At 73.3% G+C, this 459651-nt stretch carries 407 protein-coding genes, 2 pseudogenes and 1 riboswitch (1 of these 410 only partly in view); of the genes and pseudogenes, 214 read left to right on the forward strand and 195 right to left on the reverse strand.

The window, feature by feature from the left end:
• Positions 1-55 precede the first annotated feature (55 nt).
• From O2W18_RS06565 to O2W18_RS06575, 3 genes are all read right to left on the reverse strand, one after another.
• Positions 56-1792 carry a DEAD/DEAH box helicase gene (locus tag O2W18_RS06565; RefSeq protein WP_269186741.1) on the reverse strand — a complete coding sequence of 579 codons (1737 nt, stop codon included), beginning with the start codon at positions 1790-1792 and terminating at the stop codon, positions 56-58.
• Between the two features lie 253 nt (positions 1793-2045).
• Positions 2046-2387 carry a hypothetical protein gene (locus tag O2W18_RS06570; RefSeq protein WP_269186742.1) on the reverse strand — a complete coding sequence of 114 codons (342 nt, stop codon included), beginning with the start codon at positions 2385-2387 and terminating at the stop codon, positions 2046-2048.
• Between the two features lie 97 nt (positions 2388-2484).
• Entirely contained in the window at positions 2485-4005 is a 1521-nt protein-coding gene (locus O2W18_RS06575; RefSeq protein WP_269186743.1) for an aldehyde dehydrogenase family protein, read from the reverse strand.
• Between the two features lie 282 nt (positions 4006-4287).
• On the opposite strand from O2W18_RS06575, the gene O2W18_RS06580 reads away from it, so the two are divergent.
• Positions 4288-4557, forward strand: coding sequence for a GlsB/YeaQ/YmgE family stress response membrane protein (locus O2W18_RS06580; protein ID WP_269186744.1), 270 nt, complete (start codon positions 4288-4290; stop codon positions 4555-4557).
• A 107-nt stretch (positions 4558-4664) separates the two neighbouring features.
• Complete coding sequence (locus O2W18_RS06585) at positions 4665-7613, forward strand: sacsin N-terminal ATP-binding-like domain-containing protein (protein ID WP_269186745.1); 2949 nt, start codon at positions 4665-4667, stop codon at positions 7611-7613.
• Positions 7614-7686: 73 nt separating this feature from the next.
• Here O2W18_RS06585 and O2W18_RS06590 read toward each other — a convergent pair whose 3' ends face one another.
• Both O2W18_RS06590 and O2W18_RS06595 read right to left on the reverse strand, forming a co-directional pair.
• The gene (locus O2W18_RS06590) at positions 7687-8067 is read right to left on the reverse strand and encodes a hypothetical protein (RefSeq protein WP_269186746.1); all 381 of its coding nucleotides are present in this window, start codon (positions 8065-8067) and stop codon (positions 7687-7689) included.
• Between the two features lie 241 nt (positions 8068-8308).
• On the reverse strand, positions 8309-8641 hold the full coding sequence (locus tag O2W18_RS06595; protein ID WP_269186747.1) for a hypothetical protein: 333 nt from the start codon (positions 8639-8641) through the stop codon (positions 8309-8311).
• A 123-nt stretch (positions 8642-8764) separates the two neighbouring features.
• Here O2W18_RS06595 and O2W18_RS06600 point away from each other — a divergent pair, with 123 nt between their 5' ends.
• The 3 genes from O2W18_RS06600 (at position 8765) to O2W18_RS06610 (ending at position 12529) form a co-directional block, all read left to right on the forward strand.
• Positions 8765-9886 (forward strand): 5-methyltetrahydropteroyltriglutamate--homocysteine S-methyltransferase, encoded by a 1122-nt coding sequence (locus O2W18_RS06600; RefSeq protein ID WP_269186748.1) that lies wholly within the window; start codon positions 8765-8767, stop codon positions 9884-9886.
• 192 nt (positions 9887-10078) lie between these two features.
• On the forward strand, positions 10079-10426 hold the full coding sequence (locus O2W18_RS06605; protein ID WP_269186749.1) for an STAS domain-containing protein: 348 nt from the start codon (positions 10079-10081) through the stop codon (positions 10424-10426).
• 516 nt (positions 10427-10942) lie between these two features.
• Positions 10943-12529, forward strand: a complete 1587-nt coding sequence (locus tag O2W18_RS06610) for a hypothetical protein (RefSeq protein ID WP_269186750.1) — start codon at positions 10943-10945, stop codon at positions 12527-12529.
• Between the two features lie 269 nt (positions 12530-12798).
• Here the strand turns inward: O2W18_RS06610 and O2W18_RS06615 are convergent, their stop codons facing one another.
• Entirely contained in the window at positions 12799-13662 is an 864-nt protein-coding gene (locus O2W18_RS06615) for a DUF1206 domain-containing protein (protein ID WP_269186751.1), read from the reverse strand.
• Between the two features lie 37 nt (positions 13663-13699).
• Positions 13700-14536, reverse strand: coding sequence for a DUF1206 domain-containing protein (locus tag O2W18_RS06620; protein ID WP_269186752.1), 837 nt, complete (start codon positions 14534-14536; stop codon positions 13700-13702).
• A gap of 160 nt (positions 14537-14696) precedes the next feature.
• On the opposite strand from O2W18_RS06620, the gene O2W18_RS06625 reads away from it, so the two are divergent.
• The 6 genes from O2W18_RS06625 (at position 14697) to O2W18_RS06650 (ending at position 21962) form a co-directional block, all read left to right on the forward strand.
• Positions 14697-15338, forward strand: a complete 642-nt coding sequence (locus O2W18_RS06625; protein ID WP_269173568.1) for a hypothetical protein — start codon at positions 14697-14699, stop codon at positions 15336-15338.
• A 359-nt stretch (positions 15339-15697) separates the two neighbouring features.
• Positions 15698-16411, forward strand: coding sequence for a phosphodiesterase (locus tag O2W18_RS06630; protein ID WP_269186753.1), 714 nt, complete (start codon positions 15698-15700; stop codon positions 16409-16411).
• Between the two features lie 103 nt (positions 16412-16514).
• Positions 16515-17765 (forward strand): cytochrome P450, encoded by a 1251-nt coding sequence (locus O2W18_RS06635; protein ID WP_269186754.1) that lies wholly within the window; start codon positions 16515-16517, stop codon positions 17763-17765.
• A gap of 52 nt (positions 17766-17817) precedes the next feature.
• A complete protein-coding gene (locus O2W18_RS06640) occupies positions 17818-18609 on the forward strand; it encodes an alpha/beta fold hydrolase (RefSeq protein ID WP_269186755.1) in 792 nt (263 codons plus the stop codon).
• Positions 18610-18620: 11 nt separating this feature from the next.
• Positions 18621-20894, forward strand: a complete 2274-nt coding sequence (locus O2W18_RS06645; protein ID WP_269186756.1) for a SpoIIE family protein phosphatase — start codon at positions 18621-18623, stop codon at positions 20892-20894.
• 81 nt (positions 20895-20975) lie between these two features.
• Positions 20976-21962, forward strand: a complete 987-nt coding sequence (locus O2W18_RS06650; protein WP_269186757.1) for an Acg family FMN-binding oxidoreductase — start codon at positions 20976-20978, stop codon at positions 21960-21962.
• A gap of 68 nt (positions 21963-22030) precedes the next feature.
• Here the strand turns inward: O2W18_RS06650 and O2W18_RS06655 are convergent, their stop codons facing one another.
• Positions 22031-24358: a HelD family protein gene (locus O2W18_RS06655; protein WP_269186758.1), complete on the reverse strand. Its 2328-nt coding sequence runs from the start codon at positions 24356-24358 to the stop codon at positions 22031-22033.
• 151 nt (positions 24359-24509) lie between these two features.
• Here O2W18_RS06655 and O2W18_RS06660 point away from each other — a divergent pair, with 151 nt between their 5' ends.
• Positions 24510-25244 carry an alanyl-tRNA editing protein gene (locus tag O2W18_RS06660; protein WP_269186759.1) on the forward strand — a complete coding sequence of 245 codons (735 nt, stop codon included), beginning with the start codon at positions 24510-24512 and terminating at the stop codon, positions 25242-25244.
• 41 nt (positions 25245-25285) lie between these two features.
• Here O2W18_RS06660 and O2W18_RS06665 read toward each other — a convergent pair whose 3' ends face one another.
• From O2W18_RS06665 to O2W18_RS06680, 4 genes are all read right to left on the reverse strand, one after another.
• Entirely contained in the window at positions 25286-25858 is a 573-nt protein-coding gene (locus tag O2W18_RS06665) for a TetR/AcrR family transcriptional regulator (RefSeq protein WP_269186760.1), read from the reverse strand.
• Positions 25851-26681 carry an alpha/beta fold hydrolase gene (locus tag O2W18_RS06670; protein ID WP_269186761.1) on the reverse strand — a complete coding sequence of 277 codons (831 nt, stop codon included), beginning with the start codon at positions 26679-26681 and terminating at the stop codon, positions 25851-25853. Before O2W18_RS06670 ends, O2W18_RS06665 begins: the two co-directional genes overlap by 8 nt.
• 95 nt (positions 26682-26776) lie before the next feature.
• On the reverse strand, positions 26777-27349 hold the full coding sequence (locus tag O2W18_RS06675; RefSeq protein WP_269186762.1) for a mycothiol transferase: 573 nt from the start codon (positions 27347-27349) through the stop codon (positions 26777-26779).
• A 27-nt stretch (positions 27350-27376) separates the two neighbouring features.
• Positions 27377-27802, reverse strand: a complete 426-nt coding sequence (locus O2W18_RS06680) for a DUF1810 domain-containing protein (RefSeq protein WP_269186763.1) — start codon at positions 27800-27802, stop codon at positions 27377-27379.
• Between the two features lie 101 nt (positions 27803-27903).
• Between O2W18_RS06680 and O2W18_RS06685 the strand changes: the two genes are divergently transcribed.
• Both O2W18_RS06685 and O2W18_RS06690 read left to right on the forward strand, forming a co-directional pair.
• Positions 27904-29067, forward strand: coding sequence for an acyl-CoA dehydrogenase family protein (locus tag O2W18_RS06685; protein WP_269186764.1), 1164 nt, complete (start codon positions 27904-27906; stop codon positions 29065-29067).
• On the forward strand, positions 29064-30131 hold the full coding sequence (locus tag O2W18_RS06690; RefSeq protein WP_269186765.1) for an acyl-CoA dehydrogenase family protein: 1068 nt from the start codon (positions 29064-29066) through the stop codon (positions 30129-30131). Before O2W18_RS06685 ends, O2W18_RS06690 begins: the two co-directional genes overlap by 4 nt.
• 32 nt (positions 30132-30163) lie before the next feature.
• On the opposite strand, the gene O2W18_RS06695 is transcribed toward O2W18_RS06690, so the two are convergent.
• The 4 genes from O2W18_RS06695 to O2W18_RS06710 all read right to left on the reverse strand — a co-directional run bounded on the left by O2W18_RS06695 (position 30164) and on the right by O2W18_RS06710 (position 33209).
• Complete coding sequence (locus O2W18_RS06695) at positions 30164-30787, reverse strand: hypothetical protein (protein ID WP_269186766.1); 624 nt, start codon at positions 30785-30787, stop codon at positions 30164-30166.
• Positions 30788-30987: 200 nt separating this feature from the next.
• Positions 30988-31752 (reverse strand): hypothetical protein, encoded by a 765-nt coding sequence (locus tag O2W18_RS06700; protein ID WP_269186767.1) that lies wholly within the window; start codon positions 31750-31752, stop codon positions 30988-30990.
• Between the two features lie 10 nt (positions 31753-31762).
• Positions 31763-32083: an EthD family reductase gene (locus tag O2W18_RS06705; RefSeq protein ID WP_269186768.1), complete on the reverse strand. Its 321-nt coding sequence runs from the start codon at positions 32081-32083 to the stop codon at positions 31763-31765.
• 82 nt (positions 32084-32165) lie between these two features.
• Positions 32166-33209 carry a glutathione S-transferase family protein gene (locus O2W18_RS06710; RefSeq protein ID WP_269186769.1) on the reverse strand — a complete coding sequence of 348 codons (1044 nt, stop codon included), beginning with the start codon at positions 33207-33209 and terminating at the stop codon, positions 32166-32168.
• A gap of 100 nt (positions 33210-33309) precedes the next feature.
• On the opposite strand from O2W18_RS06710, the gene O2W18_RS06715 reads away from it, so the two are divergent.
• The gene (locus O2W18_RS06715) at positions 33310-33537 is read left to right on the forward strand and encodes a hypothetical protein (RefSeq protein WP_269186770.1); all 228 of its coding nucleotides are present in this window, start codon (positions 33310-33312) and stop codon (positions 33535-33537) included.
• On the opposite strand, the gene O2W18_RS06720 is transcribed toward O2W18_RS06715, so the two are convergent.
• The 5 genes from O2W18_RS06720 to O2W18_RS06740 all read right to left on the reverse strand — a co-directional run bounded on the left by O2W18_RS06720 (position 33538) and on the right by O2W18_RS06740 (position 39245).
• Positions 33538-34392 (reverse strand): formate/nitrite transporter family protein, encoded by an 855-nt coding sequence (locus O2W18_RS06720; protein ID WP_269186771.1) that lies wholly within the window; start codon positions 34390-34392, stop codon positions 33538-33540.
• Between the two features lie 93 nt (positions 34393-34485).
• Positions 34486-35076, reverse strand: coding sequence for a helix-turn-helix domain-containing protein (locus O2W18_RS06725; RefSeq protein WP_269186772.1), 591 nt, complete (start codon positions 35074-35076; stop codon positions 34486-34488).
• 86 nt (positions 35077-35162) lie between these two features.
• Complete coding sequence (locus O2W18_RS06730) at positions 35163-35786, reverse strand: hypothetical protein (RefSeq protein ID WP_269186773.1); 624 nt, start codon at positions 35784-35786, stop codon at positions 35163-35165.
• A 232-nt stretch (positions 35787-36018) separates the two neighbouring features.
• The gene (locus O2W18_RS06735) at positions 36019-37560 is read right to left on the reverse strand and encodes a protein kinase domain-containing protein (RefSeq protein WP_269186774.1); all 1542 of its coding nucleotides are present in this window, start codon (positions 37558-37560) and stop codon (positions 36019-36021) included.
• Between the two features lie 95 nt (positions 37561-37655).
• A complete protein-coding gene (locus O2W18_RS06740; RefSeq protein ID WP_269186775.1) occupies positions 37656-39245 on the reverse strand; it encodes a protein kinase domain-containing protein in 1590 nt (529 codons plus the stop codon).
• Between the two features lie 152 nt (positions 39246-39397).
• On the opposite strand from O2W18_RS06740, the gene O2W18_RS06745 reads away from it, so the two are divergent.
• From O2W18_RS06745 to O2W18_RS06760, 4 genes are all read left to right on the forward strand, one after another.
• Positions 39398-40162, forward strand: a complete 765-nt coding sequence (locus O2W18_RS06745) for an IclR family transcriptional regulator (protein WP_269186776.1) — start codon at positions 39398-39400, stop codon at positions 40160-40162.
• A 181-nt stretch (positions 40163-40343) separates the two neighbouring features.
• A complete protein-coding gene (locus tag O2W18_RS06750) occupies positions 40344-42785 on the forward strand; it encodes a GcvT family protein (RefSeq protein ID WP_269186777.1) in 2442 nt (813 codons plus the stop codon).
• A 1-nt stretch (position 42786) separates the two neighbouring features.
• Positions 42787-43938: an N-methyl-L-tryptophan oxidase gene (solA, locus tag O2W18_RS06755; protein WP_269186778.1), complete on the forward strand. Its 1152-nt coding sequence runs from the start codon at positions 42787-42789 to the stop codon at positions 43936-43938.
• The gene (locus tag O2W18_RS06760; protein ID WP_269186779.1) at positions 43935-45059 is read left to right on the forward strand and encodes an aromatic ring-hydroxylating oxygenase subunit alpha; all 1125 of its coding nucleotides are present in this window, start codon (positions 43935-43937) and stop codon (positions 45057-45059) included. Before solA ends, O2W18_RS06760 begins: the two co-directional genes overlap by 4 nt.
• Before the next feature lie 36 nt (positions 45060-45095).
• On the opposite strand, the gene O2W18_RS06765 is transcribed toward O2W18_RS06760, so the two are convergent.
• The 4 genes from O2W18_RS06765 to O2W18_RS06780 form a co-directional block, all read right to left on the reverse strand.
• The gene (locus tag O2W18_RS06765) at positions 45096-45848 is read right to left on the reverse strand and encodes an Hpt domain-containing response regulator (RefSeq protein ID WP_269186780.1); all 753 of its coding nucleotides are present in this window, start codon (positions 45846-45848) and stop codon (positions 45096-45098) included.
• 161 nt (positions 45849-46009) lie between these two features.
• On the reverse strand, positions 46010-46795 hold the full coding sequence (locus O2W18_RS06770; RefSeq protein WP_269186781.1) for an ABC transporter ATP-binding protein: 786 nt from the start codon (positions 46793-46795) through the stop codon (positions 46010-46012).
• Positions 46796-46804: 9 nt separating this feature from the next.
• Positions 46805-47680 carry an ABC transporter permease gene (locus O2W18_RS06775; RefSeq protein ID WP_269186782.1) on the reverse strand — a complete coding sequence of 292 codons (876 nt, stop codon included), beginning with the start codon at positions 47678-47680 and terminating at the stop codon, positions 46805-46807.
• A 64-nt stretch (positions 47681-47744) separates the two neighbouring features.
• Positions 47745-48716, reverse strand: coding sequence for an ABC transporter substrate-binding protein (locus O2W18_RS06780; protein ID WP_269186783.1), 972 nt, complete (start codon positions 48714-48716; stop codon positions 47745-47747).
• A gap of 240 nt (positions 48717-48956) precedes the next feature.
• Between O2W18_RS06780 and O2W18_RS06785 the strand changes: the two genes are divergently transcribed.
• From O2W18_RS06785 to O2W18_RS06805, 5 genes are all read left to right on the forward strand, one after another.
• Entirely contained in the window at positions 48957-50486 is a 1530-nt protein-coding gene (locus O2W18_RS06785) for a DUF4407 domain-containing protein (protein WP_269186784.1), read from the forward strand.
• 141 nt (positions 50487-50627) lie between these two features.
• The gene (locus O2W18_RS06790; RefSeq protein WP_269186785.1) at positions 50628-51233 is read left to right on the forward strand and encodes a sigma-70 family RNA polymerase sigma factor; all 606 of its coding nucleotides are present in this window, start codon (positions 50628-50630) and stop codon (positions 51231-51233) included.
• 12 nt (positions 51234-51245) lie between these two features.
• The gene (locus O2W18_RS06795) at positions 51246-52259 is read left to right on the forward strand and encodes an LLM class flavin-dependent oxidoreductase (protein WP_269186786.1); all 1014 of its coding nucleotides are present in this window, start codon (positions 51246-51248) and stop codon (positions 52257-52259) included.
• A gap of 79 nt (positions 52260-52338) precedes the next feature.
• Positions 52339-53226 (forward strand): NmrA family NAD(P)-binding protein, encoded by an 888-nt coding sequence (locus O2W18_RS06800; protein WP_269186787.1) that lies wholly within the window; start codon positions 52339-52341, stop codon positions 53224-53226.
• Positions 53223-53852, forward strand: a complete 630-nt coding sequence (locus tag O2W18_RS06805; protein WP_269186788.1) for a TetR/AcrR family transcriptional regulator — start codon at positions 53223-53225, stop codon at positions 53850-53852. Before O2W18_RS06800 ends, O2W18_RS06805 begins: the two co-directional genes overlap by 4 nt.
• 6 nt (positions 53853-53858) lie before the next feature.
• On the opposite strand, the gene O2W18_RS06810 is transcribed toward O2W18_RS06805, so the two are convergent.
• Positions 53859-54053 (reverse strand): hypothetical protein, encoded by a 195-nt coding sequence (locus O2W18_RS06810; RefSeq protein ID WP_269186789.1) that lies wholly within the window; start codon positions 54051-54053, stop codon positions 53859-53861.
• Between the two features lie 101 nt (positions 54054-54154).
• Here O2W18_RS06810 and O2W18_RS06815 point away from each other — a divergent pair, with 101 nt between their 5' ends.
• Positions 54155-54688, forward strand: coding sequence for an NUDIX hydrolase family protein (locus O2W18_RS06815; protein ID WP_269186790.1), 534 nt, complete (start codon positions 54155-54157; stop codon positions 54686-54688).
• A 73-nt stretch (positions 54689-54761) separates the two neighbouring features.
• Here the strand turns inward: O2W18_RS06815 and O2W18_RS06820 are convergent, their stop codons facing one another.
• The 11 genes from O2W18_RS06820 to O2W18_RS06870 all read right to left on the reverse strand — a co-directional run bounded on the left by O2W18_RS06820 (position 54762) and on the right by O2W18_RS06870 (position 68063).
• Positions 54762-57320 carry a rhamnogalacturonan lyase gene (locus O2W18_RS06820; RefSeq protein WP_269186791.1) on the reverse strand — a complete coding sequence of 853 codons (2559 nt, stop codon included), beginning with the start codon at positions 57318-57320 and terminating at the stop codon, positions 54762-54764.
• A 161-nt stretch (positions 57321-57481) separates the two neighbouring features.
• Positions 57482-58558, reverse strand: coding sequence for a Fic family protein (locus O2W18_RS06825; protein WP_269186792.1), 1077 nt, complete (start codon positions 58556-58558; stop codon positions 57482-57484).
• A gap of 220 nt (positions 58559-58778) precedes the next feature.
• Positions 58779-59552 (reverse strand): thioesterase family protein, encoded by a 774-nt coding sequence (locus O2W18_RS06830; RefSeq protein WP_269186793.1) that lies wholly within the window; start codon positions 59550-59552, stop codon positions 58779-58781.
• Between the two features lie 66 nt (positions 59553-59618).
• On the reverse strand, positions 59619-60869 hold the full coding sequence (locus tag O2W18_RS06835) for an MFS transporter (RefSeq protein ID WP_269186794.1): 1251 nt from the start codon (positions 60867-60869) through the stop codon (positions 59619-59621).
• A 223-nt stretch (positions 60870-61092) separates the two neighbouring features.
• Positions 61093-62520 carry an NAD-dependent succinate-semialdehyde dehydrogenase gene (locus tag O2W18_RS06840; RefSeq protein ID WP_269186795.1) on the reverse strand — a complete coding sequence of 476 codons (1428 nt, stop codon included), beginning with the start codon at positions 62518-62520 and terminating at the stop codon, positions 61093-61095.
• Complete coding sequence (locus O2W18_RS06845; protein ID WP_269186796.1) at positions 62517-63743, reverse strand: iron-containing alcohol dehydrogenase; 1227 nt, start codon at positions 63741-63743, stop codon at positions 62517-62519. Before O2W18_RS06845 ends, O2W18_RS06840 begins: the two co-directional genes overlap by 4 nt.
• Positions 63736-64500, reverse strand: a complete 765-nt coding sequence (locus tag O2W18_RS06850; RefSeq protein ID WP_269186797.1) for an SDR family NAD(P)-dependent oxidoreductase — start codon at positions 64498-64500, stop codon at positions 63736-63738. The genes O2W18_RS06845 and O2W18_RS06850 overlap by 8 nt, the downstream gene beginning before the upstream one ends.
• Positions 64497-65294 carry an HpcH/HpaI aldolase family protein gene (locus tag O2W18_RS06855; protein WP_269186798.1) on the reverse strand — a complete coding sequence of 266 codons (798 nt, stop codon included), beginning with the start codon at positions 65292-65294 and terminating at the stop codon, positions 64497-64499. The genes O2W18_RS06850 and O2W18_RS06855 overlap by 4 nt, the downstream gene beginning before the upstream one ends.
• On the reverse strand, positions 65291-66202 hold the full coding sequence (locus O2W18_RS06860; protein WP_269186799.1) for a hypothetical protein: 912 nt from the start codon (positions 66200-66202) through the stop codon (positions 65291-65293). Before O2W18_RS06860 ends, O2W18_RS06855 begins: the two co-directional genes overlap by 4 nt.
• Positions 66199-67143, reverse strand: coding sequence for a 3-keto-5-aminohexanoate cleavage protein (locus tag O2W18_RS06865; protein ID WP_269186800.1), 945 nt, complete (start codon positions 67141-67143; stop codon positions 66199-66201). Before O2W18_RS06865 ends, O2W18_RS06860 begins: the two co-directional genes overlap by 4 nt.
• Positions 67140-68063: a DUF6282 family protein gene (locus tag O2W18_RS06870; protein WP_269186801.1), complete on the reverse strand. Its 924-nt coding sequence runs from the start codon at positions 68061-68063 to the stop codon at positions 67140-67142. Before O2W18_RS06870 ends, O2W18_RS06865 begins: the two co-directional genes overlap by 4 nt.
• A gap of 193 nt (positions 68064-68256) precedes the next feature.
• Between O2W18_RS06870 and O2W18_RS06875 the strand changes: the two genes are divergently transcribed.
• From O2W18_RS06875 to O2W18_RS06905, 7 genes are all read left to right on the forward strand, one after another.
• Positions 68257-69042 carry an IclR family transcriptional regulator gene (locus O2W18_RS06875; protein ID WP_269186802.1) on the forward strand — a complete coding sequence of 262 codons (786 nt, stop codon included), beginning with the start codon at positions 68257-68259 and terminating at the stop codon, positions 69040-69042.
• 19 nt (positions 69043-69061) lie between these two features.
• On the forward strand, positions 69062-69964 hold the full coding sequence (locus O2W18_RS06880; protein WP_269186803.1) for an ABC transporter permease: 903 nt from the start codon (positions 69062-69064) through the stop codon (positions 69962-69964).
• Positions 69961-70815, forward strand: coding sequence for an ABC transporter permease (locus O2W18_RS06885; protein WP_269186804.1), 855 nt, complete (start codon positions 69961-69963; stop codon positions 70813-70815). Before O2W18_RS06880 ends, O2W18_RS06885 begins: the two co-directional genes overlap by 4 nt.
• A gap of 8 nt (positions 70816-70823) precedes the next feature.
• Positions 70824-71960, forward strand: a complete 1137-nt coding sequence (locus O2W18_RS06890) for an ABC transporter ATP-binding protein (RefSeq protein ID WP_269186805.1) — start codon at positions 70824-70826, stop codon at positions 71958-71960.
• 275 nt (positions 71961-72235) lie between these two features.
• Complete coding sequence (locus O2W18_RS06895) at positions 72236-73303, forward strand: extracellular solute-binding protein (RefSeq protein ID WP_269186806.1); 1068 nt, start codon at positions 72236-72238, stop codon at positions 73301-73303.
• Positions 73304-73361: 58 nt separating this feature from the next.
• Positions 73362-74114 (forward strand): IclR family transcriptional regulator, encoded by a 753-nt coding sequence (locus O2W18_RS06900; protein WP_269186807.1) that lies wholly within the window; start codon positions 73362-73364, stop codon positions 74112-74114.
• A complete protein-coding gene (locus O2W18_RS06905) occupies positions 74101-74727 on the forward strand; it encodes a nuclear transport factor 2 family protein (RefSeq protein WP_269186808.1) in 627 nt (208 codons plus the stop codon). Before O2W18_RS06900 ends, O2W18_RS06905 begins: the two co-directional genes overlap by 14 nt.
• Before the next feature lie 66 nt (positions 74728-74793).
• Here O2W18_RS06905 and O2W18_RS06910 read toward each other — a convergent pair whose 3' ends face one another.
• From O2W18_RS06910 to O2W18_RS21705, 3 genes and pseudogenes are all read right to left on the reverse strand, one after another.
• On the reverse strand, positions 74794-75864 hold the full coding sequence (locus O2W18_RS06910) for a flagellin (protein WP_269186809.1): 1071 nt from the start codon (positions 75862-75864) through the stop codon (positions 74794-74796).
• A 117-nt stretch (positions 75865-75981) separates the two neighbouring features.
• Positions 75982-76044 (reverse strand): annotated as a pseudogene (locus O2W18_RS21700) (hypothetical protein); the annotation flags it as partial.
• Positions 76045-76102: 58 nt separating this feature from the next.
• Positions 76103-76285, reverse strand: a pseudogene (locus tag O2W18_RS21705) (flagellin N-terminal helical domain-containing protein); the annotation flags it as partial.
• A 438-nt stretch (positions 76286-76723) separates the two neighbouring features.
• Between O2W18_RS21705 and O2W18_RS06920 the strand changes: the two are divergent.
• Both O2W18_RS06920 and O2W18_RS06925 read left to right on the forward strand, forming a co-directional pair.
• Positions 76724-76954 carry a ribbon-helix-helix domain-containing protein gene (locus O2W18_RS06920; protein ID WP_269186811.1) on the forward strand — a complete coding sequence of 77 codons (231 nt, stop codon included), beginning with the start codon at positions 76724-76726 and terminating at the stop codon, positions 76952-76954.
• Complete coding sequence (locus O2W18_RS06925; protein ID WP_269186812.1) at positions 76941-77294, forward strand: type II toxin-antitoxin system PemK/MazF family toxin; 354 nt, start codon at positions 76941-76943, stop codon at positions 77292-77294. Before O2W18_RS06920 ends, O2W18_RS06925 begins: the two co-directional genes overlap by 14 nt.
• Positions 77295-77297: 3 nt before the next feature.
• On the opposite strand, the gene O2W18_RS06930 is transcribed toward O2W18_RS06925, so the two are convergent.
• From O2W18_RS06930 to O2W18_RS06945, 4 genes are all read right to left on the reverse strand, one after another.
• Entirely contained in the window at positions 77298-78281 is a 984-nt protein-coding gene (locus tag O2W18_RS06930) for a hypothetical protein (protein WP_269186813.1), read from the reverse strand.
• A gap of 119 nt (positions 78282-78400) precedes the next feature.
• Positions 78401-78577, reverse strand: a complete 177-nt coding sequence (locus tag O2W18_RS06935; RefSeq protein ID WP_269186814.1) for a hypothetical protein — start codon at positions 78575-78577, stop codon at positions 78401-78403.
• Positions 78574-78795, reverse strand: coding sequence for a hypothetical protein (locus tag O2W18_RS06940; protein WP_269186815.1), 222 nt, complete (start codon positions 78793-78795; stop codon positions 78574-78576). The genes O2W18_RS06935 and O2W18_RS06940 overlap by 4 nt, the downstream gene beginning before the upstream one ends.
• Positions 78796-78846: 51 nt before the next feature.
• Entirely contained in the window at positions 78847-79287 is a 441-nt protein-coding gene (locus O2W18_RS06945) for a hypothetical protein (RefSeq protein WP_269186816.1), read from the reverse strand.
• 81 nt (positions 79288-79368) lie between these two features.
• Between O2W18_RS06945 and O2W18_RS06950 the strand changes: the two genes are divergently transcribed.
• Positions 79369-79914, forward strand: a complete 546-nt coding sequence (locus O2W18_RS06950; RefSeq protein WP_269186817.1) for a GIY-YIG nuclease family protein — start codon at positions 79369-79371, stop codon at positions 79912-79914.
• A 119-nt stretch (positions 79915-80033) separates the two neighbouring features.
• On the opposite strand, the gene O2W18_RS06955 is transcribed toward O2W18_RS06950, so the two are convergent.
• Genes O2W18_RS06955 through O2W18_RS06965 form a run of 3 tightly spaced genes read right to left on the reverse strand, consistent with a single transcriptional unit; the run spans position 80034 to position 83518 of the window.
• Complete coding sequence (locus O2W18_RS06955; protein ID WP_269186818.1) at positions 80034-80405, reverse strand: hypothetical protein; 372 nt, start codon at positions 80403-80405, stop codon at positions 80034-80036.
• Positions 80402-82315 (reverse strand): primary-amine oxidase, encoded by a 1914-nt coding sequence (locus O2W18_RS06960; protein WP_269186819.1) that lies wholly within the window; start codon positions 82313-82315, stop codon positions 80402-80404. The genes O2W18_RS06955 and O2W18_RS06960 overlap by 4 nt, the downstream gene beginning before the upstream one ends.
• Positions 82316-82318: 3 nt before the next feature.
• On the reverse strand, positions 82319-83518 hold the full coding sequence (locus O2W18_RS06965) for an APC family permease (protein WP_269186820.1): 1200 nt from the start codon (positions 83516-83518) through the stop codon (positions 82319-82321).
• 1131 nt (positions 83519-84649) lie between these two features.
• Between O2W18_RS06965 and O2W18_RS06970 the strand changes: the two genes are divergently transcribed.
• On the forward strand, positions 84650-84970 hold the full coding sequence (locus tag O2W18_RS06970) for a hypothetical protein (RefSeq protein ID WP_269186821.1): 321 nt from the start codon (positions 84650-84652) through the stop codon (positions 84968-84970).
• A gap of 33 nt (positions 84971-85003) precedes the next feature.
• Here the strand turns inward: O2W18_RS06970 and O2W18_RS06975 are convergent, their stop codons facing one another.
• The 7 genes from O2W18_RS06975 to O2W18_RS07005 all read right to left on the reverse strand — a co-directional run bounded on the left by O2W18_RS06975 (position 85004) and on the right by O2W18_RS07005 (position 104543).
• Complete coding sequence (locus tag O2W18_RS06975) at positions 85004-85951, reverse strand: hypothetical protein (RefSeq protein WP_269186822.1); 948 nt, start codon at positions 85949-85951, stop codon at positions 85004-85006.
• A 179-nt stretch (positions 85952-86130) separates the two neighbouring features.
• Positions 86131-88068 (reverse strand): GmrSD restriction endonuclease domain-containing protein, encoded by a 1938-nt coding sequence (locus O2W18_RS06980; RefSeq protein WP_269186823.1) that lies wholly within the window; start codon positions 88066-88068, stop codon positions 86131-86133.
• 57 nt (positions 88069-88125) lie between these two features.
• Positions 88126-90216, reverse strand: coding sequence for a 3'-5' exonuclease (locus tag O2W18_RS06985; protein WP_269186824.1), 2091 nt, complete (start codon positions 90214-90216; stop codon positions 88126-88128).
• Positions 90216-96353, reverse strand: coding sequence for a DEAD/DEAH box helicase (locus O2W18_RS06990; RefSeq protein ID WP_269186825.1), 6138 nt, complete (start codon positions 96351-96353; stop codon positions 90216-90218). Before O2W18_RS06990 ends, O2W18_RS06985 begins: the two co-directional genes overlap by 1 nt.
• Positions 96354-96491: 138 nt before the next feature.
• Positions 96492-101078 carry a DNA methyltransferase gene (locus O2W18_RS06995; protein WP_269186826.1) on the reverse strand — a complete coding sequence of 1529 codons (4587 nt, stop codon included), beginning with the start codon at positions 101076-101078 and terminating at the stop codon, positions 96492-96494.
• Positions 101078-103930: an SNF2-related protein gene (locus O2W18_RS07000; RefSeq protein WP_269186828.1), complete on the reverse strand. Its 2853-nt coding sequence runs from the start codon at positions 103928-103930 to the stop codon at positions 101078-101080. The genes O2W18_RS06995 and O2W18_RS07000 overlap by 1 nt, the downstream gene beginning before the upstream one ends.
• A 151-nt stretch (positions 103931-104081) precedes the next feature.
• Complete coding sequence (locus O2W18_RS07005) at positions 104082-104543, reverse strand: very short patch repair endonuclease (RefSeq protein WP_331254064.1); 462 nt, start codon at positions 104541-104543, stop codon at positions 104082-104084.
• 50 nt (positions 104544-104593) lie between these two features.
• On the opposite strand from O2W18_RS07005, the gene O2W18_RS07010 reads away from it, so the two are divergent.
• The gene (locus O2W18_RS07010; protein ID WP_269186829.1) at positions 104594-105706 is read left to right on the forward strand and encodes a DNA cytosine methyltransferase; all 1113 of its coding nucleotides are present in this window, start codon (positions 104594-104596) and stop codon (positions 105704-105706) included.
• Positions 105707-105713: 7 nt separating this feature from the next.
• Positions 105714-106826 carry a DNA cytosine methyltransferase gene (locus O2W18_RS07015; protein WP_269186830.1) on the forward strand — a complete coding sequence of 371 codons (1113 nt, stop codon included), beginning with the start codon at positions 105714-105716 and terminating at the stop codon, positions 106824-106826.
• Positions 106827-106862: 36 nt separating this feature from the next.
• Here O2W18_RS07015 and drmB read toward each other — a convergent pair whose 3' ends face one another.
• From drmB to O2W18_RS07035, 4 genes are read right to left on the reverse strand one after another with little or no spacing between them, the layout of a single operon-like run.
• Positions 106863-108596 carry a DUF1998 domain-containing protein gene (drmB, locus tag O2W18_RS07020; protein WP_269186831.1) on the reverse strand — a complete coding sequence of 578 codons (1734 nt, stop codon included), beginning with the start codon at positions 108594-108596 and terminating at the stop codon, positions 106863-106865.
• Complete coding sequence (locus O2W18_RS07025; RefSeq protein WP_269186832.1) at positions 108593-111784, reverse strand: helicase-related protein; 3192 nt, start codon at positions 111782-111784, stop codon at positions 108593-108595. The genes drmB and O2W18_RS07025 overlap by 4 nt, the downstream gene beginning before the upstream one ends.
• Positions 111775-113586, reverse strand: coding sequence for a UvrD-helicase domain-containing protein (locus tag O2W18_RS07030; RefSeq protein ID WP_269186833.1), 1812 nt, complete (start codon positions 113584-113586; stop codon positions 111775-111777). The genes O2W18_RS07025 and O2W18_RS07030 overlap by 10 nt, the downstream gene beginning before the upstream one ends.
• A complete protein-coding gene (locus tag O2W18_RS07035) occupies positions 113583-118229 on the reverse strand; it encodes a DEAD/DEAH box helicase family protein (RefSeq protein WP_269186835.1) in 4647 nt (1548 codons plus the stop codon). Before O2W18_RS07035 ends, O2W18_RS07030 begins: the two co-directional genes overlap by 4 nt.
• A 329-nt stretch (positions 118230-118558) precedes the next feature.
• Between O2W18_RS07035 and O2W18_RS07040 the strand changes: the two genes are divergently transcribed.
• Together O2W18_RS07040 and O2W18_RS07045 are read left to right on the forward strand one after the other, a co-directional pair.
• On the forward strand, positions 118559-119065 hold the full coding sequence (locus tag O2W18_RS07040; RefSeq protein WP_269186836.1) for a hypothetical protein: 507 nt from the start codon (positions 118559-118561) through the stop codon (positions 119063-119065).
• Between the two features lie 570 nt (positions 119066-119635).
• Positions 119636-120886, forward strand: coding sequence for a hypothetical protein (locus tag O2W18_RS07045; RefSeq protein WP_269186837.1), 1251 nt, complete (start codon positions 119636-119638; stop codon positions 120884-120886).
• Positions 120887-121141: 255 nt separating this feature from the next.
• Here O2W18_RS07045 and O2W18_RS07050 read toward each other — a convergent pair whose 3' ends face one another.
• The 3 genes from O2W18_RS07050 to O2W18_RS07060 form a co-directional block, all read right to left on the reverse strand.
• Positions 121142-126955 carry a DUF4011 domain-containing protein gene (locus O2W18_RS07050; protein WP_269186838.1) on the reverse strand — a complete coding sequence of 1938 codons (5814 nt, stop codon included), beginning with the start codon at positions 126953-126955 and terminating at the stop codon, positions 121142-121144.
• 141 nt (positions 126956-127096) lie between these two features.
• Positions 127097-127261 (reverse strand): hypothetical protein, encoded by a 165-nt coding sequence (locus tag O2W18_RS07055; RefSeq protein ID WP_269173490.1) that lies wholly within the window; start codon positions 127259-127261, stop codon positions 127097-127099.
• Between the two features lie 28 nt (positions 127262-127289).
• Positions 127290-128567 (reverse strand): hypothetical protein, encoded by a 1278-nt coding sequence (locus tag O2W18_RS07060; RefSeq protein ID WP_269186839.1) that lies wholly within the window; start codon positions 128565-128567, stop codon positions 127290-127292.
• A gap of 230 nt (positions 128568-128797) precedes the next feature.
• Here O2W18_RS07060 and O2W18_RS07065 point away from each other — a divergent pair, with 230 nt between their 5' ends.
• The 3 genes from O2W18_RS07065 (at position 128798) to O2W18_RS07075 (ending at position 130670) form a co-directional block, all read left to right on the forward strand.
• The gene (locus tag O2W18_RS07065) at positions 128798-129922 is read left to right on the forward strand and encodes a thermonuclease family protein (protein WP_269186840.1); all 1125 of its coding nucleotides are present in this window, start codon (positions 128798-128800) and stop codon (positions 129920-129922) included.
• A gap of 173 nt (positions 129923-130095) precedes the next feature.
• Positions 130096-130302, forward strand: coding sequence for a CopG family transcriptional regulator (locus O2W18_RS07070; RefSeq protein ID WP_269186841.1), 207 nt, complete (start codon positions 130096-130098; stop codon positions 130300-130302).
• Entirely contained in the window at positions 130299-130670 is a 372-nt protein-coding gene (locus O2W18_RS07075; protein ID WP_269186842.1) for a type II toxin-antitoxin system death-on-curing family toxin, read from the forward strand. Before O2W18_RS07070 ends, O2W18_RS07075 begins: the two co-directional genes overlap by 4 nt.
• A 92-nt stretch (positions 130671-130762) precedes the next feature.
• Here the strand turns inward: O2W18_RS07075 and O2W18_RS07080 are convergent, their stop codons facing one another.
• The gene (locus tag O2W18_RS07080; protein ID WP_269186843.1) at positions 130763-132178 is read right to left on the reverse strand and encodes an ADP-ribosylglycohydrolase family protein; all 1416 of its coding nucleotides are present in this window, start codon (positions 132176-132178) and stop codon (positions 130763-130765) included.
• Between the two features lie 71 nt (positions 132179-132249).
• Between O2W18_RS07080 and O2W18_RS07085 the strand changes: the two genes are divergently transcribed.
• Positions 132250-133380, forward strand: a complete 1131-nt coding sequence (locus O2W18_RS07085; protein ID WP_269186844.1) for an NUDIX hydrolase — start codon at positions 132250-132252, stop codon at positions 133378-133380.
• A gap of 23 nt (positions 133381-133403) precedes the next feature.
• Here O2W18_RS07085 and O2W18_RS07090 read toward each other — a convergent pair whose 3' ends face one another.
• Together O2W18_RS07090 and O2W18_RS07095 are read right to left on the reverse strand one after the other, a co-directional pair.
• A complete protein-coding gene (locus tag O2W18_RS07090; RefSeq protein WP_269186845.1) occupies positions 133404-137972 on the reverse strand; it encodes a cation-translocating P-type ATPase in 4569 nt (1522 codons plus the stop codon).
• 301 nt (positions 137973-138273) lie between these two features.
• Complete coding sequence (locus O2W18_RS07095) at positions 138274-138837, reverse strand: DUF6328 family protein (RefSeq protein ID WP_269186846.1); 564 nt, start codon at positions 138835-138837, stop codon at positions 138274-138276.
• On the opposite strand from O2W18_RS07095, the gene O2W18_RS07100 reads away from it, so the two are divergent.
• The 8 genes from O2W18_RS07100 (at position 138728) to O2W18_RS07135 (ending at position 146179) form a co-directional block, all read left to right on the forward strand.
• Positions 138728-138997, forward strand: a complete 270-nt coding sequence (locus O2W18_RS07100; protein WP_269186847.1) for a type II toxin-antitoxin system Phd/YefM family antitoxin — start codon at positions 138728-138730, stop codon at positions 138995-138997. The genes O2W18_RS07095 and O2W18_RS07100 overlap by 110 nt on opposite strands.
• Positions 138997-139428, forward strand: a complete 432-nt coding sequence (locus O2W18_RS07105) for a type II toxin-antitoxin system VapC family toxin (RefSeq protein WP_269186848.1) — start codon at positions 138997-138999, stop codon at positions 139426-139428. The genes O2W18_RS07100 and O2W18_RS07105 overlap by 1 nt, the downstream gene beginning before the upstream one ends.
• 165 nt (positions 139429-139593) lie before the next feature.
• On the forward strand, positions 139594-140133 hold the full coding sequence (locus O2W18_RS07110; protein ID WP_269186849.1) for a hypothetical protein: 540 nt from the start codon (positions 139594-139596) through the stop codon (positions 140131-140133).
• On the forward strand, positions 140130-141425 hold the full coding sequence (locus tag O2W18_RS07115) for an exonuclease domain-containing protein (protein WP_269186850.1): 1296 nt from the start codon (positions 140130-140132) through the stop codon (positions 141423-141425). Before O2W18_RS07110 ends, O2W18_RS07115 begins: the two co-directional genes overlap by 4 nt.
• Positions 141426-141438: 13 nt before the next feature.
• Positions 141439-143082 carry an NERD domain-containing protein gene (locus O2W18_RS07120; RefSeq protein WP_269186851.1) on the forward strand — a complete coding sequence of 548 codons (1644 nt, stop codon included), beginning with the start codon at positions 141439-141441 and terminating at the stop codon, positions 143080-143082.
• A 103-nt stretch (positions 143083-143185) separates the two neighbouring features.
• On the forward strand, positions 143186-144427 hold the full coding sequence (locus O2W18_RS07125; protein ID WP_269186852.1) for a hypothetical protein: 1242 nt from the start codon (positions 143186-143188) through the stop codon (positions 144425-144427).
• Positions 144428-144641: 214 nt separating this feature from the next.
• Positions 144642-144935, forward strand: a complete 294-nt coding sequence (locus O2W18_RS07130) for a helix-turn-helix domain-containing protein (protein ID WP_269186853.1) — start codon at positions 144642-144644, stop codon at positions 144933-144935.
• Positions 144932-146179, forward strand: a complete 1248-nt coding sequence (locus tag O2W18_RS07135) for a type II toxin-antitoxin system HipA family toxin (protein ID WP_269186854.1) — start codon at positions 144932-144934, stop codon at positions 146177-146179. Before O2W18_RS07130 ends, O2W18_RS07135 begins: the two co-directional genes overlap by 4 nt.
• Positions 146180-146218: 39 nt before the next feature.
• Here O2W18_RS07135 and O2W18_RS07140 read toward each other — a convergent pair whose 3' ends face one another.
• The 6 genes from O2W18_RS07140 to O2W18_RS07165 form a co-directional block, all read right to left on the reverse strand.
• A complete protein-coding gene (locus tag O2W18_RS07140; protein WP_269186855.1) occupies positions 146219-147850 on the reverse strand; it encodes a DUF6398 domain-containing protein in 1632 nt (543 codons plus the stop codon).
• A 184-nt stretch (positions 147851-148034) separates the two neighbouring features.
• Positions 148035-148319 carry a PIN domain-containing protein gene (locus O2W18_RS07145; RefSeq protein ID WP_269186856.1) on the reverse strand — a complete coding sequence of 95 codons (285 nt, stop codon included), beginning with the start codon at positions 148317-148319 and terminating at the stop codon, positions 148035-148037.
• Positions 148320-148486: 167 nt separating this feature from the next.
• Positions 148487-150172: a GAP1-N2 domain-containing protein gene (locus O2W18_RS07150; RefSeq protein WP_269186857.1), complete on the reverse strand. Its 1686-nt coding sequence runs from the start codon at positions 150170-150172 to the stop codon at positions 148487-148489.
• On the reverse strand, positions 150169-151353 hold the full coding sequence (locus O2W18_RS07155) for a TRAFAC clade GTPase domain-containing protein (RefSeq protein WP_269186858.1): 1185 nt from the start codon (positions 151351-151353) through the stop codon (positions 150169-150171). The genes O2W18_RS07150 and O2W18_RS07155 overlap by 4 nt, the downstream gene beginning before the upstream one ends.
• Position 151354: 1 nt before the next feature.
• Complete coding sequence (locus O2W18_RS07160; protein ID WP_269186859.1) at positions 151355-151492, reverse strand: hypothetical protein; 138 nt, start codon at positions 151490-151492, stop codon at positions 151355-151357.
• Positions 151493-151509: 17 nt separating this feature from the next.
• Complete coding sequence (locus O2W18_RS07165) at positions 151510-152613, reverse strand: serine/threonine-protein kinase (RefSeq protein ID WP_269186860.1); 1104 nt, start codon at positions 152611-152613, stop codon at positions 151510-151512.
• A 276-nt stretch (positions 152614-152889) separates the two neighbouring features.
• Here O2W18_RS07165 and O2W18_RS07170 point away from each other — a divergent pair, with 276 nt between their 5' ends.
• Positions 152890-153033, forward strand: a complete 144-nt coding sequence (locus O2W18_RS07170; protein ID WP_269186861.1) for a hypothetical protein — start codon at positions 152890-152892, stop codon at positions 153031-153033.
• 9 nt (positions 153034-153042) lie between these two features.
• On the opposite strand, the gene O2W18_RS07175 is transcribed toward O2W18_RS07170, so the two are convergent.
• Positions 153043-153747: an endonuclease/exonuclease/phosphatase family protein gene (locus O2W18_RS07175; protein WP_269186862.1), complete on the reverse strand. Its 705-nt coding sequence runs from the start codon at positions 153745-153747 to the stop codon at positions 153043-153045.
• Positions 153748-153960: 213 nt separating this feature from the next.
• Between O2W18_RS07175 and O2W18_RS07180 the strand changes: the two genes are divergently transcribed.
• Together O2W18_RS07180 and O2W18_RS07185 are read left to right on the forward strand one after the other, a co-directional pair.
• Positions 153961-155694, forward strand: coding sequence for a putative bifunctional diguanylate cyclase/phosphodiesterase (locus O2W18_RS07180; RefSeq protein WP_269186863.1), 1734 nt, complete (start codon positions 153961-153963; stop codon positions 155692-155694).
• A gap of 46 nt (positions 155695-155740) precedes the next feature.
• Positions 155741-155938 (forward strand): hypothetical protein, encoded by a 198-nt coding sequence (locus tag O2W18_RS07185; RefSeq protein ID WP_269186864.1) that lies wholly within the window; start codon positions 155741-155743, stop codon positions 155936-155938.
• Between the two features lie 46 nt (positions 155939-155984).
• Here the strand turns inward: O2W18_RS07185 and O2W18_RS07190 are convergent, their stop codons facing one another.
• A complete protein-coding gene (locus O2W18_RS07190) occupies positions 155985-156332 on the reverse strand; it encodes a superinfection immunity protein (RefSeq protein WP_269186865.1) in 348 nt (115 codons plus the stop codon).
• Positions 156333-156516: 184 nt separating this feature from the next.
• On the opposite strand from O2W18_RS07190, the gene O2W18_RS07195 reads away from it, so the two are divergent.
• Entirely contained in the window at positions 156517-157191 is a 675-nt protein-coding gene (locus tag O2W18_RS07195; protein WP_269186866.1) for a response regulator transcription factor, read from the forward strand.
• 12 nt (positions 157192-157203) lie between these two features.
• On the opposite strand, the gene O2W18_RS07200 is transcribed toward O2W18_RS07195, so the two are convergent.
• On the reverse strand, positions 157204-158970 hold the full coding sequence (locus O2W18_RS07200; protein ID WP_269186867.1) for a sensor histidine kinase: 1767 nt from the start codon (positions 158968-158970) through the stop codon (positions 157204-157206).
• 107 nt (positions 158971-159077) lie between these two features.
• Positions 159078-160118 carry an NAD(P)-dependent alcohol dehydrogenase gene (locus O2W18_RS07205; RefSeq protein ID WP_269186868.1) on the reverse strand — a complete coding sequence of 347 codons (1041 nt, stop codon included), beginning with the start codon at positions 160116-160118 and terminating at the stop codon, positions 159078-159080.
• A 264-nt stretch (positions 160119-160382) separates the two neighbouring features.
• Between O2W18_RS07205 and O2W18_RS07210 the strand changes: the two genes are divergently transcribed.
• Together O2W18_RS07210 and O2W18_RS07215 are read left to right on the forward strand one after the other, a co-directional pair.
• A complete protein-coding gene (locus tag O2W18_RS07210) occupies positions 160383-160529 on the forward strand; it encodes a hypothetical protein (protein WP_269173468.1) in 147 nt (48 codons plus the stop codon).
• Positions 160530-160803: 274 nt separating this feature from the next.
• On the forward strand, positions 160804-163404 hold the full coding sequence (locus tag O2W18_RS07215) for an MGH1-like glycoside hydrolase domain-containing protein (RefSeq protein ID WP_269186869.1): 2601 nt from the start codon (positions 160804-160806) through the stop codon (positions 163402-163404).
• 58 nt (positions 163405-163462) lie between these two features.
• Here O2W18_RS07215 and O2W18_RS07220 read toward each other — a convergent pair whose 3' ends face one another.
• Both O2W18_RS07220 and O2W18_RS07225 read right to left on the reverse strand, forming a co-directional pair.
• A complete protein-coding gene (locus tag O2W18_RS07220; protein WP_269186870.1) occupies positions 163463-164356 on the reverse strand; it encodes a DUF4190 domain-containing protein in 894 nt (297 codons plus the stop codon).
• A gap of 204 nt (positions 164357-164560) precedes the next feature.
• The gene (locus tag O2W18_RS07225) at positions 164561-165274 is read right to left on the reverse strand and encodes a hypothetical protein (protein WP_269186871.1); all 714 of its coding nucleotides are present in this window, start codon (positions 165272-165274) and stop codon (positions 164561-164563) included.
• 147 nt (positions 165275-165421) lie between these two features.
• On the opposite strand from O2W18_RS07225, the gene O2W18_RS07230 reads away from it, so the two are divergent.
• The 6 genes from O2W18_RS07230 to O2W18_RS07255 all read left to right on the forward strand — a co-directional run bounded on the left by O2W18_RS07230 (position 165422) and on the right by O2W18_RS07255 (position 168191).
• Positions 165422-165676, forward strand: coding sequence for a hypothetical protein (locus O2W18_RS07230; protein WP_269186872.1), 255 nt, complete (start codon positions 165422-165424; stop codon positions 165674-165676).
• A 44-nt stretch (positions 165677-165720) separates the two neighbouring features.
• A complete protein-coding gene (locus O2W18_RS07235) occupies positions 165721-165987 on the forward strand; it encodes a type II toxin-antitoxin system CcdA family antitoxin (RefSeq protein WP_269186873.1) in 267 nt (88 codons plus the stop codon).
• Positions 165984-166370, forward strand: a complete 387-nt coding sequence (locus O2W18_RS07240; RefSeq protein WP_269186874.1) for a type II toxin-antitoxin system VapC family toxin — start codon at positions 165984-165986, stop codon at positions 166368-166370. Before O2W18_RS07235 ends, O2W18_RS07240 begins: the two co-directional genes overlap by 4 nt.
• 231 nt (positions 166371-166601) lie before the next feature.
• On the forward strand, positions 166602-167507 hold the full coding sequence (locus O2W18_RS07245) for a DUF4253 domain-containing protein (protein ID WP_269186875.1): 906 nt from the start codon (positions 166602-166604) through the stop codon (positions 167505-167507).
• Positions 167508-167571: 64 nt separating this feature from the next.
• Positions 167572-167796 (forward strand): FitA-like ribbon-helix-helix domain-containing protein, encoded by a 225-nt coding sequence (locus tag O2W18_RS07250; RefSeq protein WP_269186876.1) that lies wholly within the window; start codon positions 167572-167574, stop codon positions 167794-167796.
• Entirely contained in the window at positions 167793-168191 is a 399-nt protein-coding gene (locus O2W18_RS07255; protein WP_269186877.1) for a type II toxin-antitoxin system VapC family toxin, read from the forward strand. The genes O2W18_RS07250 and O2W18_RS07255 overlap by 4 nt, the downstream gene beginning before the upstream one ends.
• Positions 168192-168209: 18 nt before the next feature.
• Here the strand turns inward: O2W18_RS07255 and O2W18_RS07260 are convergent, their stop codons facing one another.
• A complete protein-coding gene (locus O2W18_RS07260) occupies positions 168210-168371 on the reverse strand; it encodes a hypothetical protein (RefSeq protein WP_269186878.1) in 162 nt (53 codons plus the stop codon).
• 65 nt (positions 168372-168436) lie between these two features.
• Between O2W18_RS07260 and O2W18_RS07265 the strand changes: the two genes are divergently transcribed.
• Together O2W18_RS07265 and O2W18_RS07270 are read left to right on the forward strand one after the other, a co-directional pair.
• Positions 168437-168709, forward strand: coding sequence for a type II toxin-antitoxin system Phd/YefM family antitoxin (locus tag O2W18_RS07265; RefSeq protein WP_269186879.1), 273 nt, complete (start codon positions 168437-168439; stop codon positions 168707-168709).
• Entirely contained in the window at positions 168706-168993 is a 288-nt protein-coding gene (locus O2W18_RS07270) for a type II toxin-antitoxin system RelE family toxin (protein WP_269186880.1), read from the forward strand. The genes O2W18_RS07265 and O2W18_RS07270 overlap by 4 nt, the downstream gene beginning before the upstream one ends.
• Before the next feature lie 270 nt (positions 168994-169263).
• Here the strand turns inward: O2W18_RS07270 and O2W18_RS07275 are convergent, their stop codons facing one another.
• Together O2W18_RS07275 and O2W18_RS07280 are read right to left on the reverse strand one after the other, a co-directional pair.
• Positions 169264-169581, reverse strand: coding sequence for a DUF1905 domain-containing protein (locus O2W18_RS07275; RefSeq protein ID WP_269186881.1), 318 nt, complete (start codon positions 169579-169581; stop codon positions 169264-169266).
• The gene (locus O2W18_RS07280; protein WP_269186882.1) at positions 169581-169958 is read right to left on the reverse strand and encodes a VOC family protein; all 378 of its coding nucleotides are present in this window, start codon (positions 169956-169958) and stop codon (positions 169581-169583) included. Before O2W18_RS07280 ends, O2W18_RS07275 begins: the two co-directional genes overlap by 1 nt.
• 255 nt (positions 169959-170213) lie before the next feature.
• Here O2W18_RS07280 and O2W18_RS07285 point away from each other — a divergent pair, with 255 nt between their 5' ends.
• Complete coding sequence (locus tag O2W18_RS07285; RefSeq protein WP_269186883.1) at positions 170214-171893, forward strand: GmrSD restriction endonuclease domain-containing protein; 1680 nt, start codon at positions 170214-170216, stop codon at positions 171891-171893.
• Positions 171894-171934: 41 nt separating this feature from the next.
• Here O2W18_RS07285 and O2W18_RS07290 read toward each other — a convergent pair whose 3' ends face one another.
• From O2W18_RS07290 to O2W18_RS07320, 7 genes are all read right to left on the reverse strand, one after another.
• Positions 171935-172897, reverse strand: coding sequence for an ROK family protein (locus tag O2W18_RS07290; protein WP_269186884.1), 963 nt, complete (start codon positions 172895-172897; stop codon positions 171935-171937).
• Positions 172894-173625, reverse strand: coding sequence for a copper homeostasis protein CutC (locus O2W18_RS07295; RefSeq protein WP_269186885.1), 732 nt, complete (start codon positions 173623-173625; stop codon positions 172894-172896). The genes O2W18_RS07290 and O2W18_RS07295 overlap by 4 nt, the downstream gene beginning before the upstream one ends.
• Entirely contained in the window at positions 173622-174584 is a 963-nt protein-coding gene (locus O2W18_RS07300) for an asparaginase (RefSeq protein ID WP_269186886.1), read from the reverse strand. The genes O2W18_RS07295 and O2W18_RS07300 overlap by 4 nt, the downstream gene beginning before the upstream one ends.
• Entirely contained in the window at positions 174574-175443 is an 870-nt protein-coding gene (locus O2W18_RS07305) for an amino acid ABC transporter permease (RefSeq protein ID WP_269186887.1), read from the reverse strand. Before O2W18_RS07305 ends, O2W18_RS07300 begins: the two co-directional genes overlap by 11 nt.
• Positions 175440-176084, reverse strand: coding sequence for an amino acid ABC transporter permease (locus O2W18_RS07310; protein WP_269186888.1), 645 nt, complete (start codon positions 176082-176084; stop codon positions 175440-175442). The genes O2W18_RS07305 and O2W18_RS07310 overlap by 4 nt, the downstream gene beginning before the upstream one ends.
• Before the next feature lie 42 nt (positions 176085-176126).
• Positions 176127-177089, reverse strand: a complete 963-nt coding sequence (locus O2W18_RS07315; protein WP_269186889.1) for a glutamate ABC transporter substrate-binding protein — start codon at positions 177087-177089, stop codon at positions 176127-176129.
• 81 nt (positions 177090-177170) lie between these two features.
• A complete protein-coding gene (locus O2W18_RS07320) occupies positions 177171-177911 on the reverse strand; it encodes an amino acid ABC transporter ATP-binding protein (protein ID WP_269186890.1) in 741 nt (246 codons plus the stop codon).
• Positions 177912-178051: 140 nt separating this feature from the next.
• Here O2W18_RS07320 and O2W18_RS07325 point away from each other — a divergent pair, with 140 nt between their 5' ends.
• A complete protein-coding gene (locus tag O2W18_RS07325; protein WP_269186891.1) occupies positions 178052-179230 on the forward strand; it encodes an ROK family transcriptional regulator in 1179 nt (392 codons plus the stop codon).
• 21 nt (positions 179231-179251) lie between these two features.
• Here the strand turns inward: O2W18_RS07325 and O2W18_RS07330 are convergent, their stop codons facing one another.
• Positions 179252-180085 carry an alpha/beta fold hydrolase gene (locus O2W18_RS07330; RefSeq protein ID WP_269186892.1) on the reverse strand — a complete coding sequence of 278 codons (834 nt, stop codon included), beginning with the start codon at positions 180083-180085 and terminating at the stop codon, positions 179252-179254.
• 184 nt (positions 180086-180269) lie between these two features.
• Between O2W18_RS07330 and O2W18_RS07335 the strand changes: the two genes are divergently transcribed.
• Complete coding sequence (locus O2W18_RS07335; protein ID WP_269186893.1) at positions 180270-181766, forward strand: flavin-containing monooxygenase; 1497 nt, start codon at positions 180270-180272, stop codon at positions 181764-181766.
• A 180-nt stretch (positions 181767-181946) separates the two neighbouring features.
• Positions 181947-183755, forward strand: a complete 1809-nt coding sequence (locus tag O2W18_RS07340) for a bifunctional metallophosphatase/5'-nucleotidase (protein ID WP_269186894.1) — start codon at positions 181947-181949, stop codon at positions 183753-183755.
• 161 nt (positions 183756-183916) lie between these two features.
• Here O2W18_RS07340 and O2W18_RS07345 read toward each other — a convergent pair whose 3' ends face one another.
• Positions 183917-184201 (reverse strand): HesB/IscA family protein, encoded by a 285-nt coding sequence (locus O2W18_RS07345; RefSeq protein WP_269186895.1) that lies wholly within the window; start codon positions 184199-184201, stop codon positions 183917-183919.
• Positions 184202-184419: 218 nt separating this feature from the next.
• On the reverse strand, positions 184420-184956 hold the full coding sequence (locus O2W18_RS07350; RefSeq protein WP_331254065.1) for a C40 family peptidase: 537 nt from the start codon (positions 184954-184956) through the stop codon (positions 184420-184422).
• 16 nt (positions 184957-184972) lie between these two features.
• Positions 184973-185117: riboswitch (cyclic di-AMP (ydaO/yuaA leader) on the reverse strand.
• 530 nt (positions 185118-185647) lie between these two features.
• Here O2W18_RS07350 and O2W18_RS07355 point away from each other — a divergent pair.
• The gene (locus O2W18_RS07355) at positions 185648-186847 is read left to right on the forward strand and encodes an HNH endonuclease signature motif containing protein (RefSeq protein WP_269186896.1); all 1200 of its coding nucleotides are present in this window, start codon (positions 185648-185650) and stop codon (positions 186845-186847) included.
• 127 nt (positions 186848-186974) lie between these two features.
• Here O2W18_RS07355 and O2W18_RS07360 read toward each other — a convergent pair whose 3' ends face one another.
• From O2W18_RS07360 to O2W18_RS07370, 3 genes are all read right to left on the reverse strand, one after another.
• Positions 186975-187835: a hypothetical protein gene (locus tag O2W18_RS07360; protein ID WP_269186897.1), complete on the reverse strand. Its 861-nt coding sequence runs from the start codon at positions 187833-187835 to the stop codon at positions 186975-186977.
• A 42-nt stretch (positions 187836-187877) separates the two neighbouring features.
• Positions 187878-193499, reverse strand: coding sequence for a DUF4011 domain-containing protein (locus O2W18_RS07365; protein WP_269186898.1), 5622 nt, complete (start codon positions 193497-193499; stop codon positions 187878-187880).
• 101 nt (positions 193500-193600) lie between these two features.
• The gene (locus tag O2W18_RS07370; protein ID WP_269186900.1) at positions 193601-194494 is read right to left on the reverse strand and encodes a LysR family transcriptional regulator; all 894 of its coding nucleotides are present in this window, start codon (positions 194492-194494) and stop codon (positions 193601-193603) included.
• An 89-nt stretch (positions 194495-194583) separates the two neighbouring features.
• On the opposite strand from O2W18_RS07370, the gene O2W18_RS07375 reads away from it, so the two are divergent.
• The 5 genes from O2W18_RS07375 to O2W18_RS07395 are packed head-to-tail and all read left to right on the forward strand — an operon-like array spanning position 194584 to position 199543.
• Positions 194584-195927, forward strand: coding sequence for an FAD-dependent oxidoreductase (locus O2W18_RS07375; RefSeq protein WP_269186901.1), 1344 nt, complete (start codon positions 194584-194586; stop codon positions 195925-195927).
• Entirely contained in the window at positions 195924-196763 is an 840-nt protein-coding gene (locus tag O2W18_RS07380) for an NAD-dependent epimerase/dehydratase family protein (protein WP_269186902.1), read from the forward strand. Before O2W18_RS07375 ends, O2W18_RS07380 begins: the two co-directional genes overlap by 4 nt.
• 58 nt (positions 196764-196821) lie before the next feature.
• Complete coding sequence (locus O2W18_RS07385; RefSeq protein ID WP_269186903.1) at positions 196822-197631, forward strand: ABC transporter ATP-binding protein; 810 nt, start codon at positions 196822-196824, stop codon at positions 197629-197631.
• Positions 197628-198524 carry an ABC transporter permease gene (locus O2W18_RS07390; RefSeq protein WP_269186904.1) on the forward strand — a complete coding sequence of 299 codons (897 nt, stop codon included), beginning with the start codon at positions 197628-197630 and terminating at the stop codon, positions 198522-198524. The genes O2W18_RS07385 and O2W18_RS07390 overlap by 4 nt, the downstream gene beginning before the upstream one ends.
• Positions 198521-199543: an ABC transporter substrate-binding protein gene (locus O2W18_RS07395; protein ID WP_269186905.1), complete on the forward strand. Its 1023-nt coding sequence runs from the start codon at positions 198521-198523 to the stop codon at positions 199541-199543. Before O2W18_RS07390 ends, O2W18_RS07395 begins: the two co-directional genes overlap by 4 nt.
• Before the next feature lie 96 nt (positions 199544-199639).
• Here O2W18_RS07395 and O2W18_RS07400 read toward each other — a convergent pair whose 3' ends face one another.
• Positions 199640-200851 (reverse strand): M20 metallopeptidase family protein, encoded by a 1212-nt coding sequence (locus O2W18_RS07400; protein ID WP_269186906.1) that lies wholly within the window; start codon positions 200849-200851, stop codon positions 199640-199642.
• 91 nt (positions 200852-200942) lie between these two features.
• Between O2W18_RS07400 and O2W18_RS07405 the strand changes: the two genes are divergently transcribed.
• The 8 genes from O2W18_RS07405 to O2W18_RS07440 all read left to right on the forward strand — a co-directional run bounded on the left by O2W18_RS07405 (position 200943) and on the right by O2W18_RS07440 (position 210034).
• On the forward strand, positions 200943-201965 hold the full coding sequence (locus O2W18_RS07405) for an Lrp/AsnC family transcriptional regulator (protein ID WP_269186907.1): 1023 nt from the start codon (positions 200943-200945) through the stop codon (positions 201963-201965).
• Between the two features lie 135 nt (positions 201966-202100).
• Entirely contained in the window at positions 202101-203144 is a 1044-nt protein-coding gene (locus tag O2W18_RS07410) for an ABC transporter ATP-binding protein (RefSeq protein ID WP_269186908.1), read from the forward strand.
• Positions 203141-204217 (forward strand): ABC transporter ATP-binding protein, encoded by a 1077-nt coding sequence (locus O2W18_RS07415; protein ID WP_269186909.1) that lies wholly within the window; start codon positions 203141-203143, stop codon positions 204215-204217. Before O2W18_RS07410 ends, O2W18_RS07415 begins: the two co-directional genes overlap by 4 nt.
• Positions 204218-204368: 151 nt before the next feature.
• Positions 204369-205916: an ABC transporter substrate-binding protein gene (locus O2W18_RS07420; RefSeq protein WP_269186910.1), complete on the forward strand. Its 1548-nt coding sequence runs from the start codon at positions 204369-204371 to the stop codon at positions 205914-205916.
• 94 nt (positions 205917-206010) lie between these two features.
• Positions 206011-206937 carry an ABC transporter permease gene (locus O2W18_RS07425; protein WP_269186911.1) on the forward strand — a complete coding sequence of 309 codons (927 nt, stop codon included), beginning with the start codon at positions 206011-206013 and terminating at the stop codon, positions 206935-206937.
• A 30-nt stretch (positions 206938-206967) separates the two neighbouring features.
• The gene (locus O2W18_RS07430) at positions 206968-207813 is read left to right on the forward strand and encodes an ABC transporter permease (protein ID WP_269186912.1); all 846 of its coding nucleotides are present in this window, start codon (positions 206968-206970) and stop codon (positions 207811-207813) included.
• A gap of 8 nt (positions 207814-207821) precedes the next feature.
• The gene (locus O2W18_RS07435) at positions 207822-208787 is read left to right on the forward strand and encodes a threonine/serine dehydratase (RefSeq protein WP_269186913.1); all 966 of its coding nucleotides are present in this window, start codon (positions 207822-207824) and stop codon (positions 208785-208787) included.
• Positions 208788-208801: 14 nt separating this feature from the next.
• On the forward strand, positions 208802-210034 hold the full coding sequence (locus O2W18_RS07440) for a metal-dependent hydrolase family protein (RefSeq protein WP_269186914.1): 1233 nt from the start codon (positions 208802-208804) through the stop codon (positions 210032-210034).
• 42 nt (positions 210035-210076) lie between these two features.
• Here the strand turns inward: O2W18_RS07440 and O2W18_RS07445 are convergent, their stop codons facing one another.
• The 5 genes from O2W18_RS07445 to O2W18_RS07465 form a co-directional block, all read right to left on the reverse strand.
• Positions 210077-211303 (reverse strand): M20 family metallo-hydrolase, encoded by a 1227-nt coding sequence (locus tag O2W18_RS07445; RefSeq protein ID WP_269186915.1) that lies wholly within the window; start codon positions 211301-211303, stop codon positions 210077-210079.
• Positions 211300-211746, reverse strand: coding sequence for a RidA family protein (locus O2W18_RS07450; RefSeq protein WP_269186916.1), 447 nt, complete (start codon positions 211744-211746; stop codon positions 211300-211302). The genes O2W18_RS07445 and O2W18_RS07450 overlap by 4 nt, the downstream gene beginning before the upstream one ends.
• Positions 211743-212936, reverse strand: coding sequence for an amidohydrolase family protein (locus tag O2W18_RS07455; RefSeq protein WP_269186917.1), 1194 nt, complete (start codon positions 212934-212936; stop codon positions 211743-211745). Before O2W18_RS07455 ends, O2W18_RS07450 begins: the two co-directional genes overlap by 4 nt.
• A gap of 1 nt (position 212937) precedes the next feature.
• Positions 212938-213888 (reverse strand): threonine/serine dehydratase, encoded by a 951-nt coding sequence (locus O2W18_RS07460; RefSeq protein WP_269186918.1) that lies wholly within the window; start codon positions 213886-213888, stop codon positions 212938-212940.
• A gap of 169 nt (positions 213889-214057) precedes the next feature.
• Entirely contained in the window at positions 214058-215578 is a 1521-nt protein-coding gene (locus O2W18_RS07465; protein WP_269186919.1) for a M20/M25/M40 family metallo-hydrolase, read from the reverse strand.
• 333 nt (positions 215579-215911) lie between these two features.
• On the opposite strand from O2W18_RS07465, the gene O2W18_RS07470 reads away from it, so the two are divergent.
• Together O2W18_RS07470 and O2W18_RS07475 are read left to right on the forward strand one after the other, a co-directional pair.
• A complete protein-coding gene (locus O2W18_RS07470) occupies positions 215912-216319 on the forward strand; it encodes a hypothetical protein (protein WP_269186920.1) in 408 nt (135 codons plus the stop codon).
• A gap of 166 nt (positions 216320-216485) precedes the next feature.
• On the forward strand, positions 216486-217583 hold the full coding sequence (locus O2W18_RS07475) for a DUF3048 domain-containing protein (RefSeq protein ID WP_269186921.1): 1098 nt from the start codon (positions 216486-216488) through the stop codon (positions 217581-217583).
• A 59-nt stretch (positions 217584-217642) separates the two neighbouring features.
• Here O2W18_RS07475 and O2W18_RS07480 read toward each other — a convergent pair whose 3' ends face one another.
• Positions 217643-218551, reverse strand: coding sequence for a hypothetical protein (locus O2W18_RS07480; protein WP_269186922.1), 909 nt, complete (start codon positions 218549-218551; stop codon positions 217643-217645).
• 118 nt (positions 218552-218669) lie between these two features.
• Here O2W18_RS07480 and O2W18_RS07485 point away from each other — a divergent pair, with 118 nt between their 5' ends.
• Entirely contained in the window at positions 218670-220568 is a 1899-nt protein-coding gene (locus O2W18_RS07485; RefSeq protein WP_269186923.1) for a metallophosphoesterase, read from the forward strand.
• Between the two features lie 164 nt (positions 220569-220732).
• Positions 220733-221500 (forward strand): biosynthetic peptidoglycan transglycosylase, encoded by a 768-nt coding sequence (locus O2W18_RS07490; protein ID WP_269186924.1) that lies wholly within the window; start codon positions 220733-220735, stop codon positions 221498-221500.
• A 72-nt stretch (positions 221501-221572) separates the two neighbouring features.
• Here O2W18_RS07490 and O2W18_RS07495 read toward each other — a convergent pair whose 3' ends face one another.
• Positions 221573-222736 (reverse strand): RtcB family protein, encoded by a 1164-nt coding sequence (locus O2W18_RS07495; protein WP_269186925.1) that lies wholly within the window; start codon positions 222734-222736, stop codon positions 221573-221575.
• Positions 222737-222899: 163 nt separating this feature from the next.
• Between O2W18_RS07495 and O2W18_RS07500 the strand changes: the two genes are divergently transcribed.
• From O2W18_RS07500 to O2W18_RS07520, 5 genes are all read left to right on the forward strand, one after another.
• Entirely contained in the window at positions 222900-223367 is a 468-nt protein-coding gene (locus O2W18_RS07500; RefSeq protein WP_269187707.1) for an NUDIX domain-containing protein, read from the forward strand.
• Positions 223368-223656: 289 nt separating this feature from the next.
• The gene (locus O2W18_RS07505) at positions 223657-224325 is read left to right on the forward strand and encodes a biosynthetic peptidoglycan transglycosylase (protein WP_269186926.1); all 669 of its coding nucleotides are present in this window, start codon (positions 223657-223659) and stop codon (positions 224323-224325) included.
• Positions 224326-224397: 72 nt separating this feature from the next.
• Positions 224398-225366: a TIGR03557 family F420-dependent LLM class oxidoreductase gene (locus O2W18_RS07510; RefSeq protein ID WP_269186927.1), complete on the forward strand. Its 969-nt coding sequence runs from the start codon at positions 224398-224400 to the stop codon at positions 225364-225366.
• Positions 225367-225385: 19 nt separating this feature from the next.
• The gene (locus tag O2W18_RS07515) at positions 225386-226045 is read left to right on the forward strand and encodes a hypothetical protein (RefSeq protein WP_269186928.1); all 660 of its coding nucleotides are present in this window, start codon (positions 225386-225388) and stop codon (positions 226043-226045) included.
• An 85-nt stretch (positions 226046-226130) separates the two neighbouring features.
• Positions 226131-226283: a hypothetical protein gene (locus O2W18_RS07520; RefSeq protein WP_269173426.1), complete on the forward strand. Its 153-nt coding sequence runs from the start codon at positions 226131-226133 to the stop codon at positions 226281-226283.
• 29 nt (positions 226284-226312) lie between these two features.
• Here the strand turns inward: O2W18_RS07520 and O2W18_RS07525 are convergent, their stop codons facing one another.
• The gene (locus O2W18_RS07525; RefSeq protein WP_269186929.1) at positions 226313-226528 is read right to left on the reverse strand and encodes a hypothetical protein; all 216 of its coding nucleotides are present in this window, start codon (positions 226526-226528) and stop codon (positions 226313-226315) included.
• Here O2W18_RS07525 and O2W18_RS07530 point away from each other — a divergent pair.
• The 3 genes from O2W18_RS07530 to O2W18_RS07540 all read left to right on the forward strand — a co-directional run bounded on the left by O2W18_RS07530 (position 226521) and on the right by O2W18_RS07540 (position 227727).
• Complete coding sequence (locus O2W18_RS07530) at positions 226521-226712, forward strand: NmrA family NAD(P)-binding protein (RefSeq protein ID WP_269186930.1); 192 nt, start codon at positions 226521-226523, stop codon at positions 226710-226712. The two genes, O2W18_RS07525 and O2W18_RS07530, sit on opposite strands and share 8 nt — an antisense overlap.
• A 74-nt stretch (positions 226713-226786) precedes the next feature.
• Positions 226787-227020: a hypothetical protein gene (locus O2W18_RS07535; protein ID WP_269186931.1), complete on the forward strand. Its 234-nt coding sequence runs from the start codon at positions 226787-226789 to the stop codon at positions 227018-227020.
• A 95-nt stretch (positions 227021-227115) separates the two neighbouring features.
• On the forward strand, positions 227116-227727 hold the full coding sequence (locus O2W18_RS07540; protein WP_269186932.1) for an HD domain-containing protein: 612 nt from the start codon (positions 227116-227118) through the stop codon (positions 227725-227727).
• Between the two features lie 36 nt (positions 227728-227763).
• Here the strand turns inward: O2W18_RS07540 and O2W18_RS07545 are convergent, their stop codons facing one another.
• From O2W18_RS07545 to O2W18_RS07565, 5 genes are all read right to left on the reverse strand, one after another.
• The gene (locus O2W18_RS07545; protein WP_269186933.1) at positions 227764-233916 is read right to left on the reverse strand and encodes a DUF3320 domain-containing protein; all 6153 of its coding nucleotides are present in this window, start codon (positions 233914-233916) and stop codon (positions 227764-227766) included.
• 157 nt (positions 233917-234073) lie between these two features.
• Positions 234074-234313 (reverse strand): hypothetical protein, encoded by a 240-nt coding sequence (locus O2W18_RS07550; RefSeq protein WP_269186934.1) that lies wholly within the window; start codon positions 234311-234313, stop codon positions 234074-234076.
• Positions 234314-234497: 184 nt separating this feature from the next.
• Positions 234498-235169 carry a hypothetical protein gene (locus O2W18_RS07555; protein ID WP_269186935.1) on the reverse strand — a complete coding sequence of 224 codons (672 nt, stop codon included), beginning with the start codon at positions 235167-235169 and terminating at the stop codon, positions 234498-234500.
• Positions 235170-235333: 164 nt separating this feature from the next.
• Positions 235334-236146 (reverse strand): PRC and DUF2382 domain-containing protein, encoded by an 813-nt coding sequence (locus tag O2W18_RS07560; RefSeq protein ID WP_269186936.1) that lies wholly within the window; start codon positions 236144-236146, stop codon positions 235334-235336.
• Between the two features lie 131 nt (positions 236147-236277).
• Positions 236278-237084, reverse strand: coding sequence for a TetR/AcrR family transcriptional regulator (locus O2W18_RS07565; protein WP_269186937.1), 807 nt, complete (start codon positions 237082-237084; stop codon positions 236278-236280).
• Positions 237085-237278: 194 nt separating this feature from the next.
• Here O2W18_RS07565 and O2W18_RS07570 point away from each other — a divergent pair, with 194 nt between their 5' ends.
• Both O2W18_RS07570 and O2W18_RS07575 read left to right on the forward strand, forming a co-directional pair.
• Entirely contained in the window at positions 237279-238262 is a 984-nt protein-coding gene (locus O2W18_RS07570) for a ferritin-like domain-containing protein (RefSeq protein WP_269186938.1), read from the forward strand.
• 115 nt (positions 238263-238377) lie between these two features.
• A complete protein-coding gene (locus O2W18_RS07575; RefSeq protein WP_269186939.1) occupies positions 238378-238836 on the forward strand; it encodes a hypothetical protein in 459 nt (152 codons plus the stop codon).
• Between the two features lie 4 nt (positions 238837-238840).
• Here the strand turns inward: O2W18_RS07575 and O2W18_RS07580 are convergent, their stop codons facing one another.
• Positions 238841-239818, reverse strand: a complete 978-nt coding sequence (locus tag O2W18_RS07580) for a phosphotriesterase family protein (RefSeq protein ID WP_269186940.1) — start codon at positions 239816-239818, stop codon at positions 238841-238843.
• A gap of 29 nt (positions 239819-239847) precedes the next feature.
• On the reverse strand, positions 239848-240219 hold the full coding sequence (locus O2W18_RS07585; RefSeq protein ID WP_269186941.1) for a PaaI family thioesterase: 372 nt from the start codon (positions 240217-240219) through the stop codon (positions 239848-239850).
• A 96-nt stretch (positions 240220-240315) separates the two neighbouring features.
• Here O2W18_RS07585 and larA point away from each other — a divergent pair, with 96 nt between their 5' ends.
• Positions 240316-241587, forward strand: coding sequence for a nickel-dependent lactate racemase (gene larA / locus O2W18_RS07590; protein WP_269186942.1), 1272 nt, complete (start codon positions 240316-240318; stop codon positions 241585-241587).
• An 18-nt stretch (positions 241588-241605) separates the two neighbouring features.
• On the opposite strand, the gene O2W18_RS07595 is transcribed toward larA, so the two are convergent.
• Positions 241606-241911 carry a UBP-type zinc finger domain-containing protein gene (locus O2W18_RS07595; RefSeq protein ID WP_269186943.1) on the reverse strand — a complete coding sequence of 102 codons (306 nt, stop codon included), beginning with the start codon at positions 241909-241911 and terminating at the stop codon, positions 241606-241608.
• A gap of 176 nt (positions 241912-242087) precedes the next feature.
• On the opposite strand from O2W18_RS07595, the gene O2W18_RS07600 reads away from it, so the two are divergent.
• Positions 242088-242780, forward strand: coding sequence for a maleylpyruvate isomerase family mycothiol-dependent enzyme (locus O2W18_RS07600; RefSeq protein WP_269186944.1), 693 nt, complete (start codon positions 242088-242090; stop codon positions 242778-242780).
• Between the two features lie 37 nt (positions 242781-242817).
• On the opposite strand, the gene O2W18_RS07605 is transcribed toward O2W18_RS07600, so the two are convergent.
• The 3 genes from O2W18_RS07605 to O2W18_RS07615 all read right to left on the reverse strand — a co-directional run bounded on the left by O2W18_RS07605 (position 242818) and on the right by O2W18_RS07615 (position 245455).
• Entirely contained in the window at positions 242818-244071 is a 1254-nt protein-coding gene (locus O2W18_RS07605; RefSeq protein WP_269186945.1) for an MFS transporter, read from the reverse strand.
• Between the two features lie 44 nt (positions 244072-244115).
• Positions 244116-245126, reverse strand: a complete 1011-nt coding sequence (locus tag O2W18_RS07610; protein ID WP_269186946.1) for an alcohol dehydrogenase catalytic domain-containing protein — start codon at positions 245124-245126, stop codon at positions 244116-244118.
• Positions 245127-245230: 104 nt separating this feature from the next.
• Positions 245231-245455 (reverse strand): hypothetical protein, encoded by a 225-nt coding sequence (locus O2W18_RS07615; protein ID WP_269186947.1) that lies wholly within the window; start codon positions 245453-245455, stop codon positions 245231-245233.
• Positions 245456-245627: 172 nt separating this feature from the next.
• On the opposite strand from O2W18_RS07615, the gene O2W18_RS07620 reads away from it, so the two are divergent.
• From O2W18_RS07620 to O2W18_RS07630, 3 genes are all read left to right on the forward strand, one after another.
• Entirely contained in the window at positions 245628-246422 is a 795-nt protein-coding gene (locus O2W18_RS07620; RefSeq protein WP_269186948.1) for an SDR family NAD(P)-dependent oxidoreductase, read from the forward strand.
• A gap of 78 nt (positions 246423-246500) precedes the next feature.
• The gene (locus tag O2W18_RS07625; RefSeq protein ID WP_269186949.1) at positions 246501-247718 is read left to right on the forward strand and encodes an acetyl-CoA C-acetyltransferase; all 1218 of its coding nucleotides are present in this window, start codon (positions 246501-246503) and stop codon (positions 247716-247718) included.
• A gap of 125 nt (positions 247719-247843) precedes the next feature.
• On the forward strand, positions 247844-248818 hold the full coding sequence (locus O2W18_RS07630; protein WP_269186950.1) for an iron-siderophore ABC transporter substrate-binding protein: 975 nt from the start codon (positions 247844-247846) through the stop codon (positions 248816-248818).
• A 55-nt stretch (positions 248819-248873) separates the two neighbouring features.
• On the opposite strand, the gene O2W18_RS07635 is transcribed toward O2W18_RS07630, so the two are convergent.
• Both O2W18_RS07635 and O2W18_RS07640 read right to left on the reverse strand, forming a co-directional pair.
• On the reverse strand, positions 248874-249557 hold the full coding sequence (locus O2W18_RS07635) for a substrate-binding domain-containing protein (RefSeq protein WP_269186951.1): 684 nt from the start codon (positions 249555-249557) through the stop codon (positions 248874-248876).
• On the reverse strand, positions 249524-249886 hold the full coding sequence (locus O2W18_RS07640; protein WP_269186952.1) for a LacI family DNA-binding transcriptional regulator: 363 nt from the start codon (positions 249884-249886) through the stop codon (positions 249524-249526). Before O2W18_RS07640 ends, O2W18_RS07635 begins: the two co-directional genes overlap by 34 nt.
• A gap of 389 nt (positions 249887-250275) precedes the next feature.
• Here O2W18_RS07640 and O2W18_RS07645 point away from each other — a divergent pair, with 389 nt between their 5' ends.
• The 11 genes from O2W18_RS07645 (at position 250276) to O2W18_RS07695 (ending at position 262477) form a co-directional block, all read left to right on the forward strand.
• Positions 250276-252042, forward strand: coding sequence for a PHA/PHB synthase family protein (locus O2W18_RS07645; RefSeq protein ID WP_269186953.1), 1767 nt, complete (start codon positions 250276-250278; stop codon positions 252040-252042).
• Positions 252039-252848: a poly(3-hydroxyalkanoate) depolymerase gene (gene phaZ / locus O2W18_RS07650; RefSeq protein WP_269186954.1), complete on the forward strand. Its 810-nt coding sequence runs from the start codon at positions 252039-252041 to the stop codon at positions 252846-252848. The genes O2W18_RS07645 and phaZ overlap by 4 nt, the downstream gene beginning before the upstream one ends.
• Positions 252849-252954: 106 nt before the next feature.
• Positions 252955-256416 carry a TM0106 family RecB-like putative nuclease gene (locus tag O2W18_RS07655; RefSeq protein WP_269186955.1) on the forward strand — a complete coding sequence of 1154 codons (3462 nt, stop codon included), beginning with the start codon at positions 252955-252957 and terminating at the stop codon, positions 256414-256416.
• The gene (locus O2W18_RS07660) at positions 256413-256862 is read left to right on the forward strand and encodes a very short patch repair endonuclease (RefSeq protein WP_269186956.1); all 450 of its coding nucleotides are present in this window, start codon (positions 256413-256415) and stop codon (positions 256860-256862) included. The genes O2W18_RS07655 and O2W18_RS07660 overlap by 4 nt, the downstream gene beginning before the upstream one ends.
• Positions 256863-256974: 112 nt before the next feature.
• Positions 256975-257964, forward strand: a complete 990-nt coding sequence (locus tag O2W18_RS07665; RefSeq protein ID WP_269186957.1) for a siderophore-interacting protein — start codon at positions 256975-256977, stop codon at positions 257962-257964.
• Between the two features lie 20 nt (positions 257965-257984).
• Positions 257985-258131, forward strand: a complete 147-nt coding sequence (locus O2W18_RS07670) for a hypothetical protein (RefSeq protein ID WP_036337061.1) — start codon at positions 257985-257987, stop codon at positions 258129-258131.
• Complete coding sequence (locus tag O2W18_RS07675) at positions 258128-258541, forward strand: hypothetical protein (protein ID WP_269186958.1); 414 nt, start codon at positions 258128-258130, stop codon at positions 258539-258541. The genes O2W18_RS07670 and O2W18_RS07675 overlap by 4 nt, the downstream gene beginning before the upstream one ends.
• A 115-nt stretch (positions 258542-258656) precedes the next feature.
• Complete coding sequence (locus O2W18_RS07680) at positions 258657-259859, forward strand: hypothetical protein (RefSeq protein WP_269186959.1); 1203 nt, start codon at positions 258657-258659, stop codon at positions 259857-259859.
• Between the two features lie 77 nt (positions 259860-259936).
• Complete coding sequence (locus tag O2W18_RS07685; RefSeq protein WP_269186960.1) at positions 259937-261187, forward strand: sensor histidine kinase; 1251 nt, start codon at positions 259937-259939, stop codon at positions 261185-261187.
• On the forward strand, positions 261184-261831 hold the full coding sequence (locus tag O2W18_RS07690) for a response regulator (protein WP_269186961.1): 648 nt from the start codon (positions 261184-261186) through the stop codon (positions 261829-261831). Before O2W18_RS07685 ends, O2W18_RS07690 begins: the two co-directional genes overlap by 4 nt.
• A gap of 43 nt (positions 261832-261874) precedes the next feature.
• Positions 261875-262477 carry a TIGR03086 family metal-binding protein gene (locus O2W18_RS07695; protein ID WP_269186962.1) on the forward strand — a complete coding sequence of 201 codons (603 nt, stop codon included), beginning with the start codon at positions 261875-261877 and terminating at the stop codon, positions 262475-262477.
• 4 nt (positions 262478-262481) lie between these two features.
• Here the strand turns inward: O2W18_RS07695 and O2W18_RS07700 are convergent, their stop codons facing one another.
• Positions 262482-263441 (reverse strand): hypothetical protein, encoded by a 960-nt coding sequence (locus O2W18_RS07700; RefSeq protein WP_269186963.1) that lies wholly within the window; start codon positions 263439-263441, stop codon positions 262482-262484.
• 218 nt (positions 263442-263659) lie between these two features.
• Here O2W18_RS07700 and O2W18_RS07705 point away from each other — a divergent pair, with 218 nt between their 5' ends.
• The 4 genes from O2W18_RS07705 to eutC all read left to right on the forward strand — a co-directional run bounded on the left by O2W18_RS07705 (position 263660) and on the right by eutC (position 268852).
• Complete coding sequence (locus O2W18_RS07705; protein WP_269186964.1) at positions 263660-265072, forward strand: MFS transporter; 1413 nt, start codon at positions 263660-263662, stop codon at positions 265070-265072.
• A 137-nt stretch (positions 265073-265209) separates the two neighbouring features.
• Entirely contained in the window at positions 265210-266673 is a 1464-nt protein-coding gene (gene eat, locus O2W18_RS07710) for an ethanolamine permease (protein WP_269186965.1), read from the forward strand.
• A complete protein-coding gene (locus O2W18_RS07715; RefSeq protein ID WP_269186966.1) occupies positions 266670-268082 on the forward strand; it encodes an ethanolamine ammonia-lyase subunit EutB in 1413 nt (470 codons plus the stop codon). Before eat ends, O2W18_RS07715 begins: the two co-directional genes overlap by 4 nt.
• Entirely contained in the window at positions 268079-268852 is a 774-nt protein-coding gene (gene eutC, locus O2W18_RS07720) for an ethanolamine ammonia-lyase subunit EutC (protein ID WP_269186967.1), read from the forward strand. The genes O2W18_RS07715 and eutC overlap by 4 nt, the downstream gene beginning before the upstream one ends.
• A gap of 132 nt (positions 268853-268984) precedes the next feature.
• Here the strand turns inward: eutC and O2W18_RS07725 are convergent, their stop codons facing one another.
• Complete coding sequence (locus O2W18_RS07725) at positions 268985-269254, reverse strand: hypothetical protein (RefSeq protein WP_269185107.1); 270 nt, start codon at positions 269252-269254, stop codon at positions 268985-268987.
• Between the two features lie 19 nt (positions 269255-269273).
• Here O2W18_RS07725 and O2W18_RS07730 point away from each other — a divergent pair, with 19 nt between their 5' ends.
• On the forward strand, positions 269274-269948 hold the full coding sequence (locus O2W18_RS07730; protein WP_269186968.1) for a hypothetical protein: 675 nt from the start codon (positions 269274-269276) through the stop codon (positions 269946-269948).
• A gap of 7 nt (positions 269949-269955) precedes the next feature.
• Here the strand turns inward: O2W18_RS07730 and O2W18_RS07735 are convergent, their stop codons facing one another.
• From O2W18_RS07735 to O2W18_RS07755, 5 genes are read right to left on the reverse strand one after another with little or no spacing between them, the layout of a single operon-like run.
• On the reverse strand, positions 269956-270333 hold the full coding sequence (locus tag O2W18_RS07735) for a DUF1801 domain-containing protein (RefSeq protein ID WP_269186969.1): 378 nt from the start codon (positions 270331-270333) through the stop codon (positions 269956-269958).
• A gap of 30 nt (positions 270334-270363) precedes the next feature.
• A complete protein-coding gene (locus tag O2W18_RS07740; protein ID WP_269186970.1) occupies positions 270364-271104 on the reverse strand; it encodes a GAF domain-containing protein in 741 nt (246 codons plus the stop codon).
• A 38-nt stretch (positions 271105-271142) separates the two neighbouring features.
• Positions 271143-274607 carry a thiol reductant ABC exporter subunit CydC gene (gene cydC, locus O2W18_RS07745; protein ID WP_269186971.1) on the reverse strand — a complete coding sequence of 1155 codons (3465 nt, stop codon included), beginning with the start codon at positions 274605-274607 and terminating at the stop codon, positions 271143-271145.
• Entirely contained in the window at positions 274604-275629 is a 1026-nt protein-coding gene (gene cydB, locus O2W18_RS07750) for a cytochrome d ubiquinol oxidase subunit II (protein ID WP_269186972.1), read from the reverse strand. The genes cydC and cydB overlap by 4 nt, the downstream gene beginning before the upstream one ends.
• A gap of 30 nt (positions 275630-275659) precedes the next feature.
• Complete coding sequence (locus O2W18_RS07755; protein WP_269186973.1) at positions 275660-277225, reverse strand: cytochrome ubiquinol oxidase subunit I; 1566 nt, start codon at positions 277223-277225, stop codon at positions 275660-275662.
• Between the two features lie 139 nt (positions 277226-277364).
• Here O2W18_RS07755 and O2W18_RS07760 point away from each other — a divergent pair, with 139 nt between their 5' ends.
• From O2W18_RS07760 to O2W18_RS07770, 3 genes are read left to right on the forward strand one after another with little or no spacing between them, the layout of a single operon-like run.
• Positions 277365-277742 carry a BlaI/MecI/CopY family transcriptional regulator gene (locus tag O2W18_RS07760; RefSeq protein WP_036337048.1) on the forward strand — a complete coding sequence of 126 codons (378 nt, stop codon included), beginning with the start codon at positions 277365-277367 and terminating at the stop codon, positions 277740-277742.
• Positions 277743-277744: 2 nt separating this feature from the next.
• Entirely contained in the window at positions 277745-278680 is a 936-nt protein-coding gene (locus tag O2W18_RS07765; protein WP_269186974.1) for a M56 family metallopeptidase, read from the forward strand.
• A 40-nt stretch (positions 278681-278720) separates the two neighbouring features.
• Positions 278721-279659, forward strand: a complete 939-nt coding sequence (locus O2W18_RS07770) for a quinone oxidoreductase family protein (RefSeq protein ID WP_269173378.1) — start codon at positions 278721-278723, stop codon at positions 279657-279659.
• A 10-nt stretch (positions 279660-279669) separates the two neighbouring features.
• On the opposite strand, the gene O2W18_RS07775 is transcribed toward O2W18_RS07770, so the two are convergent.
• From O2W18_RS07775 to O2W18_RS07790, 4 genes are all read right to left on the reverse strand, one after another.
• A complete protein-coding gene (locus O2W18_RS07775; protein ID WP_269186975.1) occupies positions 279670-280014 on the reverse strand; it encodes a helix-turn-helix domain-containing protein in 345 nt (114 codons plus the stop codon).
• Between the two features lie 66 nt (positions 280015-280080).
• On the reverse strand, positions 280081-280566 hold the full coding sequence (locus O2W18_RS07780) for an Hsp20/alpha crystallin family protein (protein ID WP_269186976.1): 486 nt from the start codon (positions 280564-280566) through the stop codon (positions 280081-280083).
• Positions 280567-280737: 171 nt separating this feature from the next.
• Positions 280738-281715, reverse strand: a complete 978-nt coding sequence (locus O2W18_RS07785; RefSeq protein ID WP_269186977.1) for a YihY/virulence factor BrkB family protein — start codon at positions 281713-281715, stop codon at positions 280738-280740.
• Positions 281716-281804: 89 nt separating this feature from the next.
• Positions 281805-282410: a TetR/AcrR family transcriptional regulator gene (locus tag O2W18_RS07790; protein ID WP_269186978.1), complete on the reverse strand. Its 606-nt coding sequence runs from the start codon at positions 282408-282410 to the stop codon at positions 281805-281807.
• A 75-nt stretch (positions 282411-282485) separates the two neighbouring features.
• On the opposite strand from O2W18_RS07790, the gene O2W18_RS07795 reads away from it, so the two are divergent.
• Positions 282486-283610, forward strand: coding sequence for an MFS transporter (locus O2W18_RS07795; protein ID WP_269186979.1), 1125 nt, complete (start codon positions 282486-282488; stop codon positions 283608-283610).
• On the opposite strand, the gene O2W18_RS07800 is transcribed toward O2W18_RS07795, so the two are convergent.
• Positions 283573-284460: an oxidoreductase gene (locus O2W18_RS07800; protein ID WP_269186980.1), complete on the reverse strand. Its 888-nt coding sequence runs from the start codon at positions 284458-284460 to the stop codon at positions 283573-283575. The two genes, O2W18_RS07795 and O2W18_RS07800, sit on opposite strands and share 38 nt — an antisense overlap.
• A 141-nt stretch (positions 284461-284601) precedes the next feature.
• Here O2W18_RS07800 and O2W18_RS07805 point away from each other — a divergent pair, with 141 nt between their 5' ends.
• From O2W18_RS07805 to O2W18_RS07815, 3 genes are read left to right on the forward strand one after another with little or no spacing between them, the layout of a single operon-like run.
• Positions 284602-285870, forward strand: a complete 1269-nt coding sequence (locus O2W18_RS07805) for a YibE/F family protein (protein WP_269186981.1) — start codon at positions 284602-284604, stop codon at positions 285868-285870.
• Between the two features lie 34 nt (positions 285871-285904).
• On the forward strand, positions 285905-286528 hold the full coding sequence (locus O2W18_RS07810) for a class I SAM-dependent methyltransferase (RefSeq protein WP_269186982.1): 624 nt from the start codon (positions 285905-285907) through the stop codon (positions 286526-286528).
• 26 nt (positions 286529-286554) lie between these two features.
• Entirely contained in the window at positions 286555-286887 is a 333-nt protein-coding gene (locus O2W18_RS07815; protein WP_269186983.1) for a TraR/DksA family transcriptional regulator, read from the forward strand.
• A gap of 19 nt (positions 286888-286906) precedes the next feature.
• Here O2W18_RS07815 and O2W18_RS07820 read toward each other — a convergent pair whose 3' ends face one another.
• Positions 286907-288346, reverse strand: a complete 1440-nt coding sequence (locus O2W18_RS07820; protein WP_269186984.1) for a M1 family aminopeptidase — start codon at positions 288344-288346, stop codon at positions 286907-286909.
• Positions 288347-288717: 371 nt separating this feature from the next.
• Between O2W18_RS07820 and O2W18_RS07825 the strand changes: the two genes are divergently transcribed.
• Complete coding sequence (locus tag O2W18_RS07825; protein WP_269186985.1) at positions 288718-289764, forward strand: hypothetical protein; 1047 nt, start codon at positions 288718-288720, stop codon at positions 289762-289764.
• Positions 289765-289836: 72 nt separating this feature from the next.
• On the opposite strand, the gene O2W18_RS07830 is transcribed toward O2W18_RS07825, so the two are convergent.
• The 3 genes from O2W18_RS07830 to O2W18_RS07840 are packed head-to-tail and all read right to left on the reverse strand — an operon-like array spanning position 289837 to position 296065.
• Positions 289837-290556 (reverse strand): BPL-N domain-containing protein, encoded by a 720-nt coding sequence (locus tag O2W18_RS07830; RefSeq protein ID WP_269186986.1) that lies wholly within the window; start codon positions 290554-290556, stop codon positions 289837-289839.
• A 2-nt stretch (positions 290557-290558) separates the two neighbouring features.
• The gene (locus O2W18_RS07835; protein WP_269186987.1) at positions 290559-291893 is read right to left on the reverse strand and encodes a heparan-alpha-glucosaminide N-acetyltransferase domain-containing protein; all 1335 of its coding nucleotides are present in this window, start codon (positions 291891-291893) and stop codon (positions 290559-290561) included.
• Between the two features lie 2 nt (positions 291894-291895).
• Entirely contained in the window at positions 291896-296065 is a 4170-nt protein-coding gene (locus O2W18_RS07840) for a Pls/PosA family non-ribosomal peptide synthetase (protein ID WP_269186988.1), read from the reverse strand.
• A 285-nt stretch (positions 296066-296350) separates the two neighbouring features.
• On the opposite strand from O2W18_RS07840, the gene O2W18_RS07845 reads away from it, so the two are divergent.
• Both O2W18_RS07845 and O2W18_RS07850 read left to right on the forward strand, forming a co-directional pair.
• Positions 296351-297031 carry a 4'-phosphopantetheinyl transferase family protein gene (locus O2W18_RS07845; protein WP_269186989.1) on the forward strand — a complete coding sequence of 227 codons (681 nt, stop codon included), beginning with the start codon at positions 296351-296353 and terminating at the stop codon, positions 297029-297031.
• 280 nt (positions 297032-297311) lie between these two features.
• A complete protein-coding gene (locus O2W18_RS07850) occupies positions 297312-297875 on the forward strand; it encodes a TPM domain-containing protein (RefSeq protein ID WP_269186990.1) in 564 nt (187 codons plus the stop codon).
• Between the two features lie 16 nt (positions 297876-297891).
• Here the strand turns inward: O2W18_RS07850 and O2W18_RS07855 are convergent, their stop codons facing one another.
• From O2W18_RS07855 to O2W18_RS07875, 5 genes are read right to left on the reverse strand one after another with little or no spacing between them, the layout of a single operon-like run.
• A complete protein-coding gene (locus O2W18_RS07855; protein WP_269186991.1) occupies positions 297892-298818 on the reverse strand; it encodes a glycosyltransferase family 2 protein in 927 nt (308 codons plus the stop codon).
• Positions 298815-299672 carry a glycosyltransferase family 2 protein gene (locus tag O2W18_RS07860; protein WP_269186992.1) on the reverse strand — a complete coding sequence of 286 codons (858 nt, stop codon included), beginning with the start codon at positions 299670-299672 and terminating at the stop codon, positions 298815-298817. Before O2W18_RS07860 ends, O2W18_RS07855 begins: the two co-directional genes overlap by 4 nt.
• Positions 299673-299701: 29 nt before the next feature.
• Positions 299702-300760, reverse strand: coding sequence for a prenyltransferase (locus O2W18_RS07865; RefSeq protein ID WP_269186993.1), 1059 nt, complete (start codon positions 300758-300760; stop codon positions 299702-299704).
• The gene (locus tag O2W18_RS07870) at positions 300753-301538 is read right to left on the reverse strand and encodes a class I SAM-dependent methyltransferase (RefSeq protein ID WP_269186994.1); all 786 of its coding nucleotides are present in this window, start codon (positions 301536-301538) and stop codon (positions 300753-300755) included. The genes O2W18_RS07865 and O2W18_RS07870 overlap by 8 nt, the downstream gene beginning before the upstream one ends.
• Positions 301532-302806: a glycosyltransferase family 4 protein gene (locus O2W18_RS07875; RefSeq protein ID WP_269186995.1), complete on the reverse strand. Its 1275-nt coding sequence runs from the start codon at positions 302804-302806 to the stop codon at positions 301532-301534. Before O2W18_RS07875 ends, O2W18_RS07870 begins: the two co-directional genes overlap by 7 nt.
• A 64-nt stretch (positions 302807-302870) precedes the next feature.
• Between O2W18_RS07875 and O2W18_RS07880 the strand changes: the two genes are divergently transcribed.
• Both O2W18_RS07880 and O2W18_RS07885 read left to right on the forward strand, forming a co-directional pair.
• Positions 302871-303164 carry a Dabb family protein gene (locus O2W18_RS07880; RefSeq protein WP_269186996.1) on the forward strand — a complete coding sequence of 98 codons (294 nt, stop codon included), beginning with the start codon at positions 302871-302873 and terminating at the stop codon, positions 303162-303164.
• 152 nt (positions 303165-303316) lie between these two features.
• Positions 303317-304411, forward strand: a complete 1095-nt coding sequence (locus tag O2W18_RS07885) for a DUF4192 domain-containing protein (RefSeq protein ID WP_269186997.1) — start codon at positions 303317-303319, stop codon at positions 304409-304411.
• A 23-nt stretch (positions 304412-304434) separates the two neighbouring features.
• Here O2W18_RS07885 and O2W18_RS07890 read toward each other — a convergent pair whose 3' ends face one another.
• Together O2W18_RS07890 and O2W18_RS07895 are read right to left on the reverse strand one after the other, a co-directional pair.
• A complete protein-coding gene (locus O2W18_RS07890; protein WP_269186998.1) occupies positions 304435-306531 on the reverse strand; it encodes a S9 family peptidase in 2097 nt (698 codons plus the stop codon).
• Positions 306532-306692: 161 nt separating this feature from the next.
• Entirely contained in the window at positions 306693-307418 is a 726-nt protein-coding gene (locus O2W18_RS07895; protein ID WP_269186999.1) for a metal-dependent transcriptional regulator, read from the reverse strand.
• Positions 307419-307610: 192 nt separating this feature from the next.
• On the opposite strand from O2W18_RS07895, the gene O2W18_RS07900 reads away from it, so the two are divergent.
• Together O2W18_RS07900 and O2W18_RS07905 are read left to right on the forward strand one after the other, a co-directional pair.
• Positions 307611-308795, forward strand: coding sequence for an acetoin utilization protein AcuC (locus O2W18_RS07900; RefSeq protein WP_269187000.1), 1185 nt, complete (start codon positions 307611-307613; stop codon positions 308793-308795).
• A gap of 66 nt (positions 308796-308861) precedes the next feature.
• The gene (locus O2W18_RS07905; RefSeq protein ID WP_269187001.1) at positions 308862-311558 is read left to right on the forward strand and encodes a bifunctional acetate--CoA ligase family protein/GNAT family N-acetyltransferase; all 2697 of its coding nucleotides are present in this window, start codon (positions 308862-308864) and stop codon (positions 311556-311558) included.
• 73 nt (positions 311559-311631) lie between these two features.
• Here O2W18_RS07905 and sigB read toward each other — a convergent pair whose 3' ends face one another.
• Complete coding sequence (gene sigB, locus O2W18_RS07910; RefSeq protein ID WP_269187002.1) at positions 311632-312615, reverse strand: RNA polymerase sigma factor SigB; 984 nt, start codon at positions 312613-312615, stop codon at positions 311632-311634.
• A gap of 247 nt (positions 312616-312862) precedes the next feature.
• Positions 312863-313294, reverse strand: a complete 432-nt coding sequence (dtd, locus tag O2W18_RS07915) for a D-aminoacyl-tRNA deacylase (protein WP_269187003.1) — start codon at positions 313292-313294, stop codon at positions 312863-312865.
• A 189-nt stretch (positions 313295-313483) separates the two neighbouring features.
• Between dtd and O2W18_RS07920 the strand changes: the two genes are divergently transcribed.
• From O2W18_RS07920 to O2W18_RS07930, 3 genes are all read left to right on the forward strand, one after another.
• Complete coding sequence (locus O2W18_RS07920) at positions 313484-314437, forward strand: DUF808 domain-containing protein (protein ID WP_269187004.1); 954 nt, start codon at positions 313484-313486, stop codon at positions 314435-314437.
• A 465-nt stretch (positions 314438-314902) separates the two neighbouring features.
• Positions 314903-315700: a cytochrome b/b6 domain-containing protein gene (locus O2W18_RS07925; protein WP_331254066.1), complete on the forward strand. Its 798-nt coding sequence runs from the start codon at positions 314903-314905 to the stop codon at positions 315698-315700.
• A 224-nt stretch (positions 315701-315924) separates the two neighbouring features.
• Entirely contained in the window at positions 315925-316677 is a 753-nt protein-coding gene (locus O2W18_RS07930) for a hypothetical protein (protein ID WP_269187006.1), read from the forward strand.
• Positions 316678-316706: 29 nt separating this feature from the next.
• Here the strand turns inward: O2W18_RS07930 and O2W18_RS07935 are convergent, their stop codons facing one another.
• Positions 316707-317333 (reverse strand): DUF305 domain-containing protein, encoded by a 627-nt coding sequence (locus O2W18_RS07935; RefSeq protein WP_269187007.1) that lies wholly within the window; start codon positions 317331-317333, stop codon positions 316707-316709.
• Positions 317334-317515: 182 nt separating this feature from the next.
• Here O2W18_RS07935 and O2W18_RS07940 point away from each other — a divergent pair, with 182 nt between their 5' ends.
• The 3 genes from O2W18_RS07940 to O2W18_RS07950 all read left to right on the forward strand — a co-directional run bounded on the left by O2W18_RS07940 (position 317516) and on the right by O2W18_RS07950 (position 319600).
• Positions 317516-317959, forward strand: coding sequence for a DUF6153 family protein (locus O2W18_RS07940; RefSeq protein ID WP_269187008.1), 444 nt, complete (start codon positions 317516-317518; stop codon positions 317957-317959).
• Between the two features lie 84 nt (positions 317960-318043).
• Positions 318044-318664, forward strand: coding sequence for a DUF305 domain-containing protein (locus O2W18_RS07945; RefSeq protein WP_269187009.1), 621 nt, complete (start codon positions 318044-318046; stop codon positions 318662-318664).
• A 39-nt stretch (positions 318665-318703) separates the two neighbouring features.
• Positions 318704-319600 carry a F510_1955 family glycosylhydrolase gene (locus O2W18_RS07950; RefSeq protein WP_269187010.1) on the forward strand — a complete coding sequence of 299 codons (897 nt, stop codon included), beginning with the start codon at positions 318704-318706 and terminating at the stop codon, positions 319598-319600.
• A 201-nt stretch (positions 319601-319801) separates the two neighbouring features.
• Here the strand turns inward: O2W18_RS07950 and O2W18_RS07955 are convergent, their stop codons facing one another.
• Together O2W18_RS07955 and O2W18_RS07960 are read right to left on the reverse strand one after the other, a co-directional pair.
• On the reverse strand, positions 319802-321193 hold the full coding sequence (locus O2W18_RS07955) for a sensor histidine kinase (RefSeq protein ID WP_269187011.1): 1392 nt from the start codon (positions 321191-321193) through the stop codon (positions 319802-319804).
• The gene (locus O2W18_RS07960) at positions 321190-321867 is read right to left on the reverse strand and encodes a response regulator transcription factor (RefSeq protein WP_269187012.1); all 678 of its coding nucleotides are present in this window, start codon (positions 321865-321867) and stop codon (positions 321190-321192) included. The genes O2W18_RS07955 and O2W18_RS07960 overlap by 4 nt, the downstream gene beginning before the upstream one ends.
• Positions 321868-322021: 154 nt before the next feature.
• Between O2W18_RS07960 and O2W18_RS07965 the strand changes: the two genes are divergently transcribed.
• Positions 322022-322585, forward strand: a complete 564-nt coding sequence (locus tag O2W18_RS07965) for a PepSY domain-containing protein (RefSeq protein WP_269187013.1) — start codon at positions 322022-322024, stop codon at positions 322583-322585.
• Positions 322586-322685: 100 nt separating this feature from the next.
• On the opposite strand, the gene katG is transcribed toward O2W18_RS07965, so the two are convergent.
• From katG to O2W18_RS07980, 3 genes are all read right to left on the reverse strand, one after another.
• Positions 322686-324947 (reverse strand): catalase/peroxidase HPI, encoded by a 2262-nt coding sequence (gene katG, locus O2W18_RS07970; protein WP_269187014.1) that lies wholly within the window; start codon positions 324945-324947, stop codon positions 322686-322688.
• Complete coding sequence (locus tag O2W18_RS07975) at positions 324944-325420, reverse strand: Fur family transcriptional regulator (protein WP_269187015.1); 477 nt, start codon at positions 325418-325420, stop codon at positions 324944-324946. Before O2W18_RS07975 ends, katG begins: the two co-directional genes overlap by 4 nt.
• A 227-nt stretch (positions 325421-325647) precedes the next feature.
• Positions 325648-326295, reverse strand: coding sequence for a TetR/AcrR family transcriptional regulator (locus O2W18_RS07980; protein WP_269187016.1), 648 nt, complete (start codon positions 326293-326295; stop codon positions 325648-325650).
• 62 nt (positions 326296-326357) lie between these two features.
• Here O2W18_RS07980 and O2W18_RS07985 point away from each other — a divergent pair, with 62 nt between their 5' ends.
• The gene (locus O2W18_RS07985) at positions 326358-326963 is read left to right on the forward strand and encodes a class I SAM-dependent methyltransferase (RefSeq protein WP_269187017.1); all 606 of its coding nucleotides are present in this window, start codon (positions 326358-326360) and stop codon (positions 326961-326963) included.
• A gap of 201 nt (positions 326964-327164) precedes the next feature.
• Here the strand turns inward: O2W18_RS07985 and O2W18_RS07990 are convergent, their stop codons facing one another.
• A complete protein-coding gene (locus tag O2W18_RS07990) occupies positions 327165-327671 on the reverse strand; it encodes a DUF4188 domain-containing protein (protein ID WP_269187018.1) in 507 nt (168 codons plus the stop codon).
• Positions 327672-327773: 102 nt separating this feature from the next.
• On the opposite strand from O2W18_RS07990, the gene O2W18_RS07995 reads away from it, so the two are divergent.
• The 3 genes from O2W18_RS07995 (at position 327774) to O2W18_RS08005 (ending at position 329627) form a co-directional block, all read left to right on the forward strand.
• Positions 327774-328382, forward strand: coding sequence for a TetR/AcrR family transcriptional regulator (locus O2W18_RS07995; protein WP_269187019.1), 609 nt, complete (start codon positions 327774-327776; stop codon positions 328380-328382).
• A 148-nt stretch (positions 328383-328530) separates the two neighbouring features.
• A complete protein-coding gene (locus tag O2W18_RS08000; protein WP_269187020.1) occupies positions 328531-329130 on the forward strand; it encodes an HhH-GPD-type base excision DNA repair protein in 600 nt (199 codons plus the stop codon).
• 161 nt (positions 329131-329291) lie between these two features.
• Positions 329292-329627 (forward strand): DUF3099 domain-containing protein, encoded by a 336-nt coding sequence (locus O2W18_RS08005; protein ID WP_269160713.1) that lies wholly within the window; start codon positions 329292-329294, stop codon positions 329625-329627.
• Between the two features lies 1 nt (position 329628).
• On the opposite strand, the gene O2W18_RS08010 is transcribed toward O2W18_RS08005, so the two are convergent.
• Both O2W18_RS08010 and O2W18_RS08015 read right to left on the reverse strand, forming a co-directional pair.
• A complete protein-coding gene (locus tag O2W18_RS08010; RefSeq protein WP_269187021.1) occupies positions 329629-330513 on the reverse strand; it encodes a carbohydrate kinase family protein in 885 nt (294 codons plus the stop codon).
• Between the two features lie 8 nt (positions 330514-330521).
• Positions 330522-331451 (reverse strand): pseudouridine-5'-phosphate glycosidase, encoded by a 930-nt coding sequence (locus tag O2W18_RS08015; RefSeq protein WP_269187022.1) that lies wholly within the window; start codon positions 331449-331451, stop codon positions 330522-330524.
• 71 nt (positions 331452-331522) lie between these two features.
• Here O2W18_RS08015 and O2W18_RS08020 point away from each other — a divergent pair, with 71 nt between their 5' ends.
• The gene (locus O2W18_RS08020; protein ID WP_269187023.1) at positions 331523-331750 is read left to right on the forward strand and encodes a DUF3039 domain-containing protein; all 228 of its coding nucleotides are present in this window, start codon (positions 331523-331525) and stop codon (positions 331748-331750) included.
• A 30-nt stretch (positions 331751-331780) separates the two neighbouring features.
• Here O2W18_RS08020 and O2W18_RS08025 read toward each other — a convergent pair whose 3' ends face one another.
• The 5 genes from O2W18_RS08025 to ppgK all read right to left on the reverse strand — a co-directional run bounded on the left by O2W18_RS08025 (position 331781) and on the right by ppgK (position 338629).
• Entirely contained in the window at positions 331781-332866 is a 1086-nt protein-coding gene (locus O2W18_RS08025; RefSeq protein ID WP_269187024.1) for a YihY/virulence factor BrkB family protein, read from the reverse strand.
• A 54-nt stretch (positions 332867-332920) separates the two neighbouring features.
• Positions 332921-335383: a VanW family protein gene (locus tag O2W18_RS08030; protein WP_269187025.1), complete on the reverse strand. Its 2463-nt coding sequence runs from the start codon at positions 335381-335383 to the stop codon at positions 332921-332923.
• A 146-nt stretch (positions 335384-335529) separates the two neighbouring features.
• Complete coding sequence (locus tag O2W18_RS08035) at positions 335530-335754, reverse strand: DUF7455 domain-containing protein (protein WP_231558401.1); 225 nt, start codon at positions 335752-335754, stop codon at positions 335530-335532.
• Between the two features lie 483 nt (positions 335755-336237).
• Positions 336238-337557: an RNA polymerase sigma factor gene (locus O2W18_RS08040; protein ID WP_331254067.1), complete on the reverse strand. Its 1320-nt coding sequence runs from the start codon at positions 337555-337557 to the stop codon at positions 336238-336240.
• 328 nt (positions 337558-337885) lie between these two features.
• Complete coding sequence (ppgK, locus tag O2W18_RS08045) at positions 337886-338629, reverse strand: polyphosphate--glucose phosphotransferase (RefSeq protein WP_269187027.1); 744 nt, start codon at positions 338627-338629, stop codon at positions 337886-337888.
• 62 nt (positions 338630-338691) lie between these two features.
• Between ppgK and O2W18_RS08050 the strand changes: the two genes are divergently transcribed.
• The gene (locus tag O2W18_RS08050; protein WP_269187028.1) at positions 338692-339519 is read left to right on the forward strand and encodes an inositol monophosphatase family protein; all 828 of its coding nucleotides are present in this window, start codon (positions 338692-338694) and stop codon (positions 339517-339519) included.
• 18 nt (positions 339520-339537) lie between these two features.
• On the opposite strand, the gene O2W18_RS08055 is transcribed toward O2W18_RS08050, so the two are convergent.
• Both O2W18_RS08055 and O2W18_RS08060 read right to left on the reverse strand, forming a co-directional pair.
• Positions 339538-340086: a LytR C-terminal domain-containing protein gene (locus tag O2W18_RS08055; RefSeq protein ID WP_269187029.1), complete on the reverse strand. Its 549-nt coding sequence runs from the start codon at positions 340084-340086 to the stop codon at positions 339538-339540.
• Between the two features lie 58 nt (positions 340087-340144).
• Positions 340145-341191, reverse strand: a complete 1047-nt coding sequence (locus O2W18_RS08060) for a phosphotransferase family protein (RefSeq protein ID WP_269187030.1) — start codon at positions 341189-341191, stop codon at positions 340145-340147.
• A gap of 332 nt (positions 341192-341523) precedes the next feature.
• Here O2W18_RS08060 and O2W18_RS08065 point away from each other — a divergent pair, with 332 nt between their 5' ends.
• From O2W18_RS08065 to O2W18_RS08095, 7 genes are all read left to right on the forward strand, one after another.
• Positions 341524-341826: a DUF4193 domain-containing protein gene (locus tag O2W18_RS08065; RefSeq protein ID WP_036336978.1), complete on the forward strand. Its 303-nt coding sequence runs from the start codon at positions 341524-341526 to the stop codon at positions 341824-341826.
• Between the two features lie 91 nt (positions 341827-341917).
• Positions 341918-342865, forward strand: a complete 948-nt coding sequence (locus tag O2W18_RS08070) for a hypothetical protein (protein WP_269187031.1) — start codon at positions 341918-341920, stop codon at positions 342863-342865.
• Between the two features lie 51 nt (positions 342866-342916).
• Complete coding sequence (dut, locus tag O2W18_RS08075; RefSeq protein ID WP_269187032.1) at positions 342917-343444, forward strand: dUTP diphosphatase; 528 nt, start codon at positions 342917-342919, stop codon at positions 343442-343444.
• 2 nt (positions 343445-343446) lie between these two features.
• Complete coding sequence (locus O2W18_RS08080) at positions 343447-344385, forward strand: DUF3710 domain-containing protein (protein WP_269187033.1); 939 nt, start codon at positions 343447-343449, stop codon at positions 344383-344385.
• On the forward strand, positions 344382-345179 hold the full coding sequence (locus O2W18_RS08085) for an alpha/beta hydrolase family protein (RefSeq protein ID WP_269187034.1): 798 nt from the start codon (positions 344382-344384) through the stop codon (positions 345177-345179). Before O2W18_RS08080 ends, O2W18_RS08085 begins: the two co-directional genes overlap by 4 nt.
• Positions 345176-345577: an OB-fold nucleic acid binding domain-containing protein gene (locus tag O2W18_RS08090; protein ID WP_269187035.1), complete on the forward strand. Its 402-nt coding sequence runs from the start codon at positions 345176-345178 to the stop codon at positions 345575-345577. Before O2W18_RS08085 ends, O2W18_RS08090 begins: the two co-directional genes overlap by 4 nt.
• A gap of 39 nt (positions 345578-345616) precedes the next feature.
• Positions 345617-346402: a DUF3159 domain-containing protein gene (locus O2W18_RS08095; protein WP_269187036.1), complete on the forward strand. Its 786-nt coding sequence runs from the start codon at positions 345617-345619 to the stop codon at positions 346400-346402.
• Between the two features lie 27 nt (positions 346403-346429).
• Here the strand turns inward: O2W18_RS08095 and O2W18_RS08100 are convergent, their stop codons facing one another.
• Both O2W18_RS08100 and O2W18_RS08105 read right to left on the reverse strand, forming a co-directional pair.
• Positions 346430-347098: a potassium channel family protein gene (locus O2W18_RS08100; RefSeq protein ID WP_269187037.1), complete on the reverse strand. Its 669-nt coding sequence runs from the start codon at positions 347096-347098 to the stop codon at positions 346430-346432.
• A complete protein-coding gene (locus tag O2W18_RS08105) occupies positions 347098-347766 on the reverse strand; it encodes a potassium channel family protein (protein WP_269160478.1) in 669 nt (222 codons plus the stop codon). Before O2W18_RS08105 ends, O2W18_RS08100 begins: the two co-directional genes overlap by 1 nt.
• Before the next feature lie 188 nt (positions 347767-347954).
• Between O2W18_RS08105 and O2W18_RS08110 the strand changes: the two genes are divergently transcribed.
• A complete protein-coding gene (locus O2W18_RS08110) occupies positions 347955-349985 on the forward strand; it encodes an APC family permease (protein WP_269187038.1) in 2031 nt (676 codons plus the stop codon).
• Complete coding sequence (locus O2W18_RS08115) at positions 349978-351267, forward strand: class I SAM-dependent RNA methyltransferase (RefSeq protein WP_269187039.1); 1290 nt, start codon at positions 349978-349980, stop codon at positions 351265-351267. The genes O2W18_RS08110 and O2W18_RS08115 overlap by 8 nt, the downstream gene beginning before the upstream one ends.
• A gap of 14 nt (positions 351268-351281) precedes the next feature.
• On the opposite strand, the gene O2W18_RS08120 is transcribed toward O2W18_RS08115, so the two are convergent.
• Entirely contained in the window at positions 351282-351419 is a 138-nt protein-coding gene (locus tag O2W18_RS08120; RefSeq protein WP_269165195.1) for a hypothetical protein, read from the reverse strand.
• Positions 351420-351629: 210 nt separating this feature from the next.
• Here O2W18_RS08120 and O2W18_RS08125 point away from each other — a divergent pair, with 210 nt between their 5' ends.
• Positions 351630-351893 carry a hypothetical protein gene (locus O2W18_RS08125; protein ID WP_269187040.1) on the forward strand — a complete coding sequence of 88 codons (264 nt, stop codon included), beginning with the start codon at positions 351630-351632 and terminating at the stop codon, positions 351891-351893.
• Here O2W18_RS08125 and O2W18_RS08130 read toward each other — a convergent pair.
• Positions 351869-352531 (reverse strand): class I SAM-dependent methyltransferase, encoded by a 663-nt coding sequence (locus tag O2W18_RS08130; RefSeq protein ID WP_269187041.1) that lies wholly within the window; start codon positions 352529-352531, stop codon positions 351869-351871. The genes O2W18_RS08125 and O2W18_RS08130 overlap by 25 nt on opposite strands.
• Before the next feature lie 233 nt (positions 352532-352764).
• On the opposite strand from O2W18_RS08130, the gene O2W18_RS08135 reads away from it, so the two are divergent.
• The 3 genes from O2W18_RS08135 (at position 352765) to O2W18_RS08145 (ending at position 355442) form a co-directional block, all read left to right on the forward strand.
• On the forward strand, positions 352765-353133 hold the full coding sequence (locus O2W18_RS08135; protein WP_269160465.1) for a hypothetical protein: 369 nt from the start codon (positions 352765-352767) through the stop codon (positions 353131-353133).
• 102 nt (positions 353134-353235) lie between these two features.
• The gene (dxs, locus tag O2W18_RS08140; RefSeq protein WP_269187042.1) at positions 353236-355155 is read left to right on the forward strand and encodes a 1-deoxy-D-xylulose-5-phosphate synthase; all 1920 of its coding nucleotides are present in this window, start codon (positions 353236-353238) and stop codon (positions 355153-355155) included.
• Entirely contained in the window at positions 355152-355442 is a 291-nt protein-coding gene (locus tag O2W18_RS08145; RefSeq protein WP_269187043.1) for a thiamine-binding protein, read from the forward strand. The genes dxs and O2W18_RS08145 overlap by 4 nt, the downstream gene beginning before the upstream one ends.
• 141 nt (positions 355443-355583) lie before the next feature.
• Here the strand turns inward: O2W18_RS08145 and O2W18_RS08150 are convergent, their stop codons facing one another.
• Both O2W18_RS08150 and O2W18_RS08155 read right to left on the reverse strand, forming a co-directional pair.
• On the reverse strand, positions 355584-357662 hold the full coding sequence (locus tag O2W18_RS08150; protein ID WP_269187044.1) for a 3-hydroxyacyl-CoA dehydrogenase NAD-binding domain-containing protein: 2079 nt from the start codon (positions 357660-357662) through the stop codon (positions 355584-355586).
• Complete coding sequence (locus O2W18_RS08155; RefSeq protein WP_269187045.1) at positions 357659-358864, reverse strand: thiolase family protein; 1206 nt, start codon at positions 358862-358864, stop codon at positions 357659-357661. The genes O2W18_RS08150 and O2W18_RS08155 overlap by 4 nt, the downstream gene beginning before the upstream one ends.
• A gap of 252 nt (positions 358865-359116) precedes the next feature.
• Between O2W18_RS08155 and O2W18_RS08160 the strand changes: the two genes are divergently transcribed.
• From O2W18_RS08160 to O2W18_RS08170, 3 genes are all read left to right on the forward strand, one after another.
• Positions 359117-360184 (forward strand): sugar ABC transporter substrate-binding protein, encoded by a 1068-nt coding sequence (locus O2W18_RS08160; protein WP_269187046.1) that lies wholly within the window; start codon positions 359117-359119, stop codon positions 360182-360184.
• 71 nt (positions 360185-360255) lie between these two features.
• Complete coding sequence (locus O2W18_RS08165; RefSeq protein ID WP_269187047.1) at positions 360256-361062, forward strand: ATP-binding cassette domain-containing protein; 807 nt, start codon at positions 360256-360258, stop codon at positions 361060-361062.
• 9 nt (positions 361063-361071) lie between these two features.
• The gene (locus tag O2W18_RS08170) at positions 361072-362355 is read left to right on the forward strand and encodes a sugar ABC transporter permease (protein ID WP_269187048.1); all 1284 of its coding nucleotides are present in this window, start codon (positions 361072-361074) and stop codon (positions 362353-362355) included.
• A gap of 85 nt (positions 362356-362440) precedes the next feature.
• On the opposite strand, the gene O2W18_RS08175 is transcribed toward O2W18_RS08170, so the two are convergent.
• The 3 genes from O2W18_RS08175 to O2W18_RS08185 form a co-directional block, all read right to left on the reverse strand.
• Complete coding sequence (locus tag O2W18_RS08175; RefSeq protein ID WP_269187049.1) at positions 362441-363700, reverse strand: ribonuclease D; 1260 nt, start codon at positions 363698-363700, stop codon at positions 362441-362443.
• A complete protein-coding gene (locus O2W18_RS08180) occupies positions 363697-363966 on the reverse strand; it encodes a LuxR C-terminal-related transcriptional regulator (RefSeq protein WP_269187050.1) in 270 nt (89 codons plus the stop codon). Before O2W18_RS08180 ends, O2W18_RS08175 begins: the two co-directional genes overlap by 4 nt.
• A 126-nt stretch (positions 363967-364092) precedes the next feature.
• Positions 364093-364710, reverse strand: coding sequence for a DUF3000 domain-containing protein (locus tag O2W18_RS08185; protein WP_269187051.1), 618 nt, complete (start codon positions 364708-364710; stop codon positions 364093-364095).
• Positions 364711-364894: 184 nt separating this feature from the next.
• Between O2W18_RS08185 and hemE the strand changes: the two genes are divergently transcribed.
• On the forward strand, positions 364895-365941 hold the full coding sequence (hemE, locus tag O2W18_RS08190; RefSeq protein ID WP_269187052.1) for a uroporphyrinogen decarboxylase: 1047 nt from the start codon (positions 364895-364897) through the stop codon (positions 365939-365941).
• Complete coding sequence (hemG, locus tag O2W18_RS08195) at positions 365938-367311, forward strand: protoporphyrinogen oxidase (RefSeq protein WP_269187053.1); 1374 nt, start codon at positions 365938-365940, stop codon at positions 367309-367311. The genes hemE and hemG overlap by 4 nt, the downstream gene beginning before the upstream one ends.
• A 69-nt stretch (positions 367312-367380) precedes the next feature.
• Here hemG and O2W18_RS08200 read toward each other — a convergent pair whose 3' ends face one another.
• A complete protein-coding gene (locus O2W18_RS08200) occupies positions 367381-367851 on the reverse strand; it encodes a Dps family protein (RefSeq protein ID WP_269187054.1) in 471 nt (156 codons plus the stop codon).
• Between the two features lie 160 nt (positions 367852-368011).
• On the opposite strand from O2W18_RS08200, the gene hemQ reads away from it, so the two are divergent.
• Positions 368012-368728, forward strand: a complete 717-nt coding sequence (hemQ, locus tag O2W18_RS08205; RefSeq protein ID WP_269187055.1) for a hydrogen peroxide-dependent heme synthase — start codon at positions 368012-368014, stop codon at positions 368726-368728.
• Positions 368729-369002: 274 nt separating this feature from the next.
• On the opposite strand, the gene msrB is transcribed toward hemQ, so the two are convergent.
• Both msrB and O2W18_RS08215 read right to left on the reverse strand, forming a co-directional pair.
• Positions 369003-369422, reverse strand: a complete 420-nt coding sequence (gene msrB / locus O2W18_RS08210; protein ID WP_269187056.1) for a peptide-methionine (R)-S-oxide reductase MsrB — start codon at positions 369420-369422, stop codon at positions 369003-369005.
• An 88-nt stretch (positions 369423-369510) separates the two neighbouring features.
• Positions 369511-370047, reverse strand: a complete 537-nt coding sequence (locus O2W18_RS08215; RefSeq protein WP_269187057.1) for a hypothetical protein — start codon at positions 370045-370047, stop codon at positions 369511-369513.
• Between the two features lie 223 nt (positions 370048-370270).
• Between O2W18_RS08215 and O2W18_RS08220 the strand changes: the two genes are divergently transcribed.
• Complete coding sequence (locus O2W18_RS08220) at positions 370271-370729, forward strand: hypothetical protein (protein WP_269160448.1); 459 nt, start codon at positions 370271-370273, stop codon at positions 370727-370729.
• Between the two features lie 98 nt (positions 370730-370827).
• Here O2W18_RS08220 and O2W18_RS08225 read toward each other — a convergent pair whose 3' ends face one another.
• The 8 genes from O2W18_RS08225 to treZ form a co-directional block, all read right to left on the reverse strand.
• Positions 370828-371031: a cold-shock protein gene (locus O2W18_RS08225; RefSeq protein WP_014741881.1), complete on the reverse strand. Its 204-nt coding sequence runs from the start codon at positions 371029-371031 to the stop codon at positions 370828-370830.
• 149 nt (positions 371032-371180) lie between these two features.
• Positions 371181-371627: a hypothetical protein gene (locus tag O2W18_RS08230; protein ID WP_269187058.1), complete on the reverse strand. Its 447-nt coding sequence runs from the start codon at positions 371625-371627 to the stop codon at positions 371181-371183.
• 151 nt (positions 371628-371778) lie between these two features.
• On the reverse strand, positions 371779-372543 hold the full coding sequence (locus tag O2W18_RS08235) for a hypothetical protein (protein ID WP_269187059.1): 765 nt from the start codon (positions 372541-372543) through the stop codon (positions 371779-371781).
• Between the two features lie 28 nt (positions 372544-372571).
• Complete coding sequence (locus tag O2W18_RS08240; protein WP_269187060.1) at positions 372572-373639, reverse strand: DNA polymerase domain-containing protein; 1068 nt, start codon at positions 373637-373639, stop codon at positions 372572-372574.
• A gap of 56 nt (positions 373640-373695) precedes the next feature.
• Entirely contained in the window at positions 373696-375258 is a 1563-nt protein-coding gene (locus O2W18_RS08245; RefSeq protein ID WP_269187061.1) for an alpha/beta hydrolase, read from the reverse strand.
• Between the two features lie 86 nt (positions 375259-375344).
• Positions 375345-376418: an ATP-dependent DNA ligase gene (locus O2W18_RS08250; RefSeq protein WP_269187062.1), complete on the reverse strand. Its 1074-nt coding sequence runs from the start codon at positions 376416-376418 to the stop codon at positions 375345-375347.
• A 55-nt stretch (positions 376419-376473) separates the two neighbouring features.
• Positions 376474-377184 (reverse strand): dihydrofolate reductase family protein, encoded by a 711-nt coding sequence (locus tag O2W18_RS08255; protein ID WP_269187063.1) that lies wholly within the window; start codon positions 377182-377184, stop codon positions 376474-376476.
• Between the two features lie 2 nt (positions 377185-377186).
• A complete protein-coding gene (treZ, locus tag O2W18_RS08260; protein ID WP_269187064.1) occupies positions 377187-378938 on the reverse strand; it encodes a malto-oligosyltrehalose trehalohydrolase in 1752 nt (583 codons plus the stop codon).
• 216 nt (positions 378939-379154) lie between these two features.
• Between treZ and O2W18_RS08265 the strand changes: the two genes are divergently transcribed.
• The 3 genes from O2W18_RS08265 to O2W18_RS08275 are packed head-to-tail and all read left to right on the forward strand — an operon-like array spanning position 379155 to position 382113.
• Positions 379155-380180, forward strand: a complete 1026-nt coding sequence (locus O2W18_RS08265; protein ID WP_269187065.1) for an efflux RND transporter periplasmic adaptor subunit — start codon at positions 379155-379157, stop codon at positions 380178-380180.
• A complete protein-coding gene (locus tag O2W18_RS08270; RefSeq protein WP_269160438.1) occupies positions 380177-380905 on the forward strand; it encodes an ABC transporter ATP-binding protein in 729 nt (242 codons plus the stop codon). Before O2W18_RS08265 ends, O2W18_RS08270 begins: the two co-directional genes overlap by 4 nt.
• The gene (locus O2W18_RS08275) at positions 380902-382113 is read left to right on the forward strand and encodes an ABC transporter permease (protein ID WP_269187066.1); all 1212 of its coding nucleotides are present in this window, start codon (positions 380902-380904) and stop codon (positions 382111-382113) included. The genes O2W18_RS08270 and O2W18_RS08275 overlap by 4 nt, the downstream gene beginning before the upstream one ends.
• A 45-nt stretch (positions 382114-382158) precedes the next feature.
• Here the strand turns inward: O2W18_RS08275 and treY are convergent, their stop codons facing one another.
• Entirely contained in the window at positions 382159-384522 is a 2364-nt protein-coding gene (treY, locus tag O2W18_RS08280; protein WP_269187067.1) for a malto-oligosyltrehalose synthase, read from the reverse strand.
• On the reverse strand, positions 384519-386627 hold the full coding sequence (gene glgX / locus O2W18_RS08285) for a glycogen debranching protein GlgX (protein WP_269187068.1): 2109 nt from the start codon (positions 386625-386627) through the stop codon (positions 384519-384521). Before glgX ends, treY begins: the two co-directional genes overlap by 4 nt.
• A gap of 596 nt (positions 386628-387223) precedes the next feature.
• Here glgX and uvrB point away from each other — a divergent pair.
• The 3 genes from uvrB (at position 387224) to O2W18_RS08300 (ending at position 392004) form a co-directional block, all read left to right on the forward strand.
• Complete coding sequence (uvrB, locus tag O2W18_RS08290; protein WP_269187069.1) at positions 387224-389347, forward strand: excinuclease ABC subunit UvrB; 2124 nt, start codon at positions 387224-387226, stop codon at positions 389345-389347.
• A 279-nt stretch (positions 389348-389626) separates the two neighbouring features.
• Positions 389627-390751 (forward strand): TerC family protein, encoded by a 1125-nt coding sequence (locus O2W18_RS08295; protein WP_269187070.1) that lies wholly within the window; start codon positions 389627-389629, stop codon positions 390749-390751.
• A 155-nt stretch (positions 390752-390906) separates the two neighbouring features.
• The gene (locus O2W18_RS08300) at positions 390907-392004 is read left to right on the forward strand and encodes a TerC family protein (protein ID WP_269187071.1); all 1098 of its coding nucleotides are present in this window, start codon (positions 390907-390909) and stop codon (positions 392002-392004) included.
• A 50-nt stretch (positions 392005-392054) separates the two neighbouring features.
• Here the strand turns inward: O2W18_RS08300 and O2W18_RS08305 are convergent, their stop codons facing one another.
• Positions 392055-392189, reverse strand: a complete 135-nt coding sequence (locus O2W18_RS08305) for a hypothetical protein (protein WP_269187072.1) — start codon at positions 392187-392189, stop codon at positions 392055-392057.
• On the opposite strand from O2W18_RS08305, the gene O2W18_RS08310 reads away from it, so the two are divergent.
• Together O2W18_RS08310 and O2W18_RS08315 are read left to right on the forward strand one after the other, a co-directional pair.
• Positions 392188-393525 (forward strand): MFS transporter, encoded by a 1338-nt coding sequence (locus O2W18_RS08310; RefSeq protein ID WP_269187073.1) that lies wholly within the window; start codon positions 392188-392190, stop codon positions 393523-393525. The genes O2W18_RS08305 and O2W18_RS08310 overlap by 2 nt on opposite strands.
• Positions 393526-393572: 47 nt before the next feature.
• A complete protein-coding gene (locus tag O2W18_RS08315) occupies positions 393573-395630 on the forward strand; it encodes a S9 family peptidase (protein ID WP_269187074.1) in 2058 nt (685 codons plus the stop codon).
• A 23-nt stretch (positions 395631-395653) separates the two neighbouring features.
• On the opposite strand, the gene O2W18_RS08320 is transcribed toward O2W18_RS08315, so the two are convergent.
• Positions 395654-396088 (reverse strand): hypothetical protein, encoded by a 435-nt coding sequence (locus tag O2W18_RS08320; RefSeq protein ID WP_269187075.1) that lies wholly within the window; start codon positions 396086-396088, stop codon positions 395654-395656.
• Complete coding sequence (locus O2W18_RS08325; protein WP_269187076.1) at positions 396085-396333, reverse strand: hypothetical protein; 249 nt, start codon at positions 396331-396333, stop codon at positions 396085-396087. Before O2W18_RS08325 ends, O2W18_RS08320 begins: the two co-directional genes overlap by 4 nt.
• 175 nt (positions 396334-396508) lie before the next feature.
• Here O2W18_RS08325 and O2W18_RS08330 point away from each other — a divergent pair, with 175 nt between their 5' ends.
• On the forward strand, positions 396509-396787 hold the full coding sequence (locus O2W18_RS08330; protein WP_269187077.1) for a hypothetical protein: 279 nt from the start codon (positions 396509-396511) through the stop codon (positions 396785-396787).
• Between the two features lie 72 nt (positions 396788-396859).
• Here O2W18_RS08330 and O2W18_RS08335 read toward each other — a convergent pair whose 3' ends face one another.
• The gene (locus O2W18_RS08335; RefSeq protein ID WP_269187078.1) at positions 396860-397243 is read right to left on the reverse strand and encodes a VOC family protein; all 384 of its coding nucleotides are present in this window, start codon (positions 397241-397243) and stop codon (positions 396860-396862) included.
• 38 nt (positions 397244-397281) lie between these two features.
• Complete coding sequence (locus O2W18_RS08340) at positions 397282-397950, reverse strand: MBL fold metallo-hydrolase (RefSeq protein ID WP_269187079.1); 669 nt, start codon at positions 397948-397950, stop codon at positions 397282-397284.
• A gap of 47 nt (positions 397951-397997) precedes the next feature.
• Here O2W18_RS08340 and O2W18_RS08345 point away from each other — a divergent pair, with 47 nt between their 5' ends.
• From O2W18_RS08345 to O2W18_RS08355, 3 genes are all read left to right on the forward strand, one after another.
• The gene (locus tag O2W18_RS08345) at positions 397998-399452 is read left to right on the forward strand and encodes an amidase (protein ID WP_269187080.1); all 1455 of its coding nucleotides are present in this window, start codon (positions 397998-398000) and stop codon (positions 399450-399452) included.
• 185 nt (positions 399453-399637) lie between these two features.
• Entirely contained in the window at positions 399638-402532 is a 2895-nt protein-coding gene (gene uvrA / locus O2W18_RS08350; RefSeq protein WP_269187081.1) for an excinuclease ABC subunit UvrA, read from the forward strand.
• Between the two features lie 55 nt (positions 402533-402587).
• The gene (locus tag O2W18_RS08355; protein WP_269187082.1) at positions 402588-403508 is read left to right on the forward strand and encodes an alpha/beta fold hydrolase; all 921 of its coding nucleotides are present in this window, start codon (positions 402588-402590) and stop codon (positions 403506-403508) included.
• An 81-nt stretch (positions 403509-403589) separates the two neighbouring features.
• Here the strand turns inward: O2W18_RS08355 and O2W18_RS08360 are convergent, their stop codons facing one another.
• Positions 403590-405509, reverse strand: a complete 1920-nt coding sequence (locus O2W18_RS08360; protein WP_269187083.1) for a cytochrome P450 — start codon at positions 405507-405509, stop codon at positions 403590-403592.
• 146 nt (positions 405510-405655) lie between these two features.
• Here O2W18_RS08360 and uvrC point away from each other — a divergent pair, with 146 nt between their 5' ends.
• The 10 genes from uvrC (at position 405656) to O2W18_RS08410 (ending at position 416629) form a co-directional block, all read left to right on the forward strand.
• Positions 405656-407722 carry an excinuclease ABC subunit UvrC gene (gene uvrC / locus O2W18_RS08365; RefSeq protein WP_269187084.1) on the forward strand — a complete coding sequence of 689 codons (2067 nt, stop codon included), beginning with the start codon at positions 405656-405658 and terminating at the stop codon, positions 407720-407722.
• A complete protein-coding gene (gene rapZ, locus O2W18_RS08370; protein ID WP_269187085.1) occupies positions 407719-408654 on the forward strand; it encodes an RNase adapter RapZ in 936 nt (311 codons plus the stop codon). The genes uvrC and rapZ overlap by 4 nt, the downstream gene beginning before the upstream one ends.
• Entirely contained in the window at positions 408654-409607 is a 954-nt protein-coding gene (locus O2W18_RS08375) for a gluconeogenesis factor YvcK family protein (protein ID WP_269187086.1), read from the forward strand. The genes rapZ and O2W18_RS08375 overlap by 1 nt, the downstream gene beginning before the upstream one ends.
• A 79-nt stretch (positions 409608-409686) precedes the next feature.
• Complete coding sequence (gene whiA, locus O2W18_RS08380; RefSeq protein ID WP_442928921.1) at positions 409687-410661, forward strand: DNA-binding protein WhiA; 975 nt, start codon at positions 409687-409689, stop codon at positions 410659-410661.
• Positions 410662-410944: 283 nt separating this feature from the next.
• Positions 410945-411949, forward strand: a complete 1005-nt coding sequence (gene gap / locus O2W18_RS08385) for a type I glyceraldehyde-3-phosphate dehydrogenase (RefSeq protein ID WP_269187087.1) — start codon at positions 410945-410947, stop codon at positions 411947-411949.
• Positions 411949-413142 carry a phosphoglycerate kinase gene (locus O2W18_RS08390; RefSeq protein WP_269187088.1) on the forward strand — a complete coding sequence of 398 codons (1194 nt, stop codon included), beginning with the start codon at positions 411949-411951 and terminating at the stop codon, positions 413140-413142. Before gap ends, O2W18_RS08390 begins: the two co-directional genes overlap by 1 nt.
• A gap of 9 nt (positions 413143-413151) precedes the next feature.
• Entirely contained in the window at positions 413152-413961 is an 810-nt protein-coding gene (gene tpiA / locus O2W18_RS08395) for a triose-phosphate isomerase (RefSeq protein WP_269187089.1), read from the forward strand.
• Between the two features lie 51 nt (positions 413962-414012).
• On the forward strand, positions 414013-415776 hold the full coding sequence (locus O2W18_RS08400) for an ABC transporter substrate-binding protein (protein ID WP_269187090.1): 1764 nt from the start codon (positions 414013-414015) through the stop codon (positions 415774-415776).
• A gap of 120 nt (positions 415777-415896) precedes the next feature.
• Positions 415897-416127, forward strand: coding sequence for a preprotein translocase subunit SecG (gene secG, locus O2W18_RS08405; protein ID WP_269160406.1), 231 nt, complete (start codon positions 415897-415899; stop codon positions 416125-416127).
• A gap of 160 nt (positions 416128-416287) precedes the next feature.
• Positions 416288-416629 carry an RNA polymerase-binding protein RbpA gene (locus O2W18_RS08410; protein WP_269187708.1) on the forward strand — a complete coding sequence of 114 codons (342 nt, stop codon included), beginning with the start codon at positions 416288-416290 and terminating at the stop codon, positions 416627-416629.
• Between the two features lie 102 nt (positions 416630-416731).
• Here the strand turns inward: O2W18_RS08410 and pgl are convergent, their stop codons facing one another.
• The 5 genes from pgl to tkt all read right to left on the reverse strand — a co-directional run bounded on the left by pgl (position 416732) and on the right by tkt (position 423923).
• Positions 416732-417505 carry a 6-phosphogluconolactonase gene (gene pgl / locus O2W18_RS08415; RefSeq protein WP_269187091.1) on the reverse strand — a complete coding sequence of 258 codons (774 nt, stop codon included), beginning with the start codon at positions 417503-417505 and terminating at the stop codon, positions 416732-416734.
• Complete coding sequence (locus O2W18_RS08420) at positions 417502-418740, reverse strand: glucose-6-phosphate dehydrogenase assembly protein OpcA (RefSeq protein ID WP_269187092.1); 1239 nt, start codon at positions 418738-418740, stop codon at positions 417502-417504. Before O2W18_RS08420 ends, pgl begins: the two co-directional genes overlap by 4 nt.
• A gap of 46 nt (positions 418741-418786) precedes the next feature.
• Positions 418787-420310, reverse strand: coding sequence for a glucose-6-phosphate dehydrogenase (zwf, locus tag O2W18_RS08425; protein ID WP_269187093.1), 1524 nt, complete (start codon positions 420308-420310; stop codon positions 418787-418789).
• Between the two features lie 146 nt (positions 420311-420456).
• Complete coding sequence (gene tal, locus O2W18_RS08430) at positions 420457-421563, reverse strand: transaldolase (RefSeq protein WP_269187094.1); 1107 nt, start codon at positions 421561-421563, stop codon at positions 420457-420459.
• Positions 421564-421691: 128 nt separating this feature from the next.
• On the reverse strand, positions 421692-423923 hold the full coding sequence (gene tkt / locus O2W18_RS08435) for a transketolase (RefSeq protein WP_269187095.1): 2232 nt from the start codon (positions 423921-423923) through the stop codon (positions 421692-421694).
• A gap of 346 nt (positions 423924-424269) precedes the next feature.
• Between tkt and O2W18_RS08440 the strand changes: the two genes are divergently transcribed.
• Positions 424270-425169, forward strand: a complete 900-nt coding sequence (locus O2W18_RS08440; RefSeq protein WP_269187096.1) for a heme o synthase — start codon at positions 424270-424272, stop codon at positions 425167-425169.
• Between the two features lie 30 nt (positions 425170-425199).
• Here O2W18_RS08440 and O2W18_RS08445 read toward each other — a convergent pair whose 3' ends face one another.
• Together O2W18_RS08445 and O2W18_RS08450 are read right to left on the reverse strand one after the other, a co-directional pair.
• Positions 425200-425721, reverse strand: coding sequence for a VanZ family protein (locus tag O2W18_RS08445; RefSeq protein WP_269187097.1), 522 nt, complete (start codon positions 425719-425721; stop codon positions 425200-425202).
• 101 nt (positions 425722-425822) lie between these two features.
• A complete protein-coding gene (locus O2W18_RS08450) occupies positions 425823-426749 on the reverse strand; it encodes a COX15/CtaA family protein (protein WP_269187098.1) in 927 nt (308 codons plus the stop codon).
• A gap of 169 nt (positions 426750-426918) precedes the next feature.
• On the opposite strand from O2W18_RS08450, the gene O2W18_RS08455 reads away from it, so the two are divergent.
• The 10 genes from O2W18_RS08455 to O2W18_RS08500 all read left to right on the forward strand — a co-directional run bounded on the left by O2W18_RS08455 (position 426919) and on the right by O2W18_RS08500 (position 437312).
• A complete protein-coding gene (locus tag O2W18_RS08455; protein WP_269187099.1) occupies positions 426919-429468 on the forward strand; it encodes an ATP-dependent Clp protease ATP-binding subunit in 2550 nt (849 codons plus the stop codon).
• A gap of 73 nt (positions 429469-429541) precedes the next feature.
• Positions 429542-430471: a helix-turn-helix transcriptional regulator gene (locus O2W18_RS08460; RefSeq protein ID WP_269187100.1), complete on the forward strand. Its 930-nt coding sequence runs from the start codon at positions 429542-429544 to the stop codon at positions 430469-430471.
• Positions 430472-430500: 29 nt separating this feature from the next.
• Positions 430501-431907 (forward strand): Fe-S cluster assembly protein SufB, encoded by a 1407-nt coding sequence (sufB, locus tag O2W18_RS08465; RefSeq protein WP_442929136.1) that lies wholly within the window; start codon positions 430501-430503, stop codon positions 431905-431907.
• Positions 431907-433238 (forward strand): Fe-S cluster assembly protein SufD, encoded by a 1332-nt coding sequence (gene sufD, locus O2W18_RS08470; protein ID WP_269187101.1) that lies wholly within the window; start codon positions 431907-431909, stop codon positions 433236-433238. Before sufB ends, sufD begins: the two co-directional genes overlap by 1 nt.
• Complete coding sequence (locus O2W18_RS08475) at positions 433235-433579, forward strand: Rieske (2Fe-2S) protein (protein ID WP_269184962.1); 345 nt, start codon at positions 433235-433237, stop codon at positions 433577-433579. The genes sufD and O2W18_RS08475 overlap by 4 nt, the downstream gene beginning before the upstream one ends.
• 14 nt (positions 433580-433593) lie before the next feature.
• Entirely contained in the window at positions 433594-434427 is an 834-nt protein-coding gene (gene sufC, locus O2W18_RS08480; protein ID WP_331254068.1) for a Fe-S cluster assembly ATPase SufC, read from the forward strand.
• Complete coding sequence (locus O2W18_RS08485; RefSeq protein ID WP_269187102.1) at positions 434424-435749, forward strand: cysteine desulfurase; 1326 nt, start codon at positions 434424-434426, stop codon at positions 435747-435749. Before sufC ends, O2W18_RS08485 begins: the two co-directional genes overlap by 4 nt.
• Positions 435749-436216 (forward strand): Fe-S cluster assembly sulfur transfer protein SufU, encoded by a 468-nt coding sequence (gene sufU / locus O2W18_RS08490; RefSeq protein WP_269187103.1) that lies wholly within the window; start codon positions 435749-435751, stop codon positions 436214-436216. The genes O2W18_RS08485 and sufU overlap by 1 nt, the downstream gene beginning before the upstream one ends.
• Positions 436213-436608 (forward strand): metal-sulfur cluster assembly factor, encoded by a 396-nt coding sequence (locus O2W18_RS08495; RefSeq protein WP_269187104.1) that lies wholly within the window; start codon positions 436213-436215, stop codon positions 436606-436608. The genes sufU and O2W18_RS08495 overlap by 4 nt, the downstream gene beginning before the upstream one ends.
• Before the next feature lie 203 nt (positions 436609-436811).
• Positions 436812-437312, forward strand: coding sequence for a GNAT family N-acetyltransferase (locus O2W18_RS08500; RefSeq protein WP_269187105.1), 501 nt, complete (start codon positions 436812-436814; stop codon positions 437310-437312).
• Between the two features lie 9 nt (positions 437313-437321).
• Here the strand turns inward: O2W18_RS08500 and O2W18_RS08505 are convergent, their stop codons facing one another.
• On the reverse strand, positions 437322-437780 hold the full coding sequence (locus O2W18_RS08505) for a hypothetical protein (protein ID WP_269187106.1): 459 nt from the start codon (positions 437778-437780) through the stop codon (positions 437322-437324).
• Positions 437781-437861: 81 nt separating this feature from the next.
• Entirely contained in the window at positions 437862-439817 is a 1956-nt protein-coding gene (locus tag O2W18_RS08510; protein WP_269187107.1) for an SCO7613 C-terminal domain-containing membrane protein, read from the reverse strand.
• Positions 439818-439958: 141 nt separating this feature from the next.
• Between O2W18_RS08510 and O2W18_RS08515 the strand changes: the two genes are divergently transcribed.
• The 8 genes from O2W18_RS08515 to O2W18_RS08550 all read left to right on the forward strand — a co-directional run bounded on the left by O2W18_RS08515 (position 439959) and on the right by O2W18_RS08550 (position 447007).
• Positions 439959-441569, forward strand: coding sequence for an ABC-F family ATP-binding cassette domain-containing protein (locus tag O2W18_RS08515; protein WP_269187108.1), 1611 nt, complete (start codon positions 439959-439961; stop codon positions 441567-441569).
• Positions 441570-441756: 187 nt separating this feature from the next.
• A complete protein-coding gene (locus O2W18_RS08520) occupies positions 441757-441987 on the forward strand; it encodes a helix-turn-helix domain-containing protein (RefSeq protein WP_036338653.1) in 231 nt (76 codons plus the stop codon).
• A complete protein-coding gene (locus tag O2W18_RS08525) occupies positions 441984-442757 on the forward strand; it encodes an enoyl-CoA hydratase/isomerase family protein (RefSeq protein ID WP_269187109.1) in 774 nt (257 codons plus the stop codon). The genes O2W18_RS08520 and O2W18_RS08525 overlap by 4 nt, the downstream gene beginning before the upstream one ends.
• A 73-nt stretch (positions 442758-442830) precedes the next feature.
• Positions 442831-444738 (forward strand): ABC transporter ATP-binding protein, encoded by a 1908-nt coding sequence (locus O2W18_RS08530; protein WP_269187110.1) that lies wholly within the window; start codon positions 442831-442833, stop codon positions 444736-444738.
• A gap of 131 nt (positions 444739-444869) precedes the next feature.
• A complete protein-coding gene (locus tag O2W18_RS08535) occupies positions 444870-445145 on the forward strand; it encodes a hypothetical protein (protein ID WP_269187111.1) in 276 nt (91 codons plus the stop codon).
• Positions 445146-445259: 114 nt separating this feature from the next.
• Positions 445260-445727 carry an SgcJ/EcaC family oxidoreductase gene (locus tag O2W18_RS08540; RefSeq protein WP_269187112.1) on the forward strand — a complete coding sequence of 156 codons (468 nt, stop codon included), beginning with the start codon at positions 445260-445262 and terminating at the stop codon, positions 445725-445727.
• A complete protein-coding gene (locus tag O2W18_RS08545) occupies positions 445724-446548 on the forward strand; it encodes a sulfurtransferase (protein ID WP_269187113.1) in 825 nt (274 codons plus the stop codon). Before O2W18_RS08540 ends, O2W18_RS08545 begins: the two co-directional genes overlap by 4 nt.
• An 87-nt stretch (positions 446549-446635) precedes the next feature.
• Complete coding sequence (locus O2W18_RS08550; RefSeq protein ID WP_269187709.1) at positions 446636-447007, forward strand: hypothetical protein; 372 nt, start codon at positions 446636-446638, stop codon at positions 447005-447007.
• 7 nt (positions 447008-447014) lie between these two features.
• Here the strand turns inward: O2W18_RS08550 and O2W18_RS08555 are convergent, their stop codons facing one another.
• The 3 genes from O2W18_RS08555 to O2W18_RS08565 are packed head-to-tail and all read right to left on the reverse strand — an operon-like array spanning position 447015 to position 451394.
• The gene (locus O2W18_RS08555) at positions 447015-447722 is read right to left on the reverse strand and encodes a sirohydrochlorin chelatase (RefSeq protein WP_269173784.1); all 708 of its coding nucleotides are present in this window, start codon (positions 447720-447722) and stop codon (positions 447015-447017) included.
• 49 nt (positions 447723-447771) lie between these two features.
• Positions 447772-448533, reverse strand: a complete 762-nt coding sequence (locus O2W18_RS08560) for an SDR family oxidoreductase (RefSeq protein WP_269187114.1) — start codon at positions 448531-448533, stop codon at positions 447772-447774.
• Positions 448533-451394, reverse strand: a complete 2862-nt coding sequence (locus tag O2W18_RS08565; RefSeq protein WP_269187115.1) for an aconitate hydratase — start codon at positions 451392-451394, stop codon at positions 448533-448535. The genes O2W18_RS08560 and O2W18_RS08565 overlap by 1 nt, the downstream gene beginning before the upstream one ends.
• Before the next feature lie 270 nt (positions 451395-451664).
• Here O2W18_RS08565 and O2W18_RS08570 point away from each other — a divergent pair, with 270 nt between their 5' ends.
• The 7 genes from O2W18_RS08570 to O2W18_RS08600 form a co-directional block, all read left to right on the forward strand.
• On the forward strand, positions 451665-452660 hold the full coding sequence (locus tag O2W18_RS08570) for a phosphatase PAP2 family protein (protein ID WP_269187116.1): 996 nt from the start codon (positions 451665-451667) through the stop codon (positions 452658-452660).
• A 9-nt stretch (positions 452661-452669) separates the two neighbouring features.
• Positions 452670-453404: an SIR2 family NAD-dependent protein deacylase gene (locus tag O2W18_RS08575; protein ID WP_269187117.1), complete on the forward strand. Its 735-nt coding sequence runs from the start codon at positions 452670-452672 to the stop codon at positions 453402-453404.
• Positions 453405-453501: 97 nt separating this feature from the next.
• Positions 453502-455040: an AMP-binding protein gene (locus O2W18_RS08580; protein ID WP_269187118.1), complete on the forward strand. Its 1539-nt coding sequence runs from the start codon at positions 453502-453504 to the stop codon at positions 455038-455040.
• A 215-nt stretch (positions 455041-455255) separates the two neighbouring features.
• Positions 455256-456665: a C40 family peptidase gene (locus tag O2W18_RS08585; RefSeq protein ID WP_269187119.1), complete on the forward strand. Its 1410-nt coding sequence runs from the start codon at positions 455256-455258 to the stop codon at positions 456663-456665.
• Positions 456666-456875: 210 nt separating this feature from the next.
• On the forward strand, positions 456876-458051 hold the full coding sequence (locus O2W18_RS08590; protein ID WP_269187120.1) for an AAA family ATPase: 1176 nt from the start codon (positions 456876-456878) through the stop codon (positions 458049-458051).
• Positions 458048-459022 carry a DUF58 domain-containing protein gene (locus O2W18_RS08595; RefSeq protein ID WP_269187121.1) on the forward strand — a complete coding sequence of 325 codons (975 nt, stop codon included), beginning with the start codon at positions 458048-458050 and terminating at the stop codon, positions 459020-459022. The genes O2W18_RS08590 and O2W18_RS08595 overlap by 4 nt, the downstream gene beginning before the upstream one ends.
• A protein-coding gene (locus O2W18_RS08600; RefSeq protein ID WP_269187122.1) for a VWA domain-containing protein crosses the window boundary here: on the forward strand, positions 459019-459651 show its 5' portion. Its footprint extends 324 nt past the window's final position; 633 of the gene's 957 nt are visible here — the first part of the coding sequence; its start codon is at positions 459019-459021; the stop codon falls past the right edge of the window. The genes O2W18_RS08595 and O2W18_RS08600 overlap by 4 nt, the downstream gene beginning before the upstream one ends.

Here is a 459651-nt window from a genome sequence, read left to right on the forward strand (position 1 = left end):
GGGGCGGCCTCAGCAGTGCTGAGGCCGCCCCCAGCCCGGGGTGATCAGCTCGAGGTCAGCGGCCGGTGCGCCCGCGGCCGCGGCCGGCGCCGCTCGGGGCCTGACCGGCCCGGGCGGCGAGCTCGGCGCGGGTGCGCGCCGGGCCGGCCGACCGGGTCTGCCCGCCACGGCCACCGCCGGAGGACGACGCGGGGGCCGCACTGCCACCGGCACCGCCACCGGAGCGACGACGGCGACCGCCGTTGCCGCCCCCGCCGGTGCCCTGCGGCTGCGGGGCCGCCACCGGGGCCGGCTCGACGTACGGCGCGGCCGGGCCGGTCAGCGCGGTGATCTCCCGGGCGCCGGGCTTGATCGCCGACACGTCGGGGGTGATCCCGGCCTGCCGGGCCAGGGTGCGGACCTCGCCGGCCTGGTCGGGCGTGGCGATGGTGACCACGATGCCGCCGGCACCGGCCCGGGCGGTCCGGCCCGAGCGGTGCAGGTAGGCCTTGTGCTCGGCCGGCGGGTCGACGTGCACGACGATCGCGACGTCGTCCACGTGGATGCCGCGGGCGGCGATGTCGGTCGCGCAGAGCACCCGGGTGTCGCCGTTGCTGAAGGCCTCGAGGTTGCGCTCGCGGGCGTTCTGGCTGAGGTTGCCGTGCAGGTCCACGGCGGGGACGCCGGCGGCCGTGAGCTGCTTGGCGAGCTTCTTGGCCTGGTGCTTGGTGCGGGTGAACATCACCGTCCGGCCCAGCCCGGAGGCGAGCTCCTGGACGATCTGGCCCTTGTCGGCGGCGTCGACCCGGAACACGTGGTGGGTCATCGTCGAGACCGGCGCCACGGCCGGGTCGACCGAGTGCGTGGTGGGGCTGGACAGGTAGCGCTTGATCAGCACGTCGACGCCGTTGTCCAGGGTGGCGGAGAAGAGCAGCCGCTGACCGACCTTGGGGGTGCGGTCCAGCAGGCGCTTCACGCCGGGCAGGAAGCCCAGGTCGGCCATGTGGTCGGCCTCGTCGAGGATGGTGATCTCGACCGCGCCGAGGTCGGCGTGGCGCTGGTTGATCAGGTCCTCCAGCCGCCCCGGGCAGGCGATCAGCACGTCGACGCCGGCGGCGAGCGCCTGCACCTGCGGGTTCTGCCCGACACCACCGAAGACGACGGTGGTCTTCATGCCCAGCGCGCGGGCCAGCGGGTCGACGACGGCGGCGACCTGGTTGGCCAGCTCGCGGGTCGGCACCAGGATCAGCGAGCGCGGGCGCTTGGGCTGGCGCTTGCTGGTGGAGCCGGCCAGCCGGGCGACCAGCGGGATGCTGAAGGCCAGCGTCTTGCCCGAGCCGGTGCGCCCGCGGCCGAGCACGTCGCGGCCGGCCAGGGTGTCCGGCAGCGTGGCGACCTGGATCGGGAACGGCGCGGTGATGCCGCTGGCGGTGAGCACCTCGACCAGCGGTGCGGGCACCCCGAGCTCGGCGAAGGTGGTGTCGGTGGGCAGCACGGTGGCGACGTCGCCGGCCGGCACGACCGGGGCGACGGGCACGGCCTCGGCTGCCCGGGGCTCCCGGTCCTGCGAGCTGCGGGCGTCGGCGGGCTGGCCCTCCGGGCGGGGGCCGGCGCCGCGACCGCGGCCACCGCGACGGCGGCGATTGCCCTCGGAGCTGCCCTCGGCCGACGGTGCGGCGGGGCCATGGCTGGCGGGCGCCTGGCCGGCGGGTGCCTGCCCGGCGGGGGCCGAGGGGGCGGCGGACGGGCGGGTGGCGCGACGGCGCGGGCGGTCAGCGCTGTCGTTCTGGGCAGGGGGGAAGGCGTTGGTCATCGGTGAGTCCTCAACAGTCCGGTGGCCACCGTTCGTCCACCGGGCGCAGGGCACCATCGCTGGGCCGCTGAACGTCATCCGGGGCGGACGTCGGGTCGCCGGCGCGCCTCGGTGGCGCAGCCTCGCGCCGACGTCGAGTCCACCTGCTCTCGGATGAGCGGGGGGCGGCGCCGGTGCCCCTCACTCTGCCAGACGTGGCCGGTCACCGGGCGCATCCGGAGGAGGGACTGGTCACACCGGGTGCGCCGCTCCGTCACTGGCCGGTCGGGTCGGTGGAGGTCTCGGCCCGCTTGGCGGGGGAGGTGAGCACCGAGATGCCCCCCTTGGACTCGAGCACCGCCAGGTCCACGTCGAGCAGGCCGGCGCGGCGGAGCTTGTGCCGGTCCACCTCGCCGTCCCGGATCAGCACGTGCACCCGGGGGTCGATCGTGCGGTGGACCCCGGGGAGGAAGCGCAGCCGGCTGACGGCCGTGTGGACGACCGCCAGGGCGAGCAGGGCGACGGCGCCGGTCAGCCAGGGCGTCGTGGCGGAGGTGGCGGTGCGCCCGACGATGGCGCCGACCGCGACGGCCACCACGAAGTCGTAGGGGGTCATCTGGCCGACGGTGCGGCGTTCGCTGAACCGGAGGACCGCGAGCGCGGTGCGGGCGCAGACATGTCCGGCTGTGACCTGCTCGCCACAGCCGGCCTCCTCAGCGGTGGCGCCCGTGCACCAGCCGCATCACCCAGGCGAGCGCGTCGGCCGCGCCGGCCGGACGGCCGAAGCTCATCAGTTCCACCGGCAGCCCGACCCGTTGCCGGGTGATCGCCTTGGCCCGGGTGAACTCGCGCAGCCCGTCCTCGCCGTGGATCCGGCCGAAGCCGCTCTCGCCGACCCCGCCGAAGGGGAGCGCCGGCACCGAGGCGAAGGTGAGGACCGAGTTGATCGACGTCATCCCGCTTCGCATCCGGCGGGCCAGGTCCATCGCCGTGTCCGCGGACCCGCTGAACACCGAACCGCCCAGCCCCATCGTGGAGTCGTTGGCCCGCCGCAGGCCCTCCTCGGCGTCGGGCACCTCGGTGATGGTCAGGGTGGGGCCGAAGGTCTCCTCGCGGACGGCGGCGGAGCTCTCCGGCACGTCGAGCAGCACGGTGGGGGCGATGAACCCGCCGTCCACGGTCCCCCCGGTCACCGCACGCCCACCGGCGGCCGCCGCGTCGTCCAGGTGCCGGCGGACGACGTCGGCCTGGCTCGCCATGGTCATCGGGCCGTAGCTGGCGCCGTCGTCCGAGCCGGGGCGCAGCGTGGCCGTCCGCCGGGTGACCTCGGCGACGAACCGGTCGTGGACGGCGCTGGTGGCGTAGACCCGCTCGATCCCGATGCAGGTCTGCCCGGCGTTGCTCATCGCCCCCCACACCGCGGCGTCGGCGGCGGCGCTCACGTCGGCGTCGTCGTCGACGATCATCGCGTCCTTGCCGCCGCACTCCATGAGCACGGGCGTCAGCGTCTCGGCGCAGACGGCCATCACCTTCCGGCCGGTGGCGGCCGACCCGGTGAACGCCAGCTTGGCGACCCCGGCCCGGCAGAGCGCCGCACCGGTCTCGCCGGAGCCGGTCACCAGCTGGAGGACGTCGGCGACGTCGGGGACCGCCGCCCGCCAGGCTGCGACCAGCCACTCGCCGATCGCGGGGGTGAACTCGCTGGGCTTGAAGACGACGGCGTTGCCGGCGGCCAGCGCGTAGGCGATCGAGCCCATCGGGGTGAAGACCGGGTAGTTCCACGGTCCGATCACGCCGACGACGCCCAGCGGCTGGTACTCCAGGTACGCCGCGTGGTTGGCCGCGAGCGCCCCCGCCTTGACCCGGCGCTGGTCGAGGGTCTTCTCCGCGTGGCCGGCGGCCCAGGCCAGGTGGTCGACGGCGAGGGTGATCTCCAGGACCGCGTCGGCGCGCGGCTTGCCGTTCTCCCGGTGCACGAGGTCGGCGAGCTCGTGCACCCGTCGGGCGAGGTGACCGCGGTAGGCCGCCAGCCGGAGTCGCCGTTCGGCGAAGCCGAGCGCGGCCCAGGACGCGGCGGCGGGGCGCGCCCGGGCCACGGTCTCCCGGACGGCGTCGGCGTCGTGGACCGGGAACACCGCGACGACGGCGCCGGTGGCCGGGTCCGTCGACTCGAACGTGTCCGGGCTGCCGACGGACGCGTCCGAGACCTCGGGGACCTGCTCGCTGAGCGACATGTGACGCAGGTTACTGAGTCGGCGGGCCGATGCGCCGCAGCGCGTCAGAGCGTGGTGGGGCACGTCACGATGCGTGAGGTGGTTCGCCGGCGACGGAGGGAAACCGCTGGTAGAGCCATGATCGTGTACTGACCAATGGCCCACGATGGGCTCCATCGTCACTCAATGTGATGAACGTTGATCATCTCGGCGTTTGGGAACGATGCCAGCTGGGGACATGATCATCTGCTTCTGGAGACGCCAGGACGCACGACGGTCCGCCGTCGACACGAGGAGGCACACATGATCTGGAACATCATCGTACTGATCGTCATCGGCGCCATCGCCGGGTTCATCGCCCGCGCCGTCATCCCCGGCAAGCAGGACCTCAGCATCGGTCTGACGACCGTCCTCGGCATCGTCGGCTCGCTGGTCGGCAACCTGCTCGGCAGTCTCCTCACCGGCGACGGCTTCGAGATCGGCACCGCCGGCATCATCGGTTCGATCATCGGCGCGATCATCGTGCTCGGGATCTACGTCATGACCACGGGGCGCAAGAACATCTCCCGCTGACGGGAACTCGAACTCCCTGACAGACGTCGAGGGCCCGGCCGCACTGGCCGGGCCCTCGACGTCTGTCCGGGCACCTCCCCGATGTACTCCTCCGGCATGCTGCCCGGGTGCCCACCCCCGCCGAACTGCGCCGCCGGGTGCTGGCTGCCTGGACCGACTCCCCGGCCCGGTTCCGGGAGGACGCCAACGCCGAGGAGGACCTGGTCCGGGGCGGCTACCGCGACCGGCTCCTCGTCGAGCTGGCCCAGAACGCCGCCGACGCGGCGAGTCGGGCCCGGGCGCCGGGGCACCTCCGGCTCGACCTGACCGACGGGGTCCTGCGGGCCGCCAACACCGGGGCGCCCCTGGACGACGACGGCGTCCAGGCGCTGGCCACCCTGCGGGCGTCGGCCAAGCGGGACACCGGCGACAGCGTCGGCCGCTTCGGCGTCGGCTTCGCGGCCGTGCTCGCGGTGACCGACGAGCCGGCCGTCCTCTCCACCGGCCGCTCCGTGCGGTTCAGCGGTGCCGGCACCCGGGCGGCGGTGGCTGCCGTCCCCGCACTCGGGACCGAGTTGGCCCGTCGGGACGGCGTGGTCCCGGTGCTGCGGCTGCCGTTCGAGGTCGACGGCCGGCCCGCGGGCGGGTTCGCCACCGAGGTGGTGCTGCCCCTGCGACCGGACGCCGTCGAGGCGGTGCGGACCTCGTTGCAGTCACTGGAGGCAGAGGTGCTGCTGGCGTTGCCGGCGCTGAGCCGGGTCGACGTGGTGCTCGACGGTCGGGTGCGCAGCCTCACCCGCTCCGACGACGGCCCGCGGGTCCGGCTGGGCGACGACGGCAGGACGACGACCTGGCAGCTCTCGCAGCGCACCGGGGAGCTCCCGTCGGCGCTGTTCGCCGACCGCCCGGTCGAGGAACGGGAGCGCCGCCGGTACGCCGTCACCTGGGCCGTGCCGGTCGACGACGACGGGGCGCCGGTCCCGTTGGCCGGCCGTCAGGTGCTGCACGCGCCGACTCCCAGCGACGAGCCGCTGTCGCTGCCCGCCCGGCTGATCGCCCCCTTCCCGCTCGGCCCGGACCGGCGGCACGTCGCCCCCGGTCCGGTCACCGACGCGCTGGTCGAGGTGGCCGCCGCGGGCTACGTCGAGCTGCTCGCCGGGCTGCCCGCCGACCCGGCGCTGCTGCAGCTGGTGCCGGCCGTCGGGCTGGCGGCCGCCGAGCTGGACGCCGCGCTGTGCCGGGCGGTGCTCGGCCGGCTCACTGCGGCCGCCTGGCTGCCGGCCGCCGACCCGGAGGAGCCGCCGCTGCGCCCGGATCGCGCCGTGGTCCTGGACGACCCGACCGAGGAGCGCATCGCCGCCCTGGTCGGCGTGCTCCCCGGTCTGCTGCCGGCGGGCTGGTCCCGGCGCACCGACGCCCGGGTGCTGGCCGCACTCGGCGTGCGCCGCGCCGGGTGGGCCGAGGTGGTCGAGGCGGTGCGTGGGGTGCGGCGGCCAGGGGAGTGGTGGGCCCGGCTCTACGGCGCGCTGGACGGCGCCGACCGGGACGAGCTGGCCGCCCTGCCGGTGCCGCTGGCTGATGGGCGGACGGCGCAGACCCCGGCCGGCGTGCTGCTCGCCGACGAGTCGCTGCCCGCCGGGCGGCTGGCTCCGCTCGGGCTGCGGATCGCCGACCCGGCCGCGGCGGCCGGTCCGGCCCGGCGGGTGCTGGAACGGTTGGGGGCGCGGCCGGCGACCGCGGCGGCGGTGCTCGCCGACCCGGACGTCCGCGCGGCCGTGGAGAGCTCGCTGGAGCGGGCCGACGACGGGGAGGACGTCGAGCCGCTGGCCGTCGCCGTCCTCGCGCTCGTCGCTGCCGCCGCACCTGTCCCCGGCGAGTTCCCGTGGCTGGCGGAGCTGGCCCTGCCCGACGACGGCGGCGGGTGGGCGCCCGCCGGTGAGCTGGTGCGCCCCGGGTCACCGCTGGCCGACGTGCTCGCACCGGGGGCGCTCGGCGCGCTCGACCCGGGGTTCACCCGCGGCCAGGACGTCGACGCGCTGCGTGCGGTGGGCGTGCTGGACACCTTCGCGCTGGTGACGGCCGAGGACCCGGACGAGCTGGACGTGGACCGGGGCGAGGAATGGGTGGACGCCGTCCTGGACCGGCTGCCGGTCGATGCGCCGCCGCCGGAGTGGCCGACGCTGACCGTCGTGCGGGACCTCGAGCTGGTGCGGGACTGGGATCGAGCGCTGCCGCTCCTGGCGGCCCTGCCCCTGGCCGCCCGCGCGGACGTCGACCTCGGCGGCACCATGGTCCCGGGGTACCTGCGCTGGTGGCTGCGGACCTCGCCGCTCCTGGACGGGGCGCTGCCGGCCCGGCTGCGGGCACCCGGCGCCGTCCAGTTACAGGGACTGTACGAACCGGTCGGCGACCTCCCCGCCGCGGTGCTCGACCTGCTCGCCGTCCCGGCCACCGTGGCCGACGTGCTGGCTGACGTCGACGACGCGATCGACCTGCTCCGCCGACTCGGGGACCCCGCCCGCACGGTCTCCCCAGCTGTCCTCCGCACGGTGTACGCCCAGCTGGCCGCGGCGCTGGACGGCGTTGACGTCGACCCCCCGCGGCGGGTCCGGACGGCGCCGGACCAGGTCACCGCCGCGGCGGTCGTGCTGGATGCGCCGTGGTTACAGCCACTGGTCTCATCGGCCGTGGTGCCTGCCGGTGGTTTGCCGGTCGCGGTCGCCGACCTGCTGGACGTGCCGCTGGCCAGCGAGCAGGTCGGCGCCCGGGTCACCAGTCGCCCGGCCCGGACCGTGGGCTGGGCCGAGGTGCCCGGTGCCGGGTTGGCGGCCGCCCGGTTGGGGCTGGCCGAGCTCAGCGGGTCGGTCGCGGTCCACCCGACGCTGACCGTGACCGGCGGGGTCGAGGTGGCCTGGTGGCCCGGTGGCGACGTCGACGCCGTGGACGGGACGCCGGCCGCCTTCGGCCGGGCGCTGGCCTGGCGGTCCGGGGCCTGGCCGCTGCGCCAGGCGCTGGCCGAGGCGTTCGCCCATCCGCACCGCGCGGCCGAGCTCGCCGCCGAGGACGCCGTCGGCTGACGGACCTCGTCCTCCTCACCGCGAGCTCGTGGTGAGGAGGACAAGGCCTGGCGAGGTCGCGAGCGGTACTCGCTCAGTAGTAGCGCGGGATGGCCTGCGCGCCGGGTGCGTGCCCGTGCCGGCTGTCCGGGCGCGGACCGTGCCCGGGAGCCCGGCCCCCGGCACGCGGTGCCCGCTGGTGAGCCAGCCACGCCTCGTGCAGGGAGAGCCAGTGGGCAGCCGTGAGGTCGGCGGCCCGCGAGGTCGGGGACAGGCCCTCGGCGTGCAACCAGCGCACCCCGGCGGTGCCGGGCAGCAGCCCGCGCAGCACCGCGCCGAGCGCGGCCTGGCGGCCCGCGCCGGGGGCGGCGAGCACCGCGTGCGTCAGCCGGTCGAAGCCGTCGTGGGCGTCGTCGGGGAGTCGGCCGCGGGCTGCGCCGGCCGGACCGTCGAGGGCAGGGGTGGGTCGTGACACGGGGGCCTCCAGGAGGGCAGCGGGCAGCCCGCGACATCGGCGCGGGCACGCCGGAACGGGGGAGGAGCGGTCTCGGTCGGTCGTCGGACCGGCGGACGGCGGGGCTGCGCAGCAGCGCCCGCGGATCAGCTCAGGAGGTGTGCAGCCGCAGCCGCAGGAAGGTGTCGCCCATGTCGAGGAGGCTAGGGACGGCGGCCGGGGCCGTCCAGCGGTTTGTCGACTCAGGAGCCGGTTCGTCGGCTCAGGAGGTCGTGCGGTCGGTCTCGGCCCCGGTCGTCCGGTCCTGCGCGGCGCGCGCCTTGGCGGCCTGCCGCGCCTGGTGGGCGGCGTAGCGGGCGGCGTCCTTCTCCCGGCGGGGGGCGTTCTTCTCCCACTTGGCCTTGCGCCGCCGGGCGCGGACCACCTCGCGGGCCTCGAAGTCCGGGTGCTGGGACCAGGTGCTGGACAGCTGGACGACGACGACCGCGGCCGCGCCGAAGATCAGCACGACCGAGCCCAGGATCACGTCCGTGCCGAAGGCCAGCACGGTGAGGACGACCCAGGCGACTCCGGCGACGACGGTCCGCTTCGACATGCCGGCCAGTATCCGCCTGTCGGCTGGGCACCCGGCTGGGCACCCGGCGTGGCCTCGGCCACCCCGTGCGGCCCGGCTCCGTCCGGACAGGCCGCCGCGCGGCCGGTCGAGCATGCTGGGCAGATGCCCGACCGTTCCGGCCCACCGTTCCGCGCCGACCACGTCGGCAGCCTGCTGCGCCCCCCGGCGCTGCTCGACGCCCGAGCGCGGTTCGCCGCCGGGGACATCGACGCCGCCGAGCTGCGCGGGGTCGAGGACGAGGCGATCGCCGACGTCGTCCGGATGCAGGCCGACGTGGGCCTGTCGACGGCCACCGACGGGGAGTTCCGCCGCGCGTCCTGGCACATGGACTTCATCTACGCGATCAACGGCGTCACCAAGGTGGACCAGAACATCGAGGTGCACTTCAAGAACGCCGACGGCACGATCGACTTCACCCCGGCGGGCCTGCGCGTCGAGGGGCCGCTGTCGATCGACGAGCCGATCTTCGGCCCCGACCTGGCGTTCCTGCAGTCACAGGTGCAGCCCGGGCAGACGGCGAAGCTGACCATCCCCTCGCCCTCGATGGTCCACTACCGGGGCGGGGCCGCGGCGATCGACCCGGCCGTCTACCCGGACGAGGACACCTTCTGGGACGCCCTGTCGGCCGCCTACCGCCAGCAGGTGCAGGCGGTCGCGGCCCAGGGGTGCACCTACCTCCAGCTCGACGACACCAGCCTCGCCTACCTGAACGACCCGGCACAGCGGGCGGAGCTGGCGGGGCAGGGGCGCGACGCGGAGCACCAGCACGAGCGGTACATCCGGCAGATCAACGCAGCCCTCGCCGGCCGGCCCGACGGGCTGACCGTGACCACCCACATGTGCCGCGGCAACTTCCGGTCCTCCTGGGTCGCCGAGGGTGGGTACGACTTCGTCGCCGAGGCGCTGTTCGGCGGGCTGGAGGTCGACGGTTTCTTCCTCGAGTACGACGACGCACGCTCCGGCGGCTTCGAGCCGCTGCGGTTCGTGCCGCCGGGCAAGCGCGTCGTCCTGGGGTTGGTCACCAGCAAGCGGCCGGAGCTGGAGGACAAGGACCACCTCAAGCGCCGGATCGAGGAGGCCGCGCGGCACGTGCCGCTGGATCAGCTGGCCCTCTCGCCGCAGTGCGGCTTCTCCTCGACCGTGGAGGGCAACGCCCTGACCCGCGACGAGCAGATCGCCAAGCTGGCCCTGGTGGTGCAGACCGCGCAGGAGGTCTGGGGCTGACACGCCGAGCTCGTGGGATCGCTCCCTCGGCGTGGCGTGCGCCGCCACGCCGAGAGCCCCTTGTGCCCAACCGACCTCTTCCCTAGCGTCAGCGTTGCGGTTCAACCACCAGCCGCGACCGAGTGAGCCCTGCTCGGCGCACGAGGCCGGTGGTCGTTGCCATCGGTCACGGAAGCTATGCCGGAGGTCCGCATGACCGCACTCAACGTCGACATCGACCCCACCCGCATCGACGTGCGCGCCGCCACCTCGTCGGCCGGCTGCACCGTCTCCGTGAGCGGCGAGGTCGACTCCGCCACCGCCCCCGGGCTGCGCGGCTGCCTGCTCGAGGTCGTCCAGCGCCCGGACACCACGACCGTGGAGGTCGACCTGCGCGGGGTCACCTTCCTCGACTCGGCCGGGCTCTCTGCCCTGGCGACCGCGCACCGGGCAGCAGTGGCCGCCGGCCGCGAGCTGCGCGTGCGCTGCGGCACCACGCGCGCCGTCGTCCGGCCGCTGAAGATCACCGGCCTGTGGGACGTCTTCACCGTCGTCGACTGATCCAGAGGTCACGCTCCCGGTGACCGAGTACACCTGGCGCGGTCCACCCACCGATGCCGACGTCAACGTACGGGAGCGGCACAGCGTCAGCTGGGTGGCCGCCAGCCCCTCGCCTGATCGCCGAGGTGCTCCTGCCGGTGCTCGGGTCGGGGTCACGTCCGGATCGACCACGACGAGCCGGTTCTGCTTGCCCACGCACGCGGCGGAAACGTGGCGCTCTGGCTGCTGGGCTGGACGAGCGTGGCGCTCGACGAGCCAGCAGCCGATGGCAGGTGTGAGTGAGGGTCGGCTGGTGATCACCAGCCGGACGTTCCAGGCGGGCGAGCCGAACAGCACGAGAACGCACGTCGAACTCTGGTCGAGTTCCCCCCGGTGGCGCCTGCCAGGGGACCGGACCGCCGGTCGGTGACCTGTTCGCCGAGGCGAACGGGTCGTACAGTCCCCGCGACCTGACCGTCAGCGGCATGAGCTGATCGGATGTGCACCCCGAAGGTGCACCACCTGAGGAGATCGCAGATGGATCGACGCTCACGCCGGCGGATCGTCGCCGCAGGCTTGGCCACGCTCGTCACCGCAGCGGTGGTGGGCGCATCCAGCGCCAGCGCCGCCCCGTCTCCTTCTGGGCCCGTTCCCGTCCAGGACGGAACCCGGGAGTTCGCCTCGGGCACCGGGGACATCGCCGAGGACTCGTCGATGTCGGTCGACACCAGCCCGTCCGGTGTGTCCGTCCGCTACGACACGGCCACCGATCGCGGCAGGATCAGTTGGGACACACCCCGCGAGGGCAGTGTCGTCCTGACACGCGCGGACTCCACCGGGCGGAGCGACAGCACCACCCAGCCGGCGAGCCTGGGCACCTACCTCTTCGCTGCGCACGCGAGCACCGCAACCTGGGTGGACTACACCGTGGCGGGCAGCGGAACGGCCGTGACGGTGCGGGTCGACACCTCCACCGGTCAGGTCATCGGCGGTACCGAGCCGGCGATCGTCACCGGCGTGACGGTCAGCTACGACACCGCCACTGATCGAGGACGAGTCGGCTGGACGACGCCGCGCGAGGGCAGCGTCGTTCTCAGCCGGACCGACTCCACGGGCCGCACGGCCAGCACGACCCAGTCGGCGAGCCTCGGGAGCTACCTGTTCGCCGCCCACGCCAGCAACGCCACGTGGGTCGAGTACACGCTCGCCGCGTCAGGCGAGGCCGTGACCGTGCGGGTCGACCCGGCGACCGGGAAGGTCGTCGGTGGGACCACCACGCCGCCCCCCGCAGCGAGTGAGATCAGTTGGGAGCCCGCAGCCGGATGGGAGACCCACCCGGTCCGGTCCGTCCCTGCCACCCCCGGGCAGCAGACACTGCTGAAGGGGACCGGAGACGTCGTCCTCGATCTCCCGGACACGGTCACCGGGCCGATCATCATCGACGGCTACCGCCACGTGACCATCATCGGTGGGTCGATCCGCGCGCTTCCCGTGTCCCAGATCAACGGCATCGACCAGCGGTTGGTCTACGTCCGCAACGTCACCGGGACCGTCCACATCGAGGGCGTGCTGCTGGACGGCGGTGTGGCAGGGGCTGAGACCGACGGCATCACCGCGAACGGTGCCAGGACCATCCTCCAGGTACAGAACGTCCGGGTGGTCGGCCTGGACGGGCTCCAGTCCACCAACCACGCCGACGCGATCCAGACCTGGCTCGGATTGAAGGAGCTGCGGGTCGATGAGTTCACCGCCGAGTCCGACTACCAGGGCATCAAGTTCGCGTTGACCAACACGCACGTGATGGACAAGGTCACGATCCGGGACACGAACCTGACGGCGACCGGCACGGGCGCCCGGTACCTGTACTGGATGGACCCGGACGACCTGTTCCCGATCGAGCTGGTCAACGTGTGGGTCGACCCGTACGGGACCCAGACGCTGGGCAAGACGGTGTGGCCCGGGAACACCAACCTCACCAACGCCGCCGTGATCAGCGGCGGCACGGCCTGCTGGCCGACGATGGAGAAGGTCGCCGGTTGCATCTCGGAGGGTCAGCCCCCCGCTGGCGACTTCGTGCCCGCTGGTCTCGCCGGTGCGGGGTACGTCTCGCCCGGCTACAACTGAGCACGTGTCGGTGGTGGGGCGACGAGCTGGGAGCACGTGGGGCTCGTGCTGACGACGTCGTCGCGTCGTTCCCGGAGGACGTCAGCGATGACGTCGGGTCGGCGGAGGTCGTCGGGCTGTCGCCAGCCCACAGACTCCAGGGCCCTCGCACCGGCCGACGTGGTCGACGGGCTCCCTGTCAGGGGCGACGAGCCCCCGCACGGCCCTTGGCGAACGCGGGCTCCACGTCGACCGCCGCCGGCCGGGTCCGGCTCCGTCGCCGACGGTGGTCAGGTGGCGGGGTCGCGGTCGGGGTAGCGGGCCCGGACCAGCGCGTAGAGGCCGAACGCGGCGAACCCGACGGCGACCGCGGTGAGCAGCCAGCGTCCGGTGGGCACGCCGCCGATCGCGTTCATGGCACCGTCCAGCCCGGTCGCCGTGGACACGTCGCGGGTGGCCGCCGCGAACACCAGCAGGCCGCCGGAGACGGTGAAGGCGATCCCCTTGGCCACGTAGCCGAAGGCGCCCAGCCGCCGGATCCGCACTGCCCACTCGTCGGGGACGGAGTCCAGGTCGACGTCCCGCATGAACTTCCCCGTGGCCCCACGGACGAGGAAGTACAGGCCGACGGCGGCGACGCCGAGCCCCACGGCGACGACCAGCGCCGATCCGCCGGGGATCTCCAGCGCGTCGTCGGTCATCGCCTGGAACCGCTCGTCGGCCTGGTAGCCGGCGCCGACGGCGAAGAACAGGGCCGTCACCCCCAACACCGCGTAGACGACCGCCTTCGCCGCGCACTTGGTGCAGACGACGGCGGCGCGCAACCGGCGCGAGGGGTGCAGCAGCCCGGTCCACCAGCGCAGCACCTCACCGGCCTGCCAGAGGGAGAGGGCGAACAGCCCCAGCCCGATCACCCACAGCAGCACCCGGCCGCCGGGGGAGCCGGAGATCGCCTGCAGGGCGCCGGTCTGGTCGGCGTCCTCGGTGCTCGGCTGCACGAACCAGGCGATCCGGAACGCCAGCCAGCCGATGAGCACGTGCAGCACGCCGTAGGCGATCAGCCCCACCCGGGCGAGGTGCTCGAGGACCGGGTGGTCGGTGACCTCCCGAGCCCGGGCGACCGCGTCGTGCACCCGCTGCGGGACGACGTTCACCACGGGGATGCTGCCCGAGCAGCCCGCTCCCCGCCGGTCAGGTGCGCTCGGGGAACCGGGCGCGGAACAGGCAGAAGACGCCGAACGCGGCGATGCCGACGGCGACCAGCGTCAGCAGGGCCTGACCGAACGGCGCCGACAGGATGGTCTGCATCGCGTCGTCGAGGCCGCCGGCCTTGTCGGAGTCGAAGGTGATCGCCGCCCAGCCCAGGAGGCCACCGACGACCGCCAGGGCGACCCCCTTCGCCGGGTAGCCCACCTGACCCAGCCGCTGGATCAGCCGGCGCTGGGTCACCGAGGCGTCTGCGGTGTCGATCTCCTTGAGGAACTTCTTGGTGAGGCCCTTGTGCACCAGGTAGGCGCCCACCCCGATCAGCGCGAGCGCCGCTGCCCCGACCAGGTAGCGGCCGCCGGGCCAGCCGAGGACGCCGGCGACCGCCTGCTCCTCCTGCCCCGAGCCGGACTGCCCACCTCCGGTGGCGAACCGGATCGCGGTGTAGGCCAGGACCAGATAGATGACGGTCTTGGCGAGCGCCTTGGCGATGGTGGCGAGGGCGTCCTTCCGCGCATCGCCCGAGGCCTGCAGACCGCCGCGGTGGCGCAGCACCTCGGCCAGCTGCCAGACGGCCAACGCGAGCAGGCCCAGCGCCAGGACCCACAGCAGCGGCTTCCCGAACGGCTGCGCGGCCAGGGTGGACATCGCGCCCGACTGGTCGGCCGAGCCGCCGCCGCCACCCCAGGCCAGCTGCAGCGACAGCCAGGCCAGCAGCAGGTGGACGACGCCGTAGGCGACCAGCCCGACCCGCGCCAGGTGCTCCAGGGCGTCGCTGTTCCCTGCCTGGTCGGCTCTCGCCGCGGTTCCCGAGGTGCCCATGACCGTTCCTCCTGTGTCGCCGTGTGCTCGGCGATCGCCTGCCGCAAGCGGCGATCAGCGTGGCACAGCAGGAGGCCCGCCGCCGGGGGAGCGCGCGCGGGCCCGGTGGCGGTGCCGGTCCGTACGGGACGGATCCCGGTCGGTGAGGGACACTGACGACGTGACGAACGCCGTGACCGCCGGCCGGCAGGCCGGGAGCTCCCCGATCACCCCGCCCACCCCGGAGCAGGCCCGGTCCACCTGGCCGCGGATGGCGGTGCTGGGCGCCGCACTGCTCGCCCTGGGGGTCCTGGCACTGACCTGGTCCGGCGTCGGCCCGCGGGTGCTGCTCGGCGCGATCGGCCTGTTCGGCGTCGTCCGGGGGGTGGCGCTGCTGCGCGGCGCCCGCGCCGGCACCGTGCAGCGCACGGCTGCCCTGGTCGGCGCCGGAGGCGTCTGGCTCGGCGCCCTGGCCATCGGCCTGGCCCTGCTGTCGGCGACGGCGACCGGGTGGCTGTTCGTCGCCGCCGGCGTGGTCGCGCTGCCGGCCCTGGCCGTCGCCGCCACCGACCGCCGTCCGCTGGCCCTGGCCGGTGCCGTCCTCGTCGTGGCCGCTGCGGTGGCGGTCGCCGTGCTCGGTGGCGTCGACGCCCTGCTGGCCACGGCTCGTGTCCTCGCCGCGGCCGCGGTCGTGACCCTCGGCCTGGCCAACCTGGCCGGCGCCGTCGGCATGGCCCGGATCGCCCGCCGACCCGCGCCGGCTCCGGCAGCCGGTTGCGGTGGCTGCGCATGCGGTGCCGGCGGCTGCGGTTCCGGCGGCTGAGCACCCTCGTCCCGCCACCCGGCCGCCCGCCGCCCACTCGTCTCGCGCCGGACATCTGCCCGTCACCAGGGCGGCCTAGCGTCGCGGCTGTGGTGGGCGGGAGACCCCTGACCCACCCGCAGGGGGAGGTCGGGGACACCGGCCGGTCGAGAGGAACGGGACATGCGCACGATCGAACGCACGCTCTGGACGTGCGAGAACTGCCGGCGCAAGAACGCCGGCGCGCGCAAGCGCTGCGCCGAGTGCGGCACCACCCGGCACTGATCAGCACCACCCACGGCCGCGCGCAACGGGGCGCCGGTCCGGAGGGGCCCCGAACCCAGGCGTGAGGCCACCGGCCTGGTGGTAACCCGCTCAGCATGGTCCACGTCGCCGAGGTCGCCGGCCGGGCGGCCGCCGTCCCGTTCGCGGCACTGGCCCGCGTCCGCCGGGCGAAGCCGCTGCACCCGCGGGGGGTGCTCTTCGCCGCGCGGATGGAGCGCTGGGGGCTGCTCCGGGAGACCGGTGTCCCGTGGTTGCACGCGCGCGGGACCGACGACGTCCTGGTCCGGCTCTCCCGCGGTGCGGGCCTGCCCCCACCGCTGCCGGACCTGCTCGGCTGTGCGGTGCGCCTGCCGGGGGCGCAGCCGGTGGACCTGCTCCTCTCCTCCACCGGGAGCGGCCCGTGGGGCCGTCAGGTGCCGGTCCTGCGCCGGGACGCCGGTTGCCGGTACGGCTCGATCATGGCCTTCCGCAGCACTGCCGGACCGGTGCGGCTGACGGCCGTCCCGGAGTGGTCGGGGCTCTCGTCCGACCGCGCCGGGCTGGTCGCCCGCGGGCCCGGGCTGCCGATCGCCCTCTGTGCGGCGATCGGCCGTGGTCCGGCCGAGCCCTTCGCCCGCATCACCCTGCTGCGCCCCACCGATCCACCGGACCCGGCCGTGCACTTCGACCCCGTCCTGCACGCGCCGCCGGGGTTGGCCGCCGACGGGCCGATGGCCCGGTTCCGGCGCCCGGCCTACGCCGCCGCCCGGGCCGCCCGGGGTGAGCTCCTGCCGGACGACGTCCCGGCGAGGGAGGCGGGGCCCTGGTGACCGCTCGCCGACTCCGGCGCCACGACCAGGGTGGCCCCGCAGGAGGACCCTGACCTCTGGTTTCCGTGCCGGCGTGATGGGCACGTCATCGGCCGTGATCCGCATGCCCCGGTTGGACCAGTCGATCCCGATGTTGGCCAGGGGCTACGCCTGGCTGCCCGACCTGCGCCGCGCCGTCGGCCGGGACAGCGTGCGCACCCGGTTGATGGGGCGCCCGACCCTCGGCGTCGTGGGGGCCGGTGGGGCCCGCTTCCTCTACGACGAGCGCAACGTGCGCCGCAGCGGCGCGCTGCCCGAGCCGGTCGTCAGCACGCTGTTCGGTCACGGGGCCGTGCACACCCTCGACGGCGAGCCCCACCGGGTGCGCAAGGCGATGTTCGTGGACCTGCTGATGGGCGAGGGGATCGGCGACCTGGTCGACCGGGTCACCACCGCCTGGGACGAGGCCGCGCAGCGCTGGGCGGAGCAGCCGCAGGTCGTGCTGATGGACGCAGCCGCCGAGGTGCTCACCCGCGGGGTCTGCGACTGGGCGGCGGTGCCGGTGAGCGACGAGGAGCTGCCGGCACTGGCCCGCGACCTCACCACCATGGTCGACGGCTTCGCCACCGGCGCTCCCCGGCACTGGCGGGCCCGCCGGGTGCGCCAGCGGCGCGAGGCGTGGCTGGCCGGGATCGTCGAGGAGGTGCGCAGCGGCCGGCAGAGCGTGCCCGCGGGCTCGGTGGTCGACGTCGTCGCCGGCCACCGTGACTCCGACGGGGAGCTGCTGGAGCCGCGGGTGGCCGCGGTGGAGGTGCTCAACGTCATCCGGCCGACCGTCGCGGTCTGCTGGTTCGTCGGCTTCACGGCGCACGCCCTGCACCACTGGCCGGACGTGCGGGAGCGGCTGCGCACCGGCGAGCCGGCGTTCGCCACCGCGGTGGCCCACGAGGTCCGGCGGTACTACCCGTTCGCCCCGTTCATCGGCGGCCGGTCGCCGCGTGAGGTCGAGTGGGAGGGGGAGACGGTGCCCGCCGGGGCGATGGTCCTGCTGGACCTGTTCGGGCAGAACCACGACCCCGAGCTCTTCCCGGAGCCCTACGCCTTCCGGCCCGAGCGGTTCCTGGACGGGGAGGGCGCCGGAGCCGCCGTCCGCCGGATCGGCCCGTGGGAGCTGGTGCCACAGGGGGCCGGTGACCCGCGGACCGGGCACCGTTGCCCGGGGGAGGACATCACCGTCGCGCTGCTGTCGGCGCTCGCCGTCCGGCTGGCCCGGCTGCAGTACACCCTGCCGCCGCAGGACCTGGAGATCTCGCTGCGCCGCATCCCGGCCCGACCGGCCAGTGGGGTGGTGCTCACCGCCGTCCGCCCCGGCTGACCGGGGTGTGCAGGCTGGTACCGGAACGCCCCGGTCGCGTAGGTTCGTCGGCATGAGCGTCCGCACGCGGCACGACGTCCGTGTGAGCGGCCGACCCGGTGGGCGGCCGATGGTGTTCGCGCACGGCTACGGGTGCGACCAGAACATGTGGCGGTTCATCACCCCCGACTTCGAGGTGGACCACCAGGTGGTCACCTTCGACCACGTGGGCTTCGGTCGCTCCGACCTCTCGGCCTACGACCCGGTGAAGTACAACTCCCTGCGTGGCTACGCCGCGGACGTCGTCGACGTCATGCGCGACCTGGAGCTGACCGACGCCGTCTTCGTCGGGCACTCGGTCAGCGCCATGATCGGGGTGCTCGCGCACGCCCAGGCCCCCGAGCTGTTCGGGGCGATGGTCATGGTCGGCCCCAGCGCCCGGTACGTCGACGACGGCGACTACGTCGGGGGCTTCTCCCGCGCCCAGGTCAAGGACCTGCTGGACAACCTGGACGCCAACCACCTGGGCTGGTCGACCGCGATGGCGCCGGTGATCATGGGCAACCCGGACCGGCCCGAGCTGGCTGCCGAGCTGACCAACAGCTTCTGCCGCACCGACCCGGACGTGGCTCGGCAGTTCGCCCGGGTCTCCTTCCTCTCCGACAACCGGGCCGACCTGTCCGGCGTCGACGTGCCCACCCTGGTGCTGCAGTGTGCGGAGGACGTGATCGCGCCGGAGACGGCCGGTCGGTACGTGCACGAGCAGATCGTCGGCTCGACCTTCACCCAGCTGACCGCCACCGGGCACTGCCCGCACCTGAGCGAACCCGAGGAGACCACGGCCGCCATCCGGGCGTGGTCGTGACGGCGCCCCGCATGGCCGACTTCGACCGGCGCCGCGGGGACGACGACCGGGCCCGGCTGGACCAGTTGCTCGAGGACGACCCGGCCGACCTGTACGAGAACGCGCCCTGCGGCTACCTGTCGACGCTCCCGGACGGGACGATCGTCAAGGTCAACCGCACCCTCTGCACCTGGCTGGGCCGCCCCGCCGAGCGGGTGCTGCGCACCCGGCTGCGCGACCTCCTCAGCGTCGGCGGGCAGGTCTTCCACGACACGCACCTGGCACCGCTGCTGCGGATGCAGGGCGCGGTCCGCGAGGTCGCGCTGGACGTCGTCCGGGAGGACGGCTCGGTGCTGCCCTGCCTGGTCAACGCGGTCGAGCTGCGGGATCCCGAGGGCCGGCCGCTGATGGTCCGCGCGACCATGTTCGAGGCCACCGCCCGGCGGCGCTACGAGCGGGAGATCCTCACTGCGCACCGGGCCGCGGAGCTCTCCGAGACCCGGTCCCGGACGCTGCAGCAGGTCGTCGTCGAGCTGGCCGGCGCGACCTCGGTGGCCGACGTGGCCTCGGTCGTCGTGCAGCAGGCGCGGACGGCGCTGCGGAGCCGTGGGGCCGCGCTGCTGCTGGTCACCGGCGGCCCGGTCGTCACGGACGGCAGCGCCGCCGACGCCGGGACCCGGTCGGAGCTCGTCGTGGCCCGGTGCGACGGGCTGCCGGCCGCGTTGCTGGACCAGCTGGCCACCGCGGCCGACGGGCGGATCGCCCTGGAACTGGCCGAGGGGCTGCGGGTGGTCGTCCCCGACGAGCGGCTGCACGGTCGGCGGCCCGAGCTCGCCACCGCGCTGGAGGAGGCGGGCCTCCACGCGCTCGCCGTCGTCCCGGTGTCCGCCGACACCCGGCGCCTGGGCGTGCTGCTGCTCGGTCTCGGCAGCTCGGCCGACGACCTGATCGACCTGGACGAGCCCCGGGCCGGTGCGCTGTCCGACGGCGACGTCGACCTGCTCTGGACGCTGGGCCGGCAGGCCGGGCAGGCGCTGGAACGCGCTCGGCTGCACGAGGAGACCACCCGGCAGGCCGTTCGCTCCGCCTTCCTCCTCGACGCCGCCCGGCTGATGGCCGGGGCGGCCGGGGTGGGCGAGACGGTGGACCGGCTGGCAGAGCTGGCCGTCCCGCGGCTGGCCGACGTGTGCATGCTGGACCTGGTCACCGAGCACGGGGCCCGTCGGGTGGTCGCCCGGCACGGCGACCCGGCCCGCCAGCACCTGGTCGACACCCTGCTCGAGTGGGCGCCGCCGGCGCGGGAGCTGCCCCATCCGGCCCGCCGGGCGCTGGCGGAGGGCCGCACCCAGTGGTTCACCGCACCGGACGACGCCTGGCTCGCCTCGGTGGTCCGCGACCCCAGGGAACTCGCGGCGGTGCGTGCGCTCGAGCTGGCCAGCATCGTCAGCGTCCCGCTGATCGCCGACGGGCGGTCGCTGGGCGCGCTCACGCTGAGCGCCGACCGGCGCCGCGGCCCGTTCACCGCCGCCGACGTCGAGGTGGTCGAGCAGCTGGCGCACCAGGTCGCCCTGGTGCTCAGCAAGGCGCAGCGGTACGAGCTGGAGTCGCGCACCTCGCACACGCTGCAGGCCACCCTGCTGCCGCCGCACCCGCCCGCGGTGCCGGGGATGACCGTCGCCGTGCGCTACCTGGCCGCCACCTCCGGTGTGGAGATCGGCGGCGACTTCTACGACGTCGCGACGCTGCCCGGCGAGCACGTGGCGATCGCCGTCGGTGACGTGGTCGGCCACGACATCACCGCGGCGGCGACGATGGGCCAGCTGCGCAGCGTGTACCGGGCGCTGCTGGTGGAGGCGCCGGCGCCGTCCGCCGTCATCGACCGGTTGCAGGCCAGCTGGCCGTTGCTCGGCCTGCAGCGGATGGCCACGGCCCTCTTCGCCACCCTCGACCTGCCCTCCGGCCTGCTGCACGTCGCCTCGGCCGGCCACCCGCCGCCGCTGCTGATCGTCGACGGGCGAGCGGAGTACCTGCCGGTGGTGCCCAGCCGGATGCTCGGGGCGCCGCCGGCGCCGGCCGTCGAGTGGAGCGGGGAGGTGCCGGCGGGCGCCACGCTGCTGCTGTTCACCGACGGTCTGGTGGAGAGCCGCACCAGTGACCTGGACACCGGCCTGGCCCGGCTCCGGGCGGCGGCCGAGCGCTGGGCGGACGCGGGCGCCGACGAGCTCTGCGACCGGTTGCTGGCGGAGCTGACCGGCCCGCACCGCGCCGACGACATCGCGCTGCTGGCGCTCACCCGGGACTCCTGACCCGGGACCTTCGGCCCCTGCCCTGCGGCCCGTTGCCGGGGAGGCTGGGGGAGACGTACCCGAGGGCGACAGGAGACCGACATGCCGGACCAGGCGCAGTGGACCCAGGTCGTGGAGCAGGCGGTGCGGGCACCGTCGATCCACAACACCCAGCCCTGGACGTTCATCGCCTCCGGCGACCGGCTGGAGGTGCGGCGCGACACCTCGCGGGCCCTGCCGGCGGTCGACCCCACCGGCCGCCAGCAGGTGCTCAGCTGCGGGGTGGCCGTGCAGTTCGCGGTGATGGCGCTGCGTGCCTCCGGCTTCACCACCGAACTCGACCTGCTGCCTGAGCCGGCCGATCCCGAGCACCTGGCCACCGTGCGGGTGGTGGGGCAGGCCGAGCCCAGCGCCTCCGACGTCCGGCTGGCTGCGGCGATCCACTCCCGGCACACCGACCGCGCGCCGTTCCTCGCCGAGCCGCTGCCGGCCGGGTTGGTCGACCAGCTGCAGGCCGAGGCCGGCCAGGACGGCGTGTGGCTCAAGCCGATCACCCGGGTGGAGGAGGAGGCGGCGGTCGCCGTCCTGCTCGACCAGGGCGAGCAGCAGGAGCTGCGCGACCCGGCCTACCTGGCCGAGCTGCAGGCGTGGACCCGCGCCGACCTGGACGCACCGGACGGCGTGCCGGTCGCAGCGCTGCCCAGGGAGGGCCGCGCGACGAACGCCCCGGTCCGCGACTTCGCCGGTGGTGGCGGACCGCACGACGCGCCGGCGACGCCGGCCGACGACGACCCGCCACCCCCGGTCGAGCACCCCTCCGTCGTCCTCCTGGGCACCGCGGCCGACGACCGGGCTGCCTGGGTGCGGGCCGGGACGGCGCTGGGGCGGCTGCTGCTGTCGATCACCGACGCCGGGCTGGCGGCCTCACCGCTGACCCAGGCGCTGGACCAGGGCTGGGTGCGCAACCGGCTCACCGCCCGGCTCGATCTCGTCGGCCACCCGCAGATGATGCTGCGGCTGGGCCGCCCGTCGGGCACCCAGGTCACGACCGCCCGGCGCCCGGTGGCCGAGGTGCTCCACGTCGCCTGACCCCGGCCCGCCCCAGGCAAAGGAGGCTTTCCACCCGATTTCCGTCCCGATAGTGGGTGAACAGCTTCCTATGCCTCGACCGGCTGGGGCTCGGTGAGGCGGTCGAGTTCGCGGGGCAGCTCGCCGGGGTGGAGCACGGTCAGCCGTTGGGTGGGCCGGGTCAGCGCCACGTACAGGTCGCTGTGTCCGCGCACGCCCTCGGCCAGCACCGCGGCCGGGTCGACGAGCAGCACGGAGTCGAACTCCAGGCCCTTGGCGTCGGCGGGCACCAGGACGACCGGCCCGGCGGAGGAGTCCGCGGCCGGCCCGCTGGAGACGGCCGGCCACTCTGCGCGCAGGCAGTCGACGGCGTCGTCGACCCGGCTCGGCGGCACGATCACGGCGACCGTGCCCCCGGCGGCGGCCAGTTCCCCGGTCACGTCGGCGAGGCGGGGGAGCAAGGTCGCCTCGGTCACCCGCTCGGCGACCGGCGGCACCCCGGTGCTGCGCACCGACTCCGGCGCGGTGGTGCCGGCCCCGCCGGCGGCCAGCACGTCGGCGGCGACGGCCATGACCTCCGCCGGGGTGCGGTAGTTCACCGTCAGCTGGGCGAGCCGCCACTGCACGCCGGCGTGCGGGGTGAGCACCGCGCCCCAGTCGGTGGCGCCGGCCAGGCTGCCGGTCTGGGCCAGGTCGCCGACGACCGTCATCGACCGGGTCGGGCACTTGCGGGCCAGCAGCCGCCAGGTCATCGCCGACAGCTCCTGCGCCTCGTCGACGACCACGTGCCCGAAGGTCCAGGTGCGGTCGGTCGCGGCCCGCTCGGCCGCGGACCGGACGTCCACCTCGGCCTCGCGGTCGGCGAGCATCTCGGCGTCCAGCAGGTCGCCGGCGGTCAGCTCCTCCCCGTCCTCGTCGTCGTCGAGGTCGGTGGACCGGGAGCCGTACAGCAGGTCGAGGGTGTCCTGGGCCTCGTCCCGGGCCTGCCGGCGACGGCGTGCCTCACGGGCCCGGTCGGCGCTGTCGTCGTACCCCAGGAGCTCGTCGGCCTCCTCCAGCAGCGGCACGTCGGCCGGGGTCCACGGTGTCCCCGCCGGGCGGGCGAGGAGTGCGCGGTCCTCGTCGGTCCAGCCCTTGGTCGCCCGCGCGATGCGCTCGGGGGAGGAGAGCAGGTCGCCGAGCAACTGCTCGGCGGTGAGCACCGGCCACATCTCGTCGACCAGCGCCCGGACGGCGGCCTCGTCGGCGATCTCCGAGCGCAGCGCGTCCAGGTCCCGGGAGTCCAGCAGGCTGCCGCCGCCGCGCACGTCGGCGCCGATCCGGTCGGCGTAGCGCTGCGCCACCAGGTCGACCACCGCCCGGCGGAACGTCGGCCGGCCCAGGTTGTGCAGCCGGGACGCCCGGCGGCCGGCGGTGCGGCAGCGGGTGAGGTCGACCGACCGCAGCTTGATCGACACACCGTCGATGCGCAGCTCCCGGACGCCGCGGGGCACCGTCTCCCGGTCGCGGACGGCGGCCTTGAGCACGTCGACCATCGCCAGCCGGCCCTTCGCCTCCGCCACCTGCTGGCTCTCCTGGCCGCGCGCGTCCAGCCCGGGTCGCAGCTGGCCGAGCCCGGCGAGCAGCACCCCGGTCTCCCCGAGCGCGGGCAGCACGTCGGCGATGTAGCGGAGGAAGGTGGGCGTGGGCCCGACGACGAGCAGCCCGCTGCGGGCCAGCCGGTCGCGGTGGGTGTAGAGCAGGTAGGCGGCGCGGTGCAGGGCGACCGCCGTCTTGCCGGTGCCCGGGCCGCCCTGCACGACCAGCACCCCGCGGGCGTCGCTGCGGATGATCGCGTCCTGCTCGGCCTGGATGGTGGCCACGATGTCGGCCATCCGGCCGGTGCGCTGGGCGGTGAGCGCGGCCATCAGCGCCGCCTCGCCGGTCAGCGCCGGCCCGTCGGTCTCCTCGGGGCGCACGGTGAGCACCTCGTCGTTGACCGCGGTGACCGCCCGGCTGCGGGTGCGGATGTGCCGGCGGCGCACCACGCCCTCGGGCCGGAACGGCGTCGCGGTGTAGAACGGCCGGGACGCCGGGGCCCGCCAGTCGACCAGCGCCGGGTCGCCCGCGGGGTCGTCGGCGGGCAGACCGACCCGGCCGATGTAGAGCGGGGCCGGCTGCTCCTGGCGGTCCAGCCGGCCGATCACCAGCCCGTGGTCAGCGGCGTCCAGCGCGGTGATCCGCTGCGAGTGGAACCGCGCGGCGGCCTCCCGCTCACCGAGGGACTGCGGGTTGATCACCGGGCTGGCCAGCGCCTGCCGGAACCGGGTCACAGCCAGCTCGCGGGCGGCGTCCAGCCGTCGGTAGAGGTCGGCAACGGCAGCCTGCTCGGCGGAGACGGCCGGCTCGGGGGCGGCGTCCTGGGACGGGCTCGACAACTTCGGCTGCTCCTCGGACGGGGTGGCACGCGGACGGGGCGCTGCGGCGACTGGCAACCGTACGTGCCGCGCTGGTCTTCCCGGACCGACCGGCCGACTGGACTGCAGCTGGACTGGTCCGCGCCCGGCCGGGGGCGGGCAGGATGCCGGCATGGCCGCTGCGCACGCCGGACACACCCACCGCCTCGACCTCGCCGACGCCACCGTGCGGGAGTGGGACGCCACCGTGGTCGCCGCCGACCCCGAGCAGGGGATCGTGCTGGACCGCTCCGCGTTCTACCCCGGCGGCGGCGGGCAGCCGCCGGACCAGGGGGTGCTGTTGTGGGGCGGGGTGCGCACCCGGATCGCCGGCACCCGCCGTGGCGACGAGCTCTACCTGGTCCCCGAGGAGGGTGACCCGCTGCCCCCGGCCGGGACGGCGGTGCGCGGCGCGCTGGACGACGAGCGCCGGACCGCGCTGATGCGCACCCACTCCGGGCTGCACGTGCTCACCGGCGTCGTCTTCCGCGACTTCGGCGCGCTCGTCACCGGCGGCACCATGGAGCCGCTGACCGCCCGGATGGACTTCGACCTCGCCGAGGTGCCGGCCGACTTCAAGGACCGGGTGGCCGAGTCGGTCAACGCCGAGCTGGCCGCCGACCGCCGGATCGAGGTCCGGGAGCTGCCGCGGGAGGAGGCGTTCGCGATCCCGGACATCATCCGCACCGCGACCAACCTGCTGCCGCCGGACATCGAGGTGGTGCGGATCGTGGACATCGTCGGGCTGGACACCCAGGCCGACGGCGGCACCCACGTGGCGTCCACGGCGATGGTCGGCCGGGTCGAGGTGGTGAAGGTGGAGAACAAGGGCCGCGGCTTCCGCCGCCTCCGCGTCCGGATCGTGTGACCACCACGATGGCCATGTGGGTGGGTGGGACGGCGCCCGGGCTACTGCGGGGAGGCGCTCCGCAGGCCGCGGTCCAGGAAGGCGATGAGCCACTCGAGGCTCTCGTCGACGTCGGCGGACCACTGGAAGCCGTTCGCCGACTGCAGGGTGGCGAAACCGTGCAGGGAGCTGCGCACCGTGCGCAGCGCGTGATCCATCTCCGCAGGCGGGACGGCGTAGGACCGGAGCACCGCGGAGAACGAGTCGAGCAACCCCAGCCCAGCGACCGTGATCGGGTCGTCCGGACCGGTCGGCTCGACGCCGATGGTCGCGGCGTACCGGCCCGGGTGGGTCAGCACGAAGTCGCGGAACGCGTGGGCGGCGGCGGCGAGCGCGTCCCGGCCCGAGCGGCCCTGGGTGGCGGCGCCTACCGCGTCGGCCGCCTCGGCCAGGGCCAGTGCGGCGATCTGGCGGTTCAGGTCCTCCTGGCTGGTGACGTGCTTGTACAGCGACGGCGTCCGGACGCCCACCCGCTCGGCCAGCCCGCCCATGGTCAGGCCCGTGAAGCCCACCTCGTCGGCGAGCGCGGCGCCGGCCGCGACGACCGAGACCTGGTCGAGGCCGGCCCTAGGCACGGACGGAGTCCAGGAACGACAGCACCAGAGCACTGACCTGGTCGGGGAACTGGACGTGCGGGTAGTGCCCCGCACCGTCGATCATCTCCAGCCGCCCCACCTCGGCCGGGAGCGCGGCCACGATCGCCTCGCCCTCGGCCTGCGGGGACGCCCAGTCGGGGTCCAGCGTGCCCTCCACGACCAGCACTGGGCAGCGGACGTTGCCCAGCTGTGCACCGGCGTCCGCGGGAGTCGTCTTGCCCATGTCCTGCAGGGCCTTCATCCGGCCCGGCTCGCGCAGCATCGCCTCGATCTGGTCGAGGCGGGCGTCCCAGTCCGCCGGCTTCCGCCCGGGGTAGGCGACCGTCAGGTACTTCCGCCACTGCCCGGTGCTGCCGAACAGTGCGGTGCCGAGCAGGTGCCGCATGCCGCGCCGGAAGCGGGCCACCCGCAGGTCGCCGAGCCCGATCTGCTGCGTGCGGGTGAACGGCGCCAGCTCCACCACCGCGGTGATCGACGAGGGGGCCGTCGCCGCGGCGATGGTGACGGCGCCACCGGAGATGGAGTGACCGACCAGCACCGCCGGGCCGCCCAGGTGGTCCACCAGGGCGACGAGGTCACCGGCGATGTCCGCCCGGGTGTAGGACGCCCAGCCCACGCTGGACTCGCCGGAGCCCCGCAGGTCCACGGCGGCGACCCGGTACCCGGCCGCGACGAGCGGCGGGGTGAGGAACCGGTAGGCCTCCCGGCTGTCGCCCATGCCGTGGGCGAGCACGACGAGCGGGCCGGCGCCGGTCACCTCGTAGGCGATCGTGCCGCCGTCGACGGTCAGGTGCTCGGTCATGTCGTCCTCCAGGTGGCTAATTACGTTAGCTGAAACCTAACGCCATTAGCCACCCGTGGTCAAGGGATGGACCACGACGAGGTGCGGCCGCCCGCTCAGCCGATCGGGCGGCGGCCGACCTGGGGGTGCCAGCCGGGCGGCGGGTCCTCGCCGACCAGCCCGTCGACGGCCTCGCGGAGCAGGTCGGCGTGCCCGGTGTGCCGGCCGTACTCCTCGACCAGGTCGCACAGCAGCCGGCGCACGCCGGCGTGCTCGCCGTCCGGGCCGGTCAGGTCGGCCCGCTGGTCCATCCCGCCGGCGGCCAGGGCGGCGTCCCACCGGGCGCGGGACCGTGCGACGGCGTCGTCCCACACCGCGTAGAGCCGCTCGGGGGAGTCGTCCGCGGCGGAGGTGAACGCCCAGTCCCCGCCGGCCCACTCCGACTCCCAGGGCTCACCGATCGGCGCGCCGCTCAACCGGCCGGTGGAGCAGTCGTCCTCCACCAGCGCGAGGTGCTTGAGCAGGCCGCCGAGGGTGAGGGTGGACGCGCCGATCCGGGTCTGCAGCCCGGCGGCGTCCAGGTCGGCGGCCTTCCACCGGAAGGTGGTGCGCAGCCGGTCCAGCGCGCCGAGCAGGTGCTCGGCCTCCGTGCCGGCGAAGGGCGGTTCCCAGGGGGTGTCGTCGGTCATGGCGGCACCGTAGGGCCGGCGGGCGTCCTACAGCCGGGACGTCGTCGCGGCGTCCTCGGCACCGGCGAAGTACTGGTCCAGGACGGCGGCGAAGACCGGCTCACCGGGGGCGGCCCGGGCGAACAGCGTCATCGACGAGCGCAGCTTCTGCGCGTCGATCGACCCGAGGACGGCGACCGGGTCGTCGGTGTCCAGCGCGGTCAGCGCCTCGGCGCACTCGCGCAGCCGGGGCCCGAGCACCGGGTGGGCCAGGTACGCGCGGGCCTCGGCCAGCCCGCTGATCGCGTACCGCTGGGCCATCGCACTGCTGCCGAGGCCGGTGAGCTGGGGGAGGACGAACCACATCCAGTGGCTGGTCTTCCGCCCGGCGCGCAGCTCGGCCAGCGCCTGGTCGTAGCTGCCGCCGGAGTCCTGCGCGTCGACGAACCGGGAGAGGGCGAAGGGATCGGTCACCCGGCCACCCTGCCCCCCAGCGGGCCGGCACACACCGCAGCCGGTAGAACCGACACCGGACCCAGCGAGACCGGGCACCACACCGACGTGGGGAGCACTGCATGGGCAGCAACTCGTTGACGCTGGCGCCTGCGCCGCGATCGGCCGCCGCCGAGGACGTACGGGCCGAGGTGCGTGAGTTCCTGGCCGCCGAGCTGGCCGCCGGCAGCTTCAGCACGCACGTGGACACCTGGCTCTCCGGTGTCGACCCGGCGTTCTCCCGCAAGCTCGGCGAGCGCGGCTGGCTGGGGATGACCTGGCCGAAGCAGTACGGCGGGCACGAGCGGACGGCGATGGAGCGCTACGCGGTCACCGAGGAGCTGCTGGCCGCCGGCGCGCCGGTGGCAGCGCACTGGATCGCCGACCGGCAGTCCGGCCCCAACCTGCTGCGCTACGGCACCGAGGAGCAGCGCACCGAGATCCTGCCGCGGATCGCGGCGGGGGAGTGCTACTTCGTGATCGGGATGAGCGAGCCGGACAGCGGCTCCGACCTGGCCTCGATCCGCACCCGGGCCACCCGCAACGGCGCCGGCGACTGGGTGGTCAACGGCGCGAAGGTGTGGACGTCGAACGCGCACCACTCGCACTACGCGATCACCCTGGTCCGCACCGCGCCCGCCGACCCGGCCAACCGGCACGCGGGCCTCTCCCAGCTGCTGGTCGACCTGTCGCTGCCCGGCATCACCGTGAACCCGATCCGGATCCTGGACGGCGGCCACCACTTCAACGAGGTGGTCTTCGAGGACGTGGTCCTCCCCGGCGACATGCTGCTGGGGAAGGAGGGCGCCGGCTGGCACCAGGTGACCGCCGAGCTGGCGTTCGAGCGGTCCGGGCCGGAGCGGTTCCTGTCGACCTACCCGCTGATCGCCGAGTTCGCCCGGCGTGCGGCCGAGGACCGGGACCCGGCACAGCTGGCCACCCTGGGCCGGCTGTCGGCCCGGCTGCTCGCGCTGCGCCAGTTGTCGCTGCGGATCGCCGGGGCGCTGGACCGCGGTGAGCTCCCCGACATCCCGGCCGCCCTGGTCAAGGACGTCGGGACGACGTTCGAGGCCGACGTGATCGACGAGGTGCGCCGGGTGGTCGACGTCCCGGCGTCCCTGGACTCACCCGACCCGCTGGGCCGGGCCCTGGCCGAGGCGCAGCTGCACGCGCCCGGCTACACGCTGCGGGGCGGCACCAACGAGATCCTGCGCGGGATCGTGGCACGAGGGCTGGGACTGCGATGACCTCCTCCGACGTGGACCTGGTCGTCGAGACCGTCCGGGACGTCCTGACGAAGTTCGAGCCGTTCGTGCTCACCGCCGAGCGGCCGTGGGACGCCGGCCTGTGGTCGACGCTGGCCGAGGCGGGGCTGACCGGGGTGGGGCTGCCCGAGGAGGCCGGTGGCTCCGGCGGTGAGCTCGCCGACGCGGTGGCGGTCGTGGGGGCGCTGGCCGCCGGGGCCGCGGCGGTGCCGGTGGCCGAGCAGCTGCTGGTCGCCGCCCCCGCCGTCCTGGCCGCCGGCCTCGACCTGCCCTCCCCGGACGAGCCGTTGTCCATCGCGGTGGACGGCGCGGTCACCGCCGAGCCGCGGGACGACGGCGACGGCCCGGGCAGCTGGACGCTGACCGGCACGGCGACCGACGTCGCGTGGGCCGGGGTCGCCCAGCACCTCGCCGTCCTGGCCAGCAGCCCGGTCGGGCCGGTGCTCGCGCTGGTCGACGTGACCGGCCGGGAGACCACGCACGCGGCGAACCTGGCCGGGGAGCCGCGCGGCTCGCTGGTGCTGCAGGGGGTGACCGCGGCCGGGGCGCTGCTGACCGACGCGGCTGCCGAGCAGCTGCGGGCCCGGTACGCGCTGGCCCGGGCGGTGCAGCTGTCGGCGGCGCTGCAGCAGGTGCTGGCCTGGACGGTGCAGTACGCCGGTGAGCGGCAGCAGTTCGGCCGGCCGCTCGGCCGTTTCCAGGCGATCCAGATGGAGCTGGCCGAGATGGCCGGGGAGGTGACGGCAGTGGCGGCGCTGGTCGACGCCGCGGTGCAGGCGGTCGAGCGTGGGGAGTCGCTCGTGCTGGCCGCGGCATCGGCCAAGGTGCGCGCCGGGGCAGCCGTGGAGGTGGTGGCCCGGCTGGCCCACCAGGTGCACGGCGCGATCGGTTTCACCCAGGAGCACCGGCTGCACCACCTCACCCGGCGCTGCTGGTCGTGGCGGGACGAGGCCGGCACCGAGACGGCGTGGGCCCGGGTGCTCGGAGCCGGGCTGCTCACCGACGGCCCCGACGCCCTCTGGCCGGCCCTGACCCGGGTGCTGTGAGGGAGCCCGGGGTGCTGTGAGGGAGCGGAGCGCTACACCGTCTCGGGGATGCGCAGGTGGGCGACGGCCAGGTCGAACTCGGCGACCTCGGTGATCCGGCCGCCCATCGCCCGGGCGTACTCGGTGCGCAGCGCGTCGGCGCGCTGGCCGGCGACCAGCATCGCGTCCCGGTCGGCGTAGGCCACGGCCAGCACGGTGTTGCCGGACACCCGGTCGATCATCAGGTTGGCGCTGCAGAAGCCGGTGAGCTCCTCGATCCGGGGGAGCAGGGCCATCCGGAACGTGGCGACGTCGTCGTCGAGCGCCGCGGGGCTCGGGCGGGAGCTCCAGATGAGCCGGCAGACGGCGTCGTCACCGGTGTGCTGCACCCGGTGCATGACGGCGACCTCCCACTGCGCCACCACCGGTACGGCCCCGAACACCTGGCCGAGGCGGGCGCGGTCGCGGCGCATGCCCTCGGCGCTGCCCAGCATCGCCTGCTCGTCCGCCCAGCCGCTGGTGACGATGCAGCGACCGGTGCGCCGGCCGACGAGCATCGACAGCCCGGTGCAGCCCGGGAGGTCGGTCGTCGCCGGGAGCCACTCGTCCCGGACGAACTCGATCGCGTCGTCGAGGGCACGCGGGTTGCCGCGGAGGGTGGTCGTCCGTGCGTACATGGGTGCCTCCTCGCCTCCGGCGCCGCCCCCGGCGGCACCGCCGTGCAAGGAACTGTGCTCGTGTCCCTCGGCCGAGGTCAGCCGGGGAGCGGACCCCGGTCACGGGAACCGGCGTTGCGTCACGGCCCGCTGAACGACGGCGCACCGTCTGCTCCCCCGGGGACGGGGATCTCGCCCGGCTGGTCCGAGCCGCCGGTCGCTCAGCGGGTCGCGCTGAGCGACCGGCGCCACTCCTCGGTCGCCTCGCCCAGCGCCACTGCGGTGGTCAGCCGCAACGTGCCGCTGAGCCAGACCAGCAGGTCGTGCAACCGCAGCCGGGTCAGCGGGACGTCGAGCAGCTCGGCCGCCGCCTGCTCGAGCGTGGCGAAGGCGACCGCGTTGGCACGGAGCTCCCGGTGGGCGACCGCCGCCGTCCCGCTGTCGCCCTCCCGCAGGTGCGGCACCGTCTGCAGCCAGGTGGCGCGGTGCAGCAGCGGCACCAGGTCGGGACGGCGGTGGTGCAGCGCGGCCGCCACGTGCCGCCGTTGGGGTTCGGGGAGCTCGCCCACACCGCGCAGGGCGGCGCCGACGGTGCCCGGCTCACCGAGGACCGAGAACTCCTCGTCCGGCAGCTCCCAGAAGGCTCGTCCGGCCGCACGCCCGGCGAGGGCGGCGGCCACGGGCTCGGCCGCATCGAGGGCAGCGCGGACCGTGGACCAGGCGTCGGGGTCCAGCCGGCCGTGCAGCCCCTCGGCCACCAGCACGTCCTCGTCGCCCAGTGGTCCGGCGGGCACCGGTCGGGCGTCGAAGCGCGCGTAGCCGAAGGCCGGCACCTGCACCCACCGGCCGTCGCGCTCGTTGGGGGAGCGGTACCGCAGCGGCCGCCGTCCCCGGGCGTACCCCAGGACGGCGGCCAGCGCGGTCGGCCACGGCAGCGGGTCGGGCCCGGCGCTGGGGAGCACCAGGTCCGGCCGGCCGGTCAGCACGTCGGTGGGGTCAACCGGCCGGGCTGAGGTCGTCCAGGTCGAAGCTCGACATGGACGCACCGCCGGTGGCGAAGGTGGCCACGTCGGCGCCGGCTGCCCGGCCGGCCTCGGAGCCCATGCCCGCACCCATCGCGTCGGCGGACTCGAAGTCCAGTTCGGCGATCAGGTAGGGGCCGAGGGTGGTGGGGTCCATCGACCGGGGGTGCCCGGCGGTGAACCGGAGCAGGCCCGGGATGGCCTGGGCCAGGCCGACGTGCACGTCCCGGTAGTGCCGGTCGAACTCCGCCGGGTCGGCCGGCTGGCCGTACTGGACGATCAGTCTGTGCACCACTGCGCCACCTCTCCTCGGTCCGCGGGCTCCGCTGCCCGGGACGCCGTGGTCAGCCAACCAGGGGTCCCGGGCCGCGGCGCGCTCAGCGGTGGCCGATGCCGCCCGGGCCGTGCTCGGGCGGGATGACCTCACCGTCGACCGGCGGGCCGGGCGGGGTGCCGTCGCCGAACGGGCGGCCACCCATCTCCTCGCGACCGTGCGGCGTGAGCCAGACCGACGTGTCCGGGCCCATGGGGATGATCTGGGTCGGGTTGATGTCGGCGTGCACCACGTAGTAGTGCTCCTTGATCTGCGGGAAGTCGGTGGTGTCACCGAAGCCCGGGGTCTGGAACAGGTCGCGGGCGTAGCCCCACAGCGCCGGCAGCTCGGTCAGCTTGTTGCGGTTGGCCTTGAAGTGGCCGTGGTAGACGGCGTCGAACCGGGCCAGCGTGGTGAACAGCCGGACGTCGGCCTCCGTGATGGTCTCGCCCATCAGGAAGCGGCGGGTCGTCAGCCGCTCCTCCAGCCAGTCCATCGCCGTCCACAGCCGCTCGTAGGCCTTGTCGTAGGCGCTCTGCGACCCGGCGAAGCCGCAGCGGTAGACCCCGTTGTTCACCTCGGTGAAGACCCGCTCGATCACCTCGTCCATCTCCGCCCGCAGGTGCTCGGGGTAGAGGTCCGGGGCGCCGTCGCGGTGGAAGGCGGTCCACTCGGAGGAGAAGTCCAGCGTCATCTGCTTGAAGTCGTTGGTCACCACTGCACCGGTGGGGATGTCGACCATCGCCGGGACGGTGATGCCGCGCGGGTACTCCGGGTCGCGGGCGAAGAACGCCTCCTGCAGCCGCTCGTACCCCAGCACCGGGTCGCGGCCGCCGGGGTCGAGGTCGAAGGTCCAGCTGCGCTCGTCGTGGGTGGGGCCGCAGATCCCCATGGAGATGGCCTGCTCCAGGCCGAGCAGCCGCCGGACGATCGCCGCGCGGTTGGCCCACGGGCACGCCCGGGCGATGACCAGCCGGTACCGGCCGGCCTCCACGGGCCACCGGCTGTCGCCGTCGGCGGTGATCCGGTCGGTGATGTAGTTCTGGTCCCGCTGGTAGTCCTGGCCGGGTTCGACGTAGCCGCTGCCGCTCTGCTTGTTGGTGCTCACCCCACCAGCCTCCTCGACCGGACGCTCCACCGCAGGGTGTGGCGCGCGGTGCCGGACGATCCACCGTCGCCGGGCACCCGGGCCGGGCTAGCCTCTGGGCATGGCCGCCCCCTTCCGCCCACCCTGGTTCGGCAACCGGGGAGTGCAGCTGCTGGCGGGCGCGGCGGTGGCCTTCAACCTGGTTGCGCTGGTGCTGCGGCTGGTCGACGGCGAGTGGGGCGAGGCCTTCCTGAGCTTCGCGTGGACCGTCGTCTTCGGCTACGTGCTGCTGGAGTCGCTGCGCTTCCGCAAGCAGCAGGACGCCGGCCAGGACACCCCGGCCGACTGATCAGCCCCGTTCCGCGGGTTCGACCGGCTCCTGGGTCCGCTCCTCGTCGTCCTCCGGCTGGTCCTTCAGGAAGAGGTACCAGTAGGAGGTCGACACGAAGACGACCGCGCCGACGAGGTTGCCCGCTCCGGCCAGCAGCCAGTTGAGCGCCGTGTCGTCCCAGCCGATGTCCACGCCGGCGAAGATCGCCGCCGGCAGGAAGAACATGTTGGCGATGACGTGGTCGAAGCCCATCGCCACGAAGGCCATGATCGGGAAGAAGATCGCCAGGATCTTGCCCGAGACGGTGGTGGCCGCCAGTGACATCCAGACCGCCAGGCAGACCAGCCAGTTGCACCCCACGGCGCGGAGGAACGTCTGCCAGGCCGTCTCGTCCAGCGCCTTGCCCTCCGCGATGGAGGCCAGCCGCTCGTAGGTGAGCCCGCCCGTGCCGGTGGCGTCGGCGTCGCCGATCACCCCGGTCTGTACGGCGAGGAAGAACGCGACGAACATCGCCCCGACCAGGTTGCCGAGCAGGACCAGGGTCAGGTTCTTGACCACGTCGCCGATGTCGATCTTGCCGCGCATCGCGCCCAGCGGGACCAGGGCCATGTTGCCCGTGGCCAGGTCGGAGCCGGCGACGAGCACGAGCACCAGGCCGAGGGTGAAGGTCGCGCCGGTGAACAGCGTCGGCAGCGTCCCCCAGGTCTCCGGGTCCAGGCCGGAGGAGACGACGATGGCGACGAGCCCACCGAAGGCGATGTAGGCACCGGCCAGAAAGCCGCTGACCAGCACCTTGTCCCAGGTGCGGCGGGTCTTCTTCGCCCCGGTCGCGGCAGCGACCTGGGCGATCTCCTTGGGTGCGCGTGCGGGCAAGGCGTACCTCCAGGGTGAACGGGACGGCCCGTGATCTCAGGCCCGGGGGCACCAGCCTCTCGAACACCGCGCCGTCCCGCTCGGTGAGCGGTGCTAGTCGCCGCTCCTGCGCGGACGGGCCCGCACGTGCATCCGCTCGCCCTGCGGGCCGAACAGGGCCAGCAGCTCGACCGGGGCCGGACCGGGGTTGGTCAGCGCGTGCGGCACGTGGGTGTCGAACTCGACCACCTCACCCGGGGTGAGCTCCAGCCGCTGGTCACCGAGGAACAGCACGAACCGGCCGTTGAGCACGTACAGCCACTCGTAGCCCTCGTGGGTCTTGAGCTCCACGTCGCCGGCGGGGTGGCCCGGCGGCATGATCATCTTGTAGGCCTGCAGCCCGCCGGGCCGGCGGGTGAGCGGCAGCATGGTCATGCCGTTGCGCTCGACCGGGCGCGGCTGGACCCGGGGGTCGCGCGACGGCGGTTCATCGAGCAGCTGGTCCAGTGGGACCTGCAGGGCGCGGGTGAGCGGGAGCAGCAGCTCCAGCGTCGCCCGCCGCTGCCCGGACTCCAGCCGGGACAGGGTGCTGACCGAGATCCCGGTGGTCTCCGACAGCTGGGTCAGCGTGGTGTCCCGCTGCTGGCGCAGCGCGCGCAGCCGCGGCCCCACCGCCTGGACCACCGCATCGACGTCGTCGCTCATGTCGCACAGTTTGCTGGTGCGGCAACACTCTTTGTCAAGCAGCACCGAGCGGGAGCTCAGCATCCGGTGCTGGGTGACTCCGCCGGTCAGGCCATCTCCGGCACCCGCAGGTGCGCCACCGCCAGGTCGAACTCGGCGACCTCGGTGACCTGCACCCGGGTCGCTGCGACGAACTCCCGGCGCATCGCCGACCCCATCTCCCGGGACCGTTCCAGCGCGTCCCGGTCGGCGTAGGTGACGGCCGCGGCGGCGCGGCCGCTGTCCCGGTCGACGAGCAGGCTGGTGCTGCAGAAGCCGGGGAGCTCCGTCATCCACGGGATCAGGCTCATCCGGAAGGCGTCGACCATGCCGTCCAGGCCCGCCGGGTCCGACGTCGCCCAGACGACCCGGGTGCAGGCCCCGTCGCCGGTGGGGTGCTCCCGGTGCAGGACGGCGATCTCCCACTCGGCGACCTCCATGGCCTCCGCCCGCATCACCCCGGCGGCGTGGTCGCGGAGCTCGCCGACGGCGACCGCGCTGGCGCGCATGGCCTCGTCGGTGGCCCAGGCGGCGGTGACGATGCAGCGGCCGGCGGCCCGGTCGGCCAGCATCGACATGCCCACGCAGCCGCTCATCCCGCGCAGCATCGGCCAGACCGCATCGCGGACGTAGTCGATCCCGTCGTCGACGGCCTGTGGGTCACCGCGCACCGTGGTGGTCCTGGCGTGCATCTCCGTGCTCCTCCCTGGCGACGCCCGGGCGGCACCGCCGCGAGGCCCAGGGTCCTCCCGCGCCGTCCGGGTCGCTGGGGTCCCGCGCACTCGGTGCCAGGACCCGGCGCGTGGGAACCCTCCGCACCTCGCCCGGCACGCGCCGCTGCTGAGGCCGGGCGGGGCGTCCTGGGACCGCTCGGGGTCGGGCACGTCCGGTCCGGTCGGGCACCGCACACGTCGGGCCGGGCGGTCAGTCGTCGCGGTCGCGGCGGCGTTCCCGCCAGCGCTCGACGGCCTCCTCGATCTCCTCCTCGTCCAGCTCCGGGTCCTCGGTCGGCGCGGGCTCGGCCTCCGGCGTGGGCGCGGGTGCCGGGGCGGGCGCCGGCTCGGGCGCGGGCGGCGGGGGTGGTGGCGGTGGCGGGGCGACCGCGTGGGTGAGGGTCACCGCGGCCCCCGGCAGCACCTGGCCCACCGGGTCGAGCGCGATCACCGAGCCGTCGGGGACGTCGCCGGTCTGCAGGGGCCGCAGGGTCGGGACGAGCCCCCGCTCGACCAGCTCGGCCTGCACCTCGGTCACCGGTCGGCCCACGTAGTCCACCGTCGACAGCGAGACCAGCTGGACCACCGGCTCGCTCGGGGGCGTCGGTTCCGCGGCCGGGGCCGGCTGGGCGGCCGGCCGCGGGTCCGCGCGGTCGGTGGCGAGCTGGAGCAGACCGAAGGTGCCCCCCATCGCGACCAGGAAGGCGAGCAGGGTGGCGACCAGGAACGGCCAACGGCGGCGGCGTTCGGGCTCGTCGCCGAGGTCGTCCTCGTCCTCCGCCGGGGGCAGCACATAGCCCTGGGTCGCCGGGAAGGGCGGCAGCGGGGTCGGTGTCCGCACCGCGGGGAGCTCCGCCGTCCGGATCGCCGGCATCACCGCCGTCCGGGGCTCGGCGGCCGGCCCGCCGACCGGCCGGCCGGCCAGGACGTCGTCGATGGCGGCGCGGAGGGCAGCACCGTCGGCGAACCGCTCGGCGGGGTCCTTGGCGATGGCCCGGTCGATCAGCGCGCGCACCGGCGCCGGGACGTCGTCGGGCAGCGGCGGCGGCACCTCCCGGATCCGCCGGAGCGCCACCTCCACCACGTCCCCACCGTCGAAGCCGCGGTGCCCGGCCAGGCACTCGTAGCCCACCAGCCCGAGGGCGTAGACGTCGCTGGCCGGGGTGGCGCGCGTGCCGGCGGCCTGTTCGGGGGAGAGGTAGTGGGCCGTGCCGACGACCTCGCCGGTCACGGTCAGCGGCACGCTGGTGGCGGAGACAGCCACCCCGAAGTCGGTGAGCTTGACCCCGCCGTCGTCGGCGAGCAGGACGTTGCCGGGCTTCACGTCCCGGTGGACGACGTCGGCGGCGTGCGCGGCGGCCAGCCCGGCGGCGCACTGCCGGAGCACCTGCAGCGTGCGGTCCGGGGACAGCCGCCGCTCACGGCGCAGCAGCGTCGCCAGCGACTCGCCGCGGACCAGCTCCATCACCAGGTAGGCCAGGTGCTCACCTCGGGTGGAGGCGTCGGGCAGCACCTCGCCGTAGTCGAAGAGCGTGGCGATGTGCGGGTGCACCAGGCCGGCGGAGTGCTGTGCCTCGGCGCGGAACCGGGCGAGGAAGGTGGCGTTGGCGGTGTACTCGCTCCGCAGCACCTTCACCGCGACGTCCCGGCCGAGCACGGTGTCGCCAGCCTGCCAGACCTGGCCCATCCCGCCGGAGGCGATCAGCGTCTGCAGCTCGTAGCGCCCGCCGAGGAGCTGACCGTTCGGGTGCACCGGCACATCCTCCTCGTTCCCCCGCGGCGATGTGGGACTCGTGGGGCGGGAGTTCGCGCTCCGCAGAAATGGGCGCTGGCGCGGTGGTCTGCGGCTCAGCCGTCGTCCTGCCCGTCGTCGTCACCGCTGCCCTGGTCGCCGCCGCCCTGGTCACGGTTGCCCTGGTTCCCCTGGTCGCCGTTCCCGCCGCCCTCGGTTCCGCTCCCGCCACCTCCGGTGCCGTTCCCGCCGCTCTCGTCGGGCTCGTCCTCGTCGCCGTCGTCGGTGGGGCTGGAGGTGGGGGTCGGGGTGGGCGGAGCGGTGGCGTAGGTGACGGTGACGACGGCGCCCTGGGCCAGTTCGCCGGCCGGGGAGACGGCGAGCACCGCGCCCTCGTCGGCGTCGGCCGTCTGCTGCGGGACGGCGCGGACGGACAGGCTGAGCCCGATCAGGTCCGCCTCGACGTCGCCGATCCGCCGGCCCAGGTAGTCGTCGGGGTCCACCTCGACCAGCACCGCACTGGGGGCGGTGGTCTCCTCGGCGGTGGACGTGGTCGGGGCGGTCTGCTCGGCGCTCGTCGTCGGTGTCGTGGTGGAGGTGTCCGTCGCGTCGTCGCCGAGCAGCTGGAACCCGGCGACGGCGAGGGCGGCCGCGATGAGCGCACCGAGCAGTGGCAACAGCAGTCGTCGGCGCCTGCTCTCCCGCGCCCGTTCGGGACCCGATCCGGCTGCGCCGGCACCGACGCCGGCAGCGCCCACCCCGACGGCCGTCGCGGCCCCGCCGACGGCGGGCATGACCCGGGTGCTGGGCGACGGTGCTGCGCCACCGGCCGCAGGGAGCACGGTCGTCCGGTCGGCCGGCTGCAGCGGGCGCCCGGCGCGCACGTCGTCGATCGCGGCGCCGAAGGCGGCGGCGTCGGGGAAGCGCTGGGCCGGGTCCTTGACCATCGCCGCGGCAACGAGTTGGCGCACCGGCGGGGGGACGTCGTCCGGCAGGGGGGCAGCGTCGTCCCGGATCTGCATGAGCGCGACCTGCACCGAGCTCTCGGCGTCGAACGCGTGGTGGCCGGCCAGGCACTCGTAGCCGACGATGCCGAGGGCGTAGACGTCGCTGGCCGCGGTCGCCCGCTGGCCCTGGGCCTGCTCGGGGGAGAGGTAGTGCGGGGTGCCGATGACCTGGCCGGCCTGGGTGAGCGGCACGGTGGAGCCGGAGACGGCGACCCCGAAGTCGGTGATCTTGACGGTCCCGTCGGCGCCGATGAGCACGTTGCCGGGCTTGATGTCGCGGTGGACGACGCCGGTGGCGTGCGCGGCGGCCAGGCCGGCGGCGCTCTGCCGCAGCACGTCCAGGGTCCGTTCGGGGCTGAGCCGGCCATCGCGGCGCAGCAGCGTCGACAGCGACTCGCCGCGCACCAGCTCCATCACCAGGTAGGCGAGGTGCTCGTCGCGCGGGCCGGCGGGCGGGATCTCGCCGTAGTCGAACAGGGTGGCGATGTTGGGGTGCACCAGGCGGGCGGCGAGCTGGGCCTCGGCCCGGAAGCGGGCCAGGAACGTCGGGTCGCCGGTGTACTCGCTGCGCAGCACCTTCACCGCGACGTCCCGCTCGAGGACCGTGTCGCGGGCCTGCCAGACCTGCCCCATGCCGCCGGTGGCGATCAGCGAGGTGAGCTCGTAGCGCCCGCCCAGGAGCTGACCGTCCGGGTGCATGCGTCTCCTCGCTGGTGCGCTGCCCGGGAGGTCCGGACACCCCATCCCACCAGGCCGGACCGGCGGTGGCGATGCCGGGCGCCACTCCATTGGGCCAGAGGCGGGATCCCGGCCCGGTGGGTGGGGGGTGACGCCGCCCCTAGGGTTGCGTCATGCGCAACGAGTCGACCGCCGCCGGACCGGTCCAGTCGGTCGACCGCGCGCTGGAGATCCTGGACGTGCTCGCCCGGCGGGGTGCGGCCGGCGTGACCGAGGTGGCCGGGGAGCTCGGGGTGCACAAGTCCACGGCGTCCCGCCTGCTCGGCACGCTGGAGGCCCGCGGCTTCGTGGAGCAGCAGGGTGATCGGGGCGTCTACCGGCTCGGCTTCGCGCTCGTCCGGCTGGCCGGGGCGAGCGCGGCGCAGCTGGAGCTGACCCAGCTCGGGCGGGACGTCTGCGAACGGCTGTCCGCCGAGCTCGACGAGGCGGTCAACCTCGCCGTGCGCGACGGCGAGAGCGTGGTGAACGTCAGCCAGGTGCGCGGCAGCGCCTCGATCGGGATGCTGAACTGGGTCGGCCGGCGGACGCCGCTGCACGCCACCTCCAGCGGCAAGGTGCTGCTCGCCTTCGGCCCGCCGGCGCTGTCCCATGCGGTCCTCGCCCGGCCGATGGCCCGGTTCACCGAGGCGACGATCACCGACGCCGAGGCCCTCGCCGCCGCGCTGGCCGAGGTGCACGAGCGGGGCTGGGCGGCCACCGAGGGGGAGCTGGAGGCCGGGCTCAACGCGGTCGCCGCGCCGGTCTGCGGTGCCGACGGGCGACTCGTGGCGGCGCTCAGCGTCTCCGGCCCGGCCTACCGGCTGCCGCCCGAGCGGTTCGCCGCGGTCGCCGAGCGGGTGCGGGGCGCGGCCGCCCAGATCGAGTCCCGGCTCGGCTGAGGGGCGCACGTTCCATTCGGGTGCACGCTCAGCGGTCGCCCGTTTCTGTGCTGTGAACATCTCGGCGGACGCGCCGACGACACGCCCGAAGGGCATTGACGGCACCTCTCCCGGGAGCTGAGGCTGTTGCGCATACCGCGAGCGGTTGCGGTCCACGCAACAAAGTCGAGAGGACCCGCGCATGGGCGTCGGATCTCAGCGTGTCCACCGGGGTGCTCCCCGGGTCGTCGTCATCGGGGCCGGGATCGTCGGCTGCTCGTTGGCCGAGGAGCTCACCGCGCGGGGCTGGACCGACGTCACGGTGCTGGACCAGGGGCCGCTGTTCGCCGCCGGCGGGTCGAGCTCGCACGCTCCCGGGCTGGTCTTCCAGACCAACCCGTCCAAGACGCTGGCCGAGTTCGCGCGCTACACCGTCGGCAAGCTCCGGGACCTGAGCGTCGACGGGCGGCCGTGCTTCCGGCCGGTCGGCGGCCTGGAGGTCGCCACCACGCCGGCACGTCTCGCCGAGCTCGCCCGCCGGCACGGGTTGGCCACCTCCTGGGGCATCGAGGCCCGGCTGGTCGACCCGGCCGAGTGCGCCCGGCTGCACCCGCTGCTGGACCCCGGTGCCGTCCTCGGCGGGCTGCACGTGCCCAGCGACGGCCTGGTGCACGCGGTGCCGGCGGGCGAGGCGCAGGCCCGGCGGGCGATCGACCGGGGCGCCCGGTTCCTGTCCCGGCACCGGGTCACCGGGGTGGCCTCGGCCGCCGGGCGCGTCTCCGGCGTGCACACCGACCAGGGGTTCGTGCCGGCCGACGTCGTCGTCTGCGCGGCCGGGTTCTGGGGCCCGGACGTCGGGGCGCTGGCCGGGCTGACCGTGCCGCTGCAGCCGCTGGCCCACCAGTACGCCACCACCGCCCCGGTGCCGGCGCTGGCCGGCGCGGTCGCGGAGATCAGCGCGCCGATCCTGCGCCACCAGGACGCCGACCTCTACTACCGCGAGCACGGCGACCGGATCGGGATCGGCTCCTACGGCCACCGCCCGATGCCGGTCACCGCCGCGGAGACCGAGCAGCACGAGAACAGCTGCCTGCCCTTCACCCCCGAGGACTTCAGCGACGCCTGGAAGCAGAGCCTGGCGCTGCTGCCCGGGCTGGCCGAGACCGAGGTCGCCGCGGGCATCAACGGCGTCTTCTCCTTCACCCCCGACGGCATGCCGCTGCTGGGCGAGCACCGGGACCTGCCCGGCTTCTGGGTCGCCGAGGCGGTCTGGGTGACCCACTCGGCGGGGGTGGCGAAGGCGCTGGCGGAGTGGCTGGTCGAGGGGCAGCCACGCACCGACGTCCACGAGTGCGACCTGCACCGGTTCACCGCGGTGCAGCTGTCCCCGGAGTACGTCGCCGAGCGGGGGGCCCAGCAGTTCGTCGAGGTCTACGACGTCGTCCACCCGCTGGCCCCGCCGCAGGTGCTCCGTCCGCTGCAGGTGAGCCCGTTCCACCCCCGGCACATCGAGCTCGGCGCGGTGTGCGGTGAGGCCGGCGGCTGGGAGCGGCCGCTGTGGTTCGGGGCCAACGCCGCCCTCGCCGACGGGCTCGAGCTGCCGGCGCGGGACGAGTGGGCCGCGCAGTGGTGGTCGCCGACCGCCGCGGCGGAGGCGGCCGCCACCCGGGAGAGGGTGGCGATGTACGACATGACCCCGCTGACCCGGATCGAGGTCACCGGGCCGGGTGCGTGCGCGCTCCTGCAGCAGCTGACCAGCAACGACGTCGACCGGCCGGTGGGCCGGGTGGTCTACACGCTGCTGCTCGGCGCCGACGGCGGGATCCGCAGCGACCTCACCGTGGCCCGGCTGGGGGAGCAGCGCTTCCAGGTGGGCGCGAACGGGCCGCTGGACCTCGACTGGTTCCGCCAGCACGCGCCGGAGGACGGATCGGTGCAGCTGCGCGACACCACGACGGGCACCTGCGGCATCGGGCTGTGGGGCCCGCGGGCCCGCGACGTCCTGCAGTCGCTCACCCGCACCGACGTCTCCAACGGCGCCTTCCGCTACTTCACCGCGCGGGAGCTCTTCGTCGGCGGGGTGCCGGTCACCGCGCTGCGGGTCTCCTACGTCGGGGAGCTCGGCTGGGAGCTCTACACCGACGCCGCCACCGGCCTGCGGCTGTGGGACGTGCTCTGGGCCGCCGGGCAGGAGCACGGCCTGGTCGCCGCCGGGCGCAGCGCGTTCGGCAGCCTGCGACTGGAGAAGGGCTACCGCGCCTGGGGCGTGGACATGACCACCGAGCACGACCCGGTCGAGGCCGGCCTGGAGTTCGCCGTCCGGCCGGGCAAGGGCGACTTCGTCGGCCGGGACGCGCTCGACCGCCGTCCGCACCCCCGGCGGCTGGCCTGCCTGACCCTGGACGACCCGGCGACGACGGTGCTCGGCAAGGAGCCGGTCCGGGTCGACGGGGTGCCGGTCGGGCACGTCACCAGCGCCGCGTTCGGCTACACGATCGGCCGGTCGATCGCCTACGCATGGCTGCCCGCCGAACACGCGGAACCGGGCACCGCGGTGACCATCGACTGGTTCGGGCAGCCGGTGGCGGCGACGGTCAGCGCCGAGCCGCTGGTCGACCCGGCCGGTGCGAAGGTGCGGTGCTGACGTGACCCACGACGTGATCGTCCTCGGCCTGGGCGGCATGGGCAGCGCCGCCGCCGCGCACCTGGCCGCCCGCGGGCAGCGGGTGCTCGGCCTCGAGCGGTTCGGCCCGGCGCACGACCGCGGCTCGAGCCACGGTGGGTCGCGGATCACCCGGCAGGCCTACTTCGAGGACCCCGCCTACGTGCCGCTGCTGCTGCGCGCCTACGAGCTGTGGGACGAGCTCTGCGCCGACTCCGGCTCCGACGTGCTGGTGCGCACCGGCGGGGTGTTCCTCGGCCGCCCGGACAGCCGGACGGTGGCCGGGAGCCTGCGCGCGGCGCAGGAGTGGGGGCTGGCGCACGAGCTGCTCACCGCGGCGGAGGTGCGCCGGCGCTTCCCGACGCTGAGCCCGGCCGAGGACGAGGTGGGGCTGTTCGAGGCCGCCGCCGGCTTCGCCCGACCCGAGGCCACCGTCGCCGCGCACCTGGCGCTGGCGGAGAAGCGCGGCGCCGAGCTGCACTTCGACGAGCCGGCGCTGGAGTGGTCGGCCACGCCCGACGGCGGCGTCCGGGTCCGGACAGCGGCCGGGGAGCACACCGCGGGTGCGCTGGTGATCAGCCCCGGGGCCTGGGCGCCGCAACTGCTCGCCGAGCTGGACATCCCGTTCCGGGTCGAGCGGCAGGTCATGTACTGGTTCCAGCCCGCGGGCGGGGTGGCCGGCTGGACGCCGGACCGGCACCCCATCTACATCCACGAGGCCGCCGACGGCACCCAGGTCTACGGCTTCCCGGCGATCGACGGCCCCGACGGCGGGGCGAAGGTGGCGTTCTTCCGGCGCGGCTCGCTGTGCACCCCGGAGACGATCGACCGGGAGGTGCACCCGGCCGAGGTCGCGGCGATCGCCGAGCACCTGGCCGGCCCGCTGCCCACCCTGCCCGGGCAGCTGCTCACCGCGGCGACCTGCATGTACACCACGACGCCGGACGAGCACTTCGTCATCGCACCGCATCCGCAGCACCCGCAGGTGACCGTCGCCTGCGGCTTCTCCGGGCACGGCTTCAAGTTCGTACCGGTGGTCGGCGAGGTCCTCGCCGACCTCGCCACCACGGGCGCGACCGCGCACCCGATCGCCCTGTTCGACCCCCGCCGGCCCGCCCTGGAGGCCACCCGATGACGATGCTCGAGCAGTCCACCGGCAGCAGCCTGATCTCGACACTGGGCGGGCGCTGGTACACCGACCCGGCGGTGTTCGCCCGGGAGCAGGAACGGGTGTTCGAGGCGATGTGGTGCTGCGCCGTCCGCAGTGACGAGCTGCCCACCCCCGGGAGCTTCCGCCGGGTGCAGGTGGGCCGGGAGAGCGTGCTGGTCGTGCGCGGCCGGGACGGCGCGCTGCGGGCGTTCCTCAACGTCTGCCGCCACCGGGGTGCGCAGCTGTGCACCGAGGAGGCAGGGCAGGTGCGGACGACGCTGCGCTGCCCGTACCACGCCTGGTCCTTCGGGCTGGACGGTGCGCTGGTCGCCGCCCCGAACCTGGCCCGGATGCCCGACGTCGACCGGGTCGCCAACGGGCTGGTGCCGGTGCACCTGCAGGAGTGGCTGGGCTACGCATGGGTGTGCCTGGCCGACGACCCGCCGTCCTTCGCCGAGGACGTGCGCGGCGCCGTCACCGAGCGGCTCGGCGACCCGGCCGCGATCGAGGGCTACGACGTCGGCGGGCTGCGGCTGGGCCGGCGGATCCGCTACGACGTCGCGGCCAACTGGAAGCTGATCGTCGAGAACTTCATGGAGTGCTACCACTGCGCGACGATCCACCCCGAGCTCACCGACGTGCTGCCGGAGTTCGCCCGCGGCTACGCCGCGCAGAGCTTCGTCGGGCACGGGGCATCGTTCGCTGCGGGGGCGGAGGGCTTCACCGTCGACGGCAGCGCCGGGTTCGCCCCGCTGCCGGGCATCGACGCCGAGCAGGACCGGCGGTACTACGCCGCCACGATCAAGCCGACGGTCTTCCTGAACCTGGTGCCCGACCACGTGATCGTGCTGCGGATGACCCCGCTGGCCGTCGACCGCACCACGGTGGAGTGCGACTGGCTCTACGCGCCCGAGGTGGTCGAGTCGGGGGAGGACGTGTCCCGGTCGGTGGAGCTGTTCCACCGGGTGAACCTGCAGGACTTCGACGCCTGCGAGCGCACCCAGCCGGGGATGGCCTCCCGGGCGTACGCGGCCGGTGGGGTGCTGGTGCCGGCCGAGCACCACCTGGGCACGTTCCACGACTGGATCCGGCAGCGCCTCGCCTGAGGGGCCAAAGTCGCGACTTTGGCCCCTGAAGGCCTCTCAGGCGGCGGGGGTGAGTGGTGCGGCCAGCTCGGCGGCCAGTTCGGTGAAGACCCGGCAGGTGACGTCCAGCTCGCGGCGCAGCGCGCCGATCACCGGGCCCGGGGTGGGGAGCCGGCCGGTGCGGGCGGCCTCCTCGAGGGTGGCGCAGAGCTCGGCCAGCGGGCCGGCGCCGAGGGTCGCGGCGCTGCCGCGGAGCTTGTGGGCGGTCTCCTCGACGGCGACGGCGTCCCCGGCGTGCAGGGCGTCCTCGACGGCGGCCAGCCCCTCGGGTGCGGTGTCGACGAAGGTGCCGAGCAGCCTCGCGTGCAGCTGGCGCTCGGCCTCGTCGTCGAGGTCCCAGAGGTCCTCGACCTGGTCGCGCACGGCTTCGTCGCGTGCGGCGGCGGTGTCCACCAGGGCGGTGTCGATGGCCGCGGTGAGGGCGCTCATCGACACCGGCTTGGCGAGGTAGGCGGCGTTCAGCGCGGCCCCGGCTGCGACGTCACCGGGCAGCGCCCGGCCGCTGAGGAAGATCAGCGGCAGGTCGGCCCACATCGGGTCCTTGCGCAGCGCCGAGGCCAGGGACAGCCCGCTGCCGCCGGGCATGAACATGTCGGTGATGACGACGTCGGGGGTGAAGACGTGCTCGAGCAGCGCCCGGGCCTCGTCCATCGAGCCGGCACCGCGCACGCGGTGGCCGGCCAGGTGCAGACGTGACTCCAGCATCAGACGAGTGACGTCCTCGTCCTCCACCACCAGCACCTTGGCCACGTGTGTCTTCCCTCTGTTCGCCGATCCGGCAGCGCGAGTGCACTGCTCGTGCGAGTGAGATCGGCCGCCCACCGCCGGTACCGCAGTCCTGCCAGGAGACCTCACCCCAACGGGGCGGGCCGCCGCAGGGGCCAAAATCGCGACTTTGGCCCCTGCGCTTCTCAGACGGCGGCGGGCACCGTGTGCACGAGCTCGGCGATCTCGCGCTTGACCGCGTTGAAGGCCGGGCTGGTGACGTCGCGGTCGGCCAGGTCGACCGCGACGATCCGCCGGATGGAGCCGGGCACGCCGTGCGAGGCGCCGCCGGTCATCACCACGACCCGGTCGGCGAGGTAGACCGCCTCCTCGATCGAATGGGTCACGAAGACCACCGTCGTCCGGGTGTCGACGTGGATCCGCTTGAGCTCGGCCTGCAGGTCGGCGCGGGTGAGCGCGTCCAGAGCGCCGAACGGCTCGTCCATCAGCAGCAGCGACGGGTCGTTGGCCAGCACCCGGGCGATCGCCACCCGCTGCTGCATGCCGCCGGACAGCTGCGCGGGGTACTTGCCGGCGAACCGGGTCAGCCCGACGGCGGCGATGAACCGGTCGGTGACCGCGGCGACCTCGGCCTTGGGCAGCTTCTTGCGGGACGGGCCGTAGGCGACGTTCTCCCGCACCGACAGCCAGGGGAACAGGCCGTAGTCCTGGAAGACGACGCCGCGGTCGGGGCCGGGTCCGGTGACCGGCGTCCCGCCGACCTCGACGACCCCGGCGCTGGGCCGCTCGAAGCCGGCCAGGATGCGCAGCAGCGTGCTCTTGCCGCAGCCGCTGGCGCCGACGACGGCGACGAACTCACCGGAGGCGATGGTCAGGTCGACGTCGGCCATGGCGGCGACACCGCCGGCGTAGACCTTGCTGAGCCCGGCGATGCGGACGTCGGCCATGCGGCCGGCGGTCAGGTGCTCCATGGTCGGCTCCTACTTGATCAGCGGGCGGTCGCGGAACAGGACGCGGAAGAAGAGCGTCAGCAACCGGTCGGAGAGGAAGCCGGCGACGGCGATGCAGATCATCCCGACGACGATCTGGTCGGTCTGCACCACGTCGCGGGCCAGGAAGATCGTCGATCCCAGACCGGTCGGGACGCCGGTGGTCTCGCTGAGCACCAGGATCACCCAGGCCAGGCCGAGGCCGACCCGCATGCCGTTGACGATCGCGGGCGCGGCGGCCGGCAGCACCACCCGCAGCAGCGTGCCGACGCCGGAGGTGCCGAGCATCCGGGCGGCCTCCAGCAGCCGTTCGGGCACCTGCCGGGCGCCGCTGATGGTGCCCAGCACGATCGGGAAGAAGGCGGACAGCGTGATCAGGAAGATCGACGCCTGGTCGCCGTAGCCGATGAGCAGCGCGACCAGCGGCACCCAGGCGGTCGCCGGGACTGGCCGGAACAGGTTGATCATCGGGTCGAACAGCGAGTTCGCGGTGCGGAACCGGCCCATCAGCACGCCGAGCGGCACGGCGATCAGCGTGGCCAGGGCGAAGCCGGAGACGACGCGCAGCGCGCTGGCCGGCAGGTCCTCCCACAGCAGGCTGCTGAAGGCGTCGTCCCGGGTACCGGCGACGTAGTTGACCAGCCCCGCGGAGACGTCGGCGGGGTAGGGCAGGAAGCCCATCCGGATGCCCAGCGGCAGCTCCCACTCCTGCGCGCGGCCGACCTGCCACAGCAGCAGGAACAGCAGCGGGACGGGCAGGCCGAGGAGGACGGTGCGCGCCCGGCCGCGGCCGCGTCGGCGCGGCGTGTCGGGGACCGTGGGGGCGGCGGCCGCGACGGGGACGGTGGCGACGTCGGTGGTGGTCATGGGGGTCCTCTCCTCCCGCAGGGCGGGAGGGGCGCCGGCGCGGGTGCGCCGGCGCCCCGGGGGCTCAGGCGTCGGGTGCGAAGGAGGTGTCGACGAGGTCGGCGGCGGTGGGAGCGGTGTCGATGACGTCGAGGGAGACCATCGCGTCGGCCAGCGCCTCGACCTGGGTCTGGTACTCCTCGCTCAGGTCCGCGCGCAGCCAGAAGTTGTCCAGCGCGGACTCGAAGACGTCCTGGTCGCCACCGAACTCGGCGACCATCTCCGGCAGCCACTCGTCGATGTTGTCGGCCATGTACTCGGTGGTCGCTGCATGCGTGTCGACCACCGCCTGCACCAGCTCGGGGTCCTCCTCGATCAGGGCACCGGTGGTGGTCAGGCCGAGGTTCACCCGACCGATCGGGGTCGCGTAGGGGTCGGTGAGCTCGTTCGCGCCGGCGGCCGTGGCGAGCGAGACGGCGATCTCGGTGCCGAAGAAGGCGTCGATCGAGCCGCTGCCCAGGGCCGAGGCCATCTCCGGCGGCGGGACGGCGATCAGCTCCAGGCTGCTCGGGTCGATGCCGTTCTCCTCCAGGATCAGCCGCATCGCGATCTCCGGGGCGCTGCCCTGGATGTAGCCGACCGTCTTCCCCGTCAGGTCGGCGACGGTCTCGATGCCCTCGCCGCCGATGAAGCCGAAGCCGCCGTCGGCCGCGGAGGCGACCAGGGTGATGTCGCGGTCCTGGGCGACCGAGGCGATGGTCGCGACGACGCCGGTGATCGAGAAGTCGACGTCGCCGGAGATGACCGCGTCGGTCAGCGAGGGTGCGGTGTCCAGGACGACGACCTCGAACTCCACGCCCTCGGGGGCGTACTCCTCGTAGAGGAACGGGGCGTAGAAGTGCGGCTGGCCGCGCAGGGTCCCGATCGTGACGGTCTCGGTGCCCCCGTCGCCGCTGCCGCTGGCCTCAGCGGAGTCGGACGAACAGGCAGCCAGCGCCAGGACGGTGGTGGCTGCGACGGTGCCGGCGATCGCGCGCCGGACGAGCTGGGGGCTCATGGGTCTCCTTCGAGGCCGACGTGGCCGGCCGCCGAACGCAGGCGGCGGCGGACGAAGAGCGCGCTGTGCGTTCTCGAGGGAGACCTCACCCTCCGCGTGTGCGGCAGCGGTGTCCGAGACGTGACGGTGCCGTTACGTGGTGTCCCGGCGGTCGGAGATGTCTCACAGTCGCTGACCGGTACCGGCTCGGTCGTGGGCGACCGATAGCTCCCTTGGTCGTTCTGCGAGAGGAATCCACGGATGAGGTCCCGCCCCCGTTCTGCCGGCGATCGGTTGGCCGTGCTGGCCGGCGCCCGGCTCGATCTGCTCCGGGTCGCCCCCGGCGCGCGCAGCAAGTACGTCGCCCTCGGTGGCGTGCTGGTCAGCACCGGTGCGCTGGCCGCGCTGTCGATGGCGTTCGCCGTGCACATGGCGCTGGGCGCCTGGTGGGGGATCGCCGTCCTGATCGGGCTCGGTTGGGGGCTGGTGATCCTCAACCTGGACCGGATGCTGCTGGTCGGGATGGCGCACGACTCGTCCTGGCGGCGCAACCTCGGGCTGGCCCTGCCGCGGCTGGCGCTGGCCGTCGTCCTCGGCACGGTCATCTCGACGCCGCTGACGCTGCAGGTGTTCAGCAAGGAGGTCGACGCCACGATCGTGACGCTGCAGGCGGAGGCCGCCGAGGAGTTCACCGACGAGCTGGACGCCGACGCCCGCTACGCGCAGATCCCGGTGCTCACCCAGTCGATCGCCGAGGACCAGGCGGTCGTCGCCAGCGGGGGTGCGACCGACCCGAACGCCGACCCACGGGTGGCCGCGGCGGAGGCCGAGCGGGACAGCAAGAAGGCCGTGTACGACGCGGCGTCCGGCCGGTTCGACGAGCTGCAGGCCAAGGCGCAGTGCGAGCTCGACGGCACCTGTGGCTCCGGCGACGAGGGCCAGGGCGCGGCGTACTTCGCCGCCGCGGCGGCGGCCGGTCAGCAGGCGGCGGTGCGGGAGACGGCGAAGGCCGAGCTCGACGCCGCCGAGGCCGCGCTGCAGGAGACCCGCACCACCGCCGAGAAGGACGCCGTCGGTGCCGCCGCCCGCAGCGTGGCGCTGGCCAAGGCCGCGCTGGTGACCGACCAGGCCGAGCTGAGCCGGCTGAGCGACGCGCGGCTGGCCGAGCAGGCGGCGTTCGACGCGGAGAACAGCCAGAGCGACGGCATCCTGGCCCGGCTGGAGGCGATCGACCGCCTGTCGGAGGAGCGGCCGATGGCGCACGTGGCCCACGTGATGCTGTTCCTGCTCTTCCTGAGCGTGGAGATCCTGCCGGTGCTGATGAAGGCGCTGCTGAACTTCGCCCCACCGACGGCCTACGACCGGCTGGTCAAGGTGCGCGACGACGAGGAGGTCGGGGCCGAGGAGATCCGCCGCGACGGCCGGCAGCGGGCCCAGCAGGCGCGGGCCGACCTGATCGTGGCCGCCGAGACCGACCGGATGGCGCGGGAGATCCTGGACCGCGAGCTCGCCGCCCGCGAGGAGGCCGCCCGGGCAGCCGAGCGCAAGGCCCGGCGCAAGGAGGCCCGCTCGCTGCGCGGCCTGGCCCGGCGGATCGCCGGTCGTCGTCCCGCCGTGGCGGAGCCAGCGCTCATCGAGCCGACGCTGGAGACGATCGAGCCCACCCTGGACACCGGCGAGCTCGAGGCGATGATGGCCGCGCCGTCCGGCGTCAGCCTCTACGGGACGTCGTCGGTGCCCGCCCCGCGGCCGGCCGCCGAGCTGCTGCAGCCGCTGGCCGAGGACCGCTGACCCCACCGCACCGCTCGACCTGACCGCCGATCCGGGTTCGTCCCGGGTCGGCGGTCTGCGTCGTTCGTGCAGATCAGACGCTCACTCCTTCGGGTGAAGGACCGTTTGCGCGACCGAGTTGTGCGCCATTGACCAGGGGTGATGAACAGCGTCGTTCCACCACCGCCCCGCTCCGCGCCGGCCTCCATCGTCGCGCTCCTCGACGAGCACACCGCCTCGGCGCTGGCGCTGGCCCGGCGGATCCTGCTCGACGAGCGGCTCGCCGAGGACGTCGTCCAGGAGGCGTTCGTGGCCTACTGGCGCGACCCGGCCGCCTATGACGGGGCGCGCGGCTCGTTCCGCTCCTGGTTCCTGGCGCTGGTGCACCACAAGGCGGTGGACGCCGTCCGGCACGAGGCCTCGCAGCAGCGCCGGGCCGACGCCGTGGCGGAGCGGTTCCGGGAGGCGTCCTCGCTCGACGTCGCCGAGCTGGTCGCCGGCCGGATGGCCGACGCGCGCGTGCGCACGGCCCTGGCGGAGCTGCCCACCGTGCAGCGGGAGGCGCTGGTGCTGGCCTACTGGGGCGGGTACACGCAGCGGGAGATCGCCCAGCGCACCGGTGCGCCGCTGGGCACGGTGAAGACCCGGATGATGGTGGGCATGCGGCGGCTGCAGAACGGGCTGACCGCCGTCGTCCCGGGGCTGGCGGTGCGGCCCGGCACCCCGCCGGTCGCCACCGCACCGCGGCCGGCCGCGGACCCGGTCTGATCTGATCGCCGCATGCCATCGCCCGGGGTGCCGCTGGAGAAGCTGGGTTTCCTGACCATCGGGCTGTTCGACGAGGCCGATCCGCGCGGCGGGCACGAGTCGACGCTGCGGGTGATCGAGCTGGGGGAGCAGCTGGGCTTCGACAGCGCCTGGCTGCGCAACCGGCACCTGCAGTACGGCATCTCCTCCCCGGTGGCGGTGCTGGCGGCGGCCACCCAGCGCACGTCCTGTATCGAGCTGGGGACGGCGGTGATCCCGCTGGCGTGGGAGAACCCGCTCCGGCTGGCCGAGGACCTCGCCACGGTCGACGTGCTCAGCGGCGGCCGGCTCAACCCGGGCTTCTCCGTCGGCCCGCCGATGCACTGGGACGACGTGAAGGCCGCGCTCTACCCGGACACCGCCGACGTCGAGGACTTCTCCTACGAGCGGGTGGCCCGGCTGCTGCGCTTCGTCGAGGGCGCGCCGGCGTCGACCTTCGCCGGGCGGGAGGGCGTGGTGGAGGAGTGGTCCGACCGCGTGCAGCCGCACTCCCCGGGCCTGCGGTCGCGGCTCTGGTACGGCGGGGCGTCGCTGAAGTCGGCGGTCTGGGCCGGTGAGAACGGGCTGCACTTCCTGAGCTCGTCGGTGGTGAAGGCGGAGTCCAGCGAGGACTTCGCCACCGAGCAGGCCGCCCAGCTGCAGGGGTTCAAGGCGGCCAACCCGGCCGGGCGGGCGTCGCAGGGGCTGGTGGTCATCCCGACCGACTCGGCGTCGGCGGAGCAGCGGGCGAAGTACGCCGCCTACGTCGATGCCCGGCTGCCACGGACGGCGACCCCGCAGGGCCCGGCCCGGCTGATGTTCGCCCCCGACCTGGTCGGGACGTCGGAGCAGATCGCCGAGCAGCTCTACGCCCACGCCGGGTTCCGGGAGGTGACCGAGGTGGTCCTCGCGCTGCCGTTCAGCTTCGAGCACGCCGACCACGAACAGATCCTGAGCGACATCGCGCAGAACCTCGGCCCGGCGCTGGGCTGGTCGCCGACGGTCTGACGGTCGGCCGTCGAGTGGGGTCTACCGTCGACCAGAGAAGCGGACAACCCGATCCGCTTACTTGGTCGAGGAGACCCGCATGACCACAGTCCTGCTCGCCGGCGCCAGTGGTGACCTCGGTGCCCGCACGATCCGGGCCCTGGTCGCGAGAGGAGCCGACGTCCGGGCGCTGGTCCGCACCGGCGCCGGCCCGGAGAAGACCGCCCGGCTGGCCGGGCTCGGCGCCACCGTCGTCGAGGCCGACCACGACGACCCGGCCGACCTGCGGCGGGTGAGCGAGGGCGCCGACGTCGTCCTCTCCACCCTCAACGGGCTGCGCGACGTGATGGTCGGCCTGCAGACCCGGCTGCTGGAGGCCGCGGTGGCCGCCGGCGTCCCGCGGTTCATCCCCTCGGACTTCTCCGCCGACTACCGGCGGGTGGCGCCCGGGTCCAACCGGAACTTCGAGCTCCGCCGCGACTTCGCCCGGGTGCTCGACCGCGCACCGATCCGGGCGACGTCGGTGCTCAACGGCGCCTTCGCCGACCTGCTCACCGGCCAGGCGCCGATCGTGCTGTCCGGCCGTGACCGGGTCCTGTACTGGGGTGACGCCGACCAGCCGCTGGACTTCACCACCAAGGACGACACCGCCGCGTTCACCGCCGACGCCGCCCTGGACGACGCCGCCCCGCGGTACCTGGAGATCGCCGGCGACACCGTCACCGCCCGGCAGCTGGCCGCGACGATGACCGAGCTGACCGGCCGGCGGTTCCGGCCGACCTGGGCCGGCCCGCCCGCACTGGTGGCCGGGATGGCCAAGGTGGGTCGCGCGGTCTCCCGGGACGACGAGGCGCCCTTCCCGGTGTGGCAGGGGATGCAGTACCTGCACAGCATGTTCAGCGGGGACGCCGAGCTGGGGCCGCTGGACAACGACCGCTACGGTCCGCGGAACTGGACGACGGCACGGGAGGTGCTCGCCGCGCGATGACCGGGTCGACGCCGCTGCGCCGGGACGCCGCACGCAACCGCGAGCGCGTCCTCGCCGCCGCGCGGCGATTGTTCGCCGAGACCGGCCGGGCCGTCACGCACAACGAGGTGGCCCGCGCTGCCGACGTCGGGGTGGGCACGGTCTACCGGCGCTTCCCGACCCGCGAGGACCTGATGCTGGCCCTGTTCGAGGACCAGCTCGCCCTCGTCGGCCGGCTCGCCGACGAGGCGCTCGCGGCCGACGACCCGGAGGAGGGGCTGCGGAGGTTCCTGGTGCAGGTGGTCGAGATGCAGGCCGCCGACCGGGGGCTGCAGGAGTTCATGCTCGGGCCGCAGGCGCGGGCCCGGGCCGGGGCGGCGACGTCCCGGATCGCACCGGTGGTCGGCGCGCTGCTCGACCGGGCGAAGGAGCGCGGTCAGGTGCGGCCGGAGGTGACCGCGCTGGACGTGGCGCTGATCCCGGTGATGGTCGGCGAGGTCACCGCGCGGTCCCGGGACGTCGCCCCCGGGATCTGGCGGCGGGTGGTGACGATGGCGCTGGACGGCCTGCGCCCGACCGATGGCGAGCTGCCCGGGCCGCCGCTGACGCCGGCCCAGTTCGAGGAGGTCGTCAGTCGGGGGCGCTGAGCCCGCTCAGGTGACGGGCTCGGTGACCTCGTGGCCGGTGTGCGCGAGGTCCGCGGTGGCCGGGTGCAGGCAGGTGGGGCACGGCTCGGTGGTCAGCGTGCCCTCCTCGGTCAGCCGCTTGCGGAGCCGGCGCATCGAGGTCTCACCGCCGGTCAGGTCGGTGAGCCAGCTGTTGAGCGCGTCGTCGGATCGGGTGCTCATGGAATCGGTTCTCGGCAGTCCGGGCACCGGCCGTGACCGTGCGACGCGCCACGGGAGCCCGCCGCGACGCTGCCGGACCCGCATCGGTTAGACAGTGACCCATGACGGAGGCGACGACGAGGAACGACGCTGGCTGGCTCTCCGGGGAGGAGATGGACGCCGCGCGCGAGCGGCTGCCCATCCTCTACGTCGATGCGGTGCCGGTGCGGGTCGACGACCAGGGCGTGGTCATCGCTGTCGGTCTGCTGCTGCGGGCCGGCAGTGACGGGGTGGTGAAGCGGGCGCTGGTGTCGGGCCGGGTGCTGTACCACGAGCGGGTGCGCGCGGCGCTGCTCCGGCACCTGGAGAAGGACCTGGGCCCGCTGGCGCTGCCGCGGGTGCCGCCCGCGCCGCAGCCGTTCACCATTGCCGAGTACTTCCCGACGCCGGGGGTGACGCCGTTCCACGACCCGCGGCAGCACGCGGTGTCGCTGGCCTACGTCGTCCCGGTCGAGGGTGACTGCGCGCCGCAGCAGGACGCGCTGGAGCTGACCTGGTTCACCCCGCAGGAGGCCAAGGAGCCCGCGCTGCTGGCCGAGCTGGCCAACGGGCAGAGCCACCTGCTGCTGCAGGCCCTGGCGCACCTCGGCGTCTGACCGCGCTCAACGCCCGGAACAGGTGCGGCCCGGGACCGTGGTCCCGGGCCGCACCTCTTCCGTGGCTGCCGACTCAGCTCAGCATCGTGCTGATGGTGCGGGCCTGGTGGGCCAGTGACGCCCGGTCCACGTCACTGATCCCGTCGTTGCGCCGCTGGTCGCCCAGCCGGTCGATGAACCGGTCCAGGGCGTCGACTGCTTGCGGTTCCCGGCCGGCCTCCACGTGCCGCTGCGCCTGGTGGAGGTAGGCGCCCAGCTGTGCCGCCGACCCCCGGCTGACGCCGTCCTTCGACACCACCGCCTCGAGGTCGGCCTGCAGCGCCGGGAGCGCCCCGGGCAGCCACACGTCGGGGACCGGCGTGGCCGACCAGTCGATGTCCGAGCCCAGGTAGAACGACGTGTACGACGGCTGGTTGTAGGTGGTCTGCTGCCGCGCCACCTCGGCCCGGTACTGCGGGTCGTGCATCAGCGTGTACAGCTTCCGGTCGGTCACCTCGGTGCTGGTGAACACCCGGATGGCGCTGCTATCGGCGGTGCGCACGAACAGCTCCTCCCGCCAGTCGCCGAACACGTCGGCGACCAGTGACGGGTTGCCCTTGGTGCCGTTGTTCGTGCGGGTGCCTTCGGCGGTGAGCAGCCGGCCGCGCTGCCAGTCGTCGATGGTGACGTCGGCGTCCCGGCTGCCGTTGACGATCTGGGTGGTCATGTCCGCGGCCCACCGGATGCTCTGGTTGGTGCCGGGGACCCGGGTGTCGAGCACGTCGCCGTCGGCGCTGCGCAGCTGCACCGCCCAGGTCTCCAGGCCCGGCTCGCCCGGCACGATGTCGCCGACCATGCCGCGGCCGGTGTCCTTGCCGGTGTAGCCGCCCCAGATGACCTCGCCGGTGGCCGCGTCACGCAACGCGTAGCCGTACGGGGCGCCGGCGCCGTTCTCGTGGACGGTGAAGACCTCCAGGCCCGGGCGCTGCGGGTCGATGTCGGTCACGTGCATGGCGTCGCCGTGGCCGAGCTTCGCCGTCGTCCCGGCGTTGGGGCTCGGTGCGGGGATGACGCCGGTGCTGCTGTAGAGCAGCGAGCCGTCGTCGTCGAGCGTGGCGGCGCCGTAGACGATCTCCTGCGCGCCGTCCCCGTCGACGTCGGCGGCGGACAGCGAGTGGAAGCCCTGGTTGGCCAGGATGCCGTACTCGGGGTCGGTGCCGTCGCGGCCGTGCGGGCTGTCGTTGAACGGGTTGGTCATCGGCACCCAGCCGCTGTCGACCGCCCAGCGCTCGGTGAGGTCGCGGCCGTCCCAGTCCCAGGTGCTGACGGTGCTGCGGGTGTAGTAGCCGCGGGCGAAGACCGCCGAGGGGTGGGCCCCGTCGAGGTAGGCGACCCCGGACAGGAAGCGGTCGACCCGGTTGCCCGGCTCGATCCGGGTGCCGGAGTAGTCACCCCAGCGCAGCCCGTCGTCACCCCGGGCCGGGGTGTAGGGCACGGTGTCCAGCTCGCGACCGGTCGCCCCGTCGAAGACCGAGAGGTACTCCGGGCCGGTGAGGATGAAGCCCTCGAACTGGCGCAGCTGGTTGTGGGCGGGGTTGCTGTGCCGGCCGCGGGCGTAGACGTCGATGAAGTGGTCGACCAAGGCTGTGGCGTCGGCCCGGCTGAGCGGGTAGGCGTAGCGCGGCTCGATGCCGAGGGCCTCCTCGATCGTCGCCGGCCAGTTCCCGGCGACGACCTCGGGGTGCCCGCTCCAGCCCTGGAAGACGTCGACCAGGTGCTCGGCGTAGCCCTCGGCGGAGAGCCGGTAGTCGTCGCTGTTGGTGACGCCGGCGGCGACGTCCTCGGCCGGCAGGGTGATGTAACGCTCCTCGGCCCGGCCGTCGGTGTACGTGGTGCTCTTCGTGCCCGGAGCGGTCTTCAGCATGATCTCGCTGCGGCCGTCGCCGTCGAAGTCGTGGACCAGGAACTGGGTGTAGTGCGCGCCGGCCCGGATGTTCGGGCCCAGGTCGAGCCGGTTGAGCAGGGTGCCGTCGAGCTCGTAGGTGTCCAGGTAGACGGTGCCGGTGTAGCCGACCTGGGAGACGTCCTTGGAGTTCGACGGGTCCCACTTCACGACGTACTCGTACTGCCCGTCGCCGTCCACGTCGCCGACGCTCATGTCGTTGGCCGAGTACGTGTAGGCCTCGCCGGCGGGGGTGACGCCGTCGGCCGGCTTCTGCAGTGGCAGGTCGTAGGAGCCCTGCGCCCAGGCGGTGACAGGTTCGGAGACGTCGACCTCAGTGCCGTCGATGACGGCGGCCACCCGGTAGCTCGCTGCGGCCGGTGCGCCGCGGTCCAGGAAGTTGGTGCTGTCGGTGACCGTGCCGAGCAGTTGGCCGTCGCGGTAGACCCGGAAGTCCGGGCCGGTCATCCCGCTGGCCCCGGCGCCGGTGACCTCGGTGCCCAACAGCCGCCAGCTGAGGAAGGTGCCCTCGCTGCTGGTCGCCGCGACCAGGCCGCGGTCGAGGTGCTCGAGCTGCGGGCTGCTCTGCGTGTGGTGACCGTGGCCGCCGGGCGCGGCCAGGGCGACACCGGGCAGGCCTGCGGTCAGGAGAGCCGCGCCGGCGGCCAGCACCGCCAGGTCTCGTACGAATGGGGACTTCGTCGTCCGCATGGACAGCTTCCTCACGTCGGGGATGTGGGCAGCCGCGATCGCCGTGGCCCGGGAGTGGCTCCGGGCCTCGGAAAGCGCTTGCTGTGCACGCACTGTGATCTAGCGCACTACCCATCGTCAAGAGGCTTTCGGCGCGTCGGCTCTGACCGCGCCGGCGTCCGTCAGTTGGGCATGCGGCGCCGTCCGGCGCGGGCAGCGAAGGCGTCGACCGCGGTGAGCACCTCGGCTGCCTGCCAGAGCCGGTTGCGGGCCCGGCCGGTGAACTCGGTGACCACACCGGCGGCCACGAGCGGTTCGAGGGCGCGCAGGGCGTTGCCGGTGGTGATGTCGACCTCGCGGGCGATGGTGGCCGCGTCGAGCACGGGCTGGCGCACGAGCAGGTCCGCCACGCGCCAGGCCGCCGAGTCGCGGCGGGCGAGGACGACGTCGTCCCAGTGGGCGCGCACCTGGTGCAGGTCGGCGACCAGCTGCCGGGCGTTGACCACGGCGGACAGGGCGCCGGTGGCCAGGGCGGACACGATCGGGTCGATGTCGCCCTCGCGGTAGGCGGTGAGTGCTGCGAAGTAGCCGTCGACCTCACTGAGCAGCCCAGCAGAAACCGGGACGGTGACGGCGCGGGTGAGCTCGTACCGGCGCAGCAGCGCGTGGATCAGCGCCCGTCCGGTACGGCCGTTGCCGTCGGGGAAGGGGTGGATGGTCTCGAACTGGGCGTGGCTGACCGCGGCGAGCACCAGCACCGGGACGTCTTCCCGGTGCGCGAAGGCGACCAGGTCGTCGATCAGCGCCGGCACGTCGTCGGCGACCGGCGGGATGAAGGCCGCGCCGTGCGGCCCGTAGGAGTCCCCGCCGATCCACACCTGGTCGGTGCGCCACCGACCAGCGATGGCGGGTTCGACCTCGTCGAGCAGGGCGGCGTGCATCGCCAGTATCGTGCTCGGGCTCAGGTCGCCGGCCAGGTCAAGTGCCGCCCGCATCGCCCGGACGTTGCCGAGGATGGACGCCGCATTGCGGCTGGCGCCGTCGCCGAGCTCGGCGACGGCGATGGCCCGGGCGCCGGCGGTGAGCTGCTCGATCTGCGAGGAGGACGCCGACTCGCTGCGGAGCAGGACGGTGGCGAACGGGGCGATCTCGCCGCCGAGCTCCGCGTCGAACCGGGCGATCTCCCGAGAGGCCTCGTCGGCCAGCGCCGAGGTCGCGGCGTCGAGCGTGGGCAGCGCGGTGGCGATCAGCGGGACCACGGCTGCTCGGTAGGGGCCCGAGTGGCGCAGTCGAACCGACCGGGGAACGACGTCGGACGGCAGGCGCGGGCGCCAGGGCACCTCCTGGTCGGACAGGACTGGCCAGGGCGATCTGGCTGAGAACACGAAGCCACCTTATTCTCAGATCCGCACTTAAGTGAGAACAACGGCCGGGGTGTCACTCAGATCGGGTACGCCGGGGTCTGCGCCGATGTCCCTGTCAGCGCTCGCGGACGAGGAGCGGCTGGGCGACCTGGCCGATCTCGCCGGCGGCGTCGGAGAGCGTGCCGAGGCACAACCCGATGCCGTCGGCGGCGATCGAGCTGCGGCAGGACAGGTGGACCCACTCGCCGTCCGGCTCGCGGGTCAGGTGGGTGGTCATGCCCGGCGGGATGGACAGCCAGCTGCTGATCGGCAGCTCGGCGGAGAGGCCGTTGGCGGCGTCGGCGGCGACGAGCGTGCGGTCCAGGGCGGTGAGCTCCTGACCGGCGATCAGCGGGACCAGCACCCGGGTCCAGACGTCAGCCGGGCCGGTCGCATCCGGTGAGCCGGCGGTGTAGCGCCAGTCGAGGGCCTGCCCGAAGCCCCAGTCGGGGAGGTGTGGCAGGAAGGAGCTGGACACCTCCGGGACGGCGGGCGGCGGGGTCAGCTCGGTGACCACCGGCGGCGTCGGGCCGGTGGCGATCGACCAGACCCGGGCGACGGCGACGGTCCGGCCCTCAACGGTCATCGCGGCCTCGGTGAGGTCGATCCGCCGGCCGGGGCGGACGGGGGAGACCTCGACGGTCAGCTCGCGGCGGGGGATGGCGCCGAAGAAGTCGACGCTGACCCGCGCCGCCCGGAGGTGCTCACCCGAGGCGGCGGTCGCCAGGTGCGCCAGCAGCGCGGACGGCGGCCCGCCGTGCTGGGCACTGGTCTCCCAGGGGCTCTCGGTGGCCCGGGTGGGGGAGAAGCGGTTGTCACCGAGCGGCAGGTAGAAGGCCTCGAGGTCCACGCCCGGCAGTCTCGCCGACGCCCGCCCAGGCCCCGCCTGAGGGGCCAGAGTCGCGATTGTGGCCCCTCAGGCGGGGACGAGCTCCCGCTCCGGCTGCTGGTCGACGCGAGGTGTGGCGGCGATGTGGGCAAGCGCGGCGGCGACCACGATCGCGGCGGCGACGGCAGGGAGCACGAGGGCGGTGTCGGCGCCGAGCCGGTCGACGACGACGCCGGTGACGGCGGAGGCGACCGCTTGCCCGACGACGACCGCGGACCCGAGCAGCGTCATCGTCGTCGCCGAGCGCCCGAGCGGGCTGAACTTGGCGGCGAGGCTGTACTGGCTGACCAGCGTCGGCCCGATGCCACAGCCGAGGACGGCGAGGGCCACGATCAGCGTCAGCTCCGACCGGGCGGAGGCGTAGGCGATCGCGGCGGCAAACATCAGCGACCCGAACACCAGCCACCGCGCGCGCAGGCTGAACCGCTCCGGGAAGACGGCCGAGCCCAGGGCGAGAGCGGCCGAACCGATGCCCATGACGCCGTACAGCAGCCCGGCCCGGTCACCGCTGCCGTCGGCGGCGAGGAAGCCGGTGAGCGAGGTGAGGGTGGCGCCGAAGAAGAGGCCGATGCCGAGCGTGCCGGTCACCACGGTGACCAGCGGGAAGCGGGCGAGCTCCCGGGCGGGCGCCTGCTCGTGGCGGGCGTCCTGCGCCCCGGGGTGCAGCCGCCCGGTGGGGTGCAGCGCGAACCAGGTGACGAAGACGAACGTCAGCGCCGAGGCGCCGGCGATGGCCAGCCAGGGGGCGACGGCGGTGGCGAGCAGCCCGACGAGGAAGGGGCCGACGATGAAGACGGTCTCGTCGGCGGCGGACTCGTAGGCCATCGTCCCGTTCAGCACCCGCTCGCGCTGGTTCCGCTGGACCGACCGCCTGATGATGGCGACCAGGCGCGTCCGCGACATCGGCGCGATCTGCGGCGCCGAGGCCCCGATCAGCACCGACATCGCGAGCAGGGCCAGGGCCGGGGTGCTGCTGGCGACGACGAACGGGAAGGCACCGAGCAGGGTCGCGTTGACCAGCCCGACCGGGACGAGCACCCGGCGCTGGCCGAGCCGGTCGGCGGCCGCGCCGAGCAGCGGCCCGGCGAGGGCGGTGCCGATGCCGGCGGCGGCGGAGTTGAGCCCGCCGAGGGTGACCGACCCGCGTTCGGCGACGACGAGGGTCAGGACGCCGACCACCATCATCGCGAAGGGGAGCCGCGCGATGAAGGCGAGCGGGAAGTAGGAGAGCCCGGCGTGCCGGATGAGCTCGGTGCTGGAAGCGCGCGTGTGGAACATGACCTCTGCTGCGGGTAGGGCGTGCCGCCTTGCTCACACCGGGGACGCCGGCCGCAGGTTGTTACACACGGATTTCGAAGACTGCACCGACGATAACCGACGCCGCCCGATCGGCGCGGCGACTCCCGAGGAGCTCCCTCAGTCGGGTGGTGATGTGCGGAGAGGGCGGGTTCCCGGTCGGGAAGCCGCCCTCCGTGCACATCACCGCACCACGGCGGGGAGCTCAGGCCGTCAGGGCGACGTACTTCTCCTCGAGGAACTCCAGGATGCCCTCGGAGCTGCCCTCGCGGCCCAGGCCGCTCTGCTTGACGCCGCCGAACGGGGCCGCCGGGTCACTGACGACGCCGCGGTTCACCGCGACCATCCCGGCCTCCAGCCGACGGGCCACGGCCATCGCCTCCCGCTCCTCGCCGAACACGTAGGCCATCAGCCCGTAGATCGTGTCGTTGGCCATCCGGACGGCGTCGTCGACGTCGTCGAAGCGGACCACCGCGGTCACCGGGCCGAAGATCTCCGTCGTCGTGATCGCCGAGCCGTGCACCACGTCGGTGAGCAGCGTCGCGTCGTAGAACGCGCCCTCGGCGGAGGACGTGCCCCCGCGGACGACGGTCGCCCCGTCGGCCACGGCGCCGTCGACCAGGCTCGCCACCTTGTCCCGCTCGTGCACCGAGACCAGGGCGCCGAGGTCGTTGGCCCGGTCCAGCCCCGGCCCGACGGCGACCTTGCCCAGCGCGGTGTCCATCCGGGCGACGAACTCGTCGTGCAGCGAGCTGTGCACGTAGAAGCGGTTGGCCGCCGTGCACGCCGAGCCGCCGTTGCGCATCTTCGCCAGCAGCGCGCCCTCCACGGTCACGTCGAGGTCGGCGCCGGGCAGCACGATCAGCGGCGCGTTGCCGCCCAGCTCCATCGAGGCGCTGACCACCCGGTCGGCGCAGGCGTGCAGCAGCTCGCGGCCGACCTCGGTCGACCCGGTGAACGACAGCTTCCGCACCTCCGGGCGGTCGAGCATCGCCTTCACCAGCGGGCCGGTGGGCATCGGCGTCACCAGGTTGACCACGCCGCGCGGGACCCCGACCCGGTGCAGCACGTCGACGACGTAGGCGGCGGTGAGCGGCGTCTCGCGGGCGGGCTTGAGGATGGTCGTGCAGCCGGCCGCGAGTGCCGGGGCGAGCTTGCGGGTCGCCATCGCGGCCGGGAAGTTCCACGGCGTGATCAGCAGCGAGACGCCGATCGGCTGCCGGTCGACCACGATCCGCTTGTCGCCGGCGGGGGAGAGCCGGTAGTCACCCGGCACCCGCACGGCCTCCTCGGCGAACCAGCGGAAGAACTCCTTGGCGTAGCCGGCCTCGCCCATGGCGTCGGACCAGCTCTTGCCGTTCTCCCGCACCATCAGCTCGGCGAAGTGCTCGACCTCCTCGGTCAGCACGTCGTAGGCGGCGCGGAGCAGCTCGCTGCGCTGGCGCGGGGCGGTCGCCGCCCACCCCTCCTGCGCGGCGGCCGCGGCGTCCACGGCGGCCATGCAGTCGGCCTCGGTGGCGACCGCGAAGCCCGCGATGACCGTGGAGTCGGCGGGGTCGACGACGTCGAACCGGCGGCCGTCGGAACCGGGCCGCCACTCCCCGTCGATGAAGAGGTCGGTCTGCAGGTTCATGCGTCGCTCCGATCGGTACGGGTTCCGGTGAGGGCGTGCTCGAGGACCTCCAGCAGCAGGTCCCGGGTGGGGTCGACCGGTGCGATCGCCAGCAACCGCGCCGACCGCAGCGCGAGGTCGGCGATGTGCGGCAGCTGGTCATGGTCGAGGCCGATGGCGGCCAGGTCGGCGGGGACCCCGATCTCCGCGTTCAGTTGCACCACCCGGGCGACGGTGCGCTCGGCCGAGGCCTCGCTGGCGGGGATGCCCTCCAGCGCCGCACCGAGGGTGGCGATCCGCGCGGCGACGTCGGCGTCCCGCCGGAGCACGTCGAGGACGTAGGGGAGCATCAGCCCGGTGCCCAGGCCGTGCGGGGTCTTGGTCAGCGCGCCGATCGGGTACTGCAGCGCGTGGCACAGGTGGGTGCCGGTCGACCCGAACGCGATCCCGCCGAGCAGCGCCCCGCGGGCGACCTCGGAGCGGGCGCGCCGGTTGCCGGGCTCCCGGACGGCGACCGGCAACCACGGCCCCAGGTGCCCGGCGGCCTGCAGCGCGATCGGCTCGATCAGGGCATTGCGCCCGGTGAACACCGGCTGCGGAGCGGTCCAGTCGACGTCCAGCTCCCGGGCGGTGTAGGACTCCACCGCGTGCACCAGGGCGTCGATGCCGGAGAAGGCGGTCACCGACGCGGGCGCGCCGAGGGTCAGCTCGGGGTCGACGACGGCGGCGGCCGGCACCAGGAACGGGCTGGAGATCCCCACCTTGAGCTCGCGGTCCGGGTCGGACACGACCGCAACCGGGGTGACCTCCGAGCCGGTGCCGGCCGTCGTCGGCACCGCCACGATCGGCACGACCGGGCCGGGCACCAGGTTCTCGCCGTAGTAGCGGGACAGCGGCCCGCCGTAGCGGGACAGCAGCGCCACGACCTTCGCCGCGTCCAGCGCGCTTCCCCCGCCGATCGCGAGGACGACGTCCGCGCCGAAGTCGCGGGCCACCTCGGCGGCGGCGGTCAGGGTGTCGACCGGCAGCTCGGGGGTGATGTCGGCGTAGACCTGCACCTCCATCCCGGTGCGGGCCAGCTGATCGACGATCCCGGTCAGCAGCTCGGTGCCGACCAGGAACGGGTCGACGACGGCGAGCACCCGCCGGCCGTGCAGGCCGACGACCTCGGGCAGCTGGGCCCGCGCCCCCCAACCGACGTGCACCCGCGCAGGCAGCCGCAGCGTGCCGATCTGCTCAGGCAACGAACCCACCGTCCACCGGCAGGATGACCCCGGAGAGGTGGCTGGCCCGGTCGCTGACCAGGAAGGACACCACGTTGCCGACCTCCGGGCCGGTGCCGACCTTGCGCAGCGGGGTGGCGGCGATCCGGGCCTCGACCCCGCCCGGGATCGCCTCCCGGGTCTGGGCCAGCATCGGCGTCTCGGTGGGGCCGGGCGCGATCACGTTCACCCGGATGCCGAGCGGCCCGACGTCGTGCGCCGCGGTGCGGGTCAGGCCGATCACGGCGTGCTTGCTGGCCTGGTAGGCACCCATCCCGGAGCTGCCCCGCAGGCCGCCGATGCTGCTCACGTTGACGATCGAGCCGGATCCCTGCTGCTCCATCACCCGGATCTCCTCGCGGAGGCACAGCCAGGTGCCCTTCACGTTCACCGCCATGAGCTGGTCGAAGTCGGCCTCGGCGACCTGGTCCAGCCGGCCGGCCTGGGTCATCGCGGCGTTGTTGAAGGCGCCGTCGAGCCGGCCGAACCGCTCGACCGTGGCGTCGACGAACCGGGCGACGTCCCCGGCCGAGGAGACGTCGCCGGTGGTGCAGGCGACGTCGTGCCCGTCGGCCACGAGCTCCTTGGTCAGCAGCTCCAGCGGGCCCGCGTTCCGGGCGACGAGCATCACGCTGGCGCCGTCGGCGGCCAGCACCCGTGCGGTGTCCGCGCCGATCCCGGCGCTCGCGCCGACGACGAGCACGACCGTGCCCGCCAGCGGTGATCGCGGCTCACTCATGGTGTCTCCTGTCGAGGTCGATCGAAGGTCACGGTGCGGCCCGCGTCGACGGCCGCCTTCACCGCGGTGCCGAAGAGGGTGGCGTCGTTGCTGAGCAGCGTGAAGGTGAAGCCGGCGTCGACGGAGGCGCGCACCGACGCAGCAGTGGCGCCGCCGGCGTTGCCCACCGGCACGCCCGCCGCCCGGCCCTGCTCGACCACGGAGGCGATCAGCGCAACGACGTCCGGGTCCGCCGGCGTCTTCCCCTCGCTCACCGCGAGGTCGACCGCACCGACCAGCAGCGCGTCCACGCCCTCGACGGCCGCGATGGCCTCGGCGTTCCGGACGCCCAGCGCGCTCTCGATCTGTGCGATGAGCACCACCTCCTGCTGGCCGTAGCGCAGGTACTCCGCGAGCGGGGTGGCCCCCCAGGCGCCGGCCCGGCTGGTGGACCCCACGCCCCGGGTGCCCAGTGGCGGGAAGCGGACCGCGGCGGCCGCCGCTCGGGCCTGCTCGACGGTGTCGACGTGCGGCACCATCACGCCCTCGGCCCCGGCGTCGAGCACCCGCTGCACGAGCCCGGGGTGCAGGTCGGGCACCCGGACGACGGGGGAGACGCCGGTGTGCAGCGCCGTCCCGATCAGCCGGGAGGCGGACTCCAGGTCGAGCGGGGAGTGCTCGAGGTCGATGACGACGAAGTCCAGGCCGGCGAGGGCGATCAGCTCCATGGTCTCCGTCGCCGGGAGCTTCACCCAGGTGCCGAGCGCGGGTCCCCGCTCGTCGGCGAGGGCGGCGCGGAAGAGGCTGGTCCTCACCGGGCCGGGTAGTCGTCGGCGTTCAGCACCCACCCGGAGGCCGCGAAGTCCGCACGCGGCGGGGAGAACAGGTCGATCAGCTGCTGGTGCGGCCCGACGCCCTGGGTGGTGTGCACCGTGGGCGGCGGGATGACGCAGATCGACGGCGTGGCGATCTCGCGGTTCTCGTCCGGGCGCCACTGGGCCGAGTCCGGGCCCCACGGGTAGCGGATGTGGTGCACGAACCGGCCCTTGACGGCCAGCGAGATCTGCTCAAAGTCCTCGTGGGTGTGCGGCGACAGCTTCTGCGCGTTCCGCGGGGCGGGCTCCTCGGCGAGGAAGTTCACCATCAGGTTGGTGGTGCGGAAGATCCGCCCGAACCGCCCCTCGGCGATCGGCGTCTCGGCGAGCCGGTAGACCCGGAGCCGGAACCCGCCGACCGGGTCGGGCCCGGGCACCATCGGCGCGGCCCGCGGGTCGGGCTCGGCGTACACCGCCGCGTTCACCGAGCTCGCGGTCAGGTCGTCGGCGACCGTGGAGAACAGCCGGATCAGCACGCCGTCGGCGTCGACCCGGACTTCGCTGTCCCCGGGCGGGACGACGACGAGCGCCTCCTCGGCGACCGACTCGGTGGCGCCGTCGGCGGTCACCGTCACCGGTGCGCTGTCGGAGTACAGCAGGACGGCGTACTCGTCCGGCTGGCCGGTGCGGGCGAAGACGTCACCGGCCTTCGCCTCGGTGTAGGCGATCACCAGGTTCGCCGCCCGGGCGACCCAGGTGCGGCTGCCGTTCGGCGCGGTCTCGGTCGGCGGGAGGGACAGGAACTCGATCCACTGCGAGGGCCGGATCGGGGTGCTGGGGTCGACCGTCCGGGTCGGTGCGGCGGTGGTCAGGTTCGACCGGATGTCGTCGGCGGCGTAGGTGGTCATGCGAGAGCACTGCCCTTCGATGAGGTGGCGCGGCCGCGCAGCCCGAGGAGGGCACGGGCGTCGTCCGGGGTGGCGATCTGCTTGCCGAGGTCCTCGACGACGGCGCGGATCTTGGTGACCTGCTGGGCGTTGCTCTCCGCGAGCCGGCCCTTGCCGAGCCAGAGGCTGTCCTCGAGCCCGACCCGGACGTGCCCGCCGAGCCAGGCGCTGTGCGTGGCGAACTGCATCTGGTCGCGGCCGGCGGCGAAGGCGGAGAAGGAGTAGTCGTCGCCGAAGAGCTTGTCGGCGATCCGGACCATGTGCTCGAGGTTCTCGTGGTCGGCCCCGATGCCGCCGAGGATGCCGAACACCCCCTGGATGAGCAGCGGTGCCTGCACCAGCCCCTTGTCCACGAAGTGGGCCAGGGAGTACAGGTGGCCGATGTCGTAGCACTCGAACTCGAACTTCGTGCCGGTCGCGCCCAGCGTGCGCAGCGTGTGCTCGATCCGGTCGAAGGTGTTGACGAAGGGCTGCGACCAGGTGTTGAGCACGTACGGGCGCTCCCAGTCGTGTTCCCAGTGCGTGACCCGGTCGGCGATCCCCGAGTACACGAAGTTCATCGAGCCCATGTTCATCGAGGCGAGCTCGGGCTCGAACGCCGTCGCGCCGGCCAGCCGCTGCTCCATCGTCATCGCCGACGACCCGCCGGTGGTGATGTTGATGACCGCGTCGGTGGCCTCGGTGATCCGCGGGACGATCTGGGCGAACACCTCCGGCTCCCACGCCGGCCGGCCGTCCGGGTGCCGGGCGTGCAGGTGGACGACGGCGGACCCCGCCTCGATCGCGCCGAGGGCGGCCTCGACCACCTGGTCGGCGGACAGCGGCAGGTACGGGCTCTGCGAGGGGACGTTGACCGACCCGGTGACCGCGGTCGTGATGACGACCTTCTCGGCCTTCCTCACCGGTTCGTCTCCTCGAGGCCCAGGAGGAAGGCGGTGTTGCGGCACATCATCTGCCGGATGTCGGCGGCCGGGATGCCGTGGTCGAGCAGCTGCTGGGTGACCAGCAGGTAGGCGTCGACCGGCAGCGGGTTGCCCACCTGGCCGAGGTCGGAGTCGATGACCGTGTGCTCGGGGCCGATCCGGCGGATCCACTCGACGAGCTGCTCGATCGGCCAGTCCGGGGCCTTCACCCGCGGGTCGTACATCGACAGCTCGTGCTCGACGAAGGCGCCGAGGCCGATCATCTTCTCGATCGCGGTCTCGGAGGCGTTGATGATGTAGTCCGGGTGGTGGATGAGCATCCGCCGGACGCCGTTGCGGTGCGCCGTCTCGAAGAAGGCCACCATCGAGTCGCCGTCCAGGTGGCCGCCGGTGAGCAGGACGTCGGCGTCGCCGACCAGCCGGGTGACCAGGTCGGTGGCCTCGGAGACCTCGCCGGAGGCGTCGAAGACCGACACCTCCTGCTCGTAGAGGTTGCCGGTGTTGTGCGGGAAGCCGTCGTCGTGGCGGTGTGCCTCGATGTGCTGGGCGGCCGACACGGTGGGGCCCCAGACGCACTTGCCGCCCATGTTGATGGCGACCGCGACGGCCGAGGGGTTCATCCCACCGACCTCGGAGTTCAGCGCGACCCCGCCGTACATGGGCGTCGGCGCCTTTGCCAAGCGCGGGCCCATGGCCAGCAGGTCCATCACGGTGTTGTGGTGGTGCGACTTCACCAGCGCGGCCCGCATGCCGATCCGCGCGCCCTCGTAGGAGGCCTCGACGTGGTCCAGGCGCCGCGGGAACGGGCTGGGGCCGGAGTGGCAGTGCAGGTCGACGACGCCGTCGAGGACCTTCAGCAGTGCCGGCGACGGCTGGGTGTCTGCCTCCGCGGTGACCATCCGGGGACCTCCTTGTGTTCGGAATGCGTTGCGTCTGTTCAACCTACGCACGGCCAATCGACCATGTCCAGCCCTCACGGCCGTCTGTGTTCATGATGCGAAATCGGTGATTGCATCCTGAACTCCCGGCTGCTTCACTCTGTGACGCAGCGCACCTGGCACTCGGTCAGGTGCGCGAACGAGGGGGTGGGACATGGAGGTCGCTGTCCGCGGCCAGGCGCCGCCGGCACAGCCGGCGAGCCGGGCGCCGGTGGGAGCCGACTCGGAACGGGCGCTGATCCAGGCGATCGACCGAGCCGCGAACGTGCTGGCGCTGCTCGACCAGGACACCCGCCGGCTGACCGCACCACTGGTCGCCGAGCGGCTCGGCCTCAACCGCACCACCGCGCACCGCTACCTGCAGTCGTTGCAGCGGGCCGGGTTCCTGAGCGCCACCGCCGGTCCGGGGCCGCTGCTGGACCAGCTGTCGGCGCTGGTCTCGGTCCGCCAGCAGCTGATCACCCTGGCGCCGGCGATCATGCGTCAGCTGGCCGACGCCACCGGCCTGACCGCCGTGCTCAGCTTCCTGGGGCGCACCGGCGCCGTGGTGACGCTGGTCGAGGAGCCGCAGCAGACGACGATCCTGCTCACCGTCCGGGTCGGCACGGTGCTCGAGGTGAAGGCGGCGCAGACCCGCGTGCTGCTGGCCTTCCAGTCCGACCCGGGCGCGGTGACCCGTGCGCATGCGACGCTCACCGAGGCCCAGGCCGCCGTCGAACGCAGCGCGCTGCACGACGTCCGGCGGCACCGGCTCGCCTGGGCCGACCTGGACCGCGTCGGCCTGGCGTCGGTCGCGGTGCCGGTGCTGGCGACCTACGACGTCCAGGCGGCGATGGCGCTGATCGGCACCAGCACGATGCTCAACCCCTCCGACTCCGCGGAGCGGGTCCATGCCCTCCAGGAGGCGGCTTCCACGCTCGGCTCCATGGTCGCCGGCTGAGTCGGAAGGTGGACCTCCCATGACCGTCCTCGCACGCGAACGAACCGACCCCGGCCGGCAGGAGCCGGCCCGGCGACGGGCGCCGCGACCGCACTGGCTGCTCCTCGTCCCGGCCCTCGCGCTGCTCGGCGTGGTGCTGCTGATCCCGCTGGCGCAGAGCTTCCTGCGCAGCGTCGGCGCCCCCGACCTGACCGACGAGCACTACCGGTCGCTGTTCACCGACGGCGTCACCCTCACGGTGCTGCTGCGCACGGCGCAGACCGCCCTGCTGGTCACGGTGATCGCCTTCGCGCTCGGCTACCCCTACGCCTACGTGATGACCCGGGTCGGGCCGCGGATGCGGGCCGTGCTGCTGGTCATCGTGCTGGTGCCGTTCTGGACCTCGGTCATGGCCCGCAACTTCGCCTGGATCCTGATCCTGCAGCGCGGCGGGCCGGTGGACGAGTTCTTCCAGCTCTTCGGCCTGGACGTCGTCCTCTACGGCAGCGTCTCCGGCGTCGCCATCGCGATGAGCCAGGTGCTGCTCCCGTTCATGGTGCTGCCGTTGTTCAGCGCGCTGAGCGGCATCGACCGGCGGCTGCTGCTGGCCGCCCGCGGCCTCGGGTCCTCCCCGCTGGTGGCGTTCTGGAAGATCTACTGGCCGCTGTCCCGGGCCGGCGTCACCGCCGGCCTGATCCTGGTCTTCACGCTGAGCCTGGGCTTCTACGTCACCCCCGCGCTGCTCGGCACCCCGCAGGAGTCGCTCATCGCCCAGCTGCTGGCCCAGCGCACCACCCAGCTCCTGGACTTCGCCGGTGCCGGCGCCCTCGGGATGCTCGTGCTGGTGATCACCCTGGTGCTGGTGGCCTGGGCGAACCGCATCGGCGGCACCGTCTCGGCGATCGGCGTCGTCGCCACCACCGGCACCAAGGAGCAGCGATGACCACGGCACCCGAGCTCGACGCCCCCCGGGTGCCCGCCGCCCGACCGGCCCGGCGCCGCCAGCGCAGCGTGGACGCCGTCCCGTGGTGGCTGCGGGTGGTGGTGGCGCTGGTCGCGCTGTACTTCGTGCTCCCGACGCTGTTCGTCATCCCGATGAGCTTCAGCGAGTCCTCGACGTTCAGCTTCCCGCCCGAGGGCTTCACGCTGCAGCTCTACCGGAACTTCTTCACCGACCCGGTCTGGCTGACCTCGCTGCGCAACTCCGTCGCCGTCGCGGTGGTCGCCGCGCTGCTGGCCACCGTGGTCGGCACCGCGGCGGCGGTCGGGCTGCACAACCTGACCGGCCGGATGGCCCGGCTGGCCCGCACGGTGCTGATGATCTCGATCGTCACGCCGGGCATCGTCATCGCGGTCGTCGTCTACATCTCCTTCCTGAAGTGGCACCTGGTGGGCTCCTTCACCGGGTACGTGCTGGCGCACGCCGCGCTCGGCATGCCGTTCGTGCTGGTGTCGGTGACCAGTGCGCTGAGCGGCTTCGACCCCAAGCTGCTGCGGGCCTCGGCGTCGCTGGGCGCCAACCCGCTGCGGACCTTCCTGCGGGTGACCATGCCGCTGATCAGCCGGGGCATCGTCACCGGCGCGATCTTCGCCTTCGTGACCTCCTTCGACGAGGTGGTCATCGCGCTGTTCCTGCGTTCCCCGACCTTCCAGACGCTGCCCGTCCAGATGTTCAACAGCGTCACCTTCGAGGTCGACCCGACCATCGCCGCGACCTCCAGCCTGGTGGTCACCGCGGTCACCGTCATCTGTCTCGTCCCGCTGCTGCTGGGCAGCCGGCGCAAGAACCGATAGGAGCTGGCATGCCCGCCACCACCACGTCCACCGTCGCTCCGACCGCCGCGCCCGCCGCCCCCCGGGCGGGGACGCAGATCCGGCTGACCGACGTCGTCAAGGACTACGGCCTGGCCGTGCCGGCCGTCGACGGCGTCTCGCTGACGATCGAGCCGGGGGAGTTCATGACCCTGCTCGGGCCCAGCGGCTCGGGCAAGACCACGACGCTGAACCTGATCGCCGGCTTCGAGACCCTCACCTCGGGGCGGATCGCCTTCAACGGGGACGACGTCAGCAACCTCCCGCCGCACAAGCGGGACCTGGGGATGCTGTTCCAGAACTACGCGCTGTTCCCGCACATGACGGTGGCGCAGAACGTCGCCTACCCGCTGCGGGAGCGGAAGGTGTCCAAGGCGGAGATCACCCGCCGGGTGGCCGAGGTGCTGGAGCTCGTCCAGCTCACCGGGCGCGACGACAACGTGCCGTCCCAGCTCTCCGGTGGGCAGCAACAGCGGGTGGCGCTGGCCCGCGCCATCGTCTTCGACCCGAAGGCGCTGCTGCTGGACGAGCCGCTGGGCGCACTCGACCGCAACCTGCGCGGCGCGCTTCAGGCGGAGATCCAGCGGATCCACCGGGAGGTGGGCTCGACGTTCGTCTTCGTCACCCACGATCAGGAGGAGGCGATGAGCCTCTCGGACCGGATCGCGCTGTTCAACAGCGGGCGGATCGAGCAGGTCGGCAGCCCGGAGACGCTGTACCGGGAGCCGGAGACCCTCTTCACCGCGACCTTCCTGGGCGACTCGAACGTCTTCGAGCTGGCCCAGGCGCCGGGCAGCACCGTGGTGTGGGGCGACCGCACCTGGGCGGTGGAGCCGCGCACGGTGTCCGACCGGGCCCGGGCGGCCGAGCACGCGGCGCTGATGGTGCGGCCGGAGGACGTGCGCATCGCCCAGCGGGCCGACGAGGTGCCGGCCGGTGCGAACGCGGTGCCGGCGCGGGTCACCGACGTCCACTACCTGGGTTCTTACCGGAACGTCGTCCTCTCCTACGGCGGCAGCGACGTCGTCGGACAGTCCCGGCTGGACGCGTCGGAGACCCAGCTGGCCGTCGGGCAGGACGTGGTGGCCTGGTGGCGGGTGGAGCGGCAGCGGGTCGTGTCGCGCTGACGCTCGTCCCGAGGCACCGCGCGGTGGACCGCCGCGCGGTGCCTCGGCATGCCCGGAGCCGGACGGCAGGAACAGCCCTCCCACCTGCGCGTTCACGATGTGCACGGTCGTGTCACAGCGCAGTGCAACTTTCTCAGATGCCCGGCTCGACATGCTTGCCGCGTCGCTTGGCACGGGACTAGCGTTCACATGGCGATGACACACATCACATGCCGAACAAACCTCTGGGCCTCACGAGCCCGCCTCTCAAGGAAGTGACAACGATGCCACGATCCATGCGCGCGTTCGGAGCCCTCGGCGCGATCGTCCTCACCACCTCGCTCGCCGCCTGCGGCAGTGACGACGGCGGGGGCGACCCCGCTGCCGCGGGCACCGCCGACGAGGCCCAGCTGACGTTCGTCGGCTACGGCGGCGACGGCCAGGACGCCATGATCAAGGACTGGCAGGAGCCCTACACGGCGGAGAACCCCGGGGTCACCTTCGTCAACACCTCCCCGCCGGACGTCGCGCAGGTCAAGGCGCAGGTCGAGGCCGGCGCCGTCTCCTGGGACGTCGTCGCCGTCGCCCCGGCGGCCGCGCAGCAGAACTGCGACACGCTCTTCGAGCCGGTGGAGTACAGCGGCGTCAGCGAGGACGAGCTGGTCGAGCAGGCGGTCGGCGAGTGCTATGTCGGCGGGTTCATCAACTCCACGCCCTTCGCCTACCGGACCGAGGCGTACCCGGACCCGAGCACGGCGCCCCAGACGATCGAGGACTTCTTCGACGTGGAGGAGTTCCCGGGTCAGCGCGGCATCCTGACCAACCTGCAGAACGGCATCCTGGAGTACCCGCTGCTCGCCGACGGGGTCGCGCCCGAGGACCTCTACCCGCTGGACGTCGACCGGGCGCTGGAGAAGCTGGACACCATCCGCGACGTCACCACCTTCGCCCCCAACGTCGGCGCGCTGCAGCAGGCGGTCGGCTCCGGTCAGGTGGACATGTTCCTGCTGTCGGACTCACGTCTCGTGCCGCTGCTGGACCAGGGCCTGGACATCACGATCGTCTGGGACACCACGGTCACGACCCTGAGCGCCTTCGCGGTGCCGAAGGGCGCCCCGAACGCGGCGGCCGCGGAGGCCTTCGTCTCCTCCCTCACCGGCCCGGAGGCCGCGGCGTCGATCTCCGAGGATCTGGGGACGGCGCCGGTGAACAAGAACTCGGAGCCGGAGCTGTCGGAGAGCCAGCAGAAGGTCGAGGTGTACGGCCCGGTGAACACCGGGGAGAACGTGATGCAGGACGTCGACTGGTACGCCGAGAACTACAACGAGGTCTCCGCGCAGCTGACCAACTGGCTGGCCGGCTGAGCACCCCGCTCGAGCCCGGACCCGTCGAGAAGTGCCCCTGGTGAACTACTCTTCGCGCATGGCGAACTCCGAGGACGCGACGTCGACCGCTGACATCCGTGCGGTGGCTCGGGTCGCCCAGATCTGCGCGCTGTTCGGTCCGCAGGTGGTCGAGCTGACGGCGGCCGACATCGCCGACGCGACCGGGCTCAACCGGACGACGGCCTACCGCTACTGCGCCTCGATGGCGGCGGCCGGGATCCTCGAGCGGGGGTCTCGCCGGGGGACGTTCGCGCTCGGTGGGCTGATGCTCGAGCTGGGGGTCCAGGCGCTGGGCCGCCGCCGGGTGGTGGAGATCGCCGGGTCGCACCTGCAGCGGCTGAGGACCGCCGTCCGGATGACGGCGGTCCTCAGCGTCCGCGGCACCACCGGGCCGGTGGTGGCGCTGACCGAGGAGGACACCAGCCGGGTCGTCGTCATGACGGTGCACCCGGGCACGAAGCTCGACCCGACGGCCGCGCAGTCGCAGCTGATGTTCGCCTACGGGGATGCCTCGGCCATGGAGACCGCCACCGCCGGGATGTCGCCGGCGCAGCGGGCCCGGCTGGAGACCGACGTCTACTCGGCCCGGCGGCAGGGCTACAGCGTGGTGTGGAACGGGAGCACGGTCGCGGTGGCCGCCCCGGTGTTCGACGACAAGGGGCTGGCCGCGACGGTGGCGCTGCTGGGGGCGGGGGAGCTGGACCTCGAATCGACCCTGGAGCAGCTGCTGGCCACGACCAACGCGCTGAGCGCCGAGCTCGGCGGAGGCGCGCCCCGTGCCGTCGGCTGACGAGCAGGATCTGTTCGACCTGGTCCGGCGCGAGCGGTTCGCGCGCGACCAGCGGCGGTTCGACGTGATGGCCGACTGCTTCCACCCGGGCGCCTGGGTCCGCACCACCTGGTACGACGGCGTCGGCGGCCAGGCGTACGTCGACTCGACGCGCGAGCTGCTGGGCGACGTGCCCGCCGGGCCGTTCTCCGGGAAGCACTGGGTGTTCCCCGCCTTCGCCAAGGTCGACGGCGACCGCGCCACCGTGGAGAGCCCGGCGAAGATCTTCCTGCGCGAGGAGGTCGGTGGCATCCAGGCCGACGTCCACGCCTACTGCCGGTTCTTCTCCCGGGCCGTGCGGTCGGTGGGCGGGTGGGAGCTGCTGACCTTCCACGTGCTGTTCGAGTGGGACGAGCTGCGGCCGGTCGTCCCCGGCCAGGTGCCCGACCTGGACGTACCGCTGCTGGACGGGCTGCGCCCGTCGTACCGGTACCTCGGGTACCTGCAGACGAAGCGGGGCGTCGTGCTGAACCTCGACCTGCTCGGCGACGACCGCTGGGCGGAGCTGGTCGCCTTCCACGCCCGCGAGGACGCCTGGCTGGCCGGCGAGGGACCGATCGACGACCCGACGTAGTCGGCGGGGCCGGCCCCCCGGGCGGTGCCGCGGCGTCGCTGATCCCGAGCCGGGGAACAGCTCCGGTCAGCCCTGCAGCAGGCTGAGGACGAGCTGCGGTGTCTGGTTGGCCTGCGCCAGCATCGCGGTGCCGGCCTGGAGCAGGATCTGGTTACGAGCCAGGGCGGTCGTCTCCAGCGCGATGTCGGCGTCCCGGATCCGGGACAGCGACGCCACGGTGTTCTCCGTCGCGACGCCCAGGGCGGCGATCGTGTGCTCGAACCGGTTCTGGACGGCGCCCAGCTCGGCCCGCTGGGTCGACACGGTCCGGATGGCCGCGTCGATCGTCGTGATCAGGTCCCGGCCGGGAGTGAACCTCGGGCTGAGCCGGCTGAGCTCCTCGGGGGTCGCGCCGTCCGCGGGGGTGGCGCCGGTGAAGTACAGGCTCACGCCGTGGTCCACGTACGCGTCCCCGCTGAACGTGATGAACCTGTTGACCACGAAGGCGTTGTCGTCGGTCGTGATGCCCGCGAGCTCGGCCGCCGCGTTCAGCTGCGCCAGGGCCTCGTCGCCGCTGACGGCGCCGTCCCCGTCGCTGTCGGTGTACCTGACCGCGCCCAGCTCGAGGCTGTGCCCGTCGGCGGAGACGGTGCCCCGGAGGGTGGGGAGAGCGTCGGCGAGCGTCCCGGGGAAGCCCAGCAGGCCGGCGGAGGGTGGGAAGGAGGTCTGGGCCGCGATGACCCGGACGTCGGGCCCGGGGGTGTCGTACGCGGGGGTGAGGGCGTCGAGCTCGGCGTCCGTCGCGCCGGCGGTGGGTTCGAGGCCGCGGAAGATCAGGTCGTCGCCGTCGTCCACGAACGGGTCGGTCCGGTGGGTGAAGCCCTGGACCACGGCGGCGGCGTTCAGCAGGTCGACCATCTCGCCGGTGCTCGTGGCACCGGAGAGATCGACGGCAGCCAGGTCCAACTGGTGGCCTTCGTAGGTGATGACGCCGGTCAGGTCGTCGATCGTCTGGGGGCTGGCGGTGGCGCCGAGGAAGACGACCCCGCCGATCCGCAGGTGCTGGATCCGCCCCTGTGCCGGGATCGCCGTCACCGAGGCGGGATCGTCGACCGCGGCGATGTTGAGGGCGTCGATGCCCAGGCCCCGGGGAGTCATGGCGCCACCGATCCGAACCGCGACGCTGTCGCTGGCGTCGGCGCCCACCTGGAAGCTGCGGTGGTAGCTGCCGTCCAGCAGCGGGATGCCGTTGAAGGTGGTCGTGTCCGCGATGCGGCTCAGCTCGTCCTTGAGCTGGTTCAGCTCCAGCTGGACGGCGGCGGTGGCGTTGCGGTCCAGCGCTTCCCTCGTTCGCGACCTGGACGGCCAGGTCGCGCATGCGCTGCAGGGTCGCGGTCGTCTCGGCCAGCGCGCCCTCCGCGACCTGGACGAGGCTGACGCCGTCCCGGGTGTTGCGGATGGCCTGGGCGAACCCGCCGGCCTGTGACCGCAGTCCCTCGGAGATGCCCAGGCCCGCCGCGTCGTCCGCCGCCCGGTTGATCCGGTAGCCGGAGGACAGCCGCTCGAGCGACCGGGTCATCGCGGTGCTGGTCAGCGACAGGTGGCGATGGGTGTTCACCGCGGCGAGGTTGCTGACGACGCTGAGACCCACGGGTCCTTCCTCGACGCTGGGACGCGGTGATCGGCACAGGTGACGCAGCAGCAACCACGGCCCCGCGCAGCAGTAGTTGAGTCGAGCACCCGTGTTCGGTCACGGTTGTGCGCTCGTCGTTGGTTCCGGCTCGGTGAACCGACAATCAGCGCACAACGGCTCAGGGGCGGCGGAGGTGGCGATCGTCCACCGGGCTGCGAGCGGGCGATTCGACGCTCACAGCGCCGGCCACGTGGGCCGGGGGAGGAGCGGCAGGGCGGTGCGCCCGCCGGGCGCGCGACGACATCAGCAGCCCTCCGGCGATCCGCGCGACATCAAGGTAGACCGCTATTGCTACCTGAATGCTACCGAAAGTAGCATCGGGGAGTGAAGCTGAGCGTCAGCCTGTCGGATGAGGACGTCGCACTGTTGGACGAGTACGCCCGCACCGCCGGCCTCAAGGGGCGTTCCGCGGTGATCCAGCACGCGCTCCGACTGCTGCGGCAGGCGGAACTTGAGGAGGACTACGCAGCGGCGTGGGAGGAGTGGGAAAGCACCGGCGAGCAATCGGCGTGGGACGTGACCGCGGGGGACGGCTTGGTCGATGCGCCGCGGTGAGGTACGCCTCGTCGACCTGGAGCCCGTCCGTGGCAGTGAGGCGAGCAAGCGGCGGCCTGCGGTGCTGGTGAGCAACGACCGTGCCAACGCCACGGCCGCCCGGCTCGGGCGGGGCGTGGTCACCGTGGTGCCGGTGACCAGCAACGTGTCCCGGGTGTTCCCCTTCCAGGCACTGCTCCCCGCTGACCGCACCGGGCTCGCGGTGGACTCGAAGGCCCAGGCCGAGCAGGTTCGAGCGGTGGCCGTCGAACGCATCGGGCCGGTGCTGGGCCGGGTGCCGCTGGACCTGATGAGCGAGCTTGACGACGCACTGCGAGTGCACCTGCAGCTGTCGGACTAGCGGCTATGCGGTCACGTCGTCGTCCCACCTCCGGACAGCGGTGCGGAAGGCAGGTGCACACCGGTCGACCGCGTGCAGCGATGCATCGGTGAGTCCAACGCGCACGCCGCGCTCGCCGTGGCCGTACCGGATGAGGTCGCGCAGCAGCTCAGGGGCGCGGTCGAGGTCGAGCTCGTCGGGGTCGAGGTCGTGCAGCCGCGGGTCGAGCAGTCGGCCGACGTGGCGCGGTGCCCACAGGAGCGGGTCACCCACGCCGTTGCTCAGACCGCTGGTGAGGACCCGTTCGACCAGCAGCGGGAGTGCACCTCGTGTCCACGGGCGGCCCCACGGTGAGGCCAGGAACCGCGCGGTGAGCTCGTCGGTGTCGACGTCGTCCAGTCTCCCCGGCACGGTGGCGTCACCGCCGTCGGGGAAGCGGGACAGCATCCACCGCACGATGCAGCGCTGGCTTCGCCACTTCGTGCTGGTTCTCAGGACCTCGTCCAGTCTCGCTCCCGTGAACGCAGCGGTGAGCCGGGCGCGGGCATCCGCCGCGCTGATGTCGCGGATGCGGAGATCCGGGTCGTCATCCGTTCTCAGCGAGTGCAGCACCGTCTCGATCGGGTGCTCGAACAGGGCGCCGTCGACGGCTCGGGCGCCCAGCTCGTTGTCGACGCGGACGACGCCGGTGAGCGCATGTCCGCTGGGGATGGTGACGCCGAGGACGACGTCGTCCGCCTCACGGAAGGGGCCGATCAGCTCGACTGCCCGGGCGGCCGGGGTGGCGAGGTGCAGGTCGGCGAGCCAGCGCGGCACGGCGTGCCCACGGTCGGCGATGTCCCGGCGCACCCATCGGCGCAGGACTGGGTCGTCGGCCAGCGTGGCGATGGCGAGTGCGCCGGCCGACGCCTCCGGGCGGTCCCAGGCCGTGAGGTGGCGGACGACCTGCGCCGTGCTCCCGGGATCGGCGTCGGGATCACTGGTGAGGTCGAGCAGCGACGACGCCATGCCGAGCAACGTCCCAGGTGTGGTGGAGTCGAGACCCTCGCGTAGTCCCCGACCCAGGCTTTCCGAGAACTGGGCCCGGAGCTGGTCGGTGAGGGGCAGTGGTGGTGCCGCCGCGGTCGTCATGATTCGAACGCCAGTTCGACTTTCTGACAGGAACGTCCGGTTGGTGCCGGCTGTGCTGCGGCCGTCGCGACGTCGGTCAGTTGGCTACGACGGTGACCGGTCAGGTGATTCGGGGGTGTGCGCGCCAGTCGGGCGTCGGCGGTGAGCAGCGCGCAGCCCAGCGGGACGATCACCGCTCCGCGCGGCCTGCGTTCATGGCGCCCACGACCTCGTCGAGGCCGACGTCGGTGTCCGGCAGGGCCGCCAGCAGGGTCCGGTTGTCCGCCCGGTGGCTGACGTCGGCCAGCTCCCGGATCGCCACCGCGCTGACCGACGTGCGCTCGCGCTCGGCCACCCGGGTTAGGCGCTCGATCACCTCGACGGGGACGTTGCGCAGGTACAGGCTCGGCATGCCGCGATCGTCCACCGGCCTGTTGCAATCTGCGAGCAGGCATGTCGGCGTTCACGCCGCCGACCACGTGAGCCGGGGGAGGAGCGGCAGGGCGGTGCGCCCGTCGTGGACGTGCAGGCTGCAGTCGAGCCCGTCGCGCCCACGGATGATCGACTCGATCGCGCTGCACCAGGCGGCGTCGTCGGGGGTGGGTGTCGCCGGGCCGGGTCGTTCCAGGCACATCGCCAGGTGCAGGTCGGCCGGGTCGACGTCCTCGGACTCGGCCACGACGGTGTGCAGCTCGGCGAGGTTGCCGAGCGCCACCCGGTCGGGCTCGAGCGGGAGCTCCTCGACCGGGATGAGCAGATGGACCATCGTGCCGTCGGTTCGCAGCCACGCGAGGAACAGCCGGCGGTCCGACGGCGGTCCGTCCAGGTGCAGCAGGTCCCGCCACCGTTCGGTGAGTTCGGCGTTGCTGGTCACGGGGATGTCGGGGCGCGGTCGGGTCCTCACGGCGGGGGACTCTGCCGCGCGTCGGGCCCGCGCCGCTGGCGTTGTCCACAGGCCGGGTGGGTGGTGCCGTTGACTGGTCGCATGGACGACGTCGTGGCCGCGTTGCGCGGCCTGCCCGTACCGCTGATCGATGCTGTCACCGCTGTGCCGGCGGCGCCCGGGCTGTACGCCTGGTGGGGGCGGTTCGGAGCGCTGCCCGGGATCTCCGGACCGCGGCACGATGCCGCTGACCTGCAGCTGCTGTACGTCGGCATCGCGCCGAACGGGGCGGCGTCGAAGGCCACGCTGCGCAGCCGGGTGGTGGGCGACCACATCCGCGGGACGACCGGCTCGTCGACGCTGCGCCGGTCGCTCGCCGCGTTGCTCAGCGAGCAGCAGGGCTGGCGGAGCCGGTGGACGACGCGGCCGGTCCTCGTCAACGCCGACGAGCTGCGGCTGTCGGAGTGGATGGCGGAGCGGCTGCAGCTCACCTGGGCGGAGCACCCCGAGCCGTGGACGGTGGAGACCCGGGTGATCGCCGAGCTGGAGCCACCGCTGAACCAGTCCGACAACGCCGCCCACCCGCTGCACTCGTTCGTGCGGCAGGCCCGGCAGAAGTGGCGGGAAGAAGCCCGGGGCCACGCGTGAGCGGCGGCTCAGGGGCCAGCGATGTGCGCAGGTGGCGGGTTCCGCGTTGATGACCCGCCACTGGTGCACGTCACTGCCCCCTGTGGGGCCAAAGTCGCGACTTTGGCCCCACAGGGATGTCAGGGACGGCGGAGGGCGGCGGCACCGGCGAGGGCGAGCTGCCCGCCGACCAGGGCGAGGCCCAGCCACATCAGCGACGGCGACGCCCCGCCGTGGTGGGCGTGGCCCGACGACTCGCCCAGCATCTGCGCGTGCAGCACCAACATCGCGGCGTCCACCAGGGCGGTGAACCGCCACACCGACCCGCTGGGCGACCGCCACAGGTGCCACGCGCACGGCAGGCAGGCCGCCGCCATCAGCACCATCACCACCGACCCGAGCGATCCGTCGACCAGCAGCAGGTGCACCCCTGCCGACGCCACCGCCAGCCCGGCGGCCACCCGGCCGAGGGCCAGCGCCCTCGGCCGGGCCACCAGGACGGCGGAGCTCACGAACAGTGGCCCTCGCCGGTCGCGCAGTGCGACGACGTCGACTTCGGCACCCCGAGCGCCGGGTTCCGGTCGAAGAAGCCGACCGGCTTGAGGGTGAACCCGGAGTAGTCGGTGGGCATGACCGGCCAGTCCTCGGGGCGCGGGAAGTGGGTGAGCCCGAAGGTGTGCCACAGCACCACGTCGGTGTTCTCCACCGGGGCGTCGTCGGCGACGAACGCGGGCAGGCCGCCGTCCCCGGGGTGCTGGTTGACGAAGTCGCCGGCCGGATACCGCTCGGCCGGGTCGTAGGCGGTCACCCACAGGCTCTTGGTCGAGAACGCGGCGCGGGAGGCGACCGACGACGACTCGTCGGCCAGCAGCACCGGCGAGGCTTCCGGGTGCAGCGCGTACCCGACCGGCTGGCCGAGCCGGTTGCGCACCGACGGGTTGACGATGTGCCAGGTCCGCCCGACGGTCGCGTCGGTGAGCCGGGCGGCGTCCTTCTCGGTGGTGAGCGGGGTCAGCTTGCGGGTGAAGGCGTTGCCGTACGGGTTGGTCTCCGAGATCGGCACCCGGACGGCGTCCACCTCGTGCACCGTGTTGGCCACCCCGTCGATGGCCATGTCCAGCCGCGCGGAGAACAGGTGCTGGTGGAACGGCGCGCCCAGGCCGGGGGCGATCTCGGTGGCGTACGGGTGCTCTTCGCCGCGGTAGGCCGAGGTGAAGACGATCCCGGTGGCCTTGGACTCCAGCTGGATCGTGCCGTCGGTGTAGAGGTACCAGTAGAAGCCGTAGTCGTAGTTGCCGATCGTGGTGAAGAAGCTGATCACCAGCCGCCGCGAGCGCCGGGTCTCCAGCATCCCGTTGAAGATGTCGGTGTGCTTCCACCCGACGCCGTAGTCCTCCTCGTGCAGGCAGATGGCGTTCTTGATGGTGCGCGGGTTGCCGTCCTCGTCGGCGAGCACACCGTCGAAGTAGTGGATCTCGCCGAGGCAGTCGCAGCCGAGTTCCAGGGAGTTGGTGTACCGGGCGAAGAGGTACTCGCCCGTGTCGAAGTAGTTCTGCCAGAACCGCACCGGTGAGGGGTCGGCGTACGGCACGACCATCTCGCTGATCGACGCGCGGTGGATGACCGAGCGGCCGTCGACCGACAGCTGGTTGAGGGTGAGGCCCTCGCGGGCGTCGAACCCGACGCGCACCTCCCAACCGGCCCAGCGGATGACGTCGTCCTCCACGCTGAACGAACGCCCCTCGGGCTGGGTGATCTCGATCGGCTTGAGGTCCCTGACGACGTCCGGGGTGAGCTCGGCGCGCTCGGCCGGGACGGGCAGGTCGAAGTGGTCCTGCACGTCGATGGCCACGCCGCGGGTGACATCGACGAACGCGACGACGCCGTCCACCGGGTGCGCCCACGGCAGGTCCTCCGGGTCGGCCTGGTGGAAGCCGAGCACCCGGACGACGCGGGAGCCGAACTCGTCGGGGAAGTAGGACCCGGCCGACAGCGGCACGCTGCGCACGTTCGCCACGTCCAGGCCGCGCTTGGCCATCGCGGCGACCCACCGCTCGTCGGCGGCGAGGATCGGCTCGATCGCCTCGAACTCGGCGTCCAGGATGGGCACCTGTCCGTCGACCAGCGCGTCGATCGGCTTGTTGCCGGTCACCGCCCCCTCGGTGATCGAGACGGTGAGGTCGGCGCCGTTGCCGGTGCCGCGGTCGAGCAGCAGCACCCGGGCCTGGCGCGCGATCGGGTCGCCGGGTGACCAGGCGAGGACGACGTCCTTGTGCGGCTCGTCCAGGCCGACGTAGACGAACTTCGTCGACTCACCGACCAGGCCGGCGTCGGCGACGATCGACCGGATCGCGGTGAACTCCTCGGCGGACAGCCGGGAGAGCGGGTGGGTGGCGGTGGTGACCGGCGCGGTCATGGTCATGGGTCAGGCCTCCAGGTTCGAGTCGGTCAGGGCAGCGGCTTTGGGGCGGAACCGGGCCAGGACCGGTCCGGCGAGCAGGGTGGCCAGCAACAGGACGCCGGCGGCGACGCCGAGGGCGGTCGACTCGCCCATCAGCAGGGGCAGGTTCTGCACCAGGACGACGAGGACGGCGGCCAGCCCGAGGAACCCCAGGCCGGGCGCGATCAGCGTCTGCCAGGGGCGGGTGTCGACCCGGGTGCGGCGGAAGAAGACGAGCACCGCCGCGCAGGTGAGCAGCATCAGGGCCACGATCCCCACCGTGGCGATCCCGGACAGCCAGGTGAAGACCTCGAGCACCGGGTCCAGCCCGGCCAACGCGCACACCACCATGAGCGCCGCGCTGATCACCGTCTGCGTCAGCGAGGCCGACGCCGGGGAGGCGTGCCGGGCGTGCGCGTTGCCGAGCTTGCTGTGCAGCACCCCGGTGTTGCCGAGGTTGAAGTAGTAGCGGCTCAGCACGTTGTGGAAGCTCAGCGCGCAGGCGAACAGGCTGGTAACGAGCAGGACGTTGAGGACGTCGGCGGCCACGGTGCCGAGGTAGATGTCGGTGGTCTCCACGACCATCGAGCCCGGGTCGGCGGCGGCGCGTTCGACGACGCCGCCGTCGCCCCAGGCGGTGACGATCGCCCAGCTGGAGACGGCGTAGAAGACGCCGATGATCGCCAGCGCCAGGTAGGTGGCCCGGGGGATGGTGCGCTCGGGGTCGCGGGCCTCGTCGCGGAAGACGGCGGTCGCCTCGAAGCCGATGAACCCGGCGATGGCGAACATCAGGCCGAGCGCGGGGGAGCCGCTGGTGACCGTCGACAGGCTGAAGACGCCGGTGGAGTAGCCCTCCGGCCCGCCCTGCCCCACCACCGCGATGTCGAGGACGACGACGATCGCGACCTCGGCGATCAGCAGCAGCCCGAGCACCTTGCTGGACAGGTCGATGTGCCGGAAGCCGAGCACGCCGATGCCGCCGATGACCACCAGCGTCCACACCCACCAGGGCGGGGAGGCGACGCCGTAGCGGCCGAGCAGGTCGACCATGGCCTGGCCGATGTAGCCGAGCACCGCGCCCTGGATGGTGACGTAGGTGAGCAGCGCGAGCATGGCCGCGCCCAGCCCGAGCTCGCGGTTCAGCCCGCGGGAGACGTAGCTGTAGAAGGCGCCGGCCTGCGGCACGTGCGGGGGTCATCGCGACTACGCCGACGGCGAAGAACAGCAGGATGGGCTCCTCGGCGTCGGCGGTCCTTCATCTGGCTTCTGCAGCGCCAGTGCTTCACAGTCGCACCCACCACAGCCTGGGGATCGCGGGCCATCGGACGGGGGATCATGAGCCTTAGCGGGACAAACGAGGTCAGACGGTCGCCAGGTGGTCCAGCGGCCCGCTTTGCCAGACACCCGTTGGTTACGGCCATCGCCGGTGCGCTAGTCGGGGCCGCTGCGACTGTGGGTGCCGCCACTATCGCCGACGCACAAGGGGCAATAACGATCGTCGTCAACGGCAACTCAGCCACAAGCTCCCCGCCGGCTACTCCACCTTCAGAGCCAACCACGTCGCTTACGCCGCAGGACTCAACGCCACCCTCAAGCCCGCCAACAGAGCCACCGACATTCACAATACCCGTAGCGCAGTGGGGCCCGTGTTGCGGTGGAACATATAACGTTGCGGGACAGCCATTTCCGTATGCCATGGCCTTGCGGGACGATTCCATCAACATTAAAGACAGCAGCTGCACCTCGCTAAGAATGAGGGCTGGAGTCTGGGACCTGTCCGCTTCGCAGAATCCAGAAGACGCGACTGTCATCATCACCGTGCAGGGTGAGGCTGGCAGTGACTGGGAGCAGACTTGGCTTATTGAATCTGGGGCCAAAGTGTCTGAGAAGGTGTTCACCCTAGAACCGGGTCTAGTGCAGATTGCCGTGAGCGGTGGAATAACGGTCTTGATCGGCGGCGAAGTCACCTGCACTACTCCAGATGGCCACACACCCTAGCTGGCCAGGTGTGCACACACCTTGGCTGCCCTTGGATCGTTGGGAGGAACGTTCGACGATCATCGCCGTAAGACACGTAAACGGAAGTGCTGGCGCAGTCTTTGTCCGCGCTGGCGCCGCAGGCGGCGATGATCGCCGTACCGGCGATCGTGCTGGTCGGCGCGGGACGCGCGACCCTGCGGTGTTCGTGGCGGCGACGGTGCTGGTGCTGCTCGTCGGCTGGTGCGTGTCGCTGTTCCCCCAGCGGCTGGCCGCGGTCGGCGGGGTCAACACGTACGCGGCGCGCGGGCTCGGGCCGGCCGGTGCCGTGGTGGGCGGGTGGTCGCTGGCGATCGGCTACGCGGCGGTGTCGGTGTCGGTGCTGGGGGGTGCGCGCTGTACCTGGCTGCGCTGTTCTCGCTGCCGTCGTCGTCCGTGGCGCACCTGGTGCTGCTGGTGGGCGGGCTGGCCGGGCGGTGCACGGTGCGCGGCATCCAGCTGTCGGCGCGGGTGGCGCTGGCCCTGGAGGTGGTGTCGATCGCCGTCGTCCTGGTGGTGCTCGCCGTCCTGCGGCTGCCAAAGGGGCTGGGGACGGCGGCGCCGGTGGTCGACGGGACGTGCGCTGGGGCGGGGTCGCGGTCGGTGTGGTCCTCGGGGTGACGGGAAGGAAGGCGGCAAGCCCACCGGGCGGAACTAGAAGTCCCAGTAATCTTCTTCATTCGCGTATCCGAGAGAGATCGCGATCTTTTGTACGGCTCTCTCTTCCAAGAGGGCGTCGCAGAGCATGATCATGGAGTCCTCGCTCCACCTCAAGAACTCCGCGACATTAATCCCGACGGGATCGGCGGGTTCGAAGTATCCGTCGAGATCGATCTTGTCGGGACGGTCGCCGCCATGCCCAGTATGGATCTCCAACGTGAATGAACCTGGATCCTGCACGAAGATGGCACTCGGGATGTCCGACCTGATCCAATTCCCGTAGCGGATCCCCAGCTGCTGCAGTATCTCTATTCGACAGGTTTTCCGTACTGCGGGGAACATCTCCAGCTGGAGCGGACCCTCCTCCTCGCCATCCCGACTCAACAGGGAATCCTTTCGGTGGCCGCGCCGACAGAGCGCATGAGCTGCATCCTTCGCAACTACGTCTGGGCCTGTCGTCTCGGCGTCGATCCAATGCCAGGTCGGTAGTACGACGACCGGCGGCTCGCCGTCTGCCCCGGCGCAGGCGAGGTTGAAGTTGAGGAGGACGGCGTGCTGGTACCCATGGGCGGCCATCAAACTGGACAGCCGCTGGAATTCATTACCCAACTCCTGCGATTCCTGCAGCATCAGGACGAGCATGAGCATGTTGTTGTCTCGTCCGGCCCTACCACGGCGGTGAATGACAATGTCGGCGGTTGCTGGTAGCTGGAGCGAGCGAGATCTGATGCGAAGCTCTCCGAGGGTGGGACGACTGATGTACTCGACATCCACATCCCACTGGCTGTCGAAGAGGTGACGAAGGCGGGACGCCAACTGAGCGGCGACGGCGCGCGCGCTCGGCGGTGTCTCGAGAGCACCCACCACGAACAGGCTGTACTCCTCGACGATCGTCGTGGTCAGAGCTATTCGCAGCCGCGCCTCGACATCTTCTTGCAGCATCGACGCATCCTCCCTCGATTGCCGAGCGCCATGGGACGGACGCGCTGAGCGGATCTCCGGTCGGGCGTGGGGGAGGGCGACTCGACCCTGGTCGCGTCGGACGGCAATGAGAGGAGAGAGTATGGGCTGCGGAGATGGCCAACGCACGCTTCTGAACTCCGTGTAGGCCAAGGGGCCACCTACGGTGAGACCTCGTCCTGCCCTAGGCGGTCGACGTAGTCCCGAAGGCCTTGGGAGGTCATGAAGACGTGATAGCCCAAGGCTGAAAGACCTTCCTCGTCTGCCTGTTCGGGATCCAGTTCGAGCACGACGGGTGAGCCCATGCCTTCCTGGAGTCCTGCGGGCCAGAACGCTTCAGCGACCGCGAGAGCCTTGCCGGTCACGGGATCGGTCACCTCGACCCCGACCTCCGGTGTGGCATAGCCCTGGTCCGTGAGCCACCCGATGAGCTCGTCGACTTCTGCGATCCGCGGCTCTGACGCGGGAGCTATGACGACAGACCCGGGGGCGCCGACGTCCTTCGTCGCAGCATGTGCAGCCTTCCCCGACAGCAAAGAGTCGAGGAAGCCGTTGGCTGCCGCCGCCAGAAGCTCACGGCGAGCTTCGAGAAACTCCATGTACCGGTCGATCCGCCACAGTGACGGGTCGCTGGGCACCCACTGGCTCGCCAGCGCGCCCGGGTTCCGCTCCTCGATCTCCGCGAGGTACCGAGCGGGATCGGCGGCACTGATGGTGAGATTGGTGTTCTGCGTCAAGAAGCAGAAGTTGGCGACCGCGTTGACGTCGCCCTGCTTGTAGCCAGCCGCGTACAACTTCGCCTTGGGGAAGATGTGGTGGACCTGCAAACCTGTCAGGTGCCCCAGCATGTGGGCCGACAGCGGCACTCCCGAACCGAAGTCCTGCGCGCCGAGAGTGCGCGTCAGCAGATAGAGCACCGGGTAGAAGCGAGCGCCGAGACTGTATCCGGAGAAGTCGGCAGGTCTGACGGTCAGGTCACCGCCGCGCATCTGGCGCATGTTGTCGATCAGGGCGTCGATACCGCCGCCGTCGACTGCGGCCAGGTCTTGATTCAGCACGGTCTCCGTCGATCCGGCGAACCGCCCCCACATACCCGCATGGATGTACCAGTAGAGGAGCTTGTCCCGTTCGGCGGCGCTGGGCATCTTGCCGTTGTGATGGTGCAGGTAGCGGGTCATCACCGGGAACGCGTACCGCCCGAAGAGGACCCGGTCATGGTCCAGGCCGAGCCGTCCGGCGACGATGTCCAAAAGATGGGAGATCCGCTTAATGGTCTGCGTCAGACCAGCCTTGACGTTCGTGGTCTCGACGTCGGCCAAGGCCGAGAACAGCGCCTCCCCGGTCACCTCGGCATTGACGTTACGCAGCAGCCACTCGAGCCGGAAGCTGTATCCCGCCTTGCTCCAGCCGTCGAGAGCCTCGTTCATCTGATGCCGAGCTTCGGGCCACGACGCACAAATTCTGGCGAGTGCCAGGTCTCCCTTGGACAGCTTCGTGCCGCCGGAGTTCACCCGATTGAAGATGTCGACGACGACATCGAGCGTCTTGTCCACGCCCGTGACCTCTTCGATGTGCACCTCGATCTTCGAGATCTGGGTGATCCGGTTGAGTCGGTTGATGTACTCGGCGAGTGACGTGCTTCCTTGCTCGGACAACTGTTGAGCTCGCGTGATGAAGGGGCCGATGCCTTGGATCATGAGGTCGGTGACGCTGATCCACGCGGCGTTGCCCTTCATCTTGCCCGGCGCGTAGAACTCGAAGGACTCGTCGTCGAGGTTGAAGTGCATGCCGGAGAAGGTGCTGGTGCTGCCCTCGAAGAACTTCGGTGCTTTGCCCCGCATGACGCCGTACAGGGTCGTCACCCGCTGTTGCCCGTCGAGCAGCAGTTTGACCGTGCCATCAACAGCCACCGGCCCTCCGCGGGCTGCGGCCCCGTCCGCCTTGGTGTTCCACGTCATGAACGCGCCGATGGGATATCCCCGGTAGAGGGAGGAGAAGAGTCCGCGCACCTGCTCGCGGTTCCAGACGTACCCGCGTTGGAACTCCGGCAGGGCGATGTCGCCCGAGTCGACCAGGTCGAGGATCTGCTGCACGTTCACGAGAGGGCTCCTGGTTGCGCTGTTGATCTGCTCGAGGCGAGTGGAGGACTGAGGCCGCTATGCCGCGGCCGTCTCCGGTAGGAAGGGGGAGGGGATGCCGCTCCAGGTCACGACGAGCTCGTCACGAGCTCGGCTGCAGGCCACGTAGAGCAGGGACCGTTCCTTGGCCAGTGCCGTCTCCTTGTCCGGTTCGGGCGCCTGCTCCAGCAGGAACCTCAACGGGACGACGCTCGACTCCACCCCGAACACCACGACTCGAGAGAACTCCATGCCCTTCGCTCGATGCATCGTCGTGATGACGACGGCCGACCGGGTCGACTGTTGGGTGCTACCGAGGACCTCTACCGGCAGACCGGCGGACTGTAATGCCTGCCGTGCGCGTTCTTGATCCGCCTGACGCCGAACAAGGACTCCGATGGAGCTGGGAGCGACGTCTCCTGTGATCCAGCTCTTCACCGTCTGCACGAGGTGGTCGGTCTCCTCGACCTGCGAGGCGAACCCGCGGCTCGTCGGCCTGGGACCGTCGAAGGCAGCCCGGTAGCCGGCCACGGTTTCTGCTTCGCCTTCCGAGTCGACGATGTCGGCACCCGAGATCACACCCAGAGCGAAGCGGAGGTTCTGTCGCGACGACCTGTAGTTCAGCGTGAGGCGGCGGGAGCGTCCGCGGGTCTCGATCCCGTACCGGCTGAGGACCAGGCGTTCGCCGTAGATCCGCTGGTGCGCGTCCTCACAGATGAAAAGGTCGTTCGGTCCCGGGGCCACGAGGGCCCGGAGGAATCGCCAGTGGCCCGCGTGAAGATCCTGGCCTTCGTCCACGACGACGTGGTCATAACGCTCCTGCGCCACCTCGGCGGCGCGGGCCGTGAGCAGCTCGAAAGTCGTCGAGCGCTCGGCCCGGAGCCCGCGTTGGAACTCCTCCACGACACGCCAGACAGCCGTGCGCTGAACCCGATTGAGCCGAACAGCACGACCTGGCCGTTTGGCGGACAAGTAGTTCTCTCGTGAGAGCGACGGCATGCCGAGCATGACGGCCCGGAACTCCGCTGCCATGAAATCCGGCGTCAGGACGGGCACCAGGTCGGGCGGAACATCGGCCGATGCGACGGCGTCGGCCCACAGACGCTCCTGCAGCTTGGCGTCGGCGAGGCGCGGTACATCACGGTCCTTCTCCCGCACCGTCCGGTTGACGGCCTGGTCGACGCCCAGCACGTCGATCCGAGGCAGGGACTCCGGGGACGCAAGCCTTCGCAACTGCGATTCGAGGGCGCCCGCCAGAGTCCGGTTGTAGGTGCAGAGCAGAACCCGGACCCCCGGCTGTTGCGCGAGGTAGGCGGCTCGATGCAGGGCGACAACGGTCTTGCCCGTACCGGCGCCGCCGGCCAGGCGGAAAGGCCCGTTGTAGACAGGCCGCTCCGCGAGGACACGCTGCTGCGGGTGGAGGAAGGTGCGCCACTCCTCGAAGTCACCTTCGATCATGCGCCGCAGCTCGTCGTCGTCCTGGATGGTCACGAATTCCATCCGGGTCACGGGCCGCTGCAGGGACTGCTCGGGGTCGTCCGTCGGCTCGTCGCCGATGCCGTAGTCGGATCGGACGTCCTCGAGGCTCTTGCCGGTCGCCAGATCCAACAGGGCCTGCTGCTGCCACTCGGGGATGTCTTCGACAAGGGCGAGGAGCTCGTCCTCACTGGCCACCCGGACGGCTTGCTCCGCGATGTCGTTGCGGATGCCGACGTCGACCAGCTCGACGGCGCTGAAGGGGAGGACCTGCGGCGCATCGAGGGGGCGCGGCCTTCCCCGGAACTCCTGGACGACGCGCTGGATCGCTTGCTCGGCGATGAGCTCCATCGCGCCGTTGGCGGCGTTGATCTCGAGACGGACAGAGCCGGCGTACTCGTAGGCCGCGTCGTGGGGCTTGATGGCTGCCATGACCAGCATGTCGTTGGGCAGCGCGAACAGCACGGCTCGGTAGTTCTGGTCGACCCGTGCGGTGCGGACGCGTCGGTCAACGAGGTTCTGGGGCATCTTGAGGTCGAGTCCGACAGCGTCGGGGTCGTTGTTCAGCTTCATCATGAAGTCCCAGGCACGGGCCTTCATGGAGCCGTCGACACGTAGGTCCTTCTCGTACTGCTTGGCGATGACGACGGTCATCAGGACTCCTCTTTCCCACGGGTGAAAGCGGCCAGGACCTGCTTCACGTCGACCGGGACGACGGTCCACCCCTGCTCGATCAACCAGTCGTCGCGGTCTGGCTCGTCGTCGGCTGCGACGGCCACCCGGGCGTCCGGCCAGGCCAGGTCCACGACGTACTCGCCGTCCGACAGCTCCAGGCCGGCTTCCGGTACGGGAACGCCGGTCGTGGCCAGTTCCCGGAGGAGGTCTGCGATGGCGCCCTCGAAGGTCGAGGCGACTTCCCGCCATGCCGGACTCATGGCCACCGGGACGGGAACGGTGGCATCGGCGGGGAGCGCCCCGATGCTCCTCGACTGGAAGGCCGACGGCTCGAGGAACTGCAGGACGTTGCCGAGCGACAGCCAGTCCCGCCAGGCGGTGAGGTGGCCGTCGGTTCCGACGACGCCATCCCGGTCGTCGACGGCCAGGACGGCTCGTACATCGGTCAGGCCGCGCAGGTCGATCCCCAGCGCGGCGCCTCCGGCGGTCCGCCCCACCAGCACCTGGTGCGGTCCCGGCGGGGCGGTGAGCGGCTCGCCGAGCATGTCGGCACGGAGGATCGCTGGGAGTGCCGCTCCTTCGGTCTGAATGGCGCCGGTCCAGAAGCCCGTCGTCAGCGCGAACACGGCCGCTCGCGCCGCAGGTGCCCACCTCGCGGGGGCCGGTCGCAGCAGGAAGGCGCAGAGGACCGAGACGGGATCGGTGAGGACCGCAGTGGCGTGCACGTCCCCCGCCTGACAGAGCTGGACGCCGTACTCCGACGTCTTCGTGGCCACCTCGGGCGTCACCCAACCCGGGCGCGCAGCCCCGGTGCTGTCCAGGGCCGCCTCGAACGCGTCGAGGTCACGATGGGTCAGCGCCCACACCAGGACGCCCTGCTCGCGGAGCTCATGACGCTTCACCGCGTCGTCCGCGACCCGGTTGCAGTCGGAATGTGCGTGGTACCGCACCCCGTCGCAGAACACGGCGATCGTCGGCACGTCGGGGTCGTCGGTGACGAGGTCGAAGTCGGGCTTCACGAAGCCGTGGTTCACCTGCGGTGTGAGCTTCCAACGCAGCCCGCCCAGCGCTGCCGGGAAGACCAGGTCCGCGCGGTCCCCGAAGCTGGTGGCCTGGGTGGTCACCGACGCGCCCTGGGACCTCGCCCAGCGGATGAGCAGCTGACGGAAGCGACGCTCGATGGGCGTGTCGTGCGGGCCGACCTCGATGTCGCGCAGCGACGGGATCTCCCGGGGGACCCAGTCGCGGAGAACGTCGACGAGCAGCTCGACGGCGCGGTCACGGCGGGCGAACTCGGCCATGTGCGGGGGGACGTGCGGCAGCAGGCAGCGGTGGCAGGCGGCGACGTCGTCGTCACGGCACGAGCACGTCTGCAGCGCGTCGAGCGCGGCCTGCAGCAGGCGCTGGACCTCCTCCGGTTCGCCGAAGCGGGCGAGGTACCCGGTGCCGCCCGGGACGGTGTCGTGCAGGACCATGGCCCACCGCTCGACCGAGCCGGGTGCGGGGTCCACGGCGGTGACGACGTCGAGGTGGTCGGGATCTCCGCCCAGGACCTCGCGCAGGCCCAGGAGCAGCGCTGCGCGGAAGGACGTGAGGAGCGTCCGGTCCACCAGGACGACCGGGGGGACCAGGAGGCGCACCGCCTGGGTCCGCAGTGTGTGGGTCAGGACGACGTTCGTCCAGCCGTCGGCTCGAGGCGACCGACGCTGGGAGCACCACCCGCGGTGACGCGCCTCAGCGGCGCTGTTCACCCCGCGCTGCGCCGCCCAGACGACCCCGCAGGAGGTGCATGCCTCGAATCGGGGCGCGGCCTCCTCGGTCCCTGCGATCCGCAGTGAGGCCCCGTTGCGCGCCGACGGCCCCACGTTGATCCACCGGATGTCGGCACGACGCAGGACCTCGACGCCGAATTGGAAGTCCTCGAGGCCCCAGGCGACGGCGATGTCGGCAGGGTCCGCGTCCACGGTCGTGATCACCGTGAACGACGTCCGGCGACGGTCGTCGCTGTCCTCGTCCCGCTGAGCGAGCTCTCTGGACGCATAGGCGGAGGCCTTGCGGAAGGGCAGGGTGCGGACGATCTGGCCGGTGTCCGCGGCCGCGGGGTCGTCACAGCGGGGGCAGGCGGTGACGACCGTGCTGGCCGGTGCCGACCAGCCGCAGGAGGGGCAGTAGCGCCGGTCCTCGGTCGCCGGGTTGCGACTGCTGCCCAGGTCCACCCCGTCGATCTCCACCGACGTCCCGCGGACGTAGAAGGTCGCGCCGGGAGCGAGTTCGCTGAGGGCGGTGCGACTTCCCCGGACGTACGTGTCGTCGCTGCGCTCGGCGGCTCCGGACTCCTCGTCCGTCCACCACAGGGCCACGTCCAGGTGGGTCGAGTCGTCGAGCAGGGCGTAGTTGGGCAGCAAGCCGACTGCCTCGAGGACGCTGATCCAGTACGACGTCCGCTGTTCGGACAGCGTCCGACGGATCGCGGCCAGTTCCCCGAGCGTGCGCTTGCGGTCGCGCTTCTGCGCGTCGTCGAGGGACGGCAGCTCGTCCATGCGATCGGCTTCCGTCTGCAGGGCCTTCTTCCTGCTGTCCAGCTCTGCGACGTCCGCCATCCAGGTCTTGCAGGCGAGTTCGACCGCGCGCTCGATCTCGGGGACCTCGGCTCCCGTGTCGACGCCGGCCCAGCGACGCAGGTCCTCGGCGGTCTCCTTGGAGACGGCATCGCCGAACCCGTGCAGGAACTCGGTGACGTAGTCCTCGGCGTGTGCCCGCGCGTCCGCGATGAGCTGACCCAGGTAGGACGTGGGGGCGAGTCCGCCAGCGAAGACGTCCATCGCCCGCCGGATCGGGCGGGGCTGTTCCGAGCGCGCCTGTCGGTCGATGAGGGAGGCGAGGTACTGACGGCGGAGGATCTCCACGGCGTCCAGGTAGCAGGCCGGTGGGACGACCTCGCCGGCGATCATGGTGAGCGGGTCCACCAGTCGCTGGAGCTCGAGCGGGCGAGCAGGGAGCAGGGACAGGACGAGCGAGCTGCCGGTGAGCCGGCCTGCTCGGCCGACCCGTTGCAGGTACGAGGCGGTCGATCGCGGCATCGACGTCAGAGCCACCATGGTCAGGTCGCCGATGTCGATGCCGAGTTCGAGCGTCGGCGTGCAGGTGAGCACGTTCGGGTCGCTGGCCCCCTGCGTCGGCTGCTTGAAGCGCTTCTCCAGCAGGACCCGCTCGTCCGCTTGGAGGAGCGACGTGTGTTCCTGGGCGACGATCCGACGTACGCGACCGGCGCGGTACAGGTCCCGGTAGTAGTCCGGCTCGAGCGTCGCGACCGCGTGGGCGCCCGGGCAGGCCACGCGCATGCAGGGCGCACCGTCGAGCTCGGCCAGGATCTCGTCCGGTGCCGGGACGTCGCTCGAGCAGACCGTGCAACGGAGGACTCCAGGTCGCCGGCCCTCGGTTCGGCGCACGTGTACCCGCGACGAGGGAAGCTTCCACACCCGGTTCTTGCCGTCCGTCTGGACGACGGTGAGCACGCCCGCGGACGTGCACGCGTCGAGGAGGGCTCGCACGTAACGGGGTGCATCGACGGTCGGCACGCCCAGCGCTCGCGCCGTCCACCGGGCATACCAGCCCTTCGGGCCAGTCACGGTGTCGAAGGCCTCGGACGCGGCGGCCGTGGTGGGGAAGCTCGGCGCCGGTCGTCCGCGCGGGAACGCGGGCATGCCCTCTCGACGGGGTCGTCCGCCCCAAATGCTGTAGCGATCCCCGCCCGAGGCGGCGTACTTGTCCAGCCAGTCGTGGTCGATGCCGCCCTGGAGTCGGATGCGCTCGAGAATTCCGCGGGCCCATCGGACGGTCGCCGGCCCACCTCGACCGCCCAGTTCCAGCTGGACGGTGAGCGCGTCGTCCTCCAGGGCCGTCTGCACGGGGAGCCCCTCGACGGTCTCGAGGACGGCGTCCACCAGGTCGGACATCGACTCGACATGGACGTGAGCCGTCGCGGCGCCGGTCAGTTCGAGTGTGCGGCCGACCCGGGCCGAGAGGCCGAACTCCAGCGCCGCGGCGAAACCCATGAGCTTCGCGACGGCTGCGACGACCTCGCCGACCGGCTCCTCCTGCCAGTAACGGCGGAAGGTGGCGTGCTCCTTCAGGTCCGGGGGCAGGACGGCGTAACGCTCCTCCGAGGTGCGCGCTGCTGCCGTGAGGTTGTCACCCACGCGATCGAGCGTGCAGCCGTCCGGTCCGATGGCGCGGAGCAGCAGCGAGCGCCTGTTCAACACGTAGGCGCGCGACTCGATGAACGAGGCGCGGTGGGAGGCGTCCTGAACGCTGTCGGTGAAGACGAGCGTCTTCTTCTGGGCGGGCTCGATGTCGGGACTGGCGAACACGTGCCCGAGCGCCGCGGAGGTGAGCGTGGCAACGCTGGACCCCAGGAAGCGAATGCCGTCGTCCAGCCCACAGAGCGGGCACCGGTCCTTCCGCGCCGCATCGTCGTCCGGGGTCACGATGACGGGTACCTCAGTGGTGTGCCGCCCTGTCGAGGTGCGGGACAGCTCCCCGGTGTCGCCGTCGACCCACTGGACGCGGGGGTCCCCGGCCGCTCCCTCGCCGGGGGCGAAGATCCATGCCCGCTGCAGCCGCCGCTCGGTCATCGAGCTGCGCCAGACGGTATCGGGGTTGATGCCGTAGCCGCCCGCCGCCTTGGCGGCGGCCCCCCAACCGGAGCGACCGCAGTGGCGACAGAAGAGCGCGGCCATGGCATGGCCGTGCACGGGGGCCACGCCCTCGAACCACTCGAAGCGCGGCGCGACGTCGAGCCGGCGGAGAACCCGGCGCACCTCTCGCACCCACAACTGCACGTCCACGGCGAGCAACGGGCGGCCGTTTTCGTCCCGGGCCTCGCTCAACATCGCCAGGTAGGCCGAGACAGCTGCGCGGGCCTCGCGGGGACGTGCAGCCCAGCCGGGCTCGATCTCGGCGGCGACGTCCGCCAGGTGACGGGCGTCGGCGGCCGCCGTCACCAGACGACGGGTCAGGGGGTGCGCGCGGAGCAGTGCGCCCAGCGCGCGTTCGTCCGCGGCGACCGCACCCAGGAAGACGTGCTGTGCCGCCTCCACGACCTCCTTGTGGGACGTGCAGAGTGCGAGGGCTTCGGCGACCTGGTCGAGGAGGGGGACGGACCCCCGGGGCCCGGTTGCCCATTCCTCCGCGGTGAGCCGGTTCTCGCCCACCACCGATTTGGCGGGGAAGGCGGTCCCGAAGACCGTCTCCGCGAAGTCGCGGAGTGCCTGGGTGTTGCCTGCACTGTTCCCCAGCGTCGCCGAGGTCGCGACGGGGGCGATGCCCGTCAGGGGGCCGTCGATCCCGGTGGTGCCGATGGCCATGCCGAGACGACGCAGCAGCATGGCGACGTCGGTGCCCTGGGCGCCGTCGTACGTGTGGAACTCGTCCAGGACCAGGTAGCGCAGCGAGTGGCCGGCGCCCTCGAACAGCGGTCGGTCCTCGCTCCTAAGCAGGAGCATGTCGAGCATCTTGTAGTTGGTGAGCAGGATGTCCGGCGGATTGCTGCGCAGCTCGTAGCGGTTGCCGATGACCGAGCCCTCGGACATGGCCGAGGAGTCGGGGGAGTCTCCTGTGTAGAGCCCCACCCGGACACCGCCGAGCTCGTCGGGGTGGTCGTGCACCAAGCCAGCGACCCGTCGGGCCTGGTCGTTGGCGAGGGCGTTCATGGGGTAGAGCACCACCGCCTTGATGCCCCGGACGTGGCTGTTGCGCCGGCAGTGGTCGAGGAGCGGGACGAGAAAGCTCTCGGTCTTTCCGGATCCCGTGCCCGTGGTGACGAGGGTCGGCTGCGGCGGGTGGTGCAGGGACGACAGTCGTTGCCAGGCCTCAGCCTGGTGGCGGTGCGGGGCGAAGCCGCGCGGTACGAAGCCGAGCAGGTCCTGCCAACCGTCCTCCGCCGGTCGGAAGGGCAACCGCAGTCGGACGAACGGGCCTCGGAAGACGCCGTGCTCCTCGTCCGCGATGAAGCGCTCCAGCTCGGCGCGGACGTCCTCGTCAGCGAGCGCAAACGTGGTGCCCAGAAAGCTCGTGAGCGAAGCGCGCAGCTCCTCAGCGACCAATGACGGCAGCATGACCTTCCCCGTTCCATGTCACGGCGCCCACACTATGCGTGAGAACTACGCCCTCTTGGTAGCTGTCGCCCGGTGGAGTCCCCGGTTCCGGCGATGCGACCGGGCGATCCGACGTTGGCGCGCTGGACCCGGCATGTCTCATCGTTCCGCGAGCCGCCGGGAGAACTCGGCGTGGGCGATGGTCATCTCCGCCCCCCGGTCCACGCCCGTGAAGGGCAGTTCATATCGGCCGAGGTCTGCGCGGTCGCCCTTCTTGGCGTACTCCTTGAGTACCTCACCGGGCACCTGCCGGCCGTTCGCGTCCATCTGCATGACGCGCTCGTACTTGCGCAGCACGCCGAACTGGGTCCGGTAGATGGCGCAGAGCTCCTCGGCGGTGATCCCGAGCATCAGCGCGGCTAGCGCGTCGATCTCGACCAACGCCTGCCGACGCTCCGCGTTCCGTCGGAGTGGCGTGGCCATTGACCACTGCTTCTCGACGGCGCCCATCGGTGCGGCGGGCAACGCGCGGGTCCATGCGTCCTGCTGCCAGGTCGGTTCGAAAAGCTCGTCCCAAAGCGGCGCGTAGTCACCGGTTAGACAATTCAAGCGTAGCGCCCGAAGTATCAGTTCTGGCATTAGGGCGTGCTCGCTCGGCTGTGGGAATCTTGCGGCGAAGTGCGCCTGAATATGGCCACTGCCACTAACCTTCACCAAAAAGTCAACAACGAGAGAACTCCACATTCCGGACGCGATAGCTAGGTCCCGCAGAGACTCGGTCGTCAGGCTGTGTACGACGTGTACATGGGTAGGGCCAGGCGGAATCAGTGCGGCAATGAGTGTTCGAACATTGGCCGAATTCGCCATCTGTCGCCAGGCGAGTCGAAAGAACTCGTTGCTTGGCTTGCCGCTCCACCTGGGATAGCCAGCGGAGTACTGCTCCGCTGGTTTCTGACGCTGGTAATTCGTTCGAGGGATGGCCCGCTCTGGCAGCGTCTCGAGGTCCCAGGCTGAGTAGTCCTTATTGCTTTTCATCGTGGGATTCGGCTGCTTGGCTAATGGTGTGTTAACCGCGAAGTGTGGCCCCTGAAGGATGACGTCTGCCCAGCGCTCCGGGACGGCCGACTCGCCCCGAAAGAAGCCAGCCTGTCGGTCGATAGTCTCGTTCCAGCCAGTGGTCCAGGTGAAGTTGGTCGCGCTGAACCGTGGGGCATGCGCAAGCTTGTCGAGCACCCGCTGGCTCGATTCCGTGATCGGGTAAAGCATGCGCGCCTCTTCGGGAGCTGTGCCTGGCTCGTCAATGAGCGCAGCCCAGCTCTCCAGGGTGGTTGCGCTAACAGGGATAATCCTGCGGGCGTGGGGACGCGTATCCCACTGATTTTCGTCGTTCTTCGCTCCAGGCTCGGGTCCGGTTCCGTCGTGGCGCAGCGAGCCAGTTATCGTGTCCGGGTGACAAATCACCGCCGCGTTTTGAAAGTGCGGGTCTCGAGGCCAGCCGTAGACAGCAACCCCGTATTCGATGGTGTTATGAATCTCGAATAGGCCAAGCTCGTTGCGGAATTGCCAGTGGCGACGGAGGCGACGATAGGTCTGCTGACGCAACCCGCCAGCACGAGCTTCGGTAAAGTGTGACTCGGGATGAATTAGCCCGACAATGCCATGCGGTGCCATCGACCGCCAGGTGCGGTCCATGAAGCAGCGGTATAGATCCGGGCGAAGCCCGGTAAGGAGAGGGCGGTCTAAAGCACTACCGAGGTGCTCGCTCAGCCCAGCCAAGGCGGCTCGGGCATCCAGGTAGAGGGCGGCCTCGGCGGGAGCGGCCAGCACGGCCGCTCGACGGTCTCGCACCGCAGCGACCGATGGCTTGTCGGCCAGGCCGAACCAGGCGTCGGCTTCCGCCAACGTGAGCGCGTCATCCCAATCCGGACGCACCCAAGGCGGGTTCCCCAGCTGAAGGTCGAATCCGCCGCCACGGGCGAACACCGGACCGAAGGTCAGCTCCCAGTGGAAGAAGCCCTCCCGCCGTCCGATCTCCTCGCAGACGCGCAGCCACGGGTGCTCGTCGAGGACTCGGGCGACCGTGCGCGACTGGCTCCAGGCGCGGTCGTCGTGCTCGGCGACGTCCAGGTCGTCCCAGCTTTCGACGTCGGCGAACATGCCCCGGCCGGCCTTTGCCTCCGACTTGCTGACAGTGCCGAGCAGCATCTCCAGCGCACGCAACCACTGCTCGCGGGTCGGCGGCGCCACGTCCGTGGTCACCGGCCAACTCCACAGTGCGGCCCAGGCGTCCATCACCCGGTGCAGCCGCTGGTAGACACCGTCCGGGTCAGTGAGGACTGCCTCGATCTGCTCGCGCTGCACCGCGCCCGTCCCGGAGGGCAGATCGTCGGCACCCCACACGTTGATATGCCGCTTGACCTCGGCCTCGGCTATCTCCAGTCGGCGCAGGGATAGGCCCCACAACACCTCGACCCGCTGGGCCAACGCGGCCAGCCGCTTCTGCTCCTCCCTCGACAGCGCCGCGGTGACCTTCTTGCGCCAGTCCACAAGCTTGGCCCGGGCGTCGGGAGCGAGCTCCCTCGCCTCCTTGGCGTCGGCGACGGCTCCCCATCCCGTGGCGGGCAGCAAAAAGTGGTGCACCTCGCCGGCCTCGATCGGTGTCTCCAGCCGCCTGGCCGCGGGCACCGTGCTGAGCCAGGCCCTCTTGTCGAGCTCCTTCTGCGTGTACACCTCGCGGCGGGTACCGATGAGGGAGTTGCCTCGGCGCAGGTGCAGGCCGAACCACGGGGCTCGCAGGCCTGGGTGCATGGAATCAAGCCAGAGAGTGATCTCGGCCAGTTCGACGGCGGTCGCGTTGAGGTCGACGCCGTAGCACTGATGGAGCGCGATGTGCGCCTTCACCTTCTGCAGCTCGGCAGGGTGATCCTCGGCGGGGATCCGGGTACCGAGCTCGGCCTGACGTCGGCGGAGGTACTGGTCGGCCAGCTGGCGAACGGCCTCCACCATGAAGGCGCCGGAGCCCAGCGCCGGCTCACAGATCGTCAGCGACAGGATGTCCGCAGCGGGCGTCGTTCTGCCGTCCTGGTCGAGCAGCTCGGCCAGTGAGTGGCTCACCACCAGCTGGGTGAGCGATTCCGGCGTGTAGTAGCTGGCGCTCCGCTGCCGGTCGTAGCCGGACAGGCGGAAGACGAAGTTGCCGGGGGCATACGTGACACGACGGAGCACGCCCGTCTCCGGATCGGTCACCTGCACGAACCAGGACTCGTCGAAACCCTCGGTCGCGGACTGCGGCACGACCCAGGAGCCCTTGCTGCGGTCACCGTCCTTCGCGACCTCTACGGAAGGCACCGTGGCGATCGAACCTGTGTAGGACATCAGCCCCTCGTAGACGGCGCCGAGCTGGTTGATACCGAGCTGGGCGTACGACACGAAGCCGCGGTCGCGTCCCTTTCGCTTCTTGCTGAGGAGCAGCCGGCTCAGCACCTGCTGCAGGCAGCGGTTGCCGAGGCCGACCCCGTCGATCAGGGTGACAGCGTCGTCCGAGAAGAGGTCTGCGCGGAGCGCCTCGAAACGCAGCTCGCCGCTGTCGTCCGTCGGCGCCTCCGCCAGCGTCTGGGTGCCCGCCCCGTCCAAGATCTCGGGTGGGTAGCCCTCGTTGACGAGGCAGAAGAGAGTGGCGAGCGACTCGTAGAAGTGGCGTCCGTTCTGCGCGCTCTCCGAGGTGAGTTCGGTCAGGACGAGTTCGCGCAGGCGGTCGAGTCCGTACCCCTCGGAGTACTCGGGCGCTCCGGTGGGCAGCACGCCCAGCTCCGGGCGCGCCTCCGCATAGAGCAGGAACAGAACGCGATAGAGGTAGCGCAGGCACTGGCGTGTGAGGTCGCGGGCCAGGTCGGGCACGTCATCGGGTAGGTCGTCGAGACGCCGGCGGCGCAGGACGTCGGTGGCAAGGAGCTCGATGGACTCTCGGATGCCGTCGCGGAGGTCCTGCGAGACGCCGATAGCGTGCTTGACCGACTCCTCGAGCAGGGTCAGCAGGAGCGACGATCCGTCGTCCCCTGGCATGAGGGTGTCCGCGGACAGCAGTGCCGCTGCCAGCTCCAGTTCCCCTGCTGCTCGGGTGTCTCGGCGGTCGCACACGGTGGCGAGGTCGACGGCCAGCCATCGCCCCTCCGGCCAGCTGCCCCGCTCGGCCAACAGAAGCCAGGCTCCGGCGGTCACCAGCACCAGGGCGGGCGGTTCCTCGCACTGGAACACCTCGCTGACGGCGGTGACCGTGGCCTCGACGGTCGTCGGGCCGAGCCGGGCCGGGGTGAGCAGCCGACCCTTGCCCTCTGCGTCGAGCAGGTCCTCGACCGTGCCGGCGTCGTGTGCCTGGAGGATCAGAAGAGGGGTGCCCTCGGGAGCCCCGAGCGCTACGGCGGCGACGGCCAGCTCCGCGCCGCCCCGTTCACCCACCCACGTGCCTTCGTCGCCCGGCAGCTGAAGCGCAGTCCGGATGGACGCGTGCAGTCGGCGCAGGCCGTCGGGGTCATCACGATCCATCGCGGCACGTTCGCGGAGACGTGCCAGGTCGACGCCGAAGTTGCTGGCCAGCGCGAGCAGACCGGAGCGAGGTGTGGTCTTCCTATGCTCCTCGCGCTCCTTCCACGCCGCTCGAAGCGACCTGACCGTCACCGGGAACTGCTCGGCCAGCCAGTGCTCGGAGACGAGATCGTTGCCGACCACGATGCTGTCGAAGCCGGACATCACTGGCCTTCCTTCCGGGGGAGCAGGAGGAGCAGCACGCGGACCATCGGATCCGGACGGGCGGCGAGGCTCTCTGCCAGCTGGTTCGCATCTCGGCGGATGCGCTCGATGTCGCGTCGCGACTTGGTTGCCTGCGCCGGGGTCCGCGTGGAGGCGAGCGCCTCGGCCTGCTCGCTCCAACCTTCGATGCGCTCCTTCGCCTGCTCGATCGGCTCGACGACCGCAGCGACCCGCAGGTCATGCAGGGTCTGCATCCAGCGGCGCATCTGCGACACGGCGGCCGGGACCAGTGGCTGGTGACGCAGCAGGTCGATCTCGGCGCCGGTGTTGGCGCTCGCTCTCGTGAAGCCCGAGTCGTCCAGCAGCGTGGCGACGTCCTCCACGACCATCGGCTCGGCGGCGCCGTCGTGGAACTCCTGGGCCACGATGCTGCGGAGGACGACCTGGCCTCGGTGGTTGCTGAGGGTGCCGAGCGTGATCGCGGTCGGTACCTGCACGTCGGCAAGCGCAACGGGGACGTGGTTGCGGCCGAGCTGTGAGAGTGCGCGGTCCACGGCCCAGTCGAGCACCGGGTGCAGCGGCGAGAGGTAGTGCGCCGTCGGCCACTGAGTCGTCTCACCGGCACGGGCGAGGCGCAGCGACTCCTCGGCCGCCGTGCGGGTGGTCGCGAGCAGAAGTCGATCCCGGACCTTGCGCTCGGAAAGGTAGCTCTGCGGCAGCGCGGTGAGTCGGGTCATAAGGTCGGCCGGGGGAACCAATTCGGCCACGCCCTCGTCATCGTGCTCGCGCCATCCGACGCCGCCCGCCTCCGGTGACGCCGCGGGCGCCTTGAACGCCTCGTGCAGCGCTTCCCGGAGGAAGTCGACCTCGCTGGCGAACAACCCCCGCTCCTCCCATTCCGGGACAGTGGGAGGGGTGGCAGCGGCCGCAGAGTTGAGGAACTCGAGCACCGCGAGCCCCGAGACCGCAGGGGTCAGCTGTGCGGGCTCGGGCACCACCTCGTCCAGGTCCAGGCCCTCGGCAAGAGCTTTGCGAATCGCTGCTTCCTCGCGGTCGACGTCGTGGAGGTCGAGGAGGCTCGCGGCGTCTCCGAGCGCCGTGTGTGCGGCGTGCTCCTTGTCGAGAAGCCTGGTGATGACGCGCACGTCGCCGCTGAAACGCTCGTCGGACGTCGTGAGGGCCAGGGCGGTGATCTGCGGTGGGTGGACCTGTCCGTAGCGGTCGATACGGCCGTTGCGCTGTTCGATCCGGATGAGGCTCCACGGGATGTCGACGTGGACGAGGTGGTGACACTGCTTGTGCAGGTTCACCCCCTCACTGGCGACGTCGCCGGTCAGGAGGACGCGAATGGGAGAGCCGGAGCGACCGAACGCGTCGACGACCTCGAGCTGCTCGGTGTCCTGCATCGCACCATGCAGGACTGCGAAGGCCTCGTCCGGCAACTTGAGCGCCGCGGGCAGGGTGCGCCTGAGCCAGTGCAGCGTGGCGAGCCGCTCGGTGAAGAGGACCACGCGGATGTCGCTCCCACGCCGGATGCCGATGGACCGGAGGTGGGTCAGCAGGGCATCGAGCTTGGCCGAGCCTTGGCCCTCCGCCACCTCGGCCAGTTCGGCGAGCCGTGCCAGAGCCGAGCCTTCGGCGGTGTGGCTCTCTCCCTTGTCGGCCAGGGTCTTCTGCCGGTTCTGCACCGTCTCCAGCAGCGCGGCCGGTGACGAGAGGAATGCCTTCGCCAGCGTCCAGGGGAACAGGTGACGCCCCTGGCCCGTCACGGGCGCTGCCCCCTCGCGGGGATGGAGCCAGACCTCCGACAGTTCCGTGGCGAGCGCGTCCTCGGCGGGGGAGGCCACGACCGGGAGGAGCTGCGGCACCGGCCGCGCGGCCCAGGTGGTGTTCACCTCGCGCGCCACTTCCGGTGAGTTGCGGTGGCGTCGGATGAAGAGGCTCTGGATGTCGCGCAGGTCGTAGTCGGACCGGTCGACGATGGCCGTGGGGTCGAGCAGGTTGACCAGGTTGGCGAAGGACTCGGCGTCCCCGTTGTGGGGAGTGGCCGACGCCAGGATGAGTGCCTCGGTGTTCGGAGCGACGGTTCGCGCGAGCTGGCTGTTCAACGTCGACGACCGGGCCAGGTTGTGGGCCTCGTCGATGACCACGACGTCCCAGTGGTGGTGCTCGAGGTGGGTGCGGTACCTGGCCGACTTCAGCGTGTCGATCGAGACAATCACCTTCGGGAAGAAGGTGAAGGGGTTCCGGCTCGCCGGCAGCTGCTGACGCACCTTGGCGATGCCCTCGGAGTCGAGACGCACCAGCGGAATGGCGAAGCGGGTCCACAGCTCGAACTGCATCTGCTCGAGCACGTGCCGGGGTGTCACGACGAGGACCCGGTCTGCGCGACCGCGACGCTGCAGCTCGGCCAGCGTCATGCCGATCTCGAGTGTCTTGCCCAACCCGACGGCGTCCGCGATGAGCAGGCGGGGGCGGAGTCGTCTCGGGTCCAACGCCTTCTGAACGGCCTGACGCTGGTACTCGTTCGTGTCGAGGAGCATGTGCTGCGCCACGGTGAGACCCGGCTCGTGCAGCGGAACCGGCGTCTTGCGGCGGACGGCCTCGACCCACAGTCGGCTGCGCCGGAAGTTGGGGGAGGTGTCCTGGACCAGCTCCGCCTTCGCTGGATCGAGCTGGTCGATCTTGTCCAGACTGTCGAAGAAGGTCGCCGTGGTGCCGCGGACGAGCTCGGTCCGACCGGCGCAGCGGACCTTCCAGCCGTCACCGGCGCGCTCGCTGGAGGAGACGACCCACTCCTCGTCTCGTACGACGACGACGCTTCCCGCTGGATGTGTCTGGCCGACCGACATGGCCCTCCCTCGTGGCGCTGAGCCTCAGCCCGGCGACTCTATGTGAGGCGTCGAGGGCGTGCGGTGGCTCGGGGCCCATCCAGTCTCGTAAGCACCAGCAGTTCGGTTCGTGCAACCTCAGGTGTCCGCAGTTAGAGGCCCGCCCCGGTGATCAACTGTCTGCACGCGAAGGCTCGCAGGCGGCGGCGCGCACTGCCGCCTCCACCGAGTCTGCAGCGCTCACCGGGCTCTCGTGCTCCCAGAAGCGAAGGACCGTCCAACCGAGCCGGCGGAGATGCCCATCGGTGTCACGATCCCGGCTGATGTTCGTCTCCAACTTAGTCGCCCACCAGTCGGCGTTCGTCGCCGGCGCCGTCCGGTGGTCAGGACACGCATGCCAGAAACAGCCGTCGACGAAGACCGCGATGCGCCGCCGGGTGAAGGCGATGTCGGCACGCCTGCGTGGCATACCGGGTAGCGGCCAGTCGACGCGGAACCTCAGTCCGCGTCGGTGCAACTGACTCCGCAGAGCGATCTCAGGGGCGGTGTCACGGCGGCCCTGTCGGGACATGCGCCGAGCCACGGACGGGTTGAGCGGCCGGGGGAAGGTGATGAGGCTGTGATCTTCGGTCATCGTCGGTCCGTCGCCTCGGGATCGTCATACCGGCCGGCTAGTCTTCGGCCGTGCAGTCCGCGCTCTCGCCGTCACCTTCCGTGCCTGAGGGCGTAGTCCCGGATCCGCGAGCGACGGTACTGGATCTGTTCAGCGGTGCCGGCGGGATGACGGAGGGTTTTCACGCCGCCCGAGCCTTCCGGACCGTTCAAGCGGTCGAGATGGACCCCCAAGCGGCAGCGAGCTACGCCGCAACGTTTGGCGACATCGTCCACGTCGGCCCGATCGGCGACTGGCTCCGGACCTGCGAGGTCCCGTCCGTCGACGTGATCATCGGGGGTCCACCGTGCCAGGGCTTCTCGACCTTGGGCAAGCGGGATGTGGAGGACGTGCGGAACGTCCTGTGGCGCGACTACGCCCGGACGATCGTCCGGGCACAGCCCAAGTACTTCGTGCTCGAGAACGTCGGCGCCTTCCTGAAGTCGAGTCAGTTCGGCGACCTCCGAGCGGCCACCGAGCCCGATGGTCTACTGGCGGATTACGACTTCGAGGCGGGCCTGCTGAACGCCGCGGACTACGGGGCGGCACAAGCCCGGCGTCGGACCATCTTGATCGGCCACCGTCGCGATGTCCCGTCACCTGGGCTGCCGATGCCGACGCATGTCGGTCGACACGTCACGCTCTTGGAGATCCTGGGTGGGGTGCCTCTACGCGTGGAGACGACCGACCTGCCTGAGCGTCGTACGCCGGTCGGTGGCCGCTCATTGCCAGGCGTCTTCTCCACGTCCGAGCTCCACATCGGTCGCACGTACTCGCCAATCTCGATGAAGCGCATTCGCTCCATCGAGGACAATGGCAATCGCTTCGACATTCCTTGGGAACTCCTGCCTGCCTGTTGGAAGAAGCACACCACCGGGTCCGCCGACGTCATGGGGCGCCTTTCCTGGCACAAACCGTCGGTGACGATCCGTACCGAGTTCTTCAAGCCCGAGAAGGGGCGTTACCTGCATCCGGTTGAGCACCGCGCCCTGACCCATTACGAGGCCGCCCTGATTCAGGGATTTCCTCCGCATCACAAGTGGGTGGGCTCCAAGGTGTCGATCGCCCGGCAGATCGGTAATGCCGTCCCGATTCCCCTGGGGAAGGCCATCGCCAGCCACCTCGCTCGCGCGCTAGCGGACTAGGGCGGCAGTGGGTCACTTCAAGCTGCTGGACGTGTTCGCGGGCTGTGGAGGCATGACGCGGGGGTTCCTGGATGACGGCGAGTTCGTCAGCGTCGGGGCGGTCGAGGTCGACCGGTCGGCCGCGGCCACTTACGCGGCGAACTTCGACCCGACGGGTGGTCACACGTTCGCCGGTGACATCGCCGACTACACGAACGTGCCTCGTGCCGATCTGGTGATCGGTGGGCCACCGTGTCAGGGCTTCTCTGCGCTCGGTAAGCGCGACCCCGAAGACGTCCGCAACCAGCTTTGGCGGGAGTTCGTCCGGGTCGTCCGGGAGTCCGACGCCCGGATGTTCGTCTTCGAGAACGTCGATCGGTTCGCGAAGACGCCGGAGTTCGAGCTGTTGCGCACCGCAGCGAGCAATGGTGGCGAGCTCGCCGACTTCCGTACCCAGGTCTTCCGTCTGAACGCCGCTGACTTCGGTACTCCGCAGAAACGAATTCGCACCATCATCATCGGTTCACGGATCGGACCCGTAGTCGAGCCGCCTGTAACTCACGCCAAGAACCCGATCGGCGATGTGCTGCGGTGGGTGAGCCTGCGTGATGCTTTCCTTGCCGGGCCTGTCGTCCTGGAGCCGGGCGTACGCGATGAGTGGTTCCCGGAGTCGACGGCAGACTTCCAGAACTTCCAGGTTCCTGGCCCCTTCAAGCTGAGGGACCTCCACGTGACACGGAGGTACGACCTCACATCAGAGATCCGGTACGCGCACATCGCACCGGGTAAAAGTCGACTTCAGCTCCCTGTCGAACTGCAGTACCCCTGCTGGAGGAAGAACCCGGCGGGTGCCAGTGACGTGCTGGGGCGGCTGCGTTGGGATCAGCCGGCGGTCACCATCCGAACCGAGTTCTTCAAGCCGGAAAAGGGGCGGTTCCTCCACCCGCAGTGGGAGAACGGGGGAGAACAGGTCAACCGCGCGCTCACGCACGCCGAGGCCGCGGTCGTGCAGGGCTTCGACGAGCGACACGTCTGGCACGGGACGAAGGCCGAAATCGCCCGACAGATCGGCAATGCAGTGCCGCCCCCGCTGGCGCGGGCGGTCGCAGGCGTAGTGGCTGACCGCCTGCAGGCCGGCTGACTCCCCGGGCAAGTGGGTGCCCGGGGAGTCCCGCACTTACATGCCGTCGGGTCGCAGCCCGCTGAAGAAGCCCGCCCCGGGGTCCTTCGGCGTGCCGATCAGCAGCCCTCGGTCCAGCAGGACGTTTTGCTCCTCGCAGGACGTCTCGGGGGCCAGGACGCAGGCATGGCAGGCAGCCAGGTTCAACCCGTCCGTCCCAGCGCCCGTCGATTCGATGCATACCGGGTCCGAGGAACACCACGCGAGGCGTTCGATGCCCTCGACGAGGAGCCGACCGATCTTGTCCTCCTCTGCCTGGGCCGCCAGGCCTCCCAGGCTGCCGGCCGAGTCGGACGTCGCCGTGTAGACCAGGATGCCGGACATCGACTCGTCGACGAAGAGCCGCTCGCGGATGGACGCAGCGGGATACCCCGCGTCCAACGCCAACTGGTCGATGAGGACGTGGGCCAGGGTGTGCAGCAGCACGTGGCAGGCGTCCACCTCCCGGGTGATCGGGCGGCGAGCAGCTTCGTCGGCAGCGTCCGACGCCTTCTGGATCCGTGAGCGGCGGCCCTCGGCGAAGGGCAGCGCGCCCCATTCGCGCAGCGCCTGGGTGTCGAACTGCAGGAAGATCCCCTCGCCGATGACCTCGATCGCAGGCAGCCACGACTCATTCTTCGTGCTGAGCTCGCACAACCGAGGGTCGGAGGTGTCGGTGATGGCGGCAAGTCGCGAGAACCCGAAGAGCGCTCGGACCTCCCGGAGCCTCGTCACCTTCCGTATCGCCGTCACGAGGGACGAGATCTCCTCGGGAACTGGACGCTCAAGACACACGAAGTCCGATCCGTCCCGCACCTCCGGGCGGCCGTCGAGCAAGGCCCGGTACTCATCGCGGCGAAGGCCCGCCTCAGTGACATCTTCGTCCCCGGCCTCCTGCTCATGGCGTCTCCGGGTCTCCCGGATGATCTCGTCAGCGGCGAAGCGCTCCCGGCTCTTCTTGACCAGGCCGTCGATCAACCACGGTGCGTCGACGGCCTCTGGAGCCTGCAAGGTCTGCCATTCCCGGTCCACGAAGCGCGCGAGCGCCTCGGAGAACGGTGGGATCGAGATCGCCGACCGCACCGCGGGGAACCACACGTTGGACGCGCCGCGCTGCAACGTCCTCGGCGTCTGATCGCACTCCTGCTTCGAGTCCGGGCCCAGCCACGGCCGCTCCCCGCGGCAGCGGGTGATCCCCTTGAGGGCACCGGCCTCGAAGGTGCCGTCCAGGCCCACCGGTGCGATGCCGCACGTGCACTCCACGACCAGGTCCGCGAGCGACGACGTCCGACCACGACTCCGGAGTCGGAGGTCGTGATCCCCCGATGAGGTCTCTCCGCGACCGGCATGCGCCCATTCGAAGTACGGGAACTCGCCCGCATGTCCGTTGGGGCAGGCGACGATGAGTCGAGAGGGCGTCAGGGGAGCTGACGGTTTGCAGAGCTTGCAGACCGCCTCGCCCCAGGGGGAGCCGAAGTCCTGCGGGCGACCGATCCTGCGGCAGTCGGGGCAGATCTGCCGCTGAGGAAATCGCACGACCGGCACGTCCCGCCGACTGCCTGCAGGAGGCATGAGCAATGAGGTCACACCCAACGACCGCGCGAGACGGGGTTCACTCGCGGGCTCAGCTCGTGAGGTGTCCCAGTCCTGGAGGCCCGCGATCATGAAGCTGGTGTTCTCGGAGGGGAACAAGCCGCCCACCCCGAAGGTGGAGACCAGCTGGCTCCGGCGTGCCTTGGGATTCGCGCTCATCGCTCTCTCCTGTGAACTACTTGGTAAAGGCTGCTCTCCGCGTCCACGTCACGCAGGCTCTGCAGCGTGGGCCAGGGCACTTGGCCCTGGGCGAAGTCAGGGATGTCCGGGTTCACCAGCATCGCCGCGGGATCCACCAGCAGCGAGGCCTCCCAGTTGTCCCGGAGCGAATAGACCAAGCCGGGCTTGGAGCGAGCTACGTCCAGCCACTCCTGCACGAGCCCCTGCAGCTGCTGTTCTGTCTCGTCACCGTCCTCGGAACAGTCCCGCGCGCGTTGGGCGATGATCGAGGCCGCGAGCTCGAGCTTGTCCCGTTGGCCGTCCGCGAAGCCCGCGCCCTTGCTAGGCGCGAGATCGTTGAAGAGGAGTCGGACGATGGAGGTCAGCACACCGTGCAGACCTCGGTCCCGAGCCCTGGCCGCAAAGGGCGTCGCGCTCGTCGCCTCGACCGACCGGTAGACCGCTTGGTGGAAAGGGACGAAGTTCTCGAAGTGTGACCGGTCTCGGGAGCGCGACGAGTTGAGCATCGTCACGACGAGCCCCGGATGCTTACGCCCCACGCGGCTGGTCGCCTGGATGTACTCGGCGCTGGACTGGGGTTGGCCCATCACGGCCATGAGGCCGAGCCGGTCGACGTCGAGGCCCACGGAGATCATGTTGGTCGCGAGCACAACGTCGTCGGCGGCTCGGTCCGGCAGCGAGACCTCGAGGTTCTTCAAGGCTCCAGGGATGTCCTTTGCGTTGACCCGACTCGTCAGTTCCGAGGGTGGGCGAAGCCGTCGTTCCTTCGTCCCGCTGAGGCGGGCGAGAAGTCCGAGGCGGGCCTTCACGTCATCGAGAACTTGGAGCTGAGCAGACCCCAAGACGCGCAAGCTGCCGAAGTAGCCCATCAACGTCCAATAGGGGTCTCGTGTATCGACGTCGGCGGGAATGTCCTGCGCACTCTGCAACAGCGACGCGTAGACCCTGATCATCAGTGTCTGGTGACTGGTCCCCGGAGCCATGACACCGATGTACGCCCGGTCGCCGAGCTCCTGAGACGAAGCCGGCTCCGCGAAGAACGACAGGTCGGGATCGATGCCCGGCGGTGGGAACTGGGCAGCGCTCCGGTTGAAGACCGCTCGCACCTGCTCGGTCGCGCGACGGATGGTCGCGGTGGAGGCCACGATCTTGGCCTTCCCTGCGGGCGCGTTGAACGGCGCATCTGCATCGACCGCGCAAGCCGCATCGACCGCAGTCTCGTAGAGCCCGACCATCGAGCCCAGCGGCCCGGAGATCAGGTGGAGCTCGTCCTGGATGATCAACTCCGGGCGGTGACCCCGACCGTCCCGGGCGAACAACGCCCCGGCCTTCTCGGTCCAGGCCATTCGAGCGAACTTGTCCACTGTCCCGATGACCAGCTCGGGACGCGCCCGATAGACGTCCTCGTCGACCAGGTGAACCGGGAGGCCGCCGGAGAAGTAGCAGCCTGCACGGCCGCAGGCGACGCGTAGGTGTCGTTCCGGGTGCTTCATGATGCGGTACTCGTCGGCACCCAGGCCGCCTCCGCACCAGGGGCACGCCAGCAGCTGGACAGGATTGCCCTCATCGACGTCGTGCCCCCGGGCCAGCTTGTTGAGGGCCTTGCGTGCGTCGTCGAGTGTGTTCGGTGTCGCGGCCCCGCCGACCCAGAGCCCGATCGAGAAGGGGTCAGACCCGAGCTCAGCACGTTGGCCCCGCAGGTACTCCAGGGCGCAGATGAGCGTTGTGGCCCGCTCGAACTGTTGGATGGTGAGCAGCCGCAGGGTGTAACGCATGATGACGGCGACTCCGGTCGCCGACGCGTCGCCGAGACGGCGGCGTGTGATGGTGAAGGCGATGAGCCCGAGATAGGCCTCCGTCTTCCCGCCGCCGGTCGGGAACCAGAGCAGATCGAGGACGTCCCGGTCCTCGTGGCTCGAGTCGTTTAGTCCAGCGAGATTGAGCAGGATGAAGGCCAGCTGGAAGGGATACCAGGCTTGCTCCGCTCCGGCATCGGGCTCGCCCGTTGCGCCGTTCCGAACCCAGTCCTGTCGTGCGCGTTGTAGCTGCATCGCCTCGTTCATCAACCGGAAAGCGCGCATGGCATCGGGGTCCCGACGCAGAACGTCGATCCCGGCTTCGATGCGGTCGGCAGCCTCGCCGGCGCGCTCCATGTGCCGCACGGCAACGCCCTCGAGCTTCTCGTCCACCACTGCGCGGTCGGCGGTGTCGCTCTCGCGGGCCGAGATCCAAGCTCGGTATTCCGAGACGATCGTCCCCAAAGTCTCGAAAACCTCCGCCGTGCCAGCAGTCGCCAGGTAGGACATCCGCAGATCGACGCCGGGAATCCGTCGTGGGCGAGCCCGCTTGAGCTCATGACCAGGCATGAATGTCGTCCGGACGGAAGAGACGGAGTTCGCGTCATCGACCTCCCACGTCGCGGCACAACCGTGTCCTGAGGCGAACGTCCGCGCGTTGCGGTAGAGAAGCGCGCCTGTAGCCAGGTCCTCGTCGCCCGGTGTCGGGATCATCGCTCGGTCGACGAACGCCGGAGCGTCGGCGAGGACCTCCATCGACACCTGGAACCAACTGCTCTCGTCGCGCAGCCCTCCTGTTGTCGCCTGTTTGTTGAGGAGGGCGGCGGTGACCGTGACTCGTCCGTCGACCGGCTTCCGGACGAGGACGTAGAGCTCCAGCCCTCGCGCCACCTCCACGCGGCGCGGACCGACCTCGTCCAACCTGACGGTCACGTCGTCCATGTCCGGCCGCACGCGTGTCCATGAGACGCGGCGTTGGCCCCGCGCGCGGGAGAGCTGGTCCGTTCCCTCGGTGGTGACCTCATCACCGGGCACGTACTGAGCGGCCGACGGGCGTACGACCACTGCGTCGACCTTCTGCGCGTCCACCGTGAACGTGATGCCTGCCGACGACGGGAAGCGCATGCGCGCCTGGGCAACCGGCGGATCGCTCGGCGCGGTGTCGTCGTCCCGGGCGTCCACCGGCTCTTCCGGCACTGCCTCCTGCGTACCGCTGTCCGACGGCCACAGCACGCCGGCGATGTACCGGTCGAGGGGCGACTCGTCGATGACCTCGTCATCGCCGCCACGAGGCCCGATGAGGTCGTCGTGCAGACGCCGGACCATTGCCTCACGGAATGCGTACTTCTCAGCCAAGCCCATCAGGTCCATCCCTCCCATTCGTTCTTCCAGTCAGGTCCTGCCAGGCCGGTGAGCCGCGGGACCAGCCACAGGCCACTGCCTCCGAGACCGGCGAACCGCGTGAGGTCCGGATCGCCGGCCACCGTCTCGACGGACGCGATCGCCATCCCGTGGATGGCTCGCGGCCAGTCACGGCCCCCGAACGGTCTGCCGAAGGTCGAGAGGAGGCCACGGCCGAAGTGCTCCGACGTCCGACCGACGAGCATCCCGTCCGCCGCCAGGTGCAGCGTGAACCGCGGCATGTTCGGTGCGGACCCCACCTCGAGCACCGCGATGAGCGGAGCGCCGGTGACGTCGCCACGGCTGAGTCGCGCCTGAACAGCTCGGCCGGAGCCGTCCTGCTCTGCGGTCGGTTTGATGATGTCCACGTCCTGAGAGACGGCTTCCATCGACACCGGGCGTCGCTTGCCCCGCCCCATCCAGGCGTGCACTGCCCAGCGACCGGACGGGAGGCGCGACACCATTGCCGCCTCCTGCGGGGCTTGGCAGAGGAACACCTCGTCACGCGCTCGAGACAGGGCGACATAGCTGACCCGCATCTCGGCCGCCGGGTCGGCGTCGATGTCGCCCCGCTCTTGCGCCGGCACGATAAGTACCCGGTCGAATTCGAGTCCCTTCGCCCGGTGGATCGTCGAGACCACGACCGACGCATCGTCAGCCGCGGCCAGGCCGAGGGGGGCTGACCCGGCGCGGAGTGCTCGTCTCAGAGCGCCGAGATCGAGGTGTTCCCGGTCGCGCGTGCGACGCTCGGCTTCTTTGAGTGCCACCCAGGCATCCACGGGGTCGATGTCCGACGTGGCGGCGTGCACCAGCGCGGTCACCTCGTCCCGGTCGAGGACGGGTGTCTCGGCCGCGCCGAAGGCGGCGCCGATCCAGCTGGCGACCCCTACGTCTTCCAGTGGTCGCCGGAGCACGTGCCGGACGCCCGCTTCGCGGAGGCTCTGAGACACCGTGAGCGCTTGTCCGTTGGTACGGCACAGGAGAGCGGTCGTCTGTGGCGCCCGGTCCACGAGGTTCGTCATCCCGGGGACGGGCCCCAGGTCGAGCAGATGGTCGATGAAGCTCGTCACCCGCTCACGTGCTGCCGCCCCGTCACCCAGGCGACGAACGTCCTCGCCGAGGTCCACCACTGCCAGCGGGTCTGTGCCGCGGGCGCGGTAGTCGACATCCAAGGCTGTCCTGCGGGCGCTCAAGCCGTCGACGAGCCGGGCCATGAGTTGCCCGGACGAGACCTTGGAGACGGATTCGTCCAGCTGCCAGTCGTAGACGGCTTGCAGCGGGTCACCGAGAGCCGTGAATCCACAGTCGGGCTCCAGTTGGCCCAGCACAGCAAGAGCCAGTTCCGCACGGTCCCCGACGAGGTCCTGGACCTCGTCGAGCAGGACGTGCCGGAGAGTCGTCACCCGCGGCGGCGGGTCATTTCGCAGCGCCGCCGTTGCTGCGCGGATCCGGCGGTCGAATCCCCCGACGGACGAAGGGTCCTCGCCGGCTTCGAGCAGCACCTGGGTGGCGAAGGAATCGAAGGTGCTGACGGCGATCATCCCGTGACCGCGGTCTTCAAGCCGACGACGCGCTGCTGCCACGGCGGCGCGGGAGAAGGTGAGCACCAGGACCTCGTCCGAGGGCAGCAGGCCGTGCACGTCGACGAGCTCGCGAACCCGGCCGGCTATGACCTCGGTCTTCCCACGGCCGGCCCCGGCGACGACCAGTAGTCGCTCCTCCGGGCCTGCCTCCACGATGGCTTGCTGGCTCGCATCGAACTCGAAGGTCATACGCCTTCACGCCACAGCGCGTCGAAGTGGTGGAACGCGAGCTGCTCACCGAAGGCGTCGATGTTGTCCCGGACGTTCACGATCAGTACCTCCTCGGATCCGCCGTTGCGCGGTCCGCGGAGTCCCCGGCCGATCATCTGCTGGTACCTGTTCAGGCTGAACGTCGGGCGGGCGACGTACACCGCACCGACCTTGGGGGCGTCGAAGCCCTGCGAGAGGACGTTGTAGTTGGTCAGGACACGGACCTCCCCGGACCTGAACTGGCGCACCATCTCGCGGCGCTCCGCCGGCGACGTGTAACTGGAGACCGCGGCCGCGGGCAGTCCTTCGTTGCTCAGGACAGAGGCCAGGATTTCCGCGTGCTGCACGGAAGCAGCGAAGACGAGCGCAGTGGTTCCTGCCTCCAGCTGCAGCAGGGAGTCGATGATCCGGCTGTTCCGGTCCTCGTCCATGGCGACCTGATTCAGGTCGATCCGGTTCTCCAGGAGACTGACCCCGTCGCCGGGGTCGCCGGCGAGCCGATTCCTGAGCGGAGTGAGCTTCATGCCGACGAGCTCCTTGTGCCGCACTCGCGCCAGGATGCCCAGCTTCTGCAGGTGCACATGGGGGTCGTCGTCGAAGAGCCCGTCCGTCAACAGGTTGCCGTCGTACCGGTTCACCAGTTGTTTGGTCTGGTCTTCATTCGTTCCCCGATATGGGGTCGCGGACAGTCCGAGCAGCGGCCGTTCTCGTTGTCTCGTGCCCCGCTCCAGCCAGTTGAAGAGAGCCGTGTAGGTCTTCGAGACCGAGGTGTGAGCTTCATCGACGATTACGATCGAGGCGGTCTTGAGCCAGTCGTAACGCGTCTGGGTGGACAGTGAGGTCAGCTTGTCATCGGTGGCGACGACGACCTGTGCGCCGGAATTGACGCGGGCAGCGTCGTTGGAGGCCCAGAGCCGGTTGACGGTCAACTCTGTCTGGTGGGCGCCGACGGCCCGCCAGACGTACGACAGGGTCTCGACCGCCTGCTCGCAGAGCTCGTCGCTCTGCGCGATCCAGACGACGAGGGCTTCGGGATCCTCCTCTCGGATGTGGTCGATGACCGCTTCGACGGCTACCCGGGTCTTGCCGGAGCCGGTGGGCAGCGCAACGAGCCCGCGGGCCAGGCCATCAGCCCGGAAGACCCGACGCACGCGGTTGATCGTCTCTTCCTGGTAGTCGTGCAACCGGGGGAGTCGCACCGGCCCGTCGACCAGCTTGACCGCTTCTCGTTGTGCAGTGCGTGAGCCGGCGAACTCCTCGGGCAACCCCAGCTTCTGCGTGAAGGCGGCCGCCGTGCTCCCACCGTTCAGGACCGTGGGCACCGTCATGCCGCGAGCCTCGATCGCCGGACCGAGCCTGCGGAGAATCCCGGTCCCCGCGGCCGTTCGGGCCATCCGAGCGATCTCCACCGGTTCGAGAGCACGCCCCTGTCGTGACTGTGCGACCTCGATCGCCTCGGCGGGCACCAACTTCCTCAACTCCACCTCGCCGGCGAGGGCGAGCAGCTTGTCGTCGACAGACCCGGCAGCTCGAACGCTCCGGGCGACGTCACTCTGCTCACGCCGCTTGCCGATCTCGACCGTCTGTTCGAGTTGCCGCCGGTCGAGGCCCAATCGCAGCCCGACATTGACGGCCTCGAGCAGATCAGCCGTGGGCATGTCGTCGCGGAAGTAGAGGGTCTCGGCTTCCACGACGAACCGCTGGTCCGTCACGGAACGAGTCGTCCCCTCCTCTGCGACCACCTCGATGGCCAACTCGCGACAAGCGAGCAGTTGGTAGGAGGGCGCCAGTGTGGGGGCGGTCACCCGGAGCCCGGGGAACCGGTCCACGACGGAAATCGGATCACCCGAGGGCGCATGGAGCACCGCCCGGCGCAGCATGGACCGTGCGTCACCGAGCTCCCAGAGCGTTCGCAACACGTCGGCGTCCCGGTCGTCATCGACCAGCACGACGTCGATCGAGTCCCGGAGCAGGCCGTAGGCAACCGGGTCGTCCGTCACCACCACTTCGCCGGCAGGCGCGCTGTCCATTCCGCTGTCGTGCTCGACCCGCAGGCTCGGGGGACGGGCGCAACCCCCTCGTGCAGCAGCGGCATACAGGCGGTGGACCTTCGCGAGGTCGAGGGTCTCTTGGGCCAGGACGAGGAAACGCGACCACCAATCACCGTCAACCGACGTCCGGACGCTCAGTGCGGTCAGGGCGTTGGCGTCAAGGCCCACGGGCACTGGCAGCAGGTCCGCCGCCACACCTTCGATGGGGCCGACTGCACCCGTGACGGTGCAAGGACCGAGGGGTGTGTCGACCATCCCGTGTCGACGAACCCACCAGACCCCCGGGTTCACGAACAGCACCGGCTCGATCGACCCACGCGTCTCCGAGTAGACGGTCCAACTCTGATGTGCCAGCGCCATGACCTCGCGCGTCATCGCCACCTTGGCGGGCGTCGACAGTTTGGGGAGCAGTCCGATGTGTGCTGCCGTAGGGCCAGGGCGGATCGCAATGGAGCCTTGAGAGACGCGGACACCCCAACCTGCGGCGGCGCGCATGAAGGCCGACTCGGCTTCCTGACGCCACTCGTCGAACCAGGTCTCCTCCGGGATTCGAGACACCAGGCGGGGACCGGAGACAGCACCCAGACGGGAGAGCAACTGGTGGTCCGCCGCATGGAACCGCATGTCGACGGCCACTTCCGCGTCCCGGGAGCCGTCCGACGGGACGACTGTGCCTGGGAGCAGGCACTCGTTCAAGGGAGCCGGCTTTGCGGCCATCGTCCTCAGGGGTGTACCCCGCCGACCGAAGCCCGCCTCGAGGGCGCGTACGGCCTCGTCCGCGTCGACCTGTCGCACCAGTTCCCAGAGCCGTCCGACATCCGACCCGCTGACCGGTCCGCCGGTCATCCGGGCGATGTGCGCCGTCAAGCGCCCCACGGCGTCCAACGGCCTGATCCCGAGGCGGCGGAGGGCGGCCACGGTCTCGACGTCCTCGGTCAGCTCCTTGGCGACGAAGCCCGCCCCGGGGGAGGTGTCGGTCGGGTCCGGCAGGAAGAGCTTCCCCGCGAGGGGCGGTACCCGCTTTCCGTCGCCGCAGAGGACCGTGGCCGCGCGTCGCACTGCCGTGAGCTGATCGGCGTCGCCGATGTTGATCTGGTCGGCCAACTGGACGGCGACCATCGAACCTCGAGTGCTCGTGCCCGCCAGCGCCTCGAGCCACTGCTCGGTCGTCGACTCGGCCACCCGCGCCATCTCGAAGAGACGGGTCGCCTTCGCGCGTCGTTCCGTCCGGTCGTCGACAGAAGGGTGGATCCAGTTCACCGGACCGCCGTCGACACCCGCCCACATGGTGGCCCACCTGCCGCGCTCGGCCAGGAAACGTGGACTGAGGTTGACCTGCGTGATGCGGCGCGGCACACCGCTCATGTCCGGGATGCAGGGAGCGGACGTGACCGCGCGCATCACGGGTTCGTTGAGTGCGTCATCCGCCCACGACCTCGCTTCACGGCCACGCGCGGGCAAGATCTCGAGAATGCTGCAGGGATCATCGGGTTCGACCAGGTCGCCCAGGTTCTCCGCGATCATCCGAGGGAGCACCTGCTCGAGGATTTCCCTGTTGTAGGGCCCGTCGAGGATGTCGTGACGGTCCTCGGTGGTCTTGAACGGGGCGTTGACGACCCCCGAGAGAGTCGTGCGGGAATTGGTCGGGAAGAAGGCCCAGAACTGGCCGGCCAAGGCCCGGCCCTTGTCGGGAACAGCCCACACGACGCTGACCTCATCCCGGCCGGCGATCTCACCGGCGTCCGCGCGCGCAGACGGGGAAGGGCGGTGCCGCTGGCGGAAGACATGCCATCCCTCCGAGCCGGCTCCGGTGTCGAGCCGGACCCGCGCCCCCTCCCGTCGGGCCGTCCAGCCTCGACGACGACCCGTGATCCGGTCGTCCAGGTCCAATCGGAGCACGTGTTCCGTGAAGAGGAGGAACTCCGCGGGGAATCGGTCCAGCTCGTCTGACAGCCAATCGACGTCGGTCTTGAGTGGCAGACGGACGACAGTGCTGGCCCACTCCATCAGCTCCCGTAGAACGGGGTCGTGAGCGGCGGCCGCTGGCGCGTCGATCGGTTCCGCCAGTCGGAGAACTGGCGTGCGCTGAGCCGACGGAACGACTTCGAGGATGCGGCGTCTCGTCTGGGCACGGTCGAAGCGCAGGGAACCCGACCGGCTGATGATCTCCGGGGCGTCACTCAGCCCGAGTACCGATTTGAAGCCCAGCCCGAAGCGCCCGATCTGATCGCTTCGCTTCGTCGACAGGTGCGAGGCCATGAGTGCGGCGATGCCCGGAGGGGCGATCGGCTGGCCCTGGTTGGCGCAGTACAGGGCGTCTTCGGTCAGCACCACCGAGATCCGACCAGGATTCGAGATCATGGCGTCAGCGCCGTTCTGCAGCAGCTCATGCAGCTGCTTGCGGCCGTAACCACCTTCGACGTTCGAGATCTCGATGCCTGCGTCCTGCTCGACGAGGTTCGGCTTCGCCCGATACGCCTCGAGGCATTGGCTCGCCTCGCTGAGTATCGCGACGCCAATAGCGCCGTCGACCCCAGCCCAAGCGTCATCGCCCAGATGTGCCCCTGTCATGTCACGCTCCGTTTTAGCTGGCGCACCGTAAGCAGCTGGTACGACGATCTTGGCGCAAGCCCTCGGCGACCCTCGGGTCAGTACGGACGCTATGGATTCGGAAAGCAACATGTCACGGTTCGGGGCCACGCGTCGCGCCTTCGGGTGACAGAAGGTCCAGGGGGGCGCCTGGGGCAGTAGGGGTCGACGCGGTACGGAAGACACGGGTTGACGGCCCCTCGGTGACGACAAGTCGCGCGCCCAAGGCGGCTCACCCTCCGGGTGCTGTCCGCCGCGGCACGCCGGGAGGTGGGCCGGAATGGTCGGTCCCCTGCGGCAGGCTCCCGTGCGTGACGACCGAGATCAGCCAGAACAGCAACGTGCTCACCCCGCAGGCGCTGTACAAGACGGCCACGGGGCAGCGCCGGCATATCGCCCAGTGCCCGCACATCGTCGGCAAGCGCGTCGCCGAGGCATCCGATGGCCCGATCTGCGAGATGAGTCAGGCCGAGTTGGCCGGCGTGGGGCGGGAGTACTTCGACGATCTGGCCACCGCTCTCCCGGCGCTCGGCGCCTTCGGTGACACCTGGGCGGAGATCCTCCGGGTCACCGCCCAGGTCGAGCACGACGCTGTCTGGATTCCGAACAGCCGCAGCTACATCGCTCTCGGCCGGAACGGTCACGGCGTCGCATGGGTCGGGAAGACCTACGTGGACATCGCAGGCGGAGCCCGGGTCGAGTTGCCGGGCTACGCGCCCGGCTCGGGCGGCGGCGCTCCTCAGGACGTCCGCCGCGGGCCGGTCTGTGAGTCGTGCTTCATGGAGACGCCGCTGTCTGGCGTGCACCACTGCAGTTGAGCTCACCGCCCGAACACGAGTCCATCGACCCGACACTGGGGCCGTCGACGGAGCCGGTCGTCTGTTGCTGGCTGGACCTACGGTCCCACCTCGGCGTGAGCGACGTCCGGGAGGTCGATGGGCTGATCGACGACGAGGACGTCGACACCTGGTCGATCTAAGGCACGCGGGTGTCGTGGAAGTTCGGACGGAAAGGTGTGGGACCGGGCTGTCCTATCCGTTCGACCTCTCGGAATTCTGGGAGGTCGTCGCCCAAACGCAGCGGGAGCAGCTTCGTCGGTGGGAGGCGAGAGAGGGGATCACCGACTGACGGCATGCCACTCGCGGGATCTCCGCATCCCTGCGGCCGGCGCGCACAGGCAGGCGGGACTCGTGGGGCGCCGGTGACGCAGGGGGGCGCCACGCGTTTCGCCCCCCGCACTTGCGCTCCGCTGCCCCGCCGAACGCCTAACTTGTTCTTGGTGCCTTGACGTCAGACGTAGGGCTGTCGGCTTGAACAGGAAGTATGACGTGACTGTAGATAGCAATACGCTCGTACCGGTGTGGACCCTCGCTACCGAGGAGGTGTCTGTGCCAGACGTCTTCGGTGAAGAGTGCATGACACCCGCTCGCCTGGCCGAGCTGAGAACGGTCCTGGCGACGCTCGCGGCTTCTCCGATCACGACATTGGAAGCGTATCCGATGTCGACCGCGCACAAGCGCGATGGCGGCATCTCGCTGCATGCAGCCAGTCCGCTCGCGCAGCAGTTGTCGCAGCTCATGTCTCAGACGGCCAAGTCAGGTTCGACGGGGAATGTTGCCACCAGCGGTGAGATGCTCTACCGGATGGTTGTCCCGGCAAAAGTAGCCGCACAAGTCGGCAAGGGACTTGTCCGGTCGATGCCGTCAAAAGAGATCGCCGGGGGTGTTCACAGTGCTCTCATGAACTCCACGGGGATCGCAGCGAACGCGACCTTCGTTCCCGTGGCGGGTAAGGCGGCAGCTGCGGGTGCGGCAACAGGCTCTGCGGCCACAGCAGGTGTGGCAGTTGCGGGTGCTGGGGCTCTGACGGTAGCCGCGCCACTCGTGCTCATGGCTGTAGCGGTCAGTGTCAGCGCCTATGCCGATCATCAACGTCAGGCGGCGCTCGAGCGGATGACCGACCTGCTGGAGCAACTGCACGAAAACAAACTGGACGACGAGCGCAGCGAACTTGGCGGTTGTCGCGACGCCATCGACAAGGCGACCTCGATCCTCCTCGACCAGGGCCGCATCGGCGCGTCCCTAGGCCTCGATTCGGCCATGCACGCGATAGGCACGTCGATCGAACGGACTCGCAACCGGCTTACCAAGTGGCAGGCGTCGCTCGCTGCCCTGCCGGAGGGCCCGGTCGAGATCGGAGCCCTCACGAAGGCATTCCCCGGCATCAACGAAGAAGGTGGCGCGTTCCGTGCACACCTTGAACTCGCGAGGCTAGCGATTGCTCTCAAGCGCCGGGTGCTTGTCCTTCAAGCTGTTGAGCATGCGCAGCGGGAAGGGGCAAGCCACCCGTTCAAGACCTTCGTCCGCACCTTGCAGGACGACGAACGTCGCGTCGATGAACTGGAGCTTGACATTTCCACGATTCTTCTTCGACTGTCGACGCTCGAACTGAAGCCCTCCGGCGGTGTTCGCAGCTTTATGTGGACGCAAGGAGCTGTGGACGACCTGCTCAAGGTTGCCTACCGACTTCGCGCCCTGGGGGATGGCCTCCGCGGAGGGACCCAGCAATCTGACGTGGCGATCGAGATCGAACGAAGCAGCGATGGATCACTCGTCGTGTTTCCCGCTGTTGCTGCTTGACCGCATCGAAACGCCGTAAGTCAGGGCGCTCGCCCTTTTTCAACGAGCGTCCTGTGGCACGCGGAGGCATGCAAGGGCGCCGTCCACCAATAAGCGCCGACGCCGACGCCGGAGGGGAGAGTGGCGGCCCAGCAGATCGTGCGGCGCATCGCCGGCTGAGCCTAGACACGAGGATGTTCTGCTGACGGTCCGCGGTTTACGCCTGAGCGGGATAGCCCAGCCCTAGCGTCCGCGGGCCGACGGCCGACGGCCGGGTCAGCGGGCGCCGGGCATCAGCAGACCGGATGGTGCGGTCGTCAGCCGGCCGGCGGATGTCGCCGTTGCCAGCGCCGAATCGAGGACGGCGACCTGGGCCAGGGTGCGGCGGCGGTAGCCGAACACCTCCAGTGTCTGGGCGAACAGCTCGTCCCTGGTCATCCCGGCGCTCGCCCGGCACAGTGCGACCATCGCGTTGCCGATCTCCTCCGGCGTCACCTGCTCCATCGGTCGGGTCGCCTCCGGATCACGGCGGAACCCGGTCCACGTCGCCCGGTCCAGCTGCGCCGGCCAGACGACGTCGCCCACCCGCGCTGCCGCGGGCACCAGCGCGGCCAGCGCATCTCGGCGCGCCTGGGCCACCCGACCCAGCCCGAACGCCCCCGCGGTCAGCCGGGTCAGCCGGTCGAGGTGGATCGGGCCCTCCGCCTCGGCCCCGGCCTCCAGCACCGCCCGCACCCGCTCGGCCACCCGCCGGTTCGTCAACTGGTCGAGCAGGCTGCGCTCGCCCGCCGGCTCCGGCGTCCACGGCACGAACGGCTCCTCGCCGTCCAGCACCGCCGCAGGGACCTCGACCTCCGAAGGAGCAACCGGGGGCGGCTCAACCGCCGGAACGGGAAGCGGCTCCGGCACAGAAGGAGCGACCGGGGTCTGGGCGGCGGCGACCAACCGCTCCACCACCGCCTCCCTGTCGGCGAGCCACGCAGGCAGCCATACCCGCTCCACCGCCGGCCAGCGCAGCATCTCGCCCAGCACCTCCACCGGTAGCCCGTCGCGGTCACCGACCGTCCGCCGCCGCGCCCACGCCGGGCCGTCGAGCAGCACCGCCAGCACCGGCACGTCCGGCGCCGAGGCCAGCGACACGGCCAGGTCTACCTTGAACTCCGACAGCCCCACATCGGTCCGCACGACCAGCCCACGAGCACGCAGCGCTGCGGCGACGGAGTCCCGGTGCCGGTCGGGCAGCGAGGCGAACCGCGCGTCCTGCGGCAGCGCATCGGTGCCGTGCGCCGCCAGGTCCAGGTACGCGCGCAGGTGCTTGATCCCCACCGACGACGTCTGCTCCGCCCGTAGGTCGGCCGGGTCGAAGGAGGAGAAGACGACGACCTGCCGCCGGGCGCGGGTGATCGCCACGTTCAGCCGGCGCTCACCACCCACCTTGTTCAGCGGGCCGAAGTTCAGCGGCAGCTGGCCCCGGTCGTTGGCGCTGAACGCGGTCGAGAAGAGCACGGCGTCGCGCTCGTCGCCCTGCACGTTCTCCAGGTTCTTGACGAACAGGCCTTCGCCGTCGGTGCGGTCCAGCGCCTCGACCAGTCGCTCGTCACCGGCGTCCCGCAGCAGTGCATCGATCAGCGCCCGCTGCTGGGCGTTGAACGTCACGACGCCGATCGAGGGCGGCTCGTCGGGGGAGAGCGCGAAGCGCCGGCGGATCTCCGCGACGATCGCCTCCGCCTCGACCGGGTTGGTGCGCAGCAGCTTGCCCGCGCCCGAGCGGTGGAACGTGCCGTCTACCCGTACCAACGAGACACCCCGGCCGTCCGGGGCCGAGGAGGCCGGCCCGTGCACCGGCGCCGGGAAGGAGGACAGTCGGTTCTCGTAGTACTGGCCGTTGCTGAACGCGATCAGCGACTCGTCCTGGCTTCGGTAGTGCCAGGACAGCCACTGCCGTGGCACCCGCGCCTGCACGCACTCCGAGAGGATCGACTCCTCGTCCTCCACCGCAGTGGCCAGGTCCTCGGGCAGCGCGTCGTCATCGGTCGTCGGCTCGGCGAAGGACGTCGGCGGCATCTGCTTGCTGTCCCCGACGACGACCGCAGCGTGCGCTCGGCCCAGGGCGCCGACCGCGTCGGCGACCCGGATCTGCGACGCCTCGTCGAAGACCACCAGGTCGAACAGGCCGGCCCGGGCCGGGAAGAAGCGGGCCACCGAGTCGGGGCTGACCAGGACGCACGGCATGACGGCGGTGACCAGCTCGCCGTACTCGGCGATCAGCCCGCGCACGCCGAGCCCGCCGCGCTGCCGGTTCAGCTCCCGCTGCAGCGCGCCGACCCGGCCCCCGCGCGCGGTGACGTCGAACGACCGCGCTGCGACGACCGATGCGGGCAGCGCTGCGGTCAGGTGCCGGCGCACCGCCCGGGACGCCGCCGAGAACCGGGTGATCGCCCGCTCGTGCACCGGCGCGTCGAAGGCGGCCAGCCCGGTGGCCTCCTCCCGCTCGGTCATCGCGGCGCCGGCCAGCCCGAGCTCGAAGGAGCGGACGGCGTCGTCGGCCGGCACCGCGCCGGTCAGCAGCGTCCACCGGGCCTCGGCCAGCCCGGCAGCACGCAGCGGCTCCAGGGCGGCGACCAGGTCCAGCCATCGGCGCAGCGACGGCACTCCGGGAGATGCGACTGCCCGTTCGGCGCGGGTCGCCTGCCACCGGGCGAACAGCCCGTCGGTGCCCGCCCACACCGCGAGCTGCTCGGGCGTCGACCGGCAGACGGTCAGCAGCTGCTGCACCGCCTCCTGCGCGCGGCGGACCGCCGCCGCGGCGGACGGGTTGGTCGCCGGCCCCTGGGCGAGCAGCGCGCGCAGCGCCCCGGGGAAGCCGTCGCCGCCCTCGACCACCGCACCGGCCAGCCGGAGCCAGTCGACCTCCCGGTCGACCAGGCCCGGATCGGTCAGTGGATTCCACGTCGCCGGGACCTGCAACCCGGGGATCGCGGCGGCGCGGGCGGCCAGCGCCCGCGCCGCCGTCTGCGCGGCGAGCAGGGACGACGCCAGCGCCGGCACCGCCTTCGGCGCCACCTCGCCGGTCAGCGCCGGAGCCAGTTGGTCGCGGACGGCGATCAGCCGCTTCTTGCGACCGAAGAAGCCCGACTGCGCGGCGGCCTGCCCGGCGGCAGCGATCTCCGCCAGCGGCAGGTCCAGCGCGGCCGGTGTCGCCACGTCCAGGCCCGGGTGTTGCGCCGTCCGGAAGGCGGCGACGTCGGCCGACAGCGCGGCCGTCTCGCTCCGCCAGCAGGCCGACCGGGTCTCGTCCAGCACCGCCAGGTCGACCGGCGGACCGTCCAGCACCCGGGCCAGCCCGGCCAGATCGGCCGGGGTGCACACGGCGGCCAGCACCGGCGCCAGCCGCGCCGACCCCAGCAGCTCGGCGACGGTGGCATCGACCGCAGCAGCGGCGGACGCGGCGGCCGGCACGTCGACGTCGGCGACGTCCACGAACCCCCACGGGTGGCCCGGCCGCGGCCGGGCCAGGTCGGCGACGTCCGGCAGCCCGGCCAGTGCGCGCCGCACCGCCGCGACGTCGTCGGCCGTCAGCCCACCGACCGCAGCCGGCGAGACGGGCAGCGGCGGCACCGAGTCGCCGACGCTCAGCGCGCCGGTGTGCGCGCTGTACAGCGACAGGCCGGCGGCGTTCGGCTCGTGCAGCCGGGTGGCGTACCGGGCCAGCGAGCGCCGGGCCGAGCGGAGGTCCTCCCCGTCGGCGGCCAGGCCCTGCTCGTCGACCTGCACCGCGTGCTCCAGCGCCGCGCGGATCTGCGCCCGCACCACGGCCGGCCGGCTGCCCTTGTCGTGCAGGTCGAGGGCGAACGGACCCATCCCGACGGCGTCCAGCCGCCGGGCGACGACGTCCAGCGCGGCGCGCTTCTCGGCGACGAACAGCACCCGCTTGCCATCGGCGACCGCCCGGGCCAGCAGGTTGGTGATGGTCTGCGACTTGCCCGTCCCCGGCGGGCCCTCGAGCACGAACGTCCGGCCGGCGGCGGCCTCGGCGACCGCGGTCAGCTGCGAGGCGTCCGCCGGCACCGGCACGGCGGCTGCGAGCTCGTCGAGGTCGACCGAGCCGTCCGCGGCGACCGGGTCGTCGAACGGGTCGGTGGGGGAGTGCACCAGGTGGGCGACCAGCGGGTTCTCGCTCAGCGTCGCCCAGTGCTCGTCGAGGTCCTTCCACAGCCGGAACTTCGCGAACGCCAGGATCGCCAGGTCCGCGGTCGGCTCGACCCGGTAGGGCAGCCCCTGCTCGGCCAGCGCGACCCGCATCGCCTGCAGCGCGGCGTCCAGGTCGATCCCGGCGCCGTCCTCGGTCGGTTCGGCCAGACCGGGGACGCTCAGCCCGTGCAGCTGGCGGAGCTTCTCCAGCAGGCAGTAGTTGGGCGTGCTGGTGCCCGACTCGTCCACGGTCAGCCGGTAGGCGCCGGACCGCGAATGGGCCTTCAGCACGACCGGCACCAGGATCAGCGGTGAGCGCAGCAGGCGGCCGTCCAGCTCCCAGGCGAGGCTGCCCAGCGCCAGGTACAGGTTGTTGGCGCCGGTCTCCTCCAGCACCGTCTTCGCCTTGTAGGCCAGCGCCCGCATCCGGGTCAGGTACGAGGCCTCCGGGACGTCGACGTACAGCCCCCGGCGGTCCAGCAGCAGCTCGGCCAGCTGGTCCTGCGGCAGCTCCCGGGCCGAGCGCAGCCCTCGCTCGCGCTGGACGGCGGCCAGCTGGTCGCTGGGCAGCAGGGTCAGCGCCGTCCCGCCGTTGACCAGGTCCTCCAACGCGCCCAAGTGCGCGTCGGGCACGGTCAACGCGATCCCGGCGCGCGGCGTGTAGTTGATCAGCCGGTTGCGGAGGCTCAGGTCCAGCAGCGCGTTCTTCCACTGCGCGATCCGCGGCGGGGCGACCTCCCGGGCCTCGTGCTCCGCCGCCGTCCCGGTGTCGGCCGGGCGTGCTGGGGTGCTGTGCACGGCCGGCCGGTACTCGACCACCTGCACGGTGCCGTCGGCGTCCCGGGTGCGGGCCGGCAGTGGGAGGACGCCGTCGCGCCGGGCGCGGTAGACGTCGACGACGCCGATGACCCGGTCGAGGTCGCCGGTGAGCCAGGCGGCGTACGGCGGGCGGTGCAGCTCGTCGAAAACGACCGGCTCGGTGCGGGTGGTGAGCATCGTGGTCTCCACCAGCCGGATCAGCCCGAGGTCGACCAGGTTCACCAGGCTGGCGACGTCGGTGGTCGCCGAGCTCTGCGCCGACAGCTCCTCGCGCCAGTAGCCGAGGAAGGCGTGCCCCTCGACCAGCCACAGCAGCGGCCGGATGCCGGCCTGCTCCAGCGCGGCCGCCAGGACGACGACCAGGTCCAGGCAGGTGCCGATCCGCTCGTCGAGCACCTCGCCGGGCGTGCGCACCTTCTGCCCGACGTCGGCCCAGCTGGCCGGTGGCTCGCTGTAGCGGACGGCGCGGGCCTGCACGGCGGTGCAGATCGCGGCGGCGATGGCGTCCACCCGCTCGGGGCCGGACTGGTAGCCCTGGATCGACGGGCTGCCGGTCTCCGTGCCCAGCACGTCGGCGGCCTCGGCGACCAGCGCGCTGATCGTCGGGTGGTTCGGCTGCACGTGGGCGGCGAGCATCTCCATCGCCAGCTCCAGCGGAGTGGCCAGCCACTGCGCCGCGGCCAGGAGCTGCACCGGGACGCGCGCCCGACCGAGCACCTCGCCGTCCTTCTCGACCATGACCGACAGCCAGCCGGGACGGCGCTCCTCGACCTGCAGCATCGCCGCCGGGTCCAGCCGCAGTCCGACGTCGGTGAGGACCGTGGTGTGGCCGGGGTCGATGTCGGCGAACAGCTCGACGGCCTCGCCGATCGGGCCCGCTGCGTCCCGGATGCCCACGTGCACGCTGGCGTGCCGCACCGGCTCGTCGTGCCCGGTGAGCACCAGCTGGGAGACCACGGCGATGCCGTTGTGCGCGAGCGCGTAGCTGAGCACGGGGACCGCGGTGACCTCGACGGTGACCCGCGGCCCCGGTGCCGCCCCGTCGATGGACGTCGGCTGGAGGTCCGCGGGGTCAGTCATGCGCCCTGTCTACCGGCCGGCAGCGACGACTCTGGGTCACGCCGTGACGGTTGTGGCAGCTGGGGCGTCAGCGGACGAAGTCGATACGTCTCACTGCGGCGGTGACGGCCACGGCGTGCTCACGCCAGGGCCGGCGCCGCGCTACTGCAGGACGGTGAGCACGAACGGGATGAGGAGCGCTGACAAGGCCACCATGAACAGGCTTCCGGCGACCGACAGGGCGATGTAGTTGTCGGGGGCGCGCCAGGCGACCAGTCCGCCGGCGATGGCGGAGACGAGCAGTACTCCGAGCAGGAACCAGATCATCGGTACGTCTCTTCTCCAGGGTCTGCGGTCACGGGGCGTCGACGGGCGTGGCCAGCGGCGCCCGAGTGTGGGTCATCAGCTCGATGAGCTCCCGCACGGCTGCCCGCGTGCCGGCGATGTCGTCGGCGACCGGGCTGAGCCCGGCGCGCTCGCCCCCCACCGACGTGGCGATGGTCAGGTCGTCGACGACCAGCGCGGAGCGTTCGAACCTCTCCAGCTCGGCCAGCTGAGCCAGCTCCCGGGACAGCTGCGCGGCCTGCTCGCGGTGCCGGATCAGCGCGTCGGCGCGCTGGCCCAGCCGCTCGGCGGCTGCGTCCAGCGCCGTCCACTGCTGCTGCCAGATCACCCTCGCCGGCCCGGTCGGCATCGCCCCGAGTTGGGTGCGGGCGTCGTGGATGCGCAGCGCCAGGTCGATGACGGCGTCGACCTCGTGGTCGCCGTCGAACGCCGCGCGGGTGGCGTCGAGTGCCGGAGAGGACCAGGACGGTTCCCGCAGCGTCTCCTCCCAGGCCCGGCAGGCCGCACCGGCCACCCGCGCCTCGATCCAGTCGGCCTCGGCCAGCTCGGTCTCCGGCCCGGTGAGAGCGAGCCGGCGGCGCTCGACGGCAGCCTCACCCGTGAGCCCCAGCAGCGTCAGCAACAGGATGGCGAACAGGACGCCGACGGGCGCAACGAACGTCTGCAGCCCGACGAAGACGCCCACCGCCAGCGCCCACTGGCTCCACGGCGGGACGCGCCGCCACGCGTCGCCGGCGTCCTGCAGCGCCCCGGCCGGTGCGGGCCATGTCCTGCGCTCGATCCGGTTCCCTCCGTGCGGGTAACGGGTGTTCCACAGCGCCTCGTGCGGCAGCACCCGGGTCCGGCTCTTCGGGTTGCCGACGTCGTTCTCAGCAGCTCGATGGGACAGCCGGAGGAGGGCTGTCCGCAGCTCGGGATCGTTCATGGTCAGGAGAGCGATGACCTGGTCGTCGGTGTGCACGGCGACGCCCTCCGACGTCCGGGAGACCTTGCGGACGTCGCCGCGCGGGATGGCAAGAGCATGCGGACTGTGGCGGTGTCCCGGCCTGGCCAGCCGCAGGAGTTCGGTGAAGTGCTGACGGGGACGGGCCTGCCCGAAGAGCAGGGCTCCGGACGTGATCGCCAGTGCGCCGCTCGACGTCCCCGCCCACCGGGCCCGGAACACCCCGTCGATGACGTCGCCCGGGGGCAGTGCTGCGGCCATCGCCTCGACGTCGGTCTTGAGCGGCCGCTTTGTCCACGGACGCCGCAACGCTGCCCGCCACAACAGCTCAGCCGCCTGCTCCACCGGGCCTCCTCCTGACCGCGCGGGTGGGTCCCGCTCGCTCCTGCGGCGAAGACGACCACGGGCCACTGACGGGAACCGGGGCCGCCGCAGCGCCGCTCACCGGTTCGGGGGACACCGCTCGTTGCCGCTACTCCTTCCGGGGGTGGCTCGGACCTGGCCGACATCCAGTGGCCGACCGACTCCCTAGCGTGCCCGTCGGTGACGCCTGTTGCCTGGCCGTCGGAGGAAGCATGCAGAGCCTGTTCGCTGTCGTAGGGGCCCACAAGATCGCTGCGGTGGTGGCCGCCGGAGCCCTGGTGGTCGGGGCAGGAGCCGTCCACGAGGCAGTGAGCGGACCCGTCACCGCGACGGTGGCCAAGGTGGTGGACGGCGACACCATCGACGTCCGGTACGACGGCGAGACCCGCCGGGTGCGACTGCTCAACGTGGACACCCCGGAGTCGGTGGACCCGAGCAAGCCGGTCGAGTGCCTCGCCCCCGAGGCGACCCAGTACCTGAAGGGCCGCCTCCCCGTCGGGACCGAGGTGCGGCTCGAGCACGACGAGGAGAAGTACGACCGGTACGACCGCGAACTGGCCGCGGTCTTCCTCGGCGACGACCTGGTGAACGCCGACATCGCCCGGCAGGGCCTGCGCGTGGCGGTGGTGGTCGGGACGAACACGCAGTTCTACCCGCCCGTGCGCCAGGCGCATGACGAGGCGCGGCAGGCGGGTCGAGGGCTCTATGCCGCCGACGTGACGTGCACCGTCCCCGCACAGGTGGCCGCCCTCGAGCAGACGGCGGCCGACACGGTCGCCGAGCAGCCCGCCGCCCCGGCCGAGCTGACCGCGTTCGATTCCCACTCCGGTGAGCTGGTCGCTGCGCTGACCGCGGCGCGGGCACTCGCCGCTGTCCTGGACGGGGACCCGCGCGCCTTCCCACTGCTGCCGTTCGCCGGCCGGGGGCTGAGCAGTGTGCAGAGCCGGGTGGAGCACGTCCGCACCGACCTGAACGCCGCCGTCACGGACAACGACTCGGCTCGGGCGGCCGAGCAGCAGCGGCAGGAGGACGAGGCCCGGCGAGCCGCGGAGGAGGCCGAGCGCCTGGCCGCGGAGGAGGCGGCGCGTCAGGCTGCGGAGGAGGCTGCACGGCAGGCCGCTGAGCAGGAGGCCGCGCGGAAGGCAGCCGAGGACGCCGCGGCGGCGCAAGCCCGCTCGCAGTCGTCCGGCTCGTCGTCCCGCACCTCAACAAGCGCACCGAGGACGGCAGCTCCGCCGCCGACGTCCGGCAACTCCGGCCCGAGTGGCTACACCGGCTGCCGGAGCTACGCGCCGGGCGGCAAGAGCTGGACGCCGATGCCGTGCCCGGGCTCCTGATCCACGCGAAGGATCGCGATCCGCGGCCGGGCAACCGTGCACTCCGCGTGCCCAGCGGACGCTCGCGTGCAGCGGAGCTGGCGACGACGCCAGCCCGGACCCCGACGCCTCGCCGATCGGCGCGGCGGCATCTCGTATGCCCCTTGGCGGTATCACTTCGGTACCATCGAACGATGGCCATGACCCTGCGGACCGACGACGAACTCGAGCGTGCACTCACCGCGCTCGCGGAGGCGGAGGGCACCTCGCGCCAGGAGATCGTCCGGCGCGCCGTCCTGGAGCGGTACGAGCGAAGCGGCCACGCCGCTCGCGTTCAGGAGAGCTCGGGCCGCCTGATCGAGAAGTGGGGCGACGTGCTCGACCGGCTGGGCACGGTGTGAGCCAGGTCGAGCACCTCGAGCTGGACGACCTCCTGGCTCTCGTCCGGGCGCTGGACACCGGCCCGGTGCGGGATGTGGGCCTGCTGGACTCCGCGGCTGCGCGGCCCCGGGCGACGGCTTTCGGAGAGCCGGCCTACCCGACGTTGTCGCTGCAGGCCGCCGCGCTCCTCCACTCACTGGTGGGCAACCATGCGCTCGTCGACGGGAACAAGCGACTGGGCTGGTTGGCCACAGTCGTCTTCCTCGACCTCAACGCCCACGAACCGGAGCTCAGCGACGATGCCACCTTCCAGCTGGTCATGGATGTGGCGGCCGGCTCGGCCGAGGTCGAGGAGATCGCCGAGCGACTTCGGGTCAGGTCGCGCTGACCTGCCGCGGATGCCGGGCATGACGAGCGGGTCACCAGAGGGGCAGTTCCCACCTCGACCTTCGTCGCTCGTAGCCAGGCCGGTCGGCTGACTCAGCCATTCGCTGCGCCGGTCGACCGGGGCAGGCGGTGCAGCGCGGCGGTGAAGCTGTCGTTCCACAGTCCGAGGTGCGGCCACGCGTCCTGCACCCTGGCCTTCGCCTCCGCGGCCGACAGGCCCTCCGTCCGGCGCAGCCACGCCCGCAGCACCAGCCCGGTGCGGGACGCCCCGCCGTGGCAGTGCACCAGCACCGGCCGGCCCTCGGCGCGTAGCGCCGCGATGTCGTCGAGGACGTCGGCCAGCACGGCGTCCAGCTCGCTGTTCGCGTCGTCGTCGGTCAGGTACGCGTACCGCTGCACGTCGTGCCCGAACGGCTCGCCGGTCCGGCACAGCGAGACGACGGCGAAGTCAGGAGAGCTGCTCCGCGCACCGTCCAGGTCGGCGGCCCACACGCCGGGCAGCACCTCGCGCGGCTCGATCCGAGCGCTGCGGGCCGCCACGTACCGATTGGTCGGGCTGCCGTCCAGGGTCATGGCGAGCGCGTGCAGGTCGGCCAGGTCCCAGCGCTTGTCCGCGTAGCCGGGCACCCGGCCGTGGACGACGGAGGTCCACCGCATCGGGATGCCGGCGATGCCGAACACCGCACCGGCCAGCCCGCCGGCGACGGCGGCGACCGTGTCGGTGTCGCCACCGAGGTCGATGACCAGCCGCATCACCCCGGCGAAGTCGCCGCCTTTGCGCAGTGCCCACACCGCGGAGCCGAGTGTCGGCCACACCGCGCCGTTGCTCTCGGTCGCCTGGTCCGGCGTCCAGTCCGGTGCCAGCACGGTCGCCCAACGGTCGCGGTGCTCGGGCGCCACGAACTCCAGGGTCGCGGGGATCGCCGCCAGCGGGTCGCCGCCGTCCAGCGCCACCCGCACCAGCTCGTGGAAGACCGCGCAGCCCTCACCGGCCGACGGATCGCCGTGGGTGAGGGCGGAGATCCGCCGGGCGGCGTCCATGGTGGCCTTGGTCCCGGCCCGGGCGAACCAGATCGCGGCCGGCGTCGTCCGCATCAGCGAGCCGTTGCCGGCCGCGTGCCCGGAGCGGGCGAAGTGCTCAGCCGCGGCGACGTCCCACGGTCGACCGGAACCGAGGACGGCGCGGGTCTGCTTCCCGGCGTCCGGCGGGTCGGCGCGCAGCCAGGTGCGGAACCGGTCGAAGAGGTCGGCCTCGTCCAGACCGCCCCGCTCGACCAGGGACGCCGCCACGAGCAGCGCCATCTGGGTGTCGTCGGTGAACTCGCCCGGCTCCCGGTCCACCGATCCGCCGCCGCACATCTCGGTGGCGACCCCACGGGCGTCGATGGGGAAGCGGGCGGAGAACTGGCCGGCCGGGCCGAATTCGAACGGCGCGCCGAGGGCATCGCCGACGGCGGAACCGATCAGCGCACCGGCGACACGGTGGTCGCGGGGCATGGGCTGGGTCATCAGGCCTCCATCCAGGTCGCACGCCTGCAACCGCGTACGAGTCAGCCGCACACACGCCCTACGGTCAACGGGTGAGTGACCAGGGTGAGCAGAACCGTTCGTCGGCGGGCCACCGACGCCCGTCCGTCGCGGTGGACACCGCCGTCCTGACGGTGGACGTGCGCAACGGCGCCCTCGGCGTCGTCCAGCACCAGCGCCGCGGGGAGTGGGCGCTGCCCGGCACCTTCCTGCACGAGGGGGAGACGCTGGCCGACGCCGTCCTCCGCTCGCTGGCGGCGGAGGTGGGCCTCCGCGGGTCGCGCCCGCAGCAGCTGCACGTCTTCGAGGACCCCGAGCGCGACGACCGGGGCTGGGTCCTCTCCGTCGCGCACGTCGTTCTGCTGCTCGCCGAGGACGTCGACCCGGTGGTGACCAGCCGCGACGACGTCCGGGTGGTGCCCGTGGACGACGCAGTCGGGCAGCCGTTCGACCACGACGTGATCGTGCGCCTGGCCGTCGACCGGGTGCGGCAGGACTACGCACTGCAGCCCGACCCCGCCGGCCTGCTCGGCGAGTCGTTCACGCTCAAGGGCTTGCAGACGCTGCACGGCGCGGTGGCGCCACAACCCGGGCCGGGGGAGGGCCGACCGTCCATCGACACGTTCCGGCGCTACATGGTCGGCAAGGGGCTCATCCAGCCCACCGGGGAGTTCGCCCGCAAGGACCGGCCGAGCGCCATGGGCAAGCCCGCCGAGCTCTACCGCCGCGCCGGGGAGACCCGGGACGTGACGGACGTCCTCGGCATCCGCCCGGTGCGCAAGGAGCGGAACCGGGCCGACCGGCCGGTGGACGACGTGGGTCCGGCCCGGACCTTCAGCGAGCTGGGCGCGCACAACGTGGCGCCGGCGATCCAGCGACTCGTGGACGAGGTCGGCGCCCAGGTGCCGCTGACGCTCACGGTGATGCCGCACTACGTGGCCGTGCGGCCGGTGGGGGAGGAGCGGGTCGCTGCCTACGCCAGGCCGCAGACGCTCTCCGTCGGACTCGACCCGGACGACGCCGTGGCGGTCACCGACGACCACCCGGACTTCCGGCTCGAACGCACGTCAGCGGCGACGCATCACGTGCACGTGCCCGCTGCAGCCCTGCACGAGCCGGCGCACCGGCAGGCGGCCCGCGCGGCGCTGGAGCAGGCACTGGCCCGCATCACCGGTGCGCACTGAGCCTCGGGAACCCGCCGGGCGACTCACGCCCGGTGGCGCCACCGGGCGATGACGCCCGGGACCAGTTCGGCGCCCGCGGCACCGACGGCGGCCGACCCGAGCACCACCGACCACGACACTGGGTCCAGCGGCGTACAGCCGAAGAACCGGCTCACCCCGGGGGTCTGCACGATCCCCACGAGGACGGCGAGCGAGCCGGCCACGGTGACCAGGACCAACGGGCTGCGCCGGCCCGACCACGCGGTCTGCGCCAGCTGGGTGGTGATCAGCGCGGCCAGACCCATCGTGCTGGCCCGGCCGGGCAGCGGCCCGGTCAACCGGCCGACTACCCAGGCGCCGGTGGCGCCGACCGTCGTCGCCGCTCCCCGGACCAGCACCATGTGCCGGACCGCGTCGGTGAACCCGCGGTGGGGACCGGCCCGCAGCACGGCGGCGAGCGGGTGCTCGGCGAGCGGGCCGTCGTCGTCCCCGGCCGGGACGTGCCGCGGCGCGGCGACCGCGACGGCCAGCGCCGGGAACATGTCGGTGAGCAGGTTGACGAGCAACAGCTGGCGAGTGCCCAGCGGCGCCCGCCCCCCGACGGCGGTGCCGAGCACGGTGAACGCCACCTCGCCGGCGTTGCCGCCGACGAGGATCGACACCGCGTCGCGAACGCGGGACCACATCGCCCGGCCCTCGGCGATCGCGTCGACCAGCCGGGTGAGGTCCAGGTCGGTGAGCACCAGATCGGCAGCGGCGCGGGCGGCCGGCGACTCCGCGCCCTCGACCCCGACGCCGACGTCGGCCAGCCGGATCGCCGCGGCGTCGTTCACCCCGTCGCCGGTCATCGCGAGCGTCGCCCCGGCCCGGCGCAGCGCGGCCACCAGGGTGACCTTCTGCTCGGGCGAGAGCCGGGCGAAGACGGCTGTCTCGCGGACGATCCGGGCCCGCTCGGTGTCCGATGCCCGGGCCAGCTGAGCGCCGGTGACCACTCGGTCGGCGTCGGGGACGCCGGCCTCGGCGGCGATGGCGCTGGCGGTCCCCGGGTGATCACCGGTGGCGACCACCACCCGGACGCCGGCGGCCCGTAGCTGCTCCACGGCTCGCACCGAGGACTCGCGCAGTGTGTCGGCCAGCCCGATGAACCCGCGCAAGGTCAGCCGGTCGGCCGCCTCGTCGAGGTCATCGGGCAGGCCGTCGACCGCGCGGTCGGCGACGGCGAGCACCCGCAGCCCGTCGCCGGCCAGCTGCCGGACGCGGTCGCGCACCTGCGGGTCGTCGGCGCAGCGGCGGAGCACCACCTCGGGGGCGCCCTTGACCACGAGCCGGCCGTCCCGGACGGCGGCGGAGAAGCCACGGCCCGCGGTGAAGGCCAGCGCCTCGTCCGGCGCGCCGTCGTGGCCCAGGCCGCGCTCGGTGGCGGCCGCCACGACCGCGCGGTCGGTCTCGTGCGCCCGGTCGTCGCCGTTGCCCATGCCCGCGGCGGCCAGCCGGAGCAGCTCCGGTTCGGCGGCCTCGTCGTCGGAACCGTCGGTACCGCCGTCCGGACCGACGGGGACGAGCCGCGCGACGCGCAGGCGGTTCTCCGTCAGCGTGCCGGTCTTGTCGAAGCAGACGGTGTCGACGCGGCCGAGCGCCTCCAGCACCCGGGCGCTGCGCACCACCGCACCACGCCGGGACAGCCGCCGGGCCGCGGCCTGCTGGGCGACCGTGGCGACCAGCGGCAGCCCCTCGGGAACCGCGGCCACCGCGATCGCCACCCCTGCGGCCACCGACTCGCGGAGCGGGCGGCGCCACAGCAACCCCAGCGCGGTGACGGCCGCGCCACCGGCGAGGGTGAGCGGCAGGACGGCGCGGGTGAGCTCGGCCAGCCTGGCCTGCACGCCGGCCGGCGGGGCCGCGCCCCCGGCGGCGCGCGCGGCCCGGCCGGCCTGCGTGGCCTGACCGACGGCGACGACGACGGCCCTGCCGCGGCCGGCCACCACCGTGGTCCCGTCGAAGAGCATGCAGCTGCGGTCGGCGACCTCGGCCCCCGGAGTCGGGGCCACCGACTTGGCGACCGACAGCGACTCGCCGGTGAGCCCGGATTCGTCGACCTCCAGGTCCTCGACCTCGAGCAGCCGGGCGTCGGCGGCGACGACGTCGCCGGGTTCGGCGAGGACGACGTCGCCGACGCGCAACGCGGTCGCGGGCACCTCCTCACTCCCGCCGTCGGTCTCCCGGCGTGCGCAGTGGCCCTGGTCGAGCAGCAGCGCTTCCAGGGCGGTCTCGGCGCGCAGCCGCTGCAGGCCGCTGACGACGGCGTTGATCCCGGTGACGCTGCCGACCAGGAACGCGTCGGTGGCCTCACCGAGGACCGCGGTCGCCGCCGCGCCGGTGGCCAAGACCGGAGTCAGCGGATCGGCGAGCTCGGCGGAGACCGTGCGGGCGAACCGGGCCGGTATCCGGACCGCGGGCACCTCGGCCACCCGGCGGGCTGCGGCGGGCACGCGGCCGGGCCGGTGCTCGGGCTCCCTGGGCAGGTCGGCCAGGCGGCGCAGGACCTCATCGGGCTCCAGCGCGTGCCAGGGGGTGTGCGCGGTCGGTGCCGGGACAGGGCGGCCGGCGGCACGCACGGCGACCCAGCTCCCGGTGGTCATCGTCGTGACGGTCGCCCACTTGCCCGGCGTCGTGGCCCGGCGCTGGCCGTAGCGGGCGCTGCCGACAGCGGCGAGCAGGCCGCCGAGGACGTTGCCGGTCAGCGCGGTGCCGGCCGCGCGCCGGCTGACCGCCTTCGCATCGGGAACGGCGGCGACGATGCGGCAGGCGTCGGCCAGCCCGGGAGCGGTGACCAGGTCGGCACCCCAGGCCGGGCCCCGGCCCGCGAGAACCGGGGCCACCGCGATGTCGGAGGCCAGCAGTGCCGGGCCGTCCGCCGCGGACACCAGCAGGACGCCGCGCCCGTCGGACTGCAGCCGCCGGACCGTGTCGACCAGGCCTTCCTCGGCGGAGGTCACGTCGTCGGCCAGGCCGGCGATCTCCCGCGTGCCGACGTGCTGGGAGAGGACGAGCCGGAGGCCGGCGTCGGCGGCGGTGGTGAGCAGCGACTCGGCGTGCGGGTCGAGCTCGGGGGCGACCATGGCGGTGCCGACCCGGCGGCGGCCCTTCAGGAGCGAGCGGACCTCGCCGCCCGGTGCGTCGGATGGCGTACGTGGTGGGCCGAGCCGGAGCCGGCCGGTGCCGTTCCCTGCAGCAGCGCCGGCATCGGCGTCGTCGTCGGCGAGCAGGCGGGCGGCGGCCGACCAGACGTCGGCGTCGTCCCATCCATCGGCCTCGGCAGTGGCCTCCACGACCGTCGGCGGTCCGGTGCACAGCGTCCGGCCATCGACGACGACGGTGTCGATACGGTCGAGCCGGCGGTAGGCCGAGCCGTCCATCGGAAGGATGCCGCGGCGGGACAGCAGGAGGTCCAGGACGGCGGCGAAGGACTCCCGGCCCTGGACGGCGGCCTTCGGCGTGAGGGCCTTGAGCAGGTCGGCGGAGCGGCCGGGGCGGCGGGTGAGCGAGACCAGACCGAGGGCCGCAGCGAGTTCGGTGGGCGCCAGTCGTTCGCGGTAGGTCTCGATCGGGCCGGCCGGCAAGGATCCCGGTCGCGGGCCGGGCGGCTGCTCCGGCGCGGCGTCGTCGGGCTCGGGTCGGCAGAGCTCCCGCTCGCGGCGCCGCCAGACCTGGCGGCGCACGCGCATCTCCAGGGCCCGCTGGATCGCGGCGGCGGCATTGAGCGCCGGCACGGTGGGGCTCTGGGTGAGGGCGTGCAGCAGCGCGCCGGTGCCTTCGAAGACCAGGTCGGTGCCGACCGGTCCGACGCGGTCGGAGACCGCCCGCTTGAGCCACTGCTGGGTGTCCAGCAGCGCCATCAGCAGGGTGGCGTGCCGGTGCACCGCGGGGATCGGCAGCACCTTGGCGGCGGCGGCCACGCCGACGGCGGCGGTGTCGACGGCCGCGGCGAGGACGGCGGCCAGGAGCGGCTCGAGGTCGGCCGGGTGGTCCGGGCGCTGCGGGAAGACCCCCGTGGCGCCGCGGGCCTGCTCGATCTCGGTGACCACGCCGACCACGTCGTCGACGGTGACCCGGCGGGCGTCGACGGCGACCAGCACCCGGCCGACGACGTCGTTGACCGTGGCCCACTCGACGCCCTCGAGCCGCTCCAGCTGGCGGCGCAGGGCGGTGCGGGCCTCGTGAGTCCCGTCGTCGGCGGGCGCCTCGACCTCGATCTGGAGGCGGTCGCGGTCACCCCAGACCCGTCGCGTGCGGCGGGCGAGCGGCGGCTCGACCATGCCCTTCGCCGCGTCGACCAGGTCGTGCAGGTGGCCGCCGGGGAAGGGGTCGGCCCCGGTGACCAGGGTGCCGACCGCCCGGGTGCCGGAGACGGCGGCGTCCCTCGCGAGGTGGATCGAGCCGGTGGCCACGGTGGCCCCTGCTCTGGCGACCCGGGAGGTGACCGAGGCCGTCTCGCCCAGCAGGCCGGCACCGACCACCACCGGCACGGCGGCCAGCGCCGCGGCGCCGGTGGCGAGGCGCGTGGCCTCGCGCGCGGCGCTGCCGGCCCACGCGATCGGGCGGAGCGAAGCCATGGGAACCCCCGTGTGACGACGGTCACCAAACGGTACGTCGTCGGCCGGTCCTTCGTGTCGGTGTGGTTCGTGCGGCCGATCCCGGCAGTCGCGTCAGTGGGGTCCGCTACCCGACGGCGAGGCAGGTCGGAACCCGGGGCGCGGAGTGACCCATGGGGTGACTCACGGTCGGCCGTCGTCCGGATCAGCCGTTCGTCGGTGTCATGCTCCGACGGCGAGGTCCGACGGCACCGAGGAGCGGGATGTCGAACGCCCCCGCCCGGGTGCGGACCCGGTTGCTGCAGCGATCCGGGCAGACAGGTCAAGTGGCGCTGTCCTCGTTCCCGGTGGCTTTGTCCAGCGAGTTCTGCGGGTTGCGCATCCGCGTCCAGACGGGAACCACGATCCACCACCAGAGCAGCAGCGCAGCGACGGCTCCAGTGATCCACCAGGCGCGCGTCCGGCCGAAGAGCATGTCGATCACCAGGAGGATCGCGGAGGCGATCGCGACTGCGAGGACGGCCAGCCCGGCCAACGCCGACCAGTTGCTGCGCCGCAGCAAGGACTCCTTGTCCTGCTGGCGGAACAACAGCCGGTGATGCGCGGCCGGGGCGATGAGCAGCCCGGTGGCGACCGCAGCCGCCACGAGGGCCGTGAAGTAGACCTCCTGCTGGAACTCCGACGTCTGGGTTGCCGCAAAGGCAGGGCCCCTCGCTTGCCCCGCGAACGCTCCCGACCTACCTTCTGTACATGTCAGCTGTACATCCGAGGTCGTCGTGACCGAGCCGGGTGACCCGGACCTGCGCTCCGTGAGCGTCGCCGAGGCTCGCGCGCGCTTCAGCGAACTGCTCGACGCCGCCGAGGCGGGGGAGACGGTGGTGATCACCCGGCGCGGCGAGCCGGTGGCCGAGCTCCGGGGGCGCGCCCGATCACCTCGGACGGGTGCGCGTGACCTCAGCTGGCTGGCCGAGGAGGCCGCGAAGATCTCCTACAGCCCCGTCGACTCCGGCGAACTGGTCCGCGGGATGCGCGACGAGCGCTACTGATGCTCTACCTGGACACCAGCGTGCTCATCGCTCTCGTCACGGCGGAGCCGCGCAGCGCGGCGCTGCGCGACTGGGCAGAAGCCGTGGACGACGTCTTCCTGACGTCCGACTGGTCGCTGACCGAGGTGGCATCGGGCCTGTCGATCAAGCAACGCACCGGTGCGCTGACCGAGCGGGAGCGGGCGGTCGTCGAGCGGGCGCTGGCCCGGTTCCTGGCGGAGAACGTCGAGGTCGTCGGGGTCCACCGGGTCGACTACCGAACCGCCGCCCGGCTGTCGGCTCAGCCCATACCCCCGCTGCGCGCCGCGGATGCCCTGCACCTCGCCGTGGCTGACCGGCACGGCGCCGTGCTGCACACGCTGGACGACCAGCAGGCAGCCGGGGCACGGGCGCACGACATCGGCGCGGTGGTCCCGGTGCCGCGGAGCTAGCGGCCGGCGGGCCGACCGGCGGGGGTGGGATGTCGACCGCGACGCCGGTCGGCCAGCGACCGCTGGGACTGGTGAGCCCGATGGGACGACGTCGTTCCGTGGACACCGTCTCCTGTCGCTGCGCCGTGCCATGGTCCGCCTCGTTGCACCGAGAGCGGGGGACGCATGAGCGGGATCATCGTGGTCGATCAGCCGACCGACGAGCGAGTGGCCATCTGGCAGGTGAGCGTCGGTGACGGCCTCGAGTCGACGATGGCGGGCGCCTGGGTCCTCCCGGCGGACGAAGCGCGGATCGACGGGCTGGTGCGCGGACGCCTCCTGGTGACCACCGAGTCAGCCTCCGGGCGGTTCGGCGCAGGAGCCGATCCTGCGGCTCTCGCGTCGGCGATCCGCCAGGAGATCGTCGACCTGGACCGGGCCTTCGCCGGGCACCTGGCGTCGCTCCCGTCGACCCGCCGGAGCCTCGTCCGGCCGCGGTGGCCCTCCGTCCCCGACGCAGCGACTCCCGAGACCGCCGGCGACCCGCTGGCCTCGCGGGCGCTGACCCTGGCTCGCTGGATGTCCGACCTGCTGACCGCGTGGGACGAGGTGGAGCGGCAGCGGCTCACCCGGCCGTTCCTGCTGTCCTCCGGCGGTGAGACCGCCCGCGAGCACCCGCCCGGCTGGCCGGCCGCGCCGGGGACGACGCAGGAGGAGGCAGCGTGAGCGTCGCCGTGCTGGACCTGGAGACCACCGGCCTGCGCCCCGGCGTCGACCGGGTGGTCGAGGTGGGCGTCGTCCTGCTCGACGACCGCGGTGAGGTGGAGGGCGAGTTCTGCACCCTGGTCAACCCCGGCCGCGACGTCGGGCCCACCTCGGTGCACGGCATCTCCGCCCGCGACGTCGCCGATGCCCCGGCCTTCGCCGACATCGCCGGCTACCTCAGCCACCTGCTGGCCGGCCGGCTCGTCGTCGCGCACAACGCACTGTTCGACCTGCGGTTCCTGGGCCGCGAGTTCGGTCGCGCCGGCCTGCCGATCGGGCTGTCGCCGTCGCTGTGCACCATGCGCCTGGCCCCGCTGTTCTTCGGCGCGGGCACCCGCTCCCTGCAGGCGCTCTGCGACTACATGTCCATCCCGCTGGAGGCGCACGCCGCGCTGAACGACGCCCGCGCCACCGCCGAGCTGCTCATCCGGATGCTCGCCTCCGACCTCGGCACCGAACCGCTGATCGGCGCCGGCCTCGCCGTCCGGTTCGCCGCCGACGGCGGCTACGAGGGCTTCGAACCGCTCGACGCCGTCTGGGCCGATCTCGTCGCCCGAGCGGTCGAACCCGGCCCGTGCGCGCCCTGCAATCCCTGCCCCTCGGTGCCCCGGGACGCGGCCACCGCGCTGTCCCGCCGACGGGACGGCTACCTCGGCGGGCTCGTCGCGGCCCTGCCCGCACTGGACGGCGCCCCGCCGAGCATGGCGCCGTACCTCACCGTGCTGGACGAGGCGCTCGAGGACCGGCTGGTCAGCATCACCGAGGCCGACCAGCTGTTCTCCCTCGCCGCCGAGCTCGGCTGCGGGGCGGACCACGTGCGGGCCGCGCACCGCCTCTACCTGGACGCGCTGGCCACCACGGCGCTGGCCGACGACGTCGTCACCGACGCCGAGCTGACCGACCTGCGGCGGGTCGCCGAGCTGCTGGGCATGGAGAGCCGGGACGTCGACGTCGCGCTGACCATGGTCCGCTCCGGCGCGAAGGTCTCCCTGCCTCGCCGGCCCGGGTTGTTCTCTGCGGGGGACAAGGTCGTGTTCACCGGTGAGATGTCCCGCAGCCGCGCCGACCTCGAGCAGGCCGCCCGGGACGCCGGGCTGGAGCCGATGTCCTCGGTGTCCGGCAAGACCAGCCTGCTGGTGTGCGCCGACCCGGACTCCCAGTCGGGCAAGGCTCGGAAGGCCCGCAGCCTCGGGGTGCGGGTGATCGGGGAGGCGGTCTTCTGGGAGTCGCTGTCCCTGGCGGGCGCCCGGTGAGCAGCAGGCCTGCGTGACCGCACGCGTGTTCCCGGTGGAGCCGACCTTCGAGTCAGCCGCCGAGCAGACGTTCGTCCAGGCGCTGCGCGACCAGTTGCCCGACGACGCCGTCCTGTTCTGCAACCTGCGCTTCACCGACCGGTCCGGGGACCGGGAGGCCGACGTCGTCGTCGCGTGGCCGGGCGTCGGCGTCGCGGTGATCGAGGTCAAGGGCGGCAGCGTCTCGCTGCGCGAGGGCCAGTGGTGGCAGACCGGCGGGAAGAGCAAGGCGATCCACCCGGTCGAGCAGGCATTGAAGTGCAAGTACGCGTTGCGCGACTTCCTGTACCGGCACCCGCGGTGGTCTCGCGGCAACCCGCGGTCCAACCACTTCGTCGCGCTGCCGACGACCGTGCTGCCCGCCGACTTCGCGGCCCCGGACGCGCCGCGCTGGCTGGTCATCGACAGCACGGAGACCGCCCACGCGGCCGGCCGGATCTCCTCGGCGCTGCGCCGCACCGAGGAGGAGCAGGACGCGCCGACGCCGGACGACGTCGAGCTGCTGGTCGACTGCCTGGCCGGGACGGCGATCCCGCAGGCCGACCTGGTCGCCGACCTGGCCGAGCGGGAGGCCGCCTGCGACCTGCTCACCCACGCGCAGGCGAAGGTGCTCGACTACCTGAGCGGCAACCCCAGGGTGGAGATCCGCGGCGGCGCCGGCTCGGGCAAGACCTGGCTGGCGATCGAGAAGGCCCGGCGGCTCACCGCGGACGGCCAGCGGGTCGCGTTGATGTGCTACTCCCGCGGCCTCGCCGAGTACCTGCGGCGGCGGGTGCTGACCCTCCCGGCGCGGCAGCGACCGGCGTACGTGGGCACCTTCCACAACCTCGGGATCAGCTGGGGCGTGGCTCCCGGCTCCGACGACGACAGCTCGTACTGGGAGCAGCAGCTGCCCGAGACGATGGCGTCACTGGCGGAGGGGCTGCCGGTGGAGGAGCGGTTCGACGCCATCGTGATCGACGAGGCGCAGGACTTCGCCGAGTCGTGGTGGCCCGCCGTCCTCGCGGCACTGCGGCGGCCGGACGACGGCTGCCTGTACGTGTTCTCCGACGAGGGGCAGCGGGTGTTCGCCCGGCAGGGCCGGCCGACGGTGCCGCTCATTCCCATCGAGCTGCCGGAGAACCTGCGCAACACCAAGCAGATCGCCGGCACCTTCTCCAGCCTCGCGCCGGCGCAGATGCGGATCCGCGGCGGCAGCGGCGTCCCGGTGCGGTTCCTCCCGTGCGCGGCGGAGGACGCGATCAGCGTCGCCGACGACGCAGCCGACGCGCTGCTCGACGAGGGCTGGCCGCCGGAGTCGCTGGCGCTGCTGACGACGTACAGCCGGCACCCGGTCCAGGTCGAGCGGCAGGCCGCCGGTCAGGACGCGTACTGGGCGACCTACTGGGACGACGACGACCTGTTCTACGGGCACGTGCTCGGCTTCAAGGGGCTGGAGCGGCCGGCCGTCGTCCTCGCGGTGAACGGCTTCCGGAGCGAGGAGCGGGCGCGCGAGATGCTCTACGTCGGGCTCTCCCGGGCGCGTGACCTGCTCGTCGTCTGCGGCGACCTGGAGGCCATCCGGCGGGTCGGCGGGGAGGCGGTCGCGCGGCGGCTCACCGCAGGTGCGCCGCGATGATGCCGCCCCGGATCTTCCATCCGGACAGACCCCTGATCTGTGCAGTCCCCGAACTGTTTCCCGTGTCTCGCAGGCGTTCCCTGCCATGGTCCAGGAGTTCACGATGAACGACGAGATCCAGCTGATCAGCGATGGCGACGGCCTGGCAGTCATCGGGGAGCCGGCGGCCGTCAATCGCTTCCTCGTCGCTGAGGGACTGTCGTCGAAGGACCTGAACCTGCCCCGCCTCGGAGCCGTCTTCAGGGCAGGTTCGGCAACCGCACAGGCAGGCTCCCAACTCGCAGCCAACTCGGGTCGCTGGGTGAAGCTGACCGAGGAGTCCGCGCACAAGGTGAAGCAGTTCGGTCTGATGGAGAGCAAGACGCCGGGCGTCAGCCAAGCAATGGTGGGGCAACCTGGCGCGATCAAGTCATGGCTTCAGATCGAGAAGGCGCCCGGGGCGATGACGACCAACCCGGCCATCTTGGCCGGTGTCGCGGGGATCATGGCGCAGGTGGCGATGCAACAGGCCATGAACGAGATCACCGACTATCTCGCCACGATCGACGAGAAGCTCGATGACGTGCTCCGCGCCCAGGAGGACGCCGTCGTGGCCGACATGATCGGAGTGGGATTCGACATCGAAGAAGCGATGACCATCCGCGAGCACGGGGGCCGGGTCAACGAGGTCACGTGGTCGAAGGTGCAGGGCACCTCGTCGACGATCGCGCGAACCCAGGCGTACGCATTGGGTCAGCTCGACGGACTCGTGGAGAAGCTGGAGCGCAAGGCCAAGATCGGTGACCTCGCCGAGGCGACCAAGGAGGCCGAGTCCAAGGCCCAGGGCTGGCTCACTGTTATGGCACGTTGCTTCCAACTGCAGGATGCGATCGCCGTACTCGAATTGGACCGGGTGCTGGACGTGTCTCCGGACGATCTGGACGGGCATCGCCTCGGCCTGAAGGCATCCCGCCAGAAGCGCTTGGAGACCATTGCACAGACCACCGAGCGGCTGATGGCGCGCATGGACGTGGCTGCGGGCACGGCCAATGCGAAGGTGCTGCTGCACCCGACCACGGCACCGGCCGTCGTGCAGTCGAGGGAGCAGGTCGCGGTCGCCGTCGCTGACTTCCACGGGCGGCTCGGGATCGAGTCCGGTCGACAGTCCTTGGAGGCGAGGGCATGGGGCGATGCGGCCGCAGAGTTCAGGGACAAGGTCCTCGAGACAGGGGCTGACCGCGTCGAAGCATCCAGGCGCCGCGGTAACGAGACGCTCGACCGAGCCAAATCTGTGAAGGGCCGGATCTCCAGCGGGATCGCCGCGCGAGCGCTCCGCCGGCGCGGGGCTGACGAGAAGGCTGAGTGACACCACAGTCAACCGTCGCCGGTGTCAGCGTACGGATGAGCGTCGCCGCACGGGACCCCTTGTCGTTACGAGGGCAGTGACTAGCTCGTCCGGGGTGCCGAGGGGTGTGCGCGCCCGCCGTGTCATTTATTCTGCAGCGATTAGCGCGCTACTGTGACCTGTCGAGCGCCCCGGAGGGGTCTATCGTCGCCGGACTAACGGCAAGAGGAGAGACATGTCAGCACCCGGCGGCCCGCGGCGTCGCCGCAAGGACGACCAGACCGAGGTCGGTCAGTTGGTCGCCGACCGGCGGCTGGCGCTGAACCTCACGCAGGCCGAGCTGGCTGACCTGGCCGGGGTCGGCGTCTCGTCCGTCCGGACGCTCGAGTCCGGGGCCGATACGTTGACCCTGGCGGTCGCCCTGGCCGTTCTCGATGCCCTCGGGCTGGTGCTGGCCGTCGGCCCACGGCCCACGCTCGACGCGGTTCCCGACGCCGTGGTGCTCCGCCCAGGAACCGGCACCCGGTGACCACACCGTCCGTCGCCGACCTGGTCGGTGTCGCGGAGGCCGACGTCTACAAGGCCGGCCTCCTGGCCGGCCGACTGCGCCGGGACGGCGACGACGTCGAGTTCCGCTACACGGACGATTACCTGTCCGACGCTGCGCTGCCGGCGATCGCGGTATCGCTCCCCAGGCGCGCCGAGCCGGTGCGCGCCACGGCAGGCGCCGTGCCGCCGTTCTTCGCCGGGTTGCTCCCCGAAGGGGCCCGCCTGCAGGCCGTCATGACCGGGGCTCGCACGTCGATCGACGACCACCTCACCCTGCTGCTGGTCGTGGGTTCCGATGCCATCGGCGACGTCCAGGTGCTCCCTAGCGGTGTGCCGCCCACCGACCCGGCCCCGCTGTTCGATCCGGAGCAGGCGGGGACGGACGACTTCGCCGACGTCTTCGCGCGTGCCACGTCCACCAATCCGGACCAGCTCGAGCGGGTCGCGCTGCCGGGGGTGCAGGTCAAGGTGTCCGCCGCGATGCTCTCCACCCCGGTCGGCACCACGTCCGGCCCCGCCATCCTGAAGCTCGACCCCGACGGCTACCCGCACCTGGTCGAGAACGAGCACTTCTTCCTCGGCATGGCGCGGGCCTGCGGTCTGCCGGTGCCGGACCACCGGCTGCTGCCCGACCGAGCCGGCCGCCTGGGCCTGCTGGTGGAGCGCTTTGACCGTGTCACGGCAGCCGGTGCACCGCCTCGTCGGCTGGCGCAGGAGGACGCCTGCCAGGTGCTCGGCCGGTACCCGGCAGCGAAGTACCGCCTCACCTTCCAGGAGGCGGCGACCGGTCTCGCCCACGCCGTCGAGGTGGCCGGTGGCTCACGACCGCTGGCGTTGCGCCGCATCCTGGAGACGGCGGCCTTCAGCTACCTCATCGGCAACGGTGACCTGCACGGCAAGAACCTGTCCATCCGGCAGGCGCCGTCCGGTCTGTGGGAGGCGACCCCCGCCTACGACCTGCTGAGCACCCAGCCCTATTCATCCTGGCGCGACCCGATGGCGCTGCCGATGTACGGCCGGGCCAACCGGCTGAGCCGCCGGTGGTGGCTCGACGCGGCGCAGCGACTCGGCCTGGCCGAGCGGGCACTCACCCGCGCGCTCGACCGGCTCGTCGACGTGACTCGGGCACACCTCGACCGACTGGACGCGATCGGCTTCGACGACGCGACGACCGACCGGCTCCGGGAGCTGATCTCGACCAGGTGCGACGAGCTCACCGGATGAACTCGGCGGCGCGCCGCGCGGGACGAGCGCCTGTCGGCGTCAGTCGCGTGGGTCGGAGGACGCATCCCGCGCGGCGATCAGCTGACGCCGCCGCTCGGACGTCAGGTAGCGCGGCGATCCCAGCTGCGGACCGGCCGGGTCGTAGGCCGCAGCGCCGATCGCCTTCAGGAGGGCGGTGCCACGCTGCGATGGCGAACCGGTGAGGCCGAAATGGGCCATCAGCTCCTTCGTCGTGAGGCCGCCCCCGCCGGCCTGCTGGTTCGACCGGACCACCAGCCAGCACGCCGCTGCGGCGAGGGTGTCGGAACGACCGCGACGGCGGAACACCTCGGGGTCACCCTCGGCGGCTGCGGCCACCAGCCGGCGGGTCGCGGTGCGGTGTTCGACGTCCAGCATCGCGTCGCAGCAGCGGTCGACCAGCTCCACGACCTCGGCTACCCGGCCGTGCACGTCGTCCGGCACCCGCTCCCAGGCGAACGGCTCATCGGGCAGCGGTTCGGCATCCAGTTCCTCGAGAGCCGCGGCCCCGCCGACGACGCGAGCCAGCTCCTGCTGGGCCTGCTCGGCCAGGAGCTCGTCCGGGTCGAGCACGCCTAGAGTCGCGAGCAGTGCATCGGGTCCCTGGAGGCGCGGGGAGCGGATCGCCTCCTGGTGCTCCGGCTCGAACTCGTCGACCGCGGCCAGCGTCTCCGCGGTGAGCTCCGGCCGGATGCCGCGCTCTGCGTGCGCGAACCGGATCAGGGTCCGCAGGACGTCCGGCGCCTTCGCCAGCAGGCGAGCGTCGGCGACGATCTTCCGCGGGATCCAGTCGACCAGCAGCAGCTCCACGGCCACTGGGCTCCAGCGCAGCGGATCGCCCGGCCCGTAGTCGGTGCCGAACCACAGGATGTCGCCGAGCAGCTCGCGGTGGTGAGCATCGGTCAGGTCGGTCGCGAACGGTGAGCCGAGCACTCGCACGGCCAGGGCCTCCCGGTCCGTGCTGCTCCACTCGGGCCGCTGGTAGCCCTGCCCACCGGCGGGCAGCAGGCCGACGGCCCACTCGACCAGCGGCCGGTTCGCCGGCCACGTGTCGGTCTCCAGGGGCGGGAACAGTCGGGCCCCGTCCTCGATCGCCTCGGTCGCCCGGGCACGCACGTCGGCGGGGGCGAGCTCGCTGATACCGAGGTCGGGGTCGTCGGTGGTCTCCTGCATGAGCACGATCAGGTCCGGCAAGGCGCCGGGGACCACGAGAGCGTCCTTCACCACCGTCCCGAGGTTGTGGTCGACGTAGACGGAGACCGCCAGCTCCGACCCGTCGGCGAGCGTGACGCCCAGGAGCAGGCTCTCCCCGTCGCCGAGCACGTGCCCGAACTCGGCTGCGCGATCGGCGGTTCGGGCACGGTCCAGCTCGGTCAGCCAGCGGGGCAGGACGTGTCCGCGCAGGGCGATCTCGCGGTGGGCGCGGGCGCGCAGGACCCGGTCTCCGGTCAGGCCGGCGATCGCAGCCACCAGGGCGGAGGCCTCCAGGCGCGGCACGTGGAGGAACGCCTGGACGAGTTCCTCCCGGGGCGGCAGGGGCTCGGCGTCGTCCGACCGGAAGGGGGAGTCCCTGCGCGGGTCCGTGGCGGAGAGGAAGGCGCTGGCCACGTCGAGCAGGCCCAGTGGCTCCCCGGTGGCGAGCGCTTCTGCCACCTGGTCGAACAGGTCGGGAGTCCGCCGGCCTGTACCGGCCCGACCGCTCCGGCGGCTCGAGCTCGTTCCGTGCTTCCGTCGGCGTGATCGCTTCGGCACGGGACGACGCTAACGGGTGCGGCGGTGACTGGCCGATGTCCCAGCAGGGAGGGCGACCCGCCGGTCCGTCGCGCGGATCCGCTCCTCAGGCCTTCATGTCCACGACGGCGAGGCCGTCGTCCCGCCAAGCGCTGAGCAGCTCCTGGTCGCCGCTGGCCGCGACCAGGTCGTCGTCGGCGACGGCGAGCGCGGCCGCGCAGTGAACGGCGTCGTAGCCGCGCAGCCCGTCCCGGAGTGCGGCTGCGGAAGCCGCCCGCAACCGCGGTCCGTCGGCAGGCACGACGGTGAGTTCGCTCCACAGCTCGTCCAGCAGAAGTAGAGCGGCGTCGCGGGCGGAGCGGTGCAGCGCCCGGAAACGGGACGTAGGCACAAGGGGAGCGACGCCCAACGCATGGGCGCACGAATGCCCACCGACACCCTGTCCCTCGATGGTTGTGCTCTGGTGCGCCAGTACAGCCAGAGCACAAGCGTGCGCGGACCACGTATCGCTGACCAGCGCCGGCGAACTGCGGTGGTCGGGTTCCGGGTGCGCGAGGTCTACCGGCGGCGCCGCGGCCACATGCCGGTCTTCCGGCGACCCTCGGGCGCCTCCCCGCCGCCACCAGCGCCGAGCGCACCGGCGGCGATCCGGGCGACCTCGCCCGGCCAGCCGTCGTCCCCGGCCAGCACCAGGAAGTTGCGGGCCACGATCGCGGCGACCTCGTCCTCGGCCAACCCGGACCGGAACAGCACGTCCCGCAGCGCCCAGCCCTGCCCGGCCAGCTCGCTGGCGGCCACGGTGAGCGCCAGCCGTTCCACCATCGGCGCCGCCAGCCGTTCCGCCGCCCAGGGCAGCGCCGCCCGCACCACCGACGGCGTGGTGGAGCCACCGAGGGTCAGGAACCAGTCCGGGTCCTCCAGCAGCAGGTGCCCGAGCAGCGACGCTGAACTCGCGGGCCACTCGAGAACTCCCGCCCACTCCCGCACCAGCGCCTCCCGCACCACCGGCCGGCTGGTGGCCAACCGGGCCAGCCCGGCGAGGTCGTCGGTCAGCTCCAGCAGCGCCACCGGGGAGGGAAGGGCCACCGATTCCTCGACCAGCGCGGCCGCGGCCCCGCCGACCTCGGGCAGCCGGCGGCCCCGCGTCAGCTCCGCGGCGAACGCCTCACTCAGCTCGGCCCGGGTCAGCCCGGTGAAGCCGATCGGCACGTCCGCCGTCCCGGCGCCGCTGAAGACGGCGGTCAGTGCGGCGTCGAGCTCCCGGTCGCGCAACCGGTCCCAGACGTCCGGGTGCCGTTCCAGCGCCGCCCGCAGCGCCGCCTCCACCTCCGGGGCCGACGCGGCCACCGCGCAGGCGACGTCCACGGCATCCGCGGAGGCCAGCCACCACCCGGCCTTCTCCGACTCCAGCACCCCGACGAGTTGCGTCGGGGTCAGTGATGCCGGGTCCAGCCCCGTCCAGGTGTCGGTGAACAGCCACCGGTCCAGCGTCTCCAGCTTGCGCAGCTGGTCCGAGCACAGCTCCTTCTTCGCCGCCGCCTCCAGGAGCGCCCGTGCCCGCGCGGTGTCCTGACCGTCCGGCACCACGTCGGAGGTGACGTCCGGGCCGGCGTCCACGTGCACCCGCACCGCGCCGGCGTCGCCCATGACGGACGCCGTCCCCACGTGCAGCGCGACGGCCGAGGCCATCGCCCGCGGCAGCACACCGAAGAGCACTTCGGCGACGTCGCGTCCCGACGCGGTCCGGGCCGGCAGCCCGACCACCCCCGCACCGGCGGACACCGCCGCGAGCACCGCCGCCATCCCGGGCACGAGGGCGTCGACGTCGTCCGCGGTCAGTGCCGGCAACGACCGGCGAGCCGACGGCACCTCCACCGCCGGCATCTCCCGCGACGGTTCGGCCTCGGCTGGGAGCCCGTCGAGGAACCCGCCGCCGCTCCGGAACGCCAACACGTCCCGGGGCGTGAGCCGGCCGTCGCCGTCCCAGAGCAGGTGCACCAGGTGGTTGCCCGGCCGGCCGAACGCGTCGGTCCCGGCCGGCACCGTGCGGTAGGCGATCCGCCCGCCGGCGGCGTGCCGCAGGCCGAAGGACTCCCCATTGCCGAGGGAGATCAGCGGGCCGAGCGTGGCCCGGCTGTCACCGACCGCCGCGGGCCAGACCGGTGAGAGCTGGACGACGCCGAAGCCCGGCCCCTCCAGCGTCCGGCTCGCCGACGTGTAGACCAGCTGCGCGCAGGTGGTCATCGACGCAGCCGATCGGCGGCGGCGGAGTACGAGCCGTCCAGGTCCAGCCCGTCGCTGGGCAGGAACCGGTGCCGCGCCAGCAGCACCAGCAACGGTTCCAGGCAACCCACCGGGGCGATCGAGGGGTACGCGCCGTCGCTCGCCTCCGACCCGGTCGCCGACACGGCGTGCACGGTCGGGTCCGGCAGCCGGGTCAGCAACGTGGTCAGCAGGTTGCTGCCGCCGTTGACCTCCAGGAAGTCGACCAGCCGGGCGCTGTTGTCGCGCACGTCCTCGAAGAGGCTGGGCAGCGCGGCGAGGCTGATCTCCGGGTTGCGCAGCGTGTCGGTCGGGAACTCCGGCCGGGTGAGCAGCTTGTCGGCCTTGCTCAGGATCACCCCGGTGGACACCCCCTGCAGGAAGCCGTCCCGGCGCAGTCCGCGGGCCGAGCGGAGCAGGTCGGCCAGGTTGACCAGCATCTGCGTCGGCCGGGCCATGCCCAGGGCGCCCTCGCCGGGGTCGGCCACCGCTTGCAGCCCCGGGAACATCCCCGGGGAGAGCACGACGAGCACCGCGCTGGCAACGTACAGGAACTTGCTGAACCGGCCCAGGTCCTCCTTCCGGTACAGCTGCTCCCCGGAGGCGTCGAACAGGACGACGTTCATCGACCGTTCCTGCCCGTCCTGCGTCGTCCGCCGCAGCACCAGCATCAGCGGCTCCGGGGACTGGCCCTGCTCCAGCAGCGGCGGGGTCAGCGGCAGCTGCCGGTGGTCGACCAGCAGCGGCTGGTGGTACTGCCGCTCGAACCGGTCGGCGCTGTTCTCCTCCAGCTCGACGGAGATGTCCAACGGGGCGAGCGCCCCGGCGTGCAGCGCGTCGATCAGCACCGTGAGGTACGTGCTCTTCGAGGCGCCGGTGAGGCCGACGACGCCGACGACGACGGTCGGCCGCGTGGCGTAGTCCGGCGGCAGCCGGTGGCCGTTCGGGCAGACCGGCACGGCGTCGACCGCGTCGGAGGCGGCCGCCCTCGCCTGGGACGACGGGCCGGGTGCCGGCTGGCCACCCCACCGCCCCTCGCTGAAGCGCTGCCACGCGGTGCGCCGCTGGACCGGCACCGGCTGCGCCCCGCCGAAGGGGCTGCGCAGCAGCGGCTCCGGGAAGGTCTCCAGGCAGCGGGGACAGACGAGGTCCTTCTTCGCCATCTCAGCCCACCAGCAGGAGGTAGCCGAGCACCGTCGTGATCGCGAACACCAGCAGCAGCACCCGCTGTCGCTTCAGGTAGCGGTGCCGGCGGGCTTCCAGCGCCTGCTGGGCCATCGCGCGCTGGTACAGACCGGACACGACGCCTCCTCGGGGGATCAGAAGATGATGTAGGTGAGGAAGCCGAGCACCACGGCGGCCACCAGACCGAGCAGGACGGCGGCGGCGATCGCCGCCGCGTAGCCGGTGGGGGTGTCGGCGATCGCCCGCTCCAGCCGGGAGAGCTGGTAGCGCACCGCCTCCCGGACGGCGACGGCCGACCGCAGGTCCTGCAGCACCGTCCGGGGGGAGGGGATCTCCGACGGCTGCCCCAGCCAGCGGGTCTGCTGCTCGACCTCGCGGGCCAGCTCCGCGACCGACGGCCGCCGCTCCGGCGCGACCCGCAGCGCGTGCGACACCGGGTCGAGCAGGTTCGGCGGCACGGCGGAGAGGTCCACCCGGCCGGCCCGCAGCTCCAGCCAGTAGTCGGCGGGGGGCAGCTCGTCGTCGGGGTCCACCGGGTGCCGGGCCCCGGCGGCGTAGGCGATCACCATGCCCCAGCTGTAGACGTCGCTGGCCTCGGTCAGCGGCAGCCCCTGCAGCTGCTCGGGGCTGGCGAACAGCTTCGAACCGAAGCCGGCCAGCGCGGTGGTGACCGTGCCGGAGGGGCCCTCGGAGCCGAGGTAGCGGCTGATGCCGAAGTCGACGAGGAAGACGTCCCGGTCGGTGATGATGATGTTGGCGGGCTTCACGTCGCGGTGGACCACCGCGGCCGCGTGCGCGTCCCGCAGCGCCCGCAGCAGCCCGATGGCGATCCGGCGCAGCTCCTCGGCGTTGAGCCCGCCCTCCCGGGAGGCGAGGAACTCGTCCAGCGGGGTCCCCGCGACGTACTCCTGGGCGTAGTACGGATTGGCCGCGGTGAGGTCCTGGTCGACGATCTGGGCCACCCGGGGACTGCGGATGCGGGCGGCGTTCTCCACTTCGCGGGCGAACCGCCGCCGGACCAGCTCCCCGGCGCCGTCCGGCAGGCACTTGACGACCACCAGCGGATCGGCGGCATCGTGCCGGCCGACGAAGACGTCGGCGCCCTGACCGCCGCGTGGCAGCCGGCACAGCAGTCGGTAGGGCCCGATCTGCGGCGGGTCGCCGGCTTCCAGCGGGTGCAGGCGGCGCTGACCGAGCTCATCGGTCAGCCCCTCGGTGGGGGAAGAGGCGTCTGACACCGTGCCGTGCCCCTCCCGTCGCCGGATCGACCGCGGCCCACGGTAGAGCCCGGACCTGTGCCGGCACCATGAGCTCCGCCGTGCACCGCCGGAGGACGGTGCCGGCCGCCGTCGACCCGTTCGGGGGACTGGCTTGATGGCCGACTGATCAGTCACGCAGAGTCGTCGGATCGGGTCGTCGAACGACGGGGAGCTGGGCACATGGCGGACGGACAGCCGGGACGACGCACGCGCCGACGTCGGTGCCCCGAGTGCGGCGAGCTCGGTGCACTCCCGGTGGTCTACGGGCTGCCGGACATCACAGCCACGGACCTTGCCGACGAGGGCAAGGTCATCCTCGGCGGCTGCATGGTGGGGCCGGACGATCCCGACTGGCTCTGCCTGCCCTGCGCGAAAGGCCCGGATCAGCTGACTGCCTGACCGGTCAGCTCACCGCTGGACGGCGACCGTCACCGGCACGTGGTCGCTCCGCCCGGTGCCCACCCAGGTGTCGAAGTCGCCCACCTCGACCGCAGCCGCGTCGGCCCACGCCGTGGGCAGGAAGACGTGGTCGATGTCGAACGGCTCGTCCTGCCGGCGGTGGTGGAAGTAGGTCGGCTCCGCCGGTCGCTCACCGGTCTCCAGTCCGCGTGACGCCCGGTAGGCGTCGACCAGGCCCAGGTCGTTCAGGCGCTGCTCGACCCGGTCGTAGTGCTTCTGGCTGTCCGCGATCGGGGCGTTGAGGTCGCCAGCCAGGACGGTCGGCGCATCGGCGGAGAACTGTGCGATCCAGTCGACCGCCCGGTCGAGCTGCGCGACGTAACCGGGCGTGCCTGCGTACCTCACCGTCCAAACGGCCACCAGCGTGAACGACGTCGGACCGCTGACCCGCACCGGCAGCGCCCATCCGGGCGCCGACCCGGCGTCTTCATGGAGCTCGATCGACCACGGCTCCCGGGCCACGATGACCAGTTCCCTCGGGCTCTCCGACCAGACGCGCTGCCGCAAGCCGGTCAGCGCCCGGCCGTCGGGGGCGGTCGGCCAGGTCGCGGGTGTGCGGGCCTCGCAGACGACGGCCACGTCGACGTCCAGGGTGAAGAGGTGCTGCAGGTTCTCGTCGAACTTCCCGCAGCAGTTCCAGGTGCTCAGCTTCACCCGGCGATGACAACAGTGCGCAGGCACTGGGTGGCGCCGCCGCGCCCGAACAGGCCGGATCCTGGGTCGGCTGAGCCAGTAGAGACGAACGGCTGCTCTCCGGAGGGCGGTCACCCGGGCGGGGGAGTGGAACGGGGCAGTCTCGTTGGGCCGGTCAACCTCGCGCCCGACCGGGTCGACCACTGAGGGGTGAGCTGGTCGACGGCGCCTGCGGTGGCGACACCCCGGATGATGGCGCGCGTCCTCGCGACCTTCTACGTCGCGGCCGGCATGGCCGGGTTGCTCGCCGTCTTCGGTCCGGACGCCGCCACCGAGGGGCGTTGGGCGATCTTCGGCCTCGCCATCGTCGTCCTGGCGTGCGGCGCCGTGGCGTTCCGCTGGGGCCCGCACTGGCCGCGCCGGGTGTTCCACTGGCCGGTCGCGTCGGCCGCCGGGCTGGTGGCCGTCGCGGTGACGGTGAGCCCCGACGCCGCCACGGCGATGGCCGCGGCCACGATCATGGCCTTCGTCGCCGTCGACGCGTGCTTCTTCTTCAGCCTCCCGCTCGCCTGGCTGCACATGGCGTTCGGGATCAGTGCGGTGACCGCCGCGCTGCTCGCCCAGGGCGACGTCCCGGCGTCCATCGCCCTGGGTCTGGACGCGATCATCGTGGCGCTGGGCACCGTCGTCCGCGGCCTGGTCATCCGGGCGTCGAGCGCCAGCCGGGACCCGCTCACCGGGCTGGCCAACCGCCGCGGTTTCGACGACGCGCTGCACGAGCTGCGCACCGCGTCGTCCCGCGTCGGTGAGTCGCTCTCGGCCGCCCTGATCGACCTCGACCACTTCAAGCAGATCAACGACACCGCCGGCCACGAAGCCGGGGACCGGGTGCTCTGCCGGATCGCCGACGTGTGGCGCCGGGAGCTGCCGCCGACGGCCGTCTTCGCCCGGCACGGCGGCGACGAGTTCGCCCTGCTGCTGCCCGGCGTCGGCGGTGCCGAGGCCCTGACCCTGGTGCGCCGGATCGCCGACCGGCACCCGGACATCGGGATCTCCTGCGGCGTCGCCGAGCACCGCCCCGGCGAGGGCGCCGCCGAGCTGATGCGCCGGGCCGACCGTGCGCTCTACGACGCCAAGGCGGCCGGCCGCGGCCGGTGCGAGCTCGAGGGCGGCAGCGGCTCGGCGCTCGCCCACGACCTGGGGGCCGCGCTGGCCGCAGGTGAGGTGGCGGTGCACTACCAGCCGATCGTGGCCCTGCCGGACGGCGTCGTCGTCGGGGTCGAGGCGCTGGCCCGTTGGACCCATCCCGAGCACGGCCCGATCCCACCGGAGGAGTTCGTCGCGGTCGCCGAGCAGAACGGGCTGATCCTCGCCCTCGGGGCGCACGTGCTGCACACGGCCTGCGCCGCACTGGCCGGTGTCCGCACGCCGGCCGGCGTGCAGGTCACCCTGGGCGTGAACGTCTCCGGCCGCGAGCTCAACGACCCGGACTGCGCGCAGCGGGTGCAGGACGTGCTCGCCGAGACCGGCTTCCCCGCCGGCCACCTCGTCGTCGAGGTCACCGAGAGCCTGCTGGAGGGCGAGTCGCCGGCCGCCATCGCCACGCTGCACGCCCTGCGCGCCGCCGGGGTCGTGGTGTCCATCGACGACTTCGGCACCGGCTACTCCTCGCTCAGCCGGCTGGACACGCTGCCGGCCGACGTCCTCAAGCTCGACCGTTCGTTCATCGCGACCGTCGCCTCCTCCCCGCGCCGGGCTCAGATGCTGCAGAGCCTGGTGGCGATGTGCCGCGGCCTGGGCCTGGACGTCGTCGCCGAGGGGGTGGAGACCGCCGAGCAGGAGGCCGCGGTGCGCGCGATGGGGTGCACGTTCGCGCAGGGCTGGCGCTACGGCCGGCCGGTCCCGCTGCCCGAGCTGCTCGCCGGGCTCACGGACCAGGCCCTCCTGGAAGCGGCCTACCGTGGGTGAGGCAGCTGCCCGCTCCGGAGCAGGTCCGAGCGGAGGGGTCGACCACGTGCGGCAGGTCCGGTCCGGCGCACCCGAGGTGGCCACGCCCCGGATGGCGGCGCGCATCCTCGCCGTCTTCTACGCCTTCGGTGGCGGCGCCGGGCTGCTCGCCGCACTGGGCGCGACACCGCACGCCGAGCGGAACACGGCGGTCACCGCGATCGCCACCAGTGCCCTGCTCGGCGCGTTCTCCATCGCCCGCTGAGCACCGGGCCGGCCCCGCGGCGCACCGAGAGTCTGTTTCCCTGGGCTCAGGACACCGCTCGCCGGGTCTCGCTCCACCCCGCCCCGTCCCACCAGCGCTCGGCCGACGGGTCCGAGGGATCGCGGTACCAGCCCGGCTGGGGTCCTGCTTGGCCGACCATCGGCTGCGCCACGAGGACGACCGGCTCCGGTCGGCTCCGGGCCGCCATCGCCAGCGAGACGACCCACCCGACGAACGTCCAGCCGAGGAACAGGTTGAGCACCAGCACCGTCCCCCGATCACCGATGCCCCGGGCGAACGCGATGATCGTGGGAGTGAAGTAGAGCGCCAGCAGCACGAACACCATGAGCAGGACGACGAAGCCGCCGCCCCCACTGCTGCCTGAGTCGTCCATGGCGCACCCCCGTGACGGATGCCGTTCCCGCTGCCCTGTGACCCGGGATCCGGTTCGCCAACGGTCCCCGGAACCGCCCCGGGACGGATCCGGGCCAGCCCGTGCAGTCCCTGCGGGACGCGCGCGGTGAGCACCCGTGCTGGCACGGTGGTGCACGTCCCCGCCGGTCCGCGAGGATGCCCCGGTGCGGGTGGCCATCGCGGACGACAGCCCCTTCTTCCGGCAGGGCCTCGCCGTGCTGCTGCGGAGCGCCGGCCACGAGGTCGTGGTCCTCGCGGCAGACGGCGTCCAGCTCCTCGCCGAGCTGCAGGCCACGCCGGAGCTGCCCGACGTCGTCGTCATCGACGTCTGGATGCCACCCACCCACACCGACGAGGGGCTCGTCGCCGCGGAGCAACTGCACCTGGTGTGGCCCGACCTGCCCGTGCTGCTGCTGTCCGCGCACGTGCAGCCGTCCTACGCCACCCGCCTGCTCGCCAGTGGCACCCGCGGGCGAGGACTGCTGTCGAAGGACAAGGTCGACGACCTCGGCACCCTGCTCGACGCACTGACCCGGCTGACCACCGGGGGTCTCGTGCTCGATCAGGACGTCGTCGCGGACCTCATCTCCCAGCAACGCGCCACCGGTGAGCTCGACCGGCTCAGTGCCCGCGAGCGGGACGTCCTCAGGTCGATGGCCGAAGGCCGGTCCAACCGGAGCATCGCCGGCACCCTGCACCTCAGTGAGCGCACCATCGAGGCGCACACGGCGAGCATCTTCGACAAGCTCGGCATCTCCGCCGAGGGCGGGGACAACCGGAGGGTGCGGGCCGTGCTCACCTGGTTGCGCGGTCACGCGGTGACGGCAGCGGGACCGTGAGCACGGACGTCGTCACGGTGAGGGGAGCCGGACGTCGACCCGCGTGCCCCCGTCCGGCGGGCTGACGACGACGAGGCTCCCCCCGAGCGCGCTCACCCGGTCGGCCAGCCCGCGCAGACCGGCGCCGTCCACGTCGGCCCCGCCCTGGCCGTCGTCGCTGATGCGCAGGACGAAGTCGCCGTCGACCACCTTGCCCCAGATCGACACGGTCCCTGCGCCCGCGTGCTTGTCGGCGTTGGCGATGGCCTCGGAGATGACGAAGTAGGCGGCCGACTCGACCAGCTCGTCCAGGCGTTGGGCAGGCAGGTCGACCAGCACGGGCACCGGCCTGCGCCCCACCATCTCGGCGACCGCGGCGCCCAGCCCGGCCTGGGTGAGCACGGCTGGGTGCAGACCGCGGGCCAGGTCACGGATGTCGGCCAGCGCCGTGCGCAGCTGGTCCTTGATCTCGGTCAGCTCGCGTTGCGTCGTCTGGTCCGCGGTGCGGGTGCGCGCCGCCTCCAGCCGCATCGACAGTGCCAGCAGGTTCTGCTGGGCCCCGTCGTGCAGGTTGCGGCCCAGGCGCCGCCGCTCGCTCAGCTGGGCGTCCAGGATGCGGGTGCGCGATGCTCGGACCTCGCCCAGTTGGGCCCGGAGCTGGGCCTGCAACCAGGCGTTCTCCAGGGCGAGCCCGATCGAGGTCACCGTCCAGTCCACCAGGCCCGAGTGGTGCCCCAGCCGCGGGTCCAGCGCCACCAGGGCCAGCCGGTCACCGGATGCGGCACGAACCTCCACGTTCATCCGGTGGTGATCCGTCGCCGATCCGGCCGGCAGGCCGTCGCCGTCGATGTAGCCGGACCGCTCCGGCGACCAGAAGAGCACGGTCGCGGACGGGTCGTGCAGCAGGGTGCGGACGGCGTGCTGCACCGCATCCGGCGTCGCCGGCCGGACCAGCTGACCCACCGTGTTGACCACGTCGGCGTTGGCCAGCCGGGTGCGCAGCGCGGTCAGGGCCACGCTGATCGGCAGCGCGAGCAGCGCGACGCTCTGGATGGCGACCATGGCCGCCCACGCCTGTCGTGACGCCACCAGGACCTGCCCGCTGGTCGTCACGGCGCCGACGATCGCGCCGGTGCTCACCCCGAGCAGCGCGGGGAGCAGCGCCGCCCGGTCGATGCCGGAGGCGGCCCGCATCCGCTGGAGGAAGAGGCTGATCGCGCCGGCAGCCAGTGCGAGGCAGCCGGTCGAGTAGACGGCGATCGTCGTCCAGTGCCAGGCGGGGGAGGACAGGAGGGTCGGCCACCAGGCACCGGCGGCGAACCCGTTCCACTCCGGCTCGGACACGAGGGCCTGGGCCACGTTGACCGGGACGAGGACGGTCACCAGGACGGCGATGTAGACGCGCACCCCTCGGGTCCAGGGCAGGTCCGAGGGATAGCTCAGCATCGCGATCCCCAGCAGCGCCCAGGCCACCCCGCTCAGCGTCCAGCTGAGGAACGGCCCAGGACCGTGGTCGACCACTCCCCAGACGCTGGTCGGCCAGAGCGCACCGACCGCCACCAGGGGGGCGCCGGTCCGGCGGGCCCGGGGCCGGTCCAGGAGGAACTGCCCGGTGACGGTCAGGGCAACGGCGACGAGCACGGTCAGCACGGTGGTCGTCGGCCACTCGCGCCAGGTCAGCGGCGCCGAGGCAGCCGTGGACGCGACCAGGCCGGCCCAGCCCAGCACGGCCCAGCGGACGACGGTCCCCGGCGGGCTCGGGCCGGCAGCACCGCGCGTCCGGTCCCGGGCCCCCGCCATCTGCACAGGGTGGTGGCATGGACCTCCGCCGCCAAGCCCACGAGGGCGGTGCGCGACCGTCCAGTCCGACGGCGTGCACGGAGCGGAGGGACGTGGTGGACCCTGCGTCAGTCCCCGGGGACGACGACGGCGCGACCGCGGAGCGTGCCGTCGTGCAGCTTCCGGTAGGCCTCCGGCGCCTGGTCCATCGAGTACCGCTCCACCTCGACGTGGACAGCCCCGCTGCGGGCGAGGTCGAGCACCTCCATCAGCTCCGTCCGGGTGCCCCAGTACGGCGCCCGGACCGAGGCGCCGAACGGCGTGGAGAAGAAGCCGGTGGGCAGCAGGCCGCCGCCGATCCCGACGATCTGCACGACGCCGTCGATGGCCACCGTCTGCCGGGCGATCTCCAGCGTGGCCGGCGCGCCGACGATGTCGAACACCGCCTGGGCACCCACCCCGCCGGTCATCGAGCGGATCGCGCCGACGGCCTTGGCGTCGGAGGGGATCGCGTGGTGGGCGCCCACCTGCCGGGCCAGCGTCAGCTTCTCCTCGTTGACGTCCAGGGCGATCACGGTCGCGCCGGTGATCGCCCGCAGGATCTGGATGGCCACGTGCCCCAGCCCGCCGGCGCCGATCACCACCGCAGTGCTCCCGGCCGGCAGCGCGGCGAGGCTGGACACGATCGCGTGGTACGGCGTGAGGCCCGCGTCGGTCAGCGAGACCGACGCCACCGGGTCCAGGTCGCCCAGCGGAACCAGGTGCCGGACGTCGTCCACGATCAGGTACTCGGCCAGCGCGCCGGGAGCACCCAGACCGGGCGGTGCGATGCCCAGCGCCGCTGCCCGGGTGCAGTAGTTCTCCGCGCCGCGGGCGCAGGCGTGGCACTGCCCGCAGCCCCACGGGCCGTAGACCGCCATCGACTCGCCGAGCTCCACCCCGGTGACCCCGTCGCCGAGCGCGTCGACGACGCCGGCCCCTTCGTGCCCGAGGGTGAGCGGCAGGCCGTAGGTGTACTGCTCGGCGGGCAGGCTCATGACGAAGGAGTCGGAGTGGCAGAGCCCCGCGGCGGTCACCCGCAGCCGCACCTGGCCGGGGCCCGGCTCGGGGGTCGGGATCTCGACCACCTCGGGGCTGCCACCGATCGTCCGGTACTGCACTGCGCGCATGCGCCGCTCCGTCCTGTCCGTGGACGCCGACCGCCGCCGTCCCCCGGCCGACGCTAGGACCTCGGCGCGGTGCCCGCTGCGGTCGCTGGGCACCACGGAACGGGTCCGACGCCCCTGGCCGGTGATCGCACCACCGCGCCCGGATCGGAGAGCCGGCCGGCACCTATGGGGGCCTGCCGGGCGTGGACTCCGACGTCCTGGGGCACCCTCGACAGGCCCGGCCGGCATCGGCCACATCGACAGAGGAGACCCACCATGGCAGGCATGATCCGCAAGCTCCTGATCTCGGGCGTCGCGTCCAAGGTCATCCAGGAGGCCCGCAAGCCGCAGAACCAGGCGAAGCTCAAGAAGGCGTTCGCCGACTTCCAGGCCAAGCGCAGCGGAGGCAAGGGCGGCACCGGCCGCCACTGAGCCGGCTCCCGGCAGCGGCGTCCGGTCGGACGCCGCTGCCGTGCTCGCGTCGTCCGCAGGCAGGGACAGGAGCGACGTGCGGGGCGTCCGGCGGTGAGCCTGGTCTCGCCCGGCCGCGCGCGACACGAGCGCGCAACCTCGTCGTGGCACTGTGGAGGTCGTGTCTGCCGCAGATCCCGGCGCCCCGCTCCGAGACCCGGACCCGGCGCCCGCTCCCCGAGACACTGACCGACCCTGCAGCGCCGAGCACGCGCGCCTGGCCGAGTCGGCCGACATGGCTGCTCCCTGGCGGATGTGGGGGCCGTACCTGGCCGGCCGGCAGTGGGGGACCGTCCGCGAGGACTACTCCGCCGACGGCGACGCCTGGGCGTCCTTCACCTTCGACCACGCCGTCGCCCGCACCTACCGCTGGGGCGAGGACGGCCTGGGTGGCATCTGCGACCGCTACGGCTTCCTCAACTTCTCCGTGGCGATGTGGAACGGCAAGGACCCGGTCCTCAAGGAGCGGCTGTTCGGCCTGACCAACGGCGAGGGCAACCACGGCGAGGACGCCAAGGAGCACTGGTGGCCCACCGACGGCACGCCCACGCACTCCTGGATGCAGTGGCTCTACCGCTACCCGCAGGCCGAGTTCCCGTACGCGCAGCTGCGTGAGGAGAGCGCCAAGCGCACCCGGCTGGAGCGGGAGTACGAGCTCGCCGGCACCGGCGTGCTCGACGAGGACCGCTTCTTCGACGTCCAGGTGACGTACGCCAAGGCCGGCCCGGACGACGTCTGCATCACCGTCACCGCCACCAACCACGGACCCGAGGCGGCACCGCTGCACCTGCTCCCGCAGGTCTGGTTCCGCAACACCTGGTCCTGGGGCCTCGACGACCGCAAGCCCACGCTCACCGCGCAGGACGAGGAGGTCGCGGCGGTCGTCGCCGAGCACGGCTACCTCGGTCGCTGGGTGCTCGCCGCTGATGGCAGCCCCGACGTCCTGACCTGCGACAACGAGACGAACGCCGTCGCCCTGTTCGGCGCCGAGAGCAACGCCAGCGAGTACACCAAGGACGGCATCGACCGCCGCGTCGTCCACGAGGACAAGTCCGCGGTGAACCCCGACCGGACGGGCACGAAGGCCGCGTTCTGGTACCAGTGGGACGCCGTCGAGCCCGGTGAGACCGTCAGCGTGAAGCTCCGGCTGACCCAGGCCGAGCCCGAGCAGCAGATGTTCGGTGCGCAGTTCGACGAGGTGCTCAGCCTCCGGAGGGCCGAGGCCGACGAGTTCTACGCCGGCGTCATCCACCCGGGGCTCTCCGACGACGACCGGCACGTGGCCCGTCGCGCCTACGCCGGCCTGCTCTGGACCAAGCAGCTGTACCGCTTCGACGTCGCCCGCTGGCTGGACGGCGACCCCGACGTCCCCGCACCGGCGGAACGCCGGGCCAAGGGACAGCGCAACACCAGCTGGCGGCACGTCGCGCTCGCCGACGTGATCTCCATGCCCGACGAGTGGGAGTACCCGTGGTTCGCCGCGTGGGACACCGCCTTCCACACCCTGCCGCTGGCGCACGTCGACCCCGACTTCGCCAAGGAACAACTCGTGCTCATGTGCCGCGAGTGGGCGATGCACCCCAACGGTCAGCTCCCGGCCTACGAGTGGGCGTTCGGTGACGTCAACCCGCCGGTGCACGCCTGGGCGGCCTGGCACGTCTACCGGCTCGACGGCTACCGCGACCAGCAGTTCCTCATCCGGGTGTTCACCAAGCTGCTGATGAACTTCTCTTGGTGGGTCAACCGCAAGGACGCCGACGGGTCGAACGTCTTCGAGGGCGGGTTCCTCGGGATGGACAACATCGCGCTGTTCGACCGGTCCGCACCGCTGCCTCCCGGTTACCGGCTGGAGCAGTCGGACGCGACCAGCTGGATGGCGTTCTACTGCCAGCAGATGCTCAAGATCGCCCTCGAGCTGTCGCAGTTCGACCGGGCGTGGGACGGCGTCGTCACCAAGTTCTTCGAGCACTTCCTCGCCATCTCCGAGGCGATGAACGCCTTCGGCTCGCACGAGGTGTCGCTGTGGCACGAGGACGACGGCTTCTTCTACGACGTACTGGTCGCACCGGACGGGACGACGGAGTCGCTGCGGGTGCGCTCGATGGTCGGCCTGCTGCCGATCCTGGGCGCCACCGAGATCCCGGCCTGGGTCGCCGAGCGGTTGCCGGACGTCGCCGAGCGGGTGCGCTGGCTGCAGAAGCGCCGGCCGGAGCTGATGGGCCCGCTGCGCAGCCGGCGGGCGCCGGAGGGCCGCAGGCTGCTGCTCTCGCTCGTGGGCAAGGAGCGGCTGCAGCGGATCCTGCAGCGGATGTTCGACACCGAGGAGTTCCTCTCCCCGTTCGGCATCCGGTCGCTGTCGAAGTCGACGGGGCAGGTGTTCGCCAACGTCGGTGGTCGTGACGTGTCGATCGAGTACGAGCCGGGGGAGTCGCGCACCGGGCTGTTCGGCGGGAACTCGAACTGGCGCGGGCCGGTGTGGTTCCCGGTCAACGTGCTGCTGGCCGACAAGCTGCGCACCCTCGGCCGGCACTACGGCGACTCGTTCACCATCGAGATCCCCACCGGGTCGGGCACGCAGTGCACGCTGGTGGAGGCCGCGGACCTGATCGACAACAGCCTCACCCGGCTGTTCCGCCCGGTGGACGGCAAGCGCCCGGCCGACGGCGACCGGATCGAGTCCAGCGACTCACCGCTGTGGCGTGAGCACCCGACGTTCAGCGAGTTCTTCGACGGCGACACCGGCGAGGGTCTGGGCGCCACCCACCAGACCGGCTGGACGGCGCTGGTCGCCCACCTGCTCAACCCGAGGCTCCCCGCCGACCCCCGCTGGGCCTAGGTCGGGGACGAGCAGCGGCCCGTGTCCCAGGGGGACACGGGCCGCTCGACCGGCTGGACTACTGGATGGCCCAGACCAGGGAGTCGTCCTCGAATGAGAAGCTCTCCGAGACCTCGACCTGGCCACCCTCGATGGCGGTCGGCGGCACGTCCATGCACACCTGGTAGGACGCCGTGCCGGCGGAGAGGAGCGTGGGCACCTCGGTCGCCTCGTTGGGGATCACCGCGAAGCAGCTGCTGGTGTCGTACTTCCGCGCATCGGTGCCGACGAACTCGGTGGTGAGGTCGAGCCACGGGTCGCCCTCATCGGCTCCGTTGTAGGTCACGGTGAGGCCGACGAGGACGTACTGCCCGGTCGGCGCCTCGTTGAACTGGTTCTCGTTGGCCACGACGTCGTTGCCGTTCGGCGTGACCGAATCGACCGTGACCGTGTACTCGCTCAGCTCGCCCGACTGACCGACGGGCAGGACGGACGGCGCTGCGGCGACGTCCGTCGCGGCGTCGGCAGAGGCCTCCGAGTCAACCGCCGACGAGTCGGTCTCCACGGTCGGGTCCACCGCGGAGTTGTTGATCTCCTCAGTCACGTCGTCGATGACCTCGCCGTAGAACGCCTGCGTCGCGAAGACACCCACCAGCGCGACGACGGACAGCACCACGCCGGCGACCGCGAGGCCGGAGCCGGTGCGCTTGCCGCGGCGCGCGGAGATGAGCGCCGGGATGCCCAGCGCGAGACCGACCACGGCGAGGACCGCAGCGAAGTTGTTGATGATGGGCACCCAGCAGAGCAGGAGGGCGATGATCCCCAGCACGAGGGCCGCGATCGCGAGTCCCGAGCCCTTGCGGGGGTCGGGCTGCTGCCCACCCTGCGGGGCGTAGCCGACGGGCGGCATGTCGTACGGGGGCTGACCGGCCGGCGGGCCCTGCGTGGGCGCGGGTTGGTACGGGTGGGACATCGGAGCTCCTACGGTCACAGCGCCGAGCAAGATCTCGGCATCCCTGTGATATCGAGAGCAGACCGTCCGTCTTGAGCTGAAACCGGACGGTGTCGTCACAATCACCCGACTGTCGCCGGACTTGCTGCGACTCCCCGCTGGGCCTGACGCCTGCTGAGGGCCGAAGTCGCGACTTTGGGCCCTCAGCGGGTTCTCCGCCGTCGGTCAGCTGGACGGTTCGGGTGGCTGTTCGGCCACGCGCCGGGGGGTGGCGTCACGGGCGGCGGTGTTGCGGATGCAGCGCCGGACGAGCCGGATCAGTTCGGTGGGGTCGCTCGCGCTGCCGACGGCGCCATGGCGGACCGCGTCGTCGAAGTCGTCGGGCTCCGTCGAGCCCGCGTAGATGGCGTACGGGGTGACGTCGCCGGCCTGACGGAGCGAGTCCAGCAGTGTGTACCCGGCCCGGGGATCGGGTGAGCGCCCCAGGTTGGAGATGACCGCGTCGAACGGGCCCTGCAGTGCCAGCCGGGTGACGGCGTCGGTCGTGGAGGTCGCGAGGTCGACGGTGAGCCCGAGGGCTTCGAACGCAGCGATCTCGTGGCGGTTGTCGCTCGGGTGGTCGTCGACCCAGAGCAGTCTCGGGCTTCGGCGGAGCCCGACCAGGTCCTCGGTCGCCGCCTCGACCTCGCGTCGTGCCAGTGCCTTGTCGATGTGCATGCCCTTGCTCGCCGAGGCGTCCACGACGGCGTCGGTCGCTGCGCTGGGGTCGCGTGCGACGAGGCTGACCCCGCCGGGGAGCGTCGCCTTGACCTTGTCGCGGTTCAACAGACCGATCAGCGAGCGGCGGAAGACCAGTACGAGGATCAACACGACCACGGGCCAGGCGAGCGCATCGACCAAGCCGGTGACCTCGCTGAACTCGACTGCCGTCGGGGCCATCCCGGCAGCATGGCAGCAGCTCCATCCCGTCTCCACCGCGGCCGCGACACCGGTGCGCCCTCCGGCGTCGAGGCGGGTTCTGTCGGTGGCTGCTGCTCCACTCCACCAGGTCGCCGCCTGCGCGATCGCGAGTAGGAGGACGGTGCGTTGAGCGAATCGGTCGGTGTTCAGGTCGGGCAGCTGTGTCCGTCGTGCGGCCGGGAGGACTCCCTCCCGTTGATCTGGGGGCTGCCTGATGCCGAGGGCACGCTGCTGGCTGATCGTGGCCTGGTCGCGCTGGGCGGCTGCCTGGTCGGGCCCGACGTGCCGGCCCTCGCCTGCCGCGCCTGCGGGCTCGAGTGGGGCCGGCATCGAGGGCTGGACGCCGGTGAGACACGCGATGCGCGCCTGATGCGGCCGTGAGCGACCTCCCCACCGGCGACCTCGGTCATGCGTATCCTATGCGCATGGCTCGCGTGAACATCACCGTCCCGGATGAGGTGCTCGACCGGGCGCGCGCTGCTGATCTGAACATCTCCGCGATCACGGCGGCGGCGCTGACCGAGGAGCTGGACCGTCGCGCCAAGGTGGCGGCGCTCGATGCCTACCTTGCGGATCTGGAACGGACACACGGCCCGCTCCCAGAGGATGAGCTGGCCGCAGCCGGAGCCTGGGCTGATGCGCTGGTCGTCAGCCGGCCGAAGGCCCGTTCGGGTCCGGCCCGGTCGGCGTGACGCTGGTCTTGGACGCCGGCGGTGTCAGCGGCCTGGCCGGGCAGCGTGCGCGGCTGATCGCACTCCGGGAACGGGGGATGTGGCCGGCAGAGGTCCCGGCGCCGGTGCTCACCGAAGCCCTGACCGGCGACCCGCGGCGCGACTTCCATGCCGATCGGCTGCTTCGCGCCTGCCAGGTCCGTCCGACGGATGAGCTGACTGCGCGGTCGGCGGCTGTACTGCGCACCGCGACCGGGCGCGCAGGCACGATCAGCGCGACCGACGCCATCGTCGCCGCCTACGCAGCGGAGCGACCTGATCCGGTCATCCTGACCAGCGACCCGGACGACCTCGGTGCTCTCGTCCAGCACTCCGAGCGTCGGGTCACCGTCGTCGCGATCTGAGTCGTCGACCGATCAGCTGCTCGTTGAGCGACCCGGACGTCGTTCTCAGCTCCCGATGACGACCGTCACCGGCACAGCCTCACCACGGCGGGAGATCGAGCGTGCCGAGCCGAGGGCAGCCGTCTCACCCACAGAGACGATCTCCTCGGCCGCAAGGAGAGCTGCTGGACGGGCGCTCGGCGCCTGTGGACAACGCCGGCCTGACCTCCCGCGGCCGGGCAGGCTGCTGGCGTGTCCTCCTTCAGACTGTCCGAGCCTGGCCGCCGATCGTTCGGCGCCGTCATCGACGTCCCTGGGCTTCTCGACCCGGAGACCATCGTCGACATCGGCCTCCCGCCGGTCGGCACGCTGACGCTGGGCAGGCTGCGACTGCCCGCCGGTCGTCCCGCCCGCGCCGGCGCGGTCGATCCGCCGGTCGGGGACGTCATCGCGCCGGCGCTGTGCCTGACCGATGAACCGGTGTCCGACGCGGCGGTGGTGTGGCGGTTGCTGGTGGACCGGTTCCCGGCCACTGGGCTGTGGCCGGTCGTCCTCCGATCGCTTGCCGGGACCGGTCAGCGGCCCTGGAACTCCGGGGAGCTCCAGCCGGTGACCATGGAGACCGTCGACGGACTGGACGCCCTCTCGATCCTCGCGCAGGGGTGGGCCGACAGCCTCGTGCCCATCGGCGGTCTGGTCGGGCATCCGGAGATCGAGCGGGCGTTGGCTCCGTACGGTGCGGAGTTTCCCGGTCTCGCGGCGGCACCACCTCGCAACGAAGAGCAGTGTCTGCTGCCTGCCACGGTGCTGGGGTGGAGCAGTGCAGCGCGCATCGGGCTGGTCCGATGCCGCCGACCGGCCGACGCCGTCGCCGCGATCGGCTGGCTCGGGACGATCAACTGGATCGAGCCGGCCCAGGTCGCCGCGGTGCTGCGCAGCTGGGAGGACCGGTTCGGCGCGGTCCTCGCCAGCCTGGACTTCGCCACCCTCACCTTGCTCGTCCGCCACCCGCCGCAGACCGTCGAACAGGCACTGCCGCTCGCGGCCGAGATCGCGGCCTTCTGTCCCGATGAGGTGCGTCAGGGCACCTACGACTCCCTGCGTCAGCTGAGCGGTGCGCTCGTCGGGCGCCCTTACTGGCGGCTGTGGTTCGACTGAGGCCTCCGTCCATGTCGATGTACTTCGCCAGCGTGGCAACTAGTCTGCATGTGTGCCGGTGTCCATGACGATCCGCGATGTGCCCGACGAGACGCGCGACGAGCTCGCCGCCCGGGCAGCCCGGGCCGGTCAGTCGCTCCAGGAGTACGTCCGGGCTCAGCTGACGGCGTTGGCGAAGCGGCCGAGTCCCGAGGAGCTGTGGGACCGCGTGCAGCAGCGGGTCCAGGAGACGGGTACGGCACTGTCGGCCGAGGTCATCCTCGACCTGCGGGAGGCCGACCGCCGGTGACGATCGTCGTCGACTCCTCGGTCGTCGTCGCGGCCCTGGTCGACAGCGGATCGGATGGCTCCTGGGCGCGGACCGGCCTGCGCGGGCAGGAACTCGCCGCGCCGGCCCACCTGTACGTCGAGGTGTCCAACGTGCTCCGTCGTGCCGTCATCACCGGGCGGCTGGGTCGTGAGGCCGGGGCGATGGCGCACGCCGATCTGGTCCGCGTCCCCCTGGCCAGCTTCCCGTTCGAGCCACTGGCCGAGCGGGTCTGGGCACTGCACGGCGCCGTCACCTCCTACGACGCCGCCTTCGTCGCGCTCGCCGAAGAGCTCGATGCGCCGCTGTGGACTCTCGACCGCAAGCTCGCCGCCGCCTCCGGTCCGCGCTGTACCTTTCGCGTGCCGGACCGCTGACCGTCGGGTGCCCCCTGATCAGCCGTTCGTCTGCAGGTGCGGGAGCCGACGGGTCGGGGTGACCATCCGCTCGGTCAGCTCCACCTCGAGGGTGTCGCCGGCCTGCTTGTCGACCGCCGCCCGGAGCTCACTGCCTCGGCACTTCGTGCATCCCAGGCGCTGCTGAGAGCAGGACGTCATCGCGGCGACCCGCCCCGATCCAGTCGAAAGGCCAGTGAGGCCAGAAGTCTGGCTAGACTTCGGACATGACGACGGTGCCGTTGAGCGAGGCCAAGGACAAGCTGTCCGCGCTGGTCGAGGCGGCGGAGACGACGCACGACATCGTGACGATCACGCGGCACGGCCGCGAGGCGGCCGTATTGATGGCCAAGTCCGACCTGGACTCGTTGCACGAGACGATCTTCTGGCTGTCGCAGCAAGGCGTTCGCGAGGACGTGGCGGCGGCACGACGGGAGCTCGCCGAGGGCGGGACCGTCACTGCGCATGATCTCAGGGCGGAGTTCCGGCTCCCCGAGTGAACCCGCCGTACGAGGTCCGCGTCTCCTCGGTGGCACACCGCCAGCTGAGCCGACTGCCCGCCCGGGTCGCCCCCGCCGTGGTCGAGTTCCTCACCGCCGTGCTGCCCGAGAACCCGCTGAGGCTCAGCAAGCCGCTGACCGGCGAGTTCGAAGGGCTGCGCAGCGCCCGCCGTGGCGATTACCGCGTGCTCATCGAGGTCGACGAGGGAGCGGGGACAGTGCTCGTCGTCCGGGTCGCTCACCGCGCCGAGGCGTACCGGCCCCCGCCCCCTTCCAGCGGGTGAGCCCGCCATCCAGAGGAACGAAGTCCAGACCCTGACTCCTCGGGTGAGGGATGAGGTGGGGAGGAAGGCGGAGGGCAGTTCGAGCCACTGGGGCGAGCGGGTCTGGGCACTGCACGGCGCCGCCACCTCCTAGGACGCCGCCTCCGTCGCGCTCGCCGAAGAGCTCGATGCGCCGCTGTGGACCCTCGACCGGAAGCTCGCCGCCGCCTCGGGCCCGCTGCACCTTCCAGGTCCCCGACCGCTGAGCGGCGGGCGCATCGGAGCTCCTGATCAGCCGGTCGTCGCTCGGGTGCGGGACCCCACGGGGTGGGCGGTGGTGATCCGCTCCGTCAGGTGGACCTCGACGGTCTGGCCGGCCTGCTTGCCGATCGCAGCGCGGAGCGCGGCTCCCACCGGCAGCTTGTGTCGGAGGTCGCCGAGCGCCATGAACGAGCTCCGGAACGGGTGACCGTCGATCGTCCCGCTGACCTTCACCAGGCCCCGCGTGCCGAAGAACGCAACCGAGTCCGGCCACACCAGGTAGGTCCACCCGCCGTCCGCCGGGCTCTTCAGCAACCGGGCCGTGAACCGCTCGTCGATGGCGGCCATCACGCACCTTCCACCAACACGAGGACGTTCCCGTCCGGGTCTCGGACGGTGAACATCGGCGGGGCCACGTCGCCCATCCGCAGCACGTGCTCGTCGATGTCCACGCCCCGCTTGCGCAGCTGTACGTGAGCTGCGTCCGCGTCGGGCGTGCCCAGCCGAATGCCCGGCGGGAAGCCGCTGCCTGCCGCGAGGAGGGCGATCGTCGTCCCACCGCCGGCCGGCGCCACCTCGACCCAGCGCATCCCCGGGCCCAGCTCCGCGTCGCGCACGACTTCCAGCCCGAGGTCGTCCACGTAGAAGTTGAGCGCCCGCTCGAGGTCCGTCACCACCACGGTCGTCGCGGCGACCCGGGTGATGTTCCTCGTCGTCTCGTCCATGTCGGTCCTCTCCGCCCGGCACGCAACGCCGGACAGAGAGCTGGACCGCACACGAGGCGGGAAGTCATCGCCTCATGCCCCGCCGACCGGAGGGGACAGCGGCAACGCGAGGCCTCAGGGGGGCCATCCCTGCACGTCAGGGCGGAAGCACTGGGGTGAATGGGGCTGGGGAGGCCATTCCGGCCTGTCCATTCGGGAGGGGTGGCTGCGCGCACCCAGGATGGCCCCACGTCACACGCTCACGGGGGTCAGCGCATGTCATCAGAGTCCGAGTCAGCCGTCGAGCAGTTGTTGCAGCGATGGGAGTCGAAGAACCCAGGCACTCCCGCCCGCCCGGTGGTCCAGCGGGCCATCGACCTCGGGTTCACCGTCACCGAGCCCGGTGGTTGGGGCCCGGCGCGATCCCTCCGCCTGGTGTACCGACCGCGGTCGGGCCACGCCGTCACTCTCGACATGGACGCGCTACAGCTCACCGCCGTCGGCGCGGACATGCGCGAGAGGGCGGCCGCAGTGCCCGGTGCCGTGGTCCGGCGCAAGGACGTCCAGTTCCCGTTCGACGCCGTTGACCCGGCCGGGGTGCTCGACGTCTTCGCCTGCGCCCCGGCAGAGGAACGGCACATCAGTCGGGTGACCGTCGTCCGCGCGCTCGTCGCCGCGGGCGTCGTGCTGTTCATGCTCGCCGGCGCCGCCAGCGGCGGCTTCTCCGGCGCAGTCATGATGGCCGGCCTCGCCGTCCTCGTCGTCGGGATCGGTGCACTGGTCGTCGGCCGGGCGCGGTGGGCGCTGATCGCCTCACGTGCGGTCGCCGGTGGTGTGGCCGCCGCCGGCCTCGTCGCGCTGATGGTCGGAGGCGCCACCATGCCGGAGACCGAGCCGGTCGCCGCGACGTCGCGCCCCGCCCCGACCACCAGCGCTGCCCTCGATGAGGCCGCCGTCGCTGCCGCTGAGGCAGCGCTCGTCCGCGCCGAGACCGAGGAGGCAGCGGCCGCCGCGACGGCCGGCTCCACCGCCACCGGCCTGCTCACCGACACGAGCGCCGACGCCGCCATCGTCTCCGCGCAGCCGACCACCGCCCTCGCCGCGCTGGCCGCGGTGCCGGTGCAGGGGCGCGCCCCGAAGACCGGGTACGACCGCGACCTCTTCGGCTCCGGCTGGGTCGACACCGACCGCAACGGCTGCGACACCCGCAACGACATGCTCGCCCGCGATCTCTCCGGCGAGACCTTCAAGGCCGGCACCCGCGACTGCGTCGTGCTCACCGGTTCACTCGCTGACCCCTACTCGGGGCGCACGATCGGCTTCCAGCGCGGACAGGACACCAGCAGCGACGTCCAGATCGACCACGTCGTCGCGTTGTCGAACAGCTGGCAGACCGGCGCGCAGGGCTGGGACGCTGCCCGGCGCACCGCCTTCGGCAATGACCCGCTCAACCTGTTGGCCGTGGACGGGCCGCTGAACATGCAGAAGGGCGACGGTGACGCGGCAACGTGGCTGCCGCCGAACAAGGGCCACCGCTGCGCCTACGTCGCCCGCCAGGTCGCCGTGAAGGCGACCTATGGACTCTGGATGACCCAGGCGGAGCGCAACGCAGTCGCCACGGTGCTGAGCACCTGCCCGGACGAACCGTTGCCCGCTGGCGTGGTCGTGAACGTGCCCGCACCAGCTGCACCGACCACGGCCGCCCCGGCCCCGGCTCCGTCGCCGGCTCCCAAGCCCGCGCCCGCGCCCGCGCCGGTCGTCGTTGTCCCGGCGCCTGCTCCCGCCCCCGCGCCTGCTCCGGCTCCGGCTCCGGCTCCGGCTCCGGCTCCGGCTCCGGGCGTGTCTTATGCGAACTGCGATGCCGTCCGGGCGGCCGGAGCGGCCCCGATCTACCCAGGCGACCCGGGATGGCAGCAGAAGTTCGACCGCAACAAGGACGGCGTCGGCTGCGAGTAGGCGGCCATCCACTGAGGGGCCGAAGTCGCGGCTTTGGCCCCTCAGGGGATGGGGGCGCCGAGGACGGCGTGGGGGGTCCAGGTCTCGAGGGCGTCGGCGTGGCCGGCGGAGCGGAACGCCAGGGCGGCGGCGCCGATCCAGCCGGCCTCGCTGCCGAGTTCGGCCAACTTCACCGGTGGGGCGGAGCGCCAGGCCAGTCCGGCGGCCAGGCCGGAGCGGAGCGGGTCCAGCAGGGCGTCGCCCGCTGCGGTGAAGCCGCCGCCGAGCACGATCGTCGTCGGGTCCAGCAGCAGCGTCGCCGTCACCAGCCCCTGCGCCAGCACCTGCATCGCCTCGGCCCACACCTGGTCGGCGTCGGCGTCGCGACCCAGCCGGGCGACGACGTCCTCCGCCGGCAGCGAGACACCGGAGAGAGCGGTGTAGCGCCGAGCCAGTCCGGCACCCGACGCGTACACCTCCAGGCACCCCTTCTGCCCGCACGTGCACGCCTCGCCGCCGGGGACCATCGGGATGTGGCCGAGCTCGCCGGCCGCCCCGCCGTCCCCGGTCACCGATCGGCCGCCGGTCACCAGCGCTGCGGCCACGCCGGTGCCGATGGTCACCAGCACGAAGTCCTCGACGCCGCGCGCCGCGCCGAGCAACTGCTCGGCCAGCCCCGCCGTCCGCACGTCGTGGCCGGTCACCACCGGCAGCCCGGTCGCCTCGGCCAGCAGCGCCCGCAGCGGCACGTCCCGCCAGTCCAGGTTCGACGCGTAGACGACCGTCCCGGCCGCCTCGTCGAGCATCCCGGGAGTCACCACGCCGGCGCCGACCACGTCCAGACCGTGTTCACCCGCGAGGGCGGCCAGGGAGCGGAGGTGGCCGGCGATGGCGCCGACGGTGTCCGTCGCCGGGTCGGTGGGCCACCGCTCGACCACCACCGGACGGCCGTCGCGCGTCACGACCGCGCCCTTCATCGAGGTGCCGCCGACGTCGATCGCCAGCACCGCAGGAGTGGGCGTCACGAGGCGAGCGCCTCGACGACAGCCCGGATCGGGCCGGCGGAGGTGGCCAGCCGAGGGACGGCGTCGTAGCTGACCTCCGTCGCGGAAACGGACGGCGATGCGACCGGCGAGGCCGCCCGCAGGTGCACCTCCGGCACCCCGGTCTCCGCGACGAGAGACGCCACGTTCGACCCACGCACCGACCCACCCGCGAGCACGGTGATCCGGTCGCCCGCCAGCTCGACCAACGACCGCAGCACGTCAGCCCCTGCCGCAGCCGTCGGTGCACCACCCGAGGTCAGCACCCGGGACACCCCGGCGGAGATCAGCGTGGGCAGCGCGGCGGGGAGGTCGGGCAGCGTGTCGAACGCCCGGTGGAACGTCACCGGGCACCGCCCCGCGGCCTTCATCAGCCGGGACAGCACAGCGGTGTCGATCACGCCCTCGGCCGTCAGGGCCCCGACCACGAACCCGACCTGCGCCGATGCGGGCAGCGCCCGGACGGCGGCGATGTCGGCGAGCATCACGTCGACCTCGGCGGGGGAGTAGACGAAGTCCCCGGCGCGCGGCCGGATCAGCACCTGCACCCCGATCCGCGACACCTCGGCGAGGACCCTGGACACCAGCCCGATCGACGGCGTCGTCCCGCCCTCCGACAGCGCCGCGCACACCTCGACCCGGTCCGCGCCGCACTCCTCGGCGAGCGTCGCGCCGGCGACGTCGTCGATGCAGATCTCGACCGCGGTCACCGGCCGGCCAGCCAGGCGAGGACGTCGGCACCCGGCTCGATCGCACCGACCGGCACCCCACCGCCGAGCACCGGCAGTGTGGTCAGGGAGGCCGCGGCGGAGACGTCGACGCCCAGTCCGCTCAGCACGGTCACCGCCAGCAGCGTCGTCGCCCGCGGGTTGCCGTCCACGATCTTCATCGCCACCGCCTGGCCGTCCGGCCCGGCCACGCCGATCACGCCCTCGGCGCCGCCCTTGGCGACCGCGCCCGGCACGAGCTCCATCACCGCGGAGTTCTGGTGCCCGGTGCCGCCGACGAAGAAGGGGTGCGTCCGCATCGCGGAGGCGACCTCGGCGGCCGGCCCGTCCGTGGCCAGCGACAGCGCACGGAACGCAATGGCCAGCCCGCGCACGGAGGAACCGAACAGCGGGGCGCCGCAGCCGTCGATCGCGTCGTGCCGCACCGGCGCACCGGTCCACTCCGCGGTCACCGCGCGCACGTGCTGCTGCAACGGGTGCGCCGGGTCCAGGTAGGAGTCCGTCGGCCAGCCGTTGACCGCGCAGGCCAGCAGCATCGCGGCGTGCTTGCCGGAGCAGTTCATCCGCACCGCACTGCGTTCGGCGCCGGCCCGGATGAGCGCGACGCGGGTCGGCTCGTCCTCGGGCCAGTCGACCGGGCACTGCAGCGCCGACTCCTCCAGCCCGGCCCGCTCCAGCAGCCGGCGCACCACGTCGACGTGGGCGTTCTCGCCGGTGTGGCTGCCGGCGGCGATCGCCAGCTCCGGACCGGTCAGCGGCGCGCCGGCGGTCAGGCAGGCCAGCGCCTGCAGCGGCTTGGTGGTCGAGCGCGGCAGGATCGTGGCGTCGGGGTCACCCAACGACAGCGCCACGGAGCCGTCGGCGTCCAGGGCGAGCAGCGAGCCGAGGTGCCGGCTCTCCACCAGGCCCGAGCGGCGGACCACGGCCAGTTCAGCGGACAACGGGGGTCTCCAGTTCACGGTCGGCGGCCTGCTCGGCGGGCGCGGACGGCGGCGCCACCTGGCGGCGGACCCGGGTGCGCAGCCGTGCGGCCAGGTACGACAGGGCGCCGTTGAACACCAGGTAGATCAGCGCCACCACGAGGAAGGTCTGGATGAGCAGCCGGTTGTAGGCGCTGAGCACCTGGGCCCGGTACAGCAGCTCGGTGAAGGCGACGACGTAGCCCAGCGAGGTGTCCTTGATCAGGCTCACCAGCTGGGTGACCAGCGACGGCGTCACGTGCCGCAGCGCCTGGGGCAGGACGACGAAGCGCATCGCCTGGCCGCGCCGGATGCCCAGGCTCAGCGCTGCCTCCAGCTGCCCGCGGGGCAGGGCGAGCACCCCGGCGCGGACGATCTCGGCGACCACCGCGGCGTTGGCGATGGTCAGGGGCACGACGAGCTTCCAGAGCACCGGCAGGTTGATCCCGTAGGCCGGCAGCCCGAACAGCATCAGGTAGATCAGCAGCAGCACCGGGATGGTCCGGGCCACCTCGATGTAGCCGGTCGACAGCCAGCGCAGCGGCCGGTTCTGCGACAGCCGGCCGATCGCCAGCAGCACCCCGAACGCCCCGGCCAGGACGGCGACCAGCGCGGCCGCCAGCGCGGTACCGCGCAGCCCGACCAGCAGGTAGGACCAGATCGGCCAGTCGAGGAACGGCGTCCACCGGTCGGCGTCCAGCTGTCCGGTCCGGCCGAACTGCACCAGCGCGAGCGCGAACACACCGGCCAGCACCAGGGCGCTGACCACCGAGCCGAGCAGGATCCGCCGCCGGGCACGCGGCCCGGGGGCGTCGTACAGGAACGCACCGCTGTGGCTCATCGGTGGATCGCCACCTTCTTCTCGATCCGCCCGGCGGCCAGCCCGATGGCCAGCGCGAGCGCCATGTAGGTGAGGCCGGCGGCGGTGAAGATCGGGATCGGCTGGGCCGCGACCAGGTTCACCTTGTTCACCGCCGAGGTCAGCTCGACGACGCCGACCGTGGCGGCCAGTGCAGTGTTCATCAGCAGCGCGATCATCACGTTGCCCAGCGGCTGGACGACGGCGCGCACCGCCTGCGGGACGACGACGTGCCGCAGCGTCTGCGACAGCCGCAGCCCCAGCGCCCGGGCGGCCTCGACCTGCCCGGACGCGACGGTGTTGATCCCGCTGCGCACCGCCTCGGCCACGTACGCCGCCTCGTAGACGGTGAGCACGACGATCACCGTGGTGGTCAGCGGCATCAGCAGCCCGGCGTCGGGCAGTGCGAAGACGGCCAGCAGCAGCAGCGCCAGCAGAGGGACGTTGACGAACACCTGCACGTAGGCCCAGGCGGCCCCGCGCAGCACCGGGATGGGGCTCACCCGGGCCACGGTGATCAGCACCCCGAGCACCAGGGAGCCGGCCGCGGAGACCACCAGGATCAGCACGGTGGTCCCCAGCGCCCTCAGCAAGGGGTCCAGGTTCTCGATCACTGCAGTCACGTCGTCGTCCTCTGCTGGCGCTGCTGCCTCAGGGGTGCCGGGTCAGGAGCCCGGCACCGAGCCGATCTCCGGCGGCGTCGGGGCGTCGCCCTCGACGACCGTCCCGAGGGTCGCCTCCCAGATCTCGGCCCAGGAGCCGTCCTCCTGGATCTGCTCCAGCCAGTCGTTGACGAACTCCTTGTACTCCGCGTCCTCGGGCGGGAGCCCGATGCCGTACGGCTCCTCGGTGAACGGCTGGACGGCGATCTTGATGTCCGGGTTGTTCGCCGCTGCGGCCAGCAGCAGGGTGTAGTCCTGCACGTAGGCGTCGCCGCGGCCCTGCAGGAGCGCCTGCACCGCCTGCGGGTCGGTGGCGAAGCTGGTCACCTCGGCGTCGGGGGCCACCTCGGGCACCGCGGTGACCGCGGGGGTGTTCGCGCCGACGATGACGTCCTTGCCGTTGAGGTCCTCGACGCTGTCGATGTCCTCGTTGTCCGCCCGGGTCGCGATGGCCAGCCCCGAGGTGAAGTACGGGCCGGCGAAGTCGATCTGCTCGGCCCGCTCCTCGGTGATCGTGTACGTGTTGAAGACGGCGTCGACGGTGCCGTTCTGCAGCAGCGCCTCCCGGGTCTCCGACGCCGGCGGCACGATCTCGATGTTCGGCTCGCCCAGGATGTAGATGGCCAGCATCTTCGCCAGGTCGATGTCGAAGCCCTCGACGTCCTCGGGGTTGCTCGGGTCCTGCTGGGAGAGCAGCGGTGCGTCCAGGGCGGCGGCGACGCGCAGCACGCCCCGCTCCTTGATCTCGGCCATCGTCGAGTCGGGGAGGATCGCGGCGTCGTCGGCGACCGGCGCGTCCTCGTAGACGGCGTCCAGGCCGGAGGCGGCGGTGTCGTCGCCGCCGCCGCCCGGGACGGCGTCGGACGAGGAGTCGGACGAGCCGCACCCGGCGACCGCCACCGAGGCGGTGGCCAGCACGGCGGTGATCAGCGGGAAGCGGCGCCTGGGAAGGCGGATGTCACTCATGCCTTGCCTTTCTGATCAGCCCGGCCGGGGGAGCGGCGCCGGGCGTGGGGTGGGCGGGTCCGCCCGGGGTGCGCTCGGCCGTCAGTGGGCCAGCACGTTGGAGAGGAACGAGCGGGCGCGCTCGCTCCGGGTGGCGTCGAAGAACTCCGCCGGTGGGGCGACCTCGACGATCTGGCCGGCGTCCATGAAGACGACGCGGTCGGCGGCGCGGCGGGCGAAGCCCATCTCGTGGGTCACCACGACCATCGTCATGCCGTCGGCGGCCAGCGAGGTCATCACCTCGAGGACCTCGTTGACCATCTCGGGGTCCAGCGCCGAGGTCGGCTCGTCGAAGAGCATCAGCTTCGGGTGCATCGCCAGCGACCGGGCGATCGCGGCGCGCTGCTGCTGACCGCCGGAGAGCTGAGCGGGGAAGCGGTCGGCCTTGTCGGCGATGCCCACCCGCTCCAGCAGCGCCATCGCCTCGGCGCGGGCGGTGGCCTTGCCGACCTTGCGGACCTTGAGCGGCGCCAGCATCACGTTGTCCAGCACGCTCAGGTGGCCGAACAGGTTGAAGGACTGGAAGACCATCCCGACGTCGGCGCGCAGCTGGGCGAGCCCGGCGCCCTCCTCGGGCAGCGGCCGGCCGTCGACCCGGATCTCACCAGCGTCGATCGGCTCGAGCCGGTTGATCGTGCGGCACAGCGTCGACTTGCCCGACCCGGACGGCCCGATGACCACGACGACCTCCTGCGGGGCGACGTCCAGGTCGATCGAGCGGAGGACGTGCAGCTCGCCGAAGCGCTTGTCGACGCCGCGCATGCTCACCATCGGTGTGCTCATCGTCGTCCTCCTCACGATCGGCGTTGAACGTTGGGGGAAGGCTAAGTGGCGATCGTTACAACGAGGAGTCCATGAAGTATTTCCACTTCCGGAGTAAGTGCCCGTTGCTTCCAGCGGCACGGGTTGCTTCACTGGCCGGCATGCCCAGCCCCGCCGGTGACCGGTCGGCCACCTCCCCGAGCGAGGTCCTCGCCCTGGTCCGGCTCGGCCGCGCCACCTCCCGGGCCGACGTCGCCCGCGAGACGGGGCTCTCGGCGACCACCGCCGCCGCCCGGGTGGAGATGCTGATCCGCCGCGGCTGGCTGGTGGAGACCGGCACCGGACCCTCGGCCGGCGGGCGGCCGCCGCGCCGGCTGGAGATGCGCGGCGCGGCCGGCCTGGTCGTCGCCGTCAGCCTGGGGGAGCGGCACGCGGCGATCGCCGTCCTGGACGCCGCCGGCCGTCAGGTCGCCGAGCGGCACCTGCCCATCGCCGTCTCCGACGGCCCGGAGGCCGTGCTGCGCACCGTCGTCACCACGGTCACCGACGCGGTCGCCGGGCTCGAGGCTGCCCCGCCGCTGCTGGCCATGTGCGTGGGCGTTCCCGGGCCGGTCAGCGCGCGCACCGGACTGGTCGTCTCCCCGGCCCGGATGCCCGGCTGGAACGGCGCCGACGTCGCCGCGATCGTGCGGCAGTGGCTCGCCGTGCCGGTGATCGTGCAGAACGACGCGAATCTGATGGCGCTGGGCGAGCACGCCGCCGGGGGTTCGCCGGCGGAGCAGATGGTCTTCGTGAAGGTCGGCTCGGGCATCGGCTGCGGCGTCGTCGTCGGCGGGGTGCTGCACCGGGGGAGCGGCGGGTTCGCGGGGGACATCAGCCACACCACCGTTCCCGGCGCCCCGCCGGTGCCCTGCTCGTGCGGGCGGGTCGGCTGCCTGGACGCGGTGGCCAGTGGAGCCGCGCTGGTCGAGCAGCTCGCCGAGCGCGGGGTGCCCGCCCCGGACACCGAGGGGATGCTCGACCTGGCCCGGGACGCGCACCCGCTGACCACCCAGCTGCTGCGCGAGGCGGGGGGGAGCACCGGCACCGTGCTCTCGACCATCCTGAACTTCTTCAACCCGGAGCGGCTGGTGATCGGCGGGCACCTGAGCAGCGCCGAGGCCTTCGTCGCCGGGGTGCGGTCGGCGATCTACGCGCAGTGCCCGCCGATGATCACCGACGGCCTGGAGATCGCGGTCAGCCGCGTGGGCCAGCAGGCCGCCGTGCTCGGCGCCGCCCGTGAGGCGCTGGACCTGGCGTTCTCCCCGGAGCAGCTGGCCGCCCGCGCCGCCGCCCGCTGAGCCGGGAGGCGGCGGCCCGGGTCAGGAGGCCCGGTGCTCGGCGAGGAAGCCGCCGACCAGCGGCACGAAATCCTCGGCACGCTCGACCCCCAGGGCGTGGCTGGACCCGGGACCGGTGAACATCTCCAGCCGTGCACCCGGGATGGCGTCGGCCACCTGCCGGCCGTGCCACGGTGGCGTCAGCAGGTCCTGCTCCCCGGCGATCACCAGCGTCGGCGCGGTGATCCGGCCGAGCCGGTCCAGGGTGTCGTGGGCCAGGTCGGCGTCCCACTGCTCGGCGGTGGTGCGGATCTGCTCCGGCGTTGACGGGAACAGCGGCAGCAGCTCCTCGATGAGGGTGTCGAACTCCGGGCTGTCGAGCAGCTGCGGGGAGAACGCGACGCCGAGGGCGCCGAGCGCCGCCGGCAGGTCGCCGGTCCGCCACGGGTGCGCCAGGCCGGTCATCAGCGCCCGCTGGAAGCCGTCCGACCGCGCCCAGGTGCAGTACAGGACGAGCGAGGTGACCCGCTCCGGCGCGGCCAGCGTGAGCTCCTGTGCGATCGCGCTGCCGAGTGAGTAGCCGAGCACGTGGGTGCGCTCGATCTCCAGGGCGTCGAGCAGTCCGAGCGCGTCGGCGGCCAGCGACGCGATGCTGAACGGGCCGGGCCCGCGCTCGGTCCCGCCCATCCCGCGCAGGTCGTAAGTGACCACCCGGTGGCTGCCTGCCCACACCTGCACCAGGTCGCCCCAGAAGCCGAGGGACTGGCTGGTGCCGTTGACCACCAGCAGCGGCTCGCCCTCGCCGTACTCCTGGACGGCGACGGCGATGTCGCCGACCCGGACGGTGCGCGGCGGGTGGATCGTCGGTGTGCTCAACGGGGCTCCCGTGCTCGGCCGAGGGGTGGCCTGGAGCACACCACACGCCGACGACAGCAGGAAGGGTCCGTGCGACCGAAAGTGGTCCAGGTCACACTCTCCCGTCCGGGAGTGGTAGAACGACGAGGGGACGGTGCCCGGCAAGGTGCACCCTCCCGCAGGGACTGGGGGAACGGTCATGACGATGACGCAACCGACCCGGACGGCGGCCGACGAGCGGGTCGAGCACGTCGACGTGCTGATCGTGGGGGCGGGGATCTCCGGGATCGGCGCCGCCTACCACCTGCGGGAACGGTTCCCGGACAGGAGCGTCGTCGTCCTCGACGCCCTGGCCGGCCACGGTGGGACGTGGCGCACCCACCGGTACCCGGGGGTGCGATCCGACAGCGACCTGTTCACCTTCGGCTACCGGTTCAAGCCCTGGCGCGGGCCCTCGATCGCCTCGTCGGAGGAGATCCTCCGGTACCTCGACGAGGTCATCCGGGAGAACGGGCTGGACGCTCACATCCGCCACCAGCACCGGGTCACCGCCGCCCGCTGGTCGACCGACGACCGGCGCTGGACCGTCGAGGTCACCCGCGGGGACACCGGCGAGGCGCTGACCTTCACCACCGGCTTCCTCTGGATGTGCCAGGGCTACTACCAGCACGAGAAGGGGCACACGCCCCAGTGGCCGGGCACCGAGCGGTTCCAGGGGCAGGTCGTCCACCCGCAGACGTGGCCGGACGACCTCGATCTCGCCGGCAAGCGGGTGGTGGTGATCGGCTCGGGCGCGACGGCGGCGACGCTCGTCCCGGCGATCGCCGAGACCGCCGCGCACGTGACGATGCTGCAGCGCTCGCCGACCTTCTTCTACGCCCGGCCCAAGACCCACGAGCTGGCGACGACGCTGCGCGCACTCGACGTCCCGGAGGAGTGGACGCACGAGATCCTGCGGCGGGCCTACATCGCGGAGGTCGACGAGCTCGCCCGGATCTCGGCCGAGTCCCCGGACCTCGCGCGCGAGTTCCTCATCGAGTCGATGCGCCCCCACTTGCCGCCGGACGTGGACATCGACAAGCACTTCAACCCGGCGTACCGGCCGTGGCAGCAGCGGATCGCCCTCCTCCCCGACGGCGACCTGTTCACCGCGATGCGCGAGGGCACGGCCTCCGTCGTGACCGACACGATCGAGACGTTCACCGAGACCGGGATCCGGCTCACCTCGGGGGAGGAGCTGGCGGCCGACGTCGTCGTCACCGCCACCGGCTTCGACCTCAGCGTCTTCGGCGGCATCGCCTTCACCGTGGACGACGAGCCGGTCGACGTCGCACAGACCGTCACCTACCGCGGGCTGATGTTCACCGGCCTGCCCAACCTGGCCTACGTGTTCGGCTACTTCCGGCACAGCTGGACGCTGCGCGCCGACCTGATCAGCGACTTCGTGTGCCGGTTGCTCGCGCACATGGACGAGCGGGGGGCGACGACGGTGGTGCCGCGACTGCGGCCGGAGGACGCCGACATGCCGCTGGGGCCGTGGGTCGACCCGGCCAACTTCAACCCCGGGTACCTGGCCCGCTCGCTGCACCTCATGCCCAAGCAGGGCGACCGGGAGCCGTGGACGCACCGGCACGACTACGCCGCCGAGCGGGAGCTGCTGCCGGCCGCCGACCTCGACGACGGCACGCTGGTCTGGTCCTAGCTCGGGTCGGCGCCTGGACGTCGAACCGCTCGGGCCGCTCCCGGGGGCGGCCGCTGGATGAACAGCTCGTGCTCCGAGTCGACTTGTCGGCATCCCTCGCTACCTTGGCCCGGCAACCGGACGGCCGGCCCAGGGGGCGGCTGACGAGCTGGGGGAGATCGAGTGCGCAGACGGACGACGGTGACGGTCGCGGCAGCGGTGCTGGCGATGAGCTTCGGGGCGGTGACCCCCGCGGCAGCGGGCCCGGGCGGTCACGAGAAGGGCCACGGGCACGGGCACGGCCACGGGCACGGCAAGGGTCACGGCGGCGGGCACGGCAAGGCGCAGAGCCTCGAGCTGACCATGCTGGCCACCACCGACCTGCACGGCCGCGTGCAGGACTGGGACTACTTCCGCGACGCGCCGTACACCGAGCGCTCCGGGGACGCGACGGGCCTGGCCCGGGTCTCCTCCGTGGTCGACTCGGTGCGCGCGGAGAAGGGCGCGGACAGCGTCTTCGTCGTCGACAACGGCGACTTCCTGCAGGGCACGCCGCTCACCTACCTGGCCGCGCAGCAGCCGCCGGAGGCCGAGCACCCGATGGCGGCGGCCTTCGACGTCATCGGCTACGACGCGCAGGTCGTCGGCAACCACGAGTTCAACTACGGCCTGGACACCCTCGCCGGCTACGTCGACGACGTCGACCACCCGGTGCTGGGCGCCAACGTCGTCGACGCCGCCACCGGCGAGCCGTACCTGCCGCCGTACACGCTGCGGGAGATGAAGGTCCGCGGCGCGAAGCCGGTCACCGTCGGCATCCTCGGCCTGACCACGCCCGGTTCGGCGATCTGGGACCGCAACAACGTCGAGGGCCAGGTCGAGTTCCGCGACATGGTCGAGACGGCGCAGGAGTGGGTGCCGATCGTGGCCGAGCAGGCCGACGTCGTCGTCGTCCTCGCGCACGCCGGCGTCGGCGGGACGTCCTCCTACGACGACCCCGCCGTGGGCACGGAGAACCCGTCCGACGTCATCGCCCGCACGGTGCCCGGCATCGACGCCATGGTCGTCGGCCACACGCACCGCGACGCCCCGTCCCAGGTCGTGGTCAACGAGGTCACCGGCGAGGAGGTGCTGCTCACCCAGCCCTACCGCTGGGGCGGCACGGTCAGCCAGGTCGACTTCGCGCTGACCAAGACCCGCGGCCAGTGGGACGTCACGGGCGCCACGGCCACCGCGCTGCGCACCAAGGACCACCCGGAGGACCCCGACGTCCTCGCCGTCACCGATGAGGCGCACCGGACGACGGTCGACTACGTCAACCAGGTCGTGGCCACCTCCACCGAGGAGCTGACCACCCTCACCAGCCGGTACTCCGACACCCCGATCCTCGACTTCATCCAGCAGGTGCAGACGGAGACCGTCGACGCCGCGCTCGAGGGCACCGAGCGGGCCGACCTGCCGGTGCTGTCGATCGCCGCACCGTTCAGCCGGGAGGCGGTCTTCCCGGAGGGCGAGGTCACCATCCGGGACATCGCCGGGCTCTACGTCTTCGACAACACCCTGGAGGCGGTGGAGATGACCGGCGCCCAGGTGCGGGACTACCTGGAGGAGTCGGCGAGCTACTTCACCCAGGTGCCGGCCACCGGGGAGGTCGACCCCGAGACGATCACCAACGCCGACGGGACGCCGGACTACAACTACGACGTGCTCTCCGGCGTCGACTACGACCTGGACGTCTCCCGCCCGGTCGGGGAGCGGGTCACCCGGCTGGAGATCGACGGTGTGTCGGTGGCCGACGACGCCCGGTTCGTGGTGGCGGTGAACAACTACCGGCGCTCCGGCGGTGGCGGCTTCCCGCACGTCTCGACGGCGCCGGTGGTCTACAACGAGCAGCTGGAGATCCGTCAGCTGCTCATCGAATGGGCGCAGGAGCGCAGCGTGATCGACCCGGCCGACTTCTACGTCGAGAACTGGCAGCTCGTCCGTGACGGGGAGCCGCTGCTCGGCTGATCCCCACGGAGCCGGCCGGGCTCATGCCCCCGACCCCTCCGGACCGACGAACGCCCCGTCCTCCCTCGGGAGAGCGGGGCGTTCGCGTACGTCGGGGCCGCAGACGACGTCCGCCCCGCTCCGGCGGACCGGAACGGGGCGGACGCGGTCGTGCCGGGAGCTCAGACGCCGGACTCGGCGATCCCGAACTGGACCTTGCCGGTCGGGTCGGGCTGCGCGTCCAGGACCTTGTCGTCGAGGACCGTCGCGGCCTTCTCGTCCAGGAACACCCGGGCGCCGGACTGGTCCAGCACCTGGTCGTCCTCGGCCGGCACGGCGGCCAGGCTCAGCGCGAGCGACTGGGCGGTCGGGTCGTTGGCGATCCGCAGGCCGCCCTGCTCGGGGGTCTCGGACTGGTCGAGGATCCCGCGGATCGCGGTTGCTGCCTGGGGGGTCAACGTGAGCATCGGTGAGGTTCCTCTCGTGTCTGGTGCCCTGACCAGCTGCGGAAGGGTGTGGCGCGGCACTGCGCCACACCCTCCGGCAGTTCGTCGGCCGCCCCTGCGGGCGACCGGGCCGTACGGGGCCGGGACTCGCTACCTCGCACGTCCCAACGTCGCGGTCGAGGAGGCGCGAGGCAAGAGGCACCGCCGATCGTCACGGGGTCGCAACACCCCCGGCGACGTCAGACCAGACGACGCGCGGAGTTGTAGCCCCACATGGTGTCGACGTTGATGGTCCGGACGACGTCCCCTGCGGTCGGCGCGTGCACCATCAGCCCGTTGCCGATGTAGATGCCGACGTGACCCACCGGGTCGTAGAAGAAGACCAGGTCACCGGGCTGCAGGTCGGCGCGGGCCACCGGGACGCCCATCGTCGACTGCATGCGGGAGGAGTGCGGCAGCGTGATGCCGGCGGCCGCGTAGGAGTACTGGGTCAGCCCGGAGCAGTCGTAGACGTTGGGACCGGCGCCGGCCCACACGTAGGGCTTGCCCTGCTGGGCGAGTGCGGTGTCGACGATGATCTGGGCAGCTGCGTTCGGTGCCGCGACCGGAGCGGCCGCAGCTGCGACGGGTGCTGCGGCGGGCGCGCCACCGCCACCGACGGAGGCCTGGGCGGCCATCGGGGTGAGGGCGACGCCGGCGCTGGCGAACAGCGCGATCAGTGCCCGGCGACCGGAGCGGGAGGGACGACGGGCAGGGGACGTGCGAGTGGTCGTCATGGACGACGGGTTCTCCTTGTTCTCCTCAACCGCCTACCGAGTTAGCTGACGGGTTCGGGCGGGGAACTCGCCCGGTGCTCCGACACTCGCGTGCCGTCGCACTTCACCCCAGAACTGCGGTGGGTCCCCGGTCCGGGCGTTCGCTGCGACGTCGCAGCGGGTGCCCGGTTCGGCGGTGCTCGCCGGTGTCACCGTGCGTGGTGACTCAGGGGCCGGCGGGCGCGGATGACGGTAGGGCCGTCATGGATTCGTCACAAAGTGCCGCCTGTTGCGGTTCCGACACCCCGTGGGGCCGCAACACGCCCGGGCGACTCGGGCGACTCGCCGACGTGACGTCGGGCAACGCCGGAGGGTGGTGCGTGCAACGACGGCTCGGATCGACCGTCCCCTCCCGGGAATCGATTTGGGCCGCATCGGCGGGTGTGCACGCTGCGTGCTCGGCGCATCACGCCGACGTCGGGCGTTGTCGTGACGCCGGACGTCGGAGTCCGGTCGGGGCCGGGGAGACCGGCGTGGGCTGCTGGCTCGTCGACCGATGTGGAGTTCGAGCGGCGCGCTGGTGTGTCGGACCGGCTCGCGGCAAGGGGTCAGGGTGATCTGTGGACAAGCGCCTGACCTGGGGATTCGTGTTGTGGGAGCCCTTGCTCGGCGGTAGGATTCGTACAAGCGTTCGAACCGGTCGGGAGGTGTCATGAGCGAGTTGCAGTCGGCTCTGGACGCCCTTGCGGCCGAGGACCTGCATGGGTTGACGGATGGCGCCGTGTTGGACCGGACGACGTTGCTGGTGCAGCTCGGCAATCGGGTCGCTGCGGAGCTGACCCGCACGGTGCGGCACGCAGAGCTGACGCAGGCTGCGGAGTACGACGGGTTGAAGTCGATGCGGTCGTGGTTGATCGGGCATGCACGGTTGTCGCAGACGGAGGCGTCCCGGGTCGTGCGGTCCGGACGGGTGCTGGAGCACTTCCCGGCCTTGGCGGCCGGGTTCGCTGGCGGGCAGATCACGGCCGCGCAGGTGAACGTGGTGGCGGAGAAGATCGGCCCCCGCGAGGTCGCGCGGGCCGAGGAGCAGGGCATCGACCTGGGTGCCTTCGACCAGGTCTGGGCGCAGGTGGCCACGGAGTCCCCGCACGAGTCGCTGGTGGCTGCGGTGCAAGCCTTCGACAACGCCCTGGATCCCGACGGTCCGGAGCCGGACCCGACGGAGGGTCGTCGGTTCACGATGGTCAAGCACGCCGATGGGAGTGTGACCGGCCGGTTGGAGCTGGATGCGGTGGGCGGGGAGAAGGTGCAGGCGGCGATCGAGTCGATCGTGCAGGCCGACCGCCCGAAGGGTGATGAGCGGACGCGGTCGCAGCAGGACGCCGATGCGTTCGTGCAGTTGGCTGACAACCAGTTGGCCTCGGGGAACCTGCCGGTCTTGCGGACGGTGAAGCCGCACGTGGTGGTGGGCGTCGACCTGGATGACCTGGTCGACCCGGCGACCGGTGCCGGTGCGGGGGAGATGGGCTTCGGGGCGACGATCTCCGCGGCGCGGGCCCGTTACCTGGCCTGTGACGGCAGCATCTCCCGGATCGTGATGGGCCCCGACGGCGTCCCGCTCGACCTCGGTCGGGACCACCGGGTGGTCACCCCCGGGCTACGTAAAGCAGTCGAACGGCGGGACAAGTCCTGCGTGTTCGCCGGCTGCGGTGCTCCGTCGTGGTGGTGCGACGTCCACCACCTGATCCACTGGCTGCACGGCGGTGAGACGTCGCTGCAGAACTCAGCGTTGTTGTGCGAACGGCACCACACGAAGGTCCACCACGGGTTCCGGGTGGAGCGGGATCCCGGTGGGCGATGGCGCACCTACCGCCCCGACGACACCCAGATCCCCATCGGCCCAGCCCTGTAGCAGTGAGAGTGCGCGTCGCGGACCCCGCCGTCGGAAGGACGGCGGGGTCCGCAGGCTGTCGCTGGTCCTTGCCGGCCCCTGCTCCTCGCCGGCCCCTGCTCCTTGCCGGCCGTAGGCCTTGCCGGCCTTACTCCTCGCCGGTCTTGGCCTTCGACGCGAAGGAGCTCACGCACTGGCCCTGGTTGGCGAACTGGCCGGGCTCGAACTCCGTGGCCCAGCCGCCGTCCTTGCAGTCCGCCTTGGTGAACACCCGTGGCTCGACGTCGTACGTCGTCGTCTCGCCGCCCACCGTGATGCCGATGCCGTCCACGTAGGCCTCCAGGCCTGCGTTGCTCCGCCCGGTGTTCACCGCGAACCCGGTGATCGTCGTTGCCGCACCGAAGTGCTCGACCAGCGTGGCCAGGGTCGTGGGCGTGCCGTTCGAGCCGGGCGTCGCGGAGCTGAACGGCTGGATGCTCGGGGTCCACCAGCCCCCGGCGCGCCCGCCGGTGCTCTGTGTGGTGTCCCACGCCTGCCATTGCCCCTCGGCGATGGTGAACCCGGCCTTGTTCGCCTCCCAGACCACGGTGGCGAAGTCGTCCGGGCCCGCCGGGTCGATCTCCACGTTGATCGACGGGCCGTAGCCCGGCAGCCCCGTCTTGTACGACGAGTAGGTGACCCCGGCCAGGTCCGACAGCGGCCGCCCGTCGAGCAGGCCGGTCATCAGCCGGGCCTTCTCCGATGCCGCGTCCAGCGCCAGCCGGTAGGCGGAGTTGCCGAAGCCACTGCCCGCCGGTGCCTCGGCGATGCCGCCCTCCCCGGTGGTCGGGGTCGCCGCCGGGTCGTTCTCGCCGCGGTGGGCGTTGCTGAACCACCAGTCCGCGCCCTCGACCGCCGTCTCGGCTGGGGTGATCGTCACCGTCCCCGCCGCGAGGGCCGGGCCGGCGGTCAGCACCCCGGTCAGGGCCGTGGCCGCGCAGACGTAGGTGATGCGTCGTGGACTCAGCAAGGTGATCTCCCCGTGGGTGGATGGACGAACCGCCGGATCAGATCACCCGGCGACGGGCTGGTCGAGGCCTTCCGGCACCGCGGCGCTGACCGGGACAGGCGGGGTGGGAACCGCCTGCAGGTCCGCATCGCCCTCGGCCACCGCGGTGAGCCACTGACCGGCGCCCTGCCGGGTGATCCGGCCGGCGCGCACGGCCCGCGCGAGCGCCACCTCCAGCAGCGGCATCAGCACCGGGTGTCGGCGGCGGTGCCCGAACACCGCCAGCGTCTGCTGGAACAGGTCGTCGCGGGTCATCCCGGCCACCGACCGGCACAGCGCCACCATCGCGTTGCCGATCTCCTCCGGCGGCACGTGCTCCAACGCCCGGTCGGTGCTCGATGCCTGCCGCCGGAACGTCGTCCACGACGCCAGGTCCGGCGGGGTCCGGTCCGACGTCGCCGGCCACAGGAACTCCGCACCGGGCTCGGGCAGCAGCGCCAGGATCGACTCCATCCGGGCCGCGTTCACCCGCGGCACCCCGAACGCCGACGCCGTCAGCCGGGCCAGCCGCTCCCGGTGGACGGGCCCTTCCGCTCGGATCCCCGCCGCCAGCACCCGCCGCACCAGCCGAGCCGCCTCCGGGTTCTCCAGCTGCCGCAGCATCCGCGGCTCGCCCACCGGCTTCGGCGTCCACGCCCGGAACGGCACCTCACCGGCGAGCAGCGCCGGCGTCACCACCGGGTGCGCCGCGCAGCGCACCGGCTCCGCCGTCGACACCTCGTCCAGGTCGTCGGGGGCCTCCGGGTCGAAGGGGTCGATCTCCTCCGCCGGCTCGTCGACCGCGGACACCGGGGCAGGCAGCGGCGGCAGCAGCAGCTCCACCGGAGCCGCCGCTGCCACCGCGGTGACCAGCCGGTCGAGCACCGTCTCCCACTCGGCCAGCCACTCCGGCAGCCACACCCGCTCCACCGCCGGCCAGCCCTGCAGCTCCAGGTACGCCAGCTCGCGGTCCACCGTCGCCCGCTGCGCCCACACGGGACCGTCCAGCAGCACCGCCAGCACCGGCCGCTCCGGCGCCTCCGGCCGGGCCACGGTCAGGTCGACCCGGAACCGGGAGAGCCCGACGTCGGTGCGCACCACCAGCCCGCGGCCCCGTAGCGCCGCCGCGACCTCCTCGCGGTGCGGGTCGCGCGTCGCCACGGCGCTCCGCGGGACCACGGCCACGCCGTGCAGGGCCTGCTCCAGCCAGCCCCGCAGCCGGCGCACGCCCGGCTGAGCCGTCGTCGTCGGCCGCAGCAGCGAAGGCGCGAACGACGCGAAGACCACCACCTGCCGGCGCGCACGGGTCACCGCCACCGTCAGCCGCCGCTCACCGCCGGCCCGGTTCAGCGGCCCCAGGTCCAGCGGCAGGCAGCCGCGCTCGTCGGCCGCGCACCCCAGCGACAGCAGGACGACGTCGGCCTCCTCGCCCTGCGCGGCCTCCACCTCCCGCACCCGCAGCTCGCCCCGGTCCAGCGCCTCGGCCGCCCGGTCCCGGCCCACCCGCAGCAGGCCCTCGATCAGCCGGCGCTGCGGTCCGTGCAGGGTCAGCACGGCGACCGACGGCACCGCCTCCGGCGACGCCGCGAACCGCTGCCGCAGCTCCGCGACCACCGCCTCCGCCTCGGCCGGGTTGGTCCCCCGCTGCGCGCCGGCGCGCACGAACACGCCGTCCACCCGCACCAGGGAGATCGCCGGCCCGGCCGGTGGGCCGGGCACCGTCATGAGCCGGGAGCCGTAGCCGACGGCGTTCGTGAAGGCGACCAGCGACTCGTCGGCGCTGCGGTGGTGCCAGGTCAGCTCCCGCCGGGGCACCCCGGCCCGCAGGCAGGCGGCCAGCAGCCCCTCGTCGGCGGGCTCGTCCACCGCGGCGCGCGGCGGCAGCTGCTGGCGGTCACCGACCACGACCGCCGCACTCGCCCGGCCCAGCGCACCGAGGGCGTCGGCGACCCGCAGCGACGACGCGTCCTCGACCACCACCAGGTCGAACGAGCCGGCGGTCGCGGGGAGGAAGCGGGCCACGGCATCCGGGGTGGCCAGCACGGCAGTGGCCCGGTCACCCGCAGCGAGGGCCGCAGCCGCCTGGGCTCGGGTCTCCGCCGCGGCGGTGAGCGCCTGTCGGACCGACTGCTCCGCCGCCCGCGCGTCGGACGCACCGAGCCCCCCGGCCGCCGACCGCTCGGCGAACGACGCCTCGGCCACGCCACGGTCGAAGGCGGCGACGGCGCCCTCGGCCGGCACCGCCCCGGACAGCAGCGCGGCGCGCGCCTCGGCCAGCCCGGCGGCCTCCAGCAGGTGCAGGTGCCGTAACAGGTCCAGCCAGTGCCCGAGCGAGGGGACGCCGAACTCCTCGACGGCCCGCTCGTCCTGCGTCGCCTCCCACAGCCGGACGATCCCGGTGTCCCCCGCCCAGGCGAGGAGCTGGTCCAGCGAGCTCAGGCAGGCCGCGGGCAGGGCGGTCAGCGCCGCCCGCAGCTTCCGGACGGCCACCGCCCGGGTCGGGTCCGGCGCCGGCGCGGTGTCCAGGAAGCGGCGCAGCGGGGGGGTGAAGGCCGGGTCGCCGTCCAGCGCGGAGCCGAGCCGGTTCAGCGCCGCGACCTGCCGCTCGACCAGCAACGGGTCGGTCAGCGGGTTCCAGTTCCACGGCACCGCCAGCCCGGCCACCGACGCGCAGCGCAGGGTCAGCTCGCGGGCTGCCCCCTGCACCTGGAGCAGCTCCGCGGTCAGCAGCGGGACGTCGGTCGGCTCGACGTGGGCGTCCGGCCGCAGCGACGGGGACAGCTCGGTGAGCACCGCGGCCAGCCGCTTCGCGCGGCCGAACCGCCCCGAGACGGCCGCCTGCTCGGCGTCCTCGGCGATCCCGGCCAGCGGCAGGTCCAGCGCCTCGGGCAGGGCGACGTCGAGACCGGGGTGGGCTGCGGTGACGAAGCCGGAGACCTCGGCGAGCAGCGCGTCGACGTCCTGCGCCCACTCCTGGGTGCGGACGGCGTCGACCGCGGCGAGGGGCACCTCCGGGCCGGAGAGCACGGTGGCGACCGCGTCGAGGTCCTCCGGGGTCCGGGCCGCGGCGATCACCCGAGCCACGGGCCCGGCGGGCGGCAGCGCGCGCAGCGCCGTGTCGACGGCGAGCACCGCCGCGTGCACGGCGACCGGGTCGGCGTCGGCCGAGTCGAGGAAGCCCCACGGGTGCCGCAGCCGCGGCCGGGTGCGCGCGGCGACCTCGGGCAGCGTCGTCAGCAGCTCGTGCACCTTCGCGGTGGTGCGGGCCGACGCGGTGGCGACGTACGTGGTCGCCAGGGGCAACGCCGGGGTGCCGGGCACCGCGGCGAGCACCCCGGCGCGCGCGGCGTACAGCGACAGCCCGGCGGAGTTGGGCGCGTGCAGCCGTTCGGAGTAGCCGGCCAGCTCGCGCCGCGCCGTCCGCAGCTCCTCGGGGAGGGGAGGGACGTCCGGCGGGCTGCCGGCCTCGGACGGGGCGTCGGCGGGACGGCGCAGGGTCGTGACCAGCCCGCCGAGCCCCACGCCCGCCAGCCGCCGGGACACCGCGTCCAGCGCGGACTGCTGCGCGGCGAGGACCAGCACCCGCTGACCACCGGCGGCCGCCGCGGAGACCAGGTTGGCGACCGTCTGCGACTTCCCGGTGCCCGGTGCGCCCTCGAGCACGAAGGTCCGCCCGGCGGTGGCGTCGATGATCGCCCGCAGCTGGTCGGTGTCGGCGGGCAGCGGCAGGGTCGCGGCGAGCTCGGTGAGGTCGGTGGCCAGGGCGGTGCCGGGCGCCGGCGCGGGGTCGACGAACGGCTGGCCGGGGCGCAGCAGCACCGGCACCAGCGGGTTGCGCAGCGCCGCGGCGCCGAGGTGGTCGGCGTCCTGCCGGATCCTGGCGGCCGCCGCGGGCAGCAGCGCCAGGTCGGCGGTCGGCTCGACCCGGTGCGGCAGCCCACGCTGAGCCAGCCCCTGCCGCAGCGCCGGCAGCGCGACGGCCAGGTCGAGGTCCCCGTCGGCCTCGAGCGCCGGCACGATCACCCCGGTGCGGCGGCGCAGCTCGGCCAGCAGCTGCCCGTTCGGGCCGATCGCCCCGGCCGGGTCGGCGGTGAGCCGGTAGGCGCCGGTGCTCGCCACCCGGGTGAGCAGCACCGGCACCAGCGCCACGGGGGAGCGCACCGAACGCCCGTCGAGCTCCCACGTCACCGAGCCCAACGCCAGGTGCAGGTCGCCGGCGCCGGTCTCCTCGAGCAGCGCGGCCGCCTGGTCGGCGAGCGCAGCCAGCCGGCGGGCGTAGTCGGCCGACCCCAGCCCGGTGTACAGCCCGCCGTGCTCGACCAGCAGCTCACCGAGCTGGTGCGGCGGCAGGTCGCGGGCCGAGCGGATGCCGCGGCGCCGGGCCGCGGTGCCCAGCTGGTCGGTGGGCACCAGCGTCAGCGCGGCGTCGGCGGCGAGCCGCTCGGCGAGGACGGTCAGCCGGCCGGGCGGCACGGTGATCGGCACGGTGCCGCCGTCGGCCCGGTCCAGGTCGAGCAGTGCGGCCGTCGTCCCGGCCGGTCGGGCGCTCGGGCGCGGGGCGCTCACGGCCGGGCGGTGGTCGGGGAGCTGGGGCAGCGGGAGCGGGGCGACGCCGTCCAGCCGGGCGCGGTGCACGTCGGTGACCCCGAGCACCCGGTGCAGGTCACCGGCGAGCCAGGCGGCGGCCGCGGTGCGGTGCAGGTCGCCGAAGGTCGCCGGCTCGGCGGCGATCCCCAGCATCGTGGTCTCGACCAGCGCGATCTGGCCCAGCTCGACCAGCTCGGCGAGCCCGGAGACTTCGGTGGTGGCCGCGCTCTCGGCGCAGCGCTCGGCGCGCCAGTAGCCGAGGAAGGCGTGCCCGGGGCAGGTCGCGCCGTCGGCGGCGATCCACAGCAGCGGGCGGATCCCGGCGTGCTCGAGCGCGGCGGCCAGGGTGAGCACGGTGTCCAGGCTGGTGCCGGCCCGGTCGTCGAGGACCTGGTCGGGGGTGCGCACCCGCTGCGGCACGTCGGCCCAGCCGGCGACCGGGGGGCGCGGCCGGATCGCCCGGCGGCGCATCGCCTCCACGATCGCCGCGGCGGTCTCGTCGATGCGGTCGGCGCCCCTCGGGTGCCCGCCGACCGTGGGGTCGCCGGTGCGCTGGCGCAACAGGTCGGCGGCCGCGCCGACCAGGCCGGCGACCGCGGGGGAGCCCGGCTGCACGTGGGCGGCCAGCAGCTCCAGGGCCAGGGGCGCCGGCGCGGCCAGCCACTGGCCGGCGGCCAGCACCCGCACCGCGGTCCGCGTGCAGCCGAGCAGCCGCCCGTCCCGCTCGACCCGGGCCTCGACGGTCGCTGTGCCCGGCTCGGCGACGGCGAGCACCGCCGGGTCCAGGCGCAGGTCGACGTCGGTGAGCACCGTCGTCCGGCCGGGGTCGACGTCGACGGTGACCTCGGCCGGCGCGCCCAGCGGGCCGGCGGGGGTGGAGATCGTGACGGTCACCCGCACGCCGTGCACCGGCTCGGCGGCGCCGGTCAGGGTGAGGACGGCGACGACCGGCACGCCGACACGGGCCAGCGCCTCGCCGACCACGGGCACGCAGTCGAGCTCCACGGAGACCAGCGGTTCGGCTTCCGCGGTGTGCTGCGGGCACGGGGAGACGCCCATGGAACCGTTCTACCTCCGTCGGGCCCCCGGATCGGGGAGCCCCGGCGGAGGTGTGACAACTGAGACGAGAGGGTCTGCCCGGCAGGGCGGGGCGGGCGCAGTCAGCCCGGCGACCAGGGCGTTGCGCCCAGCACCTGGACCAGTGTGGTGGTGGTGGCTCGGGCCGGCGGGCGCCAGGCGGCCCAGGTGACGACGGCGAGGTCGCGACCGGTGGCGTCCCGCTCCATGAACGGCACCCACCGCCAGCCCGAGAGGTTGCGCCGGGCCGACGCCTCGGTCATCAGCGCTGCCTCGACCTTCGAGCTGACCGCGATCAGTTCGCTGTGCACGGAGAACCGCCGGAACATCCAGTGGGTGTGCACGCCGGCGGCGGCCGACGCCGACCGGAGCCGCGCCTCCTCGCTGGTGATCTCCCCGGAGGCATGTGCCATCACCCGGCGCCCGTCGAGGTCGGAGAACCGGATGGACGGGCGGTCACCCAGGGGGGAGTCCGGCGGCACGGCGACGCCCAGCTCCTGGGTGAGCACCGGGGCGCAGCCGAGGTCCGGCGGCTGGACGTGCAGCAGGCCGACGTCGATCAGCCCGTTGCGCAGCAGGTTCTGCTGCTCGTCGCTGCTGGCCTCGACAAGGGAGAGCGCGACGTGCGGCAGGGAGGCCTCCAGCGCGGCGATGACCGCCAGGAACCACTCGTGCGGCACCCCCGGCGGGAGCCCCAGCCGGACGATCTCCTGCCCGGCTCCGAAGGTGCGCACCACCTCGGGGATCCGCTCCAGCTGGGCGAACACCACCGCCACGTGCTCGTGCAGGCCCCGGCCGGCCGCGGTGAGCACCATCCCGTCAGCCGTCCGCTCGAACAACCGGTGCCCCAGTTCCCGCTCCAGGTCGGCGATCTGCCGACTCAGCGAGGGCTGGGTCATGTGCAGCATCGCCGCGGCACCGCTCACCGACCCGGCCTCGGCGACCCGGGCGAAGTAGGTCAGATGTCGCAGCTCCACCAGTCGATGGTATGCCTGAGGGGCATCGGAGGGCTGCGGAACAGGCATTTGCGGTCTACCCCGCCTGCGGACAACATCAACACCGCGCAGTGAGCCGCACCACAGTGCGGGCCGGCGCCGACCTGGAGCGAGCAGCGCGCGAGCGCCCGACCGCGCCGGCCGCCGAGCGCATCACCCCGGACGAGAGGCGAGACGTGGACTTCGACGTGGTTGTGGTCGGCGGGGGAGCGGCCGGCATCGGCGCCGCCGTCAGTGCAGCCGATGCCGGCGCGACGGTCTGCCTGATCGAGCAGTACGGCTTCCTCGGTGGCGCGGCCACCGCCAGCTCGGTGCTGACGCACTGCGGCTTCTTCGACCAGACCCGCACCCAGGTGGTGGGCGGCGTGGGCCAGCAGGTGCTCGACCGGCTGGAAGCCCGCGACCTCTACCAGACCGAGACCTTCCCGGCGACGGGCAACACGGTCGTGCTGCTGGACCTGGAGACCACCAAGAGCGTCTACGACGACCTGGTCACCGATGCCGGCGTCACGCTGCTGCTGCACAGCCGGGTCATCGCCGCTTCCGTGGCCGGCGGGCGGGTCACCGACGTGACCATCGACCACCGCGGTGGCCGCGAGACGGTCACCGGCCGCTCCTTCGTCGACTGCAGCGGCGACGGCGTGCTGCTGGTCGCCGCCGGCGCCGGGGTGCAGGTCTCGGACGTCGCCGCCCGGCAGGCCAGCACCCTGGTGATGCGGGTGGGTGGCGTGGCGGAGGACGCCGACCTCTCCGCCGGCGCGCTGAGCACCGCGGTGCTCGCCTACCGGGAGCGGAGCGGGGCGCAACTGCCACGGGAGAGCGGCGTCGCCGTCCGGATGCCGCTGTCCCGGGAGGTCATGCTGTTGCTGGCCGACCAGCACCGCGACGTCCTCGACGTCCACGAGCTCACTGCCGCGGAGACCACCGCCCGTCGGCTGAGCTGGCAGTACCTGCACGCCTTCCAGCAGGGCCTGGCCGGCTGGCAGGACAGCTACCTGGCTGCCACCGGCCCCCAGATCGGCATCCGGGAGTCCCGTCGGCTGGCGGGTGTGGAGACCGTCGTCGCCGACGACGTGACCACCGGGCGGCGTCGCCCCGAGGACGGCGTCGCCCGGTGCGGATGGCCGATGGAGGACCACGCCACCCCGGGCCTCACCGTCTACGGCGGGATCCGGGACAAGGGCTGGTACGACATCCCCTACGGCGCGCTGTGCTCGGCGGACACCGACAACCTCTGGGCGGGGGGGCGGCTGGTCAGCTCCGACCCGCGGGCCTACTCCTCGCTGCGGGTGATGGGCACCTCGTTCGCCACCGGGCAGGCCTGCGGGGCCGCCGCCGTGGTGCACGCCGACCTGGACCGGCACGACACCGCCGCCGTCCGGGAGCTCCTCACCAAGCAGGGAGCGCTGCTGTGAGCGCCCCCCTGCGGATCGCCGTGACCGGCGCCGCCGGCAGTCTGGCCACCGACGTCCTCCCCGGGCTGCTCGAGCTGGGGCACGAGCTCGTCTGCATCGACCTGCGGCTTCCCGCGGAGCCCCTGTCCGGGTGCACCTGGGTGCGCGCCGAGGTCACCGACCGGGAGCAGCTCGCCGCGGCGATGGCCGGCTGCGACGCCGTCGTCCACCTCGCGGGCATCCCGCTGGAGTACGACTGGCCGGCCCTGCTCAGTGCCAACGTCGACGGCACCCAGGCGGTGCTGGAGACCGCGCGCCGGCTCGGCATCGGCAAGGCCGTGCTCGCCAGCTCCATCCACGCGGCGGGCTTCGTTCCGGTGCCGCCGGCCGGCGCGATGGTGCCGGATGACGTCCCGGTGCGCCCGAACACCTTCTACGGGGTCACCAAGGCGGCTGTCGAGGCGCTCGGCAGCCTCTACGCCGACCGTTACGGCTTGGACGTGGTCTGCCTGCGGATCGCCTCCCGCACCGACCGGCCCAGGGACTCCCGGATGCTCAGCACGTGGCTCTCGCCGGCCGACGCCGTCCGGCTGCTGGCCGCAGCACTCGCCCCGAGCACCACCGGGTTCCGCATCGTGTGGGGGGTCTCGGCCAACACCCGCGGTTACCTCTCCCCGGCGGGGGGCCGGGCCATCGGCTTCCAGCCCCGGGACGACGCCGAACCGTACGCCGCCGACGTCCTCGCCACCCCCGGCGCGGACGAGGAGTGGAACCGGAGCTCCATCGGCGGGGTGTTCAGCTCGCCCGCCCCGCCGACGTTCGCCCCGCCCGACGCGCCCGTGGACGGCGGCCGATGACGGGCGGCGGAACGGGCCAGGCACCATCACCCCGCCAGACCCGCACAGAGGAGCAGTCATGACCCAGACGACGACGACGTCGGCCGACGTCGGCCGCCCCGCGTTCACCACCCGCGGCGTCTCCAAGGCGTTCGTGGGCCGGCACGGCAACGTCCACGCGCTCAGCGACATCAACCTGGACTTCCGTACCGGCTCGTTCACCTGCATCGTCGGCCCGTCCGGCTGTGGGAAGTCCACGCTGTTGCGGATCCTCGGCGGGCTGGAGACGCCGACCTCCGGTGAGGTGACCGACCACCTCGAGGCCGGCGCGGTGCCCAAGTCGGCCTTCGTCTTCCAGGAGCACGGTGTGTTCCCGTGGCTCAACGTGCTGCAGAACGTGGCCTTCGGCGAGCACATGGCCAACGTCGGCAAGAAGGAGCGCGAAGAGCACGCCCGGCACTGGATCGCCGAGGTGGGCCTGACCGGCTTCGAGCAGGCCTACCCGCATCAGCTCTCCGGCGGCATGCGGCAGCGCATCGCCATCGCCCGGGCCTTCGCCACCGGCTCACCCTCGCTGCTGATGGACGAGCCGCTCGGCGCGCTGGACGCGCAGACCCGGATGCTCATGCAGGAGCTGCTGGTGCGGCTGTGGGAAGCCGAGCGCAAGACCGTCGTGCTCGTCACCCACGCGATCGAGGAGGCCCTGCTGCTGGGCGACCAGATCGTGATGATGTCGGCCCGCCCCGGGCGGGTGAAGGAGGTCATCGACGTCCCGTTCAGCCGACCGCGGGACGTCGCCATCGAGGGCACCTCCGAGTTCGCCCAGGCCCGGCAGTCCATCTGGGAGTCGCTCCGCGACGAGGTCCAGCTCTCTGTGAGGTACGCATGACCACCACCACGCCCCGTCCCGTCGGTGCCTCCGCGGTGGCCGACCCGAACGCCGCGGGAGCCGCCGAGCTCGACCGGGCGATGCAGCGGGACTTCCGCCGGGAACGGCGGCTCAAGGCCCGCGACCTGCTGCTGGCGGTGCTCACGCCGATCGCCCTGCTGGTGCTCTGGGAGATCGCCGCCCGCACCGGCGTCCTGGACGCCCGGCTGTTCACGCCGCCGACCCAGATCGCCCAGCGCGGCTGGGAGATGCTGCTCAGCGGTGAGCTGTGGACGCACACCGTCGCCACGGTCGGCCGGCTGGTCGCCGGGTTGGTGCTGGGCTCGGTGTTCGGGGTCCTCGCCGGCCTGCTGATGGGCGTCTGGCGCCCACTGCGCGCCGCCCTCGGGCCGACGTTCACCGCGCTCTACGCGCTGCCCAAGATCGCCATCCTCCCGTTGCTGTTGCTGGTCTTCGGGCTCACCGAGACGCCGAAGGTGCTGTCGGTCGCGATCTCGGTGTTCTTCGTCGTGCAGATCAACACCCTCGCCGGCATCGTCCAGATCGACGCGCGGATCATCGAGGCCGCCCGCGCCTACCGGGCCAGCGGCTGGAAGCTGTTCCGCTACGTCCTGCTGCCCGGCGCGCTGCCCAGCATCATGACCGGCCTGCGCGTCTCGGCGGGCATGGCGGTCATCGTCATCACCGCCGTCGAGTTCGTCGCGTCCAACGACGGCCTGGGCTACCTGATCTGGAACTCCTGGCAGCTCTTCCAGCCGGAGAAGATGTTCGTCGGCCTCATCGCCGTCTCCCTCCTCGGTGCGATCGCCACCGGTCTGATCATCCTGCTCGAGAAGGCGCTGCTCCCCTGGAAGCACGCTGGCGGGTCCAAGAGAAAGGCAACGAAGCCATGAGGAACACCAAGCTGCTCGCGCTCACCGCGACCGTCGGGATCGCACTGACCGCCTGCTCGTCGGGGGAAGCCGACACCGACACCGATGCCGCGGCCGGCGGCGAGGGTGGTGAGCTGCAGACGGTCGACGTCGGGTACGTGCAGCTGCCGATCTTCGCTCCGCTGTACGTCGCCGACGCCAAGGGCTACTTCGCCGACGAGGGCATCGACATCAACCTGCAGACGGTGAAGTCGGGTCAGGACGCCGTGCCGCTGGCGTCGGCCGGTCAGCTCGACGTCGTCGCCGCCGGCTTCTCCGCGGGCATGTTCTCCGCCATCCAGAGCGGGCTGAACGTCAAGGTGGTGGGCTCGATGGGCGTCTCGGACGGCAGTGCGGAGTCGCCCACCGACCTGGTCGCCGCCACCTCGCTCGTCGAGTCCGGCGAGGTCACCGACGCCGGCGACCTGGCCGGCCGGGAGATCGGCGCGGCCGGTGGTGCGGGTGGTACCGGTGCCTACCTGCTGGCCCTCGCACTGGAGGAGGAGGGGCTGTCGCTCGAGGACGTCAACCTGGTCAACCTCGGCAACCCGGACATGCCGACCGCTGTGGCCAACGGCAGCATCGCTGCCGGGCTGATCAGTGCCCCGTTCTCCACGATGGCCATCGAGGACGGCACCGGCACGTCGCTGTGGGTGCCGCCGTCGGGCACCTCGGGCACCGGTGTGATCTACGGCGAGGAGTTCGCCGAGTCCGACCTGGCCCAGCCGTTCTTCGACGCGCTCGCGCGCGCCGCCAAGGACCTCCAGGGCGAGGACCGGTACTCCGAGGAGAACCTCGGGATCATCGGGGAGGCGACCGGGCAGACCGCCGAGGAGGTCGCCGCCGTGCCGCTCTACACCTGGCTGCCCGACCTGGCCCCGCTGCCCGACCAGCTCACCGCCATGGAGCGGATCTGGATGCAGGGTGGCGCACTGGAGTACGAGGAGGCGCTGCCGGAGAGCGACTACGTCGACGCCTCGTTCTCCGAGGCCGCCGAGTAGCAGCGGTCGGCCGGAGCAGCGCCGGCCGGCCACAGACAGACGTACGCCCCGCCCTGGGTCGACCGGGGGCGGGGCGTACGTCTGTCTGCGGTCCGGTCAGGCGGCCGCGTCGCGCGCCAGCGCCCGCACCGCCAGCTCGGCGTGCAGCAGCGCGCCGTCGGCGAGCACCTCGTCGCTGAACTGCGCCCGCGGGCTGTGGTTGTTGGGGGCGGCGGCGTGGTCCTCACCCACCGCGGCGCCGAGGAACAGGTAGCAGCCGGGCACCTCCGCCAGCACCCGGGAGAAGTCCTCGGACCCCGACTGCGGGAACACCTTCGGCGCGTACCGCTCGTCGCCGAAGACCTCCTGGGCGACCCCGGCGGCGAACGCCGTGTGCGTCGGGTCGTTGACCGTCACCGGGTACTCCTCCAGGTACAGCGCCTCGGCCTCCAGGCCGTAGCCGGCCGCCACCGACTCGCACAGCCGCACCGAGGCCACCCGCATCCGCTCCCGGGCCTCGGCGGAGAAGGTGCGCACGGTGGCCTGGAACGTCGCCTCGTCGGGGATGATGTTGCGCTTCGTCCCGCCGGCGAACAGGCCGACGGTGAGCACCACCGGGTCGAAGACGTCGAACTGCCGGGTGACCATCGTCTGCAGGTCGCCGATCAGCTGCGCGGCCACCGAGATCGGGTCGCGGGCCAGGTGCGGGGCCGAGCCGTGCCCGCCGCTCCCGCGCACGGTCACCCGCAGCTCGTCGCTGGCCGCCATCAGCGTGCCCGGGCGGGTGGTGAACTCCCCGCGGGGGCTCATCGCCGACATCACGTGCATCCCGTAGGCCGAGGTGACCCGCGACCCGGCGGCGTCCAGCACGCCCTCGCGCAGCATGTGCCCGGCGCCGTCCCAGCCCTCCTCGCCCGGCTGGAACATCAGGACGACGTCCCCGGCGAGGGACTCCCGGTGTGCGCTCAGCAGCCGCGCGGCGCCGACCAGCATCGCGGTGTGCAGGTCGTGCCCGCAGGCGTGCATCGTGCCGTCGACCTCGCTGGTGAACTCCACCCCGGTCTGCTCCTGCACCGGGAGGGCGTCCATGTCACCGCGCAGCAGCACCGCGGGACCGGGCCGGCCACCGCGCAGCACCGCCGTCACCGACGTCAGCCCGGCGCCCGTGCTGACCTCCAGGCCGAGGCCGTCCAGGGCGGTGAGCACGGTCTCCTGCGTCCAGGGCAGCTGCAGCCCCACCTCGGGCCGCCGGTGCAGCGCGTGCCGCAGCTGCACCAGCTCATCCTGCATCGCACGGGCGTCCTCGCGCAGCGCGCCTGACCGGATCACGTGCCCTCCTTCGGATCGGTGGGCGGGACGTTAGGAGTTCCGCACGTTCTCCGACAGGATTTGCAGTCATCCGTCACGAGAGGTGCCTGAAGTGACCCGATCGGTTGTGCTGGACGAGGACGACCTGGCTCTCGTCGAGGCGTTGCAGCGCGACCCGCGGGCCCCGTGGACCGAGGTCGCGGCGATGGTCGGCACCAACGCGGTCACCGCGTCCCGGCGGTGGGAGCGGCTGCGCGCCACCGGCGCCGCCTGGGTCACCGGCACCCCCGGCCCGGGGTCGCACCACGCGCAGGTGCTCGCCTACGTCGACGTGACCTGCCTGCCGAGTGAGAAGACCCGGGTCGCCAGCGAGCTCGCCGGTGATGCGCACGCCCTCTCGGTGGACATCACCGCCGGCGGCCGGGACCTGATGCTTACCGTGGCCGCCGTCGACCTGCCCACCCTCGGGCGCTACCTGCTGGAGCGGCTGGACCGGGTGCCCGGGGTCACCGGCACCCGTGCGCGGATCGCCACCCGGCTCTACGCCGAGGGCAGCACCTGGCGCCTCGGCGTGCTGCCGTCGACCGGAAGCAGCGGCGGGCCACCGCACCTCACCCGCCCGACCGTGCTCGACGACGTCGACCGGGAGCTGATGTCGGCGCTGGGGGAGGACGGCCGGGCGTCCTACGCCGCGCTCGCCGCAGCGACCGGCATCAGCCAGCCGACCGCGCGCCGCCGGGTCGACCGGCTGATCAGCTCCGGCGCGGTGCTGATGCGGACCGAGGTGGCCGCACCGCTGGCCGGGCTGCCGGTGATGGTCGTGCTGTCGGCCGACGCCCCGGCCGGGCGGCTCGACGACGCCGCCGCCCGGCTGGGCCGGCTGCGCCAGGTGCGGCTGTCCACGACGCTCGCGGGCACGCCCAGCCTGCTCGTCGTCGCCTGGCTCGCCTCGCTGGAGGAGGTGCACCGCTTCGAGCAGGAGCTGGCCCACGTGGTGCCCGACGTCGTCGTGGTCGATCGGCTGGTGGTGCTGCGGGCGGTCAAGCGGATGGGCCACCTGCTCGACGTCGAGGGGTGCGCGACCGGCACGGTGCGGATGGACGTCTGGTCCGATCCGGTGCCCGGCGGGCGCTAGTCTCCCCTCCGACCACACCGAGTGTGAGGCCGGTCACACGGAGCGCATGGACTCACCGTCGTGACACGGTCGTCACCCAAATCCCGTCACAGTGACCTAGCTTTCATCCACTGATCGGTCGAGGAGGCGCTGTTTGTGAGCAGTCCTGTTCTCTCCATCCGGGGCCTGACGACGGAATTCGTCACCCCCGCCGGCGTCGTGCGGGCCGTCAACGACGTCAGCTGGGACCTGTTCCCCGGCGAGACCCTCGGCGTGGTCGGTGAGTCCGGCTCCGGCAAGAGCGTCACGGCGATGTCGATCCTCGGCCTGATCCAGAGCCCGCCGGGGCGGATCACCGCGGGCGAGATCCTCTTCGAGGGCCGCGACCTGCTGACCATGCCGGTCAAGGAGCTGCGCCGGCTGCGCGGCAGCGAGATCGGGATGATCTTCCAGGACCCGATGACCAGCCTGAACCCGGTGCTGACCGTCGGTGCGCAGATCTCCGAGGCGCTCCGGCTGCACGACAAGAAGATGAGCAAGGACGCCGCCCGCACCCGGGCGGTGGAGCTGCTGACGATGGTCGGCGTGCCCAACCCCGAGGGCCGCGTCGACCAGTACCCGCACGAGCACTCCGGCGGCATGCGCCAGCGGGCGATGATCGCCATGGCGATCGCCAACGACCCGAAGGTGCTCATCGCCGACGAGCCCACCACCGCCCTGGACGTGACGATCCAGGCCCAGGTGCTCGACGTGCTGAAGACGGCGAAGGAGCGCACCAACGCCGCCACCATCCTCATCACCCACGACCTGGGCCTGATCGCCGAGCACGCCGACCGGGTCGTGGTCATGTACGGCGGCAAGGTGGTCGAGGTCGCCGACGTCTTCTCGATCTTCGCCGCACCCCGGCACCCGTACACGCTCGGCCTGATGAGCAGCCTGCCCCGGCTGGACGTCGACCTGGCCCGGCTGGACCCGATCCCCGGCGCGCCGCCGAACCTCATCGACCTGCCGCCCGGGTGCTCCTTCCACCCGCGCTGCCGGGTCTCCAAGGGGCGCGAGCGCTGCCGCACCGAGGTGCCGCCGCTCTACGACACCGGCGACGGCGCGCGTGCCGCCTGCCACTTCACCGAGGAGGTCCCCGCCGAGATGGCCGTCGTGTACCGCGAGATGGGCGCCCGGCTGGGGAGCGGCGGCGCATGAGCTCCGTCGCCATGCCGTCGAGAGGCGCTGCCCAGGAGCAGACCGGCGAGCGTGCGGACCTGCACACCCGCGCCGCGCACGGCACCGAGATCCTCCGGGTCACCGACCTCAAGACCCACTTCCCGATCCGCGGCGGGGTCACCCGGCGCCAGGTCGGCACGGTCTACGCCGTCGACGGCGTGAGCTTCACGCTCACCGCGGGGGAGACCCTCGGCCTGGTCGGGGAGTCCGGCTGCGGGAAGACCACCACCGGCCGCACCCTGGTCAAGCTGCTGGAGTCGACGTCGGGCTCGGTGCACTTCAAGGGCGTGGACATCACCGGCTTCGGCCGGGCGCAGATGAAGGCGGTCCGCCGGGAGATGCAGTTCGTCTTCCAGGACCCCTACACCTCGCTGAACCCGCGGATGACGGTGCGCGGCATCGTCGCCGAGCCGCTGCAGATCCACGGCCTGGCCTCCGGCAGCGAGCTGCGCGCCAAGGTCGACGACCTGCTGGAGTCGGTGGGGCTCAGCGCCGAGCAGGCCAGCCGGTACCCGCACGAGTTCTCCGGCGGGCAGCGGCAGCGGATCGGCATCGCCCGGGCGCTGGCGCTGGACCCGCAGGTGCTGGTGCTCGACGAGCCGGTCTCGGCCCTGGACGTCTCCATCCAGGCCCAGGTGGTCAACCTGCTCCAGGAGCTGCAGGACCGGCTCGGCCTGGCCTACGTCTTCATCGCCCACGACCTGTCGGTGGTGCGGCACATCTCCACCCGGGTCGCGGTGATGTACCTGGGCAAGATCGTGGAGATCGGTGACCGGGCCGACATCTACGCCCGCCCCACGCACCCCTACACGCAGGCGCTGCTGTCGGCGGTGCCGATCCCGGACCCGACCAAGCGCGGCAGCCGGGAACGGATGATCCTCACCGGCGACGTGCCCAGCCCGGCGAACCCGCCGTCGGGCTGCAACTTCCGCACCCGCTGCCCCAAGGCCCAGCAGATCTGCGCCGAGGAGGAGCCGGCGCTGATCGACCGCGCCGGCTCAGGCCACCCCAGCGCCTGCCACTTCGCCGAGGTCAAGCCGGTGATCGCGTGACCGGCCCGGCCTCGCTCCCGGCCCCGTCGCCCCCAGCCCCGTCGTCGCCGACGACACCGTCCCACCGTCCGTCCCGTTGTGTGCCACCTCGTCAGAGCGGAAGCCGATGAACACGACCCGAGCACGACGCAGCCCCTCCCGGATCAGGTCCATGGCCGCCGTCGCGGCTCTGGGCCTGCTGATCAGCGCCTGCAGTGTCAGCGACCCGGAAGCGCCCGCAGCCGACGGGGAGGGCGGTGACTCCACCTTCTCCATCGCCGTGGGCATCGACCCCGACACCTTCGACCCGGCCGGACAGACCACGACGACCGTCTCCAACATGGTCGACTACGTGGTCGAGACGCTCGTGGAGATCAACGACGAGAACGAGATCGAAGGGCTGCTCGCCGAGTCCTACGAGGTCTCCGAGGACGGCCAGACGATCACCTTCGAGCTGCGCGAGGGCGTGACGTTCCACGACGGGACGCCGTTCGATGCAGAGGCCGTCGTCTACAACCTCGAGCGGATCACCGACCCGGAGCTGACCGTGCCGCAGGGCGCGGCCTTCGCGGCCTTCGAGTCGGCCACCGCGGTCGACGAGAACACCGTCGAGATCCAGCTCAGCCAGCCCTCGCCCGGCTTCGTGAGCGCACTGTCGGCGACGGTGGCCGGGATCATCTCCCCGACCTCGGTCGACGCGGAGGGCAACAGCTACCAGGAGTACACCCGGCCGGTCGGCACCGGCCCGTACGTCTTCGACGAGTACACCGCCGGGGAGAGCGTCACCGTCACCAAGTACGACGACTACTGGGGCGAGGAGCCGTACTACGAGACGGTCGTCTTCCGGGTGGTCCCCGAGGCGGCGACCCGGGAGAGCCTGCTGCTCGCCGGCCAGGTCGACATGATCATCCTGCCGCCGGTCTCCGACATCGAGTCGCTGCAGGCCAACGACGACGTCGAGGTGCTGCTGGCCGAGAGCGACCGCACGATCTTCATCGCGCTGGACAACACCGACCCGGTGATGCAGGACCCGCGGGTGCGTCAGGCGCTGAACTACGCGGTCGACAAGCAGGCGATCATCGACAACGTCCTGTTCGGCGCGGCCGAGGTGCTCGATGCGCCGATGGCTCCCAGCCTGTTCGGCTACTGCGAGACCGGCTCCTACGAGTACGACCCGGAGCGGGCCCGGCAGCTGCTGGAGGAGGCCGGGGCGGTCGGGGCGAGCATCGAGCTGCTGACCCCCAGCGGCCGGTACGTGCAGGACGCCCAGGCGGCCGAGGCGATCGCCGGCTACCTGCGTGAGGCCGGGCTGGACGTCACCGTCTCCACCAGTGACTTCCCGTCGTTCCTCGCCCGGGTGAACGCGCCGGTCACGGAGAACACACCGGAGGCGCACCTGCTCGGCTGGGCCCCGGCCTACCTGGACGCCGACTTCCAGATGCAGATGTTCCGCGAGGCCACTCACCCGCCGTCGGGCCTGGCGACGTCGTTCTACACCAACCCCGAGGTCGAGGAGCTGCTCGCCCAGGCGGACGTGGAGACCGACCCGGACACCCGTGAGCAGCTGTACTGCGACGCCTCGCAGATCATCTGGGACGACGCCCCGTGGATCTTCCTGTGGACCCAGTCGTTCCCGATCGTCTACGACGCGGACATCACCGGTGTGAGCGCCACCCCGGTCGAGAAGTTCGACGCCATGTACGCCCGGCCGGCGAACTGACCACCAACGGACGGCCGCCCCTGCCTTCCGGCAGGGGCGGCCACCGCCCGGCGGTGCACGCGAACCGCCGGTCCGGGTACGGGAGAGGACGGGGATGAAGGGCACCGCCGCGCACATCGTGCGCACCCTGCTGCTGTCGTTGATCACCCTCTTCGGGGTGTCGATCCTGATCTTCCTGATGCTGCGCGTGCTGCCCGGTGACCCCGCGCGGGTCCTCGCTGGGCTGAACGCCAGCGAGGACCAGGTCGCCCGGCTCCGGGCCGAGCTCGGGCTCGACGACTCCCTGCTGGCGCAGTACTGGTCGTTCATCACCGGCGTGCTCACCGGTGACCTGGGCACCTCGGCGCGCACCTCGGCGCCGGTGGCGACCGAGATCGGCGTCCGGCTGCCGGCGACGCTGCTCCTGGCGATCGTGGCCACGATCATCGGCACCATCGCCGGGGTCACCGCCGGGGTGGTCGCCGCGGTCCGCCGCAACTCGATGGTCGACCACGTGATCTCCAGCGTGGCGATGATGGGCGTGTCCATGCCGGTCTACTGGCTGGGCCTGCTGCTGATCCTGCTGTTCGCCGTCACCCTGGGCTGGCTGCCCGCCGCGGGCAGCGGAGAGCCGCTGAGCATCGTGCTGCCCGCGGTGACGCTGGCCGCCTTCTCCACGGCGCTGATCTCCCGGATGACCCGGGCCAGCATGCTGGAGGTGCTCGGCCAGGACTACGTCCGCACCGCCGAGGCCAAGGGCGCACCGCCGCTCACGGTGATCGTCCGGCACGGGCTGCGCAACGCGTTCATCCCGATCCTGACGGTGATCAGCCTGCAGTTCGGCGCCCTGCTCGGGGGCGCGGTGCTGACCGAGACGGTGTTCGGCTGGCCGGGCATCGGGCGGCTGCTGGTCGACTCGATCGGGGCCCGCGACTTCGCCGTCGTCCAGGGGATCGTCCTGGTCTACGCGGCGGCGTTCATCCTGCTCAACGTGATCGTCGACGTGCTCTACGTCGTCGTCGACCCGCGGATCCGGTACTGACGATGGGAGCCACGGCATGAGGGCCGCGTCATGAGGGCATGGGGCCGGTTCCGGCACCACACGCCGGCGATGATCGGGCTGGGCATCATCGTCACGTTCGTCGTGCTGGCGATCTTCGCCCCGCTGATCTCGCCCTACGACCCGAACGCGCAGGACCTGTCGGTCGCCATCCAGGGGCCGTCGGCCGAGCACTGGCTGGGCACCGACCAGCTGGGCCGGGACATCGCCACCCGGCTGATGTACGGCGCCCGGATCTCGCTGCTGATCGGCGTCCTGGCCGTCTCGATCGGCCTGGTCATCGGGGTGCCGCTGGGCATGATCGCCGGCTACTACGGCGGCTGGGCAGACCTGGCGATCTCCCGGTTCGCCGACATGATGTTCGCCTTCACCTCCATCCTGCTGGCGCTCACGCTGGTCGCCGTCCTGGGCGTCAGCCTGCAGAACGTGATCATCGCGGTCGGGATCAGCGTGATCCCGGTGATCATCCGGCTGGTGCGCTCCTCGGTGCTCAGCCTGCGCGAGGAGCCCTACGTCGAGGCGGCGCGGGCGCTGGGCGCCAGCAACCTGCGGATCATCACCCGGCACGTGTTCCGCAACTCGCTGACCCCGGTGCTGGTGCACGGCACGCTCAGCATCGGGGTGAGCATCCTGCTCGCCGCCGGTCTGGGCTTCCTCGGGCTGGGCGTGCAGTCACCCACCGCCGAGTGGGGCACGATGCTGGGGGAGGGGCGCCAGTTCATCTTCAGCGCCCCGCACCTGACGACGTTCCCCGGGATCGCGATCTTCCTGGCCATCCTCGCCTTCAACCTGCTCGGCGACGGCCTGCGCGACGCCCTGGACCCGCGGATGCGGACCGTCGACGGGCCGGCCGGATGACCGCGGGCGTGCAGACGACCGGCCCGGCCCTGGTGACCCTGGACGACATCCGTGCAGCGGCGGCGCGGCTCACCGACCGGGTGCACCGCACCCCGGTGCTGCGCTCCACCAGCCTCGGCGAGCTGTGGGGGGTGCGGCTGGACCTCAAGGCCGAGCTGTTCCAGCGGACCGGCAGCTTCAAGGCCCGCGGGGCGCTGAACAAGGTGCTGTCCCTGCCGCCCGACCAGCGCGCCCGCGGGGTGATCACGCTGTCGGCCGGCAACGCCGGGGCCGCCGTCGCCTACGCGGCGGCCAGCGTCGGGGTGCCGGGCACGGTGGTCATGCCGACGACCGCGGTGCCGGCGAAGATCGCCGCCTGCCGGGCGTACGGGGCCGACGTCGTCCTCACCGACGGCGACCTGCTGGACGTCTACACCGCCACCGTCGCCGAGACCGGCCGGGTGCCGGTCCACCCGTTCGACGACCCCGCGGTCGTCGCCGGTACCGGCACCGTCGGGCTGGAGATCGCCGAGGACGTGCCGGACGCCGAGGTGGTGCTGGTGCCGGTCGGTGGGGGCGGGCTGATCTCCGGGGTCGCCGCGGCGCTGGCCCGGCTGGCGCCCGGGGTCCGGGTGATCGGGGTCGAGCCGGAGACCGCCGACGTGATGACCCGCAGCCTGGCCGCTGGCGGGCCGGTGCGGCACCCCGCCGCCCGGAGCATCGCCGACGGCCTGGCCGCGCCGATGAGCGGGCAGGTCACCGTCGACCACGTGCAGGCCTTCGTCGAGCGGGTGGTGACGGTCAGCGACGAGGACATCCTGCGGGCCCTGCCGCTGGCGGTCTCCCGCACCAAGCTGCTGCTGGAGCCCTCGGCCGCCGCCCCGCTGGCGGCGCTGATGACCGGCGTGCTGGACCTGCCCGCCGGCACCCGGGTCGTCGCGATCGCCAGCGGCGGCAACGTCGACCTCGCGCTGTACGGGCGCTTGATCCTCTGACCGGAAGGCATCGCATGACCCCCGCCAGCTTCCTGCTCCGCAACGTCACCGTCGTCGACGGCACCGGCTCCGCACCCGTCCCCGGGCAGGCGCTGGTGGTCGAAGGCCGCCGGATCGCCTGGATCGGCCCGGTCACCGATGCGCCGAGCACCGCCCCGGAGAACGTCATCGACGGCGGCGGCCGCACCGTGCTGCCCGGACTGATCAACTGCCACGTGCACCTGACCGCCGACGGCGCCCCCGACCTGATGGCCCAGACCGCCGGCGACACGGTGCCGCTGGCCACCCTGCGCGCGGCCGCCGGGGCGGTGGAGACGCTGATGTCCGGCGTGACCACCGTGCGCGACTGCGGGGCGGCCGACGACGTGGTGGTCGAGCTGGCCAAGGCGATCGACCGCGGCCTGGTGCCGGGGCCGCGGGTCCAGGCGGCCGGTCGGGTGATCACCATGACCGGCGGGCACGGGCACTTCATCGGCCGGGAGGCCGACGGCCCCGACGAGGTGCGTAAGGCCACCCGCGCGGAGATCAAGGCCGGCGCAGCGGTGATCAAGGTGATGGCCACCGGCGGCGTGCTCACCCCGGGCGTGTCACCGACCCAGACCGCGCTGCTGCCCGAGGAGCTCGCGGTCGTCGCCCAGGAGGCGCACAACTCCGGCCGCCGGGTCACCACCCACGCCATCGGCCGGTCCGGCATCCACAACGCGCTGATCTCCGGCATCGACTCGATCGAGCACGGCTTCTACCTGGACGACGAGCTGCTGGACATCGCCGTCGCGCAGGGCACGTTCCTGGTCCCGACGATCCTCGCCGTCGACGGCATCATCCGGAACGGCATGGCCGCAGGCATCCCCGAGTGGGTGGTCGACAAGGCCGAGCGGGAGGCGGCCAAGCAGCGGGAGAGCTTCGCCGCCGCGGTCGCCTCGGGGATGAAGATCGCCGCCGGCACCGACGCCGGCACGCCGTTCAACCCGCACGGCGACCTGGCCCGCGAGCTCGCGCTGATGGTGCAGCACGGCCTGACGTCGATGCAGACGATCATCGCCGCCACCCGCGGGGCCGCCGAGAACCTCGGGCTGGCGCACGAGCTCGGCACGCTGGAGGTCGGCAAGCTGGCCGACCTGATCGTGGTCGACGGTGACCCGGTCGCCGACATCACCGCGACCGGCCGGGTGGTGCTGGTGGTCAAGGACGGCGTCGTCCACCGCGACGAGCTCCCCGACACCGGCCCCGCCGTCCCCACCGCCTGACCCGGTAGGGGCCAAAAGCGCGATCTTGGCCCCTACCGGGGGTCACCAGGCGAGGCGGTGGAGGGCGGTGGCCAGGACGGAGGCGCCGCGGGCGCAGTCGGCGGGTGACGTGTACTCGGCGGGGGTGTGCGAGCGGCCCTCGACGCTGGGCACGAAGACCATCGCGGTCGGCACCCGGGAGGCCATCAGCTGGCTGTCGTGACCGGCGCCGCTGGGCATCCGCCGCCAGCTCGCCCTGCACGCCTCGGCCGAGCCGCGGAGCACCTCCAGCAGGTCGGCGTCCATCGTCGCCGGCTCCTCGTCCTTGTCCCGGACGACGTCCACCTCGACCCCGTGCCGCTCGGCCACGGCCGTGCAGATCCGGTGCACCGTGTCCAGCAGCCGGTCCCGGACCCCGAGGTCGGGGTGCCGGAGGTCGACGGAGAACCGGGCCAGCCCCGGCACGATGCTCGGCTGCCCGGGCTCGACGGTCCAGCGCCCGGTGGTGACCACGGCGGGCCGGCCCTCCTGCTCGACCGCGGTGGTGATCTCCCGCGCCATCTGCGCCGCCGCCTGCAGGGCGTCGCGGCGCAGGTCCATGGGCGTCGCGCCCGCGTGGTCCTGACGGCCGTGCACGGTGACCGTCTCCCAGGCGATGCCCGGGATGACCTCGACCAGCCCCACGTCGACGCCCTCGTCGGCCAGCACCCGGCCCTGCTCGATGTGCAGCTCCAGGAAGGCGCGGAGGTCGTGCCGCTCCGCGCTCGCCACCGCCGCCGGGTCCAGGCCGGCCTGCCGCATGGCGTCGGCGAGCAGCACGCCGTCCCGGTCGCGGAGCCGGTCGGGCTCGTCCGGGGCGATCAGGCCGAGCATCCCGCGGGTGCCGAAGAAGTTGGCCGGGAAGCGGCTGCTCTCCTCCTCGCACAGCGCGACCACCTCGAGGGTCGTGGTGGGGGTGCCGTGCTGGGCGCGCAGCGCCGCCAGCGCCGCCAGGCCGCCGACGACGCCGAGCGCACCGTCGTACTTGCCGCCGGAGGGCACGGTGTCCACGTGGGACCCGGTGAGGACGACGCCGTCGCCGGAGCCCGGCAACCGCCCGAAGACGTTGCCCACCGCGTCGACCCGGCCCTCCAGGCCGGCCTCCTCGATCCACCGCAGCAGGGCGTCCCGTGCCCGCTGCCAGGCCTCGTCGTACACGAACCGGTACATGCCGTCGGGGGTCTCGCCGAGGGCGCCCAGCTCGGTGACGTAGGTGTTCAGCAGCTGCTCGTCGACGTGCACGGCGGTCACGGGGCCTCGACCCCCAGCACCAGCTGCACCTCGACCGGGGTGTCCAGCGGCAGCACCGGGGCGGCGACGGCGGTGCGGGCGTGCCGGCCCCGCTCGCCGAGCGCCTCGATCAGCAGGTCGCTGGCGCCGTTGGCCACCAGGTGCTGCTCGGTGAAGTCGGGGGTGCTGGCGACGAAGACGGTGACCTGCACGACCGAGACGCCGGCCAGCGAGCCGAGGTGCGCGTCGGCCACGGCCAGCCCGTTGAGCGCCGCCAGCCGGGCCAGCTCTGCGGCCGCGGGCACGTCGACGGTGTCACCGACCTTCCCGGTGCGCGGCAGCCGCCCGTCGACGAAGGGCAGCTGGCCGGCGATGAAGAGCAGGTCGCCGTGCCGGCGGGCCGGGACGTAGTTCGCCCCCGGCGGGGGTGGGGTGGGCAGGGAGATCGTGGGCGTGTCGGTCATGTCGTCCTCTCCGGGATGTCGACCAGCCGGCCGCCGAGGACGACGGTGCGGACGTCGGTCAGGGCGGTCACGTCGTCCAGCGGGTCGGCGCCGGTGACCACGACGTGCCCGGGGGCGCCGACCGACAGGTGCCCGAGGTCCGGCCGCAGCAGGCAGGAGGCCGCGGTGGCGGTGACCGCCCGCAGCGCCTGCGCCGTCGTCAGCCCGATGTCGGCGACCAGCAGCGCCGCCTCCTCGGCGACCCCGCCGTGCGGGTTGAACGGGGTGCCGGCGTCGCTGGCCCCGGCGATCGGGATGCCGGCCCGGGCCGCGCGCCGCAGCGAGGCGACGGCCACGTCCCGGATCTCCTCGGCCCGGGCCACCACGGCCGGGTCGACCAGGTCGCGGTTGCGCAGCATCCGGGCCACCGCGACCTGGGTGGTCACCAGCACCGCGCCCGTCGTGGCCATCAGCGCGACCGTCTCGTCGTCCAGGAGGTAGCCGTGCTCGACGCTGGTCGCCCCGGCGCGCAGCGCCCGCTTGGTGCCCTCGTGGCCGATGGCGTGCGCGGCGACCCACCGGCCCTGTGCCCGGGCGACGGCGGCCGCCGCGGCCAGCTCGTCCTCGGCGAAGGGGGCGTTGCCGAGGGCGGACCCCGGCGTGAGCACGCCACCGGTGGCGACCAGCTTGACGCCACCGGCGCCGGCGGTGAGCTCCGTCCGGGCCGCGGCGGCCAGCTCCGCGGGCCCCTGGACCTCGACGCCGAGGTAGGGGATGTGGCCGCCGGGGGCGGTGAGCGCCCGGCCGGCCGCGGTGACCTCCGGACCGGGGACCCGGCCGGCGGCGACCTGCTGACCGAGGGAGATCGCGATCCCGTCGGGGGCGCCCAGGTCACGCACCGCGACGGTGCCGGCGGCCAGGGTGCGCCGGGCGTTGGCCGCGGCCCGCGCCGCCAGCTGCTCGGTGCTCGACCGCACCACCGAACCCGCGAAGTCGGCGGCGCCGTCGGCGACCAGGTGCACGTGGGCGTCGATCATCCCCGGGACCACCGCGCCGTCGCCGGCGTCGACCTCGGTGACCTCCCCGGTCAGGTGCGGGGCCCGGGATGCCGGGCCGACGTAGGTGATGACGCCGTCCTCGACGACCACCGCGCCGCGCGGCACCGGGTCGGCGAGGACGGGCAGGACGAGGCCGCGCAGCAGGACCGGCACGTCAGACCCCCGCCTCGGGCAGCACCGACCAGGACGCCGGGTCCAGGTTCGCCCCGCACACCACGACGCCCACCCGGTCCCCGGCGGCAGCGACGTGCGCGCCGGACAGCAGGGCGGCCAGCGCCGTCGCCCCGCCGGGTTCGGCGAGCACCCGGAGCTCCTCCCAGAGCAGCCGCTGGGCCTCCCGGATCGCCTCGTCGGGCACCAGCACGGCCTCGTCGACGTACCGGTCGGCGACCTCGGCGGCGATGGCGCCCAGCCGGCGGGCACCGAGGGCGTCGGCGGCCAGCCCGCCCACCTCGACGTCCACCGGGTGCCCGGCCGCCCGTGCGGCGTGCAGCGTCGGCGCCCGCTCCGGCTCGACCCCGACCACGCGCAGGCTGTCGGTGTACCAGCTGGCGCAGCCGGCGATCAGCCCGCCGCCGCCGACGGCGATGAGCACCGTGTCCAGGTCGGGCGCCTGCTCGCTGAGCTCGGCGGCGACCGTGCCCTGCCCGGCGACCACCTCCGGCTGGTCGTAGGCGTGCACCCGCAGCGCCCCGGTGCGGGACTCCTCCTCGGCGCTGGCCCGGTACGCCTCGGCGTAGTCGCGGCCGACCGCCACCACGTCGGCGCCGTACCGCCGGATCCGCGCCAGCTTCGCCTCCGGTGCTGCGGCGGGGACGAAGATCGTCGCCCGGTGCCCGAGCCGCTGGGCGGCGTACGCGACGGCGGCGCCGTGGTTGCCGCCGGAGGCGGCGATCACCCCGGTGGCCGGGACGTCGGCGGACAGCAGCGTGTTGAACGCCCCGCGCGCCTTGAACGACCCGGAGTGCTGGAGCTGCTCGAGCTTGACGACGACGTCGTGCGGCAGCCCCAGGCCGGAGCCGGCCAGGACGACGACCGGTGTCCGCCGGACGAACGGCGCGATCCGGGCGGCCGCGTGCCGGACGTCGGACCGGGTGATCGTCATGCGGCAGCCTCCTCCGGCCGTCCAGGAGCGGCGGCTCCCGCACGCTATCCCCCCGCGACCGGCTGCCACGACCGGACGGGACACGAGCGGGCGGGACGCGACGGGGGAGGGGACGGCAGCGGGGCCGGACACCAGCTGGTGTCCGGCCCCGCAGGTGGAGCAGCGGAGGTCAGGCCGCCACGTCGGTGCTCCGGTCGCCGCCGTTGCCCTGCCCGCGGTCCCCGCCCTTGCCCTGGCCCTTGCTCTTCCCCTTGCCCTTGCCCGGGTGGTCGTCGGTCAGGTCCAGCGGGGTCGGGTCCTGAGCCAGCGAGAGCGTGGCGAAGGCGATGGCCTGGCTGTTGATGCCCAGCGCGGTCAGGTCGACGTTGCTGAGGTCGTCGGCGGGGGAGTGGTAGTTCGGGTCGTGCGGGATCCCCGCGGTGCCGCCGAAGAGGGCGACCTCCTCGGGGGTCTTGATGTCGTCGGCGCCGGTGAACAGCCCGGTGGCCGGGATGCCGTACTCGATGAAGCCCTGGTAGTCCGACCGGCCGGAGAACTCGGTGTCGACCCAGGGCTGCCGGGTGCGGTCGAAGTAGCCGGTGAAGACCTGCTCCAGCGAGGCCGACCCCTCCGGCACCGCGACGGGTGCGGTGTACGTCGACTCGTCGGCGTCGTACACCCCGATGACGTGGTTGGGCGATCCGATCATGTCGAAGTTGAGGTACCCGGCGATCTGCCCGCGCTCGGCCTCGGTCAGCGACTCGACGTACTCCCAGGAGCCGACGAGCCCGGACTCCTCCGCACCCCACCAGGCGAACCGCACCGCGTTCTGCGTCGGCTTCACCTCGGCGAGCTCGAGCGCGGTCTGCAGGATGCCGGCCGAGCCGGTGGCGTTGTCGTTGATGCCGGGGCCGTCGGGGACCGAGTCCAGGTGGGCGCCGAGCATGATCACGTTCTCGGTGTCGCCGGAGGGGGTCTGGGCGATGACGTTGGAGGTGGCGGTCTCGGTGACCTCGACCTGGATGTCGAGGGTGGCCTGCTGCCCGACCTGGCCGAGCAGCGCCTGCCCGGCCGCCTGGGTGAGCCCGCCGGCCGGGGCGCCCGTGACGACCTCGCCCAGGGTGCCGTTCAGCGGCTCGTCGGGGACGTTGTTGTAGACGAGGACCCCGGCGGCGCCGGCCGCCGTGGCCAGCTGCTGCTTGGTCGTGAAGGAGCAGGCGCCGCGGGAGACCAGGACGACGGTGCCGGCCACCGTCCCCGGGTAGTCGGCGGCCTCGCAGCCCGGCGTCGCGTCGTCGGCGGCCAGCGCCGAAAGCGCCCCGGTGACCGTGCCCGACGGCGAGTACTCCATCGCGATGACGTCGACCGCGGCGCCGGCCACGGTCAGCGCCTGGGCCGTCGTGGACGAGGCCACGAAGTCGAAGTACTGCCGCTCCACCTGGTAGCCGGCCTCCTCCAACAGCTGCTGCACGTAGTCGGCCGAGGCGTCGTACCCGGGCGTGCCACTGGCCCGGTTGCCGCCGTGGGTGTCGGCGATCTCCTGGAAGGCGGCGAGGTGCGCGGCGACCTCCTCGGTGGAGACCCGCTGGGCGAAGCCGTGGGGGTGCGGGTTGCCCCCGGCGCCGGCCGGTGCGGCCAGGAGCACCGAGCCGGCGAAGGTGGCGGCGGCGGTGCCCAGGGTGAGGGCGGATCGGCGGGCGCGGCGCGACATGGACGTCCTTCCGGGAAGCGGCCGCAGGTCCGTGCGGCGGCCGGTGACGGCAACCTAGGCACCGTCCCGCGTCCGCGTCGAGAGCCCGCCGGCGGTCCCGAGCCGGTCTGGTTCCGCATGTCGGTGCGGTGTCGACGACGAACGTGCAGGTGACGACGGCGGGTCCGAACAGATCGGCGGATCGGGCGCGAACGAACACACGGCGTGGCGACACACCGCAAGTCGGCGTCGGGAGATGTGGCACTGTTCGGCGCTGACCTGGTCGGCGCCGTTGCCGGCCACCACGGACGGCCCCACGGCGTCCCATTCCGGAACAGACGAGGCACGCACCAGATGAGCACCGACAGCACCACCTCGGCCGACCCCACGCAGGAGGTCCCGGCCCAGCCCGGCGCCACCCCGGTCGTGCCCGTGGACGACGGCACCGTCCAGCAGGAGCAGGAGCCGGGCTTCGTCAGCCGGCACACCACCTCGCTGATCACCGTGCTGGTCGCGGTCATCGTCGCGGCCCTCGCCATCGGTGGGCTGTCCTGGTACCACCAGCAGGCCGACGACGCGAACGCCGACACCGAGGCCGCGTTCGTCGCGGTCGTCGGTGGCCAGGGCGCCACCGTCGAGACCGTGGAGTGCGACGGCGACACCTGTGCGGCCGTCATCGGTGGCCAGGCGTACACCGTCCTGGTCCAGGAGGACGAGGGCGGCGAGCAGCACTTCGGTGTCGCCGCCTACAGCGGCGACTGAGGCGGGCCGGCACCCGGTCCCGACCCCGGGCTGAGGCCCGTGGGGCGAGGGGGACGCACCGCCTGGTGCGTCGGCGCTGCGGAGCCCGATCAGGGCTCCGCACCGACCTACGGTGGCCCGACCGCCCGCCGGGCGGCCGCACCCCCCCGACGCTGGAGCACCCGCCGTGGCCACTCGCCGTTCCTCCGCCGACGCCGGCCGGGCGACCCGGCGCCGCGCCCACCGCTCCCTCGCGGCAGCACTGCTGGTGGGGGTGGCCCTGGCCGGCGCTGCCGCCTGTGGCGGCTCGACCGGGACGACGGCCGTCGCGGAGAGCACCACGGCGACGCCGCCGCCCCCTCCTCCGCCGCCACCTCCGCCGGTGCTCTGGCCCCTCACCGGGCTGGAGAGCGGCCCGGTCGACCCCCGCCCCGCGCTCGCCGTGAAGGTGGAGAACTCCGTCGCGGCCCGGCCGCAGACCGGCCTGGGCGCCGCCGACCTGGTGTGGGAGCAGGTCGTCGAGGGCGGCATCACCCGCTACGTCGCGGTCTACCACTCGCACGTGCCGGCACAGATCGGGCCGATCCGGTCCGTGCGCCCGATGGACCCGGCGATCGCCGCCCCGCTGCACGGCCTGTTCGCCTTCTCCGGTGGCCTGGCCGGCTACGTCGGCGCGGTGGCCGACGCCGGGTTGCAGGTGCTCAGCAACGACGCCGGCGCCGGCGGCTTCTCCCGCACGACCGATCGCGCGGCCCCGCACAACGTGCACGCCGATCCGCTGCTCTTCCTCGCCCAGGCGGACCCCGCCCACCAGGCGGCGCCGCCCTCCCAGTTCGACCTGGCCGCCACGGTGGACCAGGCGACCGCGGTGACCGCCGGCACGCCGGCGACGAACCTGGCGCTGACCCTCTCCGGGGTCAGCCACCCGCAGTGGACCTGGAGCCCGTCGGACGCCCGGTGGCTGCGGTCCGAGGGGAGCACCCCGGCCGTCGAGGCCGGCGGGGCCCGGCTGGGCGCCACCAACGTCGTCGTCCTCCGGGTCGTCGTCCGGGCGACCGCGACCCGCGACCCGGCCGGCAACGCGGTGCCGGAGACCGTGCTCGTCGCCGACGGCGAGGCCCTGGTCGCCACCGGGGGGAAGACGGTCGCCGCCACCTGGGTCAAGAGCGACGTGGGGGAGCGCGTGGTGCTGCGCGGAGCCGACGGCAACCCGGTCCGGCTGGCCCCGGGGAACACCTGGGTGGAGCTGGTGCCCGTCTCCGGCGGTGCGGTGGCCGTCAGCTGAACGCCGAACGCCCCGCACCCGGGGACCGGGGCGGGGCGGTCAGCTGTCGCTGCGGGTCGTCAGCTGTCGCTGCGGGACAGCACCGGGCGGGCCTTGGCCCACTGCAGGAAGCGGGCTGCCTGCTGCAGGTCGGGGAGGTCGTTGCCGACCAGCGAGCGCAGCAGGTCGTTGCTCCACACGGCAAGCCGGCCACTCGTCCAGGCCGTCTTCTCCACCGGCGGGAGGTCGAGCTCGAACACCGTCTTGGCCAGCTCCTTCTTGCCCCCGTTGGCGGCGGTGTACCGCACCACGGGCAGGAAGCGCTCGGGCTCCACGACGCAGAGGACCTTCGTCAGCAGCGCCTCCTTGAACGACGGGAAGCCCAGGCCCTTCTTGCTGCCGTCGATCAGCTGGGTCATCCGGTCCTCGAGCCGCAGGCTCTCCGGCCCGTACAGCAGGTGCTCGATGGTCGCGCGCACCTGGGTGGCCGCCTTGTCCGGACCGGCGGTCTTCCACGCCCGGTTGAAGCCGGACACGTTGCCCGGGTCGGCCACGGTCGTGGAGTTGGCGAAGTGCAGCAGCTGCTCCGGCGTCGCCGACGGCAGGTTCTCGCGGCTGAACAGCGTGGCGTACCGCTCGCGGTAGGGCTCGACGTCCGGGTCCGGCTCGGGCCGGTCCATGGCGAACTCCGACTGCAGCAGCATCACCCGCTCCCGCACGTCGGGACGGACGTCGGCCGGGGTCGGGAAGGCCGCCTGCAGCGACTCGATGGACTGGACGGCAGGCCGGGCCGGGTCGCGGCGGGTCTCCCCGCGCAGCCACTCGGCGCCGCAGTCGTCGCAGTGGATCAGCAGCCGGCCGTCCGGCTGCGGCTTGCCCGAGATCTCCTCGGAATTGCAGGTGGGGCAGGTGATCAGTGCCAAGGGAGCCCCGTTCGTCGGCGGCGAGTCAGCGAGCGCGTCGTCGTCGGTCAGGGTCCAGGGTCCCACGCCGGGCTGGGAGCGCGTCACCTCCGGCCCAGTTTCCTGGACCGGGGCCCCGGCCGAACGCGCCGCACGGGCGAGCCGCAGCGGCGGCGTGTCCCGGGAGGCTGGACAATCGACCCCGATGTCACGCACCCGGGGTGGGGACCAGCTCCCCCTTCCCCTTCCGTTCACCCGCCGCCAGCAGGCGGAGCACATCGTCCGGCGCACCGGATCGATCGCCTCCCGCGTCCTCGCCGTGGTGCTGCGCTGGGCGCTCCGGCTGGTCCTGCCGCTGGCCTGCGCCGCTGCGGCGCTGCGTGCGTTCCCGTACCAGGCGACCGTGCAGGGCGTGCCGTTCGAGGTGCGGGGCACGCTGCTCAGCCGGCCGGGCCTCAGCGCCGACACCACGCTGGGCAGCTGGGAGTTCCCCGAGGTCAGTGGCGTGCCCTTCGGCGTGCACATCAGCCCCGTCGACGTCGACGTCCTGCAGCTCACCCGGCTGGCCGGTGGGGACCTGCCCGGCTTCGTGGAGCGGATGCAGGCAGACTTCGCCGCCCAGGTGCCGCGGATCGCCACCTGGCTGATCGCCGAGCTCCTGCTGGGCCTCCTCGCCGGTCTGCTGATCGCCGCGGCGATCAACATGTCGGTCCGCTACCTGCGGGGCCGGCCGCGCCGCCCCGACGAGCTGCGGTACCGGGCCCTGCAGGCCGCGGGTGCCGCCGCCGTCACGGTGGCCGTCGCCGGGTACGGGGTGCTCAGCTACAACCCGAACTGGGTCCGCGACTCCCAGCTGACCGGCACGCTCGCCGCGGCGCAGCTGTTCCCCAGCGAGCTGAGCGCCTACTACAGCCAGTCGAACAAGGCGCTGGACGTGCTCGGTTCGGTGGTCGGCATCCAGGCGGCTCTGCAGGCGCAGATCGACGACGCCCAGACGCCGGAGACGGCACTGCAGATCATGACCATCTCGGACATGCACCTGTCGGCGAACTACCCGCTCGTGGCGCGGTACGCGGACAACTACGACGTCGACCTGATCGTCAACGCCGGCGACGAGAGCGCGTTCGGCACCCGCCAGGAGCTGACGCCGGCCTACCTGGAGGGGATCACCGCCCTCACCTCCGTCGCCCCGATGCTCTGGGTGGCCGGCAACCACGACTCCCCGGCCACCGTGGAGGTCATGCGCACCATCCCGGGGGTGACGGTGCTGGGCGACAAGGTCGCCACCGCGGACGGCTACCAGGTGACGGCCGGGGTCGTGGAGGCCTACGGGCTCACCGTGGCCGGCCTGTCGGACCCGCGGGTCTACGGCGGCCCCGGCCGGTACGGCGCCGACGCCCCCGACGTGGTGGAGCCGTTGCAGCGCGAGGCGGTCCGGGAGGCCCTCGGCGTGCGGGAGGACGAGGAGATACCTGCGGACGAGGAGATCACCGCCGACGCCGACGCGGCTGCCGGCGACGACGGTGTCCCCGCCGACGGCGCGGCGGCAGCGGAGCAGGGCGCCCCCGTCGGCGACGGGGCGGCCGTGCCGAACGGCGTCCTCGCTGCGGCAGGGGAGGCGGCGCAGGGGGAGGCGGCGGACGACCTGGGGACCGTCGACCTCTTCACCGTCCACGAGCCGGTCGCCGCCGAGGAGCTGCACGAGGTGCTCCCCGGGCGGATCCGACAGACGGTCTCCGGCCACGTCCACCGGCAGAACGACAGCTCCGAGCTCCAGGGCGAGGACGGGGTGATCGACCTCGTCGAGGGCTCGACCGGTGCCGGTGGCCTGGACAACATCGTGCGCGGCGATGGCCGCCCGCCCATCCAGTTCAGCATCGTGTCGGTCGGCACCGACTGCCAGTTCACCCGGGTCATCCGCTTCTCGATCGAGTCGACGCAACCCGCGCTGGTCGCCCCGCCCGAGGCGGACTCGCCGCAGGACTTCGGCGACGACGTCACCTCCTCGACGGTCTACTTCCGCCCTCAGGACATCGAGCCCGACCGCAGCTGCGGCACCGAGCTCGGGATCAGCGACGAGCGCCCCTGGCCGCTGCCGGAGTGACCGTCCGCTGAGGGACCCCCGCCCCGGCGGTCCCCCGGAAGGGTGGACTCCGGTGCCCTGAGCCGTCCGGGCCACCGTTCGGGCTCCCCGGGACCGGCCACGGCACTGATCATGATCGGTGCCGTACCGGTCCCGGTGTGGCGGGGACGGAAGGTGGTCGGTCGGTGTCCGCAGGCACCCTGCAGCGTGTCCAGGTGCCCGGCGAACCCGGGCCCGCCCGGCGGTCCCGGCCCCGGCGGGTGGCGCGCCGCCTCGGTGCGCTCGTCGCGGTGTCGGTGGCCCTCGGCGTGGTCGTGCTCGGCGTCGGCTGGGCGCACACGCCGTCGGTCGACGACGCCGCGGCCCGCGTCGCGGCGCACCTGGCCGAGAACGACGCGCCCGCGCTGCAGGTGGAACCCGCACCGGCCTTCGTGCAGGCACTGCTCGCCACCGAGGACGCCGGCTTCGCCAGCCACCCCGGGGTCAGCCCGACCGGTGCCGTCCGGGCGTTCTGGGGGCTGCTGTCGGGCACCGACCAGGGTGGGTCGACGCTGGTGCAGCAACTGGCCAAGAACCTGTACCTGGACGGGGAGAACGGCCCGGTGCAGAAGGCCGAGGCCGTCCTCCTCGCGCTCGAGCTGGACGCCACGTACAGCAAGGACGACGTGCTGCGGATGTACCTGGACAACGGGTACTACGGGCACGGCTTCGTCGGGCTGACCGCGGCCACCGAGGGCTACTTCGGGGTGTCGCCCGACCAGCTGAGCTGGGCGCAGTCGACGCTGCTGGCCGGCCTGTTCCAGGCGCCCACCGCCTACGACCCGCTGGTGCACCCCGACCTCGCCGCGCAGCGGCAGGCCCACGTGCTGGACCGGCTGGTCGACGAGGGCGTGCTCAGCCGCGACCAGGCCGACACGATCGCCGCCGAGGACTGGGGCCTGGTCCGCAGCTGACCCCGCGCTCTCGGCCCCGTCGCAGGGGCCCGCCGCGAGCTGGCGAGCGGTGGGGGGCGACGGGGTCCTTCTTCAGTCGCCCTTGACGTTGACGACCTGCCGCAGCGTGTGCCGGACCTCCACCAGGTCGGCCGCGTCGGCCATCACCTGGTCGATCGGCTTGTAGGCGTCCGGGTGCTCGTCCAGGAACGCGTCGGAGTGCCCCCAGGCGATCCCGGTCATCCGCTGCTCCAGGTCCGCCCGGCTGAACAGCCGGCGGGCGGCGTTGCGCGAGTGGTTGCGACCCGCGCCGTGCGGAGCCGACATCAGCGCGGCCGGGTTGCCCAGCCCGGAGACGACGTAGGACGCCGTCCCCATCGAGCCGGGGATCAACCCGGCCTGCCCCTTCCGAGCGCTGATCGCGCCCTTGCGGGACAGCCACACGTCTCGCCCGTCGTGGTGCTCACGCTCGGTGTAGTTGTGGTGGCACTGCACCGTCTCCAGCCGCTGGACGTCGTCGTCGAGGAACCGGCCCAGCTGGTCGACGACCCGGTCCATCATCTCCTCGCGGTTCAGCCAGGCGAACCGCTGAGCCCAGCGCAGCGCCTCGAGGTAGGCGTCGAACTCCGGCGTCCCCTCCTCCAGGTACGCCAGGTCGCGGTCGGCCAGCTCGATGCCGAGCGCGCGGCACCGCTCCTGGGCCCGGCGGATGTGCACCGAGGCGAGCTTGTTGCCGACCCCGCGGGAGCCGGAGTGCAGGAACAGCCAGACCCGGTCCTGCTCGTCCAGCGACACCTCGATGAAGTGGTTGCCCGAGCCGAGCGACCCCAGCTGCAGCGGCCAGGTGCCGGCGGCGCCGTCGGCCTGGGCGACGCCGGGCAGCGCCCGGAGCTCGGCGACCCGGGGCTCGGCGGTGGGCCGCACCGCCTTGTTGTTCCGCCCGGCCGACAGCGGCACCGAACGGGAGATCTGCCCGTGCAGCACGGACAGGTCGCGGCCGGTCAGGTCGGCGGCGTCGAACTGGGTGCGCACCGCCATCATCCCGCAACCGATGTCGACCCCGACCGCGGCCGGGATGATCGCGCCGTCGGTCGGGATGACCGAGCCCACGGTCGCGCCCTTGCCCAGGTGGGCGTCGGGCATGAGGGCCAGGTACGGATGGACGAACGGCATCGCCGCGGTGCGCTCGGCCTGCTCGCGGGCGCCGGGGTCGAGGATGGACGCCCAGCTCAGCAGCCGTCCGTTGATGGTCTCCATGGTCCCTTCCCGTCTCGTCGAACTCCGTTGGGCCGAAGTCGCGACTGTGGCCCCAGAGGGCAGTCGGTGGTGCCGCGCGGCCGGGGCAGTCAACGTGACTCCGGCTGGACCCGCACCCGGTTTACCCGGCCGAGCCCGTGCGAAGCTGCCGGGCGTGCCAGTCATGCGCAGCGCCGGGGTGCTGCTCCACCGGGTCTCCAGCGGCGGCGACGTCGAGGTGCTGCTCGGGCACATGGGTGGCCCGTTCTGGGCACGCAAGGACGACGGCGGGTGGTCGATCCCCAAGGGCGAGCACGGGCCGGAGGAGGAGCCGCTGGACGTGGCCCGCCGGGAGTTCGCCGAGGAGCTCGGCTCGCCGGTGCCGGCGCAGGAGTTCCTCGACCTCGGTGAGCTGCGGGTGACCAGCGGCAAGCTGCTCACCGTCTTCGCCGCGGCGGGCGACCTGGACGCCGCAGCCTGCACCAGCAACACCTTCGACCTGGAGTGGCCGCCCCGGTCGGGCCGGGTCCAGCAGTTCCCGGAGGTCGACCGGGCCGGGTGGTTCGCGCTCGCGGAGGCGCGGGTCAAGCTGGTCAAGGGCCAGGTGCCGTTCCTGGACCGGCTGCTGGCTCGGCTGGCCTCCCCGGCCTGACCGGCGTCCACCCAGGAGCGGAGGACGGGTCCGCCCGGGGGAGCAGGTGGGACGGACGAGGTCAGCGCGCGGGCCGATGCGGGCCGGGGGTGGGCTGCGGTCGACTGGGGGAGCACCGCCCCCCAGCCGAGGAGCACCCGATGTCCGCACCGCACGCCCCGACGTCCGCCGGTGGGCCGGCATGGTGACGACGGCGTCCCGGCCGGGCCTGGCGCACCCGGGGACACCGGCACCGCGTCCCCCGCGCAGGTCCCGCCGGCGCCGGGCGCTGCGCCGCGCCGGACGGGCCGTGCTCGCGCTCGTCGTCGCCGGTCTGCTGTTGCTCGCCGTGGCCTGGCAGCTGACCCCCGACGTCGACGATGCCCGGGACCGGGTGGACGCCCGGCTGGCGGCCGCCGCTGCGCCGCCACTGTCCGGGCCACTGCCGGCGCGGCTGTCGGTGGCCGTGCTGGCCACCGAGGACAGCCACTTCCGCAACCACCCCGGCGTCGACCCCCGCGGGGTGGTGCGGGCGGCCCGGGGCGCACTGACCGGCGTCGACCTGGGCGGGTCGACGTTGCACCAGCAGCTGGCCAAGAACCTCTACGAGGACGGGGCGAACGGGTTCACCGACCGCGTCTCCGCGGTGGTGCTGGCGCTCAAGCTGGACCGCGCCTGGAGTGAGGACGAGGTGCTCCGGATGTACCTGGACGACGCGTACTTCGGGCACGGCTTCACCGGTGCCACGGCGGCCGCGCAGGGGTACTTCGGAGTGCCGCCCGGCGAGCTCGACTGGACACAGGCCGCGCTGCTGGCCGGCCTGCTGCAGGCCCCGAGCGCCTACGATCCGGTGCAGCACCCCGACCGGGCGGCCGCCCGGCAGGAGCACGTGCTGGGCCGGCTGGTGGACGTCGGTGCGCTGACCCGCGCCCAGGCCGACGAGGTGGCCACCGCCCCCTGGGGGCTGGTCGCCGGCTGACCGGCCGGTTTCCGCTGCCGACCTCCCGGGCACCGCCCGTCAGGAACGCACGCGACGACGGAGGGACACCCCATGCAGGTCGGCTACAAGCTCGCCACCGAGGCCTTCAGCCCGATGGAGATCGTCGAGCAGACCGTGGCTGCCGAGGAGGCCGGCTTCGACTTCGTCGAGCTCAGCGACCACTACCACCCGTGGCTGGAGGAGCAGGGCCACAGCGGGTTCACCTGGTCGATGCTCGGCAGCATGGCGGCGAAGACCGAGCGGATCGGCCTGGCCACCGGGGTGACCTGCCCGATCATCCGGTACCACCCGGCGGTCATCGCCCAGGCCGCGGCGACGGTGCAGATCCTGTCGGGCAACCGGTTCACCCTGGGCATCGGGGCCGGCGAGCGGCTCAACGAGCACGTCGTCGGCGGCGGCTGGCCCGCGGTCCGGATCCGCCACCACATGCTGCGGGAGGCGCTGGAGATCATCGACCTGCTGTGGCAGGGCGGCTACCAGTCCTACGAGGGCACGTACCTCACCCTGGAGGACGCCCGGGTGTTCGACCTGCCCGACCAGCTGCCGGTGATCGCCGTGGCCAGCGGGGGCCCGGGGGCCTCCAAGCTGGCGGCCCAGTACGGCAGCGGGCTCTTCGCGACCGAGCCCAAGCCCGAGCTGGTTGAGGCCTACGCCGAACACGGTGGCAGCGGGCCGAAGTACTGCGAGGTGCCGATGGCCTGGGCACCGGACGAGGACGCCGCCGCGCAGGAGGCGTTGAAGACCAGCCGCTGGGCGCTGTCCGGCTGGAAGGTGATGAGCGAGCTGCCCAACCCGGTCAACTTCGACGCCGCCAGCAGCACGGTCACCCTGGACGACATCAAGGGCCAGTTCTCCTGCGGACCGGACCTCGACCGGCACGTGCAGCAGGCGCAGCCCTACGTCGACGCCGGTTTCGACCACATCGTCCTCCAGAACGCAGGTCCTGACCCCGACGGTTTCCTCGAGGTCTGCAAGGGCGAGCTCATCGAGCGGGTGCGTTCGCTGACCCCGTCGTCCTGATCGCTGAGCGGGGTGCGCCGTGAGCCGGGAGGAGCGGTGGGAACGCCGGCTGGCGCTCCCGGTCCTGGTCGCGGCGCTGGCCTCGGTGCCGGCGATGTTCCTGACCTTCGCCGGCGGGCCGCTGGGCACCGCCGGCCGCTGGGTGGACATCGCCAGCGGCGTCGTGCTCGTCGGCGAGGCGGTCATCCTGCTGATGGTGGCCGAGGACAAACGCGCCTGGATCCGCGGGCACGTGGGGTTGCTGGCGCTCAGCTTCGCGGTGCTGGTGGCGATCGTGCTCGCCGTCGGACCGGTCCAGCTGTTGCGGCTGGTCCGGGCCGTCGGCGCGCTCCGGGTGCTGCGGGCCGGCCGGATCGTGCGGGCCGCCCGCGAGCTCGCCGACCGCCTGGGGTGGACCGGACGGGCCGCTGGCGTCTTCGCCGCCGGCGCAGGCCTGCTGGCCGGGGTGTTCGTCGGGGTGGTCCTGGCCGACCCGACGTCGCGCTCCCGCTCGTTGCTCACCTGGGCGCTCGGGCCGGTGAGCCCACCGGTCGTCGTGGTCCTCTCGGTGATCGCCGGCGCACTGCTCGGCGGGGCGACCTACCTGCTGGCCCGGGACAGCGGCCTGGGGGACGCCCCGGCCGAGGACGAGGAGGACGCCGAGGAGGACGCCGGCGAGGAACGGCCTGCGCCCGGCTGAACGAGACCGCCCGGGGCCGGTTGAGCGCGAGCTGTGCGGGCACCGTCAGGTGACCAGCTGTTGATCGAGACGAAGGAGGACCACCATGGGCATGCTCAGCAAGCTCACCAAGGGCGCCGCGGCGAAGAAGGCCATGTCGGCTGCGCAGAAGCCGGAGAACCAGCGCAAGATCAAGAGCGCGATCTCCTCGATGCGCGGGAAGAAGAGCGGCGGCACCGGCACCACCCGGCGCGGCTGACGGGCGCACCGCCTGCCGTCGGGGCGCGGTCAAGGGCCGTATGGGTCCGGACCCACGTCACCGACGTTGCGGCTGATCGAGCTCAGCAGCTCGATCAGCCGCGCGCGGTCGGCCTGGCTCAGGTCCCCGACCGTGCGCCGCTCGAGTTCGGCCCAGATCTGCTCGACCCGCGGCCGCAGAGCCCGGCCGCGCGGACTCAGCTGCGCGCCGCACTCCGTGGCCGACTGGGTGTTCGCGATGACCACCTTCGCCGATGGGCGGGGCGTCGAGGGCGAGGTACAGGACGGTCGGGCCCTGGCCGACGCCGCGGCCGAGGCCGCGGTGGGGCACCTGGTCTACAGCTCGGTGGGCGGCGCGGAGCGGGAGACCGGTGTGCCGCACTTCGAGAGCAAGCGGCGGGTGGAGGAGCACATCGCCTGGAGAACCTGACCGCCCAGGGGCCGACGGTCGAGGACGGGGTCCTCCTCGTCCGGCTCCCGCTGCCGGCCGGGGTGCCGCTGCAGATGGTCGCCGTCCAGGACGTCGGCACCGCCGCCGCGGCCCCGGTGCAGCAGCCGGGCCGGGTGCCCGGCAGCGCCATCGAGCTCGCCGGCGACGAGGACATGACCCGGATGTTCCCGTGGTTCGCCGAGACCCCTGCCTACCAGGGCGACCTCGCCGCCGGCCGGGCACTGGTGCCGGACCTGAACGACCTGCCCGGCTGGCTCCAGCGCACCGGCTGGACCCCGGCCGGCTGACCGGACGCGGCGGATCCGGCCGGTGATCGCCGGGTTCCTGCCACGTCGCGCAGGGGACGGGACGAGGGGCGCGGTCGGCGGCCAGACTGCCGTCCGTGCCCCTCGACGACCTCGTCCCCGACACCCCCGCCGCCGCCTCCGCGCTGCAGGTGGCCCAGCAGTTCCACTCGCCGGCGCTGCTGAACCACTGCCGGCGCTCCCACCTCTGGGCCGCCGCGTACGGCCGGGAGCGGGGGATCGCCTTCGACGCCGAGCTGCTCTACGTCGCGGCCATGCTGCACGACATCGGGCTGGTGCCGGTGTTCGACAGCGCCGCCGTGCCGTTCGAGGAGGCCGGCGGCGCGGTCGCCTGGGTCTTCGGTGCCGGTGCCGGGTGGGACGCCGACCGGCGCCGGCGCACCGCCGGGGTCATCGTCGCGCACATGGCGCCGGAGGTCGACGTCGCCGCGGACCCGGAGGGCCACCTGCTGGAGCTGGCCACCGGGCTGGACGTCTCCGGCCGCCGTCCCGACGACTGGCCGGCGGACCTCCGCGCCGAGGTGCTGGAGGCGTTCCCGCGGCTCGGGCTGGCCGAGGAGTTCCTCGGCTGCTTCACCGAGCAGGCGCGGCGCAAGCCGTCGTCCCTGGCGGGGCAGTTCGTCGCCGGCGGCTTCGCCGACCGGGTCCGGGCCAACCCGCTGGACCGGTCGGGCGTCACCGGGCGGTGACCGGGGCGGCGGGGACGGGTCCCCGCCGCCCCGGGATCAGGCGGTGAGCCGGCCGGAGGGCTGCTCGGTGAGCCGCCCGGCGGCCAGGGCGCCGGCCAGCACGGCGTCCAGCAGCGGCACCAAGGCAGCGGTGCGCCGGCGGTGACCGAAGACCTCCAGGGTCCGGAGCTGCAGCACGTCGCGGGACAGGCCGCTGCCGGCCCGGCACAGCGCCACCATGGCGTTGGCGATCTCCTGCGGCGCCACCTGGTCCAGCGGGCGGTCGGCGCTGCTGGCCTGGCGGCGGAACCAGCTCCACGTCTCCCGGTCGATCGAGGCCGGCCACAGGAAGTCGCCGTCGACAGCGGCGGCCGGCAGCAGCGCCAGCAGCGCGTCCCGCCGGGCCTCGGTCACCCGGGAGAGCCCGAACGCCGACGCGGTCAGCCGGGCCAGCCGGTCCCGGTGCACCGGCCCTTCCGCCTTGATGCCCGCGGTGAGCAGCCGGCGCACCAGCCTGGCGACGGCGGGGTCGGCCAACCGGTCCAGTTGCCGCTTGTCCCCGGCCTGCTTCGGCGCCCACGGGATGAACGGCTGCTCCTCGTCCAGCGGCGTCGTGGCGGCCCGGGTCACCCTGGCCGGCGCCTTCGGCGTCGTCCTGCCGGTCGGCTTGGTCGGTGCTGCCGGCTCCACGACCGCTGCGGGCTCCACGACGGCTGCCGGCTCCGGCGCGGGGTCGACAACGCCGAGCTCGACCACGACGGGCTCCGCTGCGACGGGCTCCGCTGCGACGGGCTCCGCTGCGACGGGCTCCGCTGCGACGGGCTCCGCTGCGACGGGCTCCGCTACGACGGGCTCGGGCTCGATGACGACGGGCTCCGCTGCGACGGGCTCCGCTGCGACGGGCTCGGGCTCGACGACGACGGGCTCGGCGACCGGCGTCGGCCGGGGCGCGAGCGGGCGGAGCGGGATGACGTCGGCCAGCGGGCCGTCGTAGGGCTCCTCCACCTCCACCTCCACCGGCGTCGCCGGCTCCGGCTGGGCCACGGCCGGCGCCGGGGAGGCGGCCTCCACCGCCGCCTCCAGCGCGGTGAGCACGGCCTCGCGGTCGGCCAGCCAGGTCGGCAGCCACACCCGCTCCACCGCCGGCCACGACAGCAGCTCACCCAGCACCTCGACCGGGAGGCCGTCGCGGTCCCCGACCGTGCGGCGCCGCGCCCACTCGGGGCCGTCGAGCAGGACCGCCAGCACCGGGGCGTCCGGCGCCGTCCCGTGGGCGACGGTCAGGTCGATGCGGAAGTCCGACAGCCCGACGTCCGTGCGCACCACCAGGCCGCGGGCGCGCAGCTCGGTGGCCACCTCGTCGCGGTGGGCGTCGTGCAGCTCCGCGACCCGGTCGGGACGGGGGAGGGCGTCGGTGCCCCGGGCGGCCAGGTCGAGGTAGGCCCGCAGGTGCCGGACCCCCACCGACGCGGCCTGCCCGGCGGGCAGCTGCTCGGGGGCGAATGAGCTGAAGACGACGACCTGCCGGCGGGCGCGGGTGACGGCCACGTTCAGCCGGCGTTCCCCGCCGCTGCGGCCCAGCGGCCCGAGGTCCAGCGGGAGCCGGCCGCGCACGTCCGCGCTGAACCCGAGGGAGAGCAGGACGACGTCCCGCTCGTCGCCCTGCACGTGCTCGACCTCCTTGACGACGAGCGCGTCGCCGGAGTCCAGCGCCTCGACCACCCGCTCGTCCCCGGAGTCGCGCAGCAGCTCCTCGACCAGCGTCCGCTGCGGTGCGTTCACGGTGACCACGCCGATCGACGGGATCGCCGGCGTGGCCAGCGAGAAGCGGCGCAGCACCTCGGCGACGACCGCACGGGCCTCCACGGGGTTCGTGTGCACGCCGGGGCCGAAGCGCAGGAAGGTGCCGGCGACCTGCACCAGGGAGACGCCGTGGCCACCCGGGGCGGCGGAGGCCGGGCCGTGCACCGGTGCCGGGAAGGAGGACAGCCGGTGGCCGTAGTGATGCGCGTTGCTGAAGGCGATCAGCGACTCGTCCTGGCTGCGGTAGTGCCAGGACAGCCACTGCCGCGGGACCCCGGCCCGCACGCACGCGGAGAGGATGCTCTCCTCGGCGCGGACCGCGCCGGCGACCTGACTCTCGTCGTCGATGCCGGCCGGTTCGCCGGCGGACGCCGGCGGCAGCTGCTCGCTGTCCCCGACCACCACCGCCGCCCGGGCCCGGCCGAGCGCACCGACGGCGTCGGCGACCCGGAGCTGGGACGCCTCGTCGAAGACGACCAGGTCGAACTGGCCGGCGATCGCGGGGAAGAAGCGCGCCACCGACTCCGGGCTGGCCAGCACGCACGGCAGGACCGCGGTGATCAGGTCGCCGTAGGTCGACAGCAGCCCGCGCACCCCGAGGCCGCGGCCCTGCTCGGCCAGCTCGCGCCGCAGGGCGCCGACCTGGCCCTCGGCCGAGGTCGCGTCGAACGACCGGGCAGCCAGCACGCCGGCGGGCACGGCATCGACCAGGTGCGACCGCACGGCGCGGGAGGCCGCGGCGAACCGGGCGACAGTGCGCTCGTGCAGCCCGGCGTCGAACGCGTCCAGCCCGGTGGCCTGGTGCCGCTCGACGACCGAGGCCTCGGCGAGTCCGCGATCGAAGGCGTGGACCGAGTCGTCGGCGGGCACGGCGCCGTGCAGCAGCTGCAGCCGGGCTTCGCTCAGCCCGGCCAACCGGAGCGGCTCCAGGGTGTCCAGCAGGCTGACCCACCGGCGCAGCGACATGGGGTGGACGTACTCGACGCCCCGCTCGGGCCGGGTCATCGTCCAGCGCAGCACCAGGCCGTCCTCACCGCTCCAGGCGGCCAGTCGGGCCGAGTCGCTGGAGCAGACCGTCAGCAGCTGGCGGAGGGCGTCGCGCAGCGTGGCCACGGTGCGGGCGCCGGCCGCGTCGGCCACCGGGCCGGCGGTGAGGAACCGGCGCACCGCCGCAGGGAAGCCGGTGTCCCCGTCGACGGTGGCGGCGGCGCGGCGCAGCCAGCGCACCTCGGCGTCGAACACCGACCGGCCGGGCTCGGTGAAGGGGTTCCAGCCGGGCGGCACCTGCAGCCCCGGGATGCCTGCGGCCCGGGCGGCCAGGGCCTGGACGGCGGTCTGCAGCCGGCGCAGCGCGGCAGTCAGCTCGGGCACCTCGCCGGGCTTGATCGAGCTGCCCGGACGCACCACCGGGGTCAGCTGGTCCCGGACGGCGGTGAGCTTGCCGCGCCGGCCCACCCAGCTCGCCGCCGCGGCCTCCTGGGCCTGCACGAACAGGTCGGCCAGCGGCAGGTCGAGGGCGGCCGGGGCGACGGCGTCCAGGCCGGGGTGCGGTGCGGCGACCAGGGCGCCGATCTCGCCGAGCAGGTCCTCGGTGGCCGCGGACCAGCGCGGCGTGCGCACCTCGTCGAGCACGGCCAGGCTGATCCGGGGGCCGCCGAGCAGGTGCACCAGGGCGTCCAGGTCCTCCGGGGTGCCGACGGCGCGCAGCACCGCGGCCAGCGGCCCCTCGCCCGGCAGCTCCCGGATCGCCGAGTCGACGGCGACCCCGGCCTGCTGCACCTCGGTGATGTCCAGCTCGATGGTGTCGATGAACGCCCAGGCGTGCCCGGCCGACGGGCGGGCCAGCCCGGCGATGTCGGGCAGCAACGCCAGCGCCCGGCGCACCTCGGTGACCACCTCGGCGGTGGCCCGGGCCGCGAAGCGGGCGGTCACCGGCAACGGGGCGACGCCGGAGGCGGCGGCCAGCACGGCGGTGCGGGCGGAGTAGCAGGACAGCCCTGCCGGGTTGTCGGCGTGCAGCTGCTCCGCGTAGCGCTGCAGGCTGCGCCGCGCCGACCGCAGCTCCTCGGCGTCGGCCGCCAGACCCTCGGCGTCGACGTCCACCGCGTGCTCGAGCGCGGCCCGGATCTGTGCCCGGACGACGGCGGGCCGGCTGCCCTTGTCGTGCAGGTCGAGCGCGAACGGGCCCATCCCGACCGCGTCGAGCCGGCGGGCGATGACGTCGAGCGCGGTGCGCTTCCCGGCGACGACCAGCACCCGCTTGCCCTCGGCGACGGCCCGGGTCACCAGGTTGGTGATGGTCTGGGACTTGCCGGTGCCGGGCGGGCCCTCGAGCACGAACGTCCGTCCGGCGGTCGCCTCGGCGACGGCACGCAGCTGGGCGGCATCGGCCGGCAGCGGGCACTGCGCGGCGAGCTCGTCGAGCTCGATCGGGTCGGCGGGGGCGGGTGCCGGGTCGGCGAAGGCCTCGGTCGGGGAGTGCACCAGGTGGGCGAGGAGCGGGCTGGACGCGAACTCGGCCCCGTGCTCGTCGAGGTCGCGCCACAGCCGGTGCGCCGCGACCGGCAGGACGGCCAGGTCCGCGGTCGCCTCGACCCGGTGGGGGAGCGCGGCGGCGGCCAACGCCTCGCCGAGCGCTTGCAGGGTGGTGGCCAGATCGACGTCCGCGCCGTCCACGGCGGCTGCATCCAGCCCCGGCACGGTGAGCCCGTGCACCCGGCGGAGCTCCTCCAGCAGCCGGGCGTTCGGCGCACTGCTCCCCGTCTCGTCGACCGTCAGCCGGTAGTCGCCGTCCGGGCCGCCCGGGGTGAGCAGGACCGGGACGAGCACCACCGGTGACCGCAGCGGGCGGCCGTCGGCCTCCCAGACCAGGCTGCCCAGGGCCAGGTACAGCGCGTTGGCGCCGGTCTCCTCGACCACCGTCCGCGCCCGGTGGGCGAGGGCACGCAACCGGGACGGGTGGTCGGCGCGGGGGACGTCGACGTACACCGACCGGTGCTCGGTGAGGAGCTGACGCGGCGAGGAGTCCCGGGCCAGGTGCACCCCGCGCTCGGCGTGCACCCCGGCCGCCCCGCCGCTGGGCAGCAGGGTCAGCGTCGCCCCGCTGGTGACCAGGTCCGCCAGCGCGATGAGCGTGTCGTGCGGCACCGCGAGCGGCAGCCCGGATCCCTCGGCGAGGTCGACCAGCCGGTGGTGCGTGTCCGGGTCGAGCAGCTCTTCCGTCCACTGCTGCACCCGCGGCGGCGCTCCCGGGGAGTCGTCGGTCGCGGACTCCGCGGGCTCGTCGGGCAGGGACGGCGCCGGGACCTCGGCCGGGTGGTGCGCGGGCTCCTGCTGCGGGCCGCCGTCCTCGCCGGTGCGGCCGGGCAGCGGCCGGATCCCGTCGAGGCGGGCGCGATGGACGTCGGTGACGCCGAGGACCCGGCTGAGGTCGCCGGACAGCCAGGCGGTGTAGGCCGGGCCGTGCAGGTCGGGGGTGGTGTTGCCGCGGTCGGTCAGCAGGGTGGTCTCGACCAGGCCGATCAGGCCCCGGTCGACCTGGTCGACCAGCGCCGTGACCTCGGTCGTCGCAGCAGTCTCCGCACTGCGTTCCTCCCGCCAGTAGCCCAGGAAGGCGTGCCCCTCCACCACCCAGAGCAGCGGGTGGAGGTGGGCGTGCTCGAGGGCGGCGGCGAGGGTGACGACGGTGTCCAGGCAGGTGCCGGCCCGGCCGTCGAGGACCTCGCCGGGGTCGCGGACCTGCTGGCCGGACGCCGTCCAGCCGGCCGACGGCTGGCGGTGCCGGACCTCGCGGCGGCGCACCGCCCAGGTGATCGCCTCGACCACCTCGTCGACCCGTTCGGCCCCGTCGGCGTAGCCGGTCAGGCTGCCGCTGCCGGTGCCCTCCTCCAGGAGGGCGGCGGCCTCGGCCACCAGCGTGAGGACGGCGGGGTGCTGCGGCTGCACGTGGGCGGCGAGCACCTCCAGGGCCGGCGGCAGGGGAGCGGCCACCCACTGGGCGGCGCCCAGGACCGTCACCGGCACCCGGTGGTCGGCCAGCACCTGGCCGGCGGCGGCCAGCTGCACGTGCACCCAGCCCGGCCGGCTCTCCTCGCCTTGGCGCAGATCGGCCGGGTCGAGGGTGAGGGCGATGTCGTCGAGCACGGTGCTGCGGCCGGCCTCGAGGTCGACCAGCCGCTCGACGGCGGGGGCGAGGTCGCCGTCGGCGTCCCGCACGGAGATCCGCAGGACCGCACCGCGGACGGTGGCCGCGCTGCCGGCGAGGGTGAGCCGGGAGACGACCGGCACGGCGTGGGCGGCGAGGGCGTGGCTGACCACCGGGCTGACCGTGAGCTCGACGGAGACCGACGGTGAGGACGCCACCGCCGGGCCCTCGGTGCTCACCTGGCGGTCGGCAGCGTTGCGCATGGAGTCTGTGTACCTGGTCGGACGGACCGTTCCGCTCAGGCGGGCCGCACCCGTGGGACGGGTGTGACAGCAGTGGCCGGTCCGTGACGGAACCCCCGTCAGCCGGGGTCCACCAGGCCGACGGAGCCGGCTCCGAGCCGTGCGCCGCCGAGCCGGCTCAGAGCCGGGCGAGGGTGCTGCAGTCCGAGCAGAGGTCGTCGCAGAGCTCGGGCTCCGGCGGCCACGGCACCTGCTCGTCCCGGGCCACGTAGGCGCCGCAGAGCGCCGTGCGACCGCGGGCACCGCGGAGCCCCAGGGTGGCGTGCGCCGGTCCGATCAGCCGCGCCGTCTGGCCGGCCGGGTCGTTCAGCGACCCGACCATCATCACGGCGCGAGCCGTGCGGTACGGGAAGGCCATGGCGCCACGATGTGAGACGGCGGCGGCCGCGACGCGCGCAACACGCACACCGTGTCCGGGGCGTCACCTCACCAGCCTCAGCGGCCCCGGACGCAGCAGTACCGCCATCGTCGGCCTCTCCCAGGCCGGCGGTGGCGGTACCGGACGCGCTGCGCGATCGGACCAGTCGCCTGGTCCAGGGTGGTCAGGCGGTGAAGCCCGCCCGGTCGACCTTGCGGTGGAAGCGCTCGCCCAGCTTGCCGCCGAGCACGGCGCCGAGGAGCGTGACCAGGAGGACGGCGACCAGGGCGATGATGCCGGCGGCCGTGAGGGTGCCCTCGTCGATCGGGATGCGCGGCAGGTCGAGCTCGGACAGCACGTTGTACTGGGAGCCGAGGACCGCACCGGCGATGGCCAGGGCCAGCACCACGAGCAGGCCGATCACCCACACCGCGATGCCCTGCCGGGCACCGTCGAAGCGGGCCATCCGCCCGGCGACGTAGCCACCGGCCAGGTAGGCCAGGAAGAGGATGACGAGCAGCGCGATGCCGCCGCCGATCCCGATGCCGCCGGCGTTGTCGGTGGCCTCCTCGACGGAGGCGACGGTCTCGGTGAGGCCGACCGCGACCCCGGCGGCGGAGACGATGGCGATGAGCAGGACGGCGAGCCCGTTGGCGGACAGCCAGCCGAAGAAGGCGGCACCCCACTTGATGCCGCCGAAGCGGTCGTGCTGACGGTCGACGGCGTCGCGGGCTGCGCCCCGGGTGGCACCGGCACCGGTGTCGGGGGTCACCGCGTTGTTGCGGAAGCTGGTCGTCCGGTCGCCGAGCGAGGTGCCGCGGTCGGCCGGGTCGGAGGGAGTGGTGCTGCCGGTCATGAGGACTCCAAGGAGGAGGTCGTCACGATCGGCGGGCGAGCAGCCGCTCGCCGATCGTGACGAGTGCAGGGCGACCGGCGGGCGGGCCGGCGCGGTCGCGGGGGCGGTGCTGGGTGGTGCGGGAGCGACGGGGTGGTCCGCGGTGGGTGGACCACCCCGGTGGGTCAGCGGCGGTCGGTGTCCCGGATGCCGTCGACGCCCTCGGTCTCGATCTGCTCCTTGCGGACCGTGTCGGTCACGGTCTCCTGCTCGGTGACCGTCTCGGTGTCCAGGCGGACGCGCTCGACGGGCACGGTCTCCTTGGCGACCACCGGGCGCTCGGCGTGCAGCACGACCTCGTGCTCCTCCTCCGAGATCGTCGGACCGGCCAGCGCCTCGTCCCGGTTGGCGTCGGTGATCGGCTCGCGCTCGATCCGGACCTCTTCGTGGGAGACCGGGACGGTCTGCGTCACGTCCTCGGTGACGACGAACTTGCGCAGCCGGGCCTTGCCGGTCTCGACCCGCTGGGTGCCGACCCGGATCTGCTCCTCGGAGCGGGTCATCGCGTCATCGGTCGTGGGGCCGGAGGTGTCGTGGCCCACGGTGTCGCGGCGGTCGGTGTCGACGCGTCCGGTGTCCACGCGGCCGGTCTCGGCGACGTCCACCCGGGCGGTCTCGGTGCCGACGCCCACGCCGTAGTAGCGGTAGAGCTCGGTCTCCTCCTCGGGGCTGAGGTGACCCTGGTCGGCGTCGATCCGGGGAGCGTCCTTGACCTTGGTCTTCTGGTACGGGACGCGCAGGACGCCGTCGTCGACCGAGGCGTCGGCCAGCGGGACGAAGGTCTCCGAGGTGCCGAACATGCCGGTGCTGACCGTGGCCCACTCCGGGCTGCCGGTCTGGTCGTCGAGGTAGACCTGACCGACCTTGCCCAGCTTGTCGCCGTCGGTGTCCACGGCGTTGGTGCCGATGATGGTGGTGATGTCCTGCTGGGTGATCACACGTGCCTCCGGGTCTGAGTGGACTGGGGCGACCACGGTGAGGTTGCCGCCGGAGCGTGTGTGCCCTGCCGTTTACGGCGTAAACGACAGCGGGCCAGATTCCGTGACCCCGCCGGAGCGCTCCCGTGCGATCAGAGGTCGCCGACGTCGCCGCCGGAGTTCTTCGCCTCGTGCAACACCCGTTCCAGCCGGTCCAGGAGGTTCTCCAGGGACTCCTCGAACTCGGCCGCCGACTTGTCCTGGCCGAGCAGCGACTCGGTCCGCGCGAGGTTCGGGTACTCGCTCATGTCGGTCTCCCGCTGCGCCTGTTCGTCGCCCTCGGGTTGGTCCAGCAGGCTCACCTGGGCGCCGATCTGGGTGACCTCGAGCAGCAGGTGGCCGAGCAGGAAGCTGGAGTAGGCGCGGTACGCGGCCACGGCGGCCTGGTCGGAGAAGCCCCCGTCGCGCAGGGTGCCGAGGAAGGACTCGACCAGACGGAGGCTGCGCAGCGGTGGCCGCACCCAGGGCGCGGCCGGGGGGCGGCTGGCCACGAGCGGGAACACCGCCGGGTGGGCGAGGGCGATGCGGCGCATGCCGTGGGCCAGCCGGACCAGGTAGTCCTGCCAGCCGGAGTGGTCGACGACCTGGACGTCGTCGCCGTCCCGGTCGTCCCACAGCGTCTCGACGACCCGGTCGACGACCCCGTCGAGCAGGTCCTCCCGGCCGGGCACGTAGCGGTAGAGCGCCATCGCCTCGACGCCGAGGGAGGAGCCGAGCCGCCGCATGGTGAGGGCGGCCAGGCCCTGCTCGTCGATGAAGTCGATGGCGGCCTGCAGGATCTTCTCCCGGTCCAGGCCGGCCGGGCGGGTCAGTTCGCCGGCTGCCTCGGGGCCCTCCTGCACGGCCACCAGGTCCGGGTCACGCACGTCGTCGCTCGTCTGGTCGCTGATCGTGGGCACGGTCCACCTCCTCGTGTCGCCGTCCACTGTCCTCGCCGCCGCCCGGCTCCCGTGCGCCTGGCCCGAGCGGGTGGGTCACTGTGCCCATGGGTGTGACGGCCGACACTGCTGGCTCCTCGCCCGGTGTCGTTCGCACCCGAGTTGCACGGGGCATGGAGCAGGGGTCAGGTCACACCCGACCCGTTGGAGTCCCCATGACCGACACCACCACCCTCCTCGTCCAGTTGCGCGCCCTGCTGGCGCTCACCCAGACCGAGGAGCAGATCGCCCGGATCCGGGTCGGCCAGGCGCGGACCGCTGCCGTCCGCCGGGAGCTGGAGCAGAACGCCCAGCACGCGGCCGAGCGCAGCACCGCCATCGCCGACCAGCTGCGCGAGCTCGGCGGGGTGGCCGACGTCGTCACCCCGGCGCTGGGCCGGCTCGGTGCGCTGGTGAAGGGTGCGCTGGAGCAGGCCGAGCCGATCGACGAGGCGCTGCTGCAGGACCTCCAGCTGGAGCACCAGCTGCTGGACCGCGCCACCTACCTGAAGGTGCTGGCCGACACCGCCGGCAAGCCGGAGGTGAAGGCGCTGGCCGAGCGGCTGGTCACGGCACACTCGGCCACCGTCGAGTGGCTGACCGTCGTCCTCGCCGAGCAGGCCCTGGGGGGCCCGGCCGCCCTGGTGGCCACGCCGCTGCAGCGGGTCGCCGGCGGCGCCACCAAGCTGGCGAACCTGCCGGTCCGGTTCGCGGCCGACGCGGTCAACCGGGCCGTGGGCACCGCGCAGCACGCCGGGGAACAGGCCGGCGGCACCGTCAACGACGTCGTCGGTGGGGCGGTGCACAAGGCCGGCGCCGTCACCGGTGCCGTCCGGGAGACCCTCGCCGTCGGCCGGCTGGCGTCGCTGCGTCGTGCCGAGCGCATCGCTGAGCGAGAGGGGGACAGCGCCGCGGCCGAGGCGGTCGCCGCCACCCGCCGCGAGCTCGGCGACCTGACCGCCGACGAGCTGCCGATCAAGGGCTACGACTCCATGTCGACCGCGCAGATCGCCGGTGCGGTCAAGGAGCTCGACGACCCGCAGCAGGTCAACGCGATCATCCGCTACGAGGAGGCGCACAAGGCGCGCTCCAGTGTGGTGAGCGCCGTGCAGACCCGGCTGGCCGCCCTGGCGAAGGAGGCCGTGGGCGCGCCGGAGTGACGGTCGAGCACGTCCCGCGTGTGGCCGACCACCGTGTGCGAGGCCACTCGGCTGTGCACGAGACGCTTGTCACGATCGCGTTACAGCCCCGCAGGTTCGGGAAATGCTGTGCCTCATGACCACTGTGCCTGAGGTCGCCACCACCCCCGAGGTGCTGGAGAGCGAGTTCTCGCTCACGACCGCCGTGACCCGGCTGGACTTCCTGAGCCGGCGCGACAACGTCGCCGTCGACGGCCCCAACGACCGGACGGACGACGACGACGACTGGGCCAGCTTCAAGGCCCTCGGCACCTCGCTGGACGTGGACGAGGCCCTGGAGCTGCTCGCCCTCGGCGAGGTCGTCGCCCGCAAGGCCCACGCCCACCGCCAGCTCGGCATCCGTGCTGCGCTGCGCGGCGGGGCCGACTGGGAGCAGATCGGCCGGGCGCTCGGCACCTCGCCGCGGGCCGCCTGGGAGCGCCACGTCAGCTGGCTGGACGGCCAGGAGAAGGCGCGCCGAGCGGGGGACGTCGACGCCCTCGACGCCGACGCCCTCGCTGCGGCCCGCGGGCTCGTCGGCCGCCGTCCCGCCTGACCCGCTACTCGAAGTACCGCCGGGGCACCTGGACCAGCATCTGGTCCAGGTGCCCTTCGCTCGCCCCGCGCTCCCGCAGCATCGGCAGCACGTCCTGCGGCACGTGGGTGAAGTTCCAGTTCGGCATCGCCTGGGTCATCGCGGTGCGTGCCTCCCCGGGGAACCAGTCGATGTAGCAGCTGGCGTCCTGGCTGAGCACCATCCGGTCGGCGTACCCCTGCTCGGCCAGCGCGACGATCGTGTCCACCCGCGCGCTGGTCGGGTTGTAGAGGTCCAGCCCGAACCGGTCCATGCCCAGGATGCAGCCGGCATCGGCAAGCTCCTTGAGGTGGTCGAGGTCGTTGCTGTCGCCGGCGTGGCCGATGACCACCTTGGTCAGGTCCGCGCCCTCCTCGCGGAGCACCTGGACCGCGAGCCGGCCGGTCTGCGCAGCGGCCGAGGTGTGCACGGTGATCGGTGCCCCGGTCTCCCGGTGGGTGGCGGCGACGGCCCGCAGGGTGCGCTCGACGCCGGGGGTGAGCCCCTTGGTTTCGACGGCGCACTTGAGGAAGGCGGCGTGCACGCCGGTGTCGGCGATGCCGTCGCGGACGTCCCGGGTGAAGTCGTCGACCATCGGGTCGGTCGGGGTCTCGATGAGGGTGCCCGGCCCGCGGTGGGCGTACTGGTGCGGCAGCTCGTCGTAGGTGTAGAGGCCGGTGGCCACGATGATGTTCAGCTCGGTCTGCGCCGCCACCCGCTGCACCCGCGGCAGGTAGCGGCCCAGCCCCCACACCGTCGGGTCGACGATCGTGTCGATCCCCAGCGCCTTGAGCTCGTTGAGCTTGGTGACGGCGTCGGCGACCCGCTCCTCCTCGTCCCACCAGTCGCCGGTGCCGTAGTTCTGCTGGTGCTCGGTGGAGAGCACGAACACGTGCTCGTGCATGAGGGTGCGGCCGAGGTCGGCGGTGTCGATCGGGCCGCGGACGGTGTGCACGGTGGGCATGCGAGCTCCCTTGCTCGACGCGGGTCAGGTCACCGGTGCAGCACCGCGAACGTGGCGACGGCGTGCACCAGGCTGCGGCCATCCTGCTCGACGTCGGCCTCGCACACCGTCAGGTGCTCGCCCTGCTTGCTGACCCGTCCGGTGACCTGGAGGGTGCCGGGCCCGCCCGGGCGCAGGTAGGTGACGGTCAGCTGGCTGGTGGCCGGGACGTCGTCCTCCCCGGTGCGGCTGCGCACGGCGTGGCCCATGGCGGTGTCGACGAGGGTGGCCAGCACCCCGCCGTGCAGCGTCCCCGCCTCGTTGAGGTGCCGGTCGGTGACGTCCAGCCGCAGGTGCGCCGTGCCGTCCTCCGCCGTCCGGCCGTACACGCCCAGGGTCTCCACGAAGCTCGTGTCGCTCATCCACCGCCGCTACCCGGGGCGGTGGGCGGCACACGGCCGCCCGGTGGGATGGGCGGTCAGGTGGTCTGATGGGGCACCCGGCTCCAGGAGGACGACGTGCAGCAGGTGACGCTCGCCTACGGGCGCGGAGGGCTCCCCGTCGAGCTCCCGGACGACGCGGCGGTGATCACCCCGGTGCAGCACCCGGCCGCCCCCGACGTCGCCGCCGAGCTGCGCCGGGCGTTGCGTGAGCCGGTGAGCGGGCTGCCGCTGCGCGAGCGGGTGCGGCCGGGGCAGACGGTGGCGATCTCGGCCTGCGACGGCACCCGCGCCCAGCCCCGGCACCTGATGATCCCGGCGGTCCTGGAGGAGCTCGACGGCATCGTCGCGCTCGAGGACGTCGTCGTCCTGGTCGCCACCGGCACCCACCGGGCCAACACCGACGCGGAGCTGCGCGCGATGTTCGGCGACGAGGTGGTGGACACCGTCCGGATCGTCAACCACGACTCGCGGGCGAGCGACACGCACCGCTGGGTGGGCACCTTCGGCGACGGGGTGCCGGTCTGGCTGAACGAGCAGTGGGTGGACGCCGACGTCCGGATCACCACCGGCTTCGTCGAACCGCACTTCTTCGCCGGCTTCTCCGGCGGCCCGAAGATGGTGGCACCGGGCCTGGCCGCCCTGGACACGGTGCTCGTGCTGCACGATGCGAAGCGGATCGGCGACCCGCGGGCGACCTGGGGCGTCACCCAGGGCAACCCGGTGCACGACGACGTCCGCGCGATCACCGCCGCCACCGACGTGACGTACTCCTTCGACGTCGTGCTCAACACCCGGCAGGAGGTCATCGCCGCGTTCGGCGGGGACACCCTCCAGATGCACGCGGTCGCCATCGAGCGGGCCCGCGAGGTGGCGATGGCGCCGGTGGACGCGCCGTTCGACGTCGTCGTCACGACCGGCTCGGGGTTCCCGCTGGACCAGAACCTCTACCAGTCGGTGAAGGGCATGTCGGCGGCCGCGCAGGTCACCCGGCCCGACGGGCTGATCGTCTGCGCCGCCGCCTGCGAGGACGGCTTCCCCGACCACGGCTCCTACCGGGAGGTGCTCACCTCGGCGGCCTCACCGGAGGCGCTGCTGGAGCTGATCTCCGCCCGCGAGCAGACCGTGCCCGACCAGTGGCAGGTGCAGATCCAGGCCCGCATCCAGTCCGCGCACCGGGTCGTCATGCACACCGACCACCTCAGCGACGCGCAGCTGGCCGAGGCGCACCTGGCGCAGACGACCGACATCGCGGCCACCGTCGCGGAGGCGGTCGCGGCCGCGGGCCCCGGCGCCCGGGTCTGTGCGTTGCCCGAGGGGCCGCAGACCATCCCCTATGTCTGCAGCTGAGCCCTCTTCCGACGGGGGTCAGGGGGAGGGCAGGAGCAGGGCCCCGTCGGGGTAGCACCAGGCCCAGTGCTCGCGCGGCTCGGCGGAGGCGACCACCGGGTGCCCGGTCGCGGTCGCGTGGGCGGTGGCGTGCCGGTGCGGCGAGGAGTCGCAGCACGCCACGTGGTCGCAGCTCAGGCAGCGCCGCAGGTGCACCCACTGCCCGCCGTCCCGGAGGCAGTCCGCGCACCCCTCGGCCGGGCCGGGCGCCGCCGGCAGCCCGGCGGCGTGCCCGCAGACGAGGCCGGACTCGACCCGCCACCCGGGGACGGGGCTCGGGGGCACGGGACCTCCGGTCGTTGCCGTGGAGGGGACCACCGGTGGGCGGCCGGCGGGGGCAGGTCCATCCAACCGGCCGGAGGGGGACGGCGGTAGTCCCGACCGCCAGCTCTGGCACACCGGCGTGCGGCGCGGCAGGGTGGCGTCATGGACGCGCCGAACACGACCTCCGGAACCCGCCCATGACCGCCCCGGTCGAGACGCTCGGCTGGTGGGAGGACGGCGAACGACTCCTCGGGACGGCGCTGGGCCGGCTGACCGACGAGGAGCTGGACGCGCCCTCGCTGCTGGCCGGCTGGACGCGGCGGCACCTCCTGGCGCACCTGGCCGCCAACGCCGACGCACTGGTCAACCTGCTCAGCTGGGCGCGCACCGGGGTGGAGACGCCGATGTACGCCTCGACGGAGGCGCGGGACGCCCAGATCGACGCGGCGGCCCAGCTGCCGGCGCCGGAGCTGCGCGCGGCGGTGGTCGCGGCGACCGGCCGGTTGGCGGCCGCCATCCGGGGCCTGCCCGAGGAGGCCTGGGCCGCGCAGGTGCGCACCGCCCAGGGGCGCCAGGTGCCGGCTGCGGAGGTGCCCTGGATGCGCTGCCGGGAGGTGTGGGTGCACGCCGTCGACCTGGACGAGGGGGTCGCCTTCACCGACATCCCCGACGACGTGCTGGCCGCGCTGGTCGACGACGTGTTCCGGATGTGGGACCGCCGCGACACCGTGCCCGACGTGGCGCTGTTCGCCGGTGACCGCGAGTGGGGCACCGGTGCCCTGGCCGTCGCCGGTCCGCTGCCGGCGGTCGCGGCGTGGGTCACCGGACGCAGCGCGGGGGAGGAGCTGGAGGCCGACGGACCGGTGCCGACGCTGGCCCCCTGGCTCTGATCCGCCGCGGGACGTCCCGGCGCCGGGGCCGCGCGGCTCAGGCGGCCGGGCGGTCCCGCGGCATCGCCAGCGCCGCGAGCAGCGCCGCACCCAGCACGGCCGCGCTGACCGCGAAGGCGACCTGGTAGGAGAAGGTGTCGGTCAGCCAGCCGGCGGCCAGCGGCCCGACCACCGCGCCCAGATCGGCGACCATCTGGAAGACCGCCACCACCCGCCCGCCCCGGGCGGGGCTGACGTCACCGACCACCGCGGCCGGCACGCTGGCCAGCAGCGAGGCGCCCAGGCCGAAGGTGGCCATCGAGAGCAGGAACGCCGCGGTGCTCGGCGGCAGCGCCAGGACGGCGATCGCCGCGGTCGCCAGCCCCGACCCCAGCAGCAGCGAGGGGCGGCGTCCCCAGGTGTCCGACAGCCGCCCGGCCCGCAGCAGCCCGACGGCCTGCGCCACCGATCCGGCCAGCAGCCCGGCGCCGGCCCAGGCCACCGTCTTGCCCAGCTCCTCGGTCACGTAGAGCGGCACCAGCGAGTTGCGGACTCCGAACAGCACCCAGCCCACGCCGAGGTTGGCCACCAGTGCCGCGACGTAGGCCCGGGACCGCAGCGCTGCGCGCAGCCCGCCGCCGTCGGCACCCGCCGGGGGCACGGCCGCGGTCGAGGGCCCGCCGGCGTTCACCTGGTCGAGAGCCGGCGGCACACCGGTCGCCACCCCGGTCACCGGGGGCAGCGCGGCCGGGCGGAGCAGGACCAGCGCGACGACCCCGGCGATCAGCAGGAAGCCGCCGTAGACGAAGAACGGCAGCCGCGGGGAGATCTCGGCCAGGAACCCGCCGGCTGCGGGGCCGGCGATGCCGCCGAGGATGAAGCCGCCCTGGTAGGTGGCCGCGGCCCGGCCGCGCTGCGCCGCCGGCGCCGTGCGCAGCAGCAGCGAGAGGGCGGCCACGGTGAACATCGCGCTGCCGACCCCGCCGGCGGCCCGCAGGGCGACGAAGAGCGGGAAGTTGCCGGCCAGGGCCGCCGCGGCGGTGGCGACCGCGACGATCGCCAGCCCGGCGGCGAGCACGGCGCGTTCGCCGATCCGCTCGACCAGCGAGCCCCCGGCGAAGGCGGAGATGAACCGGAAGAAGGCGAAGGCGCTGATGGCGAACCCGACGGCCGTGGTGCCGACCCCGTAGTCGCGGACGAACAGCGGGATCGCCGGGGCGACGATGCCGAACCCCAGCGCCACGACGAAGGCGACGATCGCCAGGACGCCGACCTCCCGGGGGAGGGGGTTGTCCTTGCCGCGTGGTCGCACGAGCGCTGATCCTCACACGCCGCCCGGCGCGCGACTGCGGGGCGTCAGGGGGTGAGGACGAGCCGCCCTGCGACGTCCCCGGCGCGCAGCCGGTCCAGCGCCTCGTTGACCTCGGTCAGCGGCATCCGGCCGGCCACCGGCGGCGCGAGCTGCCCCGCTGCGGCCAGGGACACCGCCTGCTCCAGCTCGGCCAGCGTGTTGCCCACGCTGGCGATGACCCGTTGCTCGGCGACCACCATCCCCAGCGGGCTCACCGTCAGTGCGTCGGCGCTGTACCCGACCAGCACCAGCCGGCCGCGGCGGCCGAGCACCGCCGTCGCCAGCTCCCGGGTCGCTGTCACCCCGGCGAGCTCCACGACGACGTCGGCGCCCTGCCCGCCGGAGAGCCGGGCCACCGTCTCGGCGAGCTCGGCGGGGGAGACCGCGGCCACGGCCCCGGCAGCCCGGGCGGCCGACCGGCGGGCGTCGGTCCGGCTGACGGCCACGACCACGCCGCCGCGTCGCCGGGCCTCCTGCACCGCCGCCAGGCCCACGCCGCCGGCGCCGAGCACGACCACCACGTCACCGGGCTCGACCCCGGCCTCGGTCAGTGCGTGCACCGCGGTGGTGCCGGCGCAGCACAGCGGGGCGGCAGCCTCGAAGGAGAGCTCGTCGGGCAGCCGGACCAGGCAGTGTGCCGGCACGACCAGCTGCTCGGCGAAGGCGCCGTCCGCGGCGAAGGCGAGCACGCCGCGCGGGGCCAGGCACAGGTTCTGCCGGCCGCGCAGGCACCAGCGGCAGCTGCCGCAGAACAGGTAGTAGTAGACGGCGACCCGGTCGCCCTCGGCCCAGCCGGTGACCGCCGACCCGACCGCGTCGACCGTGCCGGCGGCCTCGTGGCCCAGGGTCATCGGCGTCCGGGACGGGGCGTACAGGCCGTCGGTGAAGTGCAGCTCGGTGCCGCAGACCCCGGCCGCACGCACCCGCACCCGCACCTCGTCGGGGGCGGGCTCGGGCACCGGGACGTCGTCCAGGGCAAGGGGTCGACCGGGTGCGTGGAATCGAGCAGCGAGCATCGAGCAGCTCCCTCCGCCGGCATGAACCGGATCAGGTGTGGACGGTCGGCGGTGGTCGTCCGCCTTCTCAGCCCGCGCCCGGGCTCCCGCGTGCGCCGCCGAAGCTACCGCAGTGGGGGAACCGGCTCGACGCGGCGCAGGAACGACCGGATCGCCAGGTGGTGCGAGAGCTGCTCGCGGTGCGCCTCGCACGCGGTCCAGGTCTTCTCCCGGTCGGGCGTGTGCACCTTCGGGTTGTTCCACACCAGGACGACGGACGCCGGCTCCCGGCAGCCCTTCGCCGAGCAGATCACGTCGGCGTTCCCGGCCGGCCGGGTGTCCTCGGTCATGGGCCGAGTCTGAGCCGCCGCACAGGGAACCGTCAGCAGGGGGTGCCAGGGTGCTCCCTGGCCGCGCCCCCTGACCCCGGGTGCGGCCGCCAGCACCGGGCCCGGACGCCGGCGACCGAAAAGGTCGTCGCCCGCGGGTGAGGTCCGGGCGGGAGCCGGGTACCGCGCGGCCATGACCAACACCACGCCGACCAAGCCGCTCGCCCTCGTGACCGGGGCGTCCAGCGGGATCGGGTTCGAGCTCGCCAAGCAGTTCGCCCAGCACGGCTTCGACCTGGTGGTCGACGCCGAGGACGCCGGCATCGACACCGCGGCGGCGAAGCTGCGCAGCGAGGGCACGGAGGTGATCGCCGTCCAGGCCGACCTGCGCACCCCCGAGGGGATCGAGCAGCTGTGGGACCGGGTGCTGGGCCTCGGCCGGCCGCTGGACGCCGCCGCGCTCAACGCCGGCGTGGGCCGCGGGGGTGCCTTCGTCGACACCGACTGGGCCGAGGACCTGGCGGTCATGCAGCTCAACGTGGTCTCCACCGCCGCGCTGCTGAAGCTCGTGCTCGTGCAGATGACCGGCCGGAACGCCGGACGGGTGCTGGTGACCTCCTCGGTCGCGGCGACCATGCCGGGGGCCTACCAGCCGGTCTACAACGCATCGAAGTCCTTCGTCCAGTCGCTGACCGAGGCCGTGCAGCAGGAGCTCAAGGACTCCGCCGTCACGATCACCTCGCTGATGCCCGGCCCCACGGACACCGACTTCTTCGACCGGGCGGACCTGGAGGGCACGGCCATGGGCAAGGGACCCAAGGACGACCCGGCCCAGGTCGCCGCGCAGGGCTTCGAGGGGCTCATGGCCGGGAAGAAGGAGGTCCTCGCCGGTTCGCTGATGACCAGGGCGCAGGAGGCGATGAGCAAGGTCCTGCCCGACTCGGTCAAGTCCTCCGCCCACGAGGTGATCGCCAAGCCCCGCGACTGACGTCTCCGCCGGCGCCGGCTTCCGGCCAGCGGTCGGTTCCGCTGCCCGGGAGTGGCCGGGGGCTGGCAGAGTTGGGGCATGGACGACGTCGTCATCTGCTCCCCGGTCCGCACGCCCGTCGGTCGATTCGGCGGGGTCTTCGCCGGTCTGTCCGCCAACGAGCTCGCCGCCACCGCGCTGCGTGGGCTGGTCGAACGAACGGGGTTGGGGGAGGGCGAGGTCGACGACGTCATCCTCGGCAACTGCAGCCCGAGCGGTGAGAACCCGGCGATCGGCCGCATCGCCGCGCTGGACGCCGGCCTGGGCGTGCAGGTCCCCGGCCTGCAGATCGACCGGCGGTGCGGCTCGGGCCTGCAGGCGGTCATCTACGCCGCGATGCAGGTGGCGGCCGGCGCCGGCAAGGTCGTCGTGGCCGGCGGCGTGGAGTCGATGAGCAACGTCGAGCACTACGCGCTGGGGCTGCGCACCGGGGCCAAGGGCGACGGCGTCATGCTGCACGACCGGCTGGCCCGGGCCCGCGAGACCGCCGGCGGCCTGCACCACCCGGTGCCCGGCGGCATGCTGGAGACCGCGGAGAACGTGCGGCGGGAGTACTCGGTCGACCGGCTCGAGCAGGACGCCTGGGCGCTGCGCTCCCAGCAGGCCGCCGGCGCCGCCATCCGCGAGGGCCGGTTCACCGACGAGATCATCGGCGTGGAGGTGCCCGGCACCCGCAAGACGCCGGCCCGCACGGTCACCGAGGACGAGCACCCCCGCCCCGACACGACCATGGAGGACCTGGCCGGTCTGCGCCCGGTCATGGGCCGGGTCGACCCGGAGGCGACGGTGACCGCCGGGAACGCCTCCGGCCAGAACGACGGCGCCGCGGTGTGCGTGGTGACCACCCGCGCCGAGGCCGACCGCCGCGGCTGGCAGCCCTTCGTCCGGCTGACCGGCTGGGCCGTGGCGGGCGTGCCGCCGGAGACCATGGGCATCGGCCCGGTCCCGGCCACGGCAGCGGTGCTGAAGCAGACCGGGCTGACGCTGGCCGACATGGACCTCATCGAGCTCAACGAGGCCTTCGCCAGCCAGGTGCTGGCCTGCCTGGGGGAGTGGGGCCTGGGCGCGGACGACCGCGAGCGGGTCAACGTCAACGGGTCCGGGATCTCCCTCGGGCACCCGGTGGGCGCGACCGGTGCCCGGATCCTGGCCACGCTCGCCCACGAGATGCGCCGCCGGGAGGCTCGCTACGGCCTGGAGACGATGTGCATCGGCGGTGGGCAGGGGCTCGCCGCGGTGTTCGAGCGGGTGGTCTGACCCCGTCGGCAGGTCTCGATTCGTCAACGAGGGAGACAACCGGTTAGTTAGGTAAGGCTTCCCTCAGGTAGAACAACACCATGTTGCTCTCCCGGTCGCTCGCGCGACGCACGTTCACCAGGTCCGTGGCCCTCCCCGTCCTCGCGGTCGCCGTCCTGGCCGGCTGCTCGTCGGAGTCCGACGAGCAGCCGGCCGCGGCCGCCACCGGTTCGGCCGGCGACTCCACCTTCCCGGTCACCATCGAGCACGCCTACGGGACGACGGAGATCCCCGCGGAGCCCGAGCGCGTGGTCTCCCTCGGCTACACCGAGCAGGACGCGATCCTCGCCTTCGGCGTCGTCCCGGTCGCCGTCCGGTACGCCTTCGGCCCCGAGGACGACGTCTTCTTCCCGTGGGCCGACGAGGCGGCCGGGGACGCCGACCCGGAGATCCTGCCGCGGGCCGAGGTCGACCCGGAGCAGATCGCCGCGCTCGACCCGGACCTGATCATGGCCGTCACCGCCGGCCTGACCGAGGACGAGTACCAGACGCTCAGCGCGATCGCCCCGACGGTCGTGCAGCCGGAGGAGTTCATCGCCTTCGGCACCCCGTGGCAGGAGCAGACCAGGATCACCGGCGAGGCGCTCGGCCAGCCGGACCGCGCCGAGGAGCTGATCGCCGACGTCGAGGAGCAGATCGCGGCGGCCCGGGCCGAGCACCCGGAGCTGGAGGGGAAGACGGTCACCCTCTCCGGGCCGGCGTACGGGGGCGAGTACCCCTTCCACACCTCCGACGACACCCGCACCCGGTTCTTCCTGGACCTGGGCATGGTCGTCGACCCGGCCCTGGACGCCGCGGCGCAGAGCGACTTCTACGGGACGGTCAGCCGGGAGGAGGCCCGGATGCTCGACGCCGACGTGCTGGTCTTCCAGTCCGGCTCCGACGCCGAGCGGGCGGGGATCGAGGGCGACCCGGTGCTGTCCGGGCTCCCGACCGTCGCCGAGGGCCGGTCGGTCTTCATCGAGGGCGAGGACTACGCGGCCCTGCAGTTCGCCAGCGCCCTGAGCCTGCCCTACCTGCTGGACGGCTTCGCCCCGGAGCTGTCCGAGGTGGCCGGCTGAACCGAGCGCAGCACCAGGCCGGCGTGGTCACCTGACCGCGGGGGCCCGCTGAGCGTCAGGCCGGCGGTGCGGTCGTCCCCCGCTCGACGAGCACCGGCGGCACCACCTCGGCGCGGGGCGCCGGCTGAGCTGACCTCCCAGCGGTCAGCTCGGCCAGCAGCAGCTCGGCGGCGCTGGTGGCCAGCAGCTCGGCGCGGTTGTCCACGGTGGTGACCGGCGGTAACCACCACTGGTAGAACGGCTCGTCCTCCGTGCAGATCACCGACAGCTGGTCGGGCACCTGCAGGGGGCTGTCCCCGATCACCGGCAGGGCGCCGAACGATGCCTCGTGGTTGGTCACCAGCAGAGCCGTCGGCGGTTCGGCCAGGTTGAGCAGCTGCCTGGCGGCCCACCGGCCGAAGTCGGGCGTGAAGGGCCCCCGGCACACCAGCTCGTCGTGGACCGGGACGCCGGCGGTGGCCATCGCGGCCAGGAAGCCGGCGTGGTGCAGCCGGCCGGAGGTCACCTCCGGCGGGCCCTCGATCGCGGCGATCCGGGTGTGCCCCAGCTGGAGCAGGTGCTCGGTGGCCATCCGGGCGGCGCTCTCGTAGGCCGACATCACCGAGGGGGCCAGCGAGCCGGGCACCTCGCGGTTCATCGTCACCACCGCACGGCCCTCCTGCACCAGGACGTTCACCAGGTCGGTGTTCGCGCCGGAACCGGCGATCACCACGCCGTCGAAGTGGTGCTGGCGGGCCATCTGCAGGAACGCCGCCTCACGCGCCGGGTCGCCGCCGTGGTGCAGACCAGCACCTGGTAGTCGTGCTCGGCGGCCCACCCCTGCAAGGTCTCGGCGATCGTGTGGAACGTCGCCGTCCGCAGGCTGTTGACGACGAGTCCGACGAGCCCCGTGCGCCGGGTGCGCAGGGCGCTCGCGGTGCGGTTGGGTTGGTACTGGAGGGCAGCAGCGGCCGCCTCCACCCGGGCCCGGGTGCTGGGCAGCACCGCGGGGTGGCCGGAGAGGGCCCGGCTCGCGGTGCTGGTGCTGACCCCCGCGGCCGCGGCCACGGAGTTCAGCGTCGCGGGCACAGCGCGCTTTCTACCGAAGTGGAGAAAGGGTGAAACCGGTGCCCCGGGAGCAGACAGCGGGTGTAGGTGTGCTGTCTAGGAAGGGCACATCCATCGATGTGTCTTTCGATGTAGCAAGTGATGTGTCCTTGCTGGGTGTCCTGGTCTGGCCCCGGGCGGGGCGCCAGGACGTCGACATCCCCGGCGTGCCGCACGAGGAGAGCAGCACGGGGCTCGTCGCCTGGCTGCCCGGTTGCCCCGTCGGCCGGCGGGCTGTGTGATGGGCATCACGTCCAGTACGCCCGGATGGACCATCGCGTGACCGCCAGCGTGTCGAGACGAGGAGCCCTCGTGTGCCAGCTCCGCACCACCCCACCACGCTCAGTCCAGCTCGGCCCGAGGACTGCGACGTGACCGGCCCCGCGCGCTCGTCCGGGCAGGGCATCGCACGGTCCGTACCGGTGGCGGCGTCGACCACCGGCGGCGATCCCGATGCCGAGCCGGAGCGGATCGCCGAGTCGGCCACCGGGCTGGACATGATCCTGACCGACGCTGCGCTCGGGCCGCTGCGCCGGTTGGTACCGCCGGTCAGCAGCAGCCTCCGCTTCACCGCGGCGCTGGCGCGCCGTCCGCGCACGGTGCTCGGCCACACCGGCCGGCTCGTCGGGGAGTGGGGTCGCATCGGGCTCGGCCGTTCCGAGGTGGCGCCGAACGCCAAGGACAAGCGGTACGTCGATCCCGCCTGGTCGGGCAACCCGGTGCTGAAGCGGGCCATGCAGGCGCACCTGGTGACGGCGCAGACGGCGGCCCGACTGGTCGACGACGCAGCCCTGCCGTGGGCCCACGACGAGCGGATCCGGTTCTCCGTGACCAACATCGTCGAGGCCCTGGCGCCCAGCAACAACCCGGCGCTGAACCCCTCGGCGTGGAAGACGGCGATCGACACGGGCGGGCGCAGCGCGGTGTCCGGCACCAGGCGGCTGGTCCGTGACCTGTCCTCAGCGCCCCGGGTGCCCTCGATGGTCGAGCCGGACGCCTTCGAGGTGGGCAAGGACCTGGCGCGCACCCCCGGCGTCGTCGTGTTGCGGACGCCGGTCTTCGAGCTGATCCAGTACCAGCCCACCACGCCGACGGTGCACGCCGTCCCACTGGTGATGGTGCCGCCGACGATCAACAAGTTCTACATCGCCGACCTCGCCGAGGGCCGCAGCATCGTCGAGCACGTCGTCGGCGGGGGGCAGCAGGTCTTCATGATGTCCTGGCGCAACCCCGACGCCAGGCACGCCGACTGGGGCCTGGACACCTACGGGCAGGCGGTGCTGGACGCCATGGCCGCGGCCGAGCGGATCGCCGGTGCGGAGCAGACCGGCCTGATGTCCTTCTGCTCCGGCGGCATCATCACCGCCATGGTGCTCGGCCACCTGGCTGCCGTCGGCCAGCAGGACCGCGTCGCGTCGGCCACCTTCGCGGTGACCGTGCTCGACCAGGCCCGGGGCGGCACGGTGGGGGCGTTCCTGGACGAGAAGTCCGCCGAGGCGGCCACCCGGGCGTCGGCGAAGAAGGGGTACCTGGACGGCGCGACGCTGGCGGAGGTCTTCGCCTGGCTGCGGCCCAACGACCTGATCTGGAACTACTGGGTCAACAACTACCTGCAGGGCAAGCCGCCGGCCGCGTTCGACATCCTCTTCTGGAACGCCGACACGACCCGGATGACCGCGGCGCTGCACCAGGGCTTCCTGGAGATGGCCGTGCGCAACTCCCTGACGAAGCCGGGGACCGCCACCATGCTCGGCACGCCGATCGACCTGTCCGCGGTCACCGTCGACGCCTACGTGGTCGCCGGGATCGCCGACCACCTCTGCCCCTGGCAGTCCTGCTACGCGACCACCCAGCTGCTCGGCGGCGACAGCCGCTTCGTGCTCTCCACCAGCGGGCACATCGCCTCGTTGGTGAACCCGCCCACCAACCCCAAGTCGACGTGGCGGACGGCCTCGCCCAACGTCCCGGACGCCGACGAGTGGCTCGCCTCGGCACAGACCGAGAAGGGGTCGTGGTGGACGGACTACACCCGGTGGGTGGCGGAGCGGTCCGGCGAGGAGGTCCCCGCCCCGACGGAGCTCGGCGGCGGGCGGCCCACCCTGGGGACAGCACCCGGCACCTACGTGTTCGACAAGTGAGCGGGGGACCGGAGCTGCGCACCTTCACCGTCGGGGGCCGGACGCTGCGCGTCTCGGTCCGGCCCGGCGACGGCACGCTGACGCCGCTGTTGCTGCTGAACGGCATCGGCGCCAGCCTGGAGGTCCTGCAGCCCTTCGTCGACGCGCTCGACCCGCGGCGTGAGGTGATCCGCTTCGACGTCCCGGGCGTGGGTGGCTCCCCGAAGCCGGTCCTGCCCTACACGATGATGACGTTCGCGCCGGTCGTCGCAGGGTTGCTCTCCCGGTTGGGCCACCGGGAGGCCGTCGACGTCCTCGGCTTCTCCTGGGGTGGCGGCCTGGCACAGCAGTTCGCCGTGCAGCACCGGCGGCGTTGTCGGCGGCTGGTGCTCGCCGCCACCGGGACGGGATCGCTCATGGTGCCGGCGCACCCACGGGTGCTGTCCAAGATGCTGACCCCGCGGCGGCACCGCGACCCCGACTACGCCCGCGACATCGCGGGGGAGATCTACGGCGGCACGATGCGGCAGCACCCCGAGCGTGCCGCCGAGGCGCTGCACGCCCAGTCGCGGCTGGGTCCGCGGCGCGGCTACTACTACCAGCTGGCGGCCGGCGCCGGCTGGACGAGCTTGCCGCTGCTCCGCATGATCCAGCAGCCGACGCTGGTCCTGGCCGGGGACGACGACCCGATCATCCCCGAGGTGAACCCCCGCCTGATGGCCCGGATGATCCCGGGTGCGGAGCTGCACCTCTACCGCGGCGGACACCTCGCCCTGGTCACCGAGGCCCCGGAGCTGGCGCCGGTCGTGGACCGCTTCCTCAGCTGACCCGGCGGCTGGGGACCGAGTCTGGTCGGCGCCTCCGCCGACGTGTCGTACCCCCGCCGTACGGTCGCGGCAGCTCCTCCACCCGGGGGAGGGGACGGGGGCAACGGTGTACGAGTCCGACGGCGCGCTGGTGGTCAGTGCCAGTGACCTGACCGGCTTCATCGAGTGCGAGCACCTCACCCGGCTCTCCCTCGAGGTCGCTCGCGGCTCTCGCAGCCGCCCGCCGGCGGTCGACCCGATGACCGAGCTGGTCGCCGCCCACGGCATGGCGCACGAGGAGCGGCACGTGCAGCGGCTGCGCGACCGGGGCCTGTCCGTCGTGGAGGTCACCGGGCCGTCGGGCAAGGACGCCGCCGGGCTGCGTCGCGCCCAGGACGAGACGCTCGCCGCGATGCGCGCCGGCGCGGACGTCGTCTACCAGGCCACCTTCTTCGACGGCACCTGGCGCGGGCACGCCGACTTCCTGCTCAAGCGCACCGATCGGGTCAGCGACCTGGGGGCCTGGGCCTACGACGTCGCCGACACGAAGCTCGCCCGCCGGATCAAGGTGCCGGCCCTGCTGCAGATGGCGTTGTACGGCGACCTCCTGGCCGGGCTGCAGGGCGTGCCGCCCGAGCTGCTCACCGTGGTCACCGGCGACCAGCAGGAACTGGTCTTCCGGTACTCCGACGCGGAGGCCTACACCCGGGCCGCCCGCACCCGGTTCCTCTCCCGGCTCGCTGACGGGGAGCTGGCGCCGCCGTACCCGAACGCGCACTGCGGCGTCTGCCCCTGGCGGGAGACCTGCACGGCGCGCTGGCGCGAGGAGGACTCGCTGTCCCTCGTGGCCTTCATGCGCCGCGACCACGCGACCGCGCTGGTCGAGGCCGGTGTCCCGACCGTCACCGCGCTGGCCACCCGCGCCCCCGACGAGCTGCCCGACGCCATCGGCCGCAGCTCGCGGGAGCGGCTCACCCAGCAGGCGCGACTGCAGGTGGCCGAGCGCGAGACCGGGCTGCCGAGCTACGAGTTCCTGCCGCGCGAGCCCGGGCACGGCTTCGAACTGCTGCCGCCGCCGAGCGCCGGCGACCTGTTCTTCGACATCGAGGGCGATCCGTTCGCCGGCGATGCCGGGCTGGAGTACCTGTGGGGGGTCCTGGACACCGCCGGGGAGTTCACCGCCTTCTGGGGCTGCGACCCGGCCGCTGACGACCAGTCCGCTGCCGAACGTCTCGCGTTCGAGGCGCTGGTCGACCACCTGACCGCGGCCCACGCCGCCGACCCGGCGATGCACGTCTTCCACTACGCGCCCTACGAGCCGACCCGGCTCAAGGCGCTGTCCGCCAGGTTGCAGACCCGGGAGGCCGAGGTCGACCGGCTGCTGCGGGCCGACGTCCTCGTCGACCTCTACGCCGTGGTGCGCCAGGGGCTGCGGCTGAGCAAGGAGTCGTACTCGATCAAGCAGGTGGAGGACTACTACCGCGGGCACACCCGCGTGCACGGCGCCGACGTGTCCGACGCCGGGGAGAGCATCGTCGCCTTCGAACGCTGGCTCGCCACCCGCGACCAGGCGCTGCTCGACCAGATCGAGGCCTACAACCGCGACGACTGCGTCTCCACCCGGGAGCTGCGCGACTGGCTGGAGGCCCGGCGCACCGAGCTGCTCGCCTCGGGTGCGCGGCTGGGCCGGCCGGAGGACGGCGACCCCGACGGCTCCGCCGAGAACGCCGCGGCCCAGGAGCTGCGCGAGGAGCTGGAGCTCCGGCTGACCGCCGGGCTGCCCGACATCGACCGGACCCCGGAACAGGAGGCCACCTGGCTGCTGGCCCAGCAGCTGGGCTGGCACGCCCGAGAGGCCCGCTCGGCCTGGTGGGAGTACTTCCGGCTGCGCGACCTGGCCGCCGACGACCTGGAGCGGGAGACCCCGGCGCTGGGCCCGTTGGAGGCGCCCGAGCTGGTCGGCGCGGCGCAGCGGTCGCAGCACTGGCGCTACCGCTTCCCGCCGCAGGAGACCAAGGTGTCGGCCGGCAACCGGTACGAGCACCTGCTGCCCGCGGCGGACGGGAAACGGCTCACCAGCTCGGTCGTCGACATCGACCCGACCGCAGGCTGGGTCGTGCTGGCGCGCGGCGCGGCCGCCGCGCTCGAGCACCCGACCGGTCTGCTGCCCACCTCGCCGCCGAGCGACAAGCTCTTCCGGGCCGCGCTCACCGACCTCGGCGAGCAGGTGGCGCTCACCGGCATCGACGCCGCAGGTCCCGTCCGATCGGCCCGCGACCTCCTGCTGCGCCGGCCGCCACGGCTGCTCGCCGGGGCTCCGCAGCGGGAGCCCGAGGAGGAGTCGGCGGCCGCGGTACGCCGGTTGGCCGGGCTGCTCGACGGCGGCGTGCTGGCGGTCCAGGGTCCACCGGGAGCCGGGAAGACCTACACCGGGGCCCGCGCGGTCGTCGACCTGGTCCGCGCCGGCAAGCGGGTGGGGGTGACCGCCTCCAGCCACAAGGTGATCGGCAACCTGCTCGACGCGGTGATGGCGGCTGCCCGGGAGGCCGGGGTGCCGATCCGGGCGCTGCAGAAGGCCGACGAGCTGCAGCGTTGCCGGGACGCCGACGTGCAGTGCGTCGGCTCCAACGGCCAGGTCGTCGACGCCCTCGACGGTGGTGACGTCGACCTGGTGGCCGGGACGTCATGGCTGTTCGCCCGCCCCGAGCTGGCCGGCCGGCTGGACGTGCTCGTCGTCGACGAGGCCGGGCAGCTGTCCCTGGCCAACACCCTGGCGGTGAGCCGGGCGGCGACCAACCTCGTGCTGCTCGGTGACCCGCAGCAGCTGCGCCAGCCCGGCCGGGGCATCCACCCCGACGGCGCCGACGTCTCCGCGCTGCAGCACGTGCTGGGTGAGCAGGAGGTGCTCACCGCCGGCCGGGGGGTGTTCCTGGACCGCAGCTGGCGGATGGCGCCGGCGCTGTGCCGGGTGGTCTCCGGGCTGTCCTACGGCGGGCAGCTGGAGCCGGCGCCGGTCACGGCCGGCAACGAGCTCGACGCCCCGGCCCGGTGGGCGGCGCCGGCCGGGATCGGCTGGGTCCCGGTGGTGCACGAGGGCAACGGCTCGGCATCCCCGCAGGAGGCGGCTGCCGTCGCCGAGCTCGTCACCGGGCTGATGGGCCGGAGCTGGCGGACCGGCGGGGTCGAGCGGGTGATGGTCCCGGCCGACGTCCTGGTCGTGACCCCCTACAACGCGCAGGTCAACCAGGTGCGCAGCGCCCTCGCCGCGGTCGGCCTGGGCGACGTGGAGGTGGGCACCGTCGACAAGTTCCAGGGCCGGGAGGCGGCGGTGGCCGTCTTCACCCTGGCCGCCTCCAGCGGTGCGCACGTGCCCCGCCGGCTGGACTTCCTGCTCGACCGGCACCGGCTGAACGTGGCGCTGTCCCGCGCCAAGACCGTCGCCTACCTGGTCGGCAGCCCGGCGCTGCTCACCTCGCCGGTGCAGACGCCGGAGCAGCTGCGGCTGGTCAACGGCCTGTGCCAGCTGGTCGAGATCGCCACCGCGGCGGCCGGTCCCGTGCCGCCGGCCCCGGCCGTCGCCCAGGTGTGAGCACGGCGGCGCTCGACCTCCGGCGCGCCCCGGCCGCCTCGTCGGCTCCGGTGCGGGCCCGGTTCCGCCGGCAGGGGAGGCGGGACACTGCACCGGAGCTCGCCGTCCGCCGTCGGCTGCACGCCCGCGGGGTCCGCTACCGGGTCGACGTCCGGCCCTGCCGGGAAACCCGTGCCCGCGGTGACCTGGTGTGGAAGGGCCGGCGCCTCGTCGTCTTCATCGACGGCTGTTTCTGGCATGCCTGCCCGACCTGCGGGCACTGGCCGGCGGCGAACGCCGCCTGGTGGTCAGCGAAGTTGACCGCCAACGTCGCCCGTGACCGGCGCACCGACGCGGTCCTGACCGGCCTCGGATGGCGGGTCATGCGCTTCTGGGAGCACGAGGACCCGGAGTCGGTCGCGGACGCCATCTGCGCCGCGCTGGGACGCGCGGCGGGCGCTCGGTGAGCGGCCTCGAGCAGTCCTTCTTGCTTCGGACGTTCCCTTGATGATCTGGTTAGGCTAGCCTCACCATCGTCCGGTTGCGCACGAGCCGGTCACGACGAGCGCGGGAGCAGCGATGACCACGGCGGTGACCGGACGTGCCGGAACGGCGGTTCTCGAGAACCTCACCGAGCCGCAACCGGCGGTCGCCGCACCGGGCTACCGCTTCTTCAGCGCCACCGTGGGGCGCGTCCAGCGGCTGAGCCCCAGCTTCCTGCGCCTCACCCTCCGCGGCCCGGAGCTCACCGGCTTCGGCGCGGCCGGTGACGATCAGCGGATCAAGCTGGTGCTCTCCCGGGACGGCGCCCCGGTCACCGATCTGCTCACCGACGGCCCGACCTGGTACCAGGACTACTGCGCGCTCCCCGACGAACGCCGCCCGTACCTGCGCACCTACACCGTGCGCGCCGCCCGCCCGCAGCTCGGCGAGTTGGACGTCGACGTCGTCCTGCACGGGGTCGAGGACGGGCACCCCGGCCCGGCCGCCAGCTGGGCAGCCGCCGCCGTCCCGGGCGACCCGATCGTCGTGCTGGGCCCCGACCGGCCCCGACTCAGCCGGGCCGAGTCCGGCCGACCCTGGGGAGTCGAGTGGGCCCCACCGGCCGACGGCCCCCTGTTCCTGGCCGGGGACGAGACCGCCGTCCCGGCGATCAGCGCGATCGTGGAGGCGCTCCCCGCCGGCCGGCGCGCCATCGCCGTGCTCGAGGTCCCCGAGGCCCGGGACGTGCTGTCGCTCGCCGTGCCGCCGGGGGTGGAGGTCCGCTGGCTGGTCCGCGGTGGCCGCGCGCCTGGCGAGGCGCTCGGCACGGCGGTGCACGCCGCCCTCTGCGAGCTCGGCGTGGCCGCCCGCACCGCCGGGCAGGAGCTCGAGGACGTCGACCTGGCGGGCGGCGTCCTCTGGGAGGTCCCCGACGAGGGCGGTGCCGACGGCTGTTACGCCTGGCTGGCCGGGGAGGCGGGCATGGTCAAGAAGCTGCGCCGCCGCCTGGTCCGCGACCTCGGTGTGCCGCGCACCTCGGTGGCCTTCATGGGCTATTGGCGGCTGGGCGCAGCCGAGGGCAGCTGACCATCGCTACCGTCAGACCCGTGCTCCGTCTCCTGCTCCTGCTGCTCCTCGTCTGGGTCGCCGTGACCGTGGTCGGCGTGATCGTGGAGGGCCTGTTCTGGCTGGCCATCGTCGGCCTGCTCTTCTTCGTCGCCACCGCAGTGCTCGGCGCGTCCCGACGACGATGACGGTCCTGCTGGTCGACGTCGCCAACACCGTCGGGTCCCGGCCCGACGGCTGGTGGCGTGACCGAGCCGGGGCCACCGCCCGGCTGCTGGAGCAGCTGGCCGCGCTGCCCGGCCGGGAGCTGGCCGGTCCCGACGGTGAGCCGGTCACGGTGACCGCGCTGGTCGCGGTGGTCGAGGGGCAGGCCCGGGACGTCGAGGCCCCGGCCGGCCTGCGGGTGGTCCGGGCGCCCGGCAGCGGCGACGACGCGCTGGCCGAGACCGCTGCCGACCTCGCCGACGGCGACGACGACCTGCTGGTGGTCACCGCCGACCGCGGGCTGCGCGACCGGCTCCCCGCCGTCGCCCGGATCGCCGGGCCCGGCTGGCTGCTGGCCGCCGCCGACCGAGCGGCCGACCCCGCCGAGGGCTGAGCCACCCGCACGGCGGAGGCAGGTCCCCCGAGCGGGGGAGCCGATCGTCGAGCGCGCTCACGACGCTGGACGGCGACCCCGGGACCCACCCGGGCCGCTGATCCGGAGGTCCACCGTGACCCTCGACCCCGCACCCGCCGCCCGAGCCCATGCTGTCGGCCACAGCACGCCCACGGTGCACCGGCTGCTGGCCGCCGGCGTCGGTTGGAGCGTGCTGCACGCCCTGCTGGCCCTGCGGTGGCTGCTGGACCCGGGCAGCTGGCCCGGACTGGACGCCGACGAGCGGTACGGGGTGCTCTCCCTGCTCGATCGCACGTCCACGGCGTGGACCCTGCTGGCTCTCGCCGGCTCCGGCCTGCTCCTCGGCCTGCTGACCCGCCGACGGGACGCGTCGCCCCTGCTGGTGGCCGCCATGGCGGCGCAGGCTGCGGTCCTCGGCGTGCTCGCCGCTGACCTCGGCTCGCTGGTGCTGCTGGGCTACCTGGCCGCGATCGTCGGCCCGGCCACCTTCCTGGTGGTCTTCACCGTCGGGGCGGCGCGGGACCGGCGCACCCGGCCGTGGCTGATCGGGGTGGCTGCGGTGGTCGCCGCCGGGATGGTCGCCGGGCTGCTGCGGCCGGGCACGGTCACCGACCTCGCCGTCGAGCTGGTCTCCGGTCTCGCCGAGCACGGGATGCCGCACCTGCACCTGGCGCTGCTGCTGGCCGGCGCGACGATCTGGGGCACCACCGCGATGCTGCTGCGGCGGTCGTCGACCGGCCGGTGCGCGGTCTGCGGGCGCCCCGGTGCCGCGTGGACCCGGCCGGCCGCGGCCCGGCGCTGGGGGACTGTGGCCACCTGGATCGCCGTGGCGGGTCCGCTGCCGTACGCCCTGCTGCGGATGACCTGGCTGACCCCGTGGCCGGTGGGCACGCCCACCGAGGTGGTGCTGGAGCCGCAGCTGCGGTTGTTCGGGCTGGGCCTCGGCTTCGCCGCGCTCGGCGGAGCGGTGCTCACCCTCGGGCTGATCCGGCCGTGGGGTGAGGTCTGGCCGCGGTGGGTGCCCGGGCTGCGCGGCCGGCCGGTGCCGGTGCGGGTCCCCGTGCTGGCCGGCGGACTGGTCGCCGTGGCCCTGCTGGCAGCCAGCCCGGCGTTCCTGGCGATGGCGGTGGAGCGGCTGCTGGCCGGCGACCTGGGCGACGCCGCTCTGGTCCTGGTCTTCCCGACGCTCCCCTGGGGGCTGGCGCTGGCCGCGGCGGTGACCGGGTACGGGTTCCGGCGCCGCGGCACGTGCGCCACCTGCGGGCAGGGCGAGCCGGCGCTGTCGGTGCGCGACTGACCAGGGCCCGCGACGCCCGCGCCGATCGGGTGGCGCGGGCGTCGCCCGGGTCTTGTCCGGCTGGAGAGGATGGTCAGGTGGCTCGAGAGGTGGCTCGGCGGACGGTGGCCCCGGCGGTGCGCCGCTCGCTGCACCGCTGGCTCTACCTGCTGCTGGGTGGGGCCATCGGGGTGGCGGTCGGCATCGTGCTGGCCTGGCCGGTGCAGGTGGTCGCCACGTCCGGCCTGCCGCCGGTGCTGATCGGGGTGGTCGTGGCGCTGCTGGTGCCCGCCCCGGTCGTGGCGGTCGGCGCGCTCGCCGAGGTCCGGCCGGTGGAGGCGGTCGCTGTCGGTGGGCTGCTGGCCCGTGGGTTCACCGACCGCCCCGGGCCGTCGACCACCGCGCCGCAGCGGGCCCGCACCGCGCTGCTGCTTGCCCTGCACGTGCTGGCCGGCACGGTCGCCGGTGCCCTGCTGGTCATCGGGGTGCCGTCCGTGGTGGTGCTGGTGGCCGTGCCGGGCGGTGCGGGAGCGGAGGACCTGCTGGGGATGGCCGTACCCGCTGGATGGCCGGCCCGGGTCGGGCTGGCCGCCTGCCTGCTGCTGCTCGTCGTGGCCGGCGGGGAGCTCCTCGGCCGGGGCCTGGCCGCGGTCGCCCCCCGGCTGCTGACCGGCTCCACGGCCGAGCGGCTGGCTGCGGCCGAGGCCTCGGTGTCGGTACTGACCGGCCGGGACAGGCTTGCCCGCGAGCTGCACGACAGCGTCGGGCACGCGCTCAGCCTGGCCAGCGTGCAGGCCGGCGCCGCCCGCCGGTTGCTCACCCGCGACCCGGTGGCCGCGGAGGAGGCCATCCGGGCGACGGAGGACGCCACGCGGCGGGCACTGGTCGACCTGGACCACGTGCTCGGCCTGCTGCGCGAGGAGGAACAGGCCGCCCCCGACGTCGCCCCGGCCCCCGACCTGCGCGACCTGGCCGAGCTGGTCGGGACCGCCCGGGCCGCCGGTGCAGTGGTCTCGGTGGAGGTCCGGGGTGCGGTCGAGAGCCTGCCGGCGCTGGTCTCCCGGGAGGCCTACCGGATCGTGCAGGAAGGGCTGACCAACGTGCTGCGGTACGCCCCGGACACCGCCTGTGGGCTGGTGGTCGACGCCTCCGGAGACGACCTCGAGCTGGTGCTGGCCAACACCGGGCCGGGCGCCGCGGACGCCGGGTCCGGCGGTGGGCGCGGGCTGCGCGGCGTGCGGGAACGGGTGCGCGACCTCCGGGGCGAGGTACGGGCCGGCGTCGCCGACGACGGCCGGTGGCAGCTCGCCGTCCGGCTGCCGGTGCACGCCCGGAGCGCGGTCCGGTGACCGTCCGGGTGGCGCTGGTCGACGACGAGCCGCTGATCCGCCGCGGCCTGGCCGCCGTCATCGGCGGTGAGCCGGACCTGTTCGTGGTCGGCGAGGCCGGGGACGGTGCCGACGTGCTGGACCTCGTCGGGCGGACCTCGCCGGACGTCGTCCTGATGGACGTGCGGATGCCGCGGGTGGACGGGATCGCCGCCACCCGGGCGCTGGTGCGGGCCGGCTCGCCCGCCCGGGTGCTGGTGCTCACGACCTTCTCCAACGACGACCACGTCGTCGACGCACTGGCCGCCGGCGCCGACGGGTTCCTGCTCAAGCGGTCGACGCCCGAGGAGGTGCTGCACGGCATCCGGACGGTGGCCCGCGGGGAGTCGCTGCTCTTCCCCGACGCCATCCGGGAACTGGCCCGCCGGCACGTGCGCGCCGCGGACCCGGTCGCTGCGCCGGGGCTGGCACGGCTGACCGAGCGGGAGCGCCAGGTGCTCGGGCTGATGGCCCAGGGGCTGAGCAACGCCGAGATCGCCGGGCAGCTGTTCCTGGGGGTGGAGACGGTGCGCACCCACGTCGCCGGGGTGCTCGCCAAGACCGGGACCCGGGACCGGACGCAGGCCGTGGTGCTCGCCTACCGCTCGGGCTTCGTCCCCGGGTGAGCCGCGGTGCGGGCACGGTGCGGGCACGGTGCAGGCTGCCTCCATGACCTCCCCCCTCAGCCCGCCGGCCGCGGTGCGCGCCGCCTCGGACCTGGCCGCGACCGCGCTCGGCGCCGTCCGCCCCGGGCAGCTCACCGCACCCACGCCGTGCGGCGACTACGACGTCCGGGCGCTGGTCGACCACCTGGCCTGGGCCGCCCTGCTGTCCCAGCGCGCCGCGACCGGCATGCCGCTGGAGCACGACGGGACGAGCCTGCGGCCGGCCCCGTTCCTGGACGGCGTCCCGGTCGAGCAGTGGGCCGGTGCCGTCCCCGTCGAGCTGGACACCGCGGCCGACGCCTGGGCCGACCCCGCCGCCTGGGAGGGGGAGACGCTGCTGGGCACCACCCCGATGCCCGCCGGGGTCGTCGGCCCGCTCATGCTCGCCGAGTTCGCGCTGCACGGCTGGGACCTGGCCCGGGCGGTCGGCGCCCCCTACGACGTCCCGGCCGAGCTGGGGGAGGCCGTGCTGGCAGCGGTCGAGCCGCTGGCGCCGATGGGCCGGGACGGCGGCTGGTACGGGCCGGCGGTGGTGGTACCGGCCGATGCTCCGGCGTTCGACCGGGCGCTCGGGCTCACCGGCCGAGACCCCGGCTGGCGCGCCTGACCGATCAGTCGAGCATCTTCACCACGCGCAGCCGGGTGGAGCGCCGGCGTCCGGGCAGGCAGGCAGCGAGGGCCAGGACCACGGCCACGCCGTCCTCGATCACCGCGGCCTGCCAGTCCGGCATCAGGTCCGCCGCCCAGCGCCGCCAGGCCAGGCCGCCGAAGGAGCCGGCGGCGGCACCGGCGGCCCCGGCCAGCACCGGCAGCGCCGCGTTCTGCCCCTGACGCCGGGCGAGGAGCGCGGCGCCGCCGGCCCCGCTGGCCAGGCGTGCGGGGAGGACGGCGGGACTGGTCCGCGGCGGGATGCCCGGCTGCTTGTCCGCGTACATCTCGCCGCCGACGGAGAGCAAGGAGCCCAGCTTCTTGACGACGCCGGTGTCGGCGGCGGTGAGCGTCGGCGCGGCCAGCCCGAGGGAGCTGCGGCACCCGGCCGCCGTACCGAGCAGCAGTGACCTGGTGACCAGCCCGGCCGAGGCGCGCTGCTTGACCAGGACCCGCTCCTCCCGCGTCGGGAGCGCGGAGACGACCGCCTGCACGGCCGCGCCGTAGGCGAGGTGGGGCACCGCGTCGGCCGCCCAGGCCGAGGCCGTCCAGGTGCGCGGATCGGTCACACCCAGCGCCGCCGTCGGGCCGTCGGTGGCCGCCATCGCGGCGGCGCCGGTGAGGACCGCGCCGACCGGTCCGGGCATCCGGACCCCGCCGGCGCGGACCAGGCTGGCCAGCACGCCGACGCCCAGGCCGTTGCCGATCCCCAGCAGCGCACCGAGGCCGGTGGTCCGGGCCTCCCGCGCCGCGCCCCGGCCGGGCAGCTCCACGCCGGCCGCGTCGGCGAGCGCAGCTGCGGTCCGGTCCGGCACGGTGCTGGCGGGGCGGCCGCGGCGCAGCATGTCGACGTAGGTGAGGGCGTTGAGGGCGGTCGTGCCGGCGGCGCCGGCGAGCAGCCCACGAGCGAAGGTCCCGGTCATGCCCTGACCCTCGGGCCCCGGCGCCGGTCCGGCAACCGCAGAGGCGGGCGGGACGTGCGTTGCGACACCGTGCGCGCTCTCACGCCGTCTGTACACCGGATGGACACCCAGTGCGCGCGTCCGAGTGGCACCGTGGAACCCAGCGCCCGAGGTCGTGTGCTCCCCGACCCCCGCCAGCCGTTCCGCGGTGCTGCGCGCCCACTCCCCGAAGGTCTTCCATGGTCATCTCTGTGCCCACCCGTCCGCCTGCCCGGTCTCCGGGTCTGCTCCGTTCGGCCCTCGCCCGAGCCGTCCCGCCATCCGGCCCACCCTCGCTACGCCGGCTGCGGGTCGCCGTCGCCCTCCTCTTCGGCCTCGACGGCTTCGTCTTCGGCAGCTGGGCCGCCCGGGTCCCCGACGTCAGCGCCGCCACCGGCGCCGGCCACACCGCCCTGGGCGTCGCGCTGCTGTGCCTGTCGCTCGGCGCGCTCGCCTGCATGCAGGCCACCGGTGCGCTGTGCGCCCGGTTCGGCACCGGACGGCTGGCCGCGCTGGCCGGCGTGGCGGCGAGCGTGAGCGCCGTCCTGCCCGGGCTGGCCGGCACGGTCCCGGCCCTGTGCGCCGGGCTGTTCCTGTTCGGCGCCGTCACCGGTGCGGTGAACGTCGCCGCCAACAGCGTCGGCGTGGAGGTCGAGGCGCGCGCCGGGCGGCCGCTGCTGTCCGGGCTGCACGCCGCCTTCAGCGGCGGCGGCCTGGTCGGTGCCCTCGTCGGCGGGCTGGCCTCCGCTGCGATGGGGGTCGCCCCGCACCTGGCCGCCGTGGCGGTCGTCGGTCTGGTCGCGATGGCCTGGGCCGGGCCGGTGCTCGTCCGCGGCGACGCCCCCCGGGCCCTTCCGGTGGCCGACCCGCTGGCCCCGGCCACCGGCGGTGCGCCCGGCCCTCGTCCCACCGGCGTCCTGGTGCTGCTGGGTGCGGTGGCCGGGGCGACGGCCTATGGCGAGGGCGCGCTGAGCGACTGGGGCGCGCTGCACCTGCGCGAGCAGCTGGCCGCCGCCCCCGCCCTGGCGGCGGCCGGGTACGCCGGTTTCTCCTCGGCGATGGCCGCCGGCCGGCTGGCCGGTGGGCGCCTGGTCCTCGCCCTGGGTGAGCGGCGGCTGCTGGTCGGCGGGGCACTGCTGGCTGCGGCCGGCGCGCTGACCGCGGTGACAACGACGTCGCTGCCGGTGGCGCTGGCGGGCTTCGTGCTCGTCGGCCTCGGGCTGGCCAACGTCTTCCCGCTGGCCATCGCCCGGGCCGGTGCCCTCGGCGGGCCCTCGGGCGTCGCGCTGTCCACCACGGTCGGGTACACCGGCCTGCTCGGTGGTCCGCCGGTGATCGGCTTCCTCGCCGAGCACGCCGGGCTGCCCGCCGCGCTGGGCACGGTGGCGCTGATGGCGGTGCTGGCCGCGGTGCTGGTGCTCGGCATCGAGGGCGAGCAGGTCCGGCGCCCGGTGCTGCCCCGCCGGGGCTGGACCTACCCGGTGCTGTTCGGCCGGCGTCCGGTCGCGGTCGTGCTGCGCCCGGTCGGCGTGGTGCTCCGCCCGGCCGCGGCCCGCGCGAACGTCGGCGCCTGCAGCTACGTGCGGGACCTGCAACTGCTCGAGGTCGGCTGACCGGCACCCAGCGGGGCCGGGTGTGAACAACGTGTTCCAGCACGTCGCACCCCGTTGACCGGCGGGGGCGAGGGGGACACGCTGGCCGCGCCTGGTGCTCCCGCCTGATGCGGGGGCCATGAGCCGGAGGCCTGCAGATGACCGTCGAACCCGCACCCGCCCGCGCAGCACACGGACCGGGGCGGGGGGTCGAGGCGGAAGCGGTCGAAGCCGGCTACCTGGAGAAGCGGCAGCTCCGCGGCGGCACCGCCGGCTGGGTGCTGCTGGCCGGCCTCGGCGTCGCCGCGGTCATCTCCGGTGACTACGCCGGCTGGAACTTCGGGCTGGCCGAGGGCGGCTTCGGCGGGCTGCTGATCGCCGTCGTCCTGATGGCGGTCATGTACTCGGCGATGGTCTTCGGCCTGGCCGAGCTGGGCTCGGCGCTGCCGACCGCCGGGGGCGGCTACACATTCGCCCGCCGGGCACTGGGCCCCTGGGGTGGCTACGCGACCGGCGTCGCCGTGCTGATCGAGTACGCGATCGCCCCGGCGGCGATCGCCACCTTCATCGGCGCCTACGTCGAGTCGCTCGGCCTGTTCGGCATCACCGACGGCTGGTGGGTGTACCTCGCCGCCTACGGCCTGTTCATCGGCATCCACCTGCTGGGCGTCGGCGAGGCGCTGAAGGTGATGCTGGTGATCGCCGCGGTCGCCGTCGCCGGTCTGGTGCTCTACCTGGTCGGGGCGGTCCCCGCCTTCGACGCGGCCAACCTGACCGACATCGCGCCCACCGACGCAGCCGGCGCCTCGGAGTTCCTGCCGTTCGGCGTGATGGGCATCTGGGCGGCCTTCCCGTTCGCCATCTGGTTCTTCCTGGCGGTCGAGTGCGTGCCGCTGGCGTCGGAGGAGGCCAAGGACCCGGCGCGGAGCATGCCCCGGGGGATCGTCGCCGCGATGGGCCTGCTGCTGGTCCTGGCGGTGCTGATGCTGGTGTTCACCGCCGGCGCCGGCGGCTCGGAGGCGATGTCGGCCAGCGGGAACCCGCCGGTGGAGGCGCTCGAGGTCGCCGGGGCCTCCAGCGGGCTCACCACGGTGATCAACTACGCCGGGCTGGTCGGCCTGGTCGCCAGCTTCTTCTCGATCATCTACGCATACTCCCGGCAGACGTTCGCGCTCTCCCGCGCCGGCTACCTGCCCCGCGCCCTGTCGGTGACCAACTCCCGCAAGGCGCCGGTGCTGGCCCTGCTCGTGCCCGGCGCGGTCGGCTTCGCGCTCTCGCTGACCGGGCAGGGCGCGATGCTGCTGAACATGGCCGTCTTCGGGGCCACGGTCTCCTACGTGCTGATGATGGTCAGCCACATCGTGCTGCGCCGTCGCGAGCCCGACCTGCCCCGGCCCTACCGCACCCCCGGCGGCACGGTCACCACCGGCGTGGCCCTGGTGCTCGCCGCCGCGGCGGTGCTGGCGACCTTCCTGGTCGACCCGGTCGCCGCGGGCTGGACGCTGGCGGCGTACGCGGTGTTCCTCGGGTACTTCGCGCTCTACAGCCGCCACCACCTGGTCGCCTCGGCACCGGAGGAGGAGTTCGAGCTGCTGGCCGCCGCGGAGGAGGACGTGCGATGACCGTCCGCCGGACGACGCTGGGCGGGCACACCCACGAGTTCCGCTCGCTCACCGACGTCCTTGCCAAGGCCACCCCGGCGCGTTCCGGGGACGTCCTGGCCGGGGTCGCCGCGGAGTCGCAGGCCCAGCGGGTCGCCGCGCAGCACGTGCTCGCCGACGTCCCGCTGGCCACCTTCCTCACCGAGCAGGTGGTCGGCTACGACGAGGACGACGTCACCCGGCTGATCCTGGACACCCACGACCCGGCCGCCTTCGCCCCCGTCGCCGCGCTCACGGTCGGTGGGTTCCGCGACTGGCTGCTGGCCCGGGCGGCCGAGCGGGACGAGGCGGCGATCTCCTCCCTGGCCCGCGGGCTCACCCCGGAGATGGTGGCGGCGGTGTCCAAGGTGATGCGCAACGCCGACCTGGTCGCGGTCGCCCGCCGGACCAGGGTGGTCACCGGCCTGCGCAGCACCCTCGGGCTGCCCGGCCGGCTGGCGTCCCGGCTGCAGCCCAACCACCCCACCGACGACGCCGTCGGGGTGACCGCGTCGATCCTGGACGGGTTGCTGCACGGCAGCGGGGACGCCGTCATCGGGATCAACCCGGCCACCGACAACCCGGCGCAGACGATCGCGCTGCTGGAGCTGGTCGACGCGGTGATCAGCCGGTACGAGATCCCCACCCAGTCCTGCGTCCTCGCGCACGTGACCACCACACTGCGGGCGATGGAGGCCGGTGCGCCGGTCGACCTGGTCTTCCAGTCCGTCGCCGGTACCCAGGCCGGCAACCGTGGCTTCGGCGTCACCCTCGACCTGCTCGCCGAGGCCCGGGTCGGGGCGCTGGAGCTGGGCCGGGGCACCGTGGGCAGCAACGTCACCTACTTCGAGACCGGGCAGGGCTCGGCGCTCTCGGCCGACGCGCACCACGGTGTCGACGGCCCGGTCGACCAGCAGACGCTGGAGTGCCGCGCCTACGGGGTGGCCCGGCACTTCGATCCGCTGCTGGTCAACACCGTTGTCGGGTTCATCGGCCCGGAGTACCTCTACGACGGCAAGCAGGTGATCCGGGCGGGGCTGGAGGACCATTTCTGCGGCAAGCTGCTGGGCCTGCCGATGGGCGTGGACGTCTGCTACACGAACCACACCGACGTCGACGGCGACGACACCGACACCCTGACCCTGCTGCTGGGGGCGGCGGGCTGCTCGTTCGTCATCGCCGTCCCGGGCTCGGACGACGTGATGCTGCACTACCAGTCGCTGTCGTTCACCGACGTGCTCACCGCCCGGTCGGTGCTCGACCTGCGGCCGGCGCCGGAGTTCGAGGCGTGGCTGGCGATGATGGACCTGCTCGACGACGACGGCCACGTCCGCGAGCTGACCCCCGAGGCGCCCGCGGCCCGCGCCCTCCTCGCCGCCGCCCGCCCATGACCACCCCCGACCACCGAAATGGCCATTCTGGTGGGGAGCCGGACCCGTGGGCGGTGTTGCGGGACGCCACTCGGGCGCGGGTGGCGCTGGGCCGGGCCGGGGACGGGTTGCCGACGTCCCGGGAGCTGGAGTTCCGCGCCGCGCACGCGGCCGCCCGCGATGCGGTGCACACCGCTCTGGACGCTGGCCGGGTGCGGGCGGCGCTGACCGGGGCCGGCGTCGGGCTCGACGTGCTGGAGGTGCACAGCCAGGCCCCCGACCGGGCCACCTACCTGCAGCGCCCGGACCTGGGGCGGCGGCTCGCCCCGGACACCCAGCTGCCCGGCGGCACGTACGACCTGGCGCTGGTGCTCGCCGACGGGCTGTCCCCGCGGGCGGTGCACGAGCACGCGGCCGGCACGGTGGCAGCGGTGCTGGACCGGCTGCCCGGGTGGTCGGTCGCCCCGCTCGTCCTCGCGCACCAGGCGCGGGTGGCCCTCGGCGACCCGGTGGGCGAGGCGCTCGGTGCCGGGATCGTCGTCGTCCTGGTGGGGGAGCGGCCGGGGCTGAGCTCCGCCGACAGCCTCGGTCTGTACCTGACCCACGGGCCGCGGCCCGGACGCGCGGACTCCGAGCGCAACTGCATCTCCAACGTGCGACCACCGCACGGCCTCGGCTACGCCCAGGCCGCCGACACCCTCGCCGGGCTGCTCCAGGCCTCCCGCCAGCTGGGTGCCTCCGGCGTCGTCCTCAAGGACGAAGGAGCTGCGCTCCCGCCCAGCGCAGGCTGAGCTCGCCGACGCTTGAGCTCTGGTTGCACCAGTGCACCAGAGCTCAAGCGTCGTGGGTGCGGTTGCCGCAGGCCGGCCGCCCTCTCCAGGAGCCCACCCCGAGCTCGCGAGGGTGGGGGAGGAATTCCTTGCTCAGATGCGGCGCAGGGGGCCGATCTTCATCACCGAGGACAGCAGCGCCTCCATCGGGTGGCGCTGCGGCCGTTCGACCTCGGCCGGCCAGTCGGGGGCCAGGTCCGGGTCGGCGTCGGCGATCGCGACGTCGGCCACCCGGCCCTGCAGCCGGGCGCGCACCTCCTCCGGTGTGTAGGCCCGGCGGTGGCGTTCGTGGCGGAGCAGGACGGTGCCGGTCGCGGCAACGCCGACGATCCCGGCGACTCCGAGCAGCTTCGAGAGGCGCATGAGCCGATACGGTAGTGGTGTGGCTCACTCCCGCGCTGTGTCCCGCACCTCGTCCGCTCGCGTCCTGCCGCTGCACGACGCCGTCGACCTCACCCGGACCGGCGACGTCTGGGTCTTCCGGGGCAGTTCGCTGGCCGACCGGGCCATCCGGACGGTCACCAACGCCCCGGTCAACCACGTCGGCATGGCCGTCGTCCTCGACGACCTGCCGCCGTTGCTCTGGCACGCCGAGCTGGGGCACTCCCTGGCCGACGTGTGGTCGGGCCGCCACCAGCGCGGGGTCCAGCTGCACGACCTGTCCGACGCGGTCTGCGTCTGGAAGAAGCGCTACGGCCAGCAGGCGTGGCTGCGCCAGCTGGTCGGCCCGGCCGACGACGGCGGGGTGCCGCGGGAGATGGAGGACGCCGTGCTGCGCACCATCGCGCGGCTCGACGGCAAGCCGTTCCCCACCACCCGGCACCTGGCCCACGGCTGGGTGAACGGCAAGCTGCGCCGGCACCAGACGAACGACACGGTGTTCTGCGCCGAGCTGGTCGCCACCACCTACACGGCGATGGGCCTGCTGCCGAAGAATCGGCCGCTCAACGCCTACGACCCGGGCAGCTTCTGGTCCGGCGACGACCTGCCGCTGGTCGACGCGGAGCTGGGCCCGGAGATCCAGGTCGACGTCCCGGAGGGGCCGCCCTGCGACTGACGGCGGCTCAGGCCCGGACCCAGCGCTCCACGAGCGCCACGATCGCGCTCTGCCTGGCGGCCACGTCGGCGGAGTCGCCCAGCGTCAGCACGGCGCGGTCGGTGTCGGCCCAGCGCAGCAGCCCGGTGTCGTCACCGAACGCGAAGCCCGCGGTCTCCTGCGGCTTCGCGCCGCGGTGGAAGACCAGCTGCAGGTGGTCCTCCGGGAAGAGCCGGAAGGTCACCCGGTCGACCCCCCGGGCGCAGAAGCTCGGCGCCCGCCACTTCACGTGCTCGGTGAGCTCGGCGTCCGAGGCCATGATCGCCGCGCGCAGCCGGCGGACGTCGTCGGCGCGTGGGTGGTCCAGGGTGGCGAGGAACTCCTCGACCGTCGGGTTCTGCGCCATGTGCCCAGCGTGCCTCATCCCCGGGCCCGGTCAGGGCCCGCCGGGCCGCCCGAGGACGTCGGCGGTCACCAGCCGGCCGCTCACCAGGTCCGCTGCCACGGAGTCGACCGAGCGCCCCATGGCCCAGGCGTGCGCCCGCAGGACGTCCAACGCGGCGTCGGCGGCGGCGTCCAGCGACAGGCTGAGCGACCCGACCGCCCGCCAGACGACGGCCCGGCGCACCGCGGCCGGGCTGCGCAGCCAGCCGGGTCCCTGGCCGTCCGACCGGGGCGACCGGACCAGGGCATCGCTGAGCGCGTCCGACACGAGCTGACCCACGGCGAGGGCGACGGCCACGTCCAGCCGCCGGACGTCGTCGGGGTCGGTGAGGAAGAGGTCCAGTGCCCCGGCACCGGTCAGCGCCCCCGGGACGGGCAGGGAGACGACGCCGCGGTAGGGGGTGGTGGCCACCAGCGCGTCGGCGAACGCGGGCCACCGCCGGCGGAGCTCCTCCTCGCCGGCGAGCACCGGTTCACCCGAGGCGTGGGCCAGCAGGCAGGGGCCGGTGCCCACGGTGAACTGCAGCCGCTCGGCCCGGCCGGCCTCCGGAGAGCTCGCACCCAGCGGGCAGCGGCCGCGGGTACCGGTCAGCACGCTGAGGCCGGCGCCGTCCACGGTCAGCACCCGGACGACGGCCCGGGCCAGCCGGTCGGGGAGCAGGTGCCCGTCGTCGTCCGCCACCGCGGTCGCCTCCTCGACGACCGCAGCGGCGAAGCGCTCGGCCAGGGTCATGCCCTGGACGTGCCGCGGCGGTGGCCGCAGCAAACCGGTCAGCGGCGCGCCGTGGCCGGGCTGTGCTCGGCGGGCGCTCCGTCCAGCCGCAGCACGCTGTCGCGCTCCTCGGCCAGCGCCGGGTCGTGCGTCACGCAGACGACGAGCCGGCCGGCCAGGGCCCGGCGCAGGTCGGCCACCAGGGCGGCGGCCGTCGGCGGGTCCAGGTGGGCGGTCGGTTCGTCCAGCAGCACGACGTCGCGGTCGGCCAGCAGCGCCCGGGCCACCGCCAGCCGCCGCCGCTCGCCACCGGACAGCGAGGCACCGCCTGCGCCCACCGGGGTGTCCAGCCCGTCCGGGAGGCCGGCCATCAGCGCGCCGAGCCCGGCGTCGGTCAGGGCGCGGCGCATCGCCGCCTCGCCGTCGTCACCGGTGAGCTCACCGCGGGGGCGGGCCAGCGCGAGGTTGGCCCGCAGCGTCGCGTCGAAGACGTGCGCGTCCTGCGGGCACCAGGCGACCGCGCTCTGCACGTCGGCCCGGGTCAGCCGGTCGGCCGGCACCGGGCGGCGCCCGTCACCGAGGACGTAGGCGCCGGCCGCGGGGCGCAGCGAGGCCATCAGCACCGACAGCAGCGTCGACTTGCCCGAGCCCGACGGGCCGGTGACCACCAGCCAGTCGGACCCGGCGGTGGCGACGGCGTCCAGGTCGCGCAGCACCGGCGGGCGTCCGGGCCAGCCGGCGGTGAGGTGCTCCAGCGCCAGCTCGCGCACCGGCCGCGGCGGGCTCACCCGGTCGGCCGGGGCCGGGTCGGCGGCCACGGGCTCGGCCAGCACGGCGTCGATCCGGGCCCGTGCATCCCGCCAGGCCAGCCGGTGGCGCTGCGCGGCCCCCAGTGCGGTCAGCGGCTCGAGCAGCGCCAGGGGCGCGAGCGCGAGGACCGCCGCGGTGGGTGCGGACAGCCCACCCGCACGGACGCTGATCGCCGCGACGGCCAGCGCGCCGACGGCGGCGGCTCCGGTGGCCAGCACCGCCAGCGCATCGCCCAGCGCGGTGGCCGTGGCACCGGCCTGGGCCGCGCGACCCTGCCGGCGGCCCAGCGCGTCGAGCCGGTCGACGGCCGCGCCGGTGAGCCCGTGCGCGCGCAGGTCACCGGCGGCCTCGAGCGTCGCGCTGGTCTCCCGCAGGGTGACCGTGCGCAGCTCGGCGGCGTGCCGGGCGCCGCCCCGGTCGGCCCAGCGGTGCACGCCGAGCACGCCCAGCACCGCGACGGCGACGAGTGCGGCCACCAGCGCACCGGCCCGTGGGTCGAGCAGCGCCAGCACCGCCGTCGTGCCGGCGAGCACGATCCCGGAGACCACCGGCGGGGCGACCACCCGGACGGAGAGGTCCTGCAGCAGGCCGACGTCCCCGACGACCCGGGCCAGGGCCCGGCCGGGGGTGCGGTCGGCGGCCGGGCCCTGCGCGACCAGCGCGCGCCACACCTGCAGCCGGGTGCTCGACGCCAGCCGGAAGGCGGCGTCGTGGCCGGCCAGTCGCTCCAGCCAGCGGAACGCAGCCCGGGCCAGCCCGAATCCCCGCACCCCAGCCGTGGCCACCAGCAGGGTGAGGATCGGGGGCTGCTCGGCGGCCCGGACGATCAGCCAGCCCGAGACCGCGGTGAGCGCGATGGCCGATGCGCTGGAGGCGGCGCCGGCAGCGACCGCCTTCAGCACCGCCCGCCGCGGCCAGCTCAGACCTGCCGAGCCACGGTCCGCCTCGGGAGCGGCGGCGGGCTCGGCGGCGGCTGCGAGCGGCGCGCCGGCGGCTGCGAGCGGCGCGCCGGCGGCGGGGCCGACCTCGGTGCGCTCCGGCGCCGGGACGCTGGTGAGCGGCGGCAGGGCGGCGGGGCCGGCCAGGTCGACGGTGCGGTCGGCGAGCGCGGCCAGCTCAGGGGAGTGGGTGACCAGCACGGTGCACAGCGACCCGCGCAGCCGGACCAGCAGCTCGGCGACCTGCGCGGTGCTCACCGCGTCCAGCGAGGCCGTCGGCTCGTCGAGCAGCAGGACCCGGGCGCCTCGCTGCACCCGGACCAGCGCCCGGGCCAGTGCGACCCGCTGCAGCTCGCCGGGGGAGAGGGTGCGGCAGGCGCGCTCGCGCAGGTGCCCGGCGTCCAGCCAGGCCAGTGCGGTGTCGGCCAGGTCGGTGGCCCACGTCTCCGGCAGCTCGCCGGCGTGCCGGCGCAGCTCGTCGAGGACGGTGTCGGCGACGGTGTGCGGGAACTGCGGGACGACGGCGACGTCCTCCGGCCGCAGCACCACCCCCTCCACCCGTGCGGTCTCCCCGTCGAGGAGCTGCCCGGCCAGGACGGCGAGCACGGTCGACTTGCCCGATCCGCTCGGCCCGCGCAGGGCCACCAGCTCGCCCGGCGCCACCTCGAACGACGCGCCGTCGACGGCGGGCAGGTCACGGCCGGGGAAGGCGACGGTGAGCCCGTCGACGGTGACCCCGCGCAGCTGTCCGGCCGGGGTCGCGCTCAGCACCGGCCGCGGGGCGGGGGCGGCGAGCACCGCGCGCGCGGCGGCGGCGGCCTCGGCGGCGTCCTCGGAGGCGTGGTGGGCCGCGCCCAGGGCCCGCAGCGGGGCGAACGCCTCGGGGGCGAGCAGCAGGGCGAGCAGGCCGACGTCCAGGCCGACGTCCCCGTGCACCAGCCGCACGCCGACGGTCACCGCGACCAGCGCGACCGACAGGGTGGCGAGCACCTCGAGGACCAGGGAGGAGAGAAAGGCGATCCGCAGGGTGGCCAGCGTGCGCCGGCGGTGGGTCTCGCCCAGGTCGGCCAGCGCGGCCAGCTGGTCGGCGGCGCGGCCCAGCCCGACCAGCACCGGCAGGCCGCGGACCAGCTCGGCGACGTGGCCGGCGATCCGGTCCAGCGCCCGGGCGGCCGCGACGGTCCGGTCGCGGGTGTGCAGCCCGACCAGCGCCATGAACAGCGGCACCAGCGGCAGGGTGAGCGCCACCAGCAGCGCGGAGAGCCAGTCGGTCAGCCCGAGCACGACCAGCAGCACCGGCGGGACCACGATCGTCGAGGCGAGCGCCGGCAGGTAGGTGGCCAGCGCCGGGCCCAGGTCGTGCAGCCGGGTGGTGGCCAGCACCGCGGCCGGCCCGCTGCCGCCGGCGGCGGTGACCGCCTCACCCTCGCCGGCCAGCAACCGATCCAGCAGCCGGCGGCGCAGGGTGTCCTCGGCCCGCCGGGCGTCCCGGGTGGCCAGCACGCTGCCGAGCCCGCCGGCGGCGGCCCGGATCCCGACGCCGACGAGCGCCACGAGCAGCGACGTCCCCGGGGTGACGCCGTCGGCGACGTCCGCCACCGCCCGGGCGAGCCCGGCGGCGAGCAGCACGACGCCGACGGTCTGCCCGAGCGCGGCGACCCCGGCCCGCACCAGCGCCCCGGTCAGCCCCGGCACCCCGGCGAGCGCCCCCAGCGGCCCCCGCCGATCCGAGGGGCCGAAATCGCGACTTTGGCCCCTCCTGGGACGCGAGGTCATGCGTGCACCTGCTCCTCGGTGGCGGTCTGCGGGGTCTCCGAGTCGGCGGTCAGCCGCTTGCGGAAGACCCAGTAGGTCCAGGCCTGGTAGCCCAGCACGACCGGGAGCCCGAAGCCGGCCGCCCAGGTCATCACGGTCAGCGTGTAGTCGCTGACCGAGGCCTCGGCGATGGTGACGTCGAAGGCGGGGTCGATCGAGGAGACGACGACCACCGGGTAGACGGCGCCGAAGATCGTCGCCGCCGAGGCGAGCATGACCACCGCCCAGGCGGTGAACGCCGGCCCCTCGCGGTCCAGCCGGATGCTCGCCCAGGCGACCAGCACCGCCAGCGCGGCGACCAGCCACAGCACCGCGGTGACGGCCGTGCCCTCGCGCAGCTGCACCAGCCCGGCCCAGGCCAGCAGCGGCACCGCCGCGACCAGCGACCAGCGGCGGGCGAAGGCGCGCGCGGCCAGCCGCACCGGGCCCTCGGTCTTCAGCGCCAGGAAGACGGCGCCGTGCACGATCGAGTAGGCCAGCACGGCGACGCCGCCCAGCAGCGCCGACCAGGTCACGCCGGCGAAGGCGCCGCCGACCCGGACGCCGTCCCCGTCGATCGGGAGGCCCAGCGTGGTGCCGCCCAGGGCCGCGCCCACCCCGAGCGCGGCGATCAGCGATCCGGTGACGATGACGTTGGTCCAGGTGCTGTCCCACTGCGCGGTGTGGTGCGAGTGCCGCCACTCGAAGGCGACGGCCCGGATGATCAGGCCGAAGAGCACCAGCACGAACGGCAGGTACAGCGCCGGCAGCCAGGTGGCGTACCAGCCGGGGAAGGCGGCGAAGACCGCGCCGACCGCGGTGATCAGCCACACCTCGTTGCCGTCCCAGAGCGGGCCGATGCTGCGGAGCATCAGGTGCCGGTCGGCGGGCTTGCGGCCGATCACCGGCAGCAGGGCGGCGACGCCGAAGTCGAAGCCCTCCAGCAGCAGGAAGCCGGTCCAGAGCACGGCGACGGCGACGAACCAGACGGTCTGCAGGTCCATGTCAGGGTCTCTCTCGGTCTCGGGGCCGGGTCAGTACGCGAAGGACAGGACGTCGTCGTCGTCCGGCCGCCGGGTGCTCGCGCTGCCCGGCGTGACGTCGGCGTCCGGGTCGCCGTCGGGGGTGTGGCCGGGGGTCGGGGAGCCGTCGCTGGTGGTCACCCCGCGGCGGACGAAGTTGACGATCAGCCACAGCTCCACCACGGCCAGGGCGCCGTAGACCACGGTCAGGGCGATCAGCGACGTCCAGACCTCGGCCGCGCTGATGCCGGGGGAGACCGCCTGGGCGGTGAAGAAGTAGACCTGGTCCTCGCGCGGCACGTCGGGGTTCGGGTACACCACGAAGGGCTGGCGGCCCATCTCGGTGAAGATCCAGCCCGACGCGTTGGCGACGAACGGCGCACCGACCGCGAGCAGGGAGCCGTAGACGCCGATCCGGGACGTCGGCACCCGGCCCCGGCGGGTGGCCCACAGCGCGTAGGCCCCCACGCCGGCGGAGACCATCCCCATGCCGATCATCAGTCGGAAGTTCCAGTAGGTGACCGCGAGCAGCGGGGTGTAGTCGATCGGCTCGCCGGCCTTGTCGCCGAAGGACGGGTCGTCGGGGTAGGTCGCCCCGTAGGCCGCCGCGTACTCCTCCTGCAGCTCGTTGACCCCGGGCACCGCAGTCTCGAAGTCGCCGTGCGCCAGGTAGGAGAGCAGGGCCGGCACGGTCCAGGAGTGGACGTCGTCGCACTCGTTGCTGCCCAGCTTGCCGAAGGCGAAGACCGAGAAGGGCGCCGGCGCCTCGGTCTCGCAGAGCGCCTCGGCCGAGGACATCTTCAGCGGCTGCTGCTGGTACATCAGCTTGGCCTGGTAGTCACCGGTGATCGCGACGAGCACGAAGGCGATGAGGGAGGCCCAGCCGCCGATCCGCACCGAGCGCCGCCACACCTCGTGGTCGACGTCCTCGGGGGAGAGGCCGGCCAGCCGGCGCTTGCGTAGGTGCCACAGGCCGATGCCGACCAGCAGTGCGGCGGCGACCATCACCGCGCCGACGATGGCGTGGCTGAACGCGGCGAGCGCGGTGTTGTTGGTCAGCACCGCGAGGAAGTCGACCTGCTCCGGTCGGCCGGTGGCGTCGTCGGTCACGACCCCGACCGGGTGCTGCATCCAGGAGTTGGCCGCGATGATGAAGTACGCGCTGACGATCGAGCCGATCACCGCCGCCCAGAGCGCGGCGAGGTGCACCTTCTTCGGGATCCGGCCCCAGCCGAAGATCCACAGGCCGAGGAAGGTCGACTCGAGGAAGAACGCGAGCAGCGCCTCCAGCGCCAGCAACGACCCGAAGACGTCGCCGACGAACCGGCTGTAGGCGCTCCAGGCCAGGCCGAACTGGAACTCCTGGACCAGCCCGGTGGCCACCCCGAGGACGAAGTTGATCAGGTAGATGCGGCCCCAGAAGCGGGTCATCCGCAGCCACTCGGGGTTGCCGGTGCGCACCCACATCGTGTGCATGACCACGAGCAGGACGCCGAGCCCGATGGTCAGCGGGACCATCATGAAGTGGTAGACGGTGGTGATCCCGAACTGCCAGCGCGCTACGTCCAGGACGTCCACGGCTTGGTGCCTCCCTGCCTCGTACGATCGGCGCGTAGTCTTCTACCTGTTGTAGAACTCATTTCTACGCCTCGTAGAACTTCTCGTCCACGACCCGCAGTGACCATCGGGTGTGAGACGCCGGACAGGGGAGGGACCAATGGCCTCACTCGGTGAGTTGGAGCGCACACTCATGGACCGGCTCTGGGCGGCGCCCGGTCCGGTCAGCGCGACCGAGCTCCAGCAGCAGCTCGCCGACCGCGGGCTCGCGCTGACCACCGTGCACACGGTGCTCAGTCGGCTGGAGCAGAAGGGGTTCCTGGTCCACGACGAGCGGCGCCCCCGGCGCTTCACCCCCCGGGCCACGCGCGAGGCGCACGCGGCGGAGCTGATGCACGAGGTGCTCGGCCAGGCGGGGGACCGGCAGGCGGCGCTCGCCCGGTTCGTCGGCAGCGTCGACGCCGAGGACGCCGCGATGCTGCGGGCGCTGCTGGCCGGCGGGGACGGGGCCGGCTCGGACGCCGCCGGCGCTCGCTGAGCGTGCTCCCGGCCACCGCTCTGGCCCTCGGCGTCCTCGCCGCACTCCTGGCCTGGCCGGTGCCGGCGGCGCTGGCCCGGGCTCACTGGCCCCGGCGGGATCCGCTCGCGGCGCTGGTCTGCTGGCAGGCCATCGGGCTGGCCGGCGGCCTGTCGATCATCGGCGCGCTGCTGGTGCACGGGCTCGCACCCTGGGGGCACTCGCTGCCCGAGGCGTGGTGGCACTGGGTGACCTGGCAGCCCAGCACCGAGCCGGTCCGCGGTGACCACTGGGTCGCCCAGACCCTCGCCGCGGTGCTGGCGGTGGAGCTGCTGGGGGTGCTCGCGCTCTCCGGCGTCCGCACCGCGCGCACCCGGCGGCGGCACCGTGCGCTGCTGGAGCTGCTCGTCCGGCCGGGGGTGTCCGCGGCGGAGGAGACGCTGCTGCTCGACCACCCCGCCCCGGTGGCCTTCTGCATCCCCGGGGCCCGCCCGCTGCTGGTGCTCTCCTCCGGGATGGTGGCCGAGCTGGACGGCGCGCAGCTGGACGCCGTCGTCGCGCACGAGCGGGCGCACCTGCGCGAGCACCACCACCTGCTGCTGCTGCCCTTCGTCGCCTGGCGGGCGGCGCTGCCGGTGCTGCCGGCGGCCGACCGGGCGCACGACGGGGTCCGCGACCTGGTGGAGATGCGCGCCGACGACGTGGCCCTGCGGTCGCTGTCCGGGCCGAACCCGCGGCGGACCCTCGCCGTCGCGATCGTGGCCGCCGCCGGCGGAGCGGGGGGCCAGGTGCCCGACGGGGCGCTCGCGGTCACCGGGGGACCGGTCGCGGTCCGGGTGCGGCGGCTGCTCGCCCCCGCGGACCCGCTGCCCGCCCGGGCCCGCTGGGCGGCGCTGGCGAGCGCGGTCACCCTGATCTTCCTGCCCACGTTGCTGTTGCTGCTTCCCGCGGTGGTGTAGGCGCAGAGCGCGCGATCGCCTGCTCCCCTAGCGTCGGGTCATGGACGCAGCAGTGCTCACCGAGCCCGGCACCCCCACCTTCGCCTCGTTCGACGAGCCGGTCGCCGGCCCGGGGCAGGTGGTCGTGGACGTCCGGGTCGCCGGGGTCAACCCGGTCGACGTCGCCATCGCCGCCGGCGCCTTCGTGACCAAGCCACCGTTCCCCTCGGTCGCGGGGCGCGAGGGAGTGGGCACGGTCGAGGGCCGGCGGGTCTACTTCAACGGCTGTGTGGCGCCCTTCGGTTCGATGGCGCAGCGCGCCCTGGTGCCGGCCGACGCGCTGTTCGACGTGCCCGAGGGGCTCGACGACGGGCTCGCGGTCGCGCTCGGCATCGCCGGGCTGGCGGCGTGGCTGCCGTTGCAGTGGCGGGCCCGGCTGCAGCCGGGGGAGACGGTGCTGGTGCTGGGGGCCAGCGGGGTGCTGGGCACGATCGCCGTCCAGGCGGCGAAGGTGCTCGGCGCCGGCCGGGTGGTCGCCGTGGCCCGGGACGGGGAGTCGCTGCGGCGGCTGGCCGGCCTGGGCGCCGACGCCACCGTCGAGCTGGCCGGCGACGAGTCGGTCGCCGCGATGGCGGAGCGGATCCGGGTGGCGGCCGACGGTGGGGTCGACGTGACCATCGACCCGGTCTGGGGTGAGCCGGCGCTGGCGGCCATGGCGGCCGCTCGGCGGGGGATGCGGCACGTGCAGATCGGCCACTCGGCGGCGCCGGCGGTGGAGGTGGCCGCGGGCGGCTTCCGGGAGGCGATGGTCGACCTGCTCGGATACACCACCCGGCACGTGCCGCCGGACGTCGTCGCCCGGGGCTGGGCCGAGCTGACCGGCCACGCCGCGGACGGGCGGATCGCGGTGGAGGTGGAGCGGGCGCCGCTGGCCGACGTGGCCGCGGTCTGGGCCCGGCAGACCTCCTTCGCCCACCGCAAGCTGGTGCTGGAGCCCTGACCCGGCCGGCTCAGCGGGCCTGGCCGCGGAGCTCCTGGCGGGCGGCGTCCCGCTCGTCGCGGGCGTGCTCGGCGTCCGCGACGGCCTCGGCCAGGTCGTCCTGGAGCTGCACGATGACCTGCGCCGAGCCGAGCAGGTGGCCGTCGTCCAGCAGCACCCGCACCCGGGCGGCCAGCTGGAGCTGGTGCCGGGAGTAGCGGCGGTGCCCCCCGGGCGAGCGGTGCGGGTGCAGCACCCCGGAGGAGTCCAGGCTGCGCAGGAAGGCGGCCTGGACGCCGAGCAGGTCCGCCGCCTGGCTCATGGTGAGCACCGGGTGGTCGGGGTCGTCCAGGGGCTGCAGCGGGTCGGTGCTCATCGGTCCTCCGGGAGACGACGGGAGGGGCGGGACCGTGGGTCCCGCCCCTCCCCGGGTTGCTGTCGATCAGCTGTCGACGGCCGGCTGCTCGCCCTCGATGGTGTGCGCCTCCACCGCGGCCGGGGTGTCCGCCCGGGTCACGGCGATCTTGCGGGCCTTGGCCTTCTCGGCGACCGGGATGCTCACGGTGAGCACGCCGTCGTGGTAGCTCGCCTCGAGCCGGTCGGTGTCCAGGCTGCGGCCCAGCACCAGCTGCCGGGTGTAGCTGCCGAACGGGCGCTCGGCGACCTGCCACTGCGCGTTCTCGATCTGCGGCACCGACCGCTCGGCGCTGATGGTCAGCGTGGTGCCCTCGACGGACAGGTCGATCGAGCCGGGGTCGACGCCGGGCAGGTCGAAGTGGGCCACGAAGTTGTCGCCCACCCGGTAGGCGTCCATCGGCATGCCGGCGAGCGGACGGGCGGTGGTGGTGCCGGATCGGCCGGTCAGCTGGTCCAGCGCGCGGAAGGCCGCGGACGTCGCGGCGAAGGGGTCGTAGGAAGTCAGCATCATGGCTGCGTACCTCCGGATGTCGTGCAGGTCCGATGTTCTGGTGTCGCCGCCTCCGGTGAACCTCCAGCGGCAACTAAAGATTACCTCGGGCGTGCAGTGGAGTAAACACCGCCGACACAGAAACCTTTCAGTGGCCGCTGGAGGTTCTTCCGGCTGCGGGTCGGAGCCGGTTCAGTCCTTCGTGCGGTCGGGTGGGTCGAAGGTGACGTGCACCGTCTCGAAGCCCTTGGTCCGCTGGGCCTTCGCCATGCCGGTGTAGCTCCGCCGATCGCCGGGGGTGAGGTCGACGTCGTCGGTGAACGGGGTGAGCAGCGCCCGGGGCCAGAGTCGGTTGACCCGCACCACGTTGATCTCCACGCACAGGACACCGACCACCGCGGCCAGGTACAGGAACGCGAGGAGGCCGAGCACGAGGGCGAAGACGCCGTTGGTGGCGCTGGCAGTCGTCATGACCCGGCTGACGTAGGTGACCCCGAAGGTCTGCAGCAGCTGCCACACGACCGCAGCGAGGAACGCTCCCGGGAGCACCTGCCGGATCGTCAGGGGGCGGGCGGTGGCCAGTCGGAAGGCGAACACGAAGACGGCGGCGTTGATCAGCACCGACCCGAGCACGGTCAGGACCCGGGGCGCCCCACCCATCGAGCCGGCGTGGCCGGCGGTGACGGTGGCCAGGGCGGTCGTCCCGATCACGGCGAGCCCGGCGGTGGCGACCAGCAGCAGGCTCAGCCCGCGGGCGAGGAACGGGTTGGGCCGGCTGTTGCGCGGCACCGCCCAGGCGGTGTTCATCGCGTACTGGATCGCCTGGGCGACCCCGAGGGCTCCGTAGAGCGAGCCCAGGATGCCGACGATCACCCCGAGGACGCCGCCGCTGAGGCCCCGCGGCTCACCGAGCTGCTCGCCGACCACGGGGAACTGGCTCACCGCCGAGTCGAGCAGTCGCTGCTGCAGTTCGGGGTTGTCCACCAGGACGTTGCTCAGGATCGTCGAGAACAGCAGCAGCAGTGGGAACAGTGAGACGAAGGCGTAGTAGGTGATCAGTGCGGAGAGGTACGGGCCGGAGTCGTCCACGTACTTGTAGACGACGGCGATGGGGAACCCGGCCGCGCGGCGCCGGCGCTGCAGCCGGTCGAGCTTCTCGACGACGGACACGGCGGCAGTGCATCACGGCACCCGGGCCGCCGCACCACGTGGGGCCGAGGACGGGGGGGGCTCCCGGGCGTCGCCATCGGCCGCGGGGCTCAGTGACCGGCGGCGTGGCCCCGCTGGGCGAGCCAGGCGGTGGCCAGGTCGCGTGCCCGCTGCACCGGGTCGCCGGCGTGCAGCTCGGGGGTGGTCCACTCCCGGGCCGAGCGGGCCAGCGCGCCGTCGTAGCAGAGCAGCAGGGTGGTGGTGGCCTCGTCCGGGTCGGCCAGGCCGGCGGCGACGGCGAGCTCTCGCAGTCGGTCGGTCAGCAACCGGGAGTCGGCCCGCAGCCACGGCTGGCCCGGGTGGTCCGGCGGCAGTTCGGTGGCCGCCGCGAGGAACCCGCAGCCGCGGCGGCTGCCCTCCCGCTCCCGGTACCGGACCAGGGCGTCGAAGAGCGACAGGAGTCGGTCGACCGGGTCGGTGCGCTCGGCGAGCACCTCGTCCCAGGTCTGCCGCCACACCTCGAACCGCTGCTCCAGGTAGGCCGCCACCAGCCCGTCCTTGCCGGCGAAGTGGGCGTACATCGTCGCGGGGGCCACCTGGGCGCGAGCCAGGACCGCATCGACCCCGGTCGCGGCGATGCCGGACTCGTAGAACAGCTCCCCGGCCGCGGCGAGCAGCCGGTCGCGAGCAGGCCGGGTCGCGGAGTTCGGGGTCATGCGCCTACTGTAACGCTCGTTATGGCGAAACGATCGTTACAGTCAGCAGCGCCCACTCGCCCGACCGCGCTGGTCGTGCCCGGGCTGGCGGTCATCGCGGTCACCTACGGGCTGGCCCGGTTCGGTTTCGGCCTCTACCTGCCGCAGTTCCGGGCGGCGTTCGGGCTCTCCCCGGGCACCGCCGGCGCCATCGCCGCGGCGAGCTACGTCGCCTACTGCCTCACTGCCTTCGTCGCCCAGCGGCTGGCCGGGCAGGGGCGCGCGCGGTGGGCCCTGTGGCTGGCCGGGAGCACGGCCGCGCTCGGGTCGCTGCTGGTGGCCGCCGCCTGGTCGGTCCCGGTGCTGGCGGTCGGGGCGCTCGTCGCGGGCAGCGGCGCGGGGGCGGCCAGCCCGGCACTGGTCGCTGCCGTCGCGGCGACCGTGCGGCCGGACGCCGAACCGCGAGCGCAGGCCCTGGTCAACAGCGGCACCGGCGCCGGCGTCGTCGTCGGCGGGCTGCTCGTGCTCACCGTGCCCGACGCCTGGCGCCCGGCCTGGGCGGCGTTCGGGGTGGCGGCCCTGCTGCTCACCGCGTGGGCCGACCGGGCCAGCCGCTGGCCCACCGCCCCGGAGACCCGCCCGGACGCGCCGCTGCGTGACCTCGTCCGGCCACTGGTCGCCGCCGTCCTGGCCGGTGCGGGTTGTTCCGCCGTCTGGACGTTCGGGCGGGACCTGATGACCGGCGCCGGCGCACTGCCCGACGACACGACCGGTCTGCTCTGGTGCGTGCTGGGCGGGGCGGGCCTGATCGGTGGGCTCAGCGGCGACCTGGTGCTGCGGATCGGTCTGCGCGGTGCCTGGCTGTGCTCGACCGGGATCGCGGCGGCGGCCACCCTGCTGCTCGCCGCCCTGCCCGGTTCGCCGGCCGCCGTGGCGGTCGCACTGGCCGGCTTCGGCACCGCCTACGTCGCGCTGAGCGGGGTCCTCATCGTCTGGGGTGGTCACCGGCTCCCCGCCGCGGCGCCGCAGGCCGCGGCGGTGCTGTTCATCGCGCTCACCCTGGGCCAGGCTGCCGGGGCGCTGGTGCTCGGCGCGATCGCGGACGCGGCGAGCAGCCGGACGGCGTTCGTGGTGGCTGCAGCCCTGGTCCTCGCGGCGGCGCCGGCTGCGGAGCCGGCGGCGCTCAGGCCGGCGGCTGGGTCGGGAGATCCACGCCGGTGAGCTCGGCGGAGGCGGCCCAGAGCCGGCCGGCCAGCACCGGGTCCGAGGCCGCGGGGCTGCGGCCGGCCAGCGTCGGCGCGCCGCGCATGGTGGTGCCGTCCGGTCCGGCGAAGCCCCCACCGGGCAGGTCGGCGACGGCGGCGAACAGCGTGGGCAGTGCGCCCTGCTGGGCACTGGTGGCCAGGGCCCGGTTGGCCACCGCCATCGCGGCGTCCTTCACCCGGTTGCCCGTGCGGCCCTGCAGGTTGGTGGCCGCCCAGCCCGGGTGGGCCGCCAGCGCACGCACCGTGGAGCCGGCCGCGGTGAGCCGACGCTGCAGCTCCAGGGTGAACAGCAGGTTGGCCAGCTTCGACTGGGCGTAGGCGCCGGCGGCCGAGTAGGTCCGGCGCTCCCAGTTGAGGTCGTCGAGCACGATCTCCCCGGACCGGTGCAGCATCGAGGACACGGTGACCACCCGGTCGGTCACGTGCGGCAGCAGCAGGTCCGTCAGCACGAAGTGACCGAGGTGGTTGGTGCCGAACTGCAGCTCGAAGCCGTCGGCGGTGCGCCCGGCCGGCACGTGCATGATCCCGGCGTTGTTGACCAGGACGTCGAGGTCGCCGGTCCACCCCTCGGCGAACTCGTGCACCGACGCCAGGTCGGCCAGGTCGAGCCGGCGCACCTCCACCTCGCCCGGCAGGTCGGCCGCCGCCTCGGTGCCGCGGGTGGTGTCCCGCACGGCCAGCACCACGCGGGCCCCGGCCAGGGCCAGAGCGCGTGCGGTCTCCAGCCCCAGGCCGCTGTTCCCCCCGGTCACGACGACGGTGCGGCCGGTCTGCGCGGGGATGTCGGCGGTGCTCCAGGAGGCCATGTCCCGACTCTAGGCAGCGCCTCCCCGGCCGGCAGGGCACCGGCGCGGGCGGGCGGACGCCGGTCCCCGGCCCTACGGACGCGACGACGCCGTCCGCCCGTCCGGCCGGGGATCGGCCGACCGGCCACCTAGCCTGTCCGGGTGTCGGCCCACTCCCACGTCCACGGACCCGACGGCGAGGTCCGCCCCCCCGACCCGGCCGCGGTCGCCCGTCGCCGCACCGCCGTCCGGCTGATGCTGCTGGTGCTGGTGCCGGTGGGCATCGCCACGCTGGTCGGCCTGGTGGCGCTGTGGCCCAGCAGCGAGCAGACCGCGGCGCAGCGGGCGGCGGAGTCGTTCCTGCCGTCGGGGACCACGTTCCCGGAGGCGACCATCGCCTCGCTGGAGACCTACGAGTGCGCCGCCGCGACCGGCAACGCCCCTGCGCAGGTGTGTGCCCAGGCGGTGCTGGTCGTCGCCGAGGGCGAGAGCTCCGGCGAGTACGTGCAGGTCGAGCTCTCCTCGGAGGTGGTGGCCGAGGGCATCGAGGTCGGGGACGAGCTGGTGCTCAACCGGGACCCCGGCATCGAGAGCGGGGAGGTCACCTACCAGTTCCAGGACTTCCCGCGCAGCACCCCGATCATCACCCTGGCGCTGGCGTTCACGCTGGTGGTGGGGGCCGTGGCCCGGTTGCGCGGGCTGCTCGCCCTGCTCGGTCTGGGGTTCGCGTTCTTCATCCTGCTGCAGTTCATGCTGCCCGGCCTGCTGGCCGGCTCCTCGCCGATCTGGGTGAGCCTGATCGGCTCCTCGGCGATCATGTACGTCGTCCTGTACCTGGCCCACGGCTTCAACGCCCGGACGACGACGGCGCTGCTGGGCACCCTGTTCGGGCTCGCGCTGAGCGCGGTGCTCGGGACGATCGCCGTCGCCGCCGCACACCTCACCGGCCTGGCCAACGAGGAGGCCGTGCAGCTGCTCACGTTCGACCCGACCCTGGACTTCTCCGGCCTGGTGCTGGCCGCCCTCATCGTCGCCGGGCTGGGCATCCTCAACGACGTCACCATCACCCAGGCGTCCGCGGTCTGGCAGCTGCACGAGGTCTCGCCGGAGATGGGCTGGGTGCAGCTGTTCCAGCGCGGCATGGCGATCGGGCGCGACCACATCGCCTCGACGATCTACACGATCGTCTTCGCCTACGCCGGCGCCGCGCTGCCGCTGCTGCTGCTCTTCGACATCTACGAGCGGCCGTTCTGGACGACGCTGACCGGCTCGGTGGTCGGTGAGGAGGTGGTCCGCACGCTGGTCGGCGGGATCGCGCTCGTGCTCGCCGTCCCGGTGACCACGCTGATCGGCGCCCTGGTGGCGGCCGCGGCGACCTCGGCGACCCCCGCGGCACTGCCGGCCGACCGCGCCGAGGGCGCCACCCGATGACCCTCGCGGGACCCGGGAACGGGATGCTCGTGCGGTGACTGCCGACCTGCTGGCCGCCGCGGCCGCCGCACCCGGGTTCATGCCACCGGACGAGGGCCGGGCGCTCTACGCCGCGGCGCGGGCGGTGCAGGTGCCCGGGCCGCTGCTGGAGATCGGCAGCTGGCAGGGCAAGTCGGCCCTGTACCTGGCCGCCGCCGCCCGGGAGACCGGCCGGCAGGTGGTCACCGTCGACCACCACCGCGGCTCGGAGGAGCACCAGCCCGGCTGGGAGTACCACGACCCGTCCCTGGTCGACCCGCTCGCCGGCCGGATCGACACCCTCCCCGGCTTCCGGCAGACCATCGCCGCCGCCGGCGCCGAGGACGTCGTGGTCGCCGTCGTCACCCGGTCGGAGGTGCTGGCCCCGCTGTGGTCCACCCCGCTGGCGCTGCTGTTCCTCGACGGCAGCCACACCGAGGAGTCCGCGCGTCGCGACCAGGACGCCTGGGTGTCCAAGCTGGCCGTGGGCGGCACGCTGGCCGTGCACGACGTCTTCCCCGATCCGGCCGACGGCGGGCAGGCGCCCTTCGGGGTCTACCAGCGGGTGCTGGGCTCGGGGGAGTTCACCGAGCTGCCCGGCACCGGCTCGCTGCGGCTGCTGCGGCGCACGTCGTCCTGACGGAGCGGGTGCTGGACCATGACGGGATGACGGTGATCGACGACCTGACCCGCACCCGGGCCGAGACGCTGGCGCAGATCGATGCGCTGACCCGGGAGTTCGACGAGGTCGTGGCTGCGTCCCGGTCGTCCAACGCCGACGACGAGCACGACCCGGAGGGCGCGACCATCGCGTTCGAGCGCCAGCAGGTGGTGGCGCTGCTGGACCAGGCGCGCCGCCGGTTGGCCGACGTCGACCTGGCGCTGGTCCGCGCCGCGGCGGGGGAGCACGGCCGGTGCGCCGACTGCGGGCAGCCGATCGCCCCGGAGCGGCTGGCCGCCCGCCCGCAGGCGCGCACCTGCATCGCCTGCGCCCGCTGAACCGGCGCCCGGACGGCGATCAGGGCAGCGCACCGACCTCCTCGAGCTCGTCGAGCACCTCGGGCAGCTCGGCGAACGCCTCCTGGACGTCGTCCGGCGTGGCGATCGACCAGGCGTTGGCGCGCAGGTACTCCTGCAGCGCCGCGTCGAACGCCTCGGCGCCCACCTGGGCCCGGGCGTCCACCAGGGTCGTCCCGCCGGCGATGTAGACGGTGTCGTAGTAGGCAGAGCTGGGCCGCCGGAACTGCTCCCAGTACTGGATCGGCTCACCCACGCCGTGCCGGCGGGACCCGGGCAGGTCGGCCATGCTGGCGGAGCCCTCGCCGTGCACGACCATCTGCGCGAAGGTCGCGAACGACTCGTCCAGCCAGGGGTGCACGCCCTGGTTGTTGCCGACCAGGCCGTAGAGCCACATGTGCGCCAGCTCGTGGGTCACCAGCGCTCGGCGGAAGTCCGGGTCGACGTCGCCGAACTGGATCGCGCCGGGGAACTCGATGCCGCTGGTCTGGCTGGACAGCACCGAGACCCAGAGGTCGGCGTAGGGGAAGGGCCCCAGCAGCTCGACGAGGGCCGCCATCGACGCCTCTAGCTGGGCCAGCCACTCTGCCGCGGTCGCCTCGTCCACGTCTGCGTCCAGGCCCACGTGGACCCGGACACCGCCGGTCTCCGCCGACTGCACGACGAGCTCCCCGACGGTGACCGCGACGTCCCGCACCGAGGGCGCGGTGAACTCGTGCACCGTGGTGCCGCCGGGACCGTCGGAGGTGCCGACCAGCTCGCCGGTGCCGAGCACCTCGTACCGGGAGTCCGCGACCACCTCCAGCGAGGCCAGCTCGAAGTCCTCGCTCACCGCCATCTCCCCGGCGACGGCCACGCCCGGGCTGCGGTCCCATCCCCGCCCGCGCTCCCAGGCGAGCAGCGGGAAGGCGGTGGCGAACCAGGCGGCGTCGACGTCGGTGGAGGTGCCGACCCGCTCGTTGACGTCCGGACCGAGCTCCACCTCGAACTGGATCTCGACGGTGATCTCGTCGCCGGGTTCGGCGCACTCGGCCAGCGGCACCTCCAGCAGGGTGCCGGCGGGCGCACTCTCGGGTGCCCCGGCCGGCACGTCGCGGGCCTCGGCCGGCTCGCCGTCGACCCGCACCTCGGACACCGTCAGCCCACTGCCCGCGCGGGCGGTGGCCGGCTTGTTGGGCCAGGAGCGGAAGACCAGCACGCAGGTGTTGAGGTCGGGGGTGAAGACCACCCGCTCCTCGCCGGCGACCGTCTCCAGGTCCTCGGCGACGTCGAAGCGCAGGTCGACCACCGGCCGGTCGGCCCACGGCTCCGCCCACCCCTCGGCCTCCGGGGCGGTGGTGGGCGGGGGCTCCGGATCGGGGGAGCCGCCCGTCGTGCAGCCGGCGAGGAGGACGGCTCCGGCGAGCGCAGCTGCCGCGGCCCGTCGACGACCCGCGCGCATCACTGCCCCTTCGAGGTGGACGACGGGGTCCTCCCGCCACCGTCCATCGTCCCGGTTGTGCGCAACGGGTGCCAACCCGTCGTCTTCGGCAGTCGGTGGGATCCGGCACACCGACCGCCGGGGCCGGCGTGACGGGTGTGACGAATGAGCCAACTGTGAACCGAGCGTGACCTTACGGATGCACTAAGTGCGTGTAACGATCAGTTCCGTAATCACCGCACACCGTCCGCACTCATGCGGCGGACGCTCGGAGGGGTCTCTTCTTGTCCAGACGTCACACCCGGAGTGGCCGTGGCCGCCGCTTCCTGTCCGCCCTCTCCACCCGCCGGGGCCGGCGCGCACGCGCCGGCGTGGCCGCCGCCTTCCTGTGCGTGACCGCCATGTTGGGCGCCACCAACATCGCGGACACCACGCCCGCCGCCTCGCCGGCGAGCAGTGAGCAGCCGCAGGCCCAGACCGGTGTCCAGCTGGAGGCGGTCAGGGCCGAGAAGGCTGCCCGGCACGCAGAACGGGCACGTCAGCGCGCCCAGGCGCCGGCTCCCTCGACGGCCGCGCCGGCTCCCCAGCCGACGCCGGCTCCTGCCCCGGCTCCCGCGCCTGCGCCCGCACCGGTCGCCAGCACCCCGGCGCCGGCGCCCGTGCCGGTTGCCGCGCCCGCCCCGGCTCCGGCAGCTGCCCCGGCAGCTGCCCCGGCCGCGAGCACCCCGGCGCGCACGGCGGCCCTGACCAACCGGACGACGTCCTTCAGCGCCGCGGGGTACACCGCGGACTACCGCGTCTTCGCCGAGGGCATCGACCCGGCGAAGCCGATCGGCCTGCTGGTGTACGCCGACGGCACCGGCGAGTACGGCGTCGAGAACCCGACCCAGGCCTACGCGATCGGCGGGTCGACGGGGCTGGCCGCGGTGGCCCGGGCGCGCAACATGGTGCTCGTGGCGCCGTTCAGCCCGAACCGCTCCTGCCAGTGCTGGGAGCAGGGGGACGCCGCCGGGTACGCGAAGTACCTGGCGGCGCTGATCGCCGACGCGAAGACCCAGTACGGCGCCGGTGAGCTCTGGTTCGCCGGCTACTCCTCGGGCGCGCAGGCGGCGACCCGCTTCGTCTTCCCCGCCCACCCGGCGCTCTGGTCCGGCGGCGGTGGGGTCATCGCGATCGGTGGCGGCGGCGCACCGGCGGGTCGGGCCAGCATCCCCGCCGACGTCAAGGGGAAGGTCGCCCTGCGCTGGGACACCGGCGCCCAGGACACCGGGGCCGGCGGCGGGTTCAACGCGCTGTCCGGGCCCTGGGGCGCGCAGGCCGGGCAGCAGTGGTACTCGGCCCAGGGCCTCAACACCCGGCTCGTCGCCCCTGCCGGGGTGGGCCACAACCGGTCCGGGGAGTTCGGCACGATCGTGGCCGGCTTCCTCGACGAGGGCTGAGCCGACCGCGGGACCATCCCGCACCGCAGGCCGCCGTGCGGAGCGTGAGCTCCGCACGGCGGCCTGCGGTGCTCAGCGGGTCCGGGTGACCTGACCGATCCGCATGACCCGGTCGACGAGGTCCTGGGTGAGGTCGGCCCGCAGGTCGGCGGGCACGGGCAGACCGACGTCGGTGAACCAGTCCGCGGTCGCCTCCGGATGCGGCCCGACGACGCCGACCGCGCCGGCCCCGTAGGGGGCGACGACGGCCGCGGGCAGGCCGTTCTCGTAGGTGGCGAGCACCTCGGCCGGCCCGCGGGCCGGGTCGAGGTCGAACCAGGCGCCGTCCTGGAAGAACACCTGGCGGCGGCGGCCGTCCCAGACGACGGTGGCCACCGCGTCGTCGGTGTGGGTCGGCCACGCCCCGGGGGAGGAGACGAACTGGTCGGCGTCCCCGGGCAGGAGCCCGAAGCCGGGGGTCTCCCCGGCGAGGTACCCGCCCAGGCAGAAGCCCAGGTAGCGCCCCCCACCCGCGACGTACTCCTGGACCGCCGGGGCCTGCTTGCGGAGCTTGCGCCACGCCTTCTTCAGCTCACCGCCGCCGGGCTGGGCGTAGAGCGCGGCGGACGCGAGCACCGCCGGCTCCAGGGCCAGCTGCTCCTTTGGTCCGACGAAGCGGACGTCGAGGTCCCACCGGCTCCGCGCCAGCGCAGCGGCGACCGCCTCGGGGCAGCCGGCCGTGGAGGCCGGTCCCCGGTAGACCAGCGCCAGTGGCCGGTCACCGCCACGCCCGAGACCGCCGCGCCCGAACACGTTCAGCCGCCGGCCGTGGTGGCCGGCGCCCGGTGCGCTCCGGAGGAGTCCAGCACCTTCCGTCGCACGATGTCGGTCGCCCGCCAGACGAGCTCCTCCAGCGGTCCGCGCAGATGGCTCCGGTTCCAGACCAGGGCGAAGGTCAGCAGCACGGCGACCTGCACCACCAGGTTCAGCACGCCGCGGGGGATGGGTGCGGCCACCAGCAGCAGGTGGACGCTGTAGAGGGTCAGCGTCATGCTGCCGCCGGCGGCCAGCGGGCGCAGCAGCGGCTGCAGGCCCCGGCCGAGCAGCAGGCACACGCCCAGCACGGCCAGCGCCACCCCGATGGTGAAGGCCAGGTCGAGCGGGCTGCCGCTGTGCGGGGCCGTGGCCACCAGCCACCACGGGCTGTTGGTCGGCGTCGTCCCCGAGGGTCCCCAGGTCAAGGTCTCCTGGTAGAGCTCGAAGTCCATGGTCTGCAGCGCGTCCACGCGCAGCTCGGCGCCCCGGCCGCCCAGGGTCAGCAGCAGCATCGACAGCAGGCTGGACGCCAGGGCGAGCGCCAGGCCGAGCAGCGTGATCTGGCCGACGACCCGCCGCGAGGCGAGCACCGCCCGGCCCACGGCCATGCCGGCCAGCAGGTAGGCGATCCAGACCAGGGCGGGGAACACCCCGGTGAGGGTCAGCTGGAGCAGCAGCCCCAGCGGGTCGGTGACCAGGTCGGTCAGCGTCGGGTTGGCCACGGCGACCGGGGTCAGCTCCAGGCGCAGCGCATAGCTGACCAGCGGCATGACGAGCGCTGCGATCACCGCCGCCACCACCAGCCCGCGGGTCGACAGCCGCAGGAACGGGATGGCCAGGGCGAAGAGCACGCCGTAGTAGGCCAGGATCACCGCGGCGTCGCCGGTCCCGACGACGTACCCGAGCGCGAGGCCGATCGCCGCGATGATCACGGCCCTGGTCAGCAGGGACAGCGCGCCGGCCCGCCAGGCCAGGCCACGGGGCGGACGGCGCCGGCCGGTGGAGAAGGCGATGCCGACGCCGGCGAGCAGGGCGAACAGCGCAGACGCCTTGCCGTTGGACAGCAGCCACGCCCACGACACGCCGTCGTCGTCGCTGGCCGCGGGGATCAGGTGCACCGACATCATGCCCACCAGGGCGACGCCGCGGGCGGCGTCGATCCCGATCAGGCGTGCGCGCGGGCGCGGGGTCGCCGCGTCCGTCCGGGTGCCCTCGGCCGGGGTCCCGGCGACGTCGCCGGCCGGTGCGCAGCTGTGCGGCAGGGCCGCCACGGCGGCACCGTGCTCCGGGGGCAGTGGAGCCACGATGTTCTGGTGCTCGCTGGTCTGGGACACGGTCACACCTCCCGGCTGTTCGACGCGGTGCTGAGCTGCCGGCTCTCGGTGGTCGGGTTGTCCACCGCCGGGTTGTCGAGAGCAGTGGTGTCGATCGCCGGGTCGTCCCGGACCGGCAGCGTGCTGGCCGGGGCGCGGCCCACCTTCTGGGCGGGGATGCCGCTCCACGAGGTGCCGGGAGGCAGCACCTCGCCCTTCATCACGAGGGAGAGGTCGGCGATCGTGGCGTCCTCCTCCACGGTGGCGCCGTAGAGGACGACGGACTTGTCCCCGACGCTGGCCCGGTCCCGGATGATGACGTGGTCCATCTTCATCACCCGGTCCTCGAACAGGTGGGTCTGCAGCGAGGCGTTCGTGCCCACGGAGACGTCGTCGCCCAGGGTCACCAGGTCGAACTCGGTGAGGTAGGTGGTGTCGATCAGCGTCCGCCGGCCGATCTTCGCCCCGTAGAGCCGCAGCAGCGGGCCGAGCAGCGGCGTACCGGTCAGCCAGGTCAGCAGCGCCGGGACGGCGGCCGCCTCGTAGATGCCGGTGACGAACTCGGTCCGGCGCACGAAACCGCTCCACAGCGGCTCCACCCGCGGCTTGTACCGGCCGACGAGGGCCCACTTGAGCAGCGCGACCCCGACCACGACCGCGAGGCTGGAGAGCAGCGCGATCAGCGGCGCCACCACCACGGTGACGAGCACGCCCTGGTTGGCGGCGAGCACCGAGGCGCCGTACAGCGTGCCGAACATCGCCAGGGCCAGGATCGAACTCGGCAGCACGATCCGCAGGAACTCGATCGCGTACCGGGCGCGCACCCGACGGCGGCTGGGCGTGAAGGTCTCCGCCTCCGTGAAGCCCTCGTACAGCTCGCGGCGCGGCAGGTTGATCGGCGGCGAGCCCAGCCAGGAGCTCCCCGCCTCGACGCCGGTGGTCGGTGGCACGCTGCGCACACCGATCAGCGAGCCGTCGCCCAGGCGCGTGCCGGAGGGGATGTACGCGGCGTTCCCGACGAAGGCGCGGGCGCCGACCTCGGTCACCTGGAAGGCCACGTGCCCGTTGGCGTAGGTGGCGCTGCCGACGCTGGCCATGTCCGCCACGAAGCTGCCCTCGCCCAGGGTGAGCAGGTCGGGGTCGATGTTCGCGATGGTGGACACCTCGGCGCCACGGCCGACCTTGGTCCCCATCGCCCGGAGCCAGATGGAGGTGTACAGCGTCGCGTACATGCTGTTGTTGAGCATCAGGCTCATCTCCAGCAGCTTGTCGCCCAGCCACTTCTCCAGCCCGAGCTTGGAGCGCACGTGGTGCACGCCGGGCGGCGTCTCCGTCAGGGCCAGCCGGCGGCAGCCCAGGATGAGCGCGCAGGAGGCGGCCACGAAGACCGGGCCGGAGAGTGCGGTGGCGAGGAGGGCGGCGCCCAGCCCGAAGGTCAGCAGCACCCACCAGACCAGCGCGACCACGGGGAGCAGCACGAAGAAGGGCAGGAGCTCCAGGAGCGTGATGCCGGCGGCGAAACCGGTCCGCAGCTGACGCGTCCAGGTGGTGGGTGCAGCGGTGCAGCTGGTCATCAACCCGAGGACCGGGTCGGCCGGCTCGGTCGAGGCCCGGGCCGGCGAACCGGCCCAGGTCGCACCGGCGGGGACGATCTCGCCGGCGGGCAGCAGCGACTGCTCCCGCAGGACGCCGCCGTCCTCGACCGCCGAGCCGGCCTCCAGCAGCGACTGCGAGCCGAGGGTCGCGCGGGCACCCACGGAGACGACGCCGAGGGAGAGGACGCCGTCGGCGACCCGGTGGCCGTGCAGCTGGGTGCCGTAACCGATGGTCGCGCCTGGGCCGATGTCCAGCATCGCCGGGAGGCTGATCTCCGACGTCCCGATGTGGCAGTCGTCGTCGATCCGCGCCCCGGCCAGGCGCAGGTAGGTGGCCGCCCACGGGGAGCCGCTCAGGACCGTCAGCGGGGAGATGACCATGAGCTTCTGCACGGTCCAGACCCGCAGGTGGGTCCAGGTCCACAGCGGGTGGTCACCGGGCTGCAGTCCCCGGGACAACAGCCGCGAGCCGACCACGGGGAGCACCCAGCGGACGACGAGGAAGAACGCCGGCAGGGCGAGGGCCAGCTGGACGACCAGGGCGGCCGAGGGCTCCCCGCCGTTCAGCGCGTAGACCAGCGCAGCCGGGAACAGGAAGAGCAGGACGATGCCGTAGAAGGTGGCGAACTGGGCCGACCCGAAGACGGCGACCCGGCGGCGGGAGGACTGCACCGGGCGACGCAGGTGCGGCTCGGCGACCGCGTCACCCGACCGGGCGTCGTCCTCCAGGTGCGCGGCGAGGGACCGGACCGTCGGGTGCCGGTAGAGCTCGAGGATGGACAACCCGGCGCCCAGATCGCTGGAGCGCATCGTGGAGATGATCCGTGCGGCGAGCAACGAGTGGCCACCGAGCGCGTCGAAGAAGTTCGCCTCGACCGACACCGAACCGCCCGGCAGGCCGAACGCCTCCTCCCAGATCCCGGTCACCCAGGCCTCGACGGGGGTGTCCGGCGGCACGTAGTCCCCGGTGTCCCGCATCAGGCGCGGGCCCTGCGGGTCGGGCAGCGCCTTCCGGTCGGCCTTGCCGCTCGGCAGCATCGGGATGGTGGAGACGACGTCGAGGAAGGCCGGGACCATGTAGGGCGGCAGCTGCTCCAGGAGCAGGTCGTGCAGCTCGGCGACGAGGTCCGCGGCATCGTCCCCGGGGCGGGGGATCACGTAGGCGGCGAGCTCACCGCCGCTCTCCGGCGCCGGCAGCAGCGTCACGACCGCGGCCGTGACCCGGTCGTGCTGCAGGAGCATGCCCTCGATCTCCTGGAGGTCGACGCGGTGGCCGCGGACCTTCACCTCGCTGTCGGCGCGGCCGAGGTACTCCAGCTCGCCGTCGGGGAGGAAACGCCCCAGGTCCCCGGTGCGGTACAACCGCTCACCGGGGAAGCCGTGCGGGTCGGGCAGGAAGCGGTCGGCCGTCAGGTCGGGCCGGTTGACGTAGCCGAGCGCCACCCCGGGCCCGCCGACGCAGATCTCGCCGATCTCGCCGTTGGCCACCGGCCGGCGCTCGTCGTCCAGCAGGGTGACGCGGTAGGTCGGCAGCGGCCGCCCGATCGTCACCGGCTTGCCGGGGTAGAGCTCGGCCATCGTGCAGGTGACGGTGGTCTCTGTCGGGCCGTAGGTGTTCAGGATGCGGCGACCGGGGCCCCAGCGGTCGACGAGCTCCCGCGGGCAGGCCTCGCCGCCGACGTTCACCGTGCGGATCAACGGGAGGGTGCGGTCCAGCGTGGCGAGCACGGTGGGGACGCAGTAGATCATCGTGATCTCCTGCTCGGCCAGGAAGTCCGCCAGCCCCGAGCCCACCCGGCGCCCGTCCGTGGGGCCGGCGACGAGGGTCGCCCCCACGGCCCAGGTCGGCCAGATCTCCTCGATGGAGAAGTCGAAGGCGATCGTCATGCCCTGGTAGACCCGGTCGCTCGGCTCGACGCCGTACAGGACCGGCACGATGCCGACGAAGTTGCAGATGCTCGACTGGGCGATCTCCACGCCCTTGGGCCGGCCGCTGGAGCCCGAGGTGTAGATGACGTAGCAGACCGGGTCGCCGCCGGTCTCCAGCTCGGGTCGCCAGCTCGCTGCGGCCGCGAGGTCGCCGCCCAGCTCGTCCAGGAACAGGGCTGAGCAGGGGAGCCCGCTGCAGGTCGCCGCGAACGAGGTGGTGGTGACCACGAGCCCGAGGTCGGAGTCCTCGGCCATGAACTGCACCCGGTCTGCCGGAGCTGCCGGGTCGATCGGGACGAAGGTCGCCTCCGTCTTCGTCACCGCGAGCAGGGCGACGTAGGTGTTCACCGAGCGGTCGAGCAGGATCCCGACCCGGACGCCGGACCGGACGCCCAGCCCGAGCAGGTGGTGTGCCAGCCGGTTGGCCCGCTGGTCGAGGTCGGCGTAGCTCAGCCGCTCGCCGTCGCACTCGAGTGCCGTCGCCGAGGGGTGCTCGTCGCAGGTCCGCTCGAAGAACTGGGACAGCCGAGTGGTGTCCTGATGTGGTCGGGGCGGAGCACCCGCGACGTTCTCGGAGAACGAGAAACGTCGGGTCGGGGAGTCGACTCCCGGGTCCCTGGGGGTGGTGAAGCCTGGGATGAAGTCCCGGCTCTCGCTCTCCGTCGACATGGACTCGCTCTCACAGTTGACAATCAGGAATCGAGAACGACGCTAAGGAGAAACAAGGTGCAATGCCACCCGTTCGGGGTGAACTCACAGTTCTCTGTGAAACTTTGACTGAGGGTGTTCAGGTGAATCCACAGCGTTGAGAAATGCCGAAACACGGAGACATGATCAAACTTCCATTGTGGTCAACCGACTCCGGTGAGTGAGGGTTCGAGCTGGCTGCCACGTCGGGGTGGCCGGAGGGCTGAGATGGTGCGCACGGGCCTTCGTCGCGCACCATTGGTCGTCGTGGCCAGCCCGGGCGAGGTGCTGGCCGGTACCGACGTCGGCCTGCTCGGGCGGGTGGAACGGGCCCGCAGCGCTGCGCTGCACGACCCTGCGGACCGGTCCGCCTACGTCGCCGCACACCTGCTCGTCCGCCGGTGCGCTGCGGCGCTGACCGGACAGCCGGTGACGGGCCTGGTGGTGCACCAGTGGTGCACCGAGTGCGGGACGGCGGGGCACGGGCGCCCGTCCCTCGTGGACCTCCCCGACGTGCAGATCAGCTGGTCCCACGGCCCGGGTGTGGTGGTTGCCGCCGCCGCCTGGCGCCCGGTGGGCGTGGACGTCGAGGCGTTCCCGGCGGACGGCCCCACAGCCGGCCGGTTCCCCGGGCTGGCCCCGGCCGAGGAGCGGCAGGTGCGGTCGGCGGTGGACCCGTCGCTGCTCGCCCTCCGGCACTGGGTGCGCAAGGAGTGCCTGGTGAAGACCGGGACGACGACGCTCGCCGGGGTGGGGCGGATCGACCTCTCCCGGCTGACCGAGCGCCGCGACCGGGCCGGGCGGTCGGTGAGCCGGTACCGCGGGCTGTACCTCACCGACTGGTGCGACCCGGCGCGGCGGGCGCTGATCGCGGTCGCCGGTGGGGGCGCGCCTGTCGTCCGCCCGCTGGCCGGCCTCGCCGGGGCCGACGCGTCAACCGAACGCTGAGTGAACGGGGACACAATTGCGCGACCATTGTGTTCACCAACAGTGAGTGGTTCCTGACGCAATTGCCCGGCCGACCCGCGTGTCGGCGAAATGGTCCGCCTCTCGGTGCGCCGCACCCCATCGGGGAACACGATCGACAAGAGGTGTGCGATCTGTTCGGCCACCCGGCGCGGAGCCGCGCCAGAGCTGCCGCCCCCACCGATGACGTCCGGCCGTCTATCCAGAGGAAGTGTGTGTGCGCACGCGAATCGCGTTGTTGGTCCTCCTGATCACCGGGGCGATGCCTGCAGGGATCGCGACGGCTGAGCAGCCGGTCGCCCTCGACGCACCGATCACCGACGAGGCCGGCGTGCTCGGCGCAGGTGCAGCCGCGGCCGAAGAGGCCGTGGCCGAACTGCGCTCCCAGACCGGGATGGTCCTGTCCGCCGTCTTCGTCCCCTCCTTCGACGGCGTGGAGGACGGCGCCGACTGGGCCGAGCTGACCGCGATGGAGTCCGAGCTCGGCGACGAGGAGGTGCTGCTGGCCGTCGCGACCGACGAGGCCGAGTACGAGTGGTGGGTCGGGAGCGAGTCGGCACTGCAGCCGGACGCCGTCGAGACCCTGATGAGCGAGGACGTCGAGCCCGCGATCGTCGAGGGCGACTGGTCCGGTGCGGTGGTGGCGCTGGCCGACGGGCTGCAGTCCACCGACGTCGTCGACCCGGCCATGCCGTCGTGGTCGGCGACGCGGACGGCCGTGGTCGTGGTCGTCCTCGTCGGCGTGCTGACCGCCTTCTACCTCGTCTCCCGGCGCGGGTCCCCGGAGGACCGGGAGCCCGCGGCCACGCCGGCCCGGCAGAGCTGACCGGCCGGGCCGCCGCTCAGCTCACGTAGCGGCGGGCGGTGGAGCTGCGCTGAGCGTGCTCCAAGGCGGAGAACCGGGCCTCCGCGTGTGGGGGGAGCACCCGTCGCTCGCGCAGCACCCAGGGCAGGCCGCGGGCGGCGGCGAGCAGCCCCCGGGCGGTGACCCGATCGCGGGGGACGGTGCGCAGCAGGTGCACGGTGCGTCGCAGCGCGGGCCGGAACGGGCGGCGCAGCCACGTCGTCCACAGGGTGTTGCGGATGCCGTCCTGCCTCCGCTTGTGGGGGTCGCGCGCGGTGCTGGCCTGGTGGTGGATGGCGATCGTGGGCAGGTAGCAGAGCTCCCAGCCGGTCGCGGCGAGGTCGCCGGCCATCAGCTCCTCCTCCCCGCCCAGCCACAGCCGCTCGGAGAAGCCGCCGACCTCGGTGAACGCCTCCCGCCGCAGCACGCTGGCGCCGGCCAGGAAGCTGCCGAGCGCAGGCCCGGGCAGCCAGTCGGCGCCGATGACCGGGGAGTCGCGCAGCTCGGCGACGATCGGGTCCTCGACGCCGCCGGGTTCGACCAGGATGCGGGCGGTGACGACGGCCAGCCTGGGGTGGGCGTCGAGCGCGTCGGCGGCGGTGCGCAGCGAACCCGGGTCCCACCAGGTGTCGTCGTCGCAGAAGGCGACGTACGGGGTGTCCAGCCGGGCCACCCCCAGGTTGCGGCCGACCGCTCCCAGGTTCTCCGGGCTGGCGATCAGCTCGACCCAGGAGTGCTGGGCGCGGACCGCCTCGGCGGTGCCGTCGGTGGAGCCGTTGTCCACGACGACCACCTGGGGCTGCTCGGGCAGCTCACGCAGCCGGGACAGCGCCAGCAGCAGCTCCTCCCGGCGGTCGTGGGTGATGACGACGACGGCGACGCGGGGGTCGCGGCCACCGGCCCCGGCTGTGGATCCGCTGGTCATGCCGCCAGCTCCCGGACCCCGGCCATCACGTGCCGCGGAAGCACCCGCCGGTTGCGCAGGGCGGCCGGGACCCGGGGGACCGCCCCGGCGAGTCCTCGCCAGCCCGGGCGCCCGGCGCGCACCACCCGGACCAGCTGGCCGGCGACGTCGCGCAGCGGGTAGCGCATGAGCGCGGTGAGCACCCGGCTGCGCCAGATGCCCGCCTGCCGGGCGCTGCTGGCCTCCCGGTGGGTGGAGGGGTGGTGGTGCACGGTGACCTCGTCGACGTAGGCCAGGCCCCAGCCGGCCGCCGCCAGGTCCAGCGCCAGCCGCTCCTCCTCGCCGGGGAAGCGCACGACCCGGTCGAAGCCGCCGACGGCGGTGAACGCCTCGGTGCGCACCAGGGCGGCGCAGGCGACGAACCCGAGCAGCGACGGGCCCGGCAGGTCGGGCTCGGTGCCGAGCGGGCTGTCGGCCATCTCGGTGCAGACCGGGTCGAGCTCCTCGGCGGAGCCCACCAGGATCCGGGCGGCGAGCAGCCCCAGCCGCGGGTGCGCGCGCATGATCTCGACCCCGCGCGCCAGGTCCCCCGGCGCCCACCAGGAGTCGTCGTCGGTGAAGGCGACGAACGGCGTCCCGGCGCGGGCGACGCCGAGGGTGCGGGCGACGGCGCCGGTGTTGCGCTCCAGGGGGACGACGGTGACCTCCGGGTGTGCAGCCCGGACCGCGGCCACCGTGTCGTCGGTGGAGGCGTTGTCGACCAGCACCACCGGGGCCTCGTGTCGGGGGAGGCTGGCCAGCAGGTCGTCGCGGCGGTTGCGGCTGGCCACCACGCAGGTCACCGCGGAGGCATCGCTGCTGAGGTCTGTGGGCACCTGGTGATCGTGCCCGACCGGGCGGGGTGTCAACCCAGCGCCTCCGTCACAGACCGGTCGAGCCCGGCCGGGTCGGCGAACAGCGCGGCGGCCGGGCCGGTGCCGGCGATGGCGTCCGCAGCCAGCACCACGGCCGCCGCCGTCCAGGTGGTGCGCTCGACCGGCCAGCGGGCGTCGTCGGCGTACACCAGGCCGGTCCAGTACGAGCCGTCCTCGGCCCGCAGGTGCTGCATGGCGGCCAGCTGCTCGATCGCGTCATCCGGCCGGCCGGCCGCGGCGAGAGCGAGCGCCAGCTCGCAGGTCTCCGCGCCGGTCACCCACGGCCGGTCGGCGACGCACCGCACCCCCAGCCCGGGGACGACGAAGGTGTCCCAGCCCGCGGCCAGCCGCGCCTCGGCCGCCGCGCCGGTGAGCGCACCGGCCAGCACCGGGTAGTACCAGTCCATCGAGTACCGCGACCGGTCGGCGAACGCCTCGGGCCGGTCCCGCAGCGCCCGGCCGAGATCGGCGGCGGCCAGCTCCCAGTCCGGCTGAGCCGAACCGACCAGGTCGGCCAGGGCGATCCCGGCACGCAGCGCCTGGAACAGGCTCGCATTCCCGGTGAGGAGCGCCGTGTCGTCGGGTGTGCCGTCCGGGCGCAGCGCCCAGCCGATCGCCCCGCCGGCCAGCTGCATCCTCGTCACGAGGTCCAGCGCCCGGCGCACCGTGGGCCACAGCCGGTCGACCAGCCCGGCATCGCCGGTGCTCAGCCAGGAGTGCCAGAGGCCCACGGCGAGGTAGCCGGCGTGGTTGCTCTCCGCCCCCGGGGCCGTGGCGATGCCGTCCCGGTACTCCGTGGCCCAGGAGCCGTCGGCGCGCTGCCGCGCGGCCAGCCAGGCGTAGGCGGCGACCGCCCGGTCGTGCTCCCCGCCGACGTCCAGCGCCATGGCCGCCTCCACCGAGTCCCAGGCGTCCAGCTGGCCACCGCGGAACCAGGGCAGGGCGCCGTCCGTGGCCTGCTCGGCGGCGATCGCCGCGACGGTCCGGCGCACCTGGTCGGCGGTGAGCACGCCGGGGACCTCGGGCAGCGCCGGTGGGGCCTCAGGCACTCGCGAGCGTTCCGTCGGCGGCGGCCGTCCCCGCGGCGACCCCACCTGCGGCCGTCTCGCCGACGGTGGGCGCCGGCTTGTCGGCGTAGAGGACCAGGCTCTTGCCGAGCAGCGGGTCCAGCAGCCGCTCGGCGGTGCGGGTCAGCCAGGGGCGGTGCACCAGGTCCCAGACCAGCAGCCGGTGGTAGGCGCGGACGAGCGCGGTGTCCCGATCGACCCCGACCGCGCACTTGAGCCACCAGTACGGGGCGTGCAGGGCGTGGGCGTGGTGGGTGTCGGTCGGTCGCAGTCCGGCCGCGGCGAGCCGTTCCCACAACTGGTCACCCCGGTAGATGCGGATGTGGCCGCCCTCGTTGGCGTGGTAGCTGTCCGACAGCGCCCAGCAGATCCGCTCGGGGCCGTACCGGGGCACGGTGACCGCCGCCCGGCCGCCGGGCTTGAGCACCCGGGCGATCTCGGCCAGGGCGGTGCGGTCGTCGACGATGTGCTCGAGCACCTCCGAGGCGATCACCCGGTCGACGCTCGCATCGGGCACCGGCAGGGCACGGAGGTCGCCGCGGGCCACCCCGGCCGACGCACCCGCCGGGGCCTCGCCGGCGGCGGCGATCGCACCCAGCCACTCGGCGGTGGTGGCCACCTCCTGCTGCCCCCAGTCGACCGCGAGCACCGAGGCCCCTCGCCGGTAGGCCTCGAACGCGTGCCGGCCCTCGCCGCACCCCAGGTCCAGGACCCGCATGCCGGGCCGGACGTCGAGCAGGTCGTAGTCGACGGTCAGCACCGACCGCTCCCCGGGGTCTCGGTGGCCGCCCGTCGCTCCAGCACCTCGCCGTACCACTCGGCCGTGCGCTCGGCAGTGCGTCGCCAGGTGTAGGAGCCGAGCACCCGGGCCCGCCCCGCCCGGCCCAGCTGGTCCCGCAGCGACGGGTGGTCCAGGACCAGCCGCAGCGCCTCTGCCAGGCGGCCGACGTCGCCCGCGGGCACCTGCACCCCGGCCTGCGAGCCGACGACCTCCGGCAGCGCGCCCCCGTCGGTCGTGACCAGCGGCGTGCCGCAGGCCATCGCCTCCACCGCCGGCAGCGAGAACCCCTCGTACAGCGACGGGACGGCGACCACGGTGGCGGTCTGCAGCAGCCGGACCAGCTCCTCGGTCGGGATCGAGCCGGTGAAGTGGACGGCGTCGGCAAGGCTCAGCCGGTCCAGCGCCTCGGCCGCGGGACCGCCGGGCCGGGCCGTGCCGACCACGGTGAGGCGCACGTCCTGTTCCGTGCGCAGCTTGGCCAGCGCCTCCAGCAGGTGGACCAGGCCCTTCAGCGGGACGTCGGCGCTGGTCGTCACCACGATCCGGGCCGTCTCCCGGGCGGTCGGCTCCGCCGGCGGCCGGAACACCTCCGGGTCGATGCCGACCGGGATGACCTCGACGCCGGCAGCCGGGACCCCCATGTGCCGGGTGATGTCCCAACGGGAGCTGTCGGAGACGGTGGTCAGGCCGTCGAGCCGCTGCGCGACCCGGGCCTGCATGGCGGTGAAGCCGTACCAACGACGCAGCGTCAGCCGACGGCGCAGCCCGGTCGCCGCGGCGAGCTCGAGGTCGCGGTCGATGGCGACCGGGTGGTGCACCGTGGCGACGGTGGGCAGCCCCCGGCGGCGCAGCTGGAGCAGCCCGTAGCCCAGCGACTGGTTGTCGTGGACGAGGTCGAACTCCGTGGCGCGGCGTCCCAGGAGCCGCGCGGCACGGAGGCTGAAGGTCAGCGGCTCGGGGAAACCCGCCGTGCACATGGTCAGCCACTCGGCCGCGTCGATCGGGCTGGTGAACTCGCTGGGCCGGGGCGTCCGGAAGGGGTCGGGTTCCCGGTAGAGGTCCAGGCTGGGCACCCGGGTGAGCGGCACGCCGTCGGCCAGCTCGGGGTAGGGCTGCCCGCTGAGCACCTCGACCCGGTGCCCGAGCTCGCGCAGCTCCCGGGACAGGGCCCGGACGTACACGCCCTGGCCGCCGCTGTGCGGCTTGCTGCGGTAGGACAGCAGTGCAACCCGCAACGACCGTCCCATGACCGGACTCTAACGAGCGCCCCTGGGCTGGCCGCTGCCCGGACCGGCCTGGCAGGGTGCGCTCATGCTGCGCCACGTCGTGCTGTTCACCTGGACCGAGGACACCTCTCCGCAGACCCGGGAGGCGACCTTGGCCGCCCTGCGCCGCCTGCCGCAGGAGGTCGGCGGCATGACGTCGTTCGCCGTGGGCCCGGACGCCGGGCTGGTCGAGGGCAACGCCCACGCCGCCCTGGTGGCCGACTTCCCCGACGTCGAGGCCTTCCGCGCGTACGCCGCCGACCCCCGGCACCTCGCGGTCATCGCCGAGCACGTGAAGCCGAACCTGGCCAGCCGGTCGGCGGTCCAGTACGAGGTCTGAGGCCTGCGGGGGAGCCGTCCGGGTGCGCTGCATGCCCGGACGGTGCCGCGGACGGGGTACGCCCTGCCGGTCGCCGTCCACAGCGACCACCGTCGTCCACAACCTCGGTCGCGCGGGCCTCGACCGGGGCCGGGCCCTCCAGGGTCGAGCCCATGGCCGACCCCCAGCAGCCCCTGACCGTCCGCCTCTCCGAGCCCGGGGAGGTGGTCGCGGCGCTGCCGCACCTGCTCGGCTTCCGGCCGCGTGAGTCGCTCGTCCTGGTGAGCCTGCGCGGGCCGCGGGGCAGGCGACTGGGGCTCACCGCCCGGGTCGACCTGCCGCCGTCCGAGCACCGCAGGCAGGTCGTCTCCGGCCTGGTGCGCTCGCTGCTCACCGACGGGCCGAGTGCGGCGTTGCTGGTGGTCGTCTCCGAGGCCGCGGACGAGCCCGCCGTGCCGGTCGGCGCGCCCGACGACCCACCCCGGGGCGCCGCGCAGCTGGACCTGGCCCACCGGGACCTCGCACACGAGGTGGTGCTCGCGCTGGACGCCGTGGGCGTGCCGCTCCGGGAGGCGCTCCTGGTCCGCCGGGACCGCTGGTGGTCCTACGACTGCGCGGCCGCGTGCTGCGCACCGGAGGCGGGCACCCCGCTGCCGGCCGGGACGAGTGAGCTGGCCGCGGCGAGCGTGGTCGACGGGCAGGTGGTGGAGGACGAACGCGCCGCGCTCGCCCGGCGGATCGCCCCGGTCGGCTTCCTGGCGGCCGAGGCGATGGCCCGGGCCTGCGACGAGGTGGGCGACGCGCTGGCCCGGCGCACGGCGGAGCTGGGCTGGGACGTCCTGGTCGAGGAGGGCTGGGCGGCGGTGCAGGCGGCGGTCGAGGCGGCCGGCCCCGAGGCAGGGGGTGGGCGGCTGCCCGACCGGGAGGTGGCCCGGCTGGCGTGGGGCCTGCGGGACCACGACCTGCGGGACCGGGCCCTCACCCTCGCGCTGGGGGAGTCGGCGGCCGCCGCCGAGGTGGTGTGGACCGAGCTGACCCGTCGGTCACCGGCGCCGCTGGACGCGGCGCCGGCGACCCTGCTGGCGGTCAGCGCGTGGGTGCGCGGGGACGGGGCGCTGGCGAACGTCGCGCTGGAGCGAGCCCTGCGCAGCGAGCCCAGCTACACCTTCGCCGGGCTGCTGCGCTCGGCCCTGGACTCCTGCCTGACCCCGACGGAGATGCGCCGGCTGATCCGGCAGGCGACCGGCCCGCTCGACGCCCGCTGGTGAACGCGGCGGACAGGGCGACGGTCTCAGACCAGCTCGGGGCGCCGCCACTCCTCGCCCAGCACGTGCTCGGCCAGGAACGCCAGCACGGTGTCGTACCAGACGGCCGCGTTCCCCGGCGTGAGCACCCAGTGGTTCTCGTCCGGGAAGTACAGGAACTTCGACGGGACCCCGCGCTTCTGCAGGTCGTACCAGAGTCGCAGCCCCTCGCCGATCGGCACCCGGTAGTCCTTGTCGCCGTGGATGACCAGCATCGGCGTCCGGATCGCGTCGGCGTAGCGGTGCGGGGAGTTCTGGTCGTACCGCTTCGGCTCGGTGAGCGGGTCGCCGAACTCCTTCTCCCAGTAGTACGAGGCGTCGGTCGCCCCCATGAACGCGTCGAGATGCCACAGGCTGGCGTGGGTGACGATCGCCCGGAAGCGGTCGGTCTGGGTGGCGATCCAGTTGGCCATGTAGCCGCCGAACGAGCCGCCCATCGCCGCCGTCCGGGTCTCGTCGACCTCCGGGAGAGCCTCCGCGGCGTCCACCGCCGCCATCAGGTCGGTGTAGGGGGCGTCGCCCCACTCGCCCCAGCCGCGGCGGACGAAGTCCTGGCCGAACCCCTGCGACAGCGCCGGGTTGGGCAGCAGCACGGCGTACCCCCGGGCGGCCAGCACCCACGGCGTCCAGCGCCAGGACCAGGAGTTCCAGCTCATCAGCGGGCCGCCGTGCACCCACAGCACCAGCGGCGCCGGGCTCGCTGCGTCGGCGCCCTCGGGGAGCACCAGCCAGGACTGGACCCGGGTGCCGTCGGAGGCGGTGGCGTCCAGTTCGCGCAGCGTCCCGGGGAGGCTGCTGATCGTGCCGGGGTTGGGCAACGCAGCCGGGTCCTGCCCGGGCGCCTGCGGGTCCAGCCGCACCGGCACCGGCGGGGTGTCGTAGCCGGAGCGCAGCGCGTACAGCGCGCTGCCGTCCCGGGCGACCTGCAGGTCGCTGTAGGCGCCCTGGTCGGTCAGCCGCACAGGGGCCTTCCCCTCTGGCGCGTTGCCGTGCAGCGCCACCCGGAAGACCGCGTGCCGGCCGTCGTCGTCCGCCAGGAAGTACACGGCCGTGCCGTCGGCGGAGAACTGCGGCGCGCTCGGCCAGCGGTCGAACCCGGAGGTCAGCTCGCGCGTCTCGGCGGTGGCGACGTCGACCAGCAGCAGCGTGTGGTCCGGCGGTTCGGCGTACGTCGAGGCGGACTCCCGTGCGCAGACGACCCGCCCGGAGTCGGGGGAGAACCGGGCGGCGGAGACGTCGGCCTGCGGGTCGTCGACCAGGACCCGGGTCTCCCCGGTCGCCACCTCGATGAGGAGCAGCCGCGACCGCCGTCCGGCCGGGCCGTCGGGCACCTCCTCGCTGCGCGCCACGAACCGGCCGTCGGGGGAGACGGCCAGGTCGGTGCCCGAGCCCAGCGGCGGGCCCGCGTCCGGGGTCAGGTCCCGCCACTGCGGCGTGGTCGCCGACGTGCCGGCGACGCCCTCCGCCGGCAGTGCGCCGATCCAGAACAGGCGCGGCACCGCAGGGCCCAGGTCGTGGTCCCAGTAGCGCACCGGGTAGCTCTCGTGCAGCAGTGCGCTGACCCCGGCGTCCTTGCGCCGGGTGCGGAGCTCCTCGTCTTCCCCGGCGTCCGCGGCGCCGGGCATCGTGCTGGCGACGACCACCACCTCGCCGGTGTCCGCGGCCACGGCGACGCCGGACACGCCGGAGCTCCGCTTCAGCACCAGCCGGGCTTCGCCGCCGTCGGCCGGCAGCGCCCACAGCGCCGGTTTCGGGTCGCCGCCGCCCTCGGTCGTGGCCGGGTCGGGCCGGGCGGAGGTGAACAGCAGGTCGCCGGCGGGGGTGAACACCGGGGCGGACTCGCCAGTGGCACCGCGGGTCAGCCGGCGGGCGTCCCGCTGTCCGGCCGGGTCGACCTCCCACAGCGCGGACTGCCACTTCTTGCCCTCGGCGTCCAGCGTGGCCACCGAGGTCACCAGCCGGCGGCCGTCGGGGGAGAGGGCCAGGCCGCTGAGCCGGGGGAGGGCGATGAAGTCCGCGATCCGGTGGAACGGGCTGGGCGGGGTGTCGTCGCTCTGCTCGACGGGAGCTGCGGTGTCGCTCACCGGGGCCTTCTCTCTGCGCGTCCGGAAGGGGCGCACCGCAGCCTAGTGAGCTGCCTGCGCGAGGTCATGAGCCCGGCAAAGGACCCGTGCCGTGCCCGGGACGACGAGAGCCGCGACCCCGGGAAGGGGGCGCGGCTCTCGTGCGCGGTCGGGCAGTGAGGTCAGACGCCGGCGGTGGCCTCGGTGACCTCGGCTGCCTCGGCCGGGGACAGCTCCTCCTCGACCGCGCTGACGAACACGTGCTGGGCGACACCGGGCTGCAGGGCGACCCCGTCGACCAGCACGGTCCCGTTGGTCACCGTGGCGGTGACCATCGAGCCTGGCCGCACCCCCTGGTCGGCCAGCGAGCGCAGCAGCGGGGCGTCCTCCTGCAACTGCTCGCTGATCCGCCGGACGACGACCTGCCGGCCCTCGGGGGTCGCGCTCGTCGAGAGCAGGGTCAGCGCGTCCAGGACCGCCGAGGTGTCGCCTCCCAGGGCGTCCAGGCCGGGGATCGGGTTGCCGAACGGCGAGACCGTGGGGTTGCCGAGCAGGCTGAGCAGCTTGCGTTCCACCGCCTCGCTCATCACGTGCTCCCAGCGGCAGGCCTCCTCGTGGACGTCGGCGTAGTCGAGGCCGATGACGTCCACGAGCAGGCACTCGGCCAGCCGGTGCTTGCGCATCACGGCCGTGGCCAGCTCACGGCCTTCGTCGGAGAGCTGGAGGTGCCGGTCGCCCTGGACCGAGAGGAGCCCGTCCCGCTCCATCCGGGCCACCGTCTGGCTCACGGTCGGTCCGCTCTGGTGCAGGCGCTCGGCGATCCGGGCCCGCAGCGGGACGATCCCCTCTTCCTCCAGCTCGAAGATGGTCCGGAGGTACATCTCCGTGGTGTCGATGAGGTCGTTCACGTCCACTCCTCCGTCAGGTTCGACCGATCTTACGAGGCCGGAGCCACTCGGCGGGTGATCTCCACCGGGACGGGTCCGGCGAGCGCGCTGCCCGGGCCCCAGCGGTAGCGTCGGGCCGATGACGGAGCTGGCCCGCTCGACGAGGAGCACCGCAGCGCAGCGCCCCGGCCGGGCGCACCCGGAGGCGCGTCCGTGAGCGACGCCGTGACCGTGGTCTGGGACGACGCCCTGCTCGGCTACACCATGGGCGGCGACCACCCCATGCACCCGGTGCGGCTGGACCTGACCATGCGGCTGGCCGACTCCCTCGGCGTCCTCGCCTCCCCGCGGATCGAGGTGGTGCAGCCGAAGCCGGCCGGTCCGGAGCTGCTCACCCTCGTGCACGACCCGGCTTACCTGGAGGCCGTCCGCCGTGCCCCGGAGGACCCGTACGGCGCCGGCCATGGTCTGGGCACCCCGGACAACCCGGTGTTCCCCGGCATGTACGAGGCGGCGGCCCTGATCACCGGCGGCAGCGTGCTCGCCGCCGAGCTGGTCTCCAGCGGCCGGGCCCAGCACGCGGTCAACATCGCCGGGGGGCTCCACCACGCCATGCGCGGCCAGGCCTCGGGCTTCTGCGTCTTCAACGACGCCGCGGTGGCGATCGCCTGGCTGCTGGGTCAGGGCTGGGAGCGGATCGCCTACGTCGACCTGGACGTGCACCACGGCGACGGCGTCCAGGCCGCCTTCTACGACGACCCCCGGGTGCTCACCGTCAGCGTCCACCAGACCCCACTCACGATCTTCCCGGGCACCGGCTTCCCCGAGGAGACCGGCGACCCGAAGAAGGCGCTGGGCAGTGCGGTGAACCTGGCGCTGCCCAACGGCACCGACGACTCGGGGTGGCTGCGCGCGTTCACCGCCGTGGTGCCCAGCGTGGTCCGGGCCTTCCAGCCGCAGATCCTGATCACCCAGTGCGGCTGCGACGCCCACCACGAGGACCCGCTGGCCGACCTCGGGCTCACCGTCGACGGGCAACGGGCCTCCTACCGCGCCGTGCACGACCTGGCGCACGAGGTCTGCGACGGCCGGTGGATCGCCCTGGGCGGCGGGGGCTACGGGCTGGTGCGTTGCGTGCCGCGGGCCTGGACCCACCTCCTCGCCGAGGCCGGCGGCGACCGGCTGGCGCCGGACACCGAGATCCCGCAGAGCTGGCAGGACGACGTCCGGCGACGGGGCCTGCGCACGCCGCCCCCGGGCTCGATGACCGAGGGCGGCTACGTCGGGTTCCACCGCTGGGACCCGTTCACCGAGAACCGGGTCGATCGTGCCGTCCTGCGCACCCGCACCGCCTCGTTCCCCTACTTCGGACTGGACCCGGACGACCCCCGTGATTAAGGACCATCCAGCCCCCCACCACTCGCGAGCTCGTGGCGGGCCCCTGCTGGACGGCCGGGAGGACCAGTGACCGCCGGTGAGGAACTGACCGTGCCGCCGCCCCCGCCCCCGCACTGGGAGGCCGACGTGGTGGCCGCCGACGGCGGCACCGTCCACCTGCGCCCGATCACCCCCGAGGACGCCGACGGGATCGTCGGGCTGATGGACCGCAGCTCCGACCAGACCCGCTACTACCGGTTCTTCGGGCCGATGCGGCGGCTGTCGGACAAGGACCTGCACCGCTTCACCCACGTCGACCACGACGCCCGGGTGGCGTTCGTGGTGCTGTTGGGCGACCGCCTGATCGGCGTCGGCCGGTACGACCGCTACCCCGGCACCGACGACGCAGAGGTGGCCTTCCTGATCGAGGACGCCCACCAGCGGCGCGGGTTGGGGTCGGTGCTGCTGGAACACCTGGCCGCCGCCGCCCGGGAGCGGGGGATCAAGCGGTTCGTGGCCGAGGTGCTCAGCCAGAACAGCCAGATGGTGCGGGTCTTCCTCGATGCCGGGTACTCGGCCAAGCGGTCCTACGAGGACGGCGTGGTGCACCTGACCTTCCCGATCGCGCCCACCGAGCAGTCCCTGGCCGTGGCGCACGAGCGGGAGCAGCGCAGCGAGTCCCGGTCCATCGGCCGGCTGCTCAACCCCGGCTCGGTGGCCGTCGTGGGCGCCAGCAACGACCCGGCCAAGGTCGGCCACGCGGTGCTGCACAACCTGCTCGAGTACGGGTTCGACGGGCCGATCTACCCGGTGAACCCGGCGGTTCGGCACGTCCGCGGCGTGCCGGCGCACGCCTCCATCGAGGCCATCCCCGACGATGTCGACCTCGCCGTCCTGGCCGTGCCCGCCGACGAGGTGGCCGCGGTCGTCGAGGCCTGCCGGCGCAAGAACGTGCGCGGGCTGGTGGTCATCTCCGGTGGCTTCGGGGAGACCGGGCCCGAAGGGCGGGCCGCCGAACGGGCCCTGGTGGCCTCGGCCCGGGCGTCCGGGATGCGGGTGGTCGGCCCCAACTGCCTGGGCATCGTGAACACCGACCCGGCCGTGCGGCTCAACGCCAGCCTGGCCCCTGACGTGCCCGGCCGGGGGCGGGTGGGCTTCTTCGCCCAGTCCGGGGCGCTCGGCGTCGCGCTGCTGGAGCGGGCCCGCGCCAGGGGGATCGGGCTGTCCAGCTTCGTCTCCGCGGGCAACCGGGCCGACGTCAGCGGCAACGACATGCTCCAGTACTGGGCCAGCGACCCCGGCACCGAGGTCGTGCTGCTGCACCTGGAGAGCTTCGGCAACCCCCGCAAGTTCGCCCGGCTCGCGCGCGGGGTCGGCCGCACCAAGCCGGTGGTGGCCGTCAAGAGCGGCCGGCACGTGAGCATGACCGCCGGGCTGGCCGGCACCAGCGTCGCCGTCCCCGAGCAGTCGGTGGCCGCGCTGTTCGCCTCCGCCGGGGTGATCCGGGTCGAGACGCTGGCCCAGCTCTTCGACGTCGGGACCCTGCTCGCGCACCAGCCGCTGCCGGCCGGTGAACGGGTGGCCATCGTCGGCAACTCCACCGCCATGGGAGTGCTCGTCGCCGACGCCGTCCTGGAGCAGGGGCTGGAGCTGGCCCACGAGCGGCCGGTCGACATCGGCACCCAGGCCGCGCCGGAGGACTTCCGCGCCGCGCTGCAGGCCGCGCTGGACGACGAGGGCGTGGACTCGGTCGTCGCGGTCTTCCTGCCGCCGCTGCTGCAGGGGGAGCAGCCCTTCGGCCGGGTGCTCCGCGAGGTCTCCCGCACGGCGGAGAAGCCGCTGGTGGCCAACTTCCTGTCCACCGAGGGGATCCCCGCCGAGCTGGTCGTCCGGGACGAGCACGGCATGCCCGGCCGCGGCTCGGTGCCGTCGTTCTCCACCCCGGAACGCGCCGTCATGGCGCTGGCCAAGATCAGCGAGTACGCCCGCTGGCGGCGGCGCCCTCTCGGCGTCGTGCCGGAGCTGGGCGGCATCGACGAGGGCGCCGCCCGGGAGGTGGTCGAGTCCACGCTCGCCGCGGCGCCGGAGGGCCGTGCCCTCTCCGACGAGGAGACGATGGCGCTGCTGGGCGCCTACGGCGTGCCGATGCTCGGGACCCGCCGGGTCGAGGACGCCGAGGCAGCCGTCGCCGCCGCCGAGGAGATCGGCTACCCCGTCGTGCTGAAGTCGACGGCACCGTGGCTGCGGGACCGCCGGGACCTCGGCGGCATGCGGTTCGACCTGGCCGACGCCGAGGACGTGCGCAGCGCGTTCGCCGCCATCCCGGCCGGCGACCCGGTCATCGTCCAGGAGCAGTCGGCGCCGGGGGTGGCCACCGTGGTGGACATCGTCGATGACCCGTCCTTCGGCGCACTGGTGAGCTTCGGGGTGGGCGGCGTCGCCACCGACCTGCTCGGCGACCGGGCCTACCGCACCCTGCCGCTGACCGACCTGGACGCCGCCGAGCTGGTCCGCGAGCCCCGGGCCTGGCCGCTGCTGAACGGCTACCGGGGGAGCGCCCCGGTCGACACCGCTGCGCTGGAGGACCTGCTGCTGCGGGTCGCCCGGCTCGGCGACGACCTTCCCGAGGTGCTGTCCCTGACCCTGGAGCCGGTGATCGTCGGCCCCGCGGACGCCTGGCACGGCGGCCGGTCGCTGGTGGTCGCCGGCGCCACGGTCCGGATCGGCCGGCCGCCGGCACGCATCGACGCCGGCCCCCGCCGCATGTTCCGTCCCGGCGTGTGAGGCCCCGGGCATGTGACGACGAGAGCCCGCCACCCCGATGGGGTGGCGGGCTCTCAGCCGTTCGGTCGGGACGTCAGCCGAGGTAGTCCCGGAGGGCGTCGGCGCGCTGGGGGGCGCGCAGCTTGGTCATCGTCTCGCGCTCGATCTGACGCACCCGCTCGCGGGAGAGACCGAACCGCTTGCCGATCTGCTCCAGCGTCCGCGGCTGCTCGCCGTCCAGGCCGAACCGCATGATGACGACGTCCCGCTCGCGGTCCTCCAGGGTCTGCAGGACGTTGCGCACGTCGCCCTTCATCATCTGGAAGGCCACGGCGTCCTCGGCCACGGCGGCATCGGCGTCCTCGATGAAGTCACCGAGCCGGGACTCCTCGTCGGCGCCGACGGTCTGGTCGAGGGAGACCAGGTCGCGGGAGTACTCCAGCAGCTCGGTGATCCGCTCGGGCGTCAGGTCGAGCTCGAGGCCGAGCTCCTCGGCGGTGGGCTCCCGCTCCAGCTCCTGGTGGATCCGGCGGCGGGTGCGCACGACCTTGTTGACCTGCTCGGCCAGGTGGACGGGCAGCCGGATCGTCCGACCGGAGTCGGCCATGGCCCGGGTGATGGCCTGGCGGATCCACCACGTGGCGTAGGTCGAGAACTTGAAGCCCTTGGTGTAGTCGAACTTCTCGACGGCCCGGATCAGCCCGACGTTGCCCTCCTGGATCAGGTCCAGGAACGTCATGCCGTGGCCGGTGTAGCGCTTGGCCACCGAGACGACCAGGCGCAGGTTCGCCTCGAGCAGGTGGGCCTTGGCCGACTTGCCGTCCGCGGCCAGCAGCTTGTAGTCACGCTTGAGCGCGGGCGTCAGCTGCCGCTCGGTCAGCAGGCGGTCGGCGTAAAGGCCGGCCTCGATCCGCTTGGCCAGCTCGACCTCCTGCTCGGCGGTCAGCAGCGCGGTCTTGCCGATGGTGTTGAGGTAGACGCGCACCAGGTCCGTCGACACCAGGCCGCTGGTGTCCGGGGCACGGCGCGGGGAGCGCACCTCGAGGGTGTCGGTGGGGGAGGACTGCAGCACGGTCACGATGAGTCTTCGTCCTTGCTTCGGGGTCCGGATGCGCCGCGTCGTCGATGTGCGGTGCACCCCGGTCGAGGTCGGAGCGTCGGCCCGGGGTCACCGGGTGGCTCTCCAGCCGTTCTGTCCGTGTGGTACATCGTGTGCAACGGACCCGGGTGGGTCGGTGTTCCGAGGCGGACCAACTCACAGGGAACGTCCAGGTGGGGCGCTCCGCGAGCGGGTGACGACGCAGTCGTACCCGCCGAGGCCGGGGCTAGACGTCCAACTGCAAGGTCATCGGGCCCTCGTTCACCGAGGCGACCGCCATCCGCGCCCCGAACCGCCCGGTGGCGACCTCAGTGCCGCGCCGGCGCAGGTCGGCCACGACCTCCTCCACCAGCGGCTCGGCCAGCTCGCCCGGGGCGGCGTCCGCCCAGGACGGACGGCGGCCCTTGCGGGTGTCGGCGTAGAGGGTGAACTGGCTGACCACGAGCACCGGCAGGCCCAGGTCGCCCACCGAGCGTGCTCCGTCGTCGGTGGGGAACACCCGGAGCTCGTACAACTTCCTGGCCAGTGCCCGTGCCCGGTCGGCGCCGTCGTCCCGACCGACCCCGACCAGGGCCAACAGGCCTGTGCCGATGGCGCCGACGACCTCGCCGTCCACCGTCACCGACGCCTGGCTGACCCGGGTCACCACCGCACGCACGGCACGATCCTGACCGACGGCCCGCCCCGACCGGGGCGGGGGTGTGCCGAGCGTCGGCTGGGCTGCCGGGGGCGCGTGCCCCACACTCCTTGCGGCCCGGAGCGCCGGCACCCGTGCGCGGTGCCGCCGGACCAGCCACCATGACGAACCAGACGGCACGTGCGTGCTGACCGACCGGAAGGACCTCCCGTGGCGGGTGGACTCGTAGCTCTCCTCGACGACGTGGCCGTGCTGGCGCGCGCCGCGGCCGCCTCGATCGACGACATCGGGGCGGCCGCCGGGCGCGCCAGCATGAAGGCCGCCGGGGTCGTCGTGGACGACACCGCGGTCACCCCGCAGTACGTGCACGGCCTGAACGCCGACCGCGAGCTGCCGATCATCCGGAAGATCGCCCTCGGGTCGCTGCGCAACAAGCTGCTGATCATCCTGCCCGCGGTGCTGCTGCTCAGCCAGTTCCTGCCCGTCCTCCTCACCCCGATCCTGATGGTCGGTGGCGCCTACCTCTGCTACGAGGGCGCGGAGAAGATCTGGCACCGGCTGAGGCCGCACGAGGAGAGCCACGCCACGGTGGAGGACGCGCTGCCGGACGAGAAGACCATCGTGTCCGGAGCCGTCCGCACCGACTTCATCCTGTCCGCCGAGATCATGGTGATCTCGCTGAACGAGGTGGTCGACCAGGGCTTCTGGTCCCGGGCGGTCATCCTGGCGGTCGTCGCACTGGGGATCACCGTGCTGGTGTACGGCGTCGTCGGCCTCATCGTGAAGATGGACGACGTGGGGCTGCACCTGGCTCAGCGTTCCAGCAGTGGCGTGGCCCGGTTCGGCCGCGCGCTGGTCAAGGGCATGCCGAAGCTGCTCAGCGCGCTGACCGTGGTCGGGACCGCCGCGATGCTGTGGGTCGGTGGGCACATCCTGCTGGTCGGCACCGACGAGCTGGGCCTGACGTTCCTCTACGACGCCGTGCACCACCTGGAGGAGGCGGCTGCGGAGGCGGCCGGGGCCCTCGGGTCGGTCGTGGGGTGGCTGGTCAACACCCTGGGCAGCGCCCTCCTCGGGCTCGCCGTCGGCGCCTTGGTGGTGGCCGTCCTGAGCCTGACCCTGCACCGCCGCAAGGGGGCGGCGAACGAGAGCGGGACGCACTAGCCGGCTGCGCCACGCGCGTTCGACGGGTGGCTGCCGGAGTCTCGCCCACCGATCCGGCCGTTTCCGCCCGGTGGGCCTGGGTGACGCCGCGGGCGCATCCAGAGGGGGCCGCTCGTGAACCGTTCCGCCGGATCCTGGTCGACCGGCTCATCGAGCAGCAGAGCACGGCCCCGGGACTGGTCCACGGCCCCCCCCGGGCTGGTGGTCCTCCTGGTCGGCATCGCGCTGTTGAGGTCGTCCTTGCTCTGTGCAGGCCCCGACCCCGACCTCTGGAGTCACCGGAATGGACACCGCAGACCTCGGATTCCCCTCGTGGGTCCGGCTGGCACACGCCGTCCACTTCTTCTTCTTCGTCCTGCTCGTCCGGAGTGGCATCGAGATCATCGGCGCGCACCCCAAGCTGTACTGGAACGACGACTGCCGGCCCGGCCCGGGAGGGAGTGGATCCGCTTCACGCGCGAGCGGATGCCGGAGCGGGAGCTGTGGACCGCCGAGGACGAGATCCAGCCGTACTCGCCGTGGATCTCGCTGCCCGGGCGGAACAACCTGGGGCTGGGCCGGCACTGGCACTTCTGGTCGGTGACCGGGTGGATCGTGGTCGGCGCCCTCTACGTCGTCCTGCTGGTCGTGACGCCGCAGTGGCGCCGGCTGGTGCCGACGAGCTGGGAGGTCTTCCCCGACGCCTGGGCCGCACTGACCGCCTACCTCCGCCTGGAGCTGCCTGAGCACGAGGGCCTGTTCAACGGCCTCCAGCAGCTGGCCTACTTCGGCGTCGTCTTCGTCCTGGCCCCGTTCCAGATCCTCACCGGTTTCCTCATGTCCCCGGGGATCAGCGGCCGGTTCCCGTGGCTGCCGCGGTTGTTCGGTGGGCGGCAGGCGGTCCGGAGCCTGCACTTCCTGGGCCTGGTCGCCTTCGTCGCCTTCTTCCTCGTCCACGTGGCGCTCGTCGTGTGGCACGGCTTCGGCGAGGAGACGGCGCAGATCGTCCTCGGCAGCACCGGCGCCTCCGATGCGCTCGCGATCGCCGTCGTCCTGGTGGGGATCGCCGGGGTCCTGGCGTTCAACGTGTGGGCGACCCGCGCCTCCCTGCGCAGCCCGGACCGCGTCAAGGGCGCGCTCGAGGTGGGGGTGGACCCCGTCCGCCGCGGGCTCTTCCACCGGTGCGGCATCGAGTTCGTCGCGGACTTCGCCGACGTCGGGCAGGGGCAGGGCGGCTGGCGCGACGACGTCCTGCACTACCACCGCTCGGGCGGCGGGATCTAGGCCGGTGGGCCGGGACCGCTGGGTGACAGGCTCCCGGCCTGCTCCGACCATCCCCGCCGGCTGAGCCCGGCCCGGGAGGCCCCGGCGGCCGGCAGCCGCGCGGGGACGTGTGCGAGGCGCACGTCCTGCGTGCGGCACACTGCCGGCGTGCCCGAGTTCCGCGCCGTCCCCGCGGTGCCCGGACCGGGCGGGACCCGTCCGCACGTCCGAGCGAGCCGCACCCGATGCTGACCGCTGCCCAGGCGACCGGGAGCGGTGTGCCGCTCGCCGCCCTCGCGGCCGCCGGCGCATTGGTGCTGGTGCAGCTGCTCGTGCCGAGGGTGCGCCGGCGGGTGTCTCCCCGGTCGGCTCGGTTCCAGTCGCTCGCCGGCGGGCTGGCGATCGCCTACGTCTTCGCCCGCCTGCTCCCCGACCTGGCGCAACCCGCCGCCGGTGCGTCCCAGGGGCTGCTCGGGCTGCTGGCCGGTCACCCGTTCCTCGTCGCCCTGGCCGGCCTGCTGCTGTACTACGCGGTGCTCGACTGGGCCCAGGACCAGGATGCCCGGGAGCAGCGGCAGCGGGGCCGCGTGCCGACCCCGTGGCCGTTCTGGGCGAGCGGCGCGCTGTACGTGGTGTTCAACCTCGTCGTCGGCTACCTGCTGGTGCACCAGGTGCGCCCCGGGCCGACGGAGCTGGCCCTCTACACGGTCGCCCTGTCCGCCCGGTACCTCACCGGGGAGATCGCGCTACGGGATCAGGACCCGCGTGCCTACGACCGGCTGGGCCGGTGGGTCCTGGCCGCAGCTGTCCTGGCGGGGTGGGGGATCGGCGCCACGGTCGACCTGGGCGATGCGGTGGTGCGCGTCTTCTCCGCGCTGCTGGCCGGATCGATCGTCCTGACCAGCCTCAAGCAGCAGCTGCCGGGGTCGGGAGGAGCCCACTTCCCCGTGCTCGGTGGCGCGTGCATCGGCTTCACGGCCCTGCTGCTGGCCCTCTAGGCCGGTCCCGGGTCGGGCTCCAGGGCCGATCAGGGCTGGTCGGTCCCCGAGGTGGGGAGATCGGGGCAGTCGCGCAGGGCTGAGCCGTCGAACTCGGGGACGGGTCGGGCCAGTGCCTCTTCGACCGTCTCGGCCACGCCGTTCTCCTCGATGTCCTCGATCAGCCACTCCATCTCGGCGATCTCCTTCTCCTGGGCGACGATGATGTCGACGGCGAGCTGGCACACGCGGATGTCGTCGATGTCGGCGCGCTCGGAGCGGGTGATGGCCATGGAGTGGTGCGGGATCATCGCCTGCATCCAGTCCACGTCGTCCACGGTGACCTGGCTGCGGTCGAGGGCGATGCCGCCGCCCAGCAGCAGCAGGCTCACCGCCACGATCGCGATGTTGCCCTTCATGTCCTTGTACATGTTGAGCATCCAGGCCAGCATGACCAGCCCCATGGTCCCGCCCATGGTGACCGCCATGAACACGCGGCTCTCGCTGAACTGGATGTGGCTCCACTCCCAGGTGGAGGCGAACATCGTCCAGTACATGACGACCATGGCCGTGGTGATCATGGCGGCGAAGCGCAGGTACATCTTCGTCTGGTGCGACATCCCGCCGCCGTTCTCGTTCTCCTGTTCGCTGCCCTCGACGTCCTTCTGTGTCGCCATGTCCGGGTCTCCGTCCTGTCGTCGTAGGGAGGGGATCTGTACGCATGCCCGCGTGCCCGTACGGACGTCCGGGCAAACGAGCCGCCGGCAACCCTCCCGGGAGAGGGTGACGGGCCTCCGTACGGCCGTCGGCAGGCCTGATCGGCACGTGCGGCGTGGCGTCGTACCGTCAGGTGGGGGAGGTGGTCGGAGTGCCACGGGTCTGGACGGCGCTGCTGCTGCTCGCAGCCGTCTTCGGCGTGCACGGGGTGCAGTGCATGGCGGTGGACCCGGCTCTGGAGCACGCGTCCGTCGCGCACGCGCTGACCGCCTCGGTCGACGTCCCGGCGCCGGTGGGCCAGGTCGCCGTCGTCGCTGCGCTGCCCGGCCACCACTCCGCGGCCCCGCAGGGGGCTGGTGAGGCCGGTGCCACCGGCTCGCTCGACTCGTGGCACGACGGGCACGCCCTGGCTGTCTGCCTCGCCGTCCTGCTGGCGGGGCTGACGGTCGCGGGGACACTGGTCCGGCTCCGCGGCACGGTGGTCCGGCTCGTCCGCGGGTCGCTCAGCTCTCCGCGCTGGACCACCGGGTGGTCGCGGCAGCCGCGACCACCGGATCTCTCCGTGCTCTGTCTCCTGCGGATCTAGGCCGAACTGCTGCGCCCACCCCGACAGCCCACGTTGCTCCGGGGTCCTGCACGCATGCCCGAGATCCCCAGACAGGAGACCCGCATGACCCGCACCAACGCTCGACTCACCCGCCTCGCCGGTGGGCTGGCGGCCGCCGCCGTCGTCCTCGCCGGCTGCTCGGACACGATCGGCCCGTCGGCCGCCGGCGACACGTCGACCGTCGAGGACCCCGTCGCCGGGGTCGCTGCGCACAACGACGCCGATGTCGCGTTCGCCCAGGGGATGATCCCGCACCACGAAGGAGCGCTGATGATGGCCGAGGTAGCCGTCGACCGCGCCTCGGACTCCCGGGTCGTCGCCCTGGCGGAGCGCATCGAGGCAGCGCAGGGCCCGGAGATCGACCTCATGACCGGCTGGCTCGAGGACTGGGGCGAAGCCCTCCCGGAGTCCGGCCACATGGGCGGCATGGGCGGCATGGACCACGGGTCCGAGGCCATGGGCAGCGGCATGGGGATGGAGCAGATGCCCGCCGCCGGTCCGGACTTCGACCGCAGGTGGCTCGAGGCCATGGTCGAGCACCACGAGGGCGCCGTCGAGATGGCGCAGACGGAGGTCCAGCACGGTCGCGCCCCCGAGGTCGTCGACCTCGCGCGCTCGATCAGCGACACGCAGAGGCAGGAGATCGAGGAGATGGAGCAGCTGCTCACCGAGCTGGACGGCTGACCTGAGTCACCTCGTGGACCACGAAGAAGGAGCACATCTGTGACACCACCTGCCCAGCCGCACGCCGTCCTCGGCCCCCGCCGACGGGGCGCGTCCGCCGTCCTGCTGCCCGTCGCGGTGCTGCTGGCCGCCTGTACGTCGGGGACGCCGGAGTCGGGCGCGGCTCCGCCGAGTCCGGCGACGTCGACCCCGGGGATCAGCCACGTGCACGGAGTGGGGATCGACCCGGCCGACGACACCCTGTTCGTCGCGACGCACGAGGGCCTGTTCGAGGTGGCCGACGGGGGAGCGGCTGCGCTGGTCAGCCCGGTCATGGACCTGATGGGGTTCACGGTCTCCGGGCCCGGGCACTTCCTCGCCTCCGGCCATCCCGGCCTGCGCGTCGACCTCCCCCAGCCCATGGGGCTGATCGAGTCGACCGACGGCGGGCGGACCTGGAGCCCGGTGTCCCGGCAGGGCCGGTCGGACTTCCACGCCCTCACCACCAGCGCCGCCGGCGTCCTGGGCTACGACGGCACGCTCGTGCGCAGCAGCGACGGCACGACGTGGGAGGAGGTGGCCATCCCGGCCGAGCCCCACACGCTCACGGCGTCCCCGACCGGGGAACGGGTGCTCGCCACGACGGCCCAGGGGCTGCTCCGTTCCACCGACGGTGGCCGGACATGGGCCCTGGTGGACGACGCCCCGCTCCTCCAGGTGGTCGACTGGGCCGAGACGGCCGCCGAGGTCGCCGGGGTGGACCCCTCCGGGGTCGTCTGGACCAGCACCGACGGCGGCCACACCTGGGACCAGGGAGCTGCGCTGGGCTCCGCCCCGCAGGCGGTGACGCTCGCGGTCACCGGGGACGGCGTCCCGCGGGTCGTCGTGGCCACCGCCGAGGCCCTCGTCGAGTCCGTCGACGGCGGGCAGACGTTCGACGTGGTCCTGGAGTGGTGAGGGGCCGGGGCACCTGCCCGTGAACGCCCGGACGCCCCGGCCCGCACGACGCGGGCCGGGGGCGTACGGGTGGGTGGCACCGCAGGTCGGAGCGGTTCGGCTCCCCTCACCTCGACCCCGGCGGTGACGAGGTCCCGCACCGACAGCCCTGGGGCGTCATCGGCCGAGCAGACCCCGACGATGCCGCGCGGTCCGGTCCGGTCAGCCGGTGAGCGGGAGTCGGACGACCAGCCGGGCGCCCGGGGCGGCGTCCTCGACGACGACGTCGCCGCCGTGCTGCCGGACGACGTCGCGGACGATCGCCAGCCCGAGTCCGGTCCCGCCGAGGTCGCGACTGCGGGCGTCGTCGAGGCGGGTGAACCGGTCGAACACCCGTTCGCGCTGGTCGACGGGGATGCCCGGACCGTCGTCGCGGACGGTGAGCAGCGCCTGGTCGGTCGCGATCAGGGAGACGGACACGGTGGTGCGGGCATGTCTCAGCGCGTTGTCGAGCAGGTTCTGCACGACGCGCGCGAGCGCTGCCCGGTCTCCGGTGACCCGGGCAGCGGAGACCGCGGACGTGTCCACGTGCCGCATGGTGTGCCGACGGATGCGCTCCGCCGTCTCCAGCACGAGGTCGTCGAGGTCGACCTCGTCGCGGGCGAGCGGGACGCGGGCGTCGATCCGGGCGAGCCGGAGGAGGTCGTCGACCAGCCGGGACAGGCGCTGCGCGTCCTCGGTCAGCGCGGGGAGCTGCTCCCGCCACGACGGGTCGTCGTGCAGTGCGGCGACCTCCAGCTGGGTGCGCAGGGAGGCCAGCGGACTCCGGATCTCGTGGGCGGCGTCGGCGACGAACTCCCGCTGCCGTCGGGTCGCGTCCTCCGCCCGACCGAGCAGCGCGTTGAAGGTGATGGCCAGCCGGGCGAGCTCGTCGCCGCCGGCGGGGACGGCGAGCCGTCGATCGAGTGCGTCGCCGGGGATGTCGGCGGCCTCCCGACGCAGCGCCTCCACCGGGCGCAGCGCCCGCCCGGCCAGCAGCCAGGTCAGGACGGCGAGGACGGCGACCACCGCCGGTACGCCCACGGTGAGTGCCGAGGTCAGCTCCTCGACGCTGTCCTCGGCATCGTCCAGCGGCAACCCGACCTGGACGAGGACCCGCTGCCCGTCCGGTGCGCGGACCGGGAGGCTGAGCACGCGGTACGGCTCGTCCTGCTCGCCGGGCAGGGCCAGTCCGTCCAGGGTGACCGCCTCCGGGCCGGTGCCCGCCGGAGCCGTCAGCAGGGGGCGCCCACCCGGGCGTCCGACGGAGGAGGCCAGCACGGCTCGGTCCCCGTCGAGCACCTGGACGACCTCGTCGTCGTCGACGACGACGTCCGCGGTGAGCACCGACGCAGCCGACCGGCCGGAGTCGATCGCTGTGGCGACGCGCTCGGCCCGGTCGCGCGCGGCGGCGTCGACGCCCGCCACCAGCGCCGACTCCACTCGGATGACCAGCAGCACCGCGGACAGCGAGAGGGCAGCGGCGACGACCGCCACCGCCGCTGCGGTCAACCGTGCACGCAGCGAGCGTCGCCGTGCCCACCCGGCCAGGCCGGCCGTCCGTCGGACGCTCATCCGCCGGCGGTGTCGATGCGGTAGCCGACGCCGCGGACGGTCTCGATGGCCTTGCGCCCGAACGGGACGTCGATCTTCCGCCGCAGGTAGCCGATGTACACCTCGACGATGTTCGGGTCGCCGGCGAAGTTCTCGTCCCACACGTCGGTCAGCAGCTCCGACTTGGACACCGCGTCGCCTGCCCGCCTCATGAGGTGCGCCAGCAAGGCGAACTCCCGGGCGGTCAGCGCCACCTCGGTGTCCCCGCGCCACGCCTTGTGCGCGGCAGGGTCGAGGACCAGGTCCGCCACGGCCAGCTGCGCCGGTCGCTCCGGGGCAGCACGACGAGCCAGCGCACGCAGCCGGGCCACCAGCACGACGAAGGAGAAGGGCTTCGTCAGGTAGTCGTCGGCGCCCAGGTCGAGCGCATCGGCGATGTCGTACTCGCCGTCCTTCGCGGTGAGCATCAGCACCGGTGTCCACACCTGGCGTGCCCGCAGCTCACGCAGCACGTCGTACCCGGAACGACCCGGCAGCATGATGTCCAGCACGATCGCCGCGTGGCCGCCGCTCAGCGCGCGCTCCAGACCCGTCACCCCGTCGCCGGCGACATCGACGCCGAATCCCTCGGCGCGCAGCCCCCGGGCCACGGCGGCCGCCAGGTTCACCTCGTCCTCCACCACCAGTACCCGCACGTCCACCCTCCTCGCCGGCTGGTCCCTGTTCTGCCACGTCGGTGCTGAGAACCAGCTGAGAGGGCTGGTCCGCTCTCAGGGTCGCCTCAGCTGGTCCGGTCGACACTCGGGCCATGCCCCCGAGGAGGGGCTGCCACAGACCCCAGGAGGAGACATGAAGAACAGCACCCGGTGGATCATCGGCGGCGGCGCAGGCCTGGCGCTGCTGGTCGGCGGCGGCGGCGTCGCCCTGGCCGTCGACGCCGGCGACGGGGACGACCGCCCGGACGTCGCCCTCACCGGCGACGCCCTCGAGCAGGCCAGTGAGGCAGCGCTCGCCCACGTCGGCGGAGGTGCGGTCACCGACAGCGAGGTCGGTGACGAGGAGGGCCACTACGAGGTCGAGGTCACCCTCGGGGACGGCGGAGAGGTCGACGTCCACCTCGACGAGGACTTCACCGTGCTCGGCGACGAGCGCGACGGCGACGAGCGCGACGGCGATGAGGCCGATGGCGACGACTCCGCTGAGCAGGACGAGCAGGTCACCGGCCGCGATCGTGACGAGGCCGCCGCTGCTGCCCTGGAGGCGGCCGGTGGCGGCACGGTCACCGAGGTCGAGATCGCCGACGACGGCGACGCCGCTTACGAGGCCGAGGTGCAGCTCGACGACGGCACGGTCGCCGAGGTGGCCCTCGACCGGGACCTCACCGTCACCGCCGTCGAGAACGACGACGACTGACGTCCGTGGCTCGCGGGGCCGAGCTGACCGAGATCGGCCCCGCACCTGCGCGGACGCCCCGGCCCGCACGAGGCGGACCGGGGCGGCCGGGTGGGGATGACTACCGCAGGTCGTAGCGGTCGAGCTCCATGACCTTCACCCAGGCAGCGGCGAAGTCCTGGGCGAACTTCTCCTGCATGTCGTCGCCCGAGTAGACCTCGACGATGCCGCGCAGGATGGAGTTGGAGTTGAGCACCAGGTCCACAGCGGTCGCCGTGCGGACGACGTTCCCGTCGGCGTCCAGGCCCTCGTAGACGTCCTCGTCGGCCACCGAGGTGCGCCACTGGACGCCCAGGTCCAGCAGGTTGCGGAAGAAGTCCTGCGACAGGACGCCCGGCCGGTCGGTGAAGACGCCGTGCTGCACACCGCCGGTGTTGGCCCCGAGCACCCGCAGGCCGCCGAGGAGCACCACCATCTCCCGCGCGGTCAGCTCGAGCATGTAGGCGCGGTCGATCAGCAGCGTCTCCGGCTGGAGCTTGCTGCCGGGCTGGAGGTGGTTGCGGAAGCCGTCGGCCCGTGGCTCCAGCCAGCGGAAGTTCTCGACGTCGGTCTGCTCCTGGCTGGCGTCGGTGCGACCCGGGGAGAACGGGACGGTGAGCCGCACGCCGGCGTCGGCCGCGGCCTTCTCCACCGCCGCGGTGCCACCGAGCACGATCAGGTCGGCCAGCGAGACCCGCTTGCCGGTCTGCTGCTCGAAGTCGCTCTTCACCTGCTCCAGCACCGGCAGCACGTCGGTGACGCCCTGGTTGGCGGCCCAGTTGACCTGCGGCTCCAGGCGGAGCCGCGCACCGTTGGCCCCACCGCGCTTGTCGGTGCCGCGGTAGGACGCCGCCGCCGACCAGGAGGTGTGCACCAGTTGCGACACGGTCAGCCCCGAGGCGAGCAGGCGGGCCTTGAGGTCGGCGATCTCGGTCTCGCCCACGAGCTCGTGGTCGACGGCCGGGACCGGGTCCTGCCAGATGAGCTCCTCGGCCGGCACGTCGGGGCCGACGTAGCGGCTCTTCGGGCCCATGTCGCGGTGCAGCAGCTTGAACCAGGCCCGGGCGTAGGCGTCGGCGAAGTGCTCCGGGTCGGCGTAGAACCGCTCGGAGATCTCGCGGAACCCGGGGTCGGCCATGAGAGCGAGGTCGGTGGTCGCCATCATCGGAGCAGACTTCTTGCCCTCGATGTGCGCGTCGGGGACGAGCTCCTGCGCCTCGGGGTTCTTCGGCTTCCACTGCTTGGCGCCGGCCGGGCTCTCGGTGAGCTCCCAGTCGTAGCTGAACAGCATCTCGAAGTAGGTGTTGTCCCACGTCGTCGGCGTCGGGGTCCACGCACCCTCGAGGCCGCTGGTGATGGTGTCGGCGCCCTTGCCGGTGCCGTACTGGCTGACCCAGCCGATGCCGTTGCCGTGCACCGGGCAGCCCTCGGGCTCCGGGCCGACCAGCTCGGGGTTGCCCGCGCCGTGCGTCTTGCCGAAGGTGTGGCCGCCGGCGATCAGCGCGACGGTCTCCTCGTCGTTCATGCCCATCCGGCTGAAGGTGACGCGGATGTCGTGGGCGGACGCCAGCGGGTCCGGCTTGCCCTGCGGACCCTCCGGGTTGACGTAGATCAAGCCCATGGTGACGGCGGCGAGGTGGCCGTCGTCCAGGTCCAGCGGGGCGTTGTCGGCGTAGCGCTCGTCGCCGAGCCAGGTGTCCTCCGGGCCCCAGAAGACCTCACCGGGCTGCCAGTTGTCGGCGCGGCCGAAGGCGAAGCCGAAGGTCTTCAGCCCCATGTCGTCGTGCGCGACGTTGCCGGCGAGCACCAGCAGGTCGGCCCAGGAGAGCGTGCGGCCGTACTTCTGCTTGACCGGCAGCAGCAGCCGGCGGGCCTTGTCCAGGTTGGCGTTGTCCGGCCAGCTGTTCAGCGGGGCGAAGCGCTGCCCGCCCTCGCCACCGCCACCGCGGCCGTCGGCGATGCGGTAGGTGCCGGCGGCGTGCCAGGACATCCGGATGAACAGCGGGCCGTAGTGGCCCCAGTCCGCCGGCCACCAGTCCTGCGAGGTGCGCATGACCTCGACGACGTCGCGCTTGACCGCCTCGACGTCGAGCGTGGCGACGGCGGCCTTGTAGTCGAAGTCCAGGCCCAGCGGGTCGGAGTCCTTGGACGTCTTGTTCAGCACCTGGACGTCGACCTGGTTGGGCCACCAGTCGCGGCTGGTGCGGGGGCGCCCGTTGGTGACCGGCTCCGGCGCCTTGATCGCCGGGTTCTCGCTCTCGCTGGTGCTCTCCGACTGGGTCTTGGCGACCTCGGTCTTGTCGTGGTCGGCCGTGCTGATCTGGGACTTGTCGTACTCGGTCACGGGTTGCCTCTCTCTGCGGGACGGTCGGTGGTGGACGGGGCGGCCGATGCGGTGGCGCAGGAGCGGCACCGGCCCCAGTAGATGACCTCGGCTTCGTCGACGACGAAGTCGGGTGGGGCGTCACCGGACGGCGTGAGGCACGGCGCCGCACCGGTGGCGCAGTCGACGTCGGCGATCACCCCGCAGTCCCGGCAGACCAGGTGGTGGTGGTTGTCGCCGACGCGCGCCTCGTAGCGGGCGACCGATCCCTGTGGCTGGATGCGCCGGACGAGGCCGCGGTCGGTGAGCACCCGCAGGACGTCGTAGACCGCCTGGTGGGACACCGCGTCCAGGCGGGTGCGCGCGGCGTCGATGAGGGCGTCGGTGTCCAGGTGCGGGTGGGCGTGCACGGCGTCCAGGACTGCCAGACGCGGGCGGGTGACCCGGAGACCGACGGCGCGCAGGTCTCGTTCGAGCGGGGCGGCGTCGGGCACGAGGCGATCCTGGCCTGCCTTCCTTGAACAAGTCAAGAAACGCCGCATCCGGGTGTGGCGCTGAGCGGGCGCGCACGGTCACGCCTCGAGCAGGCCGACCTCGTGGGCGGGGCTCGCCCGCCTGCGTCCGGTCGGTCAGCTCCGGCTTGGCCCGTGGTGGTGATGGCCGAGAACGGCGCGACGACGACGCCGGTGCTGGTGATCGCCGGCCGCCCGTTGCCGGGGCCTCAGGCCAGCAGGCTGTCCTCCAGGGTGGTCCGCAGCCAGCGTTCGTACCGGTCCGGTGGCCAGCCGCAGTCGACCCGGAACATGTGGTGCAGCTCGGGGCTGGTGAGCGTCCACAGGACGGCGGCTGCCTCCTCGACCGGCATCCCGTCCCGCAGGGGGCTGTTCGACGCGATCCAGCCCGCGATGGTCGTCATGGCCTGTCGCCGCTGGCGTTGGTGCAGGTCCACCCGCAGCGCGGCGACGTCGTCGTCGACGGCCGCCGCGCTGCGCAGCATGGCGTCGACCGGGGCGATCCGTTCGAGCTGGCCCAGGATGCCGTGGGCGAACAGCGCGATCTGCCGGCGCGGGTCGGTCTCGGCCCGCATCGTCTGGGGATCAGGCCGCTCCAGCAGGGGGACGTCGGCGTCGTCGCCACCGATCACGGTGTCCATCGCCGCTTGCAGCAGCCCGCGCTTGCTCCCGAACAGGTGGAAGACCGTGTCGACCGACACCTCGGCCCCGGCGGCCACCGCGGCGAGGGTCGTGCCGGCGTAGCCCCGGGCGAGGAAGAGCTCGATGGCCACCGCGATCACCCGGCGACGGGTGCCCCTCGCCCGCTCGGCCCGAAGTGGAGAGCTGTAGGACCGCCGGTTGACAGGCTGCGGCATGGCGAGCACGCTACCTGCATTCGTCCTAGTGCAACTAGGACCGAAATGATGAGAGGTGCCGCATGAGCACCGGATACGCCCTCGCCTACCGCCTCGGCATCACCCCCTGGGAACGCGCGGGACGGGGCGCCGCAGCCCAGTTCACCGCGCTGGTGCACCGCGAGGAGGCCGAGCGGACCCCGCCGTACGGGCCCGCGCTGGACCTCGGCTGCGGGACCGGCACCCACTCCCGCCAGCTCGCCCAGCGCGGGTGGCGGGTGACCGGGGTCGATGCGGTGGGTGCCGCAGTCCGCCAGGCCCGGGCCAGTGCTGCGGAGGACGGGCTGGACGTCAGGTTCCTCGAGGGCGACGTCACCGACCTCCATCCGGACGAGGTGGGCGAGGTTGCCTTCTTCCTCGACGTCGGGTGCTTCCACGGCTTGACGGACGGCCAGCGGACGGCGATGGGGCAGGGGGTCACCGCCGTCGCCACCCGCGACGCCACGCTGCTGCTGCTGGCCTTCCGGCCCGGCCGGCGCCCGCTCCTGCCACGCGGTGCCGGCCGGGGTGACCTCGAGACGGCCTTTCCCGGCTGGACCTTCACGGACGAGGAGCCCGCCGACGTGACCGGGATGCCCGGCCCGCTCAAGCGGACCGCGCCGCACTGGTACCGCCTGCGGCGGACCTGACCAGGCGCGCCGGCCGCGCTGCTCGCGCCCCGAGTCGTCGGCGGCAGCTCGGAGCGAGGTCCTCGACAGCCGGGACTCTCCGGGGCGGGTGGGCGTCACCGTTCGAGGTGCCGCAGGCCCGCCGGTCGATCGGGCCCGGCCGTGGGAGCTCCTCTCGAGCCGGCGCTCCGGGGTCCGCCTGTGGTTCTCATGGCTCGCCGGTCAGTAGGGCGCGACGGCGGGGACGTCGGGCACCGATGGGTCCAGCCGGTGGGCCGCGCGCTGTCCGCGGTCGGCCAGAGGCGCCAGGCTGGTCGCGCCGCCGAGACCGAAGTCGGCTGGCATGTTGACGTAGACGGTCTCGTGGCGGTCCAGGACGTAGGTCTCGTGGAAGATGCCGACGTCGCCGTTGTCTCGGACCCGCCGGTTGAACTCCCGCCAGGCGGGCAGATGGGCCTGGTCCCGAGCGCGGGCGTAGCGGTCGAGGTCTTCGGCGCTGCGCCAGTACTGGACGGTGAGCACGGTGCGCCCGCTGATGTAGGTGCGGTGGGCGAGAAGGCCGAGGTCGGGGTGCGCGACCAGTTCCTGGAGCATTCGGGGCATCGCCGTGGCGACCGGGAGCCACTGCCGGATCCTCCACGGTCGGTTGATCCGCATGCCGATGAGGAAGGCGACCGTCCCGGGCGGTGCGTCCGCGGTCATCCGGCCGGCGAGTGGTGTCCTGCTCATCGCGGTTCTCCTGTCGTTGGCGCCTCGGGCGGACGGGGGGTGCCACACGATGTGGACACCGGCAACATGGACACCACAGCACGGGAGGTGGACACTGTCAACATGCTCGAAGGGCCCGGCGCCGCACGTCGCTACCACCACGGCAACCTGCGGGCCGCGCTGATCGACACCGCCGTCGACCAGGCGCGCGCCGGAGGTGCCGACGCCGTCGTGCTGCGCGACGCCGCCCGCCGCACCGGGGTCTCGCACAACGCGGCGTACCGCCACTTCGCCGACCGGGACGACCTGCTCGCGGAGGTCGCCGAGCGAGGCATGGCCGACCTGGAGCAGAGGATGCGCGACCGGCTGGCCGACCTTCCCCACGACGACGGCGGTGCGCCGGCTTCCGCGCGGCTGCGTGCGGTGGGCCGGGAGTACGTGCGGTTCGCGCTCGCCGAGCCGGGGCTGTTCGCCACGGCCTTCGCCTGCGCCCGGCCGGAGGACGGCGCGCCGGGGGAGGGCCCCTACGGAGTGCTCTCCACCGTGCTCGACGAACTGGTCGCGACCGGTGTGCTGCCCGCCGCGCGACGTCCCGGCGCCGACGTCACCTGCTGGGCGGCAGTGCACGGGTTCGCTCTGCTCTGCCTGCAGGGCCCGCTGGGAGAGTTGACCGAGCGGGAGCGGGAGGCGCAGTTGGACGGCCTGCTCGAGCGGTTGTCGCGGGGGCTCTAGGCGGGCGGGACACCTGCCAGTCGAGAAGGGTGCGGCCAGCGCCGACTGCCGTCACGTCCCGCTGGGGTCCGTCGAGCGCGCCGTCCATCGACGGACCGCGGTGCGGCAGCCGATCGCACCCGGACCGGGGTACGGCACCATCTCAGGCGTGCCGACGATCCGGATCGCCCAGGACGACGCCTCCGACGAGCTGCTCAGCCGCGACCCGCTCGCGCTGCTGATCGGCATGCTGCTGGACCAGCAGTTCCCGATGGAGCGGGCCTTCGCCGGGCCGCGGCTGCTGGCCGACCGGATGGGCGTGCAGACGCTGTCGGCGCTGCAGCTCGCCGAGTGCGACCCCGAGGTGCTCCAGCGGCACTTCGCCGGCCCGCCGGCGGTGCACCGCTACCCCGGGTCGATGGCCGGCCGCACCCAGGAGCTCGCCCGGGCGCTGGTCGAGCGGTACGACGGCCGGGCCGACGCCGTGTGGGCCGACGTCCCGGACGGCGCCACCCTGCTCCGCCGGTTGCGGGAGCTGCCCGGGTTCGGCGCCCAGAAGGCAGCGATCTTCCTGGCGCTGCTGGGCAAGCAGTGCGGCGTCACCCCGCCGGGCTGGCGGGAGGCCGCCGGCGACTACGGCCAGGAGGGGTCGCGCCGGTCGGTCGCCGACATCACCGACCCGGTGTCGCTGGCCGAGGTGCGCAGCGTCAAGCAGGCCGCCAAACAGGCCGCGAAGGAGGCCCGCGGCGCGAAGGCCAGCAGCGACTGAGGCGCCGCACGGACGGCTCGCCGGACCGCTGCATCGCACACGATCGAGTGGCACCATGGGTCGCAGGAGCCGGGGGCTCCGGGGGCCGGTCGAAACACCCAGACGCGCGATCCAGCCGACCACCGCCGCCCTTCCCCCGGCCGGTCCAGGGAAGGGCGTCCGTGGCCTCCAGCCAGTCCAGCAGCCGCAACGAGCCGGTCCTCATCACCGAGGCCGAGCCCAGCCAGGTCGACCAGCACGCCGCTCGCAAGAAGCGCTACGCGATCACGATGGCCATCCGTGGCATCAGCCTCGTCCTCGCCGCGATGACGTACACGTACTCCATCTGGCTGATGGCGGTCTTCGCCGTCCTCGGCACGGTGCTGCCGTGGGTGGCCGTGGTCATGGCCAACGACCGGCCGCCGCGCAAGAAGATCGACATGAACCGCTACCGGCCGCCGGCGCCCGATCGGATCCTGGAGTCCGGCAGCAGCAAGGCCCGCGTCATCGACATGTGAGTCAGCGGGCGCCGGGCCGTCCCACCACGGTGGCGGCCCGGGCCAGGCCCGCCTCCAGGGCGACTGCCGGGTCGGGAGCCCCGCCCGCGGCCGTCCACGCCGCGAGCACCCCGGCGGTGAGGGCGTCACCGGCGCCCGTGGTGTCCACGACCGTCACCGCGTGCGCCGGCCGGTGCACCAGCAGCTCGCCGGCCGCCCACAGCGCACCGTCGGCCCCCAGGCTGACGACGACCACCGGGTACCGGGCCGCCAGCTCCCGCGCAGCCGCCTCCGGATCCGTGCACCCGGTCAGCAGGCGGGCCTCCGCGGCGTTGGGCAGCAGCAGCGTCACCGTCGCGGTGTCGGTGAGCCACCGGTCGACCCCGTAGCCGGTCAGCGGGCCGGTCGAGGCCGGGTCGACCGAGGTCGTGCAGCCGGCGAGCTGCGCCGCCGCCAGCGCCGCCAGCCCGGCGGCGCGCGGAGCGGCGTCCAGCAGCGTGTACCCCGACAGGTGCAGGTGCCCGCCCCGTGCGGGGACGGGCACGTCGGCGGGCCGCAGCGCCAGGTTGGCGCCGCGATCGGCCAGCATGCTCCGTTCTCCGCCCGGCTCGACCAGGCTGATGATCGTCCCGGTCGACGCCGCGTCCACCGCACGCACCGCGAGGTCCACTCCCGACGCCGCCAGCTCCCGGCACAGCGACTCCCCGGCGACGTCGGTGCCCACGCAGCCGGCGAGCAGCACCGGCGTGCCGAGCGCCGCCAGGTGCGCGGACACGTTGGCCGCGGCACCGCCGCCCCGCGTGGCGATCGACGCCGGCCGGTCCGATCCGGGCGCCGGTGCACCGGCCAGGAGGACGACGACGTCGGTGCAGATGTCGCCCACGACGACGACCGGGGGAGCCGTCACGGCCCGGGTCAGCGGGGGAGCGCGGCGAGCTCGGCCGCGATCTGCCCAGCCAGTTCGGCGTTGCGCAGCACCAGCCGCACGTTGACCTCCAGGCTCGCGCCGCCGCTGGCCGCGTGCAGGTGCCCCAGGACGAAGGGGGTGACGTCCTTGCCGCGCGCCCCGGCGGCGTCCGCCGCGGCCAGCGCCTCGGCGATCACCCGGTCGTGCAGCTCGGCGTCCAGTTGCTCCTCGACCGGGAGCGGGTTGGCCACCACCACCGCGCCGGGCGCGAGCCCGCGGCGGGCGGCGAACACCCGGGCCGCCTCGCCCGCGGTGCCCACCGACCAGTCGACCGGGGAGCCGGAGTCGGCGACGTAGAAGCCGGGGAAGCGGTTCGTCCGCCACCCGACGACGGTCACCGAGAGCGACTCCAGCCGCTCCAGCGTCGCCGGGACGTCGAGGATCGACTTGACCCCGGCGCAGACCACGACGAGCGAGGTGCGGGCCAGCGCCACCAGGTCCGCGGACTCGTCGAAGGTGTCTGCGGCGTGCCGGTGCACCCCGCCGAGCCCGCCGGTGGCGAAGACGCCGATGCCGGCCCGGGCGGCGAGCAGGGCGGTGCTGGAGACGGTGGTGGCGCCGCTGCGTCCCAGCGCCATCGCGACCGGCAGGTCGCGGACGCCGAGCTTGGCGAGCTCGGGGTCGGCGCACACCCGGTCCACCTCCGCCGAGGTCAGCCCGACATGGGGCACGCCGTCCAGCACGGCGATGGTGGCCGGGACGGCCCCGCCGACGCGGACGGCCTCCTCGACCCGGTCGGCCGCCGCCCGGTTCTCCGGGCGGGGCAGGCCGTGCGCCAGCAGCGTGCTCTCCAGCGCCACCACCGGCCGGCCGGCGGAGAGCGCATCGGCCACCTCGGGGGAGAGGACGGACGGACTGATGGGGGAGGCGGTCGGCACCCTGCCATCATGGTGGGCAGTCCGTCACGGGCCGGATCCCGGCCCGGAACCGAGAACTGAGGGAGCAGCTCATGAGCAGCGCCGACATCCTCGAGCGCCCGGACGTCCGCGAGTCCGACACCGGCAGCGCCAACGAGGTCTTCCACTACGTCAAGAAGAACAGGATCGCCGAGAGCGCGGTCATGGGGACGATGGTCGAGGCGTTGTGCGGCGAGGTGTTCCCGGTGACCAAGACCCCTAAGCCCGGCAGCCCGGTGTGCCCGGCCTGCAAGGAGGTCTACAACCAGCTCAAGAAGTAGCAGGAGGGCCGTGCTGCGCGGACCGACCCGCTACCGCAGGCCGAGCTTCTGCGCCTCGAGCTCGATCTTCGCCGCCCGCCGGCGCTGCCGACGCTGGTCGTGCCGGGGGCGCGGGGCCGGCCACCACGCCTCGATGGTGGCGTTCAGCTCGGCGCCCAGGAGCAGGGACATCCCGAGCAGGAAGCAGAACAGCAGCGCGGCGATCGGCGCGGCCAGCGCACCGTAGGGCAGGGCCACGGTGAGGATGTCGGCCACGTAGCTGCGCAGCAGCACGGCCGCGCCCATGAAGAAGGCGACCGCGAAGCACCCGCCGAGCAGGTGTCGGGTCCAGGGCAGCCGCCGCGGCAGGATCACGTGGTAGAAGCTGGTCAGCCCCAGGACCAGGGCGATGACCACCAACGGCCAGTACACGGCGTTGACCAGCAGCGTGGCGGTGTCCTGCCACTCGGCGGGCATGAGCTCGACCAGCGTCCCGCGGCCGAGCACCAGCAGCGGCAACGTCAGCACGGCCAGCACCAGCCCGACGATGAACAGCCACAGCGCCATGAGCCGGGTCCTGATCGGGCCCCGCACGTCCCGCTGGTCGTAGGCGATGACGACGGTGTTGAGGAACGTCGCCGTGGCCGAGGACCCAGCCCACAGCGAGATCATGAAGCCGATGCTCACGATCTCCAGCCGGCCGGAGCTGAGGATGTCGTCCAGCGTCGGCTGGACCAGGTCGCTCACCACGGTGGGGGTCAGCGCTTCCGAGGAGGCGCTGACCAGCTCCTCCCGGATCTGGTCCACCGCGTCCTTGCCGATCCAGGAGCTGAGGTAGCCCAGGGAGCCCAGCAGCCCGATGAGCAGCGGGGGGACCGAGAGGATCTGCCAGAACGCCGCCTCCGCCGACAGCCCCAGGATCCGGTCGTTCCAGGCCTTGGTCAGCGTGCGGCCGAGCACCTGCAGCGGGATCCGCAGGGGCGTCGGCAGCCGGCCGACCGGCCCACGGCGGGGTGGCTCTGCAGCGGGCCGGGACTCCTGCTCGGTGGGCTCGTCGGTCGCCGAGGCCGGCTCGGCGGCGTCGGCCTCCAGCTCACCGGCGCGCTCGGGTGAGCTGCGACGGACGACGGAGGCCACGGGTCCAGTGTGCACGGCCGAGGTCACCCGGATCCGTCGGCGTCCGCCCCGCCGTCAGCCGACCGGAGCGGACGGCGGGGTGCTCGGCGGGGTGCTGGGCGGGGTGGTCGGCACCGCCGCCGCGTCGGCAGCCGGGTCGGCGGGCGGCTCGGGCGGGGTCACGCAGGTGATGATCGCCTCGGCCGCGTAGCGGGTCTCGAAGGCCTCGCGACGCAGCTCGGCCTTGCTGGCGAGGTCCCGGAAGACCCGGGTGACGGTGATGTCGAAGCCGCGCGCCCCCGACTGCGGAATGCAGTTGCCGTCGTCGACCTTCTCCTGGACGGCGGGTTCCCGGATGTTGCGGCGCGCGCTGCTGATCGACTCGATGTCGTAGTACTTCGTGCCCCACAAGGTGACCGTCAGCGAGCTGGGGGTCCACTCGGTCTGGACGTAGATGCCGGTGTCGGTGTCGTTGCGCCACTTGAGGTCGATCTGGCCCTCGTAGACCGTGGCCTCACGTCCGGCCGGGTAGCGGCTGATGTAGAAGCTGTGCGGCTTGTGGTACACGTCCTCCAGCCCGGCGAAGAACACCGAGTTGAACATCGTCGTCGCGAACTGGCTGATCCCACCGCCCACAGCCTGCGACAGCTCACCGCCGCTGATCACCGCCGCCGGGACGTAGCCCTGCGCCGTGCCGCGGGGACCCGTGTAACCGTTGAGGCTGAAGGTCTCGCCCGGCCGGACGAGGGCACCATCGACCTCTGCTGCCACGACCCGGATGTTCGTGCCACTGGCCTGGTTGGTGAACTCGGTGGTGAAGGAGCCCACCTTCTCGGTGATCCCCAGCGCCTGCGCCTGCTCGGTGGTGAGCGACGCCGGCACCGGGCCGAGGACGCCGGTGACGGTGCGCGGAGCCGGCTCGGAGAGCACGGGGAGCAACTGGTCGGCCAGCTCGACGGGGTTGATGCCCTGGCCGTCGACCGACGGGACGATGCTGATCGTGTCCCCGGAGACCTCGAACCGGGCGTCCTGGGCGGGGGAGCCGAAGACGCCGAAGTCCTCGCCCACCTCCGCCTGCAGCGCCGCCGGGTCGATGCCGACGGCGAGGGTGCCGTCCTCCTGCGGGGTGAACGTGAGCGACGCGGCGATCGCGGTTACGGGGATCTCCACGGACTCCGGACCGTCCGGGCCGACCACGGTGACCGGCGCGGAGAGCGCCGGGGTCACCGTCTCCTCCAGCACCCGCGCGGCCTCCTCGGCCTGGACCTGGACCTCGGTCACCTCGACCGGCAGTTCGATGGGCTCGTCGACCGCACCACCTGCGGCCAGCGTCTCGGTGATCGCGTCGGCGGCGCCGGCCCGGTCGAGGGTGCGGCCCTCGAGCGGTTCCACGACCGACGGTTCGGTGCCCTCGAGGGTGATCGTGGCGTCGACCGGCGCGCGGTCGACGGTGGCGGCCAGCTGGTCGACCTGTGCCGCCAGAGCCGTCTCGTCCCCGGTGAGGACGGCGTCGACCTCGCGGTCGCCGAACAGGGAGGTGAGCCGCGTCCACGGGTTGAGCGGCTGGTCGTCGACGGCGTCGACGGTGGCCGGCACGTCCAGGGCGATCCCGGCCGTCGCCGGGTGCAGCACGCCGGTCACGTCGTCGGCCACCACCGGGTGGTCGGCGGCGACCTTGGGGGCCAGGTCGCCCTCCAGCCGCTGTGCGGCGGCAGCGGGGGAGAGGCCGCCCACGTCCACGCCACCGACGACCGTCCCGCGGGGCACGTCGCCCCCGGCGACGGCCAGGTCGGCGCCGTAGAGGACGCCCAGGGCGAGGAGCGCGGCCGCCGGGACCAGCACCCGACGTCGCCGCCACGCCGGGCCGCCATCGCCGTCCCCGCTGGAGGAGGGGTCCGCGGGCGGCGGTCCGCCGGGCCCACCCTGGTCGACGACGGGCGAGGACCCGGCCGGCGGCGTCGGGTGCGCCCCGCCGCCGTGGCGGGTCTCGGGCGCCGGGGGCGGGGAGTCGACCCGGGTGACGACGGCGGTGTCCTCGACCGCAGACCCGGCCACCGGGGCGTCGGAGATCGTCGAGGCATCGGCCGGGGAGGTGGTCCCAGCCGCCGGTGCCGGTGCCGGGGTGACCGGGAGCTGCCCCGGTGCAGCCATCGGCGGGACAGCGTCCTCCTCGATGGGCGGACCGATCACCTGGGTGTCCCCGAGCGGTGGGGTGCTCGAGGGCTGTGCGGCGTCCGCGGGCTGCGCGTCGTCCGCATGCTCCCCGGCGTCCGCGGGCTCCCCGGTGTCCGCGGGTTCCCCGGTGTCCGCGGGCTGTGCGGCGTCCGCCGGCTCCGCGGTGTCCGCAGGCTGCCGGGCGTCCGTGTCCTCGGTGGTGCCGGCGGGTGCCGGCGGCTCCGCCGCGGCCGATGCGTCGGCACCGACGGGCCCCGCGGTGGGCGGGGCCGGTGGTGCGGGGGGCGCCGGGCGGCTGCTGCCGACGGTGCCGTCGGGTTGCAGACGCACGGTGTCCGAGACCCCGCGGGGTTCCTGCGGCATCGGTCGATCTCCGGCTCGAGGGGGACCAGCATCCGGTCCCGAGGACGACGAAGCCGCCGACTTCCCTTCCCCGCGCTGCGGGTCCGGGCTGTCGGCGGCTTCGTCGTGTGAGGGCTTCATCGCTGGCGCGACGATAGTTGCCCCACTCAGTTGGAGAGGCGCGCCTCGCCGTCGGTCTCGATGATGTCGGCTGCGATGTCGCGGAGCTTGTCCTCGTACTCACGTGCGTGGTGTCCACAGAAGACGAGGTCACTCCCACTGGGGAGGACCACGCGCACCTTGGCCAGAGCACCGCAACGGTCGCAGTGGAAGGGAACGACGAGTTCTTCGGTGGGCGGGGTCGTCGTCAGCGTCTGGGTCATCTGGCTCATCACTCGCTCTCTACCGCACGGACCCGCGGCTGCGGATCGGCCTCCTGCACAGCGCCAGGATGGCCCCTCGTGTTCCCGTTCCGGCGCCTGTCGTGCACGGACTCGCCGAATGAGATGCGGTCGTGACACTCGAGGTGCGGATGGAGCGGGTCAGCAGGGGACGTCACTGGTTCGGAACTGGGTCCGGATGGAACACGTGCTTGGTGGTGCTGTCACCGGCTGTCGGTGTGTGGGTCCGCTGCTGTTCTGACGTCACCCACGCTACGCCGTCTACCCGCTGCGTGCCGCCGTACACCGTCCCGTCACCCGTTGGGAGCGGTGCGGACACTCGCTGCGTCGGACACGGCAGCGGTCGGTGACCCGTCGGGTCACCGACCGCTGGTGACGTGCTGGAGCGGCACCCTGCAGCACGGGAGGGCTTCGCCCGGACCCCTCCAGGGGCCCGCCCTGAACTCGCGAGGGCGGGGCGGAGGGGGTGCTCCCCTAGTCCAGGTAGTCGCGCAGCACCTGGGAGCGGCTGGGGTGGCGCAGCTTGGACATCGTCTTGGACTCGATCTGCCGGATCCGCTCGCGGGTGACCCCGTAGACCTGGCCGATCTCGTCCAGCGTGCGCGGCTGGCCGTCGGTGAGACCGAACCGCAGCCGCACCACGCCGGCCTCGCGCTCGGACAGCGTCTGCAGCACGCTGGTCAGCTGGTCCTGCATCAGGGTGAAGCTCACCGCGTCGACGGCCACGACGGCCTCGGAGTCCTCGATGAAGTCACCGAGCTGGCTGTCGCCCTCGTCACCGATCGTCTGGTCCAGGCTGATCGGCTCCCGGGCGTACTGCTGGATCTCCAGCACCTTCTCCGGGGTGATGTCCATCTCCTTGGCCAGCTCCTCCGGGGTGGGCTCGCGGCCCAGGTCCTGGAGCAGCTCGCGCTGGATGCGGCCGAGCTTGTTGATGACCTCGACCATGTGCACCGGGATGCGGATGGTGCGGGCCTGGTCGGCCATCGCGCGGGTGATCGCCTGCCGGATCCACCAGGTGGCGTAGGTGGAGAACTTGTAGCCCTTGGTGTAGTCGAACTTCTCCACCGCGCGGATCAGCCCGAGGTTGCCCTCCTGGATCAGGTCCAGGAACGCCATGCCGCGACCGGTGTAGCGCTTGGCCAGGGAGACCACCAGGCGGAGGTTGGCCTCCAGCAGGTGGTTCTTGGCGCGCTCGCCGTCCCGGATGATCCAGTTGAGGTCACGGCGCATCTGCGGGGAGAGCTTCTGGCCCTCCTCCTCGACCTGGCGGAGCCGCTCGGCGCCGTAGAGGCCGGCCTCGATCCGCTTGGCCAGGTCGACCTCCTCCTCGGCGGTGAGGAGGGCGACCTTGCCGATCTGCTTGAGGTAGGCGCGGACGGAGTCGGCGGAGGCGGTGAGCTCGGCGTCCTTGCGGGCCTGCCGCAGCGCCTCGGACTCCTCCTCGTCGTCCCACTCGAAGTCGCCGCTGGTCTCGGCGTCCTTCTCCTCGGTCTCGGTGACGGCGACGCCGTCCTTGCCGGTGACGACCGTCTCGTCGAGCTTGAGGCCCTCGGGGCCGGCGTCGACGACGGCGACGGTCGCCCCGTCGGAGGCGACGGCGGTCAGGACGGTGCCCGCACCGGTGCCGGGGGAGGGGGCGATCGTCGGCTTGCGGGCTGCGGCCTTCTTCGCGGGAGCCCGCTTGGCCGGGGCCTTCTTGGCCGCCGCGGTCACCGGCGCGGTGGTCGACGAGGAGGCGCTGGTACGGGCGGCGACCGTCCTGCTTCGACCGCGGCTGCTCACCGTGGTCACGTCCGGTCCTGGCTGGTCGGCGGGCACTCGGGTTTCCTTCCCGTACTACTGCGGTGCGTTCCTGGAGGGCCGTGCGGCCCGACGGACAGCGGCTCCGGACGACGTCCGACGAGGCAGGACCCCACCTGCCGGCCGGCGACACGCACCCCGTGCGGTGTTTGGCCGGGCTGGGAGTGGGGATGACCTGCTGGCTGGGGGAGCGACGCGGTGGAGCGTCACCATTGTAACGGCGCACACCCGGGGGTCCACCGGTTCTGTGCCGGGCGCGGCTCGATGACCGGCACGCCCGGTCGACACCGGTGACCGGGCGCCCACCGTCAGCCCGGCGTCACTGACCGATGTGCTGCTCGGCCGCCAGGGCCGCGCCGACGATCCCGGCGTCGTTGAGCAGTTCGGCGGGGACGACCCGGGTCCGGGTGGACAGCAGCGGCACCCACTTCTCGGCCTTCTTGCTGACCCCGCCGCCCACGATGATCAGGTCGGGCCAGAGGCTGGCCTCCAGGGTGTCCAGGTACCGGTCGACGCGCTTGGCCCACTGCGGGTAGCTGAGGTCCTCGCGCTCCCGTGCCGACGCCGACGCACGCTTCTCGCCGTCCTGGCCGTCGACCTCGATGTGGCCGAACTCGGTGTTGGGCACGAGCGTGCCGTCGATGAACAGCGCGCTGCCGATGCCGGTGCCGAAGGTGAGCATCAGCACCAGGCCCCGCTCACCACGGCCGGCGCCGTAGGCCATCTCGGCGATGCCGGCGGCGTCGGCGTCGTTGAGCGTCTGGACGGTGCCGGGGATGACCGCCTCGAGCCCGGCGGCCACGTCCGTGCCGATCCAGCTCGCGTCCATGTTGGCGGCGGTGAAGGCCTCGCCGTGCTTCATCACCCCCGGATAGGTGACGCCGATGCGCCCCTCCCACCCGAACCGACCGACGATCTCGGACACCACGCCGTAGACCGGGTCGGGCAGGGCCGGCTGGGGAGTCGGGATCCGCACCCGGTCCCCGACCAGCTCGCCCTTGTCCAGGTCGACCACGCAGCCCTTGATGCCGCTGCCACCGATGTCCACTCCGAAGCCCTGCACGGGGGCAGGCTAGCGACCCCGCCCACCGGGAGTGCACCGGTCGGGCAGGATCGCTCTCCGTGATGACCTCCGGCGCCGCCTCGCCCGACCTGTTCACCGAGCTGCTGGAGCTGGCCCGGGCCACCGCAGAGGAGGCCGCGGTCCTGGTCGGGGCAGGGCGCAGCACAGCCGCCGAGCAGGTCGACACCAAGTCGAGCCCGGTCGACGTCGTGACCGCGGTCGACACCGCGAGCGAGGCGCTGATCGTGCGCCGGCTGCTGCAGGCCCGGCCCGACGACGGGGTGCTGGGGGAGGAGGGCGCCTCCCACGAGGGGACCAGCGGCGTCCGCTGGGTGGTCGACCCGATCGACGGCACCGTCAACTTCCTCTACGGCCTGCCCGCCTACGCCGTCTCCATCGCCGGTGAGGTCGACGGCCGTACCGAGGTCGGCGTGGTGCTCAACGTCGGCACCGGGGAGCTGTTCACCGCCGTCCGCGGCCAGGGCGCCTGGCTCACCGCACCGGGCGCGGCGGCGATGCAGCTGCACGGCAGCTCACCGGCCTCGCTCGAGCAGACCCTGGTGGCGACCGGCTTCGGCTACCGGGTGGAGCAGCGCCGCGCCCAGGGCGCGGTCGTCGCCCAGCTGCTCCCGGAGGTTCGGGACATCCGCCGCTGGGGGTGTGCCTCGCTGGACCTCTGCGCGGCGGCGGCCGGCCGGGTCGACGCCTACTACGAGCTGGACCTCAAGCCCTGGGACCACGCCGCGGGGGCGCTGATCGCCGCCGAGGCGGGCCTGGTGGTCGCCGGGACCGGTGGGCGCCCGTTCGCCGAGCCGATGGCGGTCGCGGTGGCCGAGTCGGTCGCCGAGCCCCTGCTCGCGCTGCTGGACCGGCTGCACGCCGCCGGCTGACCGGGGACGCGCAGCGGGTCAGCACTCCGCTTCGGCGCTCGCCGCCGCGAGCAGGGCGGCGGCGACCTGCTCCTCGCTGGCCAGGCCGGCGAAGTCCGGCCCGATCACGAGGTCGACGAGGCCGGTGGAGCGGGTGTCGATGCGGTTGGTGGAGCCAGGCAGGTACAGCCGCAGGAAGTCGGCGGCCTCCCGTCCCGGGGCGCCGAACCGCAGCTCGCCGACCCCGGTCACCTCGGCGGTGCTGGGGTCGTTGGCGGTCTCGGTGACCACGAACCCGCGGCTCTCGAGGGTGGTGGTGACCTCACCGGCCAGGCCGGGGGTGTCCGTGGCGTTGTAGACCCTGATCGACACGGTGGCCGGGTCCAGCTCGGTCGGCACGTTGCTGGCGCTGCTGCAGACAGCTTCCTCGGCCTGTTCCCGGGCACGCTCGTCGCCGAGCACGTTCCACCACACGCCCATGGCGGCCAGGGCGAGCACCAGCAGGAACACCAGGGCCGGCACCGGCCGGCGGTTGCGGCGCGGGGCGTCGGGTCCGCGCTCGGCGGTGTCGTCGGCGAGCTCGGTCACTGGGTCCTCACGGCGGCCGGCACGTACACGGAGTCGACCCTAGCGGCGTCCGGAGCGGCTACAGCGCACCGTCCTCGAGTGCGGCGCGTCCCAGCTCCACGCAGGGGTCGATCTTGTCGGCGTAGCCGGTGGTGTCCTTGCCGGCCATCGCACCGGCCGCCGACCGGGCCACGATGCCGGCGACGATCGCGGCGAACTTGAAGTAGGCGAAGCCCACGTACCAGTTCAGGTCCGACAGGTCGGCGCCGCTGCTCGCGGCGTACCGCTCGGCCAGCTCCAGCCGGGTCGGGAAGCCGGGCAGCGTGGTGACCTGCGAGACCGAGACGGCCCGCTCCTCGCCGGCCTGGGGCCAGTAGACGAAGAGCATCCCGAGGTCGGTGAGCGGGTCGCCCAGCGTGGACATCTCCCAGTCCAGGACCGCGCGCACCCGGCCGGGGGTCTGCGGGTCGAGCAGGCAGTTGTCCAGCCGGTAGTCGCCGTGCGTGATGCCCGTGCGCCGGGTGGCGGGCACCGTCTCCGCCAGCCGCGCGGCCAGTGCGTCCAGCGCCGGCCGGTCGGTGTCGCGGGTGGCGTCCCACTGCTTGGTCCAGCGACGCACCTGGCGCTCCAGGAAGCCATCGGGCCGGCCGAAGTCACTCAGCCCGACCGCGGTGGGGTCGACGCTGTGCAGGGCCGCGAGGGTGTCCATCAAGCCGTCGGCGACCGTCCGGCGCTGGGCCGGCTCGTCGGCGTACCCGGGTGGGAGCTCGCTGACCACGTGCACGCCGACCACGCGCTCCATGACGTAGAACGGGGCGCCGAGGACCGTGGTGTCGGTGGCCAGGTGCAGCGTGCGGGGGACCGGCACCGGCGTGCCGGCGAGCGCGGAGATCACCCGGTGCTCGCGCACCATGTCGTGCGCGGTGGCGAGCACCGCGCCGGTCGGCGGCCGGCGCAGGATCACCGCGTCGTCCTCGGAGCCGCCCTCCGGAGTCACCACGTAGGTGAGGTTCGACATGCCGGCGGCGATCAGCTCGACCCGGACCGAACGCCACTTCTCGTGCCCGAGAGCACCTGCGAGGTAGGGCCCGACGACCCCCGGATCAGCACCCACTGGAGTCCCCACGGCGGCAGGGTAGCCTCTGGCGCTCCCCGCCTCGACCGGCCTCCCGGAGGGCCGGATGTGTCGGTCTCCCGCACGCGGGCACAAACCGGGACCTGACGGCGTTGGGCGGCTGGCTGGGGTGCAGGGCGAGCAGCAGGCGTGCTCGTCCACCAGCCGAGCCGGACGTGGTCCGGTGCACGACCGAGCTACCCGGACAGGGGCCACGTGGCCCTCGGACCGGCGCGAGATCCCCGGCCGCCCTGGCGGCCGGCACCACCGCCGTCGGCGCCCGTTGCCGACGGCAGACGAGCGGGCCCGTGGGCCCGCGACGAAGAGAGAGTGAGGGGCACCCCATGGCCCAGGACTACGACGCCCCCCGGCGCAACGAGGCCGACGAGCTCGGCGAGGACTCCCTGGAGGAGCTGAAGGCCCGTCGGGCCGAGGCGCAGTCCTCCTCGGTGGACGTCGACGAGACCGACTTCAACGAGGCCCTCGAGCTCCCCGGAGCGGACCTCTCCAACGAGGAGCTCACCGTCCGCGTGCTGCCCAAGCAGGAGGACGAGTTCACCTGCTCGCGCTGCTTCCTCGTGCACCACCGCAGCCGGCTGGCCGCCACCCGCAACGGGCAGCCGGTCTGCCGCGACTGCGCGGCCTGAAGAAGGACCCCCGTGCCCCCCACCGCTCGCCAGCTCACGGCGGGCCCCTGCACGGGGGCCGTTCCAGCACGTCACCGTTGGAGGGGAACCGATGAGCCAGCAGCCGCGTGACGTCCCGCCGACCCGCCCCGTGGGCGGGACGCCGGTCGAGGGCGAGGTCGTCGGCGCCGACGGCGGACTCGGTGCCGCCGCGCGGGCCCTGGCCGATGCCGTGGCCGGGCTGCTCGGCCGGGACGAGCCCGGCAGGGGCACCCGTGCACGGGACGGCAGCGGACCGGGCCGGTCGGCTGCCGGTGCCCGGGCGGCGGGCGGCGTCCTGGCCGACGTCGTCTCCGCGGTCGCCGCAGCGGCGCGGGAGGCACGGACCGGTTCGGCGCGGGACGCGCAGGCCGGCTCGGGGCGAGGGCGCTCCGCCGGCACCGGCACGGACCCCCGCGGCGGCTCGGCGCCCTCGGGCCTGCTGAGCGACCTCCTGGACGCGGCTGCACCTCGCCTCCCGATCCGGGACGGGGCGCGGCTGCGACGGGCTCATCCGGGCGCCTCGGACGCGGAGATCGCCGACGCCCTCGTCGCCCGGGCGGCACGGCTCACCGGTGGGGTCGGTGCCGCGACCGGTGGGCTGGCGGCGGCGCAGTGGTTCGCGCCACCGACCCTGGTCGCCGTCCCCCTGGAGCTCGGGGCGCAGACGGTGCTGGTGGCCGCCGTCGAGGTGGTGCTGGTCGGGGAGCTGCACGAGCTGGCCGGACGCCCGGCCCCGGGCGACGCCCGCGCCCGGGCCGGTGCCTACCTGGCGAGCTGGAGCACCCAGCGGGCGGTGGGGAGCTCGTCGTCGGGTGGGCTGTTCGCCGCGTTGAGCACGGCCGGGACGACGGCGCTGCGGCGACGGGTCACCCGGCGGCTGGCCCGGAGCACGACGTCGATGGCCCCGCTGCTGGTCGGCGCGACGCTGGCCGCCCGCGGCAACCGCAAGGCGACGGCCGCGCTGGCCGATCGGCTGCGGTCGGACCTGGGGCTGCCCCCGGCCGGTCCGGGCGCCTGACCGCCGGGTCGGCCCGCACGCGCACCGGTCGGCGCGGCTAGCCTCGCCGCCGTGCCCGTTCCCCTGCCCGATCAGCCGCTGGCCGGCGTCGCCGCCGAGGTCGACGTGCCCGTCGTCCTCGGCTCCGCCGCCGTCCTCCCGGCCTACGCCCTGCCCGGTGACGCCGGTGCCGACCTGTGCCTGGCCGAGGACGTGGAGCTCGCACCGCACCAACGTGCGCTGGTGGGCACGGGGGTCGCGGTCGCGATCCCCGAGGGGTTCGCCGGATTCGTGCACCCGCGCTCGGGTCTGGCGCACCGGCTCGGGCTCAGCCTGGTCAACGCACCGGGCACGATCGACGCGGGCTACCGGGGCGAGATCAAGGTCAACCTGGTCAACCTGGACCCCACCACCACCCTCCGGCTGTCCCGCGGCGACCGCGTCGCCCAGCTGGTGGTCCAGCCGGTCGTGCGGGCCCGCTTCGTGCCGGTCGGAGAGCTGCCCGGCAGCGAACGCGGCAGCGGAGGGCACGGCTCCACCGGCGGCTCGGCCGCGCTGGCCGCCGACCTGACCCACACCTCTCTGGAAGGACGGGCCTGACGATGCCGTTCGGACGTCGACGCAACCGGATCGACCGCAGCCTCCGGGAGCGGGGAGTGCCCCCGGAACCGCAGGTGCGGGAGCGTGAGGAGTCCGCGACCAGCGGGCCGTGGGACGAGGCCGACGCCCCGGAGGACGGTCGGCCGCGCGTCGACCTGGGCTCCCTGCGGCTGCCGGCTGCCGCGGGCATGGAGCTGCGGGTGGACGTCAACGCCCAGCAGCAGGTCGTCGGGGCCAGCCTCCGCGCCGGGGACTCCCTGCTGCAGCTGTCGGTCTTCGCCGCCCCGCGCGCCGGCGGACTCTGGGACGAGGTGCGCGCCGAGCTCATGCGCGGGGCGAGCGGGCAGGGGGGCCGGCTGACCGAGGTGGACGGGCCCTTCGGCCGTGAGCTGGTCGGGTCCGTCCTGGTCGCCGCGCCGCCGCAGCAGGGGGAGACCGGGGCGCCGAAACCGGTGCGCCGTCCGGCCCGGTTCCTCGGCGTCGACGGCCCGCGGTGGTTCCTCCGCGGGATGATCAGCGGTTCGGCGGCCAGCACACCCGAGGCGGCTGCGCCGCTGGAGGCGGCGTTCCGGTCGGTCGTCGTCGTCCGGGGGGCGGAGCCGATGCCGGTGCGCGAGCAGCTTCCCCTGACGCTGCCCCCGCAGGCAGCCCAGCAGGTCGCCCGCAGGCAGGCCGCGGGCCAGGGCGCGCGCCCGGCTGCCCGCCGGCCCGCGGCACCGCCGGCTGCCCCGCCGTCTGTTGCCGCGCCCCCTGCCGCCGCGCCGGTCGCCCCGCCTGCCTCGCCGGTGGCGCCGTCTGCCTCGCCGGTGGCCCCGCCGCCGGCCGCACGTCCGGCGGCACCCCCCACCGAGCCACCCCCCACCGAGCCACCCCCCACCGAGCCACGCCCCACCGAGCCAGCCCCCACCGAGCCACCCACCGAGCCCCGGAGCGCCGGGTGAGCGAGCCCGTCCGGCACGACTACGGCCCCGGGCCGGACCAGTTCGTGGAGGTGTCCCTGCCGGCCGGCGACGGTCCGTCACCGGTGGTGGTCGTCCTGCACGGCGGGTTCTGGCGGGCCCGCTACGGCATCGAGCTGGCCCGCCCGCTGGCCGCCGACCTGGCCGCCCGCGGCTGGGCCGCGGTGGCCGTGGAGTACCGCCGGGTGGGCGCCGGTGGTGGCTGGCCCACCACGCTGCAGGACGTCGCCGCGGCGGTGGACGGCCTCCCCGACGTGCCGGGCGCAGCGCGCCTGGACCTCACCGACGTGACCGTCCTCGGTCACTCCGCGGGCGGGCACCTCGCGGTGTGGGTCGCCGGCCGCGGCCGGTTGCCCGCCGGGGCGCCGGGAGCGGACCCGCGGGTCCCGGTGAGCGCGGTCGTCGCCCAGGCCGGGGTGCTGGACCTGGAGGCTGCGGTCACCGCCGACCTCGGCGACGGGGCGACGGTGGACTTCCTCGGCGGGACGCCGGCCGAGGTGCCCGACCGGTACGCCGTGGCCGACCCGGTGCGACTGCTGCCGGCCGGACTGCCGGTGCTCTGCGTGCACGGCGCGGAGGACACCTCGGTGCCGCTGGACCAGAGCCGGCGGTACGCCGCCGCCGCGACCGCGGTGGGGGACACCGTCGAGGTGGCGGTCGTCCCCGGCGACCACATGGTGCTGATCGACGTCTCCGGTGCGGCGTGGAGACGCACCGTGGACTGGCTGGCCGAGCGTCGGACAGCGGCCCCTGGCAGCACTACCCTGGGATCGTGACCGAGACCAGGACCGGTGCCTCCGCGGAGCCCGGCGCGCGGGGCTGGCTGTCCCGCAAGCTGCAGAAGCTCACCGCCGACGACCGGGCCGTGGACGCCCAGGAGCTGCGCTCCGGGGTGGCGTCGGCCGGCTGCTCCGCGGTCAGCACCTGCCGCAAGGGCGAGGTCGTCACGGTGACCGGGCGGATCAAGTCGGTGGTCTACACCCCGCGCGAGACGGTGCCGACCTTGGAGGCCGAGCTGTTCGACGGTTCCGGTTCGGTCACGCTCGTCTGGCTCGGCCGCCGCCGGATCCCCGGCATCGAGCCGGGTCGCCGGCTCACCGCGCGCGGGCGGTTCGCCTCCTTCGAGGGTCGGCAGGTCATCTACAACCCCTGGTACGAGCTGAGCGCCGGGTGACCCGGTCGTCGATGCGGGCATGACCGGAGGGACCCGGCGGTGAGCGAGCCCGGACGCGGGGGGGCGACGTTCGACCGCCACCTGGTGCTGGACCAGCTGGGTGGCTGGCGCGGCATGGTCGACGCCTCGCTGCCCACCATCGCGTTCATCGTGGCCAACTCGGTCGGCGGGCTCACCGTCGGCATCTGGGCGGCCCTCGCCTCCGCGGTGCTGGTCTTCCTGCTGCGGTTGCTCCGCCGGGAGAGCCTCCAGCAGGCCGTCAGCGGGCTGTTCGCCGTCGCCGTCGCCGTGGCGATCGCCGCGTACTCCGGGCAGGCCCGCGACTTCTTCGTGCTGGGCATCGTGCGCAACGCCGGGATCGCCCTGGTGCTGCTCGCCTCGATCCCCTTCCGGCGTCCCCTGGTCGGGGTGATCGCCGAGTTCCTGGCGCCCAGCCACCTGGGGGCCATGTCCACCCACCGGTTGCCGTCACTGCGTGACCGTGCGCGCCGGGACCCGGCCGCGACGGCCGTGCCGGTCGAGGGTGGCGCCACGGTGCCGGTGGCCGCCGGCGACCGGGTGCCGGACCCGGAGCCGGAGCGGCACTGGCGCGACGACCCGCGGATGCTTCGGGCCTACGGCTGGCTGACCGTGCTGTGGGCTGGGGTCTTCCTGCTGCGGGCGGTCGTGCAGGGCTTCTTCTACCTGCGCGACGAGGTGGAGCTGCTGGCGACGTCCTCGCTGGTGCTGGGTCTGCCGCTGACCGCAGCCGAGCTCGTGGTCACCCTGTGGGTGGTGGCCCGGCTGCACCGGCACCGCTCGGAAGCGCAGCCCCCGGCCGCCTGACGGCGCCGCTCCACGGGGGGTCTGCTGCTAGCAGCTCCCGTCGGGGCACATGACCGCCTGGAGCTGCTCCTCGATGTCGCCGTGGGTCACGAACAGCAGCTCGTCCCCGGCCTCCAGCGGTTCGTCGGGATCGGGGGCGATGACCCGGTCGCCACGCAGGATGGTGGTGAGCACCGTCTCCCGGGGCAGCGGCACCTCGCGCACCGGCCGGCCCACCCACGGGGTGTCCTCGGCGAGGGTGATCTCGACCAGGTTCGCCGCGCCCTTGCGGAAGCTCATCAGCCGGACGACGTCGCCCACGGTGACCGCCTCCTCCACCAGGGCGGCGAGCACCCGGGGGGTCGACACGGCGACGTCCACGCCCCACGCCTCGGTGTAGAGCCACTCGTTGCGCGGGTCCTTGACCCGGGCGACCACCCGGGCGACCGCGAACTCGGTCTTGGCCAGCAGCGAGACGACCAGGTTGGCCTTGTCGTCACCGGTGGCCGCGATCACCACGTCGCAGGTGGCCAGCTGGGCCTCCTCGAGGGAGGAGACCTCGCAGGCGTCGGCCTGCACCCACTCGGCGCCCGGGACCGCCCGCGGCTTGACCCGGGAGCCGTTCTTCTCGATGAGCATCACGGCGTGGCCGTTGCCCAGCAGCTCGGTGGCGATGGACCGGCCGACCGCGCCGGCCCCCACGATGGCGACGCGCATCAGTGCTGCCCTCCCGCGGGGCCCTGCTCGACGGCCTGGTGCACCCGGTGGGTGAGCTCGTCGGTGGCGGCGACGACGAGGTGGTCGCCGGTCTGCAGCACCGTGGTCGGGGTGATGAGCTGGGCCTCGCCGAAGCGCACCAGCCAGGCGGCCCGGGCACCGGAGGCGTTCTCCAGCTCGGCCAGCGGTCGGCCGACCCAGACATCGGTCACGGTGATCCGCATCAGCAGGACCGTGCCGGTGGGCTCGCGCCAGATCTCGGTCACCTTCACCGAGAGCAGCTCCCGCATCAGCCGGCTGACCGTCCACGGGACGGTGGCGACGCTGGGGATGCCCATCCGCTCGTAGACCTCGGCCCGCTTGGAGTCGTAGATCCGGGCGACGACGTGCTCGACACCGAACGTCTCGCGGGCGACGCGCGCGCCGATGATGTTGGAGTTGTCCCCGCTGCTGACCGCGGCGAAGGCCCCGGCGGAGTCGATGCCGGCGTCCAGGAGGGTCTGCCGGTCGAAGCCGAGGCCGGTGACCTGGCGGCCGCCGAACTCGGGGCCGAGCCTGCGGAAGGCCTCGGGGTCCTGGTCGATCACCGCGACGCTGTGGCCGATCACCTCGAGTCGCCGGGCGATCGCCGAACCGACGCGGCCGCAGCCCATCACGACCACGTGCACCTGTGTCCCACCCGTCTGCCGAACGCTGCCGCCCCCGCGGACCGCCGGGGCGTACAGCGCGCGAACGTACACCCGAAGCGGGGCCGTGGTGGCGCACCGGGGCGTGCGGGGCACCGCAGGTTGCCCATGTGAGTGAGGTCGCCCCGTTCCGGCCCACGGGTGGTCCCGGCGTCCGTACCATCGCCGCCGTGCCAACCCTGTCCGACCTCGGACAACTCCCGAAACGACTCGTCCTCGGCCGGCCGGTCCGCAGCGACCGCGCCGGTGAGTCGTTGCTCCCCAAGCACCTCGCGCTGCCGATCTTCGCCAGCGACCCGCTCTCCTCCGTCGCCTACGCGACGCAGGAGATCCTCATCTTCCTGACGCTGGCCGGGACGACGTTCCTGTTCCTCACCCCGTGGCTGGCCGCGCTCGTGGTCCTGCTGCTGGCCGTCGTCGTCCTCTCCTACCGCCAGGTGGTGCACGCCTACCCCTCGGGCGGCGGCGACTACGAGGTGGCGATGAAGAACCACGGCCAGTTCGCCGGCTTGGTCGTCGCCAGCGCGCTGCTCGTCGACTACGTGCTCACCGTCGCGGTGTCGGTCAGCTCCGGCACGGACAACATCATCTCCGCGTTCCCCGAGCTCGCCGAGCACCGCGTCCTCATCTCCGTCGGGCTCGTCGCCCTGCTCGTGGCGATCAACCTGCGTGGGGTGCGGGAGTCGGGGCGGACCTTCGCCTTCCCCACCTACGCGTTCATCGCCTGCATCCTGGTGATGATCGGCACCGGGCTGATCCGGGAGCTCGTCACCGGCGGCGACGTGGTGGCCGAGAGCGCGGGCTACGCGATCCAGCCCGAACCGGGCTACGAGCAGGTGACCGGCCTGGCGCTGATCTTCTTCGTGCTGCGGGCTTTCGCCTCCGGGTGCACGGCGCTCACCGGGGTGGAGGCGATCGCCAACGGTGTGCCGGCGTTCCGCCCACCGAAGAGCCGGAACGCGGCGACGACGCTGGCGCTGATGGGCGGCATCGCGGCCACGATGTTCGCCGGCGTCACGGCGATGGCCCTGCTGGCGGACGTGAAGTACGTGGAGAACGCCTGCGACCTGGTGGGCTTCGACTGCGAGAACCAGCCGCAGCGGACCGTGATCGCGCAGGTGGCCGCGGCGACCTTCGGCGGCGCGGACTCGATCGGCTTCTACCTCGTCCAGGCGGCGACGGCGCTGGTGCTGATCCTGGCGGCCAACACGGCCTTCAACGGCTTCCCGCTGCTGGGCTCGGTGCTCGCGCAGGACCGGTTCATGCCCCGCCAGCTGCACACCCGCGGCGACAAGCTGGTCTACAGCAACGGGATCCTGCTGCTCGCCGGCTTCGCGATCCTGCTGCTGATCGTCTTCGAGGCCGACTCCACCCAGTTGATCCAGATGTACATCGTGGGTGTCTTCACCAGCTTCTCGATCGGCCAGTGGGGCATGGTGCGGCACTGGAACCGCGAGCTGCGCAGCGAGACCGAGCCCGCCGCGCGTGGCCGGATGCAGCGCTCCCGGGTGATCAACGCCGTCGGCGGCACGCTGACCAGCGTCGTCCTGTTCATCGTCGTGGTGACCAAGTTCGTCGGTGGGGCCTGGATCGTGCTCGCCGCGATGCCGGTGATCTTCCTGTTGATGCGGGCGATCAACCGGCACTACTCGCAGGTGGCCGCGCAGCTGGTGCCCGACAGCGACGCGCGGACCAAGCCCAGCAGGGTGCACGCGGTCGTCCTGGTCTCCAAGGTGCACAAGCCGACGCTGCGGGCGCTCGCCTTCGCCCGCGCCACCCGGCCCGACGTGCTGACCGCGCTGACGGTCAACGTGGACGGCGCCGAGACCCGCGCTCTGCAGCGGGACTGGGAGCGCTACGACATCCCGCTGCCGCTGACCGTGCTCGAGTCGCCGTACCGGGAGATCACCCGTCCGGTGCTGGACTTCGTCAAGGACATCCGGCGCGCCGGCCCGAGGGACCTGGTCGTGGTCTTCGTGCCGCAGTACGTGCTGGGCCACTGGTGGGAGAACGTGCTGCACAACCAGAGCGCGCTGCGGCTGCGCACCCGGCTGCAGTTCCTGCCCGGGGTCATGATCACCAGCGTGCCGTGGCAGCTGGAGGGCTCCCATGACCGCGAGGGCGGGGACGGGAGCGGCCCGGCCCCCGGCGACCTGCGGCGCGGGCTGACGTCCGACGTCGAGGAGACGCCCTATGGCTGAGCGGCGTCGCCGTCCCGCTGCCCGCCCGCAGCGACAGGCGCCGGACGCCGCAGGCGGTTGGTTGGGCCGTCGCTTCGAGGTGACCGTGGGCCCGGTGGCGCACGGCGGGCACTGCGTCGCGCGGCACGAGGGCCGGGTGGTCTTCGTGCGGCACACGCTGCCCGGGGAGCGCGTGGTCGTCGAGGTGACCGAGGACCGGCAGAAGGGCTTCTGCCGCGGCGACGCCGTCGAGGTGCTGGAGGCGGCACCGGAGCGGGTGGAGCGCCCGTGCCCGTACAGCGGACCGGGGAAGTGCGGCGGCTGCGACTGGCAGCACGTCAGCCACGCAGGCCAGCTGGCGCTCAAGGCCGACGTCGTCCGCGAGCAGCTGTCCCGGCTCGCTGGGCTGGACGTCGACGTCACGGTCGAGGCGCTGCCCGGCGGGCCGCTGCGCTGGCGTTCGCGGGCCCGGTTCGCCGTCGACCGCACCGGTTCGCCGGGGTTGCGCCGGCACCGCTCGCACGACGTCGTCCCGCTCGACGACTGCCCGATCACCGCCGAGCCGGCCGCCCAGGCGGTGCTGGCCCGGCGCTGGCTGGACGCCGGGGCCGTCGACGTCGCCGTCGACTCGGCCGGCGTGGTGACCACGACGACGCTGGACCGCCGCGGCCGGCCGCTGGACACCCAGGTGCTGCGGCCCGGGGCCGAGGTGCCCGAGGAGCCGGCCGGGCGGGCCCAGCGGACCGCGGGTGGCCGGGACTGGGAGGTCGAGGGCACCGGCTTCTGGCAGGTGCACCCGGCCGCCGCCGACGCGCTGGTGGACGCCGTCCTGGGCTTCGCCGCGGTGCAGCCGGGGGAGACGGTGCTGGACCTCTACGCCGGTGCCGGCCTGTTCGGCGGGGCGCTGGCGCCCGGGGTCGGTGCCGCGGGCCGGGTGGTCTGCGTCGAGTCAGACGCCGCGGCCTGCGCCGCCGCCGACGTGAACCTCGCCGACCTGCCACAGGCCGAGGTGTGGCAGGGCGACGTGGACTCCCCGGGCCTCACCGAGCTGCTCGGTGACCTCGGCCGTCCCGACGTCGTCGTGCTCGACCCGCCCCGGGCCGGGGCCGGACCCGAGGTGAGCCGGGTGCTCGCCGGCTCCGGTGCCCGCGCGGTGGTCTACGTCGCCTGCGACCCGGCGTCCCTGGCCCGCGACGTCGCCGCGTTCGCCGGCGCCGGCTACCGACTGGCCGAGCTGCGGGCCTTCGACTGCTTCCCGATGACCGCCCACGTGGAGTGCGTCGCCCTGCTGGTCAGGGCGTAGCAGGGCGGGGAGGGTCAGAGCGGGCTGCGGCTGGTGTCCTCGCGCGGCAGGACCCACCGGTCATCTGCCTTCCGGATGAGGAAGTCGGCGAGCAGGAACGCCTCGTGGACGGCCTCGGTGAGCAGGTCGCGGACGTTGCGGTAGGTGGTCACGTCAGGGCCTCCAGTGCTGCCGGGTGCGTGCGCGTCAGGCGTCCCCACGTCTCCTCACCGGTCGACCGGTGTGTCGTGGGTCACGGCTGTCATCGGCGGCTGCGAGCGTCGGGCGTACCGCGATCGGGTCCGCTCTCACTCGGGCGTGGTAGCTGGTCCCGGCCGGTCCGTCGGCCTGGGCGGTCAGGTCGCTCGGTCTACGTCGGGAACGTGGCTGATCCGACGGGTGGCGAGCGGCTGGCCGACTGGGCGGGTTCGGTGCACACCTGGTTGCTGCTGCGCCCGGTGAGTCGCGGGTCCTGGGTCGTGGCAGCGGTCCTCCTCGTCGGGACCGCCGTCGCCAACGCGGCCGACGGCAACTGGCTGTCGGCGGTGTTCGGGGTCCTGCTCGCCGGGGTCGCCGGCTCCCGGCTGTGGACCCTGCACCGGGCCGGCCGTCCCCCGTCCGGTCAGGCGCGCACGGCCAGCAGGTAGGCCTGGCGGCTCTTCTCGTGCGGGGGCTCCGGCTCGCGGAGCACCCGGGTCCGCACACCGCACCCCGCGGTGGTGAGCTGCTCCTCGACCCGGTCGGGGTCCAGCCGCCAGCCGTGCAGCGAGATGTCGTGCCCGTAGCCCTGCCGGTGGTGCACGGGATCGTCGTCGCCCGCCTGGAACGCGACCAGCAGTGGCGCGCCCGGTCGCAGCACCCGGACCACCTCGGCGTACACGGCGGGCAGCTGGGCCGGCGGGGTGTGGATCACCGAGTACCAGGCGACGGCGCCGGCCAGGCTCCCGTCGGGCAGCTCCAGTGCCGTCATCGAGCCGACGTCGAACCGCAGCTGCGGGTGGCTCCGCCGGGCCACGGCGACCATGCCGGGGGAGAGGTCGACGCCGAAGGCCTCCACCCCCAGGCCGGCGAGGTGGGCGGTGATCCGGCCCGGTCCGCAGCCGAGGTCGCCCACCGGCCCGCCGCCGCCGGCGTGCACCAGTTCGGCGAACAGCCCGAGCACGGCCCGGTCGACCGGGCGGGCGGCGAGCTCGTCCCGCAGCAGGTCGGCGTAGTCGACGGCGACCGTGTCGTAGGCGGCGCGGGTCTCGGCCAGATGGGCGGTGGCGTCGCCCGGCTCGGTCACACCGGGGACCGTACGGCGCGGCCCCGACAGGTCACTGCGGAGCGCGAGGCCACTCAGGGGCGCGCGATCATGGAGTTCCGGTGGCGACCCGCCGAGGACGGCCGGCGCGCCGCCCCGCTGGCTCCATGATCGCGCAGGCGGGATCCGTCGCACACCGGGTCCGGCAGGTCACGCTTCGAACACACGTGCGATCCGCGGTCGAGGTCGCCGCGACCTCCGCGCACACTGACCGGGTGGACGTCGCACTGCCGCCGGGCTGGCCGGACGAGGTCTGGCCGCCCGGCGCCCCGGACTGGGAGCGGACCGCGGTCAGCTGGCTGTTCGACCTCGTGCCGCCGGACTACCGGGCGCACGAGGTGCTCCGGCGCTACCCGGTGCTCCTCGCCCGGTTCGCCGGTGACCACGTCGCCGCGGGGCTCGAGGCGGCGCGGGCCGGCTGGCGCACCGTGCGGGTGGAGCTCGCCGACCAGTTGCCGCCGGAGGCCATGGAGGCGGCGATCAGCGCCTACGAGCGGGAGGGTGCGCGGCTCACCCGGGCCGCGCGCGGCGTCGAGGTGGTCGCCGGGGCGCTGCGGGGTGAGCGCTGGGTGCCCCGGCTCTGAGTTCGCTGTCCACAGGGCAGGTCGCCGGTTCGCCGTTACAGTGGGATCTCACCGGTTGCGCCCCACCGGACGCCGCCGACGTCGAGAGGACCCTGCCCCGTCGTGTCGTTGCTCAGCTCGTTGACCGGGCCCGCCGACCTCCGGGCACTGCGCCCCGACCAGCTGCCGGTCCTGGCCGGCGAGATCCGCGACGCGCTCGTGGCCGCGGTCGCCAAGACCGGCGGCCACCTGGGCCCGAACCTCGGTGCGGTCGAGCTGACGATCGCCGTCCACCGGGTCTTCGAGTCCCCGCGCGAGCCGATCATCTTCGACACCGGGCACCAGGCCTACGTGCACAAGCTGCTCACCGGCCGGCTCGACGGCTTCGCCCAGCTCCGCCAGCGGGACGGGCTGTCCGGCTACCCCAGCCGAGCCGAGAGCGAGCACGACTGGGTGGAGAACAGCCACGCCTCGACGTCGCTGTCCTACGCCGACGGGCTGGCCAAGGCCTTCGCCGTCCGTGGTGACACCCGCCCCGTGGTGGCGGTGATCGGCGACGGTGCGCTCACCGGCGGCATGGCCTGGGAGGCGCTGAACAACATCGCCGCCGCGCAGGACCGCCCCGTCGTCATCGTGGTCAACGACAACGGCCGCTCCTACTCCCCGACGATCGGTGGGGTGGCCGACGCACTCGCCACGCTGCGGCTGCGCCCGGGGTACGAGGAGGCGCTGGCCGCCGTCCGGCAGGCCCTGCACCGCGCACCCGTCGTCGGCACGAAGCTCTACGACGCGCTGCACGCGATCAAGAAGGGGCTCAAGGACGTCCTGGCCCCGCAGGGCATGTTCGAGGACCTCGGCATGAAGTACGTCGGCCCGGTCGACGGCCACGACGTGGAGATGATGGAGTCGGCGCTGCGCCGCGCCCGCTCCTTCGGCGGGCCGGTCATCGTGCACGCCGTCACGACCAAGGGCTTTGGCTACCCGCCGGCGGAGACCGACACCATCGACGCCTGGCACTCCACCGGGGTGTTCGAGCCCGACAGTGGGCTCTCCTCGGCCGCCAAGGGCCCCGAGTGGACCGACGTCTTCGCCGACGAGCTGGTGCGGATCGGCACCGAGCGCTCCGACGTCGTGGCGATCACCGCGGCGATGCTGCACCCCACCGGTCTCGCGCCGTTCGCCGAGCGGTTCCCGGAGCGCACCTACGACGTCGGCATCGCCGAGCAGCACGCGCTGACGTCGGCCGCGGGGCTGGCGATGGGCGGCCTGCACCCCGTCGTCGCGATCTACTCGACCTTCCTGAACCGGGCCTTCGACCAGCTGCTGATGGACGTCGCGCTGCACGGCCAGCCGGTCACCCTGGTGCTCGACCGGGCCGGCGTGACCGGCTCCGACGGCGCCTCGCACAACGGCATGTGGGACATGTCGATCTGCTCGATCGTCCCGGGGCTGCAGCTGGCGGCGCCGCGGGACGAGGCGACGATGCGCGAGGCGCTCCGCGAGTCGGTGCAGGTCTCCGACGGGCCCACCGTCATCCGCTTCCCGAAGGGCGCGCTGCCGCCGGAGGTTCCGGCGATCGAGCGGCGCGGCCGGGTCGACGTGCTGCGCCGCGGCACGACCCCCGAGGTGCTGCTGGTCGCCGTCGGCTCGCTCGTGCCGATGTGCCTGGCGGTCGCCGAGCGCGCCGCCGACCACGGCATCGAGGTCACCGTCGTCGACCCGCGCTGGGTGATGCCCGTCGCCGACGACCTGGTCACGCTGGCCGGTGAGCACCGGCTGGTGGTCACCGTCGAGGACGGCGGCCGGGCCGGCGGCGTGGGCACCCTGCTCTCCCAGGCGCTCCAGGATGCCGACTGTGACGTGCCGGTGCGCACGCTGGGCCTGCCGCAGCAGTTCTTCGAGCACGGCAGCCGCGGTCAGGTGCTCGCCGACGTCGGCCTCACCGAGCAGGACGTCGCCCGGCGGATCGTGGAGTGGGCCGCCCGCGTGGCCGACCGCGCCGCGGTCCCGGCGGAGACCGAGCCTGCCGAAGGGCAGCAATGAGCGATCAGGTCATCGCCGAGATCCAGGTCGCGCCGTCGCCACCCGGCACCCCGGACGACCCGCACGCCTTCGTCGAGGCGGCGATCCGGGTGATCCAGGCCTCCGGGCTGCGCTCCGAGGTCGGCGCGCTGGGCACCACGCTGGAGGGCGATGCCGACACGGTGTGGGCGACCCTGCGGGCCGCGCACGAGGCGATGATCGCCGCCGGCGCCACCGCCGGGATCTCGCACGTGAAGATCGCCTCGGTGGACCGCACGATGGACAGCCTCACGCACAAGTTCCGCTGACCGACGCACGAGAGCGCCGCACCCCGTGAGGGGTGCGGCGCTCTCGTCGTCTCCGCGCCATGATCGCCGTCCTCACGCGCCGGTCGCCGACCTCACGCTGTGACGTGAGGTCGGCGACCGGGAGGTGAGTCCGGCGGTCCGCTACGCGGGGAGGGAGGCCGCGCCCCTCGGGAGGAACCGCTTCCCGGTGACGGCCTCGGAGACGCCGGCCCGGTCCAGGTGGGCGCTGATCCCGCCCAGCCAGAACGGCCAGCCGGCGCCGAGCAGCATCGCCAGGTCGACGTCCTGCACGGCCTGGACGACGCCCTCCTCCAGCATCAGCCCGATCTCCTCGGCCAGCGCCCGCTCGGCCCGGGAGCGCAGCTCCTCGGCGGTCAGCGGGGAGTCGCCGGCGTCGATCCCGGCCAGCTCCGGGTCGATCACGCCGGGCTCGACGAAGACCGAGGTCTTGCCCAGCTCGATCATCCGCCGCAGCCCCGCACCGACGCCGAAACGGTCGGGGAACGCCTCGTGCATCCGCTCGGCCACGTGCAGTGCGACCGGCGGACCGACCAGCGTGAGCAGCTCGAACGGCGTCATCGGCAGGCCCAGCGGCTCCAGCGCAGTCTCGGCGACCGCCACCGGGGTGCCGGCGTCCACGGCCGCGGTGACCTCGCCGAGGAACCGGGTGAGCAGCCGGTTGACCACGAACGCCGGGGCGTCGGCGACCAGCACGCAGGACTTGCCCAGCTCCTTGCCGACGGCGAAGGCGGTGGCCAGCGTGGCGTCGTCGGTCCGCTCGGCCCGCACCACCTCCAGCAGCGGCAGGACGGCGACCGGGTTGAAGAAGTGCAGGCCCACGACCCGTTCGGGGTGCTGCAGCCCGGCGGCCATCTCGGTCACCGACAGCGCGGAGGTGTTGGTGGCCAGCACGCACTCCGGCCGCACCACCGCCTCCACCTCGGCGAAGACCTGCTGCTTGACCGACAGCTCCTCGAACACCGCCTCGATCACCAGGTCGGCGTCGGCGAAGGCAGCCTTGTCCAGCGAGCCGGTGACCAGGCCCTTCAGCCGGTTGAGGGCGTCGGGGGAGAGCCGTCCCCGGCCGGCCAGCTTCTCCAGTTCGCCGTGCACGTAGCCGACGCCCTTGTCGACGCGGGCCTGGTCGACGTCGGTGAACACGACGGGCACCTCCAGCCGGCGGACGAACAGCAGCGCCAGCTGGGAGGCCATCAGCCCGGCGCCGACGACGCCGACCTTCGTCACCTTCCGGGCCAGCTTGCGGTCCGGCGCACCCGCGGGGCGCCTGGCCCGCTTGTTGACCAGGTCGAAGGCGTACAGCCCGGCCCGCAGCTCCTCGCTCATCAGCAGGGCGGTCAGCGCGTCGTCCTCGGCCGCCGTCCTGGCGGTGAAGCCGGCGTCACCGGCCCGGGCCAGGTCGAGCAGTTCCACCGCGCGCAGCGCACCGGGGGAGGCGTTGCGGGTGCGGGCGGCGACGAGCTGCCGGGCCCGGCCGATCGCGTCGTCCCAGGCCGACCGGTCGACCTCGGGACGGCGGACGGCGACGTCGCCGGCGAGCACGCCGGCCGCCCACTCCAGCGAGCGCTCCAGGAAGTCGGCCGGCTCGAACACCGCGTCCGCCATGCCCAGCTCAGCGGCCTTCGGCGCCGGGGTCACCTTGTTCTGCGCCAGCGCGTTCCCCACGATCACGGTGACCGCGGCGTCGATGCCGATGAGCTCCGGCAGCAGCTGGGTGCCGCCCCAGCCGGGCACCAGGCCGAGGAACACCTCGGGGAAGGCGACGACGGCGGTGCTGGCGATCGTCCGATGGTGGCAGTGCAGGGCCAGCTCCAGCCCGCCCCCCATCGCCGCCCCGTTGACGAACGCGAACGTCGGGACAGCCGAGTCCTTGAGCCGGCGGAACACCCGGTGCCCGGTCTCGGCGATCTCCCGGGCATCGGCAGCCGACGTGATCGCCGGGACGCCGGACAGGTCGGCGCCGACGGCGAAGACGAACGGCTTCCCGGTGACGGCGATGGCCGCCGGGGCGGGGGAGTGGGCGGCGATCTCGTCCAGTGCGGTGTCCAGCGAGGCGAGCCCGCCGGGGCCGAACGTGGAGGGCCGGGTGTGGTCGTGCCCGTTGTCCAGGGTGATCAGCGCCAGCTCACCGGCCAGCCCGGGCACCCGCAGGTACCGCACCTTGGCGACGGTGACGACCTCGTCGGCGAACACTGCACTCACGTCGCTGCACCTTCCCAGTTCGGGTTCTCCCAGATCACGGTGCCGCCCATGCCGATGCCGATGCACATGGCGGTGAGGCCGTAGCGGACGTCGGGCCGCTCGGCGAACTGCCGGGACAGCTGCGTCATCAGCCGCACGCCGGAGGAGGCCAGCGGGTGGCCCACGGCGATCGCGCCGCCCCACGGGTTGACCCGCGCGTCGTCGTCGGCGATGCCGAAGTGGTCCAGGAAGGCCAGCACCTGGACGGCGAAGGCCTCGTTGAGCTCGAACAGCCCGATGTCGGTGATGGTGAGCCCGGTGCGGGCCAGCGCCTTCTCCGTCGACGGGATCGGCCCCACGCCCATCACCTCGGGTTCCACGCCGGCGAAGCCGAAGCCGACCAGCCGCATGCCGACGTCCAGCCCCAGTTCCTCGGCGACCTCCTCGGCGGCGAGCAGGCAGCCGGTCGCGCCGTCGTTCAGCCCGGCCGCGTTGCCGGCGGTGACGTGACCGTGCGGGCGGAACGGCGTCTTCAGCGCCGACAGCCCCTCCAGCGTGGTGTTCGGCCGCGGCGGTTCGTCGACCGTGGCCAGCCCCCAGCCGGCCTCGGCGGAGCGGGTCGCCACGGGCACCAGCTCGGGGCCGATCCGGCCGGCGGCCACCGCCGCGGCGTACTTCTGCTGGCTGGCGAGCGCGAAGGCGTCGGCTCGCTCCTTGGTCAGGTGCGGGAACCGGTCGTGCAGGTTCTCCGCAGTCGAGCCCATCACCAGCGCGGAGCCGTCGACGATCTTCTCGCTGACGAACCGCGGGTTGGGGTCGACGCCCTCGCCCATCGGGTGGTGCCCCATGTGCTCGACGCCGCCGGCGATCGCGACGTCGTAGGCGCCGAAGGCGATGCCGCTGGCCGTCGTCGTCACCGCGGTCATCGCGCCGGCGCACATCCGGTCGATGGCGTAGCCGGGGACGCTCTTCGGCAGCCCGGCCAGCAGGGCGGCGGTGCGCCCGATGGTCAGGCCCTGGTCGCCGATCTGGGTGGTGGCGGCGATGGCGACCTCGTCGACCCGCTCGGCCGGCAGGGACGGGTTGCGGCGCAGCAGCTCGCGGATGCAGCGCACGACCAGGTCGTCGGCGCGGGTCTCGGCGTAGATGCCCGCCGGACCCGCCTTGCCGAACGGGGTGCGCACGCCGTCGACGAAGACGACCTCACGCAGGTGACGTGGCAACCGCTCTCCAGATGACACAGGACCTCCGCGATGAGCTCGGTGCCGCCCCGGACAGGGCAGCACCGCGAAGTTACCCGTTGGTAACCGGAGGCTCCACACTCGCCGGGGTGACCGGCGGTTCTAGATCACGGTCCGGCAACAGTGCCGCCATGTGCTTGCGGTCACACCGGCGGCAGTAAACGATCACTTCCGGAAATCTCCCGGATCCAACGAAGGAACGGCAGGTAGAACATGGCTCGACAGCGCACCCTGATGACGGCTCTCGCAGCCTCACTCGTCTTCTCGATGGCCGCTTGTGGCAGTGACGACGACGCCGGTGGTGGCGGCGGTGGCGGTGGCGGCGAGGCGGCCGGCAAGGTCGGGGTGATCCTCCCCGACACCGCGTCCTCGGCCCGCTGGGCGAGCGCGGACGCCCCGCTGCTGGAGGCCGCCTTCGAGGAGGCCGGCGTCGAGGCCGACATCCAGAACGCGCAGGGCGACGCCCAGCGGATGGCGACGATCGCCGAGCAGATGATCACCGGTGGGGTCACCGTCCTGGCGATCGTCAACCTGGACTCCGCCTCCGGCGCCGCCATCCAGCGGCAGGCCGAGCAGCAGGGCGTCCAGACGATCGACTACGACCGGCTCACCCTCGGTGGGGAGTCCGACTACTACGTCTCCTTCGACAACACCGAGGTCGGCCGCCTGCAGGGCGAGGGCCTGGCCCAGTGCCTCGGCGACGAGCCGGCGAACATCGCGTTCCTCAACGGGTCGCCGGACGACAACAACGCCACGCTGTTCTCCGAGGGCGCGCACGAGGTCCTCGACCCGATGACCCAGTACACGCAGGTCGCCGAGCAGGCCGTGCCCGATTGGGACAACCAGCAGGCCGCGACGATCTTCGAGCAGATGTACACCCAGGCCGGCGGTGACATCCAGGGCGTGCTGGCCGCCAACGACGGGCTCGCCAACGCGGTCATCTCCATCCTGGGCCGCAACAACGTCGCCGGCACCGTGCCGGTGACCGGGCAGGACGCCACCACCGAGGGCCTGCAGAACATCCTGGCAGGCAACCAGTGCATGACCGTCTACAAGCCGATCGAGGCGGAGGCCACCGCGCTGGCCGAGCTCGCGGTGGCCCTGGTCAACGGTGAGACCCCGGAGGTCGACGGCGAGGTCGAGGACCCCGAGGGCGACCGCACCGTCCCGGCCGTGCTGCTGGACCCGGTCTCGGTCTTCCGGGACAACGTCAAGCAGGTCGTCGACGACGGCTTCGTCGACGCCGCCGACCTGTGCACCGGTGAGTACGCCGCCGCCTGCACCGAGCTCGGCATCCAGTAGTCCACCTGCCAGCAGGGGCGCCCTCTCCGGGGGGCGCCCCTGTCGGCCTGTCCAGCCGAGAAGGGACCCACGTGTCCGCTCCACAGCGCGATCACGGCACCACGGCCGTCGGCCGGCCCACCCTCGAACTGCGGGGGGTGGACAAGAGCTTCGGCGCCGTCCAGGTGCTGCACGACGTCCATCTGACCGTCTACCCCGGGAAGGTCACCGCACTGGTCGGTGACAACGGAGCGGGCAAGAGCACGCTGATCAAGGGCATCGCGGGCATCCACCCGTTCGACTCGGGCGAGGTGGAGTTCGAGGGCGAGCGGGTCACGCTGCACAGCCCCCGGGACGCCGCCAAGCTCGGGATCGAGGTGGTCTACCAGGACCTCGCGCTGGCCGACAACCTCGACGTCGTCCAGAACATGTTCCTGGGGCGGGAGCGCAAGCGCGGCGTTCTGCTCGATGAGCAGTCGATGGAGGTGGCGGCCCGGGAGACGCTGGCCAAGCTGTCGGTCCGCACCCTGAAGTCCGTCCGGCAGCTGGTGTCCAGCCTCTCCGGCGGACAGCGGCAGACCGTGGCCATCGCCAAGGCGGTGCTGTGGGAGTCCAAGCTCGTCATCCTCGACGAGCCGACCGCGGCACTGGGCGTGGCGCAGACCCGGCAGGTGCTCGACCTGGTCCGCCGGCTGGCCGACGCCGGCCACGCCGTCGTCTTCATCACGCACAACATGGTCGACGTGTTCGAGGTCGCCGACCGGGTGGCCGCGCTCTACCTGGGGCGAGTAGCCGCCGACGTCCCGATCGACCAGGTCGACCGCACCCAGGTCATCGAGCTCATCACCTCCGGCCGATCCGGTGACCTGGGCCTCTCGGCCGAAGACCTCGAGGACTGAGAGGACGTCATGTCGAGCAACACACTGACCGCCGCCGAGGCGAGCGGTCCGCAGAAGCCCGCGGCGGGCTTCGAGGGCGACCGGCAGGACAACACCCTCGGCGGCGCCGTCCGGGGCTACCTGGACAAGCTCCGCGGCGGTGACCTGGGGGCGCTTCCGGCCGTCCTGGGCATCATCACCCTCGGCATCCTGTTCACGGTGCTGCGGCCGGGCACCTTCCTGACCCCGCTGAACCTGGCCAACCTCGCCGTGCAGGCCACCCCGATCATCGTGCTCGCGATGGGCCTGGTCTTCGTCCTGCTCCTGGGCGAGATCGACCTGTCGGCCGGCGTGGTCAGCGGGGTCTGCTCGGCGGTCCTGGCCCAGGTGCTGGTGCAGAGCGGGTTCGGCTGGCCGGTCGCCGTGTTCGCCGCGATCGTCACCGGTGCGGTGATCGGGGTGTTCACCGGCAGCCTGGTCGGCATGGTCGGCATCCCGTCGTTCGTGGTGACCCTGGCGCTCTTCCTCGGCTGGCAGGGCGTGACCCTGCGGCTGATCGGCCAGGGCGGCACCGTGCCCGTGCGGGAACCGGTGATCCGCGCACTGGCCAACGAGAACCTGCCGCTGGCGGTCGGCTGGGCGCTGGCCGTGCTGGTGGCGGTTGGCTACGCCGTGATCGAGCTCTGGCGCTGGCGGGCCAAGCGGGCCCGTGACCTGGCCCACCAGCCGCTGGTGCTGGTCGTCTTCCGCGTGGTGCTCATGGCCGTGGTGGTGCTCGGCGTGACCGCGATCCTCAGCCAGGACCGGGCGCTGTCGGCCGCGGTCGACCTGGCCGGCATCCCGTACGCCATCCCGCTGGTCATCCTGCTGCTGCTGGTGGTCACCTTCGTGCTGTCCCGCACCAGCTTCGGCCGGCACATGTACGCGGTCGGCGGCAACGCCGAGGCGGCCCGCCGGGCGGGCATCAACGTGACCCGCATCCGGGTGATGGCGTTCGTCATCTCCTCCAGCCTGGCGGCGATCAGCGGCATCCTCGCCACCTCGCGGCTCAGCTCGGTGACGCCGGACGCCGGTGCGGGCAACACGCTGCTGTACGCGGTCGGCGCCGCGGTCATCGGTGGGACCAGCCTCTTCGGCGGGCGCGGACGGGCCCGCGACGCGCTGCTCGGTGGCCTGGTCATCGCGATCATCGCCAACGGGCTGGGGCTGCTCGGCGTGGCGGCTTACCTGAACTTCGTCATCACCGGCGGGGTGCTGCTGCTGGCGGCATCGGTCGACGCGCTGGCCCGCCGGCGGGCGGCCACCGCCCGCTGACGCGGGGACGACGACCCGGCCCACGGCCCGGCGCGCAGTGACGCGCGCCGGGCCGTGGGCCGTCGTCGTCCTACCGGGTCGGAGATCAGCCGGCGATGGCCTCGGTGAGCAGGTCGCAGGTCAACTCGACCTGCCACTCCCGCGCACCACCGGCACGCAGCGCCTCGGCCACGGCCGCAGCGTCGGCCGACCGGGGTGGCGCCCACATCAGCCGCCGGACCAGGTCAGGGGAGAGCACGTTCTCCACCGGCACGGACCACTGCTCCGACACCTGCGCCAGGGCGGCGCGGGCGGCCTTCAGCCGGGCTGTGGCGTCGGGGTCGCGGTCGGCCCAGCGGTTCACCGGCGGCGGCCCGTCACCGGGGCGGCTGTGCGGCGGCAGCTGGTCCTCCGGCAGCTCCCGACCCCGGACCAGGGCGCCGAACCAGGTGGTCACCAGCTTCCGGTTGGCCCGGCCGCGGAACACCGGGAGCTCCAGCAGCGCGCCCTCGCTCTTCGGGTCGGCCTGCACGGCCGAGACGATGGCGGCGTCGGGCAGCACGCGGCCGGGGGCGATGTCGCGTCGCCGGGCCAGCTCGTCGCGGGCCTGCCACAGCGCCCGCACCATGCTCAGCTGGCGCCGGCTGCGCAGACCGTGCATCCCGGAGGTCTTCCGCCACGGGTCGACCTTGGGCGCCGGGGGGCCGGCGGTGAGGATCGCCGCGAACTCCTGCCGGGCCCACTCGGTCTTGCCCTGCTCCTCCAGGATCTGCGCCAGGGCGTCCCGCAGCTCGACCAGCACCTCGACGTCCAGCGCCGCGTAGACCAGCCAGTCCGCCGGCAGCGGGCGGGTGCTCCAGTCTGCTGCGGAGTGCCCCTTCTGCAGGGAGAGGCCCAGCAGCGACTCGACGACGGCGCCGAGCCCCACGCGGGGGAGCCCGGCCAGCCGGGCGGCGAGCTCGGTGTCGAACAGCCGGGCGGGCACCAGGCCCAGCTCGGCCAGGCAGGGCAGGTCCTGGTTGGCCGCGTGCAGCACCCACTCGGCGTCGCCGATCGCGGTCTGCACGGCGGTCAGGTCCGGCAGCGGCACCGGATCGATCAGACCGGTGCCGGCGCCGGCCCGGCGCAGCTGCACGAGGTAGGCGCTCTGGCCGTAGCGGTAACCCGAGGCGCGCTCGGCGTCCACGGCGACCGGGCCGCTCCCGGCGGCCAGTGCATCGGCGTAGGCGACCAGCGCGGTCGACGTCTCGATGACGGGCGGCAGCCCGTCCCGCGGGGCGAGCAGCGGGGTCGGGGGCGGGCCCTCGTCGACGGCGGGCTCCACCGCCGGGTCGGTGGGCAGTTCAGTACCGGGGTCGGTGCTCACTGGCGGACCCCCGAGCGGAGGGGCACCGGGTGCGCCCGGTCGCCGGTGCCCGCGCGCGGGCGGTGCGCCAGACGGCTCTTCACGGTCAGTGCGGACAGGTCCACCTTCTCGCCGATCTCCTCGTTCGTGTACCCGCCGGCGACGAGCCGCAGGGCGTCCCGTTCCCGGGCGGACAACTCCCCGACAGCTTCCTCCACCCCACCACGGGTGGCGCTGGCGAGCGGGCGGACGAGGACGCCGTCGGACCACTGCTGGCCCTGGGGCATCGGCCCTCCCGTGGTCGGACCGGACCGACGACGCAGGTGATCAGCAGCTGACCACCTGGCGAAGGGCCCGGCGTGTCCGCGCACTCAGCGACGTCTGGTCACGCCGAGTGCAGTACGGGCGGGAGTCTAGGCGTCGTCCGTGCGAGACTGCTCGATCGCGGCGATCAGCCGGATGCCGGGCGGGGGCAGGCCGGCGGCCGTGCCCAGCACCTCGAGGAAGGCGGTGAGGTGCCGGTCCAGGTCGGTGCCCTCCGCGGTCCAGGAGGCCCGGATCTCCACGTCGACCGAGTGCTCCGGGGCGGCGATGGAACCGAAGCGGGTGGAGGCGGTGCGGGTGACCGTGCCACCGACGGAGTGGTGCGCGGCCCCGGACCCGGCCAGTGCGTCGATCAGCCAGCTCCAGGCCACCTCGGAGAACATGCTGTCGTCGACCATGTCCGAGTCGGTGCTGGCCGAGACGTAGCCGACGCAGCGGGTGGTGCCCTGCCAGGCCTCGTGGCCCTCCGGGTCGAACAGCAGGATGAACCGGCCGCTGGCCAGCTCCTCCTCCTCGTCCTCGGGGTGGCCGACCCGCAGGCCGATCGCGTGCGACCAGGGGGCGAGCCGCTGCGGCGCCGGGATGTGCTCGACGACGACCTCGGGGCGCGGGCGCACGGTCGCCAGGGCCTCCAGCGCGGCCTGGAACGCAGCCGGCCGCTCCGGCGGCGGGGCGCCGTCGTCGAGGCGCTTGCGCTGCTGGGCCACCTGGGCAGGGTAGGTCGCCGGTCACCGCGGCGGAGGCCCCGACGCGCCGCCCTGCCCAGCCGACGCACAGCCGTGACCTCGTGCCGTGACCTCCGCCCGTGCACTCCGCCCGTGACCTCCGCCCGTGAGCGGCCCGGTGGTGGGGCGGAGCCGACCCCGCCCACGTCTGGGAGGATCGGCGTCCGTGGGAACAGCAGCAGGACCGGCCGCCGACTCCGATCTCGTCCGAGCGGCCAGGGGCCTCCCGGTCTCGCGTACGCCGGTCTGGTTCATGCGCCAGGCGGGGCGGTCGCTGCCCGAGTACCGCGCGCTGCGCGAGGGCACCGCGATGCTCGAGGCCTGCCAGGACCCCGACCTGGTCACCGAGATCACCATGCAGCCGGTCCGCCGGCACGGGGTGGACGCGGCGATCCTCTTCTCCGACATCGTGCTGCCGCTGGTGGTGGCCGGGGTCGACATCGAGATCAAGCCGGGCGTCGGGCCCGTCATCGCGTCCCCGCTGCGCACCGTCGCCGACGTCGACGCACTGCCGCCGCTCGAGCCCGACCGGCTGGACTTCCTCGCCACCGCCGTCCAGCGGCTGGTGGGGGAGCTCGGTGCCACGCCACTGATCGGCTTCGCCGGGGCGCCCTTCACCCTCGCCACCTACCTGATCGAGGGCGGGCCCTCCAAGGAGCACGCCCGCACCAAGGCGTTCATGTACGCCGAGCCGGCGGCCTGGCAGCGGCTGCTGGAGCGGCTCGCGGTCAGCGCTGCGACGTTCCTGCGGGTACAGGTCGACGCCGGGGCCAGTGCGGTGCAGCTCTTCGACTCCTGGGCCGGGGTGCTGTCGGCGGCCGACTACGCCGGCCGCGTGCTGCCGCACTCGCGTGCCGTCTTCGACGGGCTGGCCCGCCCGGAGGTGCCCAAGGTGCACTTCGGGGTGGGCACGGGGGAGTTGCTGCCGTTGATCGGGGACGCCGGTGCAGACGTCGTCGGCGTCGACTGGCGGGTCCCGCTGGACGAAGCCGCCCGCCGCGTCGGCCCGGGGTACTCGCTGCAGGGCAACCTCGATCCCGCCGTCCTGCTCGCCGACCGGGAGACCGTGGACCGCGAGGTGCGCCGCATCGTCGAGCAGGGCCGGGCGGCCCGCGGGCACGTGTTCAACCTGGGCCATGGCGTGCTGCCGGACACCGACCCCGGGGTGCTCACCCACGTCGTGGAGCTGGTGCACGAGCTCACCGCGAGATGAGTGCTCCCCGGCTGATAGTGGTGGGCGCCGGGATCACCGGGCTCACCGCGGCGTTCGAGTGGCACCGCGCCCACCCGGACGGCGAGGTCGTCGTCCTGGAGGCCGGCGGCCGCATCGGCGGCAAGCTGGACCGGGTCGACCTCGCCGGTCGCTGGTACGACACCGGCCCCGAGGCGGTGCTCGCCCGGGTGCCCGAGGCGGTCGAGCTGATCGAGCAGCTCGGGCTGGCCGACCAGCTGGTGCCGGCGCGGACCACCCAGGCCGCCATCGTGCTGCCCGAGGGCCGGTTCCCGCTCCCGGCCGGCACGCTGCAGGGCGTGCCGACGACGGCCGACGGGCTGGACGGCGTGCTCACCCCCGCCGGCGTCGCCCGGCTCCGGGCCGAGGCCGAGCTGCCCCCGCTGCGGCTGGACGGCGACGTCTCCGTCGGTGGCCTGCTGCGGGAGCGGCTGGGCGACGAGGTGGTCGACCGGCTCGTCGAGCCGCTGCTCGGCGGCGTCTACGCCGGTCGCCCTGACGACCTCTCCCTCGCCGCGACCATGCCGGCCCTCGCTGCCGAGCTGCCGGCGGCCACCTCGCTGCTGGGCGCCGCCGTCGCCGCCCGGGACGCCGGGGCGCGCAGCCGCGGCGACGTCGACGGCCCGGTGTTCGTCACCGTCCGCGAGGGCGTCGGTTCACTGCCCGCGGCTCTGGTGCGCGCCTCGGGTGCCGACGTCCGGCTGCACACCCGGGCGACGGCGCTGCGCCGCACCGCCGGCGGGTTCGAGCTGGACGTCGACGGCGGCGGGACGCTGACCGCGGACGCCGTCGTGCTGGCCACGCCGGCCGGCCCGACCGCGCGGCTGCTCGCCGACCTCGTCCCCGACGCGGTCGAGCCGCTGGCGGGCATCCCGTACGCGTCGATGGCCGTGGTCGCGATGGCGTTCCCCGACCAGCCGGTCGCCGCCGGCTCCGGGCTGCTCGTGCCCCCGGTGACCGGCCGGCTGGTCAAGGGCGTCACCGTCTCCTCGTCCAAGTGGCCGCACCTGTCCGGCCCCGAGGGCGCGCCGGTGCTGCGGGTCCGCTCGTCGGTGGGCCGGTTCGGCGACGACGCCGCCCTGCAGTGGGACGACGCCGAGCTCACCGCCGCGGTCGTCGCCGACGTCGCCGAGCTCCTCGACCTCGGCCGGCCCGAACCGGTGCAGACCGAGCTGGTGCGCTGGGTCGACGGGTTGCCGCAGTACCTGGTCGGCCACCCGCAGCGCGTCGCTGCGATCCGCTCGGCGCTCGACGCCGTCCCCGGGCTCGCTGTGGCCGGGGCGGCCTACGGCGGGGTCGGGGTGCCCGCCTGCATCCGCGACGCCCGCCGGGCGGTCCAGGCGCTGGGCTGAACGCCCCCGGACGCACCGGAGGCCGGCACCCCGATCGGGGTGCCGGCCTCCGGTGGGAGTGCGGCGGGCTCAGTTCTGCGCTGCCTCGGCCTGCCACATCCAGTGGTACTTCTCGAGGGCCCCGGTGATCTCGATGATCAGGTCCTGGGTGACCTCGTCGCCCTCGGTCGCCTCGATGCGGTCGCGCATCCGCGCCACGATCAGGCTGAACACCTCGACGAAGTAGCGGATCGCGTCGTCGGCGTGCACCCACTCCACCGGCGGCTGCGGGATGCCGCTGGACTGCACCGTGCCGGCGCGGCCGTCGGGCAGCACGCCGATCGCGGCGGCCCGCTCGGCGGCGGTGTCCTGGTACTCGCGGGCCGTGGCGACGACGTCGTCCAGCTGCAGGTGGATGCTGCGGAAGTTGCGGCCCACCAGCGTCCAGTGCACCTGCTTGCCGACCAGGCTGAGGTCGATCAGGTCGACGACGGCGCCCTGCAGCGCCTCGCCGGTGACCTTCTGGACGTCTTCGGACAACGGGCTCTGGATCACGGCCATGCTGTTCCTCCTACGGTCGGGAAGGTGTCCTCCGGTCCAAGATCCGGATGGCGGGTGTTGTTCCCGGTCCCGGCGGCCGCATGCACGCGTGTCCGGCCTCACGACCGGGGTGGATCGACGTTCCGCGTCGCGCCGCCGGCCGGCGGTCCACAATGAGGACATGAGCGAGCAGACCGAAGAGCGCAGCATCGGCAAGCGGGCGAACGAGCTGAACGCCCTCATCCGCTACACGATGTGGTCGGTGTTCAAGCTGGCCCGGCCGCTCGAGGACGACCAGCGCAGCGCCGCCGCCGACGAGGTCACCGCGCTCTTCGACGAGCTGGCCGGCAAGGACGTCGTCGTCCGCGGCGTCTACGACGTCGCCGGCCTGCGGGCCGACGCCGACCTGATGATCTGGTGGCACGCCGAGACCCCGGAGGCGCTGCAGGAGGCCTACGGCCGGTTCCGCCGCACCACCCTGGGTCGCCGGCTCGAGCCCGTCTGGTCGCAGATGGCGCTGCACCGCCCGGCCGAGTTCAATCGGAGCCACGTGCCGGCCTTCCTCGCCGACGAGGAGCCGCGCCGCTACGTCTGCGTCTACCCGTTCGTGCGCTCCTACGAGTGGTACCTGCTCCCCGAGGAGGAGCGGCGGGACATGCTCAAGGAGCACGGCATGCAGGCCCGGCCCTACCCCGACGTGCGGGCCAACACCGTCTCCTCCTTCGGGCTCGGCGACTACGAGTGGATGCTCGCCTTCGAGGCCGACGAACTGCACCGCATCGTCGACCTCATGCGCGACCTCCGGGCCAGCCGCGCCCGCCGGCACGTGCGCGAGGAGGTGCCGTTCTACACCGGCACCCGCAAGCAGGTCGCAGAGCTGGTGGCCGACCTGCCCTGACTCTGGCGATCCTCCGGATCGCACCGCTGAGGATCGCACCGCGGTCAGGAGCCGTGCCCGGGCTGCGTTGAGCCGTTGGCCGTGATCCGGCCGGGAGCCTCCGGCCCCGCGTCCGGATCACGGAGCCGCTGGCCGCGGTTCCCGGCGGGACCCTCCGGGCCCGCGCCGGGTCCCGCGGGGTCGCTGGCGCGACAGAGCGGCCGGTTCGTACTCGTGCCCCACTGCGCAGAAGGCCCGTCCCCGGTGGGGGACGGGCCTTCGGTGTGCTGCGAGGTCAGGCGTCGGGGGAGTCCAGCTTGATGCTCACGGAGTTGATGCAGTAGCGGTCGCCGGTGGGGGTCTGGGGGGCGTCGGCGAAGACGTGGCCCAGGTGGCTGTGGCAGCTGCCGCAGACGACCTCGGTACGGACCATGCCGAGCGCACGGTCCTCACGGAGGACGACGTTGTCCTGCTCCGACGGCTCGTAGAACGACGGCCAGCCGCAGTGCGAGTCGAACTTGGTCTCGGAGCGGAACAGCTCGGCGCCGCAGGCTCGGCAGGAGTAGGTGCCGACCGCCTTCGTGTCGACGTACTCACCTGTCCAGGGCCGCTCGGTGCCCGCCTGGCGGAGCACGGCGTACTCCTCCGGCGACAGTTGGGCGCGCCACTCCTCGTCGCTCTTGACGACCTGGGGCTGGTGGGCGGAAGTGGTCATGGCCCCACGGTACGGCGGCTCCGCCACCTGCGCCGGGGCCCGTGCCGCCCCGGTCGACAGCGCCCGGACCTGCTGCCGGAGCGTGCGCTCAGCTGCGCGGCCACCAGCGGGCGAGCCGGGTGAGCTGGTCCTCGACCAGCGGGCGGAGCTGGATGCTCGTGCTCGCGGTGGCACCCGACGTGCCTCGGAGCAGCACCTCGTGCGCGCCTGCCTGGAGCACCATCGGCGCCCGCACGGTGAGGGAGACGCTGCCGTCCGGACCGGCCACCCCGGAACCGAGCTGCCCCCGCAGGCGCGCGGGGAGTTCGGCGGTGACCTTCTCCTCCGGCGAGAACCCCGTTCCCAGGACGGTCACCGGCTCCTCCCTCAGCGGCCACGGTTCGGTGACCGTCGCGGTCGGGCCGTCGTCGATGACGCCGGCAGTCGGATCGGGGTCAGCGGCCGGGGCAGGCGCGGGGTGACCGGGGTCGGTCAGCCCGTCTGCCGCGGCCACCACCACGGTCGGCGGACCGGCGGCGGTCGAGGCCGCACCGGCCGCGCCGATGGTGGACGCTGCCAGGGCCAGACCGATGACGGGGCCGAGGACTCGGCCGCGGACGGCGCGGGACGTGCTGCGTCGGGTCACGGGTCTCCTCGGACGGGCGGACGGAGAGTTCGCGTGCTGGGCGGCGGACCCCTCGATCCTGTCATCGCCCAGAGCAAGGGTCGATCAACATCCGGTAACGAAGTTCGCTCTGCTAATCAGCCGTCGGACGCCCCGGGCTGTGCGGCCGCGGTGCCGCGGCCAGGTGCTCGTACCGTGAGCCCGGCGCCGCGTCCGGTGGCGCCGCCGTCCGCCGAGAGGAACCATGAGCACCCCGCAGCCCCTGGCCGACACCTGGTTCACCCGCGATCTCCCCGTGCTCCGGGCGATCGCCCGGCTCATCGACGAGCCCCCGCACGGCAGCGCCCCCTACCTCGGAGCCGTCGTGCCGGCCAGCGGCCTGCCCAAGCCGCAGGTCGTCTCCGCGGCCAACGCCCTGGTCACGGCCGGCTACGCCGAGGCGCTCACCAACCACGCCGGGGAGATCGTCCGGTTCACCGCCGTCTCCGGTGAGGCCCGCCGGCTCACCGGTCTCTGGCCCACGCCGCAGAGCGAGTGGGACCGGCTCCTGGAGCAGGCCCGCGCCCGGGCCGCCGGAGCGATGACCGACGTCGAACGGGAACGCTGGCGCACGTTCGCCGATGCCGCAGCTGCCATCGGGCCCGACGACGGGGCGTTGCTGATGTCCGCCCTGATCGGCGGGTATGTGCCCCGGGCGCGCTGACCACCGGGGCCGGACGCGACAGTGCCCCCGCCCGATTGCTCGGGCGGGGGCACTGTCGGTGGTTCGAGAGGGCTGCGTTCAGCTCCTCGGTCTGTGGATCAGACCGGGTTGACGTTCGCCGCCTGCGGGCCCTTCTGGCCCTGCTCGATGTCGAACGAGATGCGCTGGCCCTCATCGAGCGAGCGGTACCCGCTGGTCTGGATGGCCGAGTAGTGGACGAAGACGTCCGGGCCGCCGCCGTCCGGGGTGGCGAAGCCAAACCCCTTCTCTGCGTTGAACCACTTCACTGTTCCTTCGGGCATTGCTCGTTCCTAGCTGAGGTCGTGCGTCGGGGTCCTGCCAATGCGCAGGGCCTTCCCGACGAGTACGACCCTAGCGGGTTCTGGCGATCTGTGGGAGGTCAGGGGCACAAAGATCCCCGGCGAGCCGATCCGGGCCGTCGTGCGGAGGGTCAGAGCAGGCGTCCGGAGGCGTCCCGGGCGGCGTCCTCGGACCAGGCCTGGCGGGCGTAGGCGTTCGGTGCGTAGGCACCTGGCGTGCGGTTCTCCTGAGCTGGGCCGGTCCTGCTCCTCACCGTCGGACGGGGTCGGGCAGCGGGGAGTGCGAGCGGCCTCGGCCGCCAGGCCTGCACGGTCAGCGGCTCGGGGGTCGCCCACTCCTCGAGCGCCAGCCGGGCCCGCTCCGACACGACCGCCCGCAGGTGGCGGCGCCAGCGCTGTCCGGCGAGGTCGATCCCGACGAGCACGGCGACGAGGACGGCAACGGTCAGGAAGGCGTTGGTCAGCGCGCTGGCCACGTCCAGGGGCGTGAGCTCGGGCCAGCTCACCTGCTCCAGCTGGTACCCGACGACCTCGATGACGACGTACAGCACGCCGTACACCAGGAACGCGACCCGCATGACCCCGCTCCTGTCGCCTGTCTGACCGTGGGACCGAACGCTTCCTCAACGACAGGAACCGCCTCACGCGACAGCCGACGCCGACCGGCTCACCCCTGCGGGTGAGGTGGCGGCGTCACGTGCGCCGAACGCTGTCCGGTGACCGTGCCCGTCAGGCGGACGGCGGCCGGTCGTCGTCCCCGGGGCCGGCCTCGGCCTGCTGCTCCGCCCGGCGCTGTGCCCGCAGGGCGTCCTGCTCTCGCCGGCGCCGGATCTCCCGCCGCGCCAGCACCCACGCCAGCAGGATCGGCCAGACGTACTGCGCCTTGTCGGCGGTCCACCGCACCCAGGCGGGGGCCTCCCAGTCCGGCAGGTCCACGTCGGGCCAGGGGATCGACGGCAGGTCGACGTCCGGCCACGGGATCGACGGCAGGTCCCAGTCGGGCCAGGGGAGGGCCACGGCCAGCCGGACGACGAGCAGCCCGAGCAGCAGCGGGAGGACCACCTTCGCCACGCCCCCGACCACGGCGAGCACCGCGTACCGACGGGGTCGCTGCCGGATCCGCTCCTCCCGGACCGCGGCCGGCGACCCCGCCTCCGGTTCCAGATCGATCCCGCCGGCGCCGAACGCCGCGCCCACGCTGCCGCCGGGGTGCCAGGTCGCCCGCTTCGGCTTCCCGAGGGCGGTGTACTGGACCGTCACCAAGCCGACGTCCGGGTCTGCGCGGGTCGGCTCGTCGTCCGGGCGGGCGTCGGGCTCGCCCTTGAGCCGGTCTCCGGGCTTGAGCCGCAGGGTGTCCTCGGCGGACTTCTTGGCCGCCACCACCCGCCCGTCGACGCTCCACCGGACCGTCCGTGACACCGAACCGGTCGCCTCCACCCGGTGCCGGCGCCCCTGCGCCACCAGGTCCCAGGCCTGGGTCGGGTGTTCGGGCACGGTGGGACGCTAGCGCTGTCCCGTTGGGTCAGTCCTCCGCGGTGGGGACCTTCTTCGCGCGGCTGGGCTGCACCCGCATCGGCTCGCCGGGCATCTTGGGGTAGTCAGGGGGATACGGCATCTCGCCCAGCCCGAGGTCCCGCTCCTGCTGGTCGGCCAGCTCGACCAGGGGAGTGAGGTCGAAAGCGTGGTCGGCGAGGCCGGCGTGCTTGTCACCGACGGCGGCGAAGCGGGCCGGCATGGTCCGGACGTCGAAGTCGAAGGGCGAGACGTCGGGCAGCTCGTCCCAGTCGACCGGGGCGCTCACCGGGGCGTGTGGCTTCGGCCGGATCGAGTAGGCGCTGGCGATCGTGCGGTCCCGGGCCATCTGGTTGTAGTCGATGAAGATCTTCTCGCCGCGCTCCTCCTTCCACCAGTTCATCGTGACCCGGTCGGGGATGCGGCGTTCCAGCTCCCGGCCGAACGCGATCACCGCCCGGCGCACCTCCGGGAAGGTCCAGCGCGGCTGGATGGGGACGTAGACGTGCACACCCCGGCCGCCGGACGTCTTCGGCCAGCCCTCCATGCCGAACTCGTGCAGCAGCTCGCGGACGTGCGGGGCCACCCACACGGCGTCGGAGAAGTCGGTGCCCGGCTGCGGGTCGAGGTCGATCCGGACCTGGTCGGGGGACTCGACGTCGCCCTTGGACACCGGCCACGGGTGGAAGGTCAGCGTCCCCAGGTTCGCGCACCACGCGACGACGGCGACCGAGTCCGGGGCGATCTCGTCGGCGGTCCGTCCGCTGGGGAAGCTGATGTGCGCCGTCGGCACCCACTCGGGGGCGTTCTTCGGCACCCGCTTCTGGTAGAACGCGTCGCCGGTGTTGTCGGCGCGGGTGGACATCCGGGCGCCCTCGAACACCCCGCCCGGCCAGCGTTCCAGCGTCGTCGGCCGGTCGCGCAGCGCGAACAGGACGCCCTCGCCGACGGCGACGAAGTACTCGACGACGTCGATCTTGCGGATGCCCTTGTCCCCGAAGTAGGGCTTCTCCGGGTTGCTCACCCGCACCTCGTGGCCGTCGAGCTCCAGGACGACGGCGTCCTTGCTGCTGGCCATGAGGCTCCGTTCGGGTCAGGCAGGACCGGGTGCGGGGTCGATCCTGCCCGAGCCGGTCACGCCGGGCAGGTCGCCCCGTCCTGCGGGACGGCGAGGTCGATCAGGTACGCGTTCACGGCCGCCGTCACGCACTCGGTCTTGGGGTAGGCCGTGTGCCCGCTGCCCTGCCAGGTGAGCAGCACCCCGTTCTCCAGGTCCTCCGCGAGGTCGACCGCGCCGGTCACCGGGGTCACCGGGTCGCCCTGCGTGCCGATGACCAGGATCGGCGCGCTGCCCGCTGCGTCCCGCTCGGGCAGGGGCGTGCGCGGGGCCTCCCACGCCGAGCAGGTGTAGAGGCTGAGAGCCGCGTCGGCGCCGAAGAGCGGGTAGCGCGCGTTCCAGTCCGCGACCAGGGCCTGCACGTCGGAGGCGCTGAACTCCTCGTCGGTGTCGGCACAGTTCACCGCCAGGTTGGCATCGACCACGTTGCTGTAGGTGCCGTCGTCGTTGCGGCCGGTGTAGGTGTCGGCCAGGGTCAGGATGCCGGCGGCGTCACCGTTCCGGGCGGCAGCCAGCGACTGGGCCAGCTGCGGCCAGGCCGAGGGCTGGTAGAGCGCCGAGCGGACGCCGCCCAGGATCAGGCCCGGCGTGGCCTGCCGGGTCTCGCCCTCCCGGGTGCTCGGGATCGGCGCGGTGGCGGCCTGGGTGAGCAGGTCGTTGAGGAACGCGCGCGGGTCGGGCCCGAGCGGGCAGCCGCTGATCAGCGACAGGCAGTTGGCGGCGAAGGCGTCGTAGGCGGCCTCGAAGCCCTGGGCCTGCGCCTCGGCCGCCTCCTGCGGGGTGGCGTCGGGGCCCACCGCGCCGTCGAGCACCATCGCCCGCACCTGCTCGGGGAACAGCTCGGCGTAGGTGGAGCCCAGCGTGGTGCCGTAGGACCAGCCCAGGTAGTTGAGCTGGTCGTCACCGAGGGACTGCCGGACCAGGTCCAGGTCGCGGGCCGCGTCCACCGTGGAGAAGGCGCCCAGCGCCTCCTGGTACTCCTCGCTGCAGCCGGCCGCGACCTCCTCGACCTGGGTGAACAGGGCGTCCTGCGCGGCGGCCTCGGTGGCCCGCGGGTCGGCCGCGAAGAACTCGTCCTTCTGCTCGTCGGAGATGCACTCGACGGGGGTGGACAGCCCCGTCCCCCGCGGGTCGAGGCCGACGATGTCGAACTGGTTGACGACCGCCTCGGGGAGGGTCAGCGCCGCCTGGATGGCCGCATCGGCGGCGGACTGCCCGGGGCCACCGGGGTTGACCATCAGCGAGCCGATCGGGTCTGTCTGCCCGGCGAGGCCGGCCCGCACCAGGAACAGCTGCAGGGTGCCGCCCTCGGGGTCCTCGTAGCTGACCGGCACCGTCGTCGTCCCGCAGGAGAAGACGAGGTCGCGCTCCGAACCGGGGCGCCCGGAGATGATCGGGTCGATCTGGCTGTCGCAGTCGGTCCACTCGATCAGCGGCGCATCCAGCTCGGCCGGCGGGGCCTCCGTGGAGGAACCGGCCGCGGCCGTCTCGTCCTCTCCCGAGGAGGTGCACCCGGCGAGGGTCAGGGCGAGAGCGAGGAACGCTCCTCCGGCGGTGGCCAGGCGGCGGTGCGCGGTCATGATCGGCAAGGGTAGGAGCCGAACCTGGCAGCGGCAGCCAGGTTCGGCGTGAGGATGCGCTCAGTCCGCGCCGACCCGGCTGCTCCTCAGCCGCCGAGGACCTCGGCGAGGTCATAGCGGACCGGCACCTCCAGCTGCTCGTACGTGCACGACTGCGGGTCCCGATCGGGGCGCCAGCGCAGGAAGTGACCGGTGTGCCGCAACCGGCTGCCCTCCAGCTGGTCGTACTTGATCTCCACCACCAGTTCGGGCCGCAGCGGAACCCAGGACAGGTCCTTGCCGGCGTTCCAGCGGCTGGTGGCCCCGGGCATCCGGTGCTCGCCGTCCGTGTCCGTCTGGGCGTTCGCCCAGTCCTGCCAGGGGTGTCCGTCCAGCGCCTCGGCCCGGTGGGGGGCCAGCTCCTCGACGAGTTCGGCCCGGCGCTTCATCGAGAAGGACGCCGCCACGCCGATGTGCTGGAGGGCGCCGGCGTCGTCGTAGAGACCCAGCAGCAGCGAGCCGACCACCGGCCCGCTCTTGTGCCAGCGGAAGCCGGCCACCACGCAGTCCGCCGTCCGGACGTGCTTGACCTTGGTCATCACCCGCTGGTCGGGGGAGTAGGGCTGGTCGCCCCGCTTGGCGATGACGCCGTCCAGGCCGGCGCCCTCGAACTCGGCGAACCAGCGCTGCCCCACCTCGGCGTCCGAGGTCACCGTGGTGACGTACACCGGCGCCTGCGCGCCGGCCAGCGCCTCGCGCAGCCGGGCCTGCCGCTCGGCGAAGGGCGTCGCCAGCAGCGACTCCTGGCCCAGTGCCAGCAGGTCGAACGCGACGAAGGACGCCGGGGTCTCGGTGGCCAGCCGGGTGACCCGGGAGGCGGCCGGGTGGATCCGCTGCAGCAGCGACTCGAAGTCCAGCCGGTCCCCGCGCGGCACCACGATCTCCCCGTCGACCACGCATCGCTCGGGCAGCTGGGCCTTGACCGCCTCGACGACGTCGGGGAAGTAGCGGGTCAGCGGGCGCTCGTTGCGGCTGCCCAGCTCGACCTCGTCGCCGTCCCGGAAGACGATGCACCGGAACCCGTCCCACTTGGGCTCGTAGAACCAGCCGTCGCCGATGGGGAGCTTCGCGACGGGCTTGGCGAGCATCGGCTTGACCGGAGGGCTCACGGGCAGGTCCATGCCGGCCAGTCAAGCAGTCGCCGACGGCGCCGGGCAGCCCCTCCGGACCCAGGCCTCAGCGCAGGTCGTACCGGGTGAAGAGGACGCCGTCCTCGTGCAGCACCTGCCGCAGCTCGGCGGGCACGGGGGAGGGCAGGGCGTGCGGCAGCAGGCCGAGGCCGCCGCCGACGAGCAGCGGGGCGATCGACAGGTCCAGCTCGTCGACCACCCCGGCGGCCAGGGCGGCGGTGAACAGCGCCGGACCGCCCTCGCACAGCACCTGCTCGTGACCGCGTTCGGCCAGGGCGTCCAGCGCGGTCGGCAGGTCCACGTCGTCGTCGCCGCAGACCAGCACCTCGACGCCCGCGCCGGTGAGCGCCGCACGCTGGTCGGCGTCGGCAGCGGCGCAGGTGACCAGCAGGGTCGGCGTGACGGCGGCGGTGACCAGCTGGTCGTCCGGTCGCAGGGACGCCCGCCGGGACACGATCACCACCGGGCAGACCCCCGGGCGGCCGAGTCGCGCGCGCAGCCGGCCGACGGCGGAGTCGGGGAGCACCGGGCGGTAGCCCTCGGCCGCCGCCGTCCCGGCGCCGACCAGGACGGCGTCGGCGAGCGCGCGCAGCGTGCGGAACACCCGCAGGTCGCCGTCCGACCCCAGCCCGCCGCTGCGGCCGTCGACGCTGATCGCGCCGTCGAGCGAGGCGACGAAGTTGACCCGCAGGTGCCGGCCGGGGGCCAACCGGTAAGCGTCGGCCAGCTCGGCCGGGTCGTGCGGGAGCGGCGGCACGCTCAGTGGGTGGCCAGGACGGCGGCGCTCTCCGCCGGCACCGTCACCTGCGCCCCGTCCAGCTCGGGCAGCTCCCCGCTGGCGAACAGCACCTGGGTGGCCGGGGTGTCCAGGTCGATCTCCCGCGGCTCGTCGGACAGGTTGGCGACCACCCGCAACGACCCGCGGTGCACGACCAGCCACCGGTCCGCGTCGTCCCAGTGCACCTGCACCGCGGACAGGTCCGGGTCGACCAGCTCCGGGTGCCGGCGGCGCAGCGCGAGCAGCGCCTTGTGCACCGCGAGCACGTGCGCGTGCGGCTCCTGGTCCAGCTCCGACCAGTCCAGCTTCGAGCGGGTGAAGGTCTCCGGGTCCTGCGGGTCCGGGACCACGGCGGCGTCCCAGCCATGCTCGGCGAACTCGCCGATCCGGCCCTCGGCGGTGGCCCGGCCCAGCTCCGGCTCCGGGTGGCTGGTGAAGAACTGCCACGGGGTGGCGGCGCCCCACTCCTCGCCCATGAAGAGCATCGGAGTGAAGGGGCTGGTCAGCACCAGGGTGGCGCCGACACCGAGCAGGCCGGGGGAGAGTGAGGCGGAGATCCGGTCGCCGACCGCTCGGTTGCCGATCTGGTCGTGGTCCTGCAGGTAGGCGAGGAACTTCCAGCCCGGCAGCGCCGCGGTGTCCACCGGGCGGCCGTGGTGCCGCCGGCGGAAGCTGGACCAGTCGCCGGCGTGGAAGAACGCGCCGGTGAGCACCTTCGCCAGCCCGCCGAGCCCGGCCGCCTCGAAGTCGGCGTAGTAGCCCTGCCCCTCGCCGGTCAGCTGGGTGTGCAGGGAGTGGTGGAAGTCGTCGCTCCACTGCGCGTCCAGGCCGGTGCCGCCGGCCACCCGGGGCGTGACCATCCGCGGGTCGTTGAGGTCGCTCTCCGCGATCAGGGTGAGCGGGCGGCCCTCGGCGACCGAGAGCCGGGCGACCTCGGCGGCCATCTCCTCGAGCACGTGGGTGGCCCGCTCGTCGACCAGCGCGTGGACGGCGTCCAGCCGGAGGCCGTCGGCGTGCATGTCGCGCAGCCACATCAGCGCGTTGTCCAGGATGTGGCGCCGCACCTCGTCGGAGTCCGGACCGGAGAGGTTGATCGAGTTGCCCCAGGTGTTCGCGCCCTCGGCGAAGACCGGGAAGAACTCGGGGAGGTAGTTGCCCGACGGCCCCAGGTGGTTGTAGACGACGTCCTGGATGACGCCGAGGCCCCGCTGGTGGCAGGCGTCGACGAAGCGTTGGTAGCCCGCGGGCCCGCCGTAGGTCTCCTGCACCGCGTACCAGGCGACGCCGTCGTAGCCCCAGTTGTGCGTGCCGTTGAAGCCGTTCACCGGCAGCAGCTCGACGAAGTCGACGCCCAGGTCGACCAGGTGGTCCAGGTTCCGGATCGCCGCGTCGAAGGTGCCCTCGCGGCTGAAGGTGCCGATGTGCAGCTCGTAGACGACGCCACCGGCGAGCGGGCGCCCGGTCCACGCGCCGTCGCCCCAGCGGTACGCGGACGGGTCGAAGCGGCGGGAGAGACCGTGCACACCGTCGGGCTGACGGCGGGAGCGCGGGTCGGGGCGCGGCGTCGGCTCGTCGTCGAGCAGGTAGCCGTAGTCGGCCTCGGGGGAGGCGGGGACCGTGGCGTGCCACCAGCCGGCGTCGTCCCGCTGCATGTCGTGCACCTCGCCGTCCACCTGCAGGCGGACCCGCGCGGGCAGTGGCGCCCAGACGGTGAAATCGACGGGCTCGGACATGCGGGGGCCTCCAGGGCGGTGCGGGGGACGGGCAGGTCGATCATGCCCGGGTGCCCGGCCGTCAACCGTCGCCGGTGGGCACGTCTCGGGCCGGACGGCGTCCACCTGGAGGAGGACCTGTTCAGGGCGGCGATCCCGTCGCCGGGATGACCACAGGGAGGCCTCCCGGCCGCTAGGTTCTGCACGCTTCCGTTCCGCGCGACGAAGAGAGCCGACATGACGGTGGTCCGGACCTGGGTCCTGCCCGTGCTGCGAATACTGATCTGGGCGGTGATCGCGGTGGCGCTCGTCGTCCTCGCCTTCCGCGGCAGCGGCGGGACCAGCCCGACCGGCGCCACCAGCGCCCCCGGGGTCGACCTGGGGTCACCGTCGATCCCGGTCGCCCGCGGCACGGTGACCAACACCGTCTCCGTGCAGGGCTCCATCGCCGCCGACCCGGCGGTGCCGGTCAAGGCGACCGCAGCCGGGACGGTGAGCCGGCTGCACGTCGGCGCCGGTGCTCCGGTGGCGGTCGGCGACAAGCTGCTGGACGTCCGCTTCGAGGAGGAGCGCGACCCGGTCGTCGGCACGGACGCCGAGGGCAACCCGACCTCGACCCCGCGCGACCCGCTGGTGAAGGTGGTGACGGTCACCGCGACGGCGGCCGGCCGGCTGGCCACCCTCGACGTCCTGAAGGACCAGGTGGTCGCCGTGGGGGACGCCGTCGGCACCATCTCCCCGGGCACCCTCTCGGTGACCGCGTCGCTCTCCCAGGCCGACCAGTTCCGGCTGCTGAGCCCGCCCGCCACCGCCGAGGTCACCGTCACCGGCGGTCCGGCGCCGTTCACCTGCACCGGGCTCACCCTCGGTGCCCCGCCGAGCGGGGAGGACCAGGCCAGCGCCGGGGTGGACCCGATGACCGGCATGCCGATCACCGCCACCACCACCGCCCGGTGCGCCGTCCCGGCCGGGGTGACCGTCTTCTCCGGGATGGCGGCGACGGTGGCCGTCCAGGCCGGCGAGGTCGCCGACGCGCTGGTGGTGCCGGTGACCGCGGTGCAGGGCTCGGTGCAGAACGGCGTGGTCTGGGTGCCCGGCGCCGACGGGACCCCCGAGGAGCGACCGGTCACCCTGGGGCTCACCGACGGGCAGCAGGTGGAGATCACCGGCGGCCTGACCGAGGGGGAGTCGGTGCTGGAGTTCGTCCCGGTGCCCGACGACGCGGCCGCCGACCCCTACGGCATGGGCGGGCCGTACGGGTGAGCCTGCTGGAGCTCTCCGGGATCGGCCGGGACGTGCGGCTGCCCGACGGGAGCCTGCTGCCGGTGCTGGCCGGCGTCGACCTGAGCATCGCGGCCGGCGAGCACGTGTCCATCGTCGGCCGGTCCGGTTCGGGGAAGTCCACGCTGCTCAACGTGCTGGGCCTGCTGGACAGCCCGACCGCGGGCACCTACCTGCTGGACGGGCAGCCGACCGACGCCCTCGGTGGACGGCGGCGGTCCCGGCTGCGGGGTGAGACCTTCGGCTTCGTCTTCCAGCAGTTCAACCTGCTGCCGCGGCGCACCGCGGAGGAGAACGTCGCCGCGCCGCTGCTCTACGCCCGCGGCCGGGACTTCCTCACCCGCAACCGGGCCGCCCGGGCGATGCTCGACCGGGTCGGCCTGGGCCCCCGTGCGCTGTCGGTGCCGGAGAAGCTCTCCGGCGGTGAGCAGCAGCGGGTGGCGATCGCCCGGGCCCTGGTCCGCGGGCCCCGGGTGGTGCTCGCCGACGAGCCGACCGGTGCGCTGGACGTCGAGACCGGGGCTGCCGTGATGGCGCTGCTGGCCGAGGTGACCGCCGAGAACGGTGCCGCCCTGGTGACGATCACCCACGACCTCTCGGTGGCCGCGCTGGCCGGGCGCCGGTTCCGGCTCGACCACGGTCGGCTCACCCCGGTCCCGGCCGGGGACGCGCTCGCTGCGGCGACCAGTGACCGGACCGACGCATGACCGGGCTGCTGGGCACGCTCAGCGAGGCGTGGGGCGAGGTCCGGGTGCACAAGGCCCGGGTGCTGCTGTCGCTCGTCGGGGTCTTCCTGGCCGTGCTGGCGATGACCACGGTGACGGCGCTGGGCCAGATCGCCGCCCAGGTGCAGCAGGAGCAGGCCGAGGCCAGCGGCGGGCGGACGGCGACCATCGGCGTCTCCGCCTACGACCCGATGACCGGGAGCGTGCCGCAGCAGCAGTGGGACGCCGGGGTCGATGCGCTGGTGACCCGGTACGGGTTGCCGGCGGAGGCGGTGGCCACCCTCGCCCAGGAGAACGGGCTGTACCGGTTCCCCGGGGGCACGCAGGCCGTGGAGACCCGGCGCGTCTCGCCGTCCTACGGGCCGCTGCACCGCATCCAGCCGGTCGAGGGCCGCTGGTTCCGCGCCGGTGACCGGCAGAGCCTGTCGCCGGCGCTGGTGGTCAACCGGGACTTCCTGACGCTGCTGGGCGTGCCGGACCTCAGCACCCGGCCGACCGTGGTGATCGGTGGCCCCCAGCCGGTGCTGGCCACGATCGTCGGGGTGCTCGACTGGAACGAGGGCTTCCCGAGCGCCTACCGGATCGACTCCTCGGCCGGTGACGCCGTCACCGCGGCCGGGGTCCCGGGGTTCTGGTCGCCGCCCACGCTGGAGCTCTGGGTGCCCTCCGCGCAGGCCGATGCGGTCGTCACGGCGGTCCAGGCAGACCTGGCGCGGCTGCTGCCCGGTGCGGAGGTGCAGGCCTACCGGCAGGACCCGGAGAACCTGGAGGACACCATCGCAAAGCTCCGGCTCGCCGTCCGCGCCGCCGGGCTGGTGGTGCTGGCCCTCGGTGGTCTCGGGGTGCTGAACATCGGGCTGGTCACCGTCCGCCAGCGGATCCGGGAGATCGGCGTCCGGCGGAGCTTCGGGGCGACCTCGGCGCGGGTCTTCTCCGCGGTCGTGCTGGAGAGCGTCGTGGCCACCGCCCTGGCGGGGCTCGCCGCCGTCGCCCTGTCGGTGGCGATCGTCCGGAACCTGCCGCTGGAGCGGTGGCTGGCCGGCGGCGTCCCGCTGGTCGACGCACCCGGTTTCCCGGTCTCGGCGGCGGTCGAGGGGCTGGTCGCGGCGACCGCCGTCGGGGCGCTGGCCGGCCTGGTGCCCGCGTTGATCGCCGTCCGGGTGAAGGTGATCGACGCGATCCGGTTCTGACCGTCCGGTCCTCGCCACCAGAATCTGGTGGCGAGGACCGGATGGTCAGTCCCGGACGAGCAGGGCGACCGGCAGCTGTGCGCAGAGCTCGCTCAGCCGGATGCCGCCGGAGTCGGAGACCAGCCGGGTGCCGGTGAGCAGGTCTCGCCAGGCCCCGGTCCGCGAGCCGACGGAGGTGTCGCCCCAGCCGGTCTCGGCCAGCTGCACCGGCCGCCGGGTCGCCACGGTGACCACGCCGCCGCGGTCGAAGGCCACCACCGAGTCGGCTGCCGCCCCGCGGGCCGGCACCGGGGTGTACCCCGACCACGCCTCGGGAACGTCCCGGCGGTGCCGCAGCGTCCGGGAGACCACCAGCAGCTTGGCCGCGCCGGTCTCGTCGACCGGCGGCACCCAGCCACCATCGAGCCGGGCGAGCAGCTCGCGGCGGAGCCCGTAGTCGACCGGACGCCGGTTGTCCGGGTCGACCAGCGAGAAGTCCCACAGCTCGCTGCCCTGGTACACGTCCGGGACCCCGGGGACGGTCAGCTGCAGCAGCTTCTGCGACAGCGAGTTCGACCAGCCGAAGGGCGCGATCCGGGCCACGAAGCGCTCGATCTCCGCGTGCGTCGTGGCGTCGTCGAACGCGGCGTCCACCAGGGCGTGCAGCTGGTCCTCGAACTCCTGCACCGGGTTCGTCCAGGTGGTCGAGGTGCCCGCTTCCCGGGCCGCCTTCTCCACGTAGGCGTGCGCCCGCTCCCGCGACAGCGGCCAGGCACCGACCAGGTTCTGCCACACCAGGTGAGCCAGCGGGCGGTCGGCCAGCGGGTGCCGGTCCAGCCAGCCGTGGACCAGGCCGGCCCACTCGGACGGGACCTCGGCGAGCACGGCCAGCCGGGCCCGGACGTCCTCGCTGCGCTTGGTGTCGTGGGTGGACAGCGTCGTCATCGCCGCCGGCTTGATCTCCAGGCGCCGCTGCTGCGCCGCGTGGAACTCCTCCACCGTCGTCCCGAACCGGGCCGGGTCACCGCCCACCTCGTTGAGCGCGACGAACCGGGACCACCGGTAGTAGGCGCTGTCCTCGACCCCCTTGGCCATCACCGGGCCCGAGGTCTGCTCGAAGCGGGTGGCCAGCTCGGTGCCGGCCGAGCCCAGCAGCGGGTGCAGGGCGTCGACGGCGGCGGTGAGGTCGGGCCGGCGGCGCTTCACCGCGGCCACCGTGGCGTCCAGGTGCTCGCGGCCGTCGGGCAGGTAGCTGCGGTAGACCGGGAAGCCGGCCAGCAGCTCGGCCAGGCCCTCGGTGACCTGCTCGGCGGGCACGGCACCGTTGCCCGCCCCCTCGAGCTCACCGACGATCCGGTGCAGCCGGGCCACCTCCGACCCGAGCATGCCGTCGGTGACCTCCCGCTTGCAGTCGTGCACGAGCTGGGCGTAGTCGACCGGCCCGCCGGCCAGCTCGGTGTCCAGCGCGGTGATCAACGCCTCGCCGCCGGGGTCGACGAGCACGTCGTCGACCTCGGCCAGCGCGTCGTACCCCGTCGTCCCGGCCGTCTTCCAGCTCTCCGGCAGCTCCTCGCCGGGCTCGAGGATCTTCTCCACCACGGTCCACCGGTCGCCCGTTGCCTCGGCCAGCAGGTCCAGGTAGCCCTTCGGGTCGGCCAGCCCGTCGGGGTGGTCGATCCGCAGTGCGTCGACCGAGCCGTTCTCCACCAGCTGGACGATCAGCGCGTGGGTGGCGCGGAAGACGTCCCGGTCCTCCACCCGCAGCCCCGCCAGGGTGTTGATCGCGAAGAACCGCCGGTAGTTCAGCTGGTCGTCCGCGCGCCGCCAGTCGACCAGCTCGTAGTGCTGCCGGTCGTGCACCTCCTGGGGCGTGCCCGCGGCGGTGCCCGGGGCGATCGGGAAGCGGTTGTCGTAGTAGCGCAGCTCGGGGCCGTCGGCGCTCTCCACGACCTGCAGCTCCGAGACGTCGTCCGCGCTGCCCAGCACCGGGATCCGGATCCTGCCCCCGCCGAAGTCCCAGTCGACGTCGAAGGCGTCGGCGTGGGCCGACTCCTTCCCGTGCTGGAGCAGGTCCCACCACCAGCGGGACTCGGCCGGGTCGCTGACGCCCATGTGGTTGGGCACCAGGTCCAGCACCAGGCCGAGCCCGTGCTCGTGCAGCGCGGTGACGAACCGGTCGAGCCCGGCCCGCCCGCCGCGCGGCTCGTCGATGTGCGCGTGGTCGACCGTGTCGTAGCCGTGTGTGCTCCCCGCTGCCGAGCGCAGCAGCGGGGAGGAGTACGCGTGGGTCACGCCGAGGTCGGCCAGGTAGCCGGCCACGGCCGCCGCGTCGTCGAGGGTGAAGTCGGCGGTCACCTGCAGCCGGTAGGTGCTCGCGGGGACCTCCCGGCGTCGGCCCTCGGCCGGGCGACTCGCGGCCGGCTGGCTCACGGGGCGGCCTGCAGGACGACGGTGGCGCGCGCGGCGACGGTCAACGTGTCACCGGCCTTCACCACCAGCGGCTCGACCTCGCTCATCTCCGCGGTGTCCACCACGACCGTCCAGCCCTCGGCGTACTCGCTGGTGGGCAGCGTGAACTCGATGTCCTCGTGCCAGGCGTTGAACACCAGGTAGAAGCAGTCGTCGACGACGGGCTCGCCGCGCTCGTCGGTGGACCGGATCCCGTGGCCGTTCAGGTACACGCCGATGGACTTGGCGTAGTGGGCGTCCCAGTCCTCCTCGCTCATCAGCTCACCGGCGTGGGTGAACCAGGCGACGTCCTGGACCGGGTCGCCCTCCGCGCGGCGCACCGGGCGGCCGTGGAAGAACCGCCGACGGCGGAACGTCGGGTGGTCGGTGCGCAGCTTGGTGACCAGCTTGGTGAACTCCAGCAGGCCCTCGTCGACGTCGTCCCAGTCGATCCAGGTGAGCTCGGAGTCCTGGCAGTAGCCGTTGTTGTTGCCGCCCTGCGTGCGGCCGAGCTCGTCGCCGTGCAGCAGCATCGGGACGCCCTGGGAGAGCATCAGCGTGGTGATGAAGTTGCGCCGCTGCTGCGCCCGCAGCGCCTTGATCGCGGGGTCCTTGGTCTCGCCCTCGACACCGGAGTTCCAGCTGCGGTTGTGGCTCTCGCCGTCGTTGTTGTCCTCGCCGTTGGCCTCGTTGTGCTTCTCGTTGTACGAGACCAGGTCGTTCAGCGTGAACCCGTCGTGCGCGGTGACGAAGTTGATGCTGGCCACCGGACGCCGGCCGGAGTGCTGGTAGAGGTCTGCCGAGCCGGTGATCCGGCTGGCGAACTCGCCGATGGTCGCGTTCTCGCCCCGCCAGAAGTCGCGGACGGTGTCGCGGTACTTGCCGTTCCACTCCGTCCACAGCGCCGGGAAGTTGCCGACCTGGTAGCCGCCGTCGCCGATGTCCCACGGCTCGGCGATCAACTTCACCTGGCTGACGATCGGGTCCTGGTGGCAGAGGTCGAAGAACGCCGACAGCCGGTCGACCTCGTGGAACTGCCGGGCCAGGGACGACGCCAGGTCGAAACGGAACCCGTCGACGTGCATCTCGGTCACCCAGTACCGGAGCGAGTCCATGATCAGCTGCAGCGACTGCGGCGTCCGGACGTTGAGCGAGTTCCCGGTGCCCGTGGTGTCCATGTAGTACTGCTTGTCGTCCTCGACCAGCCGGTAGTACGCCGAGTTGTCGATGCCCCGGAAGGACAGCGTCGGGCCCATGTGGTTGCCCTCGGCGGTGTGGTTGTAGACGACGTCGAGGATGACCTCGATGCCCGCCTCGTGCAGGGCCCGGACCATGCCCTTGAACTCCTGCACCTGCTGGCCGTCGGTCTGCTGCGCGTACTCGTTGTGCGGGGCGAAGAAGCCGATCGTGTTGTAGCCCCAGTAGTTGCGCAGGCCCTTCTGCAGCAGGGTGTCGTCCTGCACGAACTGGTGCACCGGCATCAGCTCGATCGCGGTGATCCCGAGCTCCTGCAGGTGCTCGATGATCGCCGGGTGGGCGACGCCGGCGTAGGTGCCGCGCAGGTCCTCGGGGATCCGCGGGTGGGTCATCGTCAGGCCCTTGACGTGCGCCTCGTAGATGACCGTCTTGTTGTACGGCGTCTTCGGCGGGCGGTCCACGCCCCAGTCGAAGTAGGGGTTGATCACGACGGACTTCGGCATGTGCGCCGCGGAGTCGTCGTCGTTCTTCTTGCCGGTGGCGAAGTGGTAGCCGAACACTGCCTCGTCCCAGTCGACCTGGCCGTCGATGGCCTTGGCGTAGGGGTCGAGCAGCAGCTTGTTCGGGTTGCAGCGGTGCCCCTGCTCGGGGTCGTGCGGGCCGTGCACCCGGAAGCCGTAGCGCTGGCCGGGCTGGACGCCGGGGAGGAAGGCGTGCCAGACGTAGGCGTCCATCTCCGGGAGCCGGATGCGCTCCTCGTTGCCCGCATCGTCGAACAGGCACAGCTCGATCTTCTCGGCCACCTCGCTGAAGATCGCGAAGTTGGTGCCGGTGCCGTCGTAGGTCGCCCCGAGGGGATATGCGGAACCGGGCCACACCTGGGTGGTCATGAAAGTTCGTCCTCCTGAGCTGGTCGCCCCTGGGCTCGGGGCGGGGGGCGCGGGTCGTCACGGCTGAACCGGGGGGTTCGTCGTCGGATGCCCGCGTCCGGTCCTCCGCACACCTGTGACGCGCAGGACACGGTCGGCGTTCGGAGGACGATCGCGGGCGGTCCTCGGGGTGAGTCTGCCAAGGCCCGTCCACCCGACCCCGCCGCACGACCCGCCGGGCCGACCCGAGCCCTCCGCTGCGGCGCCGACGACGCCCGCCGCCCCCCGGGACGACGGCGCCCTCCGCGGCGGGCCGGGAGGGCGTCGGCGCCCGGGTGCGGCAGGGTCTGCGCCGGGCCTGGCCGGGCGCGGCAACCCGGCGCCGCCGACCTCGCCCGGTGACCCGGGTGGCACTGGCGGCGACCGGTGCTGCTCGCTCCTGCGGGCGCTGACGGTAGGGGTCCACCGGCGTGTCGACAAGGCCCCACGACGGCGGGGACCCGATCTCCCGTCCCACGGGCCCCACGTGGCCCAACCGGACGGGGGCACGGCAGGACGGCGCGGCCCGGACGGCGCTCGGGCCCCTTCTGTCACAGGCCCGTCGTACCGTCGTCGGCGTGCGTGCATCCACCGACATCCGGCCCACCCAGGGGCGGTTCCGTGTCGTCAGCGAGTTCCAGCCCTCCGGCGACCAGCCCACGGCGATCAAGGCCCTCGCCGAGCGGGTGAACGCCGGCGATCAGGACACCGTCCTGCTCGGCGCCACCGGCACCGGCAAGTCGGCCACCACGGCCTGGCTGATCGAGCAGGTCCAGCGCCCGACCCTGGTGATGGCGCCGAACAAGACCCTCGCCGCGCAGCTGGCCAACGAGTTCAAGGAGCTGATGCCCGACGCCGCCGTCGAGTACTTCGTCTCCTACTACGACTACTACCAGCCCGAGGCCTACGTCCCGCAGACCGACACCTACATCGAGAAGGACTCCTCGGTCAACGACGAGGTCGAGCGGCTGCGGCACTCCGCGACGAACAGCCTGCTCACCCGGCGCGACGTGGTGGTCGTCTCGACGGTCTCCTGCATCTACGGCCTGGGCACGCCCGAGGAGTACGTCGAGCGGGCGCTGAAGATCAAGGTGGGGGAGGAGCGCGACCGCGACGAGCTGCTGCGCACCCTGGTCACCGAGCAGTACACCCGCAACGACCTCGCCTTCACCCGCGGCACGTTCCGGGTCCGGGGCGACACCATCGAGGTGTTCCCGGTCTACGAGGAGCTCGCCTGCCGGATCGAGATGTTCGGCGACGAGGTCGAGCGGCTGTACTACCTGCACCCGTTGACCGGTGAGGTCATCCGCGAGGTCGACGAGCTGTTCGTCTTCCCCGCCACCCACTACGTCGCCGGCCCCGAGCGCATGGAACGGGCCATCGGTGGCATCGAGGCCGAGCTCGAGCAGCGGCTGGCCGAGCTGGACAAGCAGGGCAAGCTGCTGGAGGCCCAGCGGCTGCGCATGCGCACCACCTACGACATCGAGATGATGCGACAGGTCGGGTTCTGCTCGGGCATCGAGAACTACTCCCGGCACATCGACGGCCGGGCGCCCGGAAGCGCCGGCGCCTGTCTGATCGACTACTTCCCCGACGACTTCCTGCTCGTCATCGATGAGTCGCACGTGACGGTGCCGCAGATCGGCGGCATGTACGAGGGCGACATGAGCCGCAAGCGCACGCTGGTCGAGCACGGCTTCCGGTTGCCCTCGGCGATGGACAACCGCCCGCTGCGCTGGGAGGAGTTCACCGACCGCATCAAGCAGACCGTCTACCTCTCGGCGACCCCGGGCCACTACGAGCTCGGCCGGGTCCAGGGTGACGTGGTGGAGCAGGTGATCCGCCCCACCGGACTGGTCGACCCGGAGGTCGTCGTCAAGCCGACCAAGGGCCAGATCGACGACCTGGTCCACGAGATCCGGCTGCGTACGGAGAAGAACGAGCGGATCCTGGTCACCACGCTGACCAAGAAGATGTCCGAGGACCTCACCGACTACCTGCTCGAGCTCGGCATCAAGGTGCGCTACCTGCACTCGGAGGTCGACACCCTGCGCCGGGTCGAGCTGCTGCGGGAGCTGCGGCAGGGCGAGTACGACGTGCTGGTCGGCATCAACCTGCTGCGGGAGGGCCTCGACCTGCCCGAGGTGTCGCTGGTGGCGATCCTCGACGCGGACAAGGAGGGCTTCCTCCGGTCGGGCACCTCGCTGATCCAGACCATCGGCCGCGCCGCGCGCAACGTCTCCGGCCAGGTGCACATGTACGCCGACAAGATCACCCCGTCGATGGCCCAGGCGATCGACGAGACCAGCCGGCGGCGCGAGAAGCAGATCGCCTACAACACCGAGCACGGCGTCGACCCGCAGCCGCTGCGCAAGAAGATCGTCGACATCCTCGACGGCATCTACAAGGCCGCCGAGGACGCCGAGGACATGACGTCGACCGAGCTGTTGGGCGGCTCGGGGCGGCAGCAGTCGCGTGGCAAGTCGCCGGTGCCGGGGCTGTCGTCGCGGAGCAAGGCCAAGGCCGGGTCGATCGACGTCCAGGGGCTGCCGCGCAACGAGCTCGCCGACATGATCACCTCGATGAACGAGCAGATGCTGGCTGCGGCCCGTGAACTGCAGTTCGAGGTGGCGGCCCGGCTGCGCGACGAGCTGACCGAGCTGAAGAAGGAGCTGCGGCAGTTCGACGCCGCACACGCCTGAGTCGAGCCAGCCGCCCCACTGCGCCGGGAACGAGATCGGAGAAAAAAATCTCTCACAGCGGGAACTCCCCGGTGCCCCGGGGCGTTTCGATCGTCGGGTCCTCACCGGGGTGGCTGTCGGCTGCCGCGGTGACCGGGCCCGACGTGGAGGGGAGTATCCCGGCACGGCACCGTCGTCAACACGGGGTCCGATGACCCCCGGCGCTGCTGGCCGACCCGCAACCGGGGTCGGTGGGAGAGACCTCCGGTACTGACACCTGCCAGCACCGGAGGAATGTGCATGGACGTCCCCCTGTGGGTCTGGGCGATCACCGTCGCGGCGATCGTCGGGATGCTCGTCTTCGACTTCTTCGGCCACGTGCGCACGCCGCACGCGCCGACCCTGAAGGAATCCGGCACCTGGTCGGCGGTCTACATCGCCATCGCCCTGCTGTTCGGCCTGGTCGTGCTCGTCTTCTGGGGCGGCACGTACGCCGGTGAGTACTTCGCCGGCTGGGTCACCGAGAAGAGCCTCTCGGTCGACAACCTGTTCGTCTTCGTGCTGATCATGGCCAGCTTCGCGGTACCGCGTGAGCTGCAGCAGAAGGTCCTGCTGTTCGGCATCGCCTTCGCGCTCGTGCTGCGGACGATCTTCATCTTCCTCGGCGCCGCGGCCATCGAGAACTTCAGCTGGGTCTTCTACCTCTTCGGCGGCTTCCTCATCTGGACCGCGATCGCGCAGGCCCGCAGTGGCGGTCACGACGACGAGGAGGAGTTCAAGGAGAACTCGGTCCTGCGGCTGACCCGCAAGGTGCTCCCGACGACCGAGGAGTACCACTCCGACCGGCTGGTCACGAAGATCAAGGGGAAGCGGTTCATCACCCCCCTGATGATCGCGCTGATCGCCATCGGCAGCGCCGACATCCTCTTCGCCGTCGACTCGATCCCGGCGATCTTCGGTCTCACCCAGGAGACCTACCTGGTCTTCACCGCGAACGCGTTCGCCCTGCTGGGCCTGCGCCAGCTGTTCTTCCTCATCGACGGACTGCTCGACAAGCTCGTGTACCTGGCCTACGGCTTGTCGGTCATCCTGGGGTTCATCGGCATCAAGCTGCTGATCCACGCCCTGCACGAGAACACGCTGCCGTTCATCAACGGCGGTGAGCACGTGACGCTGATCCCGGAGATCCCGACCTGGTTGTCCCTGCTGGTCATCCTGGTGACCCTGGTGGTGACCACCTGGGCCAGCCTGCGCAAGAACAAGAAGGACGCCCAGCGGCGGCAGGAGCGCGACGCCGCGGAGCCGGGTGCCGACTCCGCGGGGCGGCACATCGGGGCGCCGGGTGACCCGGACGCCGACACGACCGAGACGCCGGCTGACCCCCGTGGGGTGCCGGTCAGCCGACCGGAGACGCGCACCGACTGAGCAGGGGGCGGCCTCGGGGACGACGACCGTCGTCCCCGAGGCCGCCGGCGGGGAACCGCACACCATCGGCAGACGCCCGGTGGGCTCCGGCCCGCCGGGCGTCCTGCTGCGCGCCCGCAGAGTGGTTCGTGCAACCAACTTGTACAGTCCCGCGCGTGGAGCTCCCCGTCTGGTTCGAGATCTCGACGTTCGTGGGGCTGACCGTCCTGCTGCTCGCCGACCTCGCCCTCGTCGTCCGCCGTCCGCACGAGCCCTCCGTGAAGGAGGCGACCCTGTGGGTGGTCTTCTACGTGGGCCTGGCGCTGGCCTTCGGAGGGATCGTGCTGGCGGTGACGAACGGCCAGTTCGCCACGGAGTTCTACGCCGGCTGGCTGACCGAGTACTCGCTCTCGGTGGACAACCTCTTCGTCTTCGTCATCATCATGGCCCGCTTCCGGGTGCCCCGGAAGCTCCAGCAAGAGGTCCTGATGGTCGGGATCATCATCGCGCTGGTGCTCCGCGGCCTCTTCATCCTCGCCGGCGCCGCCGTCATCGAGCGCTTCATCTGGGTCTTCTTCCTCTTCGGCGCCTTCCTCGTCTACACCGCGATCAACCTGGTCCGGCACCGCGAGGAGGACGAGGACTACGAGGAGAACGGGCTCATCCGCCGGATGCGCAAGGTCCTGCCGATGACCCAGGACTTCCACGACAGCAAGATCCGGGTCGTCGAGGGCGGCAAGAAGCTGTGGACGCCGATGATCGTGGTGTTCCTGGCGCTGGGCACGACCGACCTGCTCTTCGCGCTGGACAGCATCCCGGCCATCTTCGGGCTGACCCGCGAGCCGTTCATCGTCTTCACCGCCAACATCTTCGCGCTGATGGGCCTGCGCCAGCTGTACTTCCTGCTCGGCGGGCTGCTCAAGCGACTGGTCTACCTGTCGCTGGGGCTGGCCGTCATCCTCGCCTTCATCGGCGTCAAGCTGATCCTCGAGGCGCTGCACGAGAACCAGTACCCCTTCGCCGGCGAGCGCGAGCCGCTGGAGAGCATCCCGGCGATCCCGACCTGGCTGTCCCTCACGGTGATCCTGGTGGTCCTGCTCGTCGCCACCGTGGCCAGCCTGATCAAGACCCGCGGCGAGGTGCCCGACGCCGAGGGCGCCGCGATCGACCCGGCCGCCACCGACACCGGCGAGCCCGGTCGGGCGGATGCGCTCACCGAGGACGAGCGGCGCGCGCAGGCCGCCACCGGCGAGGACCACCCCCACAGGAGCTGAGGCGGACGGCGACCCGGTCGCCCGGGCCGCCGTCTCGCGCGGCCGACCGGTCAGCGGGGCGGGATCGTCCCCGGCTCCACCGTGGAGCCGCCGGCGGCCACCAGGGCGCCGTTCCGCCAGACCTCGCGCACCCGGCCGGCCAGGCCGGTGAGGGTCGGGCCGGCGCGTGGTTGGCTGCCGGGCATGAGCCCCCCGACGGACGCCGGTCGCATCGCCGGCCTGGTCGGGATCCTCTTCGGCCTCGCCGGCATGGGCAGTGCCGCGGTCGCGGTCACGCTGCCGGCCATCGCCGCCGACCTCGACCTGACGACCGGCGGCGTCTCCTGGGTGATCAGCCTCTACGCGCTGATGCTGGCTGTGGCGACCGCCGTGTACGGCCGGATCGCCGACCTGGCCGGCATCCGGTTGCCCCTGGTGGTCGGCGTGGCCCTGATGACCGCCGGCGCGGTCCTCGGCGGCCTGGCCCCGAGCTACCCGGTGCTGCTGGGTGCCCGCATCCTCCAGGGCCTCGGTGCGGCTGCGGTCCCGGTGCTCGGCATGGCGATCGTCAGCGCGCGGTACGAGGGAGCCGTCCGCACCGCCGCGCTGGGCAAGGTCGCCGGCACCGCGGCGGCGGTCAGCGCCCTGGGGCCGTTGGTCGGTGGGCTGGTCGCCGACGTCGCCAGCTGGCGGGCGGTGGTGGTGCTGCCGGCGCTCGGGCTGCTGGTCGTGCCGGTGCTGTGGCGCTCGGTCCCCGCCGTGGGCACCGGTGCCCGGCTGGACGTGCTGGGCGCGGTCCTGGTCGCCGGCACCGCCGCCGGCCTGGTGTTGCTCGTGCAGTCCCCGGCCTCCGGGGTGGTGATCGCCGCCGTCGGTGCCGCGCTGCTGGGGCTGGGCGTCCCGGCGGTCGCCGCGCAGGTGCGCCGCCGGCCGGAGGGCTTCCTGCCCACGGCGGTCCTCCGGGAGCCGGTGGTGGTGCGGAGCGCGCTCGCCGCCTCGGCCGTCCCGGCCGCCTGGTTCGCACTGCTGATCGCCGTCCCCTCGGTGCTGGCGGGCGAGGGGTGGACGCCGCTGCACATCGGCCTGGCGCTGGTGCCCAGCGCGGTCACCGGCTTCCTCGCCCCGCGGCTGGCCGGCCCGCTGCTGGCCCGGCTGGGCCCCGCCCGGTCGCTGGCCATCTCCGGCGTCATCGCGACCGTCGCGCTGCTGGTCGCTGCCCTCGGCGCCACCGCTGGTTCCGCGCCCGGCCTGGTGACGGCCGTCGTCCTGGTGACGGTCGCCTTCGGGCTCGGCCAGCCGGCGCTGATGGCCGCGGTCGGCGGCGCCGTTCCCGACGAGGTGCGTGGCGTCGCGCTCGGCATCGCGACACTGGTCTTCCTGGTCGGCGGCGGGGTGGGGTCGGCGGTGGTCGGCGGTGCGGGCGAGGTGCTCGGGCTGGACCGCAGCCTGCTGCTGCTCGCGGTGCTGCCGCTGATCGGTGCGCTGGGCCTGGTCCGCAGCATCCGGGCGGAACGGCGCGACCCGGGAGCACTCACCCCTTAGCAGTGCTCAGCACCAGGGCGATCTCGCGCTGGGCTAGCGTGCCCGGCATGCGGCCGACCGACCTCTCCCTGCTGCGCGCGCCCGGTGTGCCGACGGTGTCCCCGGACGGGGCGACCGCCGTCGTCGCCGTCAGCCGGCTGGACCTGGACGCCGACGAGTACCGCGGCCAGCTGTGGACCGTCCCGACCGACGGCTCGGCGCCGGCCCGGCCGCTCACCCACGGCCATCTGGACTCGGCCCCCGTGTTCTCCCCGGACGGGCACTGGCTTGCCTACCTGTCGGCCGAGCCGAAGGGGAAGCCGCAGCTGCACGTGCTGCCCGCCGGCGGTGGCACGGCCCGGCGGCTGACCGACCACCACCTGGGCGCGGGCACCCCGGTGTGGTCGCCGGACTCCCGCCGGCTGGCCTACACCGCGCGGGTGCCCGAGCAGGGGCGGTACGGCACCGACGAGGACGTGTCGCCGGGCGCGGAGCCCCCGCGGCTGATCACCACGCTGAAGTACCGGGCCGACGGCGTCGGGTTCACCAACGACCGCCGCAGTCACGTCTTCGTCGTCGACCTGCCCGCGGACACCGACGACGACGCCGTCGAGCAGCCCACGCCGTTCCAGGTCACCGGCGGCGACGTGGACGACACCGACGTGGCCTGGCGTCCGGACGGCGCCGAGCTCGCCTTCGTCTCCGCGCGGCACGAGGGTGCGGACACCGACCGGGTCACCGACGTGTACGTCGTCCGGCCCGACGGCAGCGGGCTGCGCCGGGTCACCGACTCCCGGTCCGCCTGCGCCCACCCGGCCTACGACCCGGACGACGCTGCCGGCAGCACGATCTACCTGTCCGCCATCCCGGACCTGGGCCCGCTGGGCCGGGACTTCGTCGGCCGGAACACCACGCTCGCGAAGGTCGATGCCGCCGGCGGGCCGGTGGTGCCGCTGCTGGACCCGGAGGGGCACGACCGGGGCGACGAGACGCCGGCCACCGTGGTCGCCGGGGGCGCCGCCCTCATCGGGATCCAGCGGCGCGGGGCGGTCGAGCTGCTGCGGGTGCCGCTGGACGGTGGCGAGCCGGAGGCGCTGGTCGAGGGGCACTACACCGTCCGCGGGATCGGTGCCGGGGGCGGGGTCGTCGTCGCCACCGTCGCGCACGACCGCTCGGCGGGCGAGCTCATCGCGCTCACCCCCGGACGGCGCCGGCTGATCACCAGCTTCGGTGCGCAGCTGCAGGCCACCGGCCGGCTGCGCCGGATGCGCGAGACGACGGCCACCGCGCCGGACGGCTACCCGGTGCACGGCTGGGTCACCACGCCGCCCGGGCCCGGGCCGCACCCGGTGCTGCTGACGGTGCACGGCGGGCCGTTCAGCCAGTACGGGTGGACGCTCTTCGACGAGACCCAGGCCTACGTCGAGGCGGGTTACGCCGTGCTGATGTGCAACCCCCGCGGGTCGTCGGGCTACGGCCAGGCGCACGGGCGGGTGGTCAAGGAGCACATGGGCGAGCTGGACGCCGACGACGTGCTCGCCTTCCTGGACGCGGCGCTGGCCGACCCGGGGCTGGACGCCACCCGCGTCGGGCTGATGGGCGGCTCGTACGGCGGGTTCATGACCACGCTGCTGCTGGGCCGCACCGACCGGTTCGTCGCCGGCATCAGCGAGCGGGGGTTCAACGACCCGGTGAGCTTCGTCGGCTCCTCCGACATCGGGTTCTTCTTCCCCGACGAGTACGTGGGCACCGACCCCGAGCGCGTCGCCGCACAGTCGCCGATGGCCTCGGCGCACCGGATCACGACGCCGACGATGGTGATCCACTCGGAGGAGGACTGGCGCTGCCCGCTGGAACAGGGCACCCGGCTCTACGTGGAGCTCAAGCGCCGCGGGGTCCCCACCGAGCTGCTGCTCTTCCCGGGGGAGGGGCACGAGCTGTCGCGGTCCGGCCGGCCGAAGCACCGCCAGGCCCGGCTCGAGCACGTGCTGCGCTGGTGGGGACGCTGGCTCCCGACCCCGCAGAACAGCTCGGCGATGGGCGCGCTGCCGGCCGGGTCCGGCGGGGGCTCGGCCGGGCCGGACCCCGCCGAGCCGCTGACCGTGCAGGCGACCCGGGTCGACTGAGGAGGGCGCTGCCGCGTCCTCGCTCACCTGCGGCGGCGGACCACCGCGTAGCCGAGGCCGACCAGCGTCGCGACCAGGGCGGTCTCGACAGCCCGGGCGCGGGCGCTGGCGCGGATGATGCCGACGGCGTCCGGGCGTGCCTGCCGGGTGCCCAGCAGAGCTCCGCCGAGCGACGAGTCGACTCCCGCCCCGACGGTGACGATGTGCTGCGACGGTGAGTCGAGCCGGGCGGTGAGCCCGGCGCCGGCCAGTGCGCCGGCCAGCTCGGCGAGGTCGGCGCGGCCCGGCCGGGTCCCGGTGCGGGCGGTGGCCGCCGCCCGCAGGCCCAGCACGAACCCACGGACGTCGTCGGCGACCACGTGGACGTCACCGCCCGCGGCGGTGACCCGCACGGGCGCACCGTCGACCTCGATCGACAGGTCGGCCGTCACGTCGAGGCGGGCCACCTCCGGGGTCATCCCTTGCTGGCGTTCTCGGCGGTGGTGATGCGCAGCGTCCCGTTCAGCCGCCAGGTGGCGCGGGACGCGTCCGCGCCGGTCTCCCGCGGGACCTCGACGGTCATGTCGACGAACTCGTAGTTGATCGCCGCGCCCTTGCCCGTCAGGTAGGCCCACATCTCCTTGCCCAGGTCGGCGAAGCTGGTCGCCTCGTGGGACTTGATGTCGCGCTTGCCGGTCGCAGTGTCGCTGTTCGACGTGGTCATGGAGCTCTCCTCGCTCGGGCGGTGGCCGCAGGGACACGGCGCTTCCGGACGTGCCGCGGGCGCGCTCGTCCACGGCTTCGGTTGCGCACTACCCAACGTGGCGTCGACGAACCGGCATCCGGAGCAGGCGGCTGAGGAGGGGAGTCCGGGCAGCGAGCCGGTCTAGCGTGTCCGCATGGCGCTCATCTACCCCGTCCAGGCCGACCTCCCGGAGCCCGACGAGGACAGCGATGCCGACTTCGCCGAGCTCGCGGCCGACCTCTCCGACAACTGGCTGGTCGAGATCGCGGTCGGGGAGGACGGGGACGACGCGTGCTTCGGCCCGCTGACCGCGAGGGCGGCCTGGGACCTGGCGGTCGACCTCGACGAGCGTCGGCCCGAGTGGTCGATCTCGGTGGTGCCGCTGCACGTGGCCGGGACGGCGGACGAGCTCGTGCAGCTCTTCGAGGACTAGAGCTCGTCGAGGACCGGCTGGCCGCGGACGTGTTGCTGTACCTCGACCCGGCGTGCTGACCGGGGTGGGGCGTCACCCGGCAGGCGGGTGCTCCGCAAGGCAGAACAGGTTGCCCTCCGGGTCGGCGAGGGTCGACCACTGCACCCAGGGGACCTCGTCGAGCACGTCCCACCGGTGCGCCGCACCGAGCGCGATCGCGCGGTCGACCGCGGCGGTCCGCGTCCCCCACGGCACGGTGAGGTCGAGGTGTTGGGCCGGCTGGTCCGGACGATCGCCGGGGTGCGGCCAGAAGGACATCGCGAAGCCGTCGGGCTCCCGGGCGGAGACGAACACGAAGCCGCCGTGCTCGCCGGCGATCTCGCCGCCGAGCAGACCGGCCCAGAAGGAGGCCAGTGCACGGGGATCGCGGGCGGCGACGTTCACCGCCCCCAGCGAGACAGGAGGACCGTCGGTCATGTGCGGCACGGTAGGCGATGACGCCGACCGCCGTCCCGTCACCAGCCGCGGGCGCGCCACTCCGGCAGGTTCGGCCGCTCGGCGCCGATCGTCGTGTCGCTCCCGTGTCCCGGGTAGACCCAGCTGTCGTCGGGCAGCTCGCCGAACAGTCGGCTCTCGACGTCGTCGACCAGGCTGGTGAACCGGGCGGAATCGGACTGGGTGTTGCCCACGCCGCCGGGGAACAGGCTGTCGCCGGTGAAGACGTGCGTGCCGGCGCCCTCGGGACCACGCCAGACCAGCGCGATGCTGCCCGGCGTGTGCCCGCGCAGGTGCACCACCTCGAGGGTCTGGTCACCGACGGAGACGGTGTCACCGTGCTGCACCGGCCGGGTGACCGGCACCGGCAGGTCGGCCGCGTCGGCCGGGTGTGCGACGGTCTCCGCGCCGGTCACCCGCACCACCTCCGGGAGCGCGCGGTGGTGGTCCCAGTGCCCGTGCGTGGTCACCACCGTGCGGACGTCGGCGTCCCCGATCAGCTCCAGCAGCGCCGCCGGTTCGGCTGCGGCGTCGACCAGCAAGGACTCCCCCGTGCCCGTGCTGGTGAGCAGGTAGACGTTGTTCGCCATCTCGCTGACGGCCAGCTTCCGGATGGTCAGCCCGGGGAGCTCCCGGACGTCGGCGGGACCGCCGACCTGCACGTCACCGGTGTACGTCTGCCCGCTCATGCTGCTCCCGTCCGGGACTGTCGGTGCCGCCGTCTAGGTTCGTCGGCATGGACGCTAGTGCAGGTTCCGGGCCCGCTGCCGCGCCCACCGGGGCGGGGCCCGGCGAGGTGGTGCTCGACGGGGTCGTCGGTCTGCCGGCGACCGAGCTCGCCGCGCGGGTCCGCGCGGGCGAGCTCTCCGCGGTCGACGTGGTCCGCGCCCACCTCCGGCACCTGGCCGCCGTCGAGGCGCGGCTCGGGGCCTTCCGGGTGGTCCGCACCGAGGCCGCCCTCGCCGAGGCCGCGGCGGTCGACGCGCACGCCGACCGGGCCCGGCTGCCGCTGGCGGGCGTCCCGATCGCGGTGAAGGACAACGTCGCGGTCGCCGGTGAGGTGGTCACCGACGGGTCGTCGGCCCACCGGCCGGTCCCGGCGACCGCCGACCACCCGGTGGTGGCCCGGCTGCGGGCCGCGGGCGCGGTCGTCCTCGGCATCACCCGGGTGCCGGAGCTGTGTCTGTACTGCGCCACCGACGGTGCCGGCACGGTGACCCGCAACCCCTGGGACACCGCGCGCTCGGCCGCCGGCTCCTCCGGCGGCAGCGCCGCCGCCGTGGCGGCCGGCGTGGTGCCGCTGGCCCAGGGGAACGACGGCATGGGGTCCCTCCGGCTGCCCGCCGCCGCCTGCGGACTCGTCACGCTCAAGCCGGGCTCCGGTGTGGTCCCGGCCCAGATCGGCGCCGACAGCTGGTCGGGGATGGCCGAGAACGGCGTCCTCGCCACGACCGTCGCCGACCTGGCCGTCGGCTTCGCCGTCCTCGCCGGCACCGAGCCCCTCCCGCCGGCGGCTCCGGTCGGCCCGCTGCGGATCGCGGTCTCGACCCGCTCGCCCGTGCCCGGCGTCCGGCTGGACGCCGCCGGCCGCGCGGCGATGGACGTCGTGGTCGCCGAGCTGCGCGCCGCCGGTCACGTCGTGGTCGACAAGGAGCCGCTGATCACGCCGGCGGCGGCGTTCGGCACCATCACCCGGTGGCTGGCCGGCGCCGACGCCGACGCCGACGCGCTGGGGCTGGACCGGGGGGCGCTGGAGCCGCGCAGCCGCACCCACGCCCGGCTGGGCCGCTGGGTGCGCCGGGCCGGCCTGGTCCGCCCGCAGACGGCGGCGGCGTTCCGGGCCCGGATGGCCGACTTCTTCGCCGACGTCGACGTCCTGCTCAGCCCGGTGGTCTCCGGTCCGCCGCTGCCCGCCCGGCCGTGGCACGAGCGGGGCTTCCTGGCGAACATCACGGCCAACGCCCGCTGGGCGCCGTGGACGTCGGCCTGGAACGTGGCGGGTCTGCCCGCACTCGTCCTGCCGGCCGGCCCGGGCCGGGACGGGCTGCCCAGCTCGGTCCAGTTCGTCGGCCCGGCCGGGGCCGAGACGCGGCTACTCTGGCTGGCCGGGGAGCTCGAAGGCCGGCTGCCCTGGCGCCGGCACGCGCCGGTCTTCGACCCGGCAGGACGGGTCGGCGGCCCCGCCGGCTGACCGGGCAGCGTCGGCCAGCGCGGGTGGGGGAGACCCAGCCGACACCCGCGCCGGGAAGCCCGCCTGTCGGGCCACCGTTCCACTGGACGATGCACCTCACCGGCCTCGAGCTCCGCACTGCACCACTGGCCCCCGCCGCCCCGCGACCGGACCAGCACCGAACCACTGCGACCGACAGGGATCACATGGACCGGCTCGTCGTCCGCGGCGCCCGAGAGCACAACCTCAAGGACGTCCACCTCGACCTGCCCCGCGACGCGATGATCGTGTTCACGGGGCTCTCCGGCTCGGGCAAGTCGAGCCTGGCCTTCGACACGATCTTCGCCGAGGGCCAGCGCCGGTACGTGGAGTCGCTGTCCGCCTACGCCCGCCAGTTCCTGGGCCAGATGGACAAGCCCGACGTCGACTTCATCGAGGGCCTCTCGCCGGCGGTGTCGATCGACCAGAAGTCCACGAACCGCAACCCGCGGTCGACGGTCGGCACGATCACCGAGGTCTACGACTACCTCCGGCTGCTCTACGCCCGGGCCGGTCAGCCGCACTGCCCGAACTGCGGCAAGCCGATCTCCCGGCAGACGCCACAGCAGATCGTCGACCAGGTGCTCGCCATGGAGGAGGGCACCCGGTTCCAGGTGCTGGCGCCCGTCGTCCGGGCGCGCAAGGGCGAGTACGTCGACCTGTTCAGCTCGCTGCAGACCCAGGGCTTCTCCCGGGTCCGGGTCGACGGCACCATCCACCCGCTGACCGAGCCGCCGAAGCTCAAGAAGCAGGAGAAGCACACGATCGAGGTGATCGTCGACCGGCTGACGGTCAAGGAGAACGCCAAGCGGCGGCTGACCGACTCGGTCGAGACCGCGCTCGGCCTCGCCGGCGGCCTGGTCGTGCTGGACTTCGTCGACCTCCCCGAGGACGACGTGCACCGTGAGCGCACCTTCTCCGAGCACCTGGCCTGCATCGACGACGGGCTGTCCTTCGAGGCGCTGGAGCCGCGGTCGTTCTCCTTCAACTCGCCCTTCGGCGCCTGCCCCGAGTGCACCGGCATCGGGACCCGCAAGGAGGTCGACCCCGACCTCGTGGTCCCCGACCCGGGCAAGAGCCTGGGCGAGGGTGCCATCGCCCCGTGGGCCGGCTCGATGAGCAACGAGTACTTCCAGCGGCTGCTCGGCGGGCTCGCCGACATGATCGGCTTCTCCATGAGCACGCCCTGGGAGGAGCTGCCGGCCACGGTGCAGAAGGCGGTGCTGCACGGCTCCCCGGACCAGGTGCACGTCCGCTACAAGAACCGCTACGGCCGGGAGCGCAGCTACTACGCCGCCTTCGAGGGCGTGCTGCCCTTCCTCGAGCGCCGCCACGAGGACACCGACAGCGAGTTCATGAAGGACAAGTACGAGGGCTACATGCGGGACGTCCCGTGCCCCGTCTGCCACGGCACCCGGCTCAAGCCGGAGATCCTCGCCGTCAAGATGAACGGCCGCTCGATCGCCGAGGTCACCGGTCTGTCCATCGGCGAGGCCTCGGAGTGGCTCAACGCCCTGGAGCTCGGCGAGCGGGAGAAGGCGATCGCCGTCCAGGTGCTCCGGGAGATCCAGGCCCGGCTCTCCTTCCTCGTCTCTGTCGGGCTGGACTACCTGTCCCTGGACCGTCCGGCCGCCACGCTGGCCGGTGGGGAGGCGCAGCGCATCCGGCTGGCCACCCAGATCGGCTCCGGGCTGGTCGGCGTCCTCTACGTGCTCGACGAGCCGTCGATCGGACTGCACCAGCGCGACAACGTCCGGCTGATCGAGACGCTGGTCCGGCTGCGCGACATGGGCAACACCCTGATCGTCGTCGAGCACGATGAGGACACCATCAAGCAGGCCGACTGGATCGTCGACATCGGTCCCGGCGCCGGCGAGCACGGTGGCGAGGTGGTGGTCAGCGGCACCTACGAGGACCTCCTCGCCAGTGAGCGGTCGATCACCGGCCAGTACCTCTCCGGCCGCCGGGAGATCACCATCCCGAAGATCCGCCGCGAGCGGACGCCGGGGCGTGAGCTCGTCGTCAAGGGCGCGCGGGAGAACACCCTGCGCGGCATCGACGTCGCCTTCCCGCTCGGCATGCTGGTCGCCGTCACCGGCGTCTCCGGCTCGGGCAAGTCCAGCCTGGTCAACGACATCCTCTACACGACGCTGGCCAACGAGCTGAACCGCGCGCGGATGGTGCCCGGTCGGCACCGCACCATCACCGGCCTGGACCAGCTGGACAAGGTCGTCGGCGTCGACCAGTCGCCGATCGGGCGCACCCCGCGGTCCAACCCGGCCACCTACACCGGGGTCTGGGACCACGTCCGCAAGCTCTTCGCCAGCACCTCGGAGGCGAAGGTCCGGGGCTACCAGCCCGGCCGGTTCTCCTTCAACGTCAAGGGCGGCCGCTGCGAGGCGTGCTCCGGCGACGGCACGCTGAAGATCGAGATGAACTTCCTGCCCGACGTCTACGTGCCGTGCGAGGTGTGCAAGGGCGCCCGGTTCAACCGGGAGACCCTCGAGGTGCACTACAAGGGCAAGACGGTCGCCGAGGTGCTGGACATGCCGATCGAGGAGGCCGCGGACTTCTTCGCCGCGATCCCCGCGATCGCCCGGTACATGCGCACCCTCACCGACGTCGGCCTGGGCTACGTCCGGCTCGGTCAGCCGGCCACCACGCTGTCCGGCGGTGAGGCGCAGCGGGTCAAGCTCGCCAGCGAGCTTCAGAAGCGCTCCAACGGCCGCACGATCTACGTCCTCGACGAGCCCACGACCGGGCTGCACTTCGAGGACATCAACAAGTTGCTGCAGGTGATCCAGGGCCTGGTCGACAAGGGCAACTCGGTCATCGTCATCGAGCACAACCTCGACGTGATCAAGAGCGCCGACTGGCTGATCGACATGGGTCCGGAGGGCGGGTTCCGCGGCGGCGTGGTCGTCGCCGAAGGGCCGCCGGAGCTCGTCGCGTCGGTCCCGGAGAGCCACACCGGCCGGTTCCTGGCGAAGATCCTCGACCGGGAGGCCGTGGTCGCGGCGGCCTCCGGCGCCAAGAAGAGGACCCGGAAGAAGGCCAGCTGACCGCTGCACGGGGCGGCGGCGCCGCCCCGTGCACTGCCGAACGAGAGGAACCACCGTGACGACGACGTCCGGCGACCTGTCCGAGCTCCCACGCCCCGACGGGGTGGCCGTCAGGTACCGGCGGTGGCTACCGGCCGGCGAGGTGCGCGGCACCGTGCAGATCGTCCACGGCGCCTCCGAGCACTCCGGCCGGTACGAGCGGCTGGCCGGTGCGCTGACCGAGCGGGGCCTGGCCGTCTACGCGATGGACCTGCGCGGGCACGGCCGTACCGCCGAGGCCACCGGCCCCGGCCGGTTCGGCGCGCCCGGAGCGGACGGGACACTCGACGACGTCGAGGCCCTGCACCGGGTGGCCGCCCAGGAGCACCCGGGCGTGCCCCGAGTCCTGCTGGGCCACTCGATGGGCTCGATCATCGCGCTGGCCAGCGCACAGCGGGACGGCGCCCAGCTGACCGGCCTGGTGCTGTCCGGGCCGATCGGGGTGTCGCCGGAGCTGGCCGAGACGGTCTCCGCCCTGGACGGCGCCGTGGCCGCCGGGCTGGGCGACCAGCCGCTGGACGCCCTCGGCGCGTTCAACGAGCCGTTCGAGCCCGCTCGCACCCCCTACGACTGGCTGTCCCGCGACCCGGCCGAGGTCGACGCCTACCTGGCCGACCCGCTCGCCGGTGACGAGGTGCCGCTGACCCACGGCTACGCGGCCGGGGTCTTCGGCATGTCGGTCCGCGCGGCCAGCCCCCAGGGGGTCGCCGCGCTGCCGGAGGCGCTGCCGGTGCTGCTGCTGTCCGGACAGCACGACCCGGTCGGCGGCCGGGACGCCGGCCAGGTCACCGCGCTCGCCGGGCTGCTCCGGGATCGGGGGCTGCCCGTCGAGCAGCGGGTCTACCCCGAGGCCCGGCACGAGGTCTTCAACGAGACCAACCGCGACGAGGTCGTCGCCGACCTGCTCGGCTGGCTCGAGGCTCGCCTCGGCGAGTGAGCTGGAGGCGCGCCTGGGATGGACGCCGAGCGGCTGCCGCAGTGGGCGGTGATCGGTGCACGGGCACCCGTCGGTCACGGTTCAGCGGCGACGGTCCTGCACGTCGAGCAGCCGACCGCCGGCCGGCGCGGGTGCCTGCCCGGCCTGCACTGCACCGGTCACCTCGCCCACGGCCGCCTGCGCCGCCTCGGGCCCCTCGACCAGCCAGACCGCCGACCGCGGGGGCCCGGCGCAGGCCGTGAGCTCCACCAGCCACGGGTGGGTCCGTTCCGCCGCCGCCAGTCGCGCGATGCGGCGACCGCGCAGCAGCAGGACGAAGGCGGCGACCGAACCGATCCCGGCCGTCGACGCGATGGTGCGGAGGGCGGAGACCTCCTCCCGCCACGGGTCCGCAGCGGCCCCGGGAGCGGTCCAGCCCTGCCAGCGGGCCGACCGTCCCAGCACCCAGCTGGCCTGGGGTGGAGGTGGCGGTGGACTCGTGGGCGAGCCCCAGGGCAGCAGCAGCCTGCCGACCGCTGCCGCTTCCGGCTGGGTCACGGGGGCCGGCAGCACGCCTGCGCGATGGCAGCTGACCCGCCAGCTCCCGCCCCAGCGGTCGGTGACCACCACGCCGTCCCGTTCGCTGCTCGCCGTCCCGCGCATGCCGTCCCGTCCGTCGCCCGTCGCTGAGAGGGCCACCCTGGCAGTCGGGGCCGGTGTGGTGCCGGCGTCGTCCACAGGCAGATCGGCCGCGATCAGTCGACGGCCGCAGCTGCGGGGGCCACCGGCTGGACGCCGTGCACGACGAACCCGCTCCGCGGCAGTGCAGGCAGCCGGGACAGGCTGACGCTGAGGTCCTGGACCCCGACGTCGTAGCGCATCGACCGGGTCAGCAGTCGCACCGCCTCCGCCATGAGCAGCCGGGTCATCGGCTCCCCGGGGCACCGGTGGTCGTCCCGGTGGTCCCCCGCCGCCCTGCGGGATCAGCGTGTACGGGTCGCCCGTCCAGTCGCGGAACCGCTCGGGGCGGAAGACCTCCGGCTCGGGCCACAGCCGGGCATCGTGGTCGGTGCCGTAGATGTCGAGCAGCACCCGCTGCCCGACCGGGAAGTCGTGCCCCTGCCAGCGGAAGGGCCTGTGCACCCGGCCGGCGATCAGTGGGACGAACGGGTACACCCGGCGGACCTCGTCGACGAAGCCCATCAGGTCCGTCTCGTCGCCCGCGGCGAAGGTCTGCTGCCAGTGCGGGTGCTGCAGGAGGGCGAGGGCGGCGAAGACCACGTACCGGCTGACCGCGACGATCGGACGCAGCACGTTGAGCAGCTCCACCCCCGCGGCCGGCACGGTGAGCAGGGCGCCGTCGGTGTCCCGGTGACCGGCGATCACGGCCAGCGCACTGCCGGCGGGCGCCTGCAGCTCGCCGCTGCGCACCCGGGTGACCAGCCCCCGGGCCCACAGCTCCGACCGGTTGCGCAGGGCGCGGGCCCACCAGTTCCGCGGGCCCAGGGTGCCGGCCCGGTCGACCATGGCCGCGAGTTCACGGGTGCGCAGCCGCACGTCGTGCTCGCTCATCGGCACCCCGGCCCACCGGGTCGCCGCCCGGGTGAGCACCTCGTTGACCGCCGGGTGGAGCACCACGCGGCCGGCCCGCTGCCACCGCGGAACGGCCCGGCGCCACTCCTCGGCCAGCGCCTCGGTGACCGCGTCGCTGCCGGTGCCCTGCAGCACGGACAGGAACATGTCCTTGCGGTGCCGGTGCGCATCGCCCTCCAACGTCTGCACGCTGCCCAGGTCCTGGAGCAGGTGCAGGACCGACGGCGGGAACGCGTCCGTGCGGTCGAACCGCTCGCCGCTGTAGAAGAGCTCGGCCGCCTCGGCGCCACGCAGGCAGACCGCCGGCTGCAGCAGCAGGCGGGTGCGGAAGGCGTCGGAGCCCGACCGATCGCAGCGGGTGGAGATGAACGTGTAGCCCTCGCGGAGCAGCGCCAGGCTGCTGTCGGGCACGGTCAGGGACGGGATCACGGGGGGCCTCTCACTGACAGGACCGTGGCGGCACCCGCTGCTCAGGCCGCCGCGCCCATCCTCTCCACCATCCGGTTGTCTGGCGCACCCGGGGCCCTGGTGGGAGCGGGCGACGGGCTGTCGGTGGGCCGACCTAACCTGGGTGCATGCCCGACCCGTCCACGTACCGCCCAGCGGTCGGCAGCATCCCGGAGAGCCCCGGGGTCTACAAGTTCCGCGACCCGGCCGGCCGCGTCGTCTACGTCGGCAAGGCCAAGAGCCTCCGCCAGCGGCTGAACAGCTACTTCGCCGACGTCTGGGGCCTGCACCCGCGCACCCGGCAGATGGTCACCACCGCCGCCAGCGTGGAGTGGACCGTCGTCGGCACCGAGGTCGAGGCCCTCCAGCTCGAGTACAACTGGATCAAGGAGTTCGACCCGCGGTTCAACGTCCGGTACCGGGACGACAAGAGCTATCCCAGCCTCGCCGTGACGCTCAACGAGGAGTACCCGCGGCTGCAGGTCATGCGCGGGCCCAAGCGCAAGGGCGTGCGGTACTTCGGCCCCTACGCGCACGCCTGGGCGATCCGCGAGACGGTCGACACGCTCACCCGGGTCTTCCCGGCCCGCACCTGCTCCAACGGCGTCTTCAAGCGGGCGGCGCAGATCGGCCGGCCCTGCCTGCTCGGCTACATCGGCAAGTGCGCGGCCCCCTGCGTCGGCCGGGTCACCGCCGAGGAGCACCGGGAGATCGTCGACGACTTCTGCGACTTCATGGGCGGCCGCACCGAGCAGATGATCCGCCGGCTCGAGCGGCAGATGACCGAGGCCGCCGAGGAGATGAACTACGAGCGCGCCGCCCGGCTGCGCGACGACCTCGGCGCGCTGCGCCGGGCGCTGGAGAAGCAGGCCGTCGTCCTCGGTGACGGCACCGACGCCGACGTCGTCGCCTTCGCCCAGGACGAGCTGGAGGCCGCCGTCCAGGTCTTCCACGTCCGCGGTGGCCGGGTGCGCGGGCAGCGCGGCTGGATCATCGACAAGGTCGAGGACGTCACCACCGGCCAGCTCGTCGAGCAGTTCCTGCTCCAGGTCTACGGCGGGGTGGACGAGGAGACCGGCGCAGGCGAGGTGGGGGAGGCCGTCCCCCGTGAGGTGCTCGTGCCCGAGCTGCCCGACGACGCCGAGGTCTACGCCGAGCTGCTCAGCGAGCTGCGCGGCTCCCGGGTGTCGCTGCGCGTCCCGCAGCGGGGGGACAAGCGCAGCCTGATGGAGACCGTCGAGCGCAACGCCAAGGAGTCCTTCGCCCGCCACCGGGTCAAGCGCGCCAGCGACCTGACCGCCCGGTCGCTGGCGCTGTCGGAGATCCAGGAGGCGCTGGACCTCCCCGAGGCGCCGCTGCGGATCGAGTGCATCGACGTCTCGCACGTGCAGGGCACGAACGTGGTGGCCAGCATGGTCGTCTTCGAGGACGGCATGGCCAAGAAGTCCGACTACCGGCGGTTCTCCGTCGCCCAGGGCACCGACGACACCGCGGCGATGGCCGAGGTCGTGCGGCGCCGGTTCGCCCGGCACCTCAAGGACGAGCAGGACCGCCGGGACGAGCAGGGCGTCGCCGCCGAGGAGGGCCGGCCCCGCCGGTTCGCCTACCCACCCAACCTGCTGGTGGTCGACGGCGGCGCCCCGCAGGTGGCCGCCGCCAGCCGCTCGCTGGCCGAGCTGGGCATCGTCGACGTCGCCGTCTGCGGTCTGGCCAAGCGGATGGAGGAGGTGTGGCTGCCCGACGACCCCGACCCGGTCATCCTGCCGCGCACCTCCGAGGCCCTGTACCTGTTGCAGCGGGTGCGCGACGAGGCACACCGGTTCGCGATCACCTACCACCGGCAGAAACGATCCAGCACCATGTTGGTCTCGCTCCTGGACGACGTCCCGGGGCTCGGCGACACCCGGCGGAAGGCGCTGATGAAGCAGTTCGGATCCCTCAAGCGGTTGCGCGCGGCCTCGGTCGAGGAGCTCACGGCGGTGCCCGGCATCGGCCGGCGCACGGCCGAGGCGGTGCTCGCGGCCGTCGCCGAGCCGGTGGCCGCCGGGGCCTCGCCCGACGTCGTCGCCGAGGACGCCGTCCAGGTGGAGCCGGCGGTGGCCACGGGGGCACCGCCGTCACCGGTGCTCGGGGCGGACGCCGGCGAGACCGCCGAGACCGGCCGGGTCCACCCCGCCGCCGGGCAGCGGGCATGACCGCCGCCCACCCGGCGCCGGCCGGGCCGCAGAGCGACGTCCCGCCGGGCGCCGACGGGACGAGCACGGAGCTCGCACCGCTGGACGTCGTGGTCGTGACGGGGCTCTCCGGAGCCGGCAAGAACAGCGCCGGTCGGGTGCTGGAGGACCTCGGCTTCTTCGTGGTCGACAACCTGCCGCCGGCCCTGCTGCAGCCGATGGTCGAGCTGGGCGCCCGGGGTGACCTGCGCCGCTTCGCCGCCGTCGTCGACGTGCGCAGCCGGGCCTTCTCCAGCGACCTGCAGGAGTCCATCCGGCAGCTCGCCGACGCCGGGCACCGGCCGCGCGTGGTGTACGTCCACGCCCGCAACGAAGTGCTGATCCGGCGGTACGAGTCGGTCCGGCGCGAGCACCCCCTGCAGGGCAACGGCCGGCTGATCGACGGCATCGACACCGAGCGGGAGCTGCTCACCGGCATCGCCGGCGACGCCGACCTGTGGATCGACACCAGCGACCTCAACGTGCACCAGCTGCGGGCCACCCTGGAGGCGGCGTTCGTGCCGGACGGCGAGCTGCCGGAGGTGGTGGCGACCGTGCTCAGCTTCGGCTTCAAGTACGGCCTGCCGCTGGACGCCGACCTCGTCGTCGACGCCCGGTTCCTGCCCAACCCGCACTGGGTGCCGGAGCTGCGGCCGATGACCGGCCGGGACGCCGAGGTCCGCGACTACGTGCTCGCCCAGGACGACGCCGGGGCGTTCCTGGACAGCTACGGCGAGGTCCTGCGGCTGCTGCTGCCCGGCTACCGGCGGGAGGGCAAGCGGTACCTGACCCTTGCGGTGGGCTGCACCGGCGGGAAGCACCGCAGCGTCGCCATCGCCGAGGAGTTCGCCCGTCGGCTCAACGCCGAGGGCGTCCCGGCCACCGCGCGCCACCGTGACCTGGGGCGCGAGTAGTGGAGACCGCCGGTCTGCGGGTCGTCGCCCTCGGTGGCGGGCACGGCCTGGCCGCTGCCCTGGCCGCCTGGCGTCGACTGACCACGGAGCTGACCGCGGTGGTCACCGTCGCCGACGACGGCGGGTCCTCGGGGCGGATCCGGCGCGAGATGCCGGTGCTGCCACCCGGCGACCTGCGGATGGCGCTGGCCGCCCTCGCCGGCGACGGCCCCCGCACCCAGGAGATGGCCGCCCTGCTCCAGCACCGCTTCGGCGGTAGCGGTGTGCTCGCCGGCCATCCCGTCGGCAACCTCATGCTGACCGGGCTGACCGAGATGCACGGCGGTGACACGGTCCGGGCCCTCGGCGTGCTGGAGGAGCTGCTCGGGGCGCGCGGCCGGGTGCTGCCGATGGCCGAGGTGCCTCTGGACCTGGTGGCCACGGTGGCCAGCGTCGACCCCGACGACCCGCAGGAGACCCGGCGGATCCGGGGGCAGGTGGCGATCGCCTCCACGCCCGGGCACGTCGAGGACATCCGGGTCTCCCCGGCAGACCCCCCGGTCCCACCGGAGGTGCTGGCCGCGATCGCGGCGGCCGACGTGGTGAGCCTCGGGCCGGGCTCCTGGTACACCTCCGTGCTGCCCCACCTGCTGGTCCCGCGGCTGCGGACGGCCCTGGCGGAGACGACGGCGCGGGTGGTCGTGGTGCTCAACCTGGAGCCCCAGGCGGGGGAGACCGACGGCTTCTCACCGGAGGAGCACCTGCGGGTCCTGCTGGCACATCTGGGGGGCGTGTCGCTGCACACGGTGATCGCGGACACCGCTGCGGTTGTTGACCGGCGTGGTCTGCTGTCTGCTGTGCAGGCATGCGGTGCAGAACTGGTTCTCGCACCGGTGGCTGCACCGGACGGTGCACCACAGCACGACCCCTCCCGGCTCGCTGCCGCGCTGGCCTCCGTGGTCGGCGCGCGGTGACCGGCAGGGCAGTGGCCGGACACGGGGACGACCGTGACACCGGCCGGCACACAGGGGGAAGGGAACACAGCTGGTGGCCATGACGGCGATGGTGAAGGACGAGCTCTCCCGCGTGGAGTGCACGAAGACCTCGGAGCGCAAGGCCGAGGTGACCGCGCTGCTGCGCTTCTCCGGTGGCTTGCACATCGTGGGTGGCCGGGTGGTCATCGAGGCGGAGCTGGACACCGGTTCGGTGGCCCGGCGACTGCGCCGGGACATCAGTGAGGTGTACGGCTACACCAGCGGCGTCAGCGTGCTGGCCGGCGGCAACATCCGCCGGGGGGTGCGCTACCTGGTCCGGATCGCCAAGCACGGTGAGGGACTGGCCCGGCAGACCGGGCTGGTCGACCAGCGGGGCCGCCCCGTCCGGGGCCTGCCGCCGTCGGTGGTCTCCGGCGGGATCGGCGATGCCGAGGCCGCGTGGCGAGGTGCGTTCCTGGCGCACGGGTCGCTGACCGAGCCGGGGCGCTCGTCGTCCCTGGAGGTCACCTGCCCCGGGCCGGAGGCGGCGATGGCGCTGGTCGGCGCGGCGCGGCGGCTGGGCATCGCGGCCAAGGCCCGGGAGGTCCGCGGCACCGACCGGGTGGTCGTGCGGGACGGCGACGCCATCGGCGCGCTGCTGACCCGGATGGGCGCGCACGACGCCGTCCTTGCCTGGGAGGAGCGGCGGATGCGCCGCGAGGTCCGGGCCACCGCCAACCGGCTGGCCAACTTCGACGACGCGAACCTGCGCCGCTCGGCGCGGGCGGCGGTGGCCGCGAGCGCCCGGGTGGAGCGCGCCCTGGAGATCCTCGCCGACGACGCCCCCGAGCACCTGCTGGTCGCCGGGCGGCTGCGGCTGGAGTTCGGTCAGGCGTCGCTGGAGGAGCTCGGCCAGCGCGCCGACCCGCCGATGACCAAGGACGCCGTTGCCGGCCGCATACGGCGTCTGCTGGCGATGGCCGACAAGCGGGCCAAGGACCTCGGCATCCCGGACACCGAGTCCGTGGTGACCGACGACATGCTGGCCCAGTAGCAGCAGGAGGACCACCCTGCCCCCCACCGCTCGCAAGCTCGCGGCGGGCCCCTGCACGGTGGCCGCTCCAGCGCGTCACCAGACGTCCGCGACGTCTCTCCCGGCCACCGGGGGAGACGTCGCGGACGTCTGTGCACGCCCCTTCCGGCGGGGCGGGTGCGCGGTCGGAGGCTGCTCGGCGGGCCGATAGGCTGTCGCCGGAATGTGGTCGTGCGCACGCACGGCCCACGGGCGCCGCTGGGCCGACCGGCCCGGCTGGGCATCACGGTCTGGGAGGTCCTCAGTGACGGTACGGGTCGGCATCAACGGGTTCGGTCGGATCGGCCGCAACTTCTATCGGGCGGTCGCCGCCAGCGGGGCCGACGTCGAGGTCGTGGCGGTCAACGACCTGACCACGCCCGAGACGCTCGCGCACCTGCTCAAGTACGACAGCATCCTGGGCAAGCTCGCCGAGGACGTCTCGGTCGTCGGCGACGGCATCAAGGTCGGCGGCGCCACCATCAAGGTGCTGGCCGAGCGCGACCCGGCGAACCTGCCCTGGGGCGAGCTGGGCGTCGACGTCGTCGTCGAGTCCACCGGCTTCTTCACCAAGGCCGACGACGCGCGCAAGCACGTCGACGCCGGTGGGGCCAAGAAGGTCATCATCTCGGCGCCGGCCACCGGGGACGACCTCACGATCGTCATGGGCGTCAACCACGAGCAGTACGACGGCTCGCAGACGATCATCAGCAACGCGTCCTGCACCACCAACTGCCTGGCCCCGCTGGCCAAGGTGCTCCACGACGCCTTCGGCATCGAGCGTGGCCTGATGACCACGATCCACGCCTACACCGCCGACCAGAACCTGCAGGACGGCCCGCACAAGGACATGCGCCGCGCCCGCGCGGCCGCGCTCAACATCGTCCCCACCTCCACCGGTGCGGCGAAGGCGATCGGCCTCGTGCTGCCGGAGCTGAAGGGCAAGCTCGACGGCTACGCGCTCCGCGTGCCCGTGCCGACCGGCTCGGCCACCGACCTCACCGTCACCCTGTCCCGTGAGGTCACCCTCGAGGAGGTCGACGCGGCCTACAAGGCGGCCGCCGCCGGCCCGCTCGCCCCGTACCTGGTCTACACCGACGCGCCGATCGTCTCCTCCGACATCGTCACCGACCCGGCCTCCTGCATCTACGACGCCGGCCTGACCAAGGTGTTCGGCAACCAGGTCAAGGTCGTCGGCTGGTACGACAACGAGTGGGGCTACTCCAACCGCCTCGTCGACTCCGTCGTCCTGGTGGGCAGCAAGCTCTGATGCGGTCCGTCGACGAGCTCATCGCCGACCGGGTGTCGGGTCGGCGCGTGCTGCTGCGCGCCGACCTGAACGTCCCGTTGGACTCCGACAGCGGCGCCATCACCGACGACGGCCGGATCCGGGCCAGTCTCCCGACGATCAGCGCGCTCCGCGAGGCCGGCGCCCGGGTCATCGTCGCCGCGCACCTGGGCCGGCCCAAGGGCGAGCCCGACCCGCGGTACTCCCTGGCCCCGGTCGCCGCCCGGCTCGGGGAGTTGCTCGGCACCGAGGTGCCGCTGGCAGCCGACGTCGCCGGCCCCGACGCCACCGCCAAGGCCGCAGCGCTGGCCGACGGCCAGGTGCTGATGCTGGAGAACGTCCGCTTCGAGGCCGCCGAGACCAGCAAGGACGACGCCGTCCGTGGCGAGCTGGCCGACCGGCTGGCCGGGCTGGCCGAGCTGTACGTCGACGACGCGTTCGGGGCCGTGCATCGCGCGCACGCCTCGGTCGTCGACGTGGCCGAGCGCCTCCCGCACGCGGCCGGCCGGCTGGTCGCCCGCGAGCTCGAGGTGCTCACCCGGCTCACCGAGGAGCCGGCGCGGCCCTACGTGGTCGTGCTCGGCGGCTCCAAGGTCAGCGACAAGCTCGGCGTGATCGAGGCGCTGCTGCCCAAGGTCGACCGGCTGCTGGTCGGCGGGGGGATGACCTACACGTTCCTGGCCGCCCAGGGTCACGAGGTCGGGACGTCGCTGCTGGAGGCCGACCAGGTCGACAGCTGCCGCCGGCTGCTGGCCGAGGCCGGCGACCGGATCGTGCTGCCGGTCGACGTGGTCTGCACCCCGGAGTTCAGCGCCGATGCGCCGACCACCGTGCTGCCGGCCACCGAGATCCCGGCCGACCAGATGAGCCTGGACATCGGCCCGAAGAGCGTGGAGCTCTTCGCCGAGGCGCTGGCCGGTGCGCGCACCGTGTTCTGGAACGGGCCGATGGGCGTGTTCGAGCTCGCTCCCTTCCAGGGCGGCACCCGGGGCGTGGCGCAGGCCGTGGGCGCGATCGAGGGGCTCTCCGTCGTCGGCGGCGGCGACTCCGCGGCCTCCGTGCGCCAGCTCGGGCTGGACGAGGCGGCCTACGGTCACATCAGCACCGGCGGCGGCGCGTCGCTGGAGTACCTCGAGGGCCGGGAGCTCCCCGGGCTCGCGGTGCTCGCGAACTGAGGGGCGACGATGGCACGCACGAAGCCCAGGCCGCCCCGTGAGGGCCGCCGTCCGCTCATCGCGGGCAACTGGAAGATGAACCTGACCCACCTCGAGGCGATCGGGCTGGTGCAGAAGCTGGCGTTCTCACTGACCGAGCCGCAGCTGGAGGACGCCGAGGTCGTCGTCGTCCCGCCGTTCACCGCGCTGCGCAGCGTGCAGACGCTGGTGGCCGGCGACAAGCTGGAGATCGGGTACGGCGCACAGGACGTCTCGGCGCACGACTCCGGTGCCTACACCGGGGAGGTCAGCGGGGCGATGCTCGCCGCGCTGGCCTGCCGCTACGTCCTGGTCGGCCACTCCGAGCGGCGCACGCTGCACGGTGAGGACGACGCGCTGGTCGCGGCCAAGGTGCAAGCGGCGTTGCGGCACGGCCTGGTCCCGCTGCTGTGCGTGGGGGAGGGGCTGGACATCCGCCGGGCGGGCACCCACGTCGCGCACTGCACCGACCAGCTGGACCGGGCCCTGGACGGCGTACCCACCGAGCAGCTCCAGGAGCTGGTGGTCGCCTACGAACCGGTGTGGGCGATCGGCACCGGCGAGGTGGCCACGCCGGATGATGCGCAAGAGGTCTGTGCGGCGCTGCGGGCACGGCTCGCCGAACGTCACGGTGCGGACACGGCCGCTGCGGTCCGTATCCTCTACGGGGGATCGGTCAAGGCCGGCAACACCGCCGGCATCCTCGCCGGGGCCGACGTCGACGGTGCACTCGTCGGCGGGGCCAGCCTGGACGCCGACGAGTTCGTACAGATCTGTCGTACCGCTGCCGGTGGGAGCTGACCGCCGCCGGCACTGACCGGGCGGAGCAGCACCCACGGTGAGGCACAGCAGTTGAGGCACAGCACCGAACGACGACCGACCGCCCAGCGCACCCTCCGGGGAGCAGGGCGGTCGGTCGTCCTCGTGGTCCTGCTCGCCCTGCTGGCCGGCTGTGGCAGCGACAACAGCGGGGTGGCCGCGGTGCCGACGCTGGAGTCGGAGCCCGACAGCGGGGTCGACGGCGTGCGGGCGCCGTCGGAGGAGACCGGCGGGACGCTGCGGCTGGTCACCGGGGAGGTCGACAGCCTGGACCCGCAGCGGTCCTACATGCCGTCGGTGTGGAACCTGATGCGGCTGTACACCCGCACGCTGGTCACCTACTCCGCCGAGCCGGGCAGCACCGACGAGCTCGTCCCCGACCTCGCCACCGACCTCGGCACGAGCACCGACGGCGGCCGCACCTGGACGTACACCCTGCGCGAGGGCGTGCGGTTCGAGAACGGCCGGCCGATCACCTCGCGCGACCTGAAGTACGGCATCGAGCGCTCCTTCGCCTCCGACGTGGTCGTCGGCGGTCCCACGCACGTCGTCGATCTCCTGGACGACCCGGCGGACCCCTACGCCGGGCCCTACCAGGACGAGAGCGCCGACCGGCTGGGGCTGGCCTCGATCGAGACCCCCGACGACCGGACGATCGTCTTCCGGCTCACCACCCCGGCACCGGACTTCCCCTTCGTCATGGCCCTGCCCTCGAGCAGCCCCGTGCCGGCAGAGAGCGACACCGGCGGCGACTACGGCGCCCGCCCGGTGAGCTCCGGGCCGTACCTGATCACCTCCGCCGACCCGGTGGCCGGGATCGTGCTCTCCCGCAACCCGGAGTGGGACCCGGCCACCGACGACGTCCGCTCGGCCCTCCCGGACCAGGTCGTCGTGCGGACCGGCCTCTCCAGCGTCGCCCGCGACCAGGCCCTGCTGGCCGGCTCGGCCGATGTGGACCTCTCCGGCACCGGCGTGCAGCAGGCCACCACCAGCCGGCTGGACGACGAGGAGCTGGCCGACCGGATCGACGACGTCACCACCGGCACGGTCCGGCTGCTGGCCCTGCCGACCACGGTGGCCCCGATGGACAACCCGTCCTGCCGCGCCGCGGTGGTCGCCGCTGTCGACCGGTCGGCCGTGCAGCAGGCCCTGTCGGGGGCTGGCAACGCGGTACGGACGTCGGTGCTCTGGCCGCGCGCCGTCGCCGGCGCCCCCGAGGAGTCCGACCCCCAGGCAGACCCGGCCGCTGCCCGGGCAGCCCTGGCCGCCTGCGGGCGACCCGACGGGTTCAGCACGGTGCTGGCGGTGCCGGACGTGCCCTCCAGCGTGGACGTGGCGGAGGCGATCGCCGCGGACCTGGCGGAGGTGCAGATCGACGTCGAGGTGCGCCCGCTGGACCCGGCGACCTACTACGCCACCGACGTCGGCAACCCCGAGGCCGTGACCGCGGCCGGGTACGGGATGGTGCTGGCCACCTGGACCGCGGACTTCCCGACCTCTGCCTCCTTCCTCCTCCCGCTGGTCGACGGGCGCTCGATCCGCCGGGTCGGCAACACCAACTACGCGCACCTGGACGACCCGACGGTCAACGGGCTGGTGGACGCCGCTCGGGCGGCGTCCGACCCGGCCGCGGCCGCCGACGCGTGGCGCCAGGTCGGGTACGCGGTACAGGAGACCTCGGCCTACGTCCCGCTGGTGGAGAACCGGGTGCAGCTGCTGGCCGGCCAGCGACTGCGCAACGGCGTGGTCATGCAGCCGTACGGGGGCTACGACGTCGCGACGGCCGGAGTCCGCTGACCGACGCCGGCTGAACGGCCACACCGGCGTCGTCGGTTAGGCTGGACCGTCGAGAGCCCCCGACCCGACGGGTGCGAGCCCACCCACCCCGTGGTGTACGGGACAGGAGACGAACGACTGATGGAGCTGTTCCTCAACGTGCTGCTGGTGCTCACCAGCGTGCTGCTGATCGTGCTCATCCTGCTGCACCGCGGCAAGGGCGGCGGTCTGTCCTCGATGTTCGGCGGCGCAGTGTCCTCCCAGCTGTCCGGCAGTTCGGTGGTGGAGAAGAACCTCAACCGGCTGACCGTCTTCGCCGGCCTGCTCTGGGCCGTCTGCATCGTGGCGCTGGGCCTGCTGCTGAAGATCTGAGTGCCAGCCCCCGGCATGCCATCGATCCCATGGCTGCGCGGGCGCGTGGCGGCACACAGGGTGCTCACATCGTGACCCCATACGGGCTGGTCAGGTCCTAGACTGCCCCAGCGGTGATCAACTCAGTCACCGCGACGTGGCGACGATCAGGGGGCCGCTCGTGGCTGGTGGGAACGCGATCCGGGGGAGCCGGGTCGGTGCGGGACCGATGGGTGAGGCAGAGCGCGGCGAGGCAGCGCCACGGCACCGGATCGGCTTCTGGTGCGCGAACAACCACGAGTCGCGGATCGCCTTCGCGACGGACATCGACGTCCCGGAGACCTGGGACTGCCCGCGCTGCGGGCTCCCGGCGGGGACCGACCAGCAGAACCCGCCGCCCGCACCGCGGACGGAGCCGTACAAGACGCACCTGGCCTACGTCCGGGAGCGACGGTCGGACGCCGACGGCGATGCACTCCTGGAAGAGGCCCTGAGCCGCTTGCGCGCCCGCCGGGGCGCCTGAGCGCAGGACCCGGCCACGCAGCTCCGCGGCGAGGCCGTTCCAGCCGACAGCCCGGTCACCCCACGAGCAGCTGGGGTGGCCGGGCTGTCGGCTGTCCGGGGCTCAGGCCCGGGGTAGCCGGCTGGCCGCGGCGGCGTCCAGGAGCCAGCGGGTCGCCCGCTTGCCCCGGGCCCCGGCTGCCGGGAGCTGGACCGGGTCGGCGCCGGACAGTGCGCGGGCGACGGCCTCGGCCTTGCCCTCCCCGCTGACCAGCAGCCAGACCTCCTCCGCCGCGGTGATCGCCGAGAACCCGAGGCTCACCCGGGTCGGCGGGGGCTTCGGACAGTCGCGGACCGCGACCACCGGACGGTCGTCGGTGACGGCCGGGGACTCCGGGAAGATCGAGGCGACGTGCCCCTCCGGCCCCATGCCCAGCAGCAGCACGTCGATCCGGGGCATCGACTCGCCTTCGGCGGCGACGGCGGCCAGCTGCTCGGCGTACCAGGTCGCGGCCTCCTCCGGCTCGTCGAAGCCGGCGTCGGAGGAGGGGATCGGGTGCACGCGCTCGGGGTCCAGCGCCACCTTGCTCAGCAACGACTCCCGGGCGCCGAGCTCGTTGCGGTCCGGGTGGCCGACCGGCACGAAGCGCTCATCCCCCCACCACACGTCCACCGCTGCCCAGTCGACGACGGCGTGCTCGGGCTCGGCGGCCAGTGCGGCGACCCGCTCGAGCACCGCGGTCCCGACGCCGCCGCCGGTGAGGACCACCGACGCCGTCCCGTGCACGGCCTGGGCCGCGGCCAGCCGGGCGACCAGCGCGGAGGCGACGGAGCGGGCGAGCTGGTCGGCGTCGGTGAGCACGACCACGTCGGGCGTATGGCCCTCCTGCTGGCTCATCGGGTGCGCGCCTTCCTGGTCGGGGCGCCGCCGGCCGCCGCCGACGGAGCGTCGGGGGACTGCACGGCCGGCTGCTCGTCGGAGTCGTCGGCGGGGGAGTCGTGCTCCCCGCTCTCGGCCACCTCGTCGGCGTCGGCCGAGTCGTCGGGCACGGTCGGGGCCGGCGTGGCCGCCGACGCCGCGGGGGAGGCGCTGGGCGGTGCGCCGCCCCCGTTGCCGTTGGTCGGCTCGGACGTCTGCTGCGGTCGCATGGGGTCGTACCAGACGTGGTCCCGGCAGCCCGGCCGGGCGGAGAGCCCGGCCGCGCCGGTCACCGACTCCAGCGCCTCGCTGTAGGGCTCGTCGGAGTCCAGCCGGCGCAGCTCCTCACCGATCAGCTCGCCGAGGCTGCGGTCGGGCAGGGCGACGATGGCCTCCGGCCGGAACGGCTGGTTGATCACCGCTCCGCCCTTGCGGTCGTCCTGCAGCCGCACGACCTCGTCCTGGTCCAGGCGCAGCTCGACGCTGTCGATGCCGGCCGACCCGGGCACCCGCGCGGTGGGGACCACCTCGATGGAACAGCCGCACCGGGCGGACAGCCACCCGGCGACCAGCTGGGCGGTCGCGCTCTCCGGGTCGCCCTCGACCTGCCCGCCGTGCACCCGGACCGAGTCGCCGCGGCGACCGGACACGGAGTCCAGGGTGGAGGCGAGCGTGGCCCGCCAGGGGGTGCTGCGGGTCCACGCCAGGTCGGTGTCCCCCGGCGCGTAGTCGTGCGCCCGGTTCCGCAGCGCGGCGACCGGGTCGGCCGCCATGGCGGAGTCGGTGATCCGGCGGTTGGCGATCACGCCCAGGGCGTCCCGTGCGATGAGCTCCGGCGGGGTCTCGTGCCACCAGGTGACGACCGGCGCATCCGCGGCGAGCAGCGGCAGCACGACGGACTCCGCGTGCAGGCCGAGTCGGCCGTACATCCGCATGACGACGGCCTCGCCGGGGCCCAGCCGGCCACCGATGAGCACCTCGGCGTCGAGCCGGGGCACCGGGGCCTCGACCTGGCGCCGGACGACGACCAGCAGCCGGCAGGGGTGCACCTCGGCCGCGGCGGAGGCGGCCTGCTCGGCCTCGGCGACCCGGCCCTCGTCGGCGACGACCACCAGGGTCAGCGCGACGCCGCTCATCACGGCACCGCCGGTACGGCGCTGGGCGGCCAGTTCCTTGACCACCGCGGATCCGGTGGTGTCCCACAGCGTGGTCATGAGATCCCCTCCTGGGGAGTCGCTCGGGCGGTTCGGGGGAGGCGGATCACGGTCGGCGCCACAGCCGGCCGTCGGCCTCGAGCATGGCGTCGGCGGCCCGCGGGCCCCACTCGCCCGCCCGGTAGGGGTGCGGCTCCGTGTCGGCCCAGAACGCCTCGAGCGGGTCGATGACCGCCCAGGAGGCCTCCACCTCGGCGTTGCGGGGGAACAGCGTGGCGTCGCCGAGGAGCACGTCGAGCAGCAGCCGCTCGTAGGCCTCCGGGCTCGCCTCGGTGAACTGCTCGCCGTAGAGGAAGTCCATCGCGACGTCGCGGACCTCCATCACGCTGCCGGGCACCTTCGAGCCGAACTTCAGCGTCATGCCCTCGTCGGGCTGCACCCGGATGACGAGCTGGTTGTGGCCCAGCTCCTCGGTGTCGGTGGGGGCGAAGGGCAGGTGCGGCGCGCGCTTGAAGACCAGGGCGATCTCGGTGACCCGGCGGGGCAGCCGCTTGCCGGTGCGCAGGTAGAACGGCACGCCCGCCCAGCGCCGGGTCTCCACGCCCAGCCGGACGGCGGCGTAGGTCTCGGTGCTGGAGTCGCTGGCGACGCCCTCCTCCTGGCGGTAGCCGTTCGCCCGCTGACCGGCCAGCCAGCCCTGCTGGTACTGACCGCGGATGGCGAACTGGACCATGTCGTCCTCGGCGGGGACGGAGACCGCCCGGAGCACCTTGAGCTTCTCGGTCCGGATCTCCTCCGCGGAGAACTCGACCGGCTCCTCCATGGCGGTCAGCGCCAGGAGTTGGAGCAGGTGGTTCTGCAGGACGTCACGGGCGGCGCCGGTCTTCTCGTAGAACCCGGCCCGGCCGCCGATGCCGACGTCCTCGGCCATGGTGATCTGCACCGAGTCGACGTGGTGGCCGTTCCAGATCGGCTCGAACATCGTGTTGGCGAAGCGGAGGGCCAGCAGGTTCTGGACCGTCTCCTTGCCGAGGTAGTGGTCGATCCGGAAGACGTCGTCGGCGGTGAACACCGAGTCGACCAGCTCGTTGAGCTCGCGGCTGGAGGCCAGGTCGGTACCGAAGGGCTTCTCCACGACGACGCGGCGCCAGCGGTCGGGACTGCTCTCGGCCATCCCGGTGCGCTGCATCTGCTTCAGGACGGTGGGGAACATGGCCGGCGGGATCGACAGGTAGAAGGCCGCGTTCCCGCCGATGCCGTGACTGCCCTCGAGCTCGGCCAGGTTGTCGGCCAGCTCGTCGAAGGCGTTGTCGTCGTCGAAGGAGCCCTGGACGAACCGGACGCTGTTGGCCAGCCGCTCCCAGACCTCCTCGCGCCACGGCGTGCGGGCGTGCTCGCGGGCGGCGGAACGTGCCAGCTCGGAGAACTCCACGTCGCCCCAGTCGCGGCGGGCGAAGCCCAGCAGCGCGAAGTTGGTGGGCAGCAGGCCGCGGTTGGCCAGGTCGTAGACGGCGGGGAGGAGCTTCTTGCGCGAGAGGTCTCCGGTGATCCCGAAGACGACCAGGGCGCAGGGCTCGGGGACCCGGGGCAGCCGCCGGTCCCGTGGATCGCGCAACGGGTTGGTGGGCATCGTGTCCGTCCTCGATCAGCTCGCAGGGTGCCCGTCGTCCGGTGCGGCGCCGGAACGGACGACGGACGGTGTCCAGAGGGTGGTGCGCAGGCGGGGCAGCGCGGGGCCCGGGGGCGGCAGGTGTGCCGCCGCCCGGGCCCCGGCGGTCACGCCTTGTCCTGCAGCTGCTCCTGCACCGAGCCGGTCAGCTCGTCCCAGGCGTCGACGAACTTCTGCACGGCCTCGTCCTCGAGGACGCGGAACACGTCAGCGAGGTCGACACCGGCGTCGGCGACCGCCTGCATGACCTTCTCGGCGTCCGCGTAGGCGGACTGCACCGGGGTGCCGGCCTGGCCGTGGTCGGCGTAGGCCTGCATCGTCTTCTCCGGCATGGTGTTCACCGTGTCCGGGGCGATGAGCTCGGACAGGTAGAGGGTGTCGGAGTACTCCGGGTTCTTGACCCCCGTGGACGCCCACAGCGGGCGCTGCTTGCTCGCGCCCTTGGCCTCGAGCGCCTTCCAGCGGTCGGAGGAGAAGACCTCCTCGTAGGCCTGGTAGGCCAGCTGGGCGTTCGCGACGCCGGCCTTGCCCTTGAGCGCGGGGTCCGCGCCGCTGTCGTCCAGGCGCTTGTCGATCTCGGTGTCCACCCGGGACACGAAGAACGACGCCACCGACTCGATGCCCTCGAAGGAGGCCTCCGGGTCCTCGGCCAGCCGCTGCTCCAGACCGGAGAGGTAGGCGTCCATGACGGCCTTGTAGCGGTCGAGGCTGAAGATCAGCGTCACGTTGACGCTGATGCCCCGGGCGATCGAGGTGGTGATCGCCGGGAGGCTCGCCAGCGTGGCCGGGATCTTGATGAAGAGGTTCGGCCGGTCGACGAGCCACCACAGGTGGGCGGCCTCGGCGGCGGTGGCGTCCTCGTCGTGCGCCAGGCCCGGCGCGACCTCGAGGGAGACCCGGCCGTCGCGGCCGGTCCGGGCGGCGACGGGCGCGAGCAGGTCGCAGGCGTCGCGGACGTCGGCTGCGGTGATGGTGCGCAGCGCCTCCTCGACGCTGACCTTGCGGACGGCCAGCGCGTGCAGCTGGTCGTCGTAGGACTTCGAGCCGCTGATCGCCGCGGCGAAGATGCTCGGGTTGGTGGTGACGCCGACGACGCTCTGCTCGTCGACCAGCGACTGCAGGTTGCCGCTGCGGATGCGGTCCCGGGAGAGGTCGTCGAGCCAGACGGCGACCCCCGCCTTCGACAGCTGTGCCAGGTTCTCGTTCTGGGCCATCTCATGCCCTCCTGTCGGTGTGGTCAGGCCCCGCGGTGGGAGGCCCGTGTGCGAGTTGTCGACTGGTGGTGGCCCCGGCCCGGGTCCCGCCTCGAGTGTGCGGCGGGACCCGGGCCGGGGTCACGTGCTCAGTGGTCGGCGGTGGCGTCGGAGCCGAAGACCCCGCCGCGGGAGACGCCGGCACCGCTGGGCGGGGTGGCGCCGGAGGCAGCGGCCTGGATGCTCTCCTGTGCGGCGGCCACGACGGCCTCCGCGGTCAGCCCGAACTCCTCGTAGAGCGTGGAGTAGGACGCGCTGGCGCCGTAGTGGTTGAGCCCGACGATCCGGCCGGCGTCGCCGACGAACTCCCGCCAGCCCATCGGCACCCCGGCCTCGACGCTGACCCGTGCCCGGACAGAGGGCGGCAGGACCTGGAGGCGGTAGGCCTCGTCCTGCTCGGCGAACCACTCCCAGCAGGGCAGGGACACGACGCGGGTCGGCACGCCCTGGGCCTCGAGCTGCTCGCGGGCGGCCACCGCGATCTGGACCTCCGAGCCGGTGCCCATGAGGACCACCTCGGGGGCACCGTTGGACGCCTCGGCCAGCACGTAGCCGCCCTTGGCGGTGCCCTCGGCCGACGCGAACTCGGTGCGGTCGAACACCGGCAGGTTCTGCCGGGACAGCGCCAGCCCGGCGGGCCGGTCGTTGTGCTCGAGGATCGTGCGCCAGGCCACCGCGGTCTCGTTGGCGTCGGCGGGGCGGACGAAGTCCAACCCCGGGATGGCGCGCAGCGCGGCGTAGTGCTCGATCGGCTGGTGGGTCGGGCCGTCCTCGCCGAGGCCGATCGAGTCGTGGGTCCACACGTACGTGACCGGCAGCTGCATGAGCGCGGCGAGCCGCACCGCACCGCGCATGTAGTCGGAGAACGTGAGGAAGGTGCCGCCGTAGACGCGGGTGCCACCGTGCAGCGCGATGCCGTTCATGATCGCGCCCATGGCGTGCTCGCGGACACCGAAGTGCAGCGTGCGGCCGTAGGGGCCACCGGACCACATCTTGGTCTGGCGGCTGGCCGGCAGGAACGACGGCTCGCCCTTGACCGCGGTGTTGTTGCTCTCCGCGAGGTCGGCCGACCCGCCCCACAGCTCGGGGATCTCCGGGTAGAGGGCGGCGAGGACCTCACCGGAGGCCTTGCGGGTGGCGACGCCCTTGGGGTCGGCGTCCCAGGACGGCAGTCCGGCGGCCCAGCCCTCGGGGAGGGTGCGGGTGCTCATCCGCTCCAGCAGCGCGGCGCCCTCGGGGTTCGCGGTGGTCCAGGCGTCGAAGCGCTGCTGCCACTCGGCGTGCGCCTGCTGGCCCCGGGTGACGGCCTTGCGGGTGTGCTCGATGACCTCGGGGGTGACCTCGAAGGTCTTCTCCGGGTCGAAGCCGAGGATCCCCTTGGTCGCCTTCACCTCGTCGTCACCGAGGGCCGAGCCGTGCACGGCACCGGTGTTCTGCTTGTTCGGCGCGGGCCAGCCGATGACCGTGCGGAGCACGATGATCGAGGGGCGGGTGGTCTGGGCCTTGGCGGCGGCGAACGCGGCGTCCACGGCGGCCAGGTCCTCGCCGTCGTCGACGTGCTGGACGTGCCAGCCGTAGGCGGCGTAGCGGGCGCCGACGTCCTCGGTGAAGGCGATCGTGGTGTCGTCCTCGATCGAGATCCGGTTGTCGTCGTAGACCAGGACGAGGTTGCCCAGCTCCTGGGTGCCGGCGAGCGAGGAGGCCTCGCCGCTGACGCCCTCCTCCAGGTCGCCGTCGGAGGCGAAGGCCCAGATGGTGTGGTCGAAGAGGCTCTCGCCCTCGGCCGCGTCCGGGTCGAGCATGCCGCGCTCGCGCCGGGCGGCCATGGCCATCCCGACCGCGTTGCCGACGCCCTGGCCCAGCGGCCCGGTGGTGGTCTCGACGCCGGCGGTGTGCCCGACCTCCGGGTGGCCCGGGGTCTTGGAGCCCCAGGTGCGCAGCGCCTGCAGGTCCTCGAGCTCCAGGCCGTAGCCGGCCAGGTAGAGCTGGACGTAGAGGGTGAGGCTGGAGTGCCCCATGGACAGCACGAAGCGGTCGCGGGCGGCCCAGTTCGGGTCGCTGGGGTCGTGCTTCAGCCACTTCTGGAAGAGCAGGTAGGCGACCGGCGCCATGCTCATCGCGGTGCCGGGGTGGCCGTTGCCGACCTTCTGCACCGCGTCCATGGCCAGGACGCGCGCCGTGTCGATGGCCGCGCGGTCAAGGTCGCCGAAGCTCTCGGGGAGCGTCGGGTCAGGCTGGCGGGGCGAGCCGGTCGAGGAGTCGGTGGCGGCCTCGGCGGGGGCCTCGGCCGCGGTGCTCTTGGTTCCGTTGTCGCTGGTCATGTGGCGCTCGGAGCTCCCTCGGGGATCGGTCGGTGTCGGACCCGCCCGGGGGCACGGGGGCAGTTCACCCCGGGACGGACGACGATGCGCACCACGGCCGCCCCGGTCGGCGCGGTCGGAGGTCGTGAGCGTGGGCGCGCCGTCGTCCTCGACGTCCGCCCTACCCGCATCACGCGCGTAGTCAACGTGATCAAACCCTAGTGGTGTCCAGCGATTCCCTGTAGGGAGGGCGGGCTACAGTGAGTCGGCAACCCCATCCCCCGGCGGAGAAGGACCTCGTGGTGCCCTGCTGCCCGCGCGACGCTGCGCCCCTGGGCCCCCGGTGACGGCGATCGCGGACCGCTCCGTGAGCCGGGTCCGCCCGCTGCGTTCGGCCGGTGGCACGGTCGCCGCCTACGTGTCGCTGACCAAGCCGAAGCTGGTCGAGCTGCTGCTGGTCACCACGCTGCCGGCGATGATGCTCGCGGCCGGGGGCTGGCCGGGCACCGGTCTCGTCGTGGCCACCCTGGTCGGCGGCATGCTGGCGGCCGGCGCCGCGAACACGATCAACTGCTGGTACGACCGGGACATCGACCGGCTGATGTCCCGGACCCGCAACCGGCCGATCCCCAGCGGGGTCATCGCGCCGCGCAACGCGCTGGTCTTCGGCGTCCTGCTGGCGTGGGTCTCGCTGGTCGTGCTGGGCCTGTTCACCACGCCGCTGGCCACGGTGTTGGCAGCGGCCGCGGTGCTGGCCTACTCGGTGCTCTACACGATGGTGCTCAAGCGCCGGACCCGGCACAACACCGTGTTCGGCGGGCTGCCGGGGGCCGCCCCGGTGCTGATCGGCTGGGCCGCGGTCACCGGCTCGCTGGACTGGCCGGCCGTGGTCTTCTTCGGCATCGTCTTCTGCTGGCAGATGCCGCACTTCTGGGCCCTGGCCAGCCGGTTCCGATTCGATTACTTCCGCGCCGGGGTGCCGATGCTCTCGGTGGTGGCCGGGCCGGTCACCGTCGGCCGCCAGTCCGTCGCCTGGGCGTGGGGCACGCTGGGCACCTCGTTGTTGATGGTCCCGGCCACGCCACAGCTGGGGTGGGTCACCGCCGTCGCCACGCTGGGCCTCGGCGCCTGGTACGTCGCGGAGTCGCACGCCTGGCTGCGGCGGATCAAGAGCGGTGGCCCGGACCGTCCGATGCGGCTGTTCTCGGTGTCGATCACCTACATGACGCTGCTGTCGATCGCCCTGGTGGCGGACGTCCTCGTCTGACGGCGCGGGGCAGGGTCTCGGTCCGGCAGTTCAGCCACGCGAGGCCGGTTCGCGGTCGTCGCGGCGACGTCCCGCCAGGGCGCGGGTCCCGATCGCCAGCAGGACGCCGACGACGGCGCCGGCGGTGTTCATCGTCCAGTCGGTGGTGTCGCAGGCCCGCCCGAGGACCGGCACGACGGCCTGGAGCACCTCGATCAGCGCAGACACCGCCGCCGCGACGGTGACCACGACCAGCGGACGGCGGCTGAGCAGCGTGCCGAGGAAGGCCGGCGGGACGAACAGCGCGAGGTTCGCCAGCAGTTCCACGCTGCCCAGGGTCGGGAGGGAGAACTGCACCGTGCAGCGGGCGGCGTCGACCCCCGAGGTCCCCGTGGGGACCAGCGTCAGCGCCACCACCGGCAGCAGGGAGAGCACTGCCAGCGTGCCCAGCACCCGTGGACCGGCGCGTCGGCTGCGCAGCAGCGTGGAGCCGAGGAGCACGCAGCCCAGCGCGACCCCCAGCAGCGCGACCGGCACGAGTGCCGCGTGGTCGAGCAGCACGTCGGTGATCACCGGCGTGTCCGGAGGAGGTCGTCAGGCGGCACGCCGGTCACCCTGGCACGGGTGGACCAGCGGGTGTGGCCGCCCGACCGGGTGTGGCCGGACCGGCGTGCTCAGCGAGCGGCGGTGGTGGTGAGCGGGGCCGTGGTGACCGGCAGCTCGGAGGCCGGGCCGCGCACCGACCACACCAGGCGGGCGGCGAAGGCGGTGGTCAGCACCGCGCCGGCCATGTGCAGCAGGACCAGCAGGATGGGCAGCTGGGTGAAGTACTGCACGTAGCCGACCACTCCCTGGGCGAGCTCGACGATCAGCAGGTCGCGGGCGGCCCGGCGGACCCGGCCGGGGGAGTCGGTGGCGTACAGCGCAACCAGCAGCGCGATCGTCAGCCCGAGCAGCAGGAAGACGGCGTCGGCGTGCAACTGGCTCATCAGCGCGGGGTCGAAGCCGGTGCGGCCGGCCTCGGGGTCGCCGCTGTGCGGGCCGCTGCCGGTGACCACGGTGCCGAGCACGAGGACGACCGCCACGGTGGCGGCGATGCCGTACACCAGCAGCGCGAGCGGCCGGCGGACGACCAGCTGGCCGACCCCCGGCTCGCGGGACCGGAGCCACATCACGGTGGTCAGCGCCACGAGCGCGGTCGAGACGAGGAAGTGCGCGGCCACCGTGTAGGGGTTCAGCCCGGTGAGCACGGTGATGCCGCCCACCAGGCCCTGGGCGGGGATGCCCAGGAAGGCGACCACGGCGAGCGGTCGCAGGTCGCGGCGGGCGGAGCGGAAGACCGCGACCAGGGTGGCGGCGGCGATGGCCACCAGGACGAAGGTCAGCAGCCGGTTGCCGAACTCGATGACGCCGTGGGCGGCGAGCTCCGGCGTCGTGGTGAAGCTGTCCTCGGTGCAGCGGGGCCAGGTGGGGCAGCCCAGCCCCGAGCCGGTCAGCCGGACGAACCCGCCGGTGAGGACGATCAGGCCGTTGGCGACCACGCTGGCCAGCGCCAGCCCGGAGACCGTCGAGTTGCGCACCCGCGAGGGAAGAACTGACACGCCGCCGATGCTACTTACCCCGGTGCCCCCGCCGCCCGGTCCGATCGACCGCCCGGCGCCCCACCCCGCACGCGTGCCGCCCCTCGCCCAGCAGCCGGCGACCGTTGGGCTGTGACCGCCGCGGGTAGGTGGGCACCGACACACTCGACACGAGAGGCGGCCATCTCCGATGACCAGTGGTTTTCCCGGCGGTCCCTTCGGGGGCAGCCCGTTCGACGACTTCTTCTCCGCCTTCCTCGGCGGCCCCGGCGCCCGCCGCGGCATGCAGCGGGTGGACATCACCCAGCTGCTCAGCGAGCACTCCCGCGAGGTGGTGACCACTGCGGCCCAGCAGGCCAGCGAGTGGGGCAGCGCCGACCTGGACACCGAGCACCTGCTCTGGGCGCTGGCCGGCCACGAGCCGACCCGCACCCTGCTCACCCGGACCGGGGCCGACCCGGAGCAGCTGCGCGAGCAGCTGGCCGGGCAGCTGCGCCAGGGTGAGCCGACCGGTCGGCCGGTGGCGCTGACCCCGGCCGCGAAGCGAGCCCTCCTCGACGCCCACCAGGTGTCCCGGGCCAGCGGCTCCACCTACATCGGCCCCGAGCACCTGCTCTTCGCGCTCTCGGTGAACCCGGAGTCCGGTGCCGGCCGGGTGCTCGGCGGGGTCCGAGCGACCCCGGAGGCGCTGCAGCAGGCTGCGGCCGGTGGCCCCAGCGCCGTGCGCGGCGGTGGGGGCGGTGGCGAGCAGCCGCCGTCCTCCACCCCGACCCTGGACGAGTTCGGCCGCGACCTCACGCAGCTGGCCCGGGACGGGAAGATCGACCCGGTCATCGGCCGGGCGCAGGAGATCGAGCAGACGATCGAGGTCCTCTCCCGCCGCACCAAGAACAACCCGGTGCTGATCGGTGAGGCCGGCGTCGGCAAGACCGCGATCGTCGAGGGCATCGCCGCGCAGATCGCCGAGGGCGACGTCCCCGAGTCCGTGCGGGGACGCCGGGTGGTCGAGCTGGACCTCACCGGTCTGGTCGCCGGCACCCGGTACCGCGGGGACTTCGAGGAGCGGCTCAAGAAGGTGATGGACGAGATCCGCGAGCACAGCGACGAGGTGATCGTCTTCATCGACGAGCTGCACACCGTCGTCGCGGCCGGTGGGTCGGAGGGCTCGGCCGGTGCGGGCAACATCCTCAAGCCGGCGCTGGCCCGCGGTGAGCTGCACATCGTGGGTGCGACGACGCTGGACGAGTACCGGCGCAACGTCGAGAAGGACCCGGCGCTGGAGCGGCGCTTCCAGCCCGTGCTGGTGCCCGAGCCCAGCACGCTGGACACCATCGAGATCCTGCGCGGGCTGCGGGACCGCTACGAGGCCCACCACCAGGTCCGGTTCACCGACGAGGCCTTGGTCGCGGCGGCCGAGCTGTCCGAGCGCTACGTCACCGACCGGCACCTGCCGGACAAGGCGATCGACCTGATCGACCAGGCCGGTGCCCGCACCCGGCTGCGGGTCAAGCGGCCCACCACCGACCTGCGGGCGCTGGAGCAGGAGGTGCAGCGACTGCACCGGGAGAAGGACCAGGCGGTCGCCGCCGAGCAGTACGAGCGCGCCTCGACCCTGCGGGACGAGTGCAAGGCGGCGCAGGCCGAGCTGGACCGAGCCCGCTCCGGCGGGGACGCCGGCATCCCCGAGGTCGGCGTGGCGGAGATCGCCGAGGTCGTCTCCCGGGCGACCGGTGTGCCGGTGGCCCAGCTGACCGAGGAGGAGCGCGACCGGCTGCTGCGCCTGGAGGACGTCCTGCACGAGCGGGTCGTCGGCCAGGACGAGGCCGTCGACGTCGTCGCCGAGGCGATCCGCCGCTCCCGGGCCGGACTGGGCGACCCGGACCGGCCGATCGGCAGCTTCCTGTTCCTCGGCCCGACCGGGGTGGGCAAGACCGAGCTGGCCCGGGCGCTGGCAGAGGCGCTCTTCGGTGACTCCGACCGGATGATCCGGCTGGACATGAGCGAGTTCCAGGAGCGGCACACGGTCAGCCGGCTGGTCGGCTCGCCCCCCGGCTACGTCGGGTACGAGGACGCCGGCCAGCTGACCGAGGCGGTGCGTCGCCGTCCCTACTCGGTGGTGCTGCTGGACGAGGTCGAGAAGGCCCACCCGGACGTGTTCAACACGCTGCTGCAGCTGCTGGACGACGGCCGGCTGACCGACTCGCAGGGCCGCACGGTCGACTTCACCAACACCGTGGTGATCATGACCAGCAACCTCGGGTCGGAGGCGATCGTCAACGCCGGCCGGGGCCCGCTGGGCTTCACCGCCCCCGGCAACGCGGGTGACGACCTGCGCGACCAGGTGATGCGGCGGTTGCGGGAGGCCTTCCGGCCGGAGTTCCTCAACCGGATCGACGAGATCGTGGTCTTCCGGCAGCTGGACGCCGAGCAGCTGGCGCGGATCACCGACCTGCTGCTGGACGAGACCCGGCGGCGGCTGTCCGCCCAGGACGTGGCGATCGAGTTCACCCCGGAGGCGGTGGCCTGGTTGGCCGAGCGCGGGCACGAGCCCCAGTTCGGGGCGCGGCCGCTGCGCCGGGCGATCCAGCGGGAGGTCGACAACCGGCTCTCCCGGCTGGTGCTCGGCGGGCAGCTGGGCGCCGGGCAGCAGGTGACCGTCACCGTCACCGACGGTGAGCTGGACCTCCAGCTGGCCGAGGCCAACACGGTCGCCGAGGTGGAGACCCCGGCCGCGGTGTGACGCGCGTCTCGGGGAGCCCGCAGGTTAGGACCGCCTTCCTTGCGGGCTCCCCGATTAAGCACACAATCGTGTTGTGGAAACCGTTGCGGCCCGAGCCGCCGTCCCCTCCGCCGGTGCGCCGGCCGAGGACGGGCGCACCCGTGACCGGGTGAGCAGTCTCCTCCTCGAGCACGGCCCCCAGACCGCCACCGAGCTCGCCGCCCGGCTGAGGATCTCCCCGGCCGCGGTGCGCCGGCACCTCGACGGCCTGGTCGCCGCGGGGCACGTGGCTGAGCTCGCGAAGCCACGCAGTGGACAGAGCACCTTCGGTGTCGCAGCGGCCGAGCGCCAGCGAGGACGCCGTGACACCGAGCGCGAGGCGCCCGGCGGCCAGCGGGGGAGGGGACGCCCGGCCCGCCGGTTCGCCCTCACCGACGCCGGCCGCGAGTCCTTCCCGCACGCCTACGACGACCTGGCGCTCACCGCGCTGCGCTTCGTCGCCGAGCACGGCGGGCCCGACGCCGTCCGCGCCGTCGCCGAGCAGCAGCTCTCCGGGCTGGCCCAGCGGTGCTCCACCGCCGTGGAGTCCGCACTCGAGCAGGCGGAGGCCGGGTCCGCGGACGTCGACCGGGCGCAGGTGCTCGCCGTCGCGCTGACCGCCGAGGGTTACGCCGCGACCGCCTCGGCGATCTCCAGCGGTGGGCAGCTGTGCCAGCACCACTGCCCGGTCGCCCACGTCGCGGCCGAGTTCCCGCAGCTGTGCGAGGCTGAGACGGCGGTGATCAGCCGGCTGGTCGGCACCCACGTCCAGCGGCTGGCCACGATCGCCCACGGCGACGGGATCTGCACCACCCACATCCCCGCGCAGCTCGCCCTCCGGGCCGGACACCGCGCCGGGAACAAAGCCACCCCTGCACGCCCTGTACCTGCTGGTCGCGCCACGGCCTCGGAGCACCTGACCCCGACGGCCGGCGCCAGCACTCGCACCACCCCCTCGATCGACCGGGAGAGGACCCCCGCATGACCACCACGCAGCCGGTGCCCAGCGCGCCGATGACGCAGGACGAGACGATCGACGCGCTCGGCCGCTACAAGTACGGCTGGTCGGACACCGACGCCGCCGGCGCCTCGGCCACCCGCGGCATCAACGAGGACGTCGTCCGCGACATCTCGCGCCGCAAGAACGAGCCCGAGTGGATGCTCGAGCGCCGGCTGAAGGCGCTGAAGATCTTCGGGAAGAAGCCCATGCCCGACTGGGGCTCGGACCTCTCCGGCATCGACTTCCAGAACATCAAGTACTTCGTGCGCTCCACCGAGGCGCAGGCCACCTCGTGGGAGGACCTGCCCGACGACATCAAGAACACCTACGACAAGCTGGGCATCCCGGAGGCGGAGAAGCAGCGGCTGGTCTCCGGTGTCGCGGCCCAGTACGAGTCCGAGGTCGTCTACCACAAGATCCGTGAGGACCTCGAGGAGCAGGGCGTCCTGTTCCTGGACACCGACACGGCGCTGCGCGAGCAGCCCGAGCTGTTCCGCGAGTACTTCGGCTCGGTGATCCCGGCCGGGGACAACAAGTTCTCCGCGCTGAACACCGCGGTGTGGTCGGGTGGCTCGTTCATCTACGTGCCCAAGGGCGTCCACGTCGAGATCCCGCTGCAGGCCTACTTCCGGATCAACACCGAGAACATGGGCCAGTTCGAGCGCACCCTCATGATCATCGACGAGGGCGCCTACGTGCACTACGTCGAGGGCTGCACCGCGCCGATCTACAAGACCGACTCGCTGCACTCCGCGGTCGTCGAGATCATCGTGAAGAAGAACGCGCGCTGCCGGTACACGACCATCCAGAACTGGTCGAACAACGTCTACAACCTGGTCACCAAGCGGGCCGTGGCCCACGAGGGCGCGACCATGGAGTGGGTCGACGGCAACATCGGCTCCAAGGTGACGATGAAGTACCCGGCCGTGTGGATGACCGGTGAGCACGCCAAGGGCGAGGTCATGTCCATCGCCTTCGCCGGCGAGGGCCAGCACCAGGACGCCGGCGCCAAGATGGTGCACGCCGCCCCGCACACCTCCTCGACGATCGTGTCGAAGTCGGTGGCGCGCGGTGGTGGCCGCACCTCCTACCGCGGCCTGGTCCAGGTCGACGAGGGCGCCTACGGCTCCCGCTCCACGGTGAAGTGCGACGCGCTGCTGGTCGACACGATCAGCCGCTCGGACACCTACCCCTACGTCGACGTCCGTGAGGACGACGTGTCGATGGGCCACGAGGCCACCGTCTCGCGGGTCAGCGACGACCAGCTGTTCTACCTGATGAGCCGAGGGCTCTCCGAGGACGAGGCGATGGCGATGGTCGTGCGCGGCTTCGTCGAGCCCATCGCCCGGGAGCTGCCGATGGAGTACGCCCTCGAGCTCAACCGCCTGATCGAGCTCCAGATGGAAGGTGCCGTCGGCTGATGTCGGCTCCACAGAACACCGGTACTGACGACCAGACCACCCTGACCACCGACTCGGCCACCCTCGCCGGGGAGCTCTTCGCTCCCGGCGTGGGGGCCCAGGCCGGTCCGCCGACCACCCCGGCGGCCGGCACCGGCACCGCCGGCGACACGCCCCCCGGGTCGCACTCGCACGGCGGGCCGGCGCCGACCGGGTCGCCGGCCGAGCGGTTCACCTCCACCGACCCGGAGGCGTTCGGCGCACCGACCGGCCGCGAGGAGGAGTGGCGCTTCACCCCGATGCGCCGTGTCCGCGCGCTGCTGGACGGCGCTCCGTCCGACGCCTCCCTGACGTGGCAGAGCGATCTGCCCGAGGGGGCGGAGCTGACCTCCGTCGAGGCCGGCGACCCGCTGCTCAAGGGGCTGCCCGAGCCGGTCGACCGGCTCGCCGCGCTGACCCGTCAGCGCAGCGGCGGGGCGGCTGTGCTCCGGATCGCCAAGGAGGCCGTGCTCGACCGCCCGGTCACCCTGGGCCTGGCCGGCACGGGCAGCGACGACGTCGTCTGGGGCCAGCTGGTCGTCGAGGTCGGTGCGTTCGCGCAGGCGACCGTCGTCCTGGACCACTCCGGGCTGGCCCGCTACTCCGGCGGGGTCGCCTTCCTGCTCGGTGACGGTGCACAGCTGACCGTCGTCTCGGTGCAGGACTGGGCACCGGGCACGGTCCACGGCGGCCAGCTCGACGCCGTCGTCGGCCGGGACGCCTCCCTCAAGCAGGTCGTGGTCACCCTCGGCGGTGACCTGGTCCGGTTGGTCAGCAACGTCCAGTACGCCGGTCCCGGCGGCTCGGTGGACCTCTACGGCGTGTACTTCGCCGACGAGACCCAGCACCAGGAGCACCGGCTGTGGGTCGACCACGGCACGCCGAACTGCCGCAGCAACGTCGTCTACAAGGGCGCGCTGCAGGGCGAGAAGGCGCACACGGTCTGGGTCGGTGACGTGCGGATCCGCCCGGCCGCCACCGGCACCGACACCTACGAGCTGAACCGCAACCTGGTGCTCACCGACGGCGCCCGCGCCGACTCGGTGCCGAACCTGGAGATCGAGACCGGCGAGATCGTCGGCGCCGGCCACGCCAGCGCCACCGGCCGGTTCGACGACGAGCAGCTGTTCTACCTCTGCTCCCGGGGGATCGACGCCGAGACCGCGCGTCGCCTCGTGGTGCGCGGCTTCTTCGCCGACGTCGTGCAGCACATCGGCGTCCCCGAGCTGCAGGACCGGCTGATGGGCACCATCGAGGCCCGCCTCGGCGCGCTGCCGGACCTCGAGGAGCAGCCGGTCGAGGTCGGCGCGTGACGTACGAGCGCGTGTGCGCGCTGTCCGAGGTGCCCGAGGACGGGTCCCTGCGGATCGAGCTCGCCGACATCGACGTCGCCGTCGTCCAGCTCGACGGCGAGGTCTACGCGATCCAGGACGTCTGCTCGCACGCCGACGTCCCGCTGACCGACGGCGACGTCGACGACGTCGACGGGGCGCCCACCATCGAGTGCGCCCTGCACGGCTCGTGCTTCGACCTGCGCACCGGCCAGCCCACGAACCTCCCGGCCACCGAGCCGGTCCCCGTCTACCCGGTCCGGGTGGAGGGTGACGACGTCCTGGTGGACGTCGACGCCCCCCTCGCCGCGGCCAGCCACTGAGGAGCGAGAACCCCGTGACCAGCCCCACCGCCACCCCCACCGCCACCGGCCTGTCGGCCGGCAGCGTGCTCGAGATCCGCGGCCTGCACGTCACCGTCGGTGACGGGGACGAGGCCAAGGAGATCCTCCGCGGCGTCGACCTGACCGTCCGCGCCGGCGAGACCCACGCGATCATGGGCCCCAACGGGTCGGGCAAGTCGACCCTGGCCTACTCGATCGCCGGGCACCCCAAGTACACGATCACCGGCGGCACCGTGACCCTCGACGGCGAGGACGTCCTCGCGATGACCGTCGACGAGCGCGCCCGGGCCGGCCTGTTCCTGGCCATGCAGTACCCGGTCGAGGTCCCCGGCGTCTCGGTGTCGAACTTCCTGCGCACCGCGGCCACCGCGATCACCGGCGAGGCGCCGAAGCTGCGCACCTGGGTCAAGGACGTGCGCACCGAGATGACCGCGCTCGAGATGGACAGCGCGTTCGCCGAGCGGAACGTCAACGAGGGCTTCTCCGGTGGTGAGAAGAAGCGCCACGAGATCCTCCAGATGCGCCTCCTCAAGCCGAAGATGGCGATCCTCGACGAGACCGACTCCGGCCTGGACGTCGACGCGCTGCGGGTCGTCTCCGAGGGCGTGAACCGGGCCAAGGCCGACAGCCCCGTCGGCGTCCTGCTGATCACGCACTACACGCGGATCCTCAAGTACATCAAGCCCGACTTCGTGCACGTCTTCGTCGCCGGCCGGGTCGTCGACGAGGGTGGCCCGGAGCTTGCGCAGAAGCTCGAGGACGAGGGCTACGCCGCCTACGTCAAGGACTCGAACGAGCAGGCCGCCAGCGAGGCTGCGTCGGCATGACCCGGACCGTCTCGCGTCCCGCCGGGGCGCACCAGGTGCCGCTCCCGCTGGACGTCGAGGCGATCAGGGCGGACTTCCCGATCCTGTCCCGCACCGTCCGGGACGGGAAGCGGCTGGTCTACCTCGACTCCGGCGCCACCTCGCAGAAGCCGACCAGCGTCCTGGACGCCGAGCGGTGGTTCTACGAGAACGTGAACGCCGCTCCGCACCGCGGTGCGCACCAGCTCGCCGAGGAGGCCACCGCGGCCTACGAGGCGGCGCGCACCACCATCGGGGCCTTCATCGGGGCGCCGGAGAACGAGGTCGTCTTCACCCGCAACAGCACCGAGGCGATCAACCTGGTCGCCTACGCGCTGTCCAACGCGGTGACGGCGAAGGAGCCGGAGTTCCGCCGGTACGCCGTCGGCCAGGGCGACGAGATCGTGGTCACCGAGATGGAGCACCACGCCAACCTGCTGCCCTGGCAGCAGTTGTGCGAGCGGACCGGGGCCACCCTGCGCTGGTTGGGGCTCACCGACGACGGCCGGCTGGACCTGTCCGACCTGGCCACCGTGGTCAACGAGCGGACCAAGCTCGTCGCGGTGACCCAGCAGTCGAACATCCTGGGCACGATCAACCCGCTGGGCGACATCATCGCCCGGGCGCGGGAGGTCGGCGCCCTGGTGCTGGTCGACGGCGCGCAGTCGGTGCCCCACCAGCGGGTCGACGTCACCGAGCTGGGTGTGGACTTCCTGGTCTTCTCCGGGCACAAGATGCTCGGCCCCACCGGGGTCGGCGTGCTGTGGGGCCGCTACGACGTGCTCGACGCGCTGCCGCCCTTCCTCACCGGCGGCTCGATGATCGAGGTCGTCCGGATGGAGCGCAGCACCTTCATGCCCCCGCCGCAGCGCTTCGAGGCCGGCGTGCCGATGACCGCGCAGGTCATCGGGCTCGCCGCCGCCGTGGAGTACCTGCAGCGGCTGGGGATGGAGGCGGTGCAGGCCCACGAGGAGGCGCTGACCGAGTACGCGCTGGAGCAGTTGCAGGCGATCCCGGGCGTCACCGTGATCGGTCCGCCGGACACGGTGGCCCGCGGCGGGGCGATCAGCTTCACCGTCGAGGGCATCCACCCGCACGACGTCGGTCAGGTCCTCGACGACCTCGGCATCGCCGTCCGGGTCGGGCACCACTGCGCCTGGCCGGTCGTGCGTCGCTACGGCGTGCCGGCCACCACCCGGGCGACGTTCTACGTGCACACCGGGTACGACGACGTCGACGCGCTCGTAGAGGGCGTGCGGGAAGCCCAGCGCTTCTTCGGTGTTGCACCCAGCGAGGTGAAGTGATGCAGCTGCAGTCGATGTACCAGGACATCATCCTGGACCACTACCGCAACCCCCACGGGCGCGGACTCCGCGACCCGTTCGAGGCCGAGGTGCACCACGTCAACCCGACGTGCGGTGACGAGGTCACCCTGCGGGTGCACCTGGAGGGCGAGACCATCGCCGACGTCTCCTACGAGGGCATGGGCTGCTCGATCAGCCAGGCCTCCGTCTCGGCGATGTACGACCTGGTGATCGGCAAGAGCGTGACCGAGGCGATGCACACCGGCGAGCAGTTCATGACGCTGATGCAGAGCAAGGGCAACGCGACCGTGGCCGAGGAGCTCGAGGACGACCTGGAGGACGCCGTGGCGTTCGCCGGCGTCTCGAAGTACCCGGCGCGGGTCAAGTGCGCACTGATGAGCTGGATGGCGCTGAAGGACGCGAGCGCCCGCGCGCTCTCGTCCCCCACCGGAGGAGCCGACGCATGACCGAGAACACCCCTGACACCACCACCGACACCGTGGCACCGGACGCCGGCCTCTACGGCGGCAAGTCCGCGCTGATCGAGGACCTCGAGGAGGCCATGCGCGACGTCGTCGACCCCGAGCTGGGCGTCAACGTCGTCGACCTCGGGCTCGTCTACGGGCTCGACGTGGACACCGAGGCGAACGTCGCGATCATCGACATGACGCTGACCTCGGCGGCCTGCCCGCTCACCGACGTGATCGAGGACCAGGCCCGCCAGGCCCTCACCGGTGGCCCCGGCCCCGGCCTGGTCGGCGACATCCGGATCAACTGGGTCTGGATGCCGCCGTGGGGCCCGGACAAGATCACCGATGACGGCCGCGAGCAGCTGCGCGCACTCGGCTTCCGGGTCTGAAGAAGGACCCCTCTGCCCCCCACGCCGACCGAGCTCGGCCCGGGACCCTGCAGAGGGGCCAACCGCTGGCTGCGCTGTTCGAGCAGCTGGCCGCGGGGGAGACCCCGCCGGCTGATGCGCGTGTCACGACCGTGCCGGCGCCTGCTCTCCTCCACGGAGGGCGGGCGCCGGCACTCGTCGTCGGGGGGACCGGCTGGCACGTCGTGGCCGCTGACGTCGACCCCGCCTGGGTGGCCGCCCAGGTCGCCCACGAACCGATCGAGGCTCCGCTGGGGGCCCGCTTCCTGTCGGCGCTGGCCGACCGGGTGGGCGCGGAGCCCGGCGTCCTGGACGCCCTGCTGACCGCCCCGCCGGCACCCGAGTGCGTCGGCATCGCGCTGGGCGAGGTCGAGCCGGGGGAGCACCCCCGGGTCCGGCGAGCACTGCGGCACCGCACCGGCGTGCGCGTGTGGACGACGCCCGACAGCGCCGCACTGCTGGTCCTCGGCCAGGGGGTCGCCGGCCGGTGGGAGGTCAGCGTGGAGGTGCACCCGGGAGCGCGTGGACGCGGGCTGGGCACGGCCCTGGCCGCCGCGGCCCCGGCGCTGGTGCCCGACGGCGAACCGCTGTGGGCGCAGGTCGCCCCGGCCAACACCGCCTCGCTGAGGTCCTTCCTCGCTGCGGGCTGGCGCCCGGTCGGCGCCGAGGTCCTCTTCGGTTCCTGACCGCCGGGGTCAGTCGCAGCCCACGGGTGGGCTCGCCAGCGGCCACGCCTCGACGTCGTCGGGCGCGGTCATGAGGAACACCTGCTGCGGCGCTCCTCCGGAGGGCAACCACAGCTGGACGCCCGACTCGGTCCGGTACCCGGTCGGGACGGCGTCGGCGGGCAGCCTCGCGTCCTCGTCGAAGGCCGCGGAGAGGGCGGGGGAGACGACCCCCTCGGGGTCCCGGACGAACTGGCGCCACTCGCCCGTGCCCGGTGGCCAGGCGAGGTGCAGGAACAGTGCCGCCTCCAGGTCGCAGTGCTCCTCCCCGCGGTACACGGTCAGCACCTCCTGACCGAGGGTCCCGTCGACGTCCTCCCAGGGGTCGAGGAACGGCGAGGAGGGCTCGCCGCAGGCCCCGGCGCCGACCGCCACGGACGCAGCCAGGGTGGTGGCGCAGGCCTGTCGCCACCACCGAGTGAGGTGCATCGGCCCAGGGTGGCCCACCAGCCGGGCCGGATGCGCGTCGTACGGCGCGCGACAACGATGCAGTCGCTGTGACGACCGACGTCAGCGCAGGTCGGCGACGCGGGCGAGGGCTGCGCGGGCCCGCGTCCGCCGCTCCTCGTAGGCCGCCCCCGCGGCGAGCATGACGGCGCCGGCCGCCCCGACGGCGAGCAGGCCGGTGAGGGGCAGGTGGACGACCAGCCGCCCGAGCGCCACCGCGGTCAGCGACGCGGCCCCCACCACGAGCGGCGCCTGCACCTGCCAGCGACTGCCCGCCATCGCGGTGAGCGTGGCGGCCAGGACGACCAGCACCAGCCGCAGCAGGTCCGGCTCGACCGCCGCCAGCCAGACCGACGGCACGAACGCGACCACCAGCCCGGGGCCCCAGGCCCGCCAGGACGAGCCGGTGGCCAGCCGTCGTCCTGGGTACAGCCACAGCACCGTCGCCGCCGGGAGCGTGTAGGCCTCCGGCACACCGATGTCGGCGGCCCCGGCTGCCAGCCAGGCCGCCACGACCAGCGCGGTGCACCCGCCGGCCCGGACCCGGGACCGGTCGGTCACCGTGCCGGAGGCGATGAAGCCCGCGCCGACCACCGCCAGCCCGACGGCCAGGCCGGGCGGGTGCCCGGTGCGGGCCAGGTGCCCCAGCCCGAGAGCGGCGACCACCGCGGCCGCCCCGGTCAACGACAGTTCTGCGCGCTGCCCGCGCAACGCGGTTGCGCTCCCGAGGGTGACCAGGCTCAGCAGCACGAGCAGCCGGCCGGCCGGCGCGGACCCGATGCTGCCGTCGGCCTCCGTCAGCAGCACGGCGGCGGTCAGGCAGCCCACCACGACCGGCAGCGCCCAGTGCCGCTCATCGGGCCGCCGGACGGCGACCACCACCGCGGGGACGGCGGCGACCGCCACCAGGGTCGCCAGCGCCGACCAGTGCCCCGACCCGAGCAAATGGACGACGGCCAGCCCGGTGAGCACCACGGCCGCGGCGAGGCCCGACGGGCGGAGCAGGGCGGACCGTCCCGAGGAGGCGACCACACCGACCGCCGTCGCGAGCGCCACGCCCAGGTACCCACTGGCCAGCACCCCGGCCAGCCCGGCCGCCTGCAGCAGCCCGGAGACGGCGGCCCCGGCCGCCAGCCCAGCGAGCACCGGCACCGCCGCCGGGGGGCCGAGCAGGGGCCGCAGCTCCGAGCGGCCGCACAGCGCGAGCAGCGCGCCGGCCGCCAGCAGCATCAGCGTCGAGGGCGCCAGGGCGGCGACGACCGACTCCGTCGTCCACACCCGGGCGGCGCCCTCCACCACCCCGGTTCCCCACCAGGCGGCGGCGGTGACCAGGGTGACCACCGCGACGGCGCGGCGGGCGGCCAGCGTGATCACCAGCCCGGCGACGGCGGTGGCCAGCACGGCGGTGGCGTGCGGGCCCAGCGAGAGCCCGGAGCCGGTCAGCCCGCTCAACACCGCGGCCTGCACCGCTCCCCAGGCGGCGACCGGCCAGGTCACCGCCGTCCTCGCGATCAGACCGAGGACGGCGAAGACCGCGGCGAGCAGGGAGAGCAGGATCGCGGTCGGGCCCCCGGGGCCGTCCCCGGCCGACCACGCGGCCACGGCGGCGAGCACCACCGCGACGGAGGCGAGCGCCTCCTCGCTGCTGCCCAGCTCGCGACGCCCGGCCCGCAGTGAACCCAGGGTCGCGGCGACGGTCAGCAGGCTGACCACGAGCAACCCGGGGACCGAGCCGGCGTCGGTCAGCGAGGCGGCTCCGGCAGCGACCACCGCCACCACGCCGGCGCCCAGCAGGACCTGCTGGGGAGCGATGTCGCTGGGCTCGGTGTCGCTGGGCTCGGTGTCGCTGGGCTCGGTGTCGATCAGGCCGGTGTCGTCCCGGCCGCTGTCATCCCGGCCCGTGTCGTCGGGACCGGTGCCGCCCGGGCCGGGGTCGGTGTCGTCGGGGTCCGCCGGCGGCGCGGGCGGCGGGATGCGAGGCTCCAGCGGGGGTGGGTAGTCGACCTCCGGCGTGGGCACGGTGGGCCTCCTCCCCGGTGACGGCTCCTGCGGCTCCCGCCGGTCACGCTACGGGCGGCGTCGACGACCTGCGGGGCGAGCGGCAGGTGACGTGGAGGTCACCTGGCAATGGGGTCGGCCGATGGCGCGGGAGCGCCTACCATGGGATCAGTGATCACGACGACCGGCCTCGAATTGCGCGCCGGCTCCCGGATCCTCATCAGCGACGCCGATCTGCGGGTCCAGCCCGGTGACCGCATCGGGCTGGTCGGGCGCAACGGTGCCGGCAAGACGACCGCTCTCACCACCCTCGCCGGGGAACGCGTGCCGCACGCCGGCAAGGTGGAGGTGACCGGTGAGCTCGGCTACCTCCCGCAGGACCCGCGCAGCGGCGACCTGGACATCACTGCCAGCGACCGCGTGCTGTCCGGCCGGGGGCTCGACGTCCTCAAGGCGAAGCTGACCAAGGCGCAGGTCGCGATGGCCGAGCCCGCCGACGACGCCGAGATGGATCGCGCCGTCCGGCAGTACGGGCGGCTGGAGGACCAGTTCGCCGCGCTCGGCGGCTACGCCGCGGAGAGCGACGCGGCCCGGATCTGCACCAACCTGGGCCTGCCCGATCGGGTGCTCCAGCAGCCGCTGCGCACCCTCTCCGGTGGCCAGCGCCGCCGCGTCGAGCTGGCCCGGATCCTCTTCTCCGACGCCGACACGCTGCTGCTCGACGAGCCGACCAACCACCTGGACGCCGACTCCATCACGTGGCTCCGGGGCTTCCTCTCCGGTCACCGCGCCGGGCTGATCGTGATCAGCCACGACGTCGAGCTGCTGGAGGCCGTGGTCAACAAGGTCTGGCACCTGGACGCCAACCGGGCCACCGTCGACGTCTACAACCTCGGCTGGAAGCGCTACCTGGACGCGCGGGAGACCGACGAGCGCCGCCGCCGCTCCGAGCGGGCCAACGCCGAGAAGAAGATCGACGCGCTGACCGCCCAGGCGGACAAGATGCGGGCCAAGGCCACCAAGGCCAAGGCCGCGCACAGCATGGACAAGCGCGCCCAGCGGCTGGCCGCCGGGCTGGCCGACGTGCGGGTGCAGGACAAGGTCGCCAAGCTGCGCTTCCCGACCCCGGCCCCGTGCGGCCGCACCCCGCTCACCGCGGAGGGCCTGTCCAAGAGCTACGGCTCGCTGGAGATCTTCACCGGCGTCGACCTGGCGATCGACAAGGGCGCCCGGGTCGTCGTCCTCGGCTTCAACGGCGCGGGCAAGACGACGCTGCTGCGGATGCTGGCCGGCACCGAGGCCCCGGACACCGGCGAGGTGAAGCCCGGTCACGGGCTGCGGGTGGGCTACTACGCCCAGGAGCACGAGACGCTGGACATGGACCGGACGCTGCTGGAGAACATGCGCTCCTCGGCACCGGGCTCCACCGACACCGAGCTGCGTCGGATCCTGGGCGCGTTCCTCTTCTCCGGGGAGACCGTCGACCAGCGCACCGGCACGCTCTCCGGCGGTGAGCGCACCCGGCTGGCGATGGCCACGCTGGTCATCTCCGGAGCCAACGTGCTCCTGCTGGACGAGCCGACCAACAACCTCGACCCGGCCAGCCGCGAGCAGGTGCTCGAGGCGCTGCGCACCTACCAGGGCGCGATCGTGCTGGTCACCCACGACGAGGGCGCGGTCACCGCCCTCGACCCGGACAAGGTGATCATCCTGCCCGACGGCACCGAGGACACCTGGAGCGCCGACTTCGCCGACCTGGTCTCGCTCGCGTAACGGCTGGACCGGGTCGCTCCGCGCTGACCTCCGGGTTCGGCGGTGCGCGGTCTTGTTGCGGTGGCCGACCCTCCGACCCTGGGTGATCATGGCCAGTGGGACGCCGAGGTCACCGGGACAACGGCGCCGGGGGATCAGCGGGAGGTGCCGGCGTGAGCCGGCAGCACCCCTGACACGGAGGGGAGTCATGGCCGACTCGAGCACTGCGGACCTGAGCAAGGGCAAGAGGATCACCGGAGACGACCGGACGTCGCTGGCCGGCGAGCTCCGGGAGCGGTACGACAGCGGCGAGAGCATCCGCTCGCTGGCGACCTCCACCAACCGCTCGTACGGCTTCGTGCACCGTCTGCTGTCGGAGTCGGGTGCCACCCTCCGGGGTCGGGGCGGGGCGAACCGGAACGCCAAGAAGTCTGCGTGAGCGGTGATCCCGACGGCTGGGTGAGGACGGCACGCGAGGGAGCCGTCCTCACCGTGACCCTCGACCGGGCCGACCAGCTCAACGCGCAGACCCCGGCGACCTGGGCAGCGCTGCGGGCGGTCGGGGAGTCCCTGGACGACGACGTGCGCGTGGTCGTCGTCCGCGGCGCGGGCCGTGCGTTCTCCGCCGGCCTGGACCGCACGCTCTTCAGCGCCGACCCCGGCGTGCCCGGCGGGCTGGCCGAGCTGGGCTCCCTGCGCACCGAGGCGGCCCAGGAGCGGATCCGCGGCTACCAGGCGGCGTTCCGCTGGCTGCGCTCGCCCGGCGTCGTCTCGGTGGCGGCGGTGCAGGGGCACGCCATCGGCGCCGGCGCCCAGCTGGCGCTCGCCTGCGACCTGCGGGTGTTCACCGAGGACGCCCAGTTGCGCCTGCCGGAGGCGGGCCTCGGGCTGGTGCCCGACCTCACCGGCACCAGCACGCTGGTCGAGCTGGTCGGCTACAGCCGCGCTCTGGAGATCTGCCTGACCGGCCGGGCGGTCGGCGCCGCCGAGGCCGTGACCACCGGGCTGGCCAACGTCGCCGTCCCGACCGCGGAGCTCGACGCCGCGGTCGCCGACCTGACCGCAGCCCTGCTCGGGCCGGATGTCGGCGCCGCCCGCGAGACGCTGGCGCTGGTCCGCTCGGCCGTCCGCAACGGCCCGGAGGAGCAGGACGCCGCCGAGCGGGCTGCCCAGGTACGCCGGCTGCGCACGCTGGCCGGACGGGACTGACCGGGCGGAACAGGACGACCGCCGCCGCTGTTCGGCCCGGTGGTCAGCCGGATCCAGCAGCAGGGGGCGTGTCGTGAGCTCACCGATGACGTCCATGGCCGCGATGCGGTCGTTCAGCACCGACCGTTCGGTCACCTCCCGCGGCGTCCCCAAGGGGACGGTGCGCCGCATCCTGGGCATCGCCGGGCCCTACCGCCGGGAGCTGATCGGCTTCCTGGCGCTCGTCGTCTTCTCCGCGGTGATCGGGGTGGTCACCCCGCTGCTGGCCGGCGACATCGTCAACCGGATCGCCAACCTGACCGGCACGGCCGGCGACATCGTCCGGATCGCGCTCTTCATCGCCGGGCTGGCCGTGCTCGACGCTGGCAGCTCGCTGGTGCAGCGCTGGTACTCCGCCCGGATCGGCGAGGGGGTCATCTACGACCTGCGCACCCGGGTGTTCGAGCACGTGCAGCGGATGCCGGTCGCCTTCTTCACCCGCACCCAGACAGGTGCGCTGGTCAGCCGGCTGAACAACGACGTCATCGGTGCGCAGCGGGCCTTCACCTCTACGCTGTCCGGGGTCGTCTCCAACGTGATCGCCCTGGTGCTGACCGCCGGGGTCATGTTGAGCCTCTCCTGGCGGATCACCCTGCTGTCGATCGTGATGGTGCCGCTGTTCGTGGTGCCGGCCCAGCGGATCGGCAAGAAGTTGCAGACGATCACCCGGGAGTCCTACGGGCTGAACGCCTCCATGAACGCGACGATGACCGAGCGGTTCAACGTCGCCGGGGCGCTGTTGGTCAAGTTGTTCGGCCGGCCCGAGGCCGAGGCGGACTCCTTCCGCGGCCGGGCGTCCCGGGTGCGCGACATCGGCGTGCTCTCGGCGATGTACGGCCGCACCTTCTTCACCGCCCTCACCCTGGTCGCCGCGCTGGCCACCGCCCTGGTCTACGGGCTCGGTGGCTGGCTGGCGTTCACCGGGCAGCTGTCCGCCGGTGACGTCGTCGCCCTGGCGCTGCTGCTGGCGCGGCTGTACGGGCCGCTGACGGCGCTGGCCAACGTCCGGGTCGACGTGATGAGCGCGCTGGTCAGCTTCGACCGGGTGTTCGAGGTGCTCGACCTGGCCCCGATGATCGCCGAGGCCCCCGACGCCGTGCCGGTCCCGGCGGAGGACCGGTCGCTGGAGTTCGAGTCGGTCTCCTTCCGCTACCCGTCGGCAGCGGAGGTGTCGCTGGCGTCGCTGGAGGACGTCGCCGTCCCGGAGCACGGGCAGCCGGCCCAGGTGCTGCACGACGTCTCCTTCCGGGCCGAACCGGGCCAGCTGGTCGCCCTGGTCGGCACCTCCGGCGCGGGCAAGTCGACGATGGCCGCCCTGGTGTCCCGGCTCTACGACGTCACGGAGGGCGCCGTGCGGGTCGGCGGGGTCGACGTCCGGCAGGCCACCACCGCCTCGCTGCGCGACGCGATCGGCGTGGTCAGCCAGGACGCCCACCTCTTCCACGACACCATCCGGGCGAACCTCCGCTACGCGAAGCCCGACGCCACCGAGGACGAGCTGTGGTCGGCGCTCACCGGGGCCCGGATCGCCGCCCTGGTGCACTCGCTGCCCGACGGGCTGGACACCGTGGTCGGCGACCGCGGCCACCGGATGTCCGGCGGGGAGAAACAGCGGCTGGCGATCGCCCGGGTGCTGCTGAAGGCGCCGGGCATCGTGATCCTCGACGAGGCGACCGCGCACCTGGACAGCGAGTCCGAGGTGGCCGTGCAGCACGCGCTGGACGCGGCGCTGGCCGGGCGGACCTCCCTGGTGATCGCCCACCGGCTGTCCACCATCCGCGGCGCCGACCAGATCCTGGTGGTCGACGACGGCCGGATCGTCGAGCGCGGCACCCACGACGAGCTGCTCGCCACCGGCGGCCACTACGCGGACCTCTACCGCACCCAGTTCGCCCCGGCCGAGGACCGGGTCGGAGAGGACCGGGCTGTCCAGGTCGGATGAGCGGAGCGTCCGGGGTGGCACACCCACCGTGGCGGCCGTGCCGGTGACGGTCGGCGTGGACTGCGCGCCGGTCGCGGGCCGTGGCACGTTCCCCCCGACGGCGCACGTCACCCAACCGTGGGAGGCCCACCATGACCATCCAGCCGCCGCCATCCGTCGCCTCCGGCCGGCCGTGCCCGGTGACCGTGCCGCCGCATGGCGACGTCCCGTCCCTGGAGCTCTTCGTCGGGGACGCCGAGTTCACCGTCGACAGCGGCGGGCCGCTGCTGGTCCGGGGGCACGGGGTGCCGCTCGGCGAGCGGGTCCGGTTCCACGAGAAGGACGAGATCGGTGGCAAGGACGTCCGGGTCTGGCACGTGTCCCAGGGGGACGGCGGGTTCGTCGCCGAACCCCTCGCCTCCTTCTGAGCGGCGCTCCGGACCCGGGTCGGACCGCGGCCCGAGGGCACGGGGTCGGCTCCGGCGGGGCGGGCACACTACGGTCACTCTCGACCCACTCGTACCACCCGCAGGAGCACTCCCTTGAGCGCAGGTCATCCGCAGGACACCCAGATCCGGGCGCTGTACGCGCGGTACCTGGCGGGATGGAACCAGCGCAGCGGCGTCACGGTGTCCTCGGTCTTCGCCGACGACGGTGAGGTCATCGACCTCGACGGCACGCTGCGCAGCGGCCGGCTCAGCATCGCCGCCGACATGCGCCGGATGTTCACCGAGCACGCCACCCCCACCTTCGTCGGCGTCGTGCGCTCGGTGCGCAAGCTGACCGACGGCGTCGTGGTGCTGCACGCGGTGGCCGGGATGGTGCCCCCCGGCAAGGACGCCGTCGACCCGGCGCTGCACATGGTCCACGCGCTGACCGCGGTCGAGGAGGCGGGGCGGTGGAAGATCGCCCTCCTGCAGAGCACCCCGGCCCGCTACGGCGGTCGCGCCGACGCCCTCACGGCGCTGACCGCGGAACTGGAGGCGGCGCGGCACGAGGTCGCGCGGTGACGGTGCTGACCGCGGCGGAGCAGCTGCTCGGCCGCACCGCGGACGTCGTCCTGCTCGACGTCCGCTGGGCGCTCGGGAGGTCGGACGGCCGGGACCAGTACCTGGCCGGCCACCTGCCGGGCGCCGTCTTCGTCGACCTGCCGACCGAGCTCGCCGAGGGCGCGTCCCCTGCGGCCGGCCGCCACCCACTCCCGTCAGTACAGCGACTGCAAGCAGCCGCCAGGCGGTGGGGGATCTCCGCCGGCTCGCGGGTGGTCGTCTACGACGCGACCGGTGGCCTGGCGGCAGCCCGGGCCTGGTGGCTGCTCCGCTGGGGCGGGTTGGCCGAGGTCACGATCCTCGACGGTGGGCTCGCCGCCTGGACCGCGGCCGGGGGTGAGCTCCATCGCGGCGACGTCGTCCGCGATCCCGGCGACGTGCGGCTGACCGGCGGCGGGATGCCCGTGCTGACCGCGGACGAGGCGGCCGCCCTCCCCATGGCCGGTGGAGTGCTGCTCGACGCCCGGGCCGGCGAGCGGTACCGCGGCGACGTCGAGCCGGTCGACCCGCGGGCCGGCCACGTGCCGGGTGCGGTCAGCGCACCCACCACGGAGAACCTCGACCCGGACGGCACCTTCGCTACAGCGGCTGTACTGACCGACCGGTTCGCCGCGCTGGGCGTCCGGCCGGGGACGACGGTCGGCGTCTACTGCGGCTCCGGCGTCACCGCGGCACACCAGGTGGCCGCGCTCGCCGAGGTCGGCATCGAGGCTGCCCTGTGGCCCGGCTCGTGGTCGCAGTGGTCGAACGACCCCGACCGCCCGGTCGCCACCGGCCCCTGACGGGACCGAAGTCGCGATTTCGGCCCCTGCTGGGGTGAACAGGACCGCGGGAGATCGTCCCGGGTCGGTAGCGTGCGCCGGGTGATCATGGTCGCTGCCGTCGTGGGCGTCGCGTTGCTCGGCGGCCTGGCCGTCTTCCAGGTGTCGCTGATCGCCGGCGCGCCCCTGGGCCGGTTCGCGTGGGGCGGCCAGCACGACGTCCTGCCGACAGGCCTCCGGGTCGGCAGCGCGGTGTCGATCGTGGTCTACGGGCTCGTCGCCGCGCTGCTGCTGCAGGTGGGCGGGGCGCTGGACCTCCTGCCGCGCGGCGTGGCCGACGTGGCCGTGTGGGTGCTGACGGCGTACTTCGCCGTCGGGGTGCTGATGAACGCCGTCTCGCGCAGCCGGCCGGAGCGCTTGGTCATGACGCCGGTGGCGCTCGCACTGGCCGTCGTCTGCCTGGTGCTCGCCCTGCAGTGACGCCGGGTCAGGCGGGGGTGAGGGCCGCGTCGTACCGGTCGAGCAGGACGGCGGCGATCCGCTCGTCGGGCAGCAAAGGCGCCGTGACGCAATCGGCGCCGGCCCCCTGGAGCTTGTCGTGGAAGTGTCCGGGCGCGAGCAGGTAGGCGGCGACGACGACCCGCTGGGCGCCGGCCGCGCGCGCGGCAGCGACCGCGTCGGGCACGGGGGGCTGGGCCGCCGATCCGTAGCCGGTGGTGACCGGGCCGGCCCAGTCGCGCTGGAGCAGCGCAGCGGTGTCCTCGACGTCCTGCACCGAGCGCTTGTCGCTGGAGCCGGCGGCGGCCAGCACGATCGCGGTGGCCGGGTCGTCGCGGTCCGCGCCGGCGGCGACCAGCCGGTCGGTGAGCACGCCGACCAACCGGGCGTCGGGTCCCAGCGGCCGGGCGGCCACCGCCGACGGGTGGTCGGCGACGGCACCGGCGATGTCGACGTGCACGTGGTAGCCGCCGGACAGCAGCAGGGGGACGACGACGGCCGGGGTGGCCGACTCACCCAGCCCGCGGACGACGTCGACGACCGTGGGCGGCTGCACGTCGACGAAGGCGGCGGTGGTGGTGAGCCCGGGCCGCAGCGCGCGGGCGGCGAGCGCGAGCTGACCGATCAGCCGCCGACCGGTGGGGTTCCGGGTGCCGTGGGCGCAGGCGACCAGCACGGGCTGGGAGTGGTCGTTCATGGCTGCCTCCTGGGCATCGAGACCGCCGTCAGCGACCAGCGGGAGAGCGTCACAGTGCGCGGGTGACGCCGCCGTCGACGGCGAGCATGGTGCCGGTGACGTAGGAGGCGGCGGGGGAGAGGGCGAAGGCGGCGACCGCGCCGAACTCCTCGGGGCGGCCCACCCGGCGCAGCGGGATGGCGGCCTCGGTGCGGGCGCGAGCGGCCGAGGGGTCGCCGGAGGCGGCCTCGATCTCGGTGACCCGGTCGGTGGCGACCGTGCCGGGCAGCAGGCCGAACACCCGGATGCCGCGCGGCCCGAGCTCGTCGGCCAGCGCCTTCGTGGTCATCGCCAGGCCGGGCCGCAGGCCGTTGGAGATGGCCAGGTGCCCGATCGGCTGGCGCACCGAGGTAGAGAGCACCAGCCCGATCGCGGCGTCGGGGGACAGGTGCGGCACGAGTGCCCGGATCAGCCGGAGCGGCCCGAGCAGGACGCTCTCGACCCCGGCCCGCCAGGCGTCCTCCGGGACCTCGAGCACGCTGCCCGGTGCCGGCCCGCCGACGGAGATCAGCGCGCCGTCGACCCGGCCCAGCCGGTCGACCGCCGCGCCGACCAGCTCCTCGGCGGCCGCGGGGTCGGCCAGGTCGGCGGCCAGCCCGGAGGCTGCCGGCGCCCCGCCGAGCGAGGCGACGGCCGCGTCGACCGACTCGGGGGACCGGGAGCTGATCAGCACCCGGGCCCCGTCGTCGACGAGGGCCCGGGCGGTCGCGAACCCCAGCCCCCGGCTCGCGCCGGTGAGCAGGAGCCCGCGGCCGCCCAGGCCCAGGTCCATCAGGCGGAGACGGTGCCGCGGAGCGAGCGCAGCACGTACTGCATGATCCCGCCGTTGCGGTAGTAGTTCGCCTCGCCGGGGGTGTCGATCCGGACGCGGGCGTCGAACTCCACATCCCCCGCCTTGACCTTCACCGTGCGGGGGATCGTGCCGTCGTTCAGCGCGGTGACCCCGGTGACGGCGAACTCCTCGTCCCCGGTCAGGCCGAGCGACTCGGCCGACTCGCCCTCGGGGAACTGCAGCGGCAGGACGCCCATGCCGATCAGGTTCGACCGGTGGATGCGCTCGTAGCTCTGCGCGATGACCGCCTTGACGCCGAGCAGCGCCGTCCCCTTGGCCGCCCAGTCACGGGAGGACCCGGAGCCGTACTCCTTGCCGGCCAGCACCACCAGCGGCACGCCGGCCTCGGCGTAGGCCCGCGAGGCGTCGTAGATCGACGTGGTCTCGCCGGTCAGGTGGTTCTTGGTGACGCCACCCTCGGTGCCGGGCACGAGCAGGTTGCGCAGCCGGATGTTGGCGAAGGTGCCGCGGATCATCACCTCGTGGTTCCCGCGCCGGGAGCCGTAGGAGTTGAAGTCGCGACGCTCGATGCCGTGCTCCTGCAGGTACCTCCCGGCGGGGCTGTCGGCCTTGATGGAGCCGGCCGGCGAGATGTGGTCGGTGGTCACCGAGTCACCGAGCACGGCAAGGGTGCGCGCCCCGGCGATGTCCTCGACGGGAGCCGGCTCGGCCGGCATCCCGTCGAAGTACGGGGGCTTGCGGACGTAGGTGCTCTGCGCGTCCCACTCGAAGGTGTCGCCCTCCGGCGTGGGCAGCGCCTGCCACTGCTCGGTGCCGGCGAACACGTCCTGGTAGCTGCGGCCGAACTGCTCGGCGGAGACGGCGTGGTCGATCACCCGCTGGACCTCCTGCGGCGAGGGCCAGATGTCGCGCAGGTACACGTCGTTGCCGTCGGTGTCCTTGCCCAGCGAGTCGTTGTTCAGGTCGACGTCCATCGACCCGGCCAGCGCGTAGGCGATGACCAGCGGGGGGCTGGCCAGGTAGTTCATCTTGACGTCGGGGTTGATCCGGCCCTCGAAGTTCCGGTTGCCCGACAGGACCGAGACGACGGCGAGGTCGGCCTCGTTGACCGCGGCCGAGACCGGCTCGGGGAGCGGGCCGGAGTTGCCGATGCAGGTGGTGCAGCCGTAGCCGACCAGGTAGAAGCCGAGCTTCTCCAGGTAGGGGGTGAGCTCGGCCTTCTCGTAGTAGTCCATGACGACCTTGGACCCCGGCGCCAGCGTCGTCTTCACCCACGGCTTGCTGGTGAGGCCGCGCTCGACGGCGTTCTTCGCCAGCAGCGCGGCGCCGATCATCACCTGGGGGTTGGACGTGTTGGTGCAGGAGGTGATGGCGGCGATCACCACGTGCCCGTGGTCGACGTAGGTCTCGGTGCCGTCCTCCATCACGACCTTGGTCGGCTTGTTCGGCCGGTCGGGGAGGACGTGGTCGGCCACGAACGGGTGCGGCTTGCCGGCCTCGCCGTTGCCGTGCCCGAACGGGCTCACCGGGTCAGAGGCCGGGAAGGACTCCGCGGAGGCCTCGTCGGCGGCGGACTCGACGCCGTACGGCTGCTCGTTGGACGGGACGCCGGGCTTCCGGTCCTCCCCGCCGGTCTCGCCATCGGAGACGTAGGCCGGCAGTGCCTCGCGCCAGGCCTCCTTGGCGTCGGTGATCGCGACCCGGTCCTGCGGGCGCTTCGGGCCGGCGATGGAGGGGACGACGGTGGCCAGGTCCAGCTCGAGGTACTCGGAGAACACCGGCTCGCGGGACGCGTCGTGCCAGAGGCCCTGCTCCTTGGCGTAGGCCTCGACCAGCTTGACCTGCTCGGCGCTGCGGCCGGTCAGCTCCAGGTAGGTGATGGTCTCCTCGTCGATCGGGAACATCGCCGCGGTGGAGCCGAACTCCGGGCTCATGTTGCCGATGGTGGCGCGGTTGGCCAGCGGGACCGCCGAGACGCCGGCGCCGTAGAACTCGACGAACTTCCCGACCACGCCGTGCTCGCGCAGCATCTCGGTGATCGTGAGGACCAGGTCGGTCGCGGTCGCGCCGTCGGGCAGCTGGCCGGACAGCTTGAAGCCGACGACCCGGGGGATCAGCATCGACACGGGCTGGCCGAGCATCGCGGCCTCGGCCTCGATGCCGCCGACGCCCCAACCCAGCACGCCCAGGCCGTTGACCATGGTGGTGTGGCTGTCGGTGCCCACGCAGGTGTCGGGGTAGGCCAGCGTGCGGTCGCCCTCCTGCCGCGGGAAGACGACGCGGGCCAGGTGCTCGATGTTGACCTGGTGCACGATGCCGGTGCCCGGGGGGACGACCTTGAAGTCGTCGAAGGCGCCCTGGCCCCAGCGCAGGAACTGGTAACGCTCGCCGTTGCGCTGGTACTCGATCTCGACGTTGCGCTCGAAGGACTCCGGCGTGCCGAAGACGTCGGCGATGACCGAGTGGTCGATGACCAGCTCGGCCGGGGCCAGCGGGTTGATCTTCTGCGGGTCGCCGCCGAGGTCGGCCATCGCCTCGCGCATGGTGGCCAGGTCGACGATGCACGGGACGCCGGTGAAGTCCTGCATCACGACGCGGGCCGGGGTGAACTGAATTTCCTGGTCCGGCTCCGCGGACGGGTCCCAGTTCGCCAGCGCGCGGATGTGGTCGGCGGTGATGTCCGCGCCGTCCTCGGTGCGGAGGAGGTTCTCGAGCAGGACCTTCAAGCTGAAGGGCAGCTTGTCGGCGCCCTCCACCGCGTCGAGCCGGAAGATGTCGTACTCGGTGCCGTCGACGTCGAGCGTCGTACGGGCTCCGAAGCTGTCCTTGCTGGCTGCCACTGCTTGCGCCTCACCCTCGCTGGTCCTGCGCGCGTCCTGCGCCTCGATGTGCCACCCCCGATCATCCCAGCACCCGGCCGGGAATGTGGAGCAAGGCCACCCTTCCCTCACCCTCGGTGAGCACTCTCACGACGGACGGCGGTCGGGGCAGGGAGCGCCGGCGACCTCAGGTGTCCGGGCAGTCACCGCAGCCCCGGGGGACCCGCGCCTGCGGCGTGCCGTGCACCGGCGGCTCCCACGCGTGCGCTGGGTCACCTACCGTGCCGCGCCATGACCCTCGCGGACACCTCTGGGACGACGACGTCCGCAGTCGAGCTGCTGGTCCCGGCGGACCGGTACCGCGGCGCCCGCCTGCTGGGCACCGGTGGGCTGCTGGCCACCTTCCTCGTCACCTGCGTCGTCACCGGCCTGCCGACCGACCGCCTGGTGCTGCTGGGCTGGGTGGTCGCGGTGCTGGCCGTGCAGTCCCTGGGCCGGGGCTGGCCGGCGCTCCTGCAGCTCCTCGCCGACTGGCTGCCGCTGGCCGGGGTCCTGCTGCTCTACGACCTCAGCCGCGGGTTCGCCGACGGGCTGGGCATGCCGGTGGCCGTCGGCGAGCTCGCGGCGGCCGACCGGTGGCTCGCCGGTGGCGTGCTGCCCACGGTCTGGCTGCAGGAGCACTGGGGCGCCGCGTGGTGGACGGTGGTCGCGTCGCTGGTCTACAGCAGCCACTTCGTGGTGACGCCGGTGGTGCTCGGCGTCCTCTGGCTGCGCGACCGGGCTCGCTGGGCCGCCTACGCCCGGTTGGTGGTGGGGCTGTCGGCGGCCGGGCTGGTCACCTACGTGCTGTACCCGGCGGCGCCGCCCTGGCTGGCCGCGAAGGACGGCGTCATCGAGCACGTGGACCGGCTGAGCAACTCCGGCTGGGCCGTGCTGGGGCTGGACAAGGCCGGCGCCCTGCTCTCCTCCGGGCAGGGGCAGGTGAACCAGGTGGCGGCGGTGCCCTCGCTGCACACCGCCTTCGCCGTCCTGACGGCGCTGGTGCTGCTGCAGGTGGCCACCCGGGTCTGGCAGCGGGTGGCGCTGGCGGCCTACGCGGCGGCGATGCCGGTCGTGCTGGTGTGGTCCGGGGAGCACTACGTGGTCGACACGCTGCTCGGGGCGCTCTACGCCGTCGCGGTGTGGCTGCTGGTGCCACGGCTGGTCGTGGCGGCGTCCCGGGCGGTCCGGCACCGGGCCGTGCCGCCGGAGCCGGTGACGACCCGGGCAGAGGCCGTGGCTGCCTAGCCTGGGGGTGTGGACCTCCCCGCCTGGCTCCCCGAGGCCCGCCGGATCTGCGTGCTCACCGGCGCCGGCATCTCCACCGACAGCGGCATCCCCGACTACCGCGGCCCCAACGGCGTCTGGACCCGCGACCCGGACGCGGAGAAGCTGGTCACCTTCTCGTACTACGTGGCCGACCCGGGGATCCGCCGCCGGGCCTGGCTGATGCGCCGGGACACCGCCCCCGACGCGCGACCCAACGCCGGCCATGCCGCGCTGGTCGACCTGGAGCGGCAGGGCCGGCTGCGGGCGCTGCTCACCCAGAACGTCGACGGGCTGCACACCGACGCGGGCAGCAGCGCGGTGCTGGAGCTGCACGGCACGGTCCGCGAGGTCGAGTGCCTGTCCTGCGCTGCGCGCACGCCGATGACGGCGGCGCTGGCCCGGGTGGACGCCGGCGAGCCCGACCCGGCCTGCGCCGACTGCGCCGGGATCCTCAAGTCGGCCACGATCAGCTTCGGCCAGGCGCTGGACCCCGACGTGCTCGACGCCGCCGCGCAGGCCGCCGCCGACTGCGACGTGTTCCTGGCCGTCGGCACCTCGCTCGGGGTGCACCCGGCGGCCGGGCTGGTCGAGGTGGCCGCCGCCCACGGCGCCCGGGTGGTCATCGTCAACGCCGAGCCGACCCCCTACGACGGGCTCGCGGACCTGGTCGTGCGGGAGCCGATCGGCACCGCCCTGCCCCGGCTGCTGGCCGCCGCGGACTGAGCGGTTCGTGGCAGCGCCCCCGGCCCGTTAGCGTGACGCCCACCACGTTCGGACAGCGGCCGGCAACGCAGCCGGCCCCGGCACCGGGGAGCCCGGCATGCGCGTGCCCTTGACCACCCGTGACTTCCTCGACCGGGCGGAGCTGGTCTACGGCGACCGGCTCGGTGTCGTCGACGAGCCGAGCCAGCCGGCGGCCTCGCTGGGGGAGCTGACCTACCGCGACGTGGCCCGACGGGCCCGGGCGGTCGCCGCCGGGCTGGACGCACTGGGCATCGGCGAGGGGGAGCGGGTGGCGGTGGTCAGCCACAACTCGGCCCGGCTGCTGGAACTGCTCTACGCCGTCCCCTCCTTCGGCCGGGTGCTCGTGCCGGTCAACTTCCGGCTGGCGCCCGCGGACTTCGCCTACATCGTCGAGCACTGCGGCGCCCGCGTGCTGCTGGCCGACCCGGAGGTGGAGTCGCAGCTGTCGGGCATCGACGTCCCGCACCGCTTCCTGCTGGGCGAGGAGTACGAGTCCGGGCTGCTCCGGCACGACGCGGAGCCGCGACCGTGGTCCGTGCCGGACGAGGACGCCACCGCCACGATCAACTACACCAGCGGGACGACGGCGCGGCCCAAGGGCGTGCAGATGACCCACCGCAACCTCTGGGTCAACGCCACCACGTTCGGCCTGCACATGCAGGTCAGCGACCGCGACGTCTACCTGCACACGCTGCCGATGTTCCACTGCAACGGCTGGGGGCTGCCCTACACCACAGCCGGCATGGGGGCCACGCAGGTCGCGCTGCGCAAGGTCGACGGCACCGAGATCCTCCGCCGGGTCGAGCGGCACGGCGTCACGCTGATGGCCGGTGCACCCGCCGTCTGGAACGCCGTGCTCGACGCGGCCGCCGACTGGGACGGCGAGGTGCCCGGGCGGGACCGGGTGCGGATCGTGGTCGCCGGGGCGCCGCCACCCTCGCGCACGATCGCCCGGGTGGAGGAGGAGCTGGGCTGGGAGTTCAACCAGATCTACGGGCTCACCGAGACCGCGCCGCTGCTGACGATCAACCGGCCCCGGGCCGAGTACGACGAGATGGACGTCCAGACCCGGGCGAAGGCGCTGTCCCGGGCCGGGGTGCCGGCGCTGGGCACCCGGATCAGCACGAGCGAGTCCGGTGAGGTGCTGGCGCAGGGCAACACCGTGCTGGCCGGCTACTGGGAGAACCCGGAGGCCTCCGCCGACGCCCTCGACGGCGGCTGGTTCCACACCGGGGACGGCGGGACCGTCGACGACGCCGGCTTCCTCACCATCTCCGACCGGAAGAAGGACGTGATCATCTCCGGCGGGGAGAACGTCTCCTCCATCGAGGTGGAGGACGCCGTCTTCAGCCACCCCGCCGTCGCCGAGGTGGCGGTGATCGGGGTGCCCGACGACCGGTGGGGGGAGATGGTGACCGCGCTGGTCGTGCTGGCCGAGGGCGCCACCGCCTCCGAGGCGGACATCATCGCGCACTGCCGGACGACGCTGGCCGGCTACAAGGCCCCCAAGCGGGTGGAGTTCCGGGACGGCATCCCGCGCACCGCCACCGGCAAGATCCAGAAGTTCAAGCTGCGCGAGGCCTTCTGGGCCGACTCCGAGCGCCAGGTGCACTGAACCCGCCGGCGTCCGACCCGGCGCCGGCGCGCCGCTCCTCACCGTGCGTGCTGTTCCCACCTCACCCCGACGGGGGAGGTCCCTCTGACGACCCTCAGTCGTTCACCCGATCCGGTCGATGAGCCCGCGGGAGCACACCCCGAGGGGTGTGCCGGGACTGGTCGAGACCGGCGTCGCCGCACAACCTGGCGCCGGGCAACGGAGGAGTCGGGTTCGTGCACGCACAGGTCGGTACGCAGGTCAGCACAGGACGACGAGCAGGTGCCCGCTGGGTGCAGCGTGCGCTCGCCGCAGGCACCGTCGTCGCCGCGTGCCTCGTGGTCGCCCCCGGGACGGCCGTGGCCGCACCGACCGACAGCGACATCTTCGCGGCTCAGCGGGCCCGCGAGGAGGCCGCAGCCCAGGTCGGGGCGATCACCGGTCAGCTCGCCGGCGCGCAGGCCGCGGTCGACGACGCGCGCATCGGGTCGCAGATCGCGCTGCAGGACTACGAGGAGCGGCAGGGCGCCTACGACGAGGCGCGCACGGCAGCCGATGCGGCGCAGGCCGCTGCCGGCCAGGCCGCCGCCGACGTCGCGGTGGGCAAGGGGGAGGTCGCCGCCTTCGCCCGGGACAGCTACAAGCAGGGCAGCACCAACCCCGGTGCGCGGGCGCTGATGACCGCCGGTGGACCGGCAGAGCTGATCGAGCGCGCTGCGCTGCTCGGCGCCGTGGGAGAGCACCGGGTCGACGTCGTCGCCGAGCTCACCGTGCTGCAGGAGCAGGCGACCGTCGCCGAGCAGACCGCCCAGCAGGCTGTCGGCGAGGCCGAGACGCTGAAGACCGAGGCGGAGCAGCTGCTGGCGTCCGCACAGGAGCAGGAGGTCGCCGCCCGCGAGCAGGCCGTCGCGCTGGTCGCGCAGCAGGACGCACTGGAGGCCGAGCTCGAGCAGGCGCAGCAGACGCTGTACGGCCTGGAGGGTGCGCGCCAGGCGGCCGAGGAGCGGGCGGTCGCCCAGCGGGCCGCGACCCCGGCCCCCGTCCCCGCCCCGGCACCGACGCCCTCGTCGTCCTCCTCGGGCGGCGGCAGCTCGGCCCCCGCGCCGGCCCCCGCCCCGGCTCCCGCTCCGGCACCGGCACCGGCTCCGAGGCCCGCGCCCGCCCCGGTGGCGGCTCCCAAGCCCGCACCGGCGCCGGCCCCGGTGCCGAACAACGCCGGCGCCCCGTCCGGGTCGGCCGTGCAGACCGCCATAGCGGCGGCGAAGACCCAGCAGGGCCTGCCCTACTCCTGGGGTGGTGGCGGCAGCCGCGGTCCCAGCTGGGGCATCCCGCCGGACACGCACATCTGGGGCTTCGACTGCTCGGGGCTGACCGAGTACGCCTACGCCCAGGCCGGGATCGCCATCGGTGGCACCAGCCGGGCGCAGTGGGCCCGCTTCAGCGACCGGACGGTGGGCCGCGACGACCTGCAGGCCGGCGACCTGGTGTTCTGGGGGAGCGGCAGCAACTACAACTCGATCTACCACGTGGCCCTGTACCTGGGCGGCAACAAGGTCATCCAGGCGCCCCAGAGCGGTGACGTGGTGCGGATCAGCACCATGTGGTTCGGCAGCGACTACTTCGGCGCGGTGCGCCCCACCGGCTGAGGCCGCGACAGTGGCAAGGGGTCGGCGGGAGCGGCCGGCCCGCGCAGAAAGGCGTCGGGCAGCCACGGGGGGAGCTGCCCGACGCGAGCGTCAGGCTAGCAGCCCGGCCCGTCTGCGGGCAGGGCCGACGACGCCTCGGATCGGGGTGTCGTCGGCTGCCGGACCGTGCAGCCCCGCTGGTCGCACAGCCAGATGTAGGACACTCGACGCGTGACCGCCGCCGGCAGCTCGCCCGCCCCCGAACAGCCCACCCCGCCCTCGGTCGACGCCGCGCGCCTGGAGCGTGCGCTGTTCGAGATCAAGCGGGTCATCGTCGGCCAGGACCGGTTGGTCGAGCGGATGCTCGTGGGCCTGCTGGCCCGCGGGCACGTGCTCCTCGAGGGCGTGCCCGGCGTCGCGAAGACCCTCGCCGTGGAGACCCTGGCCACCGTCGTCGGCGGGAAGTTCTCCCGGCTGCAGTTCACCCCCGACCTGGTGCCGGCCGACATCATCGGCACCCGCATCTACAAGTCCGGCCAGGACACCTTCGCCACCGAGCTGGGGCCGGTCTTCGCCAACTTCCTGCTCGCCGACGAGATCAACCGGGCCCCGGCCAAGGTGCAGTCGGCGCTGCTGGAGGTCATGGCCGAGCGGCAGGTCTCCATCGGCGGCGTCGCCCATCCGCTGCCCGACCCCTTCCTGGTGCTGGCCACCCAGAACCCGATCGAGAACGAGGGCGTCTACCCGCTCCCGGAGGCCCAGCGCGACCGCTTCCTGCTCAAGGTGCTCGTCGACTACCCGAGCCCGGAGGAAGAGCGGGAGATCATCTACCGGATGGGGTCGACCCCGCCGGAGGCTCAGCCGGTGCTGGGGCCCGAGGACGTGCGCCGGCTGCAGCGCACCGCGTCGGAGGTGTTCGTGCACCACGCGCTGGTCGACTACGTCGTCCGGCTGGTGGTGGCGACCCGGGCGCCGAACGAGCACGGGATGCCCGACGTCGCCAACTGGGTCTCCTACGGCGCGAGCCCGCGCGCCTCGCTCGGCCTGATCGCCTCCAGCCGTGCGCTCGCGCTGATCCGCGGCCGCGACTACGTGCTCCCGCAGGACGTGCTGGACGTGACCGGTGACGTGCTGCGCCACCGGCTGGTGCTCTCCTACGACGCGCTGGCCGACGGCGTGCCGGCCGACCACATCGTCAAGCGGGTGGTGCAGAGCGTGCCGCTGCCGCAGGTCACCCCGCGGCAGCGCGCCGCCGGCTACGGGCCGGGTTCCCCCGGTGGCCCGTCGGTCCCCGGCTTCGGCGGCCCCTCCTTCGGCCCGTCGCAGGGCAGCCCGAACGGCGCTCCCCAGGGTGCGCCGCAGGGCGGCGGTCGTCCCGACGGCGGCTTCGGCCCGCAGCCGGTGTGACCAGCCCGGACGACACCGGCCGGGCGCCGGGCGACGGCGCCCCGCCGCACTTCGGCCCCGGCAGCAACTCGGCGGTGCTGCTGCGCCGCCTGGAGCTCACCGTCCGCCGCCGGCTGGACGGGCTGCTGCAGGGCGACCACCTGGGGCTCGTGCCCGGCTCGGGCAGCGAGGCCGGTGACTCCCGGACCTACCACCCCGGGGACGACGTCCGCCGGATGGACTGGCCGGTGACCGCGCGTACCCAGGTGCCGCACGTCCGGGAGACGATCGCCGACCGGGAGCTGGAGACCTGGGTGGTCCTCGACCTCTCGGCCAGCCTGGACTTCGGCACCGCCGAGTGCGAGAAGCGGGACCTGGCGATCGCCGGCCTCGCGGCGGTCAGCCACCTCACCGTCCATGGCGGCAACCGGCTGGGCGCCGTCGTCACCACCGGCGAGCGGGTCGACCGGTACCCGGCCACCCCCGGGCGGCTGGCCGCGGACCGGCTGCTGCGGTCCGTCGTCGCCACCCCGCGGGCCGCGGCGGGCCGGCGCGGGGACCTCGCCGCGGCGTTGGAGTCGCTGCGCCGCCCGCCGCGGCGGCGCGGGCTGGTCGTCGTCATCTCCGACTTCCTGGGCTCCGATGCGCAGAACACCGCCGACTGGGAGCGCCCGCTGCGGGGGCTGTCGGCCCGGCACGACCTGCTGGCCATCGAGGTCGTCGACCCGCGGGAGCTGGAGCTGGCCGACGTGGGCCTGCTGACCGTCGTCGACCCCGAGACCGGTCAGACGCTGGAGGTGCCCACCGGGAACGCGGAGGTCCGCCGCCGCTTCGCCGAGGGCGCCGCCGCCCAGCGCCGCGAGATCGCCGCCGCCCTGCGCCGCGCCGGTGCCGGGCACCTGAGACTGCAGACCGACCGCGACTGGCTGGCCGACGTCGTCCGCTACGTCGCCGACCGCCGGCGCGCCGGCAGTGGAGGGGCCTCCCGATGACCTTCCAGTCCCCGTGGTGGCTGGCCGGGCTGCTGGCGGTGGTGGCCCTGGTCGGCCTCTACGTGCTGCTGCAGCGGCGCCGGGCCAAGTACGCCGCGCGCTTCACCAACGTGGCGATGCTCGGCTCGCTGGTGCCCAAACGGGCCGGGTGGCGCCGGCACGTCGCGTTCGGGCTCGTCGCCCTGGGGCTCGCGGTGCTGGTCGCCTCGCTGGCGCAGCCGAGCACCGAGGTCCGGGTGCCGCGGGAACGCGCCACGGTGATCATGGCCGTCGACGTCTCGCTGTCCATGCGCGCGACCGACGTCGAGCCCGACCGCTTCCAGGCCATGCAGCTGGCGGCCGAGGAGTTCGTGGAGGTGCTGCCGGAGCGGATCAACCTGGGGCTGGTCGCCTTCGCCGGGACGGCGGCCACCCTGGTCACCCCGACGACGGACCGGGAGGAGGTGCGCACCGCGATCGAGAACCTCGAGCTGGCCGAGGCGACGGCGATCGGGGACGCGATCTTCACCTCGCTCACCGCCATCACCAACTACCAGGCGACGCTGGCCTCGGAGGGGATGGAGGCGCCGCCGGCCCGGATCGTGCTGCTGTCGGACGGGTACAGCACCGTGGGTCGGGAGGCGACCCAG

The sequence above is a fragment of the Modestobacter sp. VKM Ac-2983 genome (assembly GCF_026967885.1).
In the GTDB taxonomy this organism is placed as follows: domain Bacteria; phylum Actinomycetota; class Actinomycetes; order Mycobacteriales; family Geodermatophilaceae; genus Modestobacter.

Excerpts from the sequence above, each read along its gene's own strand:
- O2W18_RS06565 (WP_269186741.1), bottom strand. The coding sequence starts at position 1,792 with ATGACCAACGCCTTCCCCCCTGCCCAGAACGACAGCGCTGACCGCCCG.
- O2W18_RS06570 (WP_269186742.1), bottom strand. The coding sequence starts at position 2,387 with ATGACCCCCTACGACTTCGTGGTGGCCGTCGCGGTCGGCGCCATCGTC.
- O2W18_RS06575 (WP_269186743.1), bottom strand. The coding sequence starts at position 4,005 with ATGTCGCTCAGCGAGCAGGTCCCCGAGGTCTCGGACGCGTCCGTCGGC.
- O2W18_RS06580 (WP_269186744.1), top strand. The coding sequence starts at position 4,288 with ATGATCTGGAACATCATCGTACTGATCGTCATCGGCGCCATCGCCGGG.
- O2W18_RS06595 (WP_269186747.1), bottom strand. The coding sequence starts at position 8,641 with ATGTCGAAGCGGACCGTCGTCGCCGGAGTCGCCTGGGTCGTCCTCACC.
- O2W18_RS06600 (WP_269186748.1), top strand. The coding sequence starts at position 8,765 with ATGCCCGACCGTTCCGGCCCACCGTTCCGCGCCGACCACGTCGGCAGC.
- O2W18_RS06605 (WP_269186749.1), top strand. The coding sequence starts at position 10,079 with ATGACCGCACTCAACGTCGACATCGACCCCACCCGCATCGACGTGCGC.
- O2W18_RS06610 (WP_269186750.1), top strand. The coding sequence starts at position 10,943 with ATGGATCGACGCTCACGCCGGCGGATCGTCGCCGCAGGCTTGGCCACG.
- O2W18_RS06620 (WP_269186752.1), bottom strand. The coding sequence starts at position 14,536 with ATGGGCACCTCGGGAACCGCGGCGAGAGCCGACCAGGCAGGGAACAGC.
- O2W18_RS06630 (WP_269186753.1), top strand. The coding sequence starts at position 15,698 with ATGGTCCACGTCGCCGAGGTCGCCGGCCGGGCGGCCGCCGTCCCGTTC.
- O2W18_RS06635 (WP_269186754.1), top strand. The coding sequence starts at position 16,515 with ATGCCCCGGTTGGACCAGTCGATCCCGATGTTGGCCAGGGGCTACGCC.
- O2W18_RS06640 (WP_269186755.1), top strand. The coding sequence starts at position 17,818 with ATGAGCGTCCGCACGCGGCACGACGTCCGTGTGAGCGGCCGACCCGGT.
- O2W18_RS06645 (WP_269186756.1), top strand. The coding sequence starts at position 18,621 with ATGGCCGACTTCGACCGGCGCCGCGGGGACGACGACCGGGCCCGGCTG.
- O2W18_RS06650 (WP_269186757.1), top strand. The coding sequence starts at position 20,976 with ATGCCGGACCAGGCGCAGTGGACCCAGGTCGTGGAGCAGGCGGTGCGG.
- O2W18_RS06660 (WP_269186759.1), top strand. The coding sequence starts at position 24,510 with ATGGCCGCTGCGCACGCCGGACACACCCACCGCCTCGACCTCGCCGAC.
- O2W18_RS06670 (WP_269186761.1), bottom strand. The coding sequence starts at position 26,681 with ATGACCGAGCACCTGACCGTCGACGGCGGCACGATCGCCTACGAGGTG.
- O2W18_RS06675 (WP_269186762.1), bottom strand. The coding sequence starts at position 27,349 with ATGACCGACGACACCCCCTGGGAACCGCCCTTCGCCGGCACGGAGGCC.
- O2W18_RS06685 (WP_269186764.1), top strand. The coding sequence starts at position 27,904 with ATGGGCAGCAACTCGTTGACGCTGGCGCCTGCGCCGCGATCGGCCGCC.
- O2W18_RS06690 (WP_269186765.1), top strand. The coding sequence starts at position 29,064 with ATGACCTCCTCCGACGTGGACCTGGTCGTCGAGACCGTCCGGGACGTC.
- O2W18_RS06695 (WP_269186766.1), bottom strand. The coding sequence starts at position 30,787 with ATGTACGCACGGACGACCACCCTCCGCGGCAACCCGCGTGCCCTCGAC.
- O2W18_RS06715 (WP_269186770.1), top strand. The coding sequence starts at position 33,310 with ATGGCCGCCCCCTTCCGCCCACCCTGGTTCGGCAACCGGGGAGTGCAG.
- O2W18_RS06725 (WP_269186772.1), bottom strand. The coding sequence starts at position 35,076 with ATGAGCGACGACGTCGATGCGGTGGTCCAGGCGGTGGGGCCGCGGCTG.
- O2W18_RS06730 (WP_269186773.1), bottom strand. The coding sequence starts at position 35,786 with ATGCACGCCAGGACCACCACGGTGCGCGGTGACCCACAGGCCGTCGAC.
- O2W18_RS06740 (WP_269186775.1), bottom strand. The coding sequence starts at position 39,245 with ATGCACCCGGACGGTCAGCTCCTGGGCGGGCGCTACGAGCTCACCTCG.
- O2W18_RS06745 (WP_269186776.1), top strand. The coding sequence starts at position 39,398 with ATGCGCAACGAGTCGACCGCCGCCGGACCGGTCCAGTCGGTCGACCGC.
- O2W18_RS06750 (WP_269186777.1), top strand. The coding sequence starts at position 40,344 with ATGGGCGTCGGATCTCAGCGTGTCCACCGGGGTGCTCCCCGGGTCGTC.
- O2W18_RS06760 (WP_269186779.1), top strand. The coding sequence starts at position 43,935 with ATGACGATGCTCGAGCAGTCCACCGGCAGCAGCCTGATCTCGACACTG.
- O2W18_RS06770 (WP_269186781.1), bottom strand. The coding sequence starts at position 46,795 with ATGGAGCACCTGACCGCCGGCCGCATGGCCGACGTCCGCATCGCCGGG.
- O2W18_RS06775 (WP_269186782.1), bottom strand. The coding sequence starts at position 47,680 with ATGACCACCACCGACGTCGCCACCGTCCCCGTCGCGGCCGCCGCCCCC.
- O2W18_RS06780 (WP_269186783.1), bottom strand. The coding sequence starts at position 48,716 with ATGAGCCCCCAGCTCGTCCGGCGCGCGATCGCCGGCACCGTCGCAGCC.
- O2W18_RS06785 (WP_269186784.1), top strand. The coding sequence starts at position 48,957 with ATGAGGTCCCGCCCCCGTTCTGCCGGCGATCGGTTGGCCGTGCTGGCC.
- O2W18_RS06790 (WP_269186785.1), top strand. The coding sequence starts at position 50,628 with ATGAACAGCGTCGTTCCACCACCGCCCCGCTCCGCGCCGGCCTCCATC.
- O2W18_RS06795 (WP_269186786.1), top strand. The coding sequence starts at position 51,246 with ATGCCATCGCCCGGGGTGCCGCTGGAGAAGCTGGGTTTCCTGACCATC.
- O2W18_RS06800 (WP_269186787.1), top strand. The coding sequence starts at position 52,339 with ATGACCACAGTCCTGCTCGCCGGCGCCAGTGGTGACCTCGGTGCCCGC.
- O2W18_RS06805 (WP_269186788.1), top strand. The coding sequence starts at position 53,223 with ATGACCGGGTCGACGCCGCTGCGCCGGGACGCCGCACGCAACCGCGAG.
- O2W18_RS06810 (WP_269186789.1), bottom strand. The coding sequence starts at position 54,053 with ATGAGCACCCGATCCGACGACGCGCTCAACAGCTGGCTCACCGACCTG.
- O2W18_RS06815 (WP_269186790.1), top strand. The coding sequence starts at position 54,155 with ATGACGGAGGCGACGACGAGGAACGACGCTGGCTGGCTCTCCGGGGAG.
- O2W18_RS06820 (WP_269186791.1), bottom strand. The coding sequence starts at position 57,320 with ATGCGGACGACGAAGTCCCCATTCGTACGAGACCTGGCGGTGCTGGCC.
- O2W18_RS06835 (WP_269186794.1), bottom strand. The coding sequence starts at position 60,869 with ATGTTCCACACGCGCGCTTCCAGCACCGAGCTCATCCGGCACGCCGGG.
- O2W18_RS06840 (WP_269186795.1), bottom strand. The coding sequence starts at position 62,520 with ATGAACCTGCAGACCGACCTCTTCATCGACGGGGAGTGGCGGCCCGGT.
- O2W18_RS06850 (WP_269186797.1), bottom strand. The coding sequence starts at position 64,500 with ATGAGTGAGCCGCGATCACCGCTGGCGGGCACGGTCGTGCTCGTCGTC.
- O2W18_RS06860 (WP_269186799.1), bottom strand. The coding sequence starts at position 66,202 with ATGACCACCTACGCCGCCGACGACATCCGGTCGAACCTGACCACCGCC.
- O2W18_RS06870 (WP_269186801.1), bottom strand. The coding sequence starts at position 68,063 with ATGGTCACCGCGGAGGCAGACACCCAGCCGTCGCCGGCACTGCTGAAG.
- O2W18_RS06875 (WP_269186802.1), top strand. The coding sequence starts at position 68,257 with ATGGAGGTCGCTGTCCGCGGCCAGGCGCCGCCGGCACAGCCGGCGAGC.
- O2W18_RS06880 (WP_269186803.1), top strand. The coding sequence starts at position 69,062 with ATGACCGTCCTCGCACGCGAACGAACCGACCCCGGCCGGCAGGAGCCG.
- O2W18_RS06885 (WP_269186804.1), top strand. The coding sequence starts at position 69,961 with ATGACCACGGCACCCGAGCTCGACGCCCCCCGGGTGCCCGCCGCCCGA.
- O2W18_RS06890 (WP_269186805.1), top strand. The coding sequence starts at position 70,824 with ATGCCCGCCACCACCACGTCCACCGTCGCTCCGACCGCCGCGCCCGCC.
- O2W18_RS06895 (WP_269186806.1), top strand. The coding sequence starts at position 72,236 with ATGCGCGCGTTCGGAGCCCTCGGCGCGATCGTCCTCACCACCTCGCTC.
- O2W18_RS06900 (WP_269186807.1), top strand. The coding sequence starts at position 73,362 with ATGGCGAACTCCGAGGACGCGACGTCGACCGCTGACATCCGTGCGGTG.
- O2W18_RS06910 (WP_269186809.1), bottom strand. The coding sequence starts at position 75,864 with ATGACTCCCCGGGGCCTGGGCATCGACGCCCTCAACATCGCCGCGGTC.
- O2W18_RS06925 (WP_269186812.1), top strand. The coding sequence starts at position 76,941 with ATGCGCCGCGGTGAGGTACGCCTCGTCGACCTGGAGCCCGTCCGTGGC.
- O2W18_RS06930 (WP_269186813.1), bottom strand. The coding sequence starts at position 78,281 with ATGGCGTCGTCGCTGCTCGACCTCACCAGTGATCCCGACGCCGATCCC.
- O2W18_RS06940 (WP_269186815.1), bottom strand. The coding sequence starts at position 78,795 with ATGCCGAGCCTGTACCTGCGCAACGTCCCCGTCGAGGTGATCGAGCGC.
- O2W18_RS06950 (WP_269186817.1), top strand. The coding sequence starts at position 79,369 with ATGGACGACGTCGTGGCCGCGTTGCGCGGCCTGCCCGTACCGCTGATC.
- O2W18_RS06960 (WP_269186819.1), bottom strand. The coding sequence starts at position 82,315 with ATGACCATGACCGCGCCGGTCACCACCGCCACCCACCCGCTCTCCCGG.
- O2W18_RS06975 (WP_269186822.1), bottom strand. The coding sequence starts at position 85,951 with ATGCTGCAAGAAGATGTCGAGGCGCGGCTGCGAATAGCTCTGACCACG.
- O2W18_RS06985 (WP_269186824.1), bottom strand. The coding sequence starts at position 90,216 with ATGACCGTCGTCATCGCCAAGCAGTACGAGAAGGACCTACGTGTCGAC.
- O2W18_RS06990 (WP_269186825.1), bottom strand. The coding sequence starts at position 96,353 with ATGCTGCCGTCATTGGTCGCTGAGGAGCTGCGCGCTTCGCTCACGAGC.
- O2W18_RS06995 (WP_269186826.1), bottom strand. The coding sequence starts at position 101,078 with ATGTCCGGCTTCGACAGCATCGTGGTCGGCAACGATCTCGTCTCCGAG.
- O2W18_RS07000 (WP_269186828.1), bottom strand. The coding sequence starts at position 103,930 with ATGTCGGTCGGCCAGACACATCCAGCGGGAAGCGTCGTCGTCGTACGA.
- O2W18_RS07005 (WP_331254064.1), bottom strand. The coding sequence starts at position 104,543 with ATGACCGAAGATCACAGCCTCATCACCTTCCCCCGGCCGCTCAACCCG.
- drmB (WP_269186831.1), bottom strand. The coding sequence starts at position 108,596 with ATGAGCGCGAATCCCAAGGCACGCCGGAGCCAGCTGGTCTCCACCTTC.
- O2W18_RS07025 (WP_269186832.1), bottom strand. The coding sequence starts at position 111,784 with ATGGACCTGATGGGCTTGGCTGAGAAGTACGCATTCCGTGAGGCAATG.
- O2W18_RS07030 (WP_269186833.1), bottom strand. The coding sequence starts at position 113,586 with ATGACCTTCGAGTTCGATGCGAGCCAGCAAGCCATCGTGGAGGCAGGC.
- O2W18_RS07035 (WP_269186835.1), bottom strand. The coding sequence starts at position 118,229 with ATGACAGGGGCACATCTGGGCGATGACGCTTGGGCTGGGGTCGACGGC.
- O2W18_RS07050 (WP_269186838.1), bottom strand. The coding sequence starts at position 126,955 with ATGACTGACCCCGCGGACCTCCAGCCGACGTCCATCGACGGGGCGGCA.
- O2W18_RS07055 (WP_269173490.1), bottom strand. The coding sequence starts at position 127,261 with ATGATCTGGTTCCTGCTCGGAGTACTGCTCGTCTCCGCCATCGCCGGC.
- O2W18_RS07065 (WP_269186840.1), top strand. The coding sequence starts at position 128,798 with ATGCAGAGCCTGTTCGCTGTCGTAGGGGCCCACAAGATCGCTGCGGTG.
- O2W18_RS07070 (WP_269186841.1), top strand. The coding sequence starts at position 130,096 with ATGGCCATGACCCTGCGGACCGACGACGAACTCGAGCGTGCACTCACC.
- O2W18_RS07080 (WP_269186843.1), bottom strand. The coding sequence starts at position 132,178 with ATGACCCAGCCCATGCCCCGCGACCACCGTGTCGCCGGTGCGCTGATC.
- O2W18_RS07090 (WP_269186845.1), bottom strand. The coding sequence starts at position 137,972 with ATGGCTTCGCTCCGCCCGATCGCGTGGGCCGGCAGCGCCGCGCGCGAG.
- O2W18_RS07105 (WP_269186848.1), top strand. The coding sequence starts at position 138,997 with ATGCTCTACCTGGACACCAGCGTGCTCATCGCTCTCGTCACGGCGGAG.
- O2W18_RS07110 (WP_269186849.1), top strand. The coding sequence starts at position 139,594 with ATGAGCGGGATCATCGTGGTCGATCAGCCGACCGACGAGCGAGTGGCC.
- O2W18_RS07125 (WP_269186852.1), top strand. The coding sequence starts at position 143,186 with ATGAACGACGAGATCCAGCTGATCAGCGATGGCGACGGCCTGGCAGTC.
- O2W18_RS07130 (WP_269186853.1), top strand. The coding sequence starts at position 144,642 with ATGTCAGCACCCGGCGGCCCGCGGCGTCGCCGCAAGGACGACCAGACC.
- O2W18_RS07150 (WP_269186857.1), bottom strand. The coding sequence starts at position 150,172 with ATGACCACCTGCGCGCAGCTGGTCTACACGTCGGCGAGCCGGACGCTG.
- O2W18_RS07155 (WP_269186858.1), bottom strand. The coding sequence starts at position 151,353 with ATGGCGAAGAAGGACCTCGTCTGTCCCCGCTGCCTGGAGACCTTCCCG.
- O2W18_RS07190 (WP_269186865.1), bottom strand. The coding sequence starts at position 156,332 with ATGGACGACTCAGGCAGCAGTGGGGGCGGCGGCTTCGTCGTCCTGCTC.
- O2W18_RS07200 (WP_269186867.1), bottom strand. The coding sequence starts at position 158,970 with ATGGCGGGGGCCCGGGACCGGACGCGCGGTGCTGCCGGCCCGAGCCCG.
- O2W18_RS07205 (WP_269186868.1), bottom strand. The coding sequence starts at position 160,118 with ATGCGCGCAGTGCAGTACCGGACGATCGGTGGCAGCCCCGAGGTGGTC.
- O2W18_RS07210 (WP_269173468.1), top strand. The coding sequence starts at position 160,383 with ATGATCCGCAAGCTCCTGATCTCGGGCGTCGCGTCCAAGGTCATCCAG.
- O2W18_RS07215 (WP_269186869.1), top strand. The coding sequence starts at position 160,804 with ATGGCTGCTCCCTGGCGGATGTGGGGGCCGTACCTGGCCGGCCGGCAG.
- O2W18_RS07220 (WP_269186870.1), bottom strand. The coding sequence starts at position 164,356 with ATGTCCCACCCGTACCAACCCGCGCCCACGCAGGGCCCGCCGGCCGGT.
- O2W18_RS07225 (WP_269186871.1), bottom strand. The coding sequence starts at position 165,274 with ATGGCCCCGACGGCAGTCGAGTTCAGCGAGGTCACCGGCTTGGTCGAT.
- O2W18_RS07235 (WP_269186873.1), top strand. The coding sequence starts at position 165,721 with ATGGCTCGCGTGAACATCACCGTCCCGGATGAGGTGCTCGACCGGGCG.
- O2W18_RS07250 (WP_269186876.1), top strand. The coding sequence starts at position 167,572 with ATGACGATCCGCGATGTGCCCGACGAGACGCGCGACGAGCTCGCCGCC.
- O2W18_RS07260 (WP_269186878.1), bottom strand. The coding sequence starts at position 168,371 with ATGACGTCCTGCTCTCAGCAGCGCCTGGGATGCACGAAGTGCCGAGGC.
- O2W18_RS07265 (WP_269186879.1), top strand. The coding sequence starts at position 168,437 with ATGACGACGGTGCCGTTGAGCGAGGCCAAGGACAAGCTGTCCGCGCTG.
- O2W18_RS07275 (WP_269186881.1), bottom strand. The coding sequence starts at position 169,581 with ATGGCCGCCATCGACGAGCGGTTCACGGCCCGGTTGCTGAAGAGCCCG.
- O2W18_RS07280 (WP_269186882.1), bottom strand. The coding sequence starts at position 169,958 with ATGGACGAGACGACGAGGAACATCACCCGGGTCGCCGCGACGACCGTG.
- O2W18_RS07285 (WP_269186883.1), top strand. The coding sequence starts at position 170,214 with ATGTCATCAGAGTCCGAGTCAGCCGTCGAGCAGTTGTTGCAGCGATGG.
- O2W18_RS07305 (WP_269186887.1), bottom strand. The coding sequence starts at position 175,443 with ATGAGCCACAGCGGTGCGTTCCTGTACGACGCCCCCGGGCCGCGTGCC.
- O2W18_RS07315 (WP_269186889.1), bottom strand. The coding sequence starts at position 177,089 with ATGAGTGACATCCGCCTTCCCAGGCGCCGCTTCCCGCTGATCACCGCC.
- O2W18_RS07320 (WP_269186890.1), bottom strand. The coding sequence starts at position 177,911 with ATGAGCACACCGATGGTGAGCATGCGCGGCGTCGACAAGCGCTTCGGC.
- O2W18_RS07325 (WP_269186891.1), top strand. The coding sequence starts at position 178,052 with ATGCCCAGCCCCGCCGGTGACCGGTCGGCCACCTCCCCGAGCGAGGTC.
- O2W18_RS07335 (WP_269186893.1), top strand. The coding sequence starts at position 180,270 with ATGACGCAACCGACCCGGACGGCGGCCGACGAGCGGGTCGAGCACGTC.
- O2W18_RS07345 (WP_269186895.1), bottom strand. The coding sequence starts at position 184,201 with ATGCTCACGTTGACCCCCCAGGCAGCAACCGCGATCCGCGGGATCCTC.
- O2W18_RS07350 (WP_331254065.1), bottom strand. The coding sequence starts at position 184,956 with ATGACGACCACTCGCACGTCCCCTGCCCGTCGTCCCTCCCGCTCCGGT.
- O2W18_RS07355 (WP_269186896.1), top strand. The coding sequence starts at position 185,648 with ATGAGCGAGTTGCAGTCGGCTCTGGACGCCCTTGCGGCCGAGGACCTG.
- O2W18_RS07365 (WP_269186898.1), bottom strand. The coding sequence starts at position 193,499 with ATGGGCGTCTCCCCGTGCCCGCAGCACACCGCGGAAGCCGAACCGCTG.
- O2W18_RS07385 (WP_269186903.1), top strand. The coding sequence starts at position 196,822 with ATGACCCAGACGACGACGACGTCGGCCGACGTCGGCCGCCCCGCGTTC.
- O2W18_RS07390 (WP_269186904.1), top strand. The coding sequence starts at position 197,628 with ATGACCACCACCACGCCCCGTCCCGTCGGTGCCTCCGCGGTGGCCGAC.
- O2W18_RS07395 (WP_269186905.1), top strand. The coding sequence starts at position 198,521 with ATGAGGAACACCAAGCTGCTCGCGCTCACCGCGACCGTCGGGATCGCA.
- O2W18_RS07415 (WP_269186909.1), top strand. The coding sequence starts at position 203,141 with ATGAGCTCCGTCGCCATGCCGTCGAGAGGCGCTGCCCAGGAGCAGACC.
- O2W18_RS07420 (WP_269186910.1), top strand. The coding sequence starts at position 204,369 with ATGGCCGCCGTCGCGGCTCTGGGCCTGCTGATCAGCGCCTGCAGTGTC.
- O2W18_RS07425 (WP_269186911.1), top strand. The coding sequence starts at position 206,011 with ATGAAGGGCACCGCCGCGCACATCGTGCGCACCCTGCTGCTGTCGTTG.
- O2W18_RS07430 (WP_269186912.1), top strand. The coding sequence starts at position 206,968 with ATGAGGGCATGGGGCCGGTTCCGGCACCACACGCCGGCGATGATCGGG.
- O2W18_RS07440 (WP_269186914.1), top strand. The coding sequence starts at position 208,802 with ATGACCCCCGCCAGCTTCCTGCTCCGCAACGTCACCGTCGTCGACGGC.
- O2W18_RS07450 (WP_269186916.1), bottom strand. The coding sequence starts at position 211,746 with ATGACCGACACGCCCACGATCTCCCTGCCCACCCCACCCCCGCCGGGG.
- O2W18_RS07460 (WP_269186918.1), bottom strand. The coding sequence starts at position 213,888 with ATGACGATCACCCGGTCCGACGTCCGGCACGCGGCCGCCCGGATCGCG.
- O2W18_RS07465 (WP_269186919.1), bottom strand. The coding sequence starts at position 215,578 with ATGTCGCGCCGCGCCCGCCGATCCGCCCTCACCCTGGGCACCGCCGCC.
- O2W18_RS07470 (WP_269186920.1), top strand. The coding sequence starts at position 215,912 with ATGAGCACCGACAGCACCACCTCGGCCGACCCCACGCAGGAGGTCCCG.
- O2W18_RS07485 (WP_269186923.1), top strand. The coding sequence starts at position 218,670 with ATGTCACGCACCCGGGGTGGGGACCAGCTCCCCCTTCCCCTTCCGTTC.
- O2W18_RS07495 (WP_269186925.1), bottom strand. The coding sequence starts at position 222,736 with ATGGAGACCATCAACGGACGGCTGCTGAGCTGGGCGTCCATCCTCGAC.
- O2W18_RS07500 (WP_269187707.1), top strand. The coding sequence starts at position 222,900 with ATGCGCAGCGCCGGGGTGCTGCTCCACCGGGTCTCCAGCGGCGGCGAC.
- O2W18_RS07510 (WP_269186927.1), top strand. The coding sequence starts at position 224,398 with ATGCAGGTCGGCTACAAGCTCGCCACCGAGGCCTTCAGCCCGATGGAG.
- O2W18_RS07520 (WP_269173426.1), top strand. The coding sequence starts at position 226,131 with ATGGGCATGCTCAGCAAGCTCACCAAGGGCGCCGCGGCGAAGAAGGCC.
- O2W18_RS07530 (WP_269186930.1), top strand. The coding sequence starts at position 226,521 with ATGACCACCTTCGCCGATGGGCGGGGCGTCGAGGGCGAGGTACAGGAC.
- O2W18_RS07535 (WP_269186931.1), top strand. The coding sequence starts at position 226,787 with ATGGTCGCCGTCCAGGACGTCGGCACCGCCGCCGCGGCCCCGGTGCAG.
- O2W18_RS07545 (WP_269186933.1), bottom strand. The coding sequence starts at position 233,916 with ATGCGCAACGCTGCCGACCGCCAGGTGAGCACCGAGGGCCCGGCGGTG.
- O2W18_RS07550 (WP_269186934.1), bottom strand. The coding sequence starts at position 234,313 with ATGGCCTTCCCGTACCGCACGGCTCGCGCCGTGATGATGGTCGGGTCG.
- O2W18_RS07555 (WP_269186935.1), bottom strand. The coding sequence starts at position 235,169 with ATGACCGGCAGCACCACTCCCTCCGACCCGGCCGACCGCGGCACCTCG.
- O2W18_RS07570 (WP_269186938.1), top strand. The coding sequence starts at position 237,279 with ATGACCGACACCACCACCCTCCTCGTCCAGTTGCGCGCCCTGCTGGCG.
- O2W18_RS07575 (WP_269186939.1), top strand. The coding sequence starts at position 238,378 with ATGACCACTGTGCCTGAGGTCGCCACCACCCCCGAGGTGCTGGAGAGC.
- O2W18_RS07580 (WP_269186940.1), bottom strand. The coding sequence starts at position 239,818 with ATGCCCACCGTGCACACCGTCCGCGGCCCGATCGACACCGCCGACCTC.
- O2W18_RS07585 (WP_269186941.1), bottom strand. The coding sequence starts at position 240,219 with ATGAGCGACACGAGCTTCGTGGAGACCCTGGGCGTGTACGGCCGGACG.
- O2W18_RS07600 (WP_269186944.1), top strand. The coding sequence starts at position 242,088 with ATGACCGCCCCGGTCGAGACGCTCGGCTGGTGGGAGGACGGCGAACGA.
- O2W18_RS07610 (WP_269186946.1), bottom strand. The coding sequence starts at position 245,126 with ATGCTCGCTGCTCGATTCCACGCACCCGGTCGACCCCTTGCCCTGGAC.
- O2W18_RS07615 (WP_269186947.1), bottom strand. The coding sequence starts at position 245,455 with ATGACCGAGGACACCCGGCCGGCCGGGAACGCCGACGTGATCTGCTCG.
- O2W18_RS07620 (WP_269186948.1), top strand. The coding sequence starts at position 245,628 with ATGACCAACACCACGCCGACCAAGCCGCTCGCCCTCGTGACCGGGGCG.
- O2W18_RS07625 (WP_269186949.1), top strand. The coding sequence starts at position 246,501 with ATGGACGACGTCGTCATCTGCTCCCCGGTCCGCACGCCCGTCGGTCGA.
- O2W18_RS07635 (WP_269186951.1), bottom strand. The coding sequence starts at position 249,557 with ATGGCCCGCCAGCACCACTTCGACGGCGTGGTGATCGCCGGTTCCGGC.
- O2W18_RS07665 (WP_269186957.1), top strand. The coding sequence starts at position 256,975 with ATGACCACGGCGGTGACCGGACGTGCCGGAACGGCGGTTCTCGAGAAC.
- O2W18_RS07675 (WP_269186958.1), top strand. The coding sequence starts at position 258,128 with ATGACGGTCCTGCTGGTCGACGTCGCCAACACCGTCGGGTCCCGGCCC.
- O2W18_RS07695 (WP_269186962.1), top strand. The coding sequence starts at position 261,875 with ATGACCTCCCCCCTCAGCCCGCCGGCCGCGGTGCGCGCCGCCTCGGAC.
- O2W18_RS07700 (WP_269186963.1), bottom strand. The coding sequence starts at position 263,441 with ATGACCGGGACCTTCGCTCGTGGGCTGCTCGCCGGCGCCGCCGGCACG.
- O2W18_RS07705 (WP_269186964.1), top strand. The coding sequence starts at position 263,660 with ATGGTCATCTCTGTGCCCACCCGTCCGCCTGCCCGGTCTCCGGGTCTG.
- eat (WP_269186965.1), top strand. The coding sequence starts at position 265,210 with ATGACCGTCGAACCCGCACCCGCCCGCGCAGCACACGGACCGGGGCGG.
- O2W18_RS07715 (WP_269186966.1), top strand. The coding sequence starts at position 266,670 with ATGACCGTCCGCCGGACGACGCTGGGCGGGCACACCCACGAGTTCCGC.
- eutC (WP_269186967.1), top strand. The coding sequence starts at position 268,079 with ATGACCACCCCCGACCACCGAAATGGCCATTCTGGTGGGGAGCCGGAC.
- O2W18_RS07725 (WP_269185107.1), bottom strand. The coding sequence starts at position 269,254 with ATGCGCCTCTCGAAGCTGCTCGGAGTCGCCGGGATCGTCGGCGTTGCC.
- O2W18_RS07735 (WP_269186969.1), bottom strand. The coding sequence starts at position 270,333 with ATGGCGCAGAACCCGACGGTCGAGGAGTTCCTCGCCACCCTGGACCAC.
- O2W18_RS07740 (WP_269186970.1), bottom strand. The coding sequence starts at position 271,104 with ATGACCCTGGCCGAGCGCTTCGCCGCTGCGGTCGTCGAGGAGGCGACC.
- cydC (WP_269186971.1), bottom strand. The coding sequence starts at position 274,607 with ATGACCTCGCGTCCCAGGAGGGGCCAAAGTCGCGATTTCGGCCCCTCG.
- cydB (WP_269186972.1), bottom strand. The coding sequence starts at position 275,629 with ATGGACCTGCAGACCGTCTGGTTCGTCGCCGTCGCCGTGCTCTGGACC.
- O2W18_RS07760 (WP_036337048.1), top strand. The coding sequence starts at position 277,365 with ATGGCCTCACTCGGTGAGTTGGAGCGCACACTCATGGACCGGCTCTGG.
- O2W18_RS07770 (WP_269173378.1), top strand. The coding sequence starts at position 278,721 with ATGGACGCAGCAGTGCTCACCGAGCCCGGCACCCCCACCTTCGCCTCG.
- O2W18_RS07775 (WP_269186975.1), bottom strand. The coding sequence starts at position 280,014 with ATGAGCACCGACCCGCTGCAGCCCCTGGACGACCCCGACCACCCGGTG.
- O2W18_RS07780 (WP_269186976.1), bottom strand. The coding sequence starts at position 280,566 with ATGATGCTGACTTCCTACGACCCCTTCGCCGCGACGTCCGCGGCCTTC.
- O2W18_RS07790 (WP_269186978.1), bottom strand. The coding sequence starts at position 282,410 with ATGACCCCGAACTCCGCGACCCGGCCTGCTCGCGACCGGCTGCTCGCC.
- O2W18_RS07800 (WP_269186980.1), bottom strand. The coding sequence starts at position 284,460 with ATGGCCTCCTGGAGCACCGCCGACATCCCCGCGCAGACCGGCCGCACC.
- O2W18_RS07815 (WP_269186983.1), top strand. The coding sequence starts at position 286,555 with ATGACGGTGATCGACGACCTGACCCGCACCCGGGCCGAGACGCTGGCG.
- O2W18_RS07820 (WP_269186984.1), bottom strand. The coding sequence starts at position 288,346 with ATGCGCGCGGGTCGTCGACGGGCCGCGGCAGCTGCGCTCGCCGGAGCC.
- O2W18_RS07840 (WP_269186988.1), bottom strand. The coding sequence starts at position 296,065 with ATGTCGACGGAGAGCGAGAGCCGGGACTTCATCCCAGGCTTCACCACC.
- O2W18_RS07850 (WP_269186990.1), top strand. The coding sequence starts at position 297,312 with ATGCCTGCAGGGATCGCGACGGCTGAGCAGCCGGTCGCCCTCGACGCA.
- O2W18_RS07855 (WP_269186991.1), bottom strand. The coding sequence starts at position 298,818 with ATGACCAGCGGATCCACAGCCGGGGCCGGTGGCCGCGACCCCCGCGTC.
- O2W18_RS07875 (WP_269186995.1), bottom strand. The coding sequence starts at position 302,806 with ATGGGACGGTCGTTGCGGGTTGCACTGCTGTCCTACCGCAGCAAGCCG.
- O2W18_RS07880 (WP_269186996.1), top strand. The coding sequence starts at position 302,871 with ATGCTGCGCCACGTCGTGCTGTTCACCTGGACCGAGGACACCTCTCCG.
- O2W18_RS07885 (WP_269186997.1), top strand. The coding sequence starts at position 303,317 with ATGGCCGACCCCCAGCAGCCCCTGACCGTCCGCCTCTCCGAGCCCGGG.
- O2W18_RS07925 (WP_331254066.1), top strand. The coding sequence starts at position 314,903 with ATGCCGGAGCGGGAGCTGTGGACCGCCGAGGACGAGATCCAGCCGTAC.
- O2W18_RS07930 (WP_269187006.1), top strand. The coding sequence starts at position 315,925 with ATGCTGACCGCTGCCCAGGCGACCGGGAGCGGTGTGCCGCTCGCCGCC.
- O2W18_RS07935 (WP_269187007.1), bottom strand. The coding sequence starts at position 317,333 with ATGGCGACACAGAAGGACGTCGAGGGCAGCGAACAGGAGAACGAGAAC.
- O2W18_RS07945 (WP_269187009.1), top strand. The coding sequence starts at position 318,044 with ATGACCCGCACCAACGCTCGACTCACCCGCCTCGCCGGTGGGCTGGCG.
- O2W18_RS07955 (WP_269187011.1), bottom strand. The coding sequence starts at position 321,193 with ATGAGCGTCCGACGGACGGCCGGCCTGGCCGGGTGGGCACGGCGACGC.
- O2W18_RS07965 (WP_269187013.1), top strand. The coding sequence starts at position 322,022 with ATGAAGAACAGCACCCGGTGGATCATCGGCGGCGGCGCAGGCCTGGCG.
- O2W18_RS07980 (WP_269187016.1), bottom strand. The coding sequence starts at position 326,295 with ATGCCGCAGCCTGTCAACCGGCGGTCCTACAGCTCTCCACTTCGGGCC.
- O2W18_RS07985 (WP_269187017.1), top strand. The coding sequence starts at position 326,358 with ATGAGCACCGGATACGCCCTCGCCTACCGCCTCGGCATCACCCCCTGG.
- O2W18_RS07990 (WP_269187018.1), bottom strand. The coding sequence starts at position 327,671 with ATGAGCAGGACACCACTCGCCGGCCGGATGACCGCGGACGCACCGCCC.
- O2W18_RS07995 (WP_269187019.1), top strand. The coding sequence starts at position 327,774 with ATGCTCGAAGGGCCCGGCGCCGCACGTCGCTACCACCACGGCAACCTG.
- O2W18_RS08020 (WP_269187023.1), top strand. The coding sequence starts at position 331,523 with ATGAGCAGCGCCGACATCCTCGAGCGCCCGGACGTCCGCGAGTCCGAC.
- O2W18_RS08030 (WP_269187025.1), bottom strand. The coding sequence starts at position 335,383 with ATGCCGCAGGAACCCCGCGGGGTCTCGGACACCGTGCGTCTGCAACCC.
- O2W18_RS08035 (WP_231558401.1), bottom strand. The coding sequence starts at position 335,754 with ATGAGCCAGATGACCCAGACGCTGACGACGACCCCGCCCACCGAAGAA.
- O2W18_RS08050 (WP_269187028.1), top strand. The coding sequence starts at position 338,692 with ATGACCTCCGGCGCCGCCTCGCCCGACCTGTTCACCGAGCTGCTGGAG.
- O2W18_RS08065 (WP_036336978.1), top strand. The coding sequence starts at position 341,524 with ATGGCCCAGGACTACGACGCCCCCCGGCGCAACGAGGCCGACGAGCTC.
- O2W18_RS08070 (WP_269187031.1), top strand. The coding sequence starts at position 341,918 with ATGAGCCAGCAGCCGCGTGACGTCCCGCCGACCCGCCCCGTGGGCGGG.
- O2W18_RS08080 (WP_269187033.1), top strand. The coding sequence starts at position 343,447 with ATGCCGTTCGGACGTCGACGCAACCGGATCGACCGCAGCCTCCGGGAG.
- O2W18_RS08100 (WP_269187037.1), bottom strand. The coding sequence starts at position 347,098 with ATGCGCGTCGCCATCGTGGGGGCCGGCGCGGTCGGCCGGTCCATCGCC.
- O2W18_RS08115 (WP_269187039.1), top strand. The coding sequence starts at position 349,978 with ATGGCTGAGCGGCGTCGCCGTCCCGCTGCCCGCCCGCAGCGACAGGCG.
- O2W18_RS08145 (WP_269187043.1), top strand. The coding sequence starts at position 355,152 with ATGAGCGATCAGGTCATCGCCGAGATCCAGGTCGCGCCGTCGCCACCC.
- O2W18_RS08160 (WP_269187046.1), top strand. The coding sequence starts at position 359,117 with ATGACGGCTCTCGCAGCCTCACTCGTCTTCTCGATGGCCGCTTGTGGC.
- O2W18_RS08170 (WP_269187048.1), top strand. The coding sequence starts at position 361,072 with ATGTCGAGCAACACACTGACCGCCGCCGAGGCGAGCGGTCCGCAGAAG.
- O2W18_RS08180 (WP_269187050.1), bottom strand. The coding sequence starts at position 363,966 with ATGCCCCAGGGCCAGCAGTGGTCCGACGGCGTCCTCGTCCGCCCGCTC.
- hemG (WP_269187053.1), top strand. The coding sequence starts at position 365,938 with ATGAGTGCTCCCCGGCTGATAGTGGTGGGCGCCGGGATCACCGGGCTC.
- O2W18_RS08200 (WP_269187054.1), bottom strand. The coding sequence starts at position 367,851 with ATGGCCGTGATCCAGAGCCCGTTGTCCGAAGACGTCCAGAAGGTCACC.
- hemQ (WP_269187055.1), top strand. The coding sequence starts at position 368,012 with ATGAGCGAGCAGACCGAAGAGCGCAGCATCGGCAAGCGGGCGAACGAG.
- msrB (WP_269187056.1), bottom strand. The coding sequence starts at position 369,422 with ATGACCACTTCCGCCCACCAGCCCCAGGTCGTCAAGAGCGACGAGGAG.
- O2W18_RS08220 (WP_269160448.1), top strand. The coding sequence starts at position 370,271 with ATGAGCACCCCGCAGCCCCTGGCCGACACCTGGTTCACCCGCGATCTC.
- O2W18_RS08225 (WP_014741881.1), bottom strand. The coding sequence starts at position 371,031 with ATGCCCGAAGGAACAGTGAAGTGGTTCAACGCAGAGAAGGGGTTTGGC.
- O2W18_RS08230 (WP_269187058.1), bottom strand. The coding sequence starts at position 371,627 with ATGCGGGTCGCGTTCCTGGTGTACGGCGTGCTGTACGTCGTCATCGAG.
- O2W18_RS08240 (WP_269187060.1), bottom strand. The coding sequence starts at position 373,639 with ATGGCCAGCAGCAAGGACGCCGTCGTCCTGGAGCTCGACGGCCACGAG.
- O2W18_RS08245 (WP_269187061.1), bottom strand. The coding sequence starts at position 375,258 with ATGACCGCGCACCGCCGCCTGGCCACCGCCGGAGGAGCGTTCCTCGCT.
- O2W18_RS08250 (WP_269187062.1), bottom strand. The coding sequence starts at position 376,418 with ATGGACCTGCCCGTGAGCCCTCCGGTCAAGCCGATGCTCGCCAAGCCC.
- treZ (WP_269187064.1), bottom strand. The coding sequence starts at position 378,938 with ATGTCCGAGCCCGTCGATTTCACCGTCTGGGCGCCACTGCCCGCGCGG.
- O2W18_RS08265 (WP_269187065.1), top strand. The coding sequence starts at position 379,155 with ATGACGGTGGTCCGGACCTGGGTCCTGCCCGTGCTGCGAATACTGATC.
- O2W18_RS08275 (WP_269187066.1), top strand. The coding sequence starts at position 380,902 with ATGACCGGGCTGCTGGGCACGCTCAGCGAGGCGTGGGGCGAGGTCCGG.
- glgX (WP_269187068.1), bottom strand. The coding sequence starts at position 386,627 with ATGACCACCCAGGTGTGGCCCGGTTCCGCATATCCCCTCGGGGCGACC.
- O2W18_RS08295 (WP_269187070.1), top strand. The coding sequence starts at position 389,627 with ATGGACGTCCCCCTGTGGGTCTGGGCGATCACCGTCGCGGCGATCGTC.
- O2W18_RS08310 (WP_269187073.1), top strand. The coding sequence starts at position 392,188 with ATGAGCCCCCCGACGGACGCCGGTCGCATCGCCGGCCTGGTCGGGATC.
- O2W18_RS08305 (WP_269187072.1), bottom strand. The coding sequence starts at position 392,189 with ATGCCCGGCAGCCAACCACGCGCCGGCCCGACCCTCACCGGCCTGGCC.
- O2W18_RS08315 (WP_269187074.1), top strand. The coding sequence starts at position 393,573 with ATGCGGCCGACCGACCTCTCCCTGCTGCGCGCGCCCGGTGTGCCGACG.
- O2W18_RS08320 (WP_269187075.1), bottom strand. The coding sequence starts at position 396,088 with ATGACCCCGGAGGTGGCCCGCCTCGACGTGACGGCCGACCTGTCGATC.
- O2W18_RS08325 (WP_269187076.1), bottom strand. The coding sequence starts at position 396,333 with ATGACCACGTCGAACAGCGACACTGCGACCGGCAAGCGCGACATCAAG.
- O2W18_RS08330 (WP_269187077.1), top strand. The coding sequence starts at position 396,509 with ATGGCGCTCATCTACCCCGTCCAGGCCGACCTCCCGGAGCCCGACGAG.
- O2W18_RS08335 (WP_269187078.1), bottom strand. The coding sequence starts at position 397,243 with ATGACCGACGGTCCTCCTGTCTCGCTGGGGGCGGTGAACGTCGCCGCC.
- O2W18_RS08340 (WP_269187079.1), bottom strand. The coding sequence starts at position 397,950 with ATGAGCGGGCAGACGTACACCGGTGACGTGCAGGTCGGCGGTCCCGCC.
- O2W18_RS08345 (WP_269187080.1), top strand. The coding sequence starts at position 397,998 with ATGGACGCTAGTGCAGGTTCCGGGCCCGCTGCCGCGCCCACCGGGGCG.
- uvrA (WP_269187081.1), top strand. The coding sequence starts at position 399,638 with ATGGACCGGCTCGTCGTCCGCGGCGCCCGAGAGCACAACCTCAAGGAC.
- uvrC (WP_269187084.1), top strand. The coding sequence starts at position 405,656 with ATGCCCGACCCGTCCACGTACCGCCCAGCGGTCGGCAGCATCCCGGAG.
- rapZ (WP_269187085.1), top strand. The coding sequence starts at position 407,719 with ATGACCGCCGCCCACCCGGCGCCGGCCGGGCCGCAGAGCGACGTCCCG.
- whiA (WP_442928921.1), top strand. The coding sequence starts at position 409,687 with ATGACGGCGATGGTGAAGGACGAGCTCTCCCGCGTGGAGTGCACGAAG.
- O2W18_RS08390 (WP_269187088.1), top strand. The coding sequence starts at position 411,949 with ATGCGGTCCGTCGACGAGCTCATCGCCGACCGGGTGTCGGGTCGGCGC.
- tpiA (WP_269187089.1), top strand. The coding sequence starts at position 413,152 with ATGGCACGCACGAAGCCCAGGCCGCCCCGTGAGGGCCGCCGTCCGCTC.
- secG (WP_269160406.1), top strand. The coding sequence starts at position 415,897 with ATGGAGCTGTTCCTCAACGTGCTGCTGGTGCTCACCAGCGTGCTGCTG.
- pgl (WP_269187091.1), bottom strand. The coding sequence starts at position 417,505 with ATGAGCCAGCAGGAGGGCCATACGCCCGACGTGGTCGTGCTCACCGAC.
- O2W18_RS08420 (WP_269187092.1), bottom strand. The coding sequence starts at position 418,740 with ATGACCACGCTGTGGGACACCACCGGATCCGCGGTGGTCAAGGAACTG.
- zwf (WP_269187093.1), bottom strand. The coding sequence starts at position 420,310 with ATGCCCACCAACCCGTTGCGCGATCCACGGGACCGGCGGCTGCCCCGG.
- tal (WP_269187094.1), bottom strand. The coding sequence starts at position 421,563 with ATGGCCCAGAACGAGAACCTGGCACAGCTGTCGAAGGCGGGGGTCGCC.
- tkt (WP_269187095.1), bottom strand. The coding sequence starts at position 423,923 with ATGACCAGCGACAACGGAACCAAGAGCACCGCGGCCGAGGCCCCCGCC.
- O2W18_RS08455 (WP_269187099.1), top strand. The coding sequence starts at position 426,919 with ATGACCAGTGGTTTTCCCGGCGGTCCCTTCGGGGGCAGCCCGTTCGAC.
- sufB (WP_442929136.1), top strand. The coding sequence starts at position 430,501 with ATGACGCAGGACGAGACGATCGACGCGCTCGGCCGCTACAAGTACGGC.
- sufD (WP_269187101.1), top strand. The coding sequence starts at position 431,907 with ATGTCGGCTCCACAGAACACCGGTACTGACGACCAGACCACCCTGACC.
- O2W18_RS08485 (WP_269187102.1), top strand. The coding sequence starts at position 434,424 with ATGACCCGGACCGTCTCGCGTCCCGCCGGGGCGCACCAGGTGCCGCTC.
- sufU (WP_269187103.1), top strand. The coding sequence starts at position 435,749 with ATGCAGCTGCAGTCGATGTACCAGGACATCATCCTGGACCACTACCGC.
- O2W18_RS08495 (WP_269187104.1), top strand. The coding sequence starts at position 436,213 with ATGACCGAGAACACCCCTGACACCACCACCGACACCGTGGCACCGGAC.
- O2W18_RS08505 (WP_269187106.1), bottom strand. The coding sequence starts at position 437,780 with ATGCACCTCACTCGGTGGTGGCGACAGGCCTGCGCCACCACCCTGGCT.
- O2W18_RS08515 (WP_269187108.1), top strand. The coding sequence starts at position 439,959 with ATGGGATCAGTGATCACGACGACCGGCCTCGAATTGCGCGCCGGCTCC.
- O2W18_RS08520 (WP_036338653.1), top strand. The coding sequence starts at position 441,757 with ATGGCCGACTCGAGCACTGCGGACCTGAGCAAGGGCAAGAGGATCACC.
- O2W18_RS08535 (WP_269187111.1), top strand. The coding sequence starts at position 444,870 with ATGACCATCCAGCCGCCGCCATCCGTCGCCTCCGGCCGGCCGTGCCCG.
- O2W18_RS08550 (WP_269187709.1), top strand. The coding sequence starts at position 446,636 with ATGGTCGCTGCCGTCGTGGGCGTCGCGTTGCTCGGCGGCCTGGCCGTC.
- O2W18_RS08555 (WP_269173784.1), bottom strand. The coding sequence starts at position 447,722 with ATGAACGACCACTCCCAGCCCGTGCTGGTCGCCTGCGCCCACGGCACC.
- O2W18_RS08560 (WP_269187114.1), bottom strand. The coding sequence starts at position 448,533 with ATGGACCTGGGCCTGGGCGGCCGCGGGCTCCTGCTCACCGGCGCGAGC.
- O2W18_RS08570 (WP_269187116.1), top strand. The coding sequence starts at position 451,665 with ATGACCCTCGCGGACACCTCTGGGACGACGACGTCCGCAGTCGAGCTG.
- O2W18_RS08580 (WP_269187118.1), top strand. The coding sequence starts at position 453,502 with ATGCGCGTGCCCTTGACCACCCGTGACTTCCTCGACCGGGCGGAGCTG.